We start from the raw sequence: 461,373 nt of genomic DNA, 5'->3' as shown, positions 1-461,373 counted from the left end.
GATAATTATACGTGAACTAAATACTTTCCCGGATTTTGCGGAAGTAATAGTCATGATAATTTTTTCCCGAAAATATATTACATAATTATTATATCAAAAAATACATAATTTTCAATAATGTTAAATACAATAAACAGATTTTTTCTAAAAGTACATATTAATTACTTTTTGAATTTTTTATCTTAAAAATTGTAAAGACAATAAGCGGTACACATATAAAGCCTGCAAAGTTTAAATAGGAATGAATATAAAGAGCATTATATAAGATTTTAAATTCTCTAGAAATAAAATAAGATGCAGCGATTACTAATCCGGTAATTGAGTAAATAAAGAAATTTCCGTCAGCATTAAAACTTCGAAGAAACTCACGAATTACAAAAAAAGTAATAACGTATTTAACAAACCAGCCGCCAATTATTTGGAAAAGTACAAACAATTCACCACTTTCCAGAAATCCAAAGAGTCTTATTTCCTGTGTTTGAACAAGCTTGGGAAAGATCAAGTTTGCTGCTCTTGTGGGACCAAAGGCAGCGATGGTACCTACAGAAGACACTATATGCATTTGCATAACAAAGAAAAAGCCAATGATGCTATACCTTGTAAGCTTATTTTTATTAGATACGAATTTGAAAAAAGGGAAAACCAGAAATATGCTTCCATAATAGCCTAAGGTAGAGATAATGGCAAATATAAACTGAGTATTCAGGTTATCTGCCATTATAGGTAATAAGAATTTATAATTTTTATAGGGAGCTGTAAGCATCACCAGGTTTATTCCCGCAAATATGGCAAAGCAAACTCCGATTATTGATATGTTTACTATAGGAGAAAGGCCTTTCTTCACGCTGTAAATAGCAGGAATTACAAAAAAAAGTATAAGGTACCATTGGGGTGTTTCTATAAATAGATTTATATGCATGGCACTTGCCTCAACGGAGGCACATTCTATAAGTGTTAGAATTAAATTCAATAATGAATAGACAATAAGAATATTTCCTAAGGTATTCCCCAGAGCTTTTCTATAGATGTGGGCAATATCATAGTTATTTGTCTTTTGCATTACATTGGTAACATATATTAAGTAAAACAGAGCTATAACAGAAGCTATACCCACGGCTATCCAGGTATCTCTGCCGGCCAAGGATAATAATGTAGTGATATTGGTTTTCATGGAAACTATTGACGTTCCCCAGATCAAAAACATTAAGTGAAATAAATTTATATTTTCCATTTATATACCTCTCTAAGTAAATATCAGTATATTCCTTTTATATCTTATATATTATGGACAGAAATACGAATATTAAACAAATATTGATAGATACTAATACCAGGAGTATTTATACGGAAAAGAAGCATAGAGGGGGTATGACTATGGAGATCTATCTTCAGTACATAAAGAATAAATTGAGCAACAACTTTGATGTTAAGTATAGAGATATAATTGTAGCCGGCACAAAAACATGCCTGATATTTATAGATAATATGTGTGACTCCAAGACCATTAGTGAATTTATCATTCAACCTTTGCTTGATTATAAAGGAACTATCGCTTCCATGGATGAAGTAAAGGAGAAAATTTTACATTCTAATAATTTGGGAGATGTAACGACACCGGAGGATGCTCTCTTACATATACTTTCAGGTGACGTAGTAATAATCATGGAGTCCTTCAGCAAGGCAGTTTTCTGCGAGGCAAAGGGATTTGCAAAAAGAAATATTACCATACCGGAGACGGAAGCGGTACTTAAAGGGCCTAGGGAGGGTTTTTCAGAAAGTTTAGCAGACAATATTGCACTGATCAGAAGAAGAATAAGGAATCCTAACCTTAAATTTGAAAATATAGTTATGGGGGAGCAAAGTCAGACTTTAGTAGTGATTAGTTATATAGAAAGTATTGCAGATGAAGGAGTCTTACAGTATGTAAAAAATAAGCTTAACAGTATAAATTATGATTTTGTTCTGGACACAAATTATGTGGACTCTGTCTTAAAGTCTGGGGAAACTATTTTTGATGTGATTGGGCATAGTGAGAAACCGGATAAGATAGCTTCCAAGCTAATGGAAGGAAGGGTAGCTGTCATAGTGGACGGAACACCCAATGTGGTTACTGTACCATATTTTTTTGTGGAGAATTTTCAGACCGGAGATGATTACTATATCAACCGCTACTATGCAAATCTATCAAGAATTATTCGATGGAGTGCATTTTTTATTGCCACCTTTTTAACTGCAGCATATATAGCTATTACGACCCATCATTTCTCTCTTATACCCACAGTATTCGTCTTCAGGTTAGCAGTGTCACGGGCTGGTGTACCCTTTCCCACAACAGTAGAGGTATTACTTATGTTTTTATTTTTTCAACTTATAAAGGAGGCTGGTATAAGGCTTCCACAGCCAATTGGTCAAGCGATGAGCATTGTGGGAGCATTGATACTGGGGGATGCAGCAGTAGGTGCCGGAATTACTTCTCAGGCTACTGTGCTGATTGTATCACTATCATCCATTTGCTATTTTCTCATTCCAAAGCTTTACGGCGGCATAACAATTTGGTCATTAATATTAATTTTATTTGGGTCTTTTAACGGCTTTCCCGGGGTTTATATAGGGTTCTTTATGCTGGTAACACATCTAAGTGGTTTAAAAACCTGTAATTATCCATACTTATACCCCGTAGGAACAAATAAAAAAATCAGGCTGAAGGATACCATCATCCGAAAAAAGCTATCAACAATATCAAGAGATATACTTAAAAGGAATGATAAAAAATGAAAATGCGATTATTATCAATGCTCTTTGCTGTAGTTTTTCTCTTTGCCGGATGTTTCAACTACAGGGATATAAATAGAGTGATGTTTGATTTGGCTGTCTTAATTGATATAGATGAAAATGATAATATAGTTGTATACACGGAGACCTTTAAACCTTTTAAGGGTACAGCCCAAGGGGCAGAGCAAGGGGTAAGACTTATTAATAAAATAGAAGGTAAGACGATTTTTGAAGCAATAAGAAATTTAAGTTTGGCATCTGGATTTAAACATAATTACACTCAAAATAAAGCTCTGATTTTCAGCGAAAGAGCAGCGAGAAAGGGGTTAAAACCAGTTTTGGACTTTATAGACAGGGATCAGGAGTTCTTGATAAGGCCCTTTGTCTTCGTGTATTTAGGAGATTTACAAGACCTATTTAAATTACAGCCTAAGGATGAGGAGTATCTTGGAATATATGTAGATACTTTGATTAACACCATTGGGGATGCTTCCAGAGCAGTTATAGTAAATGTCAATGAATTCTTAAACAGCAGATACTTAAAGTCCAATACCCAAGTTATACCAGCATTAAGAATAAAGAGAGATTCATTGATGGATAAGATAGAGCTTGATGGAGGGGCTGTTATACAAAATGATAAAATGACAGATTACATACCGAGGCAACAGACACAGAGCTATAACTTTCTTAGGGACAGGGTAAAAAGCGGAACTTTGGAGGTTACAAATCCTGATAGTCCACAGGGCTATATAACTCTTGAAATATTGGGCAGCAAAACAAAAACGAAAATAAAATATGACGGTAAAAAGATAAAACTAATAAAGATAATTAACGTAAAGACAAGTTTAGCAGAGAGTCAATATATGTTTAATATGTGTGAAGAGAATATTTCAAAACTGGAAAGAAGTGCAGAAGAGAATATTAAAAAATATATCTCACAACTTTTTGATGAATATAGCCTGAAGGAAATTGATATTTTTGAAATCGGAGAGGAACTGCATAGATACTATCCTAAAGTTAATATTGATAATCCCATTACTATTACGCAATTAGAAGTGAAAGCATATGTAAATATTGAGGGCAGCAGTACTAAAACAGATTTTTACTAAATCTAAAAATCTTATTGAATATGTGAAAAAAATAAATTAATATTATAATTGTATATATGTGCATTATTGTAGATACATTAATGCAGACACTGATATATAAATATCTTTTAAAAAGAGGGATGTTAAATGGCAGGTAATTATTCATTTGATATTGTATCTGAAGTTAATATGCAGGAAGTAGATAATGCTGTCAATCAAGCAATGAAAGAGATAGGCCAAAGATATGACTTTAAAAATTCTAAGACAGAGCTTGTTTTAAATGATGATATAATAAAGATATCTACAGAAGATGAATTTAAACTTAAAGCTGCAACTGAGATTCTGAAGGCAAAATGCATAAAGAGGGGCGTTTCCGTAAAAGCTTTAGATTTTGGTAAGGTTGAAAAGGCATCACTGGGCACTGTGAGACAAAATGTTAAGATAGTAAAGGGAATATCAAAAGAAAAGGCTAAAGACATTGTTGCAGAAATAAAAGGTAGTAAGATAAAAGTGCAAGCGCAGATAATGGAGAATCAAGTCAGGGTAACAGGTAAAGATAAGGATGATCTTCAGGCTGTCATACAGCTGTTAAAATCGAAGGACTTTGGTGTGGATTTGCAGTTTGTAAATTATAGGTAAATGCGGATTGCATAAGAACGGTCTACAAAATTTTAGGGGTAATGCTTATGAGTAATTACAAAGAGTTGTATGAGCAACTTTTAAAAGAGTATGGAGACTATGTAAATTTCAGTGAGAGAAATTATCAGATGGCCATGGAGAAGATAATCAGGCTGGAAAAGAGTCTTGACGCGATGGCCAATATCATTGAGGTAAGCAAATACATAAATTCATATCTTGGGGATGAAAATCTTATACCAATGATAAATGATATGATACTGGGTATTTTGGGAGTCTCATATTCTTCAATTTATATAAAAGAAGAGGATACAATAGAAATCCGAGCCACTAATAAATCCACAAAATATTGTTACTATGTTAGTGAAGAAAAATTGAGGGCTCTTGAAAATCACGAGCCCTTTATAATAAATTCCGAAAATGCTATCTATGAAAGCGAAAATGGTAGCAGCGAAATACATTCATTAATTGGTGTACCTATACATTTAAGAGACAAGTTTATAGGCTATTTTATTGTTGAACATACCTTGTGGAATTTTTTTAGTGATGAACATATAAAATTTATTACCTCTATCGCAAATCAAATCGCTATAGCGTTAGAAAATAATTTTCTTTATAATAAGGTAAGAGAAAGTTCTATTAAAGATCCGCTGATGGGGATATTTAATAGAAGATATTTCTTTGATAGAGTAAGTAATATAATTAAGACTGAGAAAGACAAAAAATTTGCAGTCGTAATGATGGACATGGATTATTTTAAAAAGGTGAACGATATTTATGGACATCCCTTCGGCGATGAAGTGTTAAAGCAAATTGCTGAATTGGTTCATGATAGCATTGATATAAATGATATTGTGGCCCGGTATGGAGGGGAGGAATTGGTCATATATTTGGATAGGGTAGAAACTTTTTCAGCAGTATATGAAAAAATAGAAGAAATTAGACGGAAAATTAGTTTGAAGGACATAGAGTATGGCGGTCAGACAAAGAGGAATACTGCAAGTTTTGGTATAAGTTTTTACCCGGAGGATGGGAAAAACCTGGAGGAAATATTGGGTTGTGCTGATGATATGCTATATAAAGCAAAGGAAATGGGACGGAATATTGTTGTATCTTCCAGAAGTTAACATTTGTAAACAAATACCGTGGCAGATAGTTCTCTATAAAAGTTGAAACCACTGCTAAACATATGTTTAGCAGTGGTTTCAACTTTTATATAACTAATATAGACCAATAATTAAGACCCGCATTATTAAATTTGCGGTTTAATCTTCGAAATTACTTGTTTTTTACCAGTATAAGCTTTAGTAAATTATCCTTGTAAGTTATTTCGAAGTCGTCTACCATCACACCTATAAGAGTAAACTCTACATCCCATTCTGAATTACCTGCCAGTCCCCAATAATGCTCTTCTATGGCCTCACCTTTTGGACATTGCAGGGCTTTTACTAGTTTGCTTATCTTTGCTTCCTGAGCATCGGAGTAGTTGCATCTTAGATAAAGAATGAACTTCTCATCTTTATCCTGCAATTCTAAAGAAATATCTGTAGCTCCGATGGAGAAAAAGAACATAGTGAGTTCACCAATAATATTTGAAATTTTTTTCTTTATATGTTTCATAGGTCTACATCCTTTCTGAATGCTTCAATAATTGGGATTAAGAAAGCTGCAACTATACCAGCGGAGAAGCCGGTGTTATATAGATTTAAGCCTCCGTGTAAAACTCCAACATTTAATGCAACGGAAGAATTTATAAAACCTGCTAATATTCCGTACTGCCATCCAAACTGTCCTGCAATAGGAGCAAGGCCTGTGCCGAAAAGAGCAACCAGAAGAATAGATGGATCGTTAATATTCCAGGTTTTTGTCATGCTGCCCAATAAAACGCCTATAAATATAGGTATAATATTCTTTAAGTGTTTACCAAAGGCACTAAATCCAACTATAGTGAAAATACCCCCTAAGGTTGGACCATTTAATGGACCGCCTACAATTATTATATATAGCATACCTATAAAACCGTTGACACCCATATTTATCAAGCTTACTCCAAAGCCTTCCAACAGAACGAAATCTGTTATCAACCTGCCGGAGTATGAAAATACATTCTTTACATTTTTAAAGGACCTGCCGTTTAAATAATATCCTACGACTATCATTGAGGAAAATAATAAGATTAGAAATATAGTTAAGGCTGTACTATTATCTGTATACCATATTAACCTTGTTTCAGTAACAAATCCATAGGATTTAAACAATGAAACCATAACTGTAGTAATAATACCTGCAGTAAAACCTACGTTATATAAATTATAACCTTGATGCACTCTTAACAGGTAAGTTGACAATGGGGGAAGAATGAATCCTATTACCCCACCAATGAAGATCCCCAGGCAAAATCTTTGGAAGGATGCTCCATCTCCAATGAATATTAGCTCAGATATAGTGGGAGCCATGCTGGTACCAAACAGGGCTATGTATATATATTTCGAAAACTTTTCTTTTTGTACTTTAGAATAAATAAACACTCCTAAAAGTATAGGCCAAACATTAAAGATATTTTTACCAAAAAGTCCAAAGCCCGACATTAAAAAGATAGCAGCAATAGATACACCAGTTATATTAATATCTTGAAGATACAGGATGAGTATAGATATCAAAGTCAATATACCGGCATTAAAAAATGAAGCACCTAAACCCCCTACAACAAAATAATCAGTTATCAATTTATCAGTTTGGCTAATTATTGTTCTTATACCATTGAAAATTTCTGCTGGTCTATCAATAAAGAAAGCAAAAATAACATAGGAGAATCCATAGGCTGATAGAACGGCATACTTTATCATGTCAGAGGTTTGTGGGACAGTAGGCTGTCCGGAAGATGATAGATCTATAACAATCATTCCTTTCTATTAGTATTAAACAGAACTATTTTCTATTATATTATAATTAAAATTAAATTCTTTTGCTATCAATAAATTTTATTACGTAATATAATAATATATATACATATATTTCAATTTAAGAGAGGGGATTGGATAATGGATAAGAAAAAACTCATGAACCTCATAAAGAAAAATGAAGGTCGTAAGCTTGATTTTAAACTTAAACTTGATTTAGAAACGGAAACAGGAAAAAAAGAACTTGCTAAGGATGTTTGCGCCATTGCTAATTCTAAAGGGGGAAGAGGCTATATAGTAGTAGGTGTTGAGGATAAGACCCACTCCGTTATTGGTATTGAAGAAGGGAAGTTCCCTTCAGAGGAAATGCTGCAGCAAATTGTAAGTTCCAGATGTGAGCCACCTATACCAATATCTCTGGATATATTTAATTTATATGGAAAGCAACTGGCTGTTATTACTATATATAACGGAGATCAGAGACCTTATCAGGTAAGAGAGCATGGGGCCTTTTATATAAGAAGGGGATCTACCACCGATACTATGAGAAAGCAGGAATTGGTGTCTGCACTTCAGGAAAGTCTGAACCTAAATGTTGAAACCTGCCCAATTCTTAAAAGTTCGGTAGAGTGCTTAAATATGGACATAGTTCATAGATATTTTAAGTCCAAGGGAATAGAGACAAATGATGAGAATAGAGATTTTTTAATGGAAAGTGCCGGCATTACTATAAAAGATAGAGAAACCTATAAAACAGTAGTAACTCTTGGTGGGCTACTGGTTTTCTCGGATATAAATAGTGTATATATACCACATAATATGGTAAGAATAGTGAATAATATAAGAGAAAATATTCCTAAGGTATATATAGTGCAAGGAAACTTAATGACAATTATTGATGAAAGTGAGAGGATAATTAAAGATATCCTTCCTGAACAATTTCCCAGCTATGCCATTGTGGAAGGCATTAAAAATGCTGTCCTGTATAGAGATTATACTTCCTTTTACAGAGAAATCGAAGTGGTTATAGGTTACAACAGTATCGTTGTCAGCAATCCAGGTAATCTTATCAGAGGGAGTTTCCACAATCAAAAAAACTTTGAGTATTTTAAAAGAAATATGTGGATCTATGAGAAAATGATAACCCTGGATGGTGGCATTAGGTTCCTGCAGAACGGCAGAGGATTTACCATAATGAAAAAGGCCTTTAGAAACAAAGGTAAAGTTAAATTTATTAATTCTTATGACAGTAATTCCTTTAAGGTAATATATCCCGGTGTAAGGAATTTTACCATAAGTTAATGGAATTGTGAACAATATGATAACATTTACATGAATTGGGGGTTTTGTATTGCGGAAAAATTCAGAATATTATATAATATTTATATATAATAGATACCTAAAAATTATAAAGGGGTGTTTATCATGATTCAAGTATTTTGCGGGAAAAGAGGCTCTGGAAAGACAAAAAATTTAATTGCCATGGCTAACGAATGCGTTGGCAGCACTAAGGGAAATATCGTGTATATCGATGATGACAAGCGACCTATGTTAGAATTGGACAGAAGAATAAGATTTATTTCTACAGATGACTTCTCACTAAAAGATTATAACAGTTTTTATGGATTTCTGTGCGGCATGCTCTCAGAGGATTACGATATTGAGACCATTTTTATTGATGGTTTGTTTAATATTGTGTCCGGAAATGTAAGTGATGCGGCACATTTGTTTTTGCAGCTTGAAGCACTAAGCACTAAATTTGGGTTACAGATATATATAAACATAAATCATGAAAGTGAAGAATTACCGGAATTCATCAAAAAGTACGCCGCTTAATATTTTAGGATAATTATTTAGAAAATAAGGAGGTCAATGGGCCAATTATATTATAAATTCATATAAATTATTTATTTAAAAGGGGCTTTTGAAGCCCCTTTTAAAATTTATAGACTTATTTTATATATTAATAGGGAAATTAATGTATAGCTGTTGATAAAAATTATGATAAATTATATACTATATTTAACTATGTTTACAATATACATAAATAGATGGAGGTAAAATGATGTCAAGCATTTATGACGTTCTCCTTGAGAGAGGATATGTTAAACAGCTTACTCATGAAGCTGAAATAAAAGAATTATTGGAGAAAGAAAAGGTAACCTTTTACATAGGCTTTGACCCTACTGCAGATAGTTTACATGTTGGTCATTTTCTTCAATTGATGGTTATGGCCCACATGCAAAAGGCAGGCCATATTCCTATTGCCCTAATTGGTGGAGGAACTGCCATGATTGGCGACCCAACCGGTAAGACAGACATGAGAAGGATGATGACAAGAGAAGAAATTGAGCATAATGGAAACTGTTTTAAAGAGCAGATGTCCAGACTTATTGATTTTTCTGATGGTAAGGCCTATATGCTGAATAATGCAGATTGGTTATTGGATCTTAACTATGTGAACTTTATTAGAGAAATAGGTGTTCATTTTTCAGTTAATAAAATGTTAACTGCAGAGTGTTTTAAGCAGAGATTGGAAAAAGGACTATCCTTCCTTGAATTTAACTATATGTTAATGCAGGGATATGACTTTTTAGAGCTAAACAGAAAATATGGCTGTGTAATGGAATTAGGTGGAGATGACCAATGGTCAAACATACTTGCCGGTGTTGACCTCATAAGAAGAAAAGAAGGAAAGCCGGCCTATGGTATGACCTTTACTCTCTTAACAAATTCTGAAGGTAAAAAGATGGGCAAGACTGAAAAGGGAGCGGTTTGGTTAGATAAGAATAGGACTTCTCCTTATGAGTTTTATCAGTACTGGAGAAATGTTAATGACGCAGATGTAGAAAAATGTCTGGCACTATTGACCTTCCTTCCAATGCACGAGGTAAGAAGATTGGGAGCTCTTAAAGATGCTGAAATAAATGAAGCTAAAAAGGTACTTGCTTATGAGGTTACCAAGATTATTCATGGCGAAGAGGAAGCTGAAAAAGCTAGGTCTGCTGCTGAAGCATTATTTAGTGGTGCAGGAAACTTAGAAAATGTACCAACAAATACAATTAATAGGGCTATGTTAAATATGAGTCTACTGGATGTGCTTGTGGAATTAAAAATATTACCATCTAAAGGTGAAGGAAGAAGATTAATACAACAGAATGGCCTCAGCATAAATGACGCTAAGGTTACTGATATAAATAGAGCACTCATAGAAGAAGACTTTGCACAGGGCTTTGTTCTTATTAAGAGAGGAAAGAAAAATTACAATAGAATAGTATTAGAATAATAAATATGCCTGCATAGCTGCGGGCATATTTTAATTAAGCACTAAATTTATTCTGTTTTATTACGATATATAAAGTAATATATTTTGTGAATTGGGGGTGTAGCATGGCAGGAGTTTGGAATGTTAATAGCATATATAATTCCACTCAGAAGAAGTTTTCAGGTAAGCTTACTTTTCAAACCGGCGAGACTTTGGCTGCCAAAGTTGTCTCCCTTAGTGAGGATGGTAAAAACATTGTTATAAGAAATCTAGAAGGATGGCAATTTCCAGCTGTGCTGGAAGAACCTTTGAAGCATATGCCGGAAAACCTTTTGAAGCTTCAGGTAGATGGTTATGAAAATGGAAAGATAAAGCTAAAAATAATAACTCAGGATCAACAGGAGGTTACTACTGAACAGGAGTCTCTGGCAAAGGTAATAGAAAGTAACAACTTGAGTGCTGAAGATAAAGAATTGTTGAAAGCACTGGCAGCTTTTTCAATACCACTAAGCCGTTCTAATATTTCAAAGTTTAAATCTCTTAGCAACTTTCTTGAAAGACTACAGGTTGATGAGAAAGAAATTCCACAATTTATTTCAAAATATCTCAAAAGCAGAAATATTGATCCTCAAAGTGAAAGAGGAAAGGCCATTGCAGAAACCTTAAAAAATTTTTTTCAGGAGTTAAAAAATCTCTCCTTAGAGGAATTACTGCTCATGGAGGAAGTTGGTATTGATCTTACTGAGGAGAATATTAAAAGCTTCAAAAAAGTATTAAAAGAACCGGAAGGCTTGATGAAATCTTTGGATACAATCCTGAAGGAAATTGATAAGCACAAAGAGGGACAATATTCCGTGAAAAATACACCTATAGAGAGTGACAAGGCTTTAGACACCATACAGCCAAAAGAAGTAGAAACGGGAAAGTTAGAGCGGTCAAAGTCGGGTGAAAGTAAAAATATAATAGTGACCAATATAGATGATATAGACATTGAAGCAATTAAAGCAGAACTTGAAAGTGAGTTAATAAATGAAGTTACAAAGAAAGCCTCTGCAAAAGGCCAGAGTTTAGCTTATGACCGAGGAAATTTATTTAATAATGAAGTTTTGGATAGGACTGCAGACAATATGCTGCAAGACTTAAGACCTTTTGCTAAAGGTTCAGAAAGCAAGATGGCCGGTGATATAGTTAATAAGATTATTAATGAAGATCCAAGTTCAGCAATGCTCATTGAAAGAGAAGAAATAGTAAATAAGCTAAATGATATTGATTCAATGATTAAAGCAGAAATCCGTTCTAATGAATATCTAAAAATAGAAATAGCTGAATATAAAGATTCTATAAAATACGATATTAAGGAAAAGTTAGACTTGCTTTTAAAGGAAAATGAGTTCTTGGAGAAGGAAAGCCTCCTAAAAGATCTAAAGCTTAATATAGAGGATATTGATGATATCATTGAGGAAGGCCTCCAGGCAATACGACCCTTTGCACCAGCAGGTGAGAATAAACAGATAAGGGAAATAGTCAATAAGCTTTTGGATGGGAATCAAGAGCTAAAAGCATTAATAAATCCGGATACGATAGTTGAGAAGCTAGCATCTATAAATCATAAGCTCAAAACGGATATAGATTTTAATGAAGAAATAAGAAATTCAGTAAATGACTTTAAAAGTACTGTAAAGTACCATATTAAAGAAAAGCTTTTTAATCTACTGCAAATACAAGTTAGCGGTGAGGATGTTACCATAAATAAGGATTTTATAAGTAAGACTGTAGAGCACATGGTGGAGCAAGTACAAACCTTAGTCAGATCCGGAGACAATAGTTCAATTGAAGGAATAGTTAAGACTGTCTTGAAGGAAAACTTGGCTGCAGCTATGCAGCTTGAGCCGGAGAAGCTTGAAAAAACGCTGTTAAACCACATTAAGATTCAGGATAAACAGAAATCTATAAATATGAGGGAAGCTGGCGATTCTCCAGCAGCCATTATTGAAGGAATAGAAAGTAAATTGGAGAAGATTAAGTCTATGATAGAATCAATAGTGACCACGAAATCTGAATTGGGACAAGAGTCTTGGAATGGTATTTTAAACAACTTGAAGTCAAGCTTTAATGACATAAAAACATTTAATTCAATTTCAGGTCAATACTATTACTTGGATTTGCCAATTGAATTGAATAAGGAAGAGTATCCATGTAAGCTTATTATAAAAGATGATAGAAAAAGTGGCAAGAAGATTGATTCTAATAATGTAAAAATGGCAGTGAGTATTACAACAGTTAATATGGGAATTATTGATGCCTATATAACCGTAAAGGATAAAAATATGAAGGTGGACTTTAAGTGTGATGAAAAATGGACTCGTGCACTGGATATGGCAAAAGAAAAGTTGTGGAAGCTATTAGATAATTCGGTATATAATATTGTTATAAATGTTTCTAAAAGAGAAAAGACTATGGATATTGTAAATTGCAGAGACTTTTTTGAAGAAGCTGGTATCTCAAACATAAATGTGATAGTTTAATAAAGGTGATTATTATGACAAAACGAAAGAAAGCTGCAGCACTTCAATATGAAAAGAGCTACGAGGCACCTATAGTAACGGCAGTAGGGCTTGGCTTTATTGCAGATAATATAATTGAAATTGCTAAGGAAAATAAGGTGCCTATAGTAGAAAACGAAGAATTGGCAGACCTTCTTACAAATGTTGATGTGGGCAGCTCCATACCGGTGGATTTATATGAAGTGGTGGCCCATATCATAGCATATGTAATAGATTTAGACAAAGTATTTGACAGTAGGTGATTATATGGCTTTATACGCAATATCAGACCTTCATCTGTCCTTAAGTATGGATAAACCCATGGATATATTTGGAGATAATTGGTACATGCATCATGAGAAGATAAAGGATAACTGGATAGAATGTATCCAAGAAGAAGATACTGTGCTAATTGGAGGGGATATTTCCTGGTCCATGAAGATGGAGGATGGAAAGAAGGAACTTCAATGGATCCATCAGCTGCCGGGTAACAAGATAATTATCAAAGGCAACCATGATTATTGGTGGTCCAGCATTTCAAAATTGAATAGTATGTTCGAAAACATGAAGTTTATCCAAAACAATCATTTTAATTATGAGGATTATGGAATCTGTGGTACAAGAGGCTGGATATGTCCGGGTACTGATAGATTTGAAGAAGGGGACCAGAAGATATATAACCGTGAGTTAAATAGATTAAAGCTATCTCTGGATAGCGCAAAAAAAGCAGGTTGTAAGAAGATCATTGCCATGATACACTATCCGCCAACCAATGAAAAGTTTGAAGATTCTGGCTTCACAGATCTTTTTAAGAAATATGAGGTTGAAAAAGTCATCTATGGGCATCTTCACGGCCCCTTTTACTATAAAACCTTAAATGGTGTTAGGGATGGAATTGAGTATATTCTAACCTCCTGTGACTACATAGACTTTAAACCCGTTAAACTGTTATAGTTAAAACTTAAAACCCATACACAAACACAGATGCTTATTAATTGGGCATTCTGTGTTTTATTTTTGGGAATCTTAAGAAATTCAATGACTATTTAGAAGTATTTGCATGGAGGAAATTATATTTTTTATAAATATAGATAAAATAAGCATATATAGGTTCTATGAAAAGAATAAAAAACATTGACAAAAATTAAACTATATCGTAATATTTGAATATATTGATAATGCAATAAATTTGGAGGAAGTGTATATGGAATACAACTATAAGGAGTTAGAGGATATCAGCGAATTTTTAAAAGTACTTGCTCATCCAGTGAGGCTTTGTATTGTGAGGGGCCTGTTGAGCAATGGAGGCTGCAATGTAAGCCATATGCAAAATTGCTTAGGTGTGCCTCAGTCCACAGTATCACAGCATTTACAAAAGCTGCGGACGGCAGGAATAATTGAAGGTGAAAGAAGAGGATTTGAAATTATATATAAGGTAGTTGACCAAAGAACAGCAAAGCTTATTGATGTACTTATAAATAAAGAAGGACAATAGCAGTAATCTAAATATTATAGAGGGAGGAATAAAAAGTGAGTAAAAAGATTTTAATTGCAGGTGGAGTTGCCGGTGGTGCTTCCACGGCAGCCAGGATAAGAAGACTTGATGAAGAAGCAGAAATCATTATGTTTGAAAGAGGAGAGTTTATCTCTTTTGCTAACTGTGGTCTGCCTTATTATATTGGTGAAACAATTAAGGAGAGAGATAAACTTTTAGTTCAAACGCCAGAGGCTATGAATAAGAGATTTAGAATAGATGTGCGGACAAACAGCGAAGTTATTTCCGTCAATGCAGAAAAAAAGTCGGTAAAGGTTAAAAAGAATGACGGACAAGAATATGAAGAAAATTATGATTACCTGGTTTTATCACCAGGTGCAAAGCCGCTGACACCACCTATTGATGGAATAGAAAGTGATAGAATATTTACTCTCAGAAACATACCTGATACGGATAAAATAAAGGATTATGTGGACAATATGGGGGTTAAAAAAGCCATTGTTATCGGCGGAGGTTATATTGGAGTTGAAATGGCTGAGAACCTGATTGAGAGAAATGTATCTGTAACCCTGGTGGAAGCTGCACCACACATATTGGCTCCCTTTGACAGTGATATGGTAGCTATGGCTGAGAAGGAGTTGGCGGAAAATGGAGTTAGACTATACTTAAATAATGGGGTTAAAGCCTTTAGCCAGAAAGATGATAAAATAACCGTTACACTGGCAAGTGGTACAAGAATTGAAGGGGATATGGTAATACTGGCAATAGGTGTAGCACCTGATACGGCTTTTCTGAAAACTAGTGGTATTAAGCTTGGATCCCGAGGTCATATACTGGTTGATGAGCATATGAGAACAAACTTAGAAGGGGTCTATGCTGTAGGTGATGCGGTGGAAGTAACTGACTTTGTAACAGGTGAAAAGACAGCTATTCCACTTGCAGGACCTGCAAATAGGCAGGGAAGAATTGCAGCGGATAATATATGCGGCATACCTTCAACCTATAATGGGACTCAGGGAACATCAATTATTAAGGTGTTTAAATTAACAGCGGCCTGCACTGGAGCCAATGAGAGAACTTTAAAGAGGTACAATATTCCTTATAGGGTAATATACCTTCACCCTATGTCCCATGCCACCTATTATCCAGGGGCAAGTCAGCTTTCAATTAAATTGCTGTTTAATGATGGAGGAAAAATTCTGGGGGCACAGGTTTTAGGCTACGATGCTGTAGATAAGACAATTGATGTGTTTGCAACTGTAATGAGACTAAAGGGGACTATACACGACTTAACAGAACTGGAACTGGCTTATGCTCCTCCATATTCTTCAGCAAAATCACCTGTTAATATGGCTGGCTTTGTAGCTGAGAACCTGCTAAAAGGAAGGATGGAGGTTTTCGTACCAGAAGAGGCAGAGAATTTTGACACCCAAGATACTGTGTTAATAGATGTTCGAACAAAGTTAGAATATGATAACGGTCATATTGAAGGAGCCTTGAATATTCCTGTTGATGAGATAAGAGACCGGCTGCAGGAGATTCCAAGTGACAAGGAAGCCATGGTTTACTGTCAAGTAGGACTTAGAGGTTATATAGCCTCCAGAATACTTGAACAAAAGGGTTTTAGAGTTAAAAATATGACCGGAGGTTATAGGTCATCTTCAGCGGCTAAATTCAGGACGGAAGATTACAAAGCAAGTAATGGAAAAGAAGAAGTTGAGGATATGAAAATGCAGGAAGCTGCGATAAATGGCAAAGATATTGAAATAAAAAAAGAAGTTGACGCTACAGGCTTATGTTGTCCTGGACCGCTTATGTCAGTTAAGACCAATATCGATGCACTTGCGGAGGGAGAAGTTATTAGTATTACAGCTTCAGACCCGGGATTTTATGAAGACATTAAATCATGGTGCAGAAATACTCACAATGATCTGTTAGACCTGCATAGAGAAGGGGGAAACATTAGGGCCATCATTAGAAAAGGTATGGGAAAGCAGAATGCAAAAGCGCCTATGGGCAGTACAGATACTGTGGCAAAAGATAACAAGACCATAGTGGTTTTCAGCGGTGATTTAGACAAGGCAATTGCTTCCTTTATCATTGCAAACGGAGCAGCTTCTATGGGGAAAAAGGTGACCATGTTCTTTACCTTCTGGGGGATAAACATTCTCAGAAAGCATAATCCTATAAAAGCAGATAAAGGTTTTATGGAAAAAATGTTTGGTAAGATGATGCCTAGGGGAAGCAGGAAATTGAAGTTATCCCAGATGAATATGGCTGGCATTGGACCTAAGATGATAAGAGGAATAATGAAGAGAAAAAATGTGAATTCTCTTGAGGAGCTTATACAAGCGGCTATTGACAATGGTATAGAATTGGTAGCTTGTCAGATGTCTATGGATTTACTTGGATTTAAAGTGGAGGAACTCATCGATGGAGTTAAGATTGGGGGAGTAGGTTACTATCTTGGGGAAGCTGAGGACTCTAATGTAAACTTATTTATATAATAAAAAGACCGGACTGATCCGGTCTTTTTATTTTAGTTTAAATAAGTATTTGAAAAAGCCTTTTTTATTTTCTACAGTGCTGTTAATATTATTTACATCATGTACATGTTGTTCTGAAACTACCTTGGCTTCTTTGATTAAATCCTTCTGATCTCTAGCTAATTCCTTGAGTTTTTGATTCACCGCCGGTGTAGTTATAACTTTACTAAACCAAAGCATGGCCTTATCGTAGTTACCAATTCTTCTGCTAAGTTCGCCAATCAAGTACATAGTTGAGAACTTATCCATACCGTATATTGGGAAGTCCTCTCCGAAATATGCGCTTTCTAATCCCTCAAGAGCCTGGGTGAGGAAGGCTTTTTCATTCTCAGAATCTTCCTTCAATCTATACATCCAAGCTATCTTAAGGCAGTTCATAGCTTTACTGCTATCCTTAGCATTGATTGCAATGTAGTTTAGTAATGAAAGCTTGTATCTTTCTATGGAAATATCCACATCATAGAACTCAGGATAGTTCTTTCCTCTCCACCGGCTTGTTATGTTTTCTCTTATGCGTTGGAAGTTATATTCTTTAATGTGTTCAAAATCTCTTTTCATGGCAGCGTAACCACAACTGTTACACAGCCAAACATCATAATAATAAGGATTTATATTTGCATATCTTATAAAAAAGTCAGAGTCTTTTGTCACCATTCTAGGAGCAGAAACCTTAACCGCTCTGGCTTTAAATTTTGTATTGCATACCGGACAGGTAACTTCCTTATCATATAATAAGCTCTTCTCTGTTTTTTCTTTTGCATCCTTGCCATCAGTTTCCTTATTATTTTTAACTTCCTTGGAATAGAGTTGGATATTAGCTACATCATGAAAGCCTAAGTGCTCCATTCCTGAAAAAAGCTTATTATTATCTTCTTTACCCACTTTTTTCACCCCTTAGTTTATGTCAATTTACTATAAAATAAATTATCTGGAACACCCTTAAAAATAATATATTCTTCGTAGATATATTTATTATAATTGCAGTAGGGCTTAAAATCAAATTAAAATATTCTCATACCATTTATTTTATTTTCTGATATAATATATTGTGGCAGTAAATTTCAAAGGGTGGTTTATATGGCAATAAAAGAATGGAAAACATTTTTAACTCCCTACGAGCAGGCCGTGGAAGAATTAAAGGTTAAGTTCAGGAGTATAAGAAAAGAATATAGAAGAAGAAATGAATACTCACCAATAGAGTTTGTAACAGGAAGGGTTAAAGAGATAGCATCTATTCTGGAAAAGGCAAATAAGTTTAATATTCCGTTAGATAGAATTCAGTATGAAATAGAGGATATTGCCGGTATAAGGATAATGTGCCAGTTCACCGATGATATTCGGAAGATGGTTGAGTTGATAAGAAAGAGAAAAGACATGCAGGTACTTTATGAGAAGGATTATGTGACTAACGTTAAAGCCAGCGGTTACAGAAGCTATCATATGGTTATAAAATATCAGGTAAATATGGCCGACGGGCCTCAGGATATATTGGCTGAATTTCAAATAAGAACTTTGGCAATGAATTTTTGGGCAACCATAGAACATTCCTTGAACTATAAATATAAGCATAATATTCCTGAGGAGATAAGATTAAAACTAAAAATAGCAGCAGATTCTGCCTTCTTATTGGATGAGCAGATGCTGGAGATTAAGGACGAAATTAAAGATGCTCAAAAGCTTTTTGAAGTAAAATCCGACTTAATCTCTGACATAATGAATAATGTACTTACACTTTCTTCAATGGGAAAGTTTGCAGAATCATCGAGGTATCAAAATACCCTAAACAAGCTTATAGAAGAAGGGGAAGTATCAGAGTTAAATAATCTCCTGCAGGCAACGCAGAAGACTATTGAAAAATATAAAGACAATTAAAAAAAGCTGCCGCACAATGTTATATGTGCGGCAGCTCTATTTTTGAAAAATATCCATTCAAGCTCAGACATCCTATATTAATGGCAACCAGGACAAGAGCTGCATCCGCCGCCTTCTGGTTCTATTAATGGTCTTAGGGACATACCTCTTCCATTATTCTCTTCTGTAGATAATAACACAAAACCGCCAAATTCATCAGTGATGTCTTTTTCAGTCATAAAAGTAATGTCCTTTACCTTTTCCACAACATCTCCTTCTTTTGGAGTATCAACAGAGATATTAAAAGCTGGTCCACTGCAGCTATTGCCAGCAAAATTAATTCTGATATTGTATTCCTTTATTTCGTTTTCATCTAAGAAGTTTTTAAATTCTTTGTAAGCTTCTTCTGTAATATCTATAAGTTTCATAAAATCACCTCATTGAAAATAATTATTACTTAAAAAGTACTATAATATAGTTATATACCTCTTTGAGGTATTATGCAATAGGTTTATAAAAACATTTAAAAATAAAAGCACCTTTTAGGTGCTTTTATTTTACTTTGCAACAATATTTACAAGGCGCCCCTTTATAACGATAACCTTAGCAATAGTTTTACCTTCAAGAGCAGCTTTTATACTCTCTTCTGTCAGTGCAGCTTCCTTTATCTGATCATCTGTAAGATCAGTTGGAATCATTAACTTAGCTTTAATTTTTCCGTTTATCTGTACAGCTATTTCAACCTCATCCTTAATTAAGGCAGAAGGATCCAGTACTGGCCAGCTTTGATTGAATATGGAGTATGTTTTTTCATCATTGCCTGGATTTAAAGAATTCCACATCTCTTCAGAAAAGTGAGGAGCGAAAGGTGCCAAAAGTTTAATGTAATCTTCTACGGTTTCCTTCAAGAAGGCAGTATTCTTATCAGTTTCAGCCATATATTTGGAAAGTGCATTAGTAAATTCCATAATTCTTGCTATAGCCGTATTAAACTGAAGCTTCTCGGAGTCTTCACTAACTCCCTTTATAGCAGTATGTCTCCAGAAGTTTAATTCCTTCTCTGCTTTATCTATAGTGGATTTACCACTGCCGGTTATAATGGCTTCTATAGCAGAGTCAAGTAATCTTTCAGCCCTGTCTATAAATCTGGCTATGGATTTAATTCCATCATCGCTCCAGGCACCGCCTTCATCATAAGCAAAACCAAACATTAGATATAGTCTGAATACATCAGAGCCGTATTGACTGATATAATCATCCGGAGATATGGTATTGCCCTTTGATTTACTCATCTTTTGTCCATCAGGACCTAAGATTAAGCCTTGATGAGTCAAGGATAGGAAGGGCTCATCAAAATTGAGATATCCCATATCCCTGAGAGCTTTTGTAATAAATCTTGCATAAAGCAAATGCATACAAGCATGCTCCGGACCGCCTACATATTTATCTACCGGAAGCATTTTATTGATAATATCAGTATCAAAAGCTTTTTCACTGTTCTTGTTGTCTGGATATCTCAGATAGTACCAGGAAGAACAAACGAAGGTATCAAGGGTATCAGGATCTCTCAAGGCTTCACAGCCGCATTTTGGACAAGTAGTATGCATAAATTCATGACTCTTAGCCAGCGGTGACTTTCCATCTGGGGCAAATTCTACATTGTAGGGCAATTCTACAGGTAGATTTTCTTCCGGAACAGCCACTTCTCCACATTTTTCACAATGTACTATAGGAATAGGTGCGCCCCAGTATCTCTGTCTTGATACCAGCCAATCTCTTAACCTATAATTAACTTTTTTGCTGCCTAGGCCTGAACTTTGAAGCTTGGTGATAATTGCTTCCCTTGCTTCTTCAGAAGAAAGACCACTGAATTCTCCGCTGTTAACCAGTACTCCGTCTTCAGTAAAGAGTTCATCGGTACCACCGTCAATAACTTTTTCTATAGGCAGGCTGTACTTTTGAGCAAAGGCGTAGTCTCTTTCGTCATGGGCAGGTACAGCCATAACTGCTCCGGTTCCATAGGTAGCCAATACGTAATCAGCTGTCCATATTGGAACTTTTTTGCCATTTATAGGGTTAATGGCATAGGAACCTGTAAATACGCCAGTCTTTTCTCTTGTAATAGACTGTCTTTCGATATCTGACTGCTTCTTTGCAGCATCCTTATAGGCTTCGACTTCTGCCCTATATTCTTCTGTGGTCACTTGATCTACTAATGGATTTTCAGGAGCTAAAACCACATAGCTGACACCGAATAAGGTATCCACCCTAGTTGTAAATACATTGAAGGAAAGATCGCTGTCAGCAACCTTAAAGGTTACTTCGGAACCTATGGATTTACCTATCCAGTGCTTTTGCATTGCTTTAGTTTTTTCCGGCCAGTCAAGATCATCAAGCTTTTCAAGCAATTCGTCTGCGTAGTCTGTAATCTTTAAGAACCACTGTGTAAGGTCCTTCTTTGTAACCTCAGTGCCGCATCTTTCACAGGAACCCTCTACCACTTGTTCATTGGCAAGTACTGTATTACAGCTAGGACACCAATTTACAGGAGCCTTCTTTCTGTAAGCTAATCCTTTTTCATAGAGCTTTAAGAAAACCCACTGAGTCCATTTATAATATTCCGGAAGACAGGTAACCACTTCATTCTCCCAGTTGAACATGGCCCCCATAGCCCTAAGCTGCTTTTCCATTGTTTCAATATTTTTGAGGGTTGAGTCCTTTGGATGGATTCCTGTCTTTATGGCATAGTTTTCTGCCGGAAGTCCAAAAGCATCAAAGCCCATTGGCTGAAACACATTATAACCTTGCATTCTCTTCATTCTTGCCCAGGAGTCAACCGGTCCGTAATTGAACCAATGCCCTGCGTGAAGATTGCTACCGGATGGGTAAGAGAACATTTCTAAAACATATAGTTTCTTACCTGGGTTGTTGGGATTAAACTTATATATGGCAGTATTTTCCCATCTGCTCTGCCACTTCTTGTCTACATCTGTACTGTATCGAGCCATTTTTTATCCTCCTTAAAATTTCAATTAAAAAAAGCGCCCTTTATCTCCAAAGAGACGAAAGACACTTCCGCGGTACCACTCTAATTAGGCTGTAAGCCTCACTTTATTACGATATCGGACAAACCCGTGACTGGCTATTTTGTCTACAAGACTGTATCACCAATCATGCTCAAAGGCGAGTTCATATATATACTACACTGCTTTACACCAGCCAGCAGCTCTCTAAAGTAGACTATACACTACTACTCCTTATCATGGCAATTAATATGTATAATTTTGTTTATATTATATGTTAAAGCAGAAAAACCGTCAAGGGGTAATTAATTGCAGAAAATAATTGAGGAACTAAATTATAGGAGGTAATTAGAGGAAAGTAAGGAAATGGAATAATATCTATGATTCTGTACATTATATTGAATAAGTGTTATAATTTAGATATTTAATTGGATTTGGGGGAGAGGCTCATGAAAATATTAGAAACAGAGAGAATGATATTAAGACCATGGAAAATTGAAGATTTAGAGGATTTTTATGAATACGCTAAGAATCCAAATGTAGGTCCTTACGCAGGCTGGGAACCCCATGGGAATAAGGAGGTAACTTTAAGAATATTACAATCCTTTATAGAAAAGGATGAGGTTAGGGCTATAGTGTATAGAGAAAATGGAAAGGTTATTGGGTCAATCGGTACCCATGTTGATAGAAAGAGGGGAGAAGTAAAGGCAAAAATGATTGGCTATGTACTGTCTGAGCACTATTGGGGCAGAGGCTTAATGCCTGAAGCAGTTAATAGGGTAATTAAATATTTATTTGAAGAAGAAAACCTTGAGCTTATATCCTGCTATCATTTTCCTTTTAATTTTAGATCAAAAAAAGTAATTGAAAAGTGTAATTTTAAATATGAGGGTATATTAAGAAAAGCTAGTCAAATATATGACGGAAGCATACAGGATGATGTATGCTACTCTATCACAAAGGAAGACTATTTTTATTCCCTGTCCTCAGTGCCCTACGCTTAATCCGGGTTTAAGAACTTTTTTAGCAAAACAAAAGGACTTGATTACTCAAGTCCTTTTATGGCTGCCCAGGCTGGATTCGAACCAACAGATGCCTGCTCCAGAGGCAGGTGCCTTGCCGTTTGGCGACTGGGCATCACCGACAATATGTATTATATCACGTCTATAAAAAGAGTCAATAACTTTTTAAAAACTTTTTTTATTAATCAGCATTATGGCGAAAAATAGGGGAAATTGTCGCAAGATCAAGTTAACTTTCGATAATAGGCTATAGTCCTGGAGTTAAACCTCTATCGCCCAATATTTCATATATGGTTTTTGATGTGGTATCATCCATGGTATATCCAAGAAGGTTCACAATCTCTTGCAATTCATCCTCACTATATGTTTCAATCTCAAGGTATGGGAAGGGACAAAAATTTCTATCATTGATATCTATTTCTATGAGTGAATTCTTATATTTATAACTTTCCCTATACTTTTTTATAGATTGAACAAGTTCTAAGCCTAAGGTTTTAAATATATTTTCAGCCGTATCAGGGCAATCAACTATCACTTCATTTTCTTCCATAACCTTGAACTTATCTTGACTGATCATTTTTTTGGTAGTCATATAGTATACATTTTTGTTGTTTAACAAATCTTCTGCTATTCTTATTCGGGCATACCCCTTATTATTAAGAAGCTGACGATTGGGAAAATCAAAAATATTGTTTGTTTGATTTTCTGCCTTTACTTTTACTGCTCCAAGTTCTAGCATTTTTTTTCTGATTATTTCTACGTCTATATCTAATATTCTTGTTTCTAGTTCATGCATCTTAACACCTCAATTGTAAAAGTATACAAATAATTTTCTTTGAGCATATATCCTTTGACTATGAAATATAATCTCTGTTATAATAATAAATAATAAAAAGTTCAATAGCAATAGTTAATATTTATGAAATTGGAAGGTTTGGTGTGATTATGGACAGTTTTTATGAACAATTAGTAACTACGCAAAAAACAGCGGCTTATTCCTTTGCTAACGGGGCAACTTATGTATTTGGAGTATTGGGTTTCTTATTCGTAGGCGGTGGAATGAATCTTCCCTTGGCTGTTATAGCTATCGGAACCGCAGTAGGCTTATTCTTTCTGAAGAAAAAGTTATATAGAGAATATGAATATGATTTTACTAATGGGGATATAGATATAGATGTAATATATGAAATGAAATCCAGAAAGAGACTAGTCAGTTTCAGTGCCAAAGAAATTGAGTTATTGGCTCCGCTGGATAGCGACCCGGTAAAAGATTTCTCAAATAAGCCTGAAAAAGTTTTAAAGCTTTATCCTTCAACCTCTAAGGAAAGAGTATATGCTGCCATGGTAACAGGGGGAACCAATAGGATGCAGATACACTTTGTGCCTAATGAGAAATTTATAGATTTGTGCTATAGGTACAATCCAAAGGCGGTAAAGAAATTCCTATAATTTAATCAAGGCTTTTATAGAGGTGACATACTTTGGAATACATTAATGAAGTGAACATAAATGAAGCTATTGTACATATACTTGATGTGAATTCCGACGAACCCATTTTAAATGAGTATCCTCTTGAATTAAATGAAGAAGTACATAAATTTGTTTTAAGACATGTGGAAAGAGCATTGAAAGACGAAGAGCTTAAATATGCTCTTTTTAATTCTGGTAGAGGGATTATTAAGGAAGTTACTCAAGAATACCTTAATGGGCATTGTACAATTATAGAGGCGTCACAGGAAATTGCAAGAACACTTTTTGGAATTATGAAAACAAATAGTAGTATTCCATCCTGTGATTTGATGGCAGTAGCTTTTTCTACTGAATTTGGACCGATGCTTGGCCTTTTTAAAATGGATTATGTGAAGAATTACACTCATAAAATAGATTTCGTAGATAATAGAATGAGTATAAAGATCATACCACAAGCCACTGGTCTTCCGGTAAGTGCACAAAAGATTCAGAAATGTGCTTTTATCATACCAATGACAGAGGAAGCAAACTATCATTTGATGGTTATTGATAAACAAGGCAAAAAGGGTGAGGGAGATGAGTATGGAGCAAAGTATTTCTTGAGCAGCTTTTTAGGATGTACTCTTATAAACAGTAAGAGAGATCTTACTAAAAGCTTTCTAAATGCTGCAGAAAACTGGACCCGTGCAAATGCTGTTAATGACGCTGTTAAGGCAGAAAATATAAGGTCTGCTATTAAGAAAAGCTTAAAGGAAGAAGACCATATAGATATTAGAGAACTATCAAGTAACATTTTTGAAGATGAATATGAAAAGCAAGCTTTTGTGGCCTTTGTTCAATCTCAAGGTATAGAAGAAAAACTACCTGTAGATAAACAATGGGTAGAAAAGAAATTAAAAAGAATCAGGCTGAAAATTGATAAGGAAATAGATTTATACATAGATGCAGATACCTATCATGACAGCAGAAAATTTGAAATTATAAGAAACGGTGATGGCAGTATCAACATGGTTATTAAACATGTTATGAATTATATAGAAAAGTAATAGTATTTATAGCGAATATTTAATTTTTTTAAATAATAAACCTCACAATGAGATAAGCTAAATATAAATTAGTTTATCAAAGGATGTGAGGTTTTTGAACAGAATAAGGGATTTAATTTTACTGATATTTATTGGAGCAATGCTTCTTTCAATGCCACAAGTAAAAAATGTAAGTGCAAGAATTGAACCTCAAAGCAAAATAGTTGAAAAGAGCATCGGTAGAGAGCCGGTGTCTCACCAGCAATCAAAGGCACAGGTATCCTTTTTTCAGCAGGCTTTGGATGAGTTTGGCGCTACAAGCTTAGACCAGGTCATAGAACTTTGGACAAAAGCCGATAAGATGAGAAATGGTGTCTTTAAATATGCAGTTGCCTGTGAAAAACTAAAAGAAGAGATGATTAAAAAGTGGGGCAAGGCTGATGAAAGCTTTTGGATTATAGGTGGATCCAGTCCTTGGCTCAGTAAGTATGAGGTTTTAAGCAGAAAGCAACTTACAAATGATATCTATGAGGTTAAAATTAAGTACTGTTGGGAAACCTCTTCAGGGCCCGCTGAACCTACAGAGGAAATTCTATTGATAATAAAGGAAGATAATCGCTGGTGTGTAAAAGAGATAAAGTAAAAAAACCACGGATAACCGTGGTTTTTTACATTAAAATTACTTGCTCATTGAGTTTACGGAACCAAGTACATTTTCTATTTTATCTTCAACAGTCTTCTGGATAGCAGTTCTAGCTTCTCCAAGGTACTTTCTTGGGTCAAATTCCTTTGGATTTTCTCCAAATACTTTTCTTATTCCTGCAGTCATAGCAAGTCTTAGGTCTGTATCCATATTAATCTTACATACAGCCATTGATGCTGCCTTTCTTAACATTTCAACAGGAATTCCTTTAGCACCGGCAATGTTTCCGCCGTATTTGTTGCATGTAGCAACAGCTTCTGGATCAACAGCTGAAGCTCCGTGAAGAACAATTGGGAATCCAGGTAACTTCTTTTGAATTTCTTCAAGGATATCAAATCTTAATTTAGCTTCGCCTGTAAACTTAAATGCACCGTGGCTTGTTCCAATAGCTATAGCTAAGGAATCAACGCCAGTTCTGTTTACAAAGTCTACAGCTTGATCTGGGTCAGTGTATACATGATGATCGCTTTGAACATCATCTTCAACACCGGCAAGTACTCCCAGCTCAGCTTCAACAACAACGCCTCTAGCATGAGCGTATTCAACTACTTCCTTTGTTCTTCTTACATTCTCTTCGTATTCAAAGTGAGAGCCATCAAACATAACGGATGTAAATCCAGCATCTATTGCCTGTTTAACAGCATCTAAATCTGGACCGTGATCAAGATGTAATGCTATATCTAATCCGGTTTCAGCCACAGCAGCATCAACCATAGCCTTTAAGTATCTTGCACCTGCATATTTTAATGCTCCTGTTGAGCACTGAAGAATTACTGCTGAATTCTTTGCTTTTGCTCCATTTACAACTCCCTGGATAATTTCCATGTCATTGATGTTGAATGCACCGATAGCATAGCCGCCTTCATAGGCCTTTTTGAACATTTCTTTAGTTGTAACTAATGCCATTTATATTCCACCTTTCATATAAAATACATGGTTTGGGACATACAATGACCCACTGGGACTTATATGTACAATTTCATTATAAAGCAATCAGCTTTATTTTTCTATATCTATTATGGATTTTTTATAACTTTTTTACTCTTCAGCTTTCTTTTTTACCAAGATATACATATTAACTCTTTTTAAAGTTAGGATTTTTCTCTGCTATAAACCACATTTTAAACTATCATTTATATTTTATAGACAATTGGTAGTTATTTCAATGTGAACCTGTGTAATAATTAATATTGTAAAATTCGTATTAATGGAATTAAATTCTATAACTTGCGGGGAGATTAGAGTGAAAGCTGAAGATATCAAGGAACTAAGTTTGAAGATTAAGGAAAATATCAATAAAGTAATTGTCGGCAAAGAAAAGATAATAGATGTAATTCTGACCAGCATAATTTGTGGTGGTCATGTCTTTATGGAGGATGTACCAGGTGCAGGTAAAACTATGCTGGCCAAGGCTTTGCAAAATCAACTGGCGGAGATTTCAAAAGAGTGCAGTTTACAACGGATTTGCTGCCTTCAGATTTAGCCGGGATAAACTTTTATAATCAAAAGCCTGGTGAATTTACCTTTAGAAGAGGGCCGGTTTTTGCAAACATTCTATTGGCAGATGAAATAAACAGAGCAACCCCTAGAATTCAATCAGCGCTATTAGAGTGTATGGAGGAAAGGCATAACACTGCGAGTGATATATCCTGCAAGATTGAAAGTGTTTCAGAAAAAAATTATGCTGAACTAACGGAGCTTTACCATAAAGCAAGTTATAGTGTGGAACGGTGCTGCAGGGAAGAGTTAGAAAAAGCAAAAAATATTTATAATATTAAAAGGGTGGATTGCCACCCTTTTTTACTTTAATCATATAATACTATTACAAAATGTTTTGTATAGTTATTTTTTGCAAGTTTATTATACTATTGGTATAAAACTTTACAACATGTGTACTGGCTAATGATTCGTCTTTACTTTTTGTTCTCACATATTGGGTTAGCTTTAATATTTCATTATTTAATGCATCTATCTCCATATGATTTACAAAGATGGAAAGTACCATTGATTTGTTTTCCCAATAATAATAAAGATCGTTAGAGAGTTTATCAGCATCTTCCCATTTCTCATCAAGAATGAGTTCTTCGAGCTTTGTACTGTCTGCTAGGATCTTGGTACAGGTACTTTTGAGATAATTAAGTGAAAAATACATCCCTACAAGCAATAGTAAAAAAAGACTAAAGGAAATCAAAGCATTTTTCATATTTCTATCTCCTTAGATTTATTAGTATCTTCTGAATAATCCTGTATGTAAAGCTCATCTTCTGAATTCATAATTGCAATAAAGACATCTTTTTCAGTCTTTATATGATTATTCTTCAATTGTGCTTTAAGCCATTGTTCATCTTTCTTTAATATTCTTAAATTTTGGTGAATGATTTTTCCTTCACTTATGACAGTAAGGGGAAGATTTTTTTCCTTTAAGGATACATTCATATCTCCCTTGGTAACAGGCTCTGAACTTGTCTTTGGAATAACAGATAACTGGCCATTTGTCTCTAGTATGGCGTATTCGATGTCTTCGATACTAAAGTATCCTTTTATCCTTAGTTCCTCCATTAAATCATTAACAGTAAATACTTGATTTCTTAATTCTGAAATTACCAGTTTTCCCTTGCAAATAACTATACTGGGCTTACCGTCAATAATGCTTCTTGCTTTATCAAATTTTAACTCCAGAATAGAGATAATTATTTGAATGATAAGTAGTGTTGCTATAGGAATTACTCCATGCAGCAGTGGTATACGGGTATCCTGCATTGGAAGGGAAGCAAGTTCTGAAACCATAATGGCTACCACTAATTCATAGGGCTGGAGCTGACCAATTTGCCTTTTTCCCATTATTCTCATAGAAAAAATTACAGCAACAAATAAGATTATAGTACGAAATAAAAGAATAAACATATCGTATCCCCCAAGCTTTGCAAATTACTCGTAGTATATTTTTTCATAAAAGTCAAAAAATTATGAGTGATATGTAAATTTTAAAAGATTATGATAACTTTATGTATTTATATAACAAAAACATCAATTTTAAAGTATAATGTAATTACATTCGGAATTTTAACTTTATTGCATATATACATAAATGATAGAAGAAACTAGAGTGCATAATGAAAATATTGGCACAAGAAGGGTGGTAGGTATAATGAGCAAAATAAATTTATTACTGCAAAATGGTAACAATGTAGTTGTTGATAGAGGAACCACAGTATGTGATATTATAAGAGAATTTAAATTAGAAGGGGACATTCCCCCAATTCTAGGTAAAGTAAACAACAATTATTTGGAGTTATCCAGTGAAGTCACTGAATCTGGAACTTTTGAAGTTGTAGACATAAGGAACAGCATTGGTATGAAAGCTTATGTCAGAACACTTCAGTTTATCCTGATAAAAGCAGTATATGATCTGTTTCCAAATGCAACAATAAGTATAGAGCATACAATAAGTAAAGGGCTCTTTGGAGAAATTCATAAAGAACCCGCACTAGACAGTGAAGACATAATTAAAATAAAAGCAAGGATGACAGAAATTATTAACAGAAACTTACCAATTAATAAGGTGTATGTGGTAAAAGAAGAAGCGATAATGATTTTCGAAGGCTATGGATTGGCGGATAAGGTTAGACTGCTAAAACATATTGACATCCAAAGACTTAAACTGTACGAACTTGATGGAAGATATGATTACTTCTATGGTTTCATGGCAGATTCAACAGGTATAGCTAATATATTCGATCTCATATATTACGAACCGGGTTTTCTACTTAGATTTCCAACAGAGGCTAATCCTAATGAAATCCCCCCTTTGGTAGAGAGAAAAAAACTTGCAAAAATTTTCTATGAAACTGAGCAGTGGGGAAATATTTTGGGAGTGGGAGATGTGGGATCTTTAAATGATAAGGTTGAAAGCGGAGAGATTATTGATATAATCAGAGTAGCAGAGGCGCTGCATGAAAAGAAGATTGCAAATATAGCTGATATGATTAATGACAGAAAAGAGATTAAAGTAGTACTTATAGCTGGGCCATCCTCTTCAGGAAAAACCACTTTTTCCAAGAGACTTGGCATACAGCTTAGAGTTAACGGCCATATACCTATTCCTATATCCTTGGATGATTACTTTGTAGATAGAGAACATACTCCATTAGATGAAGATGGAAAACCGGATTTTGAGTCACTATATGCTTTGGATTTAGATTTATTTAATAGGCATTTGGTATATTTGCTGGAGGGAAAAGAAATAGAAATTCCAACCTTCAATTTTAAGACAGGAAAGAGGGAATGGAATGGAGAAAAACTATCCCTTCCTAAAAATGGGGTGTTGGTAATCGAGGGTATACATGGTCTGAACGACCTGCTTACATCCACTGTACCAGCTGAGAATAAGTTTAAAATCTATATAAGTGCCTTAACTCAGCTTAATCTGGATGACCATAACCGAATTGCAACTACAGACGTAAGAATAATCAGAAGGATAGTGCGAGATTTCCTTTCCAGAGGTTATGGTGGAGAGCAGACCTTGATGATGTGGCCTTCCATAAGACGAGGAGAGGAAAAAAATATCTTTGTTTTCCAAGAAGAGTCCGACGTAATGTTTAACTCCACTCTCGTGTATGAATTATGTGTTCTGAAAAAATTTGCTATGGAAGAGCTTTCTAAAATAAAAAACGACAGCCCAGTATACTACGAGGCTTGCAAGTTAAAAAGCTTCTTGAGCTTCTTTAAGGAAGTAGATACTTCGTTAGTTCCCGAAAATTCAATTCTAAGGGAATTTATCGGCGGAAGCTGCTTCTACAAATATTGATAATAAACTGCCCGTAAGGGCGGTTTATTATTTTGGTTAAGAGGGAAAATAGAAAAAGAAAAAATTATCTGCTTCGCAATCTACATAGGAGGTATCAAATTTGAAAAGCTACAGTGTTTTTGATATTATTGGGCCCATTATGATAGGTCCCTCCAGCTCTCACACTGCCGGTGCTGCCAGGCTTGGGAAGATGGCGGCATTGATGTCGGGCGGGACCATAAGAAAAGTGCAATTTATGCTTCATGGCTCTTTTGCAAAAACCTATAAGGGTCATGGTACCGATAAGGCCTTAGTTGCCGGTATAATGCTCATGGATCCATGGGACGAGAGAATAAGAGAATCTTTGAAAATCGCAAGGGAAAGGAATATAGATATTTCCTTTTCGGAAATTAATTTACCGGAGGCCCATCCAAATTCAGTAAAGTTTTTAATAACAAGAGACGACGGGAAAATTACTGAAATAATAGGGGCTTCAATTGGCGGTGGCAGCATTATAATCAATTATATTGATGGAGACAGAGTGGATTTCACCGGAGAATATCCAACAATCATAATCAAACATAAGGATGTTCCGGGGGTGGTATCAAAGGTAACAACAATTCTTTATGAAGGCGGCGTAAATATTGCCTTTATGAAAGTTTTCAGAAGTGATAAAGGACAAAGAGCTACCATGATATTTGAATGTGATCAGAAGATAAATACGACTATAGAGTCTAGAATAGCAGAGATAGAGGATATCTCAGGGATAAGAGTAATAAATCCTTTAGTGGAAGGAGATAAATAAATGGCGGTATCCGGTGAAGAATTATTAAGAATTTGCAAAACGGAAAGTATACCAATTTACGAGTATGCTATACGAAAAGAGATGGAAGCTGGGTATAGCAGAGAAGAAGTAATAGGAAAGATGAGAAGAAATCTGGAAGTAATGAAGGAATCAGCTGATTTCAAGAGGAAAAATATACTTACTTCTGTAGGGGGGCTAATTGGGTCTGAATCCTATAGATTAAATAAGTACATAGATAAAGGAAACTCAATTGTGGGTGATACTATATTAAAGGCAATGGCCAGAGCCTTTTCCTGTTCTGAGGTAAATGCCTCCATGGGTAGAATAGTCGCTGCACCTACTGCGGGAAGCTGTGGTATTATCCCAGCAGCTTTGATAACAGCTGCTGAAAGCACCGGTAAGGGTGATGAAGATATTATAAATGCATTGTTTACTGCCGGCCAGGTGGGAATAATAATTGCTACAAATGCTACGGTTGCAGGGGCTGAAGGTGGATGTCAGGCTGAGTGCGGCTCAGCAGCGGCGATGGCAGCAGCAGCTTTGGTAGAAATGCAAGGGGGAAAGCCGGAAACCTCCTTACAGGCAGCTGGAATTGCCCTGCAGAACGTGATGGGCTTAATTTGTGATCCTATTGCAGGCTTGGTTGAAAGCCCTTGTTCAAAAAGAAATGCGTCAGGAGTAGTCAATGCCCTATGTTCAGCTGAAATGGCCTTAGCTGGTGTAGCCAGTGTTATACCCTTTGATGAAGTTATAGAAGCTATGTACAGAGTAGGAAAAAGCTTGCCCTATGAGCTAAGAGAAACAGCCCTTGGAGGTTTAGCTGCTACTCCTACAGGAGAAAAATATAAAAGGGATATTATGGGGGCATAAGCCTGGAACCTTTTTAGTATTAGAGAATACTTTAATTAGGGAAGTATTATTAAAGAGGAGATTGGTTTATGTTTTTTCAGTACCCAGAATATTATACAATTGAGTTCATTGAGGAGCAGCCGGAGAATAAAAGGGAGAAATATCTGATAGAAAATGAAGCAGATGAAGATTATATAGAGCAGGATGATGAGCAGAAGCAGGTATAAATGCTGATTTTTAGAATATAATTGTTTTGAAGTATTTATTTGATGGTGGTAATAGTGAGCCATAGAAAAGTAGTTGAAAATTATTATGCAGATATAAATAGTATAGCAGATTTAATTTCAAAGCTGGTAAATTCATATAGATTATTAGTGGGCGGAGCGCACGAGTTAAATAGTGTGGCACTGGCACATAAAAAAGACATAAAGGATGCCTTAGAAAGGGCTGAGGAACTGGGAAAGATAATTGATGAGCTCCTGGATACTCTGAAGGATACAGGAGCCGGTTATATTGAATACTGCAAGTTAAAGTCATCTATGATAAAGTGCCATATAGAGCCCCAATACATTGAGAGTGAGATAGAGGCTGAATTAAAGCTGAAGGAGTAGACTTAATTATTAGATCTATGGTTAACCATTGCTATTTCAAAACCAAAAGCAAAAATAAAAAAGGTGTCGTTACACCTTTTTTATTCTTAACTTGCTTATCATCAAATATGAAAGTACAATTAGAAAAGTTATTGGGAATAATACATTTGACGGTTTCTCTATGGTTAAAAAAGCAAATAGTGCCATAAAGGATCCGGCAATAGTTATTGGTACTCCCAAGAATATTCCGTCAAAGCTAGTACAATTATATCTTGCTAATCTATAAGCACCGGCTATGGGAAAAATCAATACTATAAAATAACCTAATAGGCCCATTTCATAAAGCTTATACATTGAAAATACCAATATTGATGGAGCTACACCAAAAGATACAAGATCTGCTAATGAGTCTAGCTCTTTACCAATATCACTTGAAACATTAAGTAATCTTGCAACTCTACCATCATATCTATCCATAAGTCCTGCAAGAAGAATGAAGAAACAAGCTAACTTAAAATCTCCCTTATGAAAGGTCATTATTATGGATAATATGCCACAAGATAGGTTTCCTAAAGTAAAAAGATTAGGAATTGCATTTTTGTGCATTATTAATCACCTCAAAATAATAAATAATTGCGTGGAAGCTATATGAGAATTAAGAGGAAAAACATTAGTCCACATATATTATACACTAACATAGACAATTATTTAAGAGGGAAAAATATATAAATAAAAAAATTATGCATACTAGGTGCATTTATGATAATAATATATACTTAAAAACTATAGTCTAAGCTTTTTAGTATATTAAAGAATTTTTTAAAGATACATAAATAATAATTCCTCTATTTGAACATAATAAAGTTGTCAAGAATTTATGAGAGGTGGTATTATGAAGGTAAAAGACGTAATGACAAAAGATATAGCCTATGTTAATGCTGATGATAATGTTGAAAGAGCAGCGCAGCTTATGAGTGAATATAACGTTGGATCAGTTCCGGTATGCGAAAATGGAAAGGTAATAGGAATAGTAACTGATAGAGATATTGCACTAAGATCTGTTGCAAAAGGAACAGAGTGCAAGAATCAAACTGTAAGAGATATAATGACCTCAAATCCTGTATGCGGTTATCCAGACCAGGATATACATGATGCTGCGAGAGTAATGAGCGAAAGACAAATAAGAAGACTGCCTATAGTTGAAAACGGAACATTGGTGGGGATGTTGGCATTAGGTGATATAGCTGTTGAACCAACCTTAAGCGATAATGCAGAGGAAGCATTAAAAAATATATCTGAGCCATGTAGCCCCAGCTGTAGTTAGGAAAATTAATCCACGGTCGAAAGACTTGTGGATTTATTTGTTTAGATGGTATAATTTACATATGTACATATAATATATTATTATGAAAAATTTTTGGGGAGATTAAAATGAAAAAGGTTAAATTTATTTACAATCCATATTCTGGGGAAAACTCTATTATAACAGATTTGGATAAGGTTATAATGGCCCATCAAAAGTACGGTTACACTGTAATTCCCTATAGAATAAGTCTTGGCTGTAATCTACAGGATGGGCTGAAAGATCTAGACCAGGAATACCAATACATTTTGATTGCCGGTGGAGATGGCACTGTTGATAACGTAGTAAATTACATGAAAGAAATGAACATAACTTTGCCCATTGGCATATTGCCCGTTGGTACTGCAAATGATTTTGCAAAATACATAGGTATGCCCCAAGACGTTGAAGAAGCCTGTGAGAGAATACTAAACAGCAGTCCCCGTAAATTAGATCTTGGTAAGATAAATGACAAGCATTTTATAAATGTAGCCAGCACAGGCCTTTTTACAGATGTATCACAAAAAACTGATGTGAATTTAAAAAATACTATGGGAAAGTTGGCTTATTACATAAAAGGAATAGAGCAGATTCCAAACTTTAGAAGCCTTAAAATCAAGGTAGAATCATCTGAAATGAGTTACGATGGAGATATGTATCTTATGCTAATATTTAATGGACAAACCGCAGGTAACCTTAAATTGGCATATAAGGCATCTTTAGAAGATGGACTCTTGGATGTAATTATCATAAAACCATCAATGATTAAGGATATTGTATCGCTGTTTATCAAAATTCTAAGGGGGGACCACTTAGAGGAAGGTCATAATAATGCCCTTGTATATTTTAGAACCAATAAGCTGACAATAGAATGCCACGAAGACATCGTAACGGATATAGATGGAGAGAGAGGACCCGACTTTCCATTGACCATCGAGTGCATAAAGGGCGGCATGGAGGTACTAGGTATAGTGCACTAATAGCATAGTTTAAAGAAAGTGCGAAGCAACTTTTGAATTGTCAAATGTCAATTTCAAAATGTTTCGCAATTTTCTTTTTTAGGAAAAACTTGAATAATTCAACGCGCCTTCTAATAAATATATGTTGAGAGAAGTTAGTAGGGAGATAGGAATGCTAAAGTCTTATATATATATTTTTATTGAATTGTTGTTAATTGTTTTGGGAGTTCACGCTCTGTATAATGCTAGGAAGCATTGTCCTAGCAAAATTAAAGGAGTGGCTGCTTCGGTTCTTATTATAAATTTGCTGAGGTTTATAACTAACATAATTTTATTTTTATCTGAAAATATTTTGCTTCTGTACATATTCAAATTCTTTGCCTTAGTAAATATAGCAACTATTCTTATTACGGCCCTTTTATGCCTGTACATATTCTTAAGGAATGATGCGATAAAATTTGACTATGTAATCATGTTAAGTGCATTGTTGCTTATTATATACTCTGTGGCAGCTTTTAACATGGAATACTATATACAGAGGACACAACATTTTGGCTATATTATAGCCTTTAAGCAGTGGGAATATATTGAACTTGTCTTTATCGCTATCTTATCTGTCTTTTTCGTAGCAGCGGCTATAGTTTTAGGGAGGAAGACATCTAATAACACCGGATTGATCTTCATTATAGGCTCCTCAGCAGTAAGCATCGGAGAAATTGTTATCAAAATTTGTGGTATGCAGGTAATGCCTAATCTATTCTTTGGAGATTTAATTTGGATGCTGGTTATGCAGTATGCACTTAATACAATAAAGATAAATAAAGGACGATAGGGTTTAAACCTTTCGTCCTTTAGTCTTTTTAGGTGGGCTGCTTGGGATAAGACAATGTTTACCCCTACCTATGAGGTCTTGTCTGCCTGCTTTAATAAGGGCTTCACGAACCAGCTTGTAGTTTTCGGGAACCTTATATTGTAGCAATGCCCGCTGCATATCTTTCTCTTCTTGGGTCTTAGGCACATATACTTTTTCGCCTGTAATCGGATTAAAGCCGGTGTAGTAGATAGTTGTAGAAAGACTGCCGGGAGTGGGATAGAAATCCTGAACCTGTTCAGGGGTATAGCCCATTTCCTTTATATATAAAGCCAGTTCTATTGCAGCGTTTAAATCTGATCCGGGATGACTGGACATAAGATAGGGCACAAGATACTGCTTTTTGTTTAACTTTTTATTTATATCAAAGTACTTTTTGGTAAATTTATCATACACCTCCTTAGTTGGTTTACCCATTTGCCGAAGCACTTTGTCACTGATATGCTCGGGAGCGACCTTTAACTGACCGCTTATATGATGCTCACATAACTCCTTGAAGAATTCCTCGTTTTTATCGTATAGAAGATAGTCGTACCGGATGCCTGAACGGACAAATACTTTTTTAACTCCGGAAAGCTTGCGGACTCTTCTTAAAACTCCCAAATATTCGCTGTGATCTATAATGAGGTTCTTACAGGGGTTAGGGAACATACATTGCCTACCCTTGCATGCACCTCTTTGATCTTGGATTTTGCAGGCTCTGTGTCTAAAATTAGCTGTAGGTCCCCCCACGTCATGTATGTATCCTTTAAAATCCTTTAGGCTGGTTAATAGCTTTGCTTCATCAACCACAGAATCGGCACTTCTGTTTTGAATTATTCTACCTTGATGAAAAGTTAAAGCACAGAAGGAACAGGAACCAAAACAACCTCTGTGGCTGGTTATGGAAAATTTAACTTCCTGTAGGGCAGGTATACCTCCAAGGCCTTCATACATTGGGTGAATTTCACGTCTATATGGTATACTATAGTAGTCATCCATTTCTTCAACAGTGAGAGGGAACTGAGGAGGATTCTGCACCAAATATTCATTACCGTGCTTTTGTATGAGCATCTTGCCACTGATAGGATCCTGCTCTGCGGATTCTAACTTGAAGCTTACACCATAGGCTTTTTTATCAGTAGACACTTGTTCATAGGAGGGAACTTCTACATAGTCTGTGAGATCATCTATAATCTTAGCTAAGTACATAGTACCTCGAATGTTTGTGAGATTCTTTATATTTCCTCCATATCTAAGCATATCTGCTATTTGAACAATAGTCTTTTCGCCCATTCCATATACCAAAAGATCTGCTCGGCAATCTAATAATATTCCTCTTCTGACACTGTCGTCCCAATAGTCATAGTGAGCAAATCTTCTGAGACTGGCTTCTATACCACCAACGATAATGGGTGCATCCTTATAGGCTTCTCTAATCTTGTTACAGTATACAATAAGAGCTCTATCCGGGCGATAACCTGGCTTACCACCGGGAGAATATAAGTCGTTTCTTCTTCTGCGCTTTGCAGAAGTATAATGATTTACCATGGAGTCTATATTACCAGAAGTTACAAGAAAGGCCTTGGTAGGTTTGCCTAGTTTTTTAAAGTCATCAACGTTTTTCCAATTGGGTTGAGCTATAATGCCTACGGTAAAACCTTGGGCTTCCAAAACTCTTCCTATTACCGCAGCCCCAAAGGAGGGATGATCCACATATGCATCTCCGGTGACTACAATAAAGTCTAATTCACTGATATTTCGCTTAATTAAATCCTCCTTGCAAACAGGTAGGAAGTCCATACTTAATTTCATTAAAAAGGTCTCCAATCTTTATAAGGTTTCATATAATACTGTTGATGAAGTTATTATATGTTATTTCTAAGATTATAGCAATGCGGAAAAGTCGAAAGTATATAAATAAGTGTAAATATTAATCGGTGAAATCCTGCAATAACATGAGATTTGGCCATAAAAACAAAGGCAGAATAAAAGTATTACAGAAAAATTAAGAAATTTACTTAAATACCGTTGAAAATTGCAAAATGACGTTGCAATTTAGGTGAATTGTAATATAATTATAATAGAAATAAAAGTTATAACTATTGTAAGGAGCCTAAGTTTTACGGTTCCTTTATAATGTCTAAGGTGGTGTATTGTTAATGGATGCTGGCCCTCAGTATCATAGGTCAAATAAAAATAAAATAATGCATTAAGAGGAATCAACAGTGCTATTGTATTTGACATAGGCTGAGAATGTGCCATTACTGTAACAGTAAGCGATAAGTATTCCTCTTATGCAGAAGGAGGAATATTTATGAATAGACTAACAAGCGTGTTATTAAGCTCCATTCTTTACAGAGATGTTTACGATGAATTTGAAGAAAGCATCGGTAAGCTTTTTGATATTTACGTCACAACAGAAGAGGGATATCCTCGTGCTATAGGCTACAAGGTAAAGAAGGATGGTGAAGTCTTTAACTATGAATTCAGAAATATTCAGTTTTTTGAAGGAGTTAAAGGCAGGATTACTATAAAGGTTAGAGGAGTAAAGGATATTATTCCTAGAACCTACTCCTATTTACTTTCAAAGCATCTTCTAAACAAGCAAATTGTAGATGTTAACGGTAAGAAAGTTGTCAGGGTTAATGATTTGAAGATTGCTGAAATAGCCGGTGAACTTAGAGTTGTAGCGGTGGACTCCGGAGTATTGGCTCTGGGAAGAAGGTTTGGATTAGAGGGAGCCCTTAAGGCTTTCTATAAGATTTTTAAAAAGGACCCTTCTGATACCATAATTATGTGGGATGATGTTGAGTCTTTGGAAATGGTCAATGCCAACTTAAAATTATCTGTTCCCTATAAAAAGCTATCAAAGCTGCATCCTGCAGACTTGGCAGATATACTTGAGGATATGGATTCTGAATATAGAACAAAAATTTTTGAGAGTTTAGACGAAAACTTGGCAGCGGATACCCTGGAGGAAATTGAACCTGAAATACAGGCAGATATTCTTCAATCTATGAGTGAGTCCAAGGCTGCAGAAGTTTTGGAAGCAATGCCTAATGACGAAATTGCAGATATTTTGGATGAGGTGGACGCCGAGACTGCTGAGAAGATCTTGATGAATATGGAAAAAGATGATGCCGATGAAGTTCGTGAACTTATGGGTTACGAAGATGAAACTGTAGGAAGTATAATGAATCTGGATTATATATCCTTCAACATGGATATAACTGTAAGTGAAACTATAGATCTTTTAAGAGAGCTAAAACCTGATGATGAAATTGCAAATTATATTTATGTGACAGATAAAGATAATCAACTGGAAGGAGTTTTTTCCTTAAGAGATTTAATTGTAGCAGCGCCGGATACCCACATCAGGGAAATAATGAATACAAATATTATCAAAGTAAATGTAACGGACAGCATTGAGCATACAGTAGAACAGGCCATAAAATACGATCTGATTTCTGTGCCGGTATTGGATGAAGAAGGTAAACTTTGCGGAATTGTAATTATACATGATATTATAGATGATTATTTTTATAACAATAAGAGAAGAAAAATTAAAAAGAATGCATAATAAAAGATGGCAGTAGCCATCCTTTTATTATGCATTTTTTTTGTAGAATAACACAAAATAATGTCATAACAGGAAAGGAGGGGAGTCAATGTTAGGAAAATTCTTTGAGGGGAGAAGAAAGGCTTTATATGCAGTGGTGATTATAGTAACCTATATGGTAACTACGTTTTTTTTGATGCCATATCAAAATGCAGTTAATGCTGTTACATACTCCTATGGCTCAAAGGGAAGCGTAGTAAGGGAAATTCAGACTAGGTTAAAGCGATGGGGATATTATAATGCAGCCGTAGATGGGATTTATGGCTATAGGACCTTCACGGCGGTTAAGGCTTTTCAAAAGAAGAATGGCTTGAAGGTAGACGGAGTTACAGGAACTCAAACGTTGAAAGCTTTAGGTATAAATACTGGAACTGCATCTGGCGGCTCCAAAACCACAGCTGCAAATACAACAAGTGACCAAAATGTTCTGCTGTTGGCAAGAGTAATCAATGGTGAGGCAAGAGGTGAACCCTACGAAGGCCAGGTGGCAGTAGGAGCAGTTGTGTTAAATAGGACCCGTGACTCAAGATTTCCAAACACTATAGCCGGAGTGGTCTACCAACCGGGAGCCTTTACTGCTATAGTGGACGGACAAATACATGCAGAAATGCAGCAGACATCTATTAATGCAGCTAGAGATGCATTAAATGGATGGGATCCAAGTGGAGGAGCAGTTTTTTACTATAATCCCGCTAAAACAACCAATAAATGGATTTGGTCAAGACCGGTGATAAAGGTTATTGGAAAGCATAAATTCTGCAAGTAAAATCTAGAAAAAATTAGTAGACAATAAAAAATATCCGTTGACAAACACAAAAAATAGAATATAATAAAAATATAAATCATAGTAAGTTACTCGGAAATACAGTGAAGAAGGAGAGTAACATAAAAAGGCTTTACAGAGAGGGAATAATTTGCTGAGATATTCCTAATGCTGATTTATGCGAAGTGCCCTTCGGAGTAGTGTACCGAATTAAGTAGGGACCACCGGGTTCGCCCGTTATAGTGATAGAGTATATCAGAAGCTTTTATGTTACTTAGAGCTTGTACTCGAACTGAGGGAGATTCTTATCTAATTAGGGTGGAACCGCGGAGTATACACTTCGTCTCTAGCATTGAGGCGAAGTTTTTTATTGACGGTGAATATACCCTGTGGGGGCATAAATTGGAGATATAGTACATAGCTATATAACTTATAAATTGCTATAATCTGAATTCTATTCGGGGGTGAGGATATGTTTAAAAATATACGATACGATATAAAAAATATTATGAATAATGATCCAGCTGCAAGAAGTGCTTTGGAAGTGCTGCTGCTGTATCCTTCCATACATGTGATGATATTTTATAGAACAGCACATGGTCTTTACAAGAGAAAATTATTTTTCCTGGCGAGGCTGATCTCTCAACTGGCGAGATTTCTTACCGGTATAGAAATTCACCCCGGTGCAAAAATAGGCAAAGGACTTTTCATCGATCATGGCATGGGGGTTGTTATCGGTGAAACTACAGAAATAGGAGATAACGTAACCATATATCATGGAGTAACTTTAGGTGGAACTGGAAAAGATAAGGGCAAAAGACACCCCACCGTCGGTGATAATGTAATAATCGGCGCCGGTGCAAAAGTATTGGGACCCATAAAAATAGGAAACTCAGCAAAGATTGGGGCTAACACCGTAGTTTTAACTGATGTACCTGCAAATGCTACAGCTGTAGGGAGTCCCGCAAGGATACTTCTTAAAAGACCGGCTAGTATTATTGAGATAAAAGACTACCAAGGCAAGAAAAGAATAATATTTAATGAGATGGTTATATAAAAAAAGTTGGCATTGCCAACTTTTTAGTCTTTTTGAGGGAAAAGTCTATGTAATAGTTTGATTGTTAAATATATAATAAAGGTTACTGCAAAAATACCTGCCATACCAAATACCATTAACTCAAGTGACTTTTTAAAAAGTTCCATATTCATGTGAATCACCCCTTGTAAGTTTTCTGTGTGATAGGACTACAGCAGTGCAGGCACCAAGGCAAGTATTAAACCGCCGGCGATAACGGAAGCTATTTGTCCTGCAACGTTTGCACCAACGGCAAACATAAGTATGAAATTCTGGTTATCTTCCTTTTGAGCCATCTTTTGAATAACTCTAGAGGACATAGGAAAGGCAGAAATTCCGGCGGCACCTATCATTGGATTTATTTTTTCTCTTCTAAACAAGTTTAAGAATTTTGCAAATAAAACTCCGCCGATAGTATCAAATACAAAGGCTGCAAGTCCCAAAGCTATAACTGTAATAGTATCCCAAGTTACAAAGTTCTTAGCCTTCATGGTGGAGGCTATAGATATTCCCAGCAATATGGTAACTATGTTAACAAGCTCATTTTGAGCGGTTTGTGATAATCTATCCAATACACCACATTCTCTCAGGAGATTACCAAACATTAAGAAACCGATTAATGATACAGAATCCGGAGCAACAAGACCGGCAATAACCGTTATAATTATTGGAAATAAAATTTTTGTAGTTTTAGATACATTGGAAGACTTATACTTCATTCGTATTTGCCTTTCTTTCCTGGTAGTTACTAACTTAATGGCAAAGGGTTGAATGATAGGAACTAAGGCCATGTATGAATAGGCAGCTACCGTTATTGCTCCTAGGTATTTTGAAGCGAATCTGGTTGCTACAAATATTGAGGTTGGTCCATCTGCAGCACCGATAATCCCTATGGAGGCAGCATCTTTTAAATTGTAGCCAAAAAGGGAGGCTAGAGCTATAGTGAAGAAGATACCAAATTGAGCGGCAGCTCCAAATAAAAGCATAAAGGGGTTTTGCAGCAAAGGACCAAAATCAATCATGGCTCCGATACCAATAAATATTAGTAAGGGAAAGATTTCGCCGTAGGCAATTCCATTGTTAAAGAGTATGTCCAGTATACCATGTTCTCCAATGGCACCGGAAAAGGGTATGTTAACAAGGATTGCACCAAAGCCCATAGGAAGCAGCAAAGCGGGTTCAAAGTCTTTTGCTATTGCAAGATAGATCAGAACACTGCCAATAATAATCATTACTGCTTGCTGCCATGTTATGGCATGGATGCCTTTAAGTAAAATATCCATTATTATTCCTCCTTTGTATGTGATTTTTAACCACATATCTTTTGAATATATATATATATTTTAATAATAAAGACCATTAGCAGGCCAATGCCCTGCCAAAGGTCTCACTTTTTAAGAATATACCAGGCATTATTGCTGACTGTTGATATTATTCCCGAAAAAATCGGTAGTTACTCCCCTTTATTAAGCTCCTTATATATTCTATAATAATAAAAAATATATGTCAAAATTTTGTTGAAAAGGTGAAACGAATGCACAAGAAAAAAATAAATGCTATACTGGACATCCTAAGTAAGGAATATGCCGGGGCAAAATGTGCCCTCAACTTTAGAAGCCCCTATGAATTATTGGTTGCAACCATTTTGTCTGCACAGTGTACAGACGAAAGAGTAAATATGGTTACGGAGAAATTATTTAAAGTTTATAATACACCGGAGAAGATGGCGGAGCTTACGGAAGAACAATTGGGTGAAAAAATAAAAAGCTGTGGTTTTTATAATAATAAAAGTAAAAATATTATTGCAGCCACTAGAGAAATATTGACAAAGCATGGTGGAGAGGTGCCGAGAAATTTTGATGACTTAGTGGCACTGCCGGGAGTAGGTAGGAAGACAGCTAATGTTGTCATGTCAAATGCCTTTGGAGTACCTGCCATAGCTGTGGACACACACGTATTTAGGGTTTCAAACAGACTTGGTCTTGCAAAGGGGAAAACCCCTGATGAAGTAGAACAGGGGCTTATGAAAAATATTCCCCGGGAAATGTGGAGTGATGCCCATCATTATATAATCTGGCATGGAAGAAAAGTATGCAATGCAAGAAAGCCAAAATGTGAAGAATGCAGTTTAGCGCCATATTGCGAATTTTATAGTAAGACAAACAAATAAGTAGTAAACCATTGTAATTAGAATGATGTTGTCATATCATATAGATAAATGACTTAAAGCTTAATTATATAATTCGGTGAGGTGCTTTATGATGAAGGGAATATCAGCCTCATGGGGATACTCCATAGGTTATGTTTTATTAAAGGAAGAGCAAGCAGTAAATGTTCAGGATAACTGCAATATAAATTTAGGTCAAGAGTTGGAAAGGCTGAAAAGGGCAGTAGAAGTGTCAAAAAAGCAGCTTGAAGAACTCAGAGAGAAGGTGGCTAAAGAAATAGGTGAAAGTCAGGCACAGGTGTTTGACAGTCATCTGACTCTCTTGGAAGACCCAGAATTTGTAGGTGCTGCAGAAAAAGAAATAATAATTTCATGTAAAAGGGCAGAAAATGCCATAAATGATATTATGAATACTTACATTGACATTATGACTGGAATTGAGGATCAATATTTGAAAGAAAGATCCGTAGACATAAAGGATATAGGTAACAGAATTATAATGAATCTAACAGGAAATTTCAACAATCCGTTGACCCATATTAGGGAAAACACTGTGATTGTTGCTCATGATCTTACTCCTTCAGACACAGCTCAGCTTGATAAAAATAACGTAGCAGCTTTTATAACAGATATAGGTGGTCTAACTTCTCATACCGCAATTATGGCCAGGGCTCTAGAAATACCGGCGGTGGTAGGGCTTCAAGATATCACTTCAAGGGTTAAAAACGGTGACATGGTAATTGTTGATGGCATTACCGGTGAGGTAATAATAAATCCAGAGGAGCCTGTAATCCAGGAGTATAGGGCAAAGCAGGCGGAGTTTGAAGCAGGCAAGAGCAAATTAAGGGAGCTCATAGGCAGGAAGATTATTACTAAAGAGGGTAAGTATATTGAAATTTCTGCTAACATCGGATCTCTGGCGGAACTGGAAAAGGTACTCGAATATGGTGCTGACGGCATTGGACTTTTTAGGACGGAATTTTTATATATGGATAGAAATACAATGCCGGATGAAGAAGAACAGTTTGAAGTATATAAGAAGCTGGTCTTAAAGATGGAGCAAAAGCCTGTCATCATAAGAACCTTAGATATCGGAGGAGACAAGGGACTGCCTTATTTAAGTACACCCATTGAGATGAATCCTTTTTTGGGCTATAGAGCTATAAGACTGTGTTTGGATAGAAAGGATATGTTTAAGACTCAACTGAGAGCTATATTAAGGGCTTCTTATTATGGAAACCTAAAAGTTATGTTCCCTATGATTTCTACCCTTGAAGAGTTTATTGAAGCGAAGAACCTTTTACTGGAATGTATGATGGACCTAAAACAAGAAGGTTACAACTACAATGAGAATATTGAAACAGGCATGATGGTTGAAGTTCCTTCTGCAGCGGTGCTGGCGGATGAATTTGCAAAGCTTGTAGACTTTTTTAGTATTGGTACAAATGACCTGATACAGTATACTCTAGCGGTAGATAGGACAAACGAAAAAATATCCCATCTGTATAATACTATGGATCCGGCTGTATTGAGACTAATAAAAATGACTATAGAAGCTGCTCATAAGTCTGGAAAGTGGTGTGGAATGTGTGGTGAGATGGCCGCAGATGAGAGTGCAATACCACTGCTGCTTTCTTATGGTTTGGATGAGTTTTCTATGAATCCAGTATCTATTTTAAGAACAAAGCAAATTATTTTAGACCATATGGAATCAAAGAACACCTAAGCTAAAGTATTCACTTTTTTATATAATGAGCTTATACTGAAATGTGTATTAAATTTTTATATGGAGGTCAAAAATGAAAGTCGGAGTTATTATGGGTGGGATTTCTTCGGAAAGAGACATTTCACTTAATACAGGAAAAGAAATAGTAAATAATTTAGACAAGGAAAGATACCAGGTTCAGTCGATTATAATTGATAAAAAGACTGATATTTTTGATAAGGTTAAGGATTTGGATTTTGCCCTGCTGGCCCTTCATGGTAAGTTTGGTGAAGACGGTACAGTACAGTCAGTTTTGCAGACCTTGGATATTCCGTATTCAGGCTGCAATGCCTTAAGCAGTGCCCTTTGTATGGATAAGGATATGACAAAGAAGGTTCTGATAGCCAACGGAATTAATACTGCGGATTGGGTTATGGTAAAGAAGGGCGAAGAGATAGATGTGAATGCCGTAGAGACTATTGGCTATCCATTGGTAGTAAAGCCCAATAGTGGCGGGTCATCAGTGGCTACGGGAATTGTAAGAAATAGAGAGGAATTAGTAAATCTTATTGATGAGGCTTTGAAGTATGATAATGAGGTAATGGTGGAAAAATATATAAAAGGTGATGAAATTACCTGCTGCATATTAGATGGAAAAATGCTTCCCGTTATTGCCATAAGGCCCAAAAGCTCCTTCTTTGATTTTACATCAAAATACTCTGATGGTGGAGCTGAGGAAGTAATAGTTGAACTTCAGCCGGAGCTCCATAATAAAGTTGAGGCCATGGCGTTAAGCTGTTGGAGAAGCTTAAAATGCAGTGTTTATGCAAGAGTTGATATGCTAATTCAAGATGGAGAACCATATGTACTGGAAATCAACACACTTCCCGGAATGACTAAGAACAGTCTCTTCCCCAAAAGTGCTGCTGCAGTAGGCATGAGTTTTAGTGATCTGCTGGATAACATAATACAATTATCTATAAAAGAAAGACAAAAATAAAATATGCAATTGGGCCTAAGCCCTAAAGAGAAGCGGTGAAAGTATATGAACATGGAAGAGCTAAAAATGGTAGAGTGGAACTCTCAAACCTATAAGACCTTTATAGACCTGCTAAAGTCACAATCTGATGAGGAGTACGCCAAGTTTAATCAAAAAGTAATACCTAATTTAGGCTTTAGTTATTATGTACGTATGCCAATACTGCGAAAAATGGCAAAGCATCTGGAGAAAAATAAACACTTGGAGGACTTTTATAATTATGTTTCCAGTGGTCAATCCTACGAAGAAAAATTATTGCAAAGTATTCTTTTTAGTAAGATAGAGTTTAAAAGTCCCTCTGACATGTTCAATAGCATAGATTACTATATGTTAAAAATTAACAACTGGGCCTTATGTGATAGTTTTGCTACAAATATAAAGACCCTGGTAGAAAAGAACAAAGAGATTTTTTTTCAAATGCTGCCAAGATATTTGGAGACCGAGAATCCTTGGGCGGTAAGATTTGCTCTGGTAGTACTAAATAATTATTTTACGGAAGAGCAATATTTGGAGAGTATTTTCGAAAATATCAAATCCATAAATAACTGTCAGGACTACTATGTCAATATGGCAGTTGCCTGGTTGGTGAGCAGCTGTTACTTGGTAGATAAGAATAAAACAAAAGATTTTATTTCCAAAGGATATTTGAATGATTGGTGTATTAACAAGTCTATTCAAAAGATAGTGGAATCCCTAAGGGTAACTGCGGTAGAGAAGGAAGAAATAAAAAAACTTAGAAGAAAAAAGAACTAGAAGAAAATAGGAGCAGTATACTCCTATTTTTTTATTTATGGTAATAAAGAAGGGGGAAATTACGGATAATATACTATAGCCAATAACTAAATAGAATTTTAAAAGGAGGCGTCAACATGAAAAATAAAAAGCAATTATTCATTTTTCCTATTATGCTGTTTATAATTATTGTGACAGCCTTCGGCTATATCTATTATTATGTCTCTAAATGGGATGATAAGGTATATCCAAATACTTTTATTGGAGATACCAACATTTCAGGTCTAACTATCGCTGAAGCAAAATCAGCGTTAATCAATTATAATAAGAAACTATGCTCCCGAAACATCCATGTTATTTACGACCAAAAGGAATATAATTTGACCTATGATGACCTCCAGGTAGAAATGGAGCTGGATAATACAATAAATACTGCTTTTAAATATGGCAAAGATAATAATATGTTAGGGAAGCTATCTACTTTGAGGGCTCAAAAAGAAAATAGATATGAAGTGGTTTTAAAGTATAATGCAGATAATATAAAGCAATTTGTTGAAAAGGTGAAGCAGGACATAAATCGTCCACCGGTTAATGCCTCAATAAGTAAAATAAATAGAGGAAAGCCCTCCATAGTGAAGGAAGTTATTGGTAAGAAGGTAGATGAGAACAAGCTATATAATGACATAGTCAACAGTATAAGCTATGATTCGCCGGATAGTTTAACCATTAACATAACTGTTGGTAATGAAAAGCCCACAATAACAGAAGCGGAAATAAGCGCCATAGATTCTTTAGTATCCACTTTTACTACTCACTATTCAACTGCATCCGTTGGAAGAGCAGAAAACATTGCTATTGCAGCAGCGAAACTGAATGGCAAATTACTGATGTCCGGCGAAGAGTTTAGCTTTAACAAAGAAACCGGTGCTAGAACTTTAGAAAATGGATTTAAGGGGGCACCAGTTATCATTAAAGGAAAATTAGTTGATGGTGTGGCAGGAGGGGTATGTCAGGTATCTACTACCTTATATAACTCAATAATAAAGTTGGGAATAAAACCCTTGGAAAGAAGGAATCATTCCCTGGCACCGGCTTATATTGGTCTGGGATATGACGCTACAGTTGCGGAATATATTGATTTTAAATTTAAGAATACCTTAAAGTATCCTTTATATATAGAAAGTAAAGCAGGTAATGGCAGTATTACCTTTAACATATATTCAAACTCATCTGTAACTGAGATAAAATATAAACTTCAAAATGAAATAGTTGAGGTTATTGAACCTGAGATAATATATAAACAAGTAGACACATTACCAAAAGGAACTATAGAAAAAGTACAGGATCCGATAGCAGGATATAAGGTTAAGGTTTATCTTGTTGCCTACAAAAATGGTAAAGAAATAAAAAGAGAACTTCTCTCTAGGGATAACTATAAAAAGGTAGACGGAATATATAATGTCGGTGCCTAAGGTGGCTGTGAAAAATGTAGATATTTCTTAAGCTGAAAACTCATAGAGAGCCATCATTGATAAGAAAATTGAGCTTAAAATGTCTTTTTTTCTAGTCCGTCGTTAAATTTAAGCACGATGGATATTTTAAATCGTATATAAATGTAGTATAATTATTTTGCGGGTAGAGAGGAGATACTAAATGAAGAAAAAGAAGAAAAAGACAAAAAGGAATTTTGTTATTATGCTGTCAGTATTCGCGGTACTCGCATTGAGCGGCGGTGCCGCCTATACAGGATATGTATATAAAATCAATAGTTCCTGGGATAATTTTATCTATCCTGGGGTTAAGATTATGGGAATTGAGGTTGGTGGCAAAACCAAAACTGAGGCAATAGCCCTATTGAAGGAAAGATATGGAGATGTTATTGTAAAAAAGAAAATTGATATCAAATATTTAGACAAGACCTACTCAATAGGCTATGATGAATTAAATGCCCGTTATAATATAGAAGAGATTGTTGAGGAAGTCTTTAGCTATGGTAAAGATTTATCAATTTTTCAAAAAAATAATACAATTAAAAATGGTATTAACAAAGAGTACGAGCTTTCCTTTACATATGATGATACAGCCGTAGGAAATTTGATTGCTGCCATGGAGAAGGATATTAACAAGGATCCGGTTGATGGTTCATTAGAAATGGTCTCAAGAGGTAAATTCAAAGTTACTCCTGACATTAAAGGGTACATGCTTCTATCAGACAAGCTTAAGGAGGACATAATAAACAGTATAAATGGAGATTTAGGAAATGATATTACTATAGAAGCACCTGTGGAAACACTTACCGCACATAAGACAGAAGAAAAGCTTTCTACAGTTGATACATTAATAGCTTCATATAGCACTGACTATAAGACCTCTACCTGGGCCAGGTCCACTAATATTGAACTGGCAACAAAGTCAATAGACAAGCTCCTCTTAATGCCAGGGGATAGCTTTAGTTTTAATGAAACTGTAGGTGAAAGAACTAAGGCAAGAGGATATCAGGAGGCTGGCGTAATTATAGGGAATAAAATAGAGTCAGGCTTAGGCGGAGGTATATGTCAGGTATCTTCAACCTTATATAATGCTGTTTTAAGAGCAAACATAAATTCTACGGAAAGATATCATCATACTCTTACTTCATCATATGTTGCTTATGGTTTAGATGCAACGGTAGATTGGGGAAACTTGGATTATAAGTTTACTAATACTCTGGAATACCCAATCTATATTGAAGGTTACGTTCAAAACAAGGCAGTTCATTTTAATATTTATTCTAACAAGAGCCTAACCTCAAGACAGTATGATGTAGTGAATCAAGTTTACAAAACCGTAGAGACTACTACAAAAACAATTGAAGATCCCAATATGCCTGAGGGTAAAAAAGAAATAGTTCAACAGGCTCAAACCGGTATTAAGGTTAGAGTTTACAGAAATACTTATGAAAATGGAAAGCTTATAAAGCAGGATTTGATTTCAGATGATTACTATAGGCCGGTAGAAGGTATTGTTAAGGTGGGAACTAAAAAGGTTGAAACAGCAGTAAAGCCTGAGACTACAAATAATCAGGCGGCTACTTCATCACAAAATACAGCTCCTGTAACCACAAAACCAGAAAGTTCAGAACCTGAATCTAATCCTTCCGAGGCATCAGAACAAGAAGCAACAATTCCGGAAAATACAAATCCTGAAGAATCAAATATCTAGTATAAAACAGGCAGTAACTGCCTGTTTTTTTACAAACTCAGGATGGTATATGAAATATTTATGTATTAGGAAAAACTATAAAAAAATTTACAAGTGGATTAAAATTCAAAAAATGTGAAAAAACTATAAAGATAAGTGTTACTTATGTTATAATGTTGATACCCGTCTTAATATATAAGAACTATCAAAGGAGAGAGTTATATGAAGGAAACATCAGAAACCATACAGGGGATATTGTCTAACATAGAGCAGGTAATAGTGGGTAAAAGAGAATCTATAGTAAATATTTTAAAAGCCATAATTGCCGGAGGCCATATCTTGATAGAAGATGTACCCGGTGTTGGAAAGACAACTTTAGTTAAGGCCCTTGCAAAATCTATAAATTTATCCTACAGCAGAATCCAATTCACACCTGACTTGCTGCCTTCAGATATTACAGGAATATCAATATTTAATCAAAAAGAAATGCAGTTCGAGTTTAGAAAAGGACCAATTTTTGCAAATATTGTTTTAGCAGATGAAATAAACAGGACCTCACCTAAAACCCAATCAGCGCTGTTGGAGGTAATGGAGGAGAACCAGGTATCTGAAAGCGTTCATACATATAAGTTAGATCAGCCATTTTTTGTACTTGCCACTCAAAATCCTATAGAGTATGAAGGTACTTTTACCCTTCCAGAGGCTCAATTAGACCGATTCATGATGAAGGTATCCATAGGGTATCCGGATAAAGTTTCAGAGGCAAAGATCTTGTCTATATATAGAAATAGGAAACCAATAGAAGAGCTACAACCTGCCGCCAATTCAGAGGATATTTTAATGCTTCAGAATATTTGCAGGGATGTTATGGTGGCAGAAGCCATAAATAACTATATTGTTAACATTGCTGACTTCACCAGAAATTCAGCCTTCTTGAACTTGGGCATGAGCACAAGAGCTGCCTTGGCTCTATTGAGAGTTGCTCAGGCTACAGCTGTGATAGAAGGCAGGAATTATGTTATTCCGGAGGATGTTAAAAATAATGCTGTTTTAGTGCTGGCACACAGATTGACTCCTTCAGCGGAGGCAAGAGCAAAGAATCTTACCAGTGAAAAAATTATTAGCGATATTTTAAAATACGTTCCTGTACCAAGGGTGAACTAAAATGTTCAAGATTAAAATTAAGTTTGTTATATTGTCCATCCTATTTTTTATTTTAGCTTATATTGAAGGTGGCCCTCTCTTCTACAGAATATTTTATACCTTTGCCGCAGTGACTCTATTGGCACTATGCGTTATTATTTTCAACAGAAGATATCTTAACATAGACATATTCTTTGAGAAAAATATATACAGTTCAGGTCAGGCTGGGAAATTTGATGTAGTATTAAATAACAGAGGAATTCTTCCCATTTCTTATCTTATTGTAGTTAATTCCGCACTAAAAGAGATGAGCTCAAGATATAATGGAGACGCCGTGAATATTGGAAGCTTCAGCACAAAGAAACTCAGATATGAGGTTCACTTTAGAAATAGAGGAGTTTATGATTTTGGCAATACAGAAGCTAGGTTCAAAGACACTGCAGCAATTATTGAGAGCCGAAAAAACTATAGTACAAAGGCATTGGTTCATGTTTATCCTAGAATCGTTCCAGTGAATTCAAGTATTTTTCAGGGGTTAAATCTCTTTAATAATTATAGGATAAGTTCCTCCGGTATTGATGATCCCTATACAATACGGGACAATAGGAAATACCGTGAAGGAGACAGTCTTAAACGAATAAATTGGAAAGTTAGCGCTAAGTATAATGATCTATATGTGAGAAACCATGAAATAGTGGTTGGGGAAGAATTTAACATATTTCTTGATATGCATGTTAGCAACTATAGATATGACAGCACAGGTGTTTCAGAAGAACAATTAATAGATACTTGTATCTCTATAGTCCACTACTTAGCGAAGATGCAAATAGTATCCAAGCTTTTCATTAATTCTGCCAATCCAAGAAAATTTGACATAAAGGAGAAAAGAGATTTTGAACAACTAATGGATTATTTTCTCGTAAATAAAAGTGATAGCGTTGTACCATTTGTACAGTTTTTAAGGATATATAAGGCCAATGATCCCTCGATGAACAATATAGCCTTTATAACCTCGAGAGTGGATAAGAGCTTGCTGGAATTTGCTATGAGGCTGGAGGAGAAGAAAAAGAATTTAATTATTTTCTTCAATCAGGTAGAAGATATAGATGGTGTAAACATTGTAAAATTAAGAAAGTTAGGAGTAAAGGTTATAGATGTGTCGGAAATAATTAAGTACAATCAGCAGCTGTAACTTTACTTTGACAGGGTGTGATTAAATGGAATGGTTTAAAGAGAAAAAAACAGGTATTCTGCTGCATTATATAAATATAATGTTTTTATTTGTTGTTGCTGACGTTTGCTATGAAATCGAAAATTTCAATTATCTGTACGTTACCCTTCTGTATTTGGGGCTAATGGTTATTTACTGGGTTTATAACGGCCTGCTCCACAGAAAGTGGCAAAGGATAGTTGTTTTCTTACTAGCAATAATATGTGCCCTTATACTGGCATATTTTTATAAAGATAAAATTGCAGAATTTATCAATGATGATATCATAGCTAATATAGATGATATCAATAATCAACTTCTAAATGCCGAAGCTACTTATTTTTATCAGTTCAAACCGGTAATAACAGTAATTCTGCCCATTGTAGTATTCATACTCTTTTTCTTTTATTACAACAATATGACAGAAGGAGTACTTCTGCTTACCGTGGCTGTAATGATATTCTTTTGGTATCTTGAGTATTTTGATGAGATAAAAATGCTCATCATACCCTTTATAATTATTGCTATAGTTACCTATATGGTAAATAACTATAAAAAGGTGTTATTAGAATTACAAAAGAAGGGCATATATTCATCTATCAATGGAACAAGAGTAATCATTAATGTAATTGTATTTGCTTTAATAGCAGGTATTGTAGTATTGCCATTGCCTCAAGATATAAAAGGGAAAGATGAACTTTCTATTTTTCAGATATTAGAAAATGAGTATGGTAAAGCTCAGAGCAGAGGCAGTGAAGCAGCTAAATCTGGTATTTTTGGCCTGCAATATACTGGTTACAACAATACTGAGAATAGGCTTGGAGGACCTATAAGGCTGGATAATCAAGTTGCATTTAGGGTGGTAAGTGATAAAGCTCTTTATCTTAAGGGAGATGTAAGGGATGAGTATACGGGATATTCATGGGAGAAAACTACTGACGAACTTACGGAATTACAGAAGGGGATTAATCCTGCCATAGATGAAGCAAGGAACAACGATATAGGAAATATAATTTATCCAGAAAATAAATTGAAGGAAATAAAAATTTTTCCTGAGAAATTAAGAAGTTCTTCCTTTATGGTTCCCATCTATACCAACAGGATTAAAGATTACGAAGGTGAAATATTTATTAATGAAGAAAATTCAACATTTGTAACGGGCTCATATATTAGTAAACCTTACACCATAGAGTATTATGATGTGGAATATAAAATTGAAATGCTGGATTATTATACTGTGTACTATGGGTACAATGACAAATACAGTAGATACTTACAACTTCCAGAGGGAATAACAACCAGAACTGTTGAACTTGTATATGATCTTGTTAAAGATTGTAATAACAATCAAGAAAAGGTGGAAAAATTAAGAGACTATCTATCAAACAATTATAGTTACACTTTAGATGCTTCAGTACTTCCTGAGGGAAGAGATTTTGTTGATTATTTTCTTTTTGAGGATCCAAAGGGATATTGTGTTTATTTTGCAACAGCACTGACAGTAATGTATAGAATAGCCGGAATACCGGCACGGTACGTGGAAGGCTACAAAATGAGTGAAACTTCTAAGACTGGCAATGTATATGCAGTAACCAATGATACTGCCCACGCTTGGGTTGAATACCTTGTGTCTGATGATTTGTGGGCAATAAGCGACTGTTCACCTACGGCGTTGGAGAATAACATAATCATTGAAGAGGAAAAAAAGCAAGAGGAAAGTACTACAAATCCTTTACCGAATGTCAACCCCGATAGGCCCAACAATGCTGAGGAAATTGAAGAGGCGGATGATGATAAAGAGGAAAGTGATGAGGATAAAGGCCTTGATATAGTATATAACAGAAGCTTATTGTATGTTGAGCTTACAGCACTTGCAGTATTAATAATGAGTTCATATTTTGTAGTGACTGCAAGGAAGAGGAAAAAAATGTTGAAGAGTGAAAGTGTAATTCCCCTATATAACTATATAATTAAAAGGTTAAAAAGATATAACATAACAAAACGCATTGATGAGACAGAAAAAGAATTTGCTGCTCATAGTGAGATGGAACTTAAAGATATACTTAAGCCACTTACTAAAAAAGTTTACGAAGAATATTATGGAGGTATTAAGGACGATAAAATTGAAAAGCGAAAAATATACTGCGATTTCGAGAAATATCTGAGAAAAAAGGATGGTATACTTACTTACTATCTTAAAAAGTTGTTTTAGTAATAGCAGTGCCGCAGCTTCTTCATTACCGGCCATTTCACCGCAATCACGAATTCTATAAGTTTGCCGAGAAAGTATGCAAGCTTACAGAAGAAGAACTGCATGTAAGAGGAGCAAAGGATGAAGTTGGTTATTTAGCTATATATATTGAAAAACTAAAAGTGGAGCTTGACAAAAAAATAATAATACCTTGACATAAAAAATAAATGGTTTATAATAATAAATGCAGGTACTTTCCTAATGGCTTTTTAATTAAGTTCTGGTGAGTACCTTAAGGTATGCGGATATGGCGGAATTGGCAGACGCACTAGATTCAGGTTCTAGCGGGAAACCGTGCAGGTTCGACTCCTGTTATCCGCACCAATAAAAAATACCGACATTTTTAGAAAAACTAAAAATGTCGGTATTTTTTATTTTATATTTAAATTATTAAATATTGAATATATAATTAACTTTAAGTGTAGGTGATATTATGTTAATAAAAAATTGTCAAGTTATCTTCTTAGACAGAGTTGAGAAGGCTGATGTTTGGGTAAAGGACGGCCTTATATGCAAAATAGGAAAGGACCTTAAAGTTGAGGACAGTATTTATGATGGAGAAGATCTGTTTCTCTCACCCGGATTTATTGATACACATATACATGGGGCCGGGGGTTTTGATACAATGGATGGTTCCTACGATGCTTTAAATTCCATTTCAAAAGCAGTGGCTGTCCACGGTACTACAGCCTTTTTAGCCACCACTATGACTTGCAGTTTTGATGATATCAAGAAAGCTCTAAGTTCTGTGAAAGAAGCGGTAGAAAGAGGGACAGAGGGGGCTTTGGTTTTAGGAGCGCATTTGGAAGGACCATTTATAAGTCCTAAAATGATTGGAGCACAAAATCCAAAGTTCATCGCTGAATCTTCTATAGAGAACTTTATGGATTTTGCAGGAGAATACTTAGAATATATTAAAGAAGTCACCATTGCTCCTGAAATTAATGGATCAGAAATGCTCATAAAATTTTTGAATGAAAAGGGTATCGTGTCTTCAATTGGTCATTCTGATGCAACTTATGGTGAAGCAATGAAGGGGATTGATTGGGGAATTTCTCATTCTACCCATCTTTTTAATGCAATGAAATTACTTCACCATAGGGAGGGTGGTGTGGTAGGCGCCATATTTGACAGCGACATAACTACTGAAATTATATGTGATGGAATCCATGTGGATTTTCCTGTAGTAAGAATAGCACTTAAGCAAAAATCTACGGATAAAGTTTTACTGGTGACAGACGCTATGATGGCATGCTGCATGAAGGCTGGTACTTACTCTTTAGGGGGACAGAAGGTCCTTGTAGACGGAAGCTCTGCTAGACTTGAGAGTGGAGCCTTAGCTGGATCTGTACTAACTCAGGATGCAGCAGTTAGAAATGTGGTAAAATATACATCCTACCCACTTCATGAAATTATAAAAATGGTTACTTACAATGCTGCAAGACATTGCAATGTTCAACACAAGAAGGGAAGTATAAAGGAAGGCTTTGATGCTGATCTTGTGCTTTTCGATAAAGATATCAATATAAAGAAGGTTTTTATTTCTGGGAGAGAAGTTGTTTTGTAAGAAAAATATTCCATTTATTTTCTATGTTCAAAGTATACATTTCCATGTTAGAATAGAAATAAAAAAGAACTATTTGAGAAATTAAACGTACTAATTTATGTAGTATATTTGTTTCACATTCTAAATAGAAAGTGGTTGCTAACATGAGAAAAAGAGTTAAAAAACCTTTTAGATTCATTACTTCAATATTTTTATTTGCCATTATTCTTTTTTCTATCGGTAAGTTTATAGTCAATCTGGTTTCACCTGAAAAAGCAGCAGAGGAGAAAAGTGTCATTAAGGAAACCCTATCTAATAATCTGATGGTAGGAAAATCTATTGAGATCAAAGAAAACGGTAATATTTCTAAGGAAGAGAACTCTCATTTCAAAAAATATGTTATTGAATTAATGAATAGAGAGGATTACATTGATGATGATCAAAATGAAAGTTACATTTATATATTTTTAAAAGACCCCAACAGCCATAAGCTAGACCAAGGAAGCTTTCAAGAACAGGATGAGGATATATTTCTTGCTGAGGTTGAAGGTAAAGACGCATTGGTAGTGAAAAAGAACTTCGAGAATAACAATTTTGTATTTTTAAATGAACTAACCAGCTCTTTGATAGTATTGGTAAGCAAGGAAAAGGAGCCTTTTAAAAATTCTGCGGTTATAGACCCTGGACATGGAGGCGTAGACCCTGGTACAGAGGCCTATGACAAAAGCTTTGTGGAAAAGGATATTAACTTAAAAATATCTAAGGAAATGCGGCAGGAGCTTATATTTAATGGAATTGAGGTGTCACTTTCAAGAGATGATGATACTTTAAATAAGCTCTCGGATGTAGTAGATTATACTAAAAGCAAGGATCCGGATGTCTTTGTGTCAATTCATATTAATTCCTATGACGAAAGCAGTAAGTATAACGGTTTAAGCGCCTATTATTCTAAGGAAAATGCAGTATCCACAGAAAGTATGGCCTTGGCAAAAGCTATTCAAAAACATATCATAAGTACAGATGGTTGGAATGACAGACAAGTCAAAGAAGAGGCCTTCTATGTGATTAAACATAATCCAATGCCGGCGGTGTTGGTAGAGTGTGGATTTGCATCAAATCCGGAAGACGTGGCCAGACTTAATAATAATGAAGTCCTTAATAATTTGGCCAAAAACATTTCTAAAGGAATAATTGAATTCCTAAGCCGAAAAAGCAACCCATAGAAAATTCAATAATGGGAATGAATAAACTAGGTGGCGCTTTACTAATTTATTTATATAAGTTAATATTATATGTAGGCATAATATTTGTTTTAATTTGAATTATAACGTAGAAATTTGATAAGGGGGTGCAATGGGTGAACTTAAATATTGTTTTGTTTCAGCCGGAGATACCACAAAATACCGGTAATATAGGCAGAACCTGCGTTTTGACAGATTCTACTTTACATCTGATAAAGCCCTTAGGTTTTAGTATAGATGACAGGCAAGTAAAACGTTCAGGCCTTGATTATTGGCCGTACTTAAAGCTAGAGATACATGAATCATATGAAGAACTCCGAGCAAAGTATAAGGATGCTACCTTCTACTTTGCAACAACGAAGGGGAAAAAGTACTATAATGAGGTAAACTTTAAACAAGGTGACTTTATTGTTTTTGGAAGAGAATCATCAGGATTACCTGACTATATTAGAAATGATAATGCAGAAAATTTAATTAAGCTTCCAATGCTTCAAACCAGTACCAGATCATTAAACTTGTCTAATTCTGTTGCTATTATAGCTTATGAGGCTTTGAGGCAAATGGATTTTCCAAATATGAAATAAAGGTGGGGAAGTTTTGAACACTATAATAATTACAGATTCTACTTGTGATCTTACATTAGAATATGTGCAAGAAAATGCCGATATGCTTGACATAATAGGAATGCCCGTTAACATTGAGGGCTATGAGTATTTTGACGACTTTGGGAAAACCTTGTCTCATGATGAATTTTATTCAAAATTAAGATTAGGTATAATGCCTTCTACGGCTCAGATTAATACATTTAGATTTTCAGAAATATTCAAAAAGCATTATCAAAAAGGAAAGTCAATAATTTATATAGGGTTTACTTCTGGTATGAGCGGAACATTTAACAATGCGGTTATGGCTGCTGAGGAACTGATAAAGGAACATCCTGACGCAGATATTACCGTAATAGATACTCTTTCAGCTTCTATTGGCCAAGGTGTATTGGTAGTAGAGGCTGTTGATATGCTTAGAAATGGCAAAAGCAAGGAAGAAATTGTCAGATGGGTTGAAGACAACAAGCTAAAAAGTAATCACTGGTTTGCGGTAGACGATTTGAACTTTTTAAAAAAGGGGGGGAGAATATCAGCAGCAACTGCAGTTGTAGGAACAGCTTTAAACATAAAACCTATTTTGACAGTGGACAATAGTGGGAAACTTGTAAGCTATACGAACGTTAGAGGAAGAAAGAAATCAATCAGATTTCTTGCAGAAAAGTTTCATGAACACATTAGAAACTGTAGTGTCACAACTGTCATCATAGGTCATGGTGATTGTTTAGAAGATGCGTATATGCTGAAGGAGTATATTCTGGAAGAATGCATGCCCAAAAAACTTATTGTGTCACAGCTATCCGCTACAATTGCTTCTCATGTTGGACCCAATATGATAGCTGTAGCTTTTGTTGGAGACGATAGAGAAGTAAAATAATTACGGAATAGTTTATTTTTTATTAAGTATTTAAAGCCTTAGGCTGTAATTATAGCAAACAAGCTGTAATTACAGCCTAAATTAATGCTTACCTTTATTGATTATTCAGGATAGAAATATAGAACTAGGATAACATAAAAAATATTAAAAAAAATTTTGTAAAACTATTTAAAAATTATCATAAGTAATTTATAATAAAGATGTGGGACATAAAAAGTGATACTGGGACATTTAGTGACCAAAGGGGTGTTATCTTTTGGATGAGATTTTAAAATTACAGCAAAAGATTGTGCCTGAACTTATTGAGTTACTGGAAAAAAGGTATAATATTTTAAGGACAATATATTATAATCAGCCGGTAGGACGTAGGATTCTGGCCAATAGTGTTAACTTAGGGGAAAGAATAGTAAGAACTGAGATAAATTTTTTAAAATCTGTCAACTTAATAGAGGTCAGTGCCCCAGGGATGATTGTTACAGCTGAAGGAGAGAATATCATTGATAAACTGAAAGGCTTCATTCATGAAATAAAAGGTTTGTCTGATATAGAAGACGTAATAGCAGAAAAGCTTAATGTTAAAAAGGTAATTATCGTTCCGGGTAATATGGATGAAGACAGAACTGTTGTAAAGGAATTAGGCAGAGCTGCGGCCAACTATATTAAGGGTGTTATCAAAAGTGGTGACATTATAGCTCTTACCGGTGGCAGCACTATTAAAGAAGTAATAGACAATGTACCCAAAATGCACAATATTTATAATGCACTGGTAGTACCTGCCCGAGGAGGTATGGGAAAACAAGTGGAAATTCAAGCTAATACTCTTGCTGCCAATCTTGCAAATAAGATAGGCGGAAGTTATAAGCTGTTACATATTCCGGATAACATAAGTGATAGGGCTCTGGATACTATGTTAAACGAAAGGGACATAAAGGATATTATTGAAAATATTAAAAATTCTAATGTACTGATTTATGGTATTGGCAGAGCAGATGAAATGGCTAAAAGAAGAGGCGTAACTCCAGAAATGATAGATAAGTTAACAGCTATTGGAACTGTTGGAGAAGCTTTTGGATGTTATTTTAACAAAGATGGTGAAGTGGTATATTCTACACCAACTGTAGGTATAAACAGTTCTGATATTAGGAGAATTAACTATCCTGTTGCCGTAGCCGGTGGAAGCAGTAAAGCAGAGGCAATATTGGCCACTGAAAAAGGCAATAAGTCAGGGGTGCTTATTACAGATGAGGGTGCTGCTAAGGAAATATTAAGATTAATAAAAGAATATGAAAATTCACATACTAACAATTAGAGCCCACAATAATTAATATGTTTAAAATATATTTTTATAAATATATATTTTATATTTAAGGAGGTACTTTAAATGGTTAAAGTAGGTATTAATGGTTTTGGTAGAATAGGACGTCTTGCTTTCAGAGCGGCCTTAGAAAACGCAGAAGTTGATGTAAAGGGTATTAACGACCCATTCATCGATTTGGATTACATGGTTTATATGTTAACTTATGATTCAGTTCATGGAAAGTTCCAAGGAACAGTTAGTGTAGACCATGAAACTAATTCCTTAATCGTTAATGGAAAAGCAATAAAGGTATTCGCAGAAAAAGATCCTTCAAACATAAACTGGGCTTCAGCAGAAGCAGAATACATTCTTGAATGTACAGGTGTATTCACTACAGTAGAAAAGGCTTCAGCACACTTCAAAGGTGGCGCTAAGAAGGTTGTTATATCAGCTCCTTCAGCAGATGCTCCAATGTTCGTTATGGGTGTTAACCACGACAAGTATACAAAGGACATGACAGTTATTTCAAACGCTTCATGTACTACAAACTGTCTTGCACCTTTAGCAAAGGTTATACATGAAAAGTTCGGAATAGTTGAAGGTTTAATGACAACTGTTCACTCAACTACAGCTACTCAAAAGACTGTTGACGGTCCTTCAAACAAAGACTGGAGAGGCGGAAGAGCTGCTGCTGCTAACATAATTCCTTCCTCAACAGGAGCTGCTAAGGCTGTTGGTAAGGTTATACCTGATTTAAACGGAAAATTAACTGGTATGGCCTTCAGAGTACCAACAATAGATGTATCTGTTGTTGACTTAACTTGCAGACTTGAAAAGGCTGCTACTTATGAAGAAATAAAGGCTGCTGTTAAGGCTGCTTCAGAAAATGAATTAGCTGGAATACTTGGATACACTGAAGATGCAGTTGTTTCAACTGACTTCATCCATGACAAGAGAACTTCTATATTCGACGCTGATGCAGGTATTGCATTAAATCCAAACTTTGTTAAGTTAGTTGCTTGGTATGACAACGAATGGGGTTATTCCAACAAGTTGGTAGACTTAACAGTTCATGCTGCTAAGGTGGACGCACAATAATCTATAACAACTAAACATCAAGTAGATAAAGGTCTGGTTTTGTAGTGATGATGTATTGGCCTCAGTTTCTGGGGCCGGTGCATCTGACAGGTGGCTATGAGGCCAGGCTTTTTTAACAAAATGAAGGGGTGGATAGAATGAGTTTTAATAAAAAGACTATTGAAGACATTCAGGTTAAAGGTAAAAGAGTTCTTGTAAGATGCGACTTTAATGTTCCTCTGAAAGATGGCGTTATAACAGATGAAAATAGATTGGTTGGTGCTGTACCAACAATTAAATACTTAATGGAAAACGGTGCAAAGGTTATACTATGCTCACACCTTGGAAAGGCTAAGGGCCCAGACCCAAGCTTAACTCTTGCACCAGTTGCTAAGAGACTTTCTGAATTACTTAACAAAGAAGTAGTTTTTGCTGCAGATGACGTTGTTGTTGGTGAAAATGCAAAGGCTGCTGTAGCTGCTATGGCTGAGGGAGATGTTGTTCTTCTTGAAAATACAAGATTCAGAAAAGAAGAAGGAAAGAACGAAGACAGCTTTTCAAAGGATCTGGCTTCCATAGCTGATATATATGTTAATGATGCTTTCGGTACTGCACACAGGGCTCACTGCTCAACTGTGGGAGTAACTAAGTTCGTTGATACAGCTGTATGCGGATACTTAATACAAAAGGAATTAAAGTTCTTAGGAGAAGCAGTTAATAACCCCGTCAGACCATTTGTTGCTATCCTTGGTGGAGCTAAAGTATCAGACAAAATCAACGTTATAAACAATTTACTTGAAAAAGTAGACACAATTATAATCGGTGGCGGAATGGCTTATACTTTCTTAAAGGCTCAGGGCTACTCCATTGGAAACTCCTTATTAGAAGCTGACAGATTGGATTATGCTTTAGACATGGTTAAGAAGGCTGAAGAAAAGGGCGTTAAGTTCTTACTTCCAGTAGATAACAGAGTAGCAGATAAGTTTGATGCCAATGCTGAAGCAGTTATAACTGAGGACCAAAACGTTCCAGATGGTTACCTTGCTCTAGATATCGGACCTAAGTCAGAAAAGCTGTTTGCTGATGCCGTAAAGGGTGCTAAGACAGTAATTTGGAACGGACCAATGGGCGTTGCAGAGTTCAAAAACTTCGCTGCAGGTACTGTTGCTGTTGCACAGGCTATGGCTGATTCCGATGCAACAACTGTAATCGGCGGTGGAGACAGCGCTGCTGCAGTTAACAACCTTGGATTTGGTGACAAGATGACTCACATTTCCACTGGTGGTGGAGCATCACTAGAATTCTTAGAAGGTAAGGAATTACCGGGAATTGCTGCTTTAAACGATAAGTAATATAGTATTAATTTAACACGGAAGAAGCGGAGGATACTGAGACTATGGTAGAGAGTAATATTTATAATTCTTTGCCAGGGAAGTGTACTCCGTAATTCTCCGTGTTATATGCTATTAAGGCTATGTTATGAAAGTTTATTCCTAAAGACATAGGCCATATTGGCGAATTTTATTGTAGGAGGAATTTATAAATGAGAACACCAATAATCGCAGGAAACTGGAAAATGCATTATACTGTTGAAGAAGCAGTTAAAACTGTTGAGACTTTAAAGCCACTAGTAAAAGATGCAAAATGTGAAGTGGTAATATGCCCAACATTTGTATGCTTAGATGCTGTGAAGAAGGCAGTTGAAGGAACAAATATAAAAGTTGGAGCTCAAAATGTGCACTTTGAAGAAAAGGGAGCTTTCACAGGAGAAGTTGCTCCAGGTATGCTAGAAGCTATGAATATCGATTATGTTATAATCGGCCACAGTGAAAGAAGACAATACTTTAATGAAACAGATGAAACTGTTAATAAGAAGCTGAAGGCTTGTTTCGCTCATAACTTAGTTCCAATTCTTTGTGTTGGAGAATCATTAGAAGAAAGAGAAGCAAACATCACTGAAGAAGTTATTGGAAGACAAGTTAAACTTGACCTTGCCGGATTAACTGCAGACCAAGTTAAGGCTCTTGTTATAGCTTATGAGCCAATCTGGGCTATAGGAACTGGTAAGACTGCTACTTCTGAGCAGGCTAATGAAACAATAGCTTTCATAAGAAACTGTGTAAAGAACCTTTACGGTCAGGAAGTTTCTGATGCAATAAGAATCCAATACGGCGGCTCCGTTAAGCCGTCCACTATAAAGGAGCAAATGTCAATGTCAGACATAGACGGAGCACTTGTAGGTGGCGCTAGTCTAGTGGCAGCAGACTTCGCAGCTATCGTAAACTTTTAAGAAATAAACACGGAATTTTACAGAAGACACTGAGGACACTAAAGGACTTATATTTTGAATGAATATCAAATTTACACATACAATGATTTGCTTTATGGTATGAATTGATTCTAAGTTAAAAATATAAATAGACTCTTCCGTGCCTTTCGTGTTCTCCGCTTTCTCAGTGTTAATATATTTTGATATGGGGGTTAAGTATGACTAAGAGACCTGTAATGTTGATGATTTTAGATGGCTTTGGAATTAGTGACAAGGAAGATGGTAACGCAATTAGTGCAGCTCATAAACCTAATTTAGACAAGCTATTTGCAAAATATCCTCATGTTCAGTTAGGGGCTAGTGGGTTTGATGTAGGACTGCCTAAGGGACAGATGGGAAACTCAGAAGTTGGACATTTAAATATTGGTGCCGGAAGAATAATATATCAAGAACTCACTAGGATTTCAAAGGCGATTGAAGATGGTGATTTTTATAATAATGAAGTTTTAAATGATGCTGTTAATAAGGCTATTGAAAACAATGGGGATCTCCATCTTATGGGACTTGTTTCTGATGGAGGAGTACATTCACATATAGATCATTTAAAGGCATTATTTAAATTGGCTAAGGATAAAGGACTTTCAAGAGTATACCTGCATGCCTTCATGGATGGAAGAGACACACCACCATCCTCAGGTAAGGATTTTATCATTGATGTTGAAAATTATCTGAAGGAACTTGGCAATGGAAAGATAGCTACAGTTTCCGGAAGATATTATGCAATGGATAGAGACAACAGATGGGAAAGAGTGCAGCTTGCTTATGATGCAATGGTAAACGGTAAGGGTGAAACTGCTGCCAATGCTGAAGAAGCAATGCAAAGATCCTATGATGATAATAAAACCGATGAGTTTGTTCTGCCAACAGTCATACTTGAAGATGGTAAGCCTGTGGCAACCATTAAGAATGGAGACTCAATAATATTCTTTAACTTCAGACCGGATAGAGCTAGAGAGATAACAAGAGCAATCAATGACAGGAATTTTGAGGGCTTCCAAAGAGAGACACTAAACTTAACTTTTGTTTGTATGACTCAGTATGATAAGACTATTGAAAATGTACAGGTTGCTTTCAAGCCACAATCCTATTCCAATACTCTTGGTGAGTATGTAAGCAAATTAGGTAGGAAGCAGTTAAGAATTGCTGAAACAGAAAAGTACGCTCACGTAACTTTCTTCTTTAATGGGGGAGTTGAAGCTCCAAATCCTAATGAAGACAGAGCGTTAATAAACTCTCCTAAGGTTGCAACTTATGACTTGAAACCTGAAATGAGCGCTTATGAAGTTACTGATGAAGTAATTAGAAGATTAGATACAGATGAATATGACATGATAATACTAAACTACGCAAATCCTGACATGGTAGGTCATACAGGAGTATTTGAAGCCGCTAAGGCTGCTATAGAAGCAGTAGATGTATGCGTAGGAAGAGTGGTAGACAAGATACTTGAAAAGAATGGAACTATATTTATCACTGCAGACCACGGAAATGCAGAGCAGATGATAGATTACTCTACAGGAGAACCTATGACTGCACATACTACTGGTCCGGTACCATTCCTTTATGTTGCTGAAGATGCAAAGGAAATGAGAGAGGGTGGAGTACTGGCAGATATAGCACCTACTATGCTCCAAGTAATGGGTCTCGAAATTCCAGCAGAAATGACAGGAAAATCACTTATAAAATAATTAAAAATTAATAACTATGGAGAATTCAGCTCGAAGAGCTGAATTTCTTTTAATTTATATAAATAAAGGCTATTTCTCAGCTAGCTGAGAAATAGCCTTTATTTTTACTCATTATTCATTGCTAAGCTAGTTCAACTCTATAACCTGCCTTTTCCAGGTCTTCTTTGACGTATTCTGCTACTGAATCATCAACTCTCAGTATGATCTCTTTTATAGTCAGCTTGGTCTTAGGATTACGTACAAGCAAGTTTTGAATATTTGCGTTATGTCTGGCAAATACTTGGCTGATCTTAGCCAGCTGACCCGGTATATCATATAAGTAAATTGAGAGCTTTTTGCCGTTGTTAAGCCCAATAATATCGGTTAACTCATCAAAGATAGATTTATGAGTGATAATGCCCATAAAATTGCCTTTCTCGTCATTAATAGCTACAAAAACCACATCTTTCTCTCTGAGGGTATGAACTATGAATTCAAAGCTGTGATTTGCGGTCAAGACAGGAATTTCTTCAATCAGTGCCTCTACCTTTGTTTCATTTAGTTTATTTTCAGTATCCTTATCTGTTAAGAACATTTCTAAAATTTTATCTTTAAAAATAATTCCAACACATTTGTTGCCATTTACAACTGGGATGGATTTTATATCAGAGCTACGCATCTTTTCTAGAGCTGTAGCTAAGCTATCATCGCTTGAGACTGTGGATAGTTTTTTTCTTTCAGTTATTAATGTTTGAATCTTCATAAAAGCACCCCATTTAATAAAAATATTACCTATTATAATGATAACATATTTTCAGAAAATTAGCACTAAAAGAAATTAGTATTATTCAATAAAAATGTATTTTTATAATATAATTAGGTAAAAATTAAATTGATAAGTGCTAGGATTACTATGTAAGTGATATCACAGCTATACAAAACATAAAAGAAATTTGCAGAAATATTGTACACAACTAAATTATAGTGTATAATATAAATAAGAATTATTATCAATCGAAAATAGATTTTGATATAATGTAGTATAAATAATTTCTTGGAGGATAAATATGATTAAGAAACCTGTAATGTTAATGATATTAGATGGCTTTGGACTAACTGATAAAGTTGATGGTAATGCAGTAATGGCAGCTAAGAAGCCAAATTACGATGCATATATTAAAAAGTACCCATATACAGAGCTTAGTGCAAGCGGTATGGATGTTGGATTACCTAGAGGACAAATGGGTAACTCAGAGGTTGGACATTTAAATATTGGTGCCGGAAGAATAATATATCAAGAACTTACTAGAATTACAAAGCAGATTGAAGATGGAGATTTCTTTGAAAATGAGGCCCTAAACTATGCTGTGGACAAAGCTGTAGAAAATAATTCATCCCTTCATCTTTTAGGTTTACTATCTGATGGTGGAGTTCACTCTCACATTGACCATGTGAAAGCGCTTTTTAAATTAGCTAAGAAAAAAGGACTTTCAAGGGTTTACCTACATGCCTTTATGGATGGAAGAGATACACCGCCTACTTCAGGAAAAGACTATATAGCAGAGATAGAAGAATATTTGAAGGAACTAGACAATGGAAAAATAGCTACAATCTCCGGAAGATACTATGCTATGGACAGAGATAATAGGTGGGAAAGAATAAAGCTTGCTTACGATGCTATGGTAAAAGGAGTAGGAGAATATTATGACAATGCCATTAAGGCTATTGAAGCCTCCTATGAAGACAACAAAACCGATGAGTTTATTTTACCAATTGTAATCACTGAGGATGGTAAACCGGTAGCTACAATAAAAAATAATGATTCTGTAATATTCTTTAATTTTAGACCTGACAGAGCAAGAGAAATGACAAGAGCAATAAATGATGTTGAGTTCAGTGGTTTTGAAAGAGAAAGATTAAATCTAAATTTCGTTACCATGACTCAATATGATAAGACTATAGAAAATGTAAAAATAGCTTATTATCCACAATCCTACAAAAATACTTTAGGTGAGTATGTAAGCAGCTTAGGTAAAAAGCAACTTCGTATGGCAGAGACAGAAAAATATGCCCATGTAACCTTTTTCTTTAATGGAGGAGTAGAAGTTCCAAACGCTGGTGAGGACAGAGTTATGATTCCATCACCAAAGGTTGCAACTTACGATTTAAAGCCTGAGATGAGTGCTTATGAATTGACAAATGAGCTTCTGAACAGAATAAATCAGGACCTATATGACCTAATCATTGTGAACTATGCTAACCCTGACATGGTAGGACATACAGGAGTATTCGAAGCAGCAGTAAAAGCTATCGAAGCAGTAGATGAATGCATGGGTAAAGTGGTAGATGCAGTTCTTGCAAAGGGAGGCTCAGTGTTTGTCACAGCAGACCATGGTAATGCAGAACAAATGATAGATTATTCTACAGGAAAACCTATGACTGCCCATACCTCTGATCCTGTACCTTTCATTCATGTTTCAAATACAACAGGTGCCTTAAGAAGTGGCGGAAGACTGTCTGATATTGCCCCAACACTTTTGGAGGAAATGGGTATAGAAAAGCCTGAGGAGATGACAGGTAGTTCATTAATTATAAGATAAATAATTTTTTATAAATAAATTATAATATTATGTACAAATTATTTATTATTATGGATATAATATAGATGTGCCTTATATTGGCTGAATTTACTAAGGCATATCTCTTATATAGTATATTTAGATAAAATTTAAGGAGGTTTTCACATGAAAAATTACGTTGAAATTGTAGACGTATATGCAAGACAAATATTAGACTCTAGAGCATTTCCTACTGTTGAGGTTGAAGTTACACTTGAAGACGGTACTGTTGGAATAGCAGCAGTTCCTTCTGGAGCTTCTACCGGTATTCATGAAGCAGTAGAATTAAGAGATGGAGATAAATCAAAGTACAATGGCAAAGGTGTACTAAAAGCTGTTGAAAATGTAAATAACATAATTGCTGAGGAATTAGCTGGTGTTAATGTATTCGACCAAGTGCTCATAGATAAGATATTAGTAGAACTAGATGGAACACAAAATAAATCAAAGCTAGGAGCAAATGCAATGCTAGGAGTATCCTTAGCTTGTGCAAAAGCTGCAGCTAACTACCTAGGACTACCACTTTACCAGTACATAGGAGGAGTAAATGCAAAGGTACTTCCAGTTCCAATGATGAACATAATAAACGGCGGAAAGCATGCCGACAATAACGTAGACCTACAGGAATTCATGATTATGCCTGTTGGTGCACCATCCTTCAGCGAAGCATTAAGAATGTGTGCTGAAGTATATCATACCTTAAAGGCATTGTTAAAGTCAAAGGGATACGAAACTGGTGTTGGTGACGAAGGTGGATTTGCACCAAACTTAAAATCTAACGAAGAAGCAATTCAAGTTATTTTAGAAGCAGTGGAAAAGGCTGGCTTCGAACCAGGCAAGGATATCTATATAGCACTAGACCCAGCATCTTCAGAACTATATAAAGAAGGAATGTACCATCTTGAAGGAGAAGGTAAAGTTTTAACACCAGCTGAAATGGCTGAATACTATGTAAATCTTGCTAATAAGTATCCTATAATTTCAATTGAAGATGGTATGGCTGAAGAAGATTGGGAAGGCTGGAAACTACTTACGGAAAAACTTGGTCACAAGGTTCAGCTTGTAGGAGACGATTTATTCGTAACTAACTCCAAGCGTCTTGCAATGGGTATAGAAAGAGGAGTTGCTAACTCCATCCTTATAAAGCTTAACCAAATCGGAACATTAACAGAAACTTTAAATGCTATAGAAATGGCAGAAAGAGCAGGTTATACTGCGGTAGTTTCTCATAGATCCGGTGAAACTGAAGACACAACAATAGCAGATTTAGTTGTAGCTGTTAATGCAGGACAAATTAAGACTGGTGCACCGGCAAGAAGTGAAAGAGTTGCTAAGTACAATCAACTTCTAAGAATAGAAGAAGAGTTGCTTGACGTAGCTGAGTACCGTGGCTTAAAGGCTTTCTATAACATTAAAAAGAGATAATCTAATTTAAAGGCTGCCTTCTTTGGCAGCCTTTTATAAATAAATAAGTTATTGTAATATAATTTAATGTGTGCTACAATTGTTTTATATGACAATAAATAGGGGTTAGGAGGTGCTGTTAGATGCGTACAGTGTTAATTATATTAGAGGTTATACTTGCATTAGCAGTAATGGTTTGTGTACTTTTACAGCCTAGTAAGTCAGATGGATTAAAAGGTTTAATGGCTGGTAATAATGAAAGCTTTTTCTCAAGAAATAAATCTAGAACAAAAGAGGCTATGCTTTTCAAATTAACTATTGTTTTCTCAATTTTATTTGCAGTGGTTACAGTAGCTTTAAATGTAGTAGATTAATGATACATAGGTATAAAAATTATGCTGACTTATGCAAGAATTACCTGCAGGAGTCAGCTTTTATTATATTATGTGAATATTTATTTCTATCTAGTAAAAAATAGCAGTATAAGTTGTATTAGATAAAGGGCTTTAATTATGTCCTTTATTGACAATTAGTTCTTGAGGTGGTGTTAGTATTGAACGTTCGAGAGAAAATTCTAGACTTTTTAAGAGAGCCTGCATATAAACCAATGGACTTATACCAACTAGTAAATATTTTTGGATTAAGCAGAGATGATGCTGAGGCTTTAAAAAAGATACTAAAGAGCATGGAAAAGGAAGGCATAATAATAAAGAACCGAGCTGGAAAATATGGTCTTATTGATAGGATGGGCCTGATAAAAGGAAAATTTCAGGGCCACCAAAGAGGCTATGGATTTGTAATTCCCTATGAGGATGTTCCCGATGTGTTTATCCCTGCTAATAATGTCAATGGTGCAATGAATGGTGATATAGTAATTGCCAAGGTATTAAAGGAAAATGTTGAAAGGAAAAAGGCCGAAGGAGAAATAGTAAGAATACTTGAAAGAGCCAATAAAACTATTGTGGGTGTATATGAGGACAGCAGAAATTTTGGCTTTGTAGTGGCTGACGATAAAAGAATAACAGATGATATATTTATACCCAAGGCAGAAAAAAATGGAGCAAAAACCGGTGATGTGGTTATAGTTGAAATTACCATGTGGCCGGAACCAAGGAGAAGCCCGGAAGGAAGAATTATTGAAGTTCTTGGTAAGAAGGGCGAAAGGGGAATTGATATATTAAGTATCATAAAGAAATACAGACTTCCGGAAGAATTTCCTGAAAAGGTGGAGTCCTTTGCAGAACGTATACCTGAGGAGATACCGGCTTCTGAGTACAGCAGAAGAAGAGATTTAACCAATCTAAGAATGGTAACTATCGATGGGGAAGATGCTAAGGACTTAGATGATGCGGTATCAATAGAAAAGCTGACAAACGGAAACTTTAGACTGGGAGTTCATATTGCAGACGTATCTCACTATGTAAGAGAAAACAATCCACTGGACAAGGAAGCTCTGAAGAGAGGTACTTCTGTATACTTAATCGATAGAGTAATACCAATGCTGCCCAAAAAGCTTTCCAATGGCATATGCAGTTTGAATCCAAGAGTAGATAGGTTGGCTTTAAGCTGCTTCATGGAAATTGACCGCAACGGTAAGGTTTTATCTCATGAAATTGTAGAAAGTGTAATCCGAACCAGCGAAAGAATGACATATACTGATGTGACTAAGATACTTAGAGATGATGATCAAGAACTTAAAAAGAGATATGATTATCTATTAGAAGATTTCAAAAACATGGAAGAACTCTGTGAGATCTTAAACAGAAAAAGAATGAACCGAGGAGCCATTGATTTTGACTTTGAAGAAAGTAAGATCATATTGAATGAATTTGGAAAGCCTATTGACATAAGACCATACGAAAGAGCAATAGCTAACAGAATTATAGAAGAGTTTATGTTGATTTGCAACGAAACAGTAGCTGAGCATATGTTCTGGGCTAACATACCCTTTGTATATAGGGTTCATGAAGAGCCTAACGAAGAAAAACTAGCTCATTTTTATGAATTTATCCATAATCTAGGCTATACAGTAAAACATACAAAGGAAGTACATCCACGCAATCTACAGGAAATCCTTGAAAAGGTGAAAGGAAAGAAAGAGGAGACAGTGGTAAGCACTTTACTGCTTCGTTCCATGATGCAGGCTAGATATTCACCTGAATCCCTAGGACACTTTGGCTTAGCCGCTCGATACTACTGTCATTTCACTTCTCCTATAAGACGTTATCCTGATCTAATAATTCATAGAATTATTAAGGAATATATCAACGGAACTATGACAGAAGAAAGAATGAAAAAGCTGTCGGCAATCGTTGAATATGCATCTATTCAATCTTCTGAAACGGAGAGAATTGCACAAGAAGCTGAAAGAGAAGTTGATGACTTGAAGAAAGCTGAATACATGAGTGAGAGAATAGGTGAAGTGTTCGAAGGAATGATTTCCTCCGTTACATCCTTCGGTTTCTTTGTAGAACTACCTAATACAATTGAGGGCCTTGTTCATATAAGCAATCTGGGCGATGACTATTACTTCTATGATGAAAGACATCTATATATAATCGGAGAGAGAACTAAAAAGATTTATAGGCTTGGTGACGCTGTAAAAGTTAGAGTTGCTAAGGTAGATATAGATAACAGAGAAATTCACTTTGAATTGGCTGATGAAGAAACCATTGATGAGGAAACAGATATCACGTTTGAAACCTTTGGAGAAGAACCGAAGAAAGAATTTAATAATTACAAGATTTTATCTGTAGAAGAATTCGAGAAAGAGTTTGAAGAAAATGACGAAATCAAAGATGAAATTGATGATATAGGCCTAGTTAGTGATCTTGAAGAAGTTTTGGAAGAAGAAGCAGAAGGTGATGAAGATTCCTATACAGAAGACTTCTCAGAATATTTAGATGAAGAAGATGCATCTAACAAAAAAGTAGTAAATAATAAGGTAGAGAAATTTAAGGAAGAATATTCAAGTGAAATCTTCTTTGACTTTGACAGTAAGTATGAATTGTATAAACATGAAGAAAGTAATATGGAAGATAAGTTAGATTAACTTTACTTATTGCGCGGTAGTAATAAACATCTGTGTTAAATAGATTGATATGAAACCAAGGCTATAAGGGAGTTTTAATTGACAATTGACAATGACATTAATTGTTCATAGTGCATTGTCAATTGTCAATTTATTTTATTGTTTCTTGACAATTGTGGTAAAAAGTTATATAATTTATTCTCAGCGATATTGTCAGAGGTGTTAATCTATGGGTAGTAAAGGTGAAGGAACAAAAATTTTAGCAGAGAACAGAAAAGCCCGACACGACTATTTTATCGAAGAAGGTTACGAAGCCGGTATTGTATTAGTGGGAACAGAAGTAAAATCTGTAAGACAGGGTAAGGCAAATCTAAAGGACAGCTATGCAGAGATTAGAAACGGCGAGGTTTTTGTACGTAATATGCATATTAGCCCATATGAAAAAGGTAATGTATTTAATGTAGATCCTCTAAGAGAAAGAAAACTTTTATTGCATACTGAGGAAATAAGAAAACTTATCGGATATACTACTCAAAAAGGATATACCCTGATACCCCTATCACTTTACTTAAAGAATGGCAGAGTGAAGGTACATCTTGCAGTAGCTAAAGGTAAAAAAGATTATGATAAGAGAGATGCTATGCTGGAGAAGGCTGCTAAGAGAGATATTGAGAGGGAATTCAAGGGCAAGATGAAGTACTAGAAATTGATAGTTGCTAAGTTTAAAATTACAAAAAAATATAAAAAAATAATAAACTCTTAGATAATGAAATAAGCTTATATAAGAGGAATATTTTAATAATAGAGTACTAAATTCACTATTGAACATTAGGAAAATATACAGTATTATAATAACTGTAGTCTTTGACAACTGAATAATGAAGTTTGCGTAAGGGCGTCAGTACACTGACAAAACCAGCCCGTATATAATAAGGGGGCGTACTGGTTTCGACGGGGGTAAGACGTGTTTGGGAAGCGAGTCGAAGGCATTCTGGACCTGCGTTAAAAAATCTGGAAATTAAATATAAACGCAAACGAAAATAATAATTTAGCTTTCGCAGCTTAGTCTGCGGGCCGTCAGCCTAAGAGTACCGCGGCTTAGAGTCTGGCGTCGACAGCGGTGAAACGAGCCTGAGTAAGCTTTGCCTCAGGAACGGGATACATGAAGCTACTGAACCCAAAACCCTGTCAGTAGGGGTCTGGGGGAGGGAATGTTAAAATACTGACTGCACTCGGAGATGCCTGGGCATTGCTGCTTTCGGACAGGGGTTCGATTCCCCTCGCCTCCACCATATTTGAACGATTCATTGATACGATAGATAGAAGCCTTGAGAAATCAGGGCTTTTTTGTTTTGTAGTGTAAATATATTTGGAGGCGAGGGGAATAAATAATTTATCGCCAAAAAGAAGGAAAATAAGAGGAGGTGTAGAATAAAAAAGTAAGAGTGAATTATTAATGATTTCTTATAAAGGGGAAATTAGCCTTTAAACAAAAGAAAGATAGGGCTAAAAAATTAGTATAAAAAAATCAAGTTTTTGTGTCCAAAATATTGACATACGATATTAAATTTATTTTTTTTTGGGGTGATCAGGTGTACAAATTAAAAAAATGTGCTTTATGTGGTGTAGAGACAGATTTAGAATTAAGCCATATTGTTCCTAAAATGGTTATGCGAATGCTTAAAAAAACCGCCATTGGTAATATCAGAAGTTCTGAAAATCCGAATATTCCTGCACAAGACAGCGAAAAGCACTTTATGCTCTGTGGTAAATGTGAGGATTTATTCAGCGATAAAGAAACATACTTTGCAAATACTATTTTTCACCCATACATAAAAAAAGAAAAGATTAACTTTGATTACGATGGCAGACTCTTCTATTTTCTAACATCTTTAAGTTGGAGAAGCCTTTACTTGGATTTGATCGACTTTACTGAAAACCATTTGGTCGGCATAGATACCTTAGAACACCTAATATCATGCGAAAATATAATGAGATATTATTTGCTTAACAAACGTAGCGATATTGGAGCCATTGAACACCACATATTTTTCTTTGAAGAGATAAGGGAGATCACAGGAAACACTGAGTTAGCTGAGTTAAGACCTCATGTAACATTTCATCGTGGTATAATCAGTTATACATTTTGTTACGAGGACTATGATACTTGTGGAACAATTACGAACATGATGGGAATCATGGTCATTACTCTTTACAAAAAAGGTGCCCAAGAGAAGTGGGAAGGAACGCAAATTATAAATGGCAGTGGAAATATCGAAGCGAAGAATCAGCATATTACAAGTGTCGTTGGAAATGAGCTTATAAATATCCTAAGAACAGTACAAGCCTCCTCAGAATTAATGAGTGAAAAGCAAAAGTGGAAAATCGTAGAGAATTTAAAAGCTAAGGCAGATAAAATCAAAGACTTTGCAATATTTCATGATTGGTAAAGTGATCGTGATTTACATGATAAATAAGTAAGCGTCAAAAGTTAAGCGACTAGATAGAAACTCCTCCATCTTGTTAAAATGTAGGAAACAATTTAATTAGTAGGGAATCTATGGGTAAAAGATTAGATTATGCTACCTGGGGGAATATAAAAAAAATTTGAATCATATAATGGTTTAATAATAGTAAAGGATTAAATGTGAATATATGTATATTGTGATAAAAGTTAGTGTGGATAAATATATAACTGCTTACCATTCCTAATTTTAAAGAAATTGATTTACTTACCCATAGCCATAGCAATTACTCTCAGGTTATGGCTTTTTCACCATATGAAAATCATAACAAAATCAAAAACCTCTTAAAAAATAGGCTCTTTATCAATTGTTGGGGTGGGTGTTCAGTTAGAATGCCTGTCCTTTTGATTTTTTGAAAAATTTGAAGGGAAATAAGTTTTAATGTAGAAATATTAAATTATTGAAAGAATTAAATTAAAGGAGGCATAAAAATGTCAACAGCAAATGTAGGTTTTGAAGAACAACTTTGGAAAGCAGCTGATATATTAAGAGGTAGTATGGATGCAGCGGAATATAAGCATGTAGTTTTAGGACTGTTGTTCTTAAAATATATATCTGACAAATTTGAACAAAAGTATAATGAGCTTTTAGAAGAAGGCGAAGGTTTTGAAGAAGATAGAGATGAATATGAAGCAGAAAATATATTCTGGGTTCCAAAAGAAGCAAGATGGGAAAATATAAAGAACAATGCAAAGGATCCAAGGATAGGACAAATAATAGATGATGCAATGCTTTTAATAGAAAAGGAAAACCCAAGCTTAAAAGGTGTGCTTGATAAAAGATATGCAAGACCAGAACTTGATAAAAGAAGGCTTGGAGAATTGATAGATGTTATTTCAAATATTAAGCTTTATCAAGATGGACAAAAGGATATTTTAGGAAGAGTATATGAATATTTCTTAAATAAGTTTGCTGAAAAGGAAGGAAAAGGTGGCGGTGAATTCTATACACCTAAAAGTGTTGTTAAAACATTAGTTGAAATGATTGAGCCTTATAAAGGAAGGATATACGACCCATGTTGTGGTAGTGGTGGTATGTTTATACAAAGTGAAAAATTTGTTGAAGAACATCAAGGTAAGATTGATGATATATCAATTTATGGCCAAGAACTTAATCCTACAACATGGAAGTTATGTAAAATGAATCTTGCTATACATGGGCTCGATGGGGATTTAGGACCACATAACGCAGATACATTCCATAATGATTTGCATAAGAACTTAAAAGCTGATTATATCTTAGCCAACCCTCCTTTTAATATTAGTGAATGGGGTGGAGAAAAGCTCAAAGAAGATGCTAGATGGAAATATGGTATTCCTCCAGCGGGTAATGCAAACTATGCATGGCTACAACATATGATATTTCACTTAGCACCAAATGGAGTTGCAGGTGTAGTTCTTGCCAATGGTTCATTGAGTTCAAATACATCTAATGAAGGAGAAATAAGAAAGAATTTAATAGAAGGAGATGTTGTTGACTGCATAGTTGCACTGCCAGATAAATTATTCTATACAACAGCAATTCCAGCATGCCTTTGGATATTAAATAGAAATAAAGTAAATAATCCAAAATACAGAAGCAGAAGACATGAGTTTTTATTCATAGATGCAAGAAAGCTTGGTCAACTTGTAGATAGAAGTCATAGAGAATTAACAAATGAAGACATAAAAAGAATAGCAGAAACTTATCATAACTGGCGAAATAAAGATGGACAATATGAAGATATAAAAGGCTTTTGCAGATCAGTAACTATAGATGAAATACGTGAGCATGAATATATTTTAACTCCTGGAAGATATGTGGGAATAGAAGAAACACAAGACGATGGAACGGACTTTGAAGAGAAGATGGAGAACCTGACAAGCGAACTTGCAGAGCTATTTGCAAAATCAAGACACCTTGAGGAAGAGATAAAGAAGAACTTGAGGGGGTTAGGATATGAGTTGTAATGAGTGGAGAGAGGTAAAGCTTGGTGAAATAATTGAATTTAATCCAAAAGAAAGCATTTCAAAGGGTAAATGTGCAAAAAAAATAAATATGGATATGTTAAAGCCTTTTTATAAATATATAAATGAGTATGTAATGGAAGAATATAAAGGTGGCTCAAAGTTTAGAAACGGCGATACTATAATGGCAAGGATAACACCTTGCTTAGAAAATGGTAAAACAGCAAAAGTAACATTATTGGATAAAAATGAAGTGGGTTTTGGTTCAACTGAATTTATTGTACTTAGGGCTAAAGAAGGATTAACGACAGAAGATTATGTCTATTATATGGCAATTTCTCCATATGTTAGAGATATAGCTATAAAATCAATGACTGGAACATCAGGAAGACAAAGAGCACAAATAAATGTGATTCAAAATATTAATATTAATCTCCCTCCCCTCCACGAACAAAAGGCAATAGCTAAAATTCTATCCGACCTTGATGAAAAGATAGAAATAAACAACAGAATAAATAAAGTATTAGAGGAAATAGCCCAAACAATATTTAAACGCTGGTTTGTGGATTTTGAATTTCCAAACGAAAATGGAGAACCATATAAATCAAGCGGTGGCGAAATGATTGAAGGTGAACTTGGACCTATTCCTAAGGGGTGGGAGGTAGGAAGGTTAAGAGATATAATTGAAATTTCTAGTGGTAAAAGACCGAAAGATAAATCTGATTATCGTACAGAACAATATCAAATACCATTAATAGGTGCTAGTAAAATTATGGGTTTTACAAAGGAATACTTGTATAATGAACCAGTTATGGTAATTGGAAGAGTTGGAACACATGGTGTTATACAGAAGTTTAATGAAGCCATATGGCCTTCTGACAATACATTAGTTATAAAAACAAAATATTATGAGTTTGTATATAATATTCTAAAAAATATTGATTATATTTCATTAAATAGGGGTTCTACACAACCACTTATAACTCAAACGGATATAAAGAATATTTTAATATTATGTCCAAATAATGAATTACTAATTGAGTAAATTTCATATTTTATAATCATTGATTTTACTAACTTTTTTATTATTCAAAAAGGAAATTCACCCCAAAATGTCGAATATTTAAGTATCACCAAAAATACACAACAAAGAGGAGTGAATACTTATGTATATTCGACAAGAATGCCTATTTTCCTTTGAAGAAATAATAAAATTACAACCTAAAACTAGGCTTGAATTAATTCTAGCCCAACTAGATTTTTCAAATGTATTAAATGGTTTAGCCCAGCTACACGCTACGCGTGGCCCGAAAGGGCATAATGAGCTAGCACTATTGTATGCTTTAGTTGCTATGCAAGTTGAAAAAATTAAATATTTTAATAAGTTAGTCGATAGACTTAAGACTGATCCTATATTTAGGTATAATTGTGGTTTTAACATTTTAGAGAAAACACCTTCAGCATCAACCTTTAGTAGATTTTTAACTAAGCTATCCAAAATACCTTCATTGGAATATGACTTCGATTGTTTAGTTAAAAAGGCCATTAGTATAGGAATTGTTGATGGTTCAAATGTAGCAATCGATTCTACTAAAATTGATTCTTTTGAAAAAGCTAGACCTAAATCCAAACTTAAGAATGATGCTGTTTCTCCAAACTGGGGAGCTAAGAACGATACTGATGGTAATAAAATACGTTGGTTCGGATTTAAGCTTCACATACTGGCAGATTGCAAGAGTGAACTACCCTTAAGCATATTGCTATCTCCCGCTAGTTATAGTGATGGAGATTTAGCTATTCCGCTGATAAAAAAGTTCATCACCAACTACTCTGGAGTTTTGAGTCCTAAGCATTTTATTATGGATAAAGGTTATGATTTTCAAAAGATTTATGATTATGTTACTCACGATGTTAAAGCACAACCAATTATAGCTTACAATCCTAGGGCACAGTATGCTCCACCAGAAGGATTTAATGAGAAGTTTGAACCCATATGCTCAATGGGATATCCATTAACTTACTGGGGAAAAGATGGTGACTACCTTAAATTTAGATGTCCCCAAGCAACCGGTAAGGTTAATTGTCCATTTGGAACAAAGCATTGTAGCAATTCAAACTATGGATTTTGCCTAAAGGTAAACTATAAAGAGAATAATAGGTATTACTCTTATCCTCTTAGGAGCAGTGAAGATTGGCAAAAACTCTATAATCAACGCACCTCTATCGAGAGGTGTAACTCAAGATTGAAAGAGTACCTAAATGTTAATAATCTGCGTTCAGCAGGTATTAGAAAAGCAAAAGTTGTAGCTCTACTAAACTGTATGGCTTTAGTAGCAGGCACTATTGCTGTTAATCAGAAGTCTAACGACTTAAATTTAAAGCAAGCAGGATAAATTTATTAGTTTTAAAAGTTATCCACAGGTGCAATAGCACCTTGGCTTTGCTATTATCTTTTTCTGAACAAAATAGTTAATTATTAACAAAAAGTAATGATTTTTAAATATAATTGAGGAAGTTTAATTGTGCAATTTCCTCAATTAAATTTGAAACTATTATTAAACACTTTAATTTATTAATAGAAAATTTGCAAAAAGAAATAAATATGTTACAAAATCTCCGTGACACTCTTCTTCCAAAGCTTATGTCTGGTGAAATTAGAGTACCTTTAGATGAATCTAAATAACAAAAGAAAGGAATATAATGATGGCTGATGATATGAAAAATACAATAAAAGAATTAACTTTAATGCTTATGTATTTAACATCCTGGAAGGAAAATGAATTTGGCATGGAATATCTAAGAACATGGAAAGGCTATGATTTTGATATTTTAAATGAACTGACTGATGAAGATTTAATTGGTGGTTCATATCGTTCTAAATCAGCTTACATCAAAGAAAAAGGAGAAAGGCTTGCAAAAGATTTATTAAAGAAATATGGGATAGAAAACATTTAAGGTGGGGATTCAATGGGTTTTTTAATAGATTTTACAGAACAACAACTTGAAAATGCAGCAATAGAAATACTTAAAGAACTTGATTATGAACATCTTTATGGCCCTGATATAGCACCAGATAGCGAAAGTCCAGAAAGAGATGACTATAGAGAAGTAATATTAAAAAACAGGGTATTAGATGCATTAAGAAGACTTAATCCTGCTTTGCCAGAGGATGCAATAGAAGAAGCATATAGAAAAATAATAACCTTCAACAGCCCAATACTTGAAGAAAACAATAGATATTTTCATAAGATTATTGTTGAAGGTATAGATGTTACATTTAAAAAGCAGGGGATAATAAAAACAGAAAAGGCATATATAATTGACTTTAAAAATGTAGACAATAATGAATTCTTAGTGGTAAATCAATTTAGAATAGAAGAAATAGAAAAAAGAAGACCAGATGTAATTATATTTGTAAATGGTATTCCACTTGTTGTTATGGAATTAAAATCATCAACAGATGAAAATGTTGGGATAGAAAAGGCATATAATCAGATACAAACATACAAAAGAGATATACCAACACTTTTTTACTACAATGCATTTATAGTAATCACTGATGGAATAAATGCAAAGGCAGGAACAATAACAGCAAACTTTGAAAGATTTATGAACTGGAGAAGTATAGATGGCATAAATGTTGAGCCGCTATCAATTCCACAATATGAAATATTATTAAAAGGTATGTTAAGAAAGGATAGGCTGCTTGATATTGTTGAAAACTTCTTAACTTACCAAGAAACAAGTGCCGTAGATTATGATTCAAAGGGTAGAAAAATTGGAGATAAAATAAAACTTAATAAAATACTTGCTGCATATCATCAATATTTTGCTGTTAAAAAGGCAGTAGAAAACACAGAGGTAGCAATAAATTCAACAGACAAAAAGATAGGAGTTGTATGGCATACCCAAGGTTCAGGAAAGAGCTTTACAATGGTATTTTATGCTGCACAGCTTGTTAAAAAGTTCAACAACCCTACAATTGTGGTTATAACTGATAGAAACGACCTAGATGATCAACTATATAATACATTTAGCCAAGCTAAAGATATATTACGACAAGATCCAATTCAGGCAGATGTTCGAAAACTTTCTGATGAGCAAAAGGAAAGTAATAAAAAAGAGAAAACAAAAATAATACGTGGACTATTTGACCTATTGAATGAAAGAGAAGCAGGAGGAATAATATTTACTACTATACAAAAATTCAAACCAGAAAATGGCGAAATGCCTGTTTTAACTGACAGGCATAATGTAATTGTAATTGCAGATGAAGCACATAGAAGCCATTATGGACTTGATGCAAAGGCAGATATAGAAACTGGTGATATAAAGTATGGATATGCTAAATATGTAAGAGATGCACTTCCTAATGCTTCGTTTATAGGATTTACAGGAACACCTATAGGAATAGAAGGTGAAATAGGAGCAAAATCAACGGTAGAAGTATTTGGCGACTATATAGATATATATGATATGACAAGAGCTGTTGAAGATGGAGCAACAGTAAAAATATATTATGAGAATAGAATAATAAAGCTTGAGGCAGACGAAGAAGAACTAAAAAAAATAGATGAAGAATTTGAAGAATTAATGGATGGTCAAGAGGAAGAGATTAAGAATAAATATAAAGGTCAATGGTCAAGGTTAGAGGCTGTTGTTGGCTCAGCAAATAGATTAAAGCTTCTTGCACAGGATATAGTAAATCACTTTGAAGAAAGAATAAAAACAATAGATGGGAAAGCTATGATTGTTTGTATGAGCAGAAAAATTTGTGCCGACATTTATGATGAAATAATAAATCTAAGACCAGATTGGCATAGTGACGATTTAACTAAAGGAAAGATTAAGGTTGTAATAACTGGAGATGCTTCTGATGATGAAAAATTGCAAAAACATTTAACAGGTGGCTCACAAAGAAAAGAAATACTGGCAAAAAGAATGAAGGATGTAAACGATGAACTTAAGATAGCAATTGTAAGGGATATGTGGCTTACAGGATTTGATGTCCCATCAATGCATACAATGTATATAGACAAGCCAATGAAGGGACATAACCTAATGCAAGCAATAGCAAGAGTAAACAGAGTTTTTAAGGATAAGCCAGGTGGAGTAATAGTTGACTATATAGGAATATTTGAAAGTTTAAAGAAGGCACTTAAAGTTTATACAGAAAGTGATAAAAAGACAACAGGAATAGATACATCCGTTGCAGTATCAATAATGCTTGAAAAACTTGAAATATTAAAAGATATGTTCCACAAACTTGACTATTCAGGCTATATGAATGGAACTGAAATGCAAAGAATAAGAGCAATAACAGAAGGAATGGATTTTGTACTTTCAATGGAAGAAAAGGAACAAAAAGAATTTAAAAATACGGTTGTAGAACTTGCTAAAGCACATTCACTTTGTGCATCAACAAAGGAAGGAAGAGCTGCAGCACTTGAGGTTAGCTATTTTAAAGCTGTAAAGGCAAGTCTTGTTAAATTGGAAAATAAGTCAACAAATAGGCTTTCTAAAAGAGAGATAGAGCATAGAATAAATCAACTTCTTCAAAAGACGATAATATCAGAGGAAGTAATAGATGTTTTTGATTCATTAGGGCTTGAAAGGCCTAACATATCAATTTTATCAGATGAATTCTTAGAAGAAGTAAGGTCAATAAAATATAAGAACCTTGCTGTTGAAATGCTTAAAAAACTTCTTGAAGGAAAGATAAAGGCAATTGAAAAAAGAAACTTAGTAAAGTCTGAAAGGTTTTCAGAAAAGCTTGAGAAGGCATTAAAAAAATACAAGAATCAAGCAATTACAAATTTAGAAGTAATTGAAGAGCTTATAAACCTTGCAAAGGAAATACAAAAGGCAAGAGAGGAAGATATGAACCTTGGCCTTTCAGAAGATGAAATTGCCTTTTATGATGCCTTAACAGCAGATGATGCAGTAAAACTATTTATGAGCGATGATGTTCTAAAGCAAATAGCACATGAATTGACAGAGGCTATAAGAAGCAACATAACCGTTGACTGGAGCAAAAGAACAATGGCAAGGGCAAAGATGAGAACGATTATAAAAAGGCTACTAAAAAAATACAACTACCCACCAAAGCAGGCAGAAAAGGCAATGGACATAGTAATGAGGCAGGTTGAAAAGATGTGTGAAAATGAAGTAGAGGAAATAGATGATATAGAAGAATATTGTGCTGAAACTTATGAAATTGTAGCTGATAGTAGAAAAGAATATAGAGTGTAAGATAAAAATTTATTGAAAACAAATATCAACCTAATATTTAAATGGGAGATGGGTATAGTGGTAAATAGAAATGATATTAAAGATATAATTAATGTTGTCATTGATGATTTTAATTGGACCATTGAAGATATGACTCAATATAATAATATAATCAAAGATAAGTTACAACAATGCATAATAGAAGATAGGATTGATGATATTGATGAATTTAAGGAGAAATATAAGGATATTAAAAAGTTGATAGAGAAAGTTGAAAACTTAAAAGCGGAATTTATTTCACTTGTTAGTGAAGAAGATGAAAAAAATCAGGAGATTAATTTGGAAGAATGCTATGATGATTTAACAGATTGGACAGATACAAATCCAGAAGAAATTTTACTATTTGGTAAAAAATTTGAGATTAAGTATTGGAGAGAAGTATTACTTAAATTAATAGAGGAAATAAGCAAAAAGAATAAAAACTTTATAACAAATATAGATAAAATTGAGGAATTTAGAGGACGAACCAGAGTATATTTTACATATGATGATTCAAATATTGACAAAAGGTTTTATAAACAATTACCAAATGGTTTATATGTTATGGTAAATAGCAGTTCTAACGCTATAGTTTCCTTATGCAGAAAGGTTTTAAAGATAGCAGGTTTTTCTGAAAAAGATTTAAAAATAAAAGTAAATCAGGAAAACAAACCAAGTGCTATTGAAGAAATCAGAGTGGATACTGATACAAGTATAGGAATAATAAAGTTACCTAAAAAATATGGAAGTATTACCATTGATAAAGAAATATTTAAGAATATTATTTATAGCATACTTAATAGAAGAGAGGAATATGGAACAGACTATATAGAACCAAGGAAAATAGTAAAGAAATTTGAAAATGAAATTATTAGTAAAACAAATTATACAACATCCTACCATGTGATAATTAATATTATAAATTACTTAAAAGATTTTCACCTTATTGATAATTATAAAGGAACTAAAAAAGGGAAATACATAGTTGTAGATGATCAATCTTTAAAAATGTGGATAGAGAATAATATTTTAAATAAATAACATGTTTAAAATTTATTATGAGAACGTCCATATGTTTGTGTAAAATAGAAAAGACATGCTATTCTTTATTTGGAAATTATTACTGAGGTAAAACTCAGTAATAATTTTAATTTTTGGGGGAATTACTAAAAATAGATAGTGTAGCCTTTTGTTGATATTATTTTGTGCAATATTTTTATTATTATACATAAATATTCTAAATAGTACAGGCTTCTCAATTACAGATATTGTTCAAGCCTTTCATCAAACCGTATACTAAGTTGTGCCAGTGTGCTGGCCCAATTCTGGATAGGTGCGGTCCATTTAAGCATTATCTGCTCCGTGGCAAGATATAGAGCCTTTATAAGAGTGTTGTTTCTCACACTACTGTGCCGGAATTTTTCCACGATATCATTCCGTTAGAATTTCCAATTGTTACAGAGAAGTTGGAAGCGCTAGCGGAATTTTATTTTAAAAAAATGCTGCCTAAACGGCTGCATAGATATTATTCAAACTCGTTCTTTATAACTCTCTTTACTAAAATATCATCAATAAGTTTTTTCTCATGAATATATCCTTCCAACAAGCATTTCTCACAAAGATTGTTTATTTTTCTAGGTATGTTTAGTGTAAAATGAAAATAGAGCAAAATGCAAAATAAAACTCTAGCAGTTTGCTGGAAAAATAAAAAACATTGTCAAGCACCCTCAAATAATATATCCTCTAAGTTGTCCAAACTATAGGGGAGGTTATGAAAGGATGTTAACAATGTCTAGAGTTCATTATATCAAAGAACTAAGTCAATTTGAAGGAAAAAGTTTAAGGGAGATTAGCAGGATAACAGGACATGCATTTGCAACTGTGCAAAAGTATGTTGATAAGGAAGATTTCAACGATGGTCCGCAGCGAGGAAGTAAAAATGAGTTGAAAATAGATAAATATAAGGAACTAATAGATTCATGGCTTGAGGCTGATTTGACAGCACCAAGAAAGCAACGTCATACAGCGAAGCGTGTGTATGACAGGTTAGAAGAGGTGTTTGGCGATAGGCTTGACCTATCACTAAGAACAGTTCAGTATTATGTTTCTGCAAAAAAGAAAGAACTGTTTAGCAAAAAGGATGGCTCGCTGCCGCTTAACCATCCTGCCGGTGAGGCTCAGGTGGATTTTGGAGAGGCAACTTTCATTGAAAACGGTGAAGAGTTTACCGGATACTATTTAAACATGTCATTTCCTTATAGCAATGGAGGATATGTGCAAATCTTTAGAGGTCAGAACCAGGAATGTTTCCTTCAAGGAATGAAGAATATTTTTGAGCATATGGGGAGGGTTCCTTATAAAATCTGGTTTGACAATTTATCTGCAGCAGTGATAAGTATAAATAAAGATGGTAATCGAACTCTTACTCAACAATTTGAAAGATTCGCTGCTCACTACAAATTCCAGGTTAATTTTTGTAACCCTGCAAGTGGTAATGAGAAAGGTAACGTTGAGAATAAGGTAGGTTACCATAGAAGAAATTTATTTGTGCCTATACCAGCTTTCAAAAACATTGATGACTATAATAAGTTACTTTTGCAGATTTGCGATAATGACATGGATAGAAAGCACTATAAGAATGATGTAACTATAAAAGAGCTCTTTAACGATGACTTAAAGAAGATGTTTCTTCTACCGGCGGCAGGATTTGAAATACATAGAATATTTAGTGCAATTGCAGACAATTATGGCAAGGTTAAATTTGAAACCAATACATACTCTACTTCTCCAGCGTTAGCTGGTAAGAAAGTTCTCATCAAGGCTACAGCATTTCAAGTTATTATACTTGATGAAAAATATGGCCACGTAGTTACACATAGAAGGCTGTACTGCAAGAATGCAGAAAGTATGAACTGGATCCCATACTTATCCACACTAGCCCGAAGACCCAGTGCATTAAAATATACTGATTTTTACAATGAGCTTCCAGAGCCTTGGAGAAACTACTTGGACCAAAGTGACAAAGATAAAAAGAAGCTAGCGCTTCATGCACTTATTAAGATGATACAGGAGTCAGAAATGCAAACTGCAACTTCTGCACTTCTGCAAACTATAGCAATCGGCAACAACGATGTAGACAGCATTATAGCAACATATCACAGATTAGTTAACAAACTGCCGGAAATTGCAAAAATGCAGATTGCTGGTGACATACCTAAAAACCACATATTTACTCCAAACTTAGATGTGTACAACAAGTTCCTAAAAGGGAGGAATGCCTGATGAATGAAATTATTGCAGCATATTGTAAAGCGCTCCGCTTAGGCGTTAGCCTAGCTGAAAATTGTGATACCATAAAGACAGAAACCCATCAGGAATTCCTTGCAAAATTTCTAGAGATTGAATTAAGAAACAGAGAAACTACTAGAATCAACAGATGTCTAAAACAGGCTAAATTTGATGTGATTAAAACATTTGAAAACTACAGTTTTAAGGATATAGAGATTCCAGAAAAACTTCCTGTGGAGAGCATAAGAAACGCAGATTTCATTGATAGAAGGGAAAACCTTATCCTCTACGGTGGTGTAGGTACAGGCAAGACTCACCTTGCTACCGCAATTGGAGTAGAGGCAATAAATAAGGGGAAACGAGTAAGATTTTTTAGGACAGCCGCACTTGTTAATGAGCTTGTAGAAGCTAAGGCATCTGGAGAACTAAAAAGATTTTTTAAGTCAATAGAAAAATGTGATTTGCTTATTTGTGATGAGTGGGGCTATCTTCCCCTTAGTGCTGAGGGAGCACAGCTTTTATTCCAAGTTATTTCGGATTGCTATGAACGTAGGAGTTTAATCATAACTACTAATCTTGAATTCGGCAGATGGAACAGTATTTTCTATGACGAAAGGCTTACTAGTGCCATCATTGATAGGATAATACACCATAGTTATCTCCTTCTTTTCAAGGGGGGGAGTTACAGAATACAACACTCAACCATAAATTAACATATATGTAAACAAGGGTGCTTGAAAAATTCTTTGCAGAACGCTAAAAATTACACTTGCAAAATACAACTTAATTATTGATAATCTTAACCAATAAAATTATTTGAGGAAATTGCACAATTAAACTTCCTCAATTATATTTAAAAATCATTACTTTTTGTTAATAATTAACTATTTTGTTCAGAAAAAGATAATAGCAAAGCCAAGGTGCTATTGCACCTGTGGATAACTTTTAAAACTAATAAATTTATCCTGCTTGCTTTAAATTTAAGTCGTTAGACTTCTGATTAACAGCAATAGTGCCTGCTACTAAAGCCATACAGTTTAGTAGAGCTACAACTTTTGCTTTTCTAATACCTGCTGAACGCAGATTATTAACATTTAGGTACTCTTTCAATCTTGAGTTACACCTCTCGATAGAGGTGCGTTGATTATAGAGTTTTTGCCAATCTTCACTGCTCCTAAGAGGATAAGAGTAATACCTATTATTCTCTTTATAGTTTACCTTTAGGCAAAATCCATAGTTTGAATTGCTACAATGCTTTGTTCCAAATGGACAATTAACCTTACCGGTTGCTTGGGGACATCTAAATTTAAGGTAGTCACCATCTTTTCCCCAGTAAGTTAATGGATATCCCATTGAGCATATGGGTTCAAACTTCTCATTAAATCCTTCTGGTGGAGCATACTGTGCCCTAGGATTGTAAGCTATAATTGGTTGTGCTTTAACATCGTGAGTAACATAATCATAAATCTTTTGAAAATCATAACCTTTATCCATAATAAAATGCTTAGGACTCAAAACTCCAGAGTAGTTGGTGATGAACTTTTTTATCAGCGGAATAGCTAAATCTCCATCACTATAACTAGCGGGAGATAGCAATATGCTTAAGGGTAGTTCACTCTTGCAATCTGCCAGTATGTGAAGCTTAAATCCGAACCAACGTATTTTATTACCATCAGTATCGTTCTTAGCTCCCCAGTTTGGAGAAACAGCATCATTCTTAAGTTTGGATTTAGGTCTAGCTTTTTCAAAAGAATCAATTTTAGTAGAATCGATTGCTACATTTGAACCATCAACAATTCCTATACTAATGGCCTTTTTAACTAAACAATCGAAGTCATATTCCAATGAAGGTATTTTGGATAGCTTAGTTAAAAATCTACTAAAGGTTGATGCTGAAGGTGTTTTCTCTAAAATGTTAAAACCACAATTATACCTAAATATAGGATCAGTCTTAAGTCTATCGACTAACTTATTAAAATATTTAATTTTTTCAACTTGCATAGCAACTAAAGCATACAATAGTGCTAGCTCATTATGCCCTTTCGGGCCACGCGTAGCGTGTAGCTGGGCTAAACCATTTAATACATTTGAAAAATCTAGTTGGGCTAGAATTAATTCAAGCCTAGTTTTAGGTTGTAATTTTATTATTTCTTCAAAGGAAAATAGGCATTCTTGTCGAATATACATAAGTATTCACTCCTCTTTGTTGTGTATTTTTGGTGATACTTAAATATTCGACATTTTGGGGTGAATTTCCTTTTTGAATAATAAAAAAGTTAGTAAAATCAATGATTATAAAATATGAAATTTACTCATTTAGCTATTTTATTAGAAAATATAATTTTTACCGTATCAACATCATCCTCCAAATACACATTGAACAACACAATTATACGATAGATAGAAGCCTTGAGAAATCAGGGCTTTTTTGTTTTTTGAATGGTAGGCATATCGCATACAGTGAAATCTGCCGAGTTCTCGGAAACATAAACCAAATCAGGGTGTTAAAGCTTAGCAGTCTTGGGCTGAAGCTTTAAGATGATGAAAAATATAAAAATATTACATATGAGTTTTTGCAACAGTATGTTCAATTTTAAAAAGGCAATTTAATAAGTTTATTTTAAAAGTCAAAGAGATAAATACTTTAATAAAGTATACTAAGTACATATAGATGTAGTTGATAGAATTTAAACAACACTTATATGTCAATTCTATGTAAAGTAAGCTGATTAGAGACGCAAATACCTTTGATTGGATTTTTGTTTTTTAGTTATACTTATTATTTTTTTAAAGTATAAGAGCTGCAAGTTAAATGAGTATAAGGTTATAGTACATATTTAATAAAAAGTGATATAATTATTATATTCCCTGTGGGGGGATAATATATTATTATGAGAACTGGAAGTGGTTGAGCATAATCATCCAAATAATAAAGCCGTAATTAATAGATTATCAAGGATTAGCTGGCATGTAGATGCTATTAAGCATATGATTGAAGATGGAAGAGATTGCAATGAGGTATTAATTCAGATTTCCGTTGTGGTGTCTGCACTAAATAACACAGGCAAGGTAATATTAAAGGATCACATAAATCATTGTGTGAAAGATGCAATTAAAAATAATAATGATACCGTTTTAGAGAACCTTAATAATGCTATAGACAAGTATTTTAAATAGGATGGTAGGTAGATATGAATAAAGTGAAGATTTTTCCCAGAATTCAGGCATTGCTTTCAGCCCTTCTCTTTGGTGCAAGTGCTCCACTGGCAAAAATGCTCTTAGGTCACATAGAACCAGTTTCACTTGCTTCTTTTCTTTACTTGGGAAGCGGAACTGGATTGCTGTTATATCAGATGATAACTAATTTGATTGGCAAGAAAGGACATGCGGAGGCTCCACTTTTAAAAAAAGATTTTCCTTGGCTTCTTGGTGCTGTATTATTTGGTGGAATTATTGCACCTATTATATTGATGTCAAGTCTAAAGATTACACCGGCATCTACAGCGGCATTACTTCTAAATTTTGAGGGTGTATCAACAACTCTGATTGCTTTATTTTTCTTCAAAGAAAGCGTAGGCAAGAGGGTTTGGATTGCAGTTTCGTGTATCACAATTGCAAGTATTTTACTTTCATGGGATTTTAACAACCAATGGGGATTTTCTTTAGGAGCATTGGGAGTAGTTGGTGCATGTGTTTGTTGGGGAATTGACAATAACTTTACAAGAAATATTTCTGCAAAGAATCCTTTTTCTATAGCAATTTTTAAAGGTTTCGTAGCAGGTTCATTTTCATTATTTCTGGCACTTTTATTGAAACAGCATATTCCGGACTTTAAAGTAGTATTATTAGCTATGATTCTTGGGTTCTTTAGCTATGGGTTAAGTATCGTCTTATTTGTCCTTGCTATGAGGGAGTTAGGGAGTGCTAGAACTAGTGCATTTTTTGCAACATCACCTTTTATTGGGGCAATCTTGGCATTTTTATTAAATAATGACGTTCCAAGTTTCATGTTTGTTATAGCATTGCCTGTAATGATATTAGGGACATTCTTTTTGTTAAAAGAGGATCATAACCACAGTCATAGCCATGAACATATGGTCCATGAGCATAGGCACAGTCATAATGATAATCATCACAACCATGTACATTTAACTGGAGAAGTCCCGCCTAGCGGTTATCATTCTCACATACACGAACATGAAGAAGTGTTGCATGAGCATCCACATACTCCCGATATACACCACAGGCATGCCCATTAAAAGATGAGGGACATATACTTACTGTACAACTTTATTTTTTCTAAATTTTAGTTATGCTTATGCAATTTCTATGCCTTATTAAAGCATTTATTTTTGGCTCTTTGTTAATTTTGGGGTTGGGTATTCGATTAGAATGCCTTTTTTTCTAGTAATTATAAAAAATGAAATCTTGTATCAACATCATCGTCCAAAGACATACATAAACTCAAATATTGATACAATGGAAACCCACTGATTTCAGTGGGTTTCGGTGTTTTTTGAATTAAAATGCAGTTTGAGAATAGAACTTAATGACATCCAATTGAAATATATGCACACCTTCTGAATTTTTTATTGTATAGGAAATTATAATTTTTCAGAGCCCGGGAGGGCTCTGTTTTTCTGCCCTGACGGGCTATGTAAAATAATGTATTGTGGAGATTTGGATAAAGGTTATATAGAGTTTGAATGTCCGAACTGTGGGGAAACAAGTAAGAAGGGGTTTACGTGCAAAAGCAGATTTTGTACATCATGTGGTAAGGTTTATGTTGATAATAGAGTTGAAGAGCTTTTAGGAAAGCTTATAAAAACAAAACATAGGCATATGGTTTTTACTATTCCAGAGCAACTTAGAGTGTACTTTGGGCAGAATAGAAAGCTATTATCAATTTTAACAGAATATGCCGCTAGCGCTATAAAGACTTGGATGATAGAACTAAATAAAAGTGAGAGTTTTACTCCAGGTATAGTGGCAGTGATTCATACTTTCGGAAGAGACTTAAAGTGGAATCCTCATGTACAAGTTCTTGTTACAGAGGGTGGTGCTGGCAAAAAGACTGCATGGAGGAATATAAATTACTTTCACTATGAATCTCTAAGAAAAAGATGGCAAAAACTTTTATTAGATGAGTTAAAAATGAAAGCCAAAACCAATAAGAAGGAGTTAAAAAACTTAATAAACAAGCTTTATAGCAACTATAATTCAGGATTTTATGTCTATGCTAAAGGGGAAGTTACCACTCAAAAGGCAGTTGCTAAATATGTAGCGAGATATACAGGAAGACCAGCGATAGCGGTCTCAAGAATCTTAAGTTATGATGGCGAAAAGGTAAGGTTTTGGTATATAAGACATGAAGATAATAAAAGGGTTGAAGAAGAAATAACAGTTTATGAGTTTATAAAAAGACTTATTGTACATATACCAGAGAGACACTTTAAAATGGTTAGTATTATGGAATATATTCTAGAAACAATAGTCACAAAGACAAGTTTTTTTATGCTTGTAGAAGATAAAATTAAAGAACAGCACAGAAAACTCAGAAGATGGAAATATAGGATAATGAAATCCTTTGGAGTAGACCCTTTAAGGTGCAAGTGCGGAGCACTGATGAAGTTTAAAGATATAGTATATACTAAGTATGGAAGTGTCAGAGATATGTTGTTGAGGAAGATTGAAAATGAAGTTGAGAAAAATATTGATATTATAATAAATACATATGCATCAGTAAAAGGGATTTCAAAAAATAGAATAGAACCTGTATTTGAACAAGGGAGGAAGTACAATGGCAAAGAAAAAACCGGTTAAAGATAAACAAAGGGCCAAGTTAAAAGCAGCAAAGCGAAAAAAGAAAAAGCAAAATAAAGTTAACGATGGAATCTTGTATATATGTACAAACTGTGGAACTGAGGAACTTATTCCTGAAAATATTGTACAATATTTTGATATAGTTGATGATGGAGATATTAATGAGCCACCAACATTTAGCTGTGAGTCTTGCGGAGGAATAATGAGACCCGCAAAATACGAGGGTGTACACGGGATAACTTACGAGTTTTAAAAAAAGTTTTAGGAGTATGCTGACGAATATGCTCCTAAAGTGGAAACGTTTTATATAAATTATTCCCCAAAGGGGGCGTGGCGAAAGCCACTTTTTTTACTCTATAGGAAATTATGTATTTAAGAAATTGTGGATAACTTCGATTATTTAAGTGTATCTGTATTTATCTAGGTGATTGCTATGAATAAGATAACCATAAAAATGATTCTGGAACATAAATGGTATGAATTCAAAGATAAGTTATCATATAGATTGCCTAAAGATATGCGAGAGCATATCTTTAATGTCGTTGAAAAATCTCTTCATTGTGGAGAAATTAATAAAGGTTACGCTGAGTACATGTGTTTCAATTGTGGAGAGAGTATTAAAGTAGGGTTCACTTGTAAAAGTAAGTTCTGTGTGAAATGTGGAAGGCTATACACGCTGAAATGGGTAGAAAAGCAGCAAGAGAATATGCTAAATGTAGTACATAGACATAGCGTATTTACTATACCTGAGGAACTTAGAAATTATTTTTATAAAAGAAGAGAGATGCTTAAAGACCTGATGGACGGAGTCTATCAAGTAATTGACTATTGGTACAAAAAACATAAGGGCAAGAGTTATGAGGTGGGTGTAATAGCGGTAATTCATACTTTTGGACGAGACTTAAAATGGAATCCTCATGTGCATGCACTTGTTACGGAAGGGGCTATTAACAATAAATATAGCTGGTGGAAGCCGGTAGAATATATACCATATGAATACCTAAGGAAGTCTTGGCAAAAAATTGTTTTAGATATCATAAAGAAATATTTTAAGGATTATAAAACTAGAAAATTAATTAGTACCTTGTACAGGGTATATAAAGATGGTTTTTATGTTAATGCAGACAGAGCCCTTACAGATATGAAAAAAGCCACTAAATACATAGGGAGATATCTTGCAAGAGCTGCGATAGCAGAGTATAGAATTGAAAGCTATGATGGTGAGAATGTAACCTTTTGGTACGAAGACCATGATACCGGTGAACATATAAAAGTTACATTGGATGTATTAACGTTCATTGGAAAGCTGGTACAACAAATTCATAAAAAAGGCTTTAAGTGCGTTAGAAGGTATGGTCTATATTCAAGGAAGAAAAATGCTTTGGCTAAAGAAATAATACACTTGTATAAGTTTGTTAAACAGTTAAAGATTTCAGATATTCTAAATAGAAAAAAGAAACAAGAAAAAAAGAGGTGGAAGCAGAGAATAATAGAGACTTTTGATAGAAATCCATTAGAATGCAGAAAGTGTAAAAAAGAAATGGAATTATGGAAAATCTGGCATGATGACTATGGTTTGATATATGATATAAGGGAATCAACCTATAAGGAGGATAAACCAGATGGATCCAATAGACGAATATTATTACGAACTCAATCCAATAGAGAAAGAAATTGTGTACAAATATCAATGCCGCAAGTGCGGTTTCGAAGAGTGGGCCCCAGCCTTTGTGGTAGATGAGATTGCATACATGGATGAGATTCTTGAGGAAGACTCTAAATGTGAAGATTTGGGAATGCCTATTTTGGTATGCCCTCGTTGTAATGCAGACTTTTATTTTACCGGTGACATTGAAAAGCAATAGAGTGGCGTTAGCCACTCTATTGAGAGTCCCCGTTAGGGGATTTTTTTATTTGATTTAAATAAGTTATACAATAACACAGTTTTTTCCGGACTTCTTACCTAAGTAGAGGTTGCAGTCAGCAATTTCAAAATGTTCCTCTAAGGACCTATTAACACCACAGCTTATTCCAATGGTAACGGTAGCAGCGAAAGCTTTATTATCAAATAGAAAGCTTACACTGGATAACTCTAGCCTTATTTTATTTGATACGTCGACGGCCTCATTTTCATTTAGATTAGGTAAAAATATGATCAACTCTTCACCGCCCCACCTTGCACAAATACCAAGGTCATTTGAAACCTTTGATATAATTTCTGAGGTTTTCTTTAAAATTATATCACCGGCGCTGTGGCCATAGGTATCATTAATTAACTTGAAGTTATCTAAGTCCAATAAAAGCAAAGAGTTTATGCTGTTATTTTCATTCCAGTGAGGGAAGGACTTATCAATATACTCAGTAAAACCTCTTCTATTTAAAAGTCCAGTGAGAGGATCTGTAGTAGAAATTCGTTGTATCTCATCGTAGGCTAGCGTTAGCTTTTTATTCATTTCCACTAGTTCTTCATTTCGCAGTCTATAAATTTCCTTTTCTTTTTCTTGCTTGTATAAGTCATAGTCCTTTTGGAGTTCTGTGACCTTTTTATTATTGTCTTCAGTGTAAATCTGCATTTGGGTGCTTGTATACAATTTATAGTTTTTTAAGGCTTCCTTATAATTTTCCATTTCCTCATATATGTTGGATATAAGTAAATAACAATTTGATACCTGGTAGGTATTTTCCATAGACTTTTGCATTTCCAGGGATGTATTAGCCACTTCTAAACTTTTTGCATAATCCTTCTTCCACATATATGCTTCTGCAATTCTAAAATTAATATAAGCAATACCTCTTTTGGAGCCAAGCTTTTCTTCTAAACTTAAGGAAGTATGGAAGTTATCTAAGGCTTTATCAAATTCCTTATTCTCCATATGGATCAATCCTAAATTAGAAGTTGCATTGGATATAGCTTGGGTATTATTGGCCTTTACTGCATAGTTTAACGATTCAGAAAGGTGATAATAAGCGTCATCTAATTTGCCGGTATTTATATGTATTACTCCAAAGGCGTTATGAATTTTAGCCAAATCTTCATAGCTATTTGACTGAGTAAAGCCACCAAGAGCAAGGGTAAAGTACTCAAAGCATTTTTCAATTTCACCCCTGTGAGCATAGGCTGTACCTAGACAATAGTTACATTCCGATATGTTTTGAATATCTCCAAGTTTCTCGTAGTTCATTAAGGCTTGTAGGTAATGCTCTACAGATTTTGTGTAGTCTGCAAGATAAAAATAGCATTTTCCTAACTGCTTTTCCATAAGAGCAATGCTAGTTTTATCTGCGCTATTTCTATAAAAATCAAGTAATTTAGAAAAGCAGCCTGCAGACTCTTTAAATTGTCCATTATTAAAATGCTCCTCTGCTTTTTCCTCTAGTGGGATAATATCATTCTCTAGTAAATCAAAATTTTCTTCCATGGTTTGGTCTCCTATAGCTTAGTAATAATATAGTATAGTTTAGTATATATATGAGAAAATTTGAAGAACTTTAAGTAAAAAATTAAATCCAGCCCGTTTGTAATCATTTTCATTGTAATATTCAAAGGCTATGATATAATATATACTATAGTGATAGTTTGACTATCAACTAATATTTACAATATAAACCACAACCTGGTGAAAAGGAGCATGTTCCATGAATCTAAAAGAAAAAAGAAAAATAGAAACAGATAACTTAAAAGAGCAGAGAAAAGAAGAAGTAGTCACAGCTGCCATAGAAATATTTAAAGAAAAAGGCATTGATAACACAAAGATGACGGATATAGCTGAAAAGGCTGAAGTTGGTGTTGCCTCAGTCTATAGATATTTTAAAACAAAATTTGATCTTGTCCTAGCTACGGCTACCTATTTATGGAGAGAAGATATAAGGGGGCTATATGAGCAGTTTTATGATACAGATTTTAAAAAACTTAGCGGCCTTGAACAAATTAGAAAAATACTATATATATCCATTGATATATATAAACAACACCCTCAATATCTGAGCTTCTTAGAGTACTTTGATAATTATATAGTAAAAGAAAAGGTACCGGCAGAGAAACTTGAGAGCTACGAAAAAAGCGTCATTGACATGAGGAGAGGTATTTTTGAGGCTTTGGAACAAGGAAAAAAAGATGGTTCTATAAAAGCTGATATAGATAATAATACTTTTTACATAACTATAACTCATGGGCTGATGAGCTTATCACAGAAACTAATTTTAAGAGGAACTATACTAAAGAGTGATTATGAAGTTTCCGGTGAGGATCAAATAAGACTTCTAGTTGATATGGCTGTAGGATATATAAGGAAATAAAAAAATTAATATAATAGGGAGGATGTATCATGAAAGAAAAATTACCGCTATCAAAACAAATATCTTATTCCTTAGGACAGTTTGGATGGTCCTTATTGTCTGGATTAGTAGGAAATTATCTGGTTTTCTACTACATACCGACTGAAAAGTCCGGTATACAAGTCACTATACCGCAGGTGACTATGTTAGGCTTTTTAACCATTATCGGCTTCATAATGATGATGGGCAGATTTGCTGATGCTGTAACGGATCCATGGATTGCAACCTTAAGCGACAGGTCCAAGTCAAAACGTGGGAGAAGAATTTCCTTTATGCAAAAATCTGCTATTCCCTTTGCGGTATTTACAGTTTTAGTTTTCTGGAATCCAATAAAGGGAGAGAGTACACTAAATGCAATTTTTCTAACAGCTACACTGCTATTATATTATTTATTTATGACAATGTATGTAACTCCTTTCCTGGCATTATTATCAGAAATAGGTCACACTCCTAATGAAAGACTAAACCTTTCTACTTATATATCTGTAACCTGGTTCTTAGGGTTTGCGGTTTCTTCTCAAGCCCCAATGCTATGGAATGTCTTTATAAATATGGGCTATGGTAAGGAAGTTTCCATGAGAATGGCCTTCTCGGTTTTCGCTATAATAGGACTTATCCTTCTTTTAGTACCTGTATTCACCATAGATGAAAAAAGGTATTGTGAGTCTGTGCCTTCAGAACTAAAAATGATCGAATCTATAAAAGCTACCTTTAGAAATAGAGAATTCAAAGTTTTTGTTGTTTCAGACCTAGTATATTGGTTGGCTCTGACAATATTTCAAAGCGCTTTACTGTATTATGTAACGGTTTTACTAGACAAGCCTGAGGAAATGCTGGGATTCTTACTGATTGTACTGGGAGTTGGGTCCTTTGTATTCTATGTTCCAGTTAATTTCTTAGCTAAGAAATTTGGTAAAAAGAAGCTTCTAGCGATGGCTTTCATTATGTTTGTTGTGGCGTATGTATACGGTTCCTTCCTTGGAAAACTACCTATACCGGCCACAGTCCAGGCTTATATATTAGTATTTATAACTTCAATACCAATGGCCATCTTTGGAATACTTCCTAATGTAGTAATTGCAGATATTGCAGAATATGATGCAATAAAGACCGGAATAAGAAGGGAAGGCATATTCTTTGGTACAAGAACCTTTATGTCTAAGATTGGACAGATGCTTTCCATGGTTATAATAAGTGGACTGCTGCTCCTAAAGAAAAATGGCAGCAACGAAATAGGAATACGCTTAACAGCAGTATTTGCTGCTGTGTTCTGTGTTGCAGGACTGATTTTACTGCTTATGTATAACGAAGACAAAATTCTAAAGGGTATAACTAAAGAAGAGGTATAGATAGATGTTTGAACACAGGAAATTTGAAATCACCTATTATTCAGGACAAAACTTTAAAACTAAATTATTTAATAATAATTTTTCCAATGAAGATTTTAGGGCTGTCATAAGCTTCGAAACTGACAGCCTATATAAGAAATTAATATTAGAGATATGTCCTCATAAGGAAATAAGGATAGAAGACCTACGGATGACTATAGAGTTTTCATATAACAGTAATCAAAGAGTATATGTTAATGGATATCAATCTTGGACAGACAGTAGAGAATTTTTTATAGATGAAAAGATTAATGGCATATCAAGGTTTGCAGCACCCATAATGAAAAAGTATCAGTTTGATAAGTATGGCGATTATTCTTTTAAAAAGTACACAAAGAAATCAGGAGAATTCCACGGTTTCACTTATTCTTATATAAGGGAAAAGGAGAATTTTAAACTTATAGGCTCTCTATCCGAAAGGAATGGCTACACTATAATAGAGCATTTTACTAAGAAGGATAAAATTGTAATAAACAAAGAGTGTAAGGGGCTTCATATTAAAGAAAAATACACTGCCTATGAGCTTGTTTGGATTGAAGGCTATGAGGATGAGGTTTTTGATAGCTATTTTAATCTAATGAATATAAACAAGCCTCGCTGTAAAGCCATGACTGGTTGGACGAGTTGGTATAACTATTATCAAGATATAAATGAAGAAATAATCCTAGAGAATCTTAACAATTTTAAGGCCTATGATAAAACCATTGATATATTCCAAATTGATGATGGATATCAGACTGCTGTAGGAGATTGGCTTTCTATAGATTCAGGTAAATTTCCTAGGGGGATGAAGTATATTGCTGATAGCATAAAGGAAAAGGGGTATAAAGCCGGTATTTGGCTTGCCCCCTTTGCTTGTGAAACCAATTCTGAAATTTATAAGAATAAAAAGCATTGGATATTAAAGGACAACAACGGAGAATTAGTAATGGCCGGCAGCAATTGGAGCGGCTTTTACGCCTTAGATATACACAATCTGGAAGTTAAACAGTATATAAAAAATGTATTCAGGGTAATTTTAGAGGATTGGGGCTATGACTTGGTTAAGCTAGACTTCCTATATGCAGTTTGTCTAGTACCAACCAAGTATAAAACCAGGGGACAAATTATGTGTGAAGCTATGGAGTTTTTACGTGAATGTGTAGGGGATAAGCTTATACTAGGCTGCGGCGTGCCCCTAGGACCATCCTTTGGTTTAGTGGATTACTGCAGAATTGGCTGCGATGTTGGTTTAGACTGGGATGACAAATTTTTCATGAGGTTTCTTCATAGAGAAAGAATATCTACTTTGAATGCTATAACAAATTCTATAGGAAGAAGACACCTGGATGGAAGGGCTTTTTTAAATGATCCGGATGTGTTTCTCCTGCGAGAGGATAATATGAGGCTTACAGAAGTGCAAAGAAAGACTCTTTCTGCAGTTAATAGTATTTTTGGAAGTCTTATATTTACCTCTGACAATATAAAGAAGTATGATGAAAAGAAACATAGCCTTTTTGATAACATAATGAATTTAGAAGAGAAAAAAATTCATAAGGTTGAATGGCATAGAAAAGGTTTGGTACAGGCTTACTTCAGCAGGGGGGGAAAGGAATATATGCTGCTGGTTAATTTAACCGGCTGTAAAATTAATTATCAAAGTGAAGTAACAACAATTAAAGAAGTTTTTCTTGATAGAAAAGAAACTGTTGAAGTATCAGGCAGTAAGTTGGAACTTCAGGCCTATGAGACTAGATTATTTTCAGTAAGGAGGAAGTAGCCATGGATAAATCTAAGGTGATTTTTGGCAACGAAATGCCTCAGAGGGTTTATAAAAAATCAATAAAAGTCAAGAATAAGTATTTGAAGAAGTTTGGAGACGATTCGAATATAACATACAACTTAGGTGTTGAAGATAATAAAACTTTGAAGCCTTTCATAGGTGTGAAAAATATAGTGCCAGGAGAGGGGAAGGAGGCTATAGACACTAAAAAAGGAATAGTTATTGGTAATATTAGAATGGGCTTTGGCCATTATAGAATATCCATGGCAATTGCATCCGCAGCTAATTCCATGGGATATACTCCTTACTGGTTTGATTTACATTCTTATAGCGAAACCACCGGTGGAAAGATAATAGCTCATTTGAATAACTTATATTCATTAGGGTCAAGATTGTCTCAAAAGTTTTCACTGTTTAATAAGTTCTATTGGGAGCCCCTTAATTCAGAAGGTTTTAGAAAGCTATCTTATAATGCTATGGATCAGAAGGTTTCTGAATTGATGACTCCAATTTATAAAGACCTGCCTAAGGATATTCCCTTTGTAGCAACCCATGTATGGCCGGCACAAGCTGCAGTCCATGCGGGACTTACAAAGGTTGTAAATGCTATTCCGGATAACTGGCCTATGGCGCTGCATTTGGCAGAAGGATCTATTCATACCGTTCAAACCCCTTCTTCATACCTAGGTTATAAAACCCTAAGGGGAATGAATGGGAAAAGGATATTAAAGCCCATGTCGGAGGGAGACATATATGAAGTTGGTCATTACATTGATCATGAACTGGTAGCAAATTTAGATTCAGACTGCGAAAAAAGACTAGATAGGATTAAAAATAAAAGAGCAAAAAGAATACTTTTAACGGTAGGCGGAGCCGGTGCACAGAAGGAAATATTCGTAGAGATAATAAGAAAGATAATGCCTCTTGTCTCTGCTGAGAAGGCAGTACTTTATATTAATGTTGGAGATCATAAAAATGTTTGGCAGGGACTTTGTAAAGAAATACCACAGTTAACCAATGGGGCAGAGAAATATTTTGATGATTGGGCTAAAACCTGTGATTTTGCAGAGAAAGCTATAAAGCAAGAGGTTAGGGGAATTCATGCTTTCTATCATGAAGATATTTTTGCAGCGGTCTATGCCACTAATCTTCTTATGAGATCTACAGATATTGCTATAACAAAGCCCAGCGAACTTGCCTTTTATCCAGTACCAAAACTCCTCATTAAAAGGGTGGGAGGACATGAAGCCTGGGGAGCAGTGAGGGCAGCAGAAATTGGGGACGGTTCAATAGAGTGTGGTACCGTAGAAGGAACTCTTCAGATGCTGGACCTAATGTTAGAGGAGGATGAAATACTGACTATGCTTTGTAAAAATATTATTAAGGCTAATAAAATCGGCATTTATAATGGTGCCTATAGAGCTGTAGAGTTGGCAATAAAGGGAAGAGAGACGAAGTAAATATGGAAAATACTAACTCAAGCAATGGATTTTTCATAAAATCAAGCTATTAGTGAAGAGATTGCTGTAAATTCACTACAAGCCCTAGAAACCACCTGGGGAGCTAAATATCCAACAGTAATACAGTGCTGGAACAACAATTGAAACAACTATACTTTACTATTATTAGTAATACCCAGAAAAATAAAAATTACTACAGGGAAATATTTCCTGTAGTAATTTCCAAATAAACTTTTCCCGTTTAAAATAATTTACACAAACCTACATATGTTCTCAATTTTTATTTTTTTTGTTTATTCTATCTGCAGCTAATTTACCTGTAATAATACATGTAGGTGTTCCTGCTGGATTATATGACCATTGACCAACTTGATAAATATTGGGAATAGGTGTAAATATAGATTTATTTACTTTTTGCATTTTATGGACCACAGGAATAGTAGATTCAAAAGACCAGCCTACAATAGCACCACCGGTACTTCCAACCCTTTTTTCCATGCTTATTGGAGTGAAAGAAAATTGTTTTTCAACTTTATTTTTTAGATCAGAGAATAAACTTTCTGAAATTACAGTTAATATATTGTTTTCAATTTCCTTTATAAACTCTTCATACCAACCAGATTCTTTTATTTTGTAGAACAATTCAGCCTCCATAAGCACACTAATTATTAAACCCGTTTTGCCTTCTGGAGCTAGATTAGTATCTTTTAAAACTGGTATTGAGATTTCATATGTATTGTACTTTAGGAAATTTTCTAGCCATGAAAGAATTTCTTTTTTATCTGTTGTTTTCCAATTTTGCAACATATCTTTAAGTTGGCTTTTATGAATTCCTCCAAGTCCTTTTCTTGATGGCGTATAGAATAGATGTCCATTAGAATAACGTTTAAAATAAGATGGTGGTAAATCTACTTCTAAATAAAGAGAGAATACAGATTCACTAGGTCTACCTTTATCTATATTTGCTTTTGATTTTTGAAATCTTTGTATTATTTTTGAACCTAAATTACCTAAATTAGTTATGTTATAAAAAGTTTTTAAGTCAGCTGCCCAAATAAGGTTTTTATAGTAGTATTTATTGTTGTTATTATCAAGAACATATTGTTTGTCTGCATAGATTTCCTTAATAAAAGTATTAGTAATTATTTCTCCTTTATATTCTAATATTTTTTCTATTAATGCATCTACAAGCCTTCCTGTTCCACCTTTTGGATAAACATAGCTACTATACAATGAAAAATAGCTTAATGCAAAAAAAGTTGGTGTATCTTTAAAAAAGTGTTGTGAAATAATATCTATTAGTGATGGATTTTTAATAAACTCTTGAAGATATTTATCGCATGGTTTTGATAGTTTTTCAATTTTTTTCATTGCATATAGAAACTTTGGTAGCCAGGGTAAAAGCTCTGTAAAAAGATATTTTTTATCTTTCTTAACATCTTTAAATATTGGGTTATCAATTCCATAAATAATATCAATTAATTTCATAATTTTAATCATAACTTCAATAAATTTATCTATATCTTCGACACTGTCTGGATAGAAACTTACTAGTAAGTCCCTATAATCCTTAACAGAATTGATTCCTTCAATGCTAATAATTTTATCTTCAACCCCAAGTGAAACCTTACTTTCCAAAACTTGAATTTCTAGATTCAATTCTTTTAACATTGATAATACAACTGCCAAAATTGCTCTTACTCCAGCGTCAAAAACAAAACCATCTCTTTCAAAAGAATTTACTAGTCCACCAAGTTCGTTATTTTTTTCAACAAGTAAAATTTTTTTTCCCGATTTAGACAGAAAAACTGCAGATGTAAGTCCTGCAAGACATCCACCTACAATTATTGAATCATATCTTTTTTCTTCCATACTATCCCCCCAAGTTCCCCATTTTCAAACTTAAGTTCCATAAAATTTTTGCATTTTCTTTATCTAATGCAGGAGGTGCCGGTTCCTCTATTGATGTTAAATTAAAAAATTTACCACTTAATGTCTCTATATCTTTATTAACCCCCAAGTAATATATGGCCTCTGCTGCAATTGAAACAGGCTTTAAAGTTTTATCTAATAAATTTTTTTTAAACCACTTATATATTGCACCATTATCTTGTCCAGTAGATGTTTTTACAGCTCCTGGATGCATTGCATTAATAGTTACACCAGAACCATTAAAATATTCTGCGAACTGAATCATAGATAAAAGTTGTGCCAGCTTTGCTGTGCCATAGCTTTTTAAACCAGTGTAGTGTCTCTTTGAAAAGTCCATGTCATCAAAACGAATTCCCCATGCCGCAAAACGATGCCCTTCTGAATTTACTAATATAATTCTACATTTCCCTTGAGATTTAAGTTTATCTTTTAATGTGTAATTTATAATAAATGATGAAAGATAGTTCACCATGAAGACTTTTTCGATTCCTTCAGAAGTTAGTTGACGTTTTGTAAGATAAATACCAGCATTGTGAACAATTATATCAATTGGTTTATCAATTTTTAAAAGCATGTTAGCTACTTTATGTGTATCATCTATACTACTAAAATCTGCTAAAATATAATCGCAACTAACTTTGTAGTTACTTTCAATTTCATGTTTTAACATTTCAGACTTATCTTTGTTTCTATTTATGCAAATCATATTTGCACCTTTAGAGGCAAATTTTTTAGCAGTAGCATAACCAATACCTGATGTAGCACCAGTTATTACAACCAGCTTATCTTTATATTCATCATGGCAAATTTCAGGACTTTTAGTATTGTTTTTTATCATAGACATGACATTAGAAATTTGATATTCTTTAAAATATTTTTTGAATTTTATTCCATTATTTTTCATTAATATCACCCAAATTTCCTCTTCATAAATTTTCTGTATTGTTTACCCCAATAAGGAATATTATCAAATATGTCTCCCCACAAGTCATAATAGTCTCTCTGTTCAATAATTTTACCTTTATCATTTGTTGTTAATCTTGAAAGACCATATAATTTAGAACTAGGATACTTTTTATAGCTAATGGTCATTTCCCATTCTAGAAATATGTCATTTCCATTTTGAACAACTTTCACCAATTTCATATTTAAATCTTTTGAGCGTTTTGTAAGCCTTTCAGTCATTTTCTTAAATTCATCTATGCCTTTTATTTCCTGAATTGAATCTCTAAAGTAAATATCATCATCGTAATAAGGTAAAATATGTGACCAATCAGGTTTACCATCCGTGCTATAAGTTTTTGTCCAAAGCTCTTTAACTATTTCGAGGGTAAGTTTAAAATCTTTTTTAATTTTTTGTTCTTCCATATACTATCCTCGCTTTCAATCATAAGTATTTAGTTAATCTTTTAGATTACCATGATCTATATTTGTTAAATATAAACTAAGGTATAGATATTCTAAATATAAATATTAACTTAAATCACTACCGTTTAATCTTTGATTAAAATTTCCATTGACAGATGCGTAGCATCTATATGCTTGTATTATTACCATAAATTTAGACGTGAAAATAGCCAGTAACCTTTGTTTTAAAATAATCACCACAACTACAAAAAACAAAGGAGGTTACTGACTATCGTGGTTGATTATATCAGATTATTTGATAAACTTTGGGAAATTGAACTCTTTTTCAAATGGATTAAGCAAAACCTAAAATTCAATCTTGGAGATTTATGATAAAGCCATATTTTCATGGGAGAGACTATTTAAACCTATTAATTGATGACAATATCATCTATATTATCCAATGTATTCTATTTAAAATTGGTGTAGTCTATCCTTTTCTTATGGAATAATTTTACTCTGTAAAATTTGCTAAGATAGCAGCATGGTCTTCAAAAAGTCAATGGTAATTATTTATAATGATTAAACACTAGTGAACTTAAATATAAACTTAAAAAACTACGTATATAATTATATCTTGTCCAGTTTCCCGTTTAAAGTTTAGATAAATTATATAAGATTTTACCTAGTTGATGAGTTTCTCAATATTACACTTTTAAACTATTAATTATATTATCTTTAAACATATGAATATTGTACACGAAATTAAGTTATTTTTCAAATTATTACGAAAATAAAAAAGTACTAGGCACTAAATCATTTAAGAAAATATTTTGCACAAATAATTCTTCCAAAACAACTCAGTTACTATTTAAGGATTATTCCAAGGTTTTACTAACAATGATAAAGTACCGCAAGGTGCTCTTTTTTTATCACAATAATCTTCCGGCGAAACTGGAAATTGTGTAGGATAAAAAAGTAATAGCACCCTCAATATGTACAGACAGACATAAATCTATATGAGATATATGAGAGTGCTCCAACCAAGCAAAATGATAATTTTACCTTCGCAGTAATAACCGGCCCTGTGGATGCCTGCAAAACCACAGTATTAAGATGTATCCGTGAGGAACTGAATCACCAAATTTATTTTCATATGTATTCAATGTCACCGCTGAGTGTGATATTTGTAGGACAGGCTGAGCTCAGACAACGACTTAAATTAAAGACATTGGGGGTTATGACCCAGAGAGTCATGATAAACTATCATCTTGACGGTTTGGACGGGAACGGCACAGAAGACTATATCCTTACACATCTTAAAAGTTGCAGCAGTGGGAACACCTCTGTTTACTGATGAAGCTATAAGCGAGGTATTTCAGTATACCGGAGGAATACCAAGATTTAGTATTTGCTAAATTTTAATCTAATAGCCAGTAATATTATTAACTGAACGTTAAAAAAATGTTATTTCATTGAATTGGTTATAAAGTAATGATGAAATATGTCGAAAATAAAAATGTAATTTAAAATAACCATTAATATTTACAGGAGGTTAATAATGAAATTGCTAAAAATTAGAAGTGTAAGGCTGTTTATACTAATATCAATGCTTCCAATCTTTATTATATCAATGATATTACTAACAATTATAAGTTATAATTCAGGCAAAACGATTATAAGCAGAGAAATAGACTATAAAATGAATGCGAACATTGATTCAATAGTTAAGGATATAGATAAAAGTCTTTCTAGACATGCTAAAATTGTTGAGTCCCTTGCAAAAGCAGTAGAGTCTTCAGGGTCAGTAATGAACAAGGAAAATTATGAAAAAATTCTAAAAGGTGTTTTATCTACAAATGATGAAAGCTTCGGGGCTGGGATTTGGTTTGAACCAAATAAATATAAAGATGGTATAAAGTATTTCGGACCCTATGTTTACAGAGACGGGGGAAATATTATTTATACTGAAGAATATAGCAGCGAAGCCTATGATTATTTAAAATATGATTGGTATAAAAATGGTAAAAACATTACTTCGGGTGTTGCATGGTCAGATGCATATTATGATGAGGTTGCAAATATAACAATGATAACTGCAACAGTACCACTTTTCGACATCAATAAAAACTTTATAGGGGTGACAACTGGAGATATTAGTCTAAATAGCATCCAAAACTTAATTGGAAATATAAGGATAGGAATTACGGGGAGAGCATTTTTAATCGATAAAAATGGAACTTATATTGCCCATAAAGATTCAAACAAAATAATGAACAAAAAAATTGTAGATGAAACCAATTCTGATTTTTCATCCAAAGCTTCTGCTATGCTTACAAATAAGGATGGTAATTTTACTTATAAATTAAATAATGAGAGCTATAGAGTATATTATAAAGGTATACCTCAAACAAACTGGATTATTGCCCTTACAATATCAGAGAAAGAACTTTTTTCACCTGTAACACAGCTTCTTAGAAATCTTATAATAGTAATAACCCTTGCATCATCTTGTGTGATTTTAATATTATTTTTATTCAGTAGATACCTAACTAAAAATATTAAAAAAGTAAATGAACTTGCACTTTCTATTTCACAGGGAAGTCTTTTAAATAATATAGATGTTAAAACTCAAGACGAGATTGGACAGATGGGAAATCATCTGAACAATATGACAGATAAACTCAAAGATATTATAAAAACTATAACGGAGGGATCTGAGCTGGTAGTTTCTACTTCAGAGGAGCTTACAGCAAGTGCTGAGCAAACTCAGATTGCTGCAGAACAAATATCAGATTCAATTCAGAACCTTGCCGCAGATTCCGAAAAACAGCTTGATATATCATCAAAGGCAGTAAAAATTGTAACAGAAATATCAAAAGGAATAGAAGAAGTTACAAATAACCTTACAATTATTGCTGAAAGTTCACTAAATACCTATGATAAAGCGGAAAAAGGGAATATTGTTATTAAGGATACAATAGACAAAATGGATAATATAAATAAAAAGGTTACCGCTACAAATGATGCAATAACTGAGCTGGGTAAAAAATCTAGTGAAATTGGGCAGATAATTTCGGTTATAACAGGAATTGCTGAACAGACAAACCTGCTATCTTTAAATGCAGCAATAGAGGCTGCAAGAGCTGGAGAGCATGGAAAGGGTTTTGCAGTTGTTGCTGATGAGGTTAGAAAACTGGCAGAACAGTCAGCAAATGCAGCAAAAAGAATCAGCTCTATTATAAATGAAATACAAGAAAACATATATACTTCTATTGAATCCATGGATGAGGGTACAAGTGCAGTAAAGGAAGGAATAGACATGGCTTATAAAGCGGGAAATTCCTTCAATGAAATTCTAACTTCGGTAGATGATGTTTCTAAAAAAATGCAAGATGCTTCAAGTATTTCACAGCAAATCTATGTGGCATCCCAGGAGATGGTAAAATATATTCAAAATATGAATAATATAATTGAACAATCTTCACATAGTATTGAAAATGTAGCAGCATCATCACAGGAACAATCAGCAATAATGAAAGAGGTATCTGATGCAGCCCAATCTCTTACTGATATAGCACTTAAGCTTCAGGAAAGTATCAATTTTTTTAAATTTTAAAAGGGAGCATAGGGAGCATCCATAGATTTGATTTACACAAATCTATGAATGCTCCCTAAAATGATTTATCATTCTAAAATCATTACCGGGCTTTTTATTCTAATTTATCAATTTCTATCAGCAACACACCATGGAGTGGAATTGAATCATTCAATACAAGCTGATTTGTCACAGTATATATAGAATCAGGATAGATTTCTTCTGGAGCACCCATCTTCAGTCATGCATCAAAAGAGGAACCGGACTGACGGTTTAACCTGGAACGTTTTATCCTATAGCTCCCGCTGTTTAAAGTGAGAATTGCATTCAAATCCTGGAAACGAGAAGCAATTGATAGGGAAATATGTAGAGGCATATCGATTAGTGACGATATCTGGCTTGAAAAGAAGTTTGTTATGTAGTAATATATAAGCAAGTATACGATTTCGTAACTTATTATTAATGTATGTATAAGCAGCGGAGAAAATTATGAAAAACTAAGGGGGATTCACATGAAAATTAAATTTTGGAAGGACAAGTTTGGCAGCAAAAAGAAAGCTTTAACAACTGCGGAAATGCCCCGGAAAAGTAAAAGGTATATAGGGATAAACTCAATAAATTTGAGAACGAAACTATATGTGAGTTATACTCTGCTAATTATCTGCATGATTATAACTAGTTTGGTGGCAATATTAAATATCAGAAAAATTAATGTACAATCCAAGTTAATGTACGAGCATAACTTAAAGAGTATAGATGCACTGCACAGTATTAGAGAGTATTTATTTTTAGATATAAATGCAGCTAATGAACTAGGCAGATATGAAGATGTATCTACTTTTGAATCCTTTAAGAGCAATACAGAAAAAATAGATGAGCAAATAAGTCAGTTTCAGACTATTGCTAATACAAAAGTAAACCAAAATTTACTGGAGCAGCTAACAACCCAATACAGTTCATATGAAGATATGAAAAATACTTTTATTAAGGCTTATGAGAAAAAAGATAAAAGTAAAGAGATTGTATCAACCATGTTGAATGGTGTTGCTAATAAAATTGATATGGTTTTAGAGGCATTGATTAAATATAACCGAGAGCAGGCAGACCTAGCCAGTAAGAAAAATGAGGAAGTATTTAACAGTGCTATTAAATTATCTGCCAGCATATTGATTGCTACAATAATATTATCAATTTTAATATCTATTATAATTACAGCAAATCTCGGCTCACAAGTGAAGAAGATCCTTGCTTATGCAAATATATTAAAGAATAAGGACTTGAGCATTGATATTGAGGTAAACGGAAGAGATGAATTTTCTAAAATATCCAGAGCTTTGATAGAAACTAAAGATAGTATAAAAGCCATCATAAATAATGTAACCGATATGTCTCATAATATTGGAGCTGGCAGTGAAGAGCTGTCTGCAACCATTGAGGAAATATCTTCAAGAATGGATGAAGTAAATTCAAACACTGAAGTAATAGTACAGGGGACTAAAGGATTAAGTGACTTGACAGAGGAAGTAACCGTATCCACAATGAACTCCAGCAACACAATAAATAGTCTGTCTGAGAAGGCACAAGCGGGTAACAAGATAGCCAAAGACATTGAAAAGCGTGCGTTTGAAATAAAGAATAAGACTGATGAATCCCTTAAGGTATCCGAAGAGCTGTATACTATAAATCAAGCAAAGATAACTGATGCCATAAATGAGGGAAAGATAGTTAATGAAGTTAGAATTATGGCCGAAACTATTGGCCAGATTGCGGAACAGACTAATCTGCTTTCCTTGAATGCAGCCATTGAAGCTGCTAGGGCTGGAGAACATGGAAGGGGGTTTGCAGTTGTTGCAGATGAAGTAAGAAAGCTTGCAGATCAGTCATCAAGCACAGTAACACAAATACAGAATATAGTTATACGTGTACAAGCTGCCTTTGATAATCTGTCAAAAGCTGCTACTGATGTGTTAAAGTATGTAAAGGAAAACGTTAGGCCGGATTATACTTATTTCGTAGAGGCAAGTAATGAATATGCCAAAGATGCTGAACTCATCAGCAAAGTTTCAAATGATATTGCCAACTCAGCTGTGGAAGTAGCTGAGGCAATGAAGCAAATTGGAGTTGCAATGCAGAGGGTTTCTGCAACCACCCAGGAAGACCTTGATAATTCTGAAAGCATATCAATAAGCATAGCAGAGACGGCAAGGGCACTAGAGGAAATTGCCAAGACAGCGACTAACCAGGCTCAAATGTCTGAAGAAATGAGCAGGATAATCGGAGAATTTAAATTGGTTTGATTCTTAGTTCCTTAGAATTGTCCAAATAAAACATAAGATAGTTTGAAGAGTTATTACTAAAAAGTAAGTTTCTAAAAAATGAGAAAGCAGTTTTTCCTGTGTAAGAAGGTTGAAAAAGGCATTAGCAAAGGTACTTTTTCTAATAGAAATGTTTACCAGCTGTGTCTTATATTCCCATATGGAGATTACATGGATGCAAGGCTGGGAAATATAAAACTTTGAGAGAACTAGCTCATATGCCATTCTTCTCCGTGTCATGGGAGGTGCTGGATGAACTAGACAAGAAATTAGAAAAGATAAAGGTCACTGCAGACTAAGCTTATAATATGGTAAAAATTGATTGAAATCAAATATAAGAGTATAATTAATGCTAACTTCATTCATCAAATGTAAGGAGGCAACTATGAAAAGTATATTGCAGATTTATAACATTAAAACAGCAGAAAGACGGGTTGTTAAGGTGTTTGATTATCACATTGAAGCACCTAACTGGACAATGGACGGGAAGAACCTTGTATATAACTCCAATGGATATATATATTTGTTCAATTTAGAGAGTAAAGAATCAACACTTATTGATACAGGCAGATGTACAAGCTGTAATAACGACCATGTGTTGAGTTCAGATGGCAAACAGATAGCTATAAGCTCCGGTACTGATGACTTTGGAGCTTCCCGAATCTGGATCCTGCCCCTTGAAGGAGGAGAACCTCGCTTGGTAACAGAAATGACTCCAAGCTATCTGCACGGCTGGTCACCGGATGGAAAAACACTAGCCTACTGCGCTGAACGTAATGGAAATTATGATATTTATATTATACCGGCAGAAGGTGGAGAAGAAGTTCGTCTTACTACTGCAGAGGGTTTAGACGATGGTCCTGAATATTCACCGGACGGAAAGTATATTTGGTTTAATTCTGTGCGCAGTGGTCTTATGCAGATCTGGCGCATGAAAAACGACGGAACTGAGCAAACTCAAATGACGGATGATGAATTTAATAATTGGTTCCCACATATATCACCGGACGGAGAGAAAGTTGTCTTCATTTCTTATTATAAAGACCAGGTACAGCCGGGAGATCATCCTGCTAATAAAGATGTAAAGATAAGACTGATGTCAGCCAATGGCGGCAAAGTGGAGACATTGATGGATTTATTTGGTGGACAAGGAACTATGAATGTAAACTCATGGAATCCCAACAGTGAAGAATTTGCTTTTGTTTCATACGAGCTATAATGTTTGAAAATGGGCTGTCGCACTTATAAAAAGCGGCAGCTCTTGTTTTTATAAGGAGATGTTGCGTTTAAAATGAAAATCGCGTAACAACGCAATTTTTTATTGACATTTGTCTATTGAAAGAAGTTGCTCTCCAACTTCTTTCTCTTGCTCACTATTATCTGTGGAATAAATTGACAGGGGTTGTTTATAACTGTATTATGGTAATAAATAGTTTTATAAGGAGGAGTTAGTAATGGTAACCTGCAGAAACCTATTTGAAAATAAAAACATAGAAGTGGTGGAAGCCAAAGGCGACGTAAAAGTTCTTGAATACAAGAAGGATTTAAGTGTAACTTCCTCAAATGCCGTTGATGCATATTTTGCTTCGCAAATGAATGTGAGGAAGAGACAGGTATTGATCGAATTAAAGGGAAATGCCTATACAATAAGTGCCGGAGCTATGCAATGGACCGCAGGAGCAGTAAGCATGGTTGCGGATGTTAAGGGTTTAGGTGATTTATTTGGTAAGGCTTTGGCTTCAAAGGTAACAAAGGAATCTGCAATTAAGCCAAAATATCAAGGTAACGGATTGCTGATGTTAGAACCCACTTATAAACACATTCTCCTTGAAGAGGTATCGGATTGGGCAGGGGGAATAGTACTGGATGATGGGCTCTTCTTGGCCTGTGACTCTAGAATACGACAAAGTGTAGTTGCCAGAACAAATCTTTCTTCCGCAATATTAGGTAAGGAAGGCTTGTTTAATTTATGTCTGCAGGGCGCCGGAGTAGTGGTTCTGGAAAGTCCTGTACCGCGAAGTGAACTAATAGAGTTTGTTCTACAAAATGATGAAGTTAGAATCGATGGAAATTATGCTATCGCCTGGTCTAACTCCTTAGAGTTTAGGGTGGAAAAATCAAGTAAAAGTATGATTGGCTCAGCAGTGTCAGGAGAAGGCCTTGTTAATGTTTATAGGGGTACTGGAAGAATACTTATAGCTCCTGTATAATAATATAGACCAGTGAAAATAGCTCGGCTCATGTCGGGCTGTTTTTATTAATTGTTATTGACTTAAAAACTTTATCTTTGCTATAATAAAAATGATAACGGTAACAAAATGAATGGAACTTAATCTTTTATTTATTTTTTTATCTATTAATGATAGCGCTATCATTATGGAAGGAGGCTATGGTTTTGACTACTATGAAGGACGTTGCTAAGGCAGCGGGTGTATCTGTTATAACCGTATCAAGAGTAATAAACAGTCCTGAGTTAGTAAAAGAGAAAACAAGGGCAAGAGTTGAGAAAGCCATAGAGGAACTGGACTTTCTACCTAATCATGCTGCTAGAGCCTTGGCACAAAATAATACCAATTCAATTTATTTATATATCCCGCAAGAGTTAACCATATCCGATGTCTTTGTCATGCATCTGGTTGCCGGAGTAAGTGAGGAACTAAGCACTGCAGAATACTTTTTTCAAATAAAAAGGGATTTGAATTTTACAAGAAGATGCGATGGCGTAATTGTGATGGGACTGGAAACCAATGAAGATATAATAATCAACGAAAAAATAAAGGTTCCTTATGTAATTTTTGGCCAAACAGACCTCAATGTAGATACTGTAGATATTAACAACTACAAGGGAGCCTATATGATGACTGATTATCTTATATCTATGGGACACAAGCGAATAGGTTTCTTAAAGATAAATGAAGATAAGAGATTTACTTTTGATAGATTTGAAGGATACAAGAAAGCCTTAGAACATCATAACATTGAATTTAATGAATCTTTAGTGAGAGAGGTTCACAACAGAGAAGCGGATGGCTATGAAAAGTGTTTTCAACTTATAGTAGAACAAAAGCCAACAGCTATATTCTGCTCCAGTGATATCCTGGCTGTGGGAGCTATTAGAGCAGCAAAGGAATTAAATGTTAAGATTCCTGAGGAAATTTCCATAGCAGGCTTTGACGGCCTATTATTTGATCTAATAGCGGAGATACCCATGACAACAATAAGACAACCGGTTTTTGAAGCTGGCAAGAAGCTGGCAAATCTATTGTTAAAAAGGATAAAAAATCACAATGAGGCAACAGAGAACAGGCTGATAACACCTGAATTGATTATCCGAAACTCAGTAGCCAGATGCAATGAGTAGCATTAGTGATGAAAAGCATCTGAATATATAATTTCATAATCTATAACCAATAAGTATTTTAAATAAAGGAGAGATAAAAATGGCAGATGTAAAAGTAATTTTAACTTCTAAGAATACCAAAGACAGACTATCTGAAAAAGAAAGCTTAAGTTTTGAAAGAAAAGCCGGTGAAGCTGTTGATATCCAATTGGATCCCACTAAAACCTATCAAAGAATAATAGGCTTTGGAGGTGCCTTCACTGAAGCGGCAGCCTATACACTATCTAGAATGAGCGGGGACAAGAGACAAGAGGTTATAGAAAAATACTATGACAAGGAAAAAGGACTGGGCTACAGCATAGGCAGAGTACATATTCACAGCTGTGACTTTGCTTTAGAAAATTATACTTATGTAGAAGATAACGATGTTGAACTTAAGACCTTTGACATTTCAAGAGATAGGAAATGGGTACTTCCTCTTATAAAAGATGCTATGAAAATGAGAGGGGAGGAAATAAAAATACTTGCTTCCCCATGGAGTCCACCGGCTTGGATGAAGACAAATAAGGACATGAATCACGGAGGAAAACTATTACCGGAATACAGAGAAGTTTGGGCAAAATACTATACTAAGTTTATTAAAGCTTATGAAAAGGAAGGCATAAATATCTGGGCTATAACAGTACAAAATGAGCCGGCAGCTGTTCAAACTTGGGACTCCTGCATATATTCAGAGTTGGAAGAAAGAGATTTTGTTAGAGATTATCTTGGACCTACTATGCATAAAGAAGGGCTTCAAGATGTAAAAATTTTAATTTGGGATCACAACAGAGACATTATGATTGACAGAGTTGCAGGTGTAATGTCAGACCCTGAGGCTGCAAAGTATGTATGGGGAACCGGTTTCCACTGGTATGTAAGTGAAGCCTTTGAAAATGTAGGTAAGGTACATGAATTGTATCCGGACAAGCATCTTCTCTTTACAGAAGGCTGCCAAGAAGGTGGAGTTAAACTTGGAGAATGGTTTACTGGAGAAAGATATGCAAGAAATATCATCGGGGATTTAAATAACTGGACTGAGGGCTACTTGGACTGGAATATCGTTCTTGATGAAATAGGTGGTCCAAATCACGTTGGAAATTACTGCGATGCTCCAATTATTGCAGATACCAGAACCAATGAACTTATATACGAAAGTTCCTACTATTATATAGGTCACTTCAGTAAGTATATAAAGCCCGGTGCAGTAAGAATTGGCGTTACAAATACAAACCATAATCTTCTTGTAACCTCCTTCTTAAATGAGGATGGAACTATTGCTACAGTAGTTTCCAATGAAAAAGATATAGCAGTAGACTTTAAACTGGGTTATGGTGATAAAGTTTTAAACTTAAATCTGCAGCCACATTCAATTGGAACTTATATATTTAAAAATTAATAATTTAACAAGACTTCATAATGTGGTGAAGGGCATTATGAAGTTTTTACTATTAATAAGTGAAAGGAAAATAGAATGAGAAAGCTAGGTAAAGATGCTGTCATTTTTATATTTGTTCAAGCTTTATTTACTCTATCCACGGCACTGTCAGCTACCTTTGTAAATGTATATATGTGGAGATTAACTTCAGATGTGAAATATATAGTATTTCAAAATATTCTATCCAGCATAACAATAGTACTTATGTTTATCTCAGCAGGTTTTATATCAAGAAAGTCAGGTATAACCAGTTGTATAAGACTCGGAATACTTTTTAATCTGCTATTTTATATTGCTATATTGTTGCTTCGAGAAAAAACCAGTGATTATATTGTTTACTTGGGCGTACTATCCGGTGGTGCTGTGGGTTTTTACTACTACGGAATAAATACCTTGATTTATCACTATACAAATAGCTCAAATCGTCCCTATTATTTTGGGGTATCCGGGGCCTTGGCAGCAATAATGAGTACCATAGCACCTGTGATTTCTGGATACATAATTGTATCAAAGGAAAAACTGCAGGGATATTATGTGGTTTTTTTCATAAGTTTCATACTTTTTCTGGCAGCGGTACTACTGTCATATTGCCTAACTCAAATCAAAGAATTTGGTGAATACAAGGTGGTAAAAATACTGCTATCAAAAAAAGATAAGGCCTGGAAGAAATTGATGGCGGCTAAATTTCTTATGGGCTTTAGGGATGGGTCCTTTGGCCTGTTGCTTGGACTATTGGTATACATGATATTTCAAAATGAACTTAACATGGGGAAATTAACTACCGTTACATCTATTTTAAGCATCGGAGCTACATATATAATAGGACGTTTCTTAAACAAAAAGAACCAAAAGAAAATATTTCGAATAGGAGCATTAATTATCTTTTGTTCAACGTTAATATTGGTTATTTGGTCTAATTTTATCGGAGTTGTTGCAAATTCATTGTTGAACGCTCTGTTTACTTGCCTTTGGACTATTCCATTTAACAGCATTATTTATGAATTAATTGATAAAACATCTCAAGGCAAAGGCAATGTTGGGGATTACATGTCGGCCTTGGAAGTACCGGTTGTTTTTGGAAGGGTAATAAGCTTACTGATCTTCTTAGCACTTAACTTATATTTTGATATGAGAATTGCTATTAGGATTGTATTACCACTGCTAAGCAGTACAATATTCTTTATGTATTTGATACTAACCTTCAAAAAAGGGGAAACTAAGCAAAAGGAGTCTAAATAGGACCCCTTTTTGCTATTTAATGAGTGCTTCACTGTCAACAAGGGAAATTTTATATGAAAAGTTAAATTAGTATTATTATAAAAATCTGAGAAATATACAAAAGTTAATTTGATAGGAATAGTAGAATTATAGTATGGCTATAAAGTGATGAAGTTAAATAATGGGAATATATAATCATAAGATAAACCTTCTGATTATATATTATACTGTAATGGGAAAGGCAGACCATAAGTAAGGCTGCCTTAAGTTAAGGGGGTATTTTATTATTGTTACCGCTTATAATGTTATGATTATAACCATAGCTATATTACTAATGTACTTGGTATATTCCATGGACATTAATATCATAAGTGGTATTGCTATGAACCTGATTTGCACAATAATTATACATATTATAGAAAGCTACATACTATTTTATATAAGTATGGCTGTATTGCTTATGACATCTTACCGGTACTATAACAAGAATATTAAGAAAAAAGAATTTAAAAGTTTTGGTCTTATTACAGCCATGAACATAATTAATATCTTGCTATCTGTTTTCATACTGGTCAGAGTCTTGGAATATCATCCTCACGCAGGGATTCATACTATAGAAATAATACCAATTGTATATATTTCTGTAGTATATGCAGTAGTTATCCTCTTCAGTCTGTCATTTAATAATTACCTATCAGTAGTAAGCAGAAAAATTGCAAGAGCCACAATCATAAAAATAATATTGGCTGTTATAGCCATGGTTCTGTTAATAATATTCGTGAATGCAGTTTTATACTACATGATACATAATTATCCCTCAAGCTTGTATTATGGTATCTTCGATGGCAATTTTCTAAAAGACCCCATCAGCTATTATTACAGATCCTCCAAAGCTTTTTCCGATTGCCTATGGTTTAGCGCCACAACTTTTTTCACAGTAGGCTACGGTGATATGCACCCAGTAGGCAATATAATGTATCTGCTCACTATGATGGAAATGGTGAGTGCTTATATACTGGGGATAATAATTGTGCCTATTGTGCTGTTTAAGGCTTCAGACAACTAAAATTATAATTTAATTCTTATGTTAAAAAACTGCGCTAAACGCAGTTTTTTGGTAGTTCAAGTATAGCCCCTCTGTTACCTGAGGTTACTAAAGCCGCATATCTGGCAAGGGCGCCGGAAGTGATCTTTGGCGGTCTTGGCTTCCAGTTGGCTCTTCTTCTTTTCAACTCTTCGTCACTTACAAGGAAATTAATGGTGTTGGCATCGATATCTATTTCAATTATATCTCCTTCTTCAACAAGTGCAATGTTGCCGCCTACTGCTGCTTCAGGTGAAACATGTCCTATGGATGCCCCTCTGCTGGCACCACTGAAGCGGCCGTCAGTTATAAGGGCAACAGTGCTTCCCAACCCTCTTCCTGCAATTGCAGAAGTGGGGTTAAGCATCTCTCTCATACCGGGACCACCCTTTGGACCTTCGTATCTGATTACTACAACATCTCCATCCACAATTTTACCAGAATTTATAGCCTCAAGGGCATCTTCTTCACAGTCAAATACTCTAGCAGGACCTCGATGCTTTAACATTTCCGGAACTACTGCAGAACGCTTAACTACGCAGGAATCTGGAGCAAGGTTACCTCTGAGCACTGCAATACCGCCTGTTTGGCTGTAAGGATTTTCTGCAGGTCTTATAACTTCAGGATTCTGGTTATAGCAGCCCTTTATATTTTCTGCAACAGTTTTCCCGGTGCAGGTGATTAAATCTGTCTTTAGGAGGCCAAGCTTGTCTATTTCTTTCATAACTGCATATATGCCACCGGCTTCATTTAAATCCTCCATGTAGGTGTTACCTGCTGGTGCCAGATGGCAGAGATTTGGAGTTTTTGCACTGATTTCGTTGGCCAAATCTATGTTTAGCTCTATACCTGCTTCATGGGCAATGGCAGGTAAATGCAGCATACTGTTTGTACTGCAGCCAAGAGCCATGTCCATTGTCAATGCATTTTTGAAGGCATCCAAGGTCATAATATCTCTTGGTTTTATGTCTTTTTCAAGCAGCTCCATAATCTTCATTCCAGTTTGTTTGGCAAGTTTTATTCTCTCAGAGTAAACCGCAGGAATTGTTCCGTTTCCCTTTAAGGCCATTCCCAAAACCTCTGTCAAACAATTCATACTGTTAGCAGTATACATGCCCGAGCAGGAACCACAAGTTGGACAAACTTTATTTTCGAACTCTTCCAACTTCTCATCAGTAATTTTACCGGCATTGTAAGCACCAACAGCCTCAAACATACTTGATAAGCTTGTCTTGCAGCCATCTACTTTTCCGGCCAGCATTGGTCCACCACTGACAAAAATTGTAGGAATGTTTACTCTGGCAGCTGCCATTAACAAACCAGGAACGTTTTTATCACAGTTTGGAACCATTACAAGAGCATCAAAAGCATGAGCCAAGGCCATGGCTTCTGTGGAATCAGCAATTAACTCTCTGGTGATCAGAGAATACTTCATACCTAAGTGCCCCATAGCAATACCGTCACAGACAGCAATAGCAGGAAAGACTATAGGAGTACCGCCGGCCATGGCAACCCCCATTTTAACAGCTTCCACAATCTTATCCAAGTTTATATGACCGGGTACAATATCATTTTGTGAACTTACGATACCTATCAGCGGTCGCTCCATTTCCTCCCTAGTCAGCCCCAAAGCATTCAACAGTGAACGATGTGGTGCACTCTTGCTTCCTTTTTTAATTGAATCACTTCTCATAAATAGCCCACCTCTTTATATATTTTTAAAATAATTGATATGATAACTTGTCAAGAATATTTTGAGTTGTCTAACAATATTGTATGTTGTATGATGTCTGTTGTCAATATACTGTTTTCCTATCCAATTGTCTATTGGCTGTAATTAATCATTATCAATACCCAGGCCTCTCATAGCATGGATGATGTGTAGTTTCATTGCAGTTTCAGCACCTATTGCATCACGGTTTGCAAGGAACTCCATAATCATCCTGTGATCCTCAATGGTTTCCTGTATCATCATAGGGTTTTCGTCTGATAAAATTACTCCCTTATAAATGGCCTTATAAATAATTGGCATAAGCTTATTCATAAATTCATTATGGGTAGCCTTTGCAATAGAGTTATGGAAGGCCTGCTCTACCTCTGTACGGTCTTCATTGTTTAGAATCTTTTTCTCTTCCAGATTTCCGTAGTAAAGTATCCGTTCTAACTCCTTATCAGTAGCGCGTTTAGCTGCATAGTAGGCTATTTTGGGCTCGAAAATGAGCCTCATTTCAAATAAGTCCTTTATATTGAGTCTTATATTGGAAAAGCCACTAAGATTAAAATCTTCGTCAAGGTCTATATTTTCTGAAATATAGGTGCCTTTACCGCGCTTAATTTCTAAAATATTATGAGCAGCTAATATACGGATTGCTTCTCGCAAGGTGGTTCTGCTTATGCGAAGCTCAGCTGACAACTCATTTTCATTAGGCAGCTTATCTCCCGGTGCAAATCTTTTGTCTATAGTAATCATTGCAAGAATATCATCTGCAACGGACTCAGCCAGCAGCTTATCTCTCTTAGCCATAACATCACTCCCATACTTTATAATTTTTAAGAATACAATATATAGGAATATTTTTCAAGTGATTAATAAGATTAAAGGCAAGGGAAATATGATTTTACAGAGGCTGCATTTGATGATATAATTTTTATAAATATAGTATTTTTTGTCATAAAAACTGTTGGGGGACAAATTATAAAATGAATATAATTAGAAATTCAGTTGGGTTTTTATATAAACATGCCATCTCAATATTACTAGTACTGATTTTACTTGCAAGTCTTACACTATATTGGCTGCGGACCGAAGATATTAAGCTGCCGGTTTCCAAGCCAAAATATCATTTTTATTTTATAGCTCAAAATTATGTAGATCCATTTTGGAACGAAGTAATAAGAGGGGTTGAAATTTCCGCAAAAGATAACGATGTGGTGGTAGAGGTTTATGCTCCACGTTTTAATGACCCGATGGAAGAAATAAAATATTTAGACATAGCTACTATTTCAAGGGTAGATGGCATTATTACTCATGTTTCAAATGCAATAGATTTTACGGAAACCATAAATAAGGCCTATGATAGACAAATACCTGTAATAACCTTTGAAAATGATGACAGCGAAAGTAAAAGAAATGCCTTTGTAGGCACAAACAGTTTTATAATCGGAAGAGAAGCGGCCAAGCTGATTGTAGAGGCTACAGGAGGAAAAGCCAACATAGCAATAATATCAAGTAACGATTTAAATCAGGGGTCAATGGAACATAACTTGAAGATGAATGGATTTATAAGCGCTCTGAGGGACTATCCAGATATGAAAATTATAAAAACTTATACTTCAAAAATGGGAATTTTGAGTGCAGAAGAAATAACACAAAAAATCATCGATTCAGAGGATAATATAAATGCCATATTTACTGTAAGTTCCGCAGATACCTTAGGGTGTGCCCAGTTTATTGTTGACAGAAACATGGTTGGAGATATTGTCTTAGTGGGTTATGGCGGTTCTGATGAAATATTACGCTACATAGATAAGGAAATAATTTTTGGAACAGTAGCCAGTAATCCATATAAGATGGGCTATGAAAGCTTGAAAACAATGGTGGACATAAAAAACGGTAAGTCAGTTCCTACTTTTATCGATACGGAAGTAAAAGTAATTTCAAAGGAAAATCTTGACAAGTTTATAAGGATAGATGAGGAAAAATAAGGAGGTATATAAGGCAGGTGATTGAAGTATGAATCGTGATATATTTAAGTTTTTTGGTATAAGAAAAAAACTGATTATGTACTTTCTTCTGACTATAGCATTATTGAGTGTAACAAGTGTTTATTCCTTTTATAATGCTAAAACAGTATTAAAAAACACTAACTATCTAATAACTGACTATGTGTACTTAAACAATCTGAAGGAAACCGTTAATGAAATGATGACTGCCCTTGAGAAATATTTGACCACACCCTCTTCTGATAGCTTAACAAGTTATTACAACTGCAGCAATCATCTAAATGAAATAACTAGGCAGATACCTAAAACTTTGGACTATGACTATGAAAAATTAGTGCTTAAAGACATAGGCTATATGCTGGATGAGCTAATGTCTGAAAGTGATAAGGCCATTCAGGCAAAGCGTGGAAGAATAAGCAGTAAGTATATAGCTCACTTTAATAGAACCCAAGAAATCAGTGATTATATTAAGTTATATGATACTAAGCTTTTAGATATCAAACTAAAGAGCGGGTCTGAGAAGGCTGAAAGTATAAATAAAAAGATGGAATTTATGAGCTACTTCAATGTACTCATAATAATTGCCACCATACTTGTAAACCTTTTTATAGCGATAATATCAACATATCGACTAACAAAGCCTTTGGCACAGCTCTCACATTCAGCAGAGAAAATTTCTGTAGGAGATTTTGATATAGAGCTGACACAAACCCACACCGGGGATGAAACTGACATTTTAGCCAGTGCCTTTATTAAGATGGCAAAAAGTATTAGGAATTATATAGATGAATTAAAGGAACATGCAGAAGTAGAAAAAAGGCTTAAGGAGCAAGAACTGAATAATTTGAAAATGAAAAGTTTGCTGAAGGAGGCAGAGCTAAAGTTCCTTCAATCACAAATTAACCCGCATTTTCTCTTCAATACTCTAAATGCGGCATCGCAGCTGGCAATGATAGAGGGGGCGGATAAATCCTCTGAGTTCATGGAAAATATAGCCCAGCTTTTCAGATATAATTTGAAAAATATAGAAGAGCTGGTGACCTTGAGAGAGGAAATTGAATATGTAAAGAACTATATGCAGGTTCTAAAAATACGCTTTGGAAGCAGAATAACCTTTTACAGTAACATAGATGAAAGCACTCTGGATGTGAAGATACCAAGGATTACCATACAACCCATCGTTGAAAATGCATACATTCACGGCTTGCAGGATTTAGAGAGAAACGGGGAAATTCATATGAATGTTAAAAATTCTGGTGACTCAGTTCACATCGAGATTATAGATAACGGCAAGGGCATGGACTCAGCGTGTATACAAGGTATACTGGGATCAGAACAGGAAGAAGTTACATTTCAAAAACATGTTAATGGCATAGGAATAAATAATGTTATACAGAGATTACAGTACCTTTTCAATATTGCGGATAAGCAGAAGTTGGTGAATATAGAAAGCGAGATTGGACAAGGCACCAAGGTGACCTTAATATTACCTCAAATAGTAAATCCTCAATAAAAGGAGGCGGATAGTATGTTAAAAATGTTAATAGCAGACGATGAATATCTAGTTTTAGAATCCTTAAAGATGATTATATCAAAAAACATAAAAGATATAGATATAGTCGGCACTGCCAGTTCCGGTAGAGAGGCTATAGAGAAGGCTTTGGGACTAAAACCGGATATAGTTTTTATCGATATCCATATGCCTGGTATTGATGGTATTGAAGCAATAAGACAAATAAAGCAGGTTAATAGTGATACGGTTTTTGTTATCCTTACAGCTTACGAGTACTTTGACTATGCAAAAGAGGCTTTAAATTTAGGTGTTTTTGAATATCTTTTAAAACCAATAAATAAAAATAAACTCATAGAAACCATTAACAATATTAGTGCTGAAATATATAAAAAGCGTGCTAATTTGATAAGAGAAATTGAACTTAGGGAGAGAATGAATAAGTTAATTCCATCATTGGAAGCACAATTTATATCGGACAAGCTGTTTGGCACAGGTATGTCAAAGGAGATGGAGTTTTATGAAAGCATCTTTGCAATGGATTTAAAACATGGATATGCTATGACGGTTCTATTTCATGATGCTGAGAATAAAAATAAGGAAGATAACTTAAAGTTGAATCAACAAAAGCAAAACTTTATGGAAGTTTTCACGGCTAAATTTAAATCAATCTGTCCATGCCTTATAGGAAGTCCGGTATCAGACAGAATTATTGTATATGTGCCCGCCGATGAAGAGGAGCCTGATGAATTCATTAGGATGAAATCCATTGACATTGGTAAGAGAGTTACTGAAAAGCTTAAAGGCTTGACAACTATAAAATATCATATAGGTATTGGCAGAAAATACGATATAGAAAATTTTGTAAAGTCCTGCAGTGAGGCATATATAGCAGCTTCTAAGACAAACGATCAAACAGTTACTCATATTGAAGATGCTGATTCTTCAGCAGGAGACATAGAAAGCTATCCTATCCACAAGGAAAGTGTATTTTCAAATTCCCTTCTTACTGCAAATATAAAGGAAGCAAAGGAAGTCTTTGAGGAAATATTTGTTTGGATGATCAATGCTCATGGAGAGGATATTGACAAAATTAAGTCCAAGCTAATAGATTTAATATTTCTTGCAGAAAAAACACTACCATATAAACTGAATGAGTTAGACAAGCTAAAAAATACCTATGTATTAAATATCTTAAAAATTAATGGCATCGATGAGTTAAGGGTACAGTTTAAAGCTTATCTTTCTGATTTAGGTCTCGAAATTCAAAAGCAAAAGAAAAGCGATGAGGAAGGTATTATTCCCGCTATAATAGAGTATGTTAACAGGAATTATGCTAATGATATCTCCTTAAATGATGTGGCTAAAAGTGTAAACTTAAGCTATCACTATTTTAGCAAGATATTTAAGGACGAGATGGGGAAAAGTTTTACCGATTATTTAACAGAATTGAGATTAGAAAAGTCAATGAAACTCTTGGCAAATCCAAACTTAAGTATAAAGGAAATTTGCCAAAAGATCGGCTATAATGACCCCAACTATTACTGCAAAACCTTTAAAAAGGTAACCGGAATGACGCCAACAGAATACAGAACATTTTTGAATATGGGAAGTGAGCGTATTGATTAAGGATAAGATGATTAAAAATTTCATTATAGCTATGCTTTTACTCATATTGGCTATACTGGTTTCTTTCATATTAAGAGACCTGAATATTCCTTCTTCCACTCTAGCTGATAATAATCTGGGTAACAACGGTACTAAAAAGAGAATAAAGATTGGATTTTCTCTTGGAACACTTAAGGAGGAGAGATGGATTAGGGATAGAGATATATTGATGGCAAAGGCTCAGGAATTAGGTGCAGAGATTATAGTTCAAAATGCCAATAATGACGATCAGGATCAGCTTAAACAGGTGAAGTACCTTTTAGATCAGAATATAGATGTGCTTATCTTCGTACCCAATGACCATTATAAGTCAGCTGCTGCTGTTGAGTTAGCTAAGCGTGAGGGTGTTCCTGTAATTTCCTATGATAGACTTGTGCTGAATGCAAATGTTGACCTGTATATCTCTTTTGATAACGTAAAGGTTGGTAAGCTTATGGCCAGTGCCATATTAGACAATATGAAGTCAGGTAATCTGCTTATAGTAAACGGTGCAAAGACAGATAATAACACAAGTATGATTAAAGAAGGCTATGACGAAATGCTTACCCCCTATATAGAAAGCGGTGAAATAAAGATATTATCGGAAGAATGGGCTCCAAACTGGCTTAAGGAGTATGCCTTCAAGGTAGTGGATTCCGCCCTGCAGGAAAATGTTAAAATAAATGCCATAATTGCCGGCAATGATAGCCTGGCAGAAGGTGTAATCGAAGCCTTATCAGAACATAGGCTGACAGGGAAGGTAACGGTTACAGGTATGGATGCAGATTTATGGGCCTGCCAGAGAATCGTAGAGGGTACCCAGTATATGACTATATACAAACCTATTGAAAAGCTGGCGGAGGCAACCATAGAGATGGCTATAAGATTAGTAGAAAATAAGCCTCTAAATATTGTGCAGACAATTAATAATGGTGCATATGATATACCGTATTATGTGCTGGAACCAATTGCTGTAAACAAAGAAAATATGGACAGCACTATAATAAGAGATGGCTTCCATCAAAAACATGAGGTTTATAGAAACTAGCAAATTGACCTTTTATAATAATTAAAGTTGAAAAATAATAATATTTTACGCACTAGTAATTTTTTATCACAAAAAATTACTAGTGTTTTTTTTAATTCAAAAAAATAAGATAAAATTTTACTGAAAGTAAGTAAACGTCTACAGAGACAAACTATATTTTATATGTGATAATGTATACATAACAAATAGGAGGGGATAAAATGAAAAAACTACTATCAATCTTATTAATGGCTTTAATGGTTTTTGGACTTGCAGCCTGCGGAAAGAAAAAGGTTAATGTTGGTATAGTATTACCAACAAGAGATGAGCCAAGATGGGTTCAAGATGAAACAAGATTTAAAGAAGCATTAAAGGACACTAAGTACTCCGTAGAAATTCTATTTAGCCAAGGATCACCAGCTAAAGAAAAAGAAAACGTTGAAGCATTAATAGCAAAGGGCATTGACGTACTTATAATTTGTCCTCATGACGGTAGTGCTGCTGGTGCTGCAGTAGAAGCTGCAAAGAAGGAAGGCATAAAAGTTATTTCCTATGACAGATTAATAACTGACACAGATGCAGTTGATTACTATGTAACTTTCGATAGTATTGCTGTTGGAGAAGCACAGGCTCAATACCTAGTTGATCAGGCACAAGGCAAAGGTAATCCATTATATCTATATGCCGGTGCAGCTTCAGATAACAATGCTTTCTTATTCTTCGAAGGTGCATGGAATGTATTACAGCCCAAAATTGCTGACGGTACATTTGTAATTAAGAACTCCAGCGAAGCTGTTGCATTACAGTCAAAGCCTCAACTTACTCGTGATGAAATGGCAAAGATTATAGGACAAGTAACAACCAACTGGGACTTCAACGAAGCTAAGAACAAGGCAGAAGCACACTTAACAGCTGCTTCAGACGCTGATAAGGGCGACGTATTTATACTAGCTCCAAACGATGGAACTGCACGTGCTATAGCTGATGCTTTTGATGCTGATAATGCTGTAAAGAGCTACAAAGTAACTGGACAAGATGCTGAAAAAGCTTCAATTCAGTACATTATTGACGGAAGACAGTCAATGACAGTATTCAAAGACGTTCGTACCTTAGTTAAGGACGCAATTAATATGGCAGTTGCTATATTGGAAGGCAAGACTCCAGAAACTACAGGATCCTACAACAATGGTAAGATCGATGTTAAAGCTAAACAGACAGAAGTTATAGTAGTTAAACAGGATAATGTAAAATCTGCTCTTATTGATTCAAAATACTACGAAGCATCAGATTTCACTGGTTTAAAATAACAATATCAATGAAGATTAAAATGAATAGTGATAGTTTAACTATCACTATTCATTTATAAAGGTAAATATCAAATGGGTATAAGTGATTGGAAGATTGGCCTATAAATTGGAGAAAATGAATGTCTAATTGAGGAGCGAATTCAGCTATGAGTGATTATATATTAGAGATGAAAAACATTACTAAAGTATTTCCAGGGGTTAAGGCCTTGGATTCAGTTAATCTTCAAGTAAAAAGAGGAGAAATTCATTGCCTCATAGGAGAAAATGGATCAGGAAAATCAACCCTGATGAAGATATTGAGTGGGGTTTATCCTTATGGCGAATATAGTGGAGATATAATTTTCAATGGAAAAGTACAAAAATTTTCTGGTATAAAAGATAGCGAAAGTGTAGGAATTGCAACTATATATCAAGAACTGGCTCTTATACCTGAAATGACTGTTTATGAAAATATATATTTAGGACATGAAATAAAAAATGGCAGAGTAATCGACTGGAATGAGACAATAACCAAAGCAGAGGAGATGTTAAAGAAAGTTAAGCTGAACATCAGTCCTACAGCAAAGATAAAAGACCTAGGGGTTGGAAAGCAACAGCTGGTGGAAATAGCTAAGGCCCTTAGTAAGGATGTAAAGCTACTTATATTGGACGAGCCTACTGCGGCTTTGAATGAAAATGACAGCGAAAATCTCCTGAATTTAATCAAAGAACTTAAGGAACATGGAGTTACATCAATTTTAATTTCTCATAAGCTTAAGGAAGTTACAGCCATAGCGGACACCATTACTGTACTCCGTGATGGAAAGACAATTACCACCATGGATGCCAATGCAGAATTGATATTAGAGAATAAAATAATTAAACACATGGTTGGCCGTGAAATAGAAGATATCTATCCAAAACGAAAAAAGAAACAATTCGGAGATAATGTATTAGAGGTAATTAATTGGAGCGCTTATGATCCAAAATTGGGAAGAACAATACTTAAGAATGTAACCCTTAACGTAAGAAAAGGTGAAATAGTTGGTATTGCAGGACTGATGGGAGCTGGTCGTACAGAATTTGCCTTAAGTCTTTTTGGAAATGCTAAAGACTATGATGTAGATGGGGATTTATATGTAGACAATGAAAAGAAGCAGTTCAAGAGCCCTAGTGATGCGATTCATGCAGGAATCGCTTACGTTACAGAGGATAGAAAAGGTAATGGCTTAATTCTGATTAACGATATAAGAACAAATATAAGCTTAGCTAATCTAAAAGAGTTAGCTAAGAACGGTGTAATAAATGATAATGAGGAAGTTAAAATTGCAAATGAATATAAAGCTTCCATTGGTATCAAAGCACCTAGTATTGAACAAAAGGTGGGCAATTTGAGCGGTGGTAATCAGCAAAAGGTGTCACTGGCAAAATGGCTCTTTGCGAAACCTAAAATACTTATTTTGGACGAGCCTACGAGAGGTATTGACGTAGGAGCAAAATACGAAATTTATACCTTGATGAATGAACTTGTACAGCAGGGTATGAGCATAATTATGATTTCTTCTGAACTACCAGAGGTACTCGGCATGAGTGATAGGATCTATGTAATGTCAGAAGGAAGAATAGTTGGCGAGATGCTGCAAGAAGAGGCTACCCAAGAAAAAATAATGAAGTTGGCAACAGATTAGTAAATGGAGGATTAGTCATGGGATTATTAAAGGAAGCAAAACAATTAATAAAGCAAAATATCCGAGAATACGGAATGTATATTGCACTTGTAGCTATCATGATTATTTTTTCAATAACTACCGGTGGTTTATTCACAAACTCAAGAAATATAAGTAACCTGATCAACCAAACAGGTTATATTGCGGTATTGGCTGTTGGTATGACCCTGGTTTTAATAATAAGCCATATAGATTTGTCTGTAGGGTTTGTAGCAGGTTTCTTAGGCGCAGTGGCTGCGCTTCTATTGACAAAGACGGGATTACCGGTTTTTGCATGTATCATAATTGTATTGATACTGGGAATATTTATAGGTATGTTTAACGGTTTTCTGGTAGCTAAAATGGGCATACCTTCCTTTGTTGTAACCCTTGCAGCAATGATGATTTTTAGAGGAGCATTACTGCTGATTACAGAAGGTACAGGAACAATTGTTATACCAGATAAGACCTTTAATGCTATTGGTATTGGATATATTCCAGACATAGCAAATGTAGATGGTATACATGTTTTGACACTCATTCTAGGTGTATTGGCAATAGGATTATATGTATGGAGTGAGTTTAAAACAAGAAAAAACAAGTTAAAATATAATTTTGAAGTTTTATCTTTAAACATGTTTATGATAAAGTTAGTATTCATCTCATTGATTATAGCCTATATCACTTGGATTCTTGCTGGGTATAACGGTTTATCTTGGACAGTAGTTATAGTTATTGCAGTAGTTGCAGTTTATCATTTCATAACAAACAAAACAGTATTAGGAAGACATATATATGCTGTGGGTGGAAATAAAGAAGCAGCTAGATTAAGTGGTATAAATGTCAGTAAGATAACTTTTATAGTATATGCATCTATGAGTCTGCTGGCTGCATTATCAGGAATACTATACACCGCACGTTTACAATCAGCAACAATAACTGCCGGTACAGGTTTTGAACTTGATGCCATTGCAGCAGCATATGTTGGAGGAGTATCAGCAGCCGGTGGTGTAGGTAAGGTTACCGGATCTATAATTGGAGCATTGGTTATCTCATCTCTGACCAACGGAATGAATTTGATGGGTGTAGGAATTTCCTATCAGTATATCATCAGAGGAGCAGTGCTGGTAGCAGCAGTTATCTTTGATGTTAAGACTAGAAATAAGAGATCCTAAATATACTTTGATATAACCAAAAGACCACCCCCCAAAAAAGTGGGCCCAGACTATTCTGGGCTCATTTTTCTTTTTAAGCCTAAAGAGTTGCTAAAATTGACCGATAAAATAACTATGTAGTTATTTTTTCTAATTGAAGCATGTTTATCCATGGAAGTTTCTTCTGGAATTCAATTATTTAGAATAAAAATTTTATGGGGAGAGTTTATTGATGAAGAGAGTATTATCTAATGTTTTAAGTATATTAGTATGTACTACCATTACCTTTTCAGTTAAAGAGATGGCCTTTGCAGCAGGAATTATTGATTTAAAGGCTGCTCCTGTAAATAACGCTGTTGGAACATCGGATACTTTGACGGTGACTAATTTATCAGCAGGAGATGTTGTGAAGGTTTATTCATCTTACAATGCTGCAAAACCTATAGGTACAGCAGTAGCTAAGGCAGTGAAGGGCGAAAGCAAAGCCACTGCCATAGTAAGTGTACCACAGTTTGGAGCTTCTGCAGGGGCTATATATGTTTCAGTTACAGAGAAAGGCCTTCTGGAAAGTAATAGGATAGCTGTACCCTATGCTGCAGAAAAGCAAACTCAGGTGACTTCGGTAAATGCAAGTATTGTGAATAATGCGGCAGGAACGCCGGACACTGTAGGAATTTATGATTTAGTGGCTGGGGACATCGTAAAAGTTTATTCAAGTAATACCTCAGATAAGCCTTTGGGCACAGCTACAGCTAAGGCTGGTAAAGGAGAAACTTCAGCCTCAGCATCCATTAGCATTCCTCAGCTTGGTGCATCCGCAGGAACGGCATACATCACTGTTACAAGAAAGGGCTTGTTGGAAGGCATTAGAATTCCGGTAACCTATGTTGCTGAAAAAAAGACGCCAGTTTCTGCACTGTCTGCAAGCATAGTAAATAACGCAGTGGGAACTCCTGATGAGGTAACGGTAACCAACTTATCGGCAGGAGATACGGTAACGGTTTATTTATCAAATACAGATACAAAAGTAGCAGGTACGGCAGTGGCAAAAGTCGCAAAGGGTGAGACTTTTGCCACAGCTACCGTAAATGTACCACAGCTGGGAGCCTCAGCCGGGACAGCATATATCACAGTAACTCAAAAGGGGCTGCTGGAAAGTGTAAAAATACCTGTAACTTATAGTGAAGAAAAGAAAACAATTGTAAGTGGATTGACTGCAAGCATAATAAATAATGCCCTTGGCACACCAGATACAGTTACAATCAACGGTTTGTCAGCGGGAGATATAGCAAATGTGTATTTAAGCAGTACTGCAGAAAAGGCGGTAGGTTCTGCAGTAGCAAAAGCCGTGAAGGGTGAAAGTTCAGCGGTTGCAGTTGTAAGTGTTCCACAGCTTAGTGAGTATTCCGGTACCGCCTACATAGGAATAACTAAAAAAGGATTATTGGAAAGTGATAGAATTGCTGTGAATTACACTGCAGAAAAACAAACATCTACAGATTCCATTGGGATAAGTGCTACAAACAATGCTGCAGGGACGCCTGACACTGTAACAGTCACAGGACTGATAGTAGGAGATACTGTAAAAGTATATTCCACATCTACAGCTGAAAAGCCCATTGGAACTGCCATTGCAAAAGCTGTAAAAGGTGAAAGCAGCGCAGTAGCAGTAGTGAGTATACCCCAGCTTGGGGCTTCAGCTGGAGCAGCTTTTGTTACAGTAACCACTAAGGGACTGAAGGAAAGTACACGAAGACTATTTGCTTTTGGAGCAGAGGGTCAAACACAAATAAGCCCATTAATAGCAGATGCTATAAATAATGCTGTAGGCACACCGGATGTAATAACTGTAAAGAATTTGATTGCAGGAGATATTGTTAAGGTATATTCCTCATTATCAGCTACAAATCCTATTGGTACAGCTACAGCAAAAGCTGTTAAGGGGACTAGCAGTCCAGAAGCGGTAATAAATATTCCTCAGCTAGGGTCAACTTCTGGAGTAGCCTATATAACTGTGACACGAAAGGGGTTATTGGAAAGCATTAGAATGCCCGTAGGCTACAATGCTGAGGAGAAAACTACAGTTACAATGCTATGGGCAAGTATAGTAAATAATGCGGCAGGAACGCCGGATATTGTGACGGTTTTTGCTCTTACACCGGGAGATGTGGTAAATGTATATTTAAAGGATACAGATGTTAAGCCTATAGCTACGGCTATTGCCAAAGCTGGAAAAGGAGAGAGCACTGCCACAGCTACAATTAACGTGCCGCAGGTTGGAGCCTCAGCAGGCGTTGTATATATAACCGTAGCAAATAAGGGGTTACTGGAAAGTGACAAAATACCTGTGACCTTTATTGGTGAAAGAATAACTGAAGCACCTGTTTTAATTAATCAGTAATGAGTAATGAGTCATGAATAATTAAGGTGGATTTATCTCCCCTACACTACGAAAAATCTACTATACTATATTTACTAAAGGCATGCGATGGCATGCCTTTAGTTTTTTAAGAAACAGTTGAGGTCCAAGATATTTTCCTTCACTAACACTTTTCTATAAAAGTTAATTTGCTACTATCAACTTATATGAGATATAAAAAAGTATAAATAAGAATTATTAATACAATAAAAAGGGAAAATACTATAAATAGTATTTTTTTATATGACGATAGGAGAGGATCTAACATGGAACAACGTAGCATAAGAATAATACCCTTGGGCGGACTTGGTGAAATCGGTAAAAATATAACCGCAATTCAATATAAGGATGAAATAATTGTTATAGATTGCGGAGTGGGTTTTCCGGATGAAGAGATGTATGGAGTGGATTTAGTGATACCGGATATAGCATTTTTGTTAGAAAACTCCGAGAAGGTAAAAGGCATATTTTTAACTCATGGACATGAAGACCATATAGGATCATTGCCATACATTTTGAAACAGCTGAATGTTCCGGTATTTGGAACAAGGTTAACCCTCGGCATTGTAAAGACAAAGCTAGAAGAACATAATATGCTGTCGGATTGTGAGCTTAGAAGCGTAGAAGCCGGTGAAGTAGTAAAATTGGACAATTTAAATGTTGAATTTATAAGAAATACCCATAGTATAGCTGACTCCTGTAGCTTGGCAATACATACTCCATTAGGTGTTCTACTGCATACCGGTGATTTTAAGATTGACTATACACCCATTGACGGTAAGGTCATGGATTTAGAGAGAATCTCAGCTCTGGGGAAAAAAGGCGTATTAATGCTGATGGCAGACAGTACTAACGTAGAGAGACCGGGACACACAATTTCCGAAAGGTCTATAGGAGATACCTTTACAAAGATGTTTGCAAGGGCAGAAGGAAGAGTGATAGTTGCAACTTTTGCATCCAATATTCACAGAATGCAGCAAATTATTGATGCCTCAGTAAAGTACGGAAGAAAAGTAGCCTTCATTGGCAGAAGCATGGAAAATGTATCACAAGTTGCTGCAGACCTAGGCTATTTGAATATACCGGAAGGAACGGGAATAACGGCAGATGAAATTAATAATTATCCCAATGAGAAGATAACCATAATTACCACGGGAAGTCAAGGTGAACCCATGGCATCACTGGCGAGAATTGCTTTTTCAACCCACCGAAAGATCAGAATAGAACCAAAGGACTTATATATAGTTTCTGCTTCCCCAATACCCGGTAATGAAAAGCTCATATCAAAGGTAATAAATGAACTGTTTAAAAAGGGCGCAGATGTAATCTATGATGATATTGAAGACGTACATGTATCTGGTCATGCCAATCAGGAGGAGATAAAGCTGATTCATACCTTGGTACACCCCAAATATTTTATGCCGGTACATGGGGAATACAGACATCTTAAACGCCATTCAGAATTAGCCCAGCAGCTTGGGATGCATAAATCAAATATTTTTATACTAGAGATAGGCCAAGTACTTGAAATAAGTGATACAGCTGCGGGAATAACAGGAAGAGTGCGATCCGGATCTGTACTTGTAGATGGCATTGGGGTTGGAGATGTTGGAAACATTGTTTTAAGGGACAGAAAAAGCTTGGCCCAGGATGGCATGTTTACAATCGTTGTTGCAATAGAAAAGGAATCATACAGTATTATATCCGGTCCGGACGTTATTACTAGAGGTTTTGTCTATGCAAAGGAATCAGAAGAACTTATAGGCGAAGCAAAAGAAGTTGCCAGAAAAGAAATAGAAAATTGCCTTGATAAAAAAATATTAGAATGGAGCCTTTTAAAGAATAATGTGAAAAAATCAGTAGAGAAGCTCTTGTACGAAAAAACAAAGAGAAGGCCCACTATTATACCAATTATCATGGAAATATGATAAAAAACATATGTTTTAAAACAAAGAAGCTTCCAAATAATTTTGGGGCTTCTTTGTTTTAAAGGATTTTCAAGGATTATGAGCATAAAAGTGTAAAAATGATTTTGGCGTTGATAAGGTAGTAACATATACTTTTACTAATATCATCAGAACCCATGGTTGGAGCAGTTTTTTTACTCTTGATTCCGAAAAAAACTGTAAGGCAATAAAGCTATATCGGCTGTTGCAGGCTTTATTGCACTAGTGTTTTCAGGTTTAGCCTGCTTTAAATGTTACAGCCTAGCCAGTGGACTGCAATTTCCTTTGCCAAGTAAAAAATATACATTTACTATAGACAAAAAATATGTAATAATTAAATGTCATGATAATGTGTAACAAGTGGGAAATTTATTGGTAAATTACATATTGTTACAAATTTAGCCAATGGCGGAGAATGTATGTGTCTGCTATGGATAAAATAAATTAGTTTATATAAAGTAAGGAGCATGAGGGATGAAAATAGGATTTGATCATAAAAAGTATTTAGAAGAGCAGTCAAAGTTCATATTAGAAAGAGTAAATAATTATGACAAGCTATATTTGGAATTCGGCGGAAAACTTTTATTTGATTATCATGCTAAAAGAGTGCTGCCGGGGTTCGATGAAAATGCCAAGATAAAGTTGCTTCATAAACTTAAGGAGAAGGTTGAAATAATTGTCTGCGTCTATGCAGGAGACATAGAAAGAAACAAGATTCGAGGAGACTTTGGAATTACCTATGACATGGATGTATTAAGATTAATAGATGACCTGAGAGACTATGATTTAGACGTAAACAGTATAGTAATAACTCGATATGATGGTCAGCCTGCAGCCACGGTTTTTATGAATAAACTCCAACGTAGAGGTATCAAGGTGTACACTCACAAGGCTATTAAGGGCTATCCTACAGATGTAGATACCATAGTAAGTGATGAGGGGTATGGTGCAAATCCATATATCGAGACTACTAAGCCCATTGTTGTAGTGACAGCGCCAGGGCCGGGAAGCGGAAAATTAGCCACCTGCTTGAGCCAGCTCTATCATGAACATAAGAGAGGTAGGGTTGCAGGTTACTCCAAGTTTGAAACCTTCCCTGTTTGGAATGTACCACTGAAGCATCCGCTAAACATTGCCTATGAGGCTGCCACTGTAGATCTAAAAGACGTAAATATGATTGATTCCTTCCACTTTGATGCCTATAATGAGGTTACAGTAAATTATAACAGAGACATAGAAATGTTCCCTGTACTAAAGAGAATTATTGAAAAGATTACCGGAGCAGAATCAGTTTACAAGTCTCCCACGGATATGGGGGTAAACAGAGTGGGCTACGGAATTATAGACGATGAAGTAGTTAAGGAAGCTTCTAAGCAGGAAATAATCAGAAGATATTTTAAAACAAGCTGTGAGTATAAGAAGGGCTATATAGATGAAGAGACTTTCCAGAGGTCAAAGCTTATAATGGAAACACTTAATCTCAAGGAAGAGGATAGAAAGGTTGTTATGCCTGCTAGGGAGAGGTCTGCAAAACTTAAAAAGGAGTGTAATAAAAATGATACATGTCCTGTAGTAGCCTTGGAACTGGAAGACGGAGTTTTTATTACCGGTAAAGGTTCTAATGTAATGAGTGCAGCAGCAGCAGTTGTACTAAATGCCATAAAATACTGTGCAAATATTTCTGATGAAATACATTTATTGTCACCGGTAATTTTAGAACCAATAATTAATTTAAAAACCAATACACTGGGCAGTAAAAATATACCATTGGACTGTGAAGAAATATTGATTGCCCTAAGCATATGCGCAGCCACAAATCCTACAGCCCAGGTTGCTCTAGAAAAGCTTACAATGTTAAAGGGTTGCCAGGCTCATTCAACAACCATATTAAGCAGAAATGAAGAACAGGTCTTTAGGAAGCTTGGTATAGATATTACCTGTGATCCTGAATATCCGACTTTAAGTTTATATTATAATAATTAATCTGAAAGCCTAAAATAATTAAGACCATACTGAAAGCCAGTATGGTCTTAACTTTGTTAATCTGCCTTTTTTTCAGCAATTTGTCTTTGAACATCTTTTACAGTATCTTTTGTTAGATTATACTTTAAGATACTCCAATATGCCATAGCAAAGCATATAATTGCTCCGCCACTTAATACTAGACCAATAATAAGTAATGTACCATCTGTTTTATTGGTGTTAAAGTTTATTAAGTCCAGCAGAGTTCCAACCAGGAGTAAGGCTATGGATTGAGCTAGTTTATATAAAAGTGTGAGGCAGCCGTAATAGCTTCCTTCGGACCTTACGCCGGTCTTTAACTCGTCTAGATCGATGACATCAGCAATCATTGACAGGGGCAAGGATAAGAGACCGCCCATTCCAAAACCGGCTAAGCCTGCAAAGGGTAAAAACACCATTACCTTGCTCTGAACATAATCCCTAAATAGAACAGTGATAAGGAAAAATATACATGCAGTTATACATATAATTAATGATAATTTTAATGAAGGTTTTTTATCAATCTTTTTTGATGTATAAGTCCAAAAGGGTTGAGATAATGCACTTAGAACCATAAGAACTCCCAGTATTGTGGCTATTTGATGATTGTCCAGTGCAAAGGTATAGGTAAAAACATGCAGACCAAAACCTGTGAGTAGTGCTGTCACTAGGTTGCTGAACATATAAGGAAAGGCTACAGCTCTAAAGGTACCATTCTTTAACACTAAGAAAAAGGAACTAAATATGGCTGAAATATTTATCTTCTGTGTTGTAGTTTCAATATTTAGATTTAACATGGGTATATATTTTTTTGTAGAGAAAAAGGATATCAAAGCAAAAATTACGATTATTAATGAAGTATATAAGCCCATCACCGGATAAGAAGAAGGATTTAATTGACCCATTTCAAATTCCGGGGTAGACTTAAAGAACACTGACATTACGACAACAGACACAAAGGCCAAACCGGCTAAGAAAAAGATTGTTTTTATGCTTTGAATAGTGGTTCTTTCATCATAATCCGTTGTTAGTTCTGCACCTAATGCTGTATATGGTGTTACATATATGGTAGAAAAAGTTTTTATAGCTAACAAATCCACTATAAGTATAATGGTCTTAGCTAGGGTAGGCAGATCAGGGGACAAATCCCAAAGTACGAAATTTGTTACTCCCAAGAATATTCCTCCTATTAGTAGGTAAAGATGTCTTCTGCCAAAAGTTTTTGACTTTGTTGAGTCAGAGAAGAATCCCATGAGAGGATCTGTTATAGCATCCCATATAACTCCGAGGCTTACGACCAGGCCTACTAAACTGCCCGAAATCTTTAAAATATCTGTACAATATAATACAAGAAAAACTGATAGAACTTGCATAGAGACTCCGGTACTAAAATTACCCAGTCCATAACCAATCTTATCTATCACAGGAATTTTTTTATTATTGGTCTTCATAGAAAGGTTTAGATTATTCAAGCTAGCACTCCTATCAAATATATTTTAAACATTATAGATATATTATCATATAGTGCTACACCATTTAAAGAATATTTTTCTTAATAAATCTTAATTTATTTTATAGAACAATACTTATTTTAATTTTAACAAGTATCTTTCCAAATCTAGGACCGGTCTAAATCGCTCCTTAAAGAACCTCAAACCACCAGGACCTAAATCTTCAGCGGCATTCATCAACTCAACTTCCGAATTTCTTCTGTTGATTTCCTTTGCTAGTTCGACAACTAAGAACTCAGATATACCATCATAGTAATTAACAAATTTTGATATGCACCACCAGGATTGTCCTGTAGGGAGCTCCCCGCCAGATACCATACCTATAAGTGTTCCCTTTGATTCAACTACCAAAATTAAGTGGTCTAATTCCTTATAGTACTTAGTCAGATTTTTAAAATAGATTTCATCAAATATATAAGCATACTTTACACCGGCAGTATTGCGCCAAATTTCGTCCAGTGCCATAACCTGTTCATAATCATTTTCATTATATTCTCGAACCAATGTATCGGGGCAGAGTCTGCGAAATTTATTTATTTTTCTTCTGATGGTCTCAAATTCTTTACCTGATAGGGTGATAAGTTTGGAGATAGAAAAATGTTTTTCTTTGCCAACTAGGCCTATAGCCTGAAAATAATTTTCAAAGTTCTTGGAGCTTTGGAGAAATTCCAACTGCAGTCTGTTAATTACCTTTACAATACCTAAAGAGCTTTTTTCCTTATTCCAGTCTGCACAATATTTTAGGCTTTGATGGACAATATCTACAACTTTATCAGCATCTCCCTCACCAAAAGGCAAACAAATTAGATATAAGAAACCACTTTTTAAATATCCAAAGGTTACAAGCATGTTGTCTACAATTTTCCAAAGGACTTTTCTTATAGGAGATTGAGAGATTGCCCATAAAAGTGCGAAATTTGAAGTCCAAAGATTAGCAGCATATTGGGTCTTTTTTATATATTCAGTATAGATATCCTTATCTTTGAGATCGATCACTTTGAAGTTCCAGGTTCCTAGAGTAATTTCTCCAGACAATTTTGTAAATTCACTCATCTAATTCACCTCGCCTTTGTAAACTCGGCTTTAGCATTCAGTTTGTTTTGTACTATTATATTACACAGTGCTACATCAAATGACACTATTATTTAGAGATTACAAGAAATTTATATTAATTTCTGATAAAAAATGCTTTTCATAAGCACCAAAAGGCCTTGAAAAACATACTCTGAATTGAGGAGGGATAATCGTGATAGGCATATTGAGTTCTAACGATATGGAAGGAGAATATGCAGAAAAACTGCATTATCTGTTTCGTGATGTAAGAAGTGAATTTGATGAGGGGATGATTGTTTTTACAATCAATAATATAGACTTACAAGAAAATTGTGCTGTGGGAACCATAATATCAGAAGAAAGACTACGACGGGCTAAATTTCAGCTGCCAGAGGTTATCTTTAACTTTAGCCTTCAAAGAGACATTGAAGGGATTAAAGCAAGAAAAGCCTTGGAAGAGATGGATAAGATAAAACTTGTAAACTATATTAATAAGTTTGATCAATGGATGATAATGGATATTATGTCTGCTTGCAAAAAAATAAAAGAATACCTGCTGCCATATTATATATATGATAAAGCAAAAAGAAATTTTAGACCCGAGGATGAGATAAAATATATTACTATGCCGTCAAGAGGGGCTAGCCTATCCAGAGTGATTTATGCTGAACCAGATCCTGATACAGATATAATAAGAGGTACTCAATACTTTAAAAATGGCCACATTTGTGACTACATTGATGCATCTATGTGTCAAAAAAGGTGGTTATTTATTGAGGTGCCGGACCTGATTTTATATAATAATAATCCTGTGGTAATAAGAGTATATGTACAAAAGAATACTTCTAAGTCCTGGACATTATTCACTAGAAGGATCTACCCCGAGATTAAGCTAGAGGAAGAACTCAACTATGAGGTGGTAGATATCGCAGCTTTAAATATTATAGAGGAATTAAATAAATTCTTACCTTCTCTTGGACATGGTTTCATTGATTTTATATTAAGTAAGGAAGGTAAGCCCTTTTTTCTGCACCTTGGGGGCTTAGACCAATACTTTTTTAAACAAGAGCAGGATGTAGAAGTTTACAAGAGATTTTATAAAAATATACTTTCATTATCCCGAAGTATTAGGACAACGTAAGAGGAGGATTAAAGTATGTGGATCAGGATAGAGGTTGTGACTAGTAATAGGGAAATCATAGTTTTGCCACAGGAATTAACCAAACGAATTGAAAGTGAAGTTAAAGTGGAGTTTGGAAGAAGTTCTACGGTTGCTGCAGTAAGGCCTTCTGAAGAACTGCAATACACTGGTGGAGATGACTATGATAATCCGCTGCAAATAATACTTTCCAGTAAATTAGTGGACAAATTGAATATACAAGCTAACTTAACCTACCAGATGAAACTCAGTAGCCGGCGAATTACAATTGGTCCAGTTATTGGACTGCTGTTGGGAGCTCACGACTATATATATAGTCCGGAGCATATGACAAAGTATTCTGACCGTTTTGGAATTTATAAAGAAGTAGGCGGACTAATCTACGCATTTTCAGAGAGAGCCATTGATTGGAAAAATTCTACTATATATGGGCTTTATTACAATATATCAGAGAAGAAATGGGAATATGGTAAGTTTCCAATACCTTCTGTAATATATCGAAGAGATTTTCATTCTAATAAAGATACAATCAAAAGACTTATGGAATACACTAATGGCAAAATGTTCAATTCATGGCGCTTTGGAAAATTCTATCTCTATAAGCATATTAAAAGGAACCGAAAACTAGCTATGCATGTTCCACGTACAGAGGTTACTGAAGACTTTAGGCAGGTAAAGAGATTTATTGATGATATAAAGGATGTGATTTTGAAACCCATATATCTATCCAGAGGTAGAGGAATATGTATCATACAAAAAAGAGATGATAGATACAAAGTAGCAGATTATAGAAACAATGAAGTTAAGGAATTTATCTTAGAGAATGATAGTGAACTAAAAAGGTTCTTTGATGAGAATACGGAATTTTTTGATAAGTACTTGATACAGCAGCATTTATCACTGGCAAAGATAGAAGGAGCCCCATACGATATTCGTGTGGTAATGCAAAAGTTAAGGCAAGACCAGTGGAAGTGTTCAGGTATTGAGTGCAGAGTAGCTGCAAAAAAAAGTATGATAACCAATATATCCAGAGGCGGTTACGCATTAACTCTTGATGAGGCCTTGGCCTGCTCCTTTAAGGTAGATGAGGAAGAAAGACAGAGAATCAAGGATAAGGTATATGAGTTATGTTTCAGACTGTGTGAAAGTCTTGATCGATTGGATCATCACTTTGCAGAGTTTGGTATAGATATTGCCCTCGATGCAGATGGAAATGCCTGGATTATCGAGGTCAATGTATTTCCAAGTTTTAAAGGTTTCAAGCTCATGGATTATGAAACCTATTTAGGTATTCGGTATACACCAATATTGTATGCAGCACATTTGGCTGGATTTTAAAACAATACCAAATATAGAGGTGATAAGATGTATGATATAGTTGCTATAAAACTGCAACAATCTAAAAAAGCCCACCTGATTTTAAATGAGTATCTGGCAGAAAAATTAAACTTAGCAAAACTTAAACGAGGATATGTAAGTTTTGGAGTAAAAAAAATATATGTTGATGTTGACGTCTCAGGTGACATCAGAGCTGATGAAATAATTATAAGCCAAGCAGTAGCGAAAGAATTGTATATTCCTGAGTATCCAATATACGAAATTAAAGTTAAGGGCAATGAATTTATGCTTGGTCCTTGCATAGGAATATTAGCTTGTCAAAAGGAAAAGGACCTCACCAAGAGAATGCTTAAGGAAATGGCACTTTATGTCATGGACTATGGCAGAATACACGGTGCTGTCATAGCCTTTTCCTTAGAAAAGGTGAACAAGGACAACCACACTATAGAAGGTTACTGCTATAATCCACAGAAAGAATCTTGGGAAAATGGGGTTTTCCCTTATCCTCTCTCTATATACCGCAGGTCCCGTCTCAGCGATGAGTGGGAAAATCATTTCTTACCACTGATAGGGGATACCATTTTTAACAACTACTCCTTCGACAAGTGGTATATGCACAAATGGTTCTCTAAAGAAAGAGAAATTGCAGAGCATATTCCTAGAACCATAGTTTACAGACAGAAGAAGGACTTATATGACATGCTGGAAAGGTACGGAGTAGTTTACGTTAAGCCCATTTGGGGAATGAAAGGCTTTGGGGTAATAAGGGTTAGTAAAGAGGATGAGAAGTTAAGATTTAGGTATAGAGAAGATGGCAGCAATATAGACTTTGAACTTGAAGAAGAAAGGGAAATAGATGAAACCCTGGAAAAGTTATTTAGTCCAGGTGACTGTATAATTCAACAGGGACTAGAGCTAATAAGCTATGATGGAGGTTTGGTAGATTTTAGATGTGTAATGCAGAAAAATGAGACCCGCAAATGGGAGTGCAGCAGTATTATTGCAAGGGTTGGAGCAAAAGAAAGTGTTGTAAGTAATATCTCAAGCGGTGGTTCAGCTCTACCTGCAATGGACTTAATAAGAGCAGCTTTAGCTTCATCCCATTTAGAGGTTTTTAATATAAAGGAAGAATTAATTTCTCTGTGCATGAAGGTCTGTAACACCCTGGACAGCTATGGTTATAATTTTGGAACCTTAGGCTTGGATATAGGTGTAGATAAGAATAAAAAAATTTGGTTAATAGAAGTGAATAATAGGCGTCCTCATCCGGCTATTGCTCTAAGAGCCAGTGATATACAAGCTTACTATACTATACTGACAGCACCACTACGATATGCTAAGGCACTAGCAGGGTTTGGCAGTAAGGAGGAGGAGAAGGATGCTTTATAGAATAACCTCAGACAAGTATTCTATTGACAAAATAATCGTATCCGAAAGATTTTTTAAGGGTACACTGGCAGCTAAGAAAAGTCATGTTGATGTGTCCGTGGGCAGTAAAACCGTCAATGTAGAACTGATTAAGGATTCAAGACTTAGAGAAAATAGAGTTAAATTGTCCAATAATGTTATTGATGAACTACTCCTGCCGGAGGATGTGGATTATCAAATAATCCATACCAAGGAAGGATTTAGAATAGGACCAATTATTGGCTTATTGATGTCTAACAGCAAGAGCAGTATAGGGAGGGGCAGTCTCTCAAAGATGAACTATTATACAATTATCCATCCTGAAATAGGTGGTTTGTTGGTTGCTTTCAGCTCTGACAGTGTTGATTTTAATAAAAAGTGCGTTGATGGTTATTACTATGGTGATAATCTGAGCCATAGAAGACTGCCCTGGAGAGCAGGAGTACTTCCCATACCGGACTCTGTTTTCTCAAGAACCATGGTATCAGACGAACTCACCGATAAACTAAAGGAAGTTACCAATGATCGATTCTTTAACTCAAAGTATTTTAACAAGTGGGAGTTCTGGAGATTGGTAAGCAGGGATAACACCTGTTGCAAGTATATACCAGATACCAGGTTATATTCTGGTTTGGAAGATATAGATTATATGATAGAAAATTACGGTGCTGCTTATATAAAGCCACTAAATGGAACACTGTCCAGAGGCTTGTATAAGGTTACTAAAACAGGAGAGGGCTATGGCGTTCAAGGAAAACAAGGGGATAAAGTTGACCTAGTATCAAACAGAAGAGAAGCGGAAGAATACTTCAAAAAAATAATGAAGGGGCATAAATATATTGTACAGCAGGCTATTACTCCTCTGAAAGTGAAAGGAAGGCATATGGACTTCAGAGTAATAATGCAAAAAGATCAAACCTTGGATTGGCAATGTACAGGTATAGTGGCCTTGATCGGAGCAAGGGGAGATATTTGTACAAATTGGGGAAATACCTCTTCCTTTGAGGATATATTCTATAAGGCCTTCGACTTTAGTCAGCAGCAGATCTATAAAAAGAAGAGCGAAGTGGTGGGAGCCTGTAAGAGCATATGTGACCTGCTGGACGCTACTGGAGAAAACTATGGCGACTTAGGTTTTGACGTAGTTGTTGATGAAAATTACAAGGTATGGGTACTGGAAGCCAACAAGCGGCATTATCATTCTGTACCTCTGTGGATCAATGACGTTCAGACCTTCTATCAGACAAAGTCAAATCCAATTAAGTACGCGGCAGCACAGGCAGGCTTCCGTGTGTATTAAGAGATGATATTCCTATATGGATTTTGATTAAAAGATATGCCTAGAGATAGAACTACTCAGGCCTCTGCAGATTTGGAAGAGTAAAAAGTAGATATTTGCTGATAAGTTATACGAATAAAGAATTATTAAGCCTCATAAAGTTTAGTACGTAGAAATTTAACTTTCTATAGTATATAAAAAAGGGGGTAACAGTTGTGCCAGATAAGGGAAAAAGTAAAAGTGGAACAACCAATAAAAGCAAAGGCAAGGATAAAGGGTCAAAGAAAAAATAGCTCAAAGTCATACAACACATAAGAATCTTATGTGTTGTTTTGATTTTTATTTGCATTTTAATTAAGGACAATGGCTTGTTAGTAATATAATTTAAAAATTATTGATAATTTATTAATAAAATGTTAATGAATGTAGGGAGGAAATATAAGCTTTTTTAAAAATTCTAATAAAAATTAAACATTAAATAAAAATGTGAAATAGACATATAATATATATATAATTAACTTAATAATATGATATAATATCGTTGTACATAACTAACAGGTTATGGTAATTTTAAAATGGAGGTATAGGACATATGAGAAAAAGACTTTTATCAGTTGTATTATCATCTTTAGTGGCTGCATCCTTATTGGCAGGCTGTGCTCAGAAGGCGGGAACTGCAGAAAAAACTAAGGTAGGCATGGTTACCGACTCTGGTACTATAGATGATAAATCATTTAACCAAGGAACCTGGGAAGGTATAAAGAGATATGAAGAGGAAAAGAAAACTATAGAGACTCAGTACCTTAAGCCAGCAGGACAGCAGGAAACAGACTACATAAATGCTATCAATGACCTTGTAGATTCTGGTTATAAGATAATAGTAACTCCAGGATATAAGTTTGAAACAGCTGTTAATAAATCTGCAGACACTCATAAGGATACAACTTTTATTCTTATTGACGGTTCTACACATACTGCAGATAGCTATGATTTTGTAAAACATGATAATGTTGTATGTGTTTTCTTTAATGAACATGAGGCTGGTTTCTTAGCAGGTATAGCTTCTGCACTTTCTACAAAGACTGGTAAATTAGGCTTTATAGGCGGTTTGGAAATTCCTCCGGTACAAAGATTCGGCTGGGGCTTCAAGGCTGGAGTTCATTATGCAAACAAAAACTTAGGTGCAAAGGCTGAAATAGTGGATTATGTTTACCAAGGTTCCTTTGACAACATTCCTGCAGGTCAGACTTTAGCTTCCGGTATGTACAGCAAAGGCATAGACATAATATTCCATGCTGCTGGTGGAGTTGGAGTTGGAGTATTTAACGAAGCAAAGCAGAGAGCAGAAAAGGGAGAAAAAGTTTATGTAGTTGGTGTTGACGTTGACCAGTATTCAGATGGTCTGTTAAGTGATAAGAAGACATCCGTAACTTTAACTTCAGCAATGAAGAGAATAGATGTTGCTGCTTATGACTACATCGACAAGAAACTAAACAACAGCTTCCCAGGCGGAGAGATCATAACTCTTTCATTAAAGGAAGACGGTGTTGGTCTACCAAAAGAAAATCCAAATCTTTCTTCAGATGTAATAGCAAAAGTTGATGCTGCAAAGAAGGAAATAGTTGATGGAAAACTTACTGTTCCTTCAACTGAGGAAGAATTAAAGGGATTCTTAAGCAAATAATGTTAAAAGGAAAACAGAAGCTAAAAAGCCTGTTTTCCTTTTTTAAAAATATGAGAGATTTACCATGGAGGGGAAGAGATGGAATATATTATAGAGATGCTTAACATTAGAAAAGAATTTTCTGGCATAGTGGCCAATGATAACATTACCCTTCAAGTTAAGCCTGGAGAAATTCACGCTCTTTTAGGTGAAAACGGAGCGGGAAAATCTACCTTGATGTCAGTGCTTTTTGGACTTTATAAGCCGGATGCAGGTATGATAAAGGTTAAGGGAAAAGAAGTGAAAATAACAAGTCCTAATATTGCAAACGACCTAGGAATAGGTATGGTGCATCAACATTTTAAGTTAGTACACAATTTTACTGTTACAGAAAATATAATATTAGGCATTGAGAGGGTTAGAGGTGGAAAAATCGATATAGCTTCTGCTTCTAAGAGAATAAAGGAATTATCTGACCGTTATAAGCTCAGTGTAGATCCTGACGCGGTAATTGAGGATATTACTGTGGGTATGCAGCAGAGAGTTGAAATACTAAAAATGCTTTATAGAGATTCTGAAATTTTAATATTTGATGAACCTACTGCAGTATTGACTCCTCAAGAAATAAACGAATTAATAGCTGTTATGAAGCATATGGCAGCAGAAGGTAAGACTATAATCGTTATTACACACAAATTAAAGGAAATCAAAGCTGTTGCAGACAGGTGTACAGTTATCAGAAAGGGTAAATCAATTGCAACAGTCAATGTGGCTGAAACCTCCGAAGCAAAGATGGCTGAATTAATGGTAGGAAGACAAGTAAGCTTCAAGGTTGATAAGGCACCTGCAAAATATGGCAAGGAAGTTTTTAAGATTGAGGACCTCAAGGTTATGGGCAACAGAGGAATTCAAGCTGTAAAGGGTATCAATCTTTCTGTCAGTGCCGGTGAAATATTAGGAGTAGCAGGTATAGAAGGAAATGGGCAGACAGAGCTTATAGAAGCCATAACCGGTCTAAGGAATATTGAATCCGGAAAGATTACTATTAATGGTGTGGATATTACAAGGATGTCAGTGAGACAGCGAAATGAAGCAGGTCTTGGACATATACCGGAAGACAGACACAAGTACGGACTTGTTTTAGATTTTTCTTTGGAAGATAATATGGTATTGGAAAATTATTATAGAGAACCCTATTCAAAGGGTGGAATATTAAATAGAGAAAAAATTCACTCCTATGCCGATGAACTTATAAAACAATTTGATGTTAGATCCGCACTAGGTGGACTTACAAAAGCAAGAAGTATGTCCGGGGGAAATCAGCAAAAAGCTATAATTGCAAGAGAAATTGATAGGTCACCGGAAGTTCTGATAGTAGCCCAGCCAACAAGAGGATTAGATGTAGGTGCCATTGAGTATATTCATAAACGACTCATTGAGGAAAGAGATAAAGGAAAGACTATATTACTATTCTCACTGGAACTGGATGAAATTCTGAATCTTTCTGATAGAATTGCGGTTATCTATGAAGGAGAAATCGTGGGAATTGTTGATGCCGATAAGACTAACGAAAATGAGTTGGGATTGATGATGGCAGGAGGAGGAAGGAATTCACATGCGTAAAAATAAGTTTTTAGTATCATTGCTGGCAGTTATTTTAGGATTTATAGTCGGTGCTATAGTTATGTTGGCCACCGGCCACAATCCAATAGAAGGTTACACATCCCTGCTTAAGGGTGCTGGATTTCTGATTTACAGTGTCAAAGAAGGGGACACAATAATCGATATTTTGTTCAACAAACGTTTTGGAGATACTCTCCTTAATATGACAACCCTTGTACTTACAGGATTGGCTGTGGCATTTGCCTTTAGAACAGGACTCTTTAACATTGGAGTATCTGGGCAGATGCTAATAGGAGGATTTATAGGAAACTTAATTGGAGCAAAATTAGATCTGCCATTTTATATACATGCTCCTCTCGCCGTTATTGGTGCCGTTATTGGTGGAGCTCTTTGGGCTGCACTACCGGGACTCTTAAAAGCAAAATTCAGAATTCATGAGGTAGTTACAAGTATCATGATGAATTATGTTTCCCTATGGCTTGTATACTATTTTGTACAAACCTTTTTAAAGGGAAATTTTGAAACAGAATCTGAAATTATCAAGACAACAGCTTCCTTAAGAGTAAATTGGCTGACAGAATTTTTCAATGGTTCAAATGTAAACATTGGCTTATTCCTTGCTTTGGCTGCTGTCATACTTGTATGGTTTATATTAGATAAAACCACCTTCGGTTATGAGTTAAAAGCAGTAGGTTTCAACATTCATGCATCAAAGTATGCTGGTATGAAGGTTAACAGAAATATGGTGCTAGCAATGATGATCTCAGGAGCACTAGCGGGTCTTGCCGGTGCAGTTTTCTATTTGGGATATACTGATAACATCAAGATAGGACCACCATTACCGGCAGCAGGTTATGACGGGATAGCCGTTGCTTTAGTTGGTCTAAACAATCCCTTTGGTGTACTCTTAGCGGCCTTCCTCTTTGGTCTTATGAATGCAGGAAGCTTATTTATGAATTCAGCAGCAGGAGTACCACGTGAACTGGTTTCAATCATTATAGCTATTATAGTATTCTTCTCTGCCACCAGTCTAATGTTTGAGAGTTGGATGGATAGATTTAAGAAAATATTTAAAAAGAATGAAGGTGGTAAATAATGTTGGATATTCTTACTACTATTGTTCCTTTAGCAATTGCCTATACATCACCACTATTGATTATTGCTTTAGGAGGCTTGTTTTCTGAAAGAAGTGGAGTTGTTAACGTTGGACTTGAAGGTCTTTTAGGTGTAGGAGCTTTTGCTGGCGCCATTGTCACCTACTTATATGGTGATGCTCTTGGAGGGGCAACGGTTTATGTTTCACTTTTAGCTTCAGTTATAGCCGGTGGAGTATTTTCCCTACTACATGCTTTTGCTAGCATAACCATGAGAGCGGATCAGGTAATAAGCGGAACAGCAATAAATATACTATCATCAGCTTTAACAGTATTTTTGTCAAGAAGCATAACAAATGGTAAGGCACTTATACAGATTACAGGGCTAGGTAATTTTGACGTACCCTTACTTTCAAAGATTCCTGTTATAGGACCTCTGTTTTTTAGTCATGTATACACAACAACTTTTATTGTTATAGCTATTGTGGCCCTAAGCTATTACGTACTTTACTATAGACCTTTTGGATTGAGGTTAAGAGCCTGTGGTGAAAACCCTCAAGCAGCAGATTCTTTAGGAATAAATGTTGTGAAGGTGAGATATATAGGAGTAATTTTGTCAGGTATGCTTGCAGGTTTAGGTGGAGGCATTCTGCTTAATACTATAAACAGAGAATTCTCTGAACTTACCTTTACGGGAATGGGCTTCCTTGCTCTGGCTGCACTTATATTTGGTAAGTGGAAACCATGGAGTGTAGCAGCTGCTGCATTATTCTTTGGGTTTGCAAAAACAGTTGCAGATATATCCATGTTGTTTGAATCATTAAAGAATATAAATCCAGGCATATTAAATACTTTCCCATATGTGGCAACGTTGTTTGCCCTGGTGGTATTCTCTAAGAATGCAGCGGGCCCAAGGGCAGCTGGAGAGCCTTACGACCCTGGTAAACGATAATAGACTCTTTATTCAAGTTATAAAAAAATAAAATCTCGAGGTTTTCGAGATTTTATTTTTTTAGTATAAATATTTTTTCAAATTTGCCATAAGGTTTAATAGACAAGTATCACACTGAAAAATGGATAAATTAGATTGGGACAAGGAGAGTTTCTCATGAAGAATTAGATATGTTTTTATGCTAAATAAGCTGTCATACATAGGAATTATAAATTTTCAGAGATTATAAAATATTTATAATTTGAAGATACTAAGGAGGAAAAGGAGGGATTTTTATGGCTAAGAACAAAACAAAGGAAAAGTTTATGGCAGTACCAATAGAACGTCATGACACTGCTGCTTGGGATAATGCTGTTGAGACTAAGCCCGTATCAAGAGTAGCAATACCAGGCGAAGAAGACGTAAGAGATGCCAAAGACTACGTAGATGGAAATCAAAAGTAATTGTACTTAATGCATTCAATAAGCAACATACTAAAAAATGGAGATTAAGACCCATGTGCCTTAATCTCCATTTTATATGTGGCTTTTGACTATTGAGAGTAGAGTATTACTTAGTAATTCATATCAGCAAGACGCTTATAGAATTCATATCTTTCTTTAGCATGCTGAGCCGATAACTCATACATTGCATCTGCTCTTTCTGGGAAAGTATTTAACAAGGATGAATATCTTATTTCTCCAAGTAAGAAGTCCTTATATGACTTAGTAGGCTCCTTGGAATCCAAGATAAATGGATTCTTACCTTGTTCCTTCAATAATGGGTTATATCTGTACAGGTGCCAATAGCCTGATTCTACTGCTTTCTTTTCTTCAGCAATACTTGTTCCCATACCGGTCTTTATACCGTGGCTTATACATGGAGCATAGGCTATTATCAAGGATGGACCTGGATAAGCTTCTGCTTCAACAATGGTCTTAATGGTATGATTCATGTTTGCACCCATGGCTATCTGAGCTACATAAACGTAACCATAGGTCATGGCCATAGCTCCCAGATCTTTCTTCCTTAGTTTCTTACCACCTGCAGCAAATTTTGCAACGGCTGCTGTTGGTGAAGATTTTGAAGATTGACCACCGGTATTTGAATAAATTTCAGTATCCATTACAAAGATGTTTACATCGTCACCCATAGCCAATACTTGGTCTAGACCGCCATACCCAATGTCATAAGCCCAACCGTCTCCACCGATTAACCAGTGAGACTTCTTAACAAGATAATCCTTCTTTTCCATGATCTCGCGAAGCTGTGGATCGTTTTGATAATCTATTTTTTTCATTGCTTCTAAAATTCTAGCAGTACCTTCTTTTGAAGCTTTTGCATCATTAAAGCCATCCAGCCAAATGTTGAAGGCCTCTTTAAGATCCTCCGGAAGATTTCCGTTTAATAGAGAAACTTTAACTAACTCTGCCAGTCTCTCTCTCATTTGCCTTACTGCCAAGAACATACCATAACCATACTCAGCATTGTCTTCAAACAAGGAGTTACCCCAAGATGGACCTTTTCCTTCAGCGTTGGTAGTATAGGCTATAGATGGTGCACTAGCTCCCCAAATTGATGAACAACCGGTAGCATTTGCAATCATCATTCTGTCGCCGAAGAGCTGAGTCAGTAGTCTGATATAAGGAGTTTCTCCACAACCAGGACAAGCACCGTTGAATTCCATTAATGGACGTACAAATTGGCTGCCTTTCAAGGTTGCTGGATCCATTAAATTGGATTTTGCAGTTACAGTTAAGCCGTATTCCCAATTTTCTGCCTCAGCTTCTATTTGAGAATCTGCAGGCTTCATAATAAGAGCTTTACCGGGAGCTGGACAAACATCAGCACAGTTACCGCAACCGGTACAATCCAGCGGACTTATTGTAATACGGAAGCCAAGTCCTTCCAAGCCTTTTCCTATGGCAGGCTTAGTTTTAAAGGTATCCGGAGCCTTTGCAATTTCATCCGCATTTAATAGTTGAGAACGGATAACAGCGTGAGGACAAACAAATGAACATTGATTACATTGGATACACTTTTCTAGCTGCCATTCCGGTATCACTATAGCAATACCACGTTTTTCATAGGAAGTTGTACCTACAGGGAATACTCCATCTTCCATACCTTTGAATGCGCTTACCGGAAGTTTATCACCTTCTAGCCTTGCCATTGGTCTTTGTATATTCTTCACAAAGGCAGGTTCATCTTTTACAGGAGCATTGTCATCAGTTGCGTCCTTCCAGCAATCAGGAATGGTAACCTTAACTAAGGCTTCAATTCCACGGTCTATGGCAGCTTTGTTCATATCCACAATTCTCTGGCCTTTTCTGCCATAGGTCCTTTCTACGGACTCTTTCAGATAATTTACAGCCTCTTCCACAGGTATTACATTTGCCAGCTTAAAGAAGGCTGCTTGCATTATCATATTGATTCTTCCGCCAAGACCGATTTCCTGAGCTATACTTACGGCATCAATGATATAGAAGTTGATGTTGTTTTCTGCAAGATATCTCTTCATTAAGGCTGGTAGCTTATCGTCTAATTCCTCTTCCTTCCAAGGACAATTCAGAACAAAAGTACCGCCTTTCTTTAATCCCTGCAGTAAATCAAAATGATATACATAGGACTTGTTATGGCAAGCTACATAGTCAGCATTATAAACTAAATATGGAGACCTTATAGGCTTTTTACCAAATCTTAAATGAGAAACGGTACTACCTCCTGACTTCTTACTGTCATAGGAGAAATAAGCTTGAGCGTATAAATCGGTGTTATCACCAATGATTTTTATCGCTGATTTATTTGCACCTACAGTTCCGTCTGAGCCAAGACCCCAGAACTTACAGCTTATGGTTCCTTCTGCAGTAGTGTCAACTATTTCGCCTTCAGTTAAAGAAGTATGTGTTACATCGTCCACTATACCGATAGTAAATCTGTTCAGAGGATTTTCTTGTTTTAAATTTTCAAATACTGCAATTATTTGTGATGGTCGTGTATCCTTGGATGCCAAACCATATCTTCCGCCTACTATTAGAGGTTTGTCTTCAACATTGTAGTATAGGTTTAAAACGTCAAGATACAATGGTTCACCTAGAGAACCTGGTTCCTTAGTTCTATCAAGCACTGCAATCTTCTTTACGGATTTTGGCATAACCTTAAAGAAGTAATCTGCGCTAAACGGACGATACAAGTGTACCTTTAAAATTCCGACCTTTTCACCCTTTTTCATCAAATAGTCTACAACTTCGTGGGCTGTATCACATACAGATCCTATTGCCACTATTACATGTTCTGCATTTGGATCACCGTAATAATCAAAGGGGTGATATGCTCTTCCGGTTATCTTTTCTATTTCTCTCATGTAACCTTCAACGATGTCAGGTACTGCATCGTAATAAGAATTTGCAGATTCTCTCATCTGGAAGTATATATCGGGATTTTGAGCAGTACCCCTAACTGTTGGATGTTCTGGGTTTAAAGCCCTGTCTCTAAATCTCCTTATAGCTTCATAGTCTACTAATTTTGCCACATCCTGATAATCAATAATTTCTATCTTTTGAGCTTCATGTGAAGTTCTGAAGCCGTCGAAGAAATGAATAAAAGGTAGACTGGCTTTTATTGCTGATAGGTGAGCAACGTGAGCTAAATCCATTACTTCTTGAACGTTGGATGAAGCAAGAAGTACAGCACCGGTCTGTCTTGTTGCCATTACGTCTTGATGGTCGCCAAATATTGAAAGAGCATGGGTAGCAATAGCACGGGCACTTACGTGCAGTACACCGGGTAATAGCTCACCGGCCATCTTATAAATATTTGGAATCATCAGTAATAATCCTTGAGAAGCAGTATATGTACTAGTTAAAGCTCCTGCCACTAAGGAACCATGCATGGAACCTGCAGCTCCGGCTTCAGATTGCATTTCTACAACCTTTACGGTCTGATGGAATATATTTTTCTTACCATGTGCGGCCCATTCATCTACAGTTTCGGCCATTGGAGTAGATGGAGTTATGGGGTATATAGCAGCTACTTCGGTATAGGCATACGATGCGTCGGCAGCAGCCATATTACCATCCATGGTTTTCATTTTTTTTGCCATTAATACATCCTCCTTAAAAGTTAAGATATTTTCCCTTTCTATTATTTACAATTGAATTAGTATAAATACATAATTCCTTTTTCCTTGTCTAAGGATGATGTATTATTAAGATTAATGTGGTACTATAACATATATGAAATTAACAGAGGAGAGGTCATATGTTTAAAGAGATTATTTGGGATTTTGATGGTACACTTTTTGATACCTATCCGGGTATTGTATATACCTATAAGCACGCTTTAGATGAATTGGGTATAGAGGAGGACGAAGAAGCAATACTGGAATTGCTGAAAAGGTCTGCTAAGGAAGCCATAGAATACTATAGGGATACCTATAAACTGGATGATAGTTTTATCCACTTGATAAAGAAACATAAAGAAACTGAAATTGACATGGCTAAACCTTTTCCATATGCAGAAGAAGTGTGCAGGCGGATTGCAGAAAGTGGAAGAAGAAATTACATATTAACGCATAGGGGGTATACAACACAAGAACTGCTACAGCAATATAATATGGAAGACCTTTTTACAGAAATTATAACTGGGCACAGTGGCTTCAAAAGAAAGCCTGACCCTGAGGGCTATGCTTACCTAGTAGATAAATATAACATGAAAAAGGAAGAAGTGTTAATAGTAGGCGACAGGGAATTGGAGATATTGGCAGCAAAGGCCTTAGGAGTGAAGGTGTGTCTGTATGATACAAATAAGATAAAATATATTGAAAAGCCAGATTATGTGGTTACTTCATTGCAAGAGGTTAAGGATATTATTATGAATGGACAATAAATAAAGAAATCAGCCCTGCTGAATTTCTTTATTTATTGCGTAGTTTTCAATTGTAAGTGTTAATCATCAAAATCCGAGGCAGCTTCTTTCATGGACAGTGACTTTCTGTTTCTTTTAGCCAGCAGTAAGGTCAGTATTATAATAAAGTACAATATAAGAGCTAACAGAGTATAAAGATACATTAGAGGCTGTTTATTTACATATCCCATTACCGGAATGTTCAGGATTGCCAGCAGGGGCAAACCAAAAAGCAGACCAGATGCACTACCTAAAACAAGGTTTTCTGCAGCTTGAGTTTTAAATTCAGGGTCCACTTCCTTTAACAGAGCCAATCCAGTAGAAATTGTACCGGTAAGCATGCCGTATAAGGCCACTGTATTCTCTAATACATGAGTCTTATATACTTTTTTGCCCAGCCATATAATGTACACAATGCTCACTATCCCGCCTGCTGTAGATAATATCAAAATTGGTATCAAGGCACTTTTTATTGCATAAAGTGAAAGTACTGAAATTGAAGCAGCAATCATATAATCAAAGGCTGATCCTGATATCCTCTGAAGGAGATAGTTGTTTGTATATTCTTCCTTGATGTAATTCTTTTTTTTGAGAAAATCATATAACATTCTGAAAGCCATGGCCAAAACTGTGGCGATTAGAAAATGAAAACCCCAAAGTAAGTTTGACATAGTCTCGCCGAAAAGTCCCAGAGGAGTAAGTATATTGGATAGCCCCTTCAGTATTAAATATGTAACCAAATAAACTATTCCTATTAAGAAAAACTGAAGAGTAATCTTATCTAAGCCTGAACTTAAGGGGATCTCACCGGGCTCCGATTTTTCCACTAAGGGACGTTGAATAATATCACCAGCGGTGGACACATGCTTAAGCTTTTTCTTTCTTACTAAATAGTTAAGTACTGGTACGCCTCCAAAACAGGCCCAAAGAAATCCAAAGGTTGCTATGGTGAGACCAATTTGACCACCATTTTCAAATCCCATCTTTTCCCACTGACTTCCTATGGAATAAGCTTGCCCAGGTCCTTGTCCATAGCCTAAAGGAAGCAGAAGTCCAAATGTTGGAAAAATATCGGGATAAATTGTATATAACAAACCCAGAGATATGATAAAACCCACAATTCCCTGAATTAGATAGGTACTAACGATAAAGACTCCGGTTTTATAGCTATCCGCAGTTTTTTTGTTTTCCCTTTCCTTTAAGGTTAGGGCTATAAAACCAAGGGCCATAAGGTGATATACCAAGTTTTCCAAATTTTTAGCATTAAAAGGTACGATATTTAAAATTTCCGGTCCTAATAACATTCCAACAAAACCCGCCAATATTGAGGTCGGAATAAGCAACTTACTGAAGAACTTAAATTTTTCTTTAAGAATAGCTGCTATACCTAAAAATAAGGAAAGATACATAAAATCCGTCATTGATAACCAGTTCAAATCCATTTGTAATACCTCCCAATAGATTACCTGGGTTTAATAACCACTTTTTTTTCAGTTATTAGTTTTTGCAATATTTCCAGGGAACTTACCCACTTGTAAGAAGAAATACTCTTATTCTTAAATTTAAACCTATATAAGGCTTTATCATAGTAAAACTCAAATTCGTCATTATACTGAACATTTATTCCTGACAATTTTTCTATTTCAAAGGACTTTAAAGTAATTCCGTCAGCAAATATAGAAAAGAATTTTGTATCAAGTGAGATGGTACCTTGTGCAAAATTACGCAGGGGCATAAGCTTATTGCCAATCAGTATGGTAACATCCTTATCCTCAAGAAGCACCTGAGGTTCTTCTTGCATTGCCTTCCGGAAAAGAGTCGTAAGGTAGCTTAACTGCCATTTGTCCCATTGTCCAGGGTAGGAGAAGGGGAGGTCCATATCTGAATTTTCAAGGTATCCATATTCATTATATACTACGGAATAATTACATTCCTCACAGCATAAAGTATTGATTTTTGATTTTAGTGACCCAATAGTATTGCATTTAGCACATATAAAAAGGTATAGCTCAAGTCTTTCTGCTAAATTCTTGCCTTTATAAGGTATCATATTCATATCCTGATAAGCCATTTCATCGTGATAGACTGAATGCTCTAGTTTTTTATGAATAGCCTCTTCACTTAAATCACTAATTTCTTCCGGAGACAAGATATAGTCATAGTCCAGTTCTATTTTACCAATACGGTCCTTTGTGGCCCATCTTGGATGGGTTAAATGAGCACCCTTAATTTTAACTGTGATGATAGGTATCTTCAACAGCTTGATCAATTTTGCTGTTGAAAAAAGTAAAGTACCGGTTTCGCCATTCCAATTCCTCTGCCCCTCAGGGAAAATACCAACGGAATGACCAGAACGTACTACTTTGATAATAGCCTTTACAGATTCCATATCAGAAACAAATTTTTTCTTTGGAATGGCTCCAAAAACATGAGTAAGGACAAAACCCTTAATAGGATTTCTGAATTGCTCATCAGATGCTACATAATGAATGGGTTCCTCTACAAAGGCATTAATAAAAAAGGGATCCCAGTTATTAATATGATTTGCCAATAGTAGAAAAGGCCCCTTTATTTCTTTTATTTTCTCTATATCTGCAATCATATTATAGCGGTATCTGAAGTAACGTTTAAAAATAAAACGAAGTATTTTATTTAATGTTGGACTTGCAATTCTAACTTGTGATGTCATAATTTTAACCTTTCCATATGAAATTTTATACTAATATTTTAACTGCTGCATTGAATTTTGGCAAATTTACTTTTTTAAATTAGGCTTAGGCCTTGTTGGGGTATGGCTTGGCATGTATGTTGGCTGGATGATAAGAGGAGTGCTATATTTCATAAGATTTAGATTTTTGCTTTATTTGCAGTTATGACACTTTTCCTTACTCCATACGACTCTGTTTTAGAATACAGTTGATGAACAATTAAAACATGTCCATCAACTTTTTTAATATTGAGTCATGCTATGGCATGCCTATAAATGTTCAGCCTAAATTTTTATCAATAATACTTCGCAATTTTCTTTATAGGCGTAACGTCCTCTTTTTTGCTATAAAAGCTTAAGAAAATATTAAGAATTTGGCTAAGAGATTTGTAAAAATTTTAGTTTAAAATGGTATTGTAGCTGGTATGGAGGTGAAAAATTGATATAATAGTTTCGAAAGGTTGTGATAATGATGATAAATTATAACATTCTTGTAGTGGATGATGAAGATGAAATCAGAGACGCCATTGAAATATATTTAAGGAATGAAGGTATGAAGGTATTTAAGGCTAAAGATGGCATAGAAGCGCTTATGATTTTGGAAGAACAGGAAATCCACCTTATAATTATGGATGTAATGATGCCGAGAATGGACGGAATAAAGGCTACCTTCAAAATAAGAGAAAGTAAGAATATTCCGATAATCATGCTTTCTGCTAAATCTGAGGATACGGATAAAATCTTAGGACTTAACATTGGGGCTGATGATTATATTACTAAGCCCTTTAATCCGGTAGAATTAGTGGCAAGGGTAAAATCACAGCTGAGAAGATATATAAACTTTGGAGTATACAAACAAAGGACAGATGAAATCAGTGTAAGAGGACTAGTACTCAATAAAGCCACAAAGACGGTAACTGTTGACGGAGAAGAAGTCAAAGTGACCCCTATAGAATTTGGTATATTAGAGTTATTGATGGAGAATTTAGGGAGAGTGTTTTCTATAGAAGAGATTTATGAAAGGGTTTGGAAGGAACCGAGTTATAATGCTGACAATACAGTGTCTGTACATATAAGAAGGATAAGAGAAAAGATTGAGATAAACCCAAGGGACCCAAGATATTTAAAGGTGGTGTGGGGGATTGGCTACAAGATCGAAAAATAGTTTTTTAAAATCTATTATATTTACCATAGCTATAATGTTACTTGGGTATTCAGTACTTGCAGCAGCAAACTTCACTATATATTATGAGTATGTGGAAGAGAAATCCTATTTTAGAACCCATGATTTTGTGAACAGGATTACAAGAGGGTTGTACGATTTACAGGAATATTATGTGACTTACAGTTTTGAAGGCTATGAAGAAAAAACTCCTGAGGAAAAGGTAGATGCTGAGGAGCTAAAGAGTGCATTAGAGGAAAATGCAAAGTTTGTTCAGGAAAATATAAGTGCTATTAAGAATGAGTATGAATACAATATTAATGTTTATGAGGGCAATAAAGAAGAGCAGCAGAGATTGATTAAAGAGCGAGAAACGCGAATTTCAGAATTTAAGAAACAATATGAAAAATCAGAAGAGCAAATCAGGGCAGAGTTAATTAAAAAAAAGGATGAACAGTATAATCTCTTAAAATACAATATACAGCAGTGGAAGAGCATTAAATATTACTTGGTAAGTCAGGAAACTGGGAGAGTATTTACTAATCTACCAAGCAACACTGACATAAATGTGTATATTTCAAAAGGAATGTTATTCCAAGAGAAGTTTCCCAAAAAAATCACTAGTAAAGAAGATCTTGTTTATGAAGGTATAAATGATATACTTTTAAATGCCAAGTTAGAAGGTTACATCTTAGTGCCACAGGAAGTAGATAATTTTACTGATGTTTACTGGCTAAATTCAGACTTTCAATATAAGCGTGACCGATTAATCGGTGAAGCAAAGGCAGCGGTAGGAGCCTTTACTGTCTCCATAGTACTATTAATGTTTGTAATGCGAAAAAAAGATGACGAAAAGACTATATTGGATAATCTGACAGATTTCTACGTAAGAATTCCTATGGAACTTAGGCTGTTAGCACTTTTACTTACTACGTTGGCATTTATGGGCGTTGTTGCAGAGAGTGAGAGGGATCTTTTTGGCTTGCCTATTCCCCACTACGTGATGTTTTCAATGTTTTGTTCAACCTTTATGCTATATATACTACTACATATAAGGGGCTTCTACAATATAATCATCAGTCACGAGAATTTTACAACTTAATGGAAAGGAACTTTGCTATACAGAACCATAGATTTATTTTCTCAGTTATTTATATTTAGGAATGCTCTATTTAAGGTGGTAATAGTTATCGGAGCTTCTGTATTTGCAGGCATGGCCTTCGTTGCATTATTTTTAGTAGGAAGCAATAGTGCGGCTCTCTTCTTCTTTATTTACCTCGCTGCGTATGCCATATTTATCCTTAGATATGTTATTAAGAGGACAATATATTTTAGTCAAGTAGTGAAGGGGTCTGATGAAATAGTATCCGGGAACTTTGATTATATTATAGAAGAAAAGGGCAGGGATGATATTGCAAGGTTAGCTTACAATTTTAACAATATAAAAAATGGATTTAAAAGATCCCTGGAAAGTCAAATTAAGAGTGAAAGACTAAAGACGGAATTAATTACAAATGTATCTCATGATTTAAAGACTCCGCTTACTTCTATAATTAATTATGTAGATCTTCTAAAAGATGAGGGGTTATCCCAAGAAGAAAAATACAGCTACATTGAAGTTTTGGATAGGAAGGCACAGAGGCTAAGGGTCCTTATAGAGGATCTGTTCGAAGCTGCGAAAATGTCCAGTGGTGCGGTCGAACTTAATAGGGAAAGGGTAGATATAGTGGCTATACTAAGGCAGGCCCTTGGAGAATTTGACGAGAAGATAAATAACTCCTCCCTAACCTTTAGAGCCAATATACCATCTGAAAAGATATATTTATATCTGGATGGCAAGAAAACTTGGAGGGTATTTGAAAATCTAATCAACAATGCTTTAAAGTATTCTCAGCCAAATACAAGGGTATATATTGATTTAATAGAGACGGAAGCCAGTGTTAAGCTGACTATCAAAAATATAGCCAATTATGAAATGGACTTTGATGTAGAGGAGATCTTTGAAAGATTTAAAAGAGGAGATAAATCCCGAAACACTGAAGGCTCTGGTCTTGGGCTTGCCATTGCTAAAAGCATAGTTGAGCTCCAGGACGGAAAAACGAGTATTGAAATTGATGGTGATCTATTTAAGGTAATAGTTGAGTTTAGAAAGTAGGACAGTGGGTGTACTGTCCTATTTTCTTTTGTGGTAAATATATTACTTTTCTAAGTTTATAGGAATGTGTTACAATTGATGTAATAATTATAAATTTTATGATATAAAACGTGCTTTTATTCAATTTATTTTTAAAAAGTTTTGAGGCGGTTTAACTGATATGAAACTAGGAAATTAAATAATTTTAAAATTGATAATGAAAGTTGGGAAGGATTATGGAGAATATATATTGGGTGCAAGAATGGTCAAAATTAAGACAAGCGTAGCTTGTACGATTACCTTAGAGTTTTGAAATTCATAACTGCTTTTTAAAGCATATGTCAAAGGAAGAGTTTGAGTCAGTCTTCAAAGAAGTATGGATCTTATTTGATAACATATATGGAAATATTGCAGAATTCCCAGAAGCATTTGGGATGCCTTTGTATAAAATAAAGGTTTTAATTGTACTTAAACTAATGGCGGACAAGGCTTACAACACAAACAGAATTGGTGATTTTATCGCTTGTCATTATAAACTGTTTCAAGATGATATGAATGTTGTAAATTATGGGCATGGTGTAGATATAGTGGCTGACAAAATGCACACTCAACAGGAAAAAGAATTCATATATGCATTGGATGCATTACTTTGTGAGATGGGTTATTATGCTGGATCTAGAGAATCGAACGAAGGACCTGGTTATGCTTACTATAGCAAGGAAAGCGATGTAAAAAAAAGGGACCCTATCATTATTTAATGTTATCTTATAAAACAAAAACTAATCCTATTCCTTCGCATTAGAAATGTTTCAAAGTGTATAGATTATCTAAAGGATTGTCCGGATTCTGTAAAACAGATTTTCTTATGGAGTGATCCTGGATGCTCCAAACATATTGAGGGCAGATGTATACATGGACAAGAGTACACAATAGGTGGGAATACGTACTGGAGATGTGGATGTTGTAACGCACAATTTTCATTTAAGCCCAATATAGATGATATTCCACATTATATAAAATTAGTTGAATTAGGGCTAAAATGATGATTTTTATGCAATAGTACAAGGGCAAGACAGCGATGTACAAGTGGTATAATGGGGAAACATTAAAAAGATATTAGGGGGAGTCACAGTGCAGTTATTAAAAAAGCTTAAGGATAAAAAAGTTAAGGTTATGGAAATACCCCAATGGGGGACATATTTAAGAAAACAGTGGGAAGATAAGTTTGCAAATCACTTGAGTGATAGTGAAAAGAGAGAGATTTACATGTATGACTGTAATGGTGCTTGTGGTTATCTTTGGCATATATTTAGCTACGAAAAAAAGGAATGTTTAGTAGGAAAAGATGCTGAGCAAGCTTTTATGGATGAGGAGAAAAAAGCTTGCTACATCTTTTATCAACATTCAGATTATGCTTTTATATTGAAAGATGCTTCAGTACTAGAACCAAGCGATTTGCTTGGAGAGGGAGATGTGTATGTTGTTGACCGAGAATTTTCTTGGACTTATGTTAATACGCATGAGAACGGTTGGTTGGGACCATATTTTGGTAAAAACAATGATAACTATGCTGTAAAATGAAATGTGGACTTTTCCTAATTGAACTATTCTATAAGAAGGAGTGCTGAATTATGATAAAAGTAATGTTTGTGTGTCATGGAAATATTTGCAGAAGTCCTATGGCTGAGTTTGTTTTTTGTCATATGGTGAAAGAAAGAGGGCTATCGGACAAGATTTATATAGCTTCTTCTGCTACAAGCAGAGAAGAGATAGGGAATCCTGTACACCACGGTACAAGGAGAAAGCTGCAGCAAGTAGGAATTTCCTGTGATGGCAAAACTGCAGTTCAACTTACTAAAAAGGATTATGAAATGTATGATTATATAATATGTATGGAAACTTACAACATTAGAAATGTTTTAAGGATTATTGGAGAGGATAAATATAAGAAGGTATATAGGCTCCTTGATTTTTCAACGCGGCCACGAGAAATTGCAGACCCCTGGTACACCGGTAATTTCGATGAAACCTATGATGATATTTTAGAGGGGTGTGTAGGATTGCTTGAACACATCCTAAGAAAGCATAAAATATACTGAGTTACTACGAAAGTGCCCAGGAGACAGAAGAAAAAATACTGAAATCTTCAATATTGCAGCTGAGAAAGTTCTCAATAAGAACACAAATGAGTTAGATCTAGAATTTGTGATTGAAAAATAATTGATATAAAGATATTTTCCAGCGACAAAAGCCAATAAAGGTGTTATAATACAAAAAGAAAAAACTAAGGATTCAAAGATTATCAATCTTTGTTGGTTTAAGAGGAGGATTTCAGATGAGTGGTATTGCAGGAAATGGTTGCGATATTTTGGTGCCTTTCAATGAGAGAAAGCCCTTAGAAGAAATAGAAAGAAGTATAACCACAACCTATAGAACTAAAATATGGTCAAAATTCCTAAGGGCCATTAAAGAATATAAGTTAGTTGAAGACGGAGATAAAATAGCTGTAGGAGTTTCCGGCGGTAAGGACAGTATGCTTCTGGCAAAGCTTTTTCAGCTGTTGAAGAGAAATGGACAAATGGATATTGAAGTAGAATTTCTACTGGCAGACCCGGGATATCATCCGGATATAAAAAAACTTATGATAGACAACTGTGAATATCTTCAAATACCTATAAAGGTATTTGACTCCGGTATCTTTGAGGTAGTAGACAGAATTGCAAAGGATTATCCATGTTATATGTGCGCCAGAATGAGAAGAGGAGCTCTGTATTCAAGAGCTAAGGAACTAGGCTGCAACAAGCTAGCCCTAGGTCATCACTACAACGATGTTATTGAAACCACTATGCTCAATATTCTTTACTCGGGAAACTTCAAAACTATGCTCCCTAAGCTGAAGGCTGCTAACTTTGAAAATATGGAACTGATCAGGCCTCTATATTTTGTAGAAGAAGACCATATTGAAAAGTTCACTCAAAACAGTGGTATTTGGCCATTAAATTGTGCTTGCATGGTGGCAGCAAAGAAAATAGGGAATAAGAGATACGAGATAAAGCAAATGATAAAGGATTTCAAGACTAAGTTCCCTGATGTAGAAAAGTCTATCTTTAAGTCAGCTCAAAATGTCAATATGGACTCTATTCTAGGCTGGCAGAAGGATGGAAAGAACTATTCCTTCCTGGATTTTTATGATGAAGAGGAATAAATGAGGCATAAAACAGTAGGATACTGAAGCAGATAAAAAAACAGTTGCCAGTGAAATTCACTGGTCAACTGTATTTTTCATTTGTTTACCAGAAGTAACCACCGAAGAAGGGGTTATACCCATAGCCATACCCATAGCCATAGCCATAGCCATAACGATAGCCGTAACCGCCAAAGCCTCCTAGGAGGTAAATCAATCCTGCTGCTGCCAACAGTCCGGCCCAGGAACTATTGACCTTGCCTACTCTTTTACCTTCCATATCGTAAATTTCCCAGCCATGAATAAAACCTAAGGGGCAGCCATGCATGTCAAAGAGCATGTTATCCTCAACGTAGGCTATGGGATTGCAGTGTTTATCAAAGATTACATTATCGTGAATGAACCCTTTTTTTCTACCGTGCTTATCATATATTATATTGTTTTTCATGTATCCACATTTTCTTTCGTTTCCATCATAAATTTGTTCCATATGCACATACCACCTTTTCATCAAAATGTGTATGGTGAAGTTCTCCACCCAATAAACATCATATGCTGTATCCTCTTAAAGTGATAAAACCCTTTTGTAATATTAAGTAACACAATGGGAATAATAATTATTGACAAACAATGACAGTGAGTATAGAATATAATCATAAATCAGAGCAAATTACTCGGGATTAAAACTTATATGAGGTGAATTTATATGGCGGAAAAGCTATTAGAAATAAAAATTTGCATGCAGAAGTTGATGGAAAAGAAATATTAAAAGGTTTGGACTTAGAGATAAAAAAAGGAGAAGTTCATATTATTATGGGACCTAACGGGGCAGGAAAATCTACGCTGGTGAACATAATAATGGGTCATCCAAAGTACGATGTTACAGAGGGCTCCATAGTTTTTGAAGGTGAAGACATAACTGAATTAAAGACAGATGAAAGAGCAAGGAAGGGAATATTCCTATCCTTCCAGGCACCTGAAGAAGTACCAGGTATCACAGTGGAAAGTTTTCTGAGAGGAGCCAGAAGCGCTATAACAGGAAAACCGCTAAAGATGATGGCTTTCAAAAAGGAATTAAAAGACAAAATGGAACAGTTAAAGATAGATGAAAGCTACGCACAAAGATATCTTAATGTGGGTTTCTCCGGTGGTGAAAAGAAGAAAAATGAAATACTTCAGATGATGATGTTGAATCCAAAGCTTGCTATATTGGATGAAACAGATTCGGGACTGGATGTAGATGCTGTGAAGATTGTATCAAATGGAGTAAAGGAATTTAAGAACGATGAAAATGCTATTGTGATTATAACTCATAACAGCAAAATCCTAGAATTTTTAAAGGCTGATTATGTTCATGTAGTACAGGACGGCAAAATAGTGAAAGTTGGTGACAGTTCCTTGATTAATGAAATAAATGAGAAGGGCTTTGCCAATATAGCTGCGGTTTAGAGGTTGAGGTGAAAATATGGAGAGAAAGAAGACCTATGTAGAGGATTTAGATAGGGGTCTGTATGACATAAAAAATGAAGACAGATACAGTTTTAAGGTATCCAGCGGACTTACTCCTGAAATAGTAGATGAAATATCTAAAGAAAAAAATGAACCTAAATGGATGAGGGATTTCAGACAAAAGTCCTTGGAAATATACAATAAAATAGAAATGCCAACCTGGGGACCATCCCTTGAGGAGCTGGATATGGATAACATAGTTACCTATGTAAAGCCGGATACAGATTTAAAGGCGAGCTGGAAGGATGTTCCTGATGACATTAAGAACACCTTTGAAAGGCTGGGAATCCCTCAGGCAGAAAGAGAATCACTGGCCGGTGTTGGTGCCCAGTATGATTCTGAGGTAGTTTACCACAGTATAAGAGAAGACCTGGTAAAACAGGGCGTTATATATACCGATATGGAGACCGCGGTAAGGGAGTATGAGGATCTTGTTAAGGAGTACTTTATGAAGTTAGTTCCTCCACAAGACCATAAATTTGTTGCCCTTCATGGAGCAGTTTGGTCCGGAGGTTCCTTCGTGTATGTTCCTGCAGGGGTTAATGTAGAGATACCACTGCAATCTTATTTTAGGCTTAATTCACCGGGAGCAGGGCAGTTTGAGCATACTCTTATAATTGTTGAAAAAGGAGCCAGACTACATTTTATTGAAGGATGTTCTGCCCCAAAATACAGTGTGACAAATTTACATGCCGGCTGTGTGGAGCTTTATGTTAAAGAGGGTGCTTACCTAAGGTATTCTACTATAGAAAACTGGTCAAAGAATATGATGAACTTAAATACTAAGAGAGCTACAGTAGACAAAAACGGTACCATTGAATGGGTGTCTGGTTCCTTTGGGTCAAAGGTTTCAATGCTTTACCCCATGAGTATCTTAAAGGGTGAAGGTGCCAGGGCTGAGTTTACCGGTGTAACCTTTGCTGCAAAGGGTCAGATATTGGATACCGGAGCAAAGGTTATACATGCTGCACCTTATACAACTTCCAACATAAACTCGAAGTCTATTTCAAAGGGCGGAGGAACAGCAGTATATAGGGGGGCTATAAAGGTTGCACCTAATGCACATCACTGTAAATCTACCGTATCCTGCGAATCTCTGATGCTGGACGATATTTCAAGATCTGATACTTTACCGGTTTTAGATATTTTGAATGATGAGGTAGATATGGGGCATGAAGCAAAGATAGGTAGAATAAGTGAAGAAGCTATATTCTACTTAATGAGCAGAGGAATAAGCGAAGAAGAGGCAAAGGCAATGATTGTCAGAGGTTTTGTGGAGCCTATTGCAAAGGAGCTTCCTCTGGAATACGCCGTGGAGATGAATAATCTTATTAAACTTGAAATGGAAGGCAGTATTGGTTAGGTGGTGAGACTATGAGTGAAATGTTGAAAGGCATAAATAATATACCTGTAAGAACCTGGAGATGGCTTGGTGTAAATGAAGCCAATGTTAAAGGTCAAGTTCCTGAAATAAGAGCATATAAGAAAAACCCTCTTAAGGAAGCAGAAGCTTCAGGCTATAAGATTACAGATATAAGGGAAGAAAAAAATGGAATAAAAATATTTGATAACAATTCTGATATAGGGATTTCCAATGACCTTACAGAGCTTGCAAGAAAAAGTTATAATACCGGTCATCTTATAGAAGCTGAAAAAAATAATGTTATCACAGAGCCGGTGTTCATACAATATCACATGGATAAGGAAAACCCTCACGTGATTGACAATAATTTAATTATTGCTGAGGAAGGTAGTAAAATAACTGTTGTTATGAAGTACTCCTCGGAAAAAGACGTTGAAGCTTTTCACAACGGCATTACAAAATTGTATGCCAAGAAGGAGGCAGTAATAAACCTAGTAAAGATTCAACTGATGGAAGATGATGGAATATATTTGGATGCCATAGCTGCTGTAGCTGAAGAAGGAGCAGAAATCAATTACGTGCTTGTGGAATTAGGAGCCCAAACCACCGTAACAAGCAATAAGAATGATATGCTTGGTAATAATGCCAGCATAAAGCTCTATTCTATATATCTTGGGGATAAGGAAAGACAAATAGATATAAACTATGTAATGAATCACTATGGTAAGGAATGTGAAAGCCTTATTGAGACCCGTGGTGCATTAATGGATAAAAGCAGCAAGATTTTCAGAGGTACTCTTGACTTTAAAAAAGGTACCAGCGGCTCCAAAGGAAAAGAAGAAGAATTTGCGGTACTCTTAAGCAGTGGAGTCAGGAACCGTTCAGTACCCTTACTCCTGTGCGGGGAAGATAATGTAGAAGGTCAACATGCAGCCAGCACCGGTAAAATAGATGAAAGCAAGCTTTTCTACCTTATGAGTCGTGGTTTTTCAGAACAAGAAGCTAAGAAATTAATAATAGAAGCTTCCTTTAAGCCTATTATGGATAGAATACCTCTCAACGAGGTGAAGGAGGAAATCTCTGAGTATGTCGGGAGGAGATTATTGAATGTCTAATAATTATCTACTGGACTTTCCTGTTCTAAATCAGACTATCAATGGGAAAAGGCTTGTGTACTTAGATAGCGCTGCTACTACACAAAAGCCTTTGTCAGTTACTAAAATGGTGCAGGAATATTATAATTTATATAATGCAAACCCTCACAGAGGTGCTTATTATCTCAGTGTAAAGTCTACAGAACTTTATGATACTGCCAGAGAGGCTGTTAAAGATTTTATTGGCGCCGGCAGCACCCGGGAAATAATATTTACCAAAAATGCTACGGAGGCCTTTAACCTGCTTGCTTACAGTTATGGAATAAATTTTATAAATGCCGGAGATGAGATTGTTATATCAATTGCTGAGCACCACAGCAATTTAGTACCCTGGCAAATGGTGGCTAAGGCTAAGGGGGCAGTACTTAAGTACATGTATACAAATGAGGAAGGTATTATTCCTGAAGAAGAGATTCAAAGCAAGATTGGTGAGAAGACAAAATTAGTGTCTGTTACACATGTATCAAATGTACTTGGTACAATTAATCCCATTGAAAGAATAATAAAAAGAGCCCATGAAGTAGATGCGGTAGTTATTGTAGATGGATCTCAGAGTATTCCTCATATGAAGGTTAATATAAAGGAATTAGATGCGGATTTTATGGTCTTTTCAGGACATAAAATGCTTGCACCTATGGGAATTGGCGTTTTATACGGAAAGGAAAAGTATTTAAACGCCATGCCGCCCTTTCTCTATGGTGGAGATATGATAGAGTATGTTTGGGAACAGGAAGCGGAGTTTGCAGAACTGCCTTTCAAATTTGAAGGTGGTACGCAAAATGTGGGAGGAGCTCTAGGCTTAAAAGAAGCCATAAAGTATCTAGACAAGGTAGGCATGGATAACATAAAAGTCACTGAGAAAGGATTAACAAGCTATGCCCTTATGAAGCTGGATCAGCTTCCCTATGTAACTATATATGGTACGCGGGATATTAATAAGAAAGCCGGAGTTATATCCTTTAATATAAAGGATGTCCATCCACATGATGTGGCATCTATTTTAGATGCTGACGGTATTTCAATAAGGGCCGGCCATCATTGCGCCCACCCACTTATGAAGTACCTGGGTGTAAATGCAACCTGCAGAGCTAGCTTTTATTTTTACAACACTGTAGAAGATATTGATATATTTATAGAAAGTATAAAAGGCGTCAGGAAGTGGTTAGGTTATGGATCTTAGTACAATATATACAGAATTAATAATGGAGCATAATTCCTCCAATCATAATAAAAGACATATGGACTCACCGGACTTGGTGCTTAAGGGCAGAAACCCAAGTTGCGGAGATGAAATAGAATTGGAATTAAAACTTAAGGATGATGTTATAGAGGACGCTTCCTTTACAGGAGCAGGCTGTGCCATATCCCAGGCTTCAACTTCTATGATGATTGATCTCATAAAGGGGAAGACTGTGGAAGAAGCAAAGCGATTAATGAATTTGTTCCTAGGCATGATTAAGCGAGAAATAACGGAGGATGACCTGCTAGATGAGTTAGAAGATGCAGCAGCATTAAAAAATATATCCAATATGCCAGCCAGGGTTAAATGTGCAGTATTATCGTGGCATACTCTAGGGGAGTCTATAAAATAAAGATCTTAAATTAAAGCTGTGGAGTTCTATTAGTGGACTGCCACAGTTTTTTTTAGTTTTTGCTTTAAAGAACTGTACTAATTTGGCATAAAACAAAGTGATTGTTTGGATGTATACTATAACAGATCTCTGTAAAAGAAATTACACACCTGTGAAATTCAAGCCTTTTCAAAAAAACAGTGCATGAATAATCGGTATAACAGCTATTGAAAAACTGAGATAATGGAAGATTGAGTGTGATAAATTAATTTGAACACAATTGAATCACGCTATTTATTGATAATGATTATTGATTAAAAATTAATATGAGATTATAATTTAATTAAGTTAAGAGTGAGAAATATCAGTATAGATTATCAAAAATAAAAAGAATTAACATCTATGCTGTGCGAAAAAAGAACATCAATGGAGGTGTAACAGGTGGATTTTAATATACTAATAGGTGGCCAGGCAGGTCAGGGAATGGACACTATAAGTGACTTCGTAGAAAAAGTATTAAAGATGAATGGTTACTACGTATTCTCAAACAAGGACTATATGTCAAGAGTAAGAGGAGGAAACAATTTTACACAGGTGAGATTTGGTGATGAACCTATCTTTTCTCACAAGGAAGAGCTAGACTTTATTGTAGCTTTGGATAAGAACACTGCTGAATATCATGTAGAGAGATTGAAGCAGAATGGAAACATTCTTATAGACGAAAGCATAAATTTCCAAGAAGATAGGGTTATAAGTTTACCGCTGATTAACTTATGTAAAGATCTTGGACTAAACAGAGCCTTTGGAATGATGGCGGCCGGTGTTACTTTAAAATATTTTGGTATTAATATCGAAGGCTTTGATGGTTTTATTTCCAAAAAATTCAATGAAGACGTAAGAAGAATAAACATTGAGGCAGTTTGGAAGGGCTATGGTTTAGTGGAAGCTAAAAAGCAGGCACCAAAGGTTGAAGCAGGAAATACACTTTTGCTGAACGGAAATACTTCAATAGCTTTAGGAGCTTTAGCTGCTGGCTTGGATTTCTATTCTGCTTATCCTATGACTCCAGCTACCAGTGTTATGACCTACCTCGCTAAAAAGCAAGTAGAAGCAGGCATTGTAGTTGAACAGGTTGAGGATGAAATTGCTGCAATCAATATGGCAATCGGCGCTTCCTATGCAGGAGCCAGAGCCATGACCGGATCCTCTGGCGGAGGTGTCTCTCTGATGGTTGAAACCTTTGGTTTAGCAGGTATCACAGAAACACCCCTGGTAATCGTGGATTCCCAAAGACCAGGTCCCGCTACAGGGCTTCCAACAAGAACAGAACAGAGCGATCTGAGTTTCTTACTGACTGCTTCCCACGGTGAATTCCCAAGAATGGTAATGTCTGTTAGAAATGCTGAAGACGCCTTCTATCAGACCTTTAGAGCTCTAAATATTGCAGACAAATATCAGACATTAGTATTGATTTTGACAGACCAATACTTGGCAGATTCTAAGGTTACAGTGCCAAGGTTTAACTTAGATGGCTTAAAGATAGAAGAATATATCTCCGGAAAAGAAGTGTTGTCAGAGGGAGAAGAATATAGAAGATATAAATTGACCGAGAACGGTATATCTCCAAGATTAATACCTGGTAAGGCAGAGGGTCAGGTAGTCTTGGTTGATAGTGATGAGCATACAGAAGAGTCTCATATCACTGAGTCAGCACACGTAAGAATTGCTCAAATGGAAAAGAGAATGAAAAAGTTAGAATTGATGAAAGAAGATGTACAAGAGCCAGAATACTTTGGTGTAGAAGCTCCGGAAGTGCTTTTGGTAGGCTGGGGATCGACCTATGGAGCTCTTAGGGAAGCAATAGCATTGCTGAATAAGGAAGGCATAAAGATTGGAGCCCTTTCCTTTGGAGATATATATCCGCTGCCAACAAAGCTATTAAGTAAGTATGCTGCTTCAGCAAAGGTAATAGTGAATGTTGAACAGAACTATACAGGTCAATTAGGCAAGCTAATTACTCAGGAAACCGGAATTTTGATGAGTAAGAGCATATTGAAGTATGACGGCAGACAGATAAATGCTGAGGATATTGTAGCAAGAGTAAAGAGTGAGGTGATGTAGATGTTGGATTTGAAATTATATAATAGCAAGGATGAAATTGCATGGTGCCCTGGTTGTGGTAATTTTGCTATATTGGATGCCATAAAAAGAGCGGCAGCTGAACTGGAGATAAGACCGGAGGATTTAATGATAGTATCCGGTATAGGCCAGGCCGCTAAAACACCTCATTATATTCGGGCTAACGGCTTTAATGGCCTTCATGGAAGAGCACTGCCACCGGCTCAAGGTATAAAGATGGTTAATAAAAATCTTAAAGTTATAGTAACCAGCGGTGATGGAGATGCCTATGGTGAAGGTGGAAATCACTTTATCCATACAATAAGAAGAAATATGGATATTACACAGATAGTTCATGACAATCAAATTTACGGTTTAACAAAAGGTCAAGGTTCACCTACAACTGCTTTTGGACAAAAGACCTCTATGCAGTTTGAAGGAGTTATGCAGCAGCCGCTAAACCCTCTTGCTTTAGCTATAGCTGCAGGAGCAACCTTTGTAGCCAGAACCTTTACAGGAGACAGAGAACAGCTTGTAGAACTGTTAAAAGAGGCAATAAATCACAGAGGCTATGCTATAATTGATATACTTCAGCCCTGTGTAACTTTTAATAAGGTAAACACTTTCAAGTGGTATAAGGAGAGAATTTATAAGCTGGATGAAAGCTATGATGCATCAGATAAGGCAAGGGCTTTTGAAAAAGCACTTCAGTTCGGTGATGACGGAATACCTACAGGGGTATTGTATAGAGAACTAGGAAAGCCGGTATTTGAAGATCTGCATCCAGTATTAGCAAAGGGGCAACTTCTTGCAGATAGAAAATGGGAAGTTAAAAACGTAGATATGTTCCTTAATGAGTTTGTATAATAATTAAAAAGTAAAATATAAAAGCAATTATAAAAAAGATCCGAAATTACTTTCGGGTCTTTTTTATTAAAATGAAGGAAAAAGCTTAGAAAATTTCATATTGTTGATTTAATTATGTTTTTTTCAGCATATATTTTAACATAAGAGTCTGCTGCAATAATTAATTTGGGGAGAGAAGTCTATGAACATTACCAAAATTCTGATACTTGCGATGATCAGTGAGGCAGTTTGGGAAACCTTTAAGATGACCTGGCAGAATGGTAAGTTATCTGCTGACAGAATTGGTGCAATGGTTATTGGGATTCTAATAGCCATATCTACGGGAATAGATATTATGGAGCTTGTAGAAATACCGATATTTATACCCTATTTAGGTACAATTTTAACCGGCCTATTAATCAGCAGAGGAGCAAACTTCATACACGACCTCCTGTCCAGTGCAGGCAATATGAGCAAAAACACAAAGTTTATAAAGAATAACACCACCACTGATGAATCTGATAAAAATTAGCATGCCTTAAGATCCTGTGTTGAAAAAAATACCCAACACAGGATCTCTTCCTTAATTGTTAATTATCCATTATTAATTATTAGAAGGAGGGAACAATTGCTCCTTCATACTTTTCTTCAATAAACTTCTTAACTTCTTCTGAAGTTAGTGCCTTTGAAAGAGCCTGTATATAAGGTTTATCTTCATTACCTTTCTTTACAGCAAGTACGTTAGCATAAGGTGATTCCTTATCTTCGATAACTATAGAATCTGTTGTTGGATTTAAGCCGTTTTCCATAGCGAAGTTTGAGTTAATTATAGAAGCGTCTACATCTGCTAGGGTTGTTGGAAGCATTGGAGCCTCTAATTCTTCTATCTTTATGTTCTTTGGGTTTTCAATTATATCAAGCTTTGTAACCAGCTCGCCATCCTTAAGCTTTATTATGCCATTCTTCTCTAAGAGCCTTAATGCTCTTGCTCCGTTTGTACTGTCGTTTGGTATGGATATTGTAGCACCATCCTTAAGCTCATCAAGGCTCTTAATCTTCTTTGAATAAAGTCCCATAGGTTCCAGGTGAACTTTAACAGTATAGGTCAAGTCTGTTCCTTTCTCTGCATTTGTTGCTTCAAGATAAGGTACATGCTGGAAGAAGTTGGCGTCAAGGCTGCCTTCATTTAATTCTGTATTAGGCAGTACATAGTCAGTAAATTCTTTTATTGTAAGTGTATAACCTTCTTTTTCAAGAATAGGCTTTACAATTTCAAGAATTTCCTTATGAGGTACCGGTGTGGCTCCTACGATTATTTCCTTTTTATCATCAGATTTACCGGTTTCTGTGCCAGAAGTTACTTCATTCTTATTTGTAGTATCTCCTGCGGTTGTATTTTTCTTTGTGCATCCCCCAAATGAAAGCAAAAGAACTGCTGCTGTTACAAGTGATAAAATCTTTTTCATAAAAATAGCCTCCTTTAAATTAATGAACTTTATTTTTTTAATATTTTATATAAAAAGTTGCCCAAAGTCTGGAAAACTTGAACAATTATTATCAGTATTATTACCGTATATATTGTCAGGTCATATTTAAAACGGTAATAACCATATGTTATGGCAACATTACCAAGTCCGCCGCCTCCAACAGCACCGGCCATGGCGGAATAACCTATAACACTTATAACTGTCAGGGTTATACCCAGCACTAATGATGGAATAGCTTCCTTCAACATAACTTTAAAAATTATTTGTGAAGTAGTCGCTCCAAATGATTTGGCTGCTTCAATTATTCCATAATCCACTTCTTTCAAAGCAGATTCCATGACTCTTGCAGCAAAAGGAGCAGCACCTATGGTAAGGGGAACAATAGCTGCATCAGTACCTATAGCAGTTCCAACTATGAGTCTGGTTAAAGGCACCATAAAAACCATTAGTATAATGAAGGGAAAGGATCTTAGGGTGTTAATAATAACATCTAAGGTTTTGAATATAAATTTATTAGGTTTTAAACCTTTCTCATCGGTTAATACTAAAATAATAGCAGGTATAGCTCCGAGAATTACTGCAAAAAGCGTTGAGAGCAACACCATTTTTAAGGTTTCAATAAGGGCAGGATACAAAATTTGAACAAAAGTATCTAAAAAAGCACTTAGCATATTTTCTAATTTTAAAAGTAAACTATTCAGATGCATTACAGAACCTCCATTCCTATGCCTTTATCTTTCAGATATTGCACTATCTTGTCCTTGTGAGCCTCTTCCACATTTATTACAAGGCTGCCTAAGACATCATCTCTGAATTTTTCTAGCTTGCCCCATACTATTGAAAAGTCAATATCAAGTTCTCTGGCCATAGAAGTTATAATACTGTTTTCGCTTGACTCCTTAGAGAAGAACAGCTTTATGTTGATACCCTTGCTTGGAAGCAGCTCTTCTTCACCCAGGAGTCTCTCCAGTTCTTCCGTTGGTTTGAGGAACAGTTCTTCTACATCACCATAGCCTTTGATTTCACCATCCTCCATCAGAACAACCTTGTTACAGATTTCTTTAATTACTTCCATTTGGTGAGTGACAATTACTATTGTTATGTTTAACTTATTATTTATCTCTCTAAGCAGCTGTAATATAGATTTAGTTGTCTTTGGATCCAGAGCAGAAGTAGCTTCATCACAAAGCAGAATTTTGGGGTTAAGAGCCAAGGCTCTTGCAATTCCAACTCTTTGCTTCTGTCCACCACTGAGTTTTGTTATGCTCCAAGTTTTTTTATCTTCCAGACCAACCAGAGTCAATAATTCATCTACTTTCTGCTGGATAGTATTTTTGTTGTAGCCCCAAAGCTCCATGGGTAAGGCTATGTTCTGGAAAACATTTTTGCTGGTCATAAGGTTAAAATTCTGAAATATCATGCCCAGGTCTTTTCTTAGGTTTCTCAGTTCATTGCTTGTCAGATTTTTCACCTCTTTACCATCAATAGCTATACTTCCCTCTGTGTAACTTTCAAGACCATTAAGACATCTTAGCAGAGTAGATTTTCCGGCACCGCTGTGTCCAACTATACCAAAGATATCTCCTTTTTCTATTGAAAAGCTGACATCCTTCAAAACTTCTTTATTTGAAAAACGCTTATAGAGATTCTTTATTTCAATCATGGTGATCCTCCTAGATAGTATTCAACTATATAAATTAATAACCCGAGGATAACCCCGGGTTAGATACCGAACTATCCTTATCTGTCAGCTTTCGCTGCAGGAATTGGCACCGTGTAAATCTACCGGTTGCCGGGCTTCATAGGGCCTGTCCCTCTGCCTCTCTTGATAAGAGTTATTGAGTTTTCAGTTTTAATGATATTGATTATATATCCTATATGTTTTATAGTCAATATGTTTTTAAAATATTTTTTATTTTTTTGGTGAAAAATATAATATACTTTAATTGCAAAAGTAAATTCCACCTCTCTAGGTGGTAAGAGTGGATTTTAATTCTACAAATATGAAAGAGTATAGAGAGTGGAATTTAGTAATACAAAATATTATTATATTGATATATGCGTCATTACAGTAATCCTTGCTTGGTAAGGAAGGAGTTTTTCATTATGGCTAAATTCAAACACTTTACGTTAGAGGAAAGAGTCTCTATTGAAATAATGCTTAAAGCCTCCCTTTCTTTCAAAGCAATAGCCCGAGAGCTTGATCGAGATTGTACAACCATTTCCAAAGAGGTTAAAAATCATATCATGTACAAGCGAACAGGTTCTTACGGTAGACCTTTTAACAACTGTATTCATCGTTTAACTTGCAACCATACATATCTATGTGAGAAATCACATTGTAGAATTCGACGCTGTCGCTTTTGTTCAGATTGTTCAAAATTCTGTTCTGATTACAAAGCATATACTTGTCACTTACTCTCTAAGCCACCTTATGTGTGCAATGGATGTGCTAGCCTTACAAAATGTACTCTGGAGAAAGCAATCTATAATGCTTCCTATGCCCATGATGAATATGTACTTCGTCGTTCTGAGTCACGAAGCGGCATAACTATTTCTGAGGACGAGATTAAACGTCTTGATAAAATCATAACCCCACTCATTCAAAGAGGTCAATCTATACACCATATCTGCGTTAATAACAGAGACCTTATCATGCATAGTGAAAAATCAATCTACAACTATATTGATTACAATCTTTTCTCCACAAAAAATATTGACCTTCCAAGAAAAGTTGTTTATCGTCCAAGAAAAAAGCTTAAAAATCATTTTAAAGTGGATAAGTCCTACAGAATTGGACGCACATATCAGGATTTTCTTGAATTCATGAAGGAAAATCCTGATACTCCAGTAGTTGAAATGGATTCTGTTGAAGGTACTAAAGGTGGTAAGGTGTTGCTCACTATCCATTTCGTTGATTCTCAGTTTATGCTTGCTTTTATTAGGGATGCAAACACTTCACGTTCCGTCATAGATATTTTCGAAAATCTTTATTTGGAACTGGGGCCTGACACTTTTCTAAAACTATTTCCTGTCATTCTAACTGACAACGGCAGTGAGTTTACAAATCCAAAGGCTATCGAGTTTGATAGGCAGGGAAACCGCATAACACGCATCTTCTACTGCGACCCTTCAGCGCCATATCAGAAAGGTGCTGCAGAAAACAACCATGAATTGATCCGGAGAATTGTTCCTAAAGGCCAGAGCTTCAACTCATTTCAACAGAAGGATATCTCATTGATGATGAGTCACATTAATTCTTATTCAAGAAAAAAGCTGAATGACCAGTCTCCATACTCGGTATTCAGCTTCCTTTACGGCGCTAAAACGCTCGCAAAGTTGGATTCAGAACTCATCAAACCAAATGAGATTATCATGAATCCGAGTTTATTAAAATATTAACCTACTCAAGCAGGGATTACCGCTGGCGCTTAAGTTAAAACTTTTTCAATGGGTGGAATTTACCTTTGCAAAAAAAACGGAAAATATTCACCCTTTGTTTGCTATACCCAAAATCAGCTGAAATCTGCTTGAGCTACTTAAATTATACCTCATTTTTGTCTAAAATAAGCAAAAAATTACTCTTATAACCAAAAATCTTATCTAGTATCGATTTTACGGTGGAAGTTAATTCTACAAAGTGGAAGTTAACTTTTCAATTCACCAAAATATAATATAGAAATTTAAGTATTGATAATAATATATGAGTTTCATGGTTAAAAATTACATTAATGATAAATATTTAATAATGATTTGATTTTTATGTGAATTTTTCAACAAATTTTCAAAAAAACATTGTAACTATAAATATCTTAGGTATATAATTGTAAATATGATAATATAATTCACATGATAAATTGTGAAAATAACTAGTATTTGGGGGAATTAAAATGAGCGCAAGGGGCTATGTAGAACAAGTATTAGCTGACCTAAAGAAAAACAATCCCGGTGAAAGTGAATTTCACCAAGCAGCTACAGAGATTTTAGAGTCTTTGGTACCTGTATTTGAAAGGCACCCGGAATACATGGAAGCCGGATTGTTAGAAAGAATTACTGAACCGGAAAGAATTATCATGTTTAGGGTTCCATGGGTAGATGACAATGGTAAGGTTCAGGTTAACAAAGGCTACAGGGTTCAGTTTAACAGTGCAATTGGACCTTATAAGGGAGGATTAAGATTTCATCCTTCAGTAAATTTAAGTATTATTAAATTTTTGGGCTTTGAGCAAATATTTAAGAATTCCTTAACTGGACTTCCTATCGGAGGGGGAAAGGGCGGTTCCAACTTCGATCCAAAGGGAAAATCTGATGGGGAAATTATGCGTTTCTGTCAAAGTTTTATGACAGAACTTTATAGGCATATAGGTCAAGATACCGATGTTCCTGCCGGAGATATCGGTGTAGGTGCAAGAGAAATAGGCTATATGTATGGACAATATAAGAGAATCAGAAATCAATATGAAGGAGTGCTGACTGGTAAAGGCTTAACTTATGGTGGTAGCCTAGTAAGAACAGAAGCAACCGGTTATGGTTTAGTATATTATACAGAAGAAATGCTAAAGAGCAAGGGCTTAAGCTTTGAAGGGCAGACAGTGGTAGTATCCGGTTCAGGTAATGTTGCTATATACGCTATCCAAAAGGCAACTGAACTTGGTGCGAAGGTTGTAGCTTGCAGTGACTCTAATGGCTATGTATATGATAAAAATGGAATTAACCTTGAAACAGTAAAAAGACTTAAAGAGGTTGAGAGAAAGAGAATAAAGGAGTATGTAGTGGAACATCCAGGTACTGAATACCATGAAGGCTGCAGCGGAATCTGGACTATTCCCTGCGATATTGCTCTTCCTTGTGCAACTCAAAATGAATTAGATGAAAAGAGTGCACAGATATTGATTAGAAATGGCGTTAAGGCAGTTGCGGAAGGTGCTAACATGCCCACAACTCTGGAAGGCACAAAGTTATTCCAAGAAAATGGAGTTCTCTTTGGACCAGCTAAAGCTAGTAACGCAGGCGGGGTTGCATGCTCAGCTCTTGAGATGTCACAAAACAGCTTGAGAATGTCATGGACATTCGAAGAGGTTGACAGCAAGTTAAAGACCATAATGAAAAATATCTATGCAACAAGTGTAAAGGCTGCTGAAGAATATGGCTTTGAAGGAAACCTTGTAGCAGGTGCAAATATTGCTGGTTTCTTAAAGGTTGCAGAAGCAATGATGGCTCAAGGTATAGTTTAACCAAAGTTTTAAAAGGCGGGATTATCTCGCCTTTTTGTGTTTTGTGGAAGTTATTGATATAATAAAATTGTGCAAACTATTATATAATAGTAATTATTATTTGAATAAGGGGGAAATATATGTTATCAAAAGATATAGTAAAAGAGGTATTAGGCAGGGCTCTAAGCAGTGGTGGTGACTTTGCTGAAGTTTTTGCTGAAGATAAGATATCCAATAATTTAAATTTAATGGATGGAAAAATGGAGAAAATTGTTTCCGGAAGAGATTTTGGAGTAGGCATAAGAATATTCAAAGGACTTAGAAGTATTTATGTGTATTGTAATGACAGCTCCAGAGCGGCTCTGTTAGAAAATGCTGCTAAGGCGGCCCAGGCCCTAGGAGACTTGAAAGAGGGCATGGATGTTAATCTCACTGAGAGAATAAATACTAATATCCATCCAATACTATTTGTACCTTCCAGCGTTGCAAATAATAGAAAGATAGAGGTTATGAAGAGGGCTTATCTATCAGCTAAGGACTACAGCAGCGAAATTTCCCAGGTTATAGTAACCTACATTGATTCCGATCAAAAGATACTCATAGCTAATTCAGAAGGGTTATACACAGAAGACAGAAGGGTCAGAACCAGACTCAGCATAAGATCTATAGCTTCAAACGGAATTGAAAACCAAACCGGTTCTGAGGCACCCGGAAGAGCACAGGGCTTCGAAATATTCCAAAGTATAGATCCGGAATACTTTGGTAGGGAAGCTAGCAAATCAGCTGTTACCATGCTCCATGCAAGAAACTGTCCTGCAGGAAGAATGACAGTAGCTATCGAAAATGGCTTTGGAGGAGTAATATTCCATGAAGCTTGTGGACATGCACTTGAAGCCACTTCAGTAGCTAAGGGGAACTCAGTATTTGCAGGAAAGTTAGGCCAGAAGATAGCTTCAGATAAGGTTACAGCCATAGATGACGGCACACTTCCAGGACAATGGGGTTCTGCTAATATTGACGATGAGGGCAGCTTTACAAGGAGAAATGTGCTCATTGAAAACGGAATTTTAAAAGGCTATATGATTGATAAGTTAAATGGAAGAAGAATGGGTATGCAACCAACGGGCAGCAGCAGAAGAGAGTCCTATAGATATGCACCCACCTCAAGAATGACCAATACTTATATAGCACCTGGACAAGACAATGACGAAGACATCATAGCTTCAATAAGTGAAGGCTTATATGCGAAAAAAATGGGTGGCGGTTCCGTTAATACTGTTACCGGTGAATTCAATTTTGCCGTGGCTGAAGGCTATCTTGTGAAGAATGGAAAAATCCAAGAGCCGGTTAGAGGGGCAAGCCTTATTGGTATGGGAGCTGACATATTGATGAAGATCGATATGGTAGGTAAAAAGCTTGCTCAGGGCCAAGGAATGTGTGGATCCTCCAGTGGCAGCATTCCGGCAAACGTTGGACAGCCGTTAATAAGAGTTTCAGAAATTACTGTAGGGGGAAGGTAAGATGGACATTAGAGAATTTAAGGAAAAGTTATTTGCAAAGGCAGAAGAAAGCGGTCTTAAGGAATATGAAATATTCTACAGTAAAAACGAAAACTTTAACATTAATGTATACAATAACGAATTGGATAAGTACAGTGTAAGTGAAATCATGGGGGTTGGTTTCCGAGCTTCTGTAGCCGATAAGATGGGCTATGCCTACACTACAAAGTTAGATGAAGAGAGTATTGATTTTCTAATTAAAAGCGTGCTTTATAATGCTGCCAATATAGAAAATGAAGAAAAAGAGTTCATATATAACAAAGTAGATAATTACAAAGAAGTTAAAAGCTTTAGTGAAGGCCTAATGAGAAGTACTTCTTTAGAGAAAATAGACCTTGCCTTGAAGCTTGAAGAGGCTGCCAAGGCTGCCAGTGAAAAAGTGACCAATATAGGTTACTGCGGTCTTGGCTGCTATACAGAGGAAAGGGGCATATACAATTCCTACGGGGTAAATGCCACCCATAAAAGTAATTTCATTTATGCAGGCATTAATCCGGTGGTTAGTTATGGACAAAAAGTTTACAATGAAATGGCTTATGTAATAGGATATGACATCAAGGATATTAACCCAGAGGTTCTAGCTACAGAAGCAGTGAAAGAAGCTGAAAAACGTATTGGCGGAACTTCTGTAACTTCCGGTAAGTATAAGGTAGTGCTTAGAAATGATGTGGCTGCAGAACTTTTAAACACATTTGCCGGTGCATTCTGTGCAGATAATGCTCAAAAAGGCTTGTCACTCTTCAAGGATAAAGAAGGTACAATTGTAGCATCAGAAAAAGTAACATTAATAGATAATCCACTAATGGAGTATGGCTTGGCATCAACACCTTTTGATGGTGAAGGTGTAGCTACCAGTGAAAAGGCTGTGATAGACAAGGGAAGTTTAGTAACTTTACTTCATAATTTGAAAACTGCAGAGGTTGCTAAAGTAAAAACTACAGGTAATGCATCAAGACCCTCATATGCTTCAGCCATATCTGTGGCACCAACTAATTTTTACTTTAAACCCGGTGACTATAGCTTTGAGGAACTTTTAGATAAGTTAGGAGAGGGGCTTCTTATAACAGACTTGGCAGGAACCCATGCAGGGGCAAACCCAATCACTGGAGATTTTTCCCTCGCAGCGAAAGGATTCAGCGTTTCAGGGGGGAAAATAGTGAAGCCTGTGGAGCAGATTACTGTGGCAGGAAACTTTTATCAGCTATTAAAAGACGTAGAAGAAGTGGGTAAGGATCTTAAGTTCATATTGCCTTCCGGTTCAAGCTACTATGGAAGTGCATCCATTTTAATAAGTAAGCTTTCCGTTGCTGGTAAGTAAGATTTTGAGGTTAGTTCTACAAAACTGTAACATTTTTCCTGAAAGTGAATATCCTATTAATGTACACTGAATAAGGAGTGAAATGAGTGGCTTATTCAAATAGAGAGTTGTTCGCCAGAATTATCAGGTGTGAAGCAGGTGGCGAAGGTGAAAATGGTATGAAGGCCGTAGCTACGTGCATTATGAATAGAGTTCGTGTATCCTATGGTGAATACCATAGAATTGGGCAAGGGGATATTAGAAAGATAATCTATCAAAAGGGTCAATTTGACTGCATGAGGTCAGTTCTGGGAGGAGTACCTAATCCACAGACCATATGGGCCAATCCTCCGGAACAGATTCATTATAATATTGCCGACTGGGCTTTGGCCGGAAATCGACTATTTAATGTTGGTGCATCCCTTTGGTATTTTAATCCCTTTAGGCCTAATTGTCCATACACTTTTCCCTATAATGGATCAGGAAGATTCCAAGTAAGGGTAGTTCAGCACTGCTTCTACAACCCAACAGAACTATATGCACAAACTTAGTATTTAATCAATTTTTAGGAGGATATTCATGTACGAAGACTTTTGTGAAGAATGTCAGTATAGGCAAGGCCCAGTAATGGAACCTGCAGATTTTAGGGCTTGCGGTGGATATATGCCGATGCAAGGGGTTATGCCTATGCAGGGTACTATGGGTATGACACCCATGCAAAACCCTATGATGCAGACACAAGCCAACATAAACCAACAGAACATACCAATGATGCAAGCACCTGGTCAAGGAACTATGATGACACCTCAAGGATTGGCAGTAGAAATGCCTGCGCAGACACAAATGCAACAACAGTTCCAAGGGCCATCCATAGTTCCTGGAGCAACTTTTCCGGAAGCTCCCGGGGCACCGGTGTATCTAGATACTAATTACATGCAAGGGCACTTAAGAACTTTGATAGGAAGATATGTAAAAGTGGAATTTCTGATAGGTGTTAACTCTTTTATTGATAGAGAGGGTGTATTGCTAGACGTAGGTATAAGCTATATAGTTCTGAGAGAGGCTCAAACTGATGACAATTTGATGTGCGATATTTATTCAATAAAGTTTGTTAGAGTTTACTACTAAAAGACTAAAAATAGATTTTTTATCAGTAATAAGATACAAAGATTAGATTCTTTGTGTCTTATTTTTTTTGTGATATAATTGTCTTATATACCGAGGATTAGATTTTTATAAACAAAGCTAGATAGAAAAGGTGGGATGAGGTTTGAAAATAATGTTTGTGGCAGATACGGAATCAACTTATATATGGGATTATTTTCAGCCTGAAAAGTTTAAAGATGTGGACCTGATAATATCTTGCGGAGATGTAAAAGCTGAGTACCTATCTTTTCTAGTTACCATGATAAAAGCCCCCTTGTTTTACATACCGGGAAATCATGACGACAAGTACCTTAAGAATCCTCCGGAAGGCTGTGAATGTATAGATGGCCGCATGGTTGTTTTTAAGGGAATACGAATTTTAGGACTTGGTGGCAGCCAGCGCTATAATCTGGGACACTTTCAATATACTGAGAAGCAGATGAAAAGAAGAGTTAAAAAGTTAAAATTTAAGCTTTGGTTGAACAAAGGTGTTGATATTGTAGTCACCCATGCTCCTCTGCTAGGGGTAGGAGATGGTGAAGACTTATGCCACCGGGGATTTGCATGCTTTAATGAGTTGATTAAAAAGTATAAACCTCAATATTTCATTCATGGACACCAGCACTTAAGCTATGGCTATCAACCTGAGAGAATAAAGAAGTACGAAGGGACCACGGTGATTAATGCTTATGATCATTATATATTGGAGTATAAATGATGAGTGACAAGAGACAAGTTAGTCACTTGTCACTCTTAACTTGTCACAAATAAGTTACTTTGCACTTTGTTTTAAATTAGCAACAGCACCTATATATATTGCAAAATGTTAATTGTACATCTATTAGGTGTCATTTCAATATTGAAAAACAGTAGTCAATAAGATCTAAGGTTGTTTTCAAGGTTAGGCCGTCTACATCAAGAGTGGAGTTGAGTTCTACTATATCCATTGATTTAACAAGATTTGTGCCAATGATGCATTTTAATATGGCTTTGGACTCTTCAACTGTTAGGCCCTTATCAACGGGGGTTCCGGTACCCGGTACCAGGGCTTTATCCAGTACATCTATATCAAAGCTCAAGTGGAGACTTCTCAGGTTTCTTTCTTTGAGCTTTTGTATAACCTCCAGTAAAGTATTCTCCACGCCATTTTTCTTAATATAATCTGTAGTCCATACATTTAGGTTGGTCTTTTCTATGAACTTCAGCTCATCCACATCTAAATCTCTGGCTCCGATGATAAAAACATTCTCCATTTTGACCTTTGGGCCTTCGTAATAGAGATCAACAAGCTTGTCAAAGCCAAAGCCCATGGCGGCAGAAAGAGGCATACCGTGAACATTACCCGTTAAAGTAGTTTCATGGGTGTTAATATCACCATGTGCATCGACCCAGACCACTCCAAGTTCATGAAAGTACTTGCCTGCTCCTGCCACGCTGCCTAGTCCCAAGGAATGGTCTCCGCCAACCACAAAAGGAAAGGCTCCGCCTTTAAGTGAACAATATACAGCTTGTGCAAGATTGTTAGCCACATCAACAATTTCATTTACATATTTCATCTTCTTGTGGAAAGCAAATTTCTGGCTCTCGTTCACATTTTTTACATAAATATTTCCCAGGTCATAGACGGTGTGATTATATTTTTCAATAATCTTTTCTATATCATGAGCTCTCAAATCATTAGGCCCTAATTCGACACCCTTTCGGTCACTTCCTAAGAATAGAGGAACTCCAATCATATTAACAACCATTACATCGCCTCCATATACCTTAAAAACTATGAACAAATATATTGTTATAGACTAAGTATTCCCGTATATGAAAGAGGTTATTATAATAATTTATTTATTACTGGCAGTTACAGCATCAACACCTTCTGCAAACCAATTCATGGACAAAATTTGCTGGTGAGCAGGTATCTCATCTTTTTCGATTATCAAGGTTCCCTCATTATCACAGATAGGCCCGGTAAAGGGATGAAATACACCGCTGACTATCATCTTTCTCATTACATTAACTAGTTTTTGAGTTTCATCCGGTACAAGATCCTGGGAATAGTAAATATCAAGAACACCGGATGCTATGCCCCACCAAAAATTGATCATCTTATAGTCATTGCCGAAGATGTCATTTAGGGTGCCTGCGGTATCACTTAAAACACTTCTAATAATTTTTTCATAGAATATTCCCCAATTCCATATGGGTGCTGCCAGATACTTATCCGGCAAACCGGTTTTACTGTCAATACTGGACAGCATAGAGTAAATACCATACTGCTTAGTGATTGGGTGTGGAGTCAACAGATTTTGATTTGAAATCATATCTACTCCGCTATTAACCAAGCTTTCACAAGCTTGTAAAGATTTATTTGGATTACTCCACTCATTTGTCCAGCTTACCTTTACCTTGGCATAGGGATTAACTAACCTTGCACCTATTGTAAAGGCATTAATGGAGCTTATTACCTCATGGGCAGGACTGGAAGCAACATAACCTATTACATTACTTTTTGTCATTGCACCTGCTATTATACCTGTCAAAAATCTTGGTTCATAGGTTCTTCCAAAATAATTTCCCACATGAAGGTAGGGCTGATATTCGGAACAATTGAAAAATTTCACAAGAGGATTATTCATAGCACATTTAAGTGTTACCTTCTTAAAGATAGGGCTTGTTGTAAAAATCAAGTCATTACCTGCATCAGCTAATCCCTGCAAAATATTATATGCTTTATCGCCTTCTGAAGGTACGTTTTCCACGAAAGAAGTTTCTACTTGACCATCCAGAACTTTCTCAACATATTTTCGGCCTATATCATGTGCATAGGACCAGCCAGAAGTTTCAATGGTTCTTGAATATACAAAGGCCGCTTTTAATGTCTTCTTTCTTGGTAGGACTAAGGAAGTCAGGGTAGAGATAACTCCAGGCGAAGACACTTTTACTGGATCTGTCTGTATATCAATTTCTGGATTTTTGTTTTTGTACTCAAGCTCAGTCATTAAGGCCTTCATTTTAGACAAAATAGTTTTATCGTCAATCTCTTCCGGTATGCCATAAATTTTTATAAATTCTAAAAGGGCATCTCCTGTGGTTAAGGGCAGCTTATCTCCTCCTAGATCTTTATATAATTCTCTGAAGGGTTTATATACATAAATTTCAAAATGTGTATACTTATTTTCTACAGGTGACAGCGCAGGATTATAATTATCCAATTTCTTCAAAAGTCTATCAAAGCTTTCTGGTTTAGAGAAATATATGGAAAAGATTTTTGTAATCTTATTGAATTTCAAAAACTCATAATAAATACATATGTCAGGATCATTTTCGTCCATCTTTGGTATCAGCCTTGTGACGCTGCCAAAGATGGAATGGGCATCAAAATATTTCAGCACGCTTACTCTTTTATTTCCTTCAACTACATAAAACCAATTAAGGTATTCATATACTTTGATAGAATGTTTTATACCTTCGTTAAGATGGGCTTCACATAGTGATTTCCACTTTTGATAAAATTCCGTATCCTCCGGAAGAAGGGGCATAAAATTCTTTGCAAATGATCGGCTTCTTAGAATAGTATATGTTCCTACAATTTTTTTTAATGGAATTTCTACTATTCCAAGTTCTACTTCTGAAACAATTTCAGTATTTTTAAGTATGCCCTCTAAAGATGGAAGGTGGCCACTTTGGCCCTTGGAGGCACTTCTATTATATTCTCTTATACCTAGTTTTTTAGCGCTGGAATAATGCATATCTGCTGACATTTCTTTCATGCTTTCACCACCTTGTTGTAATAGCGTGATCTTTATAGTATTTCTATGGTATATTATAGCATATAGCAGAGGAACTTAATATGAATTGGCACAATAATTTAATTCTTCATCAATAAAGAGCTGATAGGCGGTTTTGCCTTCAACTCTTTATAAAGATAAGGTGCTCTTAATATGATACTGCCTACAAGGGCTTAATTTAGATCTCTATTTTAACTTTATATTTTCTCAGCCATAGATCTAGTTGAATAAGATAAGCGATGAGTTGAGGTCCATTCATCAACTGACCAAACCATGGTTTACCAAAGGATTGACCGGCAGATTCCGTAATGTCCTCAAGCTTTGTCTTGTTTATAATTTTTAGCATTGGTGAAGTACTATCCTGAAGAATTTCTCTCATCCATTTTTGAACACCTTCCGTGTAATCGGGATGAAAGGTCTTAGGGTATGGACTTTTTTTCCTCCAAAGAATTTCTTCCGGCAACAGACCTTTGAGAGCCTCTCGAAGGAGTCCTTTTTCACGGCCTTTCAGGAGTTTATATTCATCGGGAATATTGTATGCATATTCCACAATTCTATAATCTGCAAAGGGTACCCTCACTTCAAGACTATTGGTCATGCTCATCCTATCTTTTCTTGTAAGCAGGGTAGTCATAAACCACTTAATGTTAAGATAAAACATGTTCTTTGAGGCTATTTGACCTGGGGTTTCCCTTCCGCTTAGGGGAACCTGCTTTAAGGCCTCACTATATTGCTGGTTTACGTAACCTTCCAAATCTATGTGACTTAGCTCAGGAGATAGGAGGGCTTTTCTTTCCTTAACTGCATTTGACCAAGGGAAAGTGTTTAAACTTTTTAACTCTGGTCTCGTATACCAGGGATAGCCCCCAAAAACCTCATCAGCACATTCGCCTGATAAGGCCACCACATTATCCTTAGCTACCTCTCGGCAGAACAAGAGTAATGAAGAGTCAATGTCAGCCATTCCGGGCATATCATTGGCTTCAACTGCATCTTCAAGACTTTGGACCAGCATCTTGTTGTTAAGAACTACCCTATGATGCTTGCTGCCAATATAAGCAGACATAATATCCACCCATTCATCATCGGTAGTTGGAGTGAAATCCGTAGACTTAAAATGTTTTTTGTTATCTTCGTAATCGATGGAGTAAGTTTTAAGAGTTTCACCCCTCTTGCTAAACTCTGATGCCGCAACGGCAGAAATTATGCTAGAGTCCAGTCCCCCGGACAGAAAGGTGCATACCGGTACATCAGATATCAGCTGTCTTTGGATAGCGTCCAAGACGATACTGCTGACATGCTCTGCGGTTTCCCCCAAGGATTCTACATGGCCCGAGCTTTTGAGTTTCCAGTATTCCTTTAGCTTAGGTCCTTCTCTGGTGTACAGAAGACAATGGGCGGGGGGCAGCTGATATACATTTTTAAATACACCACTGTCTTGAGAATGAGCTGGTCCAAGACCCATTATTTCACAGATGCCTTTTTCATCTATTATGGGTTCTGCCAAGGGGTTAGCAAGTAAGGCCTTTAATTCTGATCCAAAGATGAAGTTATCATCCACAATTGTATAAAACAAAGGCTTAACTCCAAGATGATCTCTGGCCATAAAAAAACTTTGCTGCCTTTCGTCCAAGACACCAAAGGCAAATATACCGTTGATATAGTTGACACAATCCGGCCCCCAGGCCATATAGGCTGTCAATAGGACTTCTGTATCTGAGTAGGAGTTAAATTGAAAGCCTAATTGTTTTAAACTGCGGCGCAGTTCATCTGTATTATAAAGCTCACCATTATAAACTAAGACAAACTTATTATTTTCTATGGTTTTTATCATAGGCTGAGTACCACCGTCTGGGTCCACTACTATTAGTCGGCGGTGCCCCAGCATTGCCTTTTGACTGATATAGTAGCCCTCTTGATTTGGCCCTCTTAGGGATAAGGTAGAGGTCATTTTTTTAAGAGCAGACTTATAAGAGCTTATGTCTTTTTTGAAGTTGATAAAGCCTGTTATTCCGCACATACAAATCACCCGTTTCAAAATTTATATTTCCATTTTATTAACAAATCATAAATTTGAGACATGTATTACAAAAAATAACATAAATTTAACATTAATTTTCTGAATTATTATAAAAATCATTGAATAAGTATAAGAATTGTAATAGAATATAGTTAGGGGGCGAATATAAGGAAAAATGTAAAAATTGCTATTTAACTTACTATAATAATTCTGTTATGGTGATTTAGATATTTTCCCCTTTTGCACTAAGCTATGGTCTTAGTGCTTTTTTTATTAAAAATTCTATCTTTAAATTGCAGATTTATCATGAGAGCCCTAAGATTTGTTGCCAAAAATGAAAGGAAACGCTTACAATATTGCAATTTTATCAAAATTCATTGAAATAACTGAAGAAGTGTGATAAAATTCACAGTATATATGGCTGAGTAGCAGGGTTAATCTATTATTGTTTTGAATAAATATGCACATTTTGTCAGATAGGATTAATAAGTCAAGTTTATGCTTGGCTTTTTACTACATACAGACCATATTATTGGTCCAAGGATAATAAAAGAAATTAGGGGGCTATAAAAATGGAAAAAGTAAGAATTGCGATTTTGGGTCTTGGCAATGTGGGCACCGGTGTTTGGAAGATTCTCAATACCAATAAGAAGGAGATAAAAAAGAGGTCAGGCTACCATATAGAAGTAGCGAAGATCCTTGTTAGAGATAAAAAAAAGCCCAGGTGTGTTGAAGTTCCTGAAGACATACTCACCACGGATTATAATGAGATTTTAATGGATGACAGCATTAAGATCGTCGTGGAACTTATGGGGGGTGTAGAACCGGCAAAGGAATATATGTTAAGTGCCATAAGGCACAATAAGCATGTGGTTACTGCCAACAAGTTTGTGCTTGCTACCCATGGAAACGAACTTTTGGATGCAGCCTATGCTCAGGGGGTAATGCTGTACTATGAGGCCAGTGTAGCCGGTGGAATACCCATAATTCATGGTATCAGCGAGAGCTTAACTGCAAATAAAATTGTTGAAATATTAGGAATAATAAATGGAACTACCAATTATATATTGACAAAAATGTCCCAGGAGGGCATGGAATTTGAGGAGGCTCTGAAGGAAGCCCAGGAAAAGGGGTATGCTGAGGCAGATCCAACAGCTGACATTGAGGCTTATGATGCAATGTATAAGTTAGCAATATTAGGCTCCTTATCCTTTGGGAGCAGAGTTCATGTGGATTCAATTTACAGAGAAGGAATTACCTCAATCTCCTCGGTAGATATACAATATGCCAGAGAGTTCGGCTATGTTATCAAGCTCTTGGCCATAGGAAAAGAAAGAAATGGTGTTCTTGAGCTTAGGGTGCATCCTGCAATGATACCTGCAAATCATCCTCTTGCCAATGTCAATGACTCCTTTAATGCAATATTTATTAAGGGAAATGCAGTGGGAGACCTAATGCTTTACGGCAGGGGGGCAGGAGATTTACCTACAGGAAGTGCGGTAGTAGGGGATATTATTTCAGTATTAAGAAATGGTATTGATGACATTGTGCCTGCCGAACAGAAAGATAAGTTATCCAATCTGAGAGTACAAAGTATGGATTATACAGTCTGTGAGTATTATATAAGATGTACAGTTTTAGACACTCCTGGTACCCTTGGTGATATTGCAGCTATATTTGGTAAGAATAATGTGAGTCTTGCCAGCGTAATACAAAAGGGTAAGACTGGTGAGCAGGTTCCTCTTGTGTTTATAACTCATCAGACTACAGAAAAAAATATAAGTGATGCCATAGAGGAAGTTAAAAAACTATCTACTGTGGTTAAGGTGGAAAACATCATAAGAGTTGAGAAGATATAAGGGAGGGCCTTACGTGAAGTATATAGTTATTCTTGCAGATGGCATGGCAGACTTGAAGGTGCCTGAGTTAGGGAACAAGACACCTATGCAGTATGCTAAGAAAGATAATTTTGATTATTTTGCACTAAAGGGTGAAGTTGGTATGGTTAGCACTATACCCAAGGGGATGCCTCCGGGAAGTGACACTGCGAATCTTGCAGTGATGGGCTATGACCCGGAGGTATATTACAGCGGCAGGTCACCCTTTGAAGCAGCCAGTATGGGGGTAAAGCTGGAAGACACAGATATTACCTTCAGATGTAATCTAGTTACACTTTCTGAAGGAGAAAGCTATAAAGACAGGGTAATGTTAGACCACAGCTCGGATGAAATAACAACAGCTGAAGCTGCAGTACTTATTGAAGACTTAAAAGCAGAGCTGGAGCTGCAGGATATGAAGTTCCATGCCGGAATAAGCTACAGACATCTGCTGGTTTGGCATAATGCACCTCAGGGCTACAAGCTTGTTCCTCCTCACGATATAATTGGAAGAAGAATCCAACAATATCTGCCTGCAGGAAAACATAGTTCTGTATTGCTTGAGATGATGGAAAAGAGTGTTTCCATTCTGGAAAAGCATCCTATTAATTTAGATAGAGTGCGCCGTGGTCTAAAACCTGCTAACTCAATTTGGATTTGGGGAGAGGGGAAAAAGCCTCTGCTATCAAAATTTAAAGATAAGTACGGTTTAGAGGGAACGGTAATTTCTGCGGTAGATTTGATAAAGGGCTTAGGTATATGTGCAGGACTAAAGGTGGTTGAGGTAGAAGGTGCTACTGGTAACGTGCATACCAACTATCAGGGAAAAGCTCGGGCGGCAGTGGATGCATTAAAAAACGGTGATGACTTTGTTTATATTCATATAGAGGCACCGGATGAATGTGGTCATAGAAATGAGCTGGAAAATAAGGTCAAATCCATTGAATTAATTGATGAGAAGATAGCAGGCTATGTAAGGTCAGAAATGGACAAGATGGGAGAAGAATATAAAATTATGGTGCTTCCGGATCATCCGACGCCATTAGTTTTAAGAACTCATACTTCTGCCCCTGTACCATTTGTAATATACGACAGCAGGAAAGAAAAGAATAACATTTTTTCCTTTGACGAAGACGGGGCCATATTATCCGGTTTGAAATTTGAAGAGGGCTATAAATTGATGGATTATTTTATTGGGGAGTGATCATATGTCAGTGTTATATAGGAGTACAAGGGGCAGCAAAGGACTTAAAACAGCCAGTCAAGCCATAATATCCGGAATAGCACCGGATGGAGGGCTGTATGTACCAAATTCCATACCAAAACTCAGAATTAATTTGAATTTGATGGTAGGAATGGATTATAAAGAAGTTGCTTATAATGTTATGAGGGAATTTTTTACAGACTTTAGTGAAGAGGAATTGCGGTATTGTATAAACAGCGCTTATGATAAAAAATTTGATCATGAGGAGATAGCCCCGCTGAAAAAAGCAGCAGGAGTTTATTTTCTGGAACTATTTCATGGGCCAACGATTGCTTTTAAAGATATGGCACTATCTATACTTCCCTATTTACTCACCACCTCTTTAAAAAAGCAGAATATGAATAGGGAGGTTGTTATTCTTACTGCCACTTCCGGAGATACGGGCAAGGCTGCTCTGGAAGGTTTTTCGGATGTGGATGGAATTAAAATCATCGTATTCTTTCCGGAGAAGGGCGTAAGTGAAATACAAAAGCTGCAGATGAGAACCCACAGGGGAAGCAATACTTTTGTAGTTGGAATTGAAGGCAACTTTGACGATGCACAAAACGGAGTTAAGGCAATCTTTAATGATGAAGAGGTTAAGAAGAAGCTGCTCAGCAAAAATTCCATGTTCTCTTCTGCTAATTCAATTAATATCGGTAGGCTTGTGCCGCAGGTAGCCTATTACTTCTATGCCTACATGAGTCTGGTGAGAAATGAAGAAATAAAGCTGGGAGAACCTATCAATGTAGTTGTGCCTACGGGAAATTTTGGAAATATTTTAGCTGCATATTATGCTAAAAACATGGGACTTCCAATCAATAAATTAATTTGCGCTTCCAATGAGAACAAGGTTCTATATGATTTTATTAAAACCGGCATATATGATAGGAGAAGGGAGTTTGTGTTAACTTCATCTCCTTCCATGGACATTCTTATCTCCAGCAACTTGGAAAGACTTCTTTATATACTTGCTGATGGAAACTCAGAAGTGGTTAAGGACTTTATGAACAAATTACAGGTGGAAGGATATTATGAAATTGGTGACAGCATGAAGGCTGGTTTAAAGGACTTGTTTGCTGCCTATGCCTCTGAAGAGGAAACCTTCCAGGCAATAAGAGAGGTATTTGAAGGGGATAGGTATCTTATCGATACCCATACAGCAGTGGGCTATAGTGCCTATAAGGACTACCAGTCCTTTACACAGGATATAGATACTAAGGTGGTCATAGCTTCTACAGCCAGTCCATATAAATTTAACACCTCTGTTATGGGGGCTTTAGATGAAAGATATAAGGCTGTTGATGAGTTTAGTCTTATAGATATAATGTCTCAGATCAGCAAGGTCCCCGTACCGGCAGCTGTGAAGGATATAAATAAAAGACCTGTGATTCATAACAGGGTTTGCAGGAAAGAAGATATGAAGGATGTTGTGGAAGAAATATTGGGATTAAATAAATAAAAATACTCAGGATAAAAAAGAAGAATGTAAGAATGAAAGAATTGCACCTTCATTCTTGCATTCTTCTTTTTTTATTTCATGAAATGAAAACGAATACTGCGTAACAATGTAGTAACAAAATGCGGTTTAAACATAATATTTATTAAATAAAACGACAAATAGTTAACAAAAATACAAAAAATATATTGAAATATTGATAATTCAGTGTATAATGAAAATAAATACTTTTTGGTGTGGGGGGCTATAAAATGAAGTTTCAAATGGGATTTCCTGAAGCGCAAGGGCTATATGATCCAGAACAGGAAAAAGATAGTTGTGGAGTTGGCTTTGTTGCAAATATAAAAGGTGAAAAAAGCCATAGTTTAGTAAAAAATGCTCTCAAGGTTCTTCAAAACCTTACACATAGAGGGGCTGTGGGCTCGGATCCAAATACCGGTGACGGAGCTGGAATCATGGTGCAAGTACCTGATGAGTTTTTTAGAATACAGTGTGAAAATCTAGGTATTCAGTTGCCAAGGCCATCGAAGTATGCAGTTGGTATGATCTTTCTTCCAAGAGAACCCGCTGTGAGATTGCAGTGCGAGGGAATTGTAGAAAGAATCGTTCAGACAGAAGGACAAAAGGTCCTTGGCTGGAGAGATGTTCCAGTGGATAATAGAGTAATTGGAGAAACTGCCAGAGGAACAGAACCAACTATAAGACAGGTATTTATCGAAAGTAACTGTGAGGACAGCAGGGCTTTTGAAAGAACTCTTTATATTATCAGAAAGAGCATAGAAAGTGAAGTAGACCTGCTAATAAAGAGAAGTTCTGAATATTTCTATATATGCTCACTATCAAGCAGAACCATTGTTTATAAGGGACTCTTTGTAGCTCAACAGATTAACAGCTATTATGTGGATTTAGATGACACTAATTTTAAAAGTGCCATTGCAGTGGTTCACCAAAGATACAGTACCAATACCTTCCCAACCTGGGGACTAGCTCAGCCTTTTAGATATTTGGCTCATAACGGAGAAATAAATACCATAAGGGGAAACAGGAACTGGATGCATGCCCGCGAAGGTGTCTTGAAATCCAAAACCATTGGTAAGGACATCGATAAGCTGTTTCCAATAATCAAAAAGAATGGTAGCGACTCTGAGTCACTGGATAATGCCTTTGAGCTCTTAGAATGTGATGGAAGAAGTATGGCCCATGCAATGATGATGTTAATACCGGAAGCATGGGAAGGCAACGATCATATGGATGAACAACTTAAGGCCTTTTACGAGTACCATGGGTCTCTTATAGAGCCCTGGGATGGACCTGCTGCTGTAGTTTTCAGTGATGGTATACAAGTAGGAGCTACTTTGGACAGAAACGGTCTGAGGCCGGCTAGATATGTTGTAACTAAGAGCGGAGTTGCAGTACTTGCTTCCGAAGCTGGAGTTTTAAATTTCAAGCCTGAGGAAATTGAAAGAAAAGGTAAATTAACTCCCGGTAAGATGTTTTTGATTGATATTAAAGAGGGCAGAATTATTGAAGATGATGAAATAAAGGAAACTGTATGTAAGTCCAAACCCTATTTAGACATAATTAGGAAAAACAGAAGGACTCTTGATAATTACAAAGAAAGTGTACCGGATGCCACTCTTCCGGGAGAGTTTTTAAAGGAGAAGCAATGCGCGTTCGGATACACTCTAGAGGATACCAATATAATAATAGCCACTATGGCGGAACAGGGTAAAGAACCTCTGGGATCCATGGGTAATGATACTCCATTAGCTGTTTTATCCAACAGACCACAAAATCTGTTTTCATACTTTAAGCAGCTGTTTGCACAGGTAACAAATCCGCCTATAGATCCTATAAGAGAGAAAATTGTTATGTCTCTTATGAACTATATGGGGTCTCAGGAGAATATACTAAAGGATGATATGGAGGATAATCCATATATAAAACTGGAGAGGCCGGTATTGACCAATGAAGAGATGGGCAAAATAAAGAATTTCAGAGACAAGGATTTTAAATCTACTGTAATACCCATGACCTTTAAGTATGATACAGGGGTGGAAGGCTTTAAGAAGGCTTTGGATATAATTTGCCAGAGGGCATCCAAGAGAATTCAGGAAGGCTATAATATACTTGTACTCAGTGATAAGAAGGTGGACGCCTATGATGCAGCCATACCAAGCTTACTGGCTGTTTCAGCAGTTCACCACCATCTCATAAGAGAAAAAACCAGAACTAAGGTATCCATAATTGTAGAGACCGGTGAAGTTAGGGAAACAATGCATCTTGCATTACTGGTAGGCTATGGGGCAACAGCAGTAAACCCATATTTGGCCTATGAGAGTATAGAGCAGCTCATTAAGGATGGGGATATAGAAAAAGTGGACACCAAAGTGGCCATAAATAACTATATCAAGGCCCTATGTGCAGGCTTATTAAAGATTTTATCCAAGATGGGCATATGTACACTGCAGAGCTATCATGGAGCCCAAATCTTTGAAGCAGTAGGACTTGCTAAAGACTTTGTTGACAAATACTTTGAAGGTACTCCTTCCAGAATTGAGGGTGTAGGACTGGATATCATAGCAGAGGAAGTTTTAATAAGACATAAAAAGGCTTTCAATAATATAAGAAGACCCTTGAAGGAATTAGAATCCGGAGGACAATACGCTTGGAGAAAAGATGGAGAATTCCACTTATTAAATCCAATGACCATATCCAGGCTGCAGATGGCAGTAAGACGTGGTGATTACAGCATTTTCAAGCAGTATACTGCTATGGTTAATGACCAAAGTAAAAATTTATGTACCCTAAGAGCACTTTTGAAATTCAAGGATAATATAAAGCCTATACCTATAGATGAGGTTGAACCGGTAAGTGAAATTGTCAAGAGATTTTGTACAGGTGCAATGTCCTTTGGTTCTATCAGCAAGGAAGCACATGAAACCATAGCTATAGCCATGAATCGACTGGGGGCTAAGAGTAACTCCGGAGAAGGCGGAGAAGATGCAGAGAGATATGTGAGAGATGCCAACGGAGATATACGAAGAAGTGCAATCAAGCAGATAGCTTCTGCACGTTTTGGTGTAACTACTGAGTACCTTGTAAATGCTATAGAATTACAGATAAAAATGGCCCAGGGAGCAAAACCGGGAGAAGGTGGACAGTTAGCAGGAACCAAGGTGGATAAAGAAATTGCCAGGGTTAGACATTCTACACCCGGTATAGATTTAATATCGCCACCACCGCATCATGATATCTATTCTATTGAGGATCTATCACAGTTAATCTTTGACCTTAAGAATGTAAATCCAGCAGCCAGAATCAGTGTAAAGCTGGTTTCAGAAGTTGGAGTTGGAACAGTAGCTGCCGGTGTTGCAAAGGCTCATGCTGACATGATCTTGATAAGCGGCCACGATGGAGGTACAGGAGCATCACCGCTTTCATCCATCAAGCATGCAGGCTTGCCATGGGAGTTGGGTCTGGCTGAGAGTCATCAGGTACTGCGGATGAACAATCTTAGAAGCAGGGTGAGAATTCAGACTGATGGCCAACTTAGAACCGGACGAGATATAGTAATAGCGACCCTGTTGGGAGCTGAAGAGTTTGGCTTTGCAACTTCTGCCCTTGTGGTTTTGGGGTGTACAATGCTTAGAAATTGCCATTTGAACACTTGCGACATGGGTATAGCCACCCAGGATCCTGAGCTAAGAAAGAACTTTAGAGGAAAGCCGGAGCACATTATCAACTACTTTACTTTCCTTGCTCAGGAAGTTAGAGAGTATATGGCACAGCTTGGCTTTAGAACTATAAATGAAATGGTTGGACATTCAGAAATACTTGAGGTCAATGATGCCATTGAGCACTGGAAGGCATCAAAACTTGACTTATCTCCTATTTTATATAAACCGGATATGCCGAGCAGAATAAAACCTTACTGTGTAATTCCACAGGACCATGGTCTAGGCAATTCCTTAGACTTCAGATTGATTGAATGTGCTAAAAAGGCCTTGGATGAAGGAAAAAAGGTTAAAGGAAGTTTTGAAGTAAAGAATACCAACAGAACCATTGGTGCTATGCTCAGCGGAGAAATTGCAAGGCGTTATGGCAGTGAAGGCCTGCCAGAGGATACTATTGTATATAACCTTGTGGGTTCTGCAGGACAGAGCTTCGGGGCCTTTGGTGCTAAAGGCTTAACCTTAATATTGGAAGGTGAAGCTAACGATTATGTGGCAAAGGGACTTTCCGGCGCAAAAATCGTTCTTAAGACACCTGAAGGCTCAACCTTCAGACAGGACGAGAATTTTATTGCGGGAAACACCATTTTATACGGGGCCACTGACGGTAAATTATTTGTAAATGGCTGTGTAGGCGAAAGATTTGCTGTAAGAAATAGCGGAGCTACTGCAGTAGTTGAAGGAGTTGGGGACCACTGCTGTGAATATATGACAGGAGGACTGGTTGTGGTACTGGGCCATTATGGAAGAAATCTCGCAGCAGGTATGAGCGGTGGTATTGCATATATATGATGAAAAGGACAGCATTCATCAATACTGCAATAGGGAAATGGTTGAAATTGACGAACTGGATGCAGAGGATTTAGAACAGGTTAAGGCCTTGATTCAAGAGCATTATCACTTAACGGACAGCAAGAAGGCAAGGACAATATTAGAGCAGTGGGAAGAGCATTGCAGCAAGTTTAAAAAGGTCATTCCTACAGTCTACAAGCAGATTTTAAAGAGCAGAAAAGTAGAAGAGGAAAGAGTACAAGCGGAGAGGGGGGCATAATATGGGAAAAGTAACAGGTTTCAAAGAGTATAGCAGAAAAATATCTGATAAGAGATCCGTAGAAGAAAGAATAAAGGACTATAAAGAAATAAATTTGACATTGCCTGGGGATGAAGTTAGAATTCAAGGGGCCAGATGTATGGACTGCGGAACTCCCTTTTGTAATTGGGGATGTCCTTTAGGAAATCTTATACCGGAATTTAATCACATGGTTTATAAGGGCCTATGGGAAAAGGCTTACAAGAGATTATCTTTGACCAATCCTTTCCCTGAGTTCACCGGTAGAATATGCCCGGCCCCATGTGAAGGTTCTTGTACTTTAGGAGTCAACAGAGATCCGGTTACCATAGAGCAAATAGAGTATACAATCATTGAAAAGGCTTTTGAGGAAGGCTGGGTAAAACCGGAACCACCAAAGGTTAGAACCGGCAAAAAGGTAGCTGTAATAGGTTCAGGCCCCTCCGGTCTTGCCACAGCAGTGAGACTAAATTCCTTTGGCCACACAGTGACAGTATATGAGAAGGATGATGAAGTGGGAGGACTCTTAAGATACGGCATTCCGGACTTTAAGCTTGAAAAGAGGTTTGTGGAAAGAAGAGTTACCATACTAAAAGAAGAAGGAATCAAATTTGTCACAAACTGTGAAATAGGTAAAGATATCAATGCTAAAGAACTTTTAAAAGATTATGATGCTGTTGTATTGGCCGGCGGCTGTGCAATTCCCAGAGATCTAAAGGTTGAGGGAAGAGAGCTTAAGGGTGTTCATTTTGCAATGGAGTTTCTAAAACAGCAAAATAAGAAAAATGCAGGTAAGACTTTTGAGGAAGAGGAAATCAGTGCAAAGGATAAGGTTGTTATAGTTATAGGTGGTGGAGATACCGGATCAGACTGTATAGGTACAGCCAGACGCCAGGGGGCTAAAGAAGTATACCAGTACGAAATAATGCCTAAGCCACCTCTGGAGAGGGACGAAACCATGCCTTGGCCGGAATATCCAAGAACACTAAAGACTTCTACCTCTCATGAAGAAGGCTGCATAAGAGAATGGTTAGTGAATACTAAAAAAATCGTTGGGCATAAAGGTACTGTGAGAGCCCTGCATGGAGTAAGAGTGCTTTGGGATAAGGATTCCAGCGGAAGAATGGTTATGAAGGAAGTTGAAGGCAGCGAATTTGTGCAGCAGGCAGACTTAATACTCATTGCCATGGGCTTTACAAATCCTAAAAAAGAAGGCATGCTGGAGCAGCTAGGAGTTAAGCTGGATGAAAGAGGTAATGTAGAAACAGACGAAAACTACATGACCAGCATAAAAGGTGTCTTTGCCGCCGGAGATATGAGAACAGGCCAATCCTTGGTGGTAAGGGCACTTAACGAAGGTTTGAGAACAGCAGGAGCTGTGGATAAATATCTTATGAAATAATAATTAAAATTAAGATTTAAGAATTAAATTGAAAAAATCCAGCCATTGGCTGGATTTTTTTATTCATTCTTAATTTTTTATTCTTCATTTTCAATTGCTTCTTCAGAAGCTTCCTCTTCTTTTTTTGCGGCCAGGTATTCCGGTAACTGTAAGCCAGCCATGTTAAAAACATCCTGGAAGGGTGGTATGGATTTTAGCATTCCTGAAAGGAAGTTGGCAGTGGTTGGGATACCATTGGTTCCTCCGCCGTTCATAGAATCCCATACTGTTATCTTATCTATCTTAATATTTTTAATCGCTTCAACCTGAAGTTTTACTATATCTTCTAATTTATCAGCAATCATCAAGGATACAGCATCCTTAGGATTGTTTCCTGCAGCGGCAACCAACTTAGCAAAACCTTCTGCCTGTTTACCCAGGATTTCCATCATACCAGCAGCTTCTGCTTGCATTTTAAACAATATAGCATCAGCTTCACCCTTAGCTCTTCTTCTTATAGTTTCAGCCTCAGCTTCAGCACTTATCTGAGCCTTTTCTTTTTCGATTTCAGCATGTACTATTACGTCAGCAGTCTTAGTTGCTCTTTCTTTTTCTGCACGGGCTCTTTCTGCTGCTTCTTCTGCGGAGTAGGCTTCTTCTAAGGCCTTAGCAGCCTGTACCTTTTCTGCAGCTACGGCTCTTCTGTTAGCTTCAGCTTCTTTTTCTCTCTTATCTGCTTCAGAATTAGCAATGGTGATTTTTGCCAGGTTTTCTCCTTCTACTGCCTTAGAATTTGCTTCGGATACACGTATTCTCTGCTCCATCTGAGCATTTGCCTGTCCGATAGCACCGTCTCTATCTTTTTCAGCAACACTTTTCTTTGCATCGTTGATAGCTTTTGCAGCAGCTTCTTTACCTAGAGCCTCGATATATCCGGATTCGTCTTTGATGTCTGTGATGTTAACATTGATAAGCTTTAAACCTATCTTTTTTAATTCTGCCTCTACGCACTTGGACACATTTGCAAGGAACTTGTCTCTGTCAGTATTGATTTCTTCTATGTCCATTGTGGCAATTACCAATCTCAGCTGACCGAAGATGATATCTTTTGCAAGCTCCTGTATGGATTGAAGGTCAAGACCAAGCAATCTTTCGGCAGCATTGGGCATAATATCAGGTTCAGTAGAAATACCAACGGTAAATCTTGAAGGAACATCTACTCTTATATTTTGGCGGCTCAGTGCTTTGGTCAAATTAACTTCAATTGATAGTGGTGTAAGGTCAAGAAATTCAAAGCTCTGAATGATTGGCCAGATGAAGGCTGCTCCACCATGTATACACTTGGCTGAAGGATGGTCACCTTTACTGCCAACACTGGTCTTACCGTAAATTACGAGAATTTTATCTGACGGACATTTCTTATACCTTGATAATATGGCAGCAATAGTAGTAAAAAGTGCTACTGCTATAATGGTAATGATTATAACTGGGTTCATGTTTTATACCTCCTGTAATGATGTTATTTTTTCAACCAGTAAATACTGGTTATCAACAATACCTGTGACTACAACTTTTTCACCGGTAGGGATGGCATCACCATCAGTTAATGCCTCTAACTCCCGGAGAACACCTTGTACTGGAACCATAACTTTACCGGTATCAGACCTTCTTTCTGGAATGGTGAGGTAAACCTGGCCCTGAGCATTTATGGCCTTATTTATATCCATGTTTCCTTCCTGTGTCATACGGCTAAAAAAGTAGTACAAGCTGCTTATTAATAATACCAGAGCAATACTGATAAGCAATGACAAGGAAAGCGTAATAGAAAACTCAAAACCATTAGTAGTAAATACAATTCCGATCCAAGAGAATGTAGTGAAAAAAGTAATTATATTTCTCAGTGTAAAGATTTTAAAGGATGCAGCACCGGCAAAAATGGAATGGTCATGATCAGTGCAATCCAGATCTAGATTACTGTCTGTATCTACATCTACATCATTAATTTCGCCTATACCAATTATAGTGAGTATGGTCTGCAGAATAAAAAGTACTGATGAAGGTATTGCTAAGAACCAAAGAAATTTAAGTAAAGAAGATAAGCTGTTCCACCATTCGTTCATATTAAAACCCCCTAAATGCCTATAGTATATACTATTAAACAAAAGTCAAAAAAATCCTTCTGAAAACTGTAAAATTATAAAGTTAATGTAAAAAATAAGAGACAGTAGTTGATAATTTTACTACTGCCTCTTATTTTTATTTTAATCAATGGAGGGGATAAATAATTCTTGCCCAGCAAAGATCATGTTTTTCTTTAGGTTGTTATCCTCTGATAAGATGGCTACGGCTTCATACCAGGCCATATCGCTGAAGTTATCTTCTACAATACTTGTGAGAGTGTCACCAACCTGTACTTTATATATGGTACCTTGTGACAAGTATTCTTCAGGAATTTTGATAGTCATGCCTTCCTCTATTTCGTCACTTTTGCTTAAACCGTTAACCTTTAAAATAATATTAGCTGCAGTTTGAGGAGGACAGCTTTCGCTAAATCTTTTGCTTATTGTGGCAAGAGTTTCGTTTTCCTTCACTGTATAGGTTGTAAGATTTCCAATCCTACTTCTCAATGTACTGCTTGTTGAAATGCTATCTCCATCGTCAATAGATGTACCCTCAGAGTCATATTCCGTTTCACTGTTGACATTGATATCAGAACCTCTGTCATAGTCGTTAACTAAGCTAAGATCTGAAACTGCAACAAAGAGTTCATCTCCGATCTTAATAGTATCCGAGGTCAAATAATTGTCTGCTTTCAGCTTTTCTACAGCTTCCATATAGTCTAGGTCACTCATGAACCTTGAAACGATGGAAGAAATTGAATCTCCGATCTTTACAGTGTAGATAAAGCCATCGCCGGTGTATTTTTCAGGAATTTTAAGAGTCATTCCTTCTTTTATATCCTTTGAGTTTTTTAGATTATTCGATAACAATATAGCTTTTGACAGCAGTGAGACAGGAACTTTATCAGAGTATTGTTCACAGATATCTTTGAGAGTTTCATCTTCTCCCACTGTATATGTTATATACTTTTCATTAGCATTGCTGCTTGTTTCTGTGGCTTCATAATCATCGGTACTGCTATTGCTTTCATCTCTATCGCTATCATCTCTATCGCTATCATCTCTGTCATCGTCTTTATCATCGTCATCATCAGCATCATCTATTACAACAGGCTTACTATTACTGTCCTTGTTCTGTGAAGTTTTGTCTGAGTCAGATATATCTGATGATGCGCTATTATTGTTTTGTGACATGGTTAGTATTGAATTATATATGCTCCATGAACACAATAGAATACCAACAACTAATAAAACCACTAAGAATATTCTCCTGTTTTTATCCATAACATCACTTCCCTTACTTTTATCTCTTTTTAATTATTGACAAAGTTAGGAAGTTTATTCAGTTTTATAATAATAATTGTAATTTATAATAGATTTTCTATATCTTCCAGTGTAAACAAGAACACATTGTTGTTTTCTTTTGCATAGGCTTTAGATCCTTCGTCATATCCGCACTTGCTAAAGAAACAGTAGTACTTGTTGTCATACTTTAAAGTTTCAGTTTTCTTAATAAGATGCTGAATAGTAGATAATTCAAGAAGTGAATTATTCCATTTACATTCCCCTATAAGTGCATTTTCGCTGTTTACAGCAACTATGTCCAGCTGAGAAGGCCTTCTCAAGGTTGGATTGTAGCCAACCCAACTGCCAATAGACTCAAAGACAAAGGGGAGCTTATATGCTGCATTATACTTTATTAAAAAGTCTCTGCAGATTTCTTCAAAGACATAGCCTATATGGCTGTTTAGGTCTCTTTTTATCTTGTTTTGATATAAATATTCTTTCATATTCATTTCAATGAGGCTGCGGTTTTTATATATAAATCTATACCAAAATCTAAAAAAGTTATCTTCCAAGTGATAGTAGCTCCAAGGTCTTACTGTACTTCTGCCCACAGAGCGGTTTCTGCTTATTATATTTAGGTCTCTCAGCTTTTTTAACATGGTAATTAAGTCTTCTACCATTAGAGGCTCATTATAATTAAATCTCTCTAAATTGAAGTCGCCCTTTGATAGCAGGGATAATAAACTATGGGCAAAATTTATGTCTTCAATGTGACTCTTAAGGTAGACTTCCGGTTCATCATATAAATAGGTAGTTTTATTTAACATATACTCCATGAGGTTTTGCTCATAGTCTTTGCTGTAATCAAATTGAAGCAGGTATTGGGGTATTCCCCCTAAGGTTGAATAGTAAACAATCTTTTCCGTGATGGAAACCTTTGGGAAAAACCGTGAACTTTCAAAAAAGTTAAAAGGCTCTATTTTAAGCTGTGCATTTCTCAGGGTATATAAGGCGCTTTTGGAGTTCAGGAGATCCTTTTCCACGTAACCATTTGAAGAACTTACTATAATCAAGAATATTTTGCTTTGTTTATAGCATTGCTCAATAACCTTCTGAATTATAGATGGGAGAGAAGGGTTTTCTTTAACAAGATAAGGGAACTCATCCAGGACCAATACAAGTTCTGAGCCTTCGGAGCTTACGCAAATAGCTTTTAGTGCTTCTTCCCAATTAGATAGGGGAAGCTCCTTATCTCTTATATCAAAATGATTGATTATCTGGTTTCTAAAGCTATTAAAAGCAAGAACTTCATTGTGCTCTTCAGGAACATAATATAATGTAGGTTTATCCTTGCAAAATTCTTTAACCAGAGCAGTCTTACCTACTTTTTGTCGGCCATAAACTATAATCAACTGAAAATTTCCTCGGTCATACAATTTATTCAACTGCTCTAATTCAAATTCTCTTCCTACGAACAAAAGTAATCACCTCATTGAAATATATATAACTATATAATATGTAAATTTCTATGAAATATCAAAAAAACCGGGACAGAGGCCCCGATTTTTTAGTGTATGAACAGCTTAAACAGATTAATTATGTACGGTGCAAAAATTGGTAGAAAAATTGCAGGAAGCAGGTTTGCTACCTTAATCTTCGTTACTCCCAACATATTTAGTCCTAAGCCGATAATTATCAGGCTTCCCACAGCCTCCACATTCATTTTAATAGCATCGGTCAGGATTGGATCCAAAAAGCCGGCGCATAAGGTGATTGCTCCTTGGTAAAATAGTACAGATACCGAAGATAGGGCTACCCCTATTCCTAAAGTGGATGAAAAGAAAATAGACGATATACCATCGAGAATGGATTTTGAAAAAAGAGTCTCATGATTGCCTTGTAGTCCGCTTTGTATGGCACCGACGATGGCCATGGCACCAACACAGTACAACAAGCTGGCGGTTACAAAACCCTCAGAAATTTTACTTTTCCTATTTTTAAACCGTCTTTCAAGTCTGTCTCCAAAATTTACAAGCCGCTTATCCATATCTATTGCTTCACCTATAAGGGCCCCGATACAGATGCATATTATAACAACTAACATATTATCAAAATTTAATGCGCCGGATATGCCGATTAATAAAACACATAAAGATATACCCTGCATAATTGTGTGATTAAACCTTTCAGAAATGCCCCCCTTCAACAATAATCCAATGCAAGATCCGGCTATTACTGCAAAAAAGTTTACTATGGTTCCAAGCATTGATGTCGCCCCCCAATTAATAATTTTATAAATATTCTACAGCAATAAAAATATAAGTCAATAAAGGGAGGATATTTATTCAGAGAACTTTTTTGATTTCATCAAAGATTTTTTCTTTTTTCTGAGTTGATGTGATGATTTTTTTAATCTTTTCATTATGGAGTATGACTATGGTGGGCAGTTCCTTAATATCATATTTTCTGGCTAAAAGGGGACAGTTATCTACATCAACATTCAAAAACTTTACCGGAGTTCTGAGTTCTCTTTCAATGGCTTGTAGAACCTCTATCTGTAAATACCAATCATTACACCATGCAGCACCAAAGTTAAGGACTGTGGCCTTGTATTCTTTCAAGCTTGTTACCTCCATATATATTACTTATACAGTATTAACATATGAGTATAGTGGACTTAAGTTACAAAAAAATAAAACAAGCATTCTTTTGAAATGCTTGTTTTATGGTTTATAGAATATTAAGCTTTTTTGGTTATTCTCCTAATCAGTTTTATGATCTCGTTTATAACCAGAGGCATAATTGATAAGGCGCCTACCAGTAACCAATCCTTAGGCAGCAGGTTAAATACATCGAATACTTCTCTCAATATAGGCACAGTGATAACTACGTCCTGTAGGAATATACCCAAAAGCACAGAGGCAATCAGATATTTGTTGGTGAAAATGCCTACCTGGAATATGGACTTTTCAGGATGTCTCATATTTAAGGAATGGAACAGCTGAGATACACTTAGTACAACAAAGGCCATAGTTCTAGCGTGTCTTAATGCATCTTCAGTCATTACATCCTCTGGTGGGAACAATGGGAATAAGGATGCATGGCCCGTGTATACCTTTGCTCCGATGATAAAGGCAGCAAGTGTCAGTATGCCTATTAAGAGACCATTAAGTATAACAGATAGTCCTTGGCCATTAGCAAAGAGACTCTGCTTTGGATCTCTTGGTTTTTCCTTCATTACATCTTTATCGCCGGGATCTACACCTAGTGATAGGGCAGGCAGTGTATCCGTAATAAGGTTAACCCATAATATATGGATTGATTTTAATGGAGCTGCCCAGCCAAGCAATATAGCAAAGAACAAGGCGAAAATCTCGCCGGCATTACAGGATAAAAGAAATAGGATAGACTTCTTTATATTATTGAAGATATTTCTTCCTTCTTTGATAGCGGATACTATAGTAGAAAAATTATCGTCAGTAAGTACCATATCGGAAGCACCCTTAGCTACGTCAGTACCGGTTATACCCATGGCAACACCGATATCTGCCATCTTTAAGGAAGGTGCATCATTAACACCGTCACCGGTCATGGATACAATATTACCCTTGGCTTTAAAGGCTTTTACTATTTTAACCTTGTGCTCAGGAGATACTCTTGCGAATACTCTTAGATTATCTATCTTTGCACTTAGCTCTTTATCAGTCATTTTATCGAGTTCAGAACCAAAGATAGCCTGTGATTCATCTTCTGCAATACCTAACTCCTTAGCAATTGCTAAGGCAGTATTTTTGTGGTCACCGGTAATCATTATGGTCTTTATTCCGGAGGACTTACAAAGAGCTATAGAATCCTTAACTTCTTCTCTTGGAGGGTCAATCATACCTACAAGTCCGATAAAGATAAGGTCCTTTTCAAGAGTATCAATTTCTACATGAGTATTTGGAAGTATTTTATAAGCACCCCCAAGTACTCTCAGTGCATCATCAGACATAGAATTGGAGCTGCTCATTATATTGGCAATGATATCATCTGTTAATGGTACAACCTTACCATTTATAAAGGCTCCAGTACAAATTTTTAATAGATTATCTATAGCACCCTTTGTCATTACATAGTACTCTTCACCATACTTATTTACGGTGGTCATAAGCTTTCTGTCTGATTCAAAAGGAATTTCATCAACTCTTGAATGCTGCTTCTGCATTTCATCTTGGAATACATTGAATTTTGCACCCATTTCCAGCAGGGCGATTTCTGTAGGATCACCGGTTTTTGAACTTTCTGTATAGGTTGCGTCATTACAAAGCATCATATTTTCTAAAAGCAGTTTATGGGAGGCATTATTTAAATCAAGTGCAGTTACAGGACTTAAAACCCCATCCACATAAAACTTGGTAACTGTCATCTTATTTTGAGTCAAGGTACCGGTTTTATCTGAACATACTATATTGACAGATCCCAATGTTTCAACGGCAGGAAGCTTTCTAACTATGGCATTTTCTTTGATCATTCTTTGGACGCCTATGGCCAAAACTATTGTTACTATAGCCGGCATACCTTCCGGAATAGCTGCTACAGCAAGGCTTATAGAGATTAACAGCATCTCCATAGGTTCTTTTCCTTGCAACAGACCAACTACAAACATGATAATACATATTATAATTGCGCCAAATCCAAGGATTTTACCAAGCTCCGCTAATTTTTTTTGTAGAGGAGTTAATTCGGATTCCTGCTGGTCCAACATTTTTGCAATTTTTCCGATTTCTGTACTCATACCTGTGTCTACAGCAATTCCAATTCCACGGCCGTAGGTAGCCAAAGTTGACATGAAGGCCATGTTCTTTTGATCGCCAAGGGGAGTATCTGCAGCATTTAAAGTAACATTAGCATCTTTATCTACCGGTACAGATTCTCCCGTAAGGGCAGACTCTTCAATCTTTAAGTTAGCAGTTTCTATCAACCTTATATCACAGGGAATGAATCTTCCGGCATCAATAATGATTATATCGCCGGGGACAATTTCCTCTGACGGAATTTCTACCATCTCTCCGTTTCTTTTAACAATGGCTTTTGGGGTAGACAGCTTTTTTAGAGCTTCAAGAGATTTTTCCGCCTTGGATTCTTGGATTACTCCCACAACGGAATTAATGATTACAACAATGCCTATTACTATTGCATCACTTGGCTCATCTAAGATTACTGAGATTACAGCAGCAGCCAAGAGTATGTAGATCAAGACATCGTTGATTTGAGCAAAAAGCAATTGAAGTAATGTCTTTCTCTTTTTACCCTGAAGCTGATTCAGGCCATACTGTACTTTTCGTTTTTCCACTTCTTCCGTGGATAAACCGTTGACGATGTCGGTTTTAGTTTCTTTTATAACGTCATCGACAGATTTTTCAAACCACATTAATAAACACCTCTTTCTTATAAGTATAATTAAAATTGGATAATGGTAACTTTTGCATAAAAATAAGGGCATAGAAAAAAGTGCCAAAAAAGACCCTTGTTCCACAATTATGCTGTATGTGAAACAAAGGTCTTGCTATCTCTACGGGAACATAATTATATCCCATAATAAAGAGTGAACTATCCGGGCTTGCGCCGTATTGACGAATAGTTCTAGACTGGTGCCTTTAGCTACTCCCCTTCGTGAAAAATTATAGCATAAAATGGAAGGACAATCAATTATTTATATATAAAAATTTGTACAACATATATTTTTTAGCATAATGCTATGATATAGTATTCCAAATAAGCGGCTGCTTTATCCTATTCAACTATGGTATAATGATTAGAGGTGATGAGGCCTTAGGTACCTTATTAATGAAAAGCTGCCTCTATGCTCTTTCCGAAAGTGATCCTCCTCGGGAAGATAAAGTTACAGATTATAATTATTATTTAAATAATATAAGAAAAATAAATAATTGACAATTTAAAAATGCCTGTGCACTAAGCTACAGGCATTTTTTTCAGTTCCTCCTCCAGTAATTCCTTAGCAAGCTTTGGATTTGCCTTTCCTTTAGAAGCCTTCATAACCTGGCCCATAAGGAAGCCGGCTGCTTGAGGTTTACCGTTGTGGTAATCTTCAATGGACTGAGGATGTTCAGCTAAAATCTTCTGTATAAGTTCTAATAACTCTTCATTGGAGCTTATTTGGGACAGTCCCTTGTATTGAACGATCTCCTCCGGTGTCTTGTCTGAGCCAAACATTTCTTCTAATACTTCCTTGGCGGCGGTATTGCTTATTTTTCCGGCGTCAATTAAGGCTATAAGCTGGGATAGGTAGTCAGGTTTTACTGGTATGGAGATACTCTCCATAGATCTTTCCTTTAGGAGCTTCAGCATATCTGTAAGAATCCAGTTAGCCGCAGTCTTGGCATTAGTGCCCAGTGCCACTACCTTTTCATAGTAATCCCCAAGGGCCTTATCTTCTATTAATATATCAATTTCTTTTTTGGTTAAGCCGTAGCTTTCTTGGAAACGGATTTTCTTTTCGGCCGGAAGTTCTGTCATGGTGCTCTTAAGCTCTGCAACGGCAGCTTCTGTCAAAATAACAGGGGTCAGATCCGGTTCCGGGAAGTATCTATAGTCATGAGCTTCTTCCTTGGAACGCATAGGCACTGTTCGGCCTTTACCACTGTCCCATCTTCTGGTTTCCTGTTTAATTTTAAAACCTTCACCAAACATATAAAGTTCTCTCTGTCTCTTTTCTTCTTTTTCTATGGCCTTTTGAAGTTCCTTAAAGGAGTTTATATTTTTAAGCTCAACCTTTGTATTTAATTTGTTAGAGCCAACAGGGCGTAAGGAGATATTTGCATCACATCTTAAAGAACCCTGCTCCATTTTACAATCGGAAATTTCACCATATTCCAAGATGGCCTTCAGATTTTTCAGGAAGGCTACCGCTTCAGCTGCAGACCTAAGGTCCGGCTCTGTTACAATTTCAATCAGTGGTACTCCCACACGGTTATAGTCTATGAGAGACACAGGCTCCTGCTCTAAATGAATAAGTTTTCCAGCATCCTCCTCTAAATGTATCCTGTTTATTCTTACCTTTACCGGTTTTCCCTCACATTCGAACTCAATAAAGCCTTCAGTACAGATGGGGAGATCAAACTGTGATATCTGGTAAGCCTTTGGCAGATCAGGATAAAAGTAATTTTTTCTGTCAAATTTGTTTACTAAGTTTATTTTGCAGTTCAAAGCTATACCTGCTTTTACCGCTAAATTAACAACCTCTTCGTTCAATACCGGCAGGGTTCCGGGAAGTCCCAAACATACCGGACAGGTATTTGCGTTAGGCTTTGCACCAAACTTTGTGGAGCAACTACAGAAAATTTTTGATTTTGTATTTAATTCAGCATGGATTTCCAGGCCAATTATAGTTTCAAAACTCATATACTTTGGTTTGCTTTGAGATAGGAGCAAACCTCCCTCCTTTCGTATAAATTATGCTAGTTTTTCTTCCAGGGCAGCAGCAGCTCTAAACAACTTGCCTTCTTCAAAAGACGGACCTATAAGCTGCAGGCCTATAGGAAGACCTTCGCTGCTTAAACCGCAGGGCATGGATATTGCCGGCAGTCCTGTGAGATTGACGTTAACGGTATAAATATCTGTAAGATACATAGACATAGGATCGCTTACTTTCTCACCTAATTTAAAGGGGAGAGCAGGTGATACAGGTCCCAGTATCAAGTCATATTTTTCAAGCACTGAGTTAAATTCTTCTTTAAGCTTTCTTCTAAGCTTTTGAGCCTTGTTATAGTAGGCATCATAATAGCCGGAGGATAGGGTGAAAGTACCAAGCATTATCCTTCTCTTTACTTCTTCACCAAAGCCCTCGCTGCGGCTTTTTTCTATCAATTCATCAATATCATGGAATTCAGTAGTCCTGTAACCATATCTTATTCCATCATATCTGGATAAATTGGAGCTGGCCTCAGCTGAGGATATGATGTAATAGGAAGATAGGCCTTCTGATGATATAGGCATATCAACTTCATTCACCACAGCACCGGAGTCTTCCAGTATTTTTTTACAAGCCCTAATTGAGGCTGCTATTTCACAATCTAAACCCTCTGCAAAGAATTGCTTTGGCAGGGCAACCTTCAGTCCGCTTAGGCCTTTTTTCATATCTTCCTCATAACTGCTAGTTCTTGATAAGTCAACGGAGGTACCGTCCATTTTATCTTTTCCTTCTATAACTTCCAATAGGAGAGCACTGTCCTCTACAGTTCTAGAAAAGGATCCAATCTGATCTAAAGAGGAACCAAAGGCTATTAGGCCATATCTTGACACTGAGCCATAGGTGGGTTTAAAGCCCACTACACCACAAAAGGCTGCTGGTTGTCTTATGGAACCTCCTGTATCGGAACCTAGGGCTATTGGCACCATCTTTGCTGCCACTGCAGCAGCAGAACCGCCGGAGGAACCACCGGGAACTCTGTCCAAGGCTGCTGGGTTCTTTGTGATCTTAAAGGCAGAGTTTTCTGTTGAGGACCCCATAGCGAATTCATCCATATTGGTTTTTCCAACTATTATGGCGTCCTCCTGTAACAGCTTTTCTATGACTGTGGCATGGTAGGGCGGAACAAAATCTTCTAGCATTTTAGAAGCACAGGTGGTTTTTATCCCTTTTGTACATATATTATCTTTAATAGCGATTGGTACTCCGGCAAGCCTTCCCAGCTTTTCACCGCGGCGGATTTTTTCTTCCAGGTATTTCGCTCTTTCCAAGGCTTCTTCTTCACAAAGAGTGATAAAGGCATTTACAGTGCCCTCAGTCTCGTTTATTCTTTTGAAACATTCTTTTATAATCTCCTTTGGGGTAAATTTTCCACTTTTTATTCCTTCAACTATATCTAATGCACTTAAGCTTTCATAGTCCATAAATGACATCTCCTTTACTCAATAATCTTTGGAACTTCAATATACCGGTCTCTGACAGTCTTTGCATTAACAAAAAGACTTTCCTTATCCTCAAAAACTTCAACTTCATCCTTTCGCAGGGAAGTTTGGGCTCCCTTTTCTAAAGCATGTAAATCTATATCATCTAGAGCTAATTTATCCATGGAATGAAAATGCTCTAAGATCTTTTCAAACTCTGATGTAAGCTTTATAGTCTCAGCCTCGCTGAATTTTAGCTTTGCCAATTTTGCTATACGATTAACTTCTTCTGTAGATATATTCATATTTTCTCCTCCTCTATCTAATGAGATTTTTATATTAAAACCGCATCCCCTCATAGTATATCACCAGACCTAAGGTTCAAGCCTTTTCATGTCTCTAGGCAGCAGGGTGGCCTCACGGATATTCTGTAGCCCTAAAAGCTTCATGGTTATTCTCTCCAGACCTATGGCAAAACCACCATGAGGGGGCATACCATATTTAAAGCTGTCAAGATAAAAGCTGAAGTCTTCAGGCTTAAGTCCAAACTTTATTATATTTGCTTTAAGCTCTTCATAATCGTGAATTCTTTGCCCACCTGTAGTGATTTCAAGGCCTTTATAAATTAAATCAAAGCTCTTGGTCATGCCAGGATAATCAGGGTCAGGCATTGTGTACATCGGCCTCTTTGAAATAGGGTATTTAGTAAGAAAAACAAAGTCACTGTCATATTTTTCTTTTACATACTTTGAAAGTAATATCTCACCTTCTGCATCGATATTTCCAACAGGAGAGGATTTATCGTACACTTCTAGGAGAATTTCTTGTGCTTCCTTTAGTGGGATTCTGGGTATAGATACCTTAGAAGGCAAGGTAACCTGAAATAATTCCAACTCTTTTGAGCATTTTTCATTTAAAGCAGCAAACAGATAGTTTATAAAATCTTCTTCCAGTTGTATGAGCTCAAACTCATCATCTATGAAACCCATCTCCACATCCAGGCTCACGTATTCATTCAGGTGTCTCCACGTGTTGTGAAGTTCAGCCCTGTAAGCATGACCGATTTCGAACACCCTCTCAAAGCCCGCACCTACCATCATTTGCTTGTAGAACTGAGGACTTTGAGCCAGGAAGGCCCTTTTATCAAAGTAATGAACAGTAAACATTTCAGAGCCACCTTCGGTACTGGAGGAGATTATCTTTGGGGTATGGATTTCACTGAACATTCTGGATTTTAGGAATGTTCTGAAACATGAAGCTATCTCTTCTTGTACTTTAAATACCGCACGGGTCTTTGGCGACCTTAAACTAAGGCTTCTGTTGTCCAGTTGTACTTCCAGAGAAGATTTATTCTTATAGCCATTGACTTCGATAGGCAACATCTCATAATAGGTTTTTCCTAATAGGGTAAAGTGTGGCTCGTGCAGCTCAAGGCCTGTTGGGGCTTTTGGGTTTTCAAAAACTATACCCTCAACTATTGTACTTATTTCAAGTTTAAGGTCATCAATAGCATCACCTTCTATTACTAATTGAACTAAGCCACTGCTGTCTCTGAGAGTTACAAAGGTAACCTTTCCTAACCTGTTTATTTTGTGAACCCATCCGCAGAGCTTAACCTGCTGACCGACAAATTTTTTTAATTCAGATATAAATATTTTTTCCATAGTGAACCTCCTTAAGTGATGAAGAATTTGAAAAATATATATTTAAACACGCGCATGTTTTCTTAATAAAATCAAAAATCCCGTCCCTATACTTAAACGTATAGGGACGGGATATAATTATCTCGCGGTACCACCCTAGTTAGCTTATAAAAAGCTCACTCAATTTCAGTACGGACAAATCCTTTAAATAAAAAAGCTTAAAGCATTCATCGATACCTATTCCTTTTAACGGCAGACTACCGGCCAGGCCTACTTTCATAAGATTTCGGGTGGCTGCTCGAAAGTGTTCTTCCATACCAGCTTCATACAGAGCTCCCACTGTCCTCTGCTCGCTTTGAATCTACTTAGCATGTACTCTCTTTGTCAACGCAAGTTTCATTTTTGAATTGTTTTTATTATAATATGCATTTTTATACTTTGCAATACATTTTTAAAAAGGATTTTTAATTTTTTTCTGTGATGATGTGAATCTTTAGTATTTGTCCTAAGAAAAAACTTTTAAATCATAGCTAAATATAATAGAATAGGATATAGAAAAAACTTATTTTTTTACTTTTGATGAAAGAGGTAGAACTTATGAAGCACCTGTTTATAGTAAACCCTCATGCTGGTAAAGGAAGAGCAAGTTCTTTGATACCGGTAATAGACAATCTTTGTAAAGAAAGAGCTTTAGATTATATTATAAAATCCACCAGTGGTCCCGGAGATGCCACAAAAATAGTCAGAGAATATACTAGTCAAGAAGACATGCGTGTTTACTCAGTTGGAGGGGATGGGACCGTAAACGAAGTTGTTAATGGTATAGTTAATACCAACAGTTCCTTAGCCATAATCCCCAGTGGCAGCGGCAATGATTTCGTAAGGAACATAACCAATATAGAGAACTTGGAAGAAATTATTAAGGCCAGTATTGATGGGGAAACCCAGTCCGTAGACCTTGGAAGGTTAAATGATAAATACTTTATAAACATATCATCTGTAGGTCTGGATGCAGAGATTGTATATACAGCTATAAAATTTAAGAAACTGCCCTTCATACCTCCTAAATTTGCATATTTATTAAGCATATTTATTACTGTCTTTGGATATAAGAGTAAAAGACTGAAGGTCATAATGGATGATGTTGAAGTTGACACAGAAACCCTACTTGTAGCCATTGCCAATGGAAAATATTATGGAGGTGGCATGAAGGTATCACCTATGTCAGATATTTCAGATGGATACTTTGATATTTGTCATGCCAGGAAGGTGGGAACCTTTAAGATTTTAAGACTTTTCCCAAGATTGATTAAAGGGGTACATGACAGTATAAAAGAGGTAACATTCTATAAATCCAGGAAAGTGAGAATAATATCTGAAGTAGAACTCTCTGTAAACATAGATGGGGAGCTTCTTAGAATGAAGAATATCGATTTTGAGATTATTCCCAAGGCAATCAACGTTGTGGTGACTAAATAAGCACAGGAGAGATGTATATGAAATTATTATGGTACAGTTATTTTGGTGTATATCTGGCAGGCAAGAGTTTGAGCCTTATAAAAATAAAACGGATTATGAAGAGGGATCCTGAAGAGGGAAGAAAATATGCCTTTAAAAAAGTGCAAGAGATAACCAACTATGTAATGAAACTGTCAAGGACAAAACTAGAGGTTTACGGGGTAGAAAATATACCTGAGGAAGCCTGTGTATTCGTATCAAACCATCAGGCTATCTTTGATGCCTTTGCCATTTTATGTCCTTTGAAAAACGTAACTGCTTTTATAGCAAAGAAAGAAATTAAGAAGATACCTCTAGTCCATGCCTGGTTAGATGCCATAGGTACAGTTTTTATAGATAGGTCAAATATAAGAGAGGGAATGAAGGCTTTGACGGAAGGGGCTCAAAATATCAAAGAGGGCATTTCTATGGTTATTTTCCCGGAGGGCACCAGAAGTCTAAGCTCTGAAATGGGCACCATGAAGAAAGGCAGCTTGAAAATGGCTTTCATTGCCAAGGCTCCCATAGTTCCGGTTACAGTGGATGGTACTTACAGGGTCTTAGAAGTAGGCAACAAGGTCACCGGACACACAATAAAAATAATGTTCCACAAGCCTATCTATACTACAGACCTGTCAAAGGAAGAACAAAAGGATTTGACTGACGTGATACAGGACACTATAGCTTCCGGTTTAAAGCAGATGTCTGAGTCCTAAGTAAAAATCGCTGCACAATAAATTTAAACACGGAATCCACGGAGCACACGTAATTATAAGGACACACCGGAAAGTGTGTCCTTGTTACTATACTTATTTAACTTACTAGTCCATTGGCGTAATCCTCCGTGAACTGCGGTATTTTAGGATCTGGCCATCACTCCCATCGTATAATAATAATTCTTTAGACCTTAGTATCAGGGTACAAACTTAATATTTTGGTGGAATCATCTCCTATCATATGAATTAGATAATGTTTGATCACCCCTTACCTTTGGATAATAGATGGTTTATACCTAAGGTTTATAAAACGGGCATCACCCCTTAAAGAGTTAATCATTTTTAATGATGGAAGCTTCTTAGTAATATTATATGCATAACTACTGGTAAATGTTAACTGTTGAATCTAAAAAAACTTAAACCGAAGTAGGCATATAATATTCAAAAATAAATCAAAATATAATATTGATTCTAATGCATCAATAAAATAAAATGAAATAGGCGGTAAGAATATCCATTGATATATGTGGAATGGGCATTATGAAATATTCTACCGGTAGTATCATAAAAATGAGGAGGTTGACAAAGAATGAGTAACAGTGTTATTGATAATCTCTCAATAATCACCATAAGGATGCTTAGCATCGAAGGAGTACAGAAAGCAAAATCAGGCCACCCAGGCTTGCCGCTAGGTGCTGCACCAATGGCATATACACTGTGGTCAAAGATTATGAAGCATAATCCTGAAAATCCAAATTGGGCAAATAGAGATAGATTTATTCTATCAGCAGGTCATGGTTCCATGCTGATATATTCTCTGTTGCATCTATTCGGATATGGCTTGACAATAGAGGATTTACAAAACTTCAGACAATGGGGCAGCAAAACACCTGGACACCCAGAATATGGTCATACTGTTGGTGTGGAAATAACCACTGGACCACTTGGACAGGGAATTGCCAATGCAGTAGGTATGGCTATAGCAGAAGCACATCTTGCCAGCGTGTTCAACAAACCTGGCTTTGAAATAGTGGATCACTATACATATGCACTGGCCGGTGATGGCTGCATGATGGAAGGCATAGCTTCCGAAGCTGCGTCCTTGGCAGGTACTTTAGGACTTGGTAAACTTATTGTACTATATGATTCAAATAACATATCTATAGAAGGACATACAGATATAGCCTTCAGAGAGAAGGTTGGAGATAGATTTAAGGCTTACGGATGGCAAGTATTATTTGTAGAAGACGGAAATGACGTTGAAGCAATTAATAAGGCCCTGGAAGAAGCAAAAGCAGATAAGAACCATCCTACATTGATTGAAATAAAGACTAAGATAGGTGCCGGATCACCGAAGGAAGGAAGTGCTTCTTCCCATGGAGAACCATTAGGTGCTGAAAATATTCTAAAAACAAAAGAATTCTACAAGTGGAGTTATGATAAGGACTTCCATGTTCCTGAGGAAGTAAGAGATTTCATGAAGACCCTTCAGGAAAGGGGCAGAAATAGCGAAGAAGCTTGGAATAAGCTATTTGTTGAGTATGCTAAGCAGTATCCTGAACTAGCTAAGCTCTGGGAAACCTACCACAGCTGTGAACTGCCTGTAGATTTGTTAAAAGAAGAAAAGTTCTGGCAGTTTGAAGGTAAAACAGCTACCAGAAGCTCTTCCTATGAAGTGTTAAACAGACTTACTGCATATATACCAAACCTTATTGGAGGTTCTGCTGACCTAGCACCTTCTACTAAGACTTATATGAAGGATCAGGGAGATTTTAGCGCAGAAGATAGGAGCGGCAAAAATCTGCATTTCGGTGTTAGAGAACATGCTATGGCAGCTATAGCTAACGGTATAGCAGTACACGGCGGCCTTAGACCTTATGTATCTACCTTCTTTGTGTTCAGTGACTACATGAAGCATTCTATGAGACTTTCAGCCTTGATGAAGCTTCCTGTAATTTATGTTCTAACTCATGACAGTATCGGTGTAGGAGAAGACGGACCAACTCATGAGCCAATTGAACATTTAGCTGCATTAAGAAGTATTCCAAACTTTATCGTTTATAGACCTGCTGATTCAAGAGAAGTTGCTGCTGCCTGGTATTCAGCACTGACTCAAAAGGATGGGCCAACGGCTCTTGTATTAAGCCGTCAAGACCTGCCTCTATTAGAGGGAAGTTCAAACGAGGCGTTAAAGGGTGCATATATACTTAAGGACTACAGCAACGGTACTCCAGATGTTCTGTTAATGGCTACCGGATCTGAAGTACAATTAATCGTAGAAGCTGCTGCCAGATTAGATGAAAAGGGAATAAAAGCAAGAGTTATCAGTATGCCATCTCTAGAAGTTTTTGAAAGACAAAGCGCTGAGTACAAGGAATCAATACTGCCGAAGGCTGTTAGAAAGAGAGTGGCAGTGGAAGCCCTAAGCTCCTTTGGCTGGCATAAGTATGTTGGCTTAGATGGAGCTGTAGTTTCTATAGACACCTTTGGTGCATCTGCTCCAGGAAATATTTTGTTTGAAAAGTTTGGCATAACCGTAGAAAAAGTAGTTGAAGCTGCAGAAAATTTAAAATAGTTTGTTATGATGGGCTGTCGCACTAAAAAGAGCGGCAGCTCTTTTTAATAAATATAAGTGATGTTGCACTTGTTTTAATTTGCCTCAAATAAAAACATCACCATTGAGAAAAAATAAAAATAGATTTGTACAAAGATTTAAAGGTAAAGAGGTGATTAGGTGAAGCACTTATATGTTAAGGATATAAAAGATGGGACTAAGGTCAATGACAGCTTTATGGTTATGAAAAAGCTTGACTTTGATGGCGAAAACGTCACTGTGTTTTTGGGGGACAGAACCGGAGAAATTAAGGCCTTGGTGTGCAATAAAAGCAATAGCATCAAGGTTGGGGATGTAATAACCATTAAAGGAGTCAAGGGAGGAATATTAAAGGCTTCAGAGTTTAAATTTGAGCAGAATTTTAAGTGTGATGAATTCCTTCCTACAATTAGCAGGCCCATAGATGAAATAATCAGTGAATTAGAGCAAATCAGTGAGGAAGAGTTTAAAACTTTAGAGACTAAGAGCTTAAATGACTATTTCTTTAAAAATCCTGAGTTCGTGGAGAAGTTTAAAAAAGGAATAGGGGGATTAAGCCAGCACCATAATTACCGGGGAGGATTGGCGGAACACACCCTTAATGTAACCTATTTAACTAAGATCTTAGCTTATAGATACGATTGCCGTTTCAAGGAAATAGCTATTTTAGCAGCCAAGCTTCATGATATAGGGAAAATAGAAGAGTATGAGATTGAAGGCCCCTTCAAGGTATCCATGCGAGGAGAAATGGAAGGTCATATTGTCATAGGCATGAATATGATACAGGAAGCCTTTAAGGCCGGCAAAGATATCTACAGTGAGGACTTTAAAAATCGTTTAAGGGGTTGTATTGTTCAGCATCACGGTAAGGTGGAATATGGGTCGCCTAAGGCTCCCAATACGGAAGAAGCCTATATGGTCCATTATGCTGATTACGTGGATGCCACTATGAATAAGATAGGTCAAATAAAAGATTTAACGGAACCGGATAATTGGTCTGATTATGATAGGAGAATTGGAACTAAATTATACGTGTAGTATATAAAATAAGGACATTTACTACTGAGCTATAACAAACAAAATCTTACAGTTGAGGATTGACAATTGTATTAAGCTTGCCAAAGATGTTATTATAGATAATGAACTAAGTTTTCGAATAATGATAAAATTCAGGGGGTATGTATGGAGCATAAAACTGATCATATAATTGGTTTAATTGGAAAGTCCGGCAGTGGGAAGACTGCCATTGCGGATTATTTTAAAGCTAAGGGCTATAATATAATTGAAAGTTATACAGACAGGCCTAAGAGGTATGAAAATGAAGGGGGACACATCTATATACCCACAGAGGAAGTGGAGCAATATAGAGATGAAATGATAGCCTATACTTTTTTTGATAATCATCATTATTTTGCTACACGAAGTCAATATAAAGGCAAAGGTATAACCTTTTATGCCATAGATCCTGCCGGGGTCACTGCTCTGGAGGAAAAAGTTATGGATGCTGAATTAACTTTTATTTACATAAATGCCGAAGGAAGTATAAGAAGAGAAAGAATGCTTAAAAGAAGTCTAAGTGGAAATACATCCATAAAGCAAGAACAAATAAAACAACAAATTGAAGAAGAAGTTTCACGCAGGATTAAACATGATGATGTGGCCTTTGAAATAGTTAAATGTAATTATGTAATTGATAATAATGGAAAGTTATCTGATACAGTGAGAAAAATAGAGAAAATCATAGAAACTATCTTATAACTATAAAAAAATGAGAATATAGCGGTTAATTATAAAATACAAAGAGATAATTCCTGAACTTCATTGATTTCAATAGTCTATTGTTTTAAGTAATGGACAAAATAATAATGTAATAGTTAAGGATTAATTTTTGAAGGGAGGAATTAAAATGGCTAGAAGTATAATGGGAAATAGATATAAGAGATTAAATGCGTGGAGAAGTGAAATTTCAAACAGCAGAAAATCACCTTATAAGGATACTGAACATTATATTGCCTCCCTGGAGAGAACTGCTCATCATAGAGTAAGTGTACCAAAATCTCTAATATAAAAGATTATTTCCGTGGAAATAAATGTAATTTTATATATGAGGTGCCTCAGGGTGCCTCATATAATTTTTGGAGGGATCTATGAAGAAAGTAAAACTAATACATTGCAGTGATTTTCATTTTGATACTCCTTTTATCGAGTATCCAAAAGCTGTGGCGGAAAAAAGAAAAGAGGATATAAGGGAGACCTTTTTACAAATAATGAAATTAGCTGATAATGAAAAAGTTGATATTATTCTTATCAGCGGAGATGTCTTTGATAATTCCACAGTAACCTATGAGACTATAACATCAATGAAAAGAGCCTTTGAGCAGATACCGGACATAAAAATATTTATATGCCCAGGAAACCATGATCCTTACACAGCAAGATCCTATTATAATATAATTCCATGGCCTGCTAATGTACATATATTTAAAGATAGACTGGAGAAGGTTCATATTGAAGACTTAAATTTGACGGTTTACGGGTGTGGTTTTGGCAGTAGCTATGAAAGGAAGGGAATATTGAAGGACTTCCGGGTGGAGGATAAGGATAAGATTAATATTATGGTCTTACACGGGGAAGTCGTAAGCGGAAGTTCCGTTTATAATCCTATTACTGAAGATATGATAAGCAAAAGTGGACTGGATTATTTGGCTTTAGGACATGTACACAGCTTTTCAGGTATAAACCGATGTGGGGATACCTATTGGAGTTATAGCGGATGTCCTGAAGGAAGGGGCTTTGATGAACTTGGTCCTAAGGGTATTGTCATAGGTGAAATTGGTAAAGGCTGTGCAGATCTTTCCTTTAAGGAAACCTGTAAGAGAAGGATTGAGGTCTTAAAGGTAAACATATCTGAATGTGAAAATTATGAGGATATAAGCCTGAAAATATATGAAAGGCTAGGTTTGCATAAAAGAGAGGCTGATATTGGCAGGGCCTATGAAAGATTAAACAAAGACATATATAAAATTATCCTTGAGGGAACTGTGGATAGGGATTTTTCAATAAATCTGGAAGTATTAAATGACAAATTAAAAAACCTATTCTATTACGTAAAAATTCTGGATAGGACAGAGACAAAAATAGACTATGAAGAGTTAGCTAAGGAGTATAATATTAAAGGGGTATTTGTAAGAAAAATGTTGGACAGGATAAGTGCAGCAGAGGATAAAGATGAGATAAAGAGACTGAGGCTTTCCCTGAAGATGGGCCTAGATGCCTTAGACTATAGGGAGGTAAGAACAAATGAAAATTAAAAGCTTATATGTAAAAAGCTTTGGTAAATTAAAAGACTTGAATTTGGAGCTGAATCCCGGCCTTAATATCATATATGGCAGCAATGAAGCAGGCAAAACCACCCTGCAGCACTTTATTAAGGCTATGTTCTATGGTATGAACTCCCAGAAAAAAGCCATTAGAGAAAATGACAGAAGAAGATTTCTTCCCTGGGATACCGGAAGGGCAGAAGGGAAGTTGACTTACATCGGCGAAGGTGGCAATGAATATGTAATTGAGAGAAGCTTCGGACAGACAAGAAGAGAGGATCAAAGTACAGTTTACAAGGCTATGACAGGTCAAAAGGCAGTACATATTGATAATTATCAACCGGGAAGAGACCTATTTGCTATGAGTGAAGATGCCTTTGAAAAGACTGTCTTTATCAAACAATTAGGCGCTAAGATGGCCATGGATAAAGAAGATGAGATTATGAAGAAACTGTCCAATCTACAGCAGAGTGGGGAAGAAGACCTGTCATACCATAAGGCCAGGAATGCTCTTGATAATTATAAAAAAAGCTTAAGAGGCCAAAGGAAGAACGGAAAACTTGACGAGCTTGAAGAAAATATAAATCATTTAAAACAGCAACTGCTGAACCTTCAGCAATTACATGCTGAAAATCTTGAGGACAGTGAACTTCTAAACAGCCTGACCTTGAAAGTAAGAACTTTGGAGGAGACAATTAATTCATTTCAGAGTATAAAGCCAGATATTGATTTTTTGATTTTGAGGGACAGGTTATATGAGTTGAGGCCATTAGAAGCAGAAATCACCACACTAAGTAATCGCTTAGGAGACCTAAGAAAAAGGTTTAAGCATTATGAATGCTTTGAAAGTCTTGGGGAGGATATAGAGCTGAAGCTGAACAGCATGGACATGAAGAAGAAGGAAAAGGAAGAAAAGCTGGCCTTCATAGCAGATATAAAATCAGAAATAAAGGCCCTGCAGGATAGGGCCAGGTATCTAAAGAATCACTCAGGAGATATAGAAAAGCTCCTTGAAATCACCTCTGAAGAGGAAAGCAACTTTTTACAGCTTGAGGAAAGAATAAAAGAAATAGATTTTGAGGTGGAGAAAGCCAAGCTTAGAGACAATAGGGACCTGAAGGCTGATATATTAAAGGATAAGAAAAATAATTCCACCTTTATAATGTTAGCAGGAACCCTGCTGACCATGGTGCTTATATGGGGAGCAGCAGCCAAGAGTTTGCCGGCCATGGCCCTTGGCCTAATGGGAGCCTTAATGGCTGCATATGGATTGTTACAATTTAAAAGAACTTCAGATAAGCTAAGACAATTTGCCGCTAATGAAAAACTAGGGAATAATATTGCAGAACTTTCAAAGGAAAAGTATAATCTGGAGGAGTACTTAAAAGAACTTTACCGACAATATGGTGTACAAAGTTACTCAGAATTAAGAAGTAAGCTGCATGTATGCAAAAGCACCATTACAACATTAGAAGGCATAAACATGAGGATATCCGATAAACAGGAAGAGCTGTCCAGGCTGAATGAGCAAGAAGTGCTGGAGTCCTTAAATAAAATAAGGAAATATTATGACTTCCTGTTTAATCACTGTAGCTGCACTACAATAGAGGAGTTCTCAGAAAGGCTTAATACATATAGAACTTTAAAAGCATCTATCACTAGTCTTCAGGAGGAATATGACAAGTGTGAAGCAGAACTTTCGAATAAAGCTCTAGAGCTCTTATATAAGGAACTTAATTCCTGCAAGGAACAGAAGAAGGACGTTGAACACCGGATTCATATCAGATTCAAGGATAAGCCTTCCCTGGTGTCTATAGAAGAAGAACTACTGCAAAGCAATGTGGATAAAGAAAAATATGAAGAACTGTATCAATGCGCTGATATAGCTTCAGAAGTTTTAGGTGAGGCCTTTGAAGAGATACAAAAGAACTTTATTCCTAGACTAAATACTGAGGTTGGAGGAATTGTTAATAAGCTCACGGCCGGAAAATACAGCCAGGTAAGAATTGCTGCCGGAGAAAACTATGAGATCAATGTGCTGGAACAGCATAATTTAAGGGACTTAGACTACCTCAGCGGCGGTACCTTTGACCAGGTTTACTTTGCTCTAAGGATAGGCATTTGCAATATAATCTTTAAGGATAAGCCCATACCGATATTCCTTGATGATGCCTTTATTCAATATGATGAGGAGAGACTTGCCAGGGCTCTTGAATTTCTCAAGGAATATTCCAAAGACCATCAGGTAATAGTCTTTACCTGCAGAAGGCTACCCGCAGAAAACACTGTTAATTTAAACGAAATGGTCACATGGGCAAATATTAATGAATTTTAACATATAATATTATTATAAAATTCTGGTTAGTATGATATAATAATAGTTAAATCTATAATTGAGAGGTGATTTTATGGAAAATTCATATGTTAGAAGTCAAAATAATTTTATTTCAAAGACGCTTCTTACAATGGCCTTAGGACTATTGATAACTTTTGCGGTAGCAGTTGCTACACCTATGTTTTTGGCTGATATTTTAACTCCTCAGATTATCATAGCAGCCTGTGCTGGTGAAGTGATAATTGTATTTTATCTTTCCAGAAGAATTGAAAAGTTGAGCATAGGCAGTGCAAGAATGTGGTTTTTTGCCTACTCGGTGCTCAATGGCTTTACTCTAAGTGTAACTCTAGCTTACTACGGCTTTGGCCAGGCAGCTGTTGCCTTTGGATTATCCGCCGCCATGTTCTTTAGTTCAGCTATGATAGGTATGACCACAAAAAAGAATTTGTCCACTCTAGGAAGAGTATTAATAATGGGGGTTGTAGGCTTATTGCTTATAGCTCTTGTGCAGCTCATCTTTCCAAGTGCCTTTGCAGGAATGAATCTTCTGATAGCCTTCCTGGGAATAGCAATATTCTGTGGATTGACTGCCTATGATATGCAGCAGATAAAGTACTTCCACAACAGCAGCTATGCCTATGACGAAGTTTATGCGTCAAAATTCGTAATTATAGCAGCATTGAACCTATACTTAGACTTTATAAATATCTTTATCTATGTATTGAGATTGCTTAAAGGCGACGACTAAGCAAAGTAAAAGGCTGACCGAAGAGGTCAGCCTTATGTTGCATATAAAAAGAAAATTGCGTATTAACGCAATTTCTTTCAGTTGCGTATTAACCTATTCCCATTCCTCTATATTCTCAACACCACCGAATTGATTAATGGCCCACTGTATAGCGTCTTCAGCCTTCTCGAATTCTTTATTGTTGTTACTTACATAAATAACTTCCCCATCTTCGTCAAAGGACTGTATGTATATTTCCCTTAAGCCGTCAGTTATTCTTATTTCACCATTTTCCTCTAATCCCTCCACCATTTCTAAGATGATATCTTCGTGATACATTTGCTGATAAACCTCCCTATAGTTTTATATTTATAAGATAATATATGACAGGTATAAAAAGTTATATAACAACTATTTCATTTTTAATTTGAAATTATATATTTTTTTATAGTCCTTGTTAAAGCTAAGGTAGACCTCACTGGAGCCTTGATTGTATATCACTGAATAAGCGGTAGAAGGCTCCTTTACCGAAGAGATTGAAGCATAGCCTGAAAAGGGGGAGGTATAAAGGGCCGATACAGGGTGTCTGCCATTAATATCAAGATTTCTTGAACCGGATTTTAAATAGTTATCAAACTTATAGTCTAGTGCATATTTCATTATGTATACCCCATACATGGAAATACCTCCTCTTTCAAGATATAGATTACTGCTGTAAAGTATATTTGAAAAATCTAGTGGTTATGATAGTCATATTAAATAAAAATTCTTACAGGTGTAAAGGTTTTCTTTTAAATTTACTATTGCATAATTCTCTCACCATGGTAAAATAAATTAGGTTGGTATTCCGAAAACTTAAGAAATGGAAACCAAACCGTTAAAAAAATAACAATCTATATTACGACTTATATCCCTTAGGGAATAAGAGCGAGGAGGTTTTAAAATGTCAAGACAAGTAGTAATCAAAAGACTAAACACCACAATGCTGGTGAAGATTGGCCTATTATCAGCCATTACCATTGTGATGGGAACCACGGGGCTAGGATTTATTCCAATTCAACCCTTTAAGTTAACCATCATGCACATACCAGTAATTATTGGTGCTATCTTGGAAGGTCCTTTAGCAGGCGGCTTGATTGGCCTGATGTTTGGACTTTTTAGCATTTACCAAAACTTAGTGAATCCAACAGTGGTATCCTTTGCCTTTTACAATCCATTGGTATCAGTACTTCCAAGAATTTTAATAGGTGTTTCTGCTTACTATGTGTACAAGCTATTTGCAAAATTTAACGAAAGCGTAGGAATAGCAGTGGGAGCAGCATTAGGTTCCCTTACTAATACCGTTGGAGTATTAGGCATGATATATATACTGTACCTGAGTGAGTATTTAGCAGCAAAAGGAACTACTGCAAAGGTTGTATTCTCAGCGGGAGCCTTAAACGGGTCTATTGAAGCGGTTTTAGCTGCAGTGATAACTCTGCCTATAGTATTGGCTGTTAATAAGATGAAGAAAAAATAATAGAGAGTGTATTTATTAATAAACAAAAATCCAGCTTAGGCTGGATTTTTTGATTGTGTAAGCAATGTTGAAAAGTAGATAGAAATTGAAAATTAAAATAAAGGTTCTCTGGACTCAGGTTTTATATCTTTATAGATATAGTCGTAAAGCTGCAGGGCTGTGGTTTCTATGTCAGGCTGTAGGGTGAGATACCAAACCCCTGTAATAAATTCTCCTTTGCAATAACCGTCTAGGGGGAAGCGCATTTGTTCAATGTTATCCATAGAGGATATCAATATGGAGGTTCCGGTAGTCAGCATATCCCTGGTTGTAATATTGGTTTCCACATAGGGGGTGATTTCCCAAATTAATGATGGAAGCCTTGTAAGCCCCTTTTCATTGATATTGGATATCAAGGCATTTAAAACTTGTCTCTGTCGGCGGGTTCTGTCAAATTCACCGGCGCCTATCTTTCTTATGCGGCAGTAGGCGACTGCCTGTATTCCGTTTAATTTCTGTAAGCCGCTGTCTTTGATATATACCGGATTCAGCTTCTTTAACTCATAAAGTTCCTTAGACCATTTATTGATTTCTTTTATCTCTTTTTCCTTTACGTCAATATTAATTCCACCTAAGGTATCTATGATTTTCGCAAGACCCAAAAAGTCTACGGTGATGTAATCTTTAATATCTAAGTTGAAATTTTGGTTCAAGGTTTTTATTGCCAGGGCTGGTCCGCCATAGGCATAGGCCTCTGTAATTTTAGTTTTTTTATGACCTTCTACTTCTACGTAGCTGTCTCTTAAAATTGAAGTGAATTTCAGTTTGTTTCTATCACTATCTATGGTGACAATGATAATAGAATCGGAATGAGGAGGGTCATTAGGGTGTCGGCCAATGTCGATGCCAAAGAGGGCAATATTGCGGATACCGGTAGTTGCATGAGCTTGAGCTTGAGGCTTTATTCCAAGTTCTTCGTAGTTTTGTGGTATTTCAACTCTGCGAATCTTCTGAAGTCCGTTATATATATACAGTAAGAAGGCTATTACAATAAAAGATAATATAATAAGTATCGAGAGACTCTTTCTCACAGTTCTTGCTTTCATAATCTCCACCTTATAGCGCTAAAAGCATATATAAATAGTCTATTCCTAAGATTAATTGTAACCATATTTATTTTTTTTATGTGCATTTTGTAAACTATTGACGAAGCTTGCATTCTGTATTTAAATTAAATTACAGAGATATTTCGAAAGATTTTACAAAAAACAAGGGGGACAAGCACAGTGTTAAGCTTTAATAGGAATCGTAAAGGGTATAGGAATAAGAAACGTAAAAGGTTGGCAGTATTTGGAGTAATGGTTGGTATAATATTATCTTTTACAACCGGAGCCTTATTATATTATAAGTATGGGGAAAAAAGTGGTACAGAAAATATAAATACTGCTGGAAATAGGGTTGAGCCTGAAACAAGTACATTAAAACCGGTGGATAATCAAGCTGATCCCTCTCAAAACGATGATAAAATAGCTGAAAATACTCATAAGCCAGCAACAGAAGTGGACAAGCCTCAGGAAACAGAAACTCCGACTAATACAGATGAACAAAAGGATGACACACGCAAAAATACAGTGCCATCAGCACCTGAAGATGGGGCATTAAAAGAGTATGAGATTAAATTTGAGGATATCTTAAAAAAAGATGGAGTTAAAAATGCCTTTCTTACTTTTGATGATGGTCCAACAAGAAAGATTACTCCTCAAATATTAGATATTTTAAAAAGTTATAATATAAAGGCATCATTCTTTGTTGTAGGTGAAAGGGTAGATAGTGATCCGGATCTTTTAAAGAGAGCATATGAAGAAGGGCATGCTATTTGTTTACATAGTTATTCTCATGATTATGACAAACTGTATAACTCTGAGGAATTCTTCATACAGGACTTAGATGCTGTGGTAACCTCTGTAAAGAATGTTTTAGGAGAAGATTTCAGCACCAGGATTTACAGATTTCCGGGAGGCAGCAGTGGGGATAAGAAGAAACCATATAGGGAACTGCTGAAAGAAGCTGGATATTATTCCGTAGATTGGAATGCCCTTAACGGCGATGCGGAATTAATAAAAAAGAATGGTAAAAGCACCACTAGAAATGCAGAAGAGTTAGTGGTTAGACTTAAAGAGTCAATGGTACAGACAGGAAACCCAGAAGATATTGTAGTATTAATGCATGATGCTACTACAAAACAAGCTACAGCTGATGCTTTACCAGAAATAATTGAATACCTACAAGCTCAAGGTTACAACTTTAAGACCATGAGATAGCAGGAAACTGTGAGCTTTAGAAATTGAAAGCTCATAAGAGATTATAGTAGAAAAGTCTTGAATATATATAAAGAGATTCAGCCTAGCTGAATCTCTTTATATTATAAGAAAATATTATATAAAATTCTTTAATGTCGCAAAATATATGCCGGTAGAAACTCCATACAATGACAAGGCCAACACCGTTGCCAGATGTGTTTCCACAAATCTTCTATGAAGTTTCTCAGCTCTTTTCCCCAGAAGCACTAGTACGCCGTTGAAGGTGAAATGAAGAACCAGGAAAAGGGCTGTAATCACAGTTATTGTTCTTACAAAGTGTATAAATATAAAGGCTGATATATATATAATTCCAATAAGTATGGATGTTTTATACTCTCTCATCAAATGCTCCTCCTAAATTATTTGATGTTTTTATAGTAGCATAAGGCTGTCCTATAAACAATGGAAGGTTTTTACAAGCTGTGATATTATAATATAAACAATGTGAAATATTGTTATGATTTTTTTTCTGTAATATGATAAAATGTTAAAAGGTTAATTATACAATTTTGTGGAAGGCGTAAAATATATGAAGAATCACAAGTATAGAGAGTTTTATTTTTGGCAGAATCTAATACATAAAAATGAAAATCTTACAGAGGGCTACTTTAGGGGCATACCCCTGTGCAGAGAATCCGTGTTTATAAATACCGTTATAGTAAATTGTAATACCAGTGTCCTGTATGATTGGTGGATATGCTTTCCGGATGTATTTTCTGCCCTAGGTTTTATTCAAAACATCTTCTTGACATCAGTCTTTAATTCCTATCTGAACCCTGATGAAGATTATGTTGCAATTATCAATGGAACCGGTGAGGAATTACTTGAAGCTGCTGAAGATGGTACAAACTGTACTAGGAAATACCTGATTCCGGATATGCGGCGTTTTTTAGAAGATATAGATACCATTTGGGAGGAAGATCAGGATAAGATCTTTACTAGGCTGAAGGAATATTCTTTGAAATTTAATAGCAGGTGGGGAGATATCAGTGAAGTTTTTGCCTACTTTAATATTTTCCGGTCACCACAGGAAGTTGGGGAATATGTAGTAGAGGGCTACAAAGCGGAAAATATGTTGAGTCAATTTGCTGAAGAAACTGGATTTACCATAGAACAATGGGAAGATGTATATCTTAACCTTTACGAGAATGAATTTATGAAGAAAAAGTTCATGGATATATTAAATAACAAAATATGTAACCTGATATAAGTAAAATAACATGGGAGAGAGAAAAGAGGAGGGGGAAGCTATGATTAAAAATATTGTTTTTGACCTTGGCAATGTATTGATTTCTTTTAATTACCCATATCCGAGACAATAGAAATTCTCAAAGAGTTAAAGGAGAAAGACTATAAACTCTTTGCTCTATCTAACTATCACCGTGCTGCCTTTGAAAAGACCACATCAGAAAATCAGTTTACATATGATCAGTTTTGATTTGGTGGAAAAAAGAAACAAGATTTAGTAAACCTATAAAAATTTCCCGGCCAAACGATTACAATCAGCATTACCCATGGAAGCATAGAAAGATTTACAAAACTAAGTTTTTTTATTATCATATATATTATATAAATAGAATGACCTAAGGTTATTATGCAGTAGGAGGAGCTCATGAAAAAACTAAGTTTTGTACTGTCCTTAATTATGACAACCATGCTGATTACCATGCCGGCTGAAGCCGTCACTAGTGATGAACTTTCCATTGACCCTAATTGTTCATATATACTTATAGATTCTAAATCGGGACAGGTTTTAGCAGAGAATAACGCTGATGTTAAAATACGTCCTGCTAGTACCACAAAGATATTAACAGCCATAGTAGCACTGGAAGAAGGGCAGTTTGATAAGGAAGTGGAGGTGTCACAGGAGGCTGTTTTTGACATTGGCGACGGTGGAATGAACATAGGAATAATGGCTGGAGAGACCAACCTTACCCTTGATAACATGCTTAATGTGATGCTGGTGAAATCTGCTAACGAGGCTGCTAATATCATAGCTGAAAATGTAGCCCCCTCAAGGGCTGAATTTATTGAAAGAATGAATAAAAGGGCTGCTGAACTGGGTGCTGTTAACACCCGATTTTATAATACTAACGGTATGGATGATACGGAGCAGTTTAAAAACCACCTTACAACGGCAAGGGATATGGCAATCCTTGCACGGCATGCTATGACTATACCAAAGTTCAGAGAGATTGTAAAACAGGAATACTATAATGAGCTGCCTGCCACTAATAAACATAAGGAATGGCCTGACCTAAGGACCACCAACAAGCTTCTTTGGGGGAATAATCAATATCCCTACGGTCCCGAAGAAGATAACAACAAATATACGGTCATTGGTATAAAAACAGGTTATACCAGTGGTGCCGGCTTTAATTTAATCACCACAGCCGTAAGCGAGGAAGGTACAGAACTTATAGCAGCGGTAATGAATGTAAAAGAGAGCAATGATGCCGTAATAAACTATACAAAGCAATTGTACGAGTATGGTTTTGAAAATTATAAAACTCAGGCTTTCGTAGAGAAAGATCAAGTGTTAGATACTGTTAATGTGATGGATTCTAAGGACGATGGCAAGCTTCAGCTGTTAGCTTCTCAGTCCTTAGAGGCAACCCTTTCCATCGACAAAAACCTCTGGAACATCCAGGAGGAAAAGGACATAATGCAAGATATAACTGCTCCGGTAAAACAGGGCGAGGTTCTGGGATCCGTAGAGTATAAGAAAGACGGGATATTACTGGGCAAGGTAGACCTAATTGCAGCAAGAGGCGTAGAGAGAAGTTTCAAGGCAAGTTTTAAGGAAACAGCAGGCAACATATTCCATGGTATTTTCACCAGTTGGATCTTTAGAATTTTGGTTCTCATTTTTGTCTTGCTGCTTGTTAGGAAACATATACGAAGAGCTAGATACAGGAAAAGAAGAAAAAGATATATGGCAAATAGATTTAAATAACATATTGGGGGACAATAGCGCTTTAGTGTAACTTAACAGGGGCTATAATTGGCAACACTGATATTGCAGAATTTCATTTTTCCGGGAACACAAAAACTTTAGGTTATAACCATCAGTTACATATGTTATAATACTGATGTGGAGTATAAAATTTACTAAAGGAGTGTAGACCATGGGTGATTACTTAAGAGTATTTTGTACAAAAGAAGATGTGCCCACCATTAATGAAATATTTAAGTGGACAAAATTACAGGGATATAACTTAAGAGTAGATAAAAGCTATATTGAAGTTGATCCAGCAAAGCCCTGGGAAGAAGTGGCCGTGATAGGAGAGGATGGAAATAGAGTTTTCATTGCAGAAGTGAATAGAGATGGAAATGAAGAAGAATCCTTGATGCGTGAGGAAGTTAATGAATTTATGGAACTGATAAAAGAATTGGAGGATGTGCCGGCAGAAAACCTGGCTAAAGTTAGGAAACATTTAAATCAAACGAAGTATGTGGTAGCCGTGCAGATAACCGGAGATGACCTTGGTGAAGAGGGGGATAATGCTGTCAGTATATTCCTGCAGTATTTCGTTGTAAACTGCGGTGGTATGGTTCAGGAGGATGGAGAGGGCTTCTATGAAGGCCATAAAATAATTGTTGAAATGGAATAAACAGAATATGATATACAAGCATGAGGAGGTAACAGCATGAGGGTAATAGCCGATGCAGAAGTATTAAATTATTTAAAGGAATATTTAAAAGATAAGGAAAAGAATGCAGTAAGATTCCAGTTGGCAGAGGTTTGCTGTGGAAATGCGGACATAGAAATGACCTTTGATGTACAAAAGGAAGACGATGTCTGTGTTGAGCTGGAGGGAATAAAATTCGTAGCAAACAAAGAGTTTGCCTTTTTGATTACCAATGTTAAGCTTGAAAGAACTGAATACGGTGTAGATATCAAAAAAACCTATTGCTGCTGTGAATAAAATTTCCGTATTTCAAATAAATATGTTGACAATTATATACAATTGGTATAAAATTTAACTAATAAGTCCATGATCAGAAATAGTAGCTATGAATACTAGGTTTCAGCGAGTCCGGGGTGGTGTAAGCCGGGTGCCATAGGTCGTAGTGAATGGGTCTGTGAGATGGCGCGCCAATGGGATTTTCCTTAGTAGCAGCGTCCGGGAATCCACCGTTAAAAGGATAGGGTATCGAGCAATCTGTACCTGAAAGAGTGGGGTTTATATTTAGGTGGCACATCGAAAGTAACATTTCGTCCTAAGGGATGAAATGTTTTTTTGTTCAAGTGTACATTAGCACCATTATACATTAATTTATTAGGCCATTTACAATATAAAACCAATATGGGTGGCACCGCGCAGTCACTTCGTCCCATAATGTGGATGGAGTGGCTTTTTTATTTTATCAAATTTAGGAGGGATGATATGGTTAATATTTCAGAAGCAGAATTTAATGGATTAAAAAGCAAAGGCTTTACCTTTCCCTTACAGAAGGAAATCAATGCTGATGAACTTACTCCCATTAGTATTTTTAATTCACTTGTGGGTAAAAACAAATGCCTGCTTGAGAGCTCCTACGGTTTTGGTAGTTCCGGCAGGTACTCTTTCATTTCAATGGACCCATATATGGCGGTGAAGGGTCAAGAAAATCTGACATTAGTTGAAGATGGAACACAAGTGAAAAAATACAGGACTGATGTCATCACTGTGGTAAGAAAAATATTAAAACAAAAATACAGAACAGCAGGACTAAAGGTTCCTTTTATCGGCGGTGCTATAGGTTATGTAAGTTATGACTATATTAAAAATTATGAAGTACTGCAGGATACTTACCAGGATAAAAATGGAATACCAGAGACCTGTTTCCTATTTTACAAAACTGTAATCTGCTATGATCATATGAAGCATACCCTAGCTGTGATTTATAATGTGCAGCCTGAAAGCTGTGAGGATTATAACTGTGTATTACAAAAACTGGATGAGCAGATAAAAAGTATAAGAAGCAACTCTGTAAGTGTTCCCCTAAGTGAAAAGGGAGAAGTACAGAAGATAGAGTCCAACTTAACTAAAGAACAGTTTTGTGAGTTAGTAGAGAGAGCAAAGGAGTATATTCGATCAGGTGATATTTTTCAGGTGGTATTGTCTCAAAGGTTTAAGGTAACACAGACTGCCAGCGCCTTTGAGGTTTACAGAAGACTACGTTCTAAAAACCCTTCACCCTATCTCTTTTATATAGATTTTAATGATTTCCAGGTTGTGGGGTCTTCGCCGGAAAGTCTGGTAAGCCTGCGGGGAAAGAGGGTTACAACCAATCCAATTGCCGGAACGAGACCTAGGGGAAAGAGTGACGAAGAAGATTTACAGTTTAAAGAAGACCTTTTAAGCGATGAAAAGGAAAGGGCAGAACACGTTATGCTGGTAGACCTGGGTAGAAATGACATAGGAAAAGTCAGCTCTTTTGGCTCTGTTAAAGTAGATAGGTTTATGGAAGTGGACTACTACTCCCATGTGATGCACATAGTCACCACCGTATCAGGAGAGATAAAGGAAGATAAAGACTGTTTTGATGCCCTGATGGCCTGTGCACCGGCAGGTACTGTGTCAGGTGCACCTAAAATAAGGGCTATGGAGATTATCGATGAACTTGAAAATATGAGGAGAGGGTTATATGCAGGAGCAGTAGGCTATTTCTCCTACGATGGAAACATGGATGTGTGCATCGCTATCAGAACTATTATTTTTAAGAATGGAGCAGCCTATATCCAGGCTGGAGCCGGTATTGTTTACGATTCTGATCCTGAAAAGGAATATGAGGAAACCATAAATAAAGCAAGGGCATTAATTGAGGTGATATGAATGATTTTAATAATCGACAATTATGATTCTTTTACTTATAACCTCTATCAATATGTTGGTCAGTATCATAAAAATATCTTTGTAGTGAGGAACAATCAAGTGACCGTAGAGAAAATTCTGGAGTTAAAACCGGATGGAATAATACTATCTCCCGGTCCTGGAAGGCCGGAAGCGGCAGGAATATGTGTGGACTTGATAAAACAAGCAGCTGGTGTGATACCAATTTTAGGGATATGTCTTGGTCACCAAGCCATTGCCTGTGCTTTTGGCGGCAATATAGTAAGAGCTGCAGACATAGTGCATGGAAAGGTTTCAAAGATAACAAATGATGGGAAATATCTTTTTAAGGGTCTGCAGCCTATTCTAAAGGTTATGAGATACCATTCCTTAGTTGTTGAGAAAGCCTCCCTTCCCAAGGAACTTATCGTTACGGCTGAGACTGAAGACGGGACTATTATGGCAATAAGACATAGGAAACATGCGATTTTTGGCCTGCAATTTCATCCTGAATCTATACTTACGGACAAGGGGAAGGAAATGATTAGAAATTTCTTGGAGGAGATTTGTTATGTTAGGTGAGGCATTAAAAAAGCTTGTAGCTAAAGAAGATTTAACGGTGCAAGAGGCAGAAGGGGCAATGATGGATATAATGTCTGGAAAATCAACTGATGCACAGATAGCAGCCTTCTTAATAGCTCTTAGGATGAAGGGAGAAACCGTGGAAGAAATAACCGGCTGTGCCAAGGCTATGATAAGTAATGCCCTTCCCTTTGAATTAAGTGTTAAGGAAGATGGGACACCCTGCTATGCCATAGACACCTGCGGTACCGGCGGTGACGGGGGAAGGACCTTTAATGTATCTACTGCTGTGGCCTTGGTGGCTGCCGCTTCAGGGGTAAAGGTAGCCAAACATGGAAACAGGACGGTGTCAGGAAAAAGCGGCAGTGCTGATGTGCTCAAAGAGCTGGGCTTTAATATCATTATGGAGATATCATCTTCACAGGCATGTTTTGAACTTACCGGTATGGCTTTCCTCTTTGCTCAAAAATATCATGTGGCTATGAAAAATGCAGCCCCCGTAAGAAGTGAGCTGGCCCTGAGGACAATTTTCAACATCCTGGGACCATTGACAAATCCAGCTAAAATTAAAGGTCAAGTACTTGGAGTCTTTGATGGAGCCTTGACCCATACCCTTGCAGAGGTTTTATTAAGACTTGGGAGAGAAAGAGCGATGGTAGTTCATGGATTAGACGGTTTAGATGAAATAACTACTACCGGAGACACCTTGGTAAGTGAATTAAAAGATGGCAAAATAACAGATTATACCATAAATCCTGAAAAATACGGCTTACCCCTGTCAACCATGGAAGACCTGAGAGGTGGAGAACCACGGGAAAATGCTGAGATTATTATCAATATTCTTAAGGGAGAAAAAGGTCCTAAGAGGGACTTGGTGGTTATAAATACCGCTGCAGCCCTATATACAGCCAAGGTTGTAACGGGGGTTAAAGAAGGAGTTTCCGCTGCAGAGGAACTCATTGACAGTGGCAGAGCTTTTAAAAAATATCTGGAATTATTAGAGTTTAACCGGAGGGTTACCGCATGATTTTAGAGGATATCCTTGCTCATAAGAAGAAACAAGTGGAAGAAGAAAAGAGAATGATACCTATAAAAAAGCTTATGGAAGCTTGTGATTTACAACCAATAAGGGATTTTAAAAAGGCACTATGCACAGATACCATGGCTATAATTGGAGAGGTCAAGAAGGCATCCCCTTCTAAGGGGATTATAGTGGAAACTTTTAATCACAGGCAAATAGCCAGTATATATGAAGAAATTCCGGTGGATGCCCTGTCGGTTTTGACGGAAAGACAATTTTTTAAGGGATGTGATGAATATTTGACAGAGGTAAAGGTACTAGTTTCAAAGCCTGTACTGAGAAAGGACTTTATCATAGACGAATTTCAGCTTTACCATGCTAAAGCTATTGGGGCCGATGCAGTACTTTTAATTTCATCAATCTTAAAGGGCAAGCTGAAAGACTTTTACGTCTTGGCTAAAAATCTGGGGCTGGCATGTGTTACGGAGGTCCACACAAGGGAAGAAGCAGAAGAAGCCCTAGAGGCAGGCTGTGATATCATCGGAATAAACAATAGAAATCTCAAAACCTTTGAAGTAGATCTCAAAACTACTGAGGATATAAGACGTTATATTCCTAAAGGAATAGTAACGGTATCAGAAAGTGGTATTAAAGCTTCCGAAGACATAAAATACCTGAGATCCCTAGACATAGATGCAGTGCTTATAGGAGAAACCTTTATGAGGTATATTAATGAGGGTAGGTCCATTATAGAATTTATCAAGTCTTCTAAGGGGCTGCAGAGGTGAGTTATGACAAAGATTAAAATATGTGGACTAAGCCGTAAAACTGACATAGAGTACGTAAATAAACTAAAACCTGACTATATAGGCTTTGTATTTGCCGAAAGCAGACGAAAGGTCACAGTGGATCAGGCTGAGGATTTGAGAAAAGGGTTGGATAAAGGAATAAAAACCGTGGGGGTCTTTGTGGATGAACCCTTAGGAAGTCTCATTTATATTTCTGAAAGGTTAAGGTTAGATGTGATTCAGCTACACGGAAATGAGGATTTTCCATATATAAAACAGCTTTCAGCCTATGAGATCTGGAAGTCCATTGGTATAAGCGGATTTGAAGACTTAAAGAGGATGGAAGATCAGCCTGTGGAAACTATACTGGTGGACAGCAAGGTTCCTGGTGCACTTGGTGGAACAGGTCAGAGCTTTGACTGGAGCCTGTTGGATGGTACAAGTCATAGAAAGAAAATTATTCTGGCAGGTGGATTAAACCCTCAGAATGTAAGTGAAGCCATAAAGCAGGTAAAGCCCTTTGCTGTGGACGTATCCAGTGGCGTGGAGTCTGGCGGGATCAAAGATTTTTATAAAATTGAAGAATTTATTAGAAAGGTGAGAAATATATGAAGGGGAGATTTGGAAAATATGGTGGACAATATGTCCCTGAGACAGTGATGAGTGCAGTTTTGCAGCTGGAAAGAGAATTTTATAAGGCCATTGAAGATGAGGAATTTATGTCGAAGTATCGCTACTATTTAAGGGAATACAGTGGTAGAGAAACTCCCCTGTACTTTGCTGAAAATCTTACTGCAAAGTGCGGCGGAGCTAAAATATACCTGAAAAGGGAGGACTTAAATCATACCGGGGCTCATAAGATAAATAACGTTTTGGGGCAAATCCTGCTGGCAAAAAGGATGGGCAAGAAAAGGGTAATAGCGGAGACAGGTGCAGGCCAGCATGGAGTGGCCACCGCCACCGTAGCAGCCATGTTTGGCTTAGAATGTGAAATTTTCATGGGTGAAACAGACATAAATAGGCAGGCACTAAATGTGTTTAAAATGAAGCTCCTCGGAGCTAAGGTCACAGCAGTCACCACCGGCAGCAAGACACTAAAGGATGCGGTAAACTCTGCTATGAGAGACTGGGTGGCAAGGATTGAAGATACCTTTTATGTAGTGGGATCTGTGATGGGGCCACATCCTTATCCCGCTATGGTAAGAGACTTTCAAAAGGTTATTGGAGAAGAAACCAGAAGGCAGATTATTGAAAAGGAAGGAAGACTGCCGGATGCTGTAGTGGCCTGCGTTGGAGGCGGCAGCAATGCCATAGGAATCTTTTATCCATTTATAGAGGATAAGGCTGTGAGACTTATAGGAGTAGAGGCTGCCGGTGAAGGACTTCATACAAACAAGCATGCTGCAACGCTGACTAAAGGGGCCCTAGGAATAATCCACGGAATGATGACATATGTTTTGCAGGACGAAGATGGCCAGATACTTGAGGCCCACTCCATATCTGCAGGCCTTGATTATCCAGGTATAGGCCCGGAGCATGCTTACCTTAAGGATATCGGAAGGGCGGAATATGATGCTGTAACTGATGAGGAGGCGGTGAAGGCCTTTAAGGAATTATCTTCTACAGAAGGGATAATGCCTGCCATAGAAAGTTCCCATGCAGTAGCCCATGCTATAAAGATGGCGTCGACTTTGGATAAGGAAAAGATAATCATCGTAAACCTCTCAGGAAGAGGAGACAAAGATATTCATACCATAGCAGGCCTGTTGGGGGTGTCACTATGAATAGGATAAAGGCAAAATTTGAAGAACTTAGACAAAAGGGGGAGAAGGCACTGATTACTTTTATAACTGCGGGAGACCCATGTCTTTCTGCCACAATGGATTTAGTACTGGCAATGGAAGATGCTGGTGCTGATATTGTAGAGCTTGGCATTCCATACTCAGATCCCTTAGCTGATGGCCCAATCATTCAAGAATCCTCTCAAAGAGCCCTTAAAGCCGGTGCTAACATAAAAAATATTATGGGGCTTGTACAGGATATAAGGAAGAGAAGTGAAATTCCATTAATATATCTTGTTTATTATAATTCCGTTTTCAAATACGGCATGAAAAAGTTCTTTCATGAGGCTAGAGATGGAGGCTTGGATGGCATTATTATTCCGGACCTTCCCCTTGAAGAAAAACAAGAGATATATGATCTTACAGAAGGCTATGGAATTTCTTTAATACCACTGGTTGCACCAACTTCAAAGGAAAGAATAAAGGAGATTGTTGCTGGAGGAAGCGGTTTTGTTTACTGTGTGTCCTCACCCGGGGTTACCGGAATCCGTCAAAATATTGATACAGATGTTCAATCATACATGAATCTGGTTAGTAAATACACAAAACTACCTAAGGCTTTAGGCTTTGGAATATCTAATGCTGACATGGTTAATGAATATAAAAATTACTGTGATGGAATAATAGTCGGCAGCGCCATAGTTAAAAAAATAGCTGAGTGCAGCCAGGTTTGTGAAGCAGTGGAAGCGGCAGCAGTATTTGTAAAAGAGCTGAAAAGCGCTTTTAAATCCTGACAGGATATATAGATTATAGAGATAAATAACAAGTAAACGTGGGGAAACATACTGACAGTAAAAAAGCTCTGTCTCTAATAGCTTTGCGTCGCAATGCAAAGTTTAGGGACAAAGCTCTTTTAATTAGCTAGAATGTCATAGCAGCCGGTACAGGTCATTACAACTAACTATTGAAGGGTATACATACCCTTACTTTCCATATACTTAAAAATTGCTTCTCCATGCTTTTGTTCTTCTTTTTGTATATGATTTAGTACATCCCTAACATTTGGATCTCTAAACTCAAATATGGCAGTGTTGTATGTACTTGAAACATACTTTTCTGTCATCAGCATATCAGTACAAAGTTCCTTATCCTTTTGGTTATAATTAGAAGAAGCGCCTTGCATCTGAGCACTGTTTGCTTGCATTTGCTGAGGTTGTTGCTGTTGCTGCTGTTGATTTCCACCTTGCTGATTGTTGAGTGCAGGAACCTGCCCGTTCAGTAATTGATTTAAAGTATTTAAGTGTTCTTGTTCGATGTTAGCATGATTATTAAATATGTCTTTCAATTGTGGGTCTGATGCCTGGCCTGCATATTCCCTGTACTTCTTGATGCAAAGCTCTTCATGGCTCTTTTCATCCTCAAGCAGATATCTTTCCTTTGTAGATAATGTAATATTCATTATAAACACCTCCACCAATATTATCTTCAAAAATAATATTTCTATTCCCTCCACTTTCCAATTTTCTGTCCATTAATTCAAGCTGGATAGGACAGCATTTCCTAAATTGTCGATTGTCAAATGTCCATTGTCCATTGTCAATAGCAATTCTATTCCGCTCTTAGAGCTTCAACAGGGTCTTTTCCAGCTGCCATTTTTGCCGGTATTGTACCGCCCAGTATAGTCAGGAGAAGGCTTAAAAGGATCAAGCCTAGGGCGTGAAGTGGATTTAGTTGGGCCACATTAGTTAAATCGGTTTTGATCTCTATGAAATTATTGATTGGGAAGATTAGGAGCCAGGCAATAAATATGCCAAGTATACCTGAGCACAGGCCTATTATGAAGGTCTCGGCATTAAATACCCGGGTAATGTCTTTTTTACGGGCTCCTAAGGCTCTTAGGACACCAATTTCCCTGGTTCTTTCCAAAACTGAAATGTAAGTTATGATGCCCACCATGATCAGGGATACGATTAGTGAAATTGCAGCAAAGGCGATGAGCACTAAGGTAATGGCATTCATAATACTACCGGACATCTCTGTAACTGTACCGGCCAAATCGGTATATATCACTTGATCTTCCTCAGCCTTACCAACATTATATTTGTCCAAATGAGCTAAGATCTGGTCTTTTGCATCGAAATCTAAGGGGAAAATAGAAATCATATAGGGGGTCTTATAAGCTCCTAAATTGGACAGGAGCATGGTTTTAGAGGAAAGGTCTTCCGGACTGGTAATGTCGAAGGGTTCCCCAGTTAAGACATTATAGTCGCTGACCAATTGCATCAATACAATTTCTGAATTTTCAGCATCCTTTTGAATCATTTCAACTAACTCATCAGAATATGCAAAACCCGGAGGAAAAATTGAAACCTTAACTTCCCTCTTGGGTCTTAGAATGCCTGCAACCTTAAGCTTTATGGTGCTTTCTTTATTATATAGGTCAATTAGGTTGCTTGGGTCTCCATTAATGGTAAAGAGAGCTCCTTCCTCTTTATAATAGTCATTATTCAAAACAACCCTTAGTTCGTATCCAAGTATATCCCGAAAGGCTATACTTTCTGATTTATAGTCTAGGCCAAAGGCTTGAAGGACATTTCTTTCCACCCCATTCTTTTTATCTACTATAAGAACAAGGTCATTGACTTCCTTAGGGTAAGTACCGGCCAGCACGTCGTAGTTTCTTTCCAAAAAGCTGGGGCCTTTAGGGGCTAAGGTTTTTGGAAAAGATCTGAAGTTCATGGGATTTGTTTTAACTAAGTTAGCAGTATCACCTTGCCTTTTTAAGAGATTGATATTTAACATCCTGGTATAGGATATCCCTGCTATCAATTTTGGGTCAATGGCTTCTATATGCTCAATATATTCATCTGTGAATATATTGGTATGGGTAATCTTTTCGCTCATAGGTTCCTTTGGATATATCACATTAACATTTGGATAATCATCTTCGTCTTTTGAAAGGCCAAGCATATCATTCCTCTGCTGCTTTAATACCTCAGGATCTATCTCCGCCGTGGTCTGTGTAATCATTATAGGGAAGGTAGACAAAGTGCCTGCTTCAAAGTTTTTAATTTGCTTATCAAAGCCGTTAGACAGTGACAAAATCAGTGCAATACCAATAATCCCAATGCTTGAAGCAAAGGCAGTGAGAAAGGTTCTGCCTTTTTTGGTCTTTATATTGGTAGCAGATAGCTTTAAGGCAGTGAAAAAACTCATCTTTGTTTTTTTTAGGCTGTACTCTGCATTGATCTCTTTTTCTTCTAGGGGATTAGAATCAGCTATTACTTCTCCATCTCTAAACTCCACAATTCTACTGGCATAGGTATGGGCCAATTCAGAATTATGAGTGACCATGATGACAAGTTTGTCCTTTGATATCTCCATAATTAAGTCCATTATCTGCCTGCTTGTCACAGAGTCTAGGGCACCTGTAGGTTCATCAGCAAGGATTATATCAGGATCGTTGGCCAAGGCCCTGGCTATGGCAACCCTCTGCATTTGACCACCGGATAGCTGATTTGGCTTCTTATGTATATGTTCCTTCAGCCCCACTCTTTCAAGCACTGTCAAGGCCTTGTTTCTTTTAGCCCTGGCAGTAATGCCACTCAAGGTCATGCCCATTTCAACATTATCTATGATGCTTAGGTGGGGAATCAGATTATAGCTTTGAAAAATAAAGCCTACACTGTTGTTTCTGTATGCGTCCCAGTCTAAATCAGAAAATTCCTTTGTGGATTTACCGTTGATAATCAAATCACCGCTGTCATATCTATCAAGTCCGCCAATGATATTTAAAAAAGTGGTTTTTCCTGAACCACTGGCACCAAGAATAGCTACAAACTCATTTTCTCTGAAACTCAAATTGATTCCAGTTAAGGCTACTTGGGTAAAAGCACCGGTAGTGTAGCTCTTCTCTATATTCCTTAAAGATAACATTCTGTAATCTCCTTCTTTAATCAGAATTATAGCATGATTCATCACGTAGTCAGCACTGCATGTAGTATAAAATTCCCTCTTATAAGTGTCAAGGGGGAAGAAAAAAAGAAAGTGGCGAGCACTTTCTTTTTATATTGCTAAACTACTGATGCGGGTTTAGTGGTGTTGCTTTTATTTTCCTTAAGAGAAATGGCTGAAACCCATTTTGTTCTTAAAATTATTATGGTTGATATTATGGCTGCTGCGTAATTTGAAAAAAGATTGCCCCAGAATACGGAATAGAAACCTAGCACACGCTCCGTTGCTAAAATAAATAGGTATCTTAGCAGCCAAATTCTAAGTAAACTTATAACCAGAGGCAGTCTTGTTCGGCCCAGGCCGATGAAGGCACCTTGCTGAACCATACATACACCAAAGCCAATAACCGAGTAAATATATATGTTCAGCGATCTGTTAGCTACAGTGAGAACCTCTTGCTCATTGGTAAACAGCGTTGTAAGACTGGAAGACAAGGGCAGCACTATGGCTATTAAAATTGCTGCAGTAGCTGCACTTACCAAGCAGGCCTGGAAACAGGTCTTTTTTGCTTTTGCACTTTGGCCGGCACCAATGTTCATACTTACCATTGTAGTTACTGCAGATCCAAAGGCTGAGGGAAGATTAAAGCAGACAGAAGTTATATTGTTTGCGATTCCCTGACCTGTAAGTACTATGGGGCCATATTTCTCAGTTTCGTTATTTATAAGGAAGAATCCCAGGTTTAGCATTAAGCTTGATAGCATAGAAGGAATTCCTATAGTAATCAATTTGAGCAATACTTTAGTATCAAATTTAAAGCCCTTTAGGGTTAACCTATCTTCTCCTTTCTTTATAAATAGCTCATAAAACATCCAAAGACAAATTAGGATATTTGATAGCAGAGAAGACATAACAGAACCAACTAAGCCAAGTGGGAAAACAATGATAAATACTACGTTGAATATGATTTTTAAAATAAGCATAATTACCATTCTAATAAAAGTAGCCTCAGGTTTTCCGCTGGCATTTTTTATGGCATTATATATGGATTCTAAAAATGAAAAAGGTAATACCAAGGAATTTAATGCAAGATACAAAAATACATCATGGGCGATTTGAGCGTCAACATTTGATGATACAGGGTAAGCCAGTAGATAAAGTATTGGAGCAGTTATGCAACCAATTAAAAATGCAAATACAACGATTTGCGTTGAAACATGCTTCACACCCTTATAATTTCCCCGGCCATTCATCTGGCCCATCAAGGCCATTCCTGCAACGCTGAGGCCCTGTGCAAGAGCAATCATCATATTGATAATCGGGCCGCTGTAGGTGATGGCACTGGCACCAATGGTTCCTATAAGGTTATTTATAAAAATACCATCCATAACCGGCATAATCGACTGAACCAATCCCATCATTAAGGTTGGAAAGGACAGTAGAAAAAGAGTAGAGGATATAGGACCATTAAGTATTAGATCACGTCTCTGCTCCGTATTCTGACGTAAAAAGTTAAAATTCATATTATTTAACACCAGCTTTCGTAACTTAAATGATAAAATATAAAAGATAAAAATAAGGTAAATTGTCCAAGTATAGTATAAACCTATAAATTTACCATTTCAAATCCATTAAAGCGGTGAAATATGAAAGTGTTTTAGTTAAATGAGAAAATATAGGGCCTCATCGGATGAGATTAGAGGAGAAAGCAAGTTTTATTAAATCAATGGGGCTAATACTTTATTGAAAGTTTGAAGTAAAAATCTTAAAATATATGGGTTGACAGATTGTTAATGATATTGTACACTATATTTAAAATTTAATAGGACCTCACTTTTACAGGTGGGGTAGAGGCGCGGTATTTAACAGTTCCTAGCGGAGTCTGAGAAAGCTATGAACCTAGGAAGAAGGAAATATCGCCGAAGCTTATAATACTTTCTCCGTATTATTTGCTGGGTCTGCAGTTAAGAGCTGCAGGACTGTCTCAATAAATTACCCGGTTTATTGAGTTGTGCTATCTCATTTGGGAATGGTAGGGGTACTAGGCAGCTGTGCGTTTTGCGGCCTGAGGACATCCTCAGGTCTTTTTTTGTATTTTAAAAGATGCCCCCAAATGGTAAGTTAGCTTTATATTTAAGGGATTTATAAAAATTATATTATTTTTCAAGGGGGAAATTAATTATGAGAAAAAAATTATCATTATTAATCGCAGCGTCATTATCAGCTATTATGCTGCTTTCTGGTTGTACAGCTAAAGGGGGCAGTTCTAAGGGAACCTTTAAGGTAGGTATGGAAGCTGGATATGCTCCTTTTAACTGGACTCAAATGAATGAGTCCAACGGTGGGGTAAAAATTCAAGGAAGTTCAGATTATGCCGGAGGATACGACGTTGAGATAGCTAAGAAAATAGCAGATAGCTTAGGTAAGGAACTTGTAATTGTAAAGACTGAATGGGAGGGACTGATTCCAGCTCTTACTTCAGGTAAAATAGATGCCATCATTGCAGGTATGTCACCGACAGAAAAGCGTAAAGAGGCTATTGACTTTTCAGATAACTATTATACTTCAGACTTGGTAATGGTAGTTAAGAAGGGCGGAAAGTATGATGGAGCTACTTCTATTCAGGATTTCAGCGGAGCAAAAATTACTGCACAATTGAATACCTTCCACTACACAGTTATAGATCAGATTAAGGGTGTGGATAAGCAAACAGCCATGGATAATTTTCCTGCAATGAGAGTTGCGTTAGAGTCCGGTAAGATTGATGGTTACGTATCAGAGCGTCCTGAAGGCGTTAGTGCAGAAGCAGCAAACAGTAACTTTAAAATGATAGAGTTTACAACTGGGTTTGAGACTTCACCTGAAGATACGGCTATAGCAGTAGGACTTAAAAAAGGCAGCGACTTAACAGAGAAAATCAATGAAGCCTTAGCAAACATATCAGAGGATGAACGTAAGCAGATTATGGATAATGCTATTAAGAATCAGCCAGCAAATGAGTAATTATTCTTTAAAACCGGGTGCATATAACGGCACTCGGTTTATAAATTGAAGGGGGAAAATACAAATATGTCCTTAGATTCCATTATAAAAATAGTCATGAAATATTGGCCAATGTTCCTGCGGGGAGCTGGCACAACACTATTAATATCTATTATTGGTACTGTTATAGGTTCTATAATTGGGTTGATAATAGGGATTATCCGTACAGTTCCAGTGCCGGAACGAGGTCCCAGAAGATATGCTTTTAACGTGATAAATGCAATTCTTTCAGTTTATGTAGAAGTATTCCGTGGTACACCTATGATTGTCCAGGCCATGGTGATCTACTATGGATCTATGCAGGCCTTTGATATAGATATGAATCCATTAGTTGCCGGAATCTTCATAGTATCTATCAATACCGGTGCCTATATGTCAGAAATTGTCCGGGGCGGTATAATATCCATCGATAAAGGCCAGTTTGAAGCAGCACAGGCCATTGGAATGAGTCATATTCAAACAATGGCTAATGTGGTATTGCCGCAGGTAATCAGAAATATATTACCGGCTACCGGTAATGAGTTTGTAATAAATATAAAGGATACTTCTGTGCTAAACGTAATTTCAGTAACTGAATTGTACTTCCAATCAAAGTCTGTTTCTGGAATTAACTTTGCCTACTTTGACACTTTCTTTGTTACTTCGGTGATTTATTTTGTTATGACCTTTACAGTTACAAGAATTCTTCGCTATGTTGAAAAGAAAATGGACGGGCCTGATAATTATATAATGTATGCTAATCAAATGCAGGTAGAGACCCCGGAACTTGCCCTTCAAAGAACAAAAGGCAAGCAAGACCTTAAGTACTAAGCAAAGGAGGAGAAAGCATGGAAAAAATAATTGATATTCAACATTTAAGTAAATCCTTTGGAAGTCATGAAGTTCTAAAAGATATTGATTTTTCAGTCAGCAAAGGAGAAGTAGTGTGTATTATCGGCTCCTCCGGTTCAGGCAAATCAACCCTTCTTCGCTGTATTAACCTATTGGAAAAGCCCAGTGGAGGTCAAATAATTTATAAGGGTGAAAATATATTAGATGATAAGCACGATATACGAGCCTACAGAACAAAGCTAGGCATGGTTTTTCAGCAGTTTAATTTGTTCAATAATCATGATGTACTAAACAACTGTATGGTTGGACAAATAAAAGTTTTAAGACGTACAAAAGAGGAAGCGGAAAAAGTGGCTATGAAGTATTTGAAAGTAGTTGGAATGGAGCAATACATTCATGCCAAGCCAAAGCAGCTATCCGGCGGTCAAAAACAGCGTGTGGCTATAGCACGAGCCCTGTCAATGGAACCGGATGTTATGCTTTTTGATGAACCAACCTCAGCCCTAGACCCGGAAATGGTGGGAGAGGTTTTAAAGGTTATGAAGGAACTTGCTGAGTCCGGACTGACAATGCTCATTGTCACCCATGAGATGGGATTTGCCAAAGAAGTTTCTGACCGCGTGGTATTTATGGACAAAGGTGTTATTGCAGAAGAAGGAACACCGGAGCAAATTTTCAATAATCCTACTCAGGAACGTACAAGAGAATTCCTCAAGCGTACCTTAAAATAATAGAATCAAGGGCCAAGCAGGCTGATAGTTAAAATCCCTCTGAAACTTTATTTGTTTCAGAGGGATTTTAACTTTCTTAGGATCAGTTTAAGTAAGGATTAAAATCCGTTGGGTTACTTCTTAAGTTCCTTTGTTCCGGTTACTTTGCTAGTATCATCCATCTTAAAAGTGGATTGAGCTTCTTCGGAGGCAAAGAATACATTTCCTTCCACGGTTGCATCTACTAATTGGAAGTTTTTAGCTGAAACATATAAGTCGCCTTTGAAGGTTCCGCTTTGAATTCTGGCATTAGGACTGTTTATTGTAAGCTTTGGTGCAGTCAAAGTAAACCTGTTAGTTACTTCTCTATTTTCATTTTGAGTGTATAATGCTATCTTTCGCTGAATAATATCATTACCAGCATCGTCCTTTTTACCGTTTTTAAATTCACCATCCAGTACTAGTTCCTTATCGAAGGTTAAATCTTTCAATGTTGCTATGATCCATGTTCCGGTGTTGCTTATTGCCTTTTCGAAGGCGGCTTCATCATTTACAATTGAAGCGGTGGTGGTAACGTCCGGAGTTGTTTCCGGTGGTGTGGTTTGTGGAGGAGTTGTTTCCTGTTGTTTGCTTGGTTCTGTCTGCTTTCCTCCGCAGCCTACGCCCAATATCAGTGAACTTAAAATTGTGAAGGTAAGTAGTAGCGCTTTAAATTTCATATGAATTCCTCCTTTTAAACGACTTTTTCCATTAATTTATTATTGCTTTTTAATACTTAATGATGAATTTACTTTATGACAATATTGTTTGGAGATAGAAGGTGAAATATTCTGCTTTTATATATTTTTTTACTGAAAGATATTTTGTTGCAATGATAACGATTACTAATTAAAAAACATTGTTGACAAAAAATAACCTGATATGCTTCAATAATATTAAAAAGTTACTAAATGTAATAGTGTAATAATATCAAGGCTGGCTAGGGAACAGTTCTATACTTCAAGAAAAATAGCATAATAATTCACTGTTTTATTTTTAAAATTTTCATCATATGTATTGACAGGCCGTAAAAAGTATTGTAATATAAAATTGTTAAATTATTAACAATATAAAAATATATCTCAAATGTGAATATAATATTATATAAATAAATTTGAGTAAAACTACATTGAATTATTACATAAATGACGAAAGATGGGAATAAACTCAATCAAACAATAAAATATGGTAAAAAAATTTTAAAACAAAATGTTAAAATAATAACATATTTGTTCCATGAATAAAATCTTTTTTGTTAAACATAATAAAATTACCTATAGCTTTTAAAAAAATAATATATTTTTAAAGGAGGAATCAATATGAAGGTTACAAATAAGGAAGAGCTAAAAATTAAAATAGAACAGGTTAGAGAGGCTCAAAAGAAATATGCTTCCTATACTCAGGAGCAAGTCGATGAAATATTCCGTCAAGCTGCCATGGCGGCTACTAACGCAAGAATAAGACTGGCCAAGCTGGCAACAGAAGAAACCGGTATGGGAATAGTAGAAGACAAGGTTATAAAGAATCACTTTGCTTCAGAATATATATACAATAAATATAAGGATGACAAGACTTGCGGTGTTATTGAGAGGGATGATTCCTTTGGCATAGTTAAGGTTGCAGAACCTATAGGGGTAGTTGCTGCTGTAGTTCCTACCACAAATCCTACTTCCACAGCTATATTTAAAGCCTTAATTTCACTAAAGACAAGAAATGGTGTTATTTTCTCCCCCCATCCAAGGGCTAAAAAGGCCACTATAGAAGCAGCTAAAATTGTACTTGACGCTGCAGTTAAGGCTGGTGCACCTGAAAATATCATAGGTTGGATCGATGAGCCTTCAGTAGAATTATCAGCAATGGTTATGCGGGAATGCGATATAACTCTTGCTACCGGTGGACCAGGTATGGTTAAGGCAGCTTACTCTTCAGGAAAACCTGCTATAGGGGTTGGGGCAGGAAATACACCTGCCATAATAGACGAAACTGCTCACATCAAGATGGCAGTAAACTCAATCCTGCTTTCAAAGACCTTTGATAATGGGGTTATATGTGCATCTGAACAATCTGTGCTGATTATAGATTCTGTATATGATGAGGTTATGACAGAGTTTGCAGAAAGGGGAGCCTATATATTAAAGGGGGAAGAAATTGATAAAGTTAGAAAAATAATTTTGAAAGACGGTGCCCTAAATGCAGATATAGTAGGTCAATCTGCTTACAAAATTGCAAAGCTAGCCGGTGTGGAAGTACCGGAAACTGCTAAGGTGCTTATTGGTGAAGTGGAATCCATTGAACCTGAGGAACCCTTCTCCCATGAGAAACTGTCACCCATACTTGCAGTATACAGAGTTAAAGATTTTGACGAGGCGCTTTATAAGGCTGCAAAGCTCGTTGAATATGGCGGCTTTGGACATACTTCCGTTTTATATACAGATCAAGTAAGATCAAGAAAGAGGATCGAGAAGTTTGGTGCAACCATGAAAACAGGCAGAACCATTGTAAACATGCCTTCTTCCCAAGGTGCCATAGGAGACCTTTACAATTTCAAATTGGCTCCATCCCTAACCTTAGGCTGCGGATCCTGGGGCGGTAACTCTGTGTCAGAAAATGTAGGAGTTAAACATCTGTTAAACGTAAAGAGTGTGGCTGAGAGGAGAGAGAATATGCTGTGGTTCAGAGTTCCGGAAAAAATATACTTTAAATATGGCTGTCTTGGAGTTGCTCTTAGAGAACTTAAGGACATGAATAAAAAGAAGGCCTTTATTGTTACAGACAAAGTACTTTATGAATTGGGCTTTGTAAATAAGGTTACCGATATCCTAGATGAACAGGGAATTGACTTTAAAATCTTCTTTGACGTAGAGCCAGACCCAACCTTGGCTACAGCAAAGAAGGGCGCAGCTGAGATGATGAGCTTTAAGCCGGATACTATCATTGCAGTTGGTGGTGGTTCCCCAATGGATGCTGCAAAAATTATGTGGGTAATGTATGAACATCCTGAGGTAAGATTTGAAGACCTAGCCATGAGATTTATGGATATCAGGAAGAGAGTATATAACTTCCCTAAGATGGGAGAAAAGGCTACCATGGTTTGTATACCAACTTCAGCGGGTACCGGATCAGAAGTTACACCTTTTGCGGTTATCACTGATGAAAAGACAGGTGTTAAGTATCCTCTTGCAGACTATGAATTAACTCCTGATATGGCTATAGTGGATGCTGAGTTAATGATGCAGATGCCAAAGGGACTTACTGCAGCTTCGGGTATAGACGCATTGACCCATGCCTTAGAGGCTTATGTATCTGTACTGGCTTCAGAATATACCAATGGATTAGCCCTGGAAGCTATCAGATTGATATTTAAGTATCTGCCAATAGCCTATGCTGAAGGTCCAACAAATGTTAAGGCCCGTGAGAAGATGGCGCATGCTTCAACTATAGCTGGTATGGCCTTTGCCAATGCCTTCCTTGGAGTATGTCACTCAATGGCTCATAAGCTTGGTGCTATACACCATATACCTCATGGAGTGGCTAACGGGATACTAATTAATGAGGTTATAAGATTTAATGCAGTGGATAATCCAAGAAAGCAGGCCGCTTTCCCACAATACAAGTATCCAAACGCAAAATGGAGATATGGAAGAATTGCTGATTATCTTGGCCTAGGCGGTAACACTGATGAAGAAAAAATCGAATTACTGATAAAGGCTATTGATGAATTAAAGGCTAAAGTAGATATTCCAAAGTCAATTCATGAAGCAGGAGTAAGCCAGATGAAGTTCTATGCTACCCTAGACGAAATGTCTGAACAGGCCTTTGATGATCAATGTACCGGTGCAAACCCAAGATATCCATTAATAAGTGAAATAAAGCAAATGTATATAAATGCTTATGGAGAAATCCAAAAGCAGGAATAAATATTTAGCAGGCTGTCTCACCATGGAAGGAGTACTTCCGGGTGAGGCAGCCTTGTTTTGTTAGTACGATGTCATTTATAGCGGTGGTATGTTGATTGTACCGGTACATTTGCAATATTAATAAAGATACGTATAATAAAAATATGATTTCGAAATCAAATTAAATTTTACATAAGTTCTATATATTGGGGGGTAAAATATGCAGGATGCAAATTTGAATGGACACATTAGAAACATAGTCATCACTGCCTTAATGGCAGCGGTAGTTTTTGTTGCTACCTATACAATAAAAATTAATACCTTTAATGGCTACGTTCACTTAGGTGATAGTATGGTGCTGGTAGCAGCCATGCTCCTTGGAAAGAAAAAAGGAGCAGCAGCTTCTGCTATAGGTATGACTATAGCAGACCTATTGTATTCTCCCATTTGGGCAGTGGCAACATTTATAATTAAGGGCCTAATGGCCTATATAGCAGCTTCTATAGCTTTAAGAAAGGGCTGTGAGGGTAATGTATTGTGGAATAACCTGGTAGCCTTTATTGCAGCAGGCCTGTGGATGATAATAGCGTACTTTGTAGCCGGGGCCTTTATCATCAGCCTCATCACCGGAGCAGAAGCGAGCTTGGGGGCAGGCTTTATAGCTTCCGCTAAGGACATACCGGGAAACATTGGCCAGGCGGTGGCGGGGATTATTATTGCCCTTCCGCTAAGTGCAACCTTAAGGAAGGCACTAAAGCTGGAGGGAGTAAGATAATACTATTATGATTTTTCGGAGAGAAGCGGAGAAAAAATCCTCCACAATTACTTACTGCTTATTACTGATAATTAAAACTGCGTTGGTACGCAGTTTTAATTTTTTTTTGGAAATCGTGATATGGGTAAAGTAGTTGTATAGTTGAGATAGCACTTCAATACTTCATTTCTTACTTAACAGCTTTTCTTTTATTGATTATGAAGTATCTGCCTCCTTAAATTTTTAAGTTTTCTTGTCTTATACCCATTAGACGAGACAGAAAAAGTTTCCGCTCCATAAATAGTTTAAAAATTTTTGACTTTTTTATGGAGCGTTTTATTTTTTATATTCGTCTAATAATTGAAGATTAAATTCTTACTTGCAAGAAAGAAGATTGATATATAGAAATATGTCATGACATAGAAGAGGGGGACCGAACTTTGGGTTTCTTTTTAAAACATAAACAAAAAGACAATAAAACTGCAGAAATTGAGAGAATGATAGATACGTATGGCAATGACGTGCTGCGGACAGCCTACATGTACCTCAAGGACACACAGAAAGCAGAGGATGCTTTTCAGGAAGTGTTTATTAAGGTACTAAAAAATTATGATAGATTTAAAGGTCATAGCAGTGAAAAGACCTGGCTCATGAGCATAACAATCAATACTTGTAAAGATATATTAAAGAGCTTCTGGTCACAAAAGGTTGTTCAGGAAGAAGAATATTTGATGAATGCCATGAATGACGATATAGAAAAGGAAGCAATCTGGAATATAGAAAATGAGCAATTGTACAAGCGAGTTCTAGAATTGCCTGTACAGTATAAGGAAGTAATAATTTTCTTTTATTATCACAGCTACAGTACTGTAGAAATAGGAAAAATATTAGGTGTGCCGGAAGGTACAGTGAGAAGCCGGCTTACCAGGGCCAGAGACACATTAAAAAAGCAAATTGTTGAAAGGAGTGAAGCTGTTGAATAAATTAGATGAGTTTAAAAATATAGCAGATGATATGATGAAGGATATAGTAGTAAGTGAAGACTTAAAGAAGAGGACTATAGAAAAGTGTAAAAAGGAAACAAGTTCAAAACGAAGCTTTATAGTGACTCCTGCCGCTGTTGCAGTAGCAGCGGCCTTAGCACTAGCAGTGTTAAACTTTAACCCGCTTCCAAATGGAAGAGACCAGGTGATAGATTCTCCCCGTACTTTGATGGAAGCTGCGGGAGAAAACTCCAACGGAACGGATTTATATGCTACGCAGCCTAATGATGCCAGCTTGAATCCTAATGATCCGGTATCCAGTGATTCCAGTGCCCTTCAAGCCCCTGCAGGAGCCAGTGAAACCTCCCCTGCCCAAAGTACTGAACCCTATGAAGGAACTGGCACCCCCCTCTATGAGCCGGGAACATTAGAGGCTGCAAAAGTGTATATGGGAAGCAAATTAAAGCTGCCTCAGTATTTACCTGCAAACTATGAACTTAACTTGGTTCAGGTGCCTGCAGATATGAGTAAGAAGGGCATGGATGTTATGATTAGCTTTGAAGACAGTGACAGATTTTTTACTATAACTATGAGAAGTGGGGCTTTCTCCATAGATGGTTTCGCAGGCAGTAAAGTGGTAGATATTAACGGTTCAAGTGGAGAGATGACTACCGGAAAACTTAGGGCAGATGATATAGAAATAGCACCGGATTACACTCAATTGAGATGGATAAGTGATGATGTACTTTACATCTTAGAAGGACAGATAAGCGAAGAAGAGGCTGTAAAAGTTGCAAGATCAATAAAATAATAATTAGTATTTCATAGTATGATATTTAAAAAAAGAAGCTTGTTAATATTGCAAGCTTCTTCTTGTTTTCAGAAAGTACAATGCCCCTGTTCAATCTCAATGGGTAAAGAAGTTAAAATGTAAAAATAATACAAGTATGTATAGGCCACAGTAAGATTTCTAAAATATTTGATATAAAAGTTAAAGCAAAGTTTTATATTATATTCTATAATGGTGTTATCATAGCGTTTGGAGGTAAAGTAAATGAACAATCAGACAATAGGAATTCCACTAAAAGGCTTTGCTGAATTTAGCAGAAAAGTTGCAGCAGAAGGTGCTGTATTATTAAAAAATGAAAATCAAGTTCTTCCTATTCTTCAGGGAGAAGCGGTTTCTATTTTTGGTAGAATTCAAATTAATTATTATAGAAGCGGAACTGGTTCAGGCGGAAGTGTTAATGTTCAATATACAACCAACCTGCTAGATGGGCTCAGAAAGAAAAATATTGTGGTAAATGAAGCCTTGGCAGCTGTATACGAGAGATGGATTGAGAAAAATCCCTTTGACAACGGCGGCGGTGGCTGGGCTGCAGAGCCCTGGCACCAGAAGGAAATGCCACTGACTGATGAATTGGTTAGTGAAGCAAGAAAAAAATCCTCTAAGGCCATAGTAGTTATAGGACGTACAGCCGGAGAAGACAAGGACAATGCTGACGCTCCGGGAAGCTATCAGTTGACAGAAGAAGAAAAGGATATGCTTAGGAAAGTATGTAAGCATTTTGAAGATGTAGCAGTTGTACTAAATGTTTCTAATATCATTGATATGAACTGGGTTAATGATGAAAGCTGCTTAAACCATATTAAGGCAGTTATCTATGTATGGCAGGGCGGTATGGAAGGCGGAAATGCCGCTGCTGACGTGTTGATGGGAGATGTTACACCAAGCGGTAAGTTGACAGACACCATAGCCTATTCTATAGATGACTATCCATCAACAAAAAATTACGGAGATGAACACAGAAACTATTATCAGGAAGATATATATGTAGGCTACCGTTATTTTGAGACTTTCTGTCCTGATAAGGTTCAATATGAGTTTGGTTTTGGACTATCTTATACAGACTTTGAGATAGTACCGGGCCAGGCAAAGGTTGTTGACAAGTACGGAGAAAAGTACATAGAAATAGGGGCTACAGTAAAGAATGTTGGTACCAAGTATCCCGGAAAAGAAGTAGTTCAAATATACTTTGAAGCACCACAAGGTAAGCTGGGAAAGCCTGCAAGAGTTTTAGCAGCCTTTGCTAAGACTAAGACGCTCGAGCCCGGTGAAGCAGAAGTGCTTACAATAAGTTTCCCTGTTAATATGATGGCCTCCTATGACGATGGAGGCTACACTGGGCACCCTTCCTGCTATGTTCTGGAAGAGGGAGAATATAACTTCTATGCAGGAAGCAGTGTTAAGAAGGCTGTAAAAGTGGGAAGTTATGTGGTAGAAGAACTTCAGGTGGTAGAACAGTTGGAAGAGGCTTGCGCTCCTACAGAAGACTTTACAAGAATGAAACCTGGCAAGAGAAATGCTGATGGAACCTACGAATTAACTTTTGAAGAGGTGCCAAAGCAGAAGATATCCCTAGCAGACAGAATAGAAAAGAATCTTCCAAAGTCTATAGACTATACAGGCAATAAGGGGTATAAATTAAGAGACGTTTATGACAATAAAGTTACTATGGAAAACTTTATTGCCCAGCTTAGTGATGATGAATTGGCTACAATCGTTAGAGGTGAAGGAATGAGCAGCCCTTGGGTTACACCAGGAACAGCATCAGCCTTTGGGGGCGTAAGTGATGGTCTGTTCAGCTATGGTATTCCAATAGGCTGTACAGCAGACGGACCATCCGGTATCCGTATGGAAACAGGTCTTAAGGCAACACAGCTGCCAATAGGAACTCTGCTTTCAGCAACCTGGAATGTAGAATTAGTAGAAGAGCTTTATGTAATGGAAGGTAAAGAGCTATTACAGAATAATATAGATTTGTTGCTGGGACCGGGCTTAAATCTTAGACGCAGCCCATTAAACGGCCGTAACTTTGAATATTATTCAGAGGACCCGCTGATTACCGGCTATTTTGCAGCAGCAGCAACTAGGGGTATCAAGAAGGGCGGCTCCAATGCAACACTTAAACATTTTGCCTGCAACAACCAGGAAAAGTCACGTTTCCTTGTAGATGCAGTAGTTTCTGAACGTGCTCTTAGAGAACTTTACCTGAGAGGCTTTGAAATAGCAGTAAAAGAAGGCGGGGCCAAGGCCATTATGACCTCCTACAACCCAATCAACGGACATTGGGCAGCTTCTAACTATGATTTGAATACTACTATTCTACGTAAGGAATGGGGATTCAAAGGAATGGTTATGACTGACTGGTGGGCAAGAATGAACGATCCTATAGCGGGTGGAGAATCAGACAGAAAGTACACCAGCTTCATGGTTCGTGCTCAAAACGATGTATACATGGTTATCAATAACTATGGTGCTGAAATTAACTCCGGAGAAGATAATACTATAGAATCCCTGGAGAACGGCACATTAACCCGTGGAGAATTGCAGCGCTGCGCTGTGAACATTTGCAACTTCTTGATGCAGGCACCGGTATTCTTCAGAAAGCAAGAATTTAATGAAGCAGTTGAAAAGTTCACAGCCAATCCATCACTTGCACCGGATAAGGTACAGAGCATATGCGGCAATGTCAAGATTCAGCCAAGTACATCCGCTCCAACCTATATAAAGGCTGATAAGGCAGGGGTTTACCGTATTATTGTAAATATCATGTCACCACAAAACAACTTGGCTCAAATAGCATGTAATCTTGTACTAAACGACAAGATAGTTACAACAATACAGACCAGCGGTACAGACGGCGGATGGATCAGGCAAAAGCTGGTTAAGGTTGAGCTGGAAGAGGGAATATATGAGTTAAAACTTGACGTTATAAAGCCAACTATGGAAGTTGAGTGGATCGAGTTTAGAGAAGTGTAACAGAAAGCTTGTAAGATAAAATAAATAAAATCGGTGAAAGAGGCATCAAAACCTCAAAGGCTTGTAGAGCCGGTGGCTAAGCTGTAATGCCTAAAAAAAGGCCCTCCAGTGAAAAAAACTGGAGGGCTTTAATAGTGAGGAAAACTTATTTACTTAAAGGAGAATTCAACGGACACGCTGGCGGATACTTTTAACTGTCCTTCGCTGATTGGTGTGCTTGATTTTGCTAAATCCATTGCAGCGCTTTCAAAGTAAACAGGTGTATTTCTGCTGCTTGCTTCTGTGATCTTGTAAGGCTGGATATTGGTTATGCTTAAGCCTTTACCCATTGCTTCAGCCTTGGCCTTGGCATCCTTTACTGCTATTTCTAAGGCCTTGTTATAAAGGTCAGTCTGATTCTTAATGCCAAATCTAATGCTGTTAACTGAATTGCTGCCATTAGCAACAACGGCATCTAAAATTGTGCCGGTTTTACTGATGTCATTGATAGTTACTTCTAATATATTACTTACGGTGTAGCCTGCTATGGAGCTCTCTCCGGTCTTATCATCCCATACATACTTTGGATTTACAGAGTAGCTGGTAGTCTTGATTTCTTCTTTCTTTATTCCTAAGTTTGTCAGGCTTGTAGTCACTTTTGTCATTTTCTCAGCATTCTCAGCTTGAACTTTAGCTAATTCTTTACCCTCGGTGATTACTCCTACGGATACATAAGCCACATCAGGACTTGCCTCTATTGCACCTTCACCATAGGCAGTTATGGTTCTTGCTTCAGCCACATCTGTGCTTGAGGTATTAGCTTCAACAACATTATTATTTGTAATTGCTATTGTTGAAAGTAATAAAGCCGCAGCAGCAAAGGCTCCTATAAGGACATTTCGTTTTGATTTCATGATTGACCCTCCTAAATTTTAAAATTAGCTATGTGCTACTATGTATACGGATACAATTATAACTTAGTTCGGATATATTGGCAAAATTAACAAACTTTTTTTCTTCAATCTTAAAATAATGCTCCATGTATTTACTATTTACAAACTTTCCTTGTATAATATACCGTGAGAATACTAAAAACTCATTGGTTGAAAGTATATTTCACATATATTAATTGCGAAGGAGAAACAGAATGAGACACTTAAAAATAGCTTGTACCACAGAATCTAAAGAGTATTTTCACACCAGTAGAAATTTGATTTTAACAAAAGACACTGACTATACGGATGTAGCTGCAGTGGTTTTGATGACCTCTGAAAGAGGCTTACTTGAGGAGATAGATAATACAAAATTTGGAGTTCCGGTCTTTATTGTTGAAAAGGACATGGATGAGTTTTCTCGTGAAGACTTTAGCAGAGAAATTGAAAATGCTGCTAATGAATATGAAGAAAAGATACTACCGCCCTTCTTTAAGACCTTGAGTGATTACGTAGACAGCGGTAATTTACAGTTTAATTGCCCGGGCCATCAGGGAGGTCAATACTTCCGCAAGCATCCTGCCGGTAGGTATCTCTATGATTTTTACGGAGAAATGGTCTTTAGGTCAGATATTTGTAATGCGGATGTTGCCCTTGGGGATTTGCTTATCCACGAAGGACCGGCCAAGGATGCCCAGGTCTATGCTGCTAAGGTATACAATGCGGACAAGACCTATTTTGTAATGAACGGTACCAGCACATCTAATGCGGTAGCCATAAATGCAGTAGCGGCACCGGGGGACTTGGTTCTGTTTGACAGAAACAATCATAAGTCAGTATATAATTCAGCCCTTGTGATCTCCGGAGGCAAGCCTGTATATTTAGAAACTGCCCGTAATCCTTTTGGCTTTATAGGGGGTATTGATGAGCACTGCTTTGACGAGGCCTATTTAAGAGCAGAGGCAGCAAAGGTAGATCCTGAAAAGGCTGCTGCTAAAAGACCCTTTAGGCTGGCTGTAATTCAGCTTGGTACCTATGATGGCACCATCTATAATGCTCGACAGGTAGTGGACAAAATAGGCCACCTTTGTGATTATATCCTTTTTGACTCTGCTTGGGTGGGGTATGAGCAGTTCATCCCAATGATGAGAGATTGTTCACCCTTGCTGCTGGAGCTAGGTCCAGAAGACCCGGGGATCTTGGTGACTCATTCCGTTCATAAGCAGCAGGCAGGATTTTCCCAGGCCTCCCAGATACACAAGAAGGATAACCACATAAAGGGTCAAAGGCGTTATGTGGACCATAAACGCTTTAATAATGTGTTCAGACTACACGCTTCCACCAGCCCCTTCTATCCCTTATTTGCCTCCTTGGATGTAAATGCGAGAATGCAGGAAGGGGAAGCTGGCAGACGGCTGTGGTCCCAGTGCATAAAGCTGGGGGTTGAAGCCAGAAAGGCTGTACTAAGAAGCTGCACACTAATTAAACCTTTTATACCACCCGTTGTTAAGGGCAAAAAGTGGGAAGAATATGATACTGAAGAAATTGCAAACAATATCGAATTCTTTAAATTTACTCCCGGCGAGAAGTGGCATTCCTTTGAAGGCTACGGAGAAAATCAGTATTTTGTAGATCCTAACAAATTCATGCTGACCACACCGGGAATTGATGCTGAAACCGGAGAGTATGAAGACTTTGGTATACCTGCTACTATTCTTGCTAACTACTTAAGAGAGCATGGAACCATACCGGAAAAGAATGATTTGAACTCTATTTTGTTCTTGTTAACCCCGGCAGAATCCATGGCAAAAATGGAAAAGCTAGTGGCTCAATTGGCTAAGTTTGAAGAGCTTGTAAGGGAAGATGCCCCTTTAAGTGAAGTGCTTCCAAGTCTTTATAAGAATAATATAGATAGGTATAGAGATTATACCATTAGAAGGCTATGCCAGGAAATGCATGACTTTTATAAATCACAGAATGCAAAAGACTGCCAAAAAAAGTTGTTTAGACAGGAATATTTCCCACAACAAGCCATGTTACCTCAAGAGGCAAACTGGGAACTGGTGAGAAATAATGCCAAGCTGGTACCCTTAAGAGACATCCTTGGGGAAATAGCCTTAGAAGGTGCCTTGCCATATCCGCCGGGAATCTTCTGTGTAGTTCCCGGAGAGAGATGGAACGAAGTAGCCCAAAGATACTTCTTAATTCTAGAAGAAGGAATTAACCGCTTCCCGGGCTTTGCTCCAGAGATACAGGGAGTTTATCTGGAACAGGAAGAAGATAGGGTTACGGCCTATGGGTATGTGCTGAATAAACCTGTACATTAGAAAGAAATTACTTCACAATTTTCTAATTAACCGCAACAGCCCTCAAAATTTTTATCTTAAGGATATTAGAAAGTTTAAATAAAATTATTCATCATGTCTAGAACAAAAATTCGTATAAAAAATTTCCAGCAGGTTATATTAGAAATATAGGAGCTCCCATGATATAATATAGTTGTTATTTTAAGGTGGTGAAGCGCATTGGAAAATGAAAAACTATTTGAATTAATGAGTAAGATGTATAGTGAAATTCAGCAAGGCTTTAATAGAGTTGACAATCGGCTTGATAATTTGGAAAACGAAGTTAAAAAGCTTCATTCAAAGATGGACGGAGAAATAAGTCCAAAGATTGAGGCATTATTTGATGGCTATAAGGCTAATGCTGAAAAGCTTGAAGAATTAAGTGATAAAGTAGACAACTTACAGGTTGACGTCAACAATCTTTCCATTAAGGTTGCAAATAATGACAATAGAATAATAGAAATTAGAAGATCCATAAGAAATGCTTAGGATTTGAAATACATAATAGAAGCCATACATCCGGTGATACCACCGGATGTTTTTTTCCGTGTTTAATTTTCTTTTGTCTTGTTAACCGGCAGAATAAGGTGGTAATATGAATTAAAAGGAGAGATGCATATGAAGGATTATATATTGACCTACACAAAGACAAAGTTTTATCCCATAGAACCTAACAAAGAAGATATATACGTAGAAGATATAGCTCATTCCCTATCCCAAATGGCCCGGGCCAATGGACATTTTAAGCACTTTTATTCCGTTGCCCAGCACTGCGTTAACTGCTGTAAGGAGGCAAAGGCAAGGGGCTATTCTGAAAGGGTACAGCTTGGCTGCCTGTTTCATGATGCCAGTGAAGCTTACCTGGCTGATATCACAAGGCCGGTGAAGAAATATCTGACCCAATATCTTACCTTCGAAGATAGGCTACAGAAGGTTGTTTATGACAAGTATGGTATTGGAGATGTAACAGAGGAAGAGCTGGGAATGATAAAAGAAGTGGATGACGCAATGCTTTTTTATGAGTTTAGGGACCTGATGGGAGTAGACCTATTTGAAAATCCTCCTCACATTGCCATGACACATGATTTTAACATGAGAGCCTTTGAAAGTGTTGAAAAGGAATTTATAAACTTAGTACAAGCTTTAAGTAAAAATAAAGTATAGAAAAGATTTACTACCTCTTGAATATTTACTGGATTTTTGTATATAATTATATTACGAACAGTTGTTTGGATGAGAGGTGGATTTATGAAAGTAGTAAATAAAAAAATCGATATCGTCACTTGGTTTGATGAAGAGGGGATTCATCCTGTAAGATTCAGGTATAAACACAAGGAATCTGAACAAGTTATTAAGATTGATAAGGTTTTATTTCAATACGAAGAAAAATTTGCAGGGAGCCTTCTTAAAGTATTTCGATGTAAGAGTAAGATAAATAATGAAGAGAAAGTATATGAGATAAAATACAATACAAAGGAATGTAATTGGCTGTTATTTAAGATTTAATATTTTGTTTTTGCGGAAAAAACTATAAATAATAAAAATTACTACAGGGAAATATTTCCTGTAGTAATTTCAAATAACCTATTCACGTCTAAACTAAATTACACAAACCTGTAGAAATTTTCGCATTAGTATTTGTTGTGCTTTTAACAATACCCAGATGCTTATTTTTTGTATAATTAACCACTTCTGATTTGCTTTTAAATTCACTCTCTTTATGATAATAATGTTCTTGTTTACTAACTTTTGTGTCTTGCTTCTATATATTGAATAATCTTGTTTGCTTCTAATGTCATATAGGATTTCAGTTAAGTAATAGTATCAAACTAATATTAAATGTTACGAAGTATATGTTGCATGACTAATGTTACATGTTTTTGCCTCCCTTTTTAATACAACACAAACAAAATATTAGATTGATTTGTAACATAGTACATAATATCATAAATAAAAAATATTGCAAATAAAGAGATAAATTATAAAAAGCAAAAGATTTTCTTAGACATCCTACAAATCAGAAAGGATTTTTACATTTATATATTCATTACTATATTTGGGAAATGTTTTAATATGATTTAGTTAGTTCAAAAATTTAGTGGAAAGTAATTATCACTAAGTTTATAATAAGGTAAAGACATTGTTCCTATAAAAGCACTATGGATGGAGGAGAAGTAAGATGAGTGTGGCAGCTAATAGTCCGGAAGACTATATCCGGCAGTTACCGGAAGATAGAAGAAAAGTAGTGGAAACACTGCGTAAAACAATTTTAGAAAATCTGCCAGCGGGTTTTGAGGAAACCATGGCCTACGGCATGATTAGTTATGTTGTTCCGAAAACTATTTATACCTCAGGTTATCATGTAAATCCTAAGGAGCCCTTACCATATATAAGTCTGGCCTCTCAATTATATAAAAAAGTATGAACAAGGAATAGAAAGATAAATAAGGGAGGTCTTGTCCTTAAGTGGCTGAGGGAAACTTTTAAGCAGCAGTTTGATCATGATGCTTCACAATTTAATGAAAGTATATATGAAGTCTTCAGCAGGTATGCTGCCGAAACACCGGCAGTCAGTGATGTGAAGCAGCACCTGCCGGTGATGGAGCCTCAAAAGAGCATTAGTCCCATAGAAGAAAATCATGAGCTTTGTATGAAAACTTATGAATTATCAAAGCAAATATATGGAAGTATATATAATAGGCAGTAGAAATTCTATAAGGGAAATATATTAGTAAAAGGAGTTTGAATTATGAGTAAGCAACAAATAGGAGTAATAGGACTTGCCGTCATGGGCAAGAATTTGGCGTTAAACATAGAAAGCAGAGGCTTTACCGTGTCAGTATACAACCGGTCCAGAGAAAAGACCGATGAGTTAATTAGGGAAGCTCAAGGGAGAAACCTTGTTGGAACCTATTCCATTGAGGAATTTGTAAATTCCCTTGAAACTCCAAGAAGAATACTTATTATGGTTAAGGCCGGAAAGCCGGTGGATGATACCATAGAGCAGTTAAAACCTTATCTGGACAAGGGAGATATCTTGATTGACGGAGGAAATTCCTTCTTCGTAGATACCATAAGAAGAAACCGTGAATTGGAGAAGGAAGGCTATAGGTTTATTGGAACCGGTGTTTCCGGCGGTGAGGAAGGGGCCCTTAAGGGACCGGCTATTATGCCAGGGGGCCAGGAAGATGCCTATAAATTGGTAGAGCCAATACTTACAGCTATATCTGCAAAGGTAGATGGAGAGCCCTGCTGCACCTACATTGGAACCGATGGTGCCGGTCATTATGTAAAGATGGTGCACAACGGCATAGAATATGGGGATATGCAGCTTATCTGCGAAGCCTACCTGCTTTTAAGAAATGTATTGGGTCTTTCCGCAGAAGAACTGCATGAGGTATTTGCAGAATGGAACAAGGGTGAACTGGACAGCTACCTTATAGATATTACCCAGGATATATTCACCAGATATGATGAAGAAACCGGTAAGCCAATAGTGGACGTAATACTGGATACTGCAGGCCAAAAGGGAACAGGTAAATGGACCAGCCAAAGTGCCTTAGACCTTGGCATTTCTACCCCAACCATCACTGAAGCAGTATTTGCAAGATGTATTTCCGCTATAAAACAGGAGAGAGTTGCTGCCAGCAAGATCTTAAGTGGTCCTGCAGGTGTAAAATTTGAAGGGGACAAAAAAGAGCTTATAGAAGCCATAAGAAAGGCTCTCTATGCCAGCAAGATCTGTTCCTATGCCCAAGGCTTTGCCCTAATGAAGGCAGCTGCAGCGGAATACGGCTGGAAGCTGAATTACGGCAAGATAGCCATGATCTTTAGGGGAGGCTGCATTATCAGAGCCCAATTCCTCCACAGAATAAAGGAAGCCTACGACAACAATCCTGACCTTGCAAACTTGATGCTTGACCCATACTTCAAGGGTATACTTGAAAGCTATCAAGGAGCTTGGAGAGAGGTTGTATGCACTGCTGTAAAATTTGGCCTTCCAACACCGGCCTTTTCCAGTGCTCTTGCATACTTTGACAGCTACCGCAGTGACTTCCTGCCGGCTAATCTGCTGCAGGCACAGAGAGACTACTTTGGTGCACATACTTTTGAAAGAGTGGATAAGGAAGGTATCTTCCACTATAAGTGGTTCTAAAATGTTCGTTGGAATATAATTAATCGAGGAATACGCGGAATGCACGGAATTACGCTGAGGGGATATTTATTTTAAACAGGTCATTAAACAGAAAAAACTGAGGACACTGAAGGATACTTATTATAAGAAAATCCCTCTGTGTCCTCCGTGGACTAGGTATGCTCAGTGATTAATTTTTTATTCACAATTTTCTTTTACTGACCGTTAGCCTTTAGAATATTGGCCTGGTGAACCGGATCTGTTACCGGATTACTATGGCCCAAAGAATTATAAAAGTATAGGTCAGTGTGACCTTCAAAGCCATTATCAGGGTTTGTTTCAACTCCGTGAGGCATAGCTGTTAAACTTACAGCCATCTGATAGTTTACTCCGCCCTTGGTGAAGTATAAAACCATGGGTCTCTTGTGGCTATTATTCCAGGACCAGGATCCGTATATGGACATCATCACATTGGTATCTGCCTGGGTTAGGGGTTCAACGTCGCTGTGATTACTTCCTGCCATATATTTTACCTTGAAAGTCTTGCCGGTACCCAAATCCTTTAGGGTACCTTCTGTTCCTACAGTCCAAAGTCTCATTGCATTTTCCCAGGTATAGATATCACCAAAGTTGTTATTGGCCCTGGCCTTCATCATGGTTATTCCCACCGGGCTAACTACCTGGGTGGAGTTCACCGGAATGGTCAGGATCTGGTTTGGGGTTATAAAGTCTGAAACCAGCATGTTTGACTTTATTATTGTGTCTACGGTAGTTCCGTATTTTCTGGAAATATTCCAAAGGTTATCGCCAACCACTACCTTGTAATTTACAGTTTCGACGGTTGGTACTACCGGAGTAGGCTCCTGTGGTGCTTTTGGCATGGTTCCACTGATTAGTAATACTTGTCCAACATGTATTGTAGATGAAGTTAAATTATTGAGCTTGCTTATAGCATCTACGGTAGTATTGTATTTTCTTGATATGGACCAGAGGGTATCTCCGCCAGCTACAGTGTGAATTATATTTGCATCAGTCTTTATATCTTCTGTAGGTGCTGCAGGAGTCTGTTCATTGGCTGAAGGCAGTACTCCTTCTATGAGTAATTCTTGTCCAATTTTTAGGGTACTTGATGTCAAATTGTTTAAACTCATTATATTATCAACGGTTGTTCCATATGATCTTGATATGAACCAGAGGGTATCTCCGGCTGCAACTGTGTGAACAAGATTCAGTTTTAACTTTTGCCCAACTGATAGGATGTCTGAAGTTAAATTGTTCCACTTCTTTAGGTTATCGACGGTAACATTGTATTTTCTGGATATGGCCCAAAGGGTGTCCCCTGAAACTACTGTATAGGTATTATTTAAGGTTTGTGCATATGTGACAGAAGGCACAAATAAACCTGCTGCTATAATAGACGCTAAAACAAAATTTAATATTTTCACTTTCATTGTGTCTTCCTCCGTTTCATATATTTTTATTTTAATGCTTGTCCAAGCAATAAAAGATTTATAACAGAACTCAAATTGAGAATGTATTATTTGAGAGCTGCTTGGTGTAACCTATCATAACAGAAGAAGAGGACTTTGAGTAGGTATGTTTTTGTAGCAACTGAGGAAAATTAATCCTTGGACATGAGCTTCGGGGCGGATAAGTGCTGTCCCCTGCCTATAATTTGGGTAAAGTAAAAACAAAAAGTTCTTAAGGTTCATTTAAGGTTGATTATATAAAATAGATTCATAGACAAGGCAAAATGAAAACATGGAGGAAATAAGTATGAATAAAAAATCAATACACCTTAAGATAGCAGCAGCCCTCATATGTACAACATTTTTATTCGGCTGTGGCGGTAATTCAACAGTTCAGTCAGAAAATGGAGGTACAGACAATAACAATAGTACATCAATTGTGAGCACTTTAAAAAATAGCATTGTTGGAGTTAAAGAAATCAGTACGCTTATAGGTGAGTTTGTGACCTATAAAGATGAAGATAATTACAGTGATTGGCAAAATGAAAGTCCTAATTATATAGAGCTGAAGGGGACCAGTGCTGAAATTAAAGGCTCCGGTGCAGAGATAAAGGAGAATATAATTACTATAACAAGTGCAGGAGTATATGTAATCAGCGGGACTCTTGATGACGGCCAGATACTTATAAAGGAAGAAAGCAAGGGCACAGTGAGATTGGTATTAAACGGGGCCCAAATAACCAGCAAGGATAGTGCAGCCATCTATATAAAAAGCGCCGGTAAGGCCATAATATCACTGGAAGAGGGAACAGAAAACACAATAACCGATGGAAGTTCCTATGTTTTTGAAGATTCCTCAACAGATGAGCCAAGCGCTGCAATCTTCAGCAGGAGTGACCTCACTATAAACGGCAGCGGTAAATTAATTGTCAATGGTAACTACAATGACGGTATTACCGGCAAGGATGATGTAAAAATCACCGGGGGAGACATTGTAATCAAGGCTGCTGATGATGGTCTCATCGGAAAGGATGTTGCAGCAGTGAAGGCCGGAAGCTTAACCATCGAAGCCGGCGGTGACGGCATAAAATCCACCAATGATACCGATCTATCAAAGGGACTTGTTGCCATAGAAGGGGGTAGCTTTAACATAACTTCCGGAGCTGACGGTATACAGGCGGAAACCTACGTCCTAATTTCCGGTGGAAACTTTGATATCACAGCCGGCGGCGGCAGCGCCAATGGTGAAGTGAAGGCCGATGAGGAAATGGGTCCTTGGGGAAGAGGTGGCAAATCTACAAGCACAAGTACAAGCACAGATGAAACAGAATCTCAAAGTAAGAAGGGAATCAAGGCATCCGGTGAAATAGTAATTGGCGGAGGCACCATCAACATTGATTCCGCAGATGATGCAATCCACAGCAACAACTTTTATACAGCCACTGGCGGAGACATAACCTTAACTTCCGGAGATGATGGAATTCATGCGGATACAGCCATAGCCATAAAGGGCGGAAAAACAAATATAACGAAGAGCTATGAAGGCATAGAAAGTTCAGATATGACAATTTCCGACGGAGAGATTTATATTACCGCCAGTGATGACGGAATAAATATCAGCGGAGGGGCAGACGGTTCATCCATCAATGGCCGTATGGGTCAAAATCCTTTTACAGCCACCGATGGCAAACTTATAATAAGCGGCGGTTTTATCAGTGTTAATGCTGACGGAGACGGCTTGGACTCCAACGGAGACATAGAAATGGCCGGGGGGACAGTAGTGGTAAGCGGCCCAACCAACAGCGGCAATGGGGCCTTGGACTACAACGGCACCTTTGAAATCTCCGGTGGTCTACTTGTAGCGGCAGGCAGCTCAGGCATGGCAGAAGCACCTTCAGAGTCTTCTGGCCAATATTCCATAATGATGACCTACCCACAGGTTCAACAAGCCGGAACCCTTATTAGCCTGAAGGACAGCAGCGGAAAAACTTTACTAACCTATGCACCTGAAAAGAATTATCAAACAGTAGTTATAAGCTCACCGGACCTTAAAAAGGATTCAAACTATACCCTATACTCCGGGGGTACTTCAACAGGAAACGAAACAAAGGGATTTTATGCAAAGGGTGAAAATGTGAACGGAACAAAGGTTGTTGCCTTTACTATATCATCTTCAGTAACCTGGCTGAACGAAAGCGGAGTTACAACAAATAAAGGCCAAGGTATGGGTAGGCCCGGCGGTCAAGGCGGTCAGGGAAAAAAACGGCATGGGCAGACCAAATGGAACAAGGCCTGGCGGTGAGAATTCTGACTCAACTCAGCCAACCACAGACATGGACCCAAGTAAGTTACCATCAGATTTTGATCCAAGCAAAGCTCCGGCAGACTTCGATCCAAGCAAGGCCCCATCCGGCTTTGATCCCAACCAAGCTCCTGCAGAAGGCAATGGAAGTCAAGGAGAAAGTAAGGGAAATAGCCTATAGAAAGGCAGTGTGACATACAGAATAAGTAGGATGTCTTGTATAATGGTTTCCAGTTAAAAGAAGCACAACTATGTGTACTCCGGAATAGTATATAGTAGCCACATTATTGTATGGCTGGTTACTTAATTTATAAGGAGGTATACAGACAGATGAGTAGAAGAAAACATGATTATTGTTGTTGTCCAAAAGACGATAGCTGCTGCCGCTGCTATCCAACCTACGGTTTCTTTGGTAACTACGGCGGAGGCTTTGGCGGAGGCTGTGGTTTCGGTGGATGGTGGATCTGGATCCTGATCTTAATTATACTATTCTTCTGCTTTAACGGAAATGACAAGTGCAGAAAAGACTGCTGCGATGATGATTGCTAAAATATGGTATAAAATAATTGATTACGGAAGCCGCGGAGAACGGTGACAATTATTAATGAGCGATGAGTAATGAGTAATTATTGAAAATGAGCAATGAGTAATTATATAGGACTATTAGCAGTTCATTCCCAAGAATCTTTAATAAATAATTTTGTAGAAATTCAGCTCCGCTGAGTTTCATCCTAAATTACTCATTACTCATTACAAACAACATCTCTTTTTTCTTCTATAAATTAATCCTTCCTAATCAGCCAAGAAGTTCCGCATCACCATATTCAAAATGCCCCCGTGTTGGTAGTATTCTACTTCTATGGTGCTGTCTATCCTTGCCATAACTTCGAAGCTGAAGGTGCTGCCATCTTTACGGGTTGCAGAGACCTTTAATACTTTGCCTGGGTACAGGTTCTCTGAGATGCCGGTGATATCAAAGGCTTCTTCGCCGGTTAGGCCTAGGGCTTCCGCATTTTGGCCTTCTATAAACTGCAGGGGTAGTATGCCCATGCCTACCAGGTTGCTTCTGTGGATTCGCTCATAACCTTCTGCTATAACTGCCTTAACTCCTAAGAGCAGGGTACCCTTGGCGGCCCAGTCTCTGGAGCTTCCTGTGCCGTATTCCTTGCCTGCCAGCACTATGAGTGGGGTGCTGGCTTCCTTGTACTTCATAGCGGCAGTATAGATGGACATAGTCTCGTCCTTTGGTACATACTTGGTAAAGCCGCCTTCCACACCAGGAATCATCTTATTTCTTATACGGATATTGGCGAAGGTTCCCCTCATCATAACCTCATGATTACCTCTACGTGAGCCGTAGGAGTTAAAGAATTCCTTCCTAACCTGTTTTTCGAGCAAGTACTTTCCCGCGTCAGAGGATTCCGGAATGCTGCCTGCAGGGGAGATATGGTCTGTGGTAATGCTGTCACCGAAAATTGCCAGGGCTCTTGCACCTTGAATGTCCTCTGTTTTCTCAGGCTGTTTTTCCATATTCTCGAAGAAAGGCGGAAGCTTGATATAGGTTGAAGCCTCACTCCACTTATAGATCTTTTCATCGGTTACAGGCATCTTGTTCCAAATCTCATTGGCCTTGGTGATATTCTTGTACTTATCTATATACATGTCCGCTGTTACAGAAATATTTATCATGGCTTCAATTTCATCATAATCCGGCCAGATATCCCTTAGGTAAACAGGTTCCAGTTTTTCGTTATAGCCGATGGGGTCAGTTTCAAAGTCAATATCTACTGTACCGGCCAGGGCATAGGCCACTACCAGCGGTGGTGAAGCCAGATAATTCAGCTTGGTCTGAGGATGAACACGGCCTTCAAAGTTACGGTTTCCGCTGAGGACCGCTGCCACTGTCATATCCTTATCTTTTATAGCTTTGGATACTTCCTCAGCTAGGGGCCCGCTGTTACCGATACAGGTTGTGCAGCCATAGCCTACCACGTTAAAGCCCAACTTTTCCATATAGGGGAGAAGGCCGGCTTTTTTCAGGTACTCAGTTACCACTAAGGATCCTGGACCAAAGCTGGACTTTACATAGCGGGGCTTGGTAAGGCCATGTTCCACAGCCTTTTTAGCCAATAGGCCGGCACCGATGATTACCGCAGGATTTGAGGTGTTTGTACAACTTGTTATTGCTGCAATGACTACAGCACCGGTTTTTAGGGTTTCAGTAGTGCCATCACCATATTTTACCTCAGCAGTGGCCTTTACCTTAGCTTCCTCTAAGCCGTAACCGCCCTTATCCACCGGGGCAGATATTATATCAGTAAAAGCCTTTTTCATGTCCTTAAGATTTATGCGGTCTTGAGGACGCTTTGGACCGGCTACGCTTGGCTCTATGGTTGAAAGATCCAATTCAATTACTAAAGAAAATACCGGTTCCGGTGAGGCATCTGTTCTGAACATACCCTGGACCTTGTAGTATTCCTCCACAAGCTTTATCTGGTTTTCCTCTCTGCCGGTGGCTCTCAGATATTCCAGGGTCTTGTGGTCTACAGGGAAGTAGGCCGCAGTGGCACCGTATTCCGGACACATATTGGAAACAGTAGCCCTGTCTTCTACGGTGATATTGCTTACCCCATCTCCAAAGAACTCAACAAACTTGCCCACTACGCCTTTCTTTCTCAAGATATTTGTAACGGTAAGCACAAGATCTGTGGCTGTAGCTCCCTTAGGAAGTGTTCCAGTAAGCTTAAAGCCAACTACCTGTGGCACTAAAAAGTAAAGTGGCTGACCAAGCATGCAGGCTTCTGCCTCTATGCCTCCTACACCCCAGCCCAATACTCCTATACCGTTTATCATGGTGGTGTGGGAATCGGTACCTACCAGGGAGTCAGGGAACACTACTTCTTCGCCATCTATATTTCTGGTAGCAGCCACGGAGGCTAAATATTCCAGATTAACCTGGTGGATGATCCCTATAGAAGGTGGGAAGGCACGGAAGTTTGAGAAGGAATTTTGTGCCCACTTAAGCAGTTCATATCTTTCGGTGTTTCTCTCAAATTCCTTCTTTACATTAAGGGTAAGAGCATCCTTGCTGCCGGCATAATCCACCATAACTGAATGATCTATAACCAGGTCCACAGGAACGATAGGATTAATCTTAGAGGCATCTCCACCAAGTTCATGCATCTTGGTTCTCATAGCAGCTAAATCTACTGCCACCGGTACTCCGGTAAAATCCTGCAGGACAATTCTGGATGGAATAAAGGGGATTTCTTCATTATCTCCACTGGCAGACTGGGAAGTGATCCTTTTTATATGGTCCAGGGTTACCAGTTTTTCGTCATAATTCCTTAGGGCGCCCTCCAGCAGCACCTTTATGGAATAGGGGAGCCTGGAAGCATCCTTTATGCCTAAGGAATCTAGTGCTGTTATATCATAGTAAATATACTCCTTACCCTCCAGGGTAAGAGTTTTTTTGTTTATACCGACTTTTTTTGCCATAGACTCACCTCTCTTTTTTTATTAGATTAATATTACTATTTTTATAACAAAAATAAAAGCATCTTTTTTAATTAATAGGTAGTAATGAGTAATGATTAATTAAGGATGAAATTCAGCTGGGCTGAATTTTTACTATTTTATGCTTTTGTTGATAAAAATGACGACAGAAAAGTAATAAGACATGCGATGGCATGCCTTATTACTTTTCGGCAACACTTTGAATAGTGTCACCCTTCCGTGTTTGACCTTTTCTCAGTAGGTTCCGTGTTTAATTTTTTACTTGTGAGCTTTTAGTACATTACCAATCATCTTAAGACTGAGCTTTTCCCCATTGTAGAGTATAAAGCTCTTGTAGATTCTGCCACCCAGCACAACTATAAGGAGGCAGAAGACCAGGAGAATAACTATGGATACTATACCGTGGCCTAGCCCTATGTTACCGGTGATCAGGTCTGCCGGCACATTAAAGGGGGAGGTAAAGGGGATGTACCTTGTAGCTCTCACAATTCCTTCCTTGCCCATAATTGGAGGGAAGTAGGTAAAGAGCCAGCTGAACATGATAAGATATGTTGACACCGCCTGGGTGTAGGCCACGTCTTCCGGCTTGGATACAAAACAACCGGTGAGGGCGGAAATAACACTGTAAAATAGTACACCTAAGAAGAACATAATTACAGCCATTATTACCGCAGGAAGAGACATGGCGGTTTCACCTATATTATCCTTCAGAAAATTGATTATTGTTATAAAAGGGTTTTCATAGTTTGGATACATGGCACCGGCTATGGCGTTTCCGCCGTAAAGGCCCATAATTCCCGCTGCAATCCAGATTGCAAACTGCATAAGTGCCATTGAGGTAATGGCTAGTACCTTTCCTGTTATAAGGGCGTAAGGATGCACTGAGGTAAGCAGGGTCTCCACCAGTTTTGAAGTTTTCTCTGTGGATACAGACTTACTTATATCCTGCCCATAAACTAATAAAATGAAGAAGAGCATAAAGCTAAATAGCATAGGTACTAACATTTTTATTACTTGGGTAATCTCATTGGTAGCTTCACCAACCTTGGTAAATGACACTACTGAGGGCTTAAGTACCGACATAAGCTGTTCCTGGGATAGGCCTACCTGCATCAGCTTATTGGATTCAAAAGCAGTGGACATTGGCTCCAGGATAGCTTCTGCATGCTTTTTCTTAAGCTCAGAGCCATCAGGTATATAAGCGTTCATCTCATAGGTACCCTCTTTGAAGGTAACTATTACAGCTATACTAGCATCAGATTTTGCCCCGGCAGTTTTAACAACCTCTTCTACTGACCTGCCTGATTCTGCTATAAATTCTACATCTTTAAATTGCTCTTCGCTAAGCTGAATTATGATTTCTTTATAATTAGTTGGCTGAAGACCGCTGTTATCTAAAACATATACATACTTTATCGGTGAAGGCTCCTTTTTACTGTCCTCATCCGGTTTCGCAACAAAAATATTTATGGCGATAAAGGCTGCCATAATTAGAATTGCCACTAAGGTGGTTACAATCTTGAAGCCTGCTCCCTTTGTAGATTGTCGAAAGGTAAAGGCGTATACGGAGTTCCATCCTCTAAAATTATCTTTCATTTTCCTTCCCCCTTCTACACAGTCTTTGAAATCTTAATTAATTGCTTGAGCTTAATTTTATTGCCATTGTGAAGGATCAAGGTTTCATATACCTTAGCAACAAAATTAAACAGGAGTATTATCAATAGTACCTGCAGGGCTATGGCACCTACAGCCAGCGGCAGGCTTACCTTCCCAACCAGTATGGCACCGGGAAGGATAAAGGGCGCTGACAAGGGGAACAGGAAGGAGAAGGTAACAAAGCCGTTTACACCTGAGGCCATCAACACATTGGCGGCAGCTAGTCCTACATAAGCCCCTACCATATTGATGATGGTGAACAAGGTAAGACCTTCCTGAATCTCTTCCAGCTTGCTCACCGTTGCTCCGGCCAGTGCCGCCAGGATTGAATAAAATATCATTCCAAAGACAATCAGAACCAAGCAGATTAGAAGATTGCCTATATTTAGATTCTGGAAGATATCCTTGGGAAGATATCTTGCCAGTACACTTCCTGAAGCCCCATCTGACATGGAGGAGGAAATTGTATTGGATACCGCCAAGGCAGCTCCCATGGCTACAACCTCCAGGATTACCGAAGTAAGCATAGCCAAAACCTTACCAACCACGATAGCCAGTGGCTTAACGGAAATCATTAAAAATTCAATAACCCTGGTGGACTTTTCTGTTACTATGGAATAGGCCACTTGGGTGCTGGCCATGATATTGACCATCATAACCACAAAGAGGATTCCATAGACAAACCAATACTCGGCATTGGAAATAGAGGTATCCTCCTTTACTATCTCAACCCCGTTCACATCTGCCATGGCAACCTTTGTGGTCACCTCAGCACGGATTACAGCAAGCTGATCCTCGGTGGCTCCTGCTGCTTTCGGTACTAGGCTTTCAAACTCCTCAAAGATGGCATCAGCCAAAGGTTTTATGGTACTTTCCTTTAAGGGACCGCTGCTGGGGCGGACAAAATTTAAGGCATAATTAGCTTCAGACTCTTGGAGAGTCAATATAACAGCATCCTGCTCTTCTTTGTCAATATGCTCAGCTGCAGTTTCGTAGTCCTTTGACATGTCTTCAAAGATAATATGGCTGAACCTCTCATCCTTGAGAACTTCTTTAAAGTCTATACCGGTAAGGTTAGTCTCATTATTTACATATACCTTTTTCACGGGACTAATTCCGCTGTCTTCACTGCTATTGCTTGTAAACTTGTTTACAATGGGCATAGAAACCAAGAGCAGGGTTAAAATTACAATATTGGATATAATAAAGGATTTAGCCTTTACCGTCTGTGCCAGGGTGAAGGAAAAAACATCCTTCCAGCCGGTTATATTACTCTTCTTCATTGACAATCCCTACCTTTTCTATGAATATTTCATGCAGTGATGGTTCACGAAGTTCAAATTTAACCACTGGAATTTTATCTTCTATAAGCTTAGCCAATAGGGCCATGGCCTGATCTTCTCCCGTAACCTTGAGGTGGTATTCGCTGGGGGTCTTGTTTGCAACTGCCAAACCAAAGGAGGAGATATAAGGCGCTATGTCTGCATCACTCTTTATAAAGAGATTTACTCTGCCGTAGCTCTTTTTGATCTCATTTAGATTACCCTGAAGAACTGCCTGACCACGATTTAGTATGGTGATATCGGAACAGAACTCTTCAATAGTTGGCATCTGATGGCTGGACATGATGAGATACTTGTTCTTGGCAATTTCCTCTTTGATAATGGACTTAAACAAGTCTGTATTTACCGGGTCAAGACCGCTTAGGGGCTCGTCTAAGATTAACAATTCCGGATCGGAGATCAGGGCCGCCATAAGTTGTATCTTCTGCTGATTTCCCTTAGACAGCTGGTCTGCCCGGTTGGCCTTAGCAGGCTTTTTACCCTTTATCTTCGGTGGGAAGATATACTCAGTTACTTTTAAACGGTCAGCCCAATATTCAATACGGTCCATAGCTGTTTTCTTGGGAACGTTTCTGAGCTTTGCAAAATACAGGAGCTGGTCTAACAGGGAATACTTTGGATAGAGGCCGCGTTCTTCTGCCAAGTAGCCTACATTTGTCCTTACAGGATCCAGAGGCTTTCCCTTCCATAACACTTCGCCGCCGTTACTGGCCAGCATTCCTAAGATTATACGCAGGGTGGTTGTCTTACCGGCCCCATTGGTACCTAATAGGGCATATACCCCAGGTTCATTGATTTCAAAGCTTAAGTTGTTTAAAACAACTTTGTCTCCGTACTGCTTTGTTAAATTACTAACACTTAAGGACATAAATATACCTCTCTTTCTTGCTGCCATACCCTTACCAGGCAGGATAATATTTGTTTTTTGGACAATAATGCTATAGGTCCACCTTTAAAAATCAAGCTGCAACTATGAATGGTTTGTCCGCAAACAAATTAATTATACCATTTTATTGAAGTATGGAAAAGTATTCCGTTGATTTTTTATAAGCATTATGTAATATATATGCAAAATAAAGGAACCGGTTAAGTTTTAAACTAACTGGTTCCTTTATTAAATTCATAAAAGGCAACACCGTCTTTGCCGGATTTTTTAACGGTATACATGGCCTTATCTGCATATTTTATCATCTGCTCCATAGTATCTGTATCTTCTTTAAATATGGAGATACCGATACTGGCACCTACGGAAAATTCTATGTTTCTAAAGAAACGTTTTTGCTTTATGGCAGTCAGGAGCTTATGAGCTAAGTCATTAGCATCATTAGGGTCATAAATAGGGGACATGACAACTACAAACTCATCGCCGCCGATTCTGGCAATCACATCATCAGGCCGCAAATTCGAAGTTATATCCTCTGCAATGGACTTAAGGACCATGTCACCAAGGTCATGACCATAGGTATCATTGATCTGTTTAAAACCGTTAAGGTCGATATAGAGCAGGGCAATCTTGTGATTGTTTCTAACGGCCGATTGAATGCAGGCAGACAAATGCTGGTCAAAGTAGAATCGGTTGTAGACTCCGGTTAAGGCGTCTTGAAAGGCCCTTTGCTTATGTTCAAGGCTTTCCTGAGCCAGCAGCTGCTGTTTCTTAAGAACTCTCATCATACTCAAGGGAACAGAATATACCAGGAGGCCGCACATGCCTAAATATATGGTCCGGTATACTTGACTTAGTATATCCATTGATACCAGCCGCTTTTCCACAAATAGGTCAAACTCATTGTAAAATCTGAAAAAAAGTGCATTCAGGGCAACTATACATTCTGCCGTTGTCCATACTATGAGACGCTTGTCCATTCGTAGTGCGCCAAAGAAAATAATTACAGGAAAAATCAAAATGGCAGCACTGGTAACAGGTATATTTGGCGAGTTGTTGATGGCGTCCATATAGATATAGGCTGTCAAGGACATCACGTTAAGACTCATGGTGACATAACGAACCCAAAGCACAGGCTTTTCTCTATTTATAAACCGGGTAATAAGCAAATTGTAGAACAAATTAACCAAGGAGAGGATCATACCATATTTTCCTGCTTCATTGTCCTGAATAAAATATACAATTGAAGAAAGGAGCAATATAATACTGTATAACAGCCAGTTGATCTTCCAGTGTACTCTTTCTCCACGTACGGATTCTGAACTGAAAATTTCTTCAAATTGAACCACATACTGTGACTTCATGAATCCATGCACTCCCATCTATCCGTTAAGATATTTATATTATAACATAGTTTTACTTTAAATGCCTGTATTGTTATAATAGTTATTAGCTTTTTATAATTTATCGTAGAAGACAGGTGATACCAATGAAAAGAAAAATGGCTTATATAATGATATGTATTATGTTTATAATGAACTTTACCGGGTGTACAAAAAAGGATGAACTGGTCAGTGACACAGCCCTGATGATGGACACAGTAATTCAAATAAAAGCCTATGGTCCCAAGGCGGAGAAGGCAATTAAGGCGGCTTTTAAGAGGATTGAAGAAATCGAAAAGCTGGCCAGTGCAACCATAGACACCAGTGACATAAGTAAGATTAATCAGGCAGCAGGTAAGGACTATGTGAAAGTACATCCGGATATTGTGAAAATGATAAAAACTGCGGTTCACTACTCCGAGCTCAGTGATGGAGCCTTTGACATCACCGTAGGACCCCTGATTAAGCTTTGGAAAATAGGGTCCGGCGGAGACAAGGTTCCCCCGGAGGCAGAGATTGAGGCCCTGATGCCCTTGGTAGGCTACAAGAATATCAGTATCAATGAAGAGGAAGACAGGGTAAAACTGATGCAGGAAGGAATGTCCATAGACTTGGGCGGAATAGCCAAGGGCTTTGCTGCCGATGAGATTATTAAGATCTTTAATGAAATGGGGGTTGATAGGGCCCTTATTGTCCTAGGGGGAAGTTCTATATATGCAATAGGGGAGAAACCGGAAAATAAGTCCTGGACAGTGCAAATACAACACCCCAGAAAGGGTAGAAATGAAAGCTATTTGAGCATAATCAGCTTAAAGGACCAGGCCCTGACCACCTCCGGAGACTACGAAAGGTATTTTATTGCGGGTGATAAGAGGTATCACCATATATTAAATCCCTACACTGGCTACCCTACGGATAACGGAATTATGAGTGTTAGCATAAACGTAGACAGCAGCATTCCGGATTGCAACATGATTGCGGACATCCTTACAAAGACTGTCTTTGTAGCCGGCGTAGAAAAGGGTTTTGAGTTTATTGATGGCATTGAAGGGGTTTCCGCTATGGCGGTGACTACGGATTATGAGATTTATAAGTCTTCACGCTGGGATAAGGAGCTTAGGAATTTGAATACGGAGTTTAAAGTTGAGAATTGAAAGAAAAGACTAAACAAAAGAAAAGATATAATAATAACGTTAACATCAGTTAAAACTCCAAAGAAGCTTCTTAAATATCTAAGAGAAAGAGGAATGTAAGTTATTGAAAAACATCCGGGAATATTTAACAATTTGACGCCTCTTCGACAAATTTCATCTTATTATGCTACAAGCAAGAAGGTAAAATAGTTATGTGTCTTATATTAAGGGGATATTGGAGGGGAGGATATATCGATGAAAACCTATTCGCCAGGAGAAAGACTGAAAACCCTAGACCTGCCCAATCTATTTGATTTTGCTGGCAATGACCTGTCACAGGATGCTTTTTTATGCTGGGCTCTGGGTTGGATTAATATAAGAGGACATCAGATGTGTGACTTTGCATTTCTATTATTTGAAAATATATTACAAGGGTCTGCCTATAATAAGCAAATTGCTCCGCTGGATATAGAAAAGGTGGAAATCAAAAGAAAATATAAGTCCCTAGAGGTGCTTGTCTTGGCCAAGCTGAAAGATGGAAGGTGCTTGCCTATAATTTTTGAAGACAAGCTAGATACAATCCTGCAAGACTATCATATACAAAGATATAGACAAGCATTAGAAGACGGCCCCAATAAGTATCTTGAACCAATTTGGATCTTTTACAATACCGGATACATATTTGAGCCCTATTCCAAAATAGAAAAGCACAAGTGTATAGTCTTTGACAAACATAAAATGTTAAAAATATTACAAGCCTTCGAAAATTGCGAAATGCCATTGTTATTCTGCGACTATTATGATCACTTGCTGAAAAAGGTGACCTACGAAGAGGAGGTCTTGTCAGCCTACGGTAAGGCAGTGGAGGCAAGCAATATAAATATACTTAATGAGACCCTGCACATAGATTTTGCCCAATGGAAACTGATGAAGAGACTTACTACAAATTTAGATGAAAACTTTGTTAAAAACTTGGAAAGAGGGCATAATCCTAATGGGAGTCCCTGGACCATATATCATATACGCAAATATGCCCTTAAAGGAAATGACCAGGCCTTTTATAGGGTTGATCGGAATAAAGAGGGGTATTACTTGTCTCTTCGCCAATACCTGAAATATGACAGCGAAGAGAACATGAAAAAAACAGGTATAAAGGACAAAGACCTCTTGTTCAAGGAAAAGATGAAAAGACTTGAACTGTATCGAAAACGTTTTACAAAGGTAGTTGGAGACCTGAAGGGGGATCTTACGGTTTATATCTCCAACAGGGGGGCCTATGAAAGTGAGATAGGTACCTTTCACTTAAATAGCATGAGTACCCTACTGTGGCTGGAGAAAAATTTACCTTTGATTACAGAAAAGTTTTTTGAATCCCTTGGAAATAGAAGGTGACAGAGTTTACTATTTTTTATTATAATGGTATAAAATAGCTGTAGCCATTGCACTTACTGTAGCAGTAGCATATGGCTGCCTAACAAAAGCAAGGTAATTGTTTTAAGGAGAATATACGGGTCTGCCTAATGTTTGGGAAAATTAATTAGACCCAGAACAAATATTTGCTTAAATATTTTCCATAAGGTAATAAGAGAAATATAAGCGCTTAGATGATATAATTAACTTATCAAAGGTGGTGAACTTATGGAAAATGATAAACTTTTTGATTTTATGAGTAAAATGTACAATGAGATGCAGCAGGGGTTTTCAGGTATACAAAAGGATATCAAAGAAATAAAAGAGGACATAGTGAAGTTAAAAAGGATATCAACAATATATATATGAAAATAGACGGTGATATTAATAACAGATTGAAGGCTCTTGAAGATGGATATAAGGTGAATTATGAGCTTACAGTAGATCTAAAAGATAGGGTAGAGCAAATTACAGATAGTATTAATGATATGAACCTAACCATAACAGACATGAAATAAGACATCAATTATATTGCTGGAAAGACAATAAGACAGGACAGTAAAATAAATAAGCTTTCTTAGGCATTGAGAGCGTGAAAATTGAAGTAAAGCATCGGTGTTTAATCCGATGCTTTTGTTTTAGATTCCATATATTGCTAATAATAAATCGGAATATAAGCTATTTGTTCTTCTTAATAGCCTTGCCACCACCATGGGTTTCCTTCTTGCGCTTTTTGCCTTGATTAGTTGATGAATCATCATTTTTGCTCATAGAGTATCCCTCCGAAAATAAGTATTAAGTTTAATGTTACCTTTATATTTTGTTCAGGGAGGGTGTTATAATACTATGAAAATTTTAGCAATTACTCAAGATGTGACTTGTGAGGTGGCTGTCACCTCACAGCGGTTACCTCATAGCGGTACCTCGCAGCAAAGTAAACATCTCACTAAGGAGGCGATCAATATTAATATTTTAGTAATAGGCGGAACAAGGTACTTTGGAGTCCATCTGGTTAATGAACTATTGGTAAAGGGACATAAGGTGACAATTGCAGCCAGAGGCATAAGGAAAGATAATTTTGGCCATAAGGTTTCAAGAATTAGCTTAGACAGGACACAGGCAGACAGTATAAAAGAAGCCCTGTCAGGCAAACATTTCGATGTTGTTTATGATAATCTAGCCTACTGCTCTAAGGATGTAAAATTCCTTTTAGATGTTATAAAATGCGACAAGTATATCTTAATGTCCAGCACTGCTGTCTATGAAAAACACTGGGATACCAAGGAAGAGGACTTCAACCCAATGGATAAGCAACTTATTTGGTGCTCCAGAACAGATTTCCCCTATGATGAAGCTAAAAGACAGGCGGAGTGTGCACTATGGCAGGTATATAAGGATATTAATGCCATTGCAATTAGATATCCCTTTGTTATTGGTGAAGATGATTATACCCAAAGATTACGTTTTTATGTGGAACATGCTATAAAGGGAATACCGATGTACATAGACAACATAGATTGTCAGATGAGCTTTATCCGGTCAGATGAAGCCGGTAAGTTCATGGCTTTTCTTGCTGATAAAACTTATTCCGGCCCCATCAACGGAAGTTCCTATGGAACCATTTCCATAAGAGAAATACGGGATTGTGTTGAGGAAAAGACTGGGAAAGTTGCAGTTTTATCGGAAGAAGGGAAAGCGGCTCCCTACAACGGTGAGGCTGAATACAGTATAAATGTAAATAGGGCAGAGGAGTTAGACTTTAGATTCAGTAATTTAAAGGACTGGATATCTGGGTTATTGGTCGATTATATGAGAGGTGGTAACCAATTATGATAAAAATCAGAAATACAGAAAATCTTGCCGGAGTAACCATAAGTGGAGACTTTGATGACCTTTATAATTTAGTTGAGGCAATATATTCCGTAACAATAGATGAACTGTCTCAAAAAAATCATGCCTATATAGATATGTCTAGGAGGGTTCTAGGACTATGCTACGAATTAAGACACGCATACCAAGGTGATAGGGAGATTGAACTTATTGAGAACCAAATGAATGAGGCAAAGATGAATTTCCACTCCTTCATTGCTCCAAAGAACAATGTATATTATAGCTGTAATTATCTATATCCTGAGATGTTTTACATAATGCTGGCTATTAATCAACTTGTGGAGCTAAGAATGGAGATGCTAGCAAAAACAAGGTTTTTGATGAGGGAAGCCCTGGATAAAAGAGTAGTTTGGGACGATAAGATAGCTACAATTCGGGTGTTTCAGGCTGCATTTGTGAAATGTGTTAAAGGTACACTCACAGAAAATACTTTTGCCAGATGGATGAATGTTATGAATGGATATGATACCAGAGTTCATCTAATGGAAACTCAGTATTTAGACTTTTTAAATGTTAAGTATATAAAAATGTCAAAGGATAAACGTTTGAAAACTCTATCACCTATTACTAAAAGAATAGTAGAATATTACAGAGATGATGATTATAAAGAGATTAGTGAAGCGATTGATGAAGCGGTAAGTGAATTTGGTTGGCCAAAGTCAGAGATTAAAATACAAGGAATAGAATATCCGGAGAACATTGAATGGTAGACAATCTAGGGCTTTAAGCAAACACGATGGTATAATGAAAAAGAGATAATGAATCCACGTTGAGGCTAACGTGGATTTTTGCATTTTTTAGATGTGACTTGTGAGGTGGCTGTCACTTCCTTTTTCATGTGAGGTGCCTGGCACCTGAGGGCGAGCCTGAAAAGGTGGCTCTTTTTTCTTTCCTTTCGACAATCTTCACCTTATTATATGAATCTAAATTCGAGCAGGATTACGATCAAGAAATTGAAAAGCATTTTATAATTATGGTATAGGTTACAAGCTAGTGAAGCATTATGGAATTTATTTTTTAGAAGAGAGTGTACCGGCACATATTCTGCAAATATTAACGCCAAAACGAGAGACAATAAAAAATGAAGTTTTAGAATATGCATCAAATGATGACTGTCCTATGGATGAAAGTGTTGTTGATGAAAACTTAGATATAATCTTTGATCAAGATAAAGATATTAGAAATATAATTTTGTATGATCAGATGAATAATAGAAATAAATTATCTCCTTATCTTTTATTGGAAAAATTGAATTTGAATGAAGAAGTTATGCACTATGTTAATAAATGCATCTGGAAGAGGTTTTTAAAAGTTAAGAAGATGATTATTGCTGAAATAAAAGACTTGGACCAAAAGATAAAAGAAGAGGTCAAAAATGGTGGGAAAGATATTTGTTTAGACATGATAAAAAATGGCAAAAAGCTAACCATTTGGATAGATAAGCTTAAAAAGCAAATTGTAATTGAGCCTTCCTATGATGTTAAAAGGAAATATAAACTATCGGAAAAAGAATTTGAAGTTATACTAAATAAACTTAATTTTAAAGAGTTTTCAACAATGTCTGAATTTGATATCGATAACTCTAAAAAAGTTAGCTGGTTTATATCAGGAGAATATGGCATTGAACCAGTTGTTTCTAATAGAGGTGATAGAATGCCAGAAGAAGTATACAATAATTTAGTTTTTATTTTTGAAAAATTAGGCGTTAAAGTGTTATTAGATATGTTAATTTAGAATTGTTAAATATATATTGCTTATGCTCAATAACTTTATAAAGTTTTTTTGAGTAATAAATAATAGAAGTACTCAAATTGAATCCTCGGTTGATATGCTGAGGATTTTTTGTTTACTTAGTAAAGTTATTCTATTCGACAAAATTTACCTTATTATGCTATGAGTTGTTTAGTACAATGGAAATATGTATCTCAAGCATCAAATGTTGTTGAGTACTTTAATATGCAGTATTATAAGGTTAACCTGAAAGAGGAATTGACAAGCTAGCCAATCTGATTAAAGAAACTATTAATGCCTTAATAAAGAGGATAATGTAAGGATGTGTAAGAAAATATAAAAGGAGTTGGCTTTATGCAAAAGGAAATAAATGAATTAAATCTAGTTGACAGCTTAGATGATGTTCTAAAGAATATAGAAGTTTTTAATAAAGAAATTACCCAAAGTGATGAGCTGGTGGGAAAGTTAAGGAATTTTAGACATTGGTACTACTCTAGAACGTTAGACATGTTTGCTCCAAGTAAATTTATCGGGTATAAGAACAATACTGCAGCTGATTATGCAATAGGAACTTCAAGAGCGTATGGCTATATGGATGGCAGAGATACTGAACCCATATTAAATAATTGGTCAATAGTAGCAGAAGGCCTGGATCTTGAGGAATTAAAAGATAAATTATTGCCATTGTTCGAGAAATACAATAAGGGTTTTAGAAAAAATATGTGTATTCATATTCTTAAAAAGTAAGTTGCAAAATAATTATTATAGGAGATGGAATTATTATATTGTATAAATGAGCTGAAGATTATAAGTTGAGAGGGATAAAAATGACTGATGGGATAAAGTCAAACTATGACCTATTGGCTATAGATAAACTAAACGAAAAAGAAATAGAGCAAAGTAATAACTGCATAGCCGGCGACAAAGACTATTTAATTAAGAGACTCCAGTCAGCATTTAGAAAGGCAACTAAGATAGATATAATAGTAGCCTTCCTTATGGAATCCGGTGTAAAGCTACTAGAGTCGGAATTAAGGGAAGCAGTTAGTAGGGGCATACCCGTAAGAATACTTACTGGAAACTATCTAAATATAACTCAACCCCATGCCCTTTATAAGCTTAGAGATATAATGGGAGATGCTGTAGATCTTAGATTTTATAATAATCCTGCAAAATCTTTTCACCCCAAGGCCTATATCTTTGAAAGTGGTGAAGAAGGAGAATTGTTTATAGGTTCTTCAAATATTTCAAGATCTGCCTTAACAGATGGTATAGAGTGGAACTACAGGCTAGATAAGCTGAGTAATCCGGAAGACTTTAGGTATTTCAAAGAAGTCTTTGAAGATTTATTTCTAAACCACTCAATTATAGTAGATGATGTTGAATTAAAAAGGTACTCTAAAAATTGGGTAAAGCCTAAGCTTTACAGAACTATTGAACAGGCAGAAGAAGCCAGCGAGCAGAGTAACGATAAACAGGAAAATAAAGTAATCAGTATTTACGAACCCCGGGGAGCTCAGATAGAAGCCCTATATGAACTAAAGAAGCTCAGAGCAGAAGGCATAGAAAAGGCCTTGGTGGTTGCAGCTACCGGTATTGGTAAAACCTATTTGGCAGCCTTTGATTCCAGAGAATTCGATAAAATATTATTCGTAGCTCATAGGGAAGAAATACTAAAGCAAGCAGAGCAGTCCTTTAGAAGAGTAAGACCTAATAAGTGCACCGGCCTATTTTACAGTGACAGGAAGGACTTTGATGCAGAGATATTATTTGCTACTGTACAAACTATCGGAAAGGACGAATATTTAAATAGTTCAGTTTTTTCGGATAGGCATTTTGATTATATAGCAGTAGATGAGTTTCATCATGCCGCTGCGGACAGTTATAAGAAAATACTCGACTATTTTAAGCCCGAATTTATGCTGGGCCTTACAGCTACACCGGAGAGATTGGACAATAAGGACGTATTTGCTCTGTGTGATTACAATGTGGCCTATGAAGTAAGGATGGATTCTGCGATAAACAAGGGCTGGCTGGTACCATTTAGGTATTATGGAATTTATGATGAAACGGTAAACTATGAAAATGTGGAATACAGGAACGGCAAATATGAAGAAAAGTCCTTGGAAGAGGCTCTAATGATTAATAGGAGAGCCCAGTTAATTCTGGACAATTACAAGGCCTACAAAACAAGCAGGGCACTGGGCTTCTGCTCCTCAAGAAAGCATGCAGAATATATGGCAGAATTCTTTTCAAAGAATGGAGTAAAAGCTGCAGCGGTTGTGAGTTCACCCAGTGGTAACTTTTCTATGGATAGGGAAGAGGCAGTGAACAAGTTAAAAAAGGGAGAAATAAATGTCATATTCTCTGTGGATATGTTCAACGAAGGTCTAGACATTCCTGCTGTTGACCTGGTTATGTTTTTAAGACCCACAGAATCCCCGACAGTATTTCTACAGCAACTTGGAAGAGGTTTACGAAGAGCAGCAGGGAAAAACTATCTCAATGTATTGGATTTTATAGGTAATTATAAGAAGGCAAACCTTATACCCTTCCTGTTAACTGGAAAAGCAAAGATACCTGCAAAAGTAAAAGCATCAGGGGTTATACCCTCAGAGGAAGAATACCCTGAGGATTGCTTTATCCATATAGATTTTAGGTTAGTGGATATATTCAAAAGAATGGCTGAACAGACGAAAAAGCTGGAGGATAAGATTATTGAGGAATTCTACAGAATAAAAGAAGATCTTGGACACAGACCGTCAAGACTGGAGCTTCTTACTTATATGGATGATGAAATTTATATAAATATGAAGAGTAAGGCTAAGGTAAATGTGCTGAATGATTATTTGGGATTTTTGGATAGAATAGAAGAACTGGAAGAAGAGGAAAATGGCCTTGTCGGAACTGTGGCACATGACTTCTTGAAAAAGATAGAAACAACAGTTATGACACAAACCTATAAGATGCCTCTGCTGCTTGCATTTTATAATAAGGGCAGGCTAAAATTAGAGCTTACTGATAAGGACATATACGAGAACTTTAGGGATTTTTACAATCGTGGGTCAAACGGAATAGACCTTTTAAGAAATGCAAGTACAAAAAACTATAAGAGCTTTGGAGAAAAAGAATATTTAAGAATAGCTAAAAATCCAAAGGATGCTTTTATAAACGGTGCCTCTGAGTTTTTCTACGAAAAGGATGGGCTATACTGTTTGAGTGATAAGTTGGCTGATTTTAAGAATAATAGCCAGTTTTTAAGACATTTTAAAGATACAATAGGTTATAGAACAAGAAGATTTTATAAAGAAAGATTGGAGAGTAAAGATGAAGATATATAACAAACTAGTTAGAGATAAGATACCACAGGTGATAAAAGCCAGTGGCAAGAAATGTGAGATCCGCATAGCTGATAAAGAAGAACACTATAAGTTACTGGAAGCCAAGCTTCAGGAGGAAGTTGGAGAGTTCTTAAAGGATAAAAACCTGGAAGAGCTGGCGGATGTAATGGAAGTACTTTTTGGGTTGGCTGAGAGTTTGGGGTATAGTGAAGAGGAGCTTATGAAGAAGAGGGAAGAGAAGAGAGAAGAGAGAGGGGGATTTAAGGATGGGGTAGTGTTGGAGAGGGTGTGTGATTAATGGGAGGAGACAAATGAATTTATATAGACATGATTTATTGTATATTTTGTAAAATGATATTAGTATGCATAGTAATTAAAGTGGACTTTTTATTAGTGGAAAGATACATTGTGCTGGTATAGTTTTGTAGACACAATAACTCGAACAAATTAAAATAAAATTAGAGAGAGGATGTGTCTACAAAATGGCAAGAAATCAAAATAAATATACAGATGAATTTAAAAATACAATAGTAGAGCTATATAATTGAGGAAAAAATTTAGCAGAGCTAAGTAGGGAATATAGCATTTCAAAGTCTACTATTAACGGTTGGATAAAAAAATCTAGGCCTGTTACTATTGATGAAGGTGAAGTTGTAACTATGAAAGAATATAAAGCATTGAAACAGGAGATAGCTAGGATTAAGGAGGAAAATGAACTACTAAAAAAAGCCATGACCATATTCGTGAAAAAGTAGATTCTATCTTTAAATTCATATATGATAATAAGGACAAACATGATGTTAAGCTAATGTGTAAACTGCTAAAAGTTTCAAGAAGATCTTATTACAAAAGCCTTAACCAAGTTGAAAGTAAAAGAAGTATTGAGAATAAAAGATTAAAAGAAGAAATTCTTAAAATATATAATGATAATAAAAAACGTTATGGAGTTCCCAAGATCCATAAAACACCAATAAATCAAGGAGAATCCATAAATCTAAAGAGAGTTCAAAGTTTCATGAATGATTTGGGTATAAAGTCAATAGTTTGTAAGAAGTACAAGACCTATTCATCTAAAAACAAGGTAGAAGAAAGGGAAAACATCTTAAAAAGAGATTTTTCCACAACTGTCAGAAACCAGGCAAACAGGTTATATTACACAGTGATTTAGGATCACAGTATACAAGCTCTAAATTTGCAGAGTATATATCAGAAATTAAACCAAATAGCAAAAGCATCATACAGCGTATCTAAGGATGAAACAGAATTTATTATAGAAACTTATAAATGGCTTACAATTATCGAGTCATAGTTATTATGGACAAGTATAGATTTTAATGCAAAACTGAATAAAAAGACATTTTATAGCTTTTACAAATTCTAAACTAATTTATTCAATCATAGTTATGAGGGGGATTTATATACACTGGTAATTGCTCTCCAATTATTTTGACAAAAACACCAGCAGATTAATTAACTTAAAGTTCTATAAAATGAATAATATGCGTAAGTATGTTCATAATTAAGATAAAACATTTTAGGAAGTGAAGTTATGGAAAAACTTGAGGCAACAACAATATGGAGCTTTAAAGAAAGGGGGAGCTGGTCTACGCATAGAGGAGATTATCCCGGTAATTGGAGCCCATATGTACCGAGAAATATACTTTTACGCTATTCTAAGCCAGGAGAAATTGTTCTAGACCAATTTGTAGGTAGTGGAACAACTCTGATTGAAGCTGCTGATTTAGGAAGAATGTCCATTGGATGTGATATAAATCCAAAAGCACTGGAAATCACAAAGCAGAGAGTTGATAATGCTTGTGCAAAAATTTTGAATAGAGACGCAAGAAATCTTTACGATATTGAGGATTCTTCTATAGACTTAATTTGTACGCATCCACCATATTCAAATATTATTAAGTACAGTAATAATATTGAGGGAGATTTGTCACTGTTGAGTCTAGATTCATTCTACCTATCTATGGAATCAGTAGCAATGGAATGCTTTAGAGTTTTAAAGAAGTATAAATATTGTGCTATATTAATGGGTGATATGAGAAAGAATGGATATATTGTTCCTTTAGCCTTTAATATTATGAATATATTTATAAGAACTGGATTTAGATTAAAGGAAATAATAATTAAAGAACAGCATAATTGCAAATCTACGGAATATTGGTCAAAGATTAGTATGGAAAGAAATTTCCTATTATTAGCACATGAATACCTATTTATTTTACATAAAAGTTATTAAAGCTCCTATTATTTTAGGAGCATTTATTTTACCAATTCTTTGCAAACGTATTTTCGTGAATTCTATTTATACTTTATTTGTTTTATAGTATAATCATAGAAGTCGAAGTGAATTATACTTTTAATTCAGTTGTTATAATAATTTATTATAAAAGGTACGGGAAAAGTATGAAAGTTTTTGACAGTAAGAATTATTGTTTATATTTAGGAGATTGCCTAAAAGAATTAAAGAAGCTTGAAGAAAAGTCAGTGGATATGATTTTTGCTGATCCCCCTTACAAACTCAGTAATGATGGAATCACCTGTAAGTCAGGCCAGATGGTTTCTGTAAATAAAGGGGAATGGGATCGGTCTCTTGGATTTAAAGAGGATTACAAATTTAATAAGAAGTGGATTATGGCATGCGATAGAGTCTTAAAAGATAATGGTACTATGTGGATATCCGGTACATATCATATCATTCATTCTATTGCGTATGTCTTACAGGAGATGGGATACTATATTATTAATGAAGTAACTTGGTATAAACCTAATGCTGCACCTAATATGGGATGCAGATGCTTTACAGCCAGTCAGGAGACCTTGCTTTGGGTTAAAAAGAGCAAAAAAGCAAAACATACTTTTAATTACAACTTAATGAAAGAGCTGAATGGTGGAAAGCAGATGAGAACACTGTGGGAAATACCAACCACTCCAAAACGAGAAAAAACTTTTGGGCTTCATCCTACTCAAAAACCTAAGCAACTTCTTTATAGATGTATAGTATCTTCTACCAACGAAGGGGATTTAATACTTGATCCTTTCAGTGGATCCGGAACTACTGGAGTGGTAGCTATAGAAAATAAGAGGAGATTTATTGGTATAGATATTTCTAACGAGTATATAGAACTTGCTTCGAGGCGATTAAGTAGCATTGAAATGGAGGAATTAATTTGAGAAGTAATGGAAAGCCATTTTTAAAGTGGGCAGGCGGAAAAACACAGTTATTAGATCAATTTGATAACTTGTATCCTAAAAGATTAAAGGAACATAAGTTAAAAAAATATGTTGAGCCTTTCATTGGAGGGGGAGCAGTTTTTTTTGAACTGAACTCACGATATGATTTTGAAAGTGTGGTTTTAAATGATATTAATAGTGAAGTGATTCTTACATATAAAGTAATTAGAGATAAAGTTGATGATATTATTGATTTTCTTTCTAAAATATGCTCCGATTTTATTTCACTTGATGGATTAGATAAGAAAGCTGAGTTTTATTATAAGGTGAGAGAAGAGTTTAACCATGAGAAGAATGAAATTGACTATGAAAAAGTAAGTTCTAATTCTGTTAAACATGCAGGAAAAATGATATTTCTTAATAAGACGTGCTTCAATGGATTATATAGATTAAACAGAAAGGGCTGTTTTAATGTACCTTTCAATAAAAGTAATTCTCCTTCTATATTCGACGAGGACAACTTAAAGGAAGTTAGTAAGGCATTGCAAAATGTTATATTACTTCAGGGAGATTTTGAAGTTGTTACTGATTATATAGATAAAGATACTTTTGTTTATATAGATCCACCTTATAGGCCATTAAATGCAACATCTAATTTTACAGATTATTCAAAAGAACCTTTTAACGACGATAGTCAAAGAAGATTAGTACAATGGTTCAGAAAACTATCAGATAAGGGAGCAGCCGTTATGTTAAGTAATTCTGATCCTAAAAATATTGATGAAAATGATGAATTTTTTGATGACTTATATAAGGATTTTTATATCGAAAGGGTTTCTGCTAGCAGAGCTATTAACTCCAAGGGTGCTGGTAGAGGAAAAATAAGTGAATTATTAATTCGAAGCGAAAAATAAAATGGCCTATTAGGCCATTTTTACTTTGAGAAAATGTGAACTAAATCAAAAGATTTAATCCATATTTATTATATGTAATACGTGGCTTATTACAGTACTAAATGCCATATAAGAGAGGATTATAACAAAGTCGTGAGTAGTTGAGGATTTTTCTACATGATTTATAATTCTCTAATATTTAATCTTGAAATACATAAAAATTGTCTTTACCCAGCGCACATTAAGAATTTAGGCCACTTCTGTTACATTTATAGTATTGATATTCTCTGTAATGTAATAGAAGTACGTGATTATAATCGCATATAAAGTTTAGTTAAAGTATAACTGTTTTATTTTCATTATATGAGAAGTTACTTCTTCAGAATGTTTAAAAAAAATCCATAGTTGTGGTACAATTATTAGTATTAAGCGAAGGAGGATAACTATGAGACTAGAGGAAGCAGTTATAAGAATAACACCCCATATTGGAAAAAAATTCGGTGAAATTATGAATGAGAATGATATGCAGGATATAATTAAAAACAAGGGTAAAAGTGGACAACTTCTTGAAATATTACTAGGACTAAAAAATTCAAATACAACTTTAGACTTTGAAGATGGTGAGTTAAAGACTAATAAGTGTGATAAAACTGGTAAGCCTCTCGAGACAATGTTTATAACTCAGATATCCGGATTAATAGACGAACTTTTAGAAGAGAAAGACTTTTATGAAAGTAAGCTTTATAAGAAGATTAAGAATCTTCTGTATGTACCAATAAGTAAAGATGGACAACCTACCGATTGGTTTGTAATATCTGCGACTCATGTTAATCTTGAGCTACCTAAGTTCAGGGACTTAAGAGAACAGTTAGAAAAGGATTATTATAGCATATGTAGACAGCTTAAGAAACATATAGAGACAAGCAGTGATGGATTCATTCATACTTCAAATGGTGAATTTATTCAAATAAGAAGTAAGGATTCGAAACCATATTTTCCTATATACTCAGTTACTTATAAAAAACATGTTTCAAACAAGAACCATGCCTTTTACTTTAAGAAAGAATTTATGAAATATATAAGAGAAATTAGTCTTAAGCAGCATTCCTGTAATGAAATAATTTAAGAGTGGATAAAAAAGCACCTCATGATAGAATACGGGGCATAGAGTTTAGCTAAACCTATCCCTAATTAAATAAGACTATTATTGGAGGTACCTAATATGAATTATAGCCCAAATAAAAGAATAATGCAAATAAATGTACGAACTAACTAACTTTAATAGTTGGTGTTGATATTGCAAAACAGCAACATGTAGCTAGAGCACAGTATTTTAGAGGTATTGAGTATGGAAAAACTCTTTATTTCAGCAATGACAATAGTGGATTTATTGAGTTCTATAATTGGTTCAATAAATTATGTGCCGATCACACTAAAAACAATGTGATTGTAGGAATGGAGCCTACAGAATATTATTGGTTTTACTTAGCAAAGTTTTTATGTAATGGTCAAGCATTTTTGTAATACATTAACCTAATAATTTAACACTTATTTCTTGCTGTATAGGGCGTAAGCCCTCCATTGAATGAGTGGGGGCTTACATGGTTGTACCATATAATAGAATAATTATAGCGTCTCTCACCGTTTACGAGAAATAAATATGTAAAATCTAGGGCATACCTTTGTGGTGGACAACATAATTACCCCTAGCCCCATGAGCTCCCTTTTATACACAATCTTCTTGTATCATTTTGACCTGGCGGCTCTCATCTTCCATTTCGCAAGCCACTTCTGATAAACTTAGCAAATTTTCTCTATCAAGAGCCCTTATATCCCAATAAACCTGGCCTGAGACCTCTAAGTACTCTATCTTATTTAATTTTTCTATAACTCTCTTTAAATTCTCACCCATAAATTATTACCCCCATTGACGCAACACGAATGATCGTTTGGATGTTGTAATTTTATTATATTTCTTTTTAAAGATAGTTTCAATAGCAAATTCCAATTTTATACCAATTAAAAACACCGTTGTACCAAAAATGGTACAGCGGTGTAATTTTTAACTTATTATTCCATTTTTATTCCGACTTCTTTGAGCTTCTTAAGCATATTTATATCTTGAAGGGTGATTCCCGCTTCCTTTAATTCCAGTAATAAGGTCAAATCCTCATGAGTTAAGCCCAAGACTTTTAGCCCCTTGGCGATTTCAAAGTAGTCTGCTGCATCTTTCTCAGTAAAGCCATCCGGAAACCTGTCTTTGCCAGCAATAACTTTTACATCCTGGCCATCAATATTGTGTTCAGCTATAAAGCTATTTTTGTGGTCTGTGCGGCCAACAATATAATCAATGGTCACATTGCCAAGGTCAGCTATCTTAAGCAGGGTTTCTGCATCCGGCTTTCTATTGTTATTTTCCCAATTGGAAACAGTACCCTTTGCCACATTAAGTTTTTTACCAAATTCTTCACCGGTAAGACCTAAGTCTTCTCGCACCTCTTTGATTCTTTCTCCTATAGTTTTCATAGTGATAACCTCCCTTAATTTGATTATATCAATAAATCCTTAAATGAAAACTGGAGTTTTCATAATGAATATAAATATACAAAAAATTAATATTTTGCTCTTGACGGTTTTCTTTAAGAATACTACAATTTTAATATGAGTATTCTATATGACAACTATGCAAGGCTGTATAAATTTTTTTATTCTTAATGTATTCAATATGAAAACATATTATAGAAATTGATGGGAGGAAGGAAAATGAAAAGCATCAAACTAAAAAAACTGCTGCTTAAAAACTTTAAAGGGGTTGGTGCATTGGAGGTGAATTTTAGCACCTGCACCAACATCTACGGCGATAACGGCACAGGCAAAACAACTATATTTGACGCCTTTACCTGGCTGCTCTTTGACAAGGACAGTAAGGATCGCAAGAACTTTGAGCTTAAGACCTTAAAGCCCAATAATGAGACCATTCCAGGCTTGGACCATGAAGTAAGCGGTGTTCTAACCATAGATGGACGGGAGATTTGCTTAAGAAAAGTACTCAGAGAAAAGTGGGCTAAAAGGAAGGGGGAAACCACAAAGATCTTTTCCGGCAATGAGACCATCTATTACATTGATGAAATACCGGTGAAGCAATCGGAATTTAGTGACAAAGTTAACAGCTTAATAAACGAAAACATATTTAAGCTTATAACCAATCCCCTATATTTTAGTACAAGCCTCAAGTGGCAGCAGCGCCGTGAGGTTATAATGCAGATTATCGGAGATATTGATTCAGAGACAATCTTTGATTATAAGACAAACCTCAGGGCTTTGGAAAAGCTTCTGGAGGATAGGGATATTGAAAGCCTGAGAAAGTCCTTAGCTATTAGAAAGAAAAAGCTTAACGAAGACCTTAAGGCCATACCCTACAGATTAGACGAAATAAATAACAGCCTCCAGCCTGTAGATTTTGAAGAGGTTCAGAAAAAGTTACCCGTGTATACAAGCGAACTGGAGGCATTGGAAGAGATTTTTTAACCTACCTGAGGGCTGAAGAAAAGCTCATAAGTGACCAGAGAGACCTCAATGCCCTAGTGGAAAAAATCTCTGCCATAGAGCTCACAGCCAAGCAGGAAGCTCAAAAACCTGTAATTAAACTTTATGAGGAGCTTGGTAACTGCCAAAAGGAAATAGCAACACTAGAAAATCAGAAAAGTAAATTGAGTAGTGAGATTTATAAGGCTGAGGATGAGCTCTCAGAACTTCGTAGAGCAGTGAGAGACCTGGAGGCAGATTGGATGAAAACTTCCGAAGAAGTTGTGATCATCTCACCGGATAGCTTTATCTGTCCAACCTGCAGAAGGACTTTTGAAGCTGAGGATATAGAAGCAAAGAGGCTGTATTTATACCAAGAATTTAATAAGAGAAAAAATACTAAGTTAAAGGGGCTTGAGGCTGAACAGAAAGCTAAGAAGGATAGGATCCTAATAGTTGAAAAACAGCTTAAATACCTTAGTGACAGGGAAAAGTCAATTACACACAAGCTTACCGAACTCTATCATTTTAAGGACAAAATAAAGGCCACCATAGATGATTTTTCACCGGACCCTGTCATTATAAACTGCAGTGAATATGCAGAAATGAAGGACAAGCTGGCGGACCTTACTAGGAAAGTTGGACAAGCCACCCTGGAAAAAGTGGATATGGACCTGCTTAAAAGAGAGAGGACTAGACTAAATGCCTTGATAGGGGAATGCAGGAAGGACCTAGAAGTCCATGACCAAAACGAAAGGCTGAAGACAAGAATAGGTGAGCTACTTGACCATGAAAAGTATCTAGCCACACAAATTGCAGAACTGGAAGGCCAGGAAATGCTCTGCGAAGATTACATAAAAACAAAGGTAGAGCTCCTGGAGCAGGGCATAAATGAAAAGTTCAACCTTGTGAAGTTTAAGCTCTTTAATGTGCTGATGAACGGTAACTTGGAGGAATGCTGTGAAGCCCTTATCGATGGTGTGCCTTTCAGCAGTGCCAACAATGCCGGCCAAATAAATGCTGGTCTCGATATCATAAATGCCCTGTCCACCCACTATGGAGTCCAGGCACCGGTATTTATAGACAACAGGGAGAGTATCAATAAAATTATAGATTGCAAGTCCCAGGTTATAAATCTCATAGTCAGTGATGACCCGGACATAAGGATTTGTAACGGAAGTGATAATGATCAATGTTAGAAAGGGGAATAAAATAATGTGCTACAGATTAATATATTCAGAATTTTGGACAAATCCCACCACAGCGGACGAAATGACTCCAGAGGACAGATACTTTTATATGTATCTGCTGACTAACCCAGCCACCACCAGCTGCGGAATCTATGTTATAACCATAAAGAGAATGGCCTTCGAGCTCGGCTATACTATTGAAGCGGTGAATTGTCTTATGGACAGATTTATCAATAAGCATCAGCTGATCATATATAATCCGGACACTAGGGAACTTGCCCTAAAGAACTGGGGCAAGTACAACCTCAATAGGGGAGGCAAGCCTGTTATGGATTGCCTCAAATCTGAATTGTCAAAGGTAAGGGATAAGACCTTGATAGAGTACGTTGCCAAGGGTGTAAACAACGATACCATATTAGAACTTTATAGATCCTTCTTTGACCTTTCTACCATAAGTGAACGTATGGTACCACGACAAGGGGACAATACAAATACAGATACAGATACAAAAACAGATACATATATAGAGAGGGATACAAATACCGATACGAGTGCAAGTACCCATACTAAAAATGAAATACATAATCTCTCTATCTCTCTTTTACAGGAATATGAGAAGTTAACTGGCTGTATTGGAGCCTTGAACCTTCATGCAATAAAACAAGCAGTAGAAGTCCACGGCTACGATAATGTCAAAAGAGCAATAGATAAGGCCTTAGAAAAGGGCAAGCTGAGTATGTCCTATGTCAACGGAATACTGAGAGCCTGGGCTAGGGAAGGTTATCCAATGGGAGGTGAATATAGTGGAGATCCAAGCTCTTTCAAGAATTCTCCGGATGGTAAAGGCAAATACAGGGGCTTTGTGCCAAAACAGCCAAGAAACCTCGACAGTAATGAATACAGAGAACTTGAGGAAGAACTCCTTTAGGTGCGAAGAATGCAGGGATACCGGATGGATTATAATACCCCAGGAGGCTTCTCAACCCTTGGCGGTGAGCTGCAAGTGCAGGGAGCTTAAAAAGCACAGGGACCAATGGAAATCTTCTGGCATAAACCCCGACATGAGCAAGCTCACCTTTACAAACTTTGAGGTTTGGAATGAGGCCTCAAGAAGGCTGCGGGATACTGCCAGGGCCTACTATAAGCAGTTTGATGAAATCAGGTCCAAGCGGAAAAACAGCATACTTATTTGTGGACAGGTTGGTAGCGGTAAGTCTCACATCAGCATAGCCTTAGGCCTTAATTTTCTCAAAAAAGGCATAGGCGTAGTGTACATGCCTTATAGGGATGTCATAACAAGGATCAAGCAAAACATAAGGGACGAGGAGTATTATCAAAGAGAGCTATCCAGGTATCAAACCTGCCAGCTTCTCCTTATGGATGATATCTTCAAAGGGAAAATTACTGAATTTGACAGCAACATCGTCTTTGAAATACTGAACTACCGCTACCTTAACCACCTGCCCATCATTGTCAGTTCGGAATTCACTGTAGAAAAGCTCCTGCGGTTTGATGAGGGCCTTGGGTCAAGGATCTATGAAATGTGCAAGGACTTCATTGTTGAGATCAAAGACGATGTGGCCAACAACTTCAGAATGAGACCAGATAGATAAGAAACTGACAATAGGGGGAGGAAGATGGATTACAAGGAAGTTGAGAAGTGGGTTATTAGGGCAAAGGAGGGCAGTCAGGAGGATGTACAAAAGTTACTTAACCATTATAAGGGCTATATATATAAGACTGCTGGGGAATTTTATTTAAAGAACTATGAGGTTGAGGATTTTATGCAGGTTGGTTATTTAGCTGTGATAAAGGCCATTTCAAAGTATGTACCGGGAACCAATACCTTTTGTTCCTATGTCATGAGAGTCATAAGAAATGCTGTCCTCTACCAGGTGAGACATAGATCTAAAGAAGGCTATGAGGTAAGTTTGAATAACCAGGTGAGGGCTGAGGAGGAAGGCCTTGAGTTTATAGACATTCTTCCAGCTGAAAAAACCTTGGAGGATGAAGTGGTTGCAGCTGAGACCTATGAGAACCTAAGAGCTGCTCTTGAAGAGCTTTCTGAAGCGGAAAAGGACCTTGTTTATAAGCTGTATTATGATAAGATGAAGCTGGCAACCTATGCCAGAGAGCTTGGAATTACCTATAATGCAGCAAGAAGAAAGAAGGCCAGGGTTTTGGGGAAGCTGAGGAGAGAATTGCTTTAAAAGATGTATATTACCCTTAAAAAGTAAAAAGGCACCGAAAACTCGGTGCCAAATTTTTATACCATATCCCATTTAGTGACCTGTCTTTGTACAAGCTGTGCTGAGTACTTAGTCTTATAATCCCCGCCGGGAGAGAAGAATATGTTTTCTGCTATTATCGCATCCATAAGGTCTCTAACCTCAGCCTGTGTAACATCCGGCCTGATGTTGCCAAGGGTCAGATTTACCTTATCTCCAACTTCGTTGACAAAGGTCATTTGTACTGAAAACTCCATTAAAATACCTCCCTTCATATTAGATTTTTTTCATGCTCTTACGCATTGGCCAAGGTGTAGACATCGTTCTTCTCAATGGAAGCTACCGGATACTTGAGCAGGGGTTCGATAGCTTTTGCCACAGCAAATAAGTTGTCATCTGAAGCAGTTACCTTGATCTTTGAAAGGCTCATTGTCTTTTTAACATCGTCACCCTTTTCGTCGACCCCGGTAATCATTACTATGCTGAGCTTTGTGGAGTCTTTAGAAGTTAATACTGCCATTTTCATTCCTCCTTTCCTTGTCTTTTCGAGTAATGAATATACAGAAAAGTTATATTTTGTCCCTTGCATGAAAAAATTTTTTTCTGCCTACCTATACCGCTTTATTTTCGTCATTGCTGCCTAATTTAATGGAAATTACCGTGGACAGTTTGTTTATAGATGCAGATAAGCTATCCAGCTTGCCTTCTATCCTGATAAGCAGGTAGCCTGCTACCACTATAGGAAAGCCTGTGTTTGCCACTGCCTTTAAAAAATCCTCCATCACTTCACCTCCTTAACTGAGTTTGTATAGCAATTATTATGCTGGTAGAGAAAAAATTGCCCAGGAAGGATGAAAAATTCTTTGAGAAAAATCGAACTGAAGTGCCAATAAATGAATATTTTGTGAATATTTCATTGTTTTTAGGCAATTTCACATACAACTGTATATTAATTATCTAAGAAAATAAATTGAAGGTTTAAAAAGGAGGAAATAACAATGGCAAATTTTAAACAAATCGATATGAGGTTTTGGCAAAATGATTTCGTTCTGGGACTTACACCGGAGGAGAGATATTTTTATATGTATCTTGTTACCAACACTATGACTACCAAATGCGGCATATACAAGTTTAACCTCAAGGTGGCTGAGCTTGAAACAGGTTATCCTGCAGAAGTTATAGAAAGGCTGCTGCAAAGCTTTGAAAGCTACGGCAGGATAGTAGTATCCAAGTCCACCAAGGAAATCATGATAGTAAACTGGTTTAAGCATAACTTTAAGAATAGTAAAAGGACAATTCAGGAAATCAACAAGGAACTTAAGGACGTAAAAAATAAGGAGTTTTTAAAACACCTTTATGATATATGTTTGGGAAGAGAGTATCCGGTTAAAGAAATATTTAGCGGGATAAGATTGAAATGCGATGAAAATGCAGTTCTTGATAAGATTGAAGTGGACAAGTCTAAGGCTGATGGTGTGAAAGATGTAGAAGTGGTAAATACAGAGTCGTTAGATGCGGAAAAAGTGCTTGCGGCAGAAGAACATTTGTCAACTGAAGTAATGGTGGTTGAAGTGCCGGTAGTTGAAGCAGAAACATTGGCAGAGGAAGTACAGGTGTCAGAGGAAGCAGGTGGGCCAGCCGAAGAACCAAAAGAAATAGTCACAAATGCACGGGTGGACAAGCCGTTCATGTTTTGGAGTCTAGACAAGCCAGATGAGGATCTAGAAGATGGAACAATAGAAGAAGTGGTAGCCGAAGACCTGGAGTATGAAGAGGAGGACGATGATATTATTGAGGGGACAACCATTGCGGTTTGGAACTTTTTTGAGGAAGGAGATGATGGGGAAAGGGGGACGGGCTAGGAGGGAGTTTATAAGTTATGATGTGTGCTTTTTATATGGGCGGGGAGGATTTAATATAAGGTGTTTTAAAAATGATGCTTTTGAAGGTGGCTAAACAGTGATAAGAGGTATAAATACAACATCAACTTTTACTGACGGCCATAATAGAGTATGTTGGAAGTACGGCTAATACCAAAAGCAATCCGGTATAAATATATAAAAATGGTATACTTAAACATTGTTAACAATAAAAAGCATATGTGTTATAATAAATTGATTAGAATATTTAAGGCTGGTGAAAAAATAATGACAAACAGAAAATTTAAAATTCTTCTGACAACATTATCATTACTTATTGTATTTCAAGGAAAAGCTGTCAGTGCAAAAACATATAATATAAGTACATATCAAAGTGCGGTAATTACTTTATCTGCAGCTAAGGTATCGGCTGCAGAGACACTTGTAAATAAAGCTATTAAGGAGTTGACCTACACTTCTTATGTAAAAGCTCAAGAAGAAATCAAAAAAGTTAAGGATCAAAAAGAGAGAAACAGACTATATATGAAATTAGATACTGTTAGAAGTAAAATAATAAACAATGATATTAAAAGATGCACAGACTTTATAAATAAAATCTCGCAAAGTGGAAGTGCTGAACGCTATTATGAATTTGAAAAACTTATCAACACAAGTAAAAATATTAAAGATGTAGATAAAGAGCTATTTAAAAAGCATCTAACGGCACTTGGAAAGAATTATGTAAGATTTAAAATTAAGCTTAATTAGTTATATCTCTTTTATTGCATAATACTAATTAACTGCTTAAATGTTCATATACCAAGCACAAAGGCATTATCGCAGTACGCCATAAACTGCAATAATGCTTTTTCTTTTTCAAAGATTACCTTGAATTTTAAAGAAGCACCAAAGGAAGTTGAAAGCAAGGTAATATTGATTTGATAAATACTAAGCTAAAAGAATTGGTAGAGCGTACACCAGCACCAAGCTTAAGTGAAGCTGTGGCTGCCAAGTTTGCCAATGCTCTGAGAAATTTAGATACCAGCATAGCGTACAAGCACCAGAGGCATGTTGAAGAGCCTGTGGAAGAAAGCATCAAAGAGACAGCAGCAACATCATCGTCTGCAACTGTGGATAAGGAAAGCTTAACTTGATAAAAGGGGTGGCAGGGTCTGGTAAGACAACCGTGGCTGTTAATAGAATACTGTTTTTGCTGGAGAACTACTGTCTGGAAAAGGACGACAGGGTTCTCATGGTGACCTACAATAAGAGCTTAATAAATTACATTAAATATGTATATGATAAGGTTCAAAATGAAAGGGAGTATGAGAAGATTTCTCTCTTTGAAATAGATAACAGTATTGCTGCAGGAAACCCAAATTTGATAAACTCCGAAGTAGAAGAAGAATTTTACATACCGCAAAGATGGCTGTCACCCACAGGAAACTTTTACATGGTCAAAGTTAAAGGTGACAGTATGATAAATGCAAATATACACGATGGTGATATTGTGGTTATCAAGCAGCAGTGTGTTGCAAACAACTACGATATCGTTGCAGTGCATCTGGACGGAAATGCTACCTTGAAGAGATTCGTACGAATGGGAAGTACCATACTATTGATGCCGGAGAATCCTGCCTATGAGCCGATTCCTGTGAATGAAGGCCAGATGGAAGTTTTAGGTGTAGCTGTTGGGGTAGTGAAACAGGAGTAGGGACAGAGGGACGGAATTTTTGTCCCATAGATTTTATTGCACAATAAAGGAATTTCCCCCAATACGTAGAAATATATATTGAGGTGATTTTATGTTGTACAAAGAAAAAAATACTTATTTGACTGAAAAAAAGTATAATAATTTATCAGCTATACTGGAAGAACACATGAAAGCCGATCAAGAATATGATTATTTCAAAAAATTATACACACAAATTAAAGAACAGTATCTGGAAAAGCTTAAGGATGAGAATTTCAGTATAGAGGTTGAAAGAGCAAGGCTAAAATCCAAAGCAGAAAAAATGGTTGGTAATTCAACTTTGATCACCATTAATATAGGAATCCTTGCTATTATCATACTGGCAGCAGGATTAATGCAAGCATTCAGTTCTATGGACTCCATATACAAAGTTGTAATTGCTGCATTTAGTATTTTAGCGGTGGCTGGATCAATTTACTTCACAGTATTACATGATAAAAAAAGCAGAGAGTTAGAGTACCTATGTCATTTATGCCTTAAAGTCCTTGACGACGTAGAAAAAGAACAAAACAAAATTGCGGTACAGACTAATACAACAGCCGAAGAAGTTGCATCAACCACCGAAGAACATAATGAAAATAGTCAGTTCAGGCATTTATCAAATTCAAACAATGGAAATTGGAGTGTATATGTTTCTTCAACTTCACTTGTTGATATAGTAAAAGGCACTTATAAAGCAGTTAAGTATCTTAAGAGATTAATTCAAAAGAAGAAAGCATCGTAAGGACTGGTTGAAAAGTTTAATGTCCAATAAAGCACCATCAGCTACATCATAAATGTTATTAACTACACCTTTAATATTGGCGTCATGGATTTACCAGATAAATCTATAGACGCCTTTTTTGCACAAAAATATAATATAAATCCAAGCTTTGTGCAGTATAATGAAAATTAATATCGAAATATGTATTAAATTCTAACTAATTATGTGTTATAATGTTATTATAAAATAGGTTTATTGAAATTACCTATGAGTGTAAAAGTTTACAAAACAGCTATATCTTTACTCACACGGTGCTAGATTCATGAATTAACATTGTTCAGAAATTTACAGAAAGGAGCGGGGTAATTTAGAACTTTTTTTAAATCAACTTACAAGATAAACAGGGCATAAAAATTATATTTATGTTGTGGGGGGGGAATTTTATGAAACTAAGTTTTAAATCCATTAAAGTAAAGCTTATATTTAGTATGTTATTACTATGTATAATACCTTTGGTGATTGTAGGAGTCATATCCTATTCTCAGTCTAAATCAATATTATTAGAAAAGTTAAAAGTCACAAGTGGGCAAACGCTTGCAGAGATTGAGTCCTCTTTGGACAATTATTTTACTGGTTTGGGCATGCAGCTTAAGCAAGTGGGTAACAGTGAATTTATCAATGAGCTGGATATGTACGAGCAAAATACTCCATATGCAATTTATACGCTGAAGGATATCAAGGATAGTGATACAGATATAGTAAATACTTTTTATGCAACTGAAAAGGGAAAGTATGTCAATCACGCACAGTTATTTACAGATACTGGAGTGGACTATACTAAAGAAGAGTGGTATGTTAAGGCGGAAAAGGACAAGAAGAACATAATTATAATGCCGCCGCATATAGACAATGTTACCAAAAAAGCTGTTGTAAAAGTTGTTAGAGGGGTTCAACATAATTCAAAGACTAACGAAAATTTAGCTAAAGTAGCCGGAGTTATTGGTATGGATATGTCCTTAGAAGGCATCTCTAAAGTTTTCTCTAAATCAAAGGTCGGGGATAGCGGATATATTATTATCACTTCCGGAAACGGTACCGTAATTTCGCATAGGGACAGCAGCGTCATCGGAAGCGATTTATCCAGCAGTTTAAATATATGGGATAAGGTTGTTGCCAATGATGAAGGCTTTGAAAAGTTCAGCCTTGATGGTAATAATAGCTTTGCGGTTTATCATACTCATGAAATGACAGGCTGGAAGGTAATAGCTGTCCTTGATGAAAGCGAATTAAACAAGGACGTAAATCACATCAAAAATATAATATTTATAGTCATATTGGCAGTGACCGTTGTGGCAGTGCTTTTATCTATGATTATCGGAAATTCAATAGGTAAAAATGTCAGAAAGCTAAAGGATTCCTTTGGCCTGGCAGCCCAAGGTGACCTTACAGCAGTGGCCCATATTAAGTCAAAAGATGAGCTAGGCCAGCTTGGAAAAGACTTTATAGTGATGTTAGCAAAGATATCTACAATCATGAAAGATGTCAGTGCCTCTGCCGAAACTATGCTGGAAGCTTCCTCTCAGATCGGGGCCATGGTGCAGGAGACTACTGCTTCCGTAGCTGAAGTATCAAAGGCTATGGGGGAAGTCTCTGAGGGATCAAATAGCCAGGCGGAGAATGCTCAAGAGAGTACCATAAGCATAGAGAAATTGTCCAAGAAGCTTGATGATATTACAGAATTGACTAAGGAAGTAGAACATATATCACTAGACACAGAAAAGCTAGGCGTAAAGGGCTTGGAGCTTATGAAGGTTTTAACAGACAGAGCGGACAAGGCTAAACAGTCAACTACAAATGTCAACGCCATAGTTAACGATGTGGATATGAGTATATCCCAGATTAATACAATTTCCGATTCCATAGCCCAAATTACAGAGCAAACCAATTTACTGTCCCTTAATGCATCCATAGAAGCTGCCAGAGCAGGGGAAGCTGGCAAGGGCTTTGCAGTAGTGGCGGATGAAATCAGAAAGCTGGCAGAAAAGTCCAGGGCTTCAACGGTACAGATTCAAAAGATTATTGAAACTATCCGGTCAAAATCCGCCTTTGCCGTTGAGGCCATTGGCAGTGCAGAAGCTGCAATTAATGAGCAAGACAAGTCCATGCTAGAAACCAAGCAGGTATTTGATGAAATTATCAACGGGGTTATCACCTTATCAGACAAGATTGTCAATATAAAGGATTCCACAGTAAGCATAGATGAAAGTAAAAACATTGTGGTGCAACAAATCCATAATATTTCTGCCATCTCTCAAGAGACTGCATCAGTGACAGAAGAGGTTTCAGCATCAACGGAACAGGTTAGTGCCACAATGCAGGAGCTTACAAGCCATGCTGAACAGCTGCAGAAGCTGGCAACTAAGCTTCAAGAGGAAGTTGGCAAGTTTAAAGTGAATTAGGGACAGAGGGACGTTGTTTCTGTCCCTCTGTCTTACTTATGTCTAATCCATACTATCATTTCACCGGGCTTTCGGTTGCCCCATAGGAAGTAGGGAATAGCTTTTAGTTCAACCTGTTTGCTGCCTTCTTTGAAAGGACGGTATAAGTCATTATTCCAGCCTGTTTCATCAAGCCGGCTTCCCTTAGCCTTAATTATTACTGCCCCGCCAAGAAGGTTCTCATCATATTCCTCTTTCAGACCAGCATATGTATCTATTGAAAGGGCATTTAAATTACCGCCGTTATCAGTTTCCTCAAGGCAGTAAACCAAGGGGCCTCTTTGGATGGCAACCTTACCGGCATCGGCTCTTACTTTTGGGTTTGCCTGTATAAACTCAGGGGTTATTTCTAAATTGAATTCTATGGAGTCTCCATCTTTCCAGGTATTACTTATTACTGCATAACCATTTGATATTTTACTGGTTAAATCAAGAACATCTCCATTTATTATGACCTCAGCATTATTGCACCAACCAGGGATTCTTAGGGCTAGGTTAAAGGCCTTTTCATTTTCCATAGACAGCTTTATTTTGATATTTCCCTTCCATGGATAGTCAGTTTCCATAGTTAGATTTATTTCTTCCTTGCCCATTTGTATTGTGGCATCACCACCAATATAGAGGTGAGTATAGATAGTATCGTTATTATATGTATAAATATATTCTCCAAGAGAAGTTAAGAGCCTTGCCACATTTGGAGGGCAGCAAGCACAGCCGAACCATTTTTGTCTTACAGGTTTTACATGGGCTCTTGAAGGATTTTTTTCTGAAGCTTCCGGCCACACTTCCAAGGGATTTACATAGAAAAAGTGTCTGCCATCTTTGGACATGCTACCTAAGAGGGTATTGTATAAGGCCCGTTCCATAACATCAGCATAGGTGGCTTTGGCTTCAAGCTGCAGCATTCTTTGGGCAAAGAATATAAGGCCGATGGAGGCACAGGTTTCGGCATATATGGTATCATTGGGCAGGTCATAATCAAAACTGAAGGCCTCACCGTGACTGGTTGAACCAACTCCACCGGTTATATACATCTGCCTGTTCACAATGTCATCCCATAACCTTCTGCAGGCTTCAAGCAGGTCTGTGTCACCAGTCTCAGCGGCCACATCAGCCATTCCTGTCAACATATATACTTCTCTTACGGCATGTCCAATAGCTTCTGTTTGTTCACGGACGGGCTTATGGGACTGGTGGTAGGACTCATTTGGCTTGTCGCTAACTCTACCGGACCAATGGGAAATCCTGCCTCTCTTTTCCCACTCTTGTTGAAAGAAGTGTGGTTCCTGCCCTCTTTCATCAATAAAGTACTTTGCCAGTTTAAGATATTTTTCCTCACCTGTAGCCTTATACAGTTTAATCAGGGCCAGCTCTATTTCCTGGTGACCGTCGTAGCCCCTTAGTTTTCCTGGCTCAGTGCCAAATACTGAATCAATATGATTCGCAAAACGGCACATTATATTTAGAAGCTTTTTCTTACCTGTTCCGCAATAATAGGCCACGGCAGCTTCCATCATATGGCCTGCACAGTATAACTCATGACATTCCTGGAGGTTAGTCCATCTTTTCTCAGGAGCCTTTATGGTAAAGAAGGTGTTAAGATAGCCATCAGGCAGCTGAGCCTTTTCTATCAAGTCTATGGTTTTATCTGCAAGGGCTTCCAAGTCAGGATCCGGATTAATGGCCAAGCTGTATCCCACGGCCTCCAACCACTTGGCAACGTCGCTGTCCTGAAATACCATGCCCCCAAACTCACCATCTTCTTCTTTGGCTGCAATGCGGAAGTTTTTTATGGCATGACTCGGGGCGGCATCCGGGATGTTGTCATTGAGGGCCTCCCATTGATAGGGTATCACCACCTCCCTTACAAGCTTTTGGTAGCCTGACCAGAACCTATCATCAATATTTACATTTTTCAAAGAAACCAGCTTTGAATTTATAAGTTTGTCCACTATAATTCCTCCCTAACACATCTTATATGCTTATATTATAATGTTTTCATATGGCCAACAACAGCTGAAAAAGTAGATTAGGTGGTAAAATCCGACATGGATTATTTAAAGGCTAATATATCAGAACCTCTGAATTTTGTGGCCTGCGGGAATTTTATCTCTGAAGAAAATTGGACCCACATGAAAAGAATCAACGACAACTTTGAGATAATCATCGGCATCAATGGCACAGCCTACATACAGCAGGACCATGAAAAGTCAGAAAAGAAGGGCAATATGGCCTTGCAGATAGATGTGTGCTACACACCCTATCCGGTGCAGGGGAGTAGGTGGGAAAGAGGACACTTTCCAAGGCTCTTTATCATAGCAGATAAAAATAATGGAACCATTGTGGATATTGATGTATATGAAGATATAGATGAGGATGCTAATGTTACACTTAACAAGTTGATTAATCTGTGCCTTAGCAATGGAGTACCTAAAGAGATACAGGTCAGAGATGATAAGATGGTGGCCATACTGCAGGACTTTTGTCAAAAAACCGGGATCAATCTAAAGAAGGTCAATCAGCTTAGAACTATAGATGATATGATAGCTGAAATGGCAAACAGAACAATGTTTTGAACTGGAGTGAATGAATTAAGAGGGGATATGAATATATTAAGAAACCTACTGCTGAGGCAGTGGAACAAAGCTAGTACAAAAGTATATTGAAGGAACTGAAAAACTTAAAATATCTTTCACTGAACAATAACAAAATCAGTGACTTAACCGCCTTGCAGGGCCTAACCAATTTGAACAAGCTCTTTCTAAACTTCAATAAGATCACTGATATAACTGCAGTTAAGAACTTGATTAACTTAACCTGGTTCTATGTGGAAGGGAACCAAATAAAGATATAAATAGAGACAAGGGGACGTTGTTGCTGTCTCAACGGGACAGCAACAACGTCCCTCTATCTCTATTTCGGAATAGTAAGGGTAGCACAGGTACCCCTTCCCTTAGTGCTGTTGTACTGCAGCCCATAGTCAGGTCCATAGTACAGCTGGACACGATGGTGGACATTGTGAATGCCGTAGCCAAAGCTTTCCGAGGTCAAGATGGCCTCACACTGTTCTTCTGTCATGCCGCAGCCGTTGTCCATAACTTTAAAGATAAGAAGGTTCTCCTCCTGATAGCAGGATATTGTAAGTACTCCTCTGTCAGGAGTCTCTTTATGGTCAATACCATGGAGGATTGCGTTCTCCACAATGGGCTGCAAGAGGAGATTGGGCATGGTGTAAGAATACATGGATTCATCTATGTCATAAACAATGTCGAAGGAGTCGGCATGCATCATCTTTTGAATTTCTGCATAGGACCGGGTGTTTTGGAGTTCATCCTTCACGGATATCAAGTTCTTCCCCTTATTCAAGGTGGTGCGGTAGAAGGTAGACAGCAATTGGGCCATCTGGCTTATATCCTCTTGTCCCGTCATTATGGCCTTTCCATTTATCAAGGACAGGCTGTTATATAAAAAGTGGGGGTTGATTTGCGCCTGCAGGGCCTTCATCTCATACTCCTGCTGGGCAATTTTACTGCGCAGGACTTCATCTATCAAATACTTTAACCGCTCCACCATGTGGCTGAAGGCCTGTATCAAATGGCCAATTTCATCAGATGAAGTCTGCTTTACGGTAATGGTCAAGTCTCCCTGCTCAATGAGTTTCATATTGTTGTGCAGGGCCCTAAGAGGTCTAACTACTATCTTGGACGACATTATACAGGCCAAAAGAATTATGATGAGACTGAGAAAAACTATAAAGACCACTATAAAGGTAATATTATTTGCCGGGGCAGATACAATTTCAACTGGCCGGTAGAGATAGGCGGTCCAAGCTACCGATGATAGGCCGGTGGATTCAACCACATATTTAGGTGTCTTACCTTTGTTCACCAATGCCCCTTGCAAGTCCTGGGGAGTTAACGTGTAGCTTTCCTTAGCATTGGGGAAGTTGGCATATTGAAAAACTGCGTTACCGGAATTATCAAGCAGCATAATGCCATAGGATTCATCAAAAGGACCCTTAATAGAATTAAATAAGGCATTGTAATTTATAGACATAGAAATAATATTTGTATAATTTGAATGCCGGTAATACATTTTACAAATCAATAAGAGCCTGTGGCTGTTCTCGGAAAATGCAAAAAAGGGTGTATTAGTATTCTCAGCTGTATCATACCAGGGCGCCTCCGTGACATCGGAAAGAGGCCGCAAAATGTCCCCATGGGGATGGATGGAATTATCGGTGTATATAGTTATGGAATCTATGGTGCCGTTAAGGGTCCGAAGGGTGTGAAACATGGGGTCAATTACATCCCTGTAGGTAAGGTACATGTCGTAGTTGTTACTATAATTTTTGGAAAGACTGTAACGCATACTTTCATTCCAGACGATGAGGTTCATGGCAGCCAAGTAGGATTCCAACTTATAGTCCAGATTTTTAGCTTCCTGGTCCAGAGATTCACTAAGGGCCCTATATTCACGCTCTATCAGTAATTCACTCATTTTAAAATAAGAAAAGGTGCCCAGTAAAATGATGGGGATTAAACCCACTCCAAGACTTATGAGTAGGATCTTCTTGCGGAAACTGAGATTTTTTATAAAATTGTTCAAATATTTCATTGAATTTTACCCCTGTTCTGTCTGTATTTATCCGGTGTTTGGCCAAACTCCTCTTGAAAGCACTTGCAAAAGTAGGACACATTATAATAACCAACGGAGGGGCCAATGTCTGTAATCTTCATATTGGTGGTCAGGAGCAGGTCTTTAGCCTTGTCCATCCTCACATTTTTGATGTACTTATTTAGGCTGACGCCCGTTGCATGGATAAAGGCGCTGCTGAGGTACTTAGGACTTAAGAATACCGTATCCGCCAGTAGATTAAGGCTCAGGTCCTCCTTGTAATGGGCATGGATATATTGCTTAACCAGGTGGATGGCATGCTTTGGAGAATTTTCTTCCTCCTTCATTTGATCCATAACCATATTTAGATATTCTTCTATCAATTTTCTGATATGGGCAAAATGTTTGTAGGAATAGACCTCTTCCGCAGCTTGTTTAAAGTCTTCTTTGCCTGCACCGGGAAGGGCATCAATCAAAATTGAAAGCAGGGTAGTGCAAAGATAGCGGACATAAATATGGGAGGCCTTTAGGGAACCCCTGTACTTTTCCAGCAGCAAGTTAACATTCTTGGCCAGCCCTTCCGGATTCTTTTCTTTAATAGCTTGTTCGATATTTTTTAAGAGAAGGTTGTCCTCTTCATCTGAAACTTTATCTTCATAACTCAAACCGGCATTGTTCATATTCTTACTTTTACTAAAAAAGTATTCTTTTATATATTTCTCTGATTCTGCCCTGGCAGCCTCCCTGGCTATGATGGTATCCAATATTTCCCCAATAGATTTTTTAAATTCCTCAGGATTCACCGGCTTTAGGATGTAATTAACAGCATGCAGAGATAGGGCAGTCTTTACATATTCGAAATCGTCATAACCGCTGAAAAAGAGGATTTCAATATCCTGGTTTATGGTTTTAGCCTTTGCTGCAACCTCAGTACCGTTGAGAAAGGGCATTTTTATATCTGTAATAAGAATATCTACCGGCTCTTCCATCAAAATGTTTACCGCTTCTTTACCGTTAGAAGCCTGAAGCACATCAAATTCAAAACCATATTTGTTAAGTAGGAACTGAATCACATCCCGTTCATCCTTTTCGTCATCTGCAATTAAGAGTCTGTACATATCACTTGCTCCTTTCGATGGCTTCTTATTATTACCGCTTTAATTACATTTACAGTATAGCACCTTATGAAACCCTTAACAATTGACCAAAAGCAGGATATAGAAAAAGTGATATAAATGTGGAATTTCTTTTATTTACGGTGGACCTAAGGGAATAGTATACTTAGGTTAAGCTGATCAGTGGCCATTGAAAAGGTTTTATAGTATTTAAAACTTGGGATTTATATATTTATGGAGGGTTAAGCATGAAGAGAAGAGCTTTATTAAAGCATATAGGAGCTGCTATGTTGGCAGTTTCCATGACAGTTTCCATGGCAGCCTGCAGTGGAAAAGATACAGGTAAAGAGCCTGAAAAAACAGGCAACGAAACATCACAAAACGGCAGTGCTGCCGGGGAAGAAGATGGGCCACTAAGTCCATACAAGGAAGAAATTACAATTACTATGGGCAGGCAGACCTTGCAAAATCCAAAGCTGCCTGATGGAGACACCTACGAAAACAATGCCTATACCCGTTGGGTAAAGTCCGTGCTGAACATAAAAATCGTGGACGAATTTGAAGCCAACGGTGACGATTATAATAGACTGGTATCCCTGGCCCTATCTGCTGCGGAACTACCGGATATGATGAAGGTATCAACCTTAGATGAACTAAGAGAACTATATAATAACGATTTGATAGAAGACTTGACCGAGGTTTATAACACCTATGCCAGTGATTATCTTAAAAAGGTATATGATTCCTATGATGGCCGTGCCTTAAAAAATGTAACCTTTGATGGTAAGATAATGGCTCTTCCGGGAACAAACGGAGATCCAGGTCCAAGTGAAGTTTGGATCCGCAGTGACTGGATGGATCAGCTTGGATTAAAAATCGATGAGGATGGAAATAAGTGCATTACTATAAGTGAATTAGAAATGATAGCAAAGGAATTTATGGCTAAAAATCCGGGAAAGGCTGATAACGTTGTTGGTATGGCCTTTGCACCATGGTTAACTTCCAGTGACCCTGACGGTACTTACAGTATCAATTCCATAGCCTATGCTTACGGAGCTTATCCAAAGACTTGGTTGAAGGTTGATGGAAAGGTTGTTTACGGTTCTACAACAAAGGAGACAAAGGAAGCTATGAAAAAAGTGGCTGAATGGTTTAAGACCGGTCTTGTAGATCCACAGCTGGGAGTTAGAACCTGGGATGACATCACAGCCCTATTAGCTAATGGACAAACAGGTATTACCTTTGGAACATGGCACATTCCGGACTGGCTTCTAAATAATGTCCGTGCTATGGACAACAAGGCAACCTTTGAATGCTATGCTATTGAAGATGGTAATGGCAAGGTTAATGTAAAGCATAATGATGCAACAGGAGGCTATATCGTAGTAAGAAAAGGTTTTAAGCATCCTGAAGCTGCAATCAAAATTGCAAACTTATTCTATGATGAAATGATGAACTCAAAAACACTGGAAGCGGACTATCCGGAAGTTGCTAAATACCTAAAAGACGGTGTAGACGGGTCCGTAAGACCATTTAATATAGAAGTTAATCCCTATACTTCAATGCTGGATGACTACTCTGACATTGAAAGAGGAGTAAAGGGCGAAATTGCCATAGAAGAGGCCAGAACAACAGAGTCTAAGAATGTTATACAAAATGTAAAGAAGTATATGGAAGATCCTGCAAAGGCAGATGTTACCGATTGGTCTAAGTACCACTCCCGTATGAATGGCATAGAATTAATTCAGACCCTAACAGAAAAGGGCACCTTTAATTGGCTGACACCGGTGTTTCCTGAAACTACACCAACTATGGAAACCAACTGGGGTAATCTTGGTAAGTTAGAAGAAGAAGTATTTATTAAGATGGCCATCGGGGCTGTTGATGTAGAACAAGCTTTTGACAAGTTCGTTGAAGATTGGTACTCAATGGGCGGAAGTCAGATTATATCCGAAATAGAAGAACAGCTTAATTAAGCATAGAGCAGTATAAACAGCCATGCCTCAATAAAGAAGTGTATGGCTGTTTTCAATAGAGTGGAGGGATCGTAATGCCAAGTATGACGCGGCGCAGGAAAAGACAAACCGAATTTAAGTATCATCTTATGATGATGCCCGGCCTGTTCTTTCTCATAGTATTCAGTTATATACCTATGGTAGGAATTATTATGGCCTTCCAGGACTTTGTCCCGGCAAAAGGCCTGTGGGGGTCAAATTTTGTAGGGCTTAAGCACTTTACTTATATGATAAAACTGCCAGACATTGGCAAGGTAATAGGAAATACCTTGACCATAGCCTTAGGAAAAATCCTCCTAGGCACCTTTATGGCCATAGCTTTTTCCATCCTATTAAATGAAATAAGAATCAAATTTTTCAAAAAGACAGTACAGACCATAGTATACTTACCTCATTTTTTATCCTGGGTTGTTTTAGCTTCGGTTATAGTTAACATGTTTAATTTGGACGGGTCTGTGAATCAGATCTTATCCTCCATAGGCTTGGAGAAGATAAACTTCCTTGGCAGTAACAAGACCTTCCAGCCTCTAGTCATCGGCACAGACGTATGGAAGGAGTTTGGTTACAACTCCGTGGTTTACCTGGCAGCCATTACTGCCATTGACCCGGGCCTTCATGAGGCTGCAGCCATTGATGGAGCCACCTGGTGGAAGAGGGTATGGCACGTAACCATACCGGGTATGATGCCCATAATTCTCCTTATGGCAGCTACCAGCCTCACAGGTATCTTAAGTGCAGGCTTTGATCAGATATATAACTTGTACTCCCCAATAGTCTACGAAACCGGTGATGTGCTGGATACCTATGTATATAGAATTGGTTTAGTAGGCCGCCAGTACAGCTTTGGTTCGGCAGTAGGATTATGCAGATCCATAGTGGGCATGATATTGATTCTGACTGCCAATGGGCTTACGAAGAAATTCACTGACAGAAAAATATTCTAGGAGGGAAGACCATGATAGAAAATAAGAATTTCAAATCCAGATTAAGGGTAGCGACTATTTATACAATAGTTGCACTGTTAGGACTGGCCTGCCTTCTTCCCCTGTGGAATATTGTGGCCATCTCCTTCAGCGGCAGTTCAGCAGTAACTGCAAACAAAGTTGGGCTAAAGCCTGTTGACTTTACACTAGCAGCCTACACCAAGATCCTGGAGGATAAGCAGTTTTGGAGGTCCTTTTTAATCTCTGTGGAAAGGGTTTTCCTTGCATTAGCCATTAACATGGTATTGATAGTATTGATGGCCTATCCTCTTACAAAAAATAAACAAGAGTTTCGTAGCAGAAACATCTATATGAACCTTTTGATTTTTGCCATGTTGTTTAACGGTGGTATGATTCCCACTTATATATTAGTTAAAGATTTAGGCCTGCTGAACAGCATTTGGGCCTTGATTTTACCCGGTGCACTACCAATATTTAATGTAATTTTGCTGATGAACTTCTTCCTGGGCATCCCCAAGTCCTTGGAGGAAGCGGCTATTATCGACGGTGCAGGACCCTTTCAGGTACTGGTAAGGGTACTGGTGCCCTGTGCCAAACCCTGTTTGGCTACTATTGCCCTGTTCAGCATAGTGGGAAGCTGGAACGACTTTTTCAGCGGTCTTATATACATTCAAAAGCCTGTAAATTATCCCATTATGACGTATATCCAGTCTTTGACCGTAGACATTCAGGCCATGCTGAAGTCAGGCCTCAGCAGCAGCTCCTTGGGAAATCTCACAGAACTATCAAATAAGAACCTAAATGCTGCAAAGATTGTGGTGGCAGTTATTCCTTTGATGATGATTTATCCGGTTTTGCAGAAATACTTGATCACTGGTATTGTCATGGGTTCGGTAAAGGAGTAGTTTATGAAGAAAGTTATCATAATTTGTTGTGTTATATTAATATTGGTATTTGGAGGAATGATGATAATTAAAAATGCAAGTGCTCAGGTTGACTTAACCGGAATAGAGGTTGAGATAAGAGGAACGGACAAGGCTATGTATTCACCTCAGGATGGAGTAAAAATTCAATATGTGGTTAAAAATACTTCTGAAACTGCAAGAGAAAATATAAATGTTCTTTTAAAGGTTACCCATTTGGAAGAGGTAATATATGAAGATACAATAGGGAACCTTAATCTTAAGGCCGGTGAGGAGATTTATGCTGAATATCAGTGGACAGCTCCAGAAGGGGACTTTAAAGGATATCTTATAGAAATTGGCTTGGGAGACAACCTTGGCGACTTTGCAGTATCCGATACCATTGGAGTGGACGTTTCTTCAACTTGGGTAAAGTTTCCCCGTTATGGCTACTTAGCTGACTTTGGAGACAAAGTAGATACAAGTGGCAAAATAGAGAAGATGAACCGGTACCACATCAACGGCATTGAGTACTATGACTGGCACTATTTGCACCATCAACCCCTGGCTGATGGGATTACGGCAGAGAACCCAGGAGTATGGAAGGACTGGTCCGGCAGAGAGATCTTCGGAGAAACCGTAGCGGGCTATATAAGTGCCGCAAAAGAAAGGAATATGGCCAGCATGGCCTACAATATGATCTATGCAGGTACAGATAGCTTTTTTGTGGATGACCAGGGGAACCCCACAGAAGCAAATCAGTGGAAGTTATACTTTGCAGAGGACAATGACAGGGGCAGTGGCAACTTTACCTTCCGCATGGGCCTATCCCCATCAGGAAATGGCAATCTCTTTTTCCTAAACCCCCTAAATAAACAGTGGCAGGACCATATTTTTACTGAGACCAAAAAAATATTTACAGCCTTTGACTTTGATGGCTGGCACGGAGACACTGTTGGCGAGTGGGGCAAGATGGTGACTGCGGATGGGGAGCCACTGGGCTACAAGGAAGATCGCAGCCCAATATATTATGTGAAGGACACCTATACCCAGTTCTTAAATGCAGCCAAGGAAGCCCTTGGAGACAAGTATCTTTCCTTTAACCCTGTAGGGGCCCAAGGCATAGAGAAGGCCAATGTAAGCAGCACTGATGTGCTCTACACCGAGTTCTGGCCATGGGACAATGATAGGGAAGGAAAGGCCTACAATACCTATGCTTCACTGGTAAGGGAAGTGGAACGGTCAATGGAAGACAGTCAGGAAAAGTCCATTGACGGCAAGGGTAAGTCACTGGTGGTAAAGGCCTATATAAACTACTACAAGACAAACGGCCATATGAATGCCCCGGGAGTGCTTTTGTGTGATGCTGCAGTCTACGCTGCCGGTGGAAGCAGGTTGGAGCTGGGAAATGGGGACAGGATGCTCCATGTGGAATATTACCCCGATGACCATATACTTATGGATGAGGAATTAAGGGCTAAGATGCAGGCCATGGCTGACTTTATAGTGGCCTATGAAAATATCCTTCGAGATGGCCAGTGGACCACAGACAATGAAGTGAAAATAGATGGCTATGCCCATGGAAAAGGGGGAGCTTCCGACAGCATTTGGACCTACACAAGGGCCGATGAAAATTATGAAATCCTGCACCTCATCAACCTCCTGGAAACAGATAATGAATGGAGGGATGAGAGAGGAAAGAAGAAGGCTCCCACAGAAGTAAAGGATGTAAAGGTAACTTACTATACGGACAAAGAAATCAGCAAGGTCTATTTGGCTTCACCGGATTACAATAAGAGCAAAAGCACAGAGCTTAGATACGAAACCGGTGCAGATGATAAAGGCAAGTTTGTGACCTTCACGGTACCAAACTTACAATATTGGGACATGATATATATGAAATAAGGAGTGCAGAAAAAATGAGGACAGAAGGCAGAAGTGATAAGTGGTGGAAAAATGCAGTGGTATATCAAATATACCCAAAGAGCTTTCAGGACAGCAACGGGGACGGCATAGGAGACCTGCAGGGAATAATAAGCCGGCTGGACTACCTTCAGGAATTAGGAATTGATGCCATATGGCTTTCCCCGGTATACAAGTCTCCCCAGGATGATAATGGCTACGACATTTCCGACTATCAGGACATTGACCTCATGTTTGGGACTATGGAGGATATGGAGAGACTGATAGCGGAAGCCAAAAAGAGAAACATATCTATCATCATGGACTTGGTATTGAACCATACCTCCGATGAACACATGTGGTTTTTAGAAGCCAAAAAGAGCAAAGACAACCCCTATCATGACTACTATGTGTGGAGGGATGGGGTAGAAGGCACACCGCCCAATGACATGATAGCCTGCTTTGGCGGGTCAGCTTGGCAATGGGTACCGGAAGTGGGCCAGTATTACTTCCACCAGTTTTCCGTAAAGCAACCGGACTTAAACTGGGAGAACCCTAAGGTGCGCCGGGAAATTTACGACACGATCCTGTGGTGGATGGACAAGGGCGTGGGAGGCTTTAGGCTGGATGTAATAGACCAGATAGCCAAAGAGCCGGATTTAAAAATCACCGGAAATGGACCAAGGCTCCATGAATTTATCCAGGAATTATCAAAGGAAACCTTCCAAAAGGGTAACCTGATAACGGTAGGAGAGGCATGGGGAGCTAACCCTGAGAGGGCAAGGCTGTACAGCAATCCCGATGGTAGTGAATTCTCCATGGTGTTCCAATTTGAACACATAGGCCTGGACCAGGAGGAAGGCAAGTCCAAGTGGGATTTGGCTCCATTAGACTTCTTGAAATTAAAGAGGGTATTGTCAAAATGGCAGAAGGAACTTTACCAGGTGGGCTGGAACAGCCTGTTCTGGAACAATCATGACCTGCCCAGAATTGTGTCAAGATGGGGAAACGATGGAGAGTACCGGGTGGAATCCGCCAAGATGTTGGCCACAGTTCTCCACGGCATGCAGGGAACCCCCTACATCTACCAAGGGGAGGAACTGGGCATGACAAATGTGAAATTCCCTATAGAAGATTACAGAGACATAGAAACCTTAAACCTATACGCTGAGCGTAAGGCAGCCGGTTATCCAATAGAAGACATCATGAAGTCCATCTACAGTAAAGGCCGTGACAACGCCAGAACCCCAATGCAGTGGGACAGCAGCACCAATGCCGGCTTTACAGACGGTACCCCATGGATCAAGGTAAATCCAAATTACACAGAAATAAATGCTGAGTCAGTACTTCGGGATAAAAATTCAATTTTCAATTACTATAAAAAGCTGATCAGACTTAGAAAGGAATATGAAGTATTTGTGAAAGGGGACTATGAACTCTTGTATGAAGACCATCCTGGTATTTTTGCCTATACAAGAACCCATGGCGATACAAAGTTACTTGTAATAGCAAACTTCCACGGGGATACCATACCTTTTTCACTGCCACGTGAATATGAAGGCAAATTAGAACTGCTGATCAGTAACTATGATGAGCCCCTTGCTAGAACTTTGAGGCCCTATGAGGCAGCAATGTACTTGATGAGATAGGGACAGATAGGGACAGAGGGACGTTGATTATGTCCCGAATATTGTGAATATATGATAATAGAGCATGCAGCATGATGTTGCATGCCTTTTATGTATCTGTAGGTATAAGTATATGCTATAATTTAATCAGTAATTTGAGATTATTTATTAGAAACAGATAGAATGAGGTATATAATAATGGACTATAGCGCTGATGGAGGTACTTTATTTGTATGTGGTTATGGACATAAACATAAAGTTGACTCTAAATTTCGGGAGGAAGATTTAATTCAACCGACGGATTTTGAAGATATAAAAGAATCCTTTGACTTAGTTAAGTATTACGAAAATCAGGTTGAGGGAAAATTTTTCGTCACATATATTTTTCGAAAGACAAGCAGATGGGATAAGTTTGTATCATTAGTATATGAGGAACACATTGCTGCAATAAATGCAGCCTTTGACCGTGATAATGTTTATTGGCTGTTACACATTGATTTGGTGACAAAAGTATATTGGAAAATCATATACCAAAACATATATTTCTCCGAATAAATGTTCCGGATTATGTCAATAATATAGTTATAACATGTTAGAGGAGGAATATTATGCTACCTTTCTTTTAAAGATTCTCTATTAAAGTACTTTTACACAAATTAAATTATGATATAATATTAGTTAGGTGGTGAAACTATATGGATAAAGAGATACTGGAAATCTTAAGGAATATGCAGTCTGATATGAAGGCCATGCAGTCTGATATAAAGAATATTAAATCAGACATAAATGAACTTAAGATTAAGCAAGAGGAAACATATCAAATAGTTAAAGCTCTTGAACATTCCGCAGAAGTAAATAGGGCTGAGCATGATAAAATGGCTATGGATATAGCGCATATAAAAGGTGAAGTAGAAACACTTAGAAAAGATTTAACCAACCTAGAGATTATAACAAGCAGCAATTGGAATGATATTGCAAAGTTAAAAGCTGTGAAATAATATATAAATAATCATACAATAAAAACCTATGCACAACAGTAGCTTTAGCATAGGTTTTTATGTTGAAACAGAGGGACATAAGCAACGTCCCTCTGTCCCATTTCTTTACAACTTAAACTTAACAACAATTTCATCTAGAATTTGTACAAGTTTCTTTAAATCCTCTGTGGTTGCATATATATTTTCCATAGCGTTGGACTGCTGTACTACTGATGCAGATATCTCTTCAGCAGTGGCAGCAGATTCCTCGGAAACAGCTGAAATGTTCTGGATGGAAGTTATTACTTCATCTTTAGCATTATTCACATCAGAGATATTGGCTGTTAAAATATCAATTTCAGTAAACATGTCGTTTACAGCTTCTTCAATTGTTTTGAAGGCCCTATCCGCCTCTGCTATGGTCAAGCTGGCTTCTTCTGCACTTCTCTGACTTACATCCATATTGGTTTTTGTCTTTGAAATCTCTTGAAGTATATCCTTTATCATAACAGTGATTTCGTTAGCAGATTGTGAGCTTTGCTCTGCAAGCTTTCGTACTTCCTCTGCAACCACTGCAAAACCTCTTCCGGATTCCCCGGCACGGGCGGCTTCTATTGCTGCATTTAAGGCCAGCAGGTTAGTTTGCTCAGCTATGTTTTCAATGGTATTTACAATTTCACCGATAGAAGTAGATTTATCTGCAAGAACATTGATATTCTTAGAAACCTCCTCATTGATCCTTGTGTTCTTATCAAACTTTTCAATCAGTGATTTCATAGCCATCAAGCCTTCTGCGTTAATCTTCCTTGTATGTCTGGAAAAGTCTTTCACTGAGTTTGAACTATTAACGCATATACTGATATTATTGGCCAGAGATAAAAGTTTATTAGCGCCTTCCTGGGCATCTTCAGCCTGGGAAACGGTACCCTTAGAAAGTTCATCCACTGCAGCGGATACAGCTTGAATGGATTGAACACTCTCGTCTGTAGCTTCTGCTACTGTTGTGGAGTACTGGAGCACATTAGCGGCACTGTTCTGAAGCTGTTTTATAATAGTTCTCAACTTTTCTCTGAGTTCTTTAACGGATTGAGCCATTAGTCCAGTCTCATCCTTATTCTTTAGAATATTATCATTGATCTGTTCCTCAGAAAGGTCTAGGGCAGCCAACTTGTTTACTTGCTTTGTTACAAATACAATAGGTTTAGTAAGTTTCTTGCTTAATAACACAGCAGCAACTATGGCTGAAATTACTGTCACAAGAGCAATTGTTATAAGCGTTATAAAACTGTTTAAAAGTTCTTTATCTATAGCGGTTTTCTTTTCAGATATCAGCGCGTCAATATCGTCGGTATAATTACCGGTACCTACAACCCAGTCAAAAGGCTTAAACAATTTGCTGTAACTTCTTTTAGGAAGAGGTTGGGTGCCGCCGGCCTTAGGGAAATAATAGTCTGAGTAACCGCCACCTTCCTTAGAGCCATTCTTAATTATTTCCTGAATAAACAAGAGTCCATTTGCGTCCTTGGAATCTATTCTGCTTGTTCCTTCAACGTCTTGTCCTAAAAGTACTACATTGACTCCTTCAGATGTATCAATCCAGAAGTATCCATCCTTGCCATATCGCAGCTCTCGTACAATATCTGCAGCTTGTCTTTTAGCTTCCTCTTTTGTAAGCTCTCCTCTTTCATATCGCTGGTTAAAGGTCTCCAATATACTTATAACAGATTCTACCTGGCCCTTGATGATTTCATCAAAGTCACCCCGCATGGTATCCTCTAAAGCAACTAACAGCGACTTATTAGTGCTGATAGTGTTATAGGTTGACACACTGCCAATAACTATGGCAGTGAATAAAGTAGTGATAAGTGAAAGAACTATTATTTTAGAACTTATTCTTTTCATATGCACATCTCCTTTAGTTTTAATTTTAGTATAAAATTGTTTAATATAATTTCTTATTAGACAGCAGCCTTTTGACAAGTAACATAAACTGGAACACCACAAAGTTCACTTTACACTTTTAATTTCATATGTTACATATATCGTCACAATTCGACTAAACTTAAGCGGAAGTACATGCATAAATTAGAAATGTCAAGTAATTTTTTTGTGTTCAGGATTATAATACGGATTTTCGGGCACCCTATCAGTGATAATACGAAAGGAGTTGATATAATGACAGGAAGAAACGATGGAAATGCAAAAAGCAGAGGTGAACATGATAGACCATCAAAGCATCCAAACAGACTAGATCAATTTGCTGATGACATGTTTGGCGATGAGGAGAAAGGCTACACAGAAAAAATCACTGCCAAAAATGAAAAGCCAAATTGGTAGGGTGGACAGAGGGATGGACAGAGGGACGTTGTTACTGTCCCTCTTTTTAGGTGCCCTTTTTAGGTGCCAGGCACCTCACAAGTCACTTTCCCACTTGTGCCATTTGATTACTTGATAACCTAACCCATAATAGATTGCACTGCCTCCATCCTTAATAAGAGGCAGTGCAATAACCACAAATATTGGCTTTTTAGATCCGCAACCCTTTTGGGATCAATTGAGTAAGAAAAACATGTAAACATATTAATATCAGCAGAATTATTAATATTTTGATTCGCTTCTTTTTCTTCAAAATATCCCTCCCATATTCCTATAATCATTTGCCCCTTTGTTTAATTATATATCATAAAATGGGAAATATACAAATATATAGGGGAACTAGAGCGTAAATCTTTATTGCACACTAGAGGGGACAAAACCGTAAAACATAAGAACACTAAAATCAAAATACAGGCAATATGCCTAAAATATTGTAATTGTATGTTTAAGTATTGTATAATTGAATAAAATATGATGAATTTTAGCAAATATTATGAATTCAGGTATCCAAAAACAAAGCAGACAATATATTCTATTGAATGTTGAGTGAAGGGTACACTTTTATGGATTCTGTACCTATAATTGAAAAGTATATAATAACTCAACCACTCACTATGATGGCAAATCGATGATGTTTGAACTAAAGGATTTATCCCTGATCGAGGATATCAGGAGATTAGGAGATTATTGTACATAAAATTTATAGGTGATTTTCAGCTTCTTTTGGTCCAGGATCGCTTTTTTATGGTGTCAATATCGGGGGTCACAGTTCTCCGGCCCCACCAAGGGTCTGAATCAATAAAGAACCTTTCCTTAGCCTTTAAGATTTCTGCTCTATGCTCTTCCGACAAACTGTTTTCCAGCATAATAAAAGCATTCTTTAAGGTTTGATCCATCTCGCTGTTCTTTTCCGGCCTTAATTCCATACTTGATAGCAAAAGGGTAACTATGCCATCACTGGCCAAGAGCTTTGAGTTTACCCTATAGTTCTCCATAAAGGTGGGACTGGGGGACGTTGTTAGTGTCCCGCTACTACTAATAATAACAGAGTGCCACTCACCTCACAGGTCACATCTAAGATATGAGATGTGACTTGTGAGGTGAGTGGCACCTAAAAGGGAGGAGGCGGCACCTTCTTCAGCGGCACCTACCACCTAAACGTAACCGCCGACTTCCCTGGAAACTTATATTCAAAGGAAGACTTGCCGTAGTTCACCCTAATTGTCCTGTCCTGCGGAAGATGATTAAAGGCAATTAACACTACAGACCCGTCAGGATTTTTGAAGGCAGTGGTTTCCAAGTTGCCTTGTACATTGGTGGATTCTATTCTAAGGGCTCCGGGTTCTACAAATTTACTTATATGGCCCATGGTATAGTAATCCACATTATAGGTGATTTCCTTAGTATCGGTATTGATGGTGACTATGCCCCTGCAGGTACTATTGCTGAGTACTGTGGGGCCATTGTTTTGATCTAGGGCTATGTTCCACCAAACTACGGTTTTTGCATAGTTTCTTGTGGCCCGGATCACGTGGGTCATCTGGTCCACAAAAGCCTCGTTGAAAGGAGGCACCCATTCACCGCCGGAAGCTTCCGTAAACCATATTCCCTTGTCAGGAAACTTATCATGTATGGTGGTCATAGCCTGGTGTTTGCCGCCATAGCAGTGCCAGGCTGTACCAGCAACATATTTTCCTGCTTCTTTTAAGACCTCTGTGGGATAGACCAGGTTATCCCAATTGTGGTCGTAGGCTATAATTTTCGTTGAAATATTGTTTTTCTCAAAAGCCGGACCAAGATATTTATTGATGAACTTGACCTGGGATGAGAAGTCCATTTTCATGCCTGGGTACTCACTTGGTACATACATAGGCTCGTTTTGGGGTGTCACTGCATAAATAGGTATATCTTCATTTTCATAGGCTTTGATATATTTTACAAAGTATTCAGCGTATACACCGTAGTAATCAGGATTTAGGGAACCGCCAATAAGGTTCTTTGAGGTTTTCATCCATGCAGGTGCGCTCCAAGGAGAGGCCATTATCTTCATTTTGGGGTTTATTTTCCTGGCCTCCTTCAAAAGAGGGATGATATACTTCTTATCATGAGCAATTGAGAATTTTGATAGCTCAACATCGGTTTCTCCCGCTGGAAGGTCATTGTAGGTGTAGAGCTTTGTGGTAAAGTCCGTAGCCCCCATAGGCTGGCGAAGAAAGGACATGCCAATTCCCACATCTGCATCAAAGAGTTTTTCCATAAGGTCTTGCCTCTGCTTATCATCCAAGACATTAGCAACAAGCCAGGCGGAAGCATCCGTAAAGGAAGCACCAAAGCCATCCATCTCTTGAAAGGTCACATCCGGCTCTACATTAATGGCGAAAACTTCACCTGAACTTTCAGATGCTACGTTATTGTGAGGAATTATGGGCTGCTGGGCTGTCAGCAGGTTCTTTTGATTAGAACTTGTCAGCCAAAGTTCCACCATACCTTCAATACCTACGGATTCTTCAAGGGGCTTATCCTCAGGATACTTTTCTGAGTCCTTAGGAAGGTTTTCTGAATTCTCAGGAAGTATTCCCGAATTTTCAGGAAGCTTTTCAGAATCCGTATTTGCACATCCGTTAAGGCTAAATAGAAATAATGAGCATGCTGCAAGTACTGCACATAAATATTTTTTCTTCATTTATCATCACCTCATTTTATTTTAAAGATCGACCTAACTGAATTATATAGTTACAAATACTGGATGTAAACGAAATCATAAAATATGATACCAAATCGTAAAAAGTGGTACCCTAAACATTTTTACAGAGGTATATAATGGAAGCATGATACAGGATCAAATAAAGAAAGGGGAGGAATCATTATGAAAAAGTTTGCTAAAATTGCAGTAGCACTTTCATTAACTTTAAGTGCGACCATATTCGGTGGATGCGGTAATAAGGAAACACCAAAAAATGAAAACACACCGGAAGTAACTACACCAGGGGATTCAACACCGGATTCAACAGCTCCGGACACAACTGCGGTAGACCCTGCTAAGGTTACAGGCACAGTAAATTTTGCAGTTTACAACTGGGGGGTGGAAACCTATACAAAAATTGCTGAAGAATTTAATAAGGTGTACCCGAACGTAACCGTAAACATCACCGGCTTTGACGGAGAGTTAAATGATTATCTGACAACACAAGCAGCTTCCAACAGCTTACCAGACGTAGTGTTTGGCTGGTCCAACATAAACTACCCTATATCACAGGGCTGGGTTATGCCGCTGGATGAATTCTTGGCCAAGGATCCGGACATCAAATATGTAGAGTCAAAAATAATGGAAGGCTATAAGTTCAATGGTAAGACTTATGCAGTACCACAGAAATTTCAGTTTAGCTCCATCTTAGTTAATCTTGACTTAATTGAGCAGCTGAATTTGGACAAACCATCCTATGAGTGGACAATAGATGAATTTAAAGAATACGCAACAAAGGCAACCACAGATAAGATATCAGGTATCAATCACCTTTGGGATTTTGATGAAGCACTGACAGTTATGTACAGTAAGAATCTTTCACAAAGAGGCTTTGATCTTGAGGCAGGTAAGTTTAACTTTACAGACGGAAGCTGGGTTAAGGCTATAACAACTCATAAGGAACTTAAAGCGGTTCCCGGCCTGGTTTCTGATGACTTGAAAAATCAAGCCCTTAGGGATGAAGGCAAGGAAGATGATTACATGAAGAAGTTCGGTAAGGACGCAGATGCACTTAGAGAATCTAAGGTGGCCTTCGGATTCCATGGTACATGGGATATCGGTTGGATAAAGACTATGCCATACAAGTATGACTTCTATCCAATCCCAATTGATCCAGCTGTTGGTTACAAAGAAATAATTCATGCAGACCACGGTTTCATGATGTCTACTGCTCAATCACCGGAAGCAGCTTTTGAATTCTTAAAGTGGATAACTTACGGAACCCAAGGAACCCTAGTAAGACTTGACATTGAAAAGAACAAGGTGGATGCTGATGGAAACCCAACACCTGAATTCTTTATTCCTGCAACCAGTGCTGAAGAAGTAGTTAAGGTTTTCAAAGAGATGGACATAGTTCCTGAAGGCGTTAAGTTTATGTATGACAACATGGACAAGTCCTCCAGAGGCGACTTATATAAGATTGTTCCTGATTTCTCCAAGGTTGTAGATGAAATCATAAGACCTCAATCTGATTCAGTAAGAGAAGGCAAGGTTGAAGCTTCAGCCATAGCTGCTGAATTAGAACAAAAGGCAAATGAAGCCATTCAAGAATCAATAATCAAGTTTGAAAATGCAGTAAAAGAACTTAAATAGTTAGAGATTAACAGAAGTAAGGATAAGGAATGCATCATAGCATTCCTTATCTATACTTAAAATTATACCTAAAAATTCAGAGAACCCCAAAGAAGCAGAACTTTAGCAGCCATTTGGGTTGAAAGGATATGTTTAGAATGAGGAAGAAAGGAATTTTATTAATACTGGCAGTAATAATTTTAACAGGCACTATTGTTGTTTCTGGGAATTCTGCAGTTCTGACAGATAATGCAGTGGCAGCGGATTTAAGAGAATCAGATGAACAAAGCATAGTAAAGTACTGGTCAGTGGTGGAATGGGCTAAAGTTGCTGATAAAATTGAGGCTGATAGGTTTACAGTGGCAGGCGGGGCAGGAGAAAAGCAGGGCAGCGGATTCCTTCTGTCAGTGGATGATACAGTGGATTTCACAGCCAAGGTACCCCATGCAGGCAAGTACAATCTACTTTTGGAATATACCGTTGAATCAGATAAGGTGCTGAAGAATACCTTTTCCTTAAACTGGGAGGGGAATGAAGCCTTGATTTCACTTCCATCTCTTTGGAGAGACAGCAGTAAGGACTACGAGAAAGACAGGTATGGAAATGATATAATTCCGGAGCAAATAATGGTTAGTGGTATGCATCTCGAATATGCAAAGGATCATGCCAGCCTTAATAAGAATCCTTTATCTCTTGAACTTAGCGAAGGTGAACACAAGTTTACAGTTAAAAATAATACTCAGCCTATAACATTAAAGGCTGTTTATGTTGTTGAGGAAGATAAGTTGCCAACCTATACCGAGTATGCCGGCACCCTATCCGGAAAGCCTGCAGGCAGAGGGTTACTGGCGGTAGAAGCTGAAAACTATATAGCTAAGTCAGATTCTTTTATAAGACCTGCAAGCATTCAAAATCCGGTCCTCCATCCCTACAGCACCATAGAGAAGCGGCTCAATGTCATAGAAGGAACTTCCTGGAACACTGCAGGCCAAAAGCTTATGTGGCAGTTTGAGGTGGAGGAAGCAGGGCTTTATTCCATAGGCTTTACCTATGGCCTTAATACCAAGGAAGGCATGGTGGCCTTTAGAAATATTGAACTTGACGGCAAGGTTCTCTTTGAGGAGATGAAAAGCTACCCCTTCAAATATACCGGTCTAAACTATGAAAATACTGTGCTTGCAGATAAGAGCGGCCGGGCGCTCAAGTTGTGGCTGAACAAGGGCCTACACAGCCTGGCCATGGAAGTAGAGGGAGAACTCCTTCAACCGATAGTTGAAGAATTAGAAACCATAATGACAGGTATCAACGACGCTGGCATCGATATCAAAAGGCTCACCGGAGGAAAAGAGGATACCAACAGAACCTGGGATGTGGAACAATATATGCCTGATATAGTCCAAAGACTTGAAGGATGGGCAGGACAATTGGAAGAACTTTATGAAAAGCTTGAAAAAATAGGCGGTGAGGAACCAAGCTATGCGGTAAACCTGAAGGTTTCGGCCAAGAATCTTAGGGACATAGCAAGTGAACCAAAGAAGATACCAAGCCAGTTAAATAAATTGAGCGAGGGCACCGGGTCTGTGGCCCAGCTTATAGCAGATTTAAACTTAGCCTTGAGGCAACAACCCCTAAGCTTAGACAGGATCTATATAATTGGTGATGAAAAGCTGCCAGCGGCCAGTGCCGGGCTGGTTAGAAACCTGTTAGAGCATTCAAAGCGATTCATAGCATCCTTCTCAGATAAAAACAAGGGCTATGGTGGCGTTGCAAAGGAAGAGGATGAACTGAACATCTGGGTGAACCGCCCCATTCAGTACGTTGAGCTCCTCCAGCAGATGGCGGATGCGGATTTCACCATAAAAACCGGAATTAGGGTCAAGTTCTCCGTTATGCCCAATGAGCAAAAACTGACCCTTTCCAATGCATCACAGACCAATCCGGACGTGGCCTTAGGCATAAGTAACTATATACCCTATCAGCTTGCAATAAGAGGTGCTGCAGCGGACTTGACCCAATTTAAAGACTTTCTACCCTATATGAGCAAGGAATATAACCTGGAAACCCTCATTCCTTTCACGGAAGGGGATAAGATCTATGGAGTTACGGAAACCCAGGACTTTTATGTACTGATGTACAGAAAGGATATTTTAGATAAATTTAATTTAGAAGTGCCAAACACTTGGGAAGACGTTAAAAATATAATGCCCCAGCTCCAAAGGCATTCCATGAACTTCTTTGTGCCCATGGCAGCCTGGACTGGCTTAAAACCCTTCTACACAACATCCCCCTTCCTCTTCCAAAATGGGGGAAGCATCTACAGTGAAGATGGGCTAACTACAGCAATAAACACAGAGGAAACCATTAAGGGCTTTGAACTGATGACAGAACTGTTCAATGTATACAGCCTGGCAGAGAATGCACCGAACTTTTATAACAACTTCAGATATGGCACTATGCCTATTGGGGTTTCCAACTTTGGTACCTATGTAACCCTGATGAATGCCGCTCCGGAGATTGCAGGCCAGTGGGGCATAGCCCTGTCTCCCGGGGTAGAGGATGAGGAGGGCAACATTCAAAGGTTCCAGGTTGGCAGTGACAGAGCAGCCCTAATCTTTGAGAACAGTGATAAAAAAGACCAGGGCTGGGAGTTTCTAAAGTGGTGGCTATCAAAAGATGTACAAGTAAAATATGCCTATGCCCTACAAACAAAGTTTGGACCGGAATATATGTGGAACACGGCCAATATGGCAGCCTTTGAGGAACTGCCACTGCCGGAGAAGGATAAGGAAGTCATCTTGGAACAGTGGAAATATATTAAGGAAGTTTCACCCCACCCGGCAAGCTATATGGCAGAAAGAGAAATCAGCAATGCATGGACCAATATAGTGATGGAGGGTGACAACTTAAGAACCACCATCGACAGGGCCGCAGTGGTAATTAACCGTGAAATCAAACTGAAGTTGGAGGAATTTGGCTATATAAAAGAAGGAAAAGTAATCAAGGAATACAAGATACCTACGGTAGAAGACATTAGAAGGATGGTGAGGGAGAGTAAATGAAAAAGCTGAAAGAAATAATAAACAAGCAGTCCCATTGGGTCCTTTTAGGTCCCTATGCCATACTGTTTTTTACATTCATCGTAGTACCGGTAGCTGCAGCCATAGGCCTATCCTTCACATACTTTAACACCATAGAATTTCCCACATTTACGGGCTTGAGGAACTATATAAGACTGTTGACTCAGGATTCGGTGTTTATGCAGAAGGTACTGCCCAATACCCTTAAATTTTCACTGATAGTAGGACCCTTAGGCTATATCTTGTCCTTTATATTGGCCTGGATCCTAGCTCAGCTCACAAAGATTCCAAGGACCATCTTTGCCATAATAATTTACTCCCCCTCTATGACCTCCGGGGTCATAATGACAACTGTTTGGGGAGTAATCTTCAGTGGAGACCAGCTTGGTTATCTAAACAATCTTTTGATAAATGCAGGGGTGATCAACGAGCCGGTACAGTGGCTCCAATCTCCGGACTACCTTATGACCATAATGATAGTCGTTGCCCTGTGGAGCAGCATGGGAGTAGGCTTTTTATCAATGCTGTCCGGTGTGCTCAATGTGAACCAGGAGCTTTACGAAGCCGCTTATATAGATGGCGTTAAAAATAGGTTTCAGGAGATCATATACGTTACTATACCATCTATGAGACCACAGATGCTTTTTGGAGCTGTAATGGCCATAGTAAACACCTTCAGTACCGGTGGCATCGGCGTTGCCCTTTCAGGGTCAAACCCTACACCGGACTATGCAGGACAGGTTATAGTAAACCACATAGAGGACTATGGTTTTATAAGATATGAAATGGGATATGCAGCGGCAGTATCCGTAATATTACTTTTGATGATATGGGGAGCTTCAAAGGTTTCTAATAAGCTCTTTGCCGATGAGTAGGAGGTGGAAACATGTCTGGTTTTAGCGGAACTGGTATAAACCCAAAAAAATTTCATAAAAGTCAGATTAAATTTTATATAATACTGCTACCTATTTTGACTTTTATGAGTTTACCCATACTTTATATATTCTTTAACGCCTTTAAGCCAATGGACGAGTTGTTTTTATATCCTCCCAGATTCATCACAAGACGTCCAACCTTCGATAACTTTATAAGATTGTTCAATACTGCCAGCAACTCAAACGTGCCGGCTTCCAGATACCTTTTTAACAGTATAATATCAACCGCTATAGTGGTGATCTTATCCATATTTGTAGCGGCGGCAGCAGGTTATGTACTATCGAAAAAGAATTTCAAAGGCAAGAAGCTGCTTTTCAGCATAAATACCCTGGCCCTGATGTTTGTCCCCATTGCGGTGACAATACCAAGATATTTGGTTGTGGTAAGGCTTGGTATTATTGATAGCTTTATTGCCCATATACTTCCGATATTGGCCATGCCGGTGGGCTTGTTCTTGGTTAAGCAGTTTATAGACCAAATCCCCACCTCACTGGTGGAAGCAGCACAGATTGATGGGGCGTCAGACTACTATATACTGCTTAAAATCATAATGCCCCTGATCAAACCGGCCCTTTCTACGGTGGCAATCTTGGCCTTCCAGGCGGTTTGGAACAGCACCGAGGCCTCCACACTTTTTATTAACGATGAGGCCTTGAAAAATTTTGCTTTCTATTTGACCACCTTAACTTCTACCACAGGTAACACTGTGGCCGGTCAGGGCATGGCAGCAGCGGCATCCTTGATAATGTTTTTACCGAACCTGGTAATCTTTATTGTACTGCAATCAAGGGTTATGAATACCATGGTCCATTCAGGCATCAAATAGTGCAGTTGGCAGAGGAGGTTTAATTATATGATAAAGACATTGGTAAAAAGAGCAACAAAGTCCACCATAGCCGCTGCTTTAGGAATTTTACTGGCCCTAGGATTCTCAACCCAGTCCGTACGTGCAGAGAATGCTCCTGCCTATACCTATACCATTTCGGAAGATCTTAAATGGGTTCGAACACAGGATGCATACCTAAACGGGGAAATATTATTTAGAGATATAGACCTAAAAAAGCCTGAGGATATATTTGTTAAGGATGGACGAATCTATGTGGCAGATACAGGCAACGGCCGTATAACCATAAAGGATTTAGACACCGATGAGGTCACCTTTATAGGAGAAGATACCTTAAGTTCTCCCACCGGTGTATATGTAGATGAGGAAGATAATATAATCGCAGCGGATTATGATTTAGAACAGGTTGTAAAGTTCTCCCCAGTGGGAGCAGTGTTAAAAACCTATGGTAGGCCGGATACGCCTATCTTCGGGAAGACCACAAACTTCAAGCCTAAGAAGGCCTTAAGTGACAAGAAGGGAAATATTTATATCGTCAGTGAAGGAACCTATGACGGCATCATACAGTTCAGCAAAGAGGGAGAGTTTCTGGGCTATTTCGGGGCCAACAACACCAGTAAGTCGCTAATAGAAGCCATTCAGGACCTGGTGTTTACAGAGGCCCAAAAGGCCAAACTTTTTAACCGCATACCTAAGAGCTTTTACAATTTAGCAATAGATAAAAAGGGAATGACCTATACAATTACCCAGGGCGAAAGAGGCCATGCAATAAAGAAACACAATGTTTCGGGCTCTGACATTTTGGCCAGTAACCATGTGATGATTGATGAAGAAAACTTCGTGGACATAACAGTGGGAACCTATGGGCAGATTTACGCCCTAACGGAAACAGGCCTTATATACGAATATGATTCTGAAGGCAACTTGATCTTTTCCTTTGGAGGAAGGGCCATATCTACAGAAAGAAATGGACTTTTTACCGTAGGAGCAGGCATTGCTGTGGACAAAGATAACTATATCTATGTGCTTGATAAGGAACGTAATGTGGTGCAAGTTTTTTATCCTACGGTGTTTGCAGAGATGATCCACGAGGCCATCAGCCTTTTTGAAATCGGCAAGTACCTGGAAAGTAAGGACCTGTGGCAGCAAATCCTGCAGCTTAGCGGCACATCCAAGATAGCTTATGATGGCTTGGGTAAGGCCTACTTCCAAGAAAATGACTATAAACAAGCAGCAGAGAATTTCAGGTTGGCTCAAAACCGGGAAGACTACTCTGAAAGCTATTGGGAAATAAGAAATGAATGGCTGCAAGACAATATAGCAGTTATGTTGATTTTGCTGGTACTGGCAGCTCTTATCTCTAAGGTACTGAAAAAGATAGATTCAAAAAAAGGAATCTTCAATCCTATAAGGGGGCTGAAGGCAAAACTTAAGGAAAACAGGCTGGTAAGAGACTTGCTTTATCTAAAGCGGGTGCTTAGACATCCAATTGACTGTATGTATGAAATAAGAAAGGATAGGCAGGGGTCTACCCTGGCTGCAACCATCATCTATGCAGGGGCCTTCATCATTTTCACGATCAACTATATAGGGCGAAGCTTCATATTTAATTATGTGGATGCAAGAAATATATCATATTTTTATATCATCTCCATATCCCTCCTGCCCGTAGCCCTTTGGGCGGGGGCTAACTACATGGTAAGTTCCATCAATGACGGGGAAGGCAGATTCAAGGATGTATATACTGCAACAGCCTACTCCTTGGCACCTTTTATAATCTTAATGCCCTTTGTAATTGCCCTGACCTATGTGCTGACCCTGAACGAAGCCTTCATAATAGAACTTGCTTCCCTTATTATTTGGGTATGGTGCGGGGTAATCCTCTTCCTAGGTTTAAAGGAAATCCATAACTATGAAGTGGGTGAAGTTATCAAGAGCATAATCCTATCCCTGTTCTTAATACTGGTGGGTATAATATGCTTCTCAATAGTATACATGCTGTGGGATCAGTTAATGGAGTTTGTTTATTCAGTTTTAAGGGAGGTGGCTTACAATGCTAGAAAGTAAAAGAAAGATCACAATAGGTATTACCGCAGTGGTTGCAGCAGCCTTAACAGTGGGATCTACCCTGAGTTTTGCAAAAAGCCTAAACAAAGGTTCTGCAGTGACAGACCTTCCAAGCCGGGCTGCCCTGATGAATGCAAACTCTAACAGGTATTCCAAACCGGAGAAGTATACCAGGGTTCAGAACAGACTAAATCTGGAGGGCTTTGTTAAAATCCTGGAGGATGAAAAGGTGGAAGTTTGGCACCGGGATAAAAACGCTTCCATCAGAATAGTGGATAAGGCCACCGGTTATATATGGGGCGGACTGACATCTGACAAGCCTGAGAATATGAATACTACCTGGTCCGGGGTAGGTAATTCCCTAGTATCTATAGACTACTTTGATAAGAAAGGTATAGAGAAAAGGTTGAGTATAGCAGATGCCCAGGTAGATAAAAACTATGCTGTGAAAGACAATGTGCTGACCTATTCAGTAACTTACAAAGATCTTGGTATATCCTTTGATTTTACCATGGAACTAAAGGATGGAAAGCTTACCTTCAGACTTGAGGACGATACAATAAAAGAAGAAAAAGACAATTACATTGGAAACGTGTACTTTGTACCCTTTTTAGGGTCCACTGTGGCAGACGAGATAGATGGCTACATGTTTGTTCCCGACGGTCCCGGTGCCCTTATAAGGTTTAGTAAACCCTCACAGTACCTGGTGAATTTTGATAAGAGGGTTTATGGCAAAGACTATGGCATAGATAAACTGGTGGAGGTCAATGACCTAAAGTCCAGCAGGCCCAATGATTTTGCCACAGAGGAGCCCACGGTGTTAATGCCTGTGTTCGGAGTAGTTCATGGAGTGAAGCAAAATGCCCTGTTTGCAACCATTAATGAGGGAGCGGAGTACGCATCCATAATGGCTACTCCAAGCGGCATGCTAACCAACTATAACTGGGTTACGGCAAAGTTTACCTATAGGCAAAAGTACCTGCAGCCCACCAGCAGAAGCGGGTCCGGTGTGCAGATAATGCAGGAAGTCAGAAACAGCTTTGATGCGGCAATAACCTACAATTTTCTAAATGGGGAAGCTGCAGACTATGTAGGTATGGCCAAGTTTTATAGAGAATCTCTGAAACAGGCAGAACTCCTCCCAGGCAGTGAAGAAAAAGAAGATCAAATTCCCCTGCAGGTGGACATCATAGCAGCGGATATAGAAAAGGGCTTTTTATTTAACAGCCTATTAAAAATCACTACACCGGATGAGACCAAGGCCATAATTGATGAACTTGCTGCAAGTGGTATTGTTAACAGTACAGTGGTTGTACAGGGCTGGCAAAAGGGGGGAGTAGGGGGCAGCAAGCCTTCAGCCTTCAATTTTGAGTCCAAGCTTGGTGGTAAGGCAGCCTATATGAAGCTGGCGGATTATATCAAATCCACAGGTGGTAACCTGTATTTCTATGAAAACCCGGTGACAGCAAATAAAAATCAGATAGATTTGAGAAGTGAAGGTGGCAACTCCCTGTCCCAAGCTCTCATAAAGCTGGAGAGAGACAATAACGATCTTTGGTTTAAGGAAACATATTTTGTGGAATCCAAAATAGTGGCAGAGTATGTTGAAGAAAAAGCGGAAAAATACAGGGAAAACAATATGAAGGCCATGGCCATCAATGAATTTGGTTCAAAACTCTATGCGGAAAACCAGCAGAACAATGTTACTACAAGACTGAAGGCCAGAGACCTATTTGAAGCAGCTGCAGAAAAGGTCTCTGCCAGTGTTGAGACCTTGGCCCTATATAAACCCAATCAGTATCTATGGAAGTACACCGATAAAATCTTTGATATACCCATGGTCAACAGCCAGTACCTATTTGAAAATGATACGGTCCCATTTTTACAGATTGTTTTAAAGGGCAGTGTTGATTACTATGGTCCCTATATCAACATGAGCTTTTATTCCAAGGCTGACCTGCTTAAGCTCATTGAATACGGAGCCTATCCGGCTTACCTGTTGACAGGAAAAAGTAACACCGAGTTAAAGTACACCACTATGTCTGAACTGTACTCCACCAGTTATGAAGACTGGAAGGATAATATAGCAGAGGCCTATGCCTATATAAATAAGGCACTCACAGCAGTTGAAGGAAAAACCATTGAGAATAGGACAGTGCTCAGTGCCGGAGTTGTGAAGGTAGACTACGACAACAAGGTATCCATAGTGGTTAACTATACAGGAAGTGATTATAAGGTGGACGGAATTATAGTTAAGGCCCAGGATTATACAGTTATAGGAGGAGAGTGATAATAATGAAGAGTAAAATGACCATCAAGAGGAGGAAGGCTGTACTGGGCTACAGCTTTATACTACCTTGGATTATCGGCTTTCTTCTGCTAACTGCCTTTCCTTTCTTTTACTCCGTATACTTAAGTTTAAGCAGCGTGAAAATTTCTCCTACAGGAATACAGACTACCTGGGTTGGATTGAGTAACTATATTGACATTTTCACCAAGGACGTAAATTTCTCTCAGATACTCATAGAAAGCATAGTCTTTGTGGTCTTGTCTACTCCAATGATTGTTGTAGCCTCGCTGATTGTGGCTATCTTGCTCAACGGTAAGTTTAAAGGAAGGGCTTTCTTTAGGGCCATCTTCTTTCTGCCGGTTATCATAATCAGCGGACCCGTAATGACGGAGTTAATGACCAACCAGGCAGCTCAAATTGTAGATCCGAGCAACTATACTATATATAGATTTTTCATGACCCTGCCTAGAGCAGTAGGATCACCGGTCCTGTATATATTTGATAATCTGGTTTTAATCCTTTGGTTCTCAGGAGTTCAAATCATCATTTTCCTGGCTGGGCTTCAAAAGATAGATACATCTATCTATGAAGCCGCCAGCATTGATGGAGCTTCTTCCTGGCAGGTGTTCTGGAAGATAGTGCTACCCTTCCTGAAACCCTTGGCCTTGATAAATGCCATCTATACCATCGTGGAGATGGCAGCCTTCCCAACCAACAAAATCAATACTGCCATAACCTCAAAAATGTTTGAGATGGGCAATGTATACAGTCAATCCGCAGCAATGTCATGGATATACTTTATGGTAGAATTCTTATTGCTTGGTTTAGTATTTCTAATATTGAGAGATAAGCAGAAGAAGGAGAGGTGGAAATGATGAAAGTTATGTCAAAGAAAATAACTGCAGCCAAGTTTAAGAAGATCTTTCTTGGCTCAGGTAAAACCGACGGTTTGACCAAAAAGATAATAGTTATAGCACTTCTTATTGGTATTGGCTTTGTATATCTGTACCCCTTACTCTTCATGGTGGTTAACAGCATGATGAATTCAACAGATCTGGTGAATCCAACGGTGAGATGGGTACCCACTGAATTATATTTTGGCAATTTTAAGATAGCCTACAGGGTCCTGGAGGCCAATAAGGCCCTCATAACTTCCATTTTGATGGCGGGAATACCGGCCCTGCTCCAGACCACCTCTTGTGCTCTTATAGGATATGGCTTTGCAAGATTTGAATTTCCACTGAAAAAGCTTTGTCTACTGCTTTTAGTGGCTACCTTTATAATACCTGTACAAGTGACCATGGTGCCTAGGTATATGCTTTTTGATGCCTATAAGATGATCAATACGGCTCTGCCTTCTGTAGTGCCGGCCATATTGGGACAGGGAATAAAGGGAAGTATCTTCGTCCTAATTTTTTATCAGTTCTTCCGGTCCTATCCAATAGTGCTGGATGAGGCCGCTGAAATAGATGGGGCAAGTCAGTTAACAATTTTCCTTAAAATTGCCCTGCCAATGTCCATACCGGCTATAGTGGTGACCTTCCTCTTCTCCTTTGTTTGGTATTGGAATGAAACCTACCTTTCAGGCTTATTTTTTGGTAAGGTCATACAGACCCTGCCCATGAAGCTGCAGTCCTTCGTGGATTCATATACCAAGCTTTATCCCACAACGGATGGCAGCACTGTGAATAAGCTCAATGAAAGCATCCGTATGGCAGGAACCCTGATTACTATTGCTCCATTAATCTTTATGTACCTGTTCTTACAAAAGCAATTCGTGGAAAGTGCAGACAAGTCAGGTATTACAGGAGAATAGACAATCATGGACAAATTAAAGTAAAATTAAGGAGAGATATTTATGGCAAAGGTTAGAGGAGTTAATATAGGAAACTGGCTGGTGTTGGAAAAATGGATGAAACCTGCACTGTTTGAAGGCTTAGAGGCGGAAGATGAGACTTCCTACTGCCTGGAGCTTGGAGATAAGGCTCTTGAAAGACTTAAGGTCCATAGGGATACCTTTATTACCAAGCAGGACTTTAAATGGATAGCATCAGTAGGTATTAATACGGTCAGAATACCTATTCCACACTGGATATTTGGAGATGTAAGGCCCTATTACGGCTGCGTGGAATACCTTGACAGGGCAATGGACTGGGCCAGGGAAACTGGACTTAAGGTCCTCATAGACCTGCACACAGCGCCGGGCTGTCAAAACGGCTTTGACAACGGAGGTATTCTTGGAGTATGTGAATGGCACACAAAGAAGGAGTATGTGGACAGAACCCTTGAGGTACTGGAGAGGGTAGCTGAAAGATATAAGAATTACCCTGCCTTGTGGGGCTTGCAAATGCTAAATGAGCCTCGATGGGATGTTCCCATGGACATACTTCAAGACTACTATTTAAGAGGCTATGAAGTCTGCCGTAAGCATCTGGACGAAAGCATAGCCATAGTATTTCACGACGGCTTTAGACTGAAAGAGTGGAAAAACTTCATGAGGGAGGACAAATACAAAAATGTAATACTGGACACCCATATGTATCAGTGCTTTGCCGATGAGCACACCAGGCTGAGCATGGCTGACCACCTTAAGTTGGCCGCAGGGGGCAGGGCAGAAGAGATTAAAGAGATGTCTCAGTATTTCAAAATAATTGTTGGTGAATGGTCCTTGGGAATCCACCCTGTAAAAACCCTGGAAGGCATGAATGAACTCCAGCTGGATGCAGCCAACAGGGCCTATGGGGCGGCACAACTTCTAGCCTATGAAACCGCAGAGGGGTGGTTCTTCTGGTCCTATAAGCTGGAGAACGAAGCCATGGCAAACTGGGATTTTAGGAGGAGTGTCGAAAAAGGTTGGATATCCGCGAAAGTAAAATAATTGACAAGGACCAACAGATATTAGACAATTAAGGAGGTTTTTTCCGGCACCGCCGGGAAAAATCTTTGATTTGTATTTAATTTATTAAGGGGGATTACCATGAGCAAATTCAAGTCCATAACAGGCCTCATATTAATCGCAATCCTAAGCACCGCCTCTGTTGCAGCTTGCAGCCCAACCATAAGTGATAAAAACACAGATTCAAAAGAAACAACTGAGGTTAAGAGTCTCACTAAGGTAAACTGGTACATACAGGCCTCCTGGTATAATAAGAAGTGGAATTCAGAGGTAACTCTTTTAGATAAAGTTGTGACTGAGAAAACCGGAGTGGAAGTAAATCTGATAATCCCCCCCAGTGATAGCGACGAAAAGTTAATTGCCATGGCAGCCTCCGGTGACCTGCCGGATATTATAACTATAAGTAACTGGAGCGGGGTAAGGGAGCAGATGATTGACGCAGGATATTTCTACCCCTTAAATGAGCTGGCTGAGAAATATTCCCCTGAACTCCTAAACATAGTACCGGATATTATGAAGATCTGGAATAACAGGGAAAACGGAAACTGGTACGGTATCACAAACCATTTTACCGCACCGGAATGGCTGGATGAAGGAGAACGGATAGAAAACGCCAATGGAATTATTGCCAGAAAAGATATCATGGATAAGCTGGGAATAAAGCCGGAGGACTTTGAGACCCAGGACGGGACAGTTGAGGCTTTGAAAAAGGTAAAGGAGGCCAATTTGACCTTTAACGGCAAGAAGGTCTATCCTTTTTACCTACAGTGGAATGACTGGAATATGTCAAGGATGTGGGGAATCCCTTGGGAAACTGAAAATGGAGACTGGATTGATTTCAAAAGGCATCCAAAGTACTTGGAGATGTACCAGTTTTTAAACAGGTTGTGGCGGGAAGGCCTGCTTCAGGAGGACAACTTTACCATCTGGCCGGGAGAAAAAGTTCAAGAAGGGGTAGCCTTTGCTTATCTTGGTGACTTAGCCTCTTTAGAAGCTCCCCTTGGCAAGGTATATAATTTAGATAATGATGCGGTTTATGTGGCCGTTGGACCAATCCATGCCCTGGATGGGGCTGAACCTGTTTATGATCAGGCCGGCACAGGATGGATGACAACCTATATAACCCGTAACAGCAAGAATGCAGAACAGGCCATTAAGCTCCTTACCTTTTTAGCCAGCGAGGAAGGGCAGAGACTGTCCTGGTTTGGGGTTGAAGGGGAAACCTATGAGCAAATAGGGGATAAGTTCCGCTACACAAAAGAATATTTAACTATGAAAAAAGAAGACCCGGAGATGGCAAAAACGATCTACGGCATCACGGAATTTTGGCCCTTAGTGCAGCCTGTTTACTATAAAAAGCATGTGGATAAGGACAGTCTGCCAGAGGCTGATAAAAATTATATGAAGCTGGTGGACTACTTCTCCCAATATGCGGTAAATACACCGGAAACTATGGGGGTAGAGCCTAAACAAGGGAGCCCTGAAGCCGGTATAAAGCAAAAGATAGAGGAGTATTGGACAAAGCAGATCAGAAGTATGGTACTGGCAGATTCTGCAGAGTCTGTAGAAAAAATATATAAAGAAACTATAAGCTACATTGATAACATAGGCTACCAAAGGGTTTATGAGGCCTCCAATGCAGTATTTCAGGCTCATAAGTTGAAATTTGGCAAGGAATTTAGCTTTCCCAGGTAATGAGTTTAGACTGTAAAGCAGGTGAAGTTATGAAGCGTATAAAAGCTCTTGGCCTAAAAGTCTATTATTGGTTTGCAGATTTAAGCTTGCTATACAAGCTTATGATTGCAAATACTGTGGCAATTCTTATTCCAACAATTGTCATAGGTTCTTATACCTTTTCGCAGTCCATGGAAAGCATAAAGCGAGAGACTGCCCTAACAGTGGGAAAGAATCTTCAACAGCTCAACGGAGACTTAGACAGAAAGATGTCCATTATTGTAGGTATAGCAAATAACATAGCCTACAATAAGAAAATTCAAAACCTGTTTTATTACGGCATGGATTTTACCCCGGAGGCCTTGAATTACTTTATAGACTCTGTGGCAGCCCCCATTGAGTATGCCTTAAACTTCAATGAAGCAGACATTGATCAAATAGGAGTATTTTTTGTCAATGAAACCATACCGGAGTACAAAAATTTCATAAAAGAAGAGAGAATAAAGGAAGAAGAATGGTTCATAGAATTTAAAAACAATTCCAATGAGCAAATGTGGATTTATCCTGCACCCAGCTTAAGGGTAAAGTCTACCGTCAATACCTTAAGTAGCGGTGATAATAGTGGCATTGCCGATAAAAGTAGAATGACTTATCATCAAAATAGCAGTGTTCTGAAAATGGTGAAAAAAATCCGAGGAATTGACGGGACCTACCTGGGGATGGTGACCATAGATATACTTCCCAGTGACTTTTTTTCGCTGATGAATGTGGCGGGTGAAGACAGTGAAATGTACGTCGTAAATGATGTAAATGATATTATATACCCATCTGTAGAGAACCAGGATGAAGTACAGGAATATTTGAAGCTCAATGCGGAAAGCTTTATGGGAAGCGGTGGCTATTCCTATTACAAAAACACCCTGTACAGCTATGATTTAATACCTGAGCTGAACATAAAAATTATAAACCGGACTGCCATAGGAAACCTGATTAATAGCTCTGCCCTTACCAGCGGCTATACTATCTTGGCTGTTGTCATAGGGGTATTTCTTTTAGAGGTCTTCACCTATTTTGCCCTGAAAAAAATATTCTCAAGGCTAAACCAGATAGTTAGGGTCATGAGCTTGGTGGCCGGTGGAAACTTCAATATACGAATCCCCGCGGCCCACAGTGATGAGGTTGGCCAGATGGCCCATAGCTTTAACATACTCATAGAAAAAATCAATACTTTAATAAATGATTCAATTAAAAGGGAAACCGCTCATAAGGACGCCCAGCTTGCTGCCCTTCAATATCAAATAAACCCCCACTTCATTTATAATACCATAGACATTTTCAGAATGAAGCTGGAAATGGAAGGGGACTTTGAGATGGCTGATTCTATAGCAAGCTTTGGGAAGCTCTTAAGATACAACATGAATCGAGACTCTCAATACGCAACCATCCAAGAAGAGGTAGATTATGTTGAGAAGTATATACAGCTGCAAAAGGTAAGGCATGGGGATAGGATTAAATTTGAAGTGGACCTTCCGGTAGAACTTAAAAATGTAAAGCTCATAAGGTTTATCCTCCAGCCCATTGTAGAAAATTCCATCAGCCACGGATTTGGCAGGGGAAAGCGGGAACTTTCAATAAAATTAAATTTCTTCAGGAGTTCCGCCTCTATACACATACAGGTCATAGATAACGGAGTAGGTATTTCAAAGGAGAAACTGGAGCAGCTTAACCAATACTTTAGGAGTTCTAAGCCCCTGGGGAAGAAACTTGATACGGACAAGAGTATTGGCTTGGAAAACATAAATGGAAGAATAAAACTGTTTTACGGGGAACAGTATTTCATAAAGCTTGAAAGTGTTGAAGGGGAATATACCAAACTTATGATCAATATTCCATTTATTCAGGATTGAAGGTGAAAAATTTGTGCAAGGTATTAATTGTAGATGATGAAGAACTTATCTGCAGAGGCTTGAAATCCATGATAGAGAGAAGCGGCATACAGGGTATCGGAGAAATACATTTTACCTCCAATCCCTTAAGGGCTGAGGAAATTGTTATGAGCTCTGATATCAACATCATCCTCACGGACATCACCATGCCGGAAATCACCGGTTTAGAATTAATTAAAAGTATTTCAGCCTTAAAGCGAAATATAAAATTTATAGTCCTAAGCGGATATGATGATTTTGCCTATGTCAAGGAAGCCTTTAAGCTGGGGGCCTTTGATTACCTGCTGAAGCCAGGTGAAATTGAAGAAATAAAGGCTGTATTTGAAAAGGTAATCAATAATATCAATGAAGAGAATAGAGCTAAGCAGCAAAATGAAAATGAAAGATATAAATTTGTAGAAGCGGTACTTGAAAATAGATTGAATAAAATCTTTAATAGTGACAATTTACAGGGAAAAGATATAGAGGGTTTGTTCGGTGAATTAAGAATAGACCCCATCTATGAAAATTTCAGCATAGGTCTTTTAGCCTTTTATAACAACAAGGAAAATAGAAATATAGAACTTGTGAAGGAAGCCTTAAAGGGCATAGACATAGAGGGATTAGACAGAAAGCACTTCAGGGTTATGTTTTTCTATGATTTAAACAATAATGTGGTGCTTCTTTTTAACTACGGAGCCAATGTTAAACCACCACTGCTTTATAAGTATCTTTCAATTCTCTTGAAGGCCTTGGAAGAAAATATGCAACTTTCATGTTTTATAGCAATAAGTGATCCGGCTACTGAAATCATCGGTTTAACTCTCTGCTATAAGCAGGCCTTAGAAGCCCTGGCCTATAAGCTTATCTATGATTTTAGTACAGTTATTAAGTACTCGGACATAAAAGATAAAAAAGATATGGATGAAAATCTCATAGCTGAAACTAACATAATAAGAGAAATCATAAGCAGTCATAATTCAACAGCCTTCAGCAATCTGGTAGATACGTTGTTTAGCAGAGAAAATGTACAAAAGAGTAAAATAAAGAGCGTAGAAAGATTATACAAGAAAACGGTAAGAAGCATTGGCGATGCCCTAAAAGATAACAGTGACGGATACCTATACGAAGATATAAGAGAATTCTCAAGTTTTCACCAACTCAATGATCTAAGAATATACCTAAAAGGCTTGGCCTTTGAGGCAATATCCATGCTTATGGGAAAAGGTACAGATAAGTCTGTGTCAGAAGTGGTCAAGAAGTATGTGCTGGAGAATTATCACAAGGACATAAACATGGCAGTGGTTTCCAATATGGTCTCCTTAAGCTATAACCACTTCAGTAAAATCTTCAAAGATGAAGTTGGCATGAACTTTTCCGATTATTTCTTAAAGGTAAGGATGGAAAAGGCCCTGGAAATGCTCAGTGACCCGGTGAACAGAGTGCAGGAGGTTGCAGAAAAGATTGGCTACAACAACCCCAAGCACTTCACGCGGGCCTTCAAAAAATATTTCGGCTTTGCCCCCAGTGAATATAAGGGCGGGGGAAGATGATTGGGTGCCACGCACCTCACAAGTCACATTTTAATATGAATGTGACTTGTGAGGTGCGTGGCACCCTACATGGTAGTTGCAGTGCGGGACACTCGCTATTTGTTGACACTGACGGCAGCATTTATCCCTGTCATCTGAAAAGACTGTGCCCTCGTCAAAGGCGAAATGTCCTACAGAAAAGTGTGGATTTCATAACTCACGCTTAAAAGGTAAGACTGTGTATGGTCAACAGATGGTTACTGTAATACTAAGGTGTGGTACCAGTTTTGGATAGGGTCCTATAAACTCCTCTATAATCGCCGTCGAAGTAGTAGGTAAGTTCCTCCTCTGCATGCACATCACCGTTTTCCTTAATGGTCACAGTTTCCTTAAGAGGTGACAGGGGACAATTGAACTTACAATATGTAAAAAAGGAAGATAAGAAGAGCTAATTCTTATCTTCCTTTAATATATTTCTAAACTTCTGCAATTCAGCTTCAGTAAAATTATCTGACAGACTATTTCGTTCCTTTATCTGACTGTTTCTGTAGTCCTCCATCAGTTTTTTTGCTGCCCGCTCTATTTCTTCCCGCAGCTCCCGGGCAGACATAAGAGAAGCGCCCTTGCTGCGGATGATTATCTGCTCCAGGCTGTCTGAGGTGGCCACGGTTATATCAAAGCTTACCCGATTATTATGGACAAACTTTTCAATGTACTGGTCTGCAGTTTCCGCCTCCTTGGTGTAAACCACATGGATATTGTTATAATCAAAGATCTCCGTGGGGTGGCCCTGGATACGGTAGGCGTCGAAGACTACAATAATATTATTTCTTACGATGCTTTGATAATTGCACAAAAGGTCCAGCACTTTGGTTCTGGCGGCATCGATATTGATCTCCACCAGCTCCTTCAGGTCTTCCCAGGCAAAGATTATATTATAGCCGTCTACAAGGAGATAGGGTTCCTTTGCCTTATAGATACCTGCTGAGTTGCTTGAGGACTTATAATAATCCTCTACCGCACTTCTTTTCTTTTTCCAAACAGATTTTTTACCCTGATTGGCATAAAAGGTACTGTTGATTATCTTATCTATTTCTTCTAAGCCTATGGACTCTTCCGTAATTATGGAAGGCCGCTTTACTTCCCTTTGGGCTGAAGTATTTTTTTTAGCCTGCAGGCAGCTTTCTATATGCATATACTTATGGACTTCATCCCAGCTTACCAGGAAGCCTGAACCATGGGCACAGAATACTGACCCCGTAGGATTTAAAAGGTCTCTCTCGGAATCATAGCCAATACTTGCAATAACTTCCTCCGCATTGTGGCAGGGTTCGTAGCCCCTTAGGCTGCAGAACAGCTTACCCAGGCCCTTGGTATAGGCTGTCACTTCCTTTTGATAGTTCTTCATGGTAACAACAGGAGCACTTCCAGCTAGAATTGCCATGCCATTAACGGTTTCTTTTAGCTCACAGGTGCCGTTAAGCTTTTCTATATCCGTCATGGCCCTACCCACCATCTTTTCAGGCAGCTCCAGCTGAAAGTCATAATAGGGCTCCAGTAAAATTGACTGGGCCTGCTTGAGGCCCTGACGGACAGCCCGGTAGGTGGCCTCCCTGAAGTCACCGCCCACGGTATGCTTTTTGTGGGCCCGTCCTGCCGCTAAGGTTATCTTCATATCGGTGATCATGGAGCCGGTCAAGACTCCCTTGTGGGCCTTTTCCTGCAAGTGGGTGAGAATAAGTCTCTGCCAGCTTTTGTCTAGATCATCCTCACTGCAAATGCTGGCAAACTGCAGGCCGCTGCCCCTGGGCCCGGGTTCCAATATGAGATGGACCTCTGCATAATGCCTTAGGGGCTCAAAGTGGCCCACGCCTTCCACTGTGTTAGCTATGGTCTCCTTGTAGAGGATAGTGCCTGAGTCAAAAGAAACCTCTGCATTAAACCGGTCTTTTATAATGCTTTGCAGGATTTCAATCTGCACTTCACCCATGATCTGTACTTGAGTTTCCTGTAAATTCTCATCCCAAACAATGTGGAGCTCCGGCTCTTCCTCTTCAATCTGTCTAAGCTTTGGCAGCATCACCTTGGGGTCGCAGCCCTCAGGCAGTATAATTCTATAGGATAAGACTGGTTCCAGCAGTGGGGTAAAGGCCTCCTTCTCGATTCCCAAACCTTCGCCGGGATAGGTTCGCGTAAGTCCAGTAACGGCACAGATGGCCCCGGCTTCTACTTCGTTCACCGGTTCAAACTTTTGGCCGGAATATATGCGGATCTGATTTACTTTTTCTTCCCAGAAGTCTTCCTTATTAAGACCTTCACCCTCTTGGGGCTTGTTGGTCAATACTGTTTTAACCTTTAGTCTGCCACCGGTTATCTTCATAAAGGTCAGTCGGTTGCCCTGGTCGTCCCTGTTGATCTTAAAGACTTTGGCCCCAAAGGCTTCAGGATATATAGGGGACTGGGCATACTTTATGATTCCCTGCATAAATTCTTCCACCCCTTGCAGTCTGAGAGCAGAACCAAAGAAGCAGGGGAAGACCTTACGATGGTTTATGAGATGTGTTATCTCAGAAGTTTCAATACTGCCCTTATCCAAAAAAACTTCCAATATGGCTTCATCCCTCAGGGCTACTTCCTCGTAGAAAGCTTCCGTATCCGTCTCGGTAAAATCTATACAGCCCTCATTAAGCTGCTTTTTTAACTCCTCTATCAAAGTATCTTTATCTGTTCCTTCCTGATCCATCTTATTAACAAAAATAAAAGTTGGTATTTTATATACAGATAGAAGGCGCCACAAGGTTCTGGTATGGCCTTGAACTCCATTGGCACCGCTTACCACCAAAATAGCATAATCCAGTACTTGGAGAGTTCTCTCCATCTCTGCTGAAAAATCCACATGACCTGGGGTATCCAACAGGATAATTTGAGTGTCTCCTGCTTCAAATAAAGCTTGCTTTGAAAAAATAGTAATACCTCTGGCCTTTTCCAATTCATAGGTATCCAAATAGGCATCCTTGTTATCCACTCTTCCCAACTTTCGAATCTTTCCGCTTAGATACAGCATGCTTTCTGATAATGTAGTTTTTCCGGCATCTACATGTGCCAAGATTCCGACGACTAATTTTCTCATAATCTATTCAAGCCCTTCACTTTTGTTTTCATATATTGATTTTATCATAAAATCATAGATTAAATAACTTACGAAATAAAAGAAGTTGTTGTCCACTGTAAAAAAAAAAAACAATGACTTCTTAATACAATTGACTAAGATGACCACATATCTACTTCTGCTTTTTACCAACCGGTGCTAAATATACCACAAATTCATCTTCTCTATCAAGCCCTGTGATTCTTTTTTGAGAAGAATATGAATAAACTATAGTAGGAGCTCTATCATATCGGAGGTACTATATGTTTCACCACATAAAGAAATTATTTAAAGACATCATTACCAAGGGAATCTATGACCTAATAAAGTATTTACTGGTAACCTTAATTGTTAGCATTACCAGTCTCTTATATAATTTCTTTGTACGACAGGGAAAATATTTAGTGCCTTATACTAAGTTGGAACCTGCCAAAGCAAAAAAATAACTCTTAAGTTATAGTGTAACCTTCATGTGGTTATACTGTAGAATATACTAAGGTGAAATATGTATGTAACGAAGGGTGAGTTAAATGGATGACTGACTATATCCTGTGGTATAAAAGAAAATAATAAAATCTAGAAAAGTTGCACACAGGTCTTGTGTGTAATTTTTTTGCTTTTAGGAAGTTTTCATATCCATTAATTTCGTTTTGTCCTACCTACAGTATATCATCAAAAAAAACTGTTTATTTTACGAATTCATGTTTGATATAATTAGAACATGGTTAAAATAGATAATTAAAGAAAGTACAAAGGGCGTTAAAGATGAGATTAGATAGAAATATAACGAAAACCATTGAAGAAAGTAAATATTTATCAACTGAAAATACCTGGAGATACAGAACAATTATAAGGACCATCTATAGACATTATGAAAAAATGAAGTATTGGCTGTATAAAGAAGATATTTATGCAGCTCTTAAAAGTTATGAGGATTTTACTGACTATACCATAGATAATTTAAAGAGTGATCTGGATACTTTAGTAAATTGGAAGAATTTAAACGCTATGGCGGATACAGCTAAGGTTAACACCATAGAAGAGTTCAAAAACAGAGAGTTTAGGTATCAGCTCTCTACAGTTACTATAGAAATAGAAAGAATGCTCATAACTCTGGAAAATATGCAAATTGAAAATAATGCCACCTTGGAAGGTTCGCTAGTGGAACGCTTCAGGTCTCTACTTGAGAAGTCAGGGAGCATGTCTGATGAAGAAGATAAAAAGGTTTTTGAATGGTGGAGGGATTTAAATTCAAGCTTTAAAGAGCTCAACAGGAACTATCAAGATTATATATCCAAATTTTATTCCCCAAGGAATGATGAGCTCATGAAAACAACAGAATTTTTAGTGTTCAAAGAAGGCTTTATAAAATACTTAAGGGAGTTTATAAGAGTTCTTCAAATAAACACCTTTGCTATCAGAGAAATCTTTGAGGAAGTTACCAAGGATAAAATTGAAGAGCTTGTGGCTAGGGCCTTCAACTATGAGAAAAAAATACAAAGCCTTGACCTTATTATGGATGAGAGAGAGTACAAGGAGCTCAATCTTGGCAGGTTTCACTCCATGGAGGAGTGGTTTATGAGCTTTAATGGGCGGGAAGCCCTTGTAGACCAGCTCATAAACAACACAAATGAAGTAATCAGGAGAATAACCCGGTACGCTGCCCAAATTGCAGATAAAAAGAATAACAATGCAAACAGGAAGGAAGAATATAGAACCTTGGCTAAGCTCTTTAATGCGTGCAAGGATATTAAGGAAGCTCACATGCTGTCTTCTATGGTATTCGGAAGCTTTGCGGTACTAAAGGTAACTGCTGAAGAGCACAGAGACACTGAGAGCATAAACAGTTCAATCTACGAAGAAACTCCAAAAAACATAATCATAAAGCCGCGAGTAAGAACCTATAGAGAAAAAGTTGTAAAAAATCCTATAGTAAACAAGGGGGAGAAGAAAGCTGAAAAGCTTAAACTGCTTCTGGAGAAAAGGTACAATGAGGAAGAAATAATTAGAAAGTACATGGTAGAGGATTCAATTGACCTTGGAACCTTACCAAATCTACCTGCCAAGGACAGATTACTCATATTAAAACTCCTTACCAAAGGCAGAAGTAAGAAAAGACTCTGGAACAAAGGAGAGTTTGGTATGGAATACAAGGTAGAGCTCCTGGATGGAGAACCCATAAAGCTCTACTGTGAGGATGGAGTTCTCACCATGCCTCATTACAGGATAGATTTTAGAAAGGAAGTTTAACATGGAGTACTTAAAAGAACTGCTGTGCAATTACATTATTTTTAAAGATAGGGATAAGGAGCTGTATTATCAGATTAAAGATAACTATAAGGCCTTTAAGAGTTTCATAGTGGATAAGTTAGGCTATGAGCTTATAATCAGAGGGGACTTTATTAAGCTGGAAAAACTTCCTGGAAAAAGTGAGTCTTTTATGGGAATAGAGGACTTTGAAGATCCACAGCAGTATGTATTTCTTCTTTTACTGTTGATTTTTTTGGAGGATAAGGGAAAGGATGAGCAGTTTCTGCTTTCACATATCACGGAATTTATAGCTTCAAACTCTATTGGAGAAAAGGTTGAGTGGACTGATTACTTTACCAGAAAAAACCTTATAAAGGTGTTGAAGTTTGTAACAAAGTATAATCTCATCAGGATAAATGATGGCAATGAGGACAGCTTTGCATCGGAACCAAGTAAGGAAGTACTTTTTGAAAGCACAGGAATTTCAAAGTATATGGTAAGGAATTTCAACACTGAAATCAGTGAGGAAACTACCGTAAAGGATATAGTTGAAAGGGAAGAATATGACTCAGACAGCGATAAAGGGGTGCTTAGAAGGTACAGGGTATACCGCAGGCTTTTACTTTCACCCATTGTCTATAAGGAAGCAGGCTATGAAGAGGATTTTGAGTATATAAAAAACTACAGAAATATAATTGAGGAGGACTTTAAAAAGTACCTAGGCTGGAACCTTCACGTTCACAGAAACGGTGCTATGTTAGTTCCACCGGAGAAAGATAAGGGTTTTTTGGCTTTTCCGGATTCTAAAGGCATATCCGATGTGATCCTCCATGTAAACTTAGAATTAAATAAAAGGATAAGAGGAAAAAGAATGGTCCTAAATGCAGAGGACATAGCTGTATTGAAGAAAGAAGAATTCGAAGATTTAATCACCTATGTTAAGAACGAGAAGGGAAACGGCTGGAGCAAGGAATATAGGGAGATGTCTTTAGGGAAGCTTTGTTATGAGGTCATAGATTTTATGGAGAAACTTTCTATGGTAAAGGAAGAAGGAGAGCTTGTTAAAATTCAGCCTCTCTGCGGCAAAATTCAGGGGGATTACCCCAAGGATTATAAAGGAGAATATACAGATGAACAATAGATGGACTGTGAATAAACTTGGACTAGTGAATTTTTGGTATTATGATGTAGAGGAATTTGAGTTGGCAGAAGGAAAATTACTTTTGAGAGGCAGTAACGGCAGTGGAAAGTCCGTAACTATGCAAAGTTTTATTCCTCTGTTATTGGACGGCAATAAAGCTCCGGAAAGATTGGATCCCTTTGGAACCAAGTCCAGAACTCTTGCCAACTATCTTTTGGATGAGGATACCGATGAAAGGACTGCCTATTTATATATAGAGTTCAAGAGGCTTTCTACGGATAACTATCTTACTATTGGCATGGGGGTAAAAGCTATTAAAAATAAACCGCTGCAAAGCTGGTATTTTATTCTGAGTGATGGACGAAGGATAAATAAAGATCTTTTTCTTTACAGAGAGGCAGGGGATATGATACCCCTTAGTAAAAAACAGCTGGAAAATGAGCTGGGAGAGGGAAACTTTTATACAGAATCCCAGAGCAAGTACATGGAAAAGGTGAATGAGTATCTCTTTGGTTTTGATGATATAGAGTCCTATGAAGAACTGCTAAATATCTTGATAAGCATAAGAAGTCCAAAACTATCAAAGGACTTTAAGCCTACGGAAATCTATAAGATCCTTACAGACTCCTTAAAGGTGCTGTCTGAAGAGGACTTAAGGCCCATATCCGACTCAATGGAAAACATGGATAACTATCAAGCTACCTTAGAGGAAAATAAGAAGGCATACAAAGCTGCTCAAAATATCAAATATCACTATGATAAATACAACGGTTTTATCTTGACAGAAAAGGCCAGAAAACTTATGGAGCAGATGAGAAAAGTAGATACTGTAAAAAAGGATAAGGATGAAAGGAAAAAGAAAATTAAAAAGCTTGAAGAGGAGTTTAAGAACAAGTTAGAAGAACAGGAAAGAATGGTAGCTGAACTTCAAACTGCAGAGGAAAAGTATGAAGGGCTTATTAACAGGGAGGAACTTAAACTTAAAAGGGACCTTCTGGACCTTGAAAAAAGAATCAGTGACAATAAAAAGGTCTTTAAAAGCAAGGAAGGATCTCTAGAGGAGAAAAAGAAAAAGGACAGGGAAATAGAGTTTAAGCTAAAGAGTGAAAAAGATGCTCAAGACCTGCATAAGCATAAGGCAAAGGGCTTGCTGGAGGAGCTGGATTTTTTGGCAGAAGAAGCTCATTTTCAGGAAGGCTTCGAAATAAGCAAAGAAGCTTTTGAAAAAGTGGAGGATTTAGATAGGATTTATGATTACGATTTTAGCTTCTTAAATATATCCTTAAAAAGCTACAGCAATAAGCTAAAAGAGGGAGTAAAAGCTTTGAAACTGTACGAGGACCAGCGCCAGAAGGTAATGGCTTTAACAGAAGAAAGAGACGAAAAAGCTAAAGCCCTTGAAGAGGCAAGAAGGGATATGAGGCGCGTTGAAGAACTCTTTGTAAATGAAAAGGAAAATTATAAGGTTGAACTATTAAAATGGTCCCAGGCAAACAGGGTATTTGCCCTAAGGGAAGAGGAGCAAAAGAGGAGTTTTTCTGCAGTTGACAAAATAAATGATTTTAAGGATATTAATAACATAAGTAGTATGGTCCGGGAGTTTTATGGGGAGAGGGAAAACCTCCTCAAGGGAGAAATCCATAGGAGAGATATAAACATTATTGAGCTTAATGAAAAGATCAGCACCATAGAAAGGGAGATTGAAGAACTTAGACAAAAGAAGGATATACCTTTTCAAAGGACAGCAGGGGTAATTAAGAACAGGGAGAGATTGACTGAAGAGGGAATCCCCTTTGTTCCTTTTTACAAGGCCGTAGACTTTCATAAAAGCTGTGATGAGGCTTTAAAAAACAGGCTTGAAGCGGCCCTGGTAGATATGGGCCTCATCGATGCCCTAATAATAGATGAAAAATATAAGTATAGGGCCCTGGATTTTAAACAGGGAATGGAAGACAGGTATATTTTTGCAGAACCAAACTTTATGAGGCATAATTTAAGTTCTTATCTGAAAGTGGATAAGGAAGCCATAGGGGATGTAGCCTTCCAAACGGTAGATAATGTCCTTCAGGGTATCTTTTTAGAAGAAAACACCTTGACCTATGTAGATGAAAAGGGCTGTTATGGAATTGGTGTTTTAAGAGGTAAGGGACCTATTGATTATGTGCAAAAGTACATTGGAGAAGCTTCTAGAAAGAGACATATAGAAGACCTAATCGGAGAAAAATTTAAAGTAATCAGTGATCTGAATAGGAACATTGAGGTCTTAGAAAAGGAAAAGGACATTCTAAGTGAAGACTTAAACTTGTTGAAGCTTGAATACAGCAAGGCCCCATCACTGGGAAATATGGAGGAAGCACTGAAACTGATTAAAGATCATGTTATTAAGCTCAAGGATTTGGATGAAAGTCTAATTATCCTGAATAATAAGCTCTATGACTATGAGGAAGATTTGAGAAGAATTAAAGTGGAATGCTTTGAAAAAACTGCGTCCATAACCTTAAATCACAGCGTCAGTGACTTAGAAGTGGCACTGGAAATTTTATCAGAATACAGGGAAAAGCTTAATGAGGTCATATTAATGCAGAAGGATTTAAAGCATGGATTAAACATTATCAGAGTCCATGAGAGCAGTCTTGAGGAACTTCGCACGGACATAGATAATCTTTACTGCGAAATTAATATATTGTCCAGAGACATAAAGGCGGATGAAATAAAAGAAAATGCTATAAAAAAGGTTCTGGAAACCTCAAATCTCGAAGAACTTGAAAGAGAAATTGACCTCTGTCTTAGAATCAGAGAATCCCATCCTCAATTGATCAACACTCTGAGTAATGAAAGGGGTAAGCTGGAAAACAGACTTGAAGTCTTCAGAAATGAAATAAGTGAACTTGAGACTGTGGCTGAACATGAAGAAGGAGTATTAAAAGAATTGGAGCATATCTTCGAAGAAGAGTATGCCTTGGAATTGCTGCTGCCAAAGGAAGAAGGAAGTCCAATGGATATTTCTAAGAAAATTGTTGAGGAGTTGGCCTTTCCCCAGGATAAAAATAGGGAGTATTACTCCAATAATCTAATTGAAAGTATCAATAAAAATTCAGGAGACCTGCGGGAATACAACTTAAAGCTGACTGAGCTTTTTAATGATGATAGGGAAGACTATGACTTCAAATGGTTTAAAGCCAGAAAAGAACTGAGGTGTAGGGTAGCCGGAAAGGATGTGGGCTTTTTAGGTCTGCTGGAGGAGATTAAGAAAAGCATAGAGGAACAGAGTTTGCTCATAAATGAGGAGGAAAGAAGAATCTTTGAGGATGTGCTTATGAACACCATAAGTCAAAAGGTGAAGGCAAAAATATATCAGTCCAAGGCATGGGTAAGTAAAATCAACGCCCTTATGGAAAGTATGGATACATCAAGTTCTTTGAAACTCAGCTTAACCTGGACACCTAAAAAGGCGGAAAGTGAAGGACAGCTGGATATATCAGTACTTATGGATATACTGGAAAGGGGAGACCGGTGCACTGAGGAAGAGCTGAAAAGTCTGGCAAAACATTTCGGAGCAAAGGTTAAAGAAGCCCTCAGAAAATATGAGGGCAGCGGAGAAGTCAGGAACTATCATTCCGTTATTAAAGAGGTCTTAGACTATAGGCTGTGGTATGAGTTCAAGCTTCATTATACAAAGAAGGGTGAAAGAAAAAAAGAACTTACTAACAATGCATTCTTTCAGTTTTCCGGTGGAGAAAAGGCCATGTCTATGTATATTCCACTTTTTTCTGCAATCTATGCCCGTTATGAAAAGGCGAAGAAGGAGTGCCCAAGAATTATAACCATGGATGAAGCCTTTGCCGGAGTAGATGAAAATAATATAAGAGACATGTTTAGACTTCTAAAGGTGCTGGATTTAGACTATATTCTAAATTCACAAATACTTTGGGGGGACTATGATACTGTGGAAAGCTTAAATATAGCAGAACTTATTAGAGAAGAAAATGATGATGTGGTTACGGTACTGAGGTACCACTGGAACGGCAAGGAAAAGGTATTGGTTTCTTAAGAGGTGTGTGATGGATAGTAAAATAGGGGAGGCTGTGCAGTACCTAAAAGCTAAACCTGAATATGAAAAGGTGCTGAAGGAACTGCACAGCAAGTATAAAAAAACAGGGAAATTGACGGGCAGTATTTTTCTGGAAACTTTGACGGAAGAAGAGGTGCTGCTCTTGGCACCTCTAAATCCGGAAATATACGGAAAAAGGGCTGGGAAAATAAATGTAAAAAAGTTTATAGAGTTCTTTTCTAAAGGAAGGTTTCAGGGGATAGACTTCCTGGAAGTTTTAAGTGAATATGTTGAAGGAGAGCTTAAAACCAATAGGGAAATCAGAGAGGAAAAGGAACTGAAAAAGGAAAGGTTCTTTCAAAAAATCATTGAAGACTCCGGCAGTGACATTACAAAAATGTGGTTGAAGTCTTTGCAAGAGTTTAAAAAATATGGTTATAATATTGTGCTAAAACTCTATAAAGAAGATAAAGAGGAACTGATGACCATAATCAAAAATCTTTCCAAGGCCTTAGATTCACTAAGTTATGATGCAAAAAAGGCAGTTCCTCTGGCTACCTTTTCCTCAAATATAACTAAGGATTCTCATTATTTTGACATAGTTACGGTTCCCGGGAAGCTGCTCATTAATGCCATAGCTTTCCTTAAGGGAGTAAACTATATAAACAATGCCGAGGGAATCAATGACCTTTTATATAGTGTTGGAATTTTAAGAGATGAGGTCTCAAATTCTACCATCACTGCAGGACTATTTGCTTATGACAGTGAAGGAGAAGTTGAAGGCACTAAATGGTTCAGAAGAGAGCGGCAGCCACTTATTCTAAACATTTATAATCTGAATAGGATTGAGAGATTGAAGGCTAAGGGTGATGTGGTTTTTATATTTGAAAATCCTACGGTTTTTTATGAAGTACTAAAAAACTGTGAAATACAGAACCCATCACTTATATGCATAAGTGGCCAGCCTAATATCTCATCTTTGATGATCATTGACAAATTAGCTGAAAGCGGAACCACCATCTATTACAGCGGTGATTTTGACCCGGAAGGGCTGCAAATATGTGATAATTTGAAAAGAAGATATGGTGAAAAATTAGTTCAGTGGGGAATGAACATAGAAAATTACCATAAAATTAAAGGCACTGCCTCTTTTGAAGACAGGATAAATAAACTAGATAACATAGCTGACCTAGATCTACAGAAGTTGGCAGAAGAATTGAAAAGAGAAAAGGTTGCTGGTTATCAAGAGTTGCTGGTGGATTTTTATTGTCAGGATATAATTCGTATTCTGGGTGAACTATAAGGAAACTAGAAATTTGGAGTATGAAGATATTAAACAAATAAAGCCCTAAAGAGTTATGTTTATATGATATAATATTGATAATATGGTATAAAGTTAGAAGTTTAAAGGAGGGGTGATAATGGCTATTCCAATAAAAAACAAGAGATATACCTACAAGGATTATATAAATTGGTCAGATGAAGAAAAATATGAGATTATCGAAGGAACACCTTATTATATGGCGCCAGCTCCTATGAGAATTCATCAGGAAGTATCAGGGGAATTATTCTTCCAAATAAGATCTTACTTACAGGGGAAAGAATGCAGGGTTTATGCAGCCCCCTTTGACGTTAGGCTATGTAAGGATGAGACACAAGATGATAAGGATATAATGAATGTTGTGCAGCCAGATATTACAGTAATATGTGATAGTGAAAAACTGGACGAAAAGGGAGCTAAAGGAGTTCCGGATTTTATTATCGAAATTGTATCACAGTCTTCAACTTTTATTGACTATGTTAAAAAGTTAAATTTATATGGAGATTTTGGTGTGAAAGAGTATTGGATTGTAAATCCAATGAAGAAAAATGTACTGGTGTATAAAATTATGGAAGATGGCAAGTATGGAATGCCGGAAATATATAACGAAGAGGATAGTATCAAAGTTAGCATTTTTAAAGACCTAACCATTTATTTAAAAAGTATTTGGTAATTATTTTTCATCGGATTGATAAAAGAAGAAAGAAAGCATGAAAAAGAGCTCGAAGCTTATTTAAGCTGATAGAGCTCTTGCTCTTGGACAATACCATAAAGTTTTTCATTCAACTGGAGGTGTATATTATGATTATATCAAACGAAACAGAAAAGATTATTCTTCAGCTTCAGCAAAACGAGGTTACAGAACAAGCTATTTATCTTAACTTGTCAAAGAGAGTGAAAAGTCAAACTGAAAGGGATACACTGAAGCGTATTGGAGATGAGGAGGGCGTCCATAGTGAAATTTGGCGCAGATATACAAATAAAAATCTGAAAGCAAATAAGTTTAAAGTTTTTATATATACATTATTGAGCATAATTTTTGGATATACCTTTGCCATTAAAATTATGGAAAGGTCTGAGAAAGACGCACAAGATATTTATTCAAAACTAATCACTGAGGTCCCTGAGGCAAAAACGATATATCAGGAGGAAGAAGCTCATGAAATGGTCCTAATCAGCCTCTTAAATGAGGAACGGTTGCAATATGTAGGTTCAATGGTATTAGGGCTGAACGATGCCTTGGTAGAGCTCACTGGTACCCTAGCGGGCTTAAGTTTTGCTCTACAGAATAATAAGTTAGTAGCCCTTTCCGGCTTGATCACCGGCATATCCGCCACCTTATCCATGGCCTCTTCAGAGTATTTATCAGCCCGGTCAGAAGGAGATTCCAATGCCTTAAAGTCTTCCTTGTATACTGGTATAATGTATATTTTTGCAGTTATCTTACTAGTATTGCCTTATCTGCTTTTACCAAGGGATAATTATATACAAGCATTGATAATAATGCTGGTGATTGTAGTACTTATTATCTTTGTCTTTACCTATTATATTTCTGTGGCTAAAGACCTGCCATTCAAGAAGAGATTTGTAGAAATGGCCGTAATAAGCTTGTCTGTAGCAGCCCTTTCCTTCCTGGTGGGCATAGTGGTAAAGCACTTCCTGGGAATTGATGTTTAGGGGACAGAGGGACGTTGTTTGCGTCCCTCTGTCTTGCTTTTTATTCCTGTTCCTTGATAAGTCCATTTCTGTAGGCGGTGAGCAGCATGGTTAAATCTTTAATTTGATTTCTGAGCTCAGCCCCTATGTCTGTGTCTCCAACGGTTTTCCTCACAAAAACCTGCTCCAGTATCACATTGGTGGATAGGATGTCCTTTTCTTCTTCAATGGCCTTTATGGTTGATTCAAAGGGTTCATGCGAGGCCAGTATAAGTCCATAAGAATTATATATCAGAGTATAACCGGCTATACCGGTCTCCGGCTGATAAGCTCTGGAAAATCCCCCATCTATATCAAGCAGCTTACCATTTGCCTTTATGGGGCTTTCACCCTTACGGACTTTTACAGGAACATGGCCATTGATAATATGAGAATTATCAGGATTCAGACCAAATTCCCGCAAGATCCTATTACAAATCTCTTCATCATCCTTCAAATAAAAATATTGATTTTTTTCTTCTATGTGAGTTTCCTCATCATCTATAAAATATCTTTCAAAGGTGGCCATCTTTTTCTTGCCAAAGAGGGGGGAGTCAGGACCACACCACAGGTACCAGGCAAAATCCATACCATCTTGTTTTTCCTCTGAAACACAGTTGTTGAAATAACCGCTTCGGACCAATATTTCCGCTTCATCAAAAAATATCTTTCCGCTGTAAGCCCTTCCACCTATCTTTATCTTTTTAAAGTTGCCGCCTTCATCCATAGGTATGCAGCCGTGGAAGAGGAGATTGGAGTTATAAACCGTATACATACTGCCCTTGGAGAAGAGAAAGCGGGCATGTTCCTGGAGCTTGATGCTGCTAATGAAAGAGGACTTTAGTTTATCTATAAGTTTCTTTTCTTCTACAGTCAATTCATAGGGATTAGCAGGGTCTATTGTTGGGAAATGTCTGTCATTGAGGGCATATTCCCTTTGATTTAAGCAAATTGTTCCCCTTTCATAGTCAATCTTATCTAAAAGCAGTCTGCTATCCATATCATACTCTGGATGCCTTTTTATTATTTGTCCTTCAAGCTTAAATTGAATTATTGTGATGGCCTTATGCATCATGGCAATGAGTCTGGACTCCTTTTCGGGTAACTCCTTGGCGGCAATAGACTTAGGCATAAAATTTGTACAGGGATCATCGTCATAATACTCCATGGCGAAGGTTGCCAGGGGAAGCAGGTTAATTCCGTAGCTTTCTTCTATGATGTGGAGATTGGCGTATCTTGCGGAGAACCTGATTGCATTGCAGATACAAGCCTCGCTGCCAGCTGCTGCCCCCATCCAAACTATGTCGTGGTTACCCCACTGTATGTCCAGGGAATGATAGTCCATCAAGGTATCTAAAATTATGTCAGCTCCAGGACCTCTGTCGTATATGTCACCAATAACATGAAGCCTGTCAATAGCTAATCTCTGTATAAGTTTTGAGATTGATATAATAAAGGCGTTGCTCCTGTCCAGCTTTATTATGGTTTCAATGATGTTGTTATAGTAGTGCTGCTTGTTGGCAACGTCACTGTCTTCATGGATGAGCTCCTCTATAATATAGCCAAAGTCCTTAGGTAAAGCCTTTCGCACCTTTGACCGGGTGTATTTAGAGGACACCACCTTACATATCTGAATTAATCTGTAAAGGGTTATTTTATACCAGTCTTCTATGTCCTTTTCTTCTTTCAATATATATTCCAGCTTCTGTTCAGGGTAATAAATGATTGTGGCTAAGCTCTTTTTTTCAGACTCTCTCAAGGAGTTTCCGAATACGTCATCGATTTTTCGCTTTATTACACCGGAGGCATTCCTTAAAACATGGCTAAAGGACTCATGTTCACCATGAACATCGGATATAAAATGCTCCGTGCCCTTTGGCAGATTTAGAATTGCCTGCAGATTTATTATTTCTGTGCTGGCTGCAGCTATGTTTGGATATTGCTTAGAGAGCAGTTTTAAATAATGTAGATCTGCTTCATCAAAGGTAATTTTACCGTTGGAATTCATAGATCAGATCCTCCTTTAGACAGGGCTTTTTCTTAATTATATGAAAAGATAGAGTAACTTACAACTTAACCAATTATGTCATCAATTGACTTTGACTATTTTAAAGAAGTGTTTTCTGGTAACACCTACTCTGCACTGTGAGGTGCCACTGAGAGGTGCCACCCTCCTCACATATCACATCTTGTGCAGGCTCCGTGAAGATAAGATACAAAACGTGAGATGTGAGATGTGAGATGTGAGTTGTGAGGTGCCTGGCACCCAAGGGGGCACCCAAAGGGGCACCCATGGGGGAGGCACCCCACTTGCCATTTGACGGCACCGCACCGCTCACCCTCGCCTAGCACTTCGCCTTTGCCATCATTTTCATCCAGTACTTATAGTAGTGCGGGTAGTCATTTTGGATATATCTAAAGAATTCCATTAACTCACCGCTCTTTTGCAGGCCCCGTAACATGGACGTGGGATAGGGCACTTTCTTTTTAAAACTGTCTCTTGGATCTATGACTTTAATGCTTTCATCCGGCTGTAGGAATATGTGTCCAAGACGCATGTCAAGTCTGGTAAATTGCAGTCTTTTAAACTCATCTATAAGTTTACAAAGTTCTAGAGAAATATGTTTATTGATATTATTTTGCCTTAAGTAATAGGATAGGGTACTGCCGTAAACAAAGCTCATAATTATGGAACGGTTATCAAATGCGTATACAGTTGGGAAAAATCTGCTGTTTTGAGCCTTGATGAGTATTTCGATCTGTTTTTTACAGGAATCCTCTTTATAAAAAACCTTTAGTACTCTATCATTGGCCAGAAGATAGACCTTGCCTTCATGGCCCATTCCAATTAGTTTAAGTTTATCGATGTCATAACCTAAAAACTCTGCTCTGTACCGCCTGTATTTTTTCATAGCATCTCCTCTCTTATCGAAATTGCTAGTTAACTATTTTATTTTGCAGGCTATAAGGCTTTAAGTTGACATGGAATGAAGAAGGATACATTAAAATAGTCCGTATAATATTCTATGGTTTAAGATAGAAGTTGTCACAATAATAAAAAAAAATTAACCGGAGGAATTAGCCTGTTAAGCTCTTACAATTATTTTATATACAAAAAGTTGTCTTATATTGTATTTACATAATATAATTATTATAAAGTATTTTATATGCATAATTATTGAATAATACTTATTAGAGGTATTGAAGACAAAACATAGTCATCAGTAATAAGAATTTTTTGTGGAGGTAGCATTATGAATCAAAAATTGATAGATGATATGAGTAAGGCACTGAATGAAAATAATTTGGGCAAGGCAAGAAGTATTTTGGTAAATAGCTTATTGGCCTATGAAGATCAGGAAACCATCGAAATGCTGAACAAGATGGCCATGGAAAACGGAGTCTTTGAGGAGGATAGGGGTGGACATAAGAGTCATAGAAATGAAGAAACCGGCGCTGACAATAAAGAAAAATTTCAAATCAAAACTGTGTTTCAGTCTGTAAAGAAGTTGGATACAAAAAAGAAGGCTGCAGCTGCGGCTACATTTGGTCTTGCTGCCTTAGCCTTTGGTGCCAAGCTGTTACTAAACAAAAAATCAGACAAAAAATAATAATCAGGCCTGGGATCATTTCTGAAACCAGGCCTAATTTATCGGCTTTAAGCCAATATTAATATTCTTTTTCTTCAAGATATTCAACTACAAACTGACCATTAGAGTTTTCGTAGTATTCTATATTAATCATAGAATCCGGCTCAAGTTTATAGTTTTGTATAGCATCTCTAAGCACAGCACCAAGCTGCATAGCTACTATTTTACCATCCAATTTCACCTCAATGGAGTTAACGTCGATTTGGCCTAAGAACTGAGCTTTAGCCTTTATAACAGCCATTTTTTCCGGGGCTGACTCTGAAATTTCAAAGTTAGAACCATCCTTGTGGAATAAGGCTATGTCAGGAGCAATACCTTTAGCCTTTATTACTGTATAGGGATAAGTTATTACTGTAGCAACAAAATCTCCTTCTGCTGGAGCAGTTTCTTCCACAAATATATTAGTAGCTCCTTCATTATCCTCTATGGATACTGCTTTTATGCCATATCCTCCGGTAGGCTTTTCTCCTGAGAAGATAGCTATATAGTAATATCCATCCACTTCTTCATATAGAAAGCCTCTGTGAAACTTTGAGCTTTCAATCTTGTCCTTAAGGGTATCAGGGATATCAGCTTCTGCTACCTCCTCAAAGGATATTTTGTTTACAGTTATACCTTGACTTCCGGAATCAGGTTTTGTACCCACAGTTACCACAGGGGCTGTATCTACCTTTGGCTCGCCTGTGTCAAGACCTCCTTTTTTTGCACATCCAGCTACTAGAGCACATATTGCAACAACCGCTGTTAATTTTAAAAGAGATTTCATTTTTATAACACCATCCTTTCATTAGTATATACGGTTGCAAAAATAAAAAGGCACCAAAAGTAATATATCGGTAAATCTAAGTAACCGTAAGAGCAATGTGGTACTTAAAAAGAAAACTGCGATGCAAAAAAAATTAAACACTGAATTCAATGAGGACACGGAGAACACAAATCCAGTTTAGACTCCTTTACTTCTTTACGAATTCTTTCCCAAACATTAAAGAACATCTGCAGACTGTCTCTTGATTCTTCCAGAAAGTTCAGCTTTTCCCGGATGAAGTTGATATCATTTTCTATATCTGCCTTAGATGCCATGAAGGCATCTTCTACTTCCTTAATCAGGTCCATGTAGTTGTTAAATACAGCTCTGATTTCTTCAGAAATTTTTTGGTGAAGTTTTTCTTTTAAAATAGTGGTCACATGGTTAAGCAAGGTTATATTATTCTCTTTTATAGTGGAAATCACATCAACTTTTATGTCCTGTGACAAGGAGTTTAACATTTCGCAGATATTGTCCACGTCTAATTCAAACTTACCAAACCGCTTGTCTACTTGATTTAAGGTGGCAAGCTTCATCAAGTGGCCTATGACGCCATGCCTTTGATAAAGGCATTTTTTTAGCATGTCATGGATTTGATTGTTCACTTTTTCATCTATTTTGCTAAAGTCTAAATTTTTCCTTGAAAAGGCAAGCTCTAACCTTGGTAAAGTAATCTTTAAACTGTTAACTTGCAAGCTGGTATTTAAATAATCGTTAAAGACACCAATATTGGTTTGTATCTCTTTATCAATAAATGACAAGTATTTTTGTATCCTATCCAACTCGGAATTTACTTTTCTCTGACATTGACCGGCTTTTTCATTAAACATGTCCAATAAAATCTTCTGGAAGTTGGTTTGTACTTTACTACTTATATAATCAATATTACCGTCTACTATCTCTTTAAGCTCCTCCTCTGTGCTGCATAAAAGGGAGTGCTTGACGGCATCTATCTCTTTCTTTATTGAGGATTCCAGCATTTTGGATAACTCACTGTCTGATGTGTTGCATTGACTTTCAATTGCAACTAATAGGCCTGTAAAATCCAGGGCTTTACTTATATCGGTATTTGCAAGATTTACCACATCATACAGCTTTTTAATGGCCTTTATTAATTCTTCTTTTTCTTTTTGCTTGATCCTCATCCTATCATTCAGGTAGGTAAGCTGAAATGAGAAGAAGTTATTCTTCATATTGACAAATCTGTCGTCAATTTTTCTCATTATGGCTTTATAAACTTCTAAGCTTGCCTTTTGAGTGGCTATATAATTTGTATAGTCCATCACCCTGGTAACCCCGCTTTTTTCAAGAAGGGTGTTCAGATCTGCATCCACAATTCCTTGGTAATCCTCTAGGTCCCTTAAATAATCCTCTAAAATTCTTATGAAGGACAGCTCTTTTCTGCCCATATAAGTGGACTTACATTTCCTTAAGTCCCTGATTAGTTCATGGGGAGGGGCATCCACCAGTTGTTCACAGCCTTTTAATTTTGGCACTTTCAGAGCAGTAAAATACTGAAGGGCTGAGGCTGCAAAAATTACAAAACCACTATAGCCAAGGTTCTCAAGCTTAAACCTTAAATAGTCTAAAAACCTTACCACGGAATTTTTCTCCCCACTGGCATATAGTAAGTCTATCTTGTTTACAATGACTATAAAAGAATGAGTTTTATCATACTTGTCAAAAATAGTCTTTATATCACTCAAATATTTTTCCTCATCATTGGTTAAGTATTTACTATAATCTATCACAAAAATGATAACATCCGCAACTTCAATCCACTTATAGGCGATCTCTTTATGATTGCTGCCTGCAAGGTTGGGGCCCGGGGTGTCTATTAAGGTAAAATTATTGTGGTGCTGATTTTCATTTATGTAGTGAATGTACATATCTTCTACTGGTTGTCCTCTTTTTATATCATATTCAGCACTCTTATAGATACTTTCAACATAATGTCTTAATAGATCAACGTTCTGAAATTCTTTATAGCCATTTCTATAGCTTAAAACCAACTTTTTCTCATTATTACACTTATAAATTATTGAATTAGGGGTGGCCAATTCAAAACTGGTAGGGGCATAGTCATTGCCTAAGAAGCTGTTGACAAGAACGCTCTTGCCAGACTTTTTAGTGGCCATCACAGCAACTGTAAGTTCCCTATCTTCTGCTTCCAGCACCATGCTCTCTATGTCATCAATTATTTTGATAAATTTATACTTCCCCAATTGATGCATGTCCTTAGCTGCAGCATCATAAATTCTTTGCCTTGCCGTATAAAGAGATGCCTTTATCTCATTAAAATACTCCTTAAAGGCACGAACTGCATTTCTGTGTTTTTCTTCTTTTTCAAGTATTACATCAATATGTAAGTCTATATATATGAATTGCTGTATTATTTTGCTGATATAAGCCCTATTCCTTTCATCAGTTAATAAAATAAGCAGATACCTGTCAGCTTCACAATAATTTATCTTTTCCAAAATCTCACTAAAAGTCCTGGCTTCTATAATAATTTCGCCGGTGTATTTGTCTTTCAGTAAGGCATCAAACTTAAAATTAATTTCATTAACAATTTTAATTTTGCTTAAGTTAACTCCGTTAGAACTCAGGCTCTCTAAAAACTTAAAAATCAATATATTTTCATTTAAGATAAATACTGCATCTTCCTGAGATTCCTTTAAGGCTGTTATCACTTCAAGAACACCGATGACTTTACTCAATCTTAATACCTTCATGTCATTTCTCCCTCCAGTTCTCTATGAATTTGGTGAATTTGCTGGTGTTAAAAGTTGCACAGTTATTATATATTCTACAGAGGAAGGTAAATTCCTGTTATAGATGAAAAAAAATGGTACACAATTATGAAAGGACAGTACACAATTTTTCTTATACTACGAAAAATTGTAAACCGTCCCTATATTAATAGGAATTTTTCCTTAAATCGAAATTTTCTAATGTTTCTGGTCCTCTTAATATTCTTCGGCTGATGCTGAGGACACCCTCTGAATTGGTTCTGATCCTCCATTCAATTAAGGCTATATTTCCATCTGCTATTTCAATACCTTGAATCCCACTTGCCCGCACGCAAGACCCATCATTGAAGTAGGGCAATTCATCACTTCTGGGGAAATGGGGTCTATGGGTATGACCGCAGATGATCATAATTTTGTTCTTCTTTATCCAATTGCTGTAGATTCGTTCTATCTTATGTATCTTCTCTGCGCTTTTTACCGGGCTGGCAGGATTTATAAAACCTATGGAGTGAAGAAACTTCCAAAAGTATCTTACAGTAAGCATGTTGAGATACCAAAGATTATCATTCATTATGTCACCTTGATGGCCATGGATTGTCAGGATTTCCTGGCCTGTTTCCCTGTGCTTAAAGACTACAGCTTCATGTAATTCTATGCCAGGGAATAATTCTATTTCTTCCTCGTTATATTCATCGTAGAATTTATAGTAGTTCTTTTCTACGATGCTCTTATACTTCAAACAGATATTGTGATTGCCGTATAGTATAATCAAGCGATTATCATCATAAAACTTCTTCAATTCCGTATATACCTCATCATGGGCAAGTCTTATATGTTTAAAGTTTGAATGTTCCCAAAGTTCATCGCCATCGCCAACCTCCACATAGGTATAGCCGTTTTTATAATAATGTTCCAGAGCAAATAAATATATATTTTGATTTTTTGCAAATTCATCAGAGGGGGTACAATCTCCTCTATGACAGTCGCTAAAGAATATATATTTTGAATTATTGTCGAAGTACTCAACTCTTGCATTTTTATAGACACAGGTAAGTCTTTTATCTGCTAACCTCTTTTCGAATATCATAGTACACCTCTTGTATAGCTGCTGAATTTAACTACCCTTTTTCTATATTAATTTGCTCTTTTTATGGAAAATATATTTCAATGTAGTGGTATCTTTCATTCAGTTCTCTTAGCTTTTCTTCCAGCTGTCTCTTTTGCTCCAGAATAATTTTGTATCTCAACTCTAAAGTGGATTCTCCCTGCAGGCATAGGTTTACATATTCAAAAAAGAATACATGGCAGTATTGGATATATTACTCCTCAAGAATGTGAGGATTTGGCTCAGAAAACTGCATAAAAAGTTCAACTTTTTGTGTATAAAATATTGATATCTAACCAAATAAGAGCAGTAAGAAAAGGGACGTGTAATACGTCCCTTCGTACCTTTTTCTCTTACTTAAAGGATGCAGCTATAGCATCAGCAAGTTTATCAATTTCCTGTTCGCCTTCTGGCTTAAGCGCTGAACGAATATCAATTGGTTCGCCAACCAGCTCCATGCCTTGCATCTTTTCAATTTGCTCTTTCATGGATTTTAATGCTGCACTGGCCCAGGAATAATTACCTATAAGAGATACCTTACGGTTCTTTAAGTTCAATACAGAAATATCCTTTAATAATGTATCCATAACAAAGTATAGGTGCATATTGTAAGTCGGTGATGCAAACACCACATGGCTGTATTTCCACAAATCTGCTATGATGAAGGAAGAATGAGTCTTTGATACATCATACATATGCATATCACGGATACCGCGCTGGGCCAGCTTATTTGCCAAAACGTGTACTGCATTTTCTGTATTGCCATACATGGAGGCATATACAAGCACTACACCCTTCTTTTCCGGCTCATAACGGCTCCATTTATCGTATAAATCCAAGATAAAGCTGATCTTTTCACCACGCCAAATTAGACCGTGTAAAGCGCAGATCATATTGATTTCGAGGCCTCCAACCTTTTTAAATAAGGCTTGAACCTGAGTGCCATAACGGCCTACAATATTTGAGTAATAACGTCTTGCTTCAGCAACATCTATTTCGTCTACCTCATCCGCAAAGATATTACCAGAATGAGCTCCAAAAGAACCAAAAGCATCAGCAGAGAATAAGATACCTTTAGTTGTCTCATAAGTTACCATAACCTCAGGCCAATGCACCATAGGGGCAGAGTAGAAGCGTAGGGTATGGCTGCCTAAGGAAAGTTCGTCTCCTTCCTTTACCTCCAGGTAATTCTTGGTCATATCCATTTCGTAAAATTGTTCCATGAATTGGAAGGTCTTTTGGTTTCCTACTAACTTAACATTAGGGTAACGACGTACTATTTCATCGATATTGGCACAATGGTCTGGTTCCATATGATTAACAACAAGATAATCCAGTTCACGGCCACCTAATACATGGACAATATTTTCCAGATATATTTGACCTATGGAACGATCAACGGTATCAATTAAAGCCGTTTTTTCATCCATAATTAAATAGGAATTATATGCTACCCCATTAGGCAATGGAAACATATTTTCAAAAAGTTCTAATCTCCTATCACTACCACCGACCCAGAATATTTTTGGTGCTATTTCTTGCACACAATACATAAGCGTCATCTCCTATCACAAAGTATTATATTATTAATTATCCATAAATCTGGTTCCACATAATTAAAATACTGACTTAAAGTGAACCTTTCATATAAACATTTTATCACAATTATCTTATAATACAATATTACATAAAAACAAAACCAATATTGATAAGTTTATTTTTATATAATATCTTTTCTACAAAAATATAGACCAGAACGGTTGTTTTGTGCCTTGAATATTAGTAAAATGAAGTAGAGTAGAATCTTAGTTCTGGAGTACGATAAACAAGACATTTTGGCTAAGACACAAAGACGTGGAGGAACAAAAGGTGAAGGAGAATTCAAAGGAAAGAATTATAAGGCTGTTTCAATTTTTGAAGCAATATAATAATATAAAAAATCCAATAATTACAGACATCTCAAATCAGCCCTGGAAGAAGTGGATGGACAACTTACCCAAGCATAAGACAGTGTTAAATAATATCTATTGCCAGCAGCAGGATGAAAAAGCTTGCGAAGGAATATTAAGGGTTAAAAGACCGGTTTTAACTGCTTGTCCAACATTACCCATAGAACTTAGACAATGGGTAGAAGTGGGCTGGGACCATATAAATGGAGATGTGAAAGTAAAAGCTGAAATAAAAGTAAGGAAGGAAGCAAGCTACAAGGACGAAATTGAGTACACCGTAGTTAAATTCGAAGAGGACAGAGAAAGGGTTAAGGTCTTTAACCACTGGAAAGCTCAAAGAGAGGCATGGGTTAAAGAGGAACAGCCTGCACGGGCTGCCGATGACCTCTTTAATACACTTTATGGCCTATATTCAACTATTATGAGGGAGCCGGAAGCGGTGGAATTGATCTTAGGAGATGCCTTTCTGCTGTACAAGAAAGATGTATTCATTGATCACCCTCTGCTTTTACAGCATGTAAAACTGGAGTTTGATGCGGATATACCTGAATTTATACTTAGACATTCTGATAAGGGAACTGAAATCTACAGGAGTCTGTTTTATTACATAGAAGACTTAAATAGTGAATTACTGCGAGAGCTCTATGATGAATTTGATATCAATAAATATTCTGTGCTTGAACAGGCCAATACAAATTCATTTTTAAATAGACTTGCAAATGCACTTTCAGCTAAGGGACAGTTTCATGAATTCAGAATGGATGTATCAAATAATTATGAAAATCCACAGATTTACAGAAGACCGGTGCTGTTTTTGAGAAAGAGAAATATAGGCTTTGGCACAGCACTTGATTCCGTATTAGAAGACATCAATACAGCCGGTAAGCTGCCGGGATTTCTAAAGGATGTAGTAGGCTGCACCGAAGAAAGGCATTATACGGAAGAAGCCTTTAAAACCATGGGAAGCCTTAATCCAAATGGCATAGATGAGGACATTTTAATGACCAAGCCGGCCAACAGTGAGCAGTTAGCAGTTGCAAAATATCTGGAATATAACGATGCGGTATTGGTGCAGGGGCCTCCGGGAACAGGCAAAACCCATACCATAGCAAATATGATAGGCCACCTATTAGCCCAAGGTAAAAGCATTTTAGTGACAAGCTACAGTGAGAAGGCTCTTTCTGTATTAAAGAGTAAAGTGGCGGATAACCTGCAGGCCTTATGTCTAAGTTTATTGAGTACTACCGAAAGCAGAGAGGAAATGGAGAAAACCTTAGATGAAATAAATGAGAACAGGTCGAGGTTAAATCCAGCCACATTGATTTGGCAGATTGAAGCTTTAGAGCGAGTTAGAAGGGAACAAATAAGCAGATTGAGAAACCTGCAGCTAAAGCTGAAAGATGCCCGGCTAAATGAGTACAGGCCTATAGTTATTAACGGAGAGGAATTTAAGCCTATAGAGGCAGCTAAATTTCTCAGCAAATATAAAGATACATATTCCTGGATACCCACCCCGGTAAAAGGTGGGGAAGGAACTTCTCTGACTGAAGCAGAGATATTGGAGCTCTATGGCTCAGATATTTTGATTTCAGCAGAGGAAGAAAGGGAATACCATAATGACCTGCCGGAATTAGAAGAGCTAATGAGTCCCACAGATTTTTATAAGCTGATAACTAAGAAAAACAGCTACAGAGAAGAAGAACTCAAGAGTTACGAAGACTGTTGGCATCCCGTAAGACGGGAGGCATCCATAGAGGCTTTACAAGTTGTAATAAAAGATATAAACGCCGCCTTGGAAAAGCTGCAGACAGAGAATGAGTGGATGCTGGCTGCTATGGAAGGTTCAAGGGAAGATGCGGTGAGAAAGAATTGGGAAGGCCTTATCAGAGAAATAGATAAGGTATATAAAATGAATTTGGTTATTTCAGAAGAGTTGATTAAGTACAATCCTGAGATCCAGCAGGTTGATAGCAAAATAGATGTGGAAAAACTGCTTGAGGCCATAATAGAGAAGCTGGAAGCATCGGGCAAGGTTTCAAGACTGAACCTGATATTAAATCCTGATATGAAGACAGTTATCAACAGCTGTAGAATAAACGGGAAGGTGCCCAAACATCTCAATGAATATAGGGCTTTGCTGAAGTACTACCGCTTAAGCAAGGCTAGAATGCAACTGGCTAACCGATGGGACAGGCAGATGGCACCACTAGGGGCAGATAGGACCTATGCCATGGGAGTGGATTTTGAAATAGTTTGTCATAAGTACCGAGGCCTTTTGGAAGAAGCTCTCCTATGGTATGAAAAATACTGGAATCCCATAATATCTAAATTGAAGTCCCTTGGTGTGGATTTGATAAGAGTAGATAAAAACATAGATCTATCAAAGGATAAGTACAGTAGATTAAAATATATAAAGCAGGAACTTGGACCAAAACTTATAGCCGTTATCAATTCTGAAATTTACAGACTTGAGTACTCAAAGTATGTAAACCTAAAAGAAGGCATAGAAAGGAAGGTTAATACATACTCCCAAGCTCAGACCAGCAAAATAATCAGTAGCCTGCAGACTGCATTACATATGGAATCGGTGGCTTTGTATAAGGAAGCCTATGAAGCCTTGGCGAATTTAAAGAAGAAAGGCCAGGATATAGACCGAAGAAAATACCTCCTAAGAAAGTTAAGTGACACCGCTCCGGCTTGGGCTAAAGAGATTGCACTGAGAAATCCCCCCCATGGAGAGGGAAATCCGCCTACAGCCATTAAGGAGGCCTGGCTATATGCTCAATTCAGCCAGGAATTAATAGAAAGAGATAGTCAATATATTGAGTCTATTCAAGAAGAAATACTTAAAATCGAGGAAGAGCTTAAGGAAAACACAGCAGAGTTAGCTTTTAAAAAGGCCTGGCAGGCAAAGCTCTTGAATTTCCAAGACAATAGAAAACAGGTACAAGCCATTGAAGGTTGGAGACAGCTTATCAGAAAGATTGGCACAGGGACGGGCAAGAAGGTTGAGGTATACAAGGCTGAGGCACGAAAGCTAATGCCTGAATGTCAGGGAGCAATTCCCGTATGGATAATGCCATTGAGTAAGGTGGTAGAGAATTTTAATCCCAGACAAAATAAGTTTGATGTGGTAATAATTGATGAGGCCAGTCAGGCGGATTTGATGGGGCTTGTAGCCCTTTATCTGGGAAAAAAGGCCATAGTGGTAGGTGACAATGAGCAGGTAAGCCCCCTGGCCGTAGGAGAAAGAAGTGAGGATGTAGACAAGCTTATAAAAGAATACCTCTATGACATTCCCAACGATAAATTATACTCCGGCAAGTTTTCCATCTATGATTTGGCTCAGGCTTCGGGTTACCAGCCTGTCAGATTAAGGGAACACTTCAGATGTGTACCTGAGATAATCCAGTATTCCAATTGGCTGTCCTATAATGGTGCTATAAAGCCCCTAAGAGATTCCAGTGAAGTAGTCATAAAACCTGCAACTGTAACCTATAGGGTCCATGGAGCAACCTGCAGGAATAAGATGAATAAAAAAGAGGCAGAGACCATTGTGTCTTTAATACTTGCCTGCTGTGAAAGTGAAGAATATAAGGACAAGACCTTTGGAGTCATCACCTTAAGGGGAGAGAAACAGGCAGCCTTAATAGATACAATGCTGCAAAATAGGATGGAACCCTCTGAATATAAAAAGAGACAAATCCTCTGCGGTAAATCTGCCAATTTCCAAGGCGATGAAAGGGATATAATTTTCTTGTCCATGGTGGATACAAATGAAAGTGAAGGACTTCTTAATCTTATGAAATACGGAAACGATGACTTATACAAAAAGAGGTATAACGTGGCAGTAAGCCGTGCAAGAGACCAAATTTGGCTGGTTCATTCAATTGGAGATGACGACCTTAAGCCCGGTGATATCAGAAAAGAGCTAATGGAATACTTGAAAAATCCTACTTCAAAGGAAATTATATTTGATACACTTTCAAAGGCTGCAGAGTCTGAATTTGAAGTGGACGTCATGAAGTTCCTCATTGGAAGAGGCTACAGTATAAAACCTCAGTGGTCTGTCGGTTCCTACAGAATCGATATGGTGGCAATTTATAAAGATAAGAAGGTTGCCATTGAGTGTGACGGTGAGAGATGGCACGGTGAGGATAAACTTGAAGAAGATATGGTAAGACAAGCTATTCTTGAAAGATTGGGCTGGCGTTTTATCAGAATCAGAGGAAGTGAGTTCTACAGAAACAAGTTAAGCACTATGGAAAGGGTATGCGAAAGGCTCACTGCCATGGAAATATATCCTTGTAATGGCGACTTAGATATTGAAAATGCAAGGGACTTTTCACTTGTTGAAAAAGTTAAATCCATAGCCCAAAGCATAAGGAATGAATGGAAAGAAGAAAAATAAAATTAATTTTTGTTTAAGAATGGTATAATATTAAAAATTAATTGTGAACAATGCAATTTTAATATAGAACATAATTACTAGGAGGAAAGAAAATGCCAGATAGTACAGTGGATCCTGAAATTGTATTAAAAAAAGATCCATATTATATAAAAAATATAGATAATCCATCAGTTGACCTTCAGTTAAAGGCTGTTTCTATAAAACCTGATGCTATAAAATATATAAACAACCCCTCAGAGGAAGTTAAATGGAAGGCTGTTGAAGGTTCTGTGTGGACTTTGGAGTATATAGATAATCCCAGTGAAGATATCTGTATCTATTGTGTGGAGAAGGCTTGGAATACTCTAAAGTTTATTAAATCACCTACAAGAGCGGTAATTATCAAGGCACTGGAAAATAATGGCTGGGCTATACAGTATGTCAAAAATTCAGATGAAGAGTTGCAAAAGATTGCCATAAGGAGCAACTGGGAGGCTATTAAGTATATCAAGGAGCCGACTTTAGCCACTCAACTTGAGGCTGTTGCCATGCATTCTAAGGCTATAAATTATATAGATAATCCAATCTTTGAGGTGAAAATCCATGCTATAAAAAATTATCCTGAAACCATAAACAGCTTTAGATTTACCCAGGAAGAACTTGAAGTTTTATTGCTTAACAATTTAAATATTGTTAAGCACATGAATACTTTTGATGAAAAGTATATTATTTCAATTATCAAAGAATATATTTCAAGAGAAGATGTGGAAGATAGATTTATAAAGGCCTTTTGTGAAATCCGAAGATTTACCATAGATAAGGTGAAATTTATGTATGAGAACGGAAGCAAAAGGGCTAAGAGGATGTTTGTACACTACAACTTATAACTAAGGAGCGAATTATGAATTTTAAAGAGGCGTTATTAACTTCAGAATTAATATTGAAAAGTGGTGCCGTACCAATGCTGGTTGGTGAGAGTGGCATTGGCAAGACAGCACTGGTAAGAGAATTAGCAGAGAGAAATGGATATTATTTGGTAAACATAGATGGAAACCTCTTAAAAGAAGGTGAAATAGGTGGACTACCCATAGTGGAGGATTACAGTGTATATAAAGATGAAAATAAAACAACTAAGAAAAGAACGGTTTACGCTGTACACCATAAGCTGCAGGAAATTGATAAGGCCCTTGAGGAAAACAGTAAAAGGCCGGTCCTGCTCTTTATAGATGAGCTAAACCGCTGTGAGCACGTGGTACAGCAGGAATTAATGAACATAATCCTCAACAGGGAGATAAACGGATACAAGCTTCCTGCGAATACTCTTGTGATGGCAGCCATGAATCCTTCAAGTAAATTTAATAATTTTTCAGCAAGTGATTATCAAGTGGTGGAAATGGATCCGGCCCAGGAGAACAGATTTGTCTGGCTGGAACTGGAATCTGATGCTGCAAGCTGGCTTCTTTGGGGGAAGAGAGTGGGTATCCATCAGGATGTTCTGAACTTTATCAGTATTTTTCCACAATATCTCCATAAGCCGGACATGGAGGGAGCAGTGAGAGCTACTCCTAGAAGCTGGGAAAGGGTTTCCCGTATTTATGAAGCTGCTACAGCAAATAAAGACCATTACAGCAGCGACATTTTCCTACATGCCGTCAAAGGAAATGTAGGACCTTATATAGCACAGGAGTTTATGAACTTTATAAATAATAAGGATAAGTCTTATTTAATAGCTTCAGAACTACTGAATAGGGACACATTGGATGAGGAACTCATTGCAAGGATAAAAAATGAAAGTTATGAAAAACAGTATTTATTGGCTGTAAATTGCATAGGCGAAATATCAGAAAACCCTAACCCAAGGATAATTAGATACTTTACAAGTATTATAAGGTTGTTCCCCAAGGACTTAAGAATGGCAATAATGAAGAAAATAAAAAGAGATATGGACCAGGATTCCTATGAAAGCTTTCTCGATTGTGAAGAGTTCATCGAAGGTTACTTTGAAATTTTTATAGAGGCTAGGTAAAGATATGGGTACCAATTTTATAGAGGGAAAAAGGACTGAACTATCAGCCCAATGTATAGCTAAGGACAAGGAAATTTCAAAGGACCCGGAATTCGCCAACGCTTTTAATAAACTTTGGCAGTCAATAATACTGGAAATGATAGAGGGGGCAGATACTTTTTTCGCTAATTTCATAGTTGAGCTGAGGCGGGAACTTGATTACGATCTGCAAGAGCCAATGTGTACAATACCTCAGTATAACTATTTCAGATTAGTGATAAACCCCATTTACTTGCTGGAATGCACTATAAGAGAAATTCAAGCCCTACTTAAACATGAAGTGTACCACATTTTAAGTCTTCATCATTACAGGTCACAGGTATTATTGAAAAATTACAGCAAACTGGCAGTTAATTTAGCTATGGATATATCCGTGAATCAATATATAATAAACCTGCCAAACTGGGCTAATACCATAGAAAAAGTAAGCTTGTCATATAATGTTAACCTTCAAGAAAATCAAGCACTTGAATTCTACACACATCAAATCCAGGAGGCCTTGAATAGAAAAATTCAAAATGTGGTTATTGGTGAGGAAATTGAAACAGACAATCTTTCAAGCACCGAGGTTGGGGAAAGTCACCACACTTGGATGAATGAAAACTTAGATCTAGACGAAGAGCAATTGAAGGAGATAGTAGATAAACTACTAGAAAACATTAATGATGTCAGTAGACCTGATAGTGTAAGCCGGATAGCGGAGGATTCCAGAGCAAACCCCAAACTCTCCTGGCAAAAACTCCTCATAAGAAGCTTTGGGACTACACCTTGGAAAAAGAAGAAAACCATAACCCGTAGGGATAGGAGAATGCCGGACCGTTTGGAGCTTAGAGGGATCATAACTCACTATATCAGTGAAGTGATTGTAGCCATTGATATCAGCGGAAGTATGACGGAAAAAGAAATAGATAACATATTGACTGAAATCAAGGCTTTGGTTAGAAGCTACAACTCAAAGGTCACTGTTCTTGAATGTGACGATGAACTCAGAAGGATTTATTCCTTACAAGCCGGAAAGCCAATCAAAGAAAGACCTAAAGCCAGTGGAAAAACTAAGTTCTCACCGGTGTTTGAATATATAAGCAAAAGGAAGCTGTATAAGGCCACACTAATTTACTTTACTGACGGTTTAGGTGAAGAAATTCTTGATCAAAGCATTGTTCACTATAAAACTATCTGGGTTATTACTACTTCAGAAAATAAACTTTCACTGAAAAATCCGCCCGGCCATGTAATTAATTTAGGTTCTAGGAAGAAAAATAATGAAGAAATGCTTCCCTTGGATTTGCTTAAAAGTGAACTCAAAGAAATAAGGTCTGAATGGGCCAAGTGAGGTGCCTGCCACCTCACAAGTCACATCACATCTGCCACCAAAAAAATACGAAAGGGGTAATCAAAATGGCTTTTTATGAAGAGATTTCAACCTACTATGACAAAATATTTCCTGTCTCAAAAAATACTGTAGATTTTCTCAAAAACCATATAGGTAATCCGCCTAAATCAGTTCTTGATGTAGCCTGTGGTACAGGTGGTTATGCCATAGAACTGGATAAGCTTGGATATAGTTTGACTGCAGTAGACCTAGACAGAGAAATGATTCGTAAATTAAGTGAAAAGACAAAAGCTACAAATAGTAAAGTAGTGTTCTTGCAGGCAGATATGCTGAACTTGTACGAGGAATTTAGCGGAGCTAAGTTTGGAGCTATATATTGTATTGGAAACTCTCTGGTTCATCTCCAGAGTCTTGCTCAAATTCAGAGCTTCTTTGCTGGAATCCGTCAGTTGCTGGACAATGAAGGGGAATTTATATTTCAAATAATTAATTATGACAGAATACTTACTAAAGGAATTACATCTCTGCCTTGTATAGTTAATGAAAGTGTGCCCTTAAGCTTTGAAAGATATTATGATTACATTGAGGAGACACAGAAAATTATTTTCAAAACAATTTTATCTTTAGACAATAAAAAACTTGAAAATCAAGTGGAATTAACTCCCTTGACATATGACGATGCAATTTTGATGTTGACAAATGCGGGATTCAGCGAAATAGATGCCTATGGAGATTTTAAAGGCAGTAAATTTGATAAAGAGAGTTCATATTCTCTTGTTATAGCAGCAAGCAAATAAATAAATATTTTTGCCACTGTCATAAGGAATCAGATATTTAAAATATTTTACTGAAAATTATTATGATTCACAAGTTAAAATGTAAAAATATTCTATGTAAACATTTACTTGTTTTGAAGGATATCTATATTAGATTGTAGAATATATGAAAAGTATAAACCATATACCAGCTTCAAAGTTCTAGATATATATCTTCACTCATAATTTCATTTACTAAAGATATGGCAGGTGGTATAAAATGCAATCCTACTCCTTTATTTATAACAGAGTCTATTTTTATTCAAAAGAGAAAAGACGCTATAGGCGGGTTCCCCTGTATTATAATGTTGAGTACCCCTTAATAAATTTTAGGTCCATACGGGACCTTATCGTCAATGGCAAATACTTGCTGGTCATTGATATATCAGAAGGAGGTATGGGGATCAAGTCAAATTTATTACTGAAGGAAAATGATTTTATCAGTTTTCAGTTGAGGCTTCCTAATGCCGATTATTCCTTTGAATGTATTGCCTGTATAAGAAATTGCCGTTATGAAGATGATTGCAGCATATATGGAGCTGAGTTCGTTAAATTGGATCTGAGGTATATGAAGCTAATACGTGAATATGTAGATGAAACCTTTTGTGAACTCATTAAGAAATATGGAGAAAGTGCCTTCTCACAAAAGGCTTAATTTGGAGCTGATTTTCACTCTTATTGATAGTAAAAGTTCCTAAATTGTTGAGGTACCATTGGCCTGTAATCAAACCATGCAAAAAGGAGTTCCGGCGGAACTCCCTTTGTGATTATTTAACCATAACTCAGCCGCAGGATAATGCTCCAGTATTAAGGAGTAACTATTACTGGGGCTTTATATTTATTAATAGAGTAGTTACAGATGAGCATTAGACTATAAAAGTACCCAAACGATATAATCGGTAGAAGGAAGCATTTATTGCATTCAAAGGATTAATTATTGATAGTGGGTTCATATTATTTGTGAATATAGAAAACTGTATTAATGTATGGTAACATAAAGTTTGATACTAAAAGTAAAGCTTAATAATTGAAAGGAGTCTGATTATAATTGCTAAAACGAATAAAATATAATTCACCAGTAATTCTTACCTTTACCCTTATTTCGTTTTTTGCATTGATATTGGGGGAAATAACAGACCGGGCATCTACTTACCTTTTATTTTCCGTATACAGAAGCAGTTTAACGGATTTTTTCTTTTACATCAGACTATTTGGCCATGTTTTAGGCCATGCGGACATGCAGCATTTTGTCAATAACTTTATAATTATTTTATTGATAGGTCCTATGTTGGAAGAGAAATACGGTGGGAAGTCTTTGATGACAATGATTTCAATTACGGCAGTTATAACAGGGCTTCTCAATATAATTTTATTTGATACTGCCTTACTTGGAGCCAGTGGTATTGTATTCATGATGATCTTATTAAGTTCCTTCGTCAACATTGAAAGGGGTAAAGTTCCACTAACCTTTATCGTCATAGTATGTATTTTTATTGGTCGAGAAGTTATTGATGGTATTTTTAGCAGTGATAACATATCTCAACTTACACATATAGTTGGTGGCATATGTGGTGCTTACTTTGGATTTATAAAGAAGTGGAATAGATAAGAAATGAACATTCTTAAGAGGAGGAGATAACTTGAAGCTAATATTTATATCAGACATACATGGATCCATTTACTTTGCAAAGAAGGCCATAGAAGCCTCTCTAGTGGAAGATGCGGACTACATTGTTCTCCTGGGAGACCAATTATATCATGGGGCCAGAAATCCATTGCCAAAGGATTATAATCCTAAAGAAGTAGCAAGCTTACTCAATAGCTATGCTCATAAAATTATAGCTGTAAGGGGTAATTGTGACAGTGAAGTAGACCAAATGGTTCTAAATTTTCCTATAATGGCAGATTACTCAAATCTGCTATATAATGGAAGACGCCTGTTCCTTACCCATGGACATAAATTTAATATTGATAACATCCCTAAGTTAAATAGAGGAGATGTTTTGATATATGGACATACACATGTACCCTTGGCTTTAAAAAAAGGTGATATCTTCATAATAAATCCTGGATCAATCACCTTACCAAAGGAAGACTATCCCAATACATATGGTATTTTAAAAGACAACATTTTTCAAATAAAAGCCTTTGACGGAAGGATCGTCAAAGAAATTGAATTTACAGATTAAAGGCATCACAGATAGCACGAGATTGATCATTGATAGCATAAAACTGTTAAGTAAAAAATTTAAATACATAATCTACTTAATATATTTAGGACACTAAAGAGTTTTTCTTTTGAAAGCAACTACATTTAGAAAAACTTTCCTTGCCTCAGTGTCCTCCTATATTTCCGTGTTAAAAATAGTTTGTTTAATCTTTTTACTGTTTAAAGTAATTTTAAACTATCTAAATAATGTTAAAATGGGCTAAAGCATACTCAATACCATCATCGTTCACATCCCTTGTAACAAAGGCTACTTTATCAAACAGTATAGGAGAACTGTTACCCATGGCTATGCTGTTTGGAACATACTCTAACATGGGCAAGTCATTGGTACTGTCTCCAATAGCATAGCAATCCTCTAGAGGGATGTTGAAATATTCTTGAAGAAACTTTATTCCGCTGGCCTTAGAGAAACCCTTGGGAACCACTTCTCCAAAATTATTACCACGATCAATATAATCAAAAGATTCGGTAATGTAATTATAAAAAGCTTCAAAATTACTTTCTTCATTTGTCCAGGTTACAAATTTATCAAAATTCAAGTCGGGATCTTCCCAAGATCTTGTTACGTCACAACCTTGTAAAGCGAAGGATTCTTTTATCTTTTTAAGCTCTCCGGTGGCTGGTCTTGTCTGGTCAAAGTAAACACCGTGAGATGCCTCTAAAACACCATCTATCTTGTATTCTCTAAGTTTTTTTGGAATTTCAAAACATGTCTCTCTTGGTAATGACTTAGCTAATATAACTCTGTCATTGTAGTAGATAAAAGTTCCACAGCCGCAAACATAGCCATCAAATCCAATGTCACGGATTTCTTTTGTAACATTAAAAAAAGTTCTGCCGGTATTTATAAAGGTAAGGTGTCCATTTTCACGAGCCTTCCTTATAGCTTGTACAGTTTTATCCGGAATCTTGTTACTATTCTCTGGTATTATAGTTCCATCAATATCAAAAAATATCATTTTCCTCTTAATCATATGTACACTCCCTAATAAGATTTGCGTCCCCATTTTAACATGATTTTATGGTTTTTTCTACTAATTTTTATAAAATACATGAGTATATGCTGATTTTACTATTTTAATTATTAGGTAAAATAAGCTTACCTTTTTATTTTTTCTGTCTTAATAATGAAGGTTACATCATAGAATGAAGTATAGCTATATTTACATAATTTTAACCTCCTACATATCAAAAACCAAACTTACATATAGCTATAGTCTTAGGGGGTATTATGGGGAGCATAAGAGTAAAACATATAGGCAAAAAACTAATAATTGGATTTATTGGTTTCTGCAGTTTTCTGACTTTATTCTATGTAGGTGTAGCCGTATTCTTTATGAACCACTTTTATGTGGGAAGCGAAATTAACGGTATTGATGTTTCAGGTAAATCTATCGAGAGTGCTGAAGATGAATTATCAGCTGTACTTCAAAACTATAGCTTGACTTTAAAGGAACGTGTAGGGAGAATTGAAGAAATTACAGCTCAGGATATTGGACTAAAGTATGTAGACGAGGAAGCTGTTAAAAAATACAAGTCAGCTCAAAGTCCTTTAGCATGGATTTTAGCTTTGTTTAAGGAGGAAGGCTACAAAATATCAGTAGAAATTACCTATGATAAGGACATGTTAAAGGAAAGGATTGACAAGCTTAACTGCTTAGATCAGAGGAACATCATTGAGCCCCAAAATCCCAGTATCAAATTTGATGGCATTAGGTATGTGATCATACCGGAGGAACATGGAAATAAGATAGATAAAGACATTTTGTTTAAATATGTAAAGGATGCTATAGTAAAGCATGAAACAACAATAGACTTGGAAGTCATCGGCTGTTATTTTAGGCCGGAATTTACTTCAGAATCACAAAAGGTAATTATAACGGTGGAAGAACTAAATAAGATAATCTCAACAAAGCTCACTTACAAATTCGGTGATCAAAAAGAAGTACTGGACAGAACTATCATTAACAAGTGGATTTCTGTAAATGAGGATTATGAAGTTACAATTGAAGAGGAAAATATTAAGACCTATGTCAATAGTCTTGCAGATCAATACAATACTCTTGGTAAGCCCATAGACTTTAAGACATCTTCAGGAAAGACCATAAAGGTAAGCAGTGGGGACTATGGCTGGGTTATGGATGTGACCAAAGAAACCGAAGCAATAAATACAGCTATTAAAAAAGGTGAGACCATAGAGAGAGAGCCTATATACAGTAAAAGAGGTAGATCCCTCAGTAACAATGGTATTGGCAATACCTACGTGGAAGTGGATATGGCAAATCAACATGTGTGGTTTTACAAAGATGGCATTTTAATAACTGAAGGACCTGCTGTTACTGGAAATGTAAGAGCTGGACATACAACACCGGAAGGAATTTACAGCTTAAAATACAAGCAAAGAGATACAGTGCTTAGAGGTCCAGGGTACGCTTCACCGGTAAGCTTTTGGATGCCCTTTAACGGAGGAATAGGTCTGCATGATGCAAGCTGGAGAAATCGATTTGGTGGAAATATATATAAGACAGACGGTTCTCATGGTTGTATAAATCTTCAATATAATGTTGCTAAAGAAATTTACAGTAATATAGAAGCTGGTGTTCCAGTTATATGTCATAATAATAGATAAGTGTAAGGACCTGACCAATAACCTTTGGAAAGGTCCTTGTTATAAAAAAATATAGAAAGAAAGCCATGTCAGTGGTATAATGTAAATACAGTGGTAAAAATGGAGGGGATTTGCTGTGTCAATAGAAAAAGAGGTTAATGAATATAACCCAAACAATAATAATAGTAATATATATAATAATAGTACACAAAAATACGTTTCTGAGGCTGAACTCTATGAGCTAGCTAAAAGAAGGATAAAGCTTAAGCAAGAATTTTTTACCCATCTTGGAGCTTATTGTGTGGTTAATGGAGGTATACTACTCCTAAGTTTATTTCTATTCCATACAATGATGATATTTCTCTTATCTACTGTAGGATGGGGAATAGGTTTAGGCTGTCATTACATAGATACCGTTTCTAAACTGAAATTGGATACTAAGAACACCAAATTAATCGAGCAGGAAGTAGAGTTCCTAAAAAAGAAAATGCAATGATATATTTGATGAGTAGATATATAACGGGTTAGTAAAACTAATGTTTTGCTGACTCTTTTTTATTAAGAATTTTTCAGAGCAAAATATTACAATATAGTAATATTTTACTCAAAATTTTATAGAAACCTCTTGACTTCATTACAAAAATATATAATAATAATTACAAACGGATAATAATTATTAATTAGATAGCCTTAAATCAGGTCAGTTAATTTTACTTGTGCTGTTGCTGGTATAAGATAAGTTTTATAATGACCTCTATCTAATTAGTTCATATTAAAAATTTAATTATCAGGAGGTATTAAATATGTCATTAATCGGAACAGAAGTAAAACCATTTAAAGCGCAAGCTTACAGAAACGGAGAGTTTATAGAGGTAACAGAGGCAGATTTCAAGGGACATTGGAGCGTAGTATGCTTCTATCCAGCTGACTTCACTTTTGTATGCCCAACAGAACTTGAAGATTTACAAGATAATTATGAAACACTAAAGGCATTAGGAGTTGAAGTATATTCAGTTTCAACAGATACTCATTATACACATAAGGCATGGCATGACACTTCAGAAACAATTAAAAAGATTACTTATACTATGATCGGAGACCCATCACATGTTTTATCACGTAATTTTGAAGTACTTATCGAAGCAGAGGGCCTTGCTGACCGTGGAACATTCATAATAGACCCAGATGGAGTTGTTCAAGCCGTTGAAATCAATGCAGGCGGTATAGGCCGTGATGCAAGTACATTAGTTAACAAGATAAAGGCAGCACAATATGTAAGAAATAACCCAGGAGAAGTTTGTCCAGCAAAATGGAAGGAAGGCGCTGAGACTCTTAAACCAAGTCTTGACCTAGTAGGAAAGATCTAAGAGGTAATATAAATGTTAGATTCAGAAATTAAAGCACAATTAGTCCATTATCTTGAATTGATGGAGGGTGAAGTGCTGCTTAAGGTCAGTGCAGGAAATGATGAGGTATCAAAGGTGATGCTAGCTCTTACTGAGGAGTTAGCTACTATGTCCTCAAGAATAAAAGTGGAAAATATTCAATTAGAAAGGACACCAAGTTTTAGTGTAAATAAAATAGGCGAAGATACCGGCATAGTCTTTGCCGGAGTGCCACTGGGCCATGAGTTTTCATCACTGGTTTTGGCATTACTTCAAGTTAGTGGAAGAGCTCTTAAAATAGATCAAAAATCAATTGATGCAATAAAGAGCATTAAAGGTGAATACCATTTTGAAACTTACATCAGTTTAACCTGCCATAACTGTCCTGATGTAGTTCAGGCCCTTAATATGTTAAGCCTTCTAAATCCGGGCATTACTCATACTATGATAGATGGGGCTGTTTATAAGGAAGAAGTAGAAAGTAAAAACATTATGGCTGTTCCTACAGTGTACTTAAATGGAGAATTTTTCAGTAGTGGCCGCATGACACTAGAAGATATACTATTAAAGATGGGCAAAACTGAAGATCCTTCAGAGTATAATAACAAGGAACCTTTTGATGTACTTGTTGTAGGTGCTGGACCTGCTGGATCCAGTGCAGCAATTTATGCGGCAAGAAAAGGTATAAGAACAGGTATAATTGCAGAAAGATTTGGCGGACAGGTTCAGGATACTTTAGGCATAGAGAACTTTATCAGTGTTAAATACACAGAAGGTCCTAAGCTGGCAGCGAGTCTAGAAGAGCATGTTAAAGAGTATGATGTGGATATAATGAAGTCACAGCGTGCTAAGAGTTTAACAAAGAAAGACCTTATCGAAGTGGAACTGGAAAATGGTGCAGTGGTAAAGAGTAAGACCGTTATTATATCAACTGGAGCCCGATGGCGTAATGTAGGTGTTCCTGGCGAGATAGAGTTTAAAAATAAAGGTGTAGCTTACTGCCCACACTGTGATGGACCACTATTTAAAGGTAAGGATATAGCAGTTATCGGTGGCGGTAATTCAGGCATTGAGGCAGCTATAGATTTGGCGGCAATAGTAAATCACGTTACAGTATTGGAATTTATGCCGGAACTTAAGGCGGATGCTGTACTTCAAGAACGTCTTTATAGTCTACCAAATGTGACTGTATTAAAGAACGTACAGACAAAAGAAATCACAGGCACTGATAAGGTGAACGGCCTTACCTATGTGGAAAGGGAAACCGGAGTTGAGCATCATATGGATCTTCAGGGTGTATTCGTGCTTATCGGTCTTGTACCAAATACCGATTGGCTTGGAGATACTGTGGAACGTAACAGAATGGGAGAAATTATTGTAGATAGCCGTGGTGCTACTAATGTACCAGGTGTATTTGCAGCAGGGGATTGCACAGACAGTCCATATAAGCAGATAATTATCTCCATGGGATCCGGTGCCAATGCTGCACTAGGGGCCTTTGATTACCTAATCAGAAACTAAATATCTACAAAAGCATCAGAATCAAAATCTGGTGCTTTTGTTTTAAGAAACAACCCATTGACGGGTAGCGTGTAACAGGAATTCGCATGTGCCAGACCGTATATACGTCCTTCAGGCGTGGCTAGCAGTAAAGGGCCACGCCCGTTAAGGCAAAATCACCGGCTATGCCGTTGGATATTTATTAGCATGGGTAAAAATATAATGAATATGGAAATAATACATATGAAACATATATTAAAGCCTTGTGGAAACAGTATGTAGGTTAAAAATCATGGTATGCTAAATGATAATAATTATTATTTACAAAATACTTTTATTATGATATTATGTTTTGTAGACTGTTTGGCTATAAAATGGAAGTTACTAATATATATGAATATTGGGAGGTTGCTCTGTTGGAAGATTTAAAAGCAAAGAGTAAAATCAGGAGCTCCAGAAAAAGGGAGCATGTTCAACATTTCTTAGACAGTGATTTTGATAGCAACAATTTATTTCAATATATATATCTGGAGCATAATTCGCTGCCGGAAATTGATTTTGAAGAGATAGACACAAGCACCAGTTTTCTTGGAAAGAAAATAGGCTTTCCGGTGATGATAAACGCCATGACCGGTGGCTTTGACAGAGCTGTTGAGATAAACAGAAATCTGGCTAAAATAGCTAAAAGTTTGAAAATACCTATGGCTGTGGGGTCCCAGGCCATTGCAGTAAAAGACAGTGATTATGAGCTTTCCTTTAAGGTTGTCAGAGAAATACTAAAAGAAGGGATTGTAATTTCTAATATCAATGCCTTTGCAAACCTGGAGGAAGCACAAAGAGCTGTTGACATGATACAGGCTGACGCACTGCAGATACATTTGAATCCCGCCCAGGAAATTGCCATGCCAGAAGGGGATAGAAATTTTAAGGGCCTACTAAAAAATATAGAGCATATAGTGAAGAAGTTGGACGTACCTCTTATTATCAAAGAAATTGGCTTCGGACTTTCAAAGGATGTGGTCAGGAGACTCATAGGAGTGGGAGTCAAATATATTGACATAGGAGGCAGAGGGGGCACCAACTTTATAAAAATTGAAAGTGAGAGAAATAAAGAGTTTCATTTTGATGAGCTCTTTGATTGGGGAATTCCTACTGCACTCAGCCTATTAGAATGTAGGTCTATCAGCCAAGATTTAAACATAGTCTGCAGTGGAGGAATGAGAAAAGCAGATGAAATAGTAAAAGCCTTATGTGCCGGAGCGGATTTGACGGGAATCAGCGGCCCCATTTTAAGAGAGCTTATAGATGGAGGGGTTGAAGCAGCAGAGAGCTATCTGCAGAACATCATTTATAAGTCAAAAGTTATCATGCTGCTTTTAGGGAAAAAGAACATAGAAGAGTTAAGAACGGTGCCCTATAGAATTCATGGACAACTTAAGGACCTATTGCAATGCTAACGCTAAATATAAAGGACGGAACAATATGAACACATTGGATGACAATATAGCTATTACAGAAGTACATAGCAAAATAATCTTAATTGGTGAACATGCCGTTGTTTATGGATATCCTGCTATTGCCCTCCCTTTTCCGCTGAAGGTAAGGTGCACTATTGAAAAGACCAAGGGACCTATAATCTTTGACTCATCCTTTTATAAAGGAAAGGTTGATGATCTTCCGGAAAAGATTAAGGGACTTGGACTTTGTATAGAGAAAACAATACAGCATTTAAGTCAACCCTTTGAAGGTTTAAAAATCTCAATAGATTCCTCTATACCCTTGGGACGGGGGTTGGGCTCCAGTGCAGCCACTGCTGTTGCTCTTGTGAGAGCTATATTTTCTTTTTACAAGCAAAACTTATCGGAAAGAGAATTATTTTCACTGGTTGAAGTGGCTGAAACCTATGCCCACGGTAAGCCCAGCGGCATAGATATGGCTGCGGTTTCAAGTGAAGGGCCCATCTGGTTTAGGAAAGGGGAACAGAAGGTTTATCTTAAGACAGGTAAACCACTATATATAGTGGTAGGCGATACCGGACGTGTAGGTGATACTCGTACTGCCGTGGAAAATGTGAGAAAAAAATATCTTCTAGAGCCAGAATCGGTTAAAAGATCACTTAAATCCATGGAAAGAATCTCAGATGCAGCAAAAGATGCTCTTCAGGAGGGAAATTTAACCTTGCTTGGAGCCTTAATGGACAGCAACCAGGAAGAACTTAAAACTCTAGGTGTAAGTGATTTTGGTCTGGATTCATTGATTGCCGCGGCAAAGCATGCCGGAGCCCTGGGAGCAAAGCTGACCGGAGGAGGCCAAGGAGGATGTATGATTGCCTTAGCTGCAGGCTTGGAACAAGCAGCAGTGATATCCAAGGAGCTGAAGAAAGCCGGTGCAGCTAAGACCTGTTACTTTTCAACGCAAGAAAATATTCTGTATGTCTCTGAGGAGTAAGACCTCTTCAAGGTTAGGAGGAGTAAGATGAAAGCTACAGTAAAGGCTAATACCAATATAGCTCTGATAAAATACTGGGGAAAGCGTGATGAGAAGTTATTTTTACCTATGAACAGCAGCTTATCCATAACACTGGATAAGTTTTACACTACCACTACAGTAGAATTTGATGAGTATTTTGAATCGGATATTTTTTTACTTAACAATAGTGTTGCTGGTACAAAGGAAAGTAGTAAAGTGTTCAGCTTCCTGGATAAGATAAGAGACTTGGCCGGTACTAAAATGAGGGCTAGGGTAAGGGCGTTAAATAATGTGCCCACAGCTGCTGGCCTGGCTTCTTCAGCTTCAGGCTTTGCAGCCCTTGCAGCAGCAGGTGCAAAGGCACTCAACCTTAAGCTAGATGAAAGGGAACTGTCCATATTGGCACGGCAAGGCTCTGGTTCTGCCTGCCGCTCTATATATGGAGGTTTTGTTGAATGGCAAAAGGGGGCAGAGACCGATGGCAGTGACTCTTATGCAACGCAGCTGCTGCCTGAACAACGCTGGAACATCAGTATACTTTCCGTATTGGTAGCCTCAAAGGAAAAGAAGGTGTCCAGCAGAGAGGGAATGAAAAATACTGTTGAGACCTCTCCTTTTTATAGCGGATGGTTAAATACTGTTGAAGATGACCTGAAAAATGCAAAAGAAGCCATAAGGGCAAGAGATTTTGAACGGTTAGGAAATGTGGTGGAAGCTAATGCACTGAAGATGCATGCCACTATGCTGGGAGCAAAACCTCCAATTTTGTATTGGCAAGGAGGAACTGTGGAAGTAATTCATCACATTCAGTACATGAGAACCTGCGGTTTCTCTGCATATTTTACTATAGATGCCGGCCCCAACGTGAAGGTTCTGTGTCCTCCGGAGGAAGAGCGACGCATGTATGAGGAATTGTTAAAATTGCCGGCGGTAGAAGAAATCCTGGTATGTCATCCCGGTTCCGGCATCCAATACCTATAGATGTAAAATTATATAATTTAAATGTATGGAGCTGATTTTATGAATAAAATAGATAATAAAGTAAGTGAAACTCAAATAAATGATAATTCTAAAGTTAATATTGAAATCTGGGAGGACCTAGTCCGTATAAGAGATTTGGTTATAGCCATCTTTATCTGCATTTTTACTACACTTGGTGGTTATCTTATCGCACCGGAGGAGCCTCCTAAACCACTATTTTTAGGTCTTACCGGTGCAATAGCTGGTTTTGTCATTAGTACGATTCTAATCAAGCCTAAAAGGGTAATTAAAGAAGAGCCTCAGGAGGATTAAGATGGATATGAACTTAGTTTTACAGATGATTCTTGCTGCAGTGGTTGCAGCTGTTGTTTATACAATAATCGGTGCAGCGCCGGGAGCAGATGAAACGGCCACTATAGCACCGGTAACCTTGGTACTTGTTTTATCTGGGCTGCAGCCTATGGTTATTTTATCCTTCTTCATATCTGCTATAATAGCTTGTAAATTAATAGATGCGGTTCCCGTTTCAATTGCCGGTATTCCGGCAGGGGTTATGTCAACTCCAATGGTTGAACACGCTATGGTGCTGAAAAGGTATGGCTTGACGGAAACAAGTATAAGAAAAATAGCTTCTGGTGCTATTATCGGCACCTTGGTTTCAGTACCGATGAGCTTGTTACTTGCACGGGCTATAGTGCCCTTTGCAACGGTTATTAAAGAATATGGAGCTATAGTATTTTTTATCGGTGCAATCCTGCTGGCACTTCTGAGCAAAATGAGATGGATAGCCTTAGCGGCCATACTGCCCTTTGCCCTGTTAATTCAAGGTCTAAGATATCTCTATTGGGGAGTAGGGGCAGTAGCAGAAGGAACTAACATCTCAACCTCATTTTTCTTAGGTATTACAATAGGACCTGTAATTGTATCATTATTTGAATTGTTGAATAAAGATATAAGAAACAATCTACCGCGTTACGATAAAAAGCCAATTTTAATTAGGAAGGAACAACAGATTAAGAGTTTCCCAAATCCCTTTAAAATATTGACGAAAAGAGAAGTGGCCTATAGTGCTTTAGCATCTATGGTGGGTTCAATTACTTTTCTTTTAAGCCCAGTAGGTTTGACTACCTTTTTGGGAGAGCTTTTTGCCAGCGGTATAAAGGAGCCTGTTAAAAAGGCATCTATGGCAGTTTCAGTTATGGAAGCCTTAGCTCAGGCCACTTATATGGCAGGAATTCTAATTCCATTAATTGCTCTGGGAATTCCTTTGTCACCGGTGGCACTGGGACCTGGAAATCCCTTGTTTAATGCACCTCCAGTATATACTCTCGAGAATAATATACATCACCTATTGTCTGGCTTAGACTTTGTTTGGCCTACGTTAATTGGAGCAGTAGTTGCATCAGTTATTACTTATTTTATTACTGTTAGATATTCACAGCAGATTTGTTCCTTTGTATTTAAAAGGATTCCCCATGAGGCATTATTAGGACTGTTTCTAAGTTTGGCTATTATGTTGGCTTTTATGGATGCTGGGTGGATTAACGTAATAGGGGTGCTTTTAGTAGGCCTTGTATCTGGAACACTGTACCGTATGGGAGTAAATTATGGTGTTCTATTTATGACTTTGTACTCCGCACCATGGATTATTAAAATGCTTTCAGCTGTATAGAGAAAGAAGGGAAGGATTTTGACAAACTCTGGTTATACTATAAAGGTTCCTGGTAAACTCTTTATTGCGGGAGAATATGCAGTGTTGGAGCCTGAACAGATGGCAGTGGTTATAGCTGTAAACCGTTATGTTTATGCCTATATTAAGTCAAGTGTAAATAATATTCTTGATATCCCTAAAACAGATATGGTAAATATTACCTGGGAAATAGGCTGTGAAGATTTAATTTTTAATACTACAGATAATCGATTAAACTTTATAAAAAATTCCTTATTACTGGTATATCGGTATTTAAGTGAAAAATCAATTACACACAAAAACTTCCATTTAGTAGTTGAAAGCAAGCTGGATGATGACGAAAGTGGAAAAAAGTATGGACTTGGGTCCAGTGCAGCAGTTGTTACAGCAGTAATTGCTGCTGTACTGCAGCTGCATCTAGGCAAGCTTGAAAAGGAAGATTTAGATATAATTTTTAAGCTTGCATCCCTTGCTCATGTAAAAACTCAAGGAAGTGGGTCTGGAGCAGATATTGCTGCAGCAGTTTACGGAGGTTGGATACACTATTCAGCTTTCAGCACCAAATGGCTGCTCAAGCAGTTGGACAACGATTATAAATTAACTGATGTTGTTGAGCAACCATGGACAAATCTTATGATCAGGAAGTTAATACCGCCACCAATGCTGCAACTGGCTGTTGGATGGACTCAAGAAACATCGGCAACGGGACCAATGATAGAAAAGGTTCAGAAATTTAGAGAGAGTAATGAGGAAATATATAAGGAATTTCTTATAGAGAGCTCAAAGGCAGTTGATCTTTTAGTTAAAGCCTTTGAAAGTAAGGATTACTATCAGGCCATGAAGGCACTTAAGAAAAATGGGAAAGCTCTTGCAAAACTAGGCAGAAGTGCAGGCGTAAGTATTGTGACTTCAAAGTTAAAAAAATTATGTTCTACAGCAGACAGGTTTGGGGCTGGTAAGTCCTCAGGAGCAGGAGGAGGGGACTGTGGTATTGTATTTTTAAAAAGCAATGATTTGAGAGACCAGTTATATATGGCTTGGCAAGAAGTAGATATTATACCCTTAAATTTATCTGTAACGGAAAAAGGGGTAGTAGTTGAGGGAATCACGAAAGTTTGAATGTATCCTTGCTTCTATGCAGTAATTGAGGAGGTCCTCCAGATTTTTTTCCTTATTATTTACAAAGGTTAAAAAAGGGGAGAGCCATGCAAGGGTATGGATACCGCTATCCCTTATTATCAAAATAAAAGAGCCTGTAGTGATTTACTCTGCAGACTCTTTTATTTTACTATATAATCGCCAATATTACAAAGTTTGCTATAAAGAGTAGGGTTGATACTAGTAATATGGGGTGAACTTCTTTTAGTTTTCCTCTTACAAGTTTTACTATGCAGTAGAATATGAAACCTGCAGCTATACCGTAAGAAATGCTGTATACCAAGGCCATGAATATTCCGGCAAAGAAGGCAGGTATTGCTTCATCTAAGTTGTCCCATTGGATTTCCTTGAAAGAGGAAAGCATCATAACGCCAACTATAATAAGTGCTGGAGCAGTTGCAGCTGCTGGAACTATACCGGCAACAGGAGCTAAGAAAATACATAATAGGAACAATACTGCTGTTGCAAGGCTGGTTAAACCAGTTCTGCCACCGGCTCCAATACCTGCTGCACTTTCAACATAGGTTGTTGTGTTGGAAGTACCAAGCAATGCACCTATTGAAGTTGCAATTGCATCTGCGAATAGGGCTTTATCCATTTTTGACTTAAAGCCTGTACTTGTTTCCATTGTTTTTTCATCTTCTTCACTGAAGATACCGCTCTTTCTTCCAGTACCAATGAAGGTTCCGATAGTGTCAAAAGTATCAGATAAACTGAAGGCAAATATGGTCATTAAAACTAGCGGAAGCTTAGAAGCATCATTAAACAGTGAAACAAAGCCGTTGCTACCGAAGGCAGCTCCAATAGTAGTTCCAAGTTGCTCGAAGGATTCAGTCACACTTTGAGTTGTGCCTATCTGAGAAAGGTCAACAACACCCATTGGAATACCAATTAAAGTAGTTGCTACTATACTTATCAATATTGCACCCTTAACTCTTAATAGAAGCAAGATAACAGTAATTGCTATACCTATTAGTGCAAGAATTACAGAAGGATTATTTAAATTAACAAGAGCAGGAACTGCGCTGGCGTCAGATATAACAGTACCTCCCTCTAAAATTACGTTCTTACCAGGATCAGAAGTAAATTGCAACAGGCCGGCATTTTTAATTCCTATGTAAGCTATAAAAATACCAATGCCACCGCCGATTGCATGTTGTAAACTAACTGGAATAGCTTTAATAATTGACTTTCTGATTTTTGTAACAGTTATAAGTATATTTACTATACCGCAGATAAATACCATTGCTAGTGCTTGTTCCCATGAAAATCCTAACTGAGAGCAAACAGTGAAAGTAAAGAAGGCGTTTAACCCCATACCTGGAGCTTGTGCGTAAGGTACATTTGCAAAGAGCGCCATTACTAAAGTACCTATTGCAGCAGCAAAGATTGTTGCCAGGAAAACAGCTCCTTTTGGCATTCCGGTAATAGATAGCATATCCGGGTTTACAAATATAATGTATGACATTGCGAAGAAGGTAGTAAGTCCAGCCATAAGCTCAGTTGATACGTTTGTTCCGTTTTCTTTCAGTTTGAAAAACCTTTCCATTTAAAAAAGTCCCCCTTGTAAATAATAAATAGGATTTAATGATAAAATGATAAGAGCTTGACCACACCAATAAAAAAGGCAATTGATTTTTCACCAATTGCCGTAATTTAAAAAGAATATAGACAAGCCACAAAGAATGCAGCTATGTATATTCCAATAGTCGAACAATTTACGGCTGTTCGGTAGAAACTTTAGGCCCATATCGCCTAGATTATATTGGTGAGCTATTGAATTTACTATTATATAATACAACAAATCTTTTTAAACATCAAGTGGATTTTGCAAAAAGTACGAACAAAATTTTAAAATATATGTATAAAGTTCAGGTTAGTCTTTTTTTGACGTATATTTTGCTTTGGAAAAGCTTACTCCCAGCAGCATGATTACAACAAAGGTAATCAGATACCATACAACTGCAATTTTATGAGCGAAGCATGCTGCAACCATCATAAACAAGCAACCGCAAATTGCTAAAATAGGAGCTATAAAGCGTTTTAAGAAATTTAAATCTTTCTCTTTTTTTATCAGCATAATAAAAATTGGTATATAGGCCCCATAAATTGTTACAATAGGCAGTTCTGTCATATCAAAATTGAAAAATCCAAACCAGGATTCTGTAAGTTGAGAACCATAGAAATAAAGGAGCCATATGCCACAGAATAGTAGACCAAGTATAGCAGAATTGGTAGGCATATTAGTTGCCTTATCAACTTGTTTGTACACATTGGGTACTGGTCCAACATCACGGGCTGCTAGAGAATAAAATCCACGGGTACAACCTAACATTAAGCCGTTCAAGGTACCAAGGCAGGAGATTACTACAAATACGAATAAGGCTGTTCCTCCAACTCTAGAGAACATTTTCTCAAAGGCCAATCTAGCACCTTTTTCACCGCTTTCCATCAAAGTAGCATTGCTAACTGCACCGGAAAGTCCTATATAATATAGTATATAAGTAATAACTATAACTGATGTACCAATAACAAGAGCCTTAGGCAGGTTCTTCTTGGAATCCTTTAATTCAGCATTGATAGTTGTTGCAATTATCCACCCTTCATAGGCAAATGCTGTAGCAGTAACTGCTGTAAAAAGGGAACTCCCTGTGCTGATCTCTTTGGTTATGGTGGTAAAGTTATCTACAGTCATGCCGGTAGATAAACCAACGATAGTACCTACAATTGCCATGATGTACAAGGGTATCAGTTTAATTGCGGTGGTTGCCACCTGAAATTTACCTGCAAGTACGGGGGATAGTGCATTTATGGCATAACTTGTTATAAGGTAAAATCCAGTAATGGCCATGGCTTCAGGTCCCACGATTGAAAAATCGAACAGTACACAGGTATAACGCGCGGAAACCCATGCCAGAGCAGCGGTCATGGTAGGGTAATAGATGGTAGACATAAACCATCCTAGATAATAGTAAGCGTAAAATAGTCCCCACCTATTATTCAGATGGGTACTCTGCTATACTTGTTTTGATTTACAGTATTTAGGTAAGGTAGATGACCAAGGCAATAAAGAATCTAAAACTTCAGAATCATTTATATCAACATTTGGAAACTGCTCAAATAAGTATTTTAAGTATTCAAAAGGATTAAGATCATTTTCCTTTGCAGTTTCAATAATACTATAAGTAACTGCACTTGCCTTTGCTCCCTGCGGAGTATTGGCGAACAGCCAATTTTTTCTCTTATGTTCTTAAGCACATAAGAGAAAGAACTTCCTTTTTGCTAATACTGCTAAAGGTGCCACACATAGTGCTAATATTTACAGCATTATTGAAACTGCCAAGGCTAATAAATTAGTTGTAGAAAGGTATTTAGTTTATCTATTTGATAATCTATTGAAGATAGCTATAGAAGGTAGCGAAAGCTTAGAGAATCTTATGCCTTGGTCAGATAAGATTCCTGAAAATATGAAAATTAAAGATAGGAAATAAGTTAATCCCAGTAAAGTATAGTAAATTGCCTTACTGGGATATTTTAATGCTATTTTTCAAGTTATTAAAGGTACTAAAACTTTGACGCTTACAAATCTTTAACTGTTTAACAAACTTATACAAGTGTATTATTTCTTTAGCCAAAGCATTTTTCTTCCTTGAATATAGACCATACCTTCTAACGCACTTAAAGCCTTTTTTATGAATTTGTTGTACCAGCTTTCCAATGAACGTTAATACATCCAATGTAACTTTTATATGTTCACCGGTATCATGGTCTTCGTACCAAAAGGTTACATTCTCACCATCATAGCTTTCAATTCTATACTCTGCTATCGCAGCTCTTGCAAGATATCTCCCTATGTATTTAGTGGCTTTTTTCATATCTGTAAGGGCTCTGTCTGCATTAACATAAAAACCATCTTTATATACCCTGTACAAGGTACTAATTAATTTTCTAGTTTTATAATCCTTAAAATATTTCTTTATGATATCTAAAACAATTTTTTGCCAAGACTTCCTTAGGTATTCATATGGTATATATTCTACCGGCTTCCACCAGCTATATTTATTGTTAATAGCCCCTTCCGTAACAAGTGCATGCACATGAGGATTCCATTTTAAGTCTCGTCCAAAAGTATGAATTACCGCTATTACACCCACCTCATAACTCTTGCCCTTGTGTTTTTTGTACCAATAGTCAATTACTTGATAGACTCCGTCCATCAGGTCTTTAAGCATCTCTCTTCTTTTATAAAAATAATTTCTAAGTTCCTCAGGTACCCCCTGTGTTAAGATAGTTGTCGTAAGAAGTTATGTGTGATATTCTCGTACAGAGGAGAGATGATTATTATGGCAAGAGAAATTAGAAGATATAGTAAGGAAGAAATAGCCGGGCATGTGGCTAGATTATTCCCACCAGAGAATAAATCTTTAGGAGAGCTATCAATTGAAACAGGGATAAGTAAGTCAACCTTAGCAACATGGAAGAAGAAAGCTGAAAAGGAAAAGGGCCATACTAAACCTAGAAGAAACCTAACCCCTAATGAAAGATTTTTAGTAGTTATGGAGGCTTATAGCCTATCAGAAATTGAGTTATCAAGATACTGCAGGGAAAAAGGTTTATACTACGAAGAAGTTAAATCGTGGATTAGCGCTTGCGCTACTGCCACTGACAAAACAGAAGAGAGAGAGGATATAAAGGAACTAAGAGTGAGCAAAGCAGCAGATGCTAAGGTAAGCGTCAAACTGTCCACACATTTTATGAATATAAATCTTGTGAGATAATACCTCTAGAATAAAATTCCGGAGGTGTTTTTATTGACAAAATTAAATATGGAAGATTGGCAGCAGCTCATTGCTGATTATAGATCTAGCGGCCTTACCGGGCCGGTATGGTGTCAGCAAAAACAATTGAGTATACACAAATTACGCTATTGGATTAACAAATTCAACAAAGCAGAGTTTAAAGAAGAACCAAGACAGCAGTGGGTTTCAGTAAAAACAAATTTATCTATAACAACAACATCTATTACTGTAAAAGTCGGTAAGGCTGAAATTTCAGTTTCGCAAGACTTCGATAAAGAACTCTTTGCAGATGTTGTCCAATCCCTATTAACTTTATGTTAAACCTAAAGCAGACTTCTAATGTATTTTTGGCTGCTGGAAGTACTGATATGAGAAAATCTATTGACGGTCTCGCCATCATCGTTCAGATGAATTTTAAGTTAGATCCATTCTCTGATGCACTTTTTGTATTCTGCAACGCTAAACGCGACAAACTCAAGTTGCTCTATTGGGAGCGGAATGGATTCTGGCTTTACTATCGCCGTTTGGAAAAAGGTCGCTTTAAGTGGCCTAATAATTCTAAAGACAAAGTTATACATGTAACGGAGCGGGAGCTCCGCTGGCTTTTAGATGGACTGGATATTAACCAAAAGGGAGTACATCGTGATATTATGCAGAGAAAAATCATTTGATTTTTTGTGGATAACCCTAAAAAATTCAATCAAAAAGTGGATAATTTCCAACTCTTTAAAACTTCTAAAACCGTTGAAAACACTAGCTTTTTACGACTTTTTTTCTTGATAATTTTGTATGAAAAGTGTATAATATAAGTATGAGTAAAACAGAAGTAAAATCATTTAACTTAGAGAATTACAGTCGTAAAGAGCTAGAGGATGCCTTCATAAAACTCAGCATTGAAAAGGAGCAGGCTGAGCTTAGACTAAAATGGTATGAAGAGCAATACAAGCTCAACAAGCAGAGACTATTTGGTAAATCCAGTGAAAAGAATATAGATGGTCAGATTAACATGCCAATATTTAACGAGGCTGAAAGTGAGCGACAGCCTTTTACTGCTGAGCCTAATTTAGATGATTGTGCAAAGCAACAACAATCTTCATCCAAGGCTAAAAAGCTTAAAGGAAAACGTGAAAAAGATCTTTCAGATCTTCCTAAGCAAATAGTTGAATATAAGCTCTCAGCTGAAGAACAGGTTTGTTCTCAATGTGGCGGTCAACTCCATGAGGTGCGTTCCGAAATCCGCAGAGAGCTGGAGGTCATCCCGGCACAAATTATCGTAAAAGAAATCCACAGCATGATTTATTCCTGTCGGAAATGTGAAAAGGAAGATATAACTGTCCCAATGATTTCGGCGCCAACCCCTAAGCCTGTCATTAAGGGAAGTATAGCATCCTCTTCTATAATAGCATATATCATGACTAGGAAATATGTAGATGCTACTCCTCTTTATAGGCAGGAACAAGAATACAAGCGGCGTGGTTTACCAGTTAACCGTCAAAACATGGCTAACTGGATTATTCGGGCTGCACAAGATTGGCTGAATCCTTTGTACCTGCGTCTACGTAAATACCTTACGGACTATGATGTAGCTCATGCGGACGAAACAGAACTAGAAGTTCTCAATGAGCCGGGCCGTGAGGCCACAACAAGGTCTTATATGTGGATGTACCGTACAGGCAATGGGCATGATCCTATTGTTCTATACGATTATCAGCCATCAAGGGCAGGAGATAATGCCAAAACCTTCTTAAATGGATTTAAGGGTTATCTTCATGTTGATGCCTATGACGGTTATGACAAACTTTTGAAAGATTCCAAAGCCGGCGGTGCCATGGAAGTTACTCTCGTAGCGTGCTTCGCACATGCAAGGAGGTATTTCACTGATACCTTAAAGGCAGTGACTGATAAAGAAAGCTACATGTATACCTCTGCTTATCAAGGAGTCAAATATATTGATGAAATGTTTAAGCTTGAGGAAGAACTATCAAGTTTGTCATCTGAAGACCGGTATGATGAACGCCTTAGCAAACTTAAACCAATGCTAGAGGCTTATTTCTCATGGATTGAAAAGGAACACGCTCTTGCACTACCCAAATCAAGTTACGGGAAAGCTGTCAATTACTCATTCAATCAGAAGGATAAACTGATGAGTATACTCAAAGATGGCAGGCTGGAACTTAGCAATAACCGCGCCGAAAGGGCAATAAAGCCATTTGTCATTGGGAGAAAAAATTGGCTGTTCGCCAATACTCCGCAGGGAGCAAAGGCAAGTGCAGTTACTTATAGTATTATTGAAACTGCAAAGGAAAATGATCTTAATCCTTTTGAATACTTAAAATACTTATTTGAGCAGTTTCCAAATGTTGATATAAATGATTCTGAAGTTTTAGATTCTTTATTGCCTTGGTCATCTACCTTACCTAAATACTGTAAATCAAAACAAGTATAGCAGAGTCCCCATCTGAATAATAGGTGGGGACTATTTTACGCTTACAGATAATAGGCATACTTTTTACCTAGTGAATTCTCCGCATAGTCAACAATCCCGTTTACATGCTCGTAGCGGGTTGCCAAGATTGAAAATGTATAGGCACATACGATCATTATGGCTCCACCAATAAGCCAAGCTAAGATACCTAGGGAGAGATTGCCTCCTGTAGCTGTAAGTACCTTTTCTGCCTTGAAAAACACCCCGCTTCCGATAACTATGCCCACAACCATAGCGATAGCAGTAATAAGTCCATATTTTTTGCTAAGTTTAGAATCCAAATACATCCCTTCTTTCTCAAATTCATCCTATTTTGTTGTTTTGACATAATTGTATATAGTAATTATATATTGGCTGCATTATAACATACAATATTAATATTTTTAAAGTTTTTTTGACGACGTAGGAGATTTAATGAAGAAAAATATTAGGCGGTACCTAAACAATGAGGTTTACTCCAAAAATAAGTAGGTAAATACTTCTGGGGGATGGGACAAGCTATTTGATAGGGAGCAAGTTTAATACCTACAGTCTTTTTAAGAAAGGAGATCAAAATGGAATTTTACTACATATTTTAGTAAACAACATTTTACCTATCTTTATTTAAGTATGCTAGGACCCTTATATACACTTGAAAATATGTAATAAATATAGAATTCAATCATATTATTAATTAGTTATTATGTTAAAAATCATTTGTGAAAGGTCCAAATTGACATGGAGAAGGCAAAATTAAAAAAGTTATTTAACAATAAAATATTTGGAAATATTATAATTTTCATAGCTATTATTATTTTTATATATTTAGCAGGTTCAATTTACTTTGCAAGTCATTTCTTTTTTAATACTGTAATAAACGGAGTGGACGTGTCGTTAAAGGCAAAGGGAAAAGTATTGGAATTAATAAAAAAGCAAAATGAAGCTTACGAACTTGAGTTGGTAGAAAGAAATAATGAAATAGAAAGGATATCCGGGCGTGAAGTAGGACTGAAAATGAATGAAATAAGTAGTGTTTCAGAGGTGGTCCGCAGTCAAAATGGATTTATGTGGCTAAAATCCATTAGTGTACCACATATATATTACTTGGAGAGTCTATTTGCATATGATGAAGAACTTATGAAAAATAAAATAAATAGTTTAAAATGTCTAAACAACATAATAATCGAACCTGTGGATGTTGGTTTTGAATACTCAAAGGGGAAATATACACCTAAGAGGGAGGTATATGGAAATAAAATAAATAAAGATAAACTAATTGAAACTATAAAAACATATATTTTAAAAGGACAGAAAAAATTAGATTTAAATGAAAATCGGTGCTATGAAAATCCAAGATTCACCATAGATTCTGAAAAAACAACCGAAACCTTAAAACTATTGAATAAATATGTCTCCGCAAAGATTACATATGTTTTTGGAGAAGAAAAGGAGTTTATTGATGGGAATACAATAAACCAATGGCTCAAGGTAGATGAGAACTTGGATGTAATAATAGATAGAGCAGCAGTAAAAAAGTATGTACAAGCACTAGGAGAAAAATATGACACGGTGGGAAAAACCAGGAACTTTGAAACTTCCTTAGGAAAAATAGTTCAGGTCAAAGGTGGATCTTACGGCTGGAAAATTGATACTAATGCCGAAAGTAAGGCATTGATGGAAAACATTAAGCTGGGAGAGATATTTGAAAAAGAACCCCTATATCTTCAAAAGGCCTTCTCCAGAGATGGTGATGAAATAGGTAATACCTATGTGGAAATTAATATAACAAGGCAAAGGTTATGGTTTTACAAGGATGGAAGACTTATAGTACAAGGGGCTGTTGTGACCGGCAATCCTTACAAAGGAAATGCTACAAAGGTTGGAGTCTTCATGCTGAATTATAAGCAAAAGGATACAATTTTGAGAGGGGCAGATTACGAAGCTGAAGTTACTTACTGGATGCCCTTTTATGGCAATATGGGAATACATGATGCAAGTTGGAGACATGTTTTTGGAGGTGAAATATACAAGAGAAATGGGACACATGGCTGTGTAAATGTACCATTATACATAGCAAAAAAAATATTTGACAATATAGAAGACGGAACACCAATTATCTCGTATGAAGAAGAATGATAGTATTTGAACATAATCTTAAAAGGAGAGAAAAATGTACTTATTAATTAGGATGCCCTTTTGGAGGCATCTTTTATTTCAGAAAAATATTGTACTTCATATCTACTATGAAATTTATATGTGGTATAATCATTTACAATACATTATTTAACAGAGGTGAAATTAATATGTTGGATAATAAGGCTATTACACAAATAAAAAAGGTATTAAGGGATAGTATCCAAAACAACGAATTAGCTGGCGGTAACCTGATGATTATAAAAGGTGGTAATGAAATATTTTATCATGAAGATGGGTTTGCCGACAGGGAAGTAAAGCTTCCAATAAAAAGAGACTCTATTTTTAGACTATATTCAATGACCAAACCCATTACAGCAGCGGCAGCAATGATATTATTAGAACGGGGAGAAATTGAACTGTTTGACCCAGTAAGTAAATACCTTTCCGGCTTTAAGAATCAGAGGGTTTATGAAGGCGGCGCTTTGGAAACGATTAGAAATGAAGTAACTCTAAAGGACTTACTTTCCATGACCTCTGGATTGGTATATCCGGGAGACCATAGGCCCGGGCAGGAGACAGGAGAAGTGTTTAAAGAAATAGAGGGGAGGCTTTTCACGGATAATCCCATGACAACTTTAGAAGCAGTAAATAAACTGGGTAAATGTCCACTTTTATTTCATCCAGGTACCTACTGGGAGTATGGTACTTCTGCGGACGTCTTGGGAGCAGTTATAGAAGTTGTCACCGGTAAAAGCTTTGGCAAATTCTTAAGGGATGAGATCTTTACCCCCCTCAATATGATTGATACGGATTTTTGGGTTCCGGAAGAAAAAAGGCACCGACTAGTGAAAATCTATGCAGCTGACGGAAAGGGCGGTCTTACACCTTATGCCGGAAACCATTTGGGCATAAACAATAAGATGGATAGAAAGGCTGCCTTTGAATCAGGAGGTGCAGGACTTGCTTCCACTATAGACGACTATGCAAAATTTGCTAAGATGCTTATGAATGGCGGAAGCCTAGAGGGGGTTCAGATATTACGTACCAAAACAGTGAACTACCTCACAACAGCAATCTTAAATTCAGCCCAGCAAAAGGGCTTTGATAACTGGCTTACCTTTGCAGGCCACAGTTACGGTAACCTGATGCGTATAATGACCGACTGCAACAAAGCAGGTACTCTGGGAAGTGTTGGTGAGTACGGCTGGGATGGTTGGCTTGGTGCATATTTCTGCAATAGTCCAAAAGATGATTTAACTTTCTTATTTATGATGCAGAAAACTGATACTGGAACCTCATCCCTTACAAGGAAGCTGCGCAACATTATTTTTAGTGTATTGAGCGATTAAGGCTAAAAACTATAGAAGAAGAGATATATTATAGAATTATAGTATCTCTCTTTTTTTATACTTTTAATCTTGGTACACTTCTTTCAATTAGATCCCAAGTCCTTTTTCCTAGTTCAACATCCTTTGTTATTCGTGAAATTGAGGCTTCTTCTGAACATACTAAGGAAATATAAAACATTTTAAAAAACATTTAAAATGTTGTTGAAAAAGTTTTGCTTATATAGTATTATTTAATTAGAAGCTTTGAAAACAATTTCTAAGCAAAAATGGAGGAATAAAAATGAAAGAGTATTTTGTAAATGTGCCCTTCATAAAATATGAAGGAAAAGATTCAAAGAATCCTTTTGCTTTTAAGTATTATAATCCTGATGAAGTTGTAGGCGGAAAGACAATGAGAGAGCACCTTAGATTTACATTGTCCTACTGGCATACACTAACAGCTAATGGAGCAGATCCATTTGGTTCAGGAACATATGAAAAACCATGGGACGGAGAAACAGATCCTATAAAGCTTGCAAAAATAAGATTAGAAGCTGCTTTTGAACTTATGAACAAGCTAGGTATAGATTATTTTGCCTTCCATGATAGAGACATAGCACCAGAAGGAAAAGATCTAGCGGAAACAAATGCAATTCTTGATGAAATAGTTGCCTATGCTAAAGAGTTAATGGCTAAATACAACAAGAAGTTGCTTTGGGGAACTGCTAATATGTTCACAAATCCAAGGTTTGTGCATGGAGCTGCAACTTCCTGCAATGCAGATGTTTTTGCCTTTGCAGCAGCTCAGGTTAAAAAAGCTCTGGAGGTTACTAAAGAGCTAGGCGGAGAAAACTATGTATTCTGGGGTGGTAGAGAAGGTTACGAAACTCTACTTAACACAGATTTAAAATTAGAACAGGACAACTTAGCTAGATTCTTCCACATGGCAGTAGATTATGCTAAGAAGATTGGTTTCACAGGACAATTCCTAATAGAACCAAAGCCGAAGGAACCAACAAAGCATCAATATGACTTTGATGTAGCTACTGTATTAGCCTTCTTAAGAAAATATGATTTAGATAAGTACTTCAAGATGAACATAGAAGCAAACCATGCAACACTAGCAGGACATACTTTCCAGCACGAAGTTGCTATGGCAAGAATTAATGGTGTACTTGGAAGCCTTGACATAAATCAGGGAGATCCAAATTTAGGCTGGGATACAGACCAGTTCCCAACTAATATTTATGACGCAACTCTACTAATGTATGAAGTATTAAAGAATGGTGGAATTGCTCCTGGTGGACTTAACTTTGATGCTAAAGTTAGACGTGCTTCCTTTGAAGCAGAAGACCTATTCCTTGGCTATATCGCAGGTATGGATACTCTTGCTAAGGGCTTAAAGGTTGCACACAAGATGCTTGAAACCGGTGAGTTTGAAAAAGTTGTTGAAAATAGATATAGCAGTTTCTCCGATGGAATCGGTAAGGATATAGTAGAAGGTAAGGTTGATTTTGAAGCTCTAGAGAAGTATGCACTAGCTCACAGCGAAATCAAGAACAAGTCCGGTAAACAGGAACTATTAGAAGCTAGATTGAATCAATATATATTTAACGAAGAATAGTGTAAAATAATGTAGAGGCTATTGCCTCTACATTATGTTTATAAGTGGTGATGAAATGCTGGTAATAGATCATAGTGATATAAAGACTAATAATAAGAAGCGAATTATAAAGCTATTATCCATGGAAAGAGAACTTACTAAGCTGGATATTTCAAGAAAACTGGATATCAGCATCCCTACGGTTACTACCATTGTGGGAGAATTAATGGAAGAGGGACTGGTAGAAGAAGCTGGAATGGCAAATTCTACTGGGGGGAGAAAGCCGATGATTATTAGATTCTTACCTGACTCCAGATATAGCATTGGTATTGATTTAGGCAGGGATTATATAAGAGCAGTACTTACAAATTTAGACAGCAAGATCCTTAAGGATAAGACCTGTGAACTTAATGTAATAAGTGAAACTGAGGTGCTCAGTGTAATTAAGAGGCTTATTGAAGAAGTGATTGCTGAGGAAAATGTAAAAGATAAACTTTTGGGAATAGGGCTTTCACTGCCCGGTACTGTTAATGAAGAGGATTTAAAGTTAGAGGTTGCAACTAATTTCAGACTTAGAAATATCTCTTTCAAAGAGCTATATTCGCACTTTAATCTACCAATTTATTTAGAAAATGAAGCTAATGCCGGTGCTCTTGCAGAATCAAAGCTTGGGATAGCCAAGGATTTAAGCAACCTTATATATATATCCATAACTGAGGGTATCGGTGGAGGCATTTTTATCAATAATTATATGTACAAAGGTAAGGACCGTAGAGCAGGAGAAATTGGCCATATGTGTATAGCCAAAGACGGAAGGCAGTGCAATTGTGGAAGAAGGGGCTGCTGGGAGACTTATGCTTCTAATCGTGCTCTGATTAAGTCCTACAATGAAAAAAGCGGTAGTATGATAAAGCATGTAGATGAGATTTTGAAAAGGTATAAAGCAGAAGATAAAATCGCAGTTGAGGTGGTTGATGAATATTTGGATAATCTAGCAGAAGGCATACAGAGCTTGCTTTTCATCTTCAATCCTGACTATATAATAATTGGCGGTGAAATAAGCAAGCATTCGGATATCTTCAGTGAAAAGCTATCAAAAATAATACTGCGTAATAATGAGTTTTATTCTGAAGGTGATGTACACATTTTATTTTCACGGTTAGGAGAGGATTCTAACATTTTGGGTGCATCGCTGATACCAATTTTAGACAGTTATGGATTCACAAATATTAATATTAAGTAAGGAGTGTTCACTATGAGTTTTTTAGGGATAGATTTAGGTACATCCTCAGTAAAAATAGTGGTTATGGACGATGCTGGTAAAGTTACGGCATCAATTTCTAAGGACTATGATGTCAGTTACCCAAAGATAGGGTGGGCAGAGCAAAATCCTGAGGATTGGTGGAATGCTACACAGTCCGGTATCAAAGAGCTGATAAGCAAAAATAACATAGAAGGCGCCAGCATAAAGGGCATAGGCTTAAGCGGGCAAATGCACGGCCTTGTACTCCTAGATAAAGACTGTAATGTACTTAGACCAGCTATACTTTGGTGTGATCAGAGAACTCAAGAAGAGTGCGACTATTTAAACAATGAAATAGGACAAGAAAAAATATCAGAGTATACCGGTAATATGGCTTTAACTGGCTTTACTGCGCCAAAACTCCTATGGGTTAGAAAACATGAGAAGGATTTATTTGATAAAATAGCCCATGTTCTTCTACCTAAGGATTACATTAACTATAAGTTAACCGGTGAATTTGCTACCGATGTATCCGATGCTTCTGGAATGTTAATGTTGAATGTGAAGGAAAGAAAATGGTCTAAGGAAATGCTTGAAATACTAGGAATCAGCGAAGATGTACTGCCTAAGGTTCATGAGTCCTGGGAAGTTATAGGTAAGCTGCAAAAAGAAGTGGCCGAATATACTGGCCTTACAGAAGAAACTGCAGTTGTAGGCGGTGCAGGAGACCAGGCAGCAGGTGCAGTTGGAACCGGTGTAGTTAAGAGCGGTATCTTATCAGCAGCCATGGGAACCTCTGGTGTGGTTTTTGCCAGCAGTGATAAATATGAGGTTGATGCTGATAACAGACTACATTCCTTCTGCCATTCCAACGGAAAGTGGCATCAGATGGGAGTTATGCTTTCCGCAGCAGCTTGCTTGAAATGGTGGGTAGAAGAAATAAATGTGGACACTGATGGAGATGCCTTTGAAAAACTATTAGAAGAGGCTTCAAAATCGCCGGTTGGAAGTAACGGCGTTATCTTCCTGCCATATCTAATGGGAGAGAGAACACCATACAGTGATCCAAACGCTAAAGGGGTATTCTTTGGCCTCAATGTTACAACTACCAGAGCAGATATGACCAGAGCAGTATTGGAAGGTGTATGCTATGGGCTGAGAGATTCCTTGGAAATACTAAAGAGTCTTAATGTGCCCGTAGAAGCAGTAAGAGTAAGCGGAGGCGGGTCAAAAAGTCCTCTTTGGAGGCAAATTTTAGCTGATATCTTTGGCGTAAAAGTTCAGGTTATAAATTCAAAAGAAGGTCCTGCTTATGGTGCAGCCATCCTGGCAGCAGTTGGCTGTGGCTTATACAAAACTGTAGATGAAGCATGCGAAAATCTTATACAGGTTACATCTTCAGTAGATCCGATAAGTGAAAATACTGAAAAGTATGATCATTACTATAAGATCTATAACAGTTTATATCCAATATTAAAGGACTCCTTTAAGGAATTAAGTAAATTACAATAATTAAAATTATACACAGTAAAAGCAAATATTTTATACTGAGGGTATCTCTATGTTGTAGAGATACCCCTTTGTCGTCTAATCATAATGCATGACAAGGAATTAAATCTTTTGGTAAAAATTGCTGGATAACTGGTAGGTTATCGCTCAATAGCTTGTAGTAATCAGTTATGATTTGCTTTGCTCTCCATAGGCTTGCATAGTGGTTGCCCCTGCAAGGCCTTGTTGGGCAATCTCCAATGCAATCAGTTCTCCAAACCTCACATCCTTGGAAGGGATTAGCAGTTCCAAGATATAGGTCATTGTAGGTGTCTACATAAAGGATTCTTGCGCCATAGTTGTTTGGATTACAAAGACCGTTTAGGAAAATAGTATCGAAATGAATACCATCATCAGAAACATACAAGTCAAAGCCGAATGGATATCTTATAGCTCTCAAAATTAGAATTACTGCTCTGTAAATACCAATTAACAGATTGGTTGTAGTTTCTCCGATTATATTGTTGAGTTCAGCCCTGTTGGCCAAGAGGGTTGTCAGTATTACTTCCATGTTGCTGGAATCATCAAAGGTGCTTATAAGCAGCTTATCTTGATATTCTTGTATCTGCCAAGCATATACATTGAATGGATTGTTGAAGCCGGATCCAAGACCGGACAGACTGCGCTGATTTTCTGCATCAGGATTTAAGAATGCTATCAGCGGATTTCCACCCACAACCAAATCCCATCTGTCAGACTTATCTATTCTGATTATATCACAGCCTTGTGGTATAGCCCATGACAATGGCAATTCTTTAGTTGCACTGACATAGAGATAATTCCTGAATACGCCCATTGCCAAGGTATAGACATTTGCAGGATTTCCGAAGCCCCTGTCAGCGATCAGTGTCCAATCATTTAGTCTTGGTTCTGTTCCGTTTGTTCTCCATACTTGAGCACCTTGGTCGGTACTGGTTGCTACATACAGTCTGTTATTAAATACTGCCATATTGGTAATAAAACCTACAGGGTTCCTGGCTGGGTCATAGTCAGGTGAACTATAATCTGTCACAAGCTGCCAGGGATAAAATTCAGGATCTTCACTGCTGTAAAGAAGTGGTGTTGGACTTGGATTTGCTTCATCTAAAGTGGCAACATATAATTTACCGTTGTGTACTACCATTGCTCTTGAAGAGGTTCCCTGTAAAACAGTATCTGGTAGTATAAACCAATTTATTCCGTTAGTACTCTTTAATATTTGTACCCTAGGAGCGAAAGCTGCTGCATAAAGGGCTGTTCTGCCTCCAAGTGGGTTATGCCTGATCATATATCTGAAACCGGTAATGCCTGAATCAACCGGGGCTTTATAAACTTTTTCCCAAGGAAGATAGGCGCTTTTCTTTCTTCTCCATATTTCAGCAAGGTTGTCTACAATTCCAGGGTCAATCAAGTCAGGGATCTGAGCTTGTGGCTGAATAGCCCTGATAATATTGTATAGAATGTTTCTACCAGTACCAACATATATATAATCGCCTAAATCACTCATGGACCAAGCATAGTTATTTTGCCTTGCATTGGTTAAGTCCTCACTGTCAAAACCATTTGTAGGTGCGAAGTCGCGAAAATTATACAAAGTTACTCCTCCTTCTACAGTTATTAATAGCTTGTTCTACTAGTAATATATGATACTATGCAAAAATTGTTGCCAGATTATATATGTTCATAGTGAATTAGTTATTATATTGTAGAAAATATTTAAATTGTTACTGTTATTTGAAGGTAAAAATATGATAAAATCATAGAAAATATATATTTATTCGACGGGATTGGTATTATAAAGGGGGTATAGGATTTGAAGTATGATTTTAATAATATAGTAAAAAGAAAAAATACAAAGTCTATAAAATGGGATCTGGCCGATGAATCTGTACTGCCCATGTGGGTAGCCGATATGGACTTTGAAGTACCGTATGCTGTCAGAGAAGCCATAATAAATAGAGCTGAACATGCTGTTTATGGCTATACGAAAACTGACAATGGTTACTTTGAGAGCATAATAAACTGGTGGAAAAGAAGATATAACTATTTGATCAAAAAGGAGTGGATTAGATATTCACCGGGGGTAGTCCCGGCAATACATATGCTCATAAGAGCTCTTACTGAACCAGGAGATAAGGTAGTGATTCAAACTCCTGTTTACCATCCCTTTTTTTCTGCTATAAAGAATAACAGTTGTGAGCTTGTAGAAAATCCACTAAAGTTTGAGAATGGCAGATATACTATGGATTTGCTAGATTTGCAATCAAGGTTAAAGGATCCCAAAGTAAAGGTGATGATTCTTTGCAGTCCTCATAATCCGGTGGGTAGAGTCTGGACAAAAGATGAGTTGACTAGGCTCGGTGAGCTTTGTATTGAGAATAACGTAATTGTTATAGCTGATGAAATACATTGTGATCTGGTTTATAAAGAATATGTGCATATTCCTTTTCCTTCAATAAGTGAAGAGTTTGCTGAAAACGCCATATTATGTATTGCTCCAAGCAAGACCTTTAATATAGCGGGAATCCAAGCTTCCTCAGTAGTAATTAAAAATGATACTTTACGTCGAAAATTCGATCAAATGCTACAATCCATTGGTGGTCTGTCACCAAATATTTTTGCCATGGAAGCAACGGTAGCGGCATATAACCACGGAGAACAATGGTTGGATGAATTGCTGGATTACTTAAAGGGAAATCTAGACCTCTTAACAGAATTTATCTCAGAAAATATTCCGCAGATGAAGGTTATCAAACCTGAAGGAACTTATTTGATTTGGATGGATTGCAGGGAATTAGGCCTAAGCCCCGGTGAACTTAATAGCTTTTTCTTAAAACAAGCTAAGGTTTGGTTCAACGAAGGTAAAATCTTTGGCCGTGGTGGAGATGGCTTCATGAGAATAAATATAGCTTGCCCAAGGAGCATTATTGAAGAGGGGCTATGGAGAATATACAAGAGTTATAAGACTCTTCAGGGAAATAACTTTTAGAATAACAAAAATATAGGTTCATTTTATAGAAACCCTGTAGCAAAGGTTAGGCCGTGCTGCAGGGTTTTTTAGTGGTCAGTCTCATGATAGGATGGAGAAAATCAGCTTTTAATATTAAAAGCTATTCATTGGCTACTTTTGTTCTAAATATGCTTTATAAATCAATATATTAATAATGAGTATTTTTCCGGAGGGACATTGGTGAAGACCTATAAAAAATTTTTAATTATTCTTACTGCGCTTTTCTTTGTCGGAGCAATACCAGTTAATATAATCAGGGCTAAAGAAAGTGAAAAAAACATAATTGTACTTATAGATAACTCTGGAAGCATGATCAAAAATGACAATACTCGTCTATCCCTGGTATCTGCAGCTATGTTGATTGATGCGGTGGATTTAAATATGACTAAGCTAAACATAATAGCTTTCGGTGATAAAGTTACCTATGTAAAGAAGTTGGTGGAAAGACCTACAGCAGAAGAACTTAAGGATGCAGTTAACTCCATTAAATATGATAATCAGTATACCAATATGAAACAAGGCTTGGAAGAGGCTTTGGACCAGCTTAAGGAGGTTGAGGGAGAGAAGTACATAATACTTCTATCTGATGGCAGGGAAGAGGTTCCCGGTGAATCGAAAGAAGAGCATGAAAGAAAGTTGAATTCCTTATTAAAGACAGCACAAGATATGAAGGTTAGGATAAATACCATTGGTCTATCAGAGGAGTCAGATAAAGAAACCCTAGCCCAGCTTGCTAATATGACCTTAGGCGACTATTTTTTTGCACAAAACGCTGCTGTTGTCTTTGATGCCTTTAGCAATATTTTCGGGACTATAAATGGTTATTATACCATTGACCGTTTTAATACAAGCAGTAATATGCAAAGGGTAGTTAAAATAAGTTCACTTATTGAAGAGCTTGTGATTAATGTAATTTCAACTGATGAGAACTTTCCTATGGTTAATGTCACCAATGACAACAATGAAAATTTCGAATATAAATCAGGAGACCGGTATAAAATCTACAGCCTGAGAAACGATATCAACCATAAGAATAATACTATTAGGATAAAGTCGGATGATGAAAATGAAAGTTTGGTACTTGTTCAAATAAAAAGCAAGGCAGAAATCAAGGTGGACTCTGCTAGTGATAATTTTGAAATACCATATAAAGTTCCTCTGAAGCTAAAGGCAGAGCTCATAATGGATAGACAAATTAATGACCTCCAGCTTTATACTATAGATGATGGGCAAAACAAGCTCATAGAAAAAAACGGACCTGCCTTTGAGTTTACCATTGATAAAGATAAGCCAGGCTATTACCCCTTGTTTTTTATTGCTTGCGATGGAAATGGCAACATCATTGCTGGTAAGTATCTTAATATCACTGTAACTGACAAAGTGCCCTTTAACTATAGCTCACCTTTGATTAGTCCTATATATGTTGACAATAATGTAGAAGTAACACTTAGTCAGTTGGATGATACGAAAATTAAAGAGGCAGCAGGAGATATTTTTATATTGTATGAGGAAGATGTGGAACCCATTACCTTTCCCTTAAACTTTGAGAAAAATTACTTGCAGGCAAGTATAAAATTTTTTAAGAGCGGATCAGTTAAGCTCTCTGCCCAAATTAGAGGTATTAAGGAAGAGGGGGATGAACCTTTCTTCTATTACCTGCCTTCAATTACTTTGGAAACTATTGAAAAGCCCATAATTGAGTTTGAAAGTACAGATTATAAAAAGCCTATTAAGGAGAATAGTAATTTTCAACTTATTCTTAAGATTACTAAAAATGAGATAGAGAAAGAAGAAAAAATGCTCCTATACGATCAAAAAAGTAAGCTGATCAAGGATTTTACAGTAAAACCGAAGGACACCCAGGTAACACTGGATTTAGGTATCTTGGAAGAAGGAGAAAATCATAAGTTTCAAATAAAATCAGAAAATGTGGACGTAATTATTGGAAATTCTGAAATCTCTACAAATCTGGTGGTTCTCTCTAAAACAGAATACTTTTGGTACAAGTATAGAGCATTTGTGTTTATTATAATAGCTGTACTAATTTTAATTGTTGAAACAATACTTCTTTGCCTTTACAAATACAAAATTGGAGTTGAAGCTTACAGCATTAACAAGGAAGTAGAGGTTTGTATCTCAACACAGAAAGTGAAGCAAGGGGCAAACATATACTTGAGCCCAGAAAATTGTACTGCCTATCTGAATGTGATTAATAACAGTATATATGTAAGTGATGAGGAAGATAGGGAACATTCCATAGGTTATTTTTTATTGAAGGTACCAAAGGGAAATAGGATCCTTGTAGGAATGAATTATCTACTGAAAGGCGAAGAAATGTTTGAACTGTGTTATAGAGCTATGTCAGAGCAAAATACAATAGAAGGAACGCCTATTTCTGAGATAGACTATAGGCCTGGCGAAGAGATAATTGCTAAGTCACTTATAGGCAACAAAACTATAAAAATATATCTCTATTAATCACGAGGAGGTAAGATAATGAAATATCCAAAAGCTCCAAAGGAGATTCTGCCTGCGTTAATCATAGGACTTGGTGGAACAGGATACCAGGTTATAAAAAGATTGAAAAAACTGTTCAGTAAAAGATATAACAATGAAAAGCTGCCGGTGAGGTACCTATTGATAGACACTGACTTAAAAACTTTTTTAGATGACAGTATAAAAAACAGCGAGAAGTGTCAGTTGAAGTTTGGGGAAGGGATAAAGAATACATTGGATTGGGCCTATAATAACCCAAACTTTGATTGGCTGCCTCAGAATCCAAAAATAACTCCGGATTTTTTTACATCTACTGACCAAGGGGCAGGCCTCGTAAGGCCCATAGGGAGAATGTACCTATATAAAAATGCTAAACTCGTTTATGACTGTTTACAGACGGCAAAAAATGACTTGGCTGATCTGCATAAGCTCTTGACAGAAAACGAGGAAATCAACCTGGAAAATATCGATAGACACAAGGTTTATATAGTAGGCTCTTTAGCGGGTGGTACAGGATGTGGTACTTTTCTTGACGTAGCAGTAATGATTTCAAAAATATTTAATAGGGATACAACAAACATAATTGGAATTTTTACTTTGGAAAGTTGTTATGATGAGAAGTTATCCTCTGACTTAGATGCCCAAAACAGAAGCAAGGCTAACTGTTATGCAGCCCTAAAAGAACTGGAATTTTACATGTCTTCTATTACCAATCCTTCAGACAGTAAATACACTTTTAAATACAGTAATGTAGGAAAAATAAAACTGGATAGAAAGCTGCTGGACATCTGCTATCTTATAGAGAATAGAAATGAATCCGGTGGAGTGCTTACCAACATAGAGGATATATATGATTTATGTTCGCTGCAGCTGTTTCAAGAGGTTGGTACAGCCTTAGGTTCACAGCTAAGGGCAGACTATGCCAACTTCATATGCAAGGACAAAGATCCCGTTCTAAAGAAAGATAGGCATTTTAGCACCTTTGCCTCCTCTTCTATGGAATTTCCCGCAGAAAACCTAAAGAAATACTGTTCTTTGATGTTAGCAAAAGAGCTGTTAAACAAAATGAGAAATGACATAAGAATTGAAGAAAAGATTCTAAATGAAGAGATCGACCCTTTAATAAAAAAGATTAACTGCATGCTTGAGATAGATGAAATTTGTGAAAATTTTGCCTTCAGGTCAAAGATAGGATCTAATCCCACAGTAAATGAATTGATAAGCAAAAAGAATAACCTGATGAGAGTGGAAAATGACGCCAGAGAGAAGGAAAATAGGTGGAAACAGAGCAAGGAAAGGGCAAGGGAAGATATAAAAAATATAATGAGAGATTACATTAACGAGACTACAGTACGTTATGGCATTAAGTTTGTAATGAGGGTTTTAGAAGAAGTAAAAACAAGATTTACCAATGAACTTGAAGAGGTTAATTATACCGGCAGTCTTGACAGAAGCTCTATTGAAGCTGCTATCAATGAATTAAATAGTAAGATAAAAGAAAACAAAAGGACTAGAGAGACAAAACAAAAACAGGCAGTTGAAATAACCACGAAGTTTAATCTGCTTATAGATCAGATGCAGAATAAAATCATGAAAATGGTTTACTCTGACAGACTTGAGGCAGTCATGGAGAATATAAAGAATATCAATGACAGATTTGATATTTTAGTTAGTCACATTGGAGATATGATCAACGAAATAGATGTACGTATAAAAAAGATTAGTGATCAGAGTGAGAAGAAGTATGGCGGCAATATTGTATCCAGAGAAATGATATCAAGAAAATTTTATGATAGGTACTACAATTCAAATTTCTCTTACAACTTCATGAATAGAGTAAAATCAATGTTTGTTGACAAAAATTTAATAGAAGTAATTGAAAGTGGTTCTGAAGAGCTGATTAACTTATGTAACGATGAATATGAAAAAGTGGAGGGCAATAAAAACTTGAACATCATTGAGGTACTTAAAGAAAATGCAAAAGAGAAAAATGAAGATTTTGAAAGTTATATGAGAAAAGAGCTAAATATTACTTCAAAACTTGCTAATCCTTTTTGGTCGGCCGTAAAAAATCCCGAAGTTTCGTGGACAGAATGCTTCTATATTGGATGTATCAGAGATGAGAGTATAAATAATGGCTTTACAATCAAGCCACCTGCTGCAATAGATAGCTGGATCAGAAATCAAACCGGTGAGCGGTCAAGATGGGCTAGGTATGTAGAAACCAGAAATCCCTACTCAATAGATGTAATTCATATTACTATGGGGGCTTGTGCTGCATACTTACCGGATATTAAGAACTACAAGGCCTGCTATATGAAGCTGCTAGCTTCTGAAACATACCCTCTTCACCTTCATCAGGACTATATTGGACTGGAAGAGTTGGATCAGGATATGGAGGAGATGTTAAAATATTATTCCCTTGCGAAAGCCTTTGGTGTAATTTTGCAAGCAGGAGGAACTTCCTATTTAAATATCATAAGAGAAGGCAATGGCTTTAAGTATATAAACAAAGTGGATAACTGTCTCGATTATAAAGAATATTTTATGGATAAGCCAGAGGATGAAGGAGATGAAGTTTCAAAGAAAGTAAGTATGAGAATCCTTGGAAACAGTTATTCCGAAACCATCAGAAAAATAAGTGAAAACAATGAAATCAGCTTGCTGATAAGGGAATTTATTAAAGATGCTGAAGGCAACTTTAGCAAGGAAGAGTTGAAAAAACACTGTGAAATGTATCTCAAGAATAAAGTATCAGGCAATAGTGATAAGGACTTTATCGCTGAGCAAAAGATAGATCAAAGATTTATTGCTAACTGATACCCATATACTAGACAATGGTCTTAGTGCATTAGGTATAGTAATGGGAGGTATTTAATGAATGAAATTTTTGTTCCTTCACTTTTAATCTCTCTTGGGCCTTGTGGGAGGAAGGCTCTTGAATTTTCTAAAGAGCTCTTATCTTATATTCCAGAACATTTTTTGAAGGTAATTGATTATTACTGTATTGAGGAATTGGAGGGTATTGCACAGCACATTCAAGATATAATTGACAATAAACTGCTTTCTGTAAAGAATTTGAACAAGCTGTTGGACTTTGGGTATAAGGTAAGGAACGATAATGTAAGCTCTGTCAGAATAAACATTTATCTGCTTTGGGATGTATATGATTGTAATTACTCTGCCTATGAAGTAGTAAGAACCTTGGCAGAATTAAACTATGGAAACCTTGATAAGGACAGGCATTGCGGGATGACCCTATATATTTTTCCCATCATGGAAAAGGAGTGGCTTTTGGAAGAGGCAGAAAGTAGAGCCTCTTTGAATAAGGTAAAGGAAGTAATAGACTTTTTATCGCTAAAAGAAAATATTCTTTACATGGATTCAAAAGTGTTTGTTCTGCACTGTGTATCTGACGATGGCACAAGGATACCTATTGATGAATTACAGTATATAGGCGGACTAATAGTTTATTTGAACATCATACCTTCAAAAGATCCTCCGCTTTCCCATTATAAGAGGAGAATCCTAATGGAGGAAGGCAGATATAAGTTAGGTACCATTGGAATAAATTCCCTAATGATATTTAAGGATAGGCTATTAGAAGAGTATTCAATATATATGGCAGCTGACACATTAAAATATGCTTTGGAGCAGGAGAGTGACGATAACTATGAAGCCTTTCTATCCAATCATTTATTAGAACATACCACACAGAAAAAGATGTTAAGTCATAGTATTGACATAATTAAGGAGGGGGCTTATTACAGTCTTAACAATTTAGATGAATTTGATGAAATTCTAGGTAAGGAAATTGAAATCTATCCAAAAAAATTTATGGAATTGGAGCAATTTATACTGCATCAGTACTTACCTAAGATGAAAGACACTGTAGATAAAAATTCTGAAGCTTACACATTAGAATTAAAGGAAAACATAGAGAATGATTTAAGCCGCATAGCTTTCAATCAGGGCTTAAAAGAATCGCTGAAATATCTAAGTGTTTTAAAAGAAAAGTTAACAGTTATACCTTCGATGAATAAGGCCAAATTAAATGTTGATACCTCAGAACTTAATGCAAAACTTGAGGAGAAAGTGAACAAGATACCAAATCTAGTGGGGTTCATAATAAAATCTGCCATTTTATCAATTTTTCTTCTATACTTAACCGTAAAGATGGCTTTTTCTTCTACTATTCCTGGCATAATGATAAGCGTTACCATTTTTGCAGCCTTATTCATATTTTTATATCTTGATTACTTTTATGCTCCAATGAAGCTTAACTCTTACATTGATATTTATAAGAAAGAGTTACTTAAAAAGTACGGAGAAGAGATAAATGATTACATAGAAGAGAAAATCGTTGATAATCAGGCAATACTAGAAAGATACTTAGAACAAAAGATTTTTGTTATTGAGAGTTGTATAGAACATTGTAAAAAAGTATATGAGGAATTATGTCCTATAAATGAAAAAGAAGATAAAGGTTTTGGGAATCTGATAGTAAACTTATTAGATTCCCAGGATAGACACAAATTTTATCTGGAAAGATCTCCTAGGGCAAGTGATGTATATAAAAAATTTACTGCTGACTTGGTTAGCTTAGAAGACTTTCTAAGTGAAAAACTAAAGGAGAAAATTGCAGAGTTTTCTTTAAAAATTTCAGCCACATATGTAGATATAGATAGTTTTGAGTATTTGAAATTTAAATATAAAGAGAAAACCGTTGAAGAGTTGGGCAGGTGGTTTGAAAAGGGGATCATCAAGTCCACCTATCTATTGCAATACATCCATAGTGATCTAATGGAAGAATACTCTCTGCTTATAGGTTCTTCGGAAGTTAATAGAGTTATAAAAGATATGGATGTAAGGGATATAGCTGACTGTGAACTTTTAATGGAAGAGGAGAAAAATCATTATATAAACAGCATTTCTTTAATTAGAGTTTGTTTGGGAGTAGATTTTGAAAATATCGCACCGGTTAAAATAGTAAAGAAAGGTGACAGAAATGCTTGAAATCACGGTCTTTGTTGTAATCATATTGGTTTATATCATTCCCTTAAACTTATTCTTTTACAATTTTGCAGACAAAATTGCAAGGGCCATAATTAACTCTCAAAGTGATTTTATACTATTGGGTGATATTATCACCACATTATTTTATATATTATTCATCCTAGTAATGTTGATCAAATACTTGTTATATGAATATTATTAAAGCTTGTATGTTAATACTATAAATATTATAATAAACTCAGATTATTGAATGAGTGCATATAAAATATAACTATTTAAGCTAAAAAGCAATTTAGAGGTGATATTTTGGATAATGAAATTAAAGATATTCTCATTAAGTTATTAGAAGGTCAAACAAGGCTTGAAACTGAAATAAATGGAGTTAAAAACAATATAAAAAATAATTCAATTAAACTTGAAGCCATAGAAAAAAAGATAGATATAATTACAGAAGTACAAACTTCACATAAAGAGCAAAATGAAAAATCATTTAAAAATACAGATTCAGTGATATAAGAAAAAGCAAGTTTGATGGAAATATCAGTGAAAAGCGTCTCGAAAGATGTGAAGGAAATAAAAGAAAGTATAGAAGTATTAAAAGATATGACAGGAAGACATGAAGTAGATATTAATATATTAAAACGTAGACCAGTATAATTAAATAAAATATATGCATAAGATAACCATTTTGCAAATAGTAAGATGGTTATTTTTTATTCATAAATTAGTAGTTTTATGCCATGAAGGTAAAATATCATGCTTAGATTTATCGCAGTGCAAAAAGGAGATTCATGAGATATGGCAGTTATTGAATTCATAGTGAAATAATTGTACTTATGGATATTTTTAAAGAGGAAGAAAGGGAGTTATAAAAATTAACCTTCTGGTAAAGCTAAAGTAGTAAGTTTCTAGTTTAATTAATGCATACTTAAGGAGGTGGGTTTTATGGCTAATTCAAAGAAGATAATACCCGGTACCAATAGATCCCATAAGGAAGACAGTGATAATGAAATGGAATATAAAAAAAATACTAGAATGCCTAAGGCAGAGATTCGACGAAGAAACGGGGATCAAAGCAAAATATCCAATCCTCAATAAACCCTAATTTTTGAAACGATATATAATAACTAAGAGGAGCAGGTGGTCTCTATTATATAAAATAACTTATAGATAAATGAAGAGAAGGAGATATGATGACAAAGAAAACGGCAAAGAAAGAAGCAGGTTGGAATTTAGATAATAGTTATGCCCGTCTTCCCAAATCCCTTTTTACTTTAGTTCACCTTAACCCTGTTCCTTCACCAAAATTGATTATACTAAATGAGGTCCTAGCATTAGACTTAGGATTAGGGGTTGAAATACTAAAAAGTAAAAGTGGTATAGAGATTTTTGCTGGAAACAAATCTCCAGAGGGGGCCAAACCCCTTGCACAAGCTTACGCCGGACATCAATTCGGACATTTTACAATGCTTGGTGACGGCAGAGCTATGCTGCTTGGTGAACAGATTACGCCAAGAGGGCATAAATATGATATACAACTAAAGGGTTCAGGCAGGACACCTTATTCCAGAGGTGGTGATGGCAGGGCAGCTTTAGGTCCAATGCTTAGAGAATATATCATCAGTGAAGCGATGAATGCCCTTGGAATACCTACCACTAGGAGCTTGGCAGTAGTAACTACCGGCGAGTTAGTGTACAGGGATGAGAAGTTGCCAGGTGCGATTTTGACCAGGGTAGCCTCCAGCCACATAAGAGTTGGGACATTTCAATATGCAGCTTGGTGGTGCAGCCTAGAGGAGCTTCGGCACCTGGCTGACTATACTATACAGAGGCATTATCCAGATATAGAATTAGGTGATAACAGATATCTTACACTATTGCAAGAAGTGGTTAAAAGACAGGCATCTCTAATTGCAAAGTGGATGATGGTTGGTTTTATTCACGGTGTAATGAATACAGACAACATGGCTATTAGTGGAGAAACTATTGACTATGGGCCCTGTGCCTTTATGGACACCTATGCTCCAGAAACTGTATTCAGCTCTATTGATACCAGAGGACGGTATGCCTATATAAATCAACCGCCCATTGCTATGTGGAACCTTGCTAGGTTTGCTGAAACTTTACTGCCTTTACTTCATGATAATAAAGAAGAGGCTATTAAGATTGCGGAGAAGGCTCTATCAGAATTTCCTGAATTATATCGCTGCAATTGGTTAACCGGAATGAGAGGAAAATTGGGATTATTCAATGCAGAGGAAGAGGACGAAACTCTTATAGAGGATCTATTAAAGATAATGTATAAATATCAAGCTGATTATACTAATACCTTCCGCTCCCTAACCCTTGATGAGCCCTTGGACTCTGAGATGTTTAATAGCCCAGAATTTACTCAATGGCAAGAAAAATGGAAAGCAAGGTTAATAAGACAGCAGGAAACAAGTGAAGCTTCCAAGGAACTGATGAAGAGGTCAAATCCTTCAGTCATTCCAAGGAATCACCGGGTAGAGGAGGCAATTGAAGCAGCTGTTAAATGCGAAGATTACAGCGTAATGAATAGACTACTTATGGTACTTTCCCAACCTTACGATTATACTGCCGAACAGATAGAGTATATTAGACCTCCAGAGCCTTCAGATTGTAAGTATAAGACCTATTGCGGTACGTAATATTCATGTAATACTCAAAAGAAAATACAAAGCCCCAGGCAAAGATAGAAAGGACTATTTTTGTCTGGGGTTTTTAATTACTATCTATACCCTTAAGTATTTCCAATTTCTCTTGTTCATCCTGCTTAAATATAGCACTCCTCTTATATACATAGGTGTCTTGGTATCTGCGGCACCTGTCATAGCACCGTATATTATTATTTCAATCAAGTTAAAATAAATCCCTTGAATAAGCACAAAATACATTTTTTAATTACTGAGCTTGTGGTAAACTAATACTATATATTCTTTTAGTATTTAAGGATAAAGATTTGTATTTATTAAGCTAAGGGTCATGCTAATGAAAGGGGATGAAGCTGTGGAAAATAATAGAGTACAATATATTGGAAACCTACCTGAATATGAAAATCTGATAAAAGACCTAATCAATGAACATAAAACAGTTTATGGGAGTTATAGAGAAAAAAATACTGAGTTTAAAGAACTGCTTTTTAATGACTTTAAAAGCATAATGGCTCAAAAAGGATATAAAATTGATCGTGCATACAATAAACTGATAGCAGTTAACAACAAATTTACTGTGGAATTATATGAGCATAACGGTAAAATATGCTTGAACTTCAAGTCTGAAACAAGCTCAGTTAAAATTAAAGAAGACGGAAAAGTTGATTTAAAAAACGATACTATTAGTAAACTATTTATTTTGTATTTAGGCAATGACTTGGAAACGCAAATGTTTAACTTTGGAGGATGGTCTTATTACGATAAATTATCCTGCAGCAATAAAGAGTATGAATATACAGTAGAGTATTATCATAAAGAATATCTTAAACTAAAGGAAATACTGGATGAACAGAGAAAATTGTTAAAGGAAGCTAATTTGAACATATTCTTTGTAAACTTAAAGATGTTTGTTTATGAGGGAGCTCTTGTGTTTAGTAGTGGACATGAAAAGCAGATTGGTAAATTTAGAGTCATGAAGGAAGTATTAGATAAGGCCTTTGAATTAGTTTAAAAGAGAAGACCGATTATCAAGATAAATGCAATACTTTAGGTATCGTACGGTTCTATTTAGTCTTGCAATTAAAGCAATTTAAAATATGAGTGCATAAATATCAAGTCTACCTTGAAAATTAGTATAAAATTAACAGGAGGAAAATTAGATGTTAGATTTAAAGTTTGTCAGAGAAAATCCTGATATTGTTAAGCAGAACATAAAAAATAAGTTTCAGGACCATAAGTTAGGTTTAGTGGATGAAGTTATTGCACTGGACATCCAACACAGAAATGTAAAGCAAGAAGCGGAAAACTTAAGAGCTGAAAGAAATAAGATCTCAAAGCAAATCGGTGCCATGATGGGTCAAGGAAAGAAGACAGAAGCGGAGGAATTAAAAGCGAAGGTCAACTCCAATTCAGAGCATCTGGCCCAGTTAGAAATACAGGAAAATGAACTTGCCAAAAAAATCAATGACATAATGTTGACAATTCCGAATATAATTGATCCAAGTGTTCCAATAGGTAAGGATGACAGCGAAAATGTTGAACTGGAGCGCTTTGGTGAACCACTTGTACCGGATTTTGAAGTTCCATATCACACCGAAATAATGGAGAAACTCAGCGGTATAGATTTAGACAGCGCCAGAAGGGTGGCAGGCAGCGGCTTTTATTATTTAATGGGCAATATAGCTAGACTCCACTCAGCTGTTATCTCATATGCCAGAGATTTTATGATAAATAAAGGCTTTACCTATTGTATTCCACCTTATATGATCCGCAGTGAAGTGGTAACCGGTGTTATGAGCTTTGCAGAGATGGATGCCATGATGTATAAAATAGAAGGTGAAGACCTATATTTGATTGGAACCAGTGAACATTCCATGATTGGTAAGTACATAGATACTATAATACCTGAAGAGTCACTACCTCATGCTTTAACAAGCTATTCTCCATGCTTTAGAAAAGAAAAAGGAGCTCATGGCTTGGAAGAAAGAGGAGTATACAGAATTCATCAGTTTGAAAAGCAGGAAATGATTGTGGTATGTAAACCGGAAGAAAGTATGCTTTGGTACGATAAACTGTGGAGATATACCGTAGAGCTGTTCCGTTCTTTGGATATACCGGTGAGAACATTGGAATGCTGCTCAGGCGATTTGGCAGACTTAAAGGTGAAATCTGTGGATGTAGAAGCATGGTCTCCAAGACAGAAAAAGTACTTTGAAGTTGGAAGCTGTTCAAATCTTGGAGATGCACAGGCAAGAAGGCTCAAAATCCGTGTAAATGGTGCAAGCGGAAAATATTTTGCACATACTTTAAACAATACTGTAGTAGCACCACCAAGAATGTTAATAGCATTCTTAGAAAACAACCTAAATGAAGATGGCTCTGTTAGAATTCCCACCGCCCTGCAGCCATATATGGGAGGCATGACTGTAATTAAATAAGTAAAAGAAATACAAATTGTCCAGAAGAATTTTCTGGACAGTTTTTCTGATTATAACTTTGAAAAGTATCTTGGAAGCGATAATTATATTGAAAATATATGGAGTAAATCTTATAATAAAGACTATCAAATTATTGAGGTGAAACATCATGTTTGAAATATCCTTTCCTGTAAAGTATTCGGAAATAGAAACGGTATTAGAAAGATTATATGAAATAGAACTTTACTCTACATATTATGATGCACCTTTTCAGGTGACAACTGATGATAATGGCTATGGGTTCTATGAAAAGCCTGATGAGGTTGTAAGTTTGAAGGTATACCCTGAGTGTGAAAGTGCTGAGGAATGTAAAGACCATCTCCAAAAAATCAAAGAAAAACTAAATTTAGGCGAAGATATAATCATGCAAGAATTAAAGGACACAGGCTGGCAACAGCCTTTTGAACCTGTAAATTTAAATAATGGTTGGCTAATAGCAGAGCCTGAAATAGAAGCTGAAGGTTTGAGAAAAATTAATTTTGTCTCTCAAGGCTCCTTTGGCACAGGCCTCCATGAAACTACTCAAGACATGCTTCGCTGCATATTGGATAGTGATTTCACAGGCCAATCAGTACTGGATTTAGGCACCGGATCAGGAATTTTAGCCATTGCTGCTGCCTTGAAAAATGCTGATAATGTGGTTGCCCTAGATATAAGAGACGTTACTGAAGAAGTCTTATATAATGCTGCTTTGAATAACCTCAATAACATAGAGGTTGTAGTAGCCGATGTCACAAGTAAAGATATGGGCATCAGTGGAGAATTTGATGCAGTATTTATCAATATAGGTGGGGAAGAAACCCTTTCATCTATGAAGCTTATCAATAATGTTTTAAAACCTGGAGGTATATTATTTGTATCTGGTTTAGTAGAGTGGAGCAGCCACAAATTTTTACAGCAAATAGGTTCTATGGGCTATCAAATAGTTGAAAGTACTAAGACCAATGAATGGGTGACTACTGTTTTAAATAGGGCTTGAAATTAAGTGATCTCATAGATTAAAAGCAAGAAAGAAGTACAATACCTTGTCCTTAAGGGTGTTGTACTCGTTTTTTATGACTGACCATTGAGAGAATATATAAAGTAAAAAAAGTGTTATAAAAAGCTAAAGTATCTGTATAGGCCTCCTTGTAAAATAATGAATAAAAATTCTTAAAGTCATTTAATTTTAGCTTTTATTTTAGCTTTTATTTATACAAAGCTGCTATATGAAAATAATAGGGATTCCTTAAAAATAAGGAGTCAATCATTAACTTAATCAAAATCTTCGTCATATCGATATAGATAAAATACTTAAATTAGTTTATAATGTCAGAGGCAGTACTATTCTAAGTACTAAAATAATGGACAAAGTGAGATGATTACAATGGATGCAGTTGTTAACCAAATACTATCGCTATTTTTGGTAGGAATAATAGGATTTTATGGACGTAAGAGAAATATAATAGATGCTGGCTTAACCAATGGGTTGTCTAAGTTACTTTTGGAGATAACAACACCGCTGCTCATAATTTCTTCTTTTAATTTTAGTGGTGGTTCACAGTTGGCAGGTAATGCACTAAAAGCATTTATATATGGACTTGCAATATTTATTGTCACTCCAATAATTGTAAAGCCTTTTTTTGCAAAGATTGAGAAGCGAAAAAGGTACATATTGCAGTTTGCAATGGTCTTCTCAAATTGTGGATATATGGGGATTCCTTTGACTGCTGGGATTCTAGGAGATGAAGGAATTATATACGCTTCTATATTTAATATGTATTTTAATATATTTGCTTGGACTTATGGTGTATCTCTTTTTACTGATGCTAAGGAGCTAAATGGTCTAAAAACACTTATGAAAAATCGTGGTATTATAGCTGTAATAATAGGACTCATAGTGATGATATTTTCAATTCAAATACCAGGCTTATTACTGGATACAATGAAGACAGTGGGAGGACTTACCACTCCTTTATCTATGATAATAATAGGAAGTTTACTGGCTGCTACAGACTTTAGAGGAGCTGTAAAAGATCTAACTGTTTACTACGGATCTTTTATAAAGCTTATCCTTCTCCCGACTCTATTATATTTAGTTTCAGTAATTTTTAAGGAAAACTCCTTGGTTATGAAGACCTTCATATTAATGCAGGCTATGCCTGCCGGTGCAATGACCACACTATTTGCTGAAAGATTTGACAAGGAAAAAGAGTATTCAGCTGTTATAGTTTCTTTTAGCACATTAATTTCAATGGTGACTATACCTTTAGTTATTAAGCTCTTCTTTTAGAAGGGCTTTTACATTTTCCATAAAAACAGTTAAAAACTATTGACTTAGAGTAGGCTTTAGGGCTTATAGTGTTAATATAAAGTAAAAAATAAAAGCAATATAAATTATAGAGGGAGGTAAACATTATGAAATTTAAATTTATTGCTTCAACCTTAGCTGTCATATCTATAATTTTAGCCACTGGCTGTACTGCAAAAACATTAGATACAAAGGATGTTAAGGTAATTGAGAAAAATAATACAGAAACAATTGGGGAGAATAGTAGTGAAGAAAATGGTAAAAATAGTACTGAGAATAAAAACAGCGATTTAAAGGAAAAAGAGGAAGTTCTTAAGGAGGATACCGAAGAATATTTTCAAAGTATAATTGGGAGCAGGACAACTGAAGTACTCACTGCAATCAAAAATTATGACATGGTGAATTTTTCAAAAATGGTTCATCCTGAGAAAGGAGTACGTTTTAGTCCATATGCCTACGTAAATGAAAGCAAAGATCTAGTATTTACTGCTGATAAGATAAGAGTGCTGGACTCTGATGTTACAGAATATACGTGGGGGGACTATGATGGTTCTGGAGAACCCATAAAGCTAACATTTTCAGATTATTATAAAAGATTTATATATGATGCAGATTTTATAAATGCTGAAGAAGCAGGCTATAACAGAACCATAGGACAGGGAAACACTATAAATAATAGTTTTCAGTTTTACCAAAATTCAATTATTGTAGAATATCACTTTCCCGGTATAGACCCGAAATATGAAGGTATGGATTGGAGAAGCTTAAGAGTTGTATATGAAAAATACAAAGATGCCTGGTATGTGGTTGGAATTATTCACGATGAATGGACCATATAATGAGTAATTAGTAACTGAGGCGGATTTTCTCTATTTTATTACGAAAAATTTCCTATTATATAGTTTTTAGGCATGCAATAGCATGCCTAAATTTTTACAAATAGATTGCATACTTATTGAAATTTTAAGGCAGTACTGTGTGTGTAAGTTCTAGTACTTCACCGTTGCCGGAAATTTTTATAGGATAGGTCCCTGGCACGGTATCTTCGCCTACCACCCAATTGAAGGTAACTATACCCTTCGAATTGCCAGTACGTACTTGATTTACAGGAATTACGCGACTACCTATGGCATAGGAGCTTTCAATCTTATATACGACGCCGGGCTCACCTTTAATAGTAATTATTCCTATATCTCCGTGTTTCAAAGTTGTATTAGAACGGAGAAGTTTTATCTTCTTTGGTATTGACGTTGATGAAAGCTGGGTTTCTCTTGAAGAGAAATCTTCAGCAGCAACTGTTGTGCTATTATAATGACCAATAATACATATACTAACAATTAAGATGCAAATAGCTTTCTTTTTCATTAGATCACCTCGTAAAATATGCAACTATACTTATAATTATAATTACCAATAAAGTTATAATTATGTCTGATCAAGAAAAAAATATAACTATATTATATAAAAGAATAACCGCTGAAGTACTTTCAGCGGTTATTTTAGTCTAAAATACCCTATCACCATTAAATATTGAATTTTTAACAATAACATAGTCTACTGTTCGTATTGCTTCTAGATTTTTTCCGCCGGCATAGGAAATTGAGGACTGAAGGTCTTGCTCCATTTCAATGAGGGTATCTTTCAAAGGACCTTTGAATTCAACAAACATCTTCTTGCCCTCAACATTCTTTCTTTCTCCCTTTTGAAATTCAGAAGCTGAGCCAAAGTATTCCTTATATAGCTTGCCATCTATCTCAATGGTTTCACCAGGGGACTCTTCATGGCCTGCAAACAAGGAGCCTATCATAACCATGGTAGCTCCAAACCTTATTGATTTAGCTATATCACCATGAGTACGGATACCACCATCGGCTATAACCGGTTTACTTGCTGCCTTTGCACACCATCTTAGTGCAGCTAACTGCCAACCGCCGGTTCCAAAGCCGGTTTTGATTTTAGTTATACATACCTTACCTGGACCTATACCTACTTTTGTAGCATCTGCACCGGCATGCTCCAGTTCTCTTACAGCTTCAGGTGTGCCAACATTTCCGGCAATAACAAAACTTTCTGGGAGATGGTACTTAATATGCTTGATCATATTTATTACAGAGTCGGAATGACCATGTGCTATATCAATAGTTATGTATTCCGGTGAAAGCTTTTCCTTTGCCAATTGTTCTATGAAAGTAAATTCTTCTTTTTTTACCCCAACACTAATTGATGCGAACAATCCGCGTTGCTGCATGTCTTTTACAAAATCCAGTCGCTTTTGCGGCTGGAAACGATGCATGATATAGAAATACCCATTCTCAGCTAAAAAGTTTGCAATTTTTTCATCTATTATTGTCTGCATATTCGCTGGTACTACGGGTAATCTAAAGGTACGATTGCCCAATGTTACACGTGTATCACATTCTGAACGGCTGTTTACTACACATTTGGCTGGAATTAGTTGAATATCCTCATAATCAAATACATTTTCCATAAATAACACTCCTCTGATACGAATAATAGTAATCCATTATATATTAATGTTCGTACATAGATATTTTACTTCATTTATATTAATGTGTCAAAGCTTTTTGGAGTTTATTCAGATTGTATTAATACAGTGGTTTTTGTTTTACAAGATGGTCTAACTTTGCCTAAGTTGACATTAACAAAATAAACGTTATCAAACAGAGTATATTTATTAATAACTTATTTTGAAAAGGTTTATTTTGCTAAAGTAGCAAAGTCAGAAGTGATGGATAAATATTCAAGCTAAATTTTAGGTTTCTTTTATAATAATACTATAACCTAGGTTATATCGATAATTAAAAGCTGGCTTTGAACTTATAAATTATAGAAGGAAGGTTTTGAAATGGATAATCAAGTTTTATTAGATACCTTATGGGTTTTACTATGTGCTATGCTTGTTTTCTTCATGAATCTTGGTTTCGCTTCTGTTGAAAGCGGATTTGCACGTTCAAAAAATACAGTTAATATTCTATCGAAAAATTTCATTGTTTTTGCTGTTTCATCTCTAGGATTTTACTTTTTAGGATGGGGCTTGATGTTTGGTGATGGAAATGGCTTTGTGGGTACTCAAGGACTATTCTTCGCCAGTGGTACAGATAATTCACCGGCTGTGGGCGAAGCGTATAAGGGGGTATATACTGCCATATCTTGGGCTGGAGTACCGTTTTGGGCAAAGTTCTTTTTCCAATTAGTATTTTGTGGTACGGCGGCAACTATCGTTTCCGGTGCTGTTGCAGAGAGAATTAAGTATATTTCCTTTATAGTATTTTCATTCATACTGACATTACTTGTTTATCCCCTAGTTGGACACTGGATCTGGGGAGGAGGATGGTTATCACAGCTGGGCTTCATGGATTTCGCCGGTGGTACAGCAGTTCATTCCGTTGGAGGATGGGCAGCCTTGACTGGTGTAATTATATTAGGGCCAAGAGTTGGTAAGTATACTAAAGATGGAAAAATAAATCCTATACCCGGTCACAATATTGGACTAGCTACCATTGGTGCTTTTGTACTTTGGCTAGGTTGGTTTGGATTTAACCCTGGTTCAACTATGGCAATGGATCCAGATGCCATTGCACATATATTAGTTGCTACTAATAGTGGTGGTATCGTTGGTATGCTTGTTGCTACAGCAGTTATTTGGAAGGTTGGAGGAAAACCTGACTTGGGAATGTCAATTAATGGCTTGCTTGCAGGTTTGGTTGCAATTACACCTGTATGCGCCTACGTAACTATACCTGTTTCCTTGCTTATAGGTGCAGTAGCCGGTGTTATAGTAGTATTTGCAGTTATTAAGTTTGATAAGTTAAAACTAGACGACCCGGTTGGAGCATTAGCTGTTCACTTGGCCAATGGTATATTTGGAACCCTATCTGCAGGACTATTTGCAAAGGAAGGGGTAACATCCTTATCTACTGCTAATGGACTCTTTTACGGTGGAGGCGTAAAACTTTTAGGAATTCAGGCTTTAGGAGTAATAAGTGCCGGTGCTTTTGTAGTAGTTCTATCAGTGATTACTTGGTTGGTAATTAAAAAGACCCTAGGTCTTCGTGTTTCCCTTAAGGAAGAAATTGAAGGACTTGATATTGGTGAACATGGTAATCAAGCATATCCGGAATTTGTTATCCGAAAGACTTCTTACCTGCATGTAAAAGATGATATACATGCTGTTTCAAGTGTAAGAGAAAGTTCGGAACCAGCAAAAATTATAGCAAAGTGAGGTTAATATAATGAAGCATATAAAAGCAGTTATTCAGCCTGATAAATTAAGTGATGTCCGTGAAGCTCTTGATGCAGCAGGTTGCTCAGGTGGAATTATAATAAGCGAAGTCATGGGCCATGGAAATCAAAAGGGGATAGTACAGGCCTGGAGGGGAGAAAAGTATCAAGTTGATTTACTTCCTAAGGTCATGATTGACCTAGTAATAAGAGATGAGGATTTGGAAACTGTGAAAAAAATAATAATTGACAGCGCCCGTGTGGGAGAATTCGGCGATGGAAAAATATTTATTTACAATGTTGAAAGCGTCATTAGGATAAGAACCGGTGAAGAGGATGATGATGCGCTGTGATTAGGTTTTACAGGAATGCACTATATTATTAATGCATTCCTGTATTTTTTATCAAAATAAATCGAGAAAAATAGATAATTAGTTTATCAACAAATTACATATGTGGTATCCTAACTTTTTATATCGAATAAAGTGATTATTGGCAGTAGTATGAAATAAATTGAATCTATAATGATATTTTAGAAACATTTTGTAATTACTTGAATATTATATACTATAAAACTAAATAGATAAAAAAGGGGGTAACCATATGTATAAAGAAGAATTCGATGACTGCACTGATGACAAGGATACAAAATTCTCATCAAAATTCCATGAAGTCGACAAAGTTTGTATTGGCTGTCCTAAACCCTGTATTACCACAATTTTAGAGGGTGCTGTAAAAGTTGAAATAAAAGACAAAAAAGTTATAAAGCACTGTGATGGTTTCAAGCTAATGGTTTCTGGATGCAAATTTATAAAGATCAAATATTGTTCAAACGATAAATGCGGATGCAATAAGATATTTACTGAGACCTTCGTAGTTCCATTCAAACAAGCTTTGGATTTCTGTGGCTGCTACATGGAGCTTTGTGATTTAGATGCATATGTAGAAAAATGCTCTATTAAAAAAGTAAGCTCCAGATGTGCTGTAGTTAAATCAACTATAGTTGTAGACCCATATTTTGAAGAACCAAAGTATGATTACTGGGATGACGACTGGGATTGCGAATGTGAAATAGATTCCTGCTGCAAAAAGAAATGCTAAATGATATAGAGCTGTCGCACTAAAAAAGAGCGACAGCTCTTTTTTTTCAAGGTTAAAATATTTCAGTTATTAACAATGACATTCCTTCAGCGTAATCCCGTGCATTCAGCATCTTCCATACTTGGCTTGTCTATCATAAATAGATAAACCAAGGTTTTTGATTTTATAATATATGATATATAATGGCTATTTTGTCATAAATAGGACACCAAGTGTGTTGGGGCCGCAGTGGGAAGAAATTGTACATCCTGCTCGGGTTACTAATATTTCCTTAAAATCCGCAAGCTCTTTGATAGTGTTTTTAACAAGTTCAATCCGTTCATCAGATATGCCTGAGTGGGTGATAAAGACTCTATCCAGCTTTAAATCGGTACGGTCCTTAAGCTTATCTTCGGTATAATGCTTTAGTACTTTATCAAGAGAGCCACGATATTTCTTTCCAACACCCATTCTTCCGCTGGTATTATCCACTTCGATACAGGGCTTTATGTTTAATATATTGGCACCAAAGGCCGTTAGTGCAGAACATCTGCCGCCAGCAGCAAGAAAAGTGAGACTGTCTAGCACAAAGCTTGCATGGACTTTTGTTCGTAAAGTATTTATTTCCTCCTGAATTTGAGCAGCAGGCATGCCCTGTGCAATTCTATCGGCAGCTTCCAGTACAAGTAGTCCTGTTCCGGTAGATAAATTTTGTGAATCAATGGTATAAACGTTTTTTAATTCTTCTGCTGCTATACAGCTGTTTTGATAGGGTGAGGATATGCCGGAGCCAAGGTTTACATGAATTACTTCATAACCTTCATCTGTCCACTTCTTAAAATACTTGTAATATTCATCAGGGTTTACAGCAGCAGTTTTTGGTAAAATACGCTTCTCGTTATATGTTTCATAAATTTTGTCGGGGGTTATGTCTACGCCATCTTGAAACTGTTTATCACCTAAAATGACATGAAGCGGATAATAACTGATGCTGTACTTTTCTTTTAAAACCTCACCAAGGTCACAGGTTGTGTCAGCGCTGAGAATTACTTTACTCAACATACTCACTCCATTCTTATTTAGTTTATTCTTCTCTTAAAGCTTCAGCAGGATACTTTATAGCCACTATCTTTGCCAGTATTATTATATCTGTCAATCATGATGCTAGGATTACCATTTTGGGTAAAAAAGCCCCTGTTCGCTTTATAATAATCATTATTAAGGATTGTTTTAAACTCATATCCTATTATATCATCAAAAGCAATACTTTCAGTTTCATTTTTTATCTTTCAATGGCTTGTCTATTAACATTCCACGCTTTAAAATGTTTAACTTTTTTTATATTCCTGCATGATATGTTCCTTATATTAGGATTGCAGGTCTAATTTGTCAGTATCTATATATTAAAGAAGCCAATTTATACATTGATTTTTGATAGTGCACTTAGAAAATTGCTTCATATCCTTATTACTAACAACCTGTCACATGACAGATTGTCATTATTTTAAATCTATGATTTAATTGTGTCAAGTTGAATTTTGTGATTATAAGGAAAAAAGGGGCTGTGGCATTAGGGATTTTTAATCGTTAATGCCACAGCCCCATAAAGTTCAGCCGAAATCTCATTTTTAAAGACACCTAAAACAAGAGAACCTTCTAGATAAAATTTCATACATACTTATTCTGTTACTAAATTTTTTATTTATATCTTCTTATATTTTACCGTAGTATGAGCTCTTTCATTGGATACTATGACATTACTAAATACTCCGTTCTCAACTTCGGAATTAAAAATTTTTCCGTCTTCTGCACGCTCATCTATAGGGAAATCATCTTGTACAACATCTTTATACTCGAAGGCTCTACCTTTTGGTAACTTATTTATCTTTTCAATATCCACATGACTTCTATGAACCATATTCTATAACCTCCCATTTTAAGTATTAAACTCATTCTCCTTATATAATATCCTTTATTAAACTAAATATACCCTCTAGGATTAGTTATACTATAACGATAAAAAACTATATTACATAACGTTGTAAAATAACTTTCTATAACGTATAATCTATCTAGAGGTGAAAACTATGAGAAACGCAAAGATAACAATAAACGATATTGCTGAAGCCCTTGGTATCTCAGCAATTTCTGTTAGCAGGGCACTTACAGGACAAGCGGGTGTCAGCGAAGACCTAAGGAGTAAGATAATTGCTAAAGCTAAGGAAATGGGCTACGTCAAAAACAAAAATAAAGAAGACATCAATATTTTGGTTCTTCACCAAAGACCCTATGTGCAGGATAACAGTAACTTTAGTTATAAGGTTCAAGGAATTGAGAAAGCACTGCAGAAGTTTGGTGCAGAATATAGTGTAGAATTTGTTGAAAGAGAAAATCAGCAAAAGCTTTATCTACCTCACAAATTAGCTAAGGGACATAACTTTGATGGCATTATTTACATAGGCAGATTTGATGATGAATACGTCAATTTCTTAAACCAGAAAATTAAAAATTCAGTATTTTACACCGGTTATTCACCATCCTTTAACTATGATAGTGTGTGGTTTAATTTTAATAATGGTGGCTACAAGCAATGTGAGTACTTGATATGCAAAGGTCATAAGCGTATCGGATTTCTTGGTAATACCAAGAGTTTTAAAAATAGGGAGAAACTTCTGGGGATTACTTCGGCTTTAGAGGACTATAATTTATCCATAAATGAAGAGTTCTTCCTGGACATTGAGGATGCTTTTGAGGAAAGATTAGACCGGCTTATATACTATAACGAGAGACCAACAGCTATTATTTGTCAATGGGATTTGGTAGCCATTAAACTTATAAAATTTCTTTACGAAAGAGGAATAAGTGTTCCCAAGGATATATCCGTAATTGGCAGCGGAAACTCGGAAATGTCTGCCATATCTATCCCGGCCCTGACTACTTTGGACTTCCATATTGAATATTCCTGTGAGGCTGCAGTGGAACTGCTAATAAAGAGAATCAACCATCCCTATAAGCCCTACGAGAATATTACAATTAATGGGACAATAGTTGAGCGTGATTCAGTGGCATCGTTATAGATGAAGAAAGTTTCGCATATTTGACAAAAATTCATGAGGAGACTTGATATGAAGAAAAAAAATATAATTATTGATTTTATAATTCAAAATAAACTATCTTATGCCTTGGGGCTTTGTTTTATGTTTTCAGCTTCTTATATTGCTTCAATATTTCCTAAGCTTTTGGGTTCTACCATAGATATTTTAAAAACCAGCAATTTTAACTTGGAAGATGTAAAAAGAAATATTTTATATATTATGCTGGTTGCCGCTCTTAGCTTTGGATGTACTTATATTTGGAGAAACTTAGTAATGAGAAATAACCGTAATCTGGAATGCTTATTAAGGGAAGAATTATTTAAGCACTTGCAATTGTTGTCACCGGAATTTTATAACAATAGAAAAACCGGAGATTTAATCGCCTATGCCATTAATGACATTGGTGCCATAAGAATGAGTTTTGGTCCCGCTATGGCCATGTCTATCAACGGTACCGTATTGTGCAGTACTTCTATATATTCCATGATCCAAGCAGTTAATTGGAAACTTACTCTTATTTCTTTACTGCCCATACCGGTAATTGTTGTCTTTATGATAAAAATAGGAGCTGAAATCCGAAGGCGCTTCAAAAGAGTTCAAGAAGGCTTTGGAGCCATATCTGACAGGGTTCAGGAAAATATATATGGGATCCGTGTTATAAAGGCCTATGTACAAGAAGATTATGAAGTAGAAAATTTCGAAAGGCTGAATAAGGAAATGATGGATGCCAATCTTAGTATGGTTAAGGCATCTTCTCTGCTATCCCCCATGATAGAAATATGTTTTAGTATAAGTTTTGCCCTTAATTTAATTATCGGTGGAAATATGGTGCAAAATGGAACAATTTCAGTGGGCGATTTCATAGCTTTTAATACCTATTTAACAATGATTATGGGTCCTATAAACTCCATAGGGAGAGTGATAAATATATTCCAAAGAGGTGCTGCCTCCTATAAAAGATTACAAGAGATATTTAATGCAGAACCTGCCGTTAAAGACGGACAGGCATCTGTCAATACTCCCATAAAAGGTGAAATTTATATAAAAAATTTAGAATTTTCCTATCCCGCCACGGAAGTTAAAGCTTTGGAAAATATAAATTTAAATATTAAAAAAGGAAGTACTTTAGGAATTATTGGACGCACGGGCTCTGGAAAGAGTACTTTGGCCAATCTACTGTTAAAGCTTTATAATGTTGACTCCGGAAAAATTGTAATTGATGGTATAGATATTAATGATTATTCTTTGGAAACTTTAAGAGAAGGCTTTGGTTATGTACCTCAAGATAATTTTTTGTTTTCAGCCTCAATAAAAGATAATATAACATTTTTTAAAGACATCTTCAGTGACAAGGACATCGAAGCTGCAGCTAAGGCCAGCTGCATCTATGATAGTATCATGGGCTTTAGCAACGGCTTTGATACAATGTTAGGCGAACGAGGAGTGAACCTATCCGGTGGTCAAAAGCAAAGAGTTTCTATGGCTAGAGCCTTTATAAAGAACCCACCGATACTGATTTTAGATGATTCCCTATCAGCTGTTGACACCATAACAGAGGCACAAATTCTAAGTAACTTTGCCAAAGTGAGAAAAGATAAAACTGCTATTATTATAGCACATAAGATTTCCTCTGTTAAAAATGCGGATTTAATTGTCGTTATGGATAAGGGGAGAATCTGTGAATGTGGGACACACCAACAATTGTTGGAGGAGAGGGGGCTATACTATGAAATTTATGAAGAACAGTCAAAAGACCAAAATAACAAATTCATCTTCGAAGCGTCCGAGAGTTAAAAACCTTATCAGACTTTTACAACTAGCTTTGCCATTTTGGAAACTTATTGCCTTATCGGCCCTATGTGTAATTTTAGTAAACGGAGCTACCTTGGTGAAACCATATATACTAAAGCTTGTAATCGACGATTTTCTAATAAAGGGCCTTCCCTCCAAGGGCCTATATTCTATAACATCCATGGGAATTATATATTTTCTTGTTGTAAGTATCAGTGGATTACTTTCTATTACTCAAGTAAATTTGATTAATAAAGCTGCACAAGAAATTATGAGTGGCCTAAGGAGGAGAGTGTTCAGACTTATACAATTGATGCCGCTTTCATACCTTGATAAGACTTCCTCTGGTAGATTGATAACCAGGGCAACTAATGACATAGAAGCCTTAAGTGAAATGTACACAGATGTAATTATAAATCTTTTTAAAGATATATTTCTGCTAATTGGTATAGTCTATGCCATGCTGGCCTTAAATGTAAAGCTTGCTCTAGTATCCTTTTGTGTATTACCTTTTATGGCTTTGATGGTTTTCAAGCTTAATAACAAAATAGAGAGTAATTTTAAGATAATGAAAACATATATAGGACAAATAAATGGCTATATGGCAGAAAATATATCCGGAATGAGATTAGTTCAGATTTTTAGAGCGGAGAAGGAAAAGTTAAAGGGATTTCAGAAATTAAATAACGCCTACTTAGAAAATGCAAAATACCAAGTATGGCTTAATAGTTTTCTAAGACCAGCCTCCGAAATCTTTAAAAATCTATCAGTGGCAGTTCTTCTTTGGTACGGTATGGGTAGGATCAGCAATCAAACCTTGGAGATTGGAGTTTTATACGCCTTTGTAACCTACATTCAGCAATTTTACAATCCAATTTCGGATTTGGCAGATAATTATACCACAATTCAGTCAGCTCTAGTCTCTTCCGATAGAATATTTGAACTGTTGGATCAGGAAGGTAACACTGAAGACTTGGATTCAGGAATTCCTATGGAGAAGATTAAAGGAGATATTGAATTTAAAAATGTTTGGTTCTCCTATAACGACAGGGATTGGATATTAAAGAATGTGTGCTTTAAGATAAAAATGGGAGAAACAGCAGCCTTTGTAGGAGAGACAGGAGCTGGTAAGACTACTATTATCAATTTGATTAGTGGTTTTTATAAAGTACAAAAGGGCGAAATTTTAATTGATGGAATTAATGTCGATGATATCAGGCCAAAAGACCTGAGAAGAAATGTTGCTGTAGTGCTTCAAGATGTCTTTCTATTTTCAGGAACAATTGAAAAGAATATTACTCTTAATGATAATATAGATGGCAGTATAGTGCAAAAAGCGGTAGAAATGTCCTGCGCCAATGAGTTTATAGATAGTATGGATGATGGACTTAAGTCTAAGGTAATGGAAAGGGGGAGCACCTTTTCAGCGGGGCAAAAGCAGTTGCTTTCGTTTGCACGAGCTTTAGCTCATAATCCCTCTATATTGATATTAGATGAGGCTACTTCAAATGTAGACACCCACACAGAGAAACTGATACAGAAGACCATAGAGAATGTATCAAGGGAACGTACTACTCTCGTAATTGCTCACAGGCTATCTACTATAAGAAATGCAGATAAAATTATAGTGCTAAAGCATGGTGAGATTATCGAAATGGGGAACCATGCAGAGCTTTATAAAAAGGGTGGCTATTATTACAGACTTTGTACTAATCAAAGAGCACGTTACAGCCCAATGGATGATGAGATTCATGTACTTACAGGTGAAGCTTAAAACTAAGCTTATAAAATGCAGTTTCAAGATTATCCTGCAGCTGCATTTTTGTTACAACACTATAAAGGAATTTCCTGCTTTTAGGTAGAATATATTTAAAAGTATAAAAATGAAAGGAAGATGGATATATGGGTGTAATTAAGGCAGCAGCCGGAGCTATTGGAGGCACCTTAGCAGATCAGTGGTTAGAGGTTATAGAACCGGCTCAAATGGATAAATCTACTTTGGCTACCTATGGTATTCAAGTTAGAAGGGGAGATTCTAGAAGTTCAAATAGAAAGGGAACAGAAGATGTCATTTCCAATGGTTCAATTATACATGTACCAGCTAATACCTACATGTTATTGGTTGATGGTGGAAAAGTAATAGCTGCTACCGATGAGGAAGGTTATTTTCAGGTAGATAACTCCCGATCCCCATCTATTTTTTTTAAGTCCGAGGAAGAAAAATATATAGTGGATTATAATAATACCGAAAGAAATTCTATAGAGAGATCTGGTGGAATAAAAAACACCCTTAAAGACTCTTGGGAGCGTTTTAAATTTGGTGGCGTTACTCCCTATAAGCAAAAGGTAATATATATAAATAAGCAGGAAATTACAGATATTCGATTTGGCACAAGAAATCCGGTATCTTATACTGACAGGGTATTGGTCCCTGGAAGAATTGTACCTTGTAAGGTAACTTCCTTTGGAACCTATTCAATAAAAGTAGTAGACCCAATATTATTTTACAATGAAGTGTGTGGAAAAACAGGCAAGGCTACACTAACTACTTTTGATTTAGCTGAACAGTACCTCAATGAATTCCTAATGGCTTATACTACAGCCCTATCTACTTTGTCTATGCATAATGTACTGGTTTCAGATATACCTAGCAGAACTATGGAACTAGGTCAATATATGGCTGAAGTACTCGATAAGGAATGGCTGGATAAAAGAGGTTTTTGTATTCAAAGTGTTGGTATTGCCGGTATATCCTTTGATGAGAAAACAGATCAATTACTTGAAAAGTATGCTAATGATTCAATTTTGTTTGATCCAAATGCCCGTGCTGCCAGAATGGTGGGAAGTATTGCCTCTGGCTTAGAAGCAGCTGGGTCTAACCCGGGAGGAGCAATGTTAGGCTTTGCAGGTATGTCCATGGGAATGAATACCGCTGGATTCATGGGGGCCATGCCAAACCAGCAAATCCTCAATCCTCAGGTTAATATAAATACACCTGCAGCGGGAGGTTGGGTATGCACCTGCGGCAACAACATGCCAACAGACGCACTATTCTGCTCAAAGTGCGGTAATAAGAAGCCGGTTCCTGAAGCTAAGTCCTCAGGAGAAGCTTGGAAATGTTCTTGTGGAAAGACTGTTACTGATGGCAACTTCTGCCCAAACTGTGGCAGCAAGAAACCTGAACTAAAAAAATGGACGTGTACCTGCGGTAATGTAAATGAGGATAATTTCTGCTTTAAATGTGGAAATAAGAGACCGGAATTAACACCATCATCTACTTACAAGTGCGATAAATGTGGATGGACTCCTGAAGATCCTAAAAAACCACCGGCATTTTGCCCAAAGTGCGGAGATCCTTTTAATGATCTTGACAAGAAGATGTAGAAAAGGAGAAAGGTGATGGGTTCAGTAAAAGAATATAAATGTCTAAATTGTAAGGCGGGATTGGAGTTCGATCCTCCTTCTCAGCACTGGAAGTGCCATTATTGCTTCAGTGAGTTTACAAAAGAGCAAATTGATGCAGTTTATAAAAAAGCAGAAGATTCTCTGGATAAGGAGGAGCCGGAATTAAACTCATATCATTGTACAAGTTGTGGTGCAGAGCTAATTGCAGATGATACAACTGCAGCTACCTTCTGCTTATACTGTAAAAATCCAACTATTATTAGATCAAGATTCTCCGGTAAATTTAAGCCCAAAAACCTTATTCCCTTCAAATTAACCAAGGCTCAGGCCCAAGACCTGTATAAAAAGTGGATTGGTAAGAGAATCTTTGCCCCCAGTGAATTTAAACAGAAAGAAGAAATAGAAAAGATTACAGGTATATATGCACCTTTTTGGCTCTTTGATACCCGTGCAGAAGGTATGATTGACGGTGAAGGCACAAGGGTAAAATCATGGACACAGGGGAAGTATAGATATACCCAGACCAGTTACTATAGGGTTCTTCGAAAGGGTAATGCCTTATATAAAAAGGTTCCAGTTGATGCCTCAAAAAAATTGGATGATAAATATATGCACATGATTGAACCTTATGATTATTCAGCGCTGACAGATTTCTCAATACACTATATGTCCGGATTTATGGCAGAAAAGTATGATGTGGAGGCTGGTGAGGCAAAAGGTGTAATGAAAGAAAGGGTTGAGAAGTACATTGAGGACAAGCTTAGGACCACAGTATCAGGCTATTCCTCATATAATATGAGAAATAAGCAGGTAATGCTTATGGACACAACCGAGGATTATTGTATGCTGCCTGTATATTTGCTGATTAATAAGTATAAGGGGAAAGAGCATGTATTTATTGTAAATGGGCAAACTGGTAAAGTAGTGGGAGATACTCCAATTAGCTTTAAGAAACAGCTCTTATTTGGCTTGGCAGTCTATACTGCAGTTTGGCTTGTGGCTGTGTTTGGAGGTGCAATCTTTGTTTAAGAAAATAAGCATCTGTCTATTAATAATCTTCTTCGCAGTATTTCTGGGTCAAACTACTGTAAAAGCTGCATCCAGTAAGAACATAATTGATGATTTAGACTATCTTACAGATAGTGAAATACTAACTCTTCAATCTGATATTGACAGCATCATAGCAGATTATAACCTTGAAGCGGTTGTTGTAATAACAGATGAAACAGAAGGCAAGTCTTCAAGAGATTTTGCTGATGATTTTTATGATTATGGCGGATATGGGGTTGATGGTGATTATTCAGGCCTGTTAATGCTAATTAATATGGCACAAAGAGAAGTCTGGATATCCACCACCGGTAGGGCTATTGATATCTTCACTGACAACAGGATATCTACTATGGTTAAAAATGTAACTACATCCTTATCCAACGGCAAATATTATGAAGCATGTACTACTTTTATTAGAGATGTAAAGTCTTATGCTAAAATGGGTGTACCTGCTGGACAACACCGTGTAGATGAAGAAAGTGTAGATAGCAGCACATATTTTCAAAGAGTTTTGAGATTGATGAAGTCTTTCTACGTATATTTAATTGCCATTGCTGTAGCATTGATTGCTACTCTAATAGCTTCTTCTTCCAGTGAGGGCAAGGTAACAATAAATAGCAGTACCTATGAGGAGGCCGGATCTTTTGAACTTTCTGCCAGCAGAGATGATTTTATAAGAGAGTCTACAACTAGAACTGTAATTGAAACCAATACTAATTCCAGTTCAAAGAGTACTACCCATAGAGGAAGCAGCGGCAGATCCCATGGCGGTGGTGGTGGAGGTTTTTAACAGCAAAAAAGGATCATGCAATCATGCGTGGTCCTTTTTAAAAATAGGTAAGCCATTATATAAAGCAAACAGCTTATGTACCTCATTTACTGTGAAATGGTATAAATATTATTACAGATGTGTCATACTAATAACTGCTAAATTGAGCAACTAAACTTAATGGAGGATTTACAATGATAATACAAAAGAAAAAGCGATATGTTGCTTTCATCTGTTCATTACTACTTTTTTTAAGCTCTGAAGACAGCTCTTTTACACTTAAGCAAATGTAATGAAGCTAAATACAAGATCTTTGCCTATTAGTGGAAAATTATAGACTATTTAGACCTTAAAAATTATCAAGTTTAAGGAGTACTTAAAATGAAGAAACTTTCATCATTGATATTAATCATTGTTATATGTTTTAGCTTGCTTTTGGGTTGTGCGAAGAAGGCCTTGAAGGATGAGTCACAGACAAAGCTAGCAAATTCAACAAAAATCGAAAACACTGAAACTTCTGTTCCGGTGGAAAATAAAGCGGAAGAGAAAATTGAGCTGACCCAGGAAGATGCTGTAGAAAATGTGAAAAAGCTCATAGGAGACATAGCTGAGGGTTATGCTTTAGAATTTGACCATATGGATAAAAGAGATGGGAAAGATTATTTTGTAATACACTTATATGAGACCGTTATTGATGATCCTGATACCGGAGAAGGCCATAGGGCAACGGTTACCTGGTATTTTATTGATAAGTCAAATGGTGAAGTATATGAGTGGGATCTTGTTGCAGATAAGCTGAATAAGGTGTCTAACACCAAGGATTAATGATGAGTTATAAGCAGCTTTTTGAGATATTTTGTATATTTTCATTAAGCTGCTTTATTTTTTTCTTTTAAGATATAATTAATATGCTTGTCAACCACATTAAAGAAGGACAACCTGTAGTAAAATGTTTAGGTTGCAGACCTTGTAAGTGGTTCACCAATGGCGACAATTGTCCAAGGCACCTAAAATAGTTATTTTAAACTCAATTGGAGATTAATTATGTTTTTATCCACTGAAAGCACTATAATGCTGTATTCCAAAGTTAATAGATGGTCCAAGAAAGTCCTCATGTTATCTTCAAATTGATAGATGTTTTCCTGTCTTTTTGACTGAATAAAATAGCCTGAGGACTGTTTTATTATATAAACATTTTCCCATCTTTCCAGTCGATAGCCGTAATTTTTTATTGTTAGAATCTTTTTCTGATTTTTAAAAAGGTCTTCCATCTTTAAGTATTTATCTATAATTATCGAATTCTCTTCTTGCAGCTTTTGAAGTTGGGCTTTCTCTTCAAGCAGCTTAGCGCTTTCTTCATTAATTACAGCCTTTAACTTATCTATTTGATCCTCTAAAGACTTCAATTTGATATTTTTTATTTTCAGGTATATACCGCTTAAAAATCTGAAATTTATATTATCCATTGTATGAAACACGCTCCTTTGATTACAGCACTGGTTGAATGATCCCTTTTCTGGTTTCACAAAATAACATATAATAAAATAGGAGGTGGCCTCATGAAAGAGTCATTATTAAATAGTATATCAAATATTATTGATTACATTAAAGCCTTTGCCGCAAAAACAGAATCAGAAATTAAGTTTGAGGGTAATAAAAGAGAAATTATCAGAGTTATGTACAACCCACTAATTGAAGAAAAGCAAAGGGAAAAAGAAATGTTGCAGGCTAAAGTCACCGGGATAAGAAGAGAAAGAAACATGATAAACAGCCAAATAAGAGATATTATAAGCAAAAATGAATTTTATGATAAAAGAATAGAGGCCTTAACAAAATTTCAGTATCTATTGTTAGAAATGTCAGAGGCAAGGAAGTAACTTTTTCCAATTGAAATATAAAGACTGCCAACTTGGCAGCCTTTTTTGTTACATTATTGGATCCCTGGTATTTTGGGTAAAGAGTCAAATCCCTTTTGTAAATCTTCGTCTGTTGGAATATAGTCAGTCATCTTACCAGTGTTATACTGCATATAGGCCTGCATATCGAAATATCCCGTCCCAGTAAGACCAAATAGTATCGTCTTAGCTTCCCCGGTTTCCTTGCATTCAAGTGCTTCTTTTATGGCACCATAAATAGCATGAGAGGACTCTGGAGCAGGGAGTATTGTTTCGCATTTTGCAAATAGTGTTGCTGCTTCAAACACCTTACTCTGTTCTACTGCCAATGCTTCATCCAATAATCCTTCATGATAAAGCTTAGACAGCAGTGGGCTCATGCCGTGATATCGCAGTCCGCCTGCATGGTTGGGGGAGGGGATAAACTCACATCCAAGAGTATACATTTTAGCCAGTGGAGTAATCTTACCGGTATCACAGAAGTCATAGGCATATTTTCCTCTTGTTAAGGATGGACAGGAGGCTGGTTCCACTGCTATAAAATGTGGCTTTGCCTTACCTAAGAGTTTATCCTGCATAAAAGGAGCAATTAGTCCACCAAGGTTTGATCCACCACCGGCGCAACCAATTATAATGTCCGGATACTCATCAATTTTCTCCATAGCCAGTTTTGCTTCCAGACCTATAATTGATTGGTGAAGTAGTACCTGGTTTAATACTGACCCTAGAACATATCTACAATTTTCTTCACTTACTGCATGTTCAATTGCTTCAGAAATTGCACAACCTAAGCTACCTCCGGTGGTAGGATTCTTAGCTAAGATAGCACGTCCAGCATTAGTTAAATTTGATGGGCTTGGAATAACCTTTGCTCCAAAGGTCTCCATAATGGCTTTACGATATGGCTTTTGCTCCGCTGATACCTTAACCATATATATTGTCAGCGGAATATTGAAATAAGCACATGCTTCTGATAGAGCAGTACCCCATTGGCCGGCTCCTGTCTCTGTAGTCAAGGAGGTAATACCTTGATTTTTAGCATAATAAACCTGTGCCACAGCAGAATTTAACTTATGACTTCCTGAGGTGTTATTACCTTCAAATTTATAATAGATCCTTGCCGGAGTTCCTAAAGCTTTTTCTAGATTGTAAGCTCGGCACAGAGGAGATGGACGGTATATTTTATAAAATTCCAAGATTTCCTCTGGAATGTCTATATATCTGCTTTCTATATCCATCTCCTGTTTTGCCAGTTCTTCGCAAAATACAGGATAAAGGTCTTCTAACTTTGCTTCTTTCATGGTTCCGGGATTAATATATGGGTCATGTTGCTCTTTCATATCTGCTCTAAGATTATACCATTGACGTGGAATTTCCTTTTCCGACAGATATATTCTAAAGGGTACTTTACTCATTTTCATCTTCTCCTTTCAGATATTTATTATATATAAAAAGGCCCTTGCCCCTAATAAAAGGGACAAGAGCCTAAACTCCTGCGGTACCACCCAGCTTGGTTATAAACACCCACTTATTTCGTATACATATTATATACGCTCAATTTATAACGGGTAGAGTTCCCGTCAGAGCCTACTTGGATAAATCCTTTCGGTCTGCCTTCATAAGTCCATTCGGCTAAGAACCTGTTACCGGCTCACACCAAGCCCGGCTCTCTGTGAACAAGTCACCCTAGCTTACTACTCTTATTCATCAGTTTATAAATGTTTAAATATATAATAAGTTACATTATATGGTTTGTCAAGAGTATATTTATAAATTTATTTGTATATATTATTGTAATATAAATTAGTACCAATAAAATTTGATTTAAACATACTCTGTGCTTAACATATAATCTGACTCCTGAAATTATTGTATTATATAATATCCTTTAAATATAAAAACTGTTATATAAATTATTATTATCACTGAAAAGTATTTAAAAGTTATCTTAAGGGCAATAATAAAGCTGAGGTGATTTACATGGAAATGTATGATTTTAATAATACTAAGTATAATATTCGACTTCAGGAATTAAAGGAAGAGGAAGCCAGATTAGAGAGATTTTTAGCTGAAAATTCTACTGCCATGGCGGATTATGAAGTTAAACGTATTAAAAATACCCTAACAGGTATCAGAGTTGAGCAGCAGGAGATTGTCCAGATCTTGAACGGCGGCTTTTATTGATTAATAGCCTGATAAAAGAAAAGGAAGCCTTTATACTACAAAGGCTCCTTAATTAACCGATATAAATATGGATTAGCTGTAAATCAGTATTAATATTATATGCTTATTTTTTATACTGGGCAAAAACCTTTTTGAATTTATCTAAGGCAAAGTCCAGTTGTTCTTTTGTATGTGTTGCTGTGTAGCTTGTCCTTAATAATGCTTCTCCAGGTTTAACAGCAGGGGATACCACTGGATTTACATAGACACCTTCATCAAGCAGTTCCTTAGAAATCTTAAAGGTATTAAAATCATCCCAGGTCATAACTGGTATAATTGGAGTTTTAGAACTTATGGTATCAATGCCTATGGATTTAAAACCTTCTCTCATGTATTCTGCAGCCTTCCATAGTTTTTGAATTCTATCAGGTTCTGTTTCCAATATATTTAAGGCCGCTAGTGCTGCTGCAGCATTTGCTGGAGGAATAGAAGCACTAAATATAAAGGGTCTTGAAACATGTCTTACATAGTGGATTACTTCTTCGCTGGCCGCAATAAATCCTCCAAGGCTTGCCAGTGATTTACTGAAGGTACTCATAATTATGTCAACTTCATCTTCAAGGCCAAAGTACTCAGCAGTACCTCTTCCATTTTCACCCATTACCCCAAAACCATGGGCATCATCCACCATTATTCTTGCTCCATATTTTTTTGCTAAACTTACTATTGAAGGAAGATCTGCAATATCGCCTTCCATGCTGAAAACACCATCTACTACAATTAGTTTACCTTTGTCTTCAGGTATGATGTTTAATATTCTCTCTAAATCTTCCATATCATTATGCTTAAACTTAACTGTCTTACCAAAGCTGAGCCTGCAGCCATCAAAAAGACTGGCATGATTTTTTCTATCCATTATGATGTAATCATCTTTGCCGGCAATGGCAGAGATAATTCCCAAATTACTTTGAAAGCCTGTACTAAATGTCATTACTGCTTCTTTATGTATAAATTTTGCTATTCTATTCTCTAGTTCTAAATGTAACTGTAGAGTTCCGTTTAGAAAGCGTGAACCTGAGCAGCCGGTGCCATATTTTTCTATAGCTTCAATGGAAGCTTGTTTCACTCTTTCGTCTGAAGTCAAGCCTAAATAATTATTAGAACCTAACATTATCGTCCTTTTTCCATTCATAATAACTTCAGTATCTTGTCCAGAGCCTAGAGCATGAAAATAGGGGTAATATCCTGTGTTAATAAGTTCCTTTGCTTTAGTGAATTGGGAGCACTTTTCAAAAATATCTTTCATTAATCATCACTCTCCATATAAAATTAATGTTACTAGAAGGAAACATACACAAATTCATTATCATACGTTTGTCTGTGTAAGTCAAGTTATTCAATATAAGAATATACATTAACTACTTTAAAACTAGTTACTATTGGTGGGCCCAAAAAAGAAAACCCTTGACTAATAATCTAATGCATTAATCAAAGGTTAATATTTTACTTTAGTTTTTATAATTATCAGTGATTTTTAACCGGCAGGAATATGATACCATATATGTAGTATCAATTTTAAAATGAGAAGTCTTACGAAATTAGTGGAGGTTGGCCATTAGACAGTGAAGAAACTGCAACCTTTAACTGAAACTTTAACTCTAAATCTATATTTTCAGCACTCATTATGGCATTATATGTATTTAATATCAGTCTTTTGATATTAAGCCTAGAAGAGGCATTTCTCAAGGAACTAATCAAACAGATATAATCACTTATGAGCATTTTTGAGGGCTCATTCATTAGCTTTTCCGACAGTTTTTTTATCCTTTCGCTTTCGTAGTACATGGTAATTCCTCCAATTACTATATTGTATTAAAATCTTCTCAATCTTATTTTATTTTCTCATCTATGTGAAAATTTATACAAAGAAAAAAGCAGCGGTTTCCATATTTTCATCAAAATACGAGAATTAATATAACCGCTGCTATTTGACTATGATTCGTTTACTGCAATGTATTCAATATCTTTTTTGTGATCAGTATGAGCATTCTGCAATCTACGCAGCTCTCTGGATATAAAAATAAAAGTTATGACAGATGCGCTAGCATCAGCAATTGGACCTGCAAACCAAACACTTGTCAGAGTTCCAAAAATTCTTGGCAGAATAATATACAGTGGTATAAGTAGAATTACTTGTCTTAGTAAACTGAGAAATATCGATACTTTAGCTTTCCCTATGCTTTGAAAATAGTTTGCACTAATTATTTGGAAGCCAATAATTGGCAACATAAATAAGTAGATTCTTATTCCTTCTGAGCCAATATTAACAAGTTCCTCTTTGTCATTAAAAAACTTTACTAACTGAGCAGAAAATATCTGTACTGTTAAAAAGCCTATGATAACAAAAACAGTTGCTGCAGTAATAGCGTATTTCAGTGTAGCTTTTACACGGTCATAGGCCTTTGCACCATAGTTAAACCCAATAATAGGTTGTGCTCCTTGGTTTAATCCGAAAATGGGCATTAAGAAAATAGTTGACACTGAGTTAATCACTGTCATTGCCCCGATGGCCATATCACCACCGTAAGCAAATAGTGATTTATTAGCAGTTATAGACACTACGCTGGCAGCTAACTGCATTGAAAAAGGTGAGGCACCTATAGCAAAAATACTCTTGATGATTCTAAAATTAGGTTTAAAGTTGATGACCTTAAACTTTAAATTGCTTTTCCCCAGTATGAAGTAACTAAGTACCCATGTAGCTGAAACTGCTTGTGAAATTATTGTAGCTAGTGCCGCTCCTTTTACTCCCATATCAAAAGTAAAGATAAAAATCGGATCCAGAATTGTATTCAATATGGCACCAATCAGCATGGTTGATGCAGCTCTTTTAGGGTTACCAGATGCTCTGATACAATGATTCATGCTGAAGGATGTCATGCTGAAAATTGTACCCAATAAGATAATTACAATGTAATCTTTGGCATAACTAAAGGTATTATCGCTAGCACCAAAAGCTATTAGTAACTTATCTATAAACAATAGACTAATTGTCGAAACTATAATAGCAAAAACGATGGCTAAAACAAAAGCATTGCCAAGTATATGTTCTGCTTCTTCTTTTTTCTTTTGACCAAGTCTTATTGAAATTGTAGCTGCTGCTCCTATACCTGTCAGCATAGCAAAGGCCATAGTAAAAGTCGAAATTGGAAAAGTAAGTCCAACACCGGTTATGGCCATATCTCCCACATCTTTTATCTGTCCTATAAAGATTCTGTCAACAATATTATATAAGGCGTTTACCAGCATGCCTATTATAGCAGGAACAGAAAAACTTACCAGTAATTTAAGTACATTTTCATTGGCCAGTCTCTTTTCTCTATCTATCATCCATATTCTCCTTTATAAATTATTTCTGCAACATATCTGCAACAAATAGTTGTCCTGAACTCAACTACTATTTTAACAAAGTCTAGCTTATGATTCAATAAAGCATGATACTTGCCTAGAAGTTTTTTGCTATTGCAATGACTTTATTTTCCTTCAATTATTATCATATTTATTGCAAATATGTTATAATAATGCAGAGAATCTAATATGGGTGTAATTGGAGGTGATTACATGGGTACTTTAATCATTTATGCAACCAAGTATGGCTGCACTGAAAGGTGTGCTAAGAGTCTTTCAGCAAAGCTATCCGGAAAGGTAGATTTATTAAATATTAAGAATGGTCAAACACCTGATATTACAAAGTATGATAAAATTATTATAGGCGGATCGATATACGCAGGTCGAATACAAAAGAGTATAAAAGATTTTTGCATAAATAATCACTCTATTTTAAGAAATAAAAAGCTTGGACTTTTTATTTGCTGCGGCTTTGCAGAAAATTTCCAGCAATATTTGACTAACTCATTTTCTAAGGAACTTTTGGAAGCCGCTGTGTCTAAGCAATGCTTTGGAGGAGAACTTAATCTAGAGAATATGAAATTTTTCGATAGGCTAGTAACAAAGATGATTACAAAAGCAGTAAATAAATCCGATACAAACCACAAAAGTCTCACACCAATGATCCTTGCCGATAACATAAGTCAATTAGCAAAGGCAATAGAACTATAGAATATGATTTGGCCATATTCAGTAAATTTTCTGCAATTTTTTTGGCAAATTTTTGACCTCTATAGGATTTAGGAACTTAATTATATATTAAAAAAGCATGGCCATATAGTGTTTGTGGCAGGAATTTTTTGATTGGTGAAGAATATAAAAACTGTATACATATATCTTTGCTAAGGAATAAGTAAAATGGAGGGGGACACATGAGCAAGATTATTAAGTGTTCAGTAATCATATATGATGACTATAATAATGTGCTTATTGCAGAAAGAGGAAAAGGAAAAAAGGATTCGCCAAAGCTGTGGGGAATTTTCGGCAGGAACCTTAGGGGTAAGGAAGACGGTGAAACCTGTATTTCTAAGGTAGTGGACAAGGATTTAACTTGTACAATTTTTGATTTGGTACCTTTTAAACAGTATCCCTTAGCTGGAGAGGAAGAGGGTGTCCACCAAGTTTTTACCGGTAAAATCCGTGAAATGGTGTCTCTTCACAAGGAGCTAAATCGAGTAAAATGGATTGGGGAAAGAGAAATAGATAACTATGATTTTGCAGAAGGTGAAAAGGAAATCATTGTTGACTTTTTTAATAGTGTTAAGTAAAAGGGCTAATTGCCCTTTTATCATTTTAAAAGGAGTGTTTGTCATTGGAAACTAATATATTAACTTCGGAAAAGAGTAAGATAAAAGTAAAAAGGCCAAAACATTACAAAGTGATAATGCACAATGATGACTACACAACAATGGAGTTTGTGGTATATATATTGATGAATGTTTTCAAGAAAAGTGCTGAAGAAGCCAATAGGATAATGCTTGATGTACACCAAAGGGGCAGGGGAATAGCAGGAATATATCCCTATGACATTGCAGCCACAAAGGTTGCTGCAGCTATGACGGAGGCAGAAAAAGAGGGCTTTCCTTTTAAACTTACTATAGAAGAGGAGTAAACTATGAAAATAACAAAGTCAGTAAATGATACAATACTTTTTGCCTTTGAAGAGGCAAAATTAAATAAAGATGAGTTTGTTACGCCAGAACATTTATTATATGCAGCTTTATTACAAAAGGAGATTATTGATTGTATTGAAAATTTAGGTGGTAATGTTGAAGAGCTGAAAAGCAAACTAAAAGATTATATAAATGAATATATATCAAAGGTAGAAGACATTGAACCACAGGAGAGTATAGCCTTTAAGCAAGTGATTTATATGGCAGGACTTCAGGCCCAAAGTTCAGGCAGAGACACTATTACCATTGATCATCTTATAAACGCCATCTATAACTTGGAAAACAGCTATGCCAGCTTTTATTTGCAAGAGCAGGGTATTAGTCTAAGAGATATGTTAATTCAGCTTTGTCACGGTGATGTCCATGTTGAATATGAAGAGAACAAGGCTGACTTAGAAGAAGAAGAGGAATATGAAGAAAAAGAAACAGGTAATTCTATTCTGGAAAAATACACTTTGAATCTTACAAAACTTGCAGACCAGCGGGACAGAGACCCATTAATAGGCAGAGAAGACATCTTGAACAGAACCATTCAAGTACTTTGCAGGAGGACTAAAAATAATCCAATACACATTGGAGAACCCGGTGTTGGTAAAACGGCAGTTACTTCTGGTTTTGCAAGAATGATAGTGGAAGGACGGGTTCCAGAAAAACTGAAAGACGCAGTAGTCTTTTCCTTAGATTTAGGCTCCATACTGGCCGGTACCAAGTACCGTGGGGATTTCGAGAAAAGAATGAAAAAAGTTTTACAGGAAATTAAGAAAGTGCCTAACCCCATTGTATATATAGACGAAATTCACAACATTGTTGGTGCAGGAGCTTTAAGTGCAGGAGCCTTGGATGCTTCAAATCTTTTAAAGCCCTATCTGATGGAAGGAAAGATAAGATTTATCGGAGCTACTACTTATGATGAATATAAGAAATATTTTTCTAAGGATAAGGCCCTTAGCAGAAGGTTTCAGACTATAGAAGTCAAAGAGCCTTCAGTAGAAGAGACTGTTGATATACTAAAGGGATTGAAGGAAAATTTTGAAAAATATCATGGAGTTTTATATAGTCAGGAAGCTATTCGTAGTGCTGTGGTTTTAAGTGATAAATATATAAACGACCGACATCTTCCTGATAAAGCCATAGATGTAATTGATGAAGCAGGTTCTTATATAGTTATTAAAAGAGGACGACATAGTGAACCAAGGGTAATTGATGAGAAAATAATAGAAGAAGTTATTTCAAAAATGTGTCAAATCCCTAAGAAAACAGTGGAGAGCAGTGAGTTAAACTCTCTAAAAAATCTTGAGATGACATTAAAAGGTAATATTTTTGGTCAAGATAAGGCCATAGAGGAGGTTGTACGATGTATCAAGATGTCAAGGGCAGGACTTAATGAAGACAGTAAACCTGTTGCTTCCTTACTTTTTGTTGGCCCCACCGGTGTAGGTAAGACTGAAATTGCTAAGACCTTGGCGCATAATCTTGGAATAGAATTAGTTAGATTTGATATGAGTGAGTATGTGGAAAAACATGCAGCTTCAAAACTCATAGGATCACCTCCTGGGTATGTTGGTTATGAAGAAGGGGGCTTACTTACAGACACTATAAGAAAGAAACCTCATTGTGTGCTTTTGTTAGATGAGATTGAAAAGGCTCACAGTGATATAATGAGTGTACTGCTCCAGGTTATGGATTATGCCACCCTTACAGATAATCAAGGCAGAAAGGCTGACTTTAGGAATGTCATCATAATCATGACTTCAAACGCCGGAGCAAAGAATATCGGAAAAGCACTGGTAGGCTTTGGCCAAAGAGAACTTCAAGGAGAAGCCATAATGGAAGAAGTGAAAAAGGTCTTTTCTCCGGAGTTTAGAAATCGCTTGGATAAAATTATAGTATTCAACCATATCAATGACGAGATAGCCCTAAATATTGCACAAAAAGAGTTGATTAAATTTAAGACTAAGCTGTCTCAGAAAAATGTACAAATAGAGTTTACCAAAGATTGCTCCTTATATGTTGCAAAAAAAGGAGTTTCTAAGGAATTTGGTGCTAGAGAAATTCAGAGAATCATAAGCTCTGAACTAAAGTCCTTGCTTGTGGATGAGATACTCTTTGGAAGACTTAGTAATGGGGGACATTGTACCGTTGATGTTATTGATGGAAAATTTATTCTTAATATAGATTATTGTTTATGACGTAGGTGAAGTTATGTTGACTGAAGACAGACTAATACAAATATTTAACGTGGAAACAAGCGGTAAAAATCAAATTGAAGGCCGAAGATTGCTTAAAAATGATCTTATCTCTGCCTGCGAGTTGACTGCTGAGGATAAAATAATCTGTATTTCCGGCAATGTTATTTCTGAAAATCTCTTCAATGAATATACTACAAAGTTAGAACTCGATACTGAGAGAATTAGTTTTATTTCTACCGCTTGTACCTGCGAAGACTACGAAAAGAATTGCAGAAAAAAGACAAATTACTGCTGTAAGCACCTTACAGCAACTTTTTATAAGGCCTTGGAGGATTTGATAAGAAATCCATTATTAAAGAGTAAAGAACCTAAGTCAGGGGAACTTATTAATGGTGACAATAGTATTTTGAACTTGCTATTAGACAATGATAACGAAAAAGAAGAATTAAAAATTGAAGTGTATATAAATAAAAATGAATGGAATGACAGCATTAACGCAGAATTTAAAATTGGTCCTGTAGGGGTCAGTTCCAGTAATTTATACTGTTTGAAGGATATAAACCAATTTTTAACAGCTTTAGAAAATAGAATATCCATTAGCTACAGTAAAAACTTTGAATTTAATATTGTTAACCAAAGGCTAAATTCTAGGGACAAAAGGCTCCTTGACTTTATTTATACCCTGAAGGAATTAGAGAGTAAATATAAATACTTTAGCCACATGGGCGAAGGGTTAATAGATGGTAAAATTCTCAATATCCCGCAAAGCCTTGTGAGAGACTTCTTTGATACTATTTCTGAACATAGGGTCTTTCTAAATGATGGATTTTTTCATAGACCTGTAGAAACCGAAATAATTGAGGATAGACCACCACTGGATTTTGATTTAAAAATTATCAAGGACAGCTATGTTTTAAAATCCCCAAATGGTATGCCTACAGTATTGGGCAATAAAAATCATGTTTTTCTCTACGGCATGTCCATCTATCTTCCTGACTACGACTTTTGCTATAAGATAAGTCCATACTTAAAGATCTTTTCCACCTCAAAAGTAGTTACCATTCCAGTTGCACAGGAAGAAGAGATTCTAAGACAGCTTATTCCACAGCTTAATATGCTGTCCCACAAAGTCACTTTAGCTAAGGCTATTGAAGATAAAATAGTCATTTCCAAGTGCAGCTTTAATTTCTATTTTGATAGGGTTGACAGTGTGGTAAGTTTAACACTAAAAGTAAAGTACGGAGCCTTTGAGTTTAATATATTTGAGGATTGTAAGGAAAAAGTAATATACAGAGATATAAAAAAAGAGCAAGAGGTTAAGTCCATATTAAAACTTTATGGCTTTGTAGACCATAATGGAAAGTACTATCTGGAACAAAATGATGATTTTATTTTTAACTTTTTTAAAAATGAAGTAAGTAAGCTTCAAGCTTATGGAGAGGTCTATTATTCTGAAAACTTTAAGGGTATAAAGAGCCTTGGGTCAAAGGGGATTATAGCTAATATAAAGTCAGGCAAGTATGATTATTTTCACATGGACTTTAAAATAGGAGATATACCCTACAAGGACTATATTAATATTTTAAGGGCCTTTAGAGATAATCTCAAATACTATAAGTTGGAAGACGGGCAATATCTTGATTTAGAGGAGTTGGAGCTTAAAAAATTCTTGAAGCTTCTGGATGTAGTTTCTGCAGAAAACATTGAGGGAAATCAAGTAAGGATATCAAAGAGCAGGGCTCCATATATTGAGAATTACTTAGAAGAAGAACATTTAAGATTCATTAAGGGAAAGAGTGAACTAAAAGCTGTTAGCAGTAAGCTTGCAGAAGTGCATAATCTGGAATTCTTAGAGCCTGTATCGCTAAGAGCTAAGCTAAGAGAATATCAGAAAGTTGGTTTTAATTGGCTGATGACCTTAGACTATTTAGGATTTGGTGGGATATTAGGAGACGAGATGGGCTTAGGTAAGACCTTACAAACCATAACCTTTTTATTAGCTAAAGTTGGAAGTAAAACCCTCATCGTAGCACCTACTTCTCTTATATACAACTGGACCAGCGAATTTGAAAAGTTTGCACCTACCCTTAGGGTGACAGCCGTAAATTCTACTAGAGAAGATAGAGAAGAGATAATAAAAAGAATAGAGGCCTTCGATGTCTTCATAACTACCTATAATTTACTAAAAAGAGATCTTGAACTGTATTGAAAAATTGACTTTGACTATTGCATATTGGATGAGGCACAAAATATTAAAAATGCAAATTCTCAAAATGCCCTCGCTGTAAAAGCAGTAAATGCTAAAAGACGTTTTGCCCTATCAGGAACACCCATAGAAAATTCAATGCTGGAGCTCTGGTCTATATTTGATTTTATAATGCCGGGTTATCTCTTTGATGAAAAGAGGTTTACAGTAAGATACCACAAGAAACTAAGAGAAGAACCGGAAGTTATAGAAGAGTTAAGAAAACTCATCAGCCCCTTTATACTTCGAAGGAAGAAAAAAGATGTCATTAAAGAGCTTCCTGATAAAATCGAGAAAATCCTAATGATTTCTTTGGAGGAAGAACAGAAAAAGGTCTGCAAGGCTTATGCTAACTATGCACTGGAACTAATATCAAAAAAGGTTAAAGAAGAAGAATTTAATAACAGTAAGATAGAAATTTTATCTTATATAACTAAACTGAGGCAGCTGTGCCTTGACCCGTCAGTGGTGATGGATGAATATAACGGTAGCAGCGGAAAAATTGAGGCCTTGGTGGAACTTCTTCAACAAAGTCTGGAGGAAGGTCACAGAGTACTTGTTTTCTCACAATTCACCTCAGTTTTAAAAAATATATCAAAACGACTTAACAAGGAAGGTATAGCCTATAGTTATCTAGATGGTTCAGTACCCTCAGAAAAGAGAATGAACATGGTTAAAGCCTTTAATGGGGGGAAAAATTCTGTGTTTTTAATAAGTTTGAAAGCCGGAGGTACAGGGCTCAACCTGACCTCAGCAGATATAGTTGTACATTTTGACCCATGGTGGAATCCTGCAGTGGAAGAACAAGCAACAGACAGGGCTCACAGAATCGGCCAACAAAATGTAGTGGAAGTTATAAAAATTATTGCTAAAGGAACTATAGAAGAGAAAATTCTAGCCTTACAGGAGGACAAAAAGAAGTTGATAGCTGAACTCATGGATAATCCTCAATCAAGCAGGAACTTTATATACACAATGTCGGAAGAAGAGATAATTGATCTATTTACAAGCATTCCAGGAATCTGAAGGAAAAGGGAAGCAAAATAATCATCACCAAAGACTCTAAATACACAAAAAAATGCTGTCGCTCTTTTTTGAGCCACAGCATTTTTACTTTATCCTAAAGCTAATTGTGCCTTTACTGATGAGTTGTAATTTTCAAATACTGCTTTTAATAGTTCCATATAGAGCTTTGCAGTCTCATCATTATTGTCAAGTAGGGGATTTAATTCAACTAAGTCTAAAGATACTAACATACCGGATGCTGCAATAGAACTAAGCAACTTTTTAGCTTCTTCTACTGTCAGCCCATCGGCAACCGGTGTACCGGTTCCAGGGACAAAGGAGGAATCAAGGGAATCTATATCAAAGCTCACATGTATTGCATCTACTTTGTCCCTTAGGTAGTCAAGACTTTCTTTTATAATACTATCAATTCCATTTTCCTTTATCTTGTCCATTGTAAAAGCTTTGAGCTTTGAATTTTTAATTAATTCTATCTCGCCGGGATCTAAATCTCTACCAGCAATGTGAACAACATTTTCATCCTTTACTTTAACTCTATGCTCAAACAGATTGACTAACTTATCCGGACCCTTTCCCATAGATGCAGCTAAAGGCATACCATGGATATTGCCGGTCAAGGTTGTCTCATGAGTGTTCATATCTCCATGAGCATCAATCCAGATAACGCCAATATTTTTTATGTGTTTACTTACGCCGGCAATACTACCAAGCCCAAGGCTATGGTCACCTCCCAAAATAAGTGGGAAATTACCCTTAGAAATAGATTCATAAACCCTGAAGGCTAACTTGGTATTTGCATCTATAACCACATCATAAAATTTAAGCTTTTCGTCACATCTGTGTATATCTTCATCACAAACCTCTGCAACCTCAATATCACCAAGGTCACAGACATCATATCCCATATCCTTTAATGTATCCAGAATATTTAACTCTCTAAATTTTTGGGGGCCTAAATTACTGCCCAATTTACCAGTGCCATGATTTATAGGCATACCTATAATGTTCAATGCCATTTATCATTCCTCCTAAAGATGTTATGTTGGTATAAAGATTAAACTCCTTACCCCAAGCTGCTTTTACTGTAAAATATAATACAAATATTCATATAAACGAATTATATTTTATACAAAATATTTTTATATGTCTACAAAAATAAGATGTATACAAGTGTATACTGCAAAGTTCATAAAAATCCTAGAACCATTTAATTTCAACACTTTACAATTGCCTTCCAGAAAGAAGAAAAAAGTACGGTTATAAATATGCGGTGCAAATATTTACATAAATTAATCTAATGAAAAAGATATATTCCGAAAGCTGTTGAAATTAGACAAGTTACCTTCTTATCAATGATACAAGTTTAAGGAAGTCTACTTTTTTCTTTTTGCATATTTATTAGAAAAAATTTTTTCGACAAAAGACATGAAATTAAATAGAAAAGTGACTTAAAAGAAAAGTAATATTGGTGCTTTTCTAGTTTAGTGTTATAATGTTAGGCAGATAAAAAATTCATCGATTGGAGGAAGTATCAATGGATAAGGTTATTATGCATGTGGATATGGATGCCTTTTTTGCGGCAGTTGAAGTCCTTGATAATCCGGCTTTAAGAGGTAAACCCGTCATAGTTGGCGGCACTTCGGAGCGTGGAGTAGTTGCAACCTGCTCCTACGAGGCCAGAGCTTATGGAGTGAGAAGTGCTATGCCAATCTACATGGCAAAGGCAAATTGCCCACATGGAGTTTTTCTTCCCACCAGATACTGGAGATACAAAGAGATATCTAATAAGATCTTCGATATTTTTTATCAAGTTACTGATCTGGTAGAGGGGTTAAGCATTGATGAGGCATATTTGGATATCACAGCCTTATACAAAAATCCAATTGATGTTGCAGTGTATATAAAAAACAAAGTAAAAAGAGAAACAGGATTAACTATTTCAGTTGGTATTTCATATAATAAATTCCTGGCAAAACTTGCATCTGATTGGAATAAGCCCGATGGCCTCAAAATAATTACTAAGGATATGATTCCTAAAATACTTTATCCTTTGTCTGTGGATAAGGTATATGGCTTGGGAAAGAAATCCACCAAGAAGTTAAATGACATAGGAATTTTTACGATTGAGGACCTCTATAAGTTACCGAGAGATTTAATGATAGAGTTTTTTGGCAAATTTGGAAGCGAGATTTATGACAGAATAAGAGGCATTGATAGAAGGGAAGTTACTATCAGTAGAGAGAGAAAGTCTATAGGTAAAGAAACTACCTTGCTGGTTGATACAGACAATAAGCTTGAATTAATGGAATACCTAAAAATTTTTTCAAGGGCAATTTCAAATTTATTAAAGAATAAGAATATGAGTGGCAATAATATTACTGTCAAGATCAAAACCTCCTCATTTGTAAGCCACACACGGAGCAGAACTCTTCAACAATATATAAATGATGAGAATGACATTTTTAGAGAAGCCGCTTCAATTTTGGAAGATATGAAATTTGAAGAAAAGATAAGATTAATTGGACTATCTGTTTCAAACTTGAAAGAAAATAAAATAGAACAACTTACTCTTTGGAGGTAAGGAAAAAGGAGATTGTATGAACAAATTAAGAGTAGATTTAGATTTATTACTTGAAAGCTTCACCTTTGAAAAAGAAGGGGTATGCAAGGAATACTTGGATACATTAACAGGAGAAGTTATCAACATACCTATGGAAGTAGCTGAGGCGGTGGAAAACTATGCTGATGAGGAGGAACTGGAGGAATGGCAGAGGATTTTAATGGAAGACGCTCAAGCTATATATGATGATAAAGATGGCAGATATTTAAGTATACCTACCATACAAGATGAGTTCAGTAATAAGTTAATTGCTGATTTTGTTAACAACTTAATCAATGAAGAGCAGCTAAAGGAGAAATTTATAAAGATCTTGAAGGGCAAAAACTCAGTGTCAGCTTTTAGAAGTGAACTATATAATTACCCCAATCTGTCGGACCTTTGGCATGATTTTGAAGAGCAAAGACTAAAAGATAATATAGTTCAATGGCTTAAGGCTTTCGATATTGAGGTGATTTAATCATAATTTAGATTATGATGGGATAAAAACTTATATAACATTTTGAGGTGAAGTAATGCTGGAACAATGTAATATACTACTAAAGAAATATTTCGGGTTTGACGAATTTAGAAAGGGGCAGGAAGCAGCGGTAAATAGTGTTTTAAACAAAAAAGACGCCTTTGTTATAATGCCTACTGGTGGGGGTAAGTCCCTATGTTATCAAATTCCTGCTCTTGTCCAAGAGGGAATAACCTTAGTTATCTCTCCACTGATAGCTTTAATGAAGGATCAGGTAGATTCTCTTAATAGTGTTGGTATTCCGTCAACTTTTATAAATAGTACTTTAAGCAGCAATGAAATTGATGAAAGACTTTATCAAGCTTATTTAGGAGAATACAGACTCTTATATGTTTCTCCAGAAAGGCTTGAATCACATGGCTTTTGCAGCCGATTATTGGGTATGCACGTTTCAATGATTGCTGTTGATGAGGCCCACTGTGTGTCACAGTGGGGACATGACTTTCGACTGAGCTATAGGCAAATACCGGATTTTATAAATAAACTGCCCCAAAGACCAGTGGTAATGGCCCTTACAGCCACTGCCACAGAACAAGTTAAGGAGGATATAATCAATTTACTGGGATTAAACAATCCTGAACTTGTAATAACAGGGTTTGATAGAAAAAATCTCAAGTTTGCTGTGGTAAATGGAGTAGAAAAGAAGGACTATATAAAGAAGTATGTAAATGAGAACAAGGGAAGCGCTGGAATAATATATGCCGCAACCAGAAAAGAAACAGAATCCATCTATAAATTGCTTGCCCATGAGGGTGTTAGGGTAGGGATGTATCATGCAGGACTTAGAGATGAAGAAAGAAGCAGGATCCAAGAAGCTTTTATTTATGATGACATAGATATAATGGTTGCTACTAATGCATTTGGTATGGGCATAGATAAGAGCAATGTCAGGTATGTGATTCATCACAATATGCCCAAGAATATGGAAGCATATTACCAGGAAGCAGGCCGTGCCGGTAGAGATGGTGAAGACAGTGAGTGTATTTTGCTGTTTAGCCCAGGTGATGTTCAAACACAGAAGTATTTTATTGATGAAGCTGATATTCCCCAAGAGAGAAAGGCTTTAGAATATCAGAAATTACAACGTATGGTTGATTATTGTCACGTTTCCACTTGTCTTAGGAAGTTTATTCTTGAGTACTTCGGAGAAAGGGTGGAGGAGGAAAACTGCGGTAATTGCAGCGTATGCTGCGACGACAGAGAACTGCAAGATATAACTATTGAAGCCCAGAAAATTATCTCCTGCGTATACAGAGCAAAAGAAAGATTTGGCAAAACTATAATTATTGATGTACTGAAGGGTTCAAAAAATAAGAAGATCTTTGAAAATAAACTGGATCAAATTTCTACCTATGGCATAATGGCCTCATCTGATAGAGACTTTATCAATCTCATTACAAATAAATTATGTGCTGATGGTTACCTCAGGGTTACTGAGGAACACTACCCTGTGTTAAAGCTTACTCAAAAGTCTATAGATGTGCTGAAAAATAATGAAAAAATATATATGAAGGTGGAGAAAGTTAAGAGCCATGTAAATGTAGACAATGAACTTTTCAATTTGCTGAAGAACTTAAGAAAAGATATTTCTACAAAGGTTGGGCTGCCGCCATATATCATTTTACATGACAGTACCCTAAAGGAAATTGCAAGTAAGCTGCCGGAGAGTACAGAAGCCTTGAAAAAGATAAAGGGCTTTGGCGAAAAGAAAGTAGACTTATATGGTGAAAAAGTAGTGGATTTAGTATTAAATTATATGGCAGAAAAGGGGATAACTTCTAAGAGTGACTCTGAGACAACAAGCATAAATGAAAAGAAAAGCAGAGGTCAAACGAAGGAAGAAAAAATCAAAAGTTATATGGTTACTTATAATTTATACACACAAGGACTGTCTCTAAAAGAGATTGCTGAGGAAAGAGGCCTGTCTATTGCTACAGTTGAGGGGCACATATTTCAATGCTTTGAAGAAGGGCTTAAGATAAATTTAGATGATTTAATACCTAAAGAATTTGAAGATTTAATTCTCAATGTTATTAAAGAGTTTGGCAAGGTAGAGAAGCTTAAACCCATAAAAGAAGCTTTACCAGAGGAAGTGGGATATACTTCCATTAAGGCTGTATTATATAAATACAAGTATGCAGGTTGATTTTTCTACTGATTTACTTTATTTTAGAAACAAAGTCTCAATGAAACACCCTTAAGTATTATCATTGAGACTTTACTATTTTAAATACTTATTGATGTTTTTCAAATGCTCTTCATAGGTTTTACTGAATACATGGCCATCAGGTCCTGCCACATAGTAAAGATAATCATGGGTCTCAGGATATAATGCAGCGTGAATTGACGGCTTTCCTGGTGAAGCTATAGGACCAGGGGGTAAATCCTTATATACATAGGTATTGTACTTTGAATCTGCTTTTAGGTGTGCTTTAGTTATTGGATTAAGGGATCTCTCGCCAAAAGTATTAGCATAGATAACTGCAGCATCTATTTGCAGTGGCATGTTAATTTTCAATCTGTTATATATAACACCAGCAATTTTTGCTCTTTCTGCATCGTTTGCTGCTTCTTTTTCAATTAGTGAAGCCACAGTTATAACCTGATTAACGGTTAAACCAAGCTCCTTGGCTCTTTCACGGTATTCCTCTGAGAAAACTCTTAGGAAATTTTCGTACATTATACTTATTATTTTATTTTTGTCTGCATCTATAGGTATGTAATAAGTATCCGGAAATAAATAACCCTCTAAATCATATATTACATCCGGCTGTTCCAAAATTAAGTCCGTTGGATTTATATCCGACAAGCTAGCATTAAGTAGTTCATTTTTTGATATAATACCATAATTTTCCAAAATTTCACCTATTTTGTATAAGGAATACCCCTCCGGTATAGTAATTATTTTAAAATCAGAAATACCGCTTTGCAGCTTTAAAAGTAGGTCCTCAATGGTTGATTTTCCTTTAATAATATAGTTTCCTGCTTTGAAGTTAGATTTCAATTTTAAAAACCTTGCATATAAGTCTATTGCCTTTTCAGAACGTATAATTGACCTTTTAGCCAATTGTTCAACACCCTTGTCAAAGGATAAATCGCTTTTAATAATGAAGTATTCCTCTCCGCTATTGATTGTTTTCCCATATCTAGCATTAAAAAGGTATACAAAAGCACAGATTCCTAGAATAAGTATCAAGAATGGTACAAGAATAAAAAATATTTTCTTTTTCAATTTATCACCTCACTATTATTATAGAATAGCCTTGAGCATAATTCTAATGCCTTGATATTACTAGCCCGTAAGGGCTAATTTTTTTTTATCACTCAAATATATGTCATAGGATTTCCTCACTTTTTGTCGAATTATACTATATAACCACACATAATATAAAAACAATAAGGAGGAAATCTCTATGTACCAACGTCAAGAAATCTTTAACATAATTGAACTTTTTACTTCTCAAAAGCTTATCAATTTTTATACAAAAATCTTCGATAATCTTGATTTATCTTCATTACCCGATAGGGTACCTTCAAAATATGGTCCTACTGGGTTTTCACGTCATGCTCTTTTTAGAGCTTTCATTGTCATGAAATGTGAAAAATTTGCCCAAATTACTGACCTTAAAGATTTTCTAGAAAATAATCTAATAATTGCTCAGCTTTGCGGTTTCAATATTTTTAAACCTTTACCTTCATACTCGGTTTTTCAGAGATTTATAAAAAATTTATCTAATTCTTATCTTAAAGAAGTCATGAAACACCAAGTTAATATTCTTAAAGAACTTGGTTTTATTGACAACAACTTTATATCAGTTGATGCCACTCCTGTTAAGGCTAATACTAAATTTAATAATCCTAAATGCTTCGCAAATAACAAATTTTCTAAAAATAATCATCCTTCTTCTGATAAAGATTGTAAATTAGGTGTTCATACTGCTAATAACTCTATGAATGTTCAAGTTTTCGAAGATAAACCCAATAATTCAAAGAAAAAATGTGAATTTTACTGGGGATATAAAAATCATGTTATTTGTGATGCTATCTCCGGTCTCCCAATTGCTGAATTTACTACAACCGCTGATGTTAATGAAATTTCTAACTTTACAGAAATACTTTCTGATACCAATGAGTGGTTTCCACTAAAAGGTAGTTATATTATTGCTGATAAAGGTTATGACTCAAAGCAAAATCATGATTTTATTCGTAATACCCTTAAAGGCCATGCCTTCATTGCATTAAATAAACGTGGGTCAAAACCTAAAAACTTAACATCAACAGGCAATGTAATATGCGATGCCGGATTAGCAATGCATAAAGATGGCAAACAATATTTTGATTCATATATTAAACAAAAGTTTTGCTGTCCGTTTAGGACTTCTAAAGATGATTCTTTATGTCCATGTAAACACGAAAAATTCTTTAATGGTAAGAAGAACAGAGGTTGTGTAAAATACATAAGCATCGGAACTGACTATAGATCCTCTATAAATCGTGATTCTATATTTTTTAAAAAATATACAGCCTTAGAACTGAGTCTGAAAGATACAATTCTAGGTGGAAGAATCTAAATACCGAGCAAGCTTATGTTAGAAATATTAACTCTGTTACTAATTTAAATACAATGGGACATATTTGCCTTTTAACTATTGCAATTGCTGCTATAAAATCTGGTTGTGTTGATAAATACAAATCCCTATCGGGATTAAAAAGAACAGCTTAAACTAAGTTATATCAAAATTTTTAAGCATCCATTTCACCAAGGGGATAGTCTACCTTTTTTTTGTTTCTCTCATTTCAATTTAAGTTCCATTTTAGATAGTTAGGCTACGCTTAGTAAAAATTGTAATAATTTAACTTTTGTTGTTCTATTTTTTATTTAATTATGCTCATATCTATTATAGAAGTTAATAGATTTAAAATTCAATAGATATGTTGTAAAGAGAAGTTGTATTAAGTATAATAAAAGATAAATTTTCGTAACTGCAAGGAGTTTTGAAAGATGTTTGTTGTTATTGATAGGTTTGAAGGCAACTATGCTGTCTGTGAGAAGGAAGACAGAACCATAATAGACATAAGTAGAGATAAGCTTCCACCAGAGGCTAAGGTTGGAGATGTACTTATAATAACAGAGGACGTAATAGTTATCGATATTGAGAGAACAAAAGAGAAAAAGAGAGAAATAGAAGAGTTAACCAAGGATCTATGGGCTTAATAAGGCACTGGGATATTCCCAGTGCCTTTTCTTTTTTTATGGCAAACAATTTTTTGTAGATAGGCTCTATAAAAGTAACTATTTAAAGGTGCAAATCATACAATAATAGTATAACAAAAGACAAAGCATTTTTAACCCTTCTTTCAAAGAATAACAATTAATTGTCCGCAGCAACATTTTTATTGTTTATGGTGAAAGAATCGATGCGAATTTCTTTGGGTTATTGGTCATGATGAATAATAGTAGACATCTATTAAAAGTATGTTAATTTTCTTTGGGGTAGGATTTGTAATCCTCGCGGTTTTAAAAAGAAAGAGCAAAACTTTATTCCTAAATATGTAACAAAGTACAAAAGAACATCATAGGATATATTGAATACCATAATTAATTCAAAAACCTAGGATGGTAAGTAAATATGCTTAAATAAGAAAAAGGGGGGAGTATGAGATGTTCGGAAATTATTATGGGGGTGGATATGGAGGAAGTTCTAATTGCATATGCGATTTCCCAACTCTTGTAATATTAATTCTTATAGTTCTTCAATTCAGTAAGAGGAATAAAGAACATCATGACGATGATGATTATGAATATGACGGAAAGTTCAAGAATGATCAAATAGGCAATGGTGTATTGTTTATTATTGCATTATTCTTCTTATCTTGCGCTGGCTGCGGCAGACGCTAATAGATTCGAGCTCATCTTGATTTAAAGAATAATAAACTATAGAAAATGTGTAAGGAGGTACGTTTATGAGCCGTTGTTGTTGTAAAAAAGAAGTTGCTTATGCTCCAGCTTTTTATGGAAGAGGTATGAACAATTGCATTTGCAATTTCCCAACTTTAGTTATATTAATTCTTATAGTACTTCAGTTTTCAAAGAATAAGAATGACGAAGGCTATGGCGGACACGGTGACAAGCAGGTAGGTAATGGAGTATTGTTTATAATCGCATTATTCTTCCTGTCCTGCGCCGGCTGTGGAAAAAGTGCATATTAATGAATAACAAAAGAGAGCTTTGTAGCTCTCTTTTTAAAAGTAGAAAACAGCATTGGGAGGAGTAAATCTTGAGTAAAGCTAAGTGTAAATATAGGTGCTTCGCAGTAGAAAAATATAGATATAATGACAACTGTATTTGCAGTTTACCTCAATTGGCAATTCTTATACTGATTATACTGCAGTTTTCAGACAATGATCACAACCTAGTGTATGGCAATTGGCGAAACCAGCAAATCAGTAATGAAATATTATTTATAATTGCTATATACTTCCTGCATTGTATGAGTTGTATGCAAAGAAGCGGATGTGGTTACTAAAACCACATCATTTTTATTCTTAATTCGTGAGTATATAAGTCCAACTCAAGCTGAAAACAATGTAAATTTCCTCATCTTAACAATACTTATAAAAACAAAAGGCTTTGGGCAAATTAATAGCATACTTAATCAAAAGGAGTTCATGTCATGTTGACTT

Annotated in this window: 383 protein-coding genes, 2 tRNA genes, 1 other RNA gene, 8 pseudogenes, 3 riboswitches and 5 other annotated features (1 of these 402 running past the window's edge); of the genes and pseudogenes, 294 read left to right on the top strand and 100 right to left on the bottom strand. The window is 36.8% G+C overall.

Features of this window, described 5'->3' with window-relative positions; genetic code table 11:
* Positions 1 to 157 precede the first annotated feature (157 nt).
* Entirely contained in the window at positions 158 to 1,231 is a 1,074-nt protein-coding gene (locus tag FHY60_RS11115; protein WP_139905087.1) for a GerAB/ArcD/ProY family transporter, read from the bottom strand.
* 143 nt (positions 1,232 to 1,374) lie between these two features.
* On the opposite strand from FHY60_RS11115, the gene FHY60_RS11110 reads away from it, so the two are divergent.
* The 4 genes from FHY60_RS11110 to FHY60_RS11095 all read left to right on the top strand — a co-directional run bounded on the left by FHY60_RS11110 (position 1,375) and on the right by FHY60_RS11095 (position 5,623).
* On the top strand, positions 1,375 to 2,775 hold the full coding sequence (locus tag FHY60_RS11110; RefSeq protein WP_139905085.1) for a spore germination protein: 1,401 nt from the start codon (positions 1,375 to 1,377) through the stop codon (positions 2,773 to 2,775).
* Positions 2,772 to 3,881: a Ger(x)C family spore germination protein gene (locus tag FHY60_RS11105; RefSeq protein WP_139905083.1), complete on the top strand. Its 1,110-nt coding sequence runs from the start codon at positions 2,772 to 2,774 to the stop codon at positions 3,879 to 3,881. Before FHY60_RS11110 ends, FHY60_RS11105 begins: the two co-directional genes overlap by 4 nt.
* Positions 3,882 to 4,007: 126 nt before the next feature.
* Positions 4,008 to 4,499 carry a YajQ family cyclic di-GMP-binding protein gene (locus FHY60_RS11100; protein WP_139905081.1) on the top strand — a complete coding sequence of 164 codons (492 nt, stop codon included), beginning with the start codon at positions 4,008 to 4,010 and terminating at the stop codon, positions 4,497 to 4,499.
* 47 nt (positions 4,500 to 4,546) lie between these two features.
* The gene (locus FHY60_RS11095; protein ID WP_243122136.1) at positions 4,547 to 5,623 is read left to right on the top strand and encodes a sensor domain-containing diguanylate cyclase; all 1,077 of its coding nucleotides are present in this window, start codon (positions 4,547 to 4,549) and stop codon (positions 5,621 to 5,623) included.
* A gap of 151 nt (positions 5,624 to 5,774) precedes the next feature.
* Here FHY60_RS11095 and FHY60_RS11090 read toward each other — a convergent pair whose 3' ends face one another.
* Positions 5,775 to 6,116: a hypothetical protein gene (locus FHY60_RS11090; protein ID WP_139905077.1), complete on the bottom strand. Its 342-nt coding sequence runs from the start codon at positions 6,114 to 6,116 to the stop codon at positions 5,775 to 5,777.
* Entirely contained in the window at positions 6,113 to 7,399 is a 1,287-nt protein-coding gene (locus tag FHY60_RS11085; protein WP_139905075.1) for a DUF1576 domain-containing protein, read from the bottom strand. Before FHY60_RS11085 ends, FHY60_RS11090 begins: the two co-directional genes overlap by 4 nt.
* Before the next feature lie 138 nt (positions 7,400 to 7,537).
* On the opposite strand from FHY60_RS11085, the gene FHY60_RS11080 reads away from it, so the two are divergent.
* The 8 genes from FHY60_RS11080 (at position 7,538) to FHY60_RS11045 (ending at position 17,206) form a co-directional block, all read left to right on the top strand.
* A complete protein-coding gene (locus FHY60_RS11080; RefSeq protein ID WP_139905074.1) occupies positions 7,538 to 8,698 on the top strand; it encodes an AlbA family DNA-binding domain-containing protein in 1,161 nt (386 codons plus the stop codon).
* Between the two features lie 123 nt (positions 8,699 to 8,821).
* On the top strand, positions 8,822 to 9,232 hold the full coding sequence (locus FHY60_RS11075) for a hypothetical protein (protein ID WP_139905072.1): 411 nt from the start codon (positions 8,822 to 8,824) through the stop codon (positions 9,230 to 9,232).
* Between the two features lie 229 nt (positions 9,233 to 9,461).
* A complete protein-coding gene (gene tyrS / locus FHY60_RS11070) occupies positions 9,462 to 10,682 on the top strand; it encodes a tyrosine--tRNA ligase (protein WP_139905070.1) in 1,221 nt (406 codons plus the stop codon).
* Positions 10,683 to 10,786: 104 nt separating this feature from the next.
* Positions 10,787 to 13,186 carry a hypothetical protein gene (locus FHY60_RS11065; protein ID WP_139905068.1) on the top strand — a complete coding sequence of 800 codons (2,400 nt, stop codon included), beginning with the start codon at positions 10,787 to 10,789 and terminating at the stop codon, positions 13,184 to 13,186.
* 14 nt (positions 13,187 to 13,200) lie between these two features.
* Positions 13,201 to 13,467, top strand: a complete 267-nt coding sequence (locus FHY60_RS11060; protein ID WP_180375396.1) for an EscU/YscU/HrcU family type III secretion system export apparatus switch protein — start codon at positions 13,201 to 13,203, stop codon at positions 13,465 to 13,467.
* A gap of 4 nt (positions 13,468 to 13,471) precedes the next feature.
* The gene (locus FHY60_RS11055; RefSeq protein ID WP_139905067.1) at positions 13,472 to 14,158 is read left to right on the top strand and encodes a metallophosphoesterase; all 687 of its coding nucleotides are present in this window, start codon (positions 13,472 to 13,474) and stop codon (positions 14,156 to 14,158) included.
* 250 nt (positions 14,159 to 14,408) lie between these two features.
* Complete coding sequence (locus tag FHY60_RS11050; protein WP_139905065.1) at positions 14,409 to 14,699, top strand: ArsR/SmtB family transcription factor; 291 nt, start codon at positions 14,409 to 14,411, stop codon at positions 14,697 to 14,699.
* Positions 14,700 to 14,734: 35 nt separating this feature from the next.
* The gene (locus tag FHY60_RS11045; protein WP_139905063.1) at positions 14,735 to 17,206 is read left to right on the top strand and encodes a DsrE/DsrF/DrsH-like family protein; all 2,472 of its coding nucleotides are present in this window, start codon (positions 14,735 to 14,737) and stop codon (positions 17,204 to 17,206) included.
* Between the two features lie 27 nt (positions 17,207 to 17,233).
* On the opposite strand, the gene FHY60_RS11040 is transcribed toward FHY60_RS11045, so the two are convergent.
* Positions 17,234 to 18,127 carry a DUF2225 domain-containing protein gene (locus FHY60_RS11040; RefSeq protein WP_243122135.1) on the bottom strand — a complete coding sequence of 298 codons (894 nt, stop codon included), beginning with the start codon at positions 18,125 to 18,127 and terminating at the stop codon, positions 17,234 to 17,236.
* A 195-nt stretch (positions 18,128 to 18,322) separates the two neighbouring features.
* Here FHY60_RS11040 and yjbM point away from each other — a divergent pair, with 195 nt between their 5' ends.
* Positions 18,323 to 19,117 (top strand): GTP diphosphokinase, encoded by a 795-nt coding sequence (yjbM, locus tag FHY60_RS11035; protein ID WP_139905061.1) that lies wholly within the window; start codon positions 18,323 to 18,325, stop codon positions 19,115 to 19,117.
* A gap of 77 nt (positions 19,118 to 19,194) precedes the next feature.
* Here the strand turns inward: yjbM and FHY60_RS11030 are convergent, their stop codons facing one another.
* Positions 19,195 to 19,524 carry a HesB-like protein gene (locus tag FHY60_RS11030; RefSeq protein ID WP_139905059.1) on the bottom strand — a complete coding sequence of 110 codons (330 nt, stop codon included), beginning with the start codon at positions 19,522 to 19,524 and terminating at the stop codon, positions 19,195 to 19,197.
* A 129-nt stretch (positions 19,525 to 19,653) separates the two neighbouring features.
* Positions 19,654 to 22,104 (bottom strand): leucine--tRNA ligase, encoded by a 2,451-nt coding sequence (leuS, locus tag FHY60_RS11025; protein WP_139905057.1) that lies wholly within the window; start codon positions 22,102 to 22,104, stop codon positions 19,654 to 19,656.
* Between the two features lie 47 nt (positions 22,105 to 22,151).
* Positions 22,152 to 22,369: a binding site (T-box leader), on the bottom strand.
* Between the two features lie 199 nt (positions 22,370 to 22,568).
* Here leuS and FHY60_RS11020 point away from each other — a divergent pair.
* Complete coding sequence (locus tag FHY60_RS11020; RefSeq protein ID WP_139905055.1) at positions 22,569 to 23,123, top strand: GNAT family N-acetyltransferase; 555 nt, start codon at positions 22,569 to 22,571, stop codon at positions 23,121 to 23,123.
* Positions 23,124 to 23,181: 58 nt separating this feature from the next.
* On the opposite strand, the gene FHY60_RS11015 is transcribed toward FHY60_RS11020, so the two are convergent.
* Positions 23,182 to 23,256 (bottom strand) — tRNA-Gln (locus FHY60_RS11015).
* Between the two features lie 132 nt (positions 23,257 to 23,388).
* Entirely contained in the window at positions 23,389 to 23,937 is a 549-nt protein-coding gene (locus tag FHY60_RS11010; protein WP_139905052.1) for a class IV adenylate cyclase, read from the bottom strand.
* 149 nt (positions 23,938 to 24,086) lie between these two features.
* Here FHY60_RS11010 and FHY60_RS11005 point away from each other — a divergent pair, with 149 nt between their 5' ends.
* The 3 genes from FHY60_RS11005 to FHY60_RS10995 all read left to right on the top strand — a co-directional run bounded on the left by FHY60_RS11005 (position 24,087) and on the right by FHY60_RS10995 (position 26,279).
* On the top strand, positions 24,087 to 24,590 hold the full coding sequence (locus FHY60_RS11005) for a DUF6106 family protein (protein ID WP_139905050.1): 504 nt from the start codon (positions 24,087 to 24,089) through the stop codon (positions 24,588 to 24,590).
* 32 nt (positions 24,591 to 24,622) lie between these two features.
* The gene (locus tag FHY60_RS11000) at positions 24,623 to 25,657 is read left to right on the top strand and encodes a nucleoid-associated protein (protein WP_139905048.1); all 1,035 of its coding nucleotides are present in this window, start codon (positions 24,623 to 24,625) and stop codon (positions 25,655 to 25,657) included.
* 94 nt (positions 25,658 to 25,751) lie between these two features.
* A complete protein-coding gene (locus FHY60_RS10995) occupies positions 25,752 to 26,279 on the top strand; it encodes a hypothetical protein (protein WP_139905046.1) in 528 nt (175 codons plus the stop codon).
* Between the two features lie 36 nt (positions 26,280 to 26,315).
* On the opposite strand, the gene fba is transcribed toward FHY60_RS10995, so the two are convergent.
* The gene (gene fba / locus FHY60_RS10990; protein WP_139905044.1) at positions 26,316 to 27,245 is read right to left on the bottom strand and encodes a class II fructose-1,6-bisphosphate aldolase; all 930 of its coding nucleotides are present in this window, start codon (positions 27,243 to 27,245) and stop codon (positions 26,316 to 26,318) included.
* Positions 27,246 to 27,582: 337 nt separating this feature from the next.
* Between fba and FHY60_RS18800 the strand changes: the two genes are divergently transcribed.
* Both FHY60_RS18800 and FHY60_RS18795 read left to right on the top strand, forming a co-directional pair.
* Positions 27,583 to 27,822 carry an AAA family ATPase gene (locus tag FHY60_RS18800; RefSeq protein ID WP_479723574.1) on the top strand — a complete coding sequence of 80 codons (240 nt, stop codon included), beginning with the start codon at positions 27,583 to 27,585 and terminating at the stop codon, positions 27,820 to 27,822.
* A complete protein-coding gene (locus FHY60_RS18795; RefSeq protein WP_479723573.1) occupies positions 27,786 to 28,148 on the top strand; it encodes an AAA family ATPase in 363 nt (120 codons plus the stop codon). The genes FHY60_RS18800 and FHY60_RS18795 overlap by 37 nt, the downstream gene beginning before the upstream one ends.
* Before the next feature lie 13 nt (positions 28,149 to 28,161).
* Here FHY60_RS18795 and FHY60_RS10980 read toward each other — a convergent pair whose 3' ends face one another.
* Together FHY60_RS10980 and FHY60_RS10975 are read right to left on the bottom strand one after the other, a co-directional pair.
* Positions 28,162 to 28,542 (bottom strand): DUF4363 family protein, encoded by a 381-nt coding sequence (locus tag FHY60_RS10980; protein ID WP_139905042.1) that lies wholly within the window; start codon positions 28,540 to 28,542, stop codon positions 28,162 to 28,164.
* A complete protein-coding gene (locus tag FHY60_RS10975; protein WP_139905040.1) occupies positions 28,539 to 29,243 on the bottom strand; it encodes a DUF421 domain-containing protein in 705 nt (234 codons plus the stop codon). The genes FHY60_RS10980 and FHY60_RS10975 overlap by 4 nt, the downstream gene beginning before the upstream one ends.
* 244 nt (positions 29,244 to 29,487) lie before the next feature.
* Here FHY60_RS10975 and FHY60_RS10970 point away from each other — a divergent pair, with 244 nt between their 5' ends.
* The 5 genes from FHY60_RS10970 (at position 29,488) to FHY60_RS10955 (ending at position 33,390) form a co-directional block, all read left to right on the top strand.
* A complete protein-coding gene (locus FHY60_RS10970) occupies positions 29,488 to 31,146 on the top strand; it encodes a nucleoside kinase (RefSeq protein ID WP_139905038.1) in 1,659 nt (552 codons plus the stop codon).
* A 100-nt stretch (positions 31,147 to 31,246) separates the two neighbouring features.
* A complete protein-coding gene (gene sdaAB / locus FHY60_RS10965) occupies positions 31,247 to 31,930 on the top strand; it encodes an L-serine ammonia-lyase, iron-sulfur-dependent subunit beta (RefSeq protein ID WP_139905036.1) in 684 nt (227 codons plus the stop codon).
* Entirely contained in the window at positions 31,931 to 32,800 is an 870-nt protein-coding gene (gene sdaAA, locus FHY60_RS10960) for an L-serine ammonia-lyase, iron-sulfur-dependent, subunit alpha (RefSeq protein WP_139905034.1), read from the top strand.
* A 68-nt stretch (positions 32,801 to 32,868) separates the two neighbouring features.
* On the top strand, positions 32,869 to 33,006 hold the full coding sequence (locus FHY60_RS17935; protein WP_163215748.1) for a hypothetical protein: 138 nt from the start codon (positions 32,869 to 32,871) through the stop codon (positions 33,004 to 33,006).
* A gap of 54 nt (positions 33,007 to 33,060) precedes the next feature.
* Entirely contained in the window at positions 33,061 to 33,390 is a 330-nt protein-coding gene (locus tag FHY60_RS10955) for a hypothetical protein (RefSeq protein ID WP_139905031.1), read from the top strand.
* A gap of 69 nt (positions 33,391 to 33,459) precedes the next feature.
* Here FHY60_RS10955 and pssA read toward each other — a convergent pair whose 3' ends face one another.
* On the bottom strand, positions 33,460 to 33,975 hold the full coding sequence (gene pssA, locus FHY60_RS10950) for a CDP-diacylglycerol--serine O-phosphatidyltransferase (RefSeq protein WP_139905030.1): 516 nt from the start codon (positions 33,973 to 33,975) through the stop codon (positions 33,460 to 33,462).
* Between the two features lie 286 nt (positions 33,976 to 34,261).
* On the opposite strand from pssA, the gene FHY60_RS10945 reads away from it, so the two are divergent.
* From FHY60_RS10945 to FHY60_RS10935, 3 genes are all read left to right on the top strand, one after another.
* Positions 34,262 to 34,693 carry a CBS domain-containing protein gene (locus FHY60_RS10945; RefSeq protein WP_139905028.1) on the top strand — a complete coding sequence of 144 codons (432 nt, stop codon included), beginning with the start codon at positions 34,262 to 34,264 and terminating at the stop codon, positions 34,691 to 34,693.
* A 107-nt stretch (positions 34,694 to 34,800) separates the two neighbouring features.
* Positions 34,801 to 35,691, top strand: a complete 891-nt coding sequence (locus tag FHY60_RS10940; protein WP_139905026.1) for a YegS/Rv2252/BmrU family lipid kinase — start codon at positions 34,801 to 34,803, stop codon at positions 35,689 to 35,691.
* Positions 35,692 to 35,842: 151 nt separating this feature from the next.
* Positions 35,843 to 36,502 carry a hypothetical protein gene (locus FHY60_RS10935; RefSeq protein WP_139905024.1) on the top strand — a complete coding sequence of 220 codons (660 nt, stop codon included), beginning with the start codon at positions 35,843 to 35,845 and terminating at the stop codon, positions 36,500 to 36,502.
* 3 nt (positions 36,503 to 36,505) lie between these two features.
* On the opposite strand, the gene FHY60_RS10930 is transcribed toward FHY60_RS10935, so the two are convergent.
* Complete coding sequence (locus FHY60_RS10930) at positions 36,506 to 38,335, bottom strand: YgiQ family radical SAM protein (RefSeq protein WP_139905022.1); 1,830 nt, start codon at positions 38,333 to 38,335, stop codon at positions 36,506 to 36,508.
* Between the two features lie 502 nt (positions 38,336 to 38,837).
* On the opposite strand from FHY60_RS10930, the gene FHY60_RS10925 reads away from it, so the two are divergent.
* The 3 genes from FHY60_RS10925 (at position 38,838) to epsC (ending at position 41,962) form a co-directional block, all read left to right on the top strand.
* Complete coding sequence (locus FHY60_RS10925; RefSeq protein ID WP_139905021.1) at positions 38,838 to 40,103, top strand: magnesium transporter; 1,266 nt, start codon at positions 38,838 to 38,840, stop codon at positions 40,101 to 40,103.
* A gap of 88 nt (positions 40,104 to 40,191) precedes the next feature.
* Complete coding sequence (gene sleB, locus FHY60_RS10920) at positions 40,192 to 40,908, top strand: spore cortex-lytic enzyme (RefSeq protein ID WP_139905019.1); 717 nt, start codon at positions 40,192 to 40,194, stop codon at positions 40,906 to 40,908.
* A gap of 92 nt (positions 40,909 to 41,000) precedes the next feature.
* Positions 41,001 to 41,256 (top strand) — a binding site (T-box leader).
* Positions 41,257 to 41,377: 121 nt separating this feature from the next.
* Positions 41,378 to 41,962, top strand: a complete 585-nt coding sequence (epsC, locus tag FHY60_RS10915) for a serine O-acetyltransferase EpsC (protein ID WP_139905017.1) — start codon at positions 41,378 to 41,380, stop codon at positions 41,960 to 41,962.
* Positions 41,963 to 41,985: 23 nt separating this feature from the next.
* On the opposite strand, the gene FHY60_RS18500 is transcribed toward epsC, so the two are convergent.
* Both FHY60_RS18500 and FHY60_RS10910 read right to left on the bottom strand, forming a co-directional pair.
* Positions 41,986 to 42,108: an OadG-related small transporter subunit gene (locus FHY60_RS18500; protein WP_279230469.1), complete on the bottom strand. Its 123-nt coding sequence runs from the start codon at positions 42,106 to 42,108 to the stop codon at positions 41,986 to 41,988.
* Positions 42,109 to 42,150: 42 nt separating this feature from the next.
* A complete protein-coding gene (locus tag FHY60_RS10910) occupies positions 42,151 to 43,263 on the bottom strand; it encodes a sodium ion-translocating decarboxylase subunit beta (RefSeq protein ID WP_139905015.1) in 1,113 nt (370 codons plus the stop codon).
* Positions 43,264 to 43,514: 251 nt separating this feature from the next.
* Between FHY60_RS10910 and nth the strand changes: the two genes are divergently transcribed.
* The 20 genes from nth to gpmI (FHY60_RS10810) all read left to right on the top strand — a co-directional run bounded on the left by nth (position 43,515) and on the right by gpmI (FHY60_RS10810) (position 66,064).
* Complete coding sequence (gene nth, locus FHY60_RS10905; protein WP_139905013.1) at positions 43,515 to 44,150, top strand: endonuclease III; 636 nt, start codon at positions 43,515 to 43,517, stop codon at positions 44,148 to 44,150.
* An 88-nt stretch (positions 44,151 to 44,238) separates the two neighbouring features.
* Positions 44,239 to 45,873, top strand: a complete 1,635-nt coding sequence (gene ptsP, locus FHY60_RS10900) for a phosphoenolpyruvate--protein phosphotransferase (RefSeq protein WP_139905011.1) — start codon at positions 44,239 to 44,241, stop codon at positions 45,871 to 45,873.
* A 73-nt stretch (positions 45,874 to 45,946) separates the two neighbouring features.
* The gene (locus tag FHY60_RS10895; protein ID WP_139905009.1) at positions 45,947 to 46,852 is read left to right on the top strand and encodes a D-alanine--D-alanine ligase; all 906 of its coding nucleotides are present in this window, start codon (positions 45,947 to 45,949) and stop codon (positions 46,850 to 46,852) included.
* A 51-nt stretch (positions 46,853 to 46,903) separates the two neighbouring features.
* Positions 46,904 to 47,644, top strand: coding sequence for a DNA alkylation repair protein (locus FHY60_RS10890; protein WP_180375395.1), 741 nt, complete (start codon positions 46,904 to 46,906; stop codon positions 47,642 to 47,644).
* Between the two features lie 116 nt (positions 47,645 to 47,760).
* A complete protein-coding gene (locus FHY60_RS10885) occupies positions 47,761 to 49,095 on the top strand; it encodes a VanW family protein (protein ID WP_139905006.1) in 1,335 nt (444 codons plus the stop codon).
* Positions 49,096 to 49,276: 181 nt separating this feature from the next.
* The gene (locus FHY60_RS10880; protein WP_139905004.1) at positions 49,277 to 50,824 is read left to right on the top strand and encodes a VanW family protein; all 1,548 of its coding nucleotides are present in this window, start codon (positions 49,277 to 49,279) and stop codon (positions 50,822 to 50,824) included.
* 201 nt (positions 50,825 to 51,025) lie between these two features.
* Positions 51,026 to 51,967, top strand: a complete 942-nt coding sequence (locus tag FHY60_RS10875) for an AAA family ATPase (protein WP_139905002.1) — start codon at positions 51,026 to 51,028, stop codon at positions 51,965 to 51,967.
* Position 51,968: 1 nt separating this feature from the next.
* Positions 51,969 to 53,138, top strand: a complete 1,170-nt coding sequence (locus tag FHY60_RS10870) for a DUF58 domain-containing protein (protein ID WP_139905000.1) — start codon at positions 51,969 to 51,971, stop codon at positions 53,136 to 53,138.
* Between the two features lie 25 nt (positions 53,139 to 53,163).
* On the top strand, positions 53,164 to 55,368 hold the full coding sequence (locus FHY60_RS10865; RefSeq protein WP_139904998.1) for a transglutaminase domain-containing protein: 2,205 nt from the start codon (positions 53,164 to 53,166) through the stop codon (positions 55,366 to 55,368).
* Between the two features lie 8 nt (positions 55,369 to 55,376).
* A complete protein-coding gene (locus FHY60_RS18720; protein ID WP_163215750.1) occupies positions 55,377 to 55,562 on the top strand; it encodes a PRD domain-containing protein in 186 nt (61 codons plus the stop codon).
* Between the two features lie 86 nt (positions 55,563 to 55,648).
* Positions 55,649 to 55,731 (top strand) — tRNA-Leu (locus tag FHY60_RS10855).
* 109 nt (positions 55,732 to 55,840) lie between these two features.
* The gene (nagA, locus tag FHY60_RS10850) at positions 55,841 to 56,974 is read left to right on the top strand and encodes an N-acetylglucosamine-6-phosphate deacetylase (RefSeq protein ID WP_139904996.1); all 1,134 of its coding nucleotides are present in this window, start codon (positions 55,841 to 55,843) and stop codon (positions 56,972 to 56,974) included.
* Between the two features lie 143 nt (positions 56,975 to 57,117).
* The gene (locus FHY60_RS10845; protein ID WP_139904994.1) at positions 57,118 to 58,176 is read left to right on the top strand and encodes an N-acetylmuramoyl-L-alanine amidase family protein; all 1,059 of its coding nucleotides are present in this window, start codon (positions 57,118 to 57,120) and stop codon (positions 58,174 to 58,176) included.
* A gap of 134 nt (positions 58,177 to 58,310) precedes the next feature.
* Positions 58,311 to 58,778, top strand: coding sequence for a tRNA (cytidine(34)-2'-O)-methyltransferase (locus tag FHY60_RS10840; protein ID WP_139904992.1), 468 nt, complete (start codon positions 58,311 to 58,313; stop codon positions 58,776 to 58,778).
* 13 nt (positions 58,779 to 58,791) lie between these two features.
* The gene (locus tag FHY60_RS10835; RefSeq protein WP_139904990.1) at positions 58,792 to 59,673 is read left to right on the top strand and encodes a DegV family protein; all 882 of its coding nucleotides are present in this window, start codon (positions 58,792 to 58,794) and stop codon (positions 59,671 to 59,673) included.
* A 256-nt stretch (positions 59,674 to 59,929) separates the two neighbouring features.
* On the top strand, positions 59,930 to 60,982 hold the full coding sequence (locus tag FHY60_RS10830; protein ID WP_139904988.1) for a sugar-binding transcriptional regulator: 1,053 nt from the start codon (positions 59,930 to 59,932) through the stop codon (positions 60,980 to 60,982).
* A gap of 72 nt (positions 60,983 to 61,054) precedes the next feature.
* A complete protein-coding gene (gap, locus tag FHY60_RS10825; RefSeq protein ID WP_139904986.1) occupies positions 61,055 to 62,068 on the top strand; it encodes a type I glyceraldehyde-3-phosphate dehydrogenase in 1,014 nt (337 codons plus the stop codon).
* Between the two features lie 137 nt (positions 62,069 to 62,205).
* Entirely contained in the window at positions 62,206 to 63,399 is a 1,194-nt protein-coding gene (locus FHY60_RS10820; protein ID WP_139904985.1) for a phosphoglycerate kinase, read from the top strand.
* A 191-nt stretch (positions 63,400 to 63,590) separates the two neighbouring features.
* Complete coding sequence (gene tpiA, locus FHY60_RS10815; protein WP_139904983.1) at positions 63,591 to 64,337, top strand: triose-phosphate isomerase; 747 nt, start codon at positions 63,591 to 63,593, stop codon at positions 64,335 to 64,337.
* Positions 64,338 to 64,534: 197 nt separating this feature from the next.
* Positions 64,535 to 66,064, top strand: coding sequence for a 2,3-bisphosphoglycerate-independent phosphoglycerate mutase (gpmI, locus tag FHY60_RS10810; RefSeq protein WP_139904981.1), 1,530 nt, complete (start codon positions 64,535 to 64,537; stop codon positions 66,062 to 66,064).
* Between the two features lie 121 nt (positions 66,065 to 66,185).
* Here the strand turns inward: gpmI (FHY60_RS10810) and FHY60_RS10805 are convergent, their stop codons facing one another.
* Complete coding sequence (locus FHY60_RS10805; RefSeq protein ID WP_139904980.1) at positions 66,186 to 66,806, bottom strand: CBS domain-containing protein; 621 nt, start codon at positions 66,804 to 66,806, stop codon at positions 66,186 to 66,188.
* 304 nt (positions 66,807 to 67,110) lie between these two features.
* Between FHY60_RS10805 and gpmI (FHY60_RS10800) the strand changes: the two genes are divergently transcribed.
* The 13 genes and pseudogenes from gpmI (FHY60_RS10800) to FHY60_RS10740 all read left to right on the top strand — a co-directional run bounded on the left by gpmI (FHY60_RS10800) (position 67,111) and on the right by FHY60_RS10740 (position 84,878).
* Positions 67,111 to 68,643, top strand: a complete 1,533-nt coding sequence (gpmI, locus tag FHY60_RS10800; RefSeq protein WP_139904978.1) for a 2,3-bisphosphoglycerate-independent phosphoglycerate mutase — start codon at positions 67,111 to 67,113, stop codon at positions 68,641 to 68,643.
* A gap of 144 nt (positions 68,644 to 68,787) precedes the next feature.
* Complete coding sequence (gene eno / locus FHY60_RS10795) at positions 68,788 to 70,086, top strand: phosphopyruvate hydratase (RefSeq protein ID WP_139904976.1); 1,299 nt, start codon at positions 68,788 to 68,790, stop codon at positions 70,084 to 70,086.
* Positions 70,087 to 70,208: 122 nt separating this feature from the next.
* Entirely contained in the window at positions 70,209 to 70,439 is a 231-nt protein-coding gene (gene secG, locus FHY60_RS10790) for a preprotein translocase subunit SecG (protein WP_139904974.1), read from the top strand.
* Between the two features lie 179 nt (positions 70,440 to 70,618).
* Positions 70,619 to 72,769: pseudogene (gene rnr / locus FHY60_RS10785) on the top strand (ribonuclease R); the annotation flags it as partial.
* A 556-nt stretch (positions 72,770 to 73,325) separates the two neighbouring features.
* On the top strand, positions 73,326 to 73,799 hold the full coding sequence (gene smpB / locus FHY60_RS10780) for an SsrA-binding protein SmpB (protein WP_139904969.1): 474 nt from the start codon (positions 73,326 to 73,328) through the stop codon (positions 73,797 to 73,799).
* Between the two features lie 230 nt (positions 73,800 to 74,029).
* Positions 74,030 to 74,388: a transfer-messenger RNA gene (ssrA, locus tag FHY60_RS10775) on the top strand.
* A 300-nt stretch (positions 74,389 to 74,688) separates the two neighbouring features.
* Positions 74,689 to 75,546: a hypothetical protein gene (locus tag FHY60_RS10770; RefSeq protein ID WP_139904967.1), complete on the top strand. Its 858-nt coding sequence runs from the start codon at positions 74,689 to 74,691 to the stop codon at positions 75,544 to 75,546.
* A gap of 506 nt (positions 75,547 to 76,052) precedes the next feature.
* Positions 76,053 to 77,570: a class I SAM-dependent DNA methyltransferase gene (locus FHY60_RS10765; RefSeq protein WP_180375394.1), complete on the top strand. Its 1,518-nt coding sequence runs from the start codon at positions 76,053 to 76,055 to the stop codon at positions 77,568 to 77,570.
* Complete coding sequence (locus FHY60_RS10760; protein WP_139904962.1) at positions 77,560 to 78,612, top strand: restriction endonuclease subunit S; 1,053 nt, start codon at positions 77,560 to 77,562, stop codon at positions 78,610 to 78,612. Before FHY60_RS10765 ends, FHY60_RS10760 begins: the two co-directional genes overlap by 11 nt.
* 121 nt (positions 78,613 to 78,733) lie before the next feature.
* Positions 78,734 to 79,960, top strand: coding sequence for a transposase (locus FHY60_RS10755; RefSeq protein ID WP_139903735.1), 1,227 nt, complete (start codon positions 78,734 to 78,736; stop codon positions 79,958 to 79,960).
* Between the two features lie 307 nt (positions 79,961 to 80,267).
* Positions 80,268 to 80,522 (top strand): DUF6429 family protein, encoded by a 255-nt coding sequence (locus FHY60_RS10750; protein WP_279230387.1) that lies wholly within the window; start codon positions 80,268 to 80,270, stop codon positions 80,520 to 80,522.
* A 12-nt stretch (positions 80,523 to 80,534) separates the two neighbouring features.
* Entirely contained in the window at positions 80,535 to 83,819 is a 3,285-nt protein-coding gene (locus FHY60_RS10745; protein ID WP_139904960.1) for a type I restriction endonuclease subunit R, read from the top strand.
* A gap of 57 nt (positions 83,820 to 83,876) precedes the next feature.
* Positions 83,877 to 84,878 carry a hypothetical protein gene (locus FHY60_RS10740; RefSeq protein WP_139904958.1) on the top strand — a complete coding sequence of 334 codons (1,002 nt, stop codon included), beginning with the start codon at positions 83,877 to 83,879 and terminating at the stop codon, positions 84,876 to 84,878.
* 218 nt (positions 84,879 to 85,096) lie between these two features.
* Here FHY60_RS10740 and FHY60_RS18715 read toward each other — a convergent pair.
* Positions 85,097 to 85,225 (bottom strand): annotated as a pseudogene (locus tag FHY60_RS18715) (IS256 family transposase); the annotation flags it as partial.
* 391 nt (positions 85,226 to 85,616) lie between these two features.
* On the opposite strand from FHY60_RS18715, the gene istA reads away from it, so the two are divergent.
* Together istA and istB are read left to right on the top strand one after the other, a co-directional pair.
* On the top strand, positions 85,617 to 87,119 hold the full coding sequence (istA, locus tag FHY60_RS10730) for an IS21 family transposase (RefSeq protein ID WP_139904957.1): 1,503 nt from the start codon (positions 85,617 to 85,619) through the stop codon (positions 87,117 to 87,119).
* Positions 87,119 to 87,838 (top strand): IS21-like element helper ATPase IstB, encoded by a 720-nt coding sequence (gene istB, locus FHY60_RS10725; protein WP_139904956.1) that lies wholly within the window; start codon positions 87,119 to 87,121, stop codon positions 87,836 to 87,838. The genes istA and istB overlap by 1 nt, the downstream gene beginning before the upstream one ends.
* A gap of 247 nt (positions 87,839 to 88,085) precedes the next feature.
* On the opposite strand, the gene FHY60_RS10720 is transcribed toward istB, so the two are convergent.
* Positions 88,086 to 89,312: a transposase gene (locus tag FHY60_RS10720; protein ID WP_139903735.1), complete on the bottom strand. Its 1,227-nt coding sequence runs from the start codon at positions 89,310 to 89,312 to the stop codon at positions 88,086 to 88,088.
* 717 nt (positions 89,313 to 90,029) lie between these two features.
* Between FHY60_RS10720 and FHY60_RS10715 the strand changes: the two genes are divergently transcribed.
* The 6 genes from FHY60_RS10715 (at position 90,030) to FHY60_RS18495 (ending at position 94,813) form a co-directional block, all read left to right on the top strand.
* On the top strand, positions 90,030 to 90,302 hold the full coding sequence (locus FHY60_RS10715) for a metal-sensing transcriptional repressor (protein ID WP_139904955.1): 273 nt from the start codon (positions 90,030 to 90,032) through the stop codon (positions 90,300 to 90,302).
* A 14-nt stretch (positions 90,303 to 90,316) separates the two neighbouring features.
* Complete coding sequence (locus tag FHY60_RS10710) at positions 90,317 to 91,384, top strand: DMT family transporter (protein ID WP_139904954.1); 1,068 nt, start codon at positions 90,317 to 90,319, stop codon at positions 91,382 to 91,384.
* 406 nt (positions 91,385 to 91,790) lie between these two features.
* A complete protein-coding gene (locus FHY60_RS10705; RefSeq protein WP_139904953.1) occupies positions 91,791 to 92,948 on the top strand; it encodes an IS91 family transposase in 1,158 nt (385 codons plus the stop codon).
* Positions 92,926 to 93,201 carry a hypothetical protein gene (locus FHY60_RS10700; RefSeq protein ID WP_139904952.1) on the top strand — a complete coding sequence of 92 codons (276 nt, stop codon included), beginning with the start codon at positions 92,926 to 92,928 and terminating at the stop codon, positions 93,199 to 93,201. Before FHY60_RS10705 ends, FHY60_RS10700 begins: the two co-directional genes overlap by 23 nt.
* Before the next feature lie 180 nt (positions 93,202 to 93,381).
* Complete coding sequence (locus FHY60_RS10695; RefSeq protein WP_139903760.1) at positions 93,382 to 94,689, top strand: IS91 family transposase; 1,308 nt, start codon at positions 93,382 to 93,384, stop codon at positions 94,687 to 94,689.
* Positions 94,679 to 94,813, top strand: a complete 135-nt coding sequence (locus FHY60_RS18495; protein ID WP_279230385.1) for a hypothetical protein — start codon at positions 94,679 to 94,681, stop codon at positions 94,811 to 94,813. Before FHY60_RS10695 ends, FHY60_RS18495 begins: the two co-directional genes overlap by 11 nt.
* A gap of 63 nt (positions 94,814 to 94,876) precedes the next feature.
* Here the strand turns inward: FHY60_RS18495 and FHY60_RS10685 are convergent, their stop codons facing one another.
* Positions 94,877 to 96,367 carry a tetratricopeptide repeat-containing diguanylate cyclase gene (locus tag FHY60_RS10685; RefSeq protein ID WP_139904950.1) on the bottom strand — a complete coding sequence of 497 codons (1,491 nt, stop codon included), beginning with the start codon at positions 96,365 to 96,367 and terminating at the stop codon, positions 94,877 to 94,879.
* 217 nt (positions 96,368 to 96,584) lie between these two features.
* On the opposite strand from FHY60_RS10685, the gene FHY60_RS10680 reads away from it, so the two are divergent.
* Genes FHY60_RS10680 through FHY60_RS10665 form a run of 4 tightly spaced genes read left to right on the top strand, consistent with a single transcriptional unit; the run spans position 96,585 to position 101,893 of the window.
* Complete coding sequence (locus FHY60_RS10680; protein WP_139904949.1) at positions 96,585 to 97,244, top strand: TetR/AcrR family transcriptional regulator; 660 nt, start codon at positions 96,585 to 96,587, stop codon at positions 97,242 to 97,244.
* A gap of 29 nt (positions 97,245 to 97,273) precedes the next feature.
* On the top strand, positions 97,274 to 98,632 hold the full coding sequence (locus FHY60_RS10675) for an MFS transporter (RefSeq protein WP_139904948.1): 1,359 nt from the start codon (positions 97,274 to 97,276) through the stop codon (positions 98,630 to 98,632).
* Positions 98,633 to 98,636: 4 nt separating this feature from the next.
* The gene (locus FHY60_RS10670) at positions 98,637 to 100,430 is read left to right on the top strand and encodes a glycoside hydrolase family 36 protein (protein ID WP_139904947.1); all 1,794 of its coding nucleotides are present in this window, start codon (positions 98,637 to 98,639) and stop codon (positions 100,428 to 100,430) included.
* Between the two features lie 2 nt (positions 100,431 to 100,432).
* Positions 100,433 to 101,893: a DUF6937 domain-containing protein gene (locus tag FHY60_RS10665; RefSeq protein ID WP_139904946.1), complete on the top strand. Its 1,461-nt coding sequence runs from the start codon at positions 100,433 to 100,435 to the stop codon at positions 101,891 to 101,893.
* 273 nt (positions 101,894 to 102,166) lie between these two features.
* Here the strand turns inward: FHY60_RS10665 and FHY60_RS10660 are convergent, their stop codons facing one another.
* Genes FHY60_RS10660 through FHY60_RS10650 form a run of 3 tightly spaced genes read right to left on the bottom strand, consistent with a single transcriptional unit; the run spans position 102,167 to position 105,193 of the window.
* Complete coding sequence (locus tag FHY60_RS10660; protein WP_139904945.1) at positions 102,167 to 103,765, bottom strand: phytoene desaturase family protein; 1,599 nt, start codon at positions 103,763 to 103,765, stop codon at positions 102,167 to 102,169.
* Position 103,766: 1 nt separating this feature from the next.
* Positions 103,767 to 104,729 carry an SDR family NAD(P)-dependent oxidoreductase gene (locus FHY60_RS10655; RefSeq protein ID WP_139904944.1) on the bottom strand — a complete coding sequence of 321 codons (963 nt, stop codon included), beginning with the start codon at positions 104,727 to 104,729 and terminating at the stop codon, positions 103,767 to 103,769.
* Between the two features lie 5 nt (positions 104,730 to 104,734).
* Positions 104,735 to 105,193: a nuclear transport factor 2 family protein gene (locus FHY60_RS10650; protein ID WP_139904943.1), complete on the bottom strand. Its 459-nt coding sequence runs from the start codon at positions 105,191 to 105,193 to the stop codon at positions 104,735 to 104,737.
* A gap of 1,250 nt (positions 105,194 to 106,443) precedes the next feature.
* Here FHY60_RS10650 and FHY60_RS17930 point away from each other — a divergent pair.
* The 10 genes from FHY60_RS17930 (at position 106,444) to FHY60_RS10610 (ending at position 118,186) form a co-directional block, all read left to right on the top strand.
* Positions 106,444 to 106,590, top strand: a complete 147-nt coding sequence (locus FHY60_RS17930) for a hypothetical protein (protein WP_180375393.1) — start codon at positions 106,444 to 106,446, stop codon at positions 106,588 to 106,590.
* Positions 106,591 to 106,733: 143 nt separating this feature from the next.
* A complete protein-coding gene (locus FHY60_RS10645; protein WP_139904942.1) occupies positions 106,734 to 108,791 on the top strand; it encodes a methyl-accepting chemotaxis protein in 2,058 nt (685 codons plus the stop codon).
* A gap of 491 nt (positions 108,792 to 109,282) precedes the next feature.
* Positions 109,283 to 111,067, top strand: a complete 1,785-nt coding sequence (locus FHY60_RS10640; protein ID WP_139904941.1) for a methyl-accepting chemotaxis protein — start codon at positions 109,283 to 109,285, stop codon at positions 111,065 to 111,067.
* A 78-nt stretch (positions 111,068 to 111,145) separates the two neighbouring features.
* Positions 111,146 to 111,289 (top strand): hypothetical protein, encoded by a 144-nt coding sequence (locus FHY60_RS17925; protein WP_180375392.1) that lies wholly within the window; start codon positions 111,146 to 111,148, stop codon positions 111,287 to 111,289.
* A gap of 181 nt (positions 111,290 to 111,470) precedes the next feature.
* Positions 111,471 to 112,304 carry a TolB family protein gene (locus FHY60_RS10635; RefSeq protein WP_139904940.1) on the top strand — a complete coding sequence of 278 codons (834 nt, stop codon included), beginning with the start codon at positions 111,471 to 111,473 and terminating at the stop codon, positions 112,302 to 112,304.
* A gap of 235 nt (positions 112,305 to 112,539) precedes the next feature.
* Positions 112,540 to 113,295, top strand: coding sequence for an AIM24 family protein (locus FHY60_RS10630; RefSeq protein ID WP_139904939.1), 756 nt, complete (start codon positions 112,540 to 112,542; stop codon positions 113,293 to 113,295).
* Positions 113,296 to 113,489: 194 nt separating this feature from the next.
* A complete protein-coding gene (locus FHY60_RS10625) occupies positions 113,490 to 114,446 on the top strand; it encodes a LacI family DNA-binding transcriptional regulator (RefSeq protein ID WP_243122282.1) in 957 nt (318 codons plus the stop codon).
* Between the two features lie 79 nt (positions 114,447 to 114,525).
* Positions 114,526 to 115,863 (top strand): glycoside hydrolase family 30 protein, encoded by a 1,338-nt coding sequence (locus FHY60_RS10620; protein WP_139904937.1) that lies wholly within the window; start codon positions 114,526 to 114,528, stop codon positions 115,861 to 115,863.
* 75 nt (positions 115,864 to 115,938) lie between these two features.
* Positions 115,939 to 117,141: an MFS transporter gene (locus FHY60_RS10615; protein WP_139904936.1), complete on the top strand. Its 1,203-nt coding sequence runs from the start codon at positions 115,939 to 115,941 to the stop codon at positions 117,139 to 117,141.
* A gap of 286 nt (positions 117,142 to 117,427) precedes the next feature.
* The gene (locus FHY60_RS10610) at positions 117,428 to 118,186 is read left to right on the top strand and encodes an ion channel (RefSeq protein WP_139904935.1); all 759 of its coding nucleotides are present in this window, start codon (positions 117,428 to 117,430) and stop codon (positions 118,184 to 118,186) included.
* A gap of 34 nt (positions 118,187 to 118,220) precedes the next feature.
* On the opposite strand, the gene ilvD is transcribed toward FHY60_RS10610, so the two are convergent.
* Both ilvD and FHY60_RS10600 read right to left on the bottom strand, forming a co-directional pair.
* Positions 118,221 to 119,897: a dihydroxy-acid dehydratase gene (gene ilvD, locus FHY60_RS10605; RefSeq protein WP_139904934.1), complete on the bottom strand. Its 1,677-nt coding sequence runs from the start codon at positions 119,895 to 119,897 to the stop codon at positions 118,221 to 118,223.
* 144 nt (positions 119,898 to 120,041) lie between these two features.
* A complete protein-coding gene (locus tag FHY60_RS10600) occupies positions 120,042 to 120,728 on the bottom strand; it encodes a FadR/GntR family transcriptional regulator (protein ID WP_139904933.1) in 687 nt (228 codons plus the stop codon).
* Positions 120,729 to 120,904: 176 nt separating this feature from the next.
* Here FHY60_RS10600 and FHY60_RS10595 point away from each other — a divergent pair, with 176 nt between their 5' ends.
* From FHY60_RS10595 to FHY60_RS10550, 10 genes are all read left to right on the top strand, one after another.
* The gene (locus FHY60_RS10595) at positions 120,905 to 121,909 is read left to right on the top strand and encodes a substrate-binding domain-containing protein (RefSeq protein ID WP_139904932.1); all 1,005 of its coding nucleotides are present in this window, start codon (positions 120,905 to 120,907) and stop codon (positions 121,907 to 121,909) included.
* Between the two features lie 28 nt (positions 121,910 to 121,937).
* Entirely contained in the window at positions 121,938 to 123,440 is a 1,503-nt protein-coding gene (locus FHY60_RS10590; RefSeq protein WP_139904931.1) for a sensor histidine kinase, read from the top strand.
* A gap of 15 nt (positions 123,441 to 123,455) precedes the next feature.
* A complete protein-coding gene (locus FHY60_RS10585; RefSeq protein ID WP_139904930.1) occupies positions 123,456 to 125,066 on the top strand; it encodes a response regulator transcription factor in 1,611 nt (536 codons plus the stop codon).
* Entirely contained in the window at positions 125,059 to 126,132 is a 1,074-nt protein-coding gene (locus tag FHY60_RS10580; RefSeq protein WP_243122134.1) for a sugar ABC transporter substrate-binding protein, read from the top strand. The genes FHY60_RS10585 and FHY60_RS10580 overlap by 8 nt, the downstream gene beginning before the upstream one ends.
* A gap of 200 nt (positions 126,133 to 126,332) precedes the next feature.
* On the top strand, positions 126,333 to 127,418 hold the full coding sequence (locus FHY60_RS10575; protein WP_139904929.1) for a substrate-binding domain-containing protein: 1,086 nt from the start codon (positions 126,333 to 126,335) through the stop codon (positions 127,416 to 127,418).
* A 146-nt stretch (positions 127,419 to 127,564) separates the two neighbouring features.
* Entirely contained in the window at positions 127,565 to 129,085 is a 1,521-nt protein-coding gene (locus FHY60_RS10570; protein WP_139904928.1) for an ATP-binding cassette domain-containing protein, read from the top strand.
* A 17-nt stretch (positions 129,086 to 129,102) separates the two neighbouring features.
* Positions 129,103 to 130,278 (top strand): sugar ABC transporter permease, encoded by a 1,176-nt coding sequence (locus FHY60_RS10565; protein ID WP_139904927.1) that lies wholly within the window; start codon positions 129,103 to 129,105, stop codon positions 130,276 to 130,278.
* A gap of 211 nt (positions 130,279 to 130,489) precedes the next feature.
* Positions 130,490 to 132,658 (top strand): autotransporter outer membrane beta-barrel domain-containing protein, encoded by a 2,169-nt coding sequence (locus tag FHY60_RS10560; protein ID WP_139904926.1) that lies wholly within the window; start codon positions 130,490 to 130,492, stop codon positions 132,656 to 132,658.
* A gap of 284 nt (positions 132,659 to 132,942) precedes the next feature.
* Positions 132,943 to 134,604, top strand: coding sequence for a ribonuclease J (locus tag FHY60_RS10555; RefSeq protein ID WP_139904925.1), 1,662 nt, complete (start codon positions 132,943 to 132,945; stop codon positions 134,602 to 134,604).
* 492 nt (positions 134,605 to 135,096) lie between these two features.
* On the top strand, positions 135,097 to 136,605 hold the full coding sequence (locus tag FHY60_RS10550; protein WP_139904924.1) for a DUF1846 domain-containing protein: 1,509 nt from the start codon (positions 135,097 to 135,099) through the stop codon (positions 136,603 to 136,605).
* 56 nt (positions 136,606 to 136,661) lie between these two features.
* On the opposite strand, the gene FHY60_RS10545 is transcribed toward FHY60_RS10550, so the two are convergent.
* Positions 136,662 to 138,095 carry an MFS transporter gene (locus FHY60_RS10545; protein WP_139904923.1) on the bottom strand — a complete coding sequence of 478 codons (1,434 nt, stop codon included), beginning with the start codon at positions 138,093 to 138,095 and terminating at the stop codon, positions 136,662 to 136,664.
* A 114-nt stretch (positions 138,096 to 138,209) separates the two neighbouring features.
* A complete protein-coding gene (locus FHY60_RS10540) occupies positions 138,210 to 139,187 on the bottom strand; it encodes a phosphatidylglycerol lysyltransferase domain-containing protein (protein WP_139904922.1) in 978 nt (325 codons plus the stop codon).
* Between the two features lie 193 nt (positions 139,188 to 139,380).
* Here FHY60_RS10540 and FHY60_RS10535 point away from each other — a divergent pair, with 193 nt between their 5' ends.
* The 9 genes from FHY60_RS10535 (at position 139,381) to FHY60_RS10495 (ending at position 150,145) form a co-directional block, all read left to right on the top strand.
* A complete protein-coding gene (locus FHY60_RS10535; RefSeq protein ID WP_139904921.1) occupies positions 139,381 to 140,328 on the top strand; it encodes a hypothetical protein in 948 nt (315 codons plus the stop codon).
* A 15-nt stretch (positions 140,329 to 140,343) separates the two neighbouring features.
* Positions 140,344 to 141,684 (top strand): YheC/YheD family endospore coat-associated protein, encoded by a 1,341-nt coding sequence (locus FHY60_RS10530; protein ID WP_139904920.1) that lies wholly within the window; start codon positions 140,344 to 140,346, stop codon positions 141,682 to 141,684.
* Between the two features lie 27 nt (positions 141,685 to 141,711).
* Positions 141,712 to 143,073, top strand: coding sequence for a YheC/YheD family endospore coat-associated protein (locus FHY60_RS10525; protein ID WP_139904919.1), 1,362 nt, complete (start codon positions 141,712 to 141,714; stop codon positions 143,071 to 143,073).
* Positions 143,063 to 144,391 (top strand): YheC/YheD family endospore coat-associated protein, encoded by a 1,329-nt coding sequence (locus FHY60_RS10520; protein WP_139904918.1) that lies wholly within the window; start codon positions 143,063 to 143,065, stop codon positions 144,389 to 144,391. Before FHY60_RS10525 ends, FHY60_RS10520 begins: the two co-directional genes overlap by 11 nt.
* Positions 144,392 to 144,962: 571 nt before the next feature.
* Positions 144,963 to 146,054 (top strand): BMP family lipoprotein, encoded by a 1,092-nt coding sequence (locus FHY60_RS10515; RefSeq protein WP_139904917.1) that lies wholly within the window; start codon positions 144,963 to 144,965, stop codon positions 146,052 to 146,054.
* 78 nt (positions 146,055 to 146,132) lie between these two features.
* Positions 146,133 to 147,656 (top strand): ABC transporter ATP-binding protein, encoded by a 1,524-nt coding sequence (locus tag FHY60_RS10510; RefSeq protein ID WP_139904916.1) that lies wholly within the window; start codon positions 146,133 to 146,135, stop codon positions 147,654 to 147,656.
* A complete protein-coding gene (locus FHY60_RS10505) occupies positions 147,649 to 148,752 on the top strand; it encodes an ABC transporter permease (RefSeq protein ID WP_139904915.1) in 1,104 nt (367 codons plus the stop codon). The genes FHY60_RS10510 and FHY60_RS10505 overlap by 8 nt, the downstream gene beginning before the upstream one ends.
* Complete coding sequence (locus FHY60_RS10500; protein WP_139904914.1) at positions 148,752 to 149,702, top strand: ABC transporter permease; 951 nt, start codon at positions 148,752 to 148,754, stop codon at positions 149,700 to 149,702. The genes FHY60_RS10505 and FHY60_RS10500 overlap by 1 nt, the downstream gene beginning before the upstream one ends.
* A 275-nt stretch (positions 149,703 to 149,977) precedes the next feature.
* The gene (locus FHY60_RS10495; RefSeq protein ID WP_139904913.1) at positions 149,978 to 150,145 is read left to right on the top strand and encodes a CDIF630_02480 family spore surface protein; all 168 of its coding nucleotides are present in this window, start codon (positions 149,978 to 149,980) and stop codon (positions 150,143 to 150,145) included.
* Positions 150,146 to 150,255: 110 nt separating this feature from the next.
* Here the strand turns inward: FHY60_RS10495 and nifJ are convergent, their stop codons facing one another.
* On the bottom strand, positions 150,256 to 153,783 hold the full coding sequence (nifJ, locus tag FHY60_RS10490; protein WP_139904912.1) for a pyruvate:ferredoxin (flavodoxin) oxidoreductase: 3,528 nt from the start codon (positions 153,781 to 153,783) through the stop codon (positions 150,256 to 150,258).
* Between the two features lie 158 nt (positions 153,784 to 153,941).
* Here nifJ and FHY60_RS10485 point away from each other — a divergent pair, with 158 nt between their 5' ends.
* Complete coding sequence (locus FHY60_RS10485) at positions 153,942 to 154,568, top strand: HAD-IA family hydrolase (RefSeq protein ID WP_139904911.1); 627 nt, start codon at positions 153,942 to 153,944, stop codon at positions 154,566 to 154,568.
* Positions 154,569 to 154,627: 59 nt separating this feature from the next.
* Here the strand turns inward: FHY60_RS10485 and FHY60_RS10480 are convergent, their stop codons facing one another.
* Together FHY60_RS10480 and FHY60_RS10475 are read right to left on the bottom strand one after the other, a co-directional pair.
* Positions 154,628 to 156,028, bottom strand: coding sequence for a sodium/glutamate symporter (locus FHY60_RS10480; RefSeq protein WP_139904910.1), 1,401 nt, complete (start codon positions 156,026 to 156,028; stop codon positions 154,628 to 154,630).
* Positions 156,029 to 156,048: 20 nt separating this feature from the next.
* On the bottom strand, positions 156,049 to 157,275 hold the full coding sequence (locus FHY60_RS10475; protein ID WP_139904909.1) for a lysophospholipid acyltransferase family protein: 1,227 nt from the start codon (positions 157,273 to 157,275) through the stop codon (positions 156,049 to 156,051).
* A 493-nt stretch (positions 157,276 to 157,768) separates the two neighbouring features.
* On the opposite strand from FHY60_RS10475, the gene FHY60_RS10470 reads away from it, so the two are divergent.
* The 7 genes from FHY60_RS10470 to FHY60_RS10440 all read left to right on the top strand — a co-directional run bounded on the left by FHY60_RS10470 (position 157,769) and on the right by FHY60_RS10440 (position 163,794).
* Positions 157,769 to 158,458, top strand: coding sequence for a response regulator transcription factor (locus FHY60_RS10470; protein WP_423243590.1), 690 nt, complete (start codon positions 157,769 to 157,771; stop codon positions 158,456 to 158,458).
* Positions 158,436 to 159,557 carry a hypothetical protein gene (locus FHY60_RS10465; protein WP_139904908.1) on the top strand — a complete coding sequence of 374 codons (1,122 nt, stop codon included), beginning with the start codon at positions 158,436 to 158,438 and terminating at the stop codon, positions 159,555 to 159,557. Before FHY60_RS10470 ends, FHY60_RS10465 begins: the two co-directional genes overlap by 23 nt.
* Before the next feature lie 12 nt (positions 159,558 to 159,569).
* A complete protein-coding gene (locus tag FHY60_RS10460; RefSeq protein ID WP_243122133.1) occupies positions 159,570 to 160,610 on the top strand; it encodes a HAMP domain-containing sensor histidine kinase in 1,041 nt (346 codons plus the stop codon).
* Positions 160,611 to 160,927: 317 nt separating this feature from the next.
* Complete coding sequence (locus tag FHY60_RS10455; RefSeq protein ID WP_139904907.1) at positions 160,928 to 161,347, top strand: hypothetical protein; 420 nt, start codon at positions 160,928 to 160,930, stop codon at positions 161,345 to 161,347.
* 373 nt (positions 161,348 to 161,720) lie between these two features.
* The gene (locus tag FHY60_RS10450; protein WP_139904906.1) at positions 161,721 to 162,170 is read left to right on the top strand and encodes a DUF4275 family protein; all 450 of its coding nucleotides are present in this window, start codon (positions 161,721 to 161,723) and stop codon (positions 162,168 to 162,170) included.
* A 50-nt stretch (positions 162,171 to 162,220) separates the two neighbouring features.
* A complete protein-coding gene (locus tag FHY60_RS10445) occupies positions 162,221 to 162,688 on the top strand; it encodes a low molecular weight protein-tyrosine-phosphatase (protein ID WP_139904905.1) in 468 nt (155 codons plus the stop codon).
* A 236-nt stretch (positions 162,689 to 162,924) separates the two neighbouring features.
* A complete protein-coding gene (locus FHY60_RS10440; protein ID WP_139904904.1) occupies positions 162,925 to 163,794 on the top strand; it encodes a tRNA 2-thiocytidine biosynthesis TtcA family protein in 870 nt (289 codons plus the stop codon).
* 85 nt (positions 163,795 to 163,879) lie between these two features.
* On the opposite strand, the gene FHY60_RS17920 is transcribed toward FHY60_RS10440, so the two are convergent.
* A complete protein-coding gene (locus FHY60_RS17920) occupies positions 163,880 to 164,263 on the bottom strand; it encodes a 5-fold beta-flower protein (protein ID WP_180375391.1) in 384 nt (127 codons plus the stop codon).
* Positions 164,264 to 164,469: 206 nt separating this feature from the next.
* On the opposite strand from FHY60_RS17920, the gene sufC reads away from it, so the two are divergent.
* The 8 genes from sufC (at position 164,470) to FHY60_RS10395 (ending at position 172,866) form a co-directional block, all read left to right on the top strand.
* Positions 164,470 to 165,222 (top strand): Fe-S cluster assembly ATPase SufC, encoded by a 753-nt coding sequence (sufC, locus tag FHY60_RS10430; protein WP_243122132.1) that lies wholly within the window; start codon positions 164,470 to 164,472, stop codon positions 165,220 to 165,222.
* A 16-nt stretch (positions 165,223 to 165,238) separates the two neighbouring features.
* Positions 165,239 to 166,645: a Fe-S cluster assembly protein SufB gene (gene sufB / locus FHY60_RS10425; RefSeq protein WP_139904903.1), complete on the top strand. Its 1,407-nt coding sequence runs from the start codon at positions 165,239 to 165,241 to the stop codon at positions 166,643 to 166,645.
* 11 nt (positions 166,646 to 166,656) lie between these two features.
* Complete coding sequence (sufD, locus tag FHY60_RS10420; RefSeq protein WP_139904902.1) at positions 166,657 to 167,760, top strand: Fe-S cluster assembly protein SufD; 1,104 nt, start codon at positions 166,657 to 166,659, stop codon at positions 167,758 to 167,760.
* A complete protein-coding gene (locus FHY60_RS10415; protein WP_139904901.1) occupies positions 167,753 to 168,979 on the top strand; it encodes a cysteine desulfurase in 1,227 nt (408 codons plus the stop codon). The genes sufD and FHY60_RS10415 overlap by 8 nt, the downstream gene beginning before the upstream one ends.
* Positions 168,969 to 169,391, top strand: a complete 423-nt coding sequence (gene sufU / locus FHY60_RS10410) for a Fe-S cluster assembly sulfur transfer protein SufU (RefSeq protein ID WP_139904900.1) — start codon at positions 168,969 to 168,971, stop codon at positions 169,389 to 169,391. Before FHY60_RS10415 ends, sufU begins: the two co-directional genes overlap by 11 nt.
* Positions 169,392 to 169,811: 420 nt before the next feature.
* Entirely contained in the window at positions 169,812 to 171,491 is a 1,680-nt protein-coding gene (locus tag FHY60_RS10405; protein WP_139904899.1) for a 2-oxoacid:acceptor oxidoreductase subunit alpha, read from the top strand.
* Positions 171,492 to 172,355 (top strand): 2-oxoacid:ferredoxin oxidoreductase subunit beta, encoded by an 864-nt coding sequence (locus FHY60_RS10400; protein WP_139904898.1) that lies wholly within the window; start codon positions 171,492 to 171,494, stop codon positions 172,353 to 172,355.
* 181 nt (positions 172,356 to 172,536) lie between these two features.
* A complete protein-coding gene (locus FHY60_RS10395) occupies positions 172,537 to 172,866 on the top strand; it encodes a hypothetical protein (RefSeq protein WP_139904897.1) in 330 nt (109 codons plus the stop codon).
* Positions 172,867 to 172,945: 79 nt separating this feature from the next.
* Here FHY60_RS10395 and FHY60_RS10390 read toward each other — a convergent pair whose 3' ends face one another.
* Genes FHY60_RS10390 through FHY60_RS10380 form a run of 3 tightly spaced genes read right to left on the bottom strand, consistent with a single transcriptional unit; the run spans position 172,946 to position 175,484 of the window.
* Entirely contained in the window at positions 172,946 to 173,800 is an 855-nt protein-coding gene (locus FHY60_RS10390) for a MetQ/NlpA family ABC transporter substrate-binding protein (RefSeq protein ID WP_139904896.1), read from the bottom strand.
* 29 nt (positions 173,801 to 173,829) lie between these two features.
* Positions 173,830 to 174,492: a methionine ABC transporter permease gene (locus FHY60_RS10385; RefSeq protein ID WP_139906441.1), complete on the bottom strand. Its 663-nt coding sequence runs from the start codon at positions 174,490 to 174,492 to the stop codon at positions 173,830 to 173,832.
* 35 nt (positions 174,493 to 174,527) lie between these two features.
* Positions 174,528 to 175,484, bottom strand: a complete 957-nt coding sequence (locus FHY60_RS10380) for a methionine ABC transporter ATP-binding protein (RefSeq protein WP_139904895.1) — start codon at positions 175,482 to 175,484, stop codon at positions 174,528 to 174,530.
* 74 nt (positions 175,485 to 175,558) lie between these two features.
* Positions 175,559 to 175,656: riboswitch (SAM riboswitch) on the bottom strand.
* Positions 175,657 to 175,927: 271 nt separating this feature from the next.
* Between FHY60_RS10380 and FHY60_RS10375 the strand changes: the two genes are divergently transcribed.
* The 7 genes from FHY60_RS10375 to FHY60_RS10345 all read left to right on the top strand — a co-directional run bounded on the left by FHY60_RS10375 (position 175,928) and on the right by FHY60_RS10345 (position 183,754).
* A complete protein-coding gene (locus FHY60_RS10375; protein ID WP_139904066.1) occupies positions 175,928 to 177,223 on the top strand; it encodes an IS30 family transposase in 1,296 nt (431 codons plus the stop codon).
* 488 nt (positions 177,224 to 177,711) lie between these two features.
* Positions 177,712 to 179,055: an NADP-specific glutamate dehydrogenase gene (gdhA, locus tag FHY60_RS10370; protein ID WP_139904894.1), complete on the top strand. Its 1,344-nt coding sequence runs from the start codon at positions 177,712 to 177,714 to the stop codon at positions 179,053 to 179,055.
* Between the two features lie 119 nt (positions 179,056 to 179,174).
* Positions 179,175 to 180,554, top strand: a complete 1,380-nt coding sequence (locus tag FHY60_RS10365) for a TldD/PmbA family protein (RefSeq protein ID WP_139904893.1) — start codon at positions 179,175 to 179,177, stop codon at positions 180,552 to 180,554.
* A gap of 1 nt (position 180,555) precedes the next feature.
* Positions 180,556 to 181,911 (top strand): TldD/PmbA family protein, encoded by a 1,356-nt coding sequence (locus FHY60_RS10360; protein WP_139904892.1) that lies wholly within the window; start codon positions 180,556 to 180,558, stop codon positions 181,909 to 181,911.
* 86 nt (positions 181,912 to 181,997) lie between these two features.
* A complete protein-coding gene (locus FHY60_RS10355; protein WP_139904891.1) occupies positions 181,998 to 182,441 on the top strand; it encodes a cell wall hydrolase in 444 nt (147 codons plus the stop codon).
* A gap of 28 nt (positions 182,442 to 182,469) precedes the next feature.
* Complete coding sequence (locus FHY60_RS17915; protein ID WP_180375390.1) at positions 182,470 to 183,018, top strand: hypothetical protein; 549 nt, start codon at positions 182,470 to 182,472, stop codon at positions 183,016 to 183,018.
* Positions 183,019 to 183,169: 151 nt separating this feature from the next.
* Entirely contained in the window at positions 183,170 to 183,754 is a 585-nt protein-coding gene (locus FHY60_RS10345; RefSeq protein ID WP_423243589.1) for a metallophosphoesterase family protein, read from the top strand.
* 130 nt (positions 183,755 to 183,884) lie between these two features.
* Here FHY60_RS10345 and rocF (FHY60_RS10340) read toward each other — a convergent pair whose 3' ends face one another.
* The 3 genes from rocF (FHY60_RS10340) to asnB form a co-directional block, all read right to left on the bottom strand.
* Positions 183,885 to 184,784 (bottom strand): arginase, encoded by a 900-nt coding sequence (gene rocF / locus FHY60_RS10340; RefSeq protein ID WP_139904889.1) that lies wholly within the window; start codon positions 184,782 to 184,784, stop codon positions 183,885 to 183,887.
* Between the two features lie 90 nt (positions 184,785 to 184,874).
* The gene (locus FHY60_RS10335; protein WP_139904888.1) at positions 184,875 to 186,803 is read right to left on the bottom strand and encodes a BMP family ABC transporter substrate-binding protein; all 1,929 of its coding nucleotides are present in this window, start codon (positions 186,801 to 186,803) and stop codon (positions 184,875 to 184,877) included.
* A 196-nt stretch (positions 186,804 to 186,999) separates the two neighbouring features.
* Positions 187,000 to 188,841 carry an asparagine synthase (glutamine-hydrolyzing) gene (asnB, locus tag FHY60_RS10330; RefSeq protein ID WP_139904887.1) on the bottom strand — a complete coding sequence of 614 codons (1,842 nt, stop codon included), beginning with the start codon at positions 188,839 to 188,841 and terminating at the stop codon, positions 187,000 to 187,002.
* A gap of 572 nt (positions 188,842 to 189,413) precedes the next feature.
* Between asnB and FHY60_RS10325 the strand changes: the two genes are divergently transcribed.
* The 5 genes and pseudogenes from FHY60_RS10325 (at position 189,414) to FHY60_RS10305 (ending at position 199,625) form a co-directional block, all read left to right on the top strand.
* Positions 189,414 to 190,700 (top strand): homoserine dehydrogenase, encoded by a 1,287-nt coding sequence (locus FHY60_RS10325; protein WP_139904886.1) that lies wholly within the window; start codon positions 189,414 to 189,416, stop codon positions 190,698 to 190,700.
* Between the two features lie 13 nt (positions 190,701 to 190,713).
* Positions 190,714 to 191,922, top strand: a complete 1,209-nt coding sequence (locus FHY60_RS10320; RefSeq protein WP_139904885.1) for a cofactor-independent phosphoglycerate mutase — start codon at positions 190,714 to 190,716, stop codon at positions 191,920 to 191,922.
* A 4-nt stretch (positions 191,923 to 191,926) separates the two neighbouring features.
* Positions 191,927 to 193,423, top strand: coding sequence for a threonine synthase (gene thrC / locus FHY60_RS10315; RefSeq protein WP_139904884.1), 1,497 nt, complete (start codon positions 191,927 to 191,929; stop codon positions 193,421 to 193,423).
* 248 nt (positions 193,424 to 193,671) lie between these two features.
* Positions 193,672 to 198,205 (top strand): annotated as a pseudogene (gltB, locus tag FHY60_RS10310) (glutamate synthase large subunit).
* A 1-nt stretch (position 198,206) separates the two neighbouring features.
* Positions 198,207 to 199,625, top strand: a complete 1,419-nt coding sequence (locus tag FHY60_RS10305; protein WP_139904883.1) for a glutamate synthase subunit beta — start codon at positions 198,207 to 198,209, stop codon at positions 199,623 to 199,625.
* Between the two features lie 77 nt (positions 199,626 to 199,702).
* Here FHY60_RS10305 and FHY60_RS10300 read toward each other — a convergent pair whose 3' ends face one another.
* From FHY60_RS10300 to aspS, 11 genes are all read right to left on the bottom strand, one after another.
* The gene (locus FHY60_RS10300; RefSeq protein ID WP_139904882.1) at positions 199,703 to 201,100 is read right to left on the bottom strand and encodes a flotillin family protein; all 1,398 of its coding nucleotides are present in this window, start codon (positions 201,098 to 201,100) and stop codon (positions 199,703 to 199,705) included.
* Positions 201,101 to 201,103: 3 nt separating this feature from the next.
* A complete protein-coding gene (locus FHY60_RS10295) occupies positions 201,104 to 201,724 on the bottom strand; it encodes an NfeD family protein (protein WP_139904881.1) in 621 nt (206 codons plus the stop codon).
* A 141-nt stretch (positions 201,725 to 201,865) separates the two neighbouring features.
* Positions 201,866 to 203,008 (bottom strand): muramidase family protein, encoded by a 1,143-nt coding sequence (locus FHY60_RS10290; RefSeq protein ID WP_139904880.1) that lies wholly within the window; start codon positions 203,006 to 203,008, stop codon positions 201,866 to 201,868.
* An 83-nt stretch (positions 203,009 to 203,091) separates the two neighbouring features.
* A complete protein-coding gene (locus FHY60_RS10285; RefSeq protein WP_139904879.1) occupies positions 203,092 to 204,489 on the bottom strand; it encodes an ATP-binding protein in 1,398 nt (465 codons plus the stop codon).
* An 89-nt stretch (positions 204,490 to 204,578) separates the two neighbouring features.
* Positions 204,579 to 205,277 (bottom strand): DUF554 domain-containing protein, encoded by a 699-nt coding sequence (locus tag FHY60_RS10280; protein WP_139904878.1) that lies wholly within the window; start codon positions 205,275 to 205,277, stop codon positions 204,579 to 204,581.
* 79 nt (positions 205,278 to 205,356) lie between these two features.
* A complete protein-coding gene (locus tag FHY60_RS10275) occupies positions 205,357 to 205,632 on the bottom strand; it encodes a thioredoxin family protein (protein WP_163215846.1) in 276 nt (91 codons plus the stop codon).
* Positions 205,633 to 205,751: 119 nt separating this feature from the next.
* A complete protein-coding gene (locus FHY60_RS10270) occupies positions 205,752 to 208,424 on the bottom strand; it encodes a cation-translocating P-type ATPase (RefSeq protein ID WP_139904876.1) in 2,673 nt (890 codons plus the stop codon).
* A gap of 542 nt (positions 208,425 to 208,966) precedes the next feature.
* The gene (gatB, locus tag FHY60_RS10265) at positions 208,967 to 210,415 is read right to left on the bottom strand and encodes an Asp-tRNA(Asn)/Glu-tRNA(Gln) amidotransferase subunit GatB (RefSeq protein ID WP_139906440.1); all 1,449 of its coding nucleotides are present in this window, start codon (positions 210,413 to 210,415) and stop codon (positions 208,967 to 208,969) included.
* 51 nt (positions 210,416 to 210,466) lie between these two features.
* Positions 210,467 to 211,906: an Asp-tRNA(Asn)/Glu-tRNA(Gln) amidotransferase subunit GatA gene (gatA, locus tag FHY60_RS10260; protein ID WP_139904875.1), complete on the bottom strand. Its 1,440-nt coding sequence runs from the start codon at positions 211,904 to 211,906 to the stop codon at positions 210,467 to 210,469.
* A gap of 14 nt (positions 211,907 to 211,920) precedes the next feature.
* On the bottom strand, positions 211,921 to 212,208 hold the full coding sequence (gene gatC / locus FHY60_RS10255; protein ID WP_139904874.1) for an Asp-tRNA(Asn)/Glu-tRNA(Gln) amidotransferase subunit GatC: 288 nt from the start codon (positions 212,206 to 212,208) through the stop codon (positions 211,921 to 211,923).
* Between the two features lie 69 nt (positions 212,209 to 212,277).
* Positions 212,278 to 213,567 carry an aspartate--tRNA(Asn) ligase gene (gene aspS / locus FHY60_RS10250; RefSeq protein WP_139904873.1) on the bottom strand — a complete coding sequence of 430 codons (1,290 nt, stop codon included), beginning with the start codon at positions 213,565 to 213,567 and terminating at the stop codon, positions 212,278 to 212,280.
* A 99-nt stretch (positions 213,568 to 213,666) separates the two neighbouring features.
* Positions 213,667 to 213,943 (bottom strand) — a binding site (T-box leader).
* Between the two features lie 200 nt (positions 213,944 to 214,143).
* Between aspS and FHY60_RS10245 the strand changes: the two genes are divergently transcribed.
* From FHY60_RS10245 to FHY60_RS10210, 9 genes are all read left to right on the top strand, one after another.
* The gene (locus FHY60_RS10245) at positions 214,144 to 215,025 is read left to right on the top strand and encodes a diacylglycerol/lipid kinase family protein (RefSeq protein WP_139904872.1); all 882 of its coding nucleotides are present in this window, start codon (positions 214,144 to 214,146) and stop codon (positions 215,023 to 215,025) included.
* Between the two features lie 17 nt (positions 215,026 to 215,042).
* Positions 215,043 to 215,759, top strand: coding sequence for a lysophospholipid acyltransferase family protein (locus FHY60_RS10240; RefSeq protein ID WP_243122131.1), 717 nt, complete (start codon positions 215,043 to 215,045; stop codon positions 215,757 to 215,759).
* 589 nt (positions 215,760 to 216,348) lie between these two features.
* Entirely contained in the window at positions 216,349 to 218,334 is a 1,986-nt protein-coding gene (gene tkt, locus FHY60_RS10235; protein WP_139904871.1) for a transketolase, read from the top strand.
* 159 nt (positions 218,335 to 218,493) lie between these two features.
* Complete coding sequence (locus FHY60_RS10230) at positions 218,494 to 219,390, top strand: HD domain-containing protein (protein WP_139904870.1); 897 nt, start codon at positions 218,494 to 218,496, stop codon at positions 219,388 to 219,390.
* Between the two features lie 144 nt (positions 219,391 to 219,534).
* Positions 219,535 to 220,110, top strand: a complete 576-nt coding sequence (locus tag FHY60_RS10225; RefSeq protein WP_139904869.1) for a hypothetical protein — start codon at positions 219,535 to 219,537, stop codon at positions 220,108 to 220,110.
* Between the two features lie 148 nt (positions 220,111 to 220,258).
* Positions 220,259 to 220,420 (top strand): hypothetical protein, encoded by a 162-nt coding sequence (locus FHY60_RS17910; protein ID WP_163215845.1) that lies wholly within the window; start codon positions 220,259 to 220,261, stop codon positions 220,418 to 220,420.
* 79 nt (positions 220,421 to 220,499) lie between these two features.
* The gene (locus FHY60_RS10220; RefSeq protein ID WP_139904868.1) at positions 220,500 to 221,663 is read left to right on the top strand and encodes a metallophosphoesterase family protein; all 1,164 of its coding nucleotides are present in this window, start codon (positions 220,500 to 220,502) and stop codon (positions 221,661 to 221,663) included.
* The gene (locus FHY60_RS10215) at positions 221,653 to 224,007 is read left to right on the top strand and encodes an ATP-binding protein (RefSeq protein ID WP_139904867.1); all 2,355 of its coding nucleotides are present in this window, start codon (positions 221,653 to 221,655) and stop codon (positions 224,005 to 224,007) included. The genes FHY60_RS10220 and FHY60_RS10215 overlap by 11 nt, the downstream gene beginning before the upstream one ends.
* Before the next feature lie 73 nt (positions 224,008 to 224,080).
* A complete protein-coding gene (locus FHY60_RS10210) occupies positions 224,081 to 224,755 on the top strand; it encodes a Bax inhibitor-1/YccA family protein (RefSeq protein ID WP_139904866.1) in 675 nt (224 codons plus the stop codon).
* Between the two features lie 93 nt (positions 224,756 to 224,848).
* On the opposite strand, the gene FHY60_RS10205 is transcribed toward FHY60_RS10210, so the two are convergent.
* Both FHY60_RS10205 and FHY60_RS10200 read right to left on the bottom strand, forming a co-directional pair.
* The gene (locus FHY60_RS10205) at positions 224,849 to 225,073 is read right to left on the bottom strand and encodes a hypothetical protein (protein WP_139904865.1); all 225 of its coding nucleotides are present in this window, start codon (positions 225,071 to 225,073) and stop codon (positions 224,849 to 224,851) included.
* 72 nt (positions 225,074 to 225,145) lie between these two features.
* Positions 225,146 to 225,412: a hypothetical protein gene (locus FHY60_RS10200; RefSeq protein ID WP_139904864.1), complete on the bottom strand. Its 267-nt coding sequence runs from the start codon at positions 225,410 to 225,412 to the stop codon at positions 225,146 to 225,148.
* A gap of 265 nt (positions 225,413 to 225,677) precedes the next feature.
* Between FHY60_RS10200 and FHY60_RS10195 the strand changes: the two genes are divergently transcribed.
* The gene (locus FHY60_RS10195) at positions 225,678 to 226,253 is read left to right on the top strand and encodes an ECF transporter S component (RefSeq protein WP_139904863.1); all 576 of its coding nucleotides are present in this window, start codon (positions 225,678 to 225,680) and stop codon (positions 226,251 to 226,253) included.
* A 92-nt stretch (positions 226,254 to 226,345) separates the two neighbouring features.
* Here the strand turns inward: FHY60_RS10195 and FHY60_RS10190 are convergent, their stop codons facing one another.
* The gene (locus tag FHY60_RS10190; protein ID WP_139904862.1) at positions 226,346 to 227,338 is read right to left on the bottom strand and encodes an LCP family protein; all 993 of its coding nucleotides are present in this window, start codon (positions 227,336 to 227,338) and stop codon (positions 226,346 to 226,348) included.
* Positions 227,339 to 227,518: 180 nt separating this feature from the next.
* Here FHY60_RS10190 and FHY60_RS10185 point away from each other — a divergent pair, with 180 nt between their 5' ends.
* Positions 227,519 to 228,553, top strand: coding sequence for a polysaccharide deacetylase family protein (locus tag FHY60_RS10185; RefSeq protein WP_139904861.1), 1,035 nt, complete (start codon positions 227,519 to 227,521; stop codon positions 228,551 to 228,553).
* Positions 228,554 to 228,667: 114 nt separating this feature from the next.
* Here the strand turns inward: FHY60_RS10185 and FHY60_RS10180 are convergent, their stop codons facing one another.
* Complete coding sequence (locus FHY60_RS10180) at positions 228,668 to 228,934, bottom strand: hypothetical protein (RefSeq protein ID WP_139904860.1); 267 nt, start codon at positions 228,932 to 228,934, stop codon at positions 228,668 to 228,670.
* A 187-nt stretch (positions 228,935 to 229,121) separates the two neighbouring features.
* Between FHY60_RS10180 and FHY60_RS10175 the strand changes: the two genes are divergently transcribed.
* From FHY60_RS10175 to trpA, 11 genes are all read left to right on the top strand, one after another.
* Positions 229,122 to 229,802: a hypothetical protein gene (locus FHY60_RS10175; protein ID WP_139904859.1), complete on the top strand. Its 681-nt coding sequence runs from the start codon at positions 229,122 to 229,124 to the stop codon at positions 229,800 to 229,802.
* Between the two features lie 402 nt (positions 229,803 to 230,204).
* The gene (locus FHY60_RS10165) at positions 230,205 to 231,548 is read left to right on the top strand and encodes a D-alanyl-D-alanine carboxypeptidase family protein (RefSeq protein WP_139904858.1); all 1,344 of its coding nucleotides are present in this window, start codon (positions 230,205 to 230,207) and stop codon (positions 231,546 to 231,548) included.
* Positions 231,549 to 231,720: 172 nt separating this feature from the next.
* Entirely contained in the window at positions 231,721 to 232,206 is a 486-nt protein-coding gene (locus FHY60_RS10160) for a hypothetical protein (RefSeq protein ID WP_139904857.1), read from the top strand.
* 36 nt (positions 232,207 to 232,242) lie between these two features.
* Positions 232,243 to 232,521, top strand: a complete 279-nt coding sequence (locus FHY60_RS10155; RefSeq protein ID WP_139904856.1) for a hypothetical protein — start codon at positions 232,243 to 232,245, stop codon at positions 232,519 to 232,521.
* Positions 232,522 to 232,581: 60 nt separating this feature from the next.
* Positions 232,582 to 232,936, top strand: a binding site (T-box leader).
* A 47-nt stretch (positions 232,937 to 232,983) separates the two neighbouring features.
* Positions 232,984 to 234,414, top strand: coding sequence for an anthranilate synthase component I (gene trpE, locus FHY60_RS10150; RefSeq protein WP_139904855.1), 1,431 nt, complete (start codon positions 232,984 to 232,986; stop codon positions 234,412 to 234,414).
* Entirely contained in the window at positions 234,415 to 234,993 is a 579-nt protein-coding gene (locus tag FHY60_RS10145; RefSeq protein ID WP_139904854.1) for an anthranilate synthase component II, read from the top strand.
* Positions 234,983 to 236,020 (top strand): anthranilate phosphoribosyltransferase, encoded by a 1,038-nt coding sequence (gene trpD, locus FHY60_RS10140; RefSeq protein WP_139904853.1) that lies wholly within the window; start codon positions 234,983 to 234,985, stop codon positions 236,018 to 236,020. The genes FHY60_RS10145 and trpD overlap by 11 nt, the downstream gene beginning before the upstream one ends.
* Positions 236,017 to 236,802: an indole-3-glycerol phosphate synthase TrpC gene (gene trpC / locus FHY60_RS10135; protein ID WP_139904852.1), complete on the top strand. Its 786-nt coding sequence runs from the start codon at positions 236,017 to 236,019 to the stop codon at positions 236,800 to 236,802. The genes trpD and trpC overlap by 4 nt, the downstream gene beginning before the upstream one ends.
* A 3-nt stretch (positions 236,803 to 236,805) precedes the next feature.
* Positions 236,806 to 237,414, top strand: coding sequence for a phosphoribosylanthranilate isomerase (locus FHY60_RS10130; protein ID WP_139904851.1), 609 nt, complete (start codon positions 236,806 to 236,808; stop codon positions 237,412 to 237,414).
* Positions 237,411 to 238,586: a tryptophan synthase subunit beta gene (gene trpB / locus FHY60_RS10125; protein ID WP_139904850.1), complete on the top strand. Its 1,176-nt coding sequence runs from the start codon at positions 237,411 to 237,413 to the stop codon at positions 238,584 to 238,586. Before FHY60_RS10130 ends, trpB begins: the two co-directional genes overlap by 4 nt.
* Positions 238,583 to 239,377: a tryptophan synthase subunit alpha gene (gene trpA, locus FHY60_RS10120; RefSeq protein ID WP_139904849.1), complete on the top strand. Its 795-nt coding sequence runs from the start codon at positions 238,583 to 238,585 to the stop codon at positions 239,375 to 239,377. The genes trpB and trpA overlap by 4 nt, the downstream gene beginning before the upstream one ends.
* A gap of 167 nt (positions 239,378 to 239,544) precedes the next feature.
* On the opposite strand, the gene FHY60_RS10115 is transcribed toward trpA, so the two are convergent.
* The 3 genes from FHY60_RS10115 to FHY60_RS10105 form a co-directional block, all read right to left on the bottom strand.
* Positions 239,545 to 240,042: a spore coat protein gene (locus FHY60_RS10115; RefSeq protein ID WP_139904848.1), complete on the bottom strand. Its 498-nt coding sequence runs from the start codon at positions 240,040 to 240,042 to the stop codon at positions 239,545 to 239,547.
* Positions 240,043 to 240,191: 149 nt separating this feature from the next.
* Positions 240,192 to 242,519 carry an ABC transporter ATP-binding protein/permease gene (locus FHY60_RS10110; protein WP_139904847.1) on the bottom strand — a complete coding sequence of 776 codons (2,328 nt, stop codon included), beginning with the start codon at positions 242,517 to 242,519 and terminating at the stop codon, positions 240,192 to 240,194.
* A 137-nt stretch (positions 242,520 to 242,656) separates the two neighbouring features.
* Positions 242,657 to 244,060, bottom strand: a complete 1,404-nt coding sequence (locus FHY60_RS10105) for an MATE family efflux transporter (RefSeq protein ID WP_139904846.1) — start codon at positions 244,058 to 244,060, stop codon at positions 242,657 to 242,659.
* 317 nt (positions 244,061 to 244,377) lie between these two features.
* A riboswitch (Lysine riboswitch) is annotated at positions 244,378 to 244,562 on the top strand.
* Between the two features lie 156 nt (positions 244,563 to 244,718).
* On the opposite strand from FHY60_RS10105, the gene FHY60_RS10100 reads away from it, so the two are divergent.
* From FHY60_RS10100 to FHY60_RS10090, 3 genes are all read left to right on the top strand, one after another.
* On the top strand, positions 244,719 to 245,540 hold the full coding sequence (locus tag FHY60_RS10100; RefSeq protein ID WP_139904845.1) for a transporter substrate-binding domain-containing protein: 822 nt from the start codon (positions 244,719 to 244,721) through the stop codon (positions 245,538 to 245,540).
* 66 nt (positions 245,541 to 245,606) lie between these two features.
* A complete protein-coding gene (locus FHY60_RS10095) occupies positions 245,607 to 246,389 on the top strand; it encodes an amino acid ABC transporter permease (RefSeq protein WP_139904844.1) in 783 nt (260 codons plus the stop codon).
* A gap of 17 nt (positions 246,390 to 246,406) precedes the next feature.
* Entirely contained in the window at positions 246,407 to 247,141 is a 735-nt protein-coding gene (locus tag FHY60_RS10090) for an amino acid ABC transporter ATP-binding protein (RefSeq protein WP_139904843.1), read from the top strand.
* 113 nt (positions 247,142 to 247,254) lie between these two features.
* On the opposite strand, the gene FHY60_RS10085 is transcribed toward FHY60_RS10090, so the two are convergent.
* Positions 247,255 to 247,839 carry a hypothetical protein gene (locus FHY60_RS10085; protein WP_139904842.1) on the bottom strand — a complete coding sequence of 195 codons (585 nt, stop codon included), beginning with the start codon at positions 247,837 to 247,839 and terminating at the stop codon, positions 247,255 to 247,257.
* Positions 247,840 to 248,478: 639 nt separating this feature from the next.
* Here FHY60_RS10085 and adhE point away from each other — a divergent pair.
* From adhE to FHY60_RS10060, 5 genes are all read left to right on the top strand, one after another.
* Positions 248,479 to 251,076: a bifunctional acetaldehyde-CoA/alcohol dehydrogenase gene (gene adhE / locus FHY60_RS10080; RefSeq protein WP_139904841.1), complete on the top strand. Its 2,598-nt coding sequence runs from the start codon at positions 248,479 to 248,481 to the stop codon at positions 251,074 to 251,076.
* Between the two features lie 199 nt (positions 251,077 to 251,275).
* A complete protein-coding gene (locus FHY60_RS10075) occupies positions 251,276 to 251,830 on the top strand; it encodes an ECF transporter S component (RefSeq protein ID WP_139904840.1) in 555 nt (184 codons plus the stop codon).
* A gap of 419 nt (positions 251,831 to 252,249) precedes the next feature.
* Positions 252,250 to 252,792 carry a sigma-70 family RNA polymerase sigma factor gene (locus FHY60_RS10070; protein WP_243122130.1) on the top strand — a complete coding sequence of 181 codons (543 nt, stop codon included), beginning with the start codon at positions 252,250 to 252,252 and terminating at the stop codon, positions 252,790 to 252,792.
* Positions 252,785 to 253,603 carry a DUF4367 domain-containing protein gene (locus FHY60_RS10065; protein ID WP_139904839.1) on the top strand — a complete coding sequence of 273 codons (819 nt, stop codon included), beginning with the start codon at positions 252,785 to 252,787 and terminating at the stop codon, positions 253,601 to 253,603. The genes FHY60_RS10070 and FHY60_RS10065 overlap by 8 nt, the downstream gene beginning before the upstream one ends.
* A 243-nt stretch (positions 253,604 to 253,846) precedes the next feature.
* Positions 253,847 to 256,615, top strand: coding sequence for a glycoside hydrolase family 3 protein (locus FHY60_RS10060; protein WP_139904838.1), 2,769 nt, complete (start codon positions 253,847 to 253,849; stop codon positions 256,613 to 256,615).
* 149 nt (positions 256,616 to 256,764) lie between these two features.
* Here the strand turns inward: FHY60_RS10060 and FHY60_RS10055 are convergent, their stop codons facing one another.
* Positions 256,765 to 257,508, bottom strand: coding sequence for an SIMPL domain-containing protein (locus tag FHY60_RS10055; protein WP_139904837.1), 744 nt, complete (start codon positions 257,506 to 257,508; stop codon positions 256,765 to 256,767).
* 233 nt (positions 257,509 to 257,741) lie between these two features.
* On the opposite strand from FHY60_RS10055, the gene speC reads away from it, so the two are divergent.
* The 6 genes from speC to gndA all read left to right on the top strand — a co-directional run bounded on the left by speC (position 257,742) and on the right by gndA (position 264,027).
* On the top strand, positions 257,742 to 259,853 hold the full coding sequence (gene speC, locus FHY60_RS10050) for an ornithine decarboxylase (RefSeq protein ID WP_139904836.1): 2,112 nt from the start codon (positions 257,742 to 257,744) through the stop codon (positions 259,851 to 259,853).
* Positions 259,854 to 260,051: 198 nt separating this feature from the next.
* The gene (locus FHY60_RS10045) at positions 260,052 to 260,360 is read left to right on the top strand and encodes a hypothetical protein (protein WP_243122129.1); all 309 of its coding nucleotides are present in this window, start codon (positions 260,052 to 260,054) and stop codon (positions 260,358 to 260,360) included.
* 129 nt (positions 260,361 to 260,489) lie between these two features.
* A complete protein-coding gene (locus FHY60_RS10040) occupies positions 260,490 to 261,035 on the top strand; it encodes a phosphohydrolase (RefSeq protein ID WP_139904835.1) in 546 nt (181 codons plus the stop codon).
* Between the two features lie 84 nt (positions 261,036 to 261,119).
* Entirely contained in the window at positions 261,120 to 261,377 is a 258-nt protein-coding gene (locus tag FHY60_RS10035) for a hypothetical protein (protein WP_139904834.1), read from the top strand.
* Between the two features lie 673 nt (positions 261,378 to 262,050).
* On the top strand, positions 262,051 to 262,296 hold the full coding sequence (locus FHY60_RS10030; protein WP_139904833.1) for a DUF1801 domain-containing protein: 246 nt from the start codon (positions 262,051 to 262,053) through the stop codon (positions 262,294 to 262,296).
* A gap of 324 nt (positions 262,297 to 262,620) precedes the next feature.
* Positions 262,621 to 264,027, top strand: a complete 1,407-nt coding sequence (gene gndA / locus FHY60_RS10025; protein ID WP_139904832.1) for an NADP-dependent phosphogluconate dehydrogenase — start codon at positions 262,621 to 262,623, stop codon at positions 264,025 to 264,027.
* Between the two features lie 194 nt (positions 264,028 to 264,221).
* Here gndA and FHY60_RS10020 read toward each other — a convergent pair whose 3' ends face one another.
* Entirely contained in the window at positions 264,222 to 265,457 is a 1,236-nt protein-coding gene (locus FHY60_RS10020; protein ID WP_139904831.1) for a LysM peptidoglycan-binding domain-containing protein, read from the bottom strand.
* 325 nt (positions 265,458 to 265,782) lie between these two features.
* Here FHY60_RS10020 and FHY60_RS10015 point away from each other — a divergent pair, with 325 nt between their 5' ends.
* The 3 genes from FHY60_RS10015 to FHY60_RS10005 all read left to right on the top strand — a co-directional run bounded on the left by FHY60_RS10015 (position 265,783) and on the right by FHY60_RS10005 (position 268,326).
* Positions 265,783 to 267,777 carry a carbohydrate-binding domain-containing protein gene (locus FHY60_RS10015; RefSeq protein WP_139904830.1) on the top strand — a complete coding sequence of 665 codons (1,995 nt, stop codon included), beginning with the start codon at positions 265,783 to 265,785 and terminating at the stop codon, positions 267,775 to 267,777.
* Positions 267,743 to 267,958, top strand: a complete 216-nt coding sequence (locus FHY60_RS10010; RefSeq protein WP_139904829.1) for a hypothetical protein — start codon at positions 267,743 to 267,745, stop codon at positions 267,956 to 267,958. The genes FHY60_RS10015 and FHY60_RS10010 overlap by 35 nt, the downstream gene beginning before the upstream one ends.
* A 149-nt stretch (positions 267,959 to 268,107) precedes the next feature.
* A complete protein-coding gene (locus FHY60_RS10005; protein WP_139904828.1) occupies positions 268,108 to 268,326 on the top strand; it encodes a hypothetical protein in 219 nt (72 codons plus the stop codon).
* Positions 268,327 to 268,569: 243 nt separating this feature from the next.
* Here FHY60_RS10005 and acnA read toward each other — a convergent pair whose 3' ends face one another.
* From acnA to FHY60_RS09980, 5 genes are all read right to left on the bottom strand, one after another.
* Complete coding sequence (gene acnA, locus FHY60_RS10000) at positions 268,570 to 271,275, bottom strand: aconitate hydratase AcnA (protein WP_139904827.1); 2,706 nt, start codon at positions 271,273 to 271,275, stop codon at positions 268,570 to 268,572.
* Positions 271,276 to 271,551: 276 nt separating this feature from the next.
* Complete coding sequence (locus tag FHY60_RS09995; protein WP_139904826.1) at positions 271,552 to 272,889, bottom strand: ABC transporter permease; 1,338 nt, start codon at positions 272,887 to 272,889, stop codon at positions 271,552 to 271,554.
* A gap of 14 nt (positions 272,890 to 272,903) precedes the next feature.
* Positions 272,904 to 274,232, bottom strand: a complete 1,329-nt coding sequence (locus tag FHY60_RS09990; protein WP_139904825.1) for an ABC transporter permease — start codon at positions 274,230 to 274,232, stop codon at positions 272,904 to 272,906.
* Positions 274,219 to 275,187, bottom strand: a complete 969-nt coding sequence (locus FHY60_RS09985) for an ABC transporter ATP-binding protein (RefSeq protein WP_479723572.1) — start codon at positions 275,185 to 275,187, stop codon at positions 274,219 to 274,221. Before FHY60_RS09985 ends, FHY60_RS09990 begins: the two co-directional genes overlap by 14 nt.
* 203 nt (positions 275,188 to 275,390) lie before the next feature.
* Positions 275,391 to 276,539 (bottom strand): GGDEF domain-containing protein, encoded by a 1,149-nt coding sequence (locus FHY60_RS09980; protein WP_163215843.1) that lies wholly within the window; start codon positions 276,537 to 276,539, stop codon positions 275,391 to 275,393.
* Between the two features lie 125 nt (positions 276,540 to 276,664).
* On the opposite strand from FHY60_RS09980, the gene FHY60_RS09975 reads away from it, so the two are divergent.
* From FHY60_RS09975 to FHY60_RS18710, 16 genes are all read left to right on the top strand, one after another.
* Entirely contained in the window at positions 276,665 to 277,711 is a 1,047-nt protein-coding gene (locus FHY60_RS09975) for an FAD:protein FMN transferase (RefSeq protein WP_139904822.1), read from the top strand.
* Between the two features lie 234 nt (positions 277,712 to 277,945).
* Positions 277,946 to 279,082 carry a hypothetical protein gene (locus FHY60_RS09970; protein ID WP_139904821.1) on the top strand — a complete coding sequence of 379 codons (1,137 nt, stop codon included), beginning with the start codon at positions 277,946 to 277,948 and terminating at the stop codon, positions 279,080 to 279,082.
* Between the two features lie 246 nt (positions 279,083 to 279,328).
* Positions 279,329 to 279,469: a hypothetical protein gene (locus FHY60_RS17905; RefSeq protein WP_163215841.1), complete on the top strand. Its 141-nt coding sequence runs from the start codon at positions 279,329 to 279,331 to the stop codon at positions 279,467 to 279,469.
* On the top strand, positions 279,466 to 279,618 hold the full coding sequence (locus tag FHY60_RS17900) for a hypothetical protein (protein WP_163215839.1): 153 nt from the start codon (positions 279,466 to 279,468) through the stop codon (positions 279,616 to 279,618). The genes FHY60_RS17905 and FHY60_RS17900 overlap by 4 nt, the downstream gene beginning before the upstream one ends.
* A gap of 328 nt (positions 279,619 to 279,946) precedes the next feature.
* Positions 279,947 to 280,933: an NAD-dependent epimerase/dehydratase family protein gene (locus tag FHY60_RS09965; RefSeq protein WP_243122128.1), complete on the top strand. Its 987-nt coding sequence runs from the start codon at positions 279,947 to 279,949 to the stop codon at positions 280,931 to 280,933.
* A complete protein-coding gene (locus tag FHY60_RS09960; RefSeq protein WP_139904820.1) occupies positions 280,930 to 281,700 on the top strand; it encodes a DUF6904 family protein in 771 nt (256 codons plus the stop codon). Before FHY60_RS09965 ends, FHY60_RS09960 begins: the two co-directional genes overlap by 4 nt.
* Before the next feature lie 283 nt (positions 281,701 to 281,983).
* A complete protein-coding gene (locus FHY60_RS09955) occupies positions 281,984 to 282,724 on the top strand; it encodes a hypothetical protein (RefSeq protein ID WP_139904819.1) in 741 nt (246 codons plus the stop codon).
* 351 nt (positions 282,725 to 283,075) lie between these two features.
* Positions 283,076 to 283,468 carry a hypothetical protein gene (locus tag FHY60_RS09950; RefSeq protein WP_139904818.1) on the top strand — a complete coding sequence of 131 codons (393 nt, stop codon included), beginning with the start codon at positions 283,076 to 283,078 and terminating at the stop codon, positions 283,466 to 283,468.
* 80 nt (positions 283,469 to 283,548) lie between these two features.
* Positions 283,549 to 286,062, top strand: a complete 2,514-nt coding sequence (locus FHY60_RS09945) for a DEAD/DEAH box helicase family protein (RefSeq protein WP_139904817.1) — start codon at positions 283,549 to 283,551, stop codon at positions 286,060 to 286,062.
* Positions 286,049 to 286,360, top strand: a complete 312-nt coding sequence (locus FHY60_RS09940; RefSeq protein ID WP_139904816.1) for a nucleoside triphosphate pyrophosphohydrolase — start codon at positions 286,049 to 286,051, stop codon at positions 286,358 to 286,360. Before FHY60_RS09945 ends, FHY60_RS09940 begins: the two co-directional genes overlap by 14 nt.
* Before the next feature lie 510 nt (positions 286,361 to 286,870).
* A complete protein-coding gene (locus FHY60_RS09935) occupies positions 286,871 to 287,230 on the top strand; it encodes an IS3 family transposase (RefSeq protein ID WP_139904815.1) in 360 nt (119 codons plus the stop codon).
* 381 nt (positions 287,231 to 287,611) lie between these two features.
* Positions 287,612 to 288,313 (top strand): TRM11 family SAM-dependent methyltransferase, encoded by a 702-nt coding sequence (locus FHY60_RS09930; protein WP_139904814.1) that lies wholly within the window; start codon positions 287,612 to 287,614, stop codon positions 288,311 to 288,313.
* Between the two features lie 167 nt (positions 288,314 to 288,480).
* On the top strand, positions 288,481 to 289,248 hold the full coding sequence (locus FHY60_RS09925) for a DNA-methyltransferase (RefSeq protein ID WP_139904813.1): 768 nt from the start codon (positions 288,481 to 288,483) through the stop codon (positions 289,246 to 289,248).
* Positions 289,245 to 290,162: a DNA adenine methylase gene (locus FHY60_RS09920; RefSeq protein ID WP_139904812.1), complete on the top strand. Its 918-nt coding sequence runs from the start codon at positions 289,245 to 289,247 to the stop codon at positions 290,160 to 290,162. The genes FHY60_RS09925 and FHY60_RS09920 overlap by 4 nt, the downstream gene beginning before the upstream one ends.
* A 424-nt stretch (positions 290,163 to 290,586) precedes the next feature.
* Positions 290,587 to 291,267 carry a MutH/Sau3AI family endonuclease gene (locus FHY60_RS09915; protein WP_139904811.1) on the top strand — a complete coding sequence of 227 codons (681 nt, stop codon included), beginning with the start codon at positions 290,587 to 290,589 and terminating at the stop codon, positions 291,265 to 291,267.
* Positions 291,268 to 291,422: 155 nt separating this feature from the next.
* The gene (locus FHY60_RS18710) at positions 291,423 to 291,665 is read left to right on the top strand and encodes an IS110 family transposase (protein ID WP_139906435.1); all 243 of its coding nucleotides are present in this window, start codon (positions 291,423 to 291,425) and stop codon (positions 291,663 to 291,665) included.
* Between the two features lie 202 nt (positions 291,666 to 291,867).
* Here the strand turns inward: FHY60_RS18710 and FHY60_RS09905 are convergent, their stop codons facing one another.
* Positions 291,868 to 292,053, bottom strand: coding sequence for a hypothetical protein (locus FHY60_RS09905; RefSeq protein ID WP_139904810.1), 186 nt, complete (start codon positions 292,051 to 292,053; stop codon positions 291,868 to 291,870).
* Between the two features lie 158 nt (positions 292,054 to 292,211).
* Positions 292,212 to 292,667, bottom strand: coding sequence for a helix-turn-helix domain-containing protein (locus FHY60_RS09900; RefSeq protein ID WP_139904809.1), 456 nt, complete (start codon positions 292,665 to 292,667; stop codon positions 292,212 to 292,214).
* Between the two features lie 237 nt (positions 292,668 to 292,904).
* On the opposite strand from FHY60_RS09900, the gene FHY60_RS09895 reads away from it, so the two are divergent.
* The 5 genes from FHY60_RS09895 to FHY60_RS09875 are packed head-to-tail and all read left to right on the top strand — an operon-like array spanning position 292,905 to position 297,066.
* On the top strand, positions 292,905 to 293,669 hold the full coding sequence (locus FHY60_RS09895) for an ATP-binding protein (protein ID WP_163215838.1): 765 nt from the start codon (positions 292,905 to 292,907) through the stop codon (positions 293,667 to 293,669).
* A 56-nt stretch (positions 293,670 to 293,725) separates the two neighbouring features.
* The gene (locus FHY60_RS09890; RefSeq protein WP_139904807.1) at positions 293,726 to 294,865 is read left to right on the top strand and encodes a coiled-coil domain-containing protein; all 1,140 of its coding nucleotides are present in this window, start codon (positions 293,726 to 293,728) and stop codon (positions 294,863 to 294,865) included.
* A gap of 16 nt (positions 294,866 to 294,881) precedes the next feature.
* Complete coding sequence (locus FHY60_RS09885) at positions 294,882 to 295,784, top strand: DnaD domain protein (RefSeq protein ID WP_163215837.1); 903 nt, start codon at positions 294,882 to 294,884, stop codon at positions 295,782 to 295,784.
* On the top strand, positions 295,750 to 296,469 hold the full coding sequence (locus FHY60_RS09880) for an ATP-binding protein (RefSeq protein ID WP_139906434.1): 720 nt from the start codon (positions 295,750 to 295,752) through the stop codon (positions 296,467 to 296,469). The genes FHY60_RS09885 and FHY60_RS09880 overlap by 35 nt, the downstream gene beginning before the upstream one ends.
* A 24-nt stretch (positions 296,470 to 296,493) precedes the next feature.
* A complete protein-coding gene (locus FHY60_RS09875; RefSeq protein WP_139904805.1) occupies positions 296,494 to 297,066 on the top strand; it encodes a sigma-70 family RNA polymerase sigma factor in 573 nt (190 codons plus the stop codon).
* A gap of 56 nt (positions 297,067 to 297,122) precedes the next feature.
* Here the strand turns inward: FHY60_RS09875 and FHY60_RS09870 are convergent, their stop codons facing one another.
* From FHY60_RS09870 to FHY60_RS09860, 3 genes are all read right to left on the bottom strand, one after another.
* Complete coding sequence (locus FHY60_RS09870) at positions 297,123 to 297,341, bottom strand: DUF2922 domain-containing protein (RefSeq protein ID WP_139904804.1); 219 nt, start codon at positions 297,339 to 297,341, stop codon at positions 297,123 to 297,125.
* A 38-nt stretch (positions 297,342 to 297,379) separates the two neighbouring features.
* The gene (locus FHY60_RS09865; RefSeq protein ID WP_163215836.1) at positions 297,380 to 297,604 is read right to left on the bottom strand and encodes a DUF1659 domain-containing protein; all 225 of its coding nucleotides are present in this window, start codon (positions 297,602 to 297,604) and stop codon (positions 297,380 to 297,382) included.
* Positions 297,605 to 297,695: 91 nt separating this feature from the next.
* Positions 297,696 to 297,866, bottom strand: coding sequence for a YvrJ family protein (locus tag FHY60_RS09860; protein ID WP_139904802.1), 171 nt, complete (start codon positions 297,864 to 297,866; stop codon positions 297,696 to 297,698).
* 216 nt (positions 297,867 to 298,082) lie between these two features.
* On the opposite strand from FHY60_RS09860, the gene FHY60_RS09855 reads away from it, so the two are divergent.
* The 6 genes from FHY60_RS09855 (at position 298,083) to FHY60_RS09830 (ending at position 303,858) form a co-directional block, all read left to right on the top strand.
* Entirely contained in the window at positions 298,083 to 298,946 is an 864-nt protein-coding gene (locus tag FHY60_RS09855; RefSeq protein WP_139904801.1) for a hypothetical protein, read from the top strand.
* Between the two features lie 285 nt (positions 298,947 to 299,231).
* The gene (locus FHY60_RS09850; RefSeq protein ID WP_139904800.1) at positions 299,232 to 299,711 is read left to right on the top strand and encodes a hypothetical protein; all 480 of its coding nucleotides are present in this window, start codon (positions 299,232 to 299,234) and stop codon (positions 299,709 to 299,711) included.
* A 170-nt stretch (positions 299,712 to 299,881) separates the two neighbouring features.
* Positions 299,882 to 300,097, top strand: coding sequence for a hypothetical protein (locus tag FHY60_RS09845; RefSeq protein ID WP_139904799.1), 216 nt, complete (start codon positions 299,882 to 299,884; stop codon positions 300,095 to 300,097).
* A gap of 8 nt (positions 300,098 to 300,105) precedes the next feature.
* Positions 300,106 to 300,657 carry a transcriptional repressor LexA gene (lexA, locus tag FHY60_RS09840; protein ID WP_180375388.1) on the top strand — a complete coding sequence of 184 codons (552 nt, stop codon included), beginning with the start codon at positions 300,106 to 300,108 and terminating at the stop codon, positions 300,655 to 300,657.
* A gap of 91 nt (positions 300,658 to 300,748) precedes the next feature.
* On the top strand, positions 300,749 to 301,420 hold the full coding sequence (locus FHY60_RS09835) for a hypothetical protein (protein ID WP_139904797.1): 672 nt from the start codon (positions 300,749 to 300,751) through the stop codon (positions 301,418 to 301,420).
* A 422-nt stretch (positions 301,421 to 301,842) separates the two neighbouring features.
* Positions 301,843 to 303,858, top strand: a complete 2,016-nt coding sequence (locus FHY60_RS09830; protein WP_163215835.1) for a methyl-accepting chemotaxis protein — start codon at positions 301,843 to 301,845, stop codon at positions 303,856 to 303,858.
* Positions 303,859 to 303,890: 32 nt separating this feature from the next.
* Here the strand turns inward: FHY60_RS09830 and FHY60_RS09825 are convergent, their stop codons facing one another.
* The gene (locus tag FHY60_RS09825) at positions 303,891 to 305,849 is read right to left on the bottom strand and encodes a glycoside hydrolase family 127 protein (RefSeq protein WP_139904795.1); all 1,959 of its coding nucleotides are present in this window, start codon (positions 305,847 to 305,849) and stop codon (positions 303,891 to 303,893) included.
* A gap of 96 nt (positions 305,850 to 305,945) precedes the next feature.
* On the opposite strand from FHY60_RS09825, the gene FHY60_RS09820 reads away from it, so the two are divergent.
* Positions 305,946 to 306,473, top strand: coding sequence for a DUF6930 domain-containing protein (locus tag FHY60_RS09820; RefSeq protein WP_139904794.1), 528 nt, complete (start codon positions 305,946 to 305,948; stop codon positions 306,471 to 306,473).
* 86 nt (positions 306,474 to 306,559) lie between these two features.
* Complete coding sequence (locus FHY60_RS09815; RefSeq protein WP_163215834.1) at positions 306,560 to 306,751, top strand: leucine-rich repeat domain-containing protein; 192 nt, start codon at positions 306,560 to 306,562, stop codon at positions 306,749 to 306,751.
* A gap of 59 nt (positions 306,752 to 306,810) precedes the next feature.
* Here FHY60_RS09815 and FHY60_RS09810 read toward each other — a convergent pair whose 3' ends face one another.
* Both FHY60_RS09810 and FHY60_RS09805 read right to left on the bottom strand, forming a co-directional pair.
* The gene (locus FHY60_RS09810; protein ID WP_180375387.1) at positions 306,811 to 308,397 is read right to left on the bottom strand and encodes a cache domain-containing sensor histidine kinase; all 1,587 of its coding nucleotides are present in this window, start codon (positions 308,395 to 308,397) and stop codon (positions 306,811 to 306,813) included.
* Positions 308,398 to 308,510: 113 nt separating this feature from the next.
* Positions 308,511 to 309,632 carry a response regulator transcription factor gene (locus tag FHY60_RS09805; RefSeq protein ID WP_139904792.1) on the bottom strand — a complete coding sequence of 374 codons (1,122 nt, stop codon included), beginning with the start codon at positions 309,630 to 309,632 and terminating at the stop codon, positions 308,511 to 308,513.
* 245 nt (positions 309,633 to 309,877) lie between these two features.
* Between FHY60_RS09805 and FHY60_RS09800 the strand changes: the two genes are divergently transcribed.
* The 7 genes from FHY60_RS09800 to FHY60_RS09770 all read left to right on the top strand — a co-directional run bounded on the left by FHY60_RS09800 (position 309,878) and on the right by FHY60_RS09770 (position 318,018).
* On the top strand, positions 309,878 to 311,605 hold the full coding sequence (locus FHY60_RS09800) for a type 2 periplasmic-binding domain-containing protein (protein ID WP_139904791.1): 1,728 nt from the start codon (positions 309,878 to 309,880) through the stop codon (positions 311,603 to 311,605).
* A 74-nt stretch (positions 311,606 to 311,679) separates the two neighbouring features.
* Positions 311,680 to 312,588 (top strand): ABC transporter permease, encoded by a 909-nt coding sequence (locus FHY60_RS09795; protein WP_243122127.1) that lies wholly within the window; start codon positions 311,680 to 311,682, stop codon positions 312,586 to 312,588.
* A gap of 11 nt (positions 312,589 to 312,599) precedes the next feature.
* Positions 312,600 to 313,493 (top strand): carbohydrate ABC transporter permease, encoded by an 894-nt coding sequence (locus FHY60_RS09790; protein ID WP_139904790.1) that lies wholly within the window; start codon positions 312,600 to 312,602, stop codon positions 313,491 to 313,493.
* Positions 313,494 to 313,496: 3 nt separating this feature from the next.
* The gene (locus FHY60_RS09785; RefSeq protein ID WP_243122126.1) at positions 313,497 to 315,395 is read left to right on the top strand and encodes a glycoside hydrolase family 66 protein; all 1,899 of its coding nucleotides are present in this window, start codon (positions 313,497 to 313,499) and stop codon (positions 315,393 to 315,395) included.
* A 14-nt stretch (positions 315,396 to 315,409) separates the two neighbouring features.
* A complete protein-coding gene (locus tag FHY60_RS09780; RefSeq protein ID WP_139904789.1) occupies positions 315,410 to 317,041 on the top strand; it encodes a glycoside hydrolase family 13 protein in 1,632 nt (543 codons plus the stop codon).
* A gap of 177 nt (positions 317,042 to 317,218) precedes the next feature.
* A complete protein-coding gene (locus tag FHY60_RS09775) occupies positions 317,219 to 317,575 on the top strand; it encodes a hypothetical protein (RefSeq protein WP_139904788.1) in 357 nt (118 codons plus the stop codon).
* Positions 317,576 to 317,715: 140 nt separating this feature from the next.
* On the top strand, positions 317,716 to 318,018 hold the full coding sequence (locus FHY60_RS09770; RefSeq protein WP_139904787.1) for a hypothetical protein: 303 nt from the start codon (positions 317,716 to 317,718) through the stop codon (positions 318,016 to 318,018).
* 105 nt (positions 318,019 to 318,123) lie between these two features.
* Here FHY60_RS09770 and FHY60_RS09765 read toward each other — a convergent pair whose 3' ends face one another.
* Positions 318,124 to 319,899 carry a methyl-accepting chemotaxis protein gene (locus tag FHY60_RS09765; RefSeq protein ID WP_139904786.1) on the bottom strand — a complete coding sequence of 592 codons (1,776 nt, stop codon included), beginning with the start codon at positions 319,897 to 319,899 and terminating at the stop codon, positions 318,124 to 318,126.
* Between the two features lie 273 nt (positions 319,900 to 320,172).
* Between FHY60_RS09765 and FHY60_RS17895 the strand changes: the two genes are divergently transcribed.
* On the top strand, positions 320,173 to 320,334 hold the full coding sequence (locus FHY60_RS17895) for a hypothetical protein (protein WP_163215833.1): 162 nt from the start codon (positions 320,173 to 320,175) through the stop codon (positions 320,332 to 320,334).
* A gap of 752 nt (positions 320,335 to 321,086) precedes the next feature.
* On the opposite strand, the gene FHY60_RS09760 is transcribed toward FHY60_RS17895, so the two are convergent.
* Entirely contained in the window at positions 321,087 to 321,368 is a 282-nt protein-coding gene (locus FHY60_RS09760; RefSeq protein WP_139904785.1) for a hypothetical protein, read from the bottom strand.
* A gap of 152 nt (positions 321,369 to 321,520) precedes the next feature.
* Positions 321,521 to 323,056, bottom strand: a complete 1,536-nt coding sequence (locus FHY60_RS09755; protein WP_207671421.1) for a glycoside hydrolase family 30 protein — start codon at positions 323,054 to 323,056, stop codon at positions 321,521 to 321,523.
* Positions 323,057 to 323,239: 183 nt separating this feature from the next.
* On the opposite strand from FHY60_RS09755, the gene FHY60_RS09750 reads away from it, so the two are divergent.
* The 13 genes and pseudogenes from FHY60_RS09750 to FHY60_RS18705 form a co-directional block, all read left to right on the top strand.
* Positions 323,240 to 324,709 carry an ABC transporter substrate-binding protein gene (locus FHY60_RS09750; RefSeq protein ID WP_139904784.1) on the top strand — a complete coding sequence of 490 codons (1,470 nt, stop codon included), beginning with the start codon at positions 323,240 to 323,242 and terminating at the stop codon, positions 324,707 to 324,709.
* Positions 324,710 to 324,837: 128 nt separating this feature from the next.
* A complete protein-coding gene (locus FHY60_RS09745; RefSeq protein ID WP_139904783.1) occupies positions 324,838 to 327,747 on the top strand; it encodes an extracellular solute-binding protein in 2,910 nt (969 codons plus the stop codon).
* A complete protein-coding gene (locus FHY60_RS09740) occupies positions 327,744 to 328,640 on the top strand; it encodes a carbohydrate ABC transporter permease (protein ID WP_139904782.1) in 897 nt (298 codons plus the stop codon). The genes FHY60_RS09745 and FHY60_RS09740 overlap by 4 nt, the downstream gene beginning before the upstream one ends.
* An 11-nt stretch (positions 328,641 to 328,651) precedes the next feature.
* A complete protein-coding gene (locus FHY60_RS09735) occupies positions 328,652 to 329,527 on the top strand; it encodes a carbohydrate ABC transporter permease (RefSeq protein ID WP_139904781.1) in 876 nt (291 codons plus the stop codon).
* A gap of 27 nt (positions 329,528 to 329,554) precedes the next feature.
* Positions 329,555 to 331,612, top strand: coding sequence for a YIP1 family protein (locus tag FHY60_RS09730; RefSeq protein WP_139904780.1), 2,058 nt, complete (start codon positions 329,555 to 329,557; stop codon positions 331,610 to 331,612).
* Positions 331,599 to 333,902 carry a DUF5696 domain-containing protein gene (locus FHY60_RS09725; RefSeq protein WP_139904779.1) on the top strand — a complete coding sequence of 768 codons (2,304 nt, stop codon included), beginning with the start codon at positions 331,599 to 331,601 and terminating at the stop codon, positions 333,900 to 333,902. The genes FHY60_RS09730 and FHY60_RS09725 overlap by 14 nt, the downstream gene beginning before the upstream one ends.
* Before the next feature lie 5 nt (positions 333,903 to 333,907).
* A complete protein-coding gene (locus FHY60_RS09720) occupies positions 333,908 to 334,777 on the top strand; it encodes a carbohydrate ABC transporter permease (protein WP_139904778.1) in 870 nt (289 codons plus the stop codon).
* An 8-nt stretch (positions 334,778 to 334,785) separates the two neighbouring features.
* Complete coding sequence (locus tag FHY60_RS09715) at positions 334,786 to 335,718, top strand: carbohydrate ABC transporter permease (RefSeq protein WP_139906426.1); 933 nt, start codon at positions 334,786 to 334,788, stop codon at positions 335,716 to 335,718.
* A gap of 42 nt (positions 335,719 to 335,760) precedes the next feature.
* Complete coding sequence (locus FHY60_RS09710; protein WP_139904777.1) at positions 335,761 to 336,780, top strand: glycoside hydrolase family 5 protein; 1,020 nt, start codon at positions 335,761 to 335,763, stop codon at positions 336,778 to 336,780.
* A gap of 99 nt (positions 336,781 to 336,879) precedes the next feature.
* The gene (locus FHY60_RS09705) at positions 336,880 to 338,493 is read left to right on the top strand and encodes an extracellular solute-binding protein (RefSeq protein ID WP_139904776.1); all 1,614 of its coding nucleotides are present in this window, start codon (positions 336,880 to 336,882) and stop codon (positions 338,491 to 338,493) included.
* Positions 338,494 to 338,522: 29 nt separating this feature from the next.
* Positions 338,523 to 340,379, top strand: coding sequence for a sensor histidine kinase (locus tag FHY60_RS09700; protein ID WP_163215831.1), 1,857 nt, complete (start codon positions 338,523 to 338,525; stop codon positions 340,377 to 340,379).
* Between the two features lie 11 nt (positions 340,380 to 340,390).
* A complete protein-coding gene (locus FHY60_RS09695; RefSeq protein ID WP_139904774.1) occupies positions 340,391 to 341,950 on the top strand; it encodes a response regulator transcription factor in 1,560 nt (519 codons plus the stop codon).
* Positions 341,951 to 342,083: 133 nt separating this feature from the next.
* Positions 342,084 to 342,206 (top strand): annotated as a pseudogene (locus tag FHY60_RS18705) (IS701 family transposase); the annotation flags it as partial.
* Here FHY60_RS18705 and FHY60_RS09685 read toward each other — a convergent pair.
* The gene (locus FHY60_RS09685; RefSeq protein ID WP_163215830.1) at positions 342,198 to 342,311 is read right to left on the bottom strand and encodes a DUF2207 domain-containing protein; all 114 of its coding nucleotides are present in this window, start codon (positions 342,309 to 342,311) and stop codon (positions 342,198 to 342,200) included. The pseudogene FHY60_RS18705 and the gene FHY60_RS09685 overlap by 9 nt on opposite strands.
* A 66-nt stretch (positions 342,312 to 342,377) precedes the next feature.
* Positions 342,378 to 345,059: a translation factor GTPase family protein gene (locus FHY60_RS09680; protein ID WP_139904773.1), complete on the bottom strand. Its 2,682-nt coding sequence runs from the start codon at positions 345,057 to 345,059 to the stop codon at positions 342,378 to 342,380.
* Between the two features lie 783 nt (positions 345,060 to 345,842).
* Here FHY60_RS09680 and FHY60_RS09675 point away from each other — a divergent pair.
* From FHY60_RS09675 to FHY60_RS09650, 6 genes are all read left to right on the top strand, one after another.
* Positions 345,843 to 347,327 (top strand): TIGR02677 family protein, encoded by a 1,485-nt coding sequence (locus tag FHY60_RS09675; RefSeq protein WP_139904772.1) that lies wholly within the window; start codon positions 345,843 to 345,845, stop codon positions 347,325 to 347,327.
* Between the two features lies 1 nt (position 347,328).
* Positions 347,329 to 348,468: a TIGR02678 family protein gene (locus FHY60_RS09670; protein WP_139904771.1), complete on the top strand. Its 1,140-nt coding sequence runs from the start codon at positions 347,329 to 347,331 to the stop codon at positions 348,466 to 348,468.
* Positions 348,458 to 352,519, top strand: a complete 4,062-nt coding sequence (locus FHY60_RS09665) for a TIGR02680 family protein (RefSeq protein ID WP_139904770.1) — start codon at positions 348,458 to 348,460, stop codon at positions 352,517 to 352,519. The genes FHY60_RS09670 and FHY60_RS09665 overlap by 11 nt, the downstream gene beginning before the upstream one ends.
* Before the next feature lie 10 nt (positions 352,520 to 352,529).
* On the top strand, positions 352,530 to 353,822 hold the full coding sequence (locus tag FHY60_RS09660; protein ID WP_139904769.1) for a TIGR02679 domain-containing protein: 1,293 nt from the start codon (positions 352,530 to 352,532) through the stop codon (positions 353,820 to 353,822).
* Positions 353,823 to 353,940: 118 nt separating this feature from the next.
* Positions 353,941 to 354,513, top strand: coding sequence for a Uma2 family endonuclease (locus tag FHY60_RS09655; RefSeq protein WP_139904768.1), 573 nt, complete (start codon positions 353,941 to 353,943; stop codon positions 354,511 to 354,513).
* A 128-nt stretch (positions 354,514 to 354,641) separates the two neighbouring features.
* Complete coding sequence (locus tag FHY60_RS09650; RefSeq protein ID WP_180375386.1) at positions 354,642 to 355,517, top strand: VIT1/CCC1 transporter family protein; 876 nt, start codon at positions 354,642 to 354,644, stop codon at positions 355,515 to 355,517.
* A 40-nt stretch (positions 355,518 to 355,557) separates the two neighbouring features.
* Here the strand turns inward: FHY60_RS09650 and FHY60_RS09645 are convergent, their stop codons facing one another.
* Positions 355,558 to 357,543 (bottom strand): fructose-1,6-bisphosphatase, encoded by a 1,986-nt coding sequence (locus FHY60_RS09645; RefSeq protein ID WP_139904767.1) that lies wholly within the window; start codon positions 357,541 to 357,543, stop codon positions 355,558 to 355,560.
* A gap of 337 nt (positions 357,544 to 357,880) precedes the next feature.
* On the bottom strand, positions 357,881 to 358,447 hold the full coding sequence (locus FHY60_RS09640; protein WP_139904766.1) for a serine/threonine protein kinase: 567 nt from the start codon (positions 358,445 to 358,447) through the stop codon (positions 357,881 to 357,883).
* A 342-nt stretch (positions 358,448 to 358,789) separates the two neighbouring features.
* Here FHY60_RS09640 and FHY60_RS09635 point away from each other — a divergent pair, with 342 nt between their 5' ends.
* Positions 358,790 to 359,146 carry a hypothetical protein gene (locus FHY60_RS09635; protein WP_139904765.1) on the top strand — a complete coding sequence of 119 codons (357 nt, stop codon included), beginning with the start codon at positions 358,790 to 358,792 and terminating at the stop codon, positions 359,144 to 359,146.
* Positions 359,147 to 359,204: 58 nt separating this feature from the next.
* Here the strand turns inward: FHY60_RS09635 and FHY60_RS09630 are convergent, their stop codons facing one another.
* The 4 genes from FHY60_RS09630 to FHY60_RS09610 form a co-directional block, all read right to left on the bottom strand.
* Positions 359,205 to 359,951 (bottom strand): protease complex subunit PrcB family protein, encoded by a 747-nt coding sequence (locus FHY60_RS09630; protein WP_139904764.1) that lies wholly within the window; start codon positions 359,949 to 359,951, stop codon positions 359,205 to 359,207.
* A 146-nt stretch (positions 359,952 to 360,097) separates the two neighbouring features.
* Positions 360,098 to 362,725 carry a dynamin family protein gene (locus FHY60_RS09625; protein ID WP_139904763.1) on the bottom strand — a complete coding sequence of 876 codons (2,628 nt, stop codon included), beginning with the start codon at positions 362,723 to 362,725 and terminating at the stop codon, positions 360,098 to 360,100.
* 184 nt (positions 362,726 to 362,909) lie between these two features.
* The gene (locus FHY60_RS09620; protein WP_139904762.1) at positions 362,910 to 363,830 is read right to left on the bottom strand and encodes a metallophosphoesterase family protein; all 921 of its coding nucleotides are present in this window, start codon (positions 363,828 to 363,830) and stop codon (positions 362,910 to 362,912) included.
* 371 nt (positions 363,831 to 364,201) lie between these two features.
* The gene (locus FHY60_RS09610; protein WP_139904761.1) at positions 364,202 to 365,401 is read right to left on the bottom strand and encodes an FprA family A-type flavoprotein; all 1,200 of its coding nucleotides are present in this window, start codon (positions 365,399 to 365,401) and stop codon (positions 364,202 to 364,204) included.
* A 316-nt stretch (positions 365,402 to 365,717) separates the two neighbouring features.
* Between FHY60_RS09610 and FHY60_RS09605 the strand changes: the two genes are divergently transcribed.
* From FHY60_RS09605 to yfcE, 8 genes are all read left to right on the top strand, one after another.
* Positions 365,718 to 370,208: an AAA domain-containing protein gene (locus FHY60_RS09605; protein WP_139904760.1), complete on the top strand. Its 4,491-nt coding sequence runs from the start codon at positions 365,718 to 365,720 to the stop codon at positions 370,206 to 370,208.
* Between the two features lie 92 nt (positions 370,209 to 370,300).
* Positions 370,301 to 371,074, top strand: coding sequence for a DUF4116 domain-containing protein (locus FHY60_RS09600; RefSeq protein WP_139904759.1), 774 nt, complete (start codon positions 370,301 to 370,303; stop codon positions 371,072 to 371,074).
* Between the two features lie 14 nt (positions 371,075 to 371,088).
* Positions 371,089 to 372,213: an AAA family ATPase gene (locus FHY60_RS09595; protein ID WP_139904758.1), complete on the top strand. Its 1,125-nt coding sequence runs from the start codon at positions 371,089 to 371,091 to the stop codon at positions 372,211 to 372,213.
* Positions 372,214 to 372,217: 4 nt separating this feature from the next.
* Complete coding sequence (locus FHY60_RS09590; protein ID WP_139904757.1) at positions 372,218 to 373,585, top strand: vWA domain-containing protein; 1,368 nt, start codon at positions 372,218 to 372,220, stop codon at positions 373,583 to 373,585.
* Positions 373,586 to 373,650: 65 nt separating this feature from the next.
* Positions 373,651 to 374,382: a class I SAM-dependent methyltransferase gene (locus FHY60_RS09585; RefSeq protein WP_139904756.1), complete on the top strand. Its 732-nt coding sequence runs from the start codon at positions 373,651 to 373,653 to the stop codon at positions 374,380 to 374,382.
* Between the two features lie 238 nt (positions 374,383 to 374,620).
* A complete protein-coding gene (locus FHY60_RS09580) occupies positions 374,621 to 375,055 on the top strand; it encodes a PilZ domain-containing protein (RefSeq protein ID WP_139904755.1) in 435 nt (144 codons plus the stop codon).
* 393 nt (positions 375,056 to 375,448) lie between these two features.
* Positions 375,449 to 376,009, top strand: a complete 561-nt coding sequence (locus FHY60_RS09575; protein WP_139904754.1) for a rhomboid family intramembrane serine protease — start codon at positions 375,449 to 375,451, stop codon at positions 376,007 to 376,009.
* A gap of 31 nt (positions 376,010 to 376,040) precedes the next feature.
* Positions 376,041 to 376,589, top strand: a complete 549-nt coding sequence (yfcE, locus tag FHY60_RS09570; protein WP_139904753.1) for a phosphodiesterase — start codon at positions 376,041 to 376,043, stop codon at positions 376,587 to 376,589.
* Positions 376,590 to 376,809: 220 nt separating this feature from the next.
* On the opposite strand, the gene FHY60_RS09565 is transcribed toward yfcE, so the two are convergent.
* Entirely contained in the window at positions 376,810 to 377,601 is a 792-nt protein-coding gene (locus FHY60_RS09565; protein ID WP_139906420.1) for an HAD family hydrolase, read from the bottom strand.
* A gap of 260 nt (positions 377,602 to 377,861) precedes the next feature.
* On the opposite strand from FHY60_RS09565, the gene FHY60_RS09560 reads away from it, so the two are divergent.
* The 10 genes from FHY60_RS09560 (at position 377,862) to FHY60_RS09515 (ending at position 388,382) form a co-directional block, all read left to right on the top strand.
* Positions 377,862 to 379,259: a L,D-transpeptidase family protein gene (locus FHY60_RS09560; protein ID WP_139904752.1), complete on the top strand. Its 1,398-nt coding sequence runs from the start codon at positions 377,862 to 377,864 to the stop codon at positions 379,257 to 379,259.
* Between the two features lie 115 nt (positions 379,260 to 379,374).
* Complete coding sequence (locus FHY60_RS09555; RefSeq protein WP_139904751.1) at positions 379,375 to 379,734, top strand: 2TM domain-containing protein; 360 nt, start codon at positions 379,375 to 379,377, stop codon at positions 379,732 to 379,734.
* A gap of 307 nt (positions 379,735 to 380,041) precedes the next feature.
* The gene (ahpC, locus tag FHY60_RS09550) at positions 380,042 to 380,605 is read left to right on the top strand and encodes an alkyl hydroperoxide reductase subunit C (RefSeq protein ID WP_139904750.1); all 564 of its coding nucleotides are present in this window, start codon (positions 380,042 to 380,044) and stop codon (positions 380,603 to 380,605) included.
* Between the two features lie 12 nt (positions 380,606 to 380,617).
* The gene (gene ahpF / locus FHY60_RS09545; protein ID WP_139904749.1) at positions 380,618 to 382,144 is read left to right on the top strand and encodes an alkyl hydroperoxide reductase subunit F; all 1,527 of its coding nucleotides are present in this window, start codon (positions 380,618 to 380,620) and stop codon (positions 382,142 to 382,144) included.
* Between the two features lie 395 nt (positions 382,145 to 382,539).
* On the top strand, positions 382,540 to 383,580 hold the full coding sequence (gene fni, locus FHY60_RS09540) for a type 2 isopentenyl-diphosphate Delta-isomerase (RefSeq protein ID WP_207671420.1): 1,041 nt from the start codon (positions 382,540 to 382,542) through the stop codon (positions 383,578 to 383,580).
* 25 nt (positions 383,581 to 383,605) lie between these two features.
* Entirely contained in the window at positions 383,606 to 384,571 is a 966-nt protein-coding gene (mvk, locus tag FHY60_RS09535) for a mevalonate kinase (RefSeq protein WP_139904748.1), read from the top strand.
* Between the two features lie 27 nt (positions 384,572 to 384,598).
* Positions 384,599 to 385,573 carry a diphosphomevalonate decarboxylase gene (gene mvaD, locus FHY60_RS09530; protein WP_139904747.1) on the top strand — a complete coding sequence of 325 codons (975 nt, stop codon included), beginning with the start codon at positions 384,599 to 384,601 and terminating at the stop codon, positions 385,571 to 385,573.
* Positions 385,574 to 385,612: 39 nt separating this feature from the next.
* A complete protein-coding gene (locus FHY60_RS09525) occupies positions 385,613 to 385,885 on the top strand; it encodes a hypothetical protein (RefSeq protein ID WP_139904746.1) in 273 nt (90 codons plus the stop codon).
* Position 385,886: 1 nt separating this feature from the next.
* Positions 385,887 to 387,245, top strand: coding sequence for a tripartite tricarboxylate transporter permease (locus tag FHY60_RS09520; protein ID WP_139904745.1), 1,359 nt, complete (start codon positions 385,887 to 385,889; stop codon positions 387,243 to 387,245).
* Positions 387,246 to 387,263: 18 nt separating this feature from the next.
* Entirely contained in the window at positions 387,264 to 388,382 is a 1,119-nt protein-coding gene (locus tag FHY60_RS09515) for a phosphomevalonate kinase (protein ID WP_163215827.1), read from the top strand.
* Positions 388,383 to 388,551: 169 nt separating this feature from the next.
* Here FHY60_RS09515 and FHY60_RS09510 read toward each other — a convergent pair whose 3' ends face one another.
* The 3 genes and pseudogenes from FHY60_RS09510 to FHY60_RS09500 all read right to left on the bottom strand — a co-directional run.
* Positions 388,552 to 389,970 (bottom strand): NCS2 family permease, encoded by a 1,419-nt coding sequence (locus tag FHY60_RS09510; protein WP_139904743.1) that lies wholly within the window; start codon positions 389,968 to 389,970, stop codon positions 388,552 to 388,554.
* A 137-nt stretch (positions 389,971 to 390,107) separates the two neighbouring features.
* Positions 390,108 to 390,209, bottom strand: a riboswitch (purine riboswitch).
* A gap of 88 nt (positions 390,210 to 390,297) precedes the next feature.
* Positions 390,298 to 391,392 (bottom strand): annotated as a pseudogene (locus FHY60_RS09505) (APC family permease); the annotation flags it as partial.
* A 45-nt stretch (positions 391,393 to 391,437) separates the two neighbouring features.
* Positions 391,438 to 391,662, bottom strand: a pseudogene (locus FHY60_RS09500) (transposase domain-containing protein); the annotation flags it as partial.
* 76 nt (positions 391,663 to 391,738) lie between these two features.
* Here FHY60_RS09500 and FHY60_RS18490 point away from each other — a divergent pair.
* Positions 391,739 to 391,912, top strand: a complete 174-nt coding sequence (locus tag FHY60_RS18490; protein ID WP_423243586.1) for a transposase domain-containing protein — start codon at positions 391,739 to 391,741, stop codon at positions 391,910 to 391,912.
* A 30-nt stretch (positions 391,913 to 391,942) separates the two neighbouring features.
* Here the strand turns inward: FHY60_RS18490 and FHY60_RS09490 are convergent, their stop codons facing one another.
* Positions 391,943 to 392,710, bottom strand: coding sequence for an IS91 family transposase (locus tag FHY60_RS09490; RefSeq protein WP_423243585.1), 768 nt, complete (start codon positions 392,708 to 392,710; stop codon positions 391,943 to 391,945).
* Between the two features lie 54 nt (positions 392,711 to 392,764).
* Here FHY60_RS09490 and FHY60_RS09485 point away from each other — a divergent pair, with 54 nt between their 5' ends.
* From FHY60_RS09485 to tnpC, 4 genes are all read left to right on the top strand, one after another.
* Positions 392,765 to 393,199 (top strand): transposase, encoded by a 435-nt coding sequence (locus FHY60_RS09485; RefSeq protein WP_180375384.1) that lies wholly within the window; start codon positions 392,765 to 392,767, stop codon positions 393,197 to 393,199.
* A gap of 33 nt (positions 393,200 to 393,232) precedes the next feature.
* Positions 393,233 to 393,541, top strand: a complete 309-nt coding sequence (gene tnpA, locus FHY60_RS09480; RefSeq protein WP_139902291.1) for an IS66 family insertion sequence element accessory protein TnpA — start codon at positions 393,233 to 393,235, stop codon at positions 393,539 to 393,541.
* Positions 393,535 to 393,891 carry an IS66 family insertion sequence element accessory protein TnpB gene (tnpB, locus tag FHY60_RS09475; protein ID WP_139902289.1) on the top strand — a complete coding sequence of 119 codons (357 nt, stop codon included), beginning with the start codon at positions 393,535 to 393,537 and terminating at the stop codon, positions 393,889 to 393,891. The genes tnpA and tnpB overlap by 7 nt, the downstream gene beginning before the upstream one ends.
* Before the next feature lie 140 nt (positions 393,892 to 394,031).
* Entirely contained in the window at positions 394,032 to 395,666 is a 1,635-nt protein-coding gene (gene tnpC / locus FHY60_RS09470; RefSeq protein ID WP_139904024.1) for an IS66 family transposase, read from the top strand.
* Between the two features lie 44 nt (positions 395,667 to 395,710).
* Here tnpC and FHY60_RS09465 read toward each other — a convergent pair.
* Positions 395,711 to 395,986: pseudogene (locus tag FHY60_RS09465) on the bottom strand (amino acid permease); the annotation flags it as partial.
* A 580-nt stretch (positions 395,987 to 396,566) separates the two neighbouring features.
* Here FHY60_RS09465 and FHY60_RS09460 point away from each other — a divergent pair.
* Both FHY60_RS09460 and FHY60_RS09455 read left to right on the top strand, forming a co-directional pair.
* Complete coding sequence (locus FHY60_RS09460; protein WP_243122125.1) at positions 396,567 to 397,820, top strand: L,D-transpeptidase family protein; 1,254 nt, start codon at positions 396,567 to 396,569, stop codon at positions 397,818 to 397,820.
* Positions 397,821 to 397,987: 167 nt separating this feature from the next.
* Positions 397,988 to 399,169 (top strand): serine hydrolase domain-containing protein, encoded by a 1,182-nt coding sequence (locus tag FHY60_RS09455; RefSeq protein WP_139904740.1) that lies wholly within the window; start codon positions 397,988 to 397,990, stop codon positions 399,167 to 399,169.
* A 55-nt stretch (positions 399,170 to 399,224) separates the two neighbouring features.
* On the opposite strand, the gene FHY60_RS18485 is transcribed toward FHY60_RS09455, so the two are convergent.
* Complete coding sequence (locus tag FHY60_RS18485; RefSeq protein ID WP_279230378.1) at positions 399,225 to 399,359, bottom strand: hypothetical protein; 135 nt, start codon at positions 399,357 to 399,359, stop codon at positions 399,225 to 399,227.
* 90 nt (positions 399,360 to 399,449) lie between these two features.
* Between FHY60_RS18485 and xylA the strand changes: the two genes are divergently transcribed.
* From xylA to xylB, 3 genes are read left to right on the top strand one after another with little or no spacing between them, the layout of a single operon-like run.
* Complete coding sequence (gene xylA, locus FHY60_RS09450) at positions 399,450 to 400,772, top strand: xylose isomerase (protein WP_139904739.1); 1,323 nt, start codon at positions 399,450 to 399,452, stop codon at positions 400,770 to 400,772.
* Between the two features lie 34 nt (positions 400,773 to 400,806).
* Positions 400,807 to 401,994, top strand: coding sequence for an ROK family transcriptional regulator (locus FHY60_RS09445; protein WP_139904738.1), 1,188 nt, complete (start codon positions 400,807 to 400,809; stop codon positions 401,992 to 401,994).
* A 12-nt stretch (positions 401,995 to 402,006) separates the two neighbouring features.
* The gene (gene xylB, locus FHY60_RS09440) at positions 402,007 to 403,506 is read left to right on the top strand and encodes a xylulokinase (protein ID WP_139904737.1); all 1,500 of its coding nucleotides are present in this window, start codon (positions 402,007 to 402,009) and stop codon (positions 403,504 to 403,506) included.
* A 79-nt stretch (positions 403,507 to 403,585) separates the two neighbouring features.
* Here xylB and FHY60_RS09435 read toward each other — a convergent pair whose 3' ends face one another.
* Positions 403,586 to 405,115, bottom strand: coding sequence for a Kelch repeat-containing protein (locus tag FHY60_RS09435; RefSeq protein ID WP_139904736.1), 1,530 nt, complete (start codon positions 405,113 to 405,115; stop codon positions 403,586 to 403,588).
* 219 nt (positions 405,116 to 405,334) lie between these two features.
* Here FHY60_RS09435 and FHY60_RS09430 point away from each other — a divergent pair, with 219 nt between their 5' ends.
* The 12 genes from FHY60_RS09430 (at position 405,335) to FHY60_RS09380 (ending at position 422,321) form a co-directional block, all read left to right on the top strand.
* Positions 405,335 to 406,510, top strand: a complete 1,176-nt coding sequence (locus FHY60_RS09430) for a MalY/PatB family protein (RefSeq protein WP_139904735.1) — start codon at positions 405,335 to 405,337, stop codon at positions 406,508 to 406,510.
* 201 nt (positions 406,511 to 406,711) lie between these two features.
* Complete coding sequence (locus FHY60_RS09425; RefSeq protein WP_163216034.1) at positions 406,712 to 409,009, top strand: VWA domain-containing protein; 2,298 nt, start codon at positions 406,712 to 406,714, stop codon at positions 409,007 to 409,009.
* A gap of 18 nt (positions 409,010 to 409,027) precedes the next feature.
* Entirely contained in the window at positions 409,028 to 411,847 is a 2,820-nt protein-coding gene (locus tag FHY60_RS09420; protein ID WP_139904733.1) for a tubulin-like doman-containing protein, read from the top strand.
* A 57-nt stretch (positions 411,848 to 411,904) separates the two neighbouring features.
* Positions 411,905 to 414,043, top strand: coding sequence for a hypothetical protein (locus FHY60_RS09415; RefSeq protein ID WP_139904732.1), 2,139 nt, complete (start codon positions 411,905 to 411,907; stop codon positions 414,041 to 414,043).
* A gap of 306 nt (positions 414,044 to 414,349) precedes the next feature.
* Positions 414,350 to 414,559 carry a hypothetical protein gene (locus tag FHY60_RS09410; RefSeq protein WP_139904731.1) on the top strand — a complete coding sequence of 70 codons (210 nt, stop codon included), beginning with the start codon at positions 414,350 to 414,352 and terminating at the stop codon, positions 414,557 to 414,559.
* A 429-nt stretch (positions 414,560 to 414,988) separates the two neighbouring features.
* A complete protein-coding gene (locus tag FHY60_RS17885; protein WP_163216031.1) occupies positions 414,989 to 415,141 on the top strand; it encodes a hypothetical protein in 153 nt (50 codons plus the stop codon).
* 95 nt (positions 415,142 to 415,236) lie between these two features.
* Complete coding sequence (locus tag FHY60_RS09405; protein WP_139906416.1) at positions 415,237 to 416,712, top strand: protein adenylyltransferase SelO; 1,476 nt, start codon at positions 415,237 to 415,239, stop codon at positions 416,710 to 416,712.
* A 340-nt stretch (positions 416,713 to 417,052) separates the two neighbouring features.
* Entirely contained in the window at positions 417,053 to 417,727 is a 675-nt protein-coding gene (locus FHY60_RS09400) for a hypothetical protein (RefSeq protein ID WP_139904730.1), read from the top strand.
* 148 nt (positions 417,728 to 417,875) lie between these two features.
* Positions 417,876 to 419,153 carry a serine--tRNA ligase gene (gene serS / locus FHY60_RS09395; protein ID WP_139904729.1) on the top strand — a complete coding sequence of 426 codons (1,278 nt, stop codon included), beginning with the start codon at positions 417,876 to 417,878 and terminating at the stop codon, positions 419,151 to 419,153.
* A gap of 148 nt (positions 419,154 to 419,301) precedes the next feature.
* The gene (locus FHY60_RS09390) at positions 419,302 to 420,171 is read left to right on the top strand and encodes a 50S ribosomal protein L11 methyltransferase (protein ID WP_139904728.1); all 870 of its coding nucleotides are present in this window, start codon (positions 419,302 to 419,304) and stop codon (positions 420,169 to 420,171) included.
* A gap of 387 nt (positions 420,172 to 420,558) precedes the next feature.
* Complete coding sequence (locus FHY60_RS09385; RefSeq protein WP_243122124.1) at positions 420,559 to 421,464, top strand: AEC family transporter; 906 nt, start codon at positions 420,559 to 420,561, stop codon at positions 421,462 to 421,464.
* 125 nt (positions 421,465 to 421,589) lie between these two features.
* On the top strand, positions 421,590 to 422,321 hold the full coding sequence (locus FHY60_RS09380) for a hypothetical protein (RefSeq protein WP_139904727.1): 732 nt from the start codon (positions 421,590 to 421,592) through the stop codon (positions 422,319 to 422,321).
* A gap of 124 nt (positions 422,322 to 422,445) precedes the next feature.
* Here FHY60_RS09380 and FHY60_RS09375 read toward each other — a convergent pair whose 3' ends face one another.
* Both FHY60_RS09375 and guaC read right to left on the bottom strand, forming a co-directional pair.
* On the bottom strand, positions 422,446 to 422,847 hold the full coding sequence (locus FHY60_RS09375; protein ID WP_139904726.1) for a hypothetical protein: 402 nt from the start codon (positions 422,845 to 422,847) through the stop codon (positions 422,446 to 422,448).
* 139 nt (positions 422,848 to 422,986) lie between these two features.
* Positions 422,987 to 423,970 carry a GMP reductase gene (gene guaC, locus FHY60_RS09370; protein ID WP_139904725.1) on the bottom strand — a complete coding sequence of 328 codons (984 nt, stop codon included), beginning with the start codon at positions 423,968 to 423,970 and terminating at the stop codon, positions 422,987 to 422,989.
* Positions 423,971 to 424,348: 378 nt separating this feature from the next.
* Between guaC and FHY60_RS09365 the strand changes: the two genes are divergently transcribed.
* The 3 genes from FHY60_RS09365 to FHY60_RS09355 all read left to right on the top strand — a co-directional run bounded on the left by FHY60_RS09365 (position 424,349) and on the right by FHY60_RS09355 (position 426,825).
* Positions 424,349 to 425,725 (top strand): ammonium transporter, encoded by a 1,377-nt coding sequence (locus FHY60_RS09365; protein WP_139904724.1) that lies wholly within the window; start codon positions 424,349 to 424,351, stop codon positions 425,723 to 425,725.
* 10 nt (positions 425,726 to 425,735) lie between these two features.
* Positions 425,736 to 426,077, top strand: coding sequence for a P-II family nitrogen regulator (locus tag FHY60_RS09360; protein ID WP_139904723.1), 342 nt, complete (start codon positions 425,736 to 425,738; stop codon positions 426,075 to 426,077).
* A gap of 250 nt (positions 426,078 to 426,327) precedes the next feature.
* Positions 426,328 to 426,825 (top strand): SPOCS domain-containing protein, encoded by a 498-nt coding sequence (locus FHY60_RS09355; RefSeq protein WP_139904722.1) that lies wholly within the window; start codon positions 426,328 to 426,330, stop codon positions 426,823 to 426,825.
* A gap of 186 nt (positions 426,826 to 427,011) precedes the next feature.
* Here FHY60_RS09355 and FHY60_RS09350 read toward each other — a convergent pair whose 3' ends face one another.
* A complete protein-coding gene (locus tag FHY60_RS09350; RefSeq protein ID WP_207671419.1) occupies positions 427,012 to 427,866 on the bottom strand; it encodes a DegV family protein in 855 nt (284 codons plus the stop codon).
* A gap of 640 nt (positions 427,867 to 428,506) precedes the next feature.
* Entirely contained in the window at positions 428,507 to 428,722 is a 216-nt protein-coding gene (locus FHY60_RS09345) for a hypothetical protein (protein ID WP_139904721.1), read from the bottom strand.
* A gap of 169 nt (positions 428,723 to 428,891) precedes the next feature.
* On the opposite strand from FHY60_RS09345, the gene FHY60_RS09340 reads away from it, so the two are divergent.
* The 7 genes from FHY60_RS09340 to FHY60_RS09310 all read left to right on the top strand — a co-directional run bounded on the left by FHY60_RS09340 (position 428,892) and on the right by FHY60_RS09310 (position 437,739).
* On the top strand, positions 428,892 to 429,881 hold the full coding sequence (locus FHY60_RS09340; RefSeq protein ID WP_139904720.1) for a LacI family DNA-binding transcriptional regulator: 990 nt from the start codon (positions 428,892 to 428,894) through the stop codon (positions 429,879 to 429,881).
* Between the two features lie 48 nt (positions 429,882 to 429,929).
* Positions 429,930 to 431,693, top strand: coding sequence for an ABC transporter ATP-binding protein (locus tag FHY60_RS09335; RefSeq protein ID WP_139904719.1), 1,764 nt, complete (start codon positions 429,930 to 429,932; stop codon positions 431,691 to 431,693).
* Positions 431,626 to 433,464: an ABC transporter ATP-binding protein gene (locus FHY60_RS09330; RefSeq protein ID WP_139904718.1), complete on the top strand. Its 1,839-nt coding sequence runs from the start codon at positions 431,626 to 431,628 to the stop codon at positions 433,462 to 433,464. The genes FHY60_RS09335 and FHY60_RS09330 overlap by 68 nt, the downstream gene beginning before the upstream one ends.
* Positions 433,465 to 433,592: 128 nt before the next feature.
* The gene (locus tag FHY60_RS09325; RefSeq protein ID WP_139904717.1) at positions 433,593 to 435,074 is read left to right on the top strand and encodes an SPFH domain-containing protein; all 1,482 of its coding nucleotides are present in this window, start codon (positions 433,593 to 433,595) and stop codon (positions 435,072 to 435,074) included.
* 15 nt (positions 435,075 to 435,089) lie between these two features.
* Positions 435,090 to 436,124 (top strand): TFIIB-type zinc ribbon-containing protein, encoded by a 1,035-nt coding sequence (locus FHY60_RS09320; protein ID WP_139904716.1) that lies wholly within the window; start codon positions 435,090 to 435,092, stop codon positions 436,122 to 436,124.
* Positions 436,117 to 436,935 carry a TPM domain-containing protein gene (locus FHY60_RS09315; protein ID WP_139904715.1) on the top strand — a complete coding sequence of 273 codons (819 nt, stop codon included), beginning with the start codon at positions 436,117 to 436,119 and terminating at the stop codon, positions 436,933 to 436,935. Before FHY60_RS09320 ends, FHY60_RS09315 begins: the two co-directional genes overlap by 8 nt.
* Before the next feature lie 360 nt (positions 436,936 to 437,295).
* Positions 437,296 to 437,739, top strand: coding sequence for a hypothetical protein (locus FHY60_RS09310; protein ID WP_139904714.1), 444 nt, complete (start codon positions 437,296 to 437,298; stop codon positions 437,737 to 437,739).
* A gap of 191 nt (positions 437,740 to 437,930) precedes the next feature.
* On the opposite strand, the gene FHY60_RS09305 is transcribed toward FHY60_RS09310, so the two are convergent.
* Positions 437,931 to 438,380: a hypothetical protein gene (locus FHY60_RS09305; RefSeq protein ID WP_139904713.1), complete on the bottom strand. Its 450-nt coding sequence runs from the start codon at positions 438,378 to 438,380 to the stop codon at positions 437,931 to 437,933.
* A gap of 93 nt (positions 438,381 to 438,473) precedes the next feature.
* Between FHY60_RS09305 and FHY60_RS09300 the strand changes: the two genes are divergently transcribed.
* Positions 438,474 to 438,791, top strand: coding sequence for a hypothetical protein (locus FHY60_RS09300; protein WP_139904712.1), 318 nt, complete (start codon positions 438,474 to 438,476; stop codon positions 438,789 to 438,791).
* Positions 438,792 to 438,844: 53 nt separating this feature from the next.
* Here FHY60_RS09300 and FHY60_RS09295 read toward each other — a convergent pair whose 3' ends face one another.
* Positions 438,845 to 440,224 carry a TrpB-like pyridoxal phosphate-dependent enzyme gene (locus FHY60_RS09295; protein WP_139904711.1) on the bottom strand — a complete coding sequence of 460 codons (1,380 nt, stop codon included), beginning with the start codon at positions 440,222 to 440,224 and terminating at the stop codon, positions 438,845 to 438,847.
* Between the two features lie 55 nt (positions 440,225 to 440,279).
* Positions 440,280 to 440,526 (bottom strand) — a binding site (T-box leader).
* Positions 440,527 to 440,789: 263 nt separating this feature from the next.
* Between FHY60_RS09295 and FHY60_RS09290 the strand changes: the two genes are divergently transcribed.
* Positions 440,790 to 440,993, top strand: a complete 204-nt coding sequence (locus tag FHY60_RS09290) for a hypothetical protein (RefSeq protein ID WP_139904710.1) — start codon at positions 440,790 to 440,792, stop codon at positions 440,991 to 440,993.
* 103 nt (positions 440,994 to 441,096) lie between these two features.
* Here FHY60_RS09290 and FHY60_RS09285 read toward each other — a convergent pair whose 3' ends face one another.
* The 3 genes from FHY60_RS09285 to FHY60_RS09275 form a co-directional block, all read right to left on the bottom strand.
* On the bottom strand, positions 441,097 to 442,278 hold the full coding sequence (locus FHY60_RS09285; protein WP_139904709.1) for an aminotransferase class I/II-fold pyridoxal phosphate-dependent enzyme: 1,182 nt from the start codon (positions 442,276 to 442,278) through the stop codon (positions 441,097 to 441,099).
* Positions 442,279 to 442,562: 284 nt separating this feature from the next.
* Positions 442,563 to 442,817: a hypothetical protein gene (locus FHY60_RS09280; RefSeq protein ID WP_139904708.1), complete on the bottom strand. Its 255-nt coding sequence runs from the start codon at positions 442,815 to 442,817 to the stop codon at positions 442,563 to 442,565.
* A gap of 147 nt (positions 442,818 to 442,964) precedes the next feature.
* Positions 442,965 to 444,359 (bottom strand): MATE family efflux transporter, encoded by a 1,395-nt coding sequence (locus FHY60_RS09275; protein ID WP_139906354.1) that lies wholly within the window; start codon positions 444,357 to 444,359, stop codon positions 442,965 to 442,967.
* Positions 444,360 to 444,593: 234 nt separating this feature from the next.
* Between FHY60_RS09275 and FHY60_RS09270 the strand changes: the two genes are divergently transcribed.
* The 5 genes and pseudogenes from FHY60_RS09270 (at position 444,594) to FHY60_RS09250 (ending at position 451,552) form a co-directional block, all read left to right on the top strand.
* Positions 444,594 to 445,091 (top strand): flavodoxin domain-containing protein, encoded by a 498-nt coding sequence (locus FHY60_RS09270; protein WP_139904707.1) that lies wholly within the window; start codon positions 444,594 to 444,596, stop codon positions 445,089 to 445,091.
* A 200-nt stretch (positions 445,092 to 445,291) separates the two neighbouring features.
* On the top strand, positions 445,292 to 445,687 hold the full coding sequence (locus tag FHY60_RS09265; RefSeq protein ID WP_139904706.1) for a hypothetical protein: 396 nt from the start codon (positions 445,292 to 445,294) through the stop codon (positions 445,685 to 445,687).
* 44 nt (positions 445,688 to 445,731) lie between these two features.
* Positions 445,732 to 446,031, top strand: coding sequence for an ATP-dependent Clp protease adaptor ClpS (locus FHY60_RS09260; protein WP_139904705.1), 300 nt, complete (start codon positions 445,732 to 445,734; stop codon positions 446,029 to 446,031).
* A 3-nt stretch (positions 446,032 to 446,034) separates the two neighbouring features.
* A complete protein-coding gene (gene clpA, locus FHY60_RS09255; RefSeq protein ID WP_139904704.1) occupies positions 446,035 to 448,281 on the top strand; it encodes an ATP-dependent Clp protease ATP-binding subunit ClpA in 2,247 nt (748 codons plus the stop codon).
* 13 nt (positions 448,282 to 448,294) lie between these two features.
* A pseudogene (locus tag FHY60_RS09250) lies at positions 448,295 to 451,552 on the top strand (DEAD/DEAH box helicase).
* Positions 451,553 to 451,641: 89 nt separating this feature from the next.
* Here FHY60_RS09250 and rocF (FHY60_RS09245) read toward each other — a convergent pair.
* A complete protein-coding gene (gene rocF / locus FHY60_RS09245) occupies positions 451,642 to 452,568 on the bottom strand; it encodes an arginase (RefSeq protein WP_139904703.1) in 927 nt (308 codons plus the stop codon).
* A 518-nt stretch (positions 452,569 to 453,086) separates the two neighbouring features.
* Between rocF (FHY60_RS09245) and FHY60_RS09240 the strand changes: the two genes are divergently transcribed.
* From FHY60_RS09240 to recQ, 3 genes are read left to right on the top strand one after another with little or no spacing between them, the layout of a single operon-like run.
* Positions 453,087 to 454,133, top strand: coding sequence for a DNA polymerase IV (locus FHY60_RS09240; protein ID WP_139904702.1), 1,047 nt, complete (start codon positions 453,087 to 453,089; stop codon positions 454,131 to 454,133).
* Positions 454,134 to 454,149: 16 nt separating this feature from the next.
* A complete protein-coding gene (locus FHY60_RS09235; protein WP_139904701.1) occupies positions 454,150 to 454,629 on the top strand; it encodes a UPF0158 family protein in 480 nt (159 codons plus the stop codon).
* Between the two features lie 55 nt (positions 454,630 to 454,684).
* Positions 454,685 to 456,835: a DNA helicase RecQ gene (gene recQ, locus FHY60_RS09230; RefSeq protein WP_139904700.1), complete on the top strand. Its 2,151-nt coding sequence runs from the start codon at positions 454,685 to 454,687 to the stop codon at positions 456,833 to 456,835.
* Positions 456,836 to 456,910: 75 nt separating this feature from the next.
* On the opposite strand, the gene mltG is transcribed toward recQ, so the two are convergent.
* A complete protein-coding gene (gene mltG, locus FHY60_RS09225; RefSeq protein ID WP_139904699.1) occupies positions 456,911 to 457,921 on the bottom strand; it encodes an endolytic transglycosylase MltG in 1,011 nt (336 codons plus the stop codon).
* Between the two features lie 181 nt (positions 457,922 to 458,102).
* Here mltG and FHY60_RS09220 point away from each other — a divergent pair, with 181 nt between their 5' ends.
* From FHY60_RS09220 to FHY60_RS09195, 6 genes are all read left to right on the top strand, one after another.
* Positions 458,103 to 459,260: a transposase gene (locus tag FHY60_RS09220; RefSeq protein WP_243122123.1), complete on the top strand. Its 1,158-nt coding sequence runs from the start codon at positions 458,103 to 458,105 to the stop codon at positions 459,258 to 459,260.
* A gap of 431 nt (positions 459,261 to 459,691) precedes the next feature.
* Positions 459,692 to 459,904 carry a DUF3006 domain-containing protein gene (locus FHY60_RS09215; protein ID WP_139904698.1) on the top strand — a complete coding sequence of 71 codons (213 nt, stop codon included), beginning with the start codon at positions 459,692 to 459,694 and terminating at the stop codon, positions 459,902 to 459,904.
* 447 nt (positions 459,905 to 460,351) lie between these two features.
* Positions 460,352 to 460,588, top strand: coding sequence for a hypothetical protein (locus FHY60_RS09210; RefSeq protein ID WP_139904697.1), 237 nt, complete (start codon positions 460,352 to 460,354; stop codon positions 460,586 to 460,588).
* A gap of 65 nt (positions 460,589 to 460,653) precedes the next feature.
* Positions 460,654 to 460,899 carry a hypothetical protein gene (locus FHY60_RS09205; RefSeq protein WP_139904696.1) on the top strand — a complete coding sequence of 82 codons (246 nt, stop codon included), beginning with the start codon at positions 460,654 to 460,656 and terminating at the stop codon, positions 460,897 to 460,899.
* A 68-nt stretch (positions 460,900 to 460,967) separates the two neighbouring features.
* Entirely contained in the window at positions 460,968 to 461,216 is a 249-nt protein-coding gene (locus FHY60_RS09200; protein WP_139904695.1) for a hypothetical protein, read from the top strand.
* A 147-nt stretch (positions 461,217 to 461,363) separates the two neighbouring features.
* Positions 461,364 to 461,373, top strand: partial view of a DUF2179 domain-containing protein gene (locus FHY60_RS09195; protein WP_139904694.1) — the beginning only. 500 nt of this gene lie beyond the right edge of the window; 10 of the gene's 510 nt are visible here — the first part of the coding sequence; it begins with the start codon at positions 461,364 to 461,366; its stop codon lies beyond the right edge, outside the window.

It is taken from the genome of Clostridium thermarum, from assembly GCF_006351925.1.
In the GTDB taxonomy this organism is placed as follows: Bacteria; Bacillota; Clostridia; order Clostridiales; family Clostridiaceae; genus Clostridium_AU; species Clostridium_AU thermarum.
This window is presented reverse-complemented; position numbering and strand designations above follow the sequence as displayed.

What these genes read in the sequence shown, in the direction of transcription:
- FHY60_RS11115 (WP_139905087.1), bottom strand. Translation starts at nt 1,231, where the DNA reads ATGGAAAATATAAATTTATTTCACTTAATGTTTTTGATCTGGGGAACG.
- FHY60_RS11110 (WP_139905085.1), top strand. Translation starts at nt 1,375, where the DNA reads ATGGAGATCTATCTTCAGTACATAAAGAATAAATTGAGCAACAACTTT.
- FHY60_RS11105 (WP_139905083.1), top strand. Translation starts at nt 2,772, where the DNA reads ATGAAAATGCGATTATTATCAATGCTCTTTGCTGTAGTTTTTCTCTTT.
- FHY60_RS11100 (WP_139905081.1), top strand. Translation starts at nt 4,008, where the DNA reads ATGGCAGGTAATTATTCATTTGATATTGTATCTGAAGTTAATATGCAG.
- FHY60_RS11095 (WP_243122136.1), top strand. Translation starts at nt 4,547, where the DNA reads ATGAGTAATTACAAAGAGTTGTATGAGCAACTTTTAAAAGAGTATGGA.
- FHY60_RS11090 (WP_139905077.1), bottom strand. Translation starts at nt 6,116, where the DNA reads ATGAAACATATAAAGAAAAAAATTTCAAATATTATTGGTGAACTCACT.
- FHY60_RS11085 (WP_139905075.1), bottom strand. Translation starts at nt 7,399, where the DNA reads ATGATTGTTATAGATCTATCATCTTCCGGACAGCCTACTGTCCCACAA.
- FHY60_RS11080 (WP_139905074.1), top strand. Translation starts at nt 7,538, where the DNA reads ATGGATAAGAAAAAACTCATGAACCTCATAAAGAAAAATGAAGGTCGT.
- FHY60_RS11075 (WP_139905072.1), top strand. Translation starts at nt 8,822, where the DNA reads ATGATTCAAGTATTTTGCGGGAAAAGAGGCTCTGGAAAGACAAAAAAT.
- tyrS (WP_139905070.1), top strand. Translation starts at nt 9,462, where the DNA reads ATGTCAAGCATTTATGACGTTCTCCTTGAGAGAGGATATGTTAAACAG.
- FHY60_RS11065 (WP_139905068.1), top strand. Translation starts at nt 10,787, where the DNA reads ATGGCAGGAGTTTGGAATGTTAATAGCATATATAATTCCACTCAGAAG.
- FHY60_RS11060 (WP_180375396.1), top strand. Translation starts at nt 13,201, where the DNA reads ATGACAAAACGAAAGAAAGCTGCAGCACTTCAATATGAAAAGAGCTAC.
- FHY60_RS11055 (WP_139905067.1), top strand. Translation starts at nt 13,472, where the DNA reads ATGGCTTTATACGCAATATCAGACCTTCATCTGTCCTTAAGTATGGAT.
- FHY60_RS11050 (WP_139905065.1), top strand. Translation starts at nt 14,409, where the DNA reads ATGGAATACAACTATAAGGAGTTAGAGGATATCAGCGAATTTTTAAAA.
- yjbM (WP_139905061.1), top strand. Translation starts at nt 18,323, where the DNA reads ATGGCAATAAAAGAATGGAAAACATTTTTAACTCCCTACGAGCAGGCC.
- FHY60_RS11030 (WP_139905059.1), bottom strand. Translation starts at nt 19,524, where the DNA reads ATGAAACTTATAGATATTACAGAAGAAGCTTACAAAGAATTTAAAAAC.
- leuS (WP_139905057.1), bottom strand. Translation starts at nt 22,104, where the DNA reads ATGGCTCGATACAGTACAGATGTAGACAAGAAGTGGCAGAGCAGATGG.
- FHY60_RS11020 (WP_139905055.1), top strand. Translation starts at nt 22,569, where the DNA reads ATGAAAATATTAGAAACAGAGAGAATGATATTAAGACCATGGAAAATT.
- FHY60_RS11010 (WP_139905052.1), bottom strand. Translation starts at nt 23,937, where the DNA reads ATGCATGAACTAGAAACAAGAATATTAGATATAGACGTAGAAATAATC.
- FHY60_RS11005 (WP_139905050.1), top strand. Translation starts at nt 24,087, where the DNA reads ATGGACAGTTTTTATGAACAATTAGTAACTACGCAAAAAACAGCGGCT.
- fba (WP_139905044.1), bottom strand. Translation starts at nt 27,245, where the DNA reads ATGGCATTAGTTACAACTAAAGAAATGTTCAAAAAGGCCTATGAAGGC.
- FHY60_RS10980 (WP_139905042.1), bottom strand. Translation starts at nt 28,542, where the DNA reads ATGAAAAATGCTTTGATTTCCTTTAGTCTTTTTTTACTATTGCTTGTA.
- FHY60_RS10975 (WP_139905040.1), bottom strand. Translation starts at nt 29,243, where the DNA reads ATGTTTATTCTTTTATTTCGTACTATAATCTTATTTGTTGCTGTAATT.
- FHY60_RS10970 (WP_139905038.1), top strand. Translation starts at nt 29,488, where the DNA reads ATGAGCAAAATAAATTTATTACTGCAAAATGGTAACAATGTAGTTGTT.
- sdaAA (WP_139905034.1), top strand. Translation starts at nt 31,931, where the DNA reads ATGGCGGTATCCGGTGAAGAATTATTAAGAATTTGCAAAACGGAAAGT.
- FHY60_RS17935 (WP_163215748.1), top strand. Translation starts at nt 32,869, where the DNA reads ATGTTTTTTCAGTACCCAGAATATTATACAATTGAGTTCATTGAGGAG.
- pssA (WP_139905030.1), bottom strand. Translation starts at nt 33,975, where the DNA reads ATGCACAAAAATGCAATTCCTAATCTTTTTACTTTAGGAAACCTATCT.
- FHY60_RS10945 (WP_139905028.1), top strand. Translation starts at nt 34,262, where the DNA reads ATGAAGGTAAAAGACGTAATGACAAAAGATATAGCCTATGTTAATGCT.
- FHY60_RS10940 (WP_139905026.1), top strand. Translation starts at nt 34,801, where the DNA reads ATGAAAAAGGTTAAATTTATTTACAATCCATATTCTGGGGAAAACTCT.
- FHY60_RS10935 (WP_139905024.1), top strand. Translation starts at nt 35,843, where the DNA reads ATGCTAAAGTCTTATATATATATTTTTATTGAATTGTTGTTAATTGTT.
- FHY60_RS10930 (WP_139905022.1), bottom strand. Translation starts at nt 38,335, where the DNA reads ATGAAATTAAGTATGGACTTCCTACCTGTTTGCAAGGAGGATTTAATT.
- FHY60_RS10925 (WP_139905021.1), top strand. Translation starts at nt 38,838, where the DNA reads ATGAATAGACTAACAAGCGTGTTATTAAGCTCCATTCTTTACAGAGAT.
- sleB (WP_139905019.1), top strand. Translation starts at nt 40,192, where the DNA reads ATGTTAGGAAAATTCTTTGAGGGGAGAAGAAAGGCTTTATATGCAGTG.
- epsC (WP_139905017.1), top strand. Translation starts at nt 41,378, where the DNA reads ATGTTTAAAAATATACGATACGATATAAAAAATATTATGAATAATGAT.
- FHY60_RS18500 (WP_279230469.1), bottom strand. Translation starts at nt 42,108, where the DNA reads ATGGAACTTTTTAAAAAGTCACTTGAGTTAATGGTATTTGGTATGGCA.
- FHY60_RS10910 (WP_139905015.1), bottom strand. Translation starts at nt 43,263, where the DNA reads ATGGATATTTTACTTAAAGGCATCCATGCCATAACATGGCAGCAAGCA.
- nth (WP_139905013.1), top strand. Translation starts at nt 43,515, where the DNA reads ATGCACAAGAAAAAAATAAATGCTATACTGGACATCCTAAGTAAGGAA.
- ptsP (WP_139905011.1), top strand. Translation starts at nt 44,239, where the DNA reads ATGATGAAGGGAATATCAGCCTCATGGGGATACTCCATAGGTTATGTT.
- FHY60_RS10895 (WP_139905009.1), top strand. Translation starts at nt 45,947, where the DNA reads ATGAAAGTCGGAGTTATTATGGGTGGGATTTCTTCGGAAAGAGACATT.
- FHY60_RS10890 (WP_180375395.1), top strand. Translation starts at nt 46,904, where the DNA reads ATGGAAGAGCTAAAAATGGTAGAGTGGAACTCTCAAACCTATAAGACC.
- FHY60_RS10885 (WP_139905006.1), top strand. Translation starts at nt 47,761, where the DNA reads ATGAAAAATAAAAAGCAATTATTCATTTTTCCTATTATGCTGTTTATA.
- FHY60_RS10880 (WP_139905004.1), top strand. Translation starts at nt 49,277, where the DNA reads ATGAAGAAAAAGAAGAAAAAGACAAAAAGGAATTTTGTTATTATGCTG.
- FHY60_RS10875 (WP_139905002.1), top strand. Translation starts at nt 51,026, where the DNA reads ATGAAGGAAACATCAGAAACCATACAGGGGATATTGTCTAACATAGAG.
- FHY60_RS10870 (WP_139905000.1), top strand. Translation starts at nt 51,969, where the DNA reads ATGTTCAAGATTAAAATTAAGTTTGTTATATTGTCCATCCTATTTTTT.
- FHY60_RS10865 (WP_139904998.1), top strand. Translation starts at nt 53,164, where the DNA reads ATGGAATGGTTTAAAGAGAAAAAAACAGGTATTCTGCTGCATTATATA.
- nagA (WP_139904996.1), top strand. Translation starts at nt 55,841, where the DNA reads ATGTTAATAAAAAATTGTCAAGTTATCTTCTTAGACAGAGTTGAGAAG.
- FHY60_RS10845 (WP_139904994.1), top strand. Translation starts at nt 57,118, where the DNA reads ATGAGAAAAAGAGTTAAAAAACCTTTTAGATTCATTACTTCAATATTT.
- gap (WP_139904986.1), top strand. Translation starts at nt 61,055, where the DNA reads ATGGTTAAAGTAGGTATTAATGGTTTTGGTAGAATAGGACGTCTTGCT.
- FHY60_RS10820 (WP_139904985.1), top strand. Translation starts at nt 62,206, where the DNA reads ATGAGTTTTAATAAAAAGACTATTGAAGACATTCAGGTTAAAGGTAAA.
- tpiA (WP_139904983.1), top strand. Translation starts at nt 63,591, where the DNA reads ATGAGAACACCAATAATCGCAGGAAACTGGAAAATGCATTATACTGTT.
- gpmI (WP_139904981.1), top strand. Translation starts at nt 64,535, where the DNA reads ATGACTAAGAGACCTGTAATGTTGATGATTTTAGATGGCTTTGGAATT.
- FHY60_RS10805 (WP_139904980.1), bottom strand. Translation starts at nt 66,806, where the DNA reads ATGAAGATTCAAACATTAATAACTGAAAGAAAAAAACTATCCACAGTC.
- gpmI (WP_139904978.1), top strand. Translation starts at nt 67,111, where the DNA reads ATGATTAAGAAACCTGTAATGTTAATGATATTAGATGGCTTTGGACTA.
- eno (WP_139904976.1), top strand. Translation starts at nt 68,788, where the DNA reads ATGAAAAATTACGTTGAAATTGTAGACGTATATGCAAGACAAATATTA.
- secG (WP_139904974.1), top strand. Translation starts at nt 70,209, where the DNA reads ATGCGTACAGTGTTAATTATATTAGAGGTTATACTTGCATTAGCAGTA.
- smpB (WP_139904969.1), top strand. Translation starts at nt 73,326, where the DNA reads ATGGGTAGTAAAGGTGAAGGAACAAAAATTTTAGCAGAGAACAGAAAA.
- FHY60_RS10765 (WP_180375394.1), top strand. Translation starts at nt 76,053, where the DNA reads ATGTCAACAGCAAATGTAGGTTTTGAAGAACAACTTTGGAAAGCAGCT.
- FHY60_RS10760 (WP_139904962.1), top strand. Translation starts at nt 77,560, where the DNA reads ATGAGTTGTAATGAGTGGAGAGAGGTAAAGCTTGGTGAAATAATTGAA.
- FHY60_RS10755 (WP_139903735.1), top strand. Translation starts at nt 78,734, where the DNA reads ATGTATATTCGACAAGAATGCCTATTTTCCTTTGAAGAAATAATAAAA.
- FHY60_RS10750 (WP_279230387.1), top strand. Translation starts at nt 80,268, where the DNA reads ATGATGGCTGATGATATGAAAAATACAATAAAAGAATTAACTTTAATG.
- FHY60_RS10745 (WP_139904960.1), top strand. Translation starts at nt 80,535, where the DNA reads ATGGGTTTTTTAATAGATTTTACAGAACAACAACTTGAAAATGCAGCA.
- istA (WP_139904957.1), top strand. Translation starts at nt 85,617, where the DNA reads ATGTTAACAATGTCTAGAGTTCATTATATCAAAGAACTAAGTCAATTT.
- istB (WP_139904956.1), top strand. Translation starts at nt 87,119, where the DNA reads ATGAATGAAATTATTGCAGCATATTGTAAAGCGCTCCGCTTAGGCGTT.
- FHY60_RS10720 (WP_139903735.1), bottom strand. Translation starts at nt 89,312, where the DNA reads ATGTATATTCGACAAGAATGCCTATTTTCCTTTGAAGAAATAATAAAA.
- FHY60_RS10710 (WP_139904954.1), top strand. Translation starts at nt 90,317, where the DNA reads ATGAATAAAGTGAAGATTTTTCCCAGAATTCAGGCATTGCTTTCAGCC.
- FHY60_RS10705 (WP_139904953.1), top strand. Translation starts at nt 91,791, where the DNA reads ATGTATTGTGGAGATTTGGATAAAGGTTATATAGAGTTTGAATGTCCG.
- FHY60_RS10700 (WP_139904952.1), top strand. Translation starts at nt 92,926, where the DNA reads ATGGCAAAGAAAAAACCGGTTAAAGATAAACAAAGGGCCAAGTTAAAA.
- FHY60_RS10695 (WP_139903760.1), top strand. Translation starts at nt 93,382, where the DNA reads ATGAATAAGATAACCATAAAAATGATTCTGGAACATAAATGGTATGAA.
- FHY60_RS10685 (WP_139904950.1), bottom strand. Translation starts at nt 96,367, where the DNA reads ATGGAAGAAAATTTTGATTTACTAGAGAATGATATTATCCCACTAGAG.
- FHY60_RS10680 (WP_139904949.1), top strand. Translation starts at nt 96,585, where the DNA reads ATGAATCTAAAAGAAAAAAGAAAAATAGAAACAGATAACTTAAAAGAG.
- FHY60_RS10675 (WP_139904948.1), top strand. Translation starts at nt 97,274, where the DNA reads ATGAAAGAAAAATTACCGCTATCAAAACAAATATCTTATTCCTTAGGA.
- FHY60_RS10670 (WP_139904947.1), top strand. Translation starts at nt 98,637, where the DNA reads ATGTTTGAACACAGGAAATTTGAAATCACCTATTATTCAGGACAAAAC.
- FHY60_RS10665 (WP_139904946.1), top strand. Translation starts at nt 100,433, where the DNA reads ATGGATAAATCTAAGGTGATTTTTGGCAACGAAATGCCTCAGAGGGTT.
- FHY60_RS10660 (WP_139904945.1), bottom strand. Translation starts at nt 103,765, where the DNA reads ATGGAAGAAAAAAGATATGATTCAATAATTGTAGGTGGATGTCTTGCA.
- FHY60_RS10655 (WP_139904944.1), bottom strand. Translation starts at nt 104,729, where the DNA reads ATGAAAAATAATGGAATAAAATTCAAAAAATATTTTAAAGAATATCAA.
- FHY60_RS10650 (WP_139904943.1), bottom strand. Translation starts at nt 105,193, where the DNA reads ATGGAAGAACAAAAAATTAAAAAAGATTTTAAACTTACCCTCGAAATA.
- FHY60_RS10645 (WP_139904942.1), top strand. Translation starts at nt 106,734, where the DNA reads ATGAAATTGCTAAAAATTAGAAGTGTAAGGCTGTTTATACTAATATCA.
- FHY60_RS10640 (WP_139904941.1), top strand. Translation starts at nt 109,283, where the DNA reads ATGAAAATTAAATTTTGGAAGGACAAGTTTGGCAGCAAAAAGAAAGCT.
- FHY60_RS17925 (WP_180375392.1), top strand. Translation starts at nt 111,146, where the DNA reads ATGAGAAAGCAGTTTTTCCTGTGTAAGAAGGTTGAAAAAGGCATTAGC.
- FHY60_RS10635 (WP_139904940.1), top strand. Translation starts at nt 111,471, where the DNA reads ATGAAAAGTATATTGCAGATTTATAACATTAAAACAGCAGAAAGACGG.
- FHY60_RS10630 (WP_139904939.1), top strand. Translation starts at nt 112,540, where the DNA reads ATGGTAACCTGCAGAAACCTATTTGAAAATAAAAACATAGAAGTGGTG.
- FHY60_RS10625 (WP_243122282.1), top strand. Translation starts at nt 113,490, where the DNA reads ATGAAGGACGTTGCTAAGGCAGCGGGTGTATCTGTTATAACCGTATCA.
- FHY60_RS10620 (WP_139904937.1), top strand. Translation starts at nt 114,526, where the DNA reads ATGGCAGATGTAAAAGTAATTTTAACTTCTAAGAATACCAAAGACAGA.
- FHY60_RS10615 (WP_139904936.1), top strand. Translation starts at nt 115,939, where the DNA reads ATGAGAAAGCTAGGTAAAGATGCTGTCATTTTTATATTTGTTCAAGCT.
- FHY60_RS10610 (WP_139904935.1), top strand. Translation starts at nt 117,428, where the DNA reads ATGATTATAACCATAGCTATATTACTAATGTACTTGGTATATTCCATG.
- ilvD (WP_139904934.1), bottom strand. Translation starts at nt 119,897, where the DNA reads ATGAGAAGTGATTCAATTAAAAAAGGAAGCAAGAGTGCACCACATCGT.
- FHY60_RS10600 (WP_139904933.1), bottom strand. Translation starts at nt 120,728, where the DNA reads ATGGCTAAGAGAGATAAGCTGCTGGCTGAGTCCGTTGCAGATGATATT.
- FHY60_RS10595 (WP_139904932.1), top strand. Translation starts at nt 120,905, where the DNA reads ATGAATATAATTAGAAATTCAGTTGGGTTTTTATATAAACATGCCATC.
- FHY60_RS10590 (WP_139904931.1), top strand. Translation starts at nt 121,938, where the DNA reads ATGAATCGTGATATATTTAAGTTTTTTGGTATAAGAAAAAAACTGATT.
- FHY60_RS10585 (WP_139904930.1), top strand. Translation starts at nt 123,456, where the DNA reads ATGTTAAAAATGTTAATAGCAGACGATGAATATCTAGTTTTAGAATCC.
- FHY60_RS10575 (WP_139904929.1), top strand. Translation starts at nt 126,333, where the DNA reads ATGAAAAAACTACTATCAATCTTATTAATGGCTTTAATGGTTTTTGGA.
- FHY60_RS10570 (WP_139904928.1), top strand. Translation starts at nt 127,565, where the DNA reads ATGAGTGATTATATATTAGAGATGAAAAACATTACTAAAGTATTTCCA.
- FHY60_RS10565 (WP_139904927.1), top strand. Translation starts at nt 129,103, where the DNA reads ATGGGATTATTAAAGGAAGCAAAACAATTAATAAAGCAAAATATCCGA.
- FHY60_RS10560 (WP_139904926.1), top strand. Translation starts at nt 130,490, where the DNA reads ATGAAGAGAGTATTATCTAATGTTTTAAGTATATTAGTATGTACTACC.
- FHY60_RS10555 (WP_139904925.1), top strand. Translation starts at nt 132,943, where the DNA reads ATGGAACAACGTAGCATAAGAATAATACCCTTGGGCGGACTTGGTGAA.
- FHY60_RS10550 (WP_139904924.1), top strand. Translation starts at nt 135,097, where the DNA reads ATGAAAATAGGATTTGATCATAAAAAGTATTTAGAAGAGCAGTCAAAG.
- FHY60_RS10540 (WP_139904922.1), bottom strand. Translation starts at nt 139,187, where the DNA reads ATGAGTGAATTTACAAAATTGTCTGGAGAAATTACTCTAGGAACCTGG.
- FHY60_RS10530 (WP_139904920.1), top strand. Translation starts at nt 140,344, where the DNA reads ATGTGGATCAGGATAGAGGTTGTGACTAGTAATAGGGAAATCATAGTT.
- FHY60_RS10525 (WP_139904919.1), top strand. Translation starts at nt 141,712, where the DNA reads ATGTATGATATAGTTGCTATAAAACTGCAACAATCTAAAAAAGCCCAC.
- FHY60_RS10520 (WP_139904918.1), top strand. Translation starts at nt 143,063, where the DNA reads ATGCTTTATAGAATAACCTCAGACAAGTATTCTATTGACAAAATAATC.
- FHY60_RS10515 (WP_139904917.1), top strand. Translation starts at nt 144,963, where the DNA reads ATGAGAAAAAGACTTTTATCAGTTGTATTATCATCTTTAGTGGCTGCA.
- FHY60_RS10510 (WP_139904916.1), top strand. Translation starts at nt 146,133, where the DNA reads ATGGAATATATTATAGAGATGCTTAACATTAGAAAAGAATTTTCTGGC.
- FHY60_RS10505 (WP_139904915.1), top strand. Translation starts at nt 147,649, where the DNA reads ATGCGTAAAAATAAGTTTTTAGTATCATTGCTGGCAGTTATTTTAGGA.
- FHY60_RS10500 (WP_139904914.1), top strand. Translation starts at nt 148,752, where the DNA reads ATGTTGGATATTCTTACTACTATTGTTCCTTTAGCAATTGCCTATACA.
- FHY60_RS10495 (WP_139904913.1), top strand. Translation starts at nt 149,978, where the DNA reads ATGGCTAAGAACAAAACAAAGGAAAAGTTTATGGCAGTACCAATAGAA.
- nifJ (WP_139904912.1), bottom strand. Translation starts at nt 153,783, where the DNA reads ATGGCAAAAAAAATGAAAACCATGGATGGTAATATGGCTGCTGCCGAC.
- FHY60_RS10485 (WP_139904911.1), top strand. Translation starts at nt 153,942, where the DNA reads ATGTTTAAAGAGATTATTTGGGATTTTGATGGTACACTTTTTGATACC.
- FHY60_RS10480 (WP_139904910.1), bottom strand. Translation starts at nt 156,028, where the DNA reads ATGGATTTGAACTGGTTATCAATGACGGATTTTATGTATCTTTCCTTA.
- FHY60_RS10475 (WP_139904909.1), bottom strand. Translation starts at nt 157,275, where the DNA reads ATGACATCACAAGTTAGAATTGCAAGTCCAACATTAAATAAAATACTT.
- FHY60_RS10455 (WP_139904907.1), top strand. Translation starts at nt 160,928, where the DNA reads ATGTCAAAGGAAGAGTTTGAGTCAGTCTTCAAAGAAGTATGGATCTTA.
- FHY60_RS10445 (WP_139904905.1), top strand. Translation starts at nt 162,221, where the DNA reads ATGATAAAAGTAATGTTTGTGTGTCATGGAAATATTTGCAGAAGTCCT.
- FHY60_RS10440 (WP_139904904.1), top strand. Translation starts at nt 162,925, where the DNA reads ATGAGTGGTATTGCAGGAAATGGTTGCGATATTTTGGTGCCTTTCAAT.
- FHY60_RS17920 (WP_180375391.1), bottom strand. Translation starts at nt 164,263, where the DNA reads ATGGAACAAATTTATGATGGAAACGAAAGAAAATGTGGATACATGAAA.
- sufB (WP_139904903.1), top strand. Translation starts at nt 165,239, where the DNA reads ATGGAGAGAAAGAAGACCTATGTAGAGGATTTAGATAGGGGTCTGTAT.
- sufD (WP_139904902.1), top strand. Translation starts at nt 166,657, where the DNA reads ATGAGTGAAATGTTGAAAGGCATAAATAATATACCTGTAAGAACCTGG.
- FHY60_RS10415 (WP_139904901.1), top strand. Translation starts at nt 167,753, where the DNA reads ATGTCTAATAATTATCTACTGGACTTTCCTGTTCTAAATCAGACTATC.
- sufU (WP_139904900.1), top strand. Translation starts at nt 168,969, where the DNA reads ATGGATCTTAGTACAATATATACAGAATTAATAATGGAGCATAATTCC.
- FHY60_RS10400 (WP_139904898.1), top strand. Translation starts at nt 171,492, where the DNA reads ATGTTGGATTTGAAATTATATAATAGCAAGGATGAAATTGCATGGTGC.
- FHY60_RS10395 (WP_139904897.1), top strand. Translation starts at nt 172,537, where the DNA reads ATGAACATTACCAAAATTCTGATACTTGCGATGATCAGTGAGGCAGTT.
- FHY60_RS10390 (WP_139904896.1), bottom strand. Translation starts at nt 173,800, where the DNA reads ATGAAAAAGATTTTATCACTTGTAACAGCAGCAGTTCTTTTGCTTTCA.
- FHY60_RS10385 (WP_139906441.1), bottom strand. Translation starts at nt 174,492, where the DNA reads ATGCTAAGTGCTTTTTTAGATACTTTTGTTCAAATTTTGTATCCTGCC.
- FHY60_RS10380 (WP_139904895.1), bottom strand. Translation starts at nt 175,484, where the DNA reads ATGATTGAAATAAAGAATCTCTATAAGCGTTTTTCAAATAAAGAAGTT.
- FHY60_RS10375 (WP_139904066.1), top strand. Translation starts at nt 175,928, where the DNA reads ATGGCTAAATTCAAACACTTTACGTTAGAGGAAAGAGTCTCTATTGAA.
- gdhA (WP_139904894.1), top strand. Translation starts at nt 177,712, where the DNA reads ATGAGCGCAAGGGGCTATGTAGAACAAGTATTAGCTGACCTAAAGAAA.
- FHY60_RS10365 (WP_139904893.1), top strand. Translation starts at nt 179,175, where the DNA reads ATGTTATCAAAAGATATAGTAAAAGAGGTATTAGGCAGGGCTCTAAGC.
- FHY60_RS10360 (WP_139904892.1), top strand. Translation starts at nt 180,556, where the DNA reads ATGGACATTAGAGAATTTAAGGAAAAGTTATTTGCAAAGGCAGAAGAA.
- FHY60_RS17915 (WP_180375390.1), top strand. Translation starts at nt 182,470, where the DNA reads ATGTACGAAGACTTTTGTGAAGAATGTCAGTATAGGCAAGGCCCAGTA.
- FHY60_RS10345 (WP_423243589.1), top strand. Translation starts at nt 183,170, where the DNA reads ATGTTTGTGGCAGATACGGAATCAACTTATATATGGGATTATTTTCAG.
- rocF (WP_139904889.1), bottom strand. Translation starts at nt 184,784, where the DNA reads ATGGTTGTTAATATGATTGGAGTTCCTCTATTCTTAGGAAGTGACCGA.
- FHY60_RS10335 (WP_139904888.1), bottom strand. Translation starts at nt 186,803, where the DNA reads ATGAAAGAAATGTCAGCAGATATGCATTATTCCAGCGCTAAAAAACTA.
- asnB (WP_139904887.1), bottom strand. Translation starts at nt 188,841, where the DNA reads ATGTGCGGAATAACAGGCTTTATCAACTTCAAAAAAGACATAAGCTCT.
- FHY60_RS10325 (WP_139904886.1), top strand. Translation starts at nt 189,414, where the DNA reads ATGGAAAAAGTAAGAATTGCGATTTTGGGTCTTGGCAATGTGGGCACC.
- thrC (WP_139904884.1), top strand. Translation starts at nt 191,927, where the DNA reads ATGTCAGTGTTATATAGGAGTACAAGGGGCAGCAAAGGACTTAAAACA.
- FHY60_RS10305 (WP_139904883.1), top strand. Translation starts at nt 198,207, where the DNA reads ATGGGAAAAGTAACAGGTTTCAAAGAGTATAGCAGAAAAATATCTGAT.
- FHY60_RS10300 (WP_139904882.1), bottom strand. Translation starts at nt 201,100, where the DNA reads ATGAACCCAGTTATAATCATTACCATTATAGCAGTAGCACTTTTTACT.
- FHY60_RS10295 (WP_139904881.1), bottom strand. Translation starts at nt 201,724, where the DNA reads ATGAACGAATGGTGGAACAGCTTATCTTCTTTACTTAAATTTCTTTGG.
- FHY60_RS10290 (WP_139904880.1), bottom strand. Translation starts at nt 203,008, where the DNA reads ATGGATAAAAACAGGAGAATATTCTTAGTGGTTTTATTAGTTGTTGGT.
- FHY60_RS10280 (WP_139904878.1), bottom strand. Translation starts at nt 205,277, where the DNA reads ATGCTTGGAACCATAGTAAACTTTTTTGCAGTAATAGCCGGATCTTGC.
- FHY60_RS10270 (WP_139904876.1), bottom strand. Translation starts at nt 208,424, where the DNA reads ATGTGGTTTGAAAAATCTGTCGATGACGTTATAAAAGAAACTAAAACC.
- gatB (WP_139906440.1), bottom strand. Translation starts at nt 210,415, where the DNA reads ATGAGTTTTGAAACTATAATTGGCCTGGAAATCCATGCTGAATTAAAT.
- gatA (WP_139904875.1), bottom strand. Translation starts at nt 211,906, where the DNA reads ATGGACTATGAAAGCTTAAGTGCATTAGATATAGTTGAAGGAATAAAA.
- gatC (WP_139904874.1), bottom strand. Translation starts at nt 212,208, where the DNA reads ATGAATATATCTACAGAAGAAGTTAATCGTATAGCAAAATTGGCAAAG.
- aspS (WP_139904873.1), bottom strand. Translation starts at nt 213,567, where the DNA reads ATGGAAAAAATATTTATATCTGAATTAAAAAAATTTGTCGGTCAGCAG.
- FHY60_RS10245 (WP_139904872.1), top strand. Translation starts at nt 214,144, where the DNA reads ATGAAGCACCTGTTTATAGTAAACCCTCATGCTGGTAAAGGAAGAGCA.
- FHY60_RS10240 (WP_243122131.1), top strand. Translation starts at nt 215,043, where the DNA reads ATGAAATTATTATGGTACAGTTATTTTGGTGTATATCTGGCAGGCAAG.
- tkt (WP_139904871.1), top strand. Translation starts at nt 216,349, where the DNA reads ATGAGTAACAGTGTTATTGATAATCTCTCAATAATCACCATAAGGATG.
- FHY60_RS10225 (WP_139904869.1), top strand. Translation starts at nt 219,535, where the DNA reads ATGGAGCATAAAACTGATCATATAATTGGTTTAATTGGAAAGTCCGGC.
- FHY60_RS17910 (WP_163215845.1), top strand. Translation starts at nt 220,259, where the DNA reads ATGGCTAGAAGTATAATGGGAAATAGATATAAGAGATTAAATGCGTGG.
- FHY60_RS10220 (WP_139904868.1), top strand. Translation starts at nt 220,500, where the DNA reads ATGAAGAAAGTAAAACTAATACATTGCAGTGATTTTCATTTTGATACT.
- FHY60_RS10215 (WP_139904867.1), top strand. Translation starts at nt 221,653, where the DNA reads ATGAAAATTAAAAGCTTATATGTAAAAAGCTTTGGTAAATTAAAAGAC.
- FHY60_RS10210 (WP_139904866.1), top strand. Translation starts at nt 224,081, where the DNA reads ATGGAAAATTCATATGTTAGAAGTCAAAATAATTTTATTTCAAAGACG.
- FHY60_RS10205 (WP_139904865.1), bottom strand. Translation starts at nt 225,073, where the DNA reads ATGTATCACGAAGATATCATCTTAGAAATGGTGGAGGGATTAGAGGAA.
- FHY60_RS10200 (WP_139904864.1), bottom strand. Translation starts at nt 225,412, where the DNA reads ATGTATGGGGTATACATAATGAAATATGCACTAGACTATAAGTTTGAT.
- FHY60_RS10195 (WP_139904863.1), top strand. Translation starts at nt 225,678, where the DNA reads ATGTCAAGACAAGTAGTAATCAAAAGACTAAACACCACAATGCTGGTG.
- FHY60_RS10190 (WP_139904862.1), bottom strand. Translation starts at nt 227,338, where the DNA reads ATGAAAGCAAGAACTGTGAGAAAGAGTCTCTCGATACTTATTATATTA.
- FHY60_RS10180 (WP_139904860.1), bottom strand. Translation starts at nt 228,934, where the DNA reads ATGAGAGAGTATAAAACATCCATACTTATTGGAATTATATATATATCA.
- FHY60_RS10175 (WP_139904859.1), top strand. Translation starts at nt 229,122, where the DNA reads ATGAAGAATCACAAGTATAGAGAGTTTTATTTTTGGCAGAATCTAATA.
- FHY60_RS10165 (WP_139904858.1), top strand. Translation starts at nt 230,205, where the DNA reads ATGAAAAAACTAAGTTTTGTACTGTCCTTAATTATGACAACCATGCTG.
- FHY60_RS10160 (WP_139904857.1), top strand. Translation starts at nt 231,721, where the DNA reads ATGGGTGATTACTTAAGAGTATTTTGTACAAAAGAAGATGTGCCCACC.
- FHY60_RS10155 (WP_139904856.1), top strand. Translation starts at nt 232,243, where the DNA reads ATGAGGGTAATAGCCGATGCAGAAGTATTAAATTATTTAAAGGAATAT.
- trpE (WP_139904855.1), top strand. Translation starts at nt 232,984, where the DNA reads ATGGTTAATATTTCAGAAGCAGAATTTAATGGATTAAAAAGCAAAGGC.
- FHY60_RS10145 (WP_139904854.1), top strand. Translation starts at nt 234,415, where the DNA reads ATGATTTTAATAATCGACAATTATGATTCTTTTACTTATAACCTCTAT.
- trpD (WP_139904853.1), top strand. Translation starts at nt 234,983, where the DNA reads ATGTTAGGTGAGGCATTAAAAAAGCTTGTAGCTAAAGAAGATTTAACG.
- trpC (WP_139904852.1), top strand. Translation starts at nt 236,017, where the DNA reads ATGATTTTAGAGGATATCCTTGCTCATAAGAAGAAACAAGTGGAAGAA.
- FHY60_RS10130 (WP_139904851.1), top strand. Translation starts at nt 236,806, where the DNA reads ATGACAAAGATTAAAATATGTGGACTAAGCCGTAAAACTGACATAGAG.
- trpB (WP_139904850.1), top strand. Translation starts at nt 237,411, where the DNA reads ATGAAGGGGAGATTTGGAAAATATGGTGGACAATATGTCCCTGAGACA.
- trpA (WP_139904849.1), top strand. Translation starts at nt 238,583, where the DNA reads ATGAATAGGATAAAGGCAAAATTTGAAGAACTTAGACAAAAGGGGGAG.
- FHY60_RS10115 (WP_139904848.1), bottom strand. Translation starts at nt 240,042, where the DNA reads ATGAATATTACATTATCTACAAAGGAAAGATATCTGCTTGAGGATGAA.
- FHY60_RS10110 (WP_139904847.1), bottom strand. Translation starts at nt 242,519, where the DNA reads ATGTTATCTTTAAGGAATATAGAGAAGAGCTACACTACCGGTGCTTTT.
- FHY60_RS10105 (WP_139904846.1), bottom strand. Translation starts at nt 244,060, where the DNA reads ATGAATTTTAACTTTTTACGTCAGAATACGGAGCAGAGACGTGATCTA.
- FHY60_RS10100 (WP_139904845.1), top strand. Translation starts at nt 244,719, where the DNA reads ATGAGAAAAAAATTATCATTATTAATCGCAGCGTCATTATCAGCTATT.
- FHY60_RS10095 (WP_139904844.1), top strand. Translation starts at nt 245,607, where the DNA reads ATGTCCTTAGATTCCATTATAAAAATAGTCATGAAATATTGGCCAATG.
- FHY60_RS10090 (WP_139904843.1), top strand. Translation starts at nt 246,407, where the DNA reads ATGGAAAAAATAATTGATATTCAACATTTAAGTAAATCCTTTGGAAGT.
- FHY60_RS10085 (WP_139904842.1), bottom strand. Translation starts at nt 247,839, where the DNA reads ATGAAATTTAAAGCGCTACTACTTACCTTCACAATTTTAAGTTCACTG.
- adhE (WP_139904841.1), top strand. Translation starts at nt 248,479, where the DNA reads ATGAAGGTTACAAATAAGGAAGAGCTAAAAATTAAAATAGAACAGGTT.
- FHY60_RS10075 (WP_139904840.1), top strand. Translation starts at nt 251,276, where the DNA reads ATGCAGGATGCAAATTTGAATGGACACATTAGAAACATAGTCATCACT.
- FHY60_RS10060 (WP_139904838.1), top strand. Translation starts at nt 253,847, where the DNA reads ATGAACAATCAGACAATAGGAATTCCACTAAAAGGCTTTGCTGAATTT.
- FHY60_RS10055 (WP_139904837.1), bottom strand. Translation starts at nt 257,508, where the DNA reads ATGAAATCAAAACGAAATGTCCTTATAGGAGCCTTTGCTGCTGCGGCT.
- speC (WP_139904836.1), top strand. Translation starts at nt 257,742, where the DNA reads ATGAGACACTTAAAAATAGCTTGTACCACAGAATCTAAAGAGTATTTT.
- FHY60_RS10040 (WP_139904835.1), top strand. Translation starts at nt 260,490, where the DNA reads ATGAAGGATTATATATTGACCTACACAAAGACAAAGTTTTATCCCATA.
- FHY60_RS10035 (WP_139904834.1), top strand. Translation starts at nt 261,120, where the DNA reads ATGAAAGTAGTAAATAAAAAAATCGATATCGTCACTTGGTTTGATGAA.
- FHY60_RS10030 (WP_139904833.1), top strand. Translation starts at nt 262,051, where the DNA reads ATGAGTGTGGCAGCTAATAGTCCGGAAGACTATATCCGGCAGTTACCG.
- gndA (WP_139904832.1), top strand. Translation starts at nt 262,621, where the DNA reads ATGAGTAAGCAACAAATAGGAGTAATAGGACTTGCCGTCATGGGCAAG.
- FHY60_RS10020 (WP_139904831.1), bottom strand. Translation starts at nt 265,457, where the DNA reads ATGAAAGTGAAAATATTAAATTTTGTTTTAGCGTCTATTATAGCAGCA.
- FHY60_RS10015 (WP_139904830.1), top strand. Translation starts at nt 265,783, where the DNA reads ATGAATAAAAAATCAATACACCTTAAGATAGCAGCAGCCCTCATATGT.
- FHY60_RS10010 (WP_139904829.1), top strand. Translation starts at nt 267,743, where the DNA reads ATGGGCAGACCAAATGGAACAAGGCCTGGCGGTGAGAATTCTGACTCA.
- FHY60_RS10005 (WP_139904828.1), top strand. Translation starts at nt 268,108, where the DNA reads ATGAGTAGAAGAAAACATGATTATTGTTGTTGTCCAAAAGACGATAGC.
- acnA (WP_139904827.1), bottom strand. Translation starts at nt 271,275, where the DNA reads ATGGCAAAAAAAGTCGGTATAAACAAAAAAACTCTTACCCTGGAGGGT.
- FHY60_RS09995 (WP_139904826.1), bottom strand. Translation starts at nt 272,889, where the DNA reads ATGAAAGATAATTTTAGAGGATGGAACTCCGTATACGCCTTTACCTTT.
- FHY60_RS09990 (WP_139904825.1), bottom strand. Translation starts at nt 274,232, where the DNA reads ATGAAGAAGAGTAATATAACCGGCTGGAAGGATGTTTTTTCCTTCACC.
- FHY60_RS09985 (WP_479723572.1), bottom strand. Translation starts at nt 275,187, where the DNA reads ATGGCAGCAAGAAAGAGAGGTATATTTATGTCCTTAAGTGTTAGTAAT.
- FHY60_RS09980 (WP_163215843.1), bottom strand. Translation starts at nt 276,539, where the DNA reads ATGAAGTCACAGTATGTGGTTCAATTTGAAGAAATTTTCAGTTCAGAA.
- FHY60_RS09975 (WP_139904822.1), top strand. Translation starts at nt 276,665, where the DNA reads ATGAAAAGAAAAATGGCTTATATAATGATATGTATTATGTTTATAATG.
- FHY60_RS09970 (WP_139904821.1), top strand. Translation starts at nt 277,946, where the DNA reads ATGAAAACCTATTCGCCAGGAGAAAGACTGAAAACCCTAGACCTGCCC.
- FHY60_RS17905 (WP_163215841.1), top strand. Translation starts at nt 279,329, where the DNA reads ATGGAAAATGATAAACTTTTTGATTTTATGAGTAAAATGTACAATGAG.
- FHY60_RS17900 (WP_163215839.1), top strand. Translation starts at nt 279,466, where the DNA reads ATGAAAATAGACGGTGATATTAATAACAGATTGAAGGCTCTTGAAGAT.
- FHY60_RS09965 (WP_243122128.1), top strand. Translation starts at nt 279,947, where the DNA reads ATGAAAATTTTAGCAATTACTCAAGATGTGACTTGTGAGGTGGCTGTC.
- FHY60_RS09960 (WP_139904820.1), top strand. Translation starts at nt 280,930, where the DNA reads ATGATAAAAATCAGAAATACAGAAAATCTTGCCGGAGTAACCATAAGT.
- FHY60_RS09950 (WP_139904818.1), top strand. Translation starts at nt 283,076, where the DNA reads ATGCAAAAGGAAATAAATGAATTAAATCTAGTTGACAGCTTAGATGAT.
- FHY60_RS09945 (WP_139904817.1), top strand. Translation starts at nt 283,549, where the DNA reads ATGACTGATGGGATAAAGTCAAACTATGACCTATTGGCTATAGATAAA.
- FHY60_RS09940 (WP_139904816.1), top strand. Translation starts at nt 286,049, where the DNA reads ATGAAGATATATAACAAACTAGTTAGAGATAAGATACCACAGGTGATA.
- FHY60_RS09935 (WP_139904815.1), top strand. Translation starts at nt 286,871, where the DNA reads ATGTGTAAACTGCTAAAAGTTTCAAGAAGATCTTATTACAAAAGCCTT.
- FHY60_RS09930 (WP_139904814.1), top strand. Translation starts at nt 287,612, where the DNA reads ATGGAAAAACTTGAGGCAACAACAATATGGAGCTTTAAAGAAAGGGGG.
- FHY60_RS09925 (WP_139904813.1), top strand. Translation starts at nt 288,481, where the DNA reads ATGAAAGTTTTTGACAGTAAGAATTATTGTTTATATTTAGGAGATTGC.
- FHY60_RS09915 (WP_139904811.1), top strand. Translation starts at nt 290,587, where the DNA reads ATGAGACTAGAGGAAGCAGTTATAAGAATAACACCCCATATTGGAAAA.
- FHY60_RS09905 (WP_139904810.1), bottom strand. Translation starts at nt 292,053, where the DNA reads ATGGGTGAGAATTTAAAGAGAGTTATAGAAAAATTAAATAAGATAGAG.
- FHY60_RS09900 (WP_139904809.1), bottom strand. Translation starts at nt 292,667, where the DNA reads ATGAAAACTATAGGAGAAAGAATCAAAGAGGTGCGAGAAGACTTAGGT.
- FHY60_RS09895 (WP_163215838.1), top strand. Translation starts at nt 292,905, where the DNA reads ATGAAAAGCATCAAACTAAAAAAACTGCTGCTTAAAAACTTTAAAGGG.
- FHY60_RS09885 (WP_163215837.1), top strand. Translation starts at nt 294,882, where the DNA reads ATGTGCTACAGATTAATATATTCAGAATTTTGGACAAATCCCACCACA.
- FHY60_RS09880 (WP_139906434.1), top strand. Translation starts at nt 295,750, where the DNA reads ATGAATACAGAGAACTTGAGGAAGAACTCCTTTAGGTGCGAAGAATGC.
- FHY60_RS09875 (WP_139904805.1), top strand. Translation starts at nt 296,494, where the DNA reads ATGGATTACAAGGAAGTTGAGAAGTGGGTTATTAGGGCAAAGGAGGGC.
- FHY60_RS09870 (WP_139904804.1), bottom strand. Translation starts at nt 297,341, where the DNA reads ATGGAGTTTTCAGTACAAATGACCTTTGTCAACGAAGTTGGAGATAAG.
- FHY60_RS09865 (WP_163215836.1), bottom strand. Translation starts at nt 297,604, where the DNA reads ATGGCAGTATTAACTTCTAAAGACTCCACAAAGCTCAGCATAGTAATG.
- FHY60_RS09860 (WP_139904802.1), bottom strand. Translation starts at nt 297,866, where the DNA reads ATGGAGGATTTTTTAAAGGCAGTGGCAAACACAGGCTTTCCTATAGTG.
- FHY60_RS09855 (WP_139904801.1), top strand. Translation starts at nt 298,083, where the DNA reads ATGGCAAATTTTAAACAAATCGATATGAGGTTTTGGCAAAATGATTTC.
- FHY60_RS09850 (WP_139904800.1), top strand. Translation starts at nt 299,232, where the DNA reads ATGACAAACAGAAAATTTAAAATTCTTCTGACAACATTATCATTACTT.
- FHY60_RS09835 (WP_139904797.1), top strand. Translation starts at nt 300,749, where the DNA reads ATGTTGTACAAAGAAAAAAATACTTATTTGACTGAAAAAAAGTATAAT.
- FHY60_RS09830 (WP_163215835.1), top strand. Translation starts at nt 301,843, where the DNA reads ATGAAACTAAGTTTTAAATCCATTAAAGTAAAGCTTATATTTAGTATG.
- FHY60_RS09820 (WP_139904794.1), top strand. Translation starts at nt 305,946, where the DNA reads ATGGATTATTTAAAGGCTAATATATCAGAACCTCTGAATTTTGTGGCC.
- FHY60_RS09810 (WP_180375387.1), bottom strand. Translation starts at nt 308,397, where the DNA reads ATGAGTGAATTACTGATAGAGCGTGAATATAGGGCCCTTAGTGAATCT.
- FHY60_RS09805 (WP_139904792.1), bottom strand. Translation starts at nt 309,632, where the DNA reads ATGTACAGACTCTTAATTGCAGATGACGAAAAGGATGAACGGGATGTG.
- FHY60_RS09800 (WP_139904791.1), top strand. Translation starts at nt 309,878, where the DNA reads ATGAAGAGAAGAGCTTTATTAAAGCATATAGGAGCTGCTATGTTGGCA.
- FHY60_RS09795 (WP_243122127.1), top strand. Translation starts at nt 311,680, where the DNA reads ATGCCAAGTATGACGCGGCGCAGGAAAAGACAAACCGAATTTAAGTAT.
- FHY60_RS09790 (WP_139904790.1), top strand. Translation starts at nt 312,600, where the DNA reads ATGATAGAAAATAAGAATTTCAAATCCAGATTAAGGGTAGCGACTATT.
- FHY60_RS09785 (WP_243122126.1), top strand. Translation starts at nt 313,497, where the DNA reads ATGAAGAAAGTTATCATAATTTGTTGTGTTATATTAATATTGGTATTT.
- FHY60_RS09780 (WP_139904789.1), top strand. Translation starts at nt 315,410, where the DNA reads ATGAGGACAGAAGGCAGAAGTGATAAGTGGTGGAAAAATGCAGTGGTA.
- FHY60_RS09775 (WP_139904788.1), top strand. Translation starts at nt 317,219, where the DNA reads ATGGACTATAGCGCTGATGGAGGTACTTTATTTGTATGTGGTTATGGA.
- FHY60_RS09770 (WP_139904787.1), top strand. Translation starts at nt 317,716, where the DNA reads ATGGATAAAGAGATACTGGAAATCTTAAGGAATATGCAGTCTGATATG.
- FHY60_RS09765 (WP_139904786.1), bottom strand. Translation starts at nt 319,899, where the DNA reads ATGAAAAGAATAAGTTCTAAAATAATAGTTCTTTCACTTATCACTACT.
- FHY60_RS17895 (WP_163215833.1), top strand. Translation starts at nt 320,173, where the DNA reads ATGACAGGAAGAAACGATGGAAATGCAAAAAGCAGAGGTGAACATGAT.
- FHY60_RS09760 (WP_139904785.1), bottom strand. Translation starts at nt 321,368, where the DNA reads ATGGAGAACTATAGGGTAAACTCAAAGCTCTTGGCCAGTGATGGCATA.
- FHY60_RS09755 (WP_207671421.1), bottom strand. Translation starts at nt 323,056, where the DNA reads ATGAAGAAAAAATATTTATGTGCAGTACTTGCAGCATGCTCATTATTT.
- FHY60_RS09750 (WP_139904784.1), top strand. Translation starts at nt 323,240, where the DNA reads ATGAAAAAGTTTGCTAAAATTGCAGTAGCACTTTCATTAACTTTAAGT.
- FHY60_RS09745 (WP_139904783.1), top strand. Translation starts at nt 324,838, where the DNA reads ATGTTTAGAATGAGGAAGAAAGGAATTTTATTAATACTGGCAGTAATA.
- FHY60_RS09740 (WP_139904782.1), top strand. Translation starts at nt 327,744, where the DNA reads ATGAAAAAGCTGAAAGAAATAATAAACAAGCAGTCCCATTGGGTCCTT.
- FHY60_RS09735 (WP_139904781.1), top strand. Translation starts at nt 328,652, where the DNA reads ATGTCTGGTTTTAGCGGAACTGGTATAAACCCAAAAAAATTTCATAAA.
- FHY60_RS09730 (WP_139904780.1), top strand. Translation starts at nt 329,555, where the DNA reads ATGATAAAGACATTGGTAAAAAGAGCAACAAAGTCCACCATAGCCGCT.
- FHY60_RS09725 (WP_139904779.1), top strand. Translation starts at nt 331,599, where the DNA reads ATGCTAGAAAGTAAAAGAAAGATCACAATAGGTATTACCGCAGTGGTT.
- FHY60_RS09720 (WP_139904778.1), top strand. Translation starts at nt 333,908, where the DNA reads ATGAAGAGTAAAATGACCATCAAGAGGAGGAAGGCTGTACTGGGCTAC.
- FHY60_RS09715 (WP_139906426.1), top strand. Translation starts at nt 334,786, where the DNA reads ATGTCAAAGAAAATAACTGCAGCCAAGTTTAAGAAGATCTTTCTTGGC.
- FHY60_RS09710 (WP_139904777.1), top strand. Translation starts at nt 335,761, where the DNA reads ATGGCAAAGGTTAGAGGAGTTAATATAGGAAACTGGCTGGTGTTGGAA.
- FHY60_RS09705 (WP_139904776.1), top strand. Translation starts at nt 336,880, where the DNA reads ATGAGCAAATTCAAGTCCATAACAGGCCTCATATTAATCGCAATCCTA.
- FHY60_RS09700 (WP_163215831.1), top strand. Translation starts at nt 338,523, where the DNA reads ATGAAGCGTATAAAAGCTCTTGGCCTAAAAGTCTATTATTGGTTTGCA.
- FHY60_RS09680 (WP_139904773.1), bottom strand. Translation starts at nt 345,059, where the DNA reads ATGAGAAAATTAGTCGTCGGAATCTTGGCACATGTAGATGCCGGAAAA.
- FHY60_RS09675 (WP_139904772.1), top strand. Translation starts at nt 345,843, where the DNA reads ATGAGATTAGATAGAAATATAACGAAAACCATTGAAGAAAGTAAATAT.
- FHY60_RS09670 (WP_139904771.1), top strand. Translation starts at nt 347,329, where the DNA reads ATGGAGTACTTAAAAGAACTGCTGTGCAATTACATTATTTTTAAAGAT.
- FHY60_RS09665 (WP_139904770.1), top strand. Translation starts at nt 348,458, where the DNA reads ATGAACAATAGATGGACTGTGAATAAACTTGGACTAGTGAATTTTTGG.
- FHY60_RS09660 (WP_139904769.1), top strand. Translation starts at nt 352,530, where the DNA reads ATGGATAGTAAAATAGGGGAGGCTGTGCAGTACCTAAAAGCTAAACCT.
- FHY60_RS09655 (WP_139904768.1), top strand. Translation starts at nt 353,941, where the DNA reads ATGGCTATTCCAATAAAAAACAAGAGATATACCTACAAGGATTATATA.
- FHY60_RS09650 (WP_180375386.1), top strand. Translation starts at nt 354,642, where the DNA reads ATGATTATATCAAACGAAACAGAAAAGATTATTCTTCAGCTTCAGCAA.
- FHY60_RS09645 (WP_139904767.1), bottom strand. Translation starts at nt 357,543, where the DNA reads ATGAATTCCAACGGTAAAATTACCTTTGATGAAGCAGATCTACATTAT.
- FHY60_RS09640 (WP_139904766.1), bottom strand. Translation starts at nt 358,447, where the DNA reads ATGAAAAAATACAGGCGGTACAGAGCAGAGTTTTTAGGTTATGACATC.
- FHY60_RS09635 (WP_139904765.1), top strand. Translation starts at nt 358,790, where the DNA reads ATGAATCAAAAATTGATAGATGATATGAGTAAGGCACTGAATGAAAAT.
- FHY60_RS09630 (WP_139904764.1), bottom strand. Translation starts at nt 359,951, where the DNA reads ATGAAATCTCTTTTAAAATTAACAGCGGTTGTTGCAATATGTGCTCTA.
- FHY60_RS09625 (WP_139904763.1), bottom strand. Translation starts at nt 362,725, where the DNA reads ATGAAGGTATTAAGATTGAGTAAAGTCATCGGTGTTCTTGAAGTGATA.
- FHY60_RS09620 (WP_139904762.1), bottom strand. Translation starts at nt 363,830, where the DNA reads ATGATATTCGAAAAGAGGTTAGCAGATAAAAGACTTACCTGTGTCTAT.
- FHY60_RS09610 (WP_139904761.1), bottom strand. Translation starts at nt 365,401, where the DNA reads ATGTATTGTGTGCAAGAAATAGCACCAAAAATATTCTGGGTCGGTGGT.
- FHY60_RS09600 (WP_139904759.1), top strand. Translation starts at nt 370,301, where the DNA reads ATGCCAGATAGTACAGTGGATCCTGAAATTGTATTAAAAAAAGATCCA.
- FHY60_RS09595 (WP_139904758.1), top strand. Translation starts at nt 371,089, where the DNA reads ATGAATTTTAAAGAGGCGTTATTAACTTCAGAATTAATATTGAAAAGT.
- FHY60_RS09590 (WP_139904757.1), top strand. Translation starts at nt 372,218, where the DNA reads ATGGGTACCAATTTTATAGAGGGAAAAAGGACTGAACTATCAGCCCAA.
- FHY60_RS09585 (WP_139904756.1), top strand. Translation starts at nt 373,651, where the DNA reads ATGGCTTTTTATGAAGAGATTTCAACCTACTATGACAAAATATTTCCT.
- FHY60_RS09580 (WP_139904755.1), top strand. Translation starts at nt 374,621, where the DNA reads ATGCAATCCTACTCCTTTATTTATAACAGAGTCTATTTTTATTCAAAA.
- FHY60_RS09560 (WP_139904752.1), top strand. Translation starts at nt 377,862, where the DNA reads ATGGGGAGCATAAGAGTAAAACATATAGGCAAAAAACTAATAATTGGA.
- ahpC (WP_139904750.1), top strand. Translation starts at nt 380,042, where the DNA reads ATGTCATTAATCGGAACAGAAGTAAAACCATTTAAAGCGCAAGCTTAC.
- ahpF (WP_139904749.1), top strand. Translation starts at nt 380,618, where the DNA reads ATGTTAGATTCAGAAATTAAAGCACAATTAGTCCATTATCTTGAATTG.
- mvk (WP_139904748.1), top strand. Translation starts at nt 383,606, where the DNA reads ATGAACACATTGGATGACAATATAGCTATTACAGAAGTACATAGCAAA.
- mvaD (WP_139904747.1), top strand. Translation starts at nt 384,599, where the DNA reads ATGAAAGCTACAGTAAAGGCTAATACCAATATAGCTCTGATAAAATAC.
- FHY60_RS09525 (WP_139904746.1), top strand. Translation starts at nt 385,613, where the DNA reads ATGAATAAAATAGATAATAAAGTAAGTGAAACTCAAATAAATGATAAT.
- FHY60_RS09520 (WP_139904745.1), top strand. Translation starts at nt 385,887, where the DNA reads ATGGATATGAACTTAGTTTTACAGATGATTCTTGCTGCAGTGGTTGCA.
- FHY60_RS09510 (WP_139904743.1), bottom strand. Translation starts at nt 389,970, where the DNA reads ATGGAAAGGTTTTTCAAACTGAAAGAAAACGGAACAAACGTATCAACT.
- FHY60_RS09485 (WP_180375384.1), top strand. Translation starts at nt 392,765, where the DNA reads ATGGCAAGAGAAATTAGAAGATATAGTAAGGAAGAAATAGCCGGGCAT.
- tnpB (WP_139902289.1), top strand. Translation starts at nt 393,535, where the DNA reads ATGTTAAACCTAAAGCAGACTTCTAATGTATTTTTGGCTGCTGGAAGT.
- tnpC (WP_139904024.1), top strand. Translation starts at nt 394,032, where the DNA reads ATGAGTAAAACAGAAGTAAAATCATTTAACTTAGAGAATTACAGTCGT.
- FHY60_RS09455 (WP_139904740.1), top strand. Translation starts at nt 397,988, where the DNA reads ATGTTGGATAATAAGGCTATTACACAAATAAAAAAGGTATTAAGGGAT.
- FHY60_RS18485 (WP_279230378.1), bottom strand. Translation starts at nt 399,359, where the DNA reads ATGTTTTTTAAAATGTTTTATATTTCCTTAGTATGTTCAGAAGAAGCC.
- xylA (WP_139904739.1), top strand. Translation starts at nt 399,450, where the DNA reads ATGAAAGAGTATTTTGTAAATGTGCCCTTCATAAAATATGAAGGAAAA.
- FHY60_RS09445 (WP_139904738.1), top strand. Translation starts at nt 400,807, where the DNA reads ATGTTTATAAGTGGTGATGAAATGCTGGTAATAGATCATAGTGATATA.
- xylB (WP_139904737.1), top strand. Translation starts at nt 402,007, where the DNA reads ATGAGTTTTTTAGGGATAGATTTAGGTACATCCTCAGTAAAAATAGTG.
- FHY60_RS09420 (WP_139904733.1), top strand. Translation starts at nt 409,028, where the DNA reads ATGAAATATCCAAAAGCTCCAAAGGAGATTCTGCCTGCGTTAATCATA.
- FHY60_RS09415 (WP_139904732.1), top strand. Translation starts at nt 411,905, where the DNA reads ATGAATGAAATTTTTGTTCCTTCACTTTTAATCTCTCTTGGGCCTTGT.
- FHY60_RS17885 (WP_163216031.1), top strand. Translation starts at nt 414,989, where the DNA reads ATGGCTAATTCAAAGAAGATAATACCCGGTACCAATAGATCCCATAAG.
- FHY60_RS09405 (WP_139906416.1), top strand. Translation starts at nt 415,237, where the DNA reads ATGACAAAGAAAACGGCAAAGAAAGAAGCAGGTTGGAATTTAGATAAT.
- FHY60_RS09400 (WP_139904730.1), top strand. Translation starts at nt 417,053, where the DNA reads ATGAAAGGGGATGAAGCTGTGGAAAATAATAGAGTACAATATATTGGA.
- serS (WP_139904729.1), top strand. Translation starts at nt 417,876, where the DNA reads ATGTTAGATTTAAAGTTTGTCAGAGAAAATCCTGATATTGTTAAGCAG.
- FHY60_RS09390 (WP_139904728.1), top strand. Translation starts at nt 419,302, where the DNA reads ATGTTTGAAATATCCTTTCCTGTAAAGTATTCGGAAATAGAAACGGTA.
- FHY60_RS09385 (WP_243122124.1), top strand. Translation starts at nt 420,559, where the DNA reads ATGGATGCAGTTGTTAACCAAATACTATCGCTATTTTTGGTAGGAATA.
- FHY60_RS09380 (WP_139904727.1), top strand. Translation starts at nt 421,590, where the DNA reads ATGAAATTTAAATTTATTGCTTCAACCTTAGCTGTCATATCTATAATT.
- FHY60_RS09375 (WP_139904726.1), bottom strand. Translation starts at nt 422,847, where the DNA reads ATGAAAAAGAAAGCTATTTGCATCTTAATTGTTAGTATATGTATTATT.
- guaC (WP_139904725.1), bottom strand. Translation starts at nt 423,970, where the DNA reads ATGGAAAATGTATTTGATTATGAGGATATTCAACTAATTCCAGCCAAA.
- FHY60_RS09365 (WP_139904724.1), top strand. Translation starts at nt 424,349, where the DNA reads ATGGATAATCAAGTTTTATTAGATACCTTATGGGTTTTACTATGTGCT.
- FHY60_RS09360 (WP_139904723.1), top strand. Translation starts at nt 425,736, where the DNA reads ATGAAGCATATAAAAGCAGTTATTCAGCCTGATAAATTAAGTGATGTC.
- FHY60_RS09355 (WP_139904722.1), top strand. Translation starts at nt 426,328, where the DNA reads ATGTATAAAGAAGAATTCGATGACTGCACTGATGACAAGGATACAAAA.
- FHY60_RS09350 (WP_207671419.1), bottom strand. Translation starts at nt 427,866, where the DNA reads ATGTTGAGTAAAGTAATTCTCAGCGCTGACACAACCTGTGACCTTGGT.
- FHY60_RS09345 (WP_139904721.1), bottom strand. Translation starts at nt 428,722, where the DNA reads ATGGTTCATAGAAGTCATGTGGATATTGAAAAGATAAATAAGTTACCA.
- FHY60_RS09340 (WP_139904720.1), top strand. Translation starts at nt 428,892, where the DNA reads ATGAGAAACGCAAAGATAACAATAAACGATATTGCTGAAGCCCTTGGT.
- FHY60_RS09335 (WP_139904719.1), top strand. Translation starts at nt 429,930, where the DNA reads ATGAAGAAAAAAAATATAATTATTGATTTTATAATTCAAAATAAACTA.
- FHY60_RS09330 (WP_139904718.1), top strand. Translation starts at nt 431,626, where the DNA reads ATGAAATTTATGAAGAACAGTCAAAAGACCAAAATAACAAATTCATCT.
- FHY60_RS09325 (WP_139904717.1), top strand. Translation starts at nt 433,593, where the DNA reads ATGGGTGTAATTAAGGCAGCAGCCGGAGCTATTGGAGGCACCTTAGCA.
- FHY60_RS09320 (WP_139904716.1), top strand. Translation starts at nt 435,090, where the DNA reads ATGGGTTCAGTAAAAGAATATAAATGTCTAAATTGTAAGGCGGGATTG.
- FHY60_RS09310 (WP_139904714.1), top strand. Translation starts at nt 437,296, where the DNA reads ATGAAGAAACTTTCATCATTGATATTAATCATTGTTATATGTTTTAGC.
- FHY60_RS09305 (WP_139904713.1), bottom strand. Translation starts at nt 438,380, where the DNA reads ATGGATAATATAAATTTCAGATTTTTAAGCGGTATATACCTGAAAATA.
- FHY60_RS09300 (WP_139904712.1), top strand. Translation starts at nt 438,474, where the DNA reads ATGAAAGAGTCATTATTAAATAGTATATCAAATATTATTGATTACATT.
- FHY60_RS09295 (WP_139904711.1), bottom strand. Translation starts at nt 440,224, where the DNA reads ATGAGTAAAGTACCCTTTAGAATATATCTGTCGGAAAAGGAAATTCCA.
- FHY60_RS09290 (WP_139904710.1), top strand. Translation starts at nt 440,790, where the DNA reads ATGGAAATGTATGATTTTAATAATACTAAGTATAATATTCGACTTCAG.
- FHY60_RS09285 (WP_139904709.1), bottom strand. Translation starts at nt 442,278, where the DNA reads ATGAAAGATATTTTTGAAAAGTGCTCCCAATTCACTAAAGCAAAGGAA.
- FHY60_RS09280 (WP_139904708.1), bottom strand. Translation starts at nt 442,817, where the DNA reads ATGTACTACGAAAGCGAAAGGATAAAAAAACTGTCGGAAAAGCTAATG.
- FHY60_RS09270 (WP_139904707.1), top strand. Translation starts at nt 444,594, where the DNA reads ATGGGTACTTTAATCATTTATGCAACCAAGTATGGCTGCACTGAAAGG.
- FHY60_RS09265 (WP_139904706.1), top strand. Translation starts at nt 445,292, where the DNA reads ATGAGCAAGATTATTAAGTGTTCAGTAATCATATATGATGACTATAAT.
- clpA (WP_139904704.1), top strand. Translation starts at nt 446,035, where the DNA reads ATGAAAATAACAAAGTCAGTAAATGATACAATACTTTTTGCCTTTGAA.
- rocF (WP_139904703.1), bottom strand. Translation starts at nt 452,568, where the DNA reads ATGGCATTGAACATTATAGGTATGCCTATAAATCATGGCACTGGTAAA.
- FHY60_RS09240 (WP_139904702.1), top strand. Translation starts at nt 453,087, where the DNA reads ATGGATAAGGTTATTATGCATGTGGATATGGATGCCTTTTTTGCGGCA.
- FHY60_RS09235 (WP_139904701.1), top strand. Translation starts at nt 454,150, where the DNA reads ATGAACAAATTAAGAGTAGATTTAGATTTATTACTTGAAAGCTTCACC.
- recQ (WP_139904700.1), top strand. Translation starts at nt 454,685, where the DNA reads ATGCTGGAACAATGTAATATACTACTAAAGAAATATTTCGGGTTTGAC.
- FHY60_RS09220 (WP_243122123.1), top strand. Translation starts at nt 458,103, where the DNA reads ATGTACCAACGTCAAGAAATCTTTAACATAATTGAACTTTTTACTTCT.
- FHY60_RS09215 (WP_139904698.1), top strand. Translation starts at nt 459,692, where the DNA reads ATGTTTGTTGTTATTGATAGGTTTGAAGGCAACTATGCTGTCTGTGAG.
- FHY60_RS09210 (WP_139904697.1), top strand. Translation starts at nt 460,352, where the DNA reads ATGTTCGGAAATTATTATGGGGGTGGATATGGAGGAAGTTCTAATTGC.
- FHY60_RS09205 (WP_139904696.1), top strand. Translation starts at nt 460,654, where the DNA reads ATGAGCCGTTGTTGTTGTAAAAAAGAAGTTGCTTATGCTCCAGCTTTT.